The organism is Bacillus sp. SD127 (genome assembly GCF_058566445.1).
The window spans coordinates 172,663-634,035 of the sequence record NZ_CP191226.1; the positions used below are offsets into that span (position 1 = coordinate 172,663).

Annotated in this window: 453 protein-coding genes, 19 pseudogenes, 4 riboswitches and 4 other annotated features (2 of these 480 cut by a window edge); of the genes and pseudogenes, 343 read left to right on the forward strand and 129 right to left on the reverse strand. The window is 44.1% G+C overall.

From position 1 onward, the window contains the following. Window positions 1-205, reverse strand: partial view of an inner spore coat protein CotNE gene (gene cotNE / locus ACQVGS_RS00955; RefSeq protein WP_106019828.1) — the 5' portion only. 161 nt of this gene lie to the left of the window's left edge; 205 of the gene's 366 nt are visible here — the first part of the coding sequence; it begins with the start codon at window positions 203-205; the stop codon falls past the left edge of the window. A 104-nt stretch (window positions 206-309) separates the two neighbouring features. Between cotNE and ACQVGS_RS00960 the strand changes: the two genes are divergently transcribed. The 19 genes and pseudogenes from ACQVGS_RS00960 (at window position 310) to ACQVGS_RS01050 (ending at window position 16,819) form a co-directional block, all read left to right on the forward strand. Further along, entirely contained in the window at window positions 310-732 is a 423-nt protein-coding gene (locus ACQVGS_RS00960; protein WP_038954322.1) for a DUF3255 family protein, read from the forward strand. Next, window positions 722-1,282, forward strand: a complete 561-nt coding sequence (locus ACQVGS_RS00965) for a hypothetical protein (protein ID WP_101859701.1) — start codon at window positions 722-724, stop codon at window positions 1,280-1,282. The genes ACQVGS_RS00960 and ACQVGS_RS00965 overlap by 11 nt, the downstream gene beginning before the upstream one ends. Before the next feature lie 39 nt (window positions 1,283-1,321). After that, window positions 1,322-2,134, forward strand: a complete 813-nt coding sequence (gene yidA, locus ACQVGS_RS00970; protein ID WP_095712642.1) for a sugar-phosphatase — start codon at window positions 1,322-1,324, stop codon at window positions 2,132-2,134. Between the two features lie 150 nt (window positions 2,135-2,284). Beyond that, window positions 2,285-3,271 (forward strand): penicillin V amidase, encoded by a 987-nt coding sequence (gene yxeI, locus ACQVGS_RS00975; protein ID WP_024123427.1) that lies wholly within the window; start codon window positions 2,285-2,287, stop codon window positions 3,269-3,271. Then, window positions 3,207-3,487: pseudogene (locus ACQVGS_RS00980) on the forward strand (hypothetical protein). The gene yxeI and the pseudogene ACQVGS_RS00980 overlap by 65 nt, the downstream one beginning before the upstream one ends. Before the next feature lie 186 nt (window positions 3,488-3,673). Beyond that, window positions 3,674-4,999: an LLM class flavin-dependent oxidoreductase gene (locus ACQVGS_RS00985; protein ID WP_024123426.1), complete on the forward strand. Its 1,326-nt coding sequence runs from the start codon at window positions 3,674-3,676 to the stop codon at window positions 4,997-4,999. 13 nt (window positions 5,000-5,012) lie between these two features. After that, entirely contained in the window at window positions 5,013-5,510 is a 498-nt protein-coding gene (locus ACQVGS_RS00990; protein WP_024123425.1) for a GNAT family N-acetyltransferase, read from the forward strand. A gap of 23 nt (window positions 5,511-5,533) precedes the next feature. Continuing rightward, window positions 5,534-6,328, forward strand: coding sequence for an amino acid ABC transporter substrate-binding protein (locus ACQVGS_RS00995; RefSeq protein WP_127696295.1), 795 nt, complete (start codon window positions 5,534-5,536; stop codon window positions 6,326-6,328). Between the two features lie 22 nt (window positions 6,329-6,350). Continuing rightward, complete coding sequence (locus tag ACQVGS_RS01000; protein ID WP_491830732.1) at window positions 6,351-7,025, forward strand: amino acid ABC transporter permease; 675 nt, start codon at window positions 6,351-6,353, stop codon at window positions 7,023-7,025. 12 nt (window positions 7,026-7,037) lie between these two features. Beyond that, on the forward strand, window positions 7,038-7,787 hold the full coding sequence (locus ACQVGS_RS01005) for an amino acid ABC transporter ATP-binding protein (RefSeq protein WP_024123422.1): 750 nt from the start codon (window positions 7,038-7,040) through the stop codon (window positions 7,785-7,787). Window positions 7,788-7,802: 15 nt separating this feature from the next. Next, on the forward strand, window positions 7,803-8,945 hold the full coding sequence (locus ACQVGS_RS01010) for a M20 peptidase aminoacylase family protein (protein WP_106019824.1): 1,143 nt from the start codon (window positions 7,803-7,805) through the stop codon (window positions 8,943-8,945). Next, on the forward strand, window positions 8,942-10,288 hold the full coding sequence (locus ACQVGS_RS01015; RefSeq protein WP_188323397.1) for an MmgE/PrpD family protein: 1,347 nt from the start codon (window positions 8,942-8,944) through the stop codon (window positions 10,286-10,288). The genes ACQVGS_RS01010 and ACQVGS_RS01015 overlap by 4 nt, the downstream gene beginning before the upstream one ends. 72 nt (window positions 10,289-10,360) lie before the next feature. Next, a pseudogene (locus ACQVGS_RS01020) lies at window positions 10,361-10,456 on the forward strand (hypothetical protein); the annotation flags it as partial. Next, window positions 10,441-11,469 (forward strand): ethanolamine utilization protein EutH, encoded by a 1,029-nt coding sequence (locus tag ACQVGS_RS01025; RefSeq protein ID WP_491831867.1) that lies wholly within the window; start codon window positions 10,441-10,443, stop codon window positions 11,467-11,469. The pseudogene ACQVGS_RS01020 and the gene ACQVGS_RS01025, both read left to right, overlap by 16 nt. Window positions 11,470-11,533: 64 nt before the next feature. Beyond that, window positions 11,534-12,364 carry a DUF1206 domain-containing protein gene (locus ACQVGS_RS01030; RefSeq protein ID WP_188323396.1) on the forward strand — a complete coding sequence of 277 codons (831 nt, stop codon included), beginning with the start codon at window positions 11,534-11,536 and terminating at the stop codon, window positions 12,362-12,364. A 132-nt stretch (window positions 12,365-12,496) separates the two neighbouring features. Further along, a complete protein-coding gene (deoR, locus tag ACQVGS_RS01035) occupies window positions 12,497-13,438 on the forward strand; it encodes a DNA-binding transcriptional repressor DeoR (protein ID WP_103672009.1) in 942 nt (313 codons plus the stop codon). 105 nt (window positions 13,439-13,543) lie between these two features. After that, window positions 13,544-14,215 carry a deoxyribose-phosphate aldolase gene (deoC, locus tag ACQVGS_RS01040; protein WP_286109110.1) on the forward strand — a complete coding sequence of 224 codons (672 nt, stop codon included), beginning with the start codon at window positions 13,544-13,546 and terminating at the stop codon, window positions 14,213-14,215. Window positions 14,216-14,307: 92 nt separating this feature from the next. Then, the gene (nupC, locus tag ACQVGS_RS01045) at window positions 14,308-15,489 is read left to right on the forward strand and encodes a nucleoside permease NupC (protein WP_024123414.1); all 1,182 of its coding nucleotides are present in this window, start codon (window positions 14,308-14,310) and stop codon (window positions 15,487-15,489) included. A gap of 28 nt (window positions 15,490-15,517) precedes the next feature. After that, window positions 15,518-16,819 carry a pyrimidine-nucleoside phosphorylase gene (locus ACQVGS_RS01050; RefSeq protein ID WP_024123413.1) on the forward strand — a complete coding sequence of 434 codons (1,302 nt, stop codon included), beginning with the start codon at window positions 15,518-15,520 and terminating at the stop codon, window positions 16,817-16,819. Window positions 16,820-16,861: 42 nt separating this feature from the next. Here the strand turns inward: ACQVGS_RS01050 and ACQVGS_RS01055 are convergent, their stop codons facing one another. From ACQVGS_RS01055 to hutP, 6 genes are all read right to left on the reverse strand, one after another. Further along, the gene (locus tag ACQVGS_RS01055; RefSeq protein WP_101865017.1) at window positions 16,862-18,289 is read right to left on the reverse strand and encodes an amino acid permease; all 1,428 of its coding nucleotides are present in this window, start codon (window positions 18,287-18,289) and stop codon (window positions 16,862-16,864) included. A 76-nt stretch (window positions 18,290-18,365) separates the two neighbouring features. Further along, window positions 18,366-19,325: a formimidoylglutamase gene (gene hutG / locus ACQVGS_RS01060; protein WP_024123411.1), complete on the reverse strand. Its 960-nt coding sequence runs from the start codon at window positions 19,323-19,325 to the stop codon at window positions 18,366-18,368. Then, a complete protein-coding gene (gene hutI / locus ACQVGS_RS01065) occupies window positions 19,318-20,583 on the reverse strand; it encodes an imidazolonepropionase (protein ID WP_286109109.1) in 1,266 nt (421 codons plus the stop codon). The genes hutG and hutI overlap by 8 nt, the downstream gene beginning before the upstream one ends. A 12-nt stretch (window positions 20,584-20,595) precedes the next feature. Next, window positions 20,596-22,254 carry a urocanate hydratase gene (hutU, locus tag ACQVGS_RS01070; protein ID WP_095712654.1) on the reverse strand — a complete coding sequence of 553 codons (1,659 nt, stop codon included), beginning with the start codon at window positions 22,252-22,254 and terminating at the stop codon, window positions 20,596-20,598. Then, window positions 22,251-23,777, reverse strand: a complete 1,527-nt coding sequence (gene hutH, locus ACQVGS_RS01075; RefSeq protein WP_286109108.1) for a histidine ammonia-lyase — start codon at window positions 23,775-23,777, stop codon at window positions 22,251-22,253. Before hutH ends, hutU begins: the two co-directional genes overlap by 4 nt. A gap of 112 nt (window positions 23,778-23,889) precedes the next feature. Beyond that, on the reverse strand, window positions 23,890-24,336 hold the full coding sequence (gene hutP / locus ACQVGS_RS01080; RefSeq protein WP_127696305.1) for a histidine utilization transcription antiterminator HutP: 447 nt from the start codon (window positions 24,334-24,336) through the stop codon (window positions 23,890-23,892). Window positions 24,337-24,563: 227 nt separating this feature from the next. Between hutP and ACQVGS_RS01085 the strand changes: the two genes are divergently transcribed. The 32 genes and pseudogenes from ACQVGS_RS01085 to ACQVGS_RS01240 all read left to right on the forward strand — a co-directional run. Beyond that, window positions 24,564-25,553: a Gfo/Idh/MocA family protein gene (locus ACQVGS_RS01085; protein WP_286109107.1), complete on the forward strand. Its 990-nt coding sequence runs from the start codon at window positions 24,564-24,566 to the stop codon at window positions 25,551-25,553. 69 nt (window positions 25,554-25,622) lie between these two features. Next, complete coding sequence (abnB, locus tag ACQVGS_RS01090) at window positions 25,623-27,041, forward strand: arabinan endo-1,5-alpha-L-arabinosidase AbnB (protein ID WP_286109106.1); 1,419 nt, start codon at window positions 25,623-25,625, stop codon at window positions 27,039-27,041. Between the two features lie 304 nt (window positions 27,042-27,345). Further along, entirely contained in the window at window positions 27,346-27,711 is a 366-nt protein-coding gene (locus tag ACQVGS_RS01095) for a YwqH-like family protein (RefSeq protein ID WP_286109105.1), read from the forward strand. An 11-nt stretch (window positions 27,712-27,722) separates the two neighbouring features. Continuing rightward, entirely contained in the window at window positions 27,723-27,992 is a 270-nt protein-coding gene (locus ACQVGS_RS01100) for a YwqI/YxiC family protein (protein WP_014481382.1), read from the forward strand. Window positions 27,993-28,011: 19 nt separating this feature from the next. Then, on the forward strand, window positions 28,012-29,628 hold the full coding sequence (locus ACQVGS_RS01105; RefSeq protein ID WP_400152975.1) for a ribonuclease YeeF family protein: 1,617 nt from the start codon (window positions 28,012-28,014) through the stop codon (window positions 29,626-29,628). A 16-nt stretch (window positions 29,629-29,644) separates the two neighbouring features. Further along, window positions 29,645-29,971: an Imm8 family immunity protein gene (locus ACQVGS_RS01110; protein ID WP_014481380.1), complete on the forward strand. Its 327-nt coding sequence runs from the start codon at window positions 29,645-29,647 to the stop codon at window positions 29,969-29,971. Between the two features lie 301 nt (window positions 29,972-30,272). Further along, window positions 30,273-30,908 (forward strand): annotated as a pseudogene (locus ACQVGS_RS01115) (T7SS effector LXG polymorphic toxin); the annotation flags it as partial. A gap of 29 nt (window positions 30,909-30,937) precedes the next feature. Continuing rightward, on the forward strand, window positions 30,938-31,006 hold the full coding sequence (locus ACQVGS_RS01120; protein WP_420902047.1) for a hypothetical protein: 69 nt from the start codon (window positions 30,938-30,940) through the stop codon (window positions 31,004-31,006). A gap of 502 nt (window positions 31,007-31,508) precedes the next feature. Then, window positions 31,509-31,811 (forward strand): annotated as a pseudogene (locus tag ACQVGS_RS01125) (contact-dependent growth inhibition system immunity protein). 399 nt (window positions 31,812-32,210) lie between these two features. After that, window positions 32,211-34,049: a beta-glucoside-specific PTS transporter subunit IIABC gene (locus tag ACQVGS_RS01130; RefSeq protein WP_286109103.1), complete on the forward strand. Its 1,839-nt coding sequence runs from the start codon at window positions 32,211-32,213 to the stop codon at window positions 34,047-34,049. Between the two features lie 26 nt (window positions 34,050-34,075). Beyond that, a complete protein-coding gene (gene bglH, locus ACQVGS_RS01135; RefSeq protein ID WP_286109102.1) occupies window positions 34,076-35,485 on the forward strand; it encodes an aryl-phospho-beta-d-glucosidase in 1,410 nt (469 codons plus the stop codon). Window positions 35,486-35,587: 102 nt separating this feature from the next. Next, a complete protein-coding gene (locus ACQVGS_RS01140) occupies window positions 35,588-36,034 on the forward strand; it encodes a universal stress protein (protein ID WP_491830743.1) in 447 nt (148 codons plus the stop codon). A 158-nt stretch (window positions 36,035-36,192) separates the two neighbouring features. Then, window positions 36,193-37,128: a DMT family transporter gene (locus ACQVGS_RS01145; RefSeq protein ID WP_263463433.1), complete on the forward strand. Its 936-nt coding sequence runs from the start codon at window positions 36,193-36,195 to the stop codon at window positions 37,126-37,128. Between the two features lie 170 nt (window positions 37,129-37,298). After that, window positions 37,299-44,315 (forward strand): tRNA nuclease WapA, encoded by a 7,017-nt coding sequence (gene wapA / locus ACQVGS_RS01150; protein WP_491830746.1) that lies wholly within the window; start codon window positions 37,299-37,301, stop codon window positions 44,313-44,315. 22 nt (window positions 44,316-44,337) lie between these two features. Then, window positions 44,338-44,811, forward strand: coding sequence for a hypothetical protein (locus ACQVGS_RS01155; RefSeq protein ID WP_129550932.1), 474 nt, complete (start codon window positions 44,338-44,340; stop codon window positions 44,809-44,811). A 170-nt stretch (window positions 44,812-44,981) separates the two neighbouring features. Further along, window positions 44,982-45,836: pseudogene (locus ACQVGS_RS01160) on the forward strand (RHS repeat-associated core domain-containing protein); the annotation flags it as partial. Continuing rightward, window positions 45,833-46,192 carry a YxiJ family protein gene (locus tag ACQVGS_RS01165; RefSeq protein ID WP_121643646.1) on the forward strand — a complete coding sequence of 120 codons (360 nt, stop codon included), beginning with the start codon at window positions 45,833-45,835 and terminating at the stop codon, window positions 46,190-46,192. The pseudogene ACQVGS_RS01160 and the gene ACQVGS_RS01165, both read left to right, overlap by 4 nt. A gap of 67 nt (window positions 46,193-46,259) precedes the next feature. Then, window positions 46,260-47,161, forward strand: a pseudogene (locus tag ACQVGS_RS01170) (RHS repeat-associated core domain-containing protein); the annotation flags it as partial. A 59-nt stretch (window positions 47,162-47,220) separates the two neighbouring features. Beyond that, window positions 47,221-48,069: a YxiH-YxzG fusion protein gene (locus ACQVGS_RS01175; protein WP_263463435.1), complete on the forward strand. Its 849-nt coding sequence runs from the start codon at window positions 47,221-47,223 to the stop codon at window positions 48,067-48,069. After that, on the forward strand, window positions 48,062-48,616 hold the full coding sequence (locus ACQVGS_RS01180) for a DUF4240 domain-containing protein (RefSeq protein WP_168749160.1): 555 nt from the start codon (window positions 48,062-48,064) through the stop codon (window positions 48,614-48,616). Before ACQVGS_RS01175 ends, ACQVGS_RS01180 begins: the two co-directional genes overlap by 8 nt. A gap of 140 nt (window positions 48,617-48,756) precedes the next feature. Beyond that, entirely contained in the window at window positions 48,757-49,227 is a 471-nt protein-coding gene (locus ACQVGS_RS01185; protein ID WP_263463502.1) for a YxiF family protein, read from the forward strand. A gap of 28 nt (window positions 49,228-49,255) precedes the next feature. Beyond that, window positions 49,256-49,573 carry a YxzC family protein gene (locus tag ACQVGS_RS01190; protein ID WP_263463436.1) on the forward strand — a complete coding sequence of 106 codons (318 nt, stop codon included), beginning with the start codon at window positions 49,256-49,258 and terminating at the stop codon, window positions 49,571-49,573. Window positions 49,574-49,629: 56 nt separating this feature from the next. Further along, window positions 49,630-50,040 (forward strand): YxiG family protein, encoded by a 411-nt coding sequence (locus ACQVGS_RS01195; RefSeq protein ID WP_263463437.1) that lies wholly within the window; start codon window positions 49,630-49,632, stop codon window positions 50,038-50,040. A gap of 204 nt (window positions 50,041-50,244) precedes the next feature. After that, window positions 50,245-50,571: pseudogene (locus ACQVGS_RS01200) on the forward strand (DNA-binding protein); the annotation flags it as partial. Window positions 50,572-50,679: 108 nt separating this feature from the next. Continuing rightward, a complete protein-coding gene (locus ACQVGS_RS01205) occupies window positions 50,680-51,096 on the forward strand; it encodes a YxiH-YxzG fusion protein (protein ID WP_491831870.1) in 417 nt (138 codons plus the stop codon). A gap of 15 nt (window positions 51,097-51,111) precedes the next feature. Continuing rightward, on the forward strand, window positions 51,112-51,621 hold the full coding sequence (locus tag ACQVGS_RS01210) for a DUF2716 domain-containing protein (protein ID WP_263463438.1): 510 nt from the start codon (window positions 51,112-51,114) through the stop codon (window positions 51,619-51,621). Window positions 51,622-51,624: 3 nt separating this feature from the next. After that, window positions 51,625-52,383: an Imm26 family immunity protein gene (locus tag ACQVGS_RS01215; RefSeq protein ID WP_263463439.1), complete on the forward strand. Its 759-nt coding sequence runs from the start codon at window positions 51,625-51,627 to the stop codon at window positions 52,381-52,383. Between the two features lie 30 nt (window positions 52,384-52,413). After that, on the forward strand, window positions 52,414-52,896 hold the full coding sequence (locus ACQVGS_RS01220) for a hypothetical protein (protein ID WP_449238856.1): 483 nt from the start codon (window positions 52,414-52,416) through the stop codon (window positions 52,894-52,896). A gap of 24 nt (window positions 52,897-52,920) precedes the next feature. Next, window positions 52,921-53,247, forward strand: a complete 327-nt coding sequence (locus ACQVGS_RS01225) for a hypothetical protein (protein WP_255002374.1) — start codon at window positions 52,921-52,923, stop codon at window positions 53,245-53,247. Window positions 53,248-53,262: 15 nt separating this feature from the next. Next, the gene (locus ACQVGS_RS01230; protein ID WP_188323386.1) at window positions 53,263-53,559 is read left to right on the forward strand and encodes a YxiJ family protein; all 297 of its coding nucleotides are present in this window, start codon (window positions 53,263-53,265) and stop codon (window positions 53,557-53,559) included. A 13-nt stretch (window positions 53,560-53,572) separates the two neighbouring features. Then, window positions 53,573-54,028 (forward strand): hypothetical protein, encoded by a 456-nt coding sequence (locus ACQVGS_RS01235; protein ID WP_106019809.1) that lies wholly within the window; start codon window positions 53,573-53,575, stop codon window positions 54,026-54,028. 17 nt (window positions 54,029-54,045) lie between these two features. Beyond that, window positions 54,046-54,174: pseudogene (locus ACQVGS_RS01240) on the forward strand (hypothetical protein); the annotation flags it as partial. A gap of 213 nt (window positions 54,175-54,387) precedes the next feature. Here ACQVGS_RS01240 and ACQVGS_RS01245 read toward each other — a convergent pair. Together ACQVGS_RS01245 and ACQVGS_RS01250 are read right to left on the reverse strand one after the other, a co-directional pair. Beyond that, the gene (locus ACQVGS_RS01245) at window positions 54,388-54,909 is read right to left on the reverse strand and encodes a DUF2812 domain-containing protein (protein WP_318751983.1); all 522 of its coding nucleotides are present in this window, start codon (window positions 54,907-54,909) and stop codon (window positions 54,388-54,390) included. Then, window positions 54,906-55,247, reverse strand: a complete 342-nt coding sequence (locus tag ACQVGS_RS01250) for a PadR family transcriptional regulator (protein WP_046161026.1) — start codon at window positions 55,245-55,247, stop codon at window positions 54,906-54,908. The genes ACQVGS_RS01245 and ACQVGS_RS01250 overlap by 4 nt, the downstream gene beginning before the upstream one ends. Window positions 55,248-55,411: 164 nt before the next feature. On the opposite strand from ACQVGS_RS01250, the gene ACQVGS_RS01255 reads away from it, so the two are divergent. Together ACQVGS_RS01255 and dbpA are read left to right on the forward strand one after the other, a co-directional pair. Next, window positions 55,412-56,560, forward strand: a complete 1,149-nt coding sequence (locus ACQVGS_RS01255) for a rhamnogalacturonan acetylesterase (protein WP_491830753.1) — start codon at window positions 55,412-55,414, stop codon at window positions 56,558-56,560. 81 nt (window positions 56,561-56,641) lie between these two features. Beyond that, the gene (gene dbpA / locus ACQVGS_RS01260) at window positions 56,642-58,081 is read left to right on the forward strand and encodes an ATP-dependent RNA helicase DbpA (protein WP_491830755.1); all 1,440 of its coding nucleotides are present in this window, start codon (window positions 56,642-56,644) and stop codon (window positions 58,079-58,081) included. A gap of 18 nt (window positions 58,082-58,099) precedes the next feature. Here dbpA and ACQVGS_RS01265 read toward each other — a convergent pair whose 3' ends face one another. After that, on the reverse strand, window positions 58,100-59,383 hold the full coding sequence (locus tag ACQVGS_RS01265; RefSeq protein ID WP_106019804.1) for an MFS transporter: 1,284 nt from the start codon (window positions 59,381-59,383) through the stop codon (window positions 58,100-58,102). A 210-nt stretch (window positions 59,384-59,593) separates the two neighbouring features. Between ACQVGS_RS01265 and ACQVGS_RS01270 the strand changes: the two genes are divergently transcribed. The 5 genes from ACQVGS_RS01270 (at window position 59,594) to ACQVGS_RS01290 (ending at window position 65,993) form a co-directional block, all read left to right on the forward strand. After that, window positions 59,594-60,274: a hypothetical protein gene (locus ACQVGS_RS01270; protein ID WP_263463443.1), complete on the forward strand. Its 681-nt coding sequence runs from the start codon at window positions 59,594-59,596 to the stop codon at window positions 60,272-60,274. Between the two features lie 96 nt (window positions 60,275-60,370). After that, on the forward strand, window positions 60,371-61,204 hold the full coding sequence (gene licT, locus ACQVGS_RS01275; protein ID WP_024123382.1) for a BglG family transcription antiterminator LicT: 834 nt from the start codon (window positions 60,371-60,373) through the stop codon (window positions 61,202-61,204). 310 nt (window positions 61,205-61,514) lie between these two features. Further along, window positions 61,515-63,350, forward strand: a complete 1,836-nt coding sequence (locus ACQVGS_RS01280) for a beta-glucoside-specific PTS transporter subunit IIABC (protein WP_127696325.1) — start codon at window positions 61,515-61,517, stop codon at window positions 63,348-63,350. 19 nt (window positions 63,351-63,369) lie between these two features. Next, window positions 63,370-64,791, forward strand: coding sequence for a glycoside hydrolase family 1 protein (locus tag ACQVGS_RS01285; RefSeq protein WP_491830758.1), 1,422 nt, complete (start codon window positions 63,370-63,372; stop codon window positions 64,789-64,791). 95 nt (window positions 64,792-64,886) lie between these two features. Further along, window positions 64,887-65,993 (forward strand): hypothetical protein, encoded by a 1,107-nt coding sequence (locus ACQVGS_RS01290; RefSeq protein ID WP_151174629.1) that lies wholly within the window; start codon window positions 64,887-64,889, stop codon window positions 65,991-65,993. Between the two features lie 44 nt (window positions 65,994-66,037). Here ACQVGS_RS01290 and citH read toward each other — a convergent pair whose 3' ends face one another. After that, window positions 66,038-67,318: a citrate transporter CitH gene (gene citH / locus ACQVGS_RS01295; protein WP_010332446.1), complete on the reverse strand. Its 1,281-nt coding sequence runs from the start codon at window positions 67,316-67,318 to the stop codon at window positions 66,038-66,040. A 207-nt stretch (window positions 67,319-67,525) separates the two neighbouring features. Between citH and ACQVGS_RS01300 the strand changes: the two genes are divergently transcribed. The 3 genes from ACQVGS_RS01300 to ACQVGS_RS01310 all read left to right on the forward strand — a co-directional run bounded on the left by ACQVGS_RS01300 (window position 67,526) and on the right by ACQVGS_RS01310 (window position 70,747). Further along, on the forward strand, window positions 67,526-69,586 hold the full coding sequence (locus ACQVGS_RS01300) for a catalase (protein WP_254517942.1): 2,061 nt from the start codon (window positions 67,526-67,528) through the stop codon (window positions 69,584-69,586). Window positions 69,587-69,635: 49 nt separating this feature from the next. After that, complete coding sequence (gene yxiS / locus ACQVGS_RS01305) at window positions 69,636-69,926, forward strand: protein YxiS (protein ID WP_024123376.1); 291 nt, start codon at window positions 69,636-69,638, stop codon at window positions 69,924-69,926. A gap of 146 nt (window positions 69,927-70,072) precedes the next feature. Further along, on the forward strand, window positions 70,073-70,747 hold the full coding sequence (locus tag ACQVGS_RS01310) for a DUF3298 and DUF4163 domain-containing protein (RefSeq protein WP_213418137.1): 675 nt from the start codon (window positions 70,073-70,075) through the stop codon (window positions 70,745-70,747). A 43-nt stretch (window positions 70,748-70,790) separates the two neighbouring features. On the opposite strand, the gene ACQVGS_RS01315 is transcribed toward ACQVGS_RS01310, so the two are convergent. Further along, window positions 70,791-71,984 carry a NupC/NupG family nucleoside CNT transporter gene (locus tag ACQVGS_RS01315; protein WP_010332441.1) on the reverse strand — a complete coding sequence of 398 codons (1,194 nt, stop codon included), beginning with the start codon at window positions 71,982-71,984 and terminating at the stop codon, window positions 70,791-70,793. Window positions 71,985-72,111: 127 nt separating this feature from the next. Continuing rightward, window positions 72,112-72,213: riboswitch (purine riboswitch) on the reverse strand. A gap of 463 nt (window positions 72,214-72,676) precedes the next feature. On the opposite strand from ACQVGS_RS01315, the gene ACQVGS_RS01320 reads away from it, so the two are divergent. The 7 genes from ACQVGS_RS01320 (at window position 72,677) to ACQVGS_RS01350 (ending at window position 79,278) form a co-directional block, all read left to right on the forward strand. Continuing rightward, window positions 72,677-72,811 carry a hypothetical protein gene (locus tag ACQVGS_RS01320; RefSeq protein WP_255002349.1) on the forward strand — a complete coding sequence of 45 codons (135 nt, stop codon included), beginning with the start codon at window positions 72,677-72,679 and terminating at the stop codon, window positions 72,809-72,811. A gap of 296 nt (window positions 72,812-73,107) precedes the next feature. Continuing rightward, window positions 73,108-73,950: a methyltransferase domain-containing protein gene (locus tag ACQVGS_RS01325; protein ID WP_151175183.1), complete on the forward strand. Its 843-nt coding sequence runs from the start codon at window positions 73,108-73,110 to the stop codon at window positions 73,948-73,950. Window positions 73,951-74,181: 231 nt separating this feature from the next. After that, window positions 74,182-75,621, forward strand: a complete 1,440-nt coding sequence (locus ACQVGS_RS01330; protein WP_106021886.1) for a GntP family permease — start codon at window positions 74,182-74,184, stop codon at window positions 75,619-75,621. A gap of 24 nt (window positions 75,622-75,645) precedes the next feature. Beyond that, the gene (locus ACQVGS_RS01335) at window positions 75,646-76,359 is read left to right on the forward strand and encodes a CoA transferase subunit A (protein WP_106019797.1); all 714 of its coding nucleotides are present in this window, start codon (window positions 75,646-75,648) and stop codon (window positions 76,357-76,359) included. After that, window positions 76,356-77,012, forward strand: a complete 657-nt coding sequence (locus ACQVGS_RS01340) for a CoA transferase subunit B (protein WP_254517940.1) — start codon at window positions 76,356-76,358, stop codon at window positions 77,010-77,012. Before ACQVGS_RS01335 ends, ACQVGS_RS01340 begins: the two co-directional genes overlap by 4 nt. A 17-nt stretch (window positions 77,013-77,029) precedes the next feature. Beyond that, window positions 77,030-77,803, forward strand: a complete 774-nt coding sequence (locus ACQVGS_RS01345) for a 3-hydroxybutyrate dehydrogenase (protein ID WP_103672452.1) — start codon at window positions 77,030-77,032, stop codon at window positions 77,801-77,803. 80 nt (window positions 77,804-77,883) lie between these two features. Continuing rightward, complete coding sequence (locus ACQVGS_RS01350) at window positions 77,884-79,278, forward strand: sigma-54 interaction domain-containing protein (protein ID WP_101859850.1); 1,395 nt, start codon at window positions 77,884-77,886, stop codon at window positions 79,276-79,278. A gap of 47 nt (window positions 79,279-79,325) precedes the next feature. Here ACQVGS_RS01350 and ACQVGS_RS01355 read toward each other — a convergent pair whose 3' ends face one another. From ACQVGS_RS01355 to ACQVGS_RS01390, 8 genes and pseudogenes are all read right to left on the reverse strand, one after another. Beyond that, the gene (locus ACQVGS_RS01355; protein ID WP_326208769.1) at window positions 79,326-80,465 is read right to left on the reverse strand and encodes a 5-methyltetrahydropteroyltriglutamate--homocysteine S-methyltransferase; all 1,140 of its coding nucleotides are present in this window, start codon (window positions 80,463-80,465) and stop codon (window positions 79,326-79,328) included. Window positions 80,466-80,543: 78 nt separating this feature from the next. Then, window positions 80,544-80,651, reverse strand: a riboswitch (SAM riboswitch). 68 nt (window positions 80,652-80,719) lie between these two features. Continuing rightward, window positions 80,720-81,853, reverse strand: a complete 1,134-nt coding sequence (locus ACQVGS_RS01360; protein WP_185848453.1) for a 5-methyltetrahydropteroyltriglutamate--homocysteine S-methyltransferase — start codon at window positions 81,851-81,853, stop codon at window positions 80,720-80,722. Window positions 81,854-81,937: 84 nt separating this feature from the next. Continuing rightward, window positions 81,938-82,043, reverse strand: a riboswitch (SAM riboswitch). Between the two features lie 66 nt (window positions 82,044-82,109). Further along, window positions 82,110-82,253, reverse strand: a pseudogene (locus ACQVGS_RS01365) (LURP-one-related/scramblase family protein); the annotation flags it as partial. Between the two features lie 151 nt (window positions 82,254-82,404). Continuing rightward, window positions 82,405-82,683, reverse strand: a pseudogene (locus tag ACQVGS_RS01370) (hypothetical protein). 277 nt (window positions 82,684-82,960) lie between these two features. Beyond that, the gene (locus ACQVGS_RS01375; protein ID WP_010332428.1) at window positions 82,961-83,086 is read right to left on the reverse strand and encodes a hypothetical protein; all 126 of its coding nucleotides are present in this window, start codon (window positions 83,084-83,086) and stop codon (window positions 82,961-82,963) included. Window positions 83,087-83,193: 107 nt separating this feature from the next. Further along, window positions 83,194-84,426 carry a peptidase T gene (gene pepT, locus ACQVGS_RS01380; protein WP_106021889.1) on the reverse strand — a complete coding sequence of 411 codons (1,233 nt, stop codon included), beginning with the start codon at window positions 84,424-84,426 and terminating at the stop codon, window positions 83,194-83,196. Between the two features lie 49 nt (window positions 84,427-84,475). Further along, window positions 84,476-84,835 (reverse strand): annotated as a pseudogene (locus ACQVGS_RS01385) (LuxR C-terminal-related transcriptional regulator); the annotation flags it as partial. Then, window positions 84,835-84,903, reverse strand: a pseudogene (locus ACQVGS_RS01390) (DUF1453 domain-containing protein); the annotation flags it as partial. The pseudogenes ACQVGS_RS01390 and ACQVGS_RS01385, both read right to left, overlap by 1 nt. A gap of 187 nt (window positions 84,904-85,090) precedes the next feature. Between ACQVGS_RS01390 and galE the strand changes: the two are divergent. Then, window positions 85,091-86,110 (forward strand): UDP-glucose 4-epimerase GalE, encoded by a 1,020-nt coding sequence (galE, locus tag ACQVGS_RS01395; protein WP_024123360.1) that lies wholly within the window; start codon window positions 85,091-85,093, stop codon window positions 86,108-86,110. A 74-nt stretch (window positions 86,111-86,184) separates the two neighbouring features. On the opposite strand, the gene ACQVGS_RS01400 is transcribed toward galE, so the two are convergent. Next, a complete protein-coding gene (locus ACQVGS_RS01400) occupies window positions 86,185-86,727 on the reverse strand; it encodes a DUF4352 domain-containing protein (protein ID WP_142367090.1) in 543 nt (180 codons plus the stop codon). A gap of 391 nt (window positions 86,728-87,118) precedes the next feature. Continuing rightward, window positions 87,119-87,221, forward strand: a riboswitch (guanidine-I (ykkC/yxkD leader). A 69-nt stretch (window positions 87,222-87,290) separates the two neighbouring features. Here ACQVGS_RS01400 and ACQVGS_RS01405 point away from each other — a divergent pair. The 5 genes from ACQVGS_RS01405 (at window position 87,291) to ACQVGS_RS01425 (ending at window position 92,215) form a co-directional block, all read left to right on the forward strand. Beyond that, window positions 87,291-88,127, forward strand: coding sequence for a YitT family protein (locus ACQVGS_RS01405; protein WP_003218811.1), 837 nt, complete (start codon window positions 87,291-87,293; stop codon window positions 88,125-88,127). A gap of 199 nt (window positions 88,128-88,326) precedes the next feature. Next, window positions 88,327-89,220 (forward strand): PucR family transcriptional regulator, encoded by an 894-nt coding sequence (locus tag ACQVGS_RS01410; protein WP_106019794.1) that lies wholly within the window; start codon window positions 88,327-88,329, stop codon window positions 89,218-89,220. A 119-nt stretch (window positions 89,221-89,339) separates the two neighbouring features. Continuing rightward, window positions 89,340-90,437 carry a maltodextrin ABC transporter ATP-binding protein MsmX gene (gene msmX, locus ACQVGS_RS01415; protein WP_010332420.1) on the forward strand — a complete coding sequence of 366 codons (1,098 nt, stop codon included), beginning with the start codon at window positions 89,340-89,342 and terminating at the stop codon, window positions 90,435-90,437. A 110-nt stretch (window positions 90,438-90,547) separates the two neighbouring features. After that, the gene (locus ACQVGS_RS01420; protein ID WP_316961151.1) at window positions 90,548-91,276 is read left to right on the forward strand and encodes a ZIP family metal transporter; all 729 of its coding nucleotides are present in this window, start codon (window positions 90,548-90,550) and stop codon (window positions 91,274-91,276) included. Between the two features lie 99 nt (window positions 91,277-91,375). Beyond that, window positions 91,376-92,215 (forward strand): polysaccharide deacetylase family protein, encoded by an 840-nt coding sequence (locus tag ACQVGS_RS01425; protein WP_400152997.1) that lies wholly within the window; start codon window positions 91,376-91,378, stop codon window positions 92,213-92,215. A 12-nt stretch (window positions 92,216-92,227) separates the two neighbouring features. Here ACQVGS_RS01425 and ACQVGS_RS01430 read toward each other — a convergent pair whose 3' ends face one another. The 3 genes from ACQVGS_RS01430 to cimH form a co-directional block, all read right to left on the reverse strand. Beyond that, window positions 92,228-92,431 (reverse strand): hypothetical protein, encoded by a 204-nt coding sequence (locus ACQVGS_RS01430; protein WP_044160384.1) that lies wholly within the window; start codon window positions 92,429-92,431, stop codon window positions 92,228-92,230. Window positions 92,432-92,488: 57 nt separating this feature from the next. Further along, window positions 92,489-94,177, reverse strand: coding sequence for a M56 family metallopeptidase (locus ACQVGS_RS01435; protein ID WP_400152999.1), 1,689 nt, complete (start codon window positions 94,175-94,177; stop codon window positions 92,489-92,491). A gap of 123 nt (window positions 94,178-94,300) precedes the next feature. After that, window positions 94,301-95,650 (reverse strand): citrate/malate transporter CimH, encoded by a 1,350-nt coding sequence (gene cimH, locus ACQVGS_RS01440; protein ID WP_010332414.1) that lies wholly within the window; start codon window positions 95,648-95,650, stop codon window positions 94,301-94,303. A 553-nt stretch (window positions 95,651-96,203) separates the two neighbouring features. Between cimH and cydA the strand changes: the two genes are divergently transcribed. The 5 genes from cydA (at window position 96,204) to ACQVGS_RS01465 (ending at window position 102,953) form a co-directional block, all read left to right on the forward strand. Beyond that, entirely contained in the window at window positions 96,204-97,610 is a 1,407-nt protein-coding gene (cydA, locus tag ACQVGS_RS01445; protein WP_024123352.1) for a cytochrome ubiquinol oxidase subunit I, read from the forward strand. Beyond that, window positions 97,594-98,610, forward strand: coding sequence for a cytochrome d ubiquinol oxidase subunit II (gene cydB / locus ACQVGS_RS01450; protein ID WP_095712697.1), 1,017 nt, complete (start codon window positions 97,594-97,596; stop codon window positions 98,608-98,610). Before cydA ends, cydB begins: the two co-directional genes overlap by 17 nt. Then, on the forward strand, window positions 98,610-100,313 hold the full coding sequence (cydD, locus tag ACQVGS_RS01455; RefSeq protein ID WP_286109100.1) for a thiol reductant ABC exporter subunit CydD: 1,704 nt from the start codon (window positions 98,610-98,612) through the stop codon (window positions 100,311-100,313). Before cydB ends, cydD begins: the two co-directional genes overlap by 1 nt. Further along, the gene (gene cydC / locus ACQVGS_RS01460) at window positions 100,310-102,037 is read left to right on the forward strand and encodes a thiol reductant ABC exporter subunit CydC (RefSeq protein ID WP_151174620.1); all 1,728 of its coding nucleotides are present in this window, start codon (window positions 100,310-100,312) and stop codon (window positions 102,035-102,037) included. The genes cydD and cydC overlap by 4 nt, the downstream gene beginning before the upstream one ends. A gap of 85 nt (window positions 102,038-102,122) precedes the next feature. Next, window positions 102,123-102,953 carry an NAD(P)H-hydrate dehydratase gene (locus tag ACQVGS_RS01465; protein WP_151174619.1) on the forward strand — a complete coding sequence of 277 codons (831 nt, stop codon included), beginning with the start codon at window positions 102,123-102,125 and terminating at the stop codon, window positions 102,951-102,953. A gap of 12 nt (window positions 102,954-102,965) precedes the next feature. On the opposite strand, the gene ACQVGS_RS01470 is transcribed toward ACQVGS_RS01465, so the two are convergent. Then, window positions 102,966-104,339 (reverse strand): purine-cytosine permease family protein, encoded by a 1,374-nt coding sequence (locus ACQVGS_RS01470; protein ID WP_286109099.1) that lies wholly within the window; start codon window positions 104,337-104,339, stop codon window positions 102,966-102,968. A gap of 213 nt (window positions 104,340-104,552) precedes the next feature. On the opposite strand from ACQVGS_RS01470, the gene sigY reads away from it, so the two are divergent. Genes sigY through ACQVGS_RS01500 form a run of 6 tightly spaced genes read left to right on the forward strand, consistent with a single transcriptional unit; the run spans window position 104,553 to window position 107,450 of the window. After that, window positions 104,553-105,089 carry an RNA polymerase sigma factor SigY gene (gene sigY, locus ACQVGS_RS01475; RefSeq protein WP_095712702.1) on the forward strand — a complete coding sequence of 179 codons (537 nt, stop codon included), beginning with the start codon at window positions 104,553-104,555 and terminating at the stop codon, window positions 105,087-105,089. Next, window positions 105,082-105,399, forward strand: a complete 318-nt coding sequence (locus ACQVGS_RS01480; protein WP_188323377.1) for a YxlC family protein — start codon at window positions 105,082-105,084, stop codon at window positions 105,397-105,399. Before sigY ends, ACQVGS_RS01480 begins: the two co-directional genes overlap by 8 nt. Next, complete coding sequence (gene yxlD, locus ACQVGS_RS01485; RefSeq protein ID WP_059292240.1) at window positions 105,399-105,602, forward strand: sigma Y negative regulator YxlD; 204 nt, start codon at window positions 105,399-105,401, stop codon at window positions 105,600-105,602. The genes ACQVGS_RS01480 and yxlD overlap by 1 nt, the downstream gene beginning before the upstream one ends. Window positions 105,603-105,612: 10 nt before the next feature. After that, the gene (locus ACQVGS_RS01490) at window positions 105,613-105,783 is read left to right on the forward strand and encodes a PLDc N-terminal domain-containing protein (RefSeq protein WP_491830773.1); all 171 of its coding nucleotides are present in this window, start codon (window positions 105,613-105,615) and stop codon (window positions 105,781-105,783) included. Window positions 105,784-105,789: 6 nt separating this feature from the next. Then, the gene (locus ACQVGS_RS01495; RefSeq protein ID WP_105990997.1) at window positions 105,790-106,677 is read left to right on the forward strand and encodes an ABC transporter ATP-binding protein; all 888 of its coding nucleotides are present in this window, start codon (window positions 105,790-105,792) and stop codon (window positions 106,675-106,677) included. Beyond that, complete coding sequence (locus ACQVGS_RS01500) at window positions 106,674-107,450, forward strand: ABC transporter permease (protein WP_106019789.1); 777 nt, start codon at window positions 106,674-106,676, stop codon at window positions 107,448-107,450. Before ACQVGS_RS01495 ends, ACQVGS_RS01500 begins: the two co-directional genes overlap by 4 nt. On the opposite strand, the gene ACQVGS_RS01505 is transcribed toward ACQVGS_RS01500, so the two are convergent. Together ACQVGS_RS01505 and katX are read right to left on the reverse strand one after the other, a co-directional pair. Further along, window positions 107,447-108,649: an MFS transporter gene (locus tag ACQVGS_RS01505; RefSeq protein ID WP_101864291.1), complete on the reverse strand. Its 1,203-nt coding sequence runs from the start codon at window positions 108,647-108,649 to the stop codon at window positions 107,447-107,449. The genes ACQVGS_RS01500 and ACQVGS_RS01505 overlap by 4 nt on opposite strands. A 98-nt stretch (window positions 108,650-108,747) precedes the next feature. Then, entirely contained in the window at window positions 108,748-110,391 is a 1,644-nt protein-coding gene (gene katX / locus ACQVGS_RS01510) for a catalase KatX (RefSeq protein WP_286109098.1), read from the reverse strand. 127 nt (window positions 110,392-110,518) lie between these two features. On the opposite strand from katX, the gene ACQVGS_RS01515 reads away from it, so the two are divergent. From ACQVGS_RS01515 to licH, 7 genes are all read left to right on the forward strand, one after another. Continuing rightward, on the forward strand, window positions 110,519-111,109 hold the full coding sequence (locus ACQVGS_RS01515) for a DNA-3-methyladenine glycosylase (protein WP_101859756.1): 591 nt from the start codon (window positions 110,519-110,521) through the stop codon (window positions 111,107-111,109). Between the two features lie 28 nt (window positions 111,110-111,137). Continuing rightward, complete coding sequence (locus ACQVGS_RS01520) at window positions 111,138-111,296, forward strand: small protein YxzF (protein ID WP_044159993.1); 159 nt, start codon at window positions 111,138-111,140, stop codon at window positions 111,294-111,296. Window positions 111,297-111,462: 166 nt separating this feature from the next. Further along, on the forward strand, window positions 111,463-113,382 hold the full coding sequence (licR, locus tag ACQVGS_RS01525) for a transcriptional regulator LicR (RefSeq protein WP_286109097.1): 1,920 nt from the start codon (window positions 111,463-111,465) through the stop codon (window positions 113,380-113,382). Window positions 113,383-113,515: 133 nt separating this feature from the next. Beyond that, entirely contained in the window at window positions 113,516-113,824 is a 309-nt protein-coding gene (gene licB / locus ACQVGS_RS01530) for a PTS lichenan transporter subunit IIB (RefSeq protein WP_024123336.1), read from the forward strand. A gap of 15 nt (window positions 113,825-113,839) precedes the next feature. Continuing rightward, complete coding sequence (gene licC, locus ACQVGS_RS01535; RefSeq protein ID WP_400153006.1) at window positions 113,840-115,198, forward strand: PTS lichenan transporter subunit IIC; 1,359 nt, start codon at window positions 113,840-113,842, stop codon at window positions 115,196-115,198. A gap of 17 nt (window positions 115,199-115,215) precedes the next feature. After that, window positions 115,216-115,548: a PTS lichenan transporter subunit IIA gene (gene licA / locus ACQVGS_RS01540; RefSeq protein ID WP_106019785.1), complete on the forward strand. Its 333-nt coding sequence runs from the start codon at window positions 115,216-115,218 to the stop codon at window positions 115,546-115,548. After that, window positions 115,545-116,873, forward strand: a complete 1,329-nt coding sequence (gene licH, locus ACQVGS_RS01545) for a 6-phospho-beta-glucosidase LicH (protein WP_127696342.1) — start codon at window positions 115,545-115,547, stop codon at window positions 116,871-116,873. Before licA ends, licH begins: the two co-directional genes overlap by 4 nt. A gap of 32 nt (window positions 116,874-116,905) precedes the next feature. On the opposite strand, the gene ACQVGS_RS01550 is transcribed toward licH, so the two are convergent. From ACQVGS_RS01550 to ACQVGS_RS01580, 7 genes are all read right to left on the reverse strand, one after another. After that, window positions 116,906-117,997, reverse strand: a complete 1,092-nt coding sequence (locus tag ACQVGS_RS01550; protein WP_095712711.1) for a branched-chain amino acid aminotransferase — start codon at window positions 117,995-117,997, stop codon at window positions 116,906-116,908. 140 nt (window positions 117,998-118,137) lie between these two features. Continuing rightward, a complete protein-coding gene (locus tag ACQVGS_RS01555) occupies window positions 118,138-118,896 on the reverse strand; it encodes an SDR family oxidoreductase (protein WP_106019783.1) in 759 nt (252 codons plus the stop codon). 88 nt (window positions 118,897-118,984) lie between these two features. After that, window positions 118,985-120,163, reverse strand: coding sequence for a D-alanyl-lipoteichoic acid biosynthesis protein DltD (gene dltD / locus ACQVGS_RS01560; protein ID WP_188323375.1), 1,179 nt, complete (start codon window positions 120,161-120,163; stop codon window positions 118,985-118,987). Continuing rightward, window positions 120,163-120,399 (reverse strand): D-alanine--poly(phosphoribitol) ligase subunit 2, encoded by a 237-nt coding sequence (gene dltC, locus ACQVGS_RS01565; RefSeq protein ID WP_024123329.1) that lies wholly within the window; start codon window positions 120,397-120,399, stop codon window positions 120,163-120,165. Before dltC ends, dltD begins: the two co-directional genes overlap by 1 nt. Before the next feature lie 16 nt (window positions 120,400-120,415). Then, window positions 120,416-121,603, reverse strand: coding sequence for a D-alanyl-lipoteichoic acid biosynthesis protein DltB (gene dltB, locus ACQVGS_RS01570; protein WP_188323374.1), 1,188 nt, complete (start codon window positions 121,601-121,603; stop codon window positions 120,416-120,418). Next, the gene (gene dltA, locus ACQVGS_RS01575; protein WP_188323373.1) at window positions 121,600-123,108 is read right to left on the reverse strand and encodes a D-alanine--poly(phosphoribitol) ligase subunit DltA; all 1,509 of its coding nucleotides are present in this window, start codon (window positions 123,106-123,108) and stop codon (window positions 121,600-121,602) included. Before dltA ends, dltB begins: the two co-directional genes overlap by 4 nt. 17 nt (window positions 123,109-123,125) lie before the next feature. Next, window positions 123,126-123,275 carry a teichoic acid D-Ala incorporation-associated protein DltX gene (locus ACQVGS_RS01580; protein WP_010332387.1) on the reverse strand — a complete coding sequence of 50 codons (150 nt, stop codon included), beginning with the start codon at window positions 123,273-123,275 and terminating at the stop codon, window positions 123,126-123,128. A 445-nt stretch (window positions 123,276-123,720) separates the two neighbouring features. Between ACQVGS_RS01580 and ACQVGS_RS01585 the strand changes: the two genes are divergently transcribed. Beyond that, window positions 123,721-124,656, forward strand: a complete 936-nt coding sequence (locus ACQVGS_RS01585; protein WP_059292251.1) for a 1,4-dihydroxy-2-naphthoate polyprenyltransferase — start codon at window positions 123,721-123,723, stop codon at window positions 124,654-124,656. A 141-nt stretch (window positions 124,657-124,797) separates the two neighbouring features. Further along, on the forward strand, window positions 124,798-125,430 hold the full coding sequence (ywaC, locus tag ACQVGS_RS01590; protein WP_059292252.1) for a GTP pyrophosphokinase YwaC: 633 nt from the start codon (window positions 124,798-124,800) through the stop codon (window positions 125,428-125,430). 29 nt (window positions 125,431-125,459) lie between these two features. Here ywaC and ACQVGS_RS01595 read toward each other — a convergent pair whose 3' ends face one another. The 3 genes from ACQVGS_RS01595 to ACQVGS_RS01605 form a co-directional block, all read right to left on the reverse strand. Next, window positions 125,460-126,827: a M28 family metallopeptidase gene (locus tag ACQVGS_RS01595; RefSeq protein ID WP_316961146.1), complete on the reverse strand. Its 1,368-nt coding sequence runs from the start codon at window positions 126,825-126,827 to the stop codon at window positions 125,460-125,462. 151 nt (window positions 126,828-126,978) lie between these two features. Then, the gene (gene tyrS / locus ACQVGS_RS01600; protein WP_106021898.1) at window positions 126,979-128,217 is read right to left on the reverse strand and encodes a tyrosine--tRNA ligase; all 1,239 of its coding nucleotides are present in this window, start codon (window positions 128,215-128,217) and stop codon (window positions 126,979-126,981) included. A 44-nt stretch (window positions 128,218-128,261) separates the two neighbouring features. Then, window positions 128,262-128,474 (reverse strand) — a binding site (T-box leader). Next, window positions 128,469-128,984 carry a MarR family transcriptional regulator gene (locus ACQVGS_RS01605; protein ID WP_106019778.1) on the reverse strand — a complete coding sequence of 172 codons (516 nt, stop codon included), beginning with the start codon at window positions 128,982-128,984 and terminating at the stop codon, window positions 128,469-128,471. It overlaps the preceding feature by 6 nt. Window positions 128,985-129,133: 149 nt before the next feature. On the opposite strand from ACQVGS_RS01605, the gene ACQVGS_RS01610 reads away from it, so the two are divergent. Next, window positions 129,134-129,847, forward strand: a complete 714-nt coding sequence (locus ACQVGS_RS01610; protein ID WP_127696348.1) for a YwaF family protein — start codon at window positions 129,134-129,136, stop codon at window positions 129,845-129,847. Window positions 129,848-129,957: 110 nt separating this feature from the next. Next, entirely contained in the window at window positions 129,958-130,818 is an 861-nt protein-coding gene (locus ACQVGS_RS01615) for a glycosyltransferase family 8 protein (RefSeq protein WP_024123317.1), read from the forward strand. 50 nt (window positions 130,819-130,868) lie between these two features. Here ACQVGS_RS01615 and sacY read toward each other — a convergent pair whose 3' ends face one another. From sacY to epr, 3 genes are all read right to left on the reverse strand, one after another. Then, window positions 130,869-131,711, reverse strand: a complete 843-nt coding sequence (sacY, locus tag ACQVGS_RS01620; protein WP_044160381.1) for a transcription antiterminator SacY — start codon at window positions 131,709-131,711, stop codon at window positions 130,869-130,871. Between the two features lie 52 nt (window positions 131,712-131,763). Beyond that, window positions 131,764-133,143, reverse strand: coding sequence for a sucrose-specific PTS transporter subunit IIBC (locus tag ACQVGS_RS01625; RefSeq protein WP_095712721.1), 1,380 nt, complete (start codon window positions 133,141-133,143; stop codon window positions 131,764-131,766). Window positions 133,144-133,586: 443 nt separating this feature from the next. Continuing rightward, window positions 133,587-135,524: a minor protease Epr gene (gene epr, locus ACQVGS_RS01630; RefSeq protein ID WP_106019776.1), complete on the reverse strand. Its 1,938-nt coding sequence runs from the start codon at window positions 135,522-135,524 to the stop codon at window positions 133,587-133,589. 226 nt (window positions 135,525-135,750) lie between these two features. On the opposite strand from epr, the gene celB reads away from it, so the two are divergent. Both celB and ACQVGS_RS01640 read left to right on the forward strand, forming a co-directional pair. Continuing rightward, window positions 135,751-137,085, forward strand: a complete 1,335-nt coding sequence (celB, locus tag ACQVGS_RS01635) for a PTS cellobiose transporter subunit IIC (RefSeq protein ID WP_127696349.1) — start codon at window positions 135,751-135,753, stop codon at window positions 137,083-137,085. An 89-nt stretch (window positions 137,086-137,174) separates the two neighbouring features. Beyond that, the gene (locus ACQVGS_RS01640) at window positions 137,175-137,852 is read left to right on the forward strand and encodes a DUF2711 family protein (protein ID WP_316961144.1); all 678 of its coding nucleotides are present in this window, start codon (window positions 137,175-137,177) and stop codon (window positions 137,850-137,852) included. A 40-nt stretch (window positions 137,853-137,892) separates the two neighbouring features. Here ACQVGS_RS01640 and glxA read toward each other — a convergent pair whose 3' ends face one another. Further along, window positions 137,893-138,273, reverse strand: a complete 381-nt coding sequence (gene glxA / locus ACQVGS_RS01645; RefSeq protein WP_010332375.1) for a glyoxalase GlxA — start codon at window positions 138,271-138,273, stop codon at window positions 137,893-137,895. A 121-nt stretch (window positions 138,274-138,394) separates the two neighbouring features. On the opposite strand from glxA, the gene ACQVGS_RS01650 reads away from it, so the two are divergent. Together ACQVGS_RS01650 and ACQVGS_RS01655 are read left to right on the forward strand one after the other, a co-directional pair. Beyond that, window positions 138,395-139,582 carry a class I SAM-dependent rRNA methyltransferase gene (locus ACQVGS_RS01650; protein WP_106019773.1) on the forward strand — a complete coding sequence of 396 codons (1,188 nt, stop codon included), beginning with the start codon at window positions 138,395-138,397 and terminating at the stop codon, window positions 139,580-139,582. 116 nt (window positions 139,583-139,698) lie between these two features. Beyond that, a protein-coding gene (locus ACQVGS_RS01655; protein ID WP_491830789.1) for an IS3 family transposase occupies window positions 139,699-140,849 on the forward strand; the annotation gives its coding sequence in 2 pieces (ribosomal slippage) (window positions 139,699-139,972 and window positions 139,972-140,849; 1,152 coding nt in all). Window positions 140,850-140,905: 56 nt separating this feature from the next. Here the strand turns inward: ACQVGS_RS01655 and ACQVGS_RS01660 are convergent. The 4 genes from ACQVGS_RS01660 to ACQVGS_RS01675 form a co-directional block, all read right to left on the reverse strand. Beyond that, entirely contained in the window at window positions 140,906-141,103 is a 198-nt protein-coding gene (locus ACQVGS_RS01660; protein ID WP_010332373.1) for a YwbE family protein, read from the reverse strand. A gap of 34 nt (window positions 141,104-141,137) precedes the next feature. Then, complete coding sequence (locus ACQVGS_RS01665; protein WP_106019772.1) at window positions 141,138-142,340, reverse strand: MFS transporter; 1,203 nt, start codon at window positions 142,338-142,340, stop codon at window positions 141,138-141,140. 107 nt (window positions 142,341-142,447) lie between these two features. Then, on the reverse strand, window positions 142,448-143,125 hold the full coding sequence (locus tag ACQVGS_RS01670) for a CidB/LrgB family autolysis modulator (protein WP_044159947.1): 678 nt from the start codon (window positions 143,123-143,125) through the stop codon (window positions 142,448-142,450). Continuing rightward, window positions 143,107-143,493: a CidA/LrgA family holin-like protein gene (locus ACQVGS_RS01675; protein WP_003222205.1), complete on the reverse strand. Its 387-nt coding sequence runs from the start codon at window positions 143,491-143,493 to the stop codon at window positions 143,107-143,109. Before ACQVGS_RS01675 ends, ACQVGS_RS01670 begins: the two co-directional genes overlap by 19 nt. 105 nt (window positions 143,494-143,598) lie before the next feature. Here ACQVGS_RS01675 and cidR point away from each other — a divergent pair, with 105 nt between their 5' ends. The 7 genes from cidR to ACQVGS_RS01710 all read left to right on the forward strand — a co-directional run bounded on the left by cidR (window position 143,599) and on the right by ACQVGS_RS01710 (window position 150,712). After that, complete coding sequence (cidR, locus tag ACQVGS_RS01680) at window positions 143,599-144,507, forward strand: cidABC operon transcriptional activator CidR (RefSeq protein ID WP_010332370.1); 909 nt, start codon at window positions 143,599-143,601, stop codon at window positions 144,505-144,507. A 7-nt stretch (window positions 144,508-144,514) separates the two neighbouring features. Continuing rightward, window positions 144,515-145,333, forward strand: a complete 819-nt coding sequence (gene thiM / locus ACQVGS_RS01685; protein WP_024123305.1) for a hydroxyethylthiazole kinase — start codon at window positions 144,515-144,517, stop codon at window positions 145,331-145,333. After that, on the forward strand, window positions 145,330-145,998 hold the full coding sequence (thiE, locus tag ACQVGS_RS01690; RefSeq protein ID WP_106019771.1) for a thiamine phosphate synthase: 669 nt from the start codon (window positions 145,330-145,332) through the stop codon (window positions 145,996-145,998). Before thiM ends, thiE begins: the two co-directional genes overlap by 4 nt. A gap of 154 nt (window positions 145,999-146,152) precedes the next feature. Beyond that, window positions 146,153-147,598 carry a ferrous ion permease EfeU gene (efeU, locus tag ACQVGS_RS01695; protein ID WP_188323828.1) on the forward strand — a complete coding sequence of 482 codons (1,446 nt, stop codon included), beginning with the start codon at window positions 146,153-146,155 and terminating at the stop codon, window positions 147,596-147,598. After that, on the forward strand, window positions 147,595-148,752 hold the full coding sequence (gene efeO, locus ACQVGS_RS01700) for an iron uptake system protein EfeO (RefSeq protein ID WP_188323368.1): 1,158 nt from the start codon (window positions 147,595-147,597) through the stop codon (window positions 148,750-148,752). Before efeU ends, efeO begins: the two co-directional genes overlap by 4 nt. An 18-nt stretch (window positions 148,753-148,770) precedes the next feature. Further along, a complete protein-coding gene (efeB, locus tag ACQVGS_RS01705) occupies window positions 148,771-150,021 on the forward strand; it encodes an iron uptake transporter deferrochelatase/peroxidase subunit (protein WP_188323367.1) in 1,251 nt (416 codons plus the stop codon). 88 nt (window positions 150,022-150,109) lie between these two features. Then, window positions 150,110-150,712 carry a DsbA family oxidoreductase gene (locus tag ACQVGS_RS01710; RefSeq protein WP_151174607.1) on the forward strand — a complete coding sequence of 201 codons (603 nt, stop codon included), beginning with the start codon at window positions 150,110-150,112 and terminating at the stop codon, window positions 150,710-150,712. Between the two features lie 44 nt (window positions 150,713-150,756). On the opposite strand, the gene ACQVGS_RS01715 is transcribed toward ACQVGS_RS01710, so the two are convergent. The 3 genes from ACQVGS_RS01715 to slrA all read right to left on the reverse strand — a co-directional run bounded on the left by ACQVGS_RS01715 (window position 150,757) and on the right by slrA (window position 153,203). Further along, window positions 150,757-152,298: a solute symporter family protein gene (locus ACQVGS_RS01715; RefSeq protein WP_106019767.1), complete on the reverse strand. Its 1,542-nt coding sequence runs from the start codon at window positions 152,296-152,298 to the stop codon at window positions 150,757-150,759. Further along, window positions 152,295-152,609 carry a DUF485 domain-containing protein gene (locus ACQVGS_RS01720; protein ID WP_188323366.1) on the reverse strand — a complete coding sequence of 105 codons (315 nt, stop codon included), beginning with the start codon at window positions 152,607-152,609 and terminating at the stop codon, window positions 152,295-152,297. Before ACQVGS_RS01720 ends, ACQVGS_RS01715 begins: the two co-directional genes overlap by 4 nt. A 435-nt stretch (window positions 152,610-153,044) precedes the next feature. Further along, window positions 153,045-153,203 carry a transcriptional regulator SlrA gene (gene slrA, locus ACQVGS_RS01725; protein ID WP_024123297.1) on the reverse strand — a complete coding sequence of 53 codons (159 nt, stop codon included), beginning with the start codon at window positions 153,201-153,203 and terminating at the stop codon, window positions 153,045-153,047. Window positions 153,204-153,556: 353 nt separating this feature from the next. On the opposite strand from slrA, the gene ACQVGS_RS01730 reads away from it, so the two are divergent. The 4 genes from ACQVGS_RS01730 (at window position 153,557) to galT (ending at window position 157,429) form a co-directional block, all read left to right on the forward strand. Next, window positions 153,557-154,228 (forward strand): TetR/AcrR family transcriptional regulator, encoded by a 672-nt coding sequence (locus ACQVGS_RS01730; protein ID WP_095712734.1) that lies wholly within the window; start codon window positions 153,557-153,559, stop codon window positions 154,226-154,228. Between the two features lie 17 nt (window positions 154,229-154,245). Further along, window positions 154,246-154,629: a GtrA family protein gene (locus tag ACQVGS_RS01735; protein ID WP_024123295.1), complete on the forward strand. Its 384-nt coding sequence runs from the start codon at window positions 154,246-154,248 to the stop codon at window positions 154,627-154,629. Between the two features lie 82 nt (window positions 154,630-154,711). Then, on the forward strand, window positions 154,712-155,884 hold the full coding sequence (locus ACQVGS_RS01740; protein ID WP_400153031.1) for a galactokinase: 1,173 nt from the start codon (window positions 154,712-154,714) through the stop codon (window positions 155,882-155,884). 3 nt (window positions 155,885-155,887) lie between these two features. Continuing rightward, on the forward strand, window positions 155,888-157,429 hold the full coding sequence (galT, locus tag ACQVGS_RS01745; RefSeq protein WP_400153033.1) for a UDP-glucose--hexose-1-phosphate uridylyltransferase: 1,542 nt from the start codon (window positions 155,888-155,890) through the stop codon (window positions 157,427-157,429). A 62-nt stretch (window positions 157,430-157,491) separates the two neighbouring features. Here the strand turns inward: galT and ACQVGS_RS01750 are convergent, their stop codons facing one another. Further along, window positions 157,492-157,737: a GlsB/YeaQ/YmgE family stress response membrane protein gene (locus tag ACQVGS_RS01750; protein WP_010332356.1), complete on the reverse strand. Its 246-nt coding sequence runs from the start codon at window positions 157,735-157,737 to the stop codon at window positions 157,492-157,494. 517 nt (window positions 157,738-158,254) lie between these two features. Here ACQVGS_RS01750 and qoxA point away from each other — a divergent pair. From qoxA to qoxD, 4 genes are read left to right on the forward strand one after another with little or no spacing between them, the layout of a single operon-like run. Then, the gene (gene qoxA, locus ACQVGS_RS01755; RefSeq protein ID WP_081638380.1) at window positions 158,255-159,220 is read left to right on the forward strand and encodes a cytochrome aa3 quinol oxidase subunit II; all 966 of its coding nucleotides are present in this window, start codon (window positions 158,255-158,257) and stop codon (window positions 159,218-159,220) included. 27 nt (window positions 159,221-159,247) lie between these two features. Then, entirely contained in the window at window positions 159,248-161,197 is a 1,950-nt protein-coding gene (qoxB, locus tag ACQVGS_RS01760) for a cytochrome aa3 quinol oxidase subunit I (RefSeq protein ID WP_010332354.1), read from the forward strand. A gap of 13 nt (window positions 161,198-161,210) precedes the next feature. Further along, on the forward strand, window positions 161,211-161,825 hold the full coding sequence (gene qoxC / locus ACQVGS_RS01765; protein WP_003236031.1) for a cytochrome aa3 quinol oxidase subunit III: 615 nt from the start codon (window positions 161,211-161,213) through the stop codon (window positions 161,823-161,825). A 1-nt stretch (window position 161,826) separates the two neighbouring features. Continuing rightward, complete coding sequence (gene qoxD / locus ACQVGS_RS01770; RefSeq protein WP_095712737.1) at window positions 161,827-162,201, forward strand: cytochrome aa3 quinol oxidase subunit IV; 375 nt, start codon at window positions 161,827-161,829, stop codon at window positions 162,199-162,201. A gap of 40 nt (window positions 162,202-162,241) precedes the next feature. Here the strand turns inward: qoxD and ywcE are convergent, their stop codons facing one another. Next, window positions 162,242-162,508: a spore morphogenesis/germination protein YwcE gene (gene ywcE, locus ACQVGS_RS01775; RefSeq protein WP_081638379.1), complete on the reverse strand. Its 267-nt coding sequence runs from the start codon at window positions 162,506-162,508 to the stop codon at window positions 162,242-162,244. Window positions 162,509-163,039: 531 nt separating this feature from the next. Here ywcE and ACQVGS_RS01780 point away from each other — a divergent pair. The 3 genes from ACQVGS_RS01780 to ACQVGS_RS01790 all read left to right on the forward strand — a co-directional run bounded on the left by ACQVGS_RS01780 (window position 163,040) and on the right by ACQVGS_RS01790 (window position 166,259). Next, complete coding sequence (locus tag ACQVGS_RS01780; protein WP_059292274.1) at window positions 163,040-164,224, forward strand: FtsW/RodA/SpoVE family cell cycle protein; 1,185 nt, start codon at window positions 163,040-163,042, stop codon at window positions 164,222-164,224. A gap of 103 nt (window positions 164,225-164,327) precedes the next feature. Further along, the gene (gene nfsA / locus ACQVGS_RS01785) at window positions 164,328-165,077 is read left to right on the forward strand and encodes an oxygen-insensitive NADPH nitroreductase (RefSeq protein ID WP_188323365.1); all 750 of its coding nucleotides are present in this window, start codon (window positions 164,328-164,330) and stop codon (window positions 165,075-165,077) included. 177 nt (window positions 165,078-165,254) lie between these two features. Further along, window positions 165,255-166,259 carry an LLM class flavin-dependent oxidoreductase gene (locus ACQVGS_RS01790; protein ID WP_127696357.1) on the forward strand — a complete coding sequence of 335 codons (1,005 nt, stop codon included), beginning with the start codon at window positions 165,255-165,257 and terminating at the stop codon, window positions 166,257-166,259. Window positions 166,260-166,316: 57 nt separating this feature from the next. On the opposite strand, the gene ACQVGS_RS01795 is transcribed toward ACQVGS_RS01790, so the two are convergent. Beyond that, a complete protein-coding gene (locus tag ACQVGS_RS01795) occupies window positions 166,317-168,737 on the reverse strand; it encodes a S8 family peptidase (protein ID WP_491830801.1) in 2,421 nt (806 codons plus the stop codon). A 529-nt stretch (window positions 168,738-169,266) separates the two neighbouring features. On the opposite strand from ACQVGS_RS01795, the gene ACQVGS_RS01800 reads away from it, so the two are divergent. Both ACQVGS_RS01800 and sacT read left to right on the forward strand, forming a co-directional pair. Beyond that, complete coding sequence (locus ACQVGS_RS01800) at window positions 169,267-169,569, forward strand: hypothetical protein (RefSeq protein WP_010332348.1); 303 nt, start codon at window positions 169,267-169,269, stop codon at window positions 169,567-169,569. A gap of 41 nt (window positions 169,570-169,610) precedes the next feature. Further along, entirely contained in the window at window positions 169,611-170,441 is an 831-nt protein-coding gene (gene sacT, locus ACQVGS_RS01805) for a sac operon transcriptional antiterminator SacT (protein ID WP_185848483.1), read from the forward strand. Between the two features lie 38 nt (window positions 170,442-170,479). Here sacT and ACQVGS_RS01810 read toward each other — a convergent pair whose 3' ends face one another. Next, the gene (locus ACQVGS_RS01810; protein WP_491830804.1) at window positions 170,480-171,247 is read right to left on the reverse strand and encodes a formate/nitrite transporter family protein; all 768 of its coding nucleotides are present in this window, start codon (window positions 171,245-171,247) and stop codon (window positions 170,480-170,482) included. A 299-nt stretch (window positions 171,248-171,546) separates the two neighbouring features. On the opposite strand from ACQVGS_RS01810, the gene scrA reads away from it, so the two are divergent. From scrA to ACQVGS_RS01825, 3 genes are all read left to right on the forward strand, one after another. Beyond that, the gene (scrA, locus tag ACQVGS_RS01815; RefSeq protein ID WP_106019761.1) at window positions 171,547-172,932 is read left to right on the forward strand and encodes a PTS system sucrose transporter subunit IIBC; all 1,386 of its coding nucleotides are present in this window, start codon (window positions 171,547-171,549) and stop codon (window positions 172,930-172,932) included. Beyond that, window positions 172,929-174,368 (forward strand): sucrose-6-phosphate hydrolase, encoded by a 1,440-nt coding sequence (sacA, locus tag ACQVGS_RS01820; RefSeq protein WP_491830806.1) that lies wholly within the window; start codon window positions 172,929-172,931, stop codon window positions 174,366-174,368. Before scrA ends, sacA begins: the two co-directional genes overlap by 4 nt. Before the next feature lie 94 nt (window positions 174,369-174,462). Continuing rightward, window positions 174,463-174,711 carry a hypothetical protein gene (locus ACQVGS_RS01825; protein ID WP_024123279.1) on the forward strand — a complete coding sequence of 83 codons (249 nt, stop codon included), beginning with the start codon at window positions 174,463-174,465 and terminating at the stop codon, window positions 174,709-174,711. Window positions 174,712-174,925: 214 nt separating this feature from the next. Here the strand turns inward: ACQVGS_RS01825 and ACQVGS_RS01830 are convergent, their stop codons facing one another. Beyond that, window positions 174,926-175,741, reverse strand: coding sequence for a bifunctional hydroxymethylpyrimidine kinase/phosphomethylpyrimidine kinase (locus ACQVGS_RS01830; protein ID WP_024123277.1), 816 nt, complete (start codon window positions 175,739-175,741; stop codon window positions 174,926-174,928). Between the two features lie 144 nt (window positions 175,742-175,885). Here ACQVGS_RS01830 and ACQVGS_RS01835 point away from each other — a divergent pair, with 144 nt between their 5' ends. The 5 genes from ACQVGS_RS01835 (at window position 175,886) to ACQVGS_RS01855 (ending at window position 179,020) form a co-directional block, all read left to right on the forward strand. Further along, complete coding sequence (locus ACQVGS_RS01835) at window positions 175,886-176,224, forward strand: PadR family transcriptional regulator (RefSeq protein ID WP_095712745.1); 339 nt, start codon at window positions 175,886-175,888, stop codon at window positions 176,222-176,224. Beyond that, a complete protein-coding gene (locus ACQVGS_RS01840) occupies window positions 176,217-176,852 on the forward strand; it encodes a permease prefix domain 1-containing protein (protein ID WP_106019759.1) in 636 nt (211 codons plus the stop codon). The genes ACQVGS_RS01835 and ACQVGS_RS01840 overlap by 8 nt, the downstream gene beginning before the upstream one ends. Before the next feature lie 47 nt (window positions 176,853-176,899). Next, window positions 176,900-177,427 (forward strand): hypothetical protein, encoded by a 528-nt coding sequence (locus tag ACQVGS_RS01845; RefSeq protein ID WP_024123274.1) that lies wholly within the window; start codon window positions 176,900-176,902, stop codon window positions 177,425-177,427. Window positions 177,428-177,522: 95 nt separating this feature from the next. Continuing rightward, window positions 177,523-178,329: a glycosyltransferase family 2 protein gene (locus tag ACQVGS_RS01850; RefSeq protein ID WP_491830810.1), complete on the forward strand. Its 807-nt coding sequence runs from the start codon at window positions 177,523-177,525 to the stop codon at window positions 178,327-178,329. 13 nt (window positions 178,330-178,342) lie between these two features. Next, on the forward strand, window positions 178,343-179,020 hold the full coding sequence (locus ACQVGS_RS01855; RefSeq protein ID WP_127696364.1) for a uracil-DNA glycosylase: 678 nt from the start codon (window positions 178,343-178,345) through the stop codon (window positions 179,018-179,020). Between the two features lie 24 nt (window positions 179,021-179,044). Here the strand turns inward: ACQVGS_RS01855 and ACQVGS_RS01860 are convergent, their stop codons facing one another. Next, window positions 179,045-180,415 (reverse strand): aldehyde dehydrogenase, encoded by a 1,371-nt coding sequence (locus ACQVGS_RS01860; protein ID WP_127696365.1) that lies wholly within the window; start codon window positions 180,413-180,415, stop codon window positions 179,045-179,047. A gap of 166 nt (window positions 180,416-180,581) precedes the next feature. Here ACQVGS_RS01860 and ACQVGS_RS01865 point away from each other — a divergent pair, with 166 nt between their 5' ends. The 3 genes from ACQVGS_RS01865 (at window position 180,582) to ACQVGS_RS01875 (ending at window position 182,675) form a co-directional block, all read left to right on the forward strand. After that, window positions 180,582-180,899 (forward strand): YwdI family protein, encoded by a 318-nt coding sequence (locus ACQVGS_RS01865; RefSeq protein ID WP_095712750.1) that lies wholly within the window; start codon window positions 180,582-180,584, stop codon window positions 180,897-180,899. Between the two features lie 19 nt (window positions 180,900-180,918). Next, complete coding sequence (locus ACQVGS_RS01870) at window positions 180,919-182,241, forward strand: purine/pyrimidine permease (protein WP_491830813.1); 1,323 nt, start codon at window positions 180,919-180,921, stop codon at window positions 182,239-182,241. 62 nt (window positions 182,242-182,303) lie between these two features. Then, window positions 182,304-182,675 carry a DUF423 domain-containing protein gene (locus tag ACQVGS_RS01875; RefSeq protein WP_010332332.1) on the forward strand — a complete coding sequence of 124 codons (372 nt, stop codon included), beginning with the start codon at window positions 182,304-182,306 and terminating at the stop codon, window positions 182,673-182,675. Between the two features lie 46 nt (window positions 182,676-182,721). On the opposite strand, the gene gerQ is transcribed toward ACQVGS_RS01875, so the two are convergent. After that, window positions 182,722-183,267 carry a spore coat protein GerQ gene (gene gerQ / locus ACQVGS_RS01880; RefSeq protein WP_024123267.1) on the reverse strand — a complete coding sequence of 182 codons (546 nt, stop codon included), beginning with the start codon at window positions 183,265-183,267 and terminating at the stop codon, window positions 182,722-182,724. 320 nt (window positions 183,268-183,587) lie between these two features. On the opposite strand from gerQ, the gene spsA reads away from it, so the two are divergent. From spsA to ACQVGS_RS01960, 16 genes are all read left to right on the forward strand, one after another. Then, window positions 183,588-184,358 (forward strand): spore coat dTDP-glycosyltransferase SpsA, encoded by a 771-nt coding sequence (spsA, locus tag ACQVGS_RS01885; RefSeq protein WP_476965647.1) that lies wholly within the window; start codon window positions 183,588-183,590, stop codon window positions 184,356-184,358. 4 nt (window positions 184,359-184,362) lie between these two features. Next, window positions 184,363-185,787, forward strand: coding sequence for a CDP-glycerol glycerophosphotransferase family protein (locus ACQVGS_RS01890; RefSeq protein WP_491830817.1), 1,425 nt, complete (start codon window positions 184,363-184,365; stop codon window positions 185,785-185,787). A 20-nt stretch (window positions 185,788-185,807) separates the two neighbouring features. After that, window positions 185,808-186,977 (forward strand): DegT/DnrJ/EryC1/StrS family aminotransferase, encoded by a 1,170-nt coding sequence (locus ACQVGS_RS01895; RefSeq protein WP_127696367.1) that lies wholly within the window; start codon window positions 185,808-185,810, stop codon window positions 186,975-186,977. After that, window positions 186,978-187,847 carry a GNAT family N-acetyltransferase gene (locus ACQVGS_RS01900; protein WP_106019753.1) on the forward strand — a complete coding sequence of 290 codons (870 nt, stop codon included), beginning with the start codon at window positions 186,978-186,980 and terminating at the stop codon, window positions 187,845-187,847. It begins immediately after the preceding gene. After that, on the forward strand, window positions 187,847-188,968 hold the full coding sequence (locus ACQVGS_RS01905; protein ID WP_106019752.1) for an N-acetylneuraminate synthase family protein: 1,122 nt from the start codon (window positions 187,847-187,849) through the stop codon (window positions 188,966-188,968). The genes ACQVGS_RS01900 and ACQVGS_RS01905 overlap by 1 nt, the downstream gene beginning before the upstream one ends. Beyond that, window positions 188,961-189,701: a cytidylyltransferase domain-containing protein gene (locus ACQVGS_RS01910; RefSeq protein WP_106019751.1), complete on the forward strand. Its 741-nt coding sequence runs from the start codon at window positions 188,961-188,963 to the stop codon at window positions 189,699-189,701. The genes ACQVGS_RS01905 and ACQVGS_RS01910 overlap by 8 nt, the downstream gene beginning before the upstream one ends. Window position 189,702: 1 nt before the next feature. Further along, window positions 189,703-190,722, forward strand: a complete 1,020-nt coding sequence (locus ACQVGS_RS01915; protein ID WP_106019750.1) for a PseG/SpsG family protein — start codon at window positions 189,703-189,705, stop codon at window positions 190,720-190,722. Window positions 190,723-190,746: 24 nt separating this feature from the next. Beyond that, window positions 190,747-191,484 carry a sugar phosphate nucleotidyltransferase gene (locus ACQVGS_RS01920; RefSeq protein WP_106019749.1) on the forward strand — a complete coding sequence of 246 codons (738 nt, stop codon included), beginning with the start codon at window positions 190,747-190,749 and terminating at the stop codon, window positions 191,482-191,484. 2 nt (window positions 191,485-191,486) lie between these two features. Then, on the forward strand, window positions 191,487-192,434 hold the full coding sequence (rfbB, locus tag ACQVGS_RS01925) for a dTDP-glucose 4,6-dehydratase (protein WP_024123258.1): 948 nt from the start codon (window positions 191,487-191,489) through the stop codon (window positions 192,432-192,434). Between the two features lie 13 nt (window positions 192,435-192,447). Then, window positions 192,448-193,299: a dTDP-4-dehydrorhamnose reductase gene (gene rfbD / locus ACQVGS_RS01930; RefSeq protein ID WP_095712760.1), complete on the forward strand. Its 852-nt coding sequence runs from the start codon at window positions 192,448-192,450 to the stop codon at window positions 193,297-193,299. After that, on the forward strand, window positions 193,292-193,747 hold the full coding sequence (locus tag ACQVGS_RS01935) for a dTDP-4-dehydrorhamnose 3,5-epimerase family protein (protein WP_010332322.1): 456 nt from the start codon (window positions 193,292-193,294) through the stop codon (window positions 193,745-193,747). Before rfbD ends, ACQVGS_RS01935 begins: the two co-directional genes overlap by 8 nt. Before the next feature lie 327 nt (window positions 193,748-194,074). Next, a complete protein-coding gene (gene bslB, locus ACQVGS_RS01940) occupies window positions 194,075-194,539 on the forward strand; it encodes a biofilm surface layer hydrophobin BslB (protein ID WP_024123256.1) in 465 nt (154 codons plus the stop codon). A gap of 182 nt (window positions 194,540-194,721) precedes the next feature. Next, window positions 194,722-195,996 carry a glutamate dehydrogenase gene (gene rocG / locus ACQVGS_RS01945; protein WP_024123255.1) on the forward strand — a complete coding sequence of 425 codons (1,275 nt, stop codon included), beginning with the start codon at window positions 194,722-194,724 and terminating at the stop codon, window positions 195,994-195,996. Between the two features lie 228 nt (window positions 195,997-196,224). Then, on the forward strand, window positions 196,225-197,772 hold the full coding sequence (gene pruA, locus ACQVGS_RS01950; RefSeq protein ID WP_491830823.1) for an L-glutamate gamma-semialdehyde dehydrogenase: 1,548 nt from the start codon (window positions 196,225-196,227) through the stop codon (window positions 197,770-197,772). A 71-nt stretch (window positions 197,773-197,843) separates the two neighbouring features. Then, window positions 197,844-199,544 (forward strand): M20 family metallopeptidase, encoded by a 1,701-nt coding sequence (locus ACQVGS_RS01955; RefSeq protein ID WP_106019747.1) that lies wholly within the window; start codon window positions 197,844-197,846, stop codon window positions 199,542-199,544. Next, on the forward strand, window positions 199,544-200,956 hold the full coding sequence (locus tag ACQVGS_RS01960) for an amino acid permease (protein WP_127696370.1): 1,413 nt from the start codon (window positions 199,544-199,546) through the stop codon (window positions 200,954-200,956). The genes ACQVGS_RS01955 and ACQVGS_RS01960 overlap by 1 nt, the downstream gene beginning before the upstream one ends. Before the next feature lie 31 nt (window positions 200,957-200,987). Here ACQVGS_RS01960 and ACQVGS_RS01965 read toward each other — a convergent pair whose 3' ends face one another. Further along, window positions 200,988-201,113, reverse strand: a complete 126-nt coding sequence (locus tag ACQVGS_RS01965) for a hypothetical protein (protein WP_262927562.1) — start codon at window positions 201,111-201,113, stop codon at window positions 200,988-200,990. Window positions 201,114-201,632: 519 nt separating this feature from the next. Between ACQVGS_RS01965 and ACQVGS_RS01970 the strand changes: the two genes are divergently transcribed. From ACQVGS_RS01970 to bacF, 7 genes are all read left to right on the forward strand, one after another. Beyond that, the gene (locus tag ACQVGS_RS01970; protein ID WP_326374004.1) at window positions 201,633-202,871 is read left to right on the forward strand and encodes an MFS transporter; all 1,239 of its coding nucleotides are present in this window, start codon (window positions 201,633-201,635) and stop codon (window positions 202,869-202,871) included. 150 nt (window positions 202,872-203,021) lie between these two features. After that, window positions 203,022-203,636 carry a prephenate decarboxylase gene (gene bacA / locus ACQVGS_RS01975; RefSeq protein WP_095712765.1) on the forward strand — a complete coding sequence of 205 codons (615 nt, stop codon included), beginning with the start codon at window positions 203,022-203,024 and terminating at the stop codon, window positions 203,634-203,636. Continuing rightward, window positions 203,626-204,336 carry a 3-((4R)-4-hydroxycyclohexa-1,5-dien-1-yl)-2-oxopropanoate isomerase gene (gene bacB, locus ACQVGS_RS01980; RefSeq protein WP_106019744.1) on the forward strand — a complete coding sequence of 237 codons (711 nt, stop codon included), beginning with the start codon at window positions 203,626-203,628 and terminating at the stop codon, window positions 204,334-204,336. The genes bacA and bacB overlap by 11 nt, the downstream gene beginning before the upstream one ends. Continuing rightward, window positions 204,336-205,097: a dihydroanticapsin 7-dehydrogenase gene (gene bacC / locus ACQVGS_RS01985; RefSeq protein WP_024123246.1), complete on the forward strand. Its 762-nt coding sequence runs from the start codon at window positions 204,336-204,338 to the stop codon at window positions 205,095-205,097. Before bacB ends, bacC begins: the two co-directional genes overlap by 1 nt. Before the next feature lie 20 nt (window positions 205,098-205,117). Beyond that, entirely contained in the window at window positions 205,118-206,536 is a 1,419-nt protein-coding gene (gene bacD / locus ACQVGS_RS01990) for an alanine--anticapsin ligase (RefSeq protein ID WP_095712776.1), read from the forward strand. After that, the gene (gene bacE / locus ACQVGS_RS01995; RefSeq protein WP_024123244.1) at window positions 206,533-207,714 is read left to right on the forward strand and encodes a bacilysin exporter BacE; all 1,182 of its coding nucleotides are present in this window, start codon (window positions 206,533-206,535) and stop codon (window positions 207,712-207,714) included. Before bacD ends, bacE begins: the two co-directional genes overlap by 4 nt. Window positions 207,715-207,726: 12 nt before the next feature. Further along, entirely contained in the window at window positions 207,727-208,926 is a 1,200-nt protein-coding gene (gene bacF, locus ACQVGS_RS02000; protein ID WP_263463460.1) for a transaminase BacF, read from the forward strand. A gap of 14 nt (window positions 208,927-208,940) precedes the next feature. Here bacF and bacG read toward each other — a convergent pair whose 3' ends face one another. Together bacG and hemQ are read right to left on the reverse strand one after the other, a co-directional pair. Then, window positions 208,941-209,720, reverse strand: coding sequence for an NADPH-dependent reductase BacG (bacG, locus tag ACQVGS_RS02005; RefSeq protein WP_105954423.1), 780 nt, complete (start codon window positions 209,718-209,720; stop codon window positions 208,941-208,943). Between the two features lie 132 nt (window positions 209,721-209,852). Beyond that, the gene (gene hemQ, locus ACQVGS_RS02010) at window positions 209,853-210,617 is read right to left on the reverse strand and encodes a hydrogen peroxide-dependent heme synthase (protein ID WP_003235942.1); all 765 of its coding nucleotides are present in this window, start codon (window positions 210,615-210,617) and stop codon (window positions 209,853-209,855) included. A 269-nt stretch (window positions 210,618-210,886) separates the two neighbouring features. Between hemQ and pta the strand changes: the two genes are divergently transcribed. The 4 genes from pta to ACQVGS_RS02030 all read left to right on the forward strand — a co-directional run bounded on the left by pta (window position 210,887) and on the right by ACQVGS_RS02030 (window position 214,820). Next, the gene (gene pta / locus ACQVGS_RS02015; protein WP_095712778.1) at window positions 210,887-211,858 is read left to right on the forward strand and encodes a phosphate acetyltransferase; all 972 of its coding nucleotides are present in this window, start codon (window positions 210,887-210,889) and stop codon (window positions 211,856-211,858) included. Between the two features lie 129 nt (window positions 211,859-211,987). After that, window positions 211,988-212,887 (forward strand): cysJI operon transcriptional regulator CysL, encoded by a 900-nt coding sequence (gene cysL / locus ACQVGS_RS02020; RefSeq protein WP_188323357.1) that lies wholly within the window; start codon window positions 211,988-211,990, stop codon window positions 212,885-212,887. A 47-nt stretch (window positions 212,888-212,934) separates the two neighbouring features. Continuing rightward, a complete protein-coding gene (lipL, locus tag ACQVGS_RS02025) occupies window positions 212,935-213,780 on the forward strand; it encodes an octanoyl-[GcvH]:protein N-octanoyltransferase (protein ID WP_024123239.1) in 846 nt (281 codons plus the stop codon). 149 nt (window positions 213,781-213,929) lie between these two features. Beyond that, window positions 213,930-214,820 carry a carboxylate/amino acid/amine transporter gene (locus tag ACQVGS_RS02030; RefSeq protein WP_095712780.1) on the forward strand — a complete coding sequence of 297 codons (891 nt, stop codon included), beginning with the start codon at window positions 213,930-213,932 and terminating at the stop codon, window positions 214,818-214,820. A 140-nt stretch (window positions 214,821-214,960) separates the two neighbouring features. Here ACQVGS_RS02030 and ACQVGS_RS02035 read toward each other — a convergent pair whose 3' ends face one another. Continuing rightward, entirely contained in the window at window positions 214,961-215,737 is a 777-nt protein-coding gene (locus ACQVGS_RS02035) for an RsfA family transcriptional regulator (RefSeq protein ID WP_024123236.1), read from the reverse strand. A 214-nt stretch (window positions 215,738-215,951) separates the two neighbouring features. On the opposite strand from ACQVGS_RS02035, the gene ACQVGS_RS02040 reads away from it, so the two are divergent. The 7 genes from ACQVGS_RS02040 to ACQVGS_RS02070 all read left to right on the forward strand — a co-directional run bounded on the left by ACQVGS_RS02040 (window position 215,952) and on the right by ACQVGS_RS02070 (window position 223,455). Then, window positions 215,952-216,176, forward strand: coding sequence for a YuzB family protein (locus tag ACQVGS_RS02040; protein WP_024123235.1), 225 nt, complete (start codon window positions 215,952-215,954; stop codon window positions 216,174-216,176). 161 nt (window positions 216,177-216,337) lie between these two features. Further along, on the forward strand, window positions 216,338-217,639 hold the full coding sequence (locus ACQVGS_RS02045) for an HD domain-containing protein (protein ID WP_059335166.1): 1,302 nt from the start codon (window positions 216,338-216,340) through the stop codon (window positions 217,637-217,639). Between the two features lie 36 nt (window positions 217,640-217,675). Then, window positions 217,676-218,176: a YwgA family protein gene (locus ACQVGS_RS02050; RefSeq protein ID WP_024123233.1), complete on the forward strand. Its 501-nt coding sequence runs from the start codon at window positions 217,676-217,678 to the stop codon at window positions 218,174-218,176. 111 nt (window positions 218,177-218,287) lie between these two features. Then, window positions 218,288-218,761, forward strand: coding sequence for an Rrf2 family transcriptional regulator (locus ACQVGS_RS02055; protein WP_024123232.1), 474 nt, complete (start codon window positions 218,288-218,290; stop codon window positions 218,759-218,761). After that, window positions 218,758-220,155 (forward strand): MFS transporter, encoded by a 1,398-nt coding sequence (locus ACQVGS_RS02060; RefSeq protein ID WP_316961131.1) that lies wholly within the window; start codon window positions 218,758-218,760, stop codon window positions 220,153-220,155. The genes ACQVGS_RS02055 and ACQVGS_RS02060 overlap by 4 nt, the downstream gene beginning before the upstream one ends. Window positions 220,156-220,207: 52 nt before the next feature. Further along, window positions 220,208-220,432 (forward strand) — a binding site (T-box leader). A gap of 31 nt (window positions 220,433-220,463) precedes the next feature. Continuing rightward, window positions 220,464-220,690 (forward strand) — a binding site (T-box leader). A 33-nt stretch (window positions 220,691-220,723) separates the two neighbouring features. Continuing rightward, window positions 220,724-220,948: a binding site (T-box leader), on the forward strand. A gap of 52 nt (window positions 220,949-221,000) precedes the next feature. Further along, the gene (gene thrS, locus ACQVGS_RS02065) at window positions 221,001-222,917 is read left to right on the forward strand and encodes a threonine--tRNA ligase (RefSeq protein WP_316961130.1); all 1,917 of its coding nucleotides are present in this window, start codon (window positions 221,001-221,003) and stop codon (window positions 222,915-222,917) included. A gap of 118 nt (window positions 222,918-223,035) precedes the next feature. Next, entirely contained in the window at window positions 223,036-223,455 is a 420-nt protein-coding gene (locus ACQVGS_RS02070; protein WP_024123229.1) for a MarR family transcriptional regulator, read from the forward strand. A 42-nt stretch (window positions 223,456-223,497) separates the two neighbouring features. Here the strand turns inward: ACQVGS_RS02070 and thmT are convergent, their stop codons facing one another. Next, window positions 223,498-223,686 (reverse strand): 2-hydroxymuconate tautomerase, encoded by a 189-nt coding sequence (thmT, locus tag ACQVGS_RS02075; protein ID WP_003222038.1) that lies wholly within the window; start codon window positions 223,684-223,686, stop codon window positions 223,498-223,500. 108 nt (window positions 223,687-223,794) lie between these two features. On the opposite strand from thmT, the gene ACQVGS_RS02080 reads away from it, so the two are divergent. From ACQVGS_RS02080 to ACQVGS_RS02090, 3 genes are all read left to right on the forward strand, one after another. Next, a complete protein-coding gene (locus tag ACQVGS_RS02080; protein ID WP_316961129.1) occupies window positions 223,795-224,454 on the forward strand; it encodes a site-2 protease family protein in 660 nt (219 codons plus the stop codon). A 12-nt stretch (window positions 224,455-224,466) separates the two neighbouring features. Next, a complete protein-coding gene (locus tag ACQVGS_RS02085) occupies window positions 224,467-224,985 on the forward strand; it encodes a YwhD family protein (RefSeq protein ID WP_491830835.1) in 519 nt (172 codons plus the stop codon). A 280-nt stretch (window positions 224,986-225,265) separates the two neighbouring features. Beyond that, entirely contained in the window at window positions 225,266-225,562 is a 297-nt protein-coding gene (locus ACQVGS_RS02090) for a hypothetical protein (RefSeq protein WP_223203888.1), read from the forward strand. Window positions 225,563-225,594: 32 nt separating this feature from the next. On the opposite strand, the gene ACQVGS_RS02095 is transcribed toward ACQVGS_RS02090, so the two are convergent. Next, complete coding sequence (locus ACQVGS_RS02095) at window positions 225,595-227,670, reverse strand: transglycosylase domain-containing protein (protein ID WP_024123226.1); 2,076 nt, start codon at window positions 227,668-227,670, stop codon at window positions 225,595-225,597. Between the two features lie 200 nt (window positions 227,671-227,870). Here ACQVGS_RS02095 and speE point away from each other — a divergent pair, with 200 nt between their 5' ends. Then, a complete protein-coding gene (gene speE / locus ACQVGS_RS02100; RefSeq protein WP_064815948.1) occupies window positions 227,871-228,701 on the forward strand; it encodes a spermidine synthase in 831 nt (276 codons plus the stop codon). A 60-nt stretch (window positions 228,702-228,761) separates the two neighbouring features. Next, complete coding sequence (speB, locus tag ACQVGS_RS02105; RefSeq protein ID WP_095712788.1) at window positions 228,762-229,634, forward strand: agmatinase; 873 nt, start codon at window positions 228,762-228,764, stop codon at window positions 229,632-229,634. A 106-nt stretch (window positions 229,635-229,740) separates the two neighbouring features. Here the strand turns inward: speB and ACQVGS_RS02110 are convergent, their stop codons facing one another. Next, entirely contained in the window at window positions 229,741-229,860 is a 120-nt protein-coding gene (locus tag ACQVGS_RS02110) for a PhrC/PhrF family phosphatase-inhibitory pheromone (RefSeq protein WP_024123223.1), read from the reverse strand. Further along, on the reverse strand, window positions 229,844-230,989 hold the full coding sequence (locus tag ACQVGS_RS02115) for a response regulator aspartate phosphatase (protein ID WP_024123222.1): 1,146 nt from the start codon (window positions 230,987-230,989) through the stop codon (window positions 229,844-229,846). The genes ACQVGS_RS02110 and ACQVGS_RS02115 overlap by 17 nt, the downstream gene beginning before the upstream one ends. A 228-nt stretch (window positions 230,990-231,217) precedes the next feature. On the opposite strand from ACQVGS_RS02115, the gene ACQVGS_RS02120 reads away from it, so the two are divergent. From ACQVGS_RS02120 to ACQVGS_RS02130, 3 genes and pseudogenes are all read left to right on the forward strand, one after another. Further along, the gene (locus tag ACQVGS_RS02120) at window positions 231,218-232,576 is read left to right on the forward strand and encodes a YncE family protein (protein WP_106019735.1); all 1,359 of its coding nucleotides are present in this window, start codon (window positions 231,218-231,220) and stop codon (window positions 232,574-232,576) included. Window positions 232,577-232,616: 40 nt separating this feature from the next. Continuing rightward, window positions 232,617-232,721 (forward strand): annotated as a pseudogene (locus ACQVGS_RS02125) (hypothetical protein); the annotation flags it as partial. Window positions 232,722-232,775: 54 nt separating this feature from the next. After that, window positions 232,776-233,132, forward strand: a pseudogene (locus ACQVGS_RS02130) (YncE family protein); the annotation flags it as partial. 6 nt (window positions 233,133-233,138) lie between these two features. Here ACQVGS_RS02130 and ACQVGS_RS02135 read toward each other — a convergent pair. The 8 genes from ACQVGS_RS02135 to sboA all read right to left on the reverse strand — a co-directional run bounded on the left by ACQVGS_RS02135 (window position 233,139) and on the right by sboA (window position 240,080). Next, window positions 233,139-233,840, reverse strand: a complete 702-nt coding sequence (locus ACQVGS_RS02135) for a bacteriocin biosynthesis protein AlbG (protein WP_106019734.1) — start codon at window positions 233,838-233,840, stop codon at window positions 233,139-233,141. Continuing rightward, window positions 233,837-235,114: a M16 family metallopeptidase gene (locus tag ACQVGS_RS02140; protein WP_269107515.1), complete on the reverse strand. Its 1,278-nt coding sequence runs from the start codon at window positions 235,112-235,114 to the stop codon at window positions 233,837-233,839. Before ACQVGS_RS02140 ends, ACQVGS_RS02135 begins: the two co-directional genes overlap by 4 nt. A 5-nt stretch (window positions 235,115-235,119) precedes the next feature. Beyond that, on the reverse strand, window positions 235,120-236,283 hold the full coding sequence (locus ACQVGS_RS02145; RefSeq protein ID WP_106019944.1) for an insulinase family protein: 1,164 nt from the start codon (window positions 236,281-236,283) through the stop codon (window positions 235,120-235,122). Then, complete coding sequence (locus tag ACQVGS_RS02150; RefSeq protein WP_106019732.1) at window positions 236,273-237,586, reverse strand: bacteriocin biosynthesis protein AlbD; 1,314 nt, start codon at window positions 237,584-237,586, stop codon at window positions 236,273-236,275. Before ACQVGS_RS02150 ends, ACQVGS_RS02145 begins: the two co-directional genes overlap by 11 nt. Beyond that, on the reverse strand, window positions 237,579-238,298 hold the full coding sequence (locus tag ACQVGS_RS02155) for an ATP-binding cassette domain-containing protein (RefSeq protein WP_106019731.1): 720 nt from the start codon (window positions 238,296-238,298) through the stop codon (window positions 237,579-237,581). The genes ACQVGS_RS02150 and ACQVGS_RS02155 overlap by 8 nt, the downstream gene beginning before the upstream one ends. After that, window positions 238,295-238,456, reverse strand: coding sequence for an antilisterial bacteriocin subtilosin biosynthesis protein AlbB (gene albB / locus ACQVGS_RS02160; protein WP_059292334.1), 162 nt, complete (start codon window positions 238,454-238,456; stop codon window positions 238,295-238,297). Before albB ends, ACQVGS_RS02155 begins: the two co-directional genes overlap by 4 nt. Window positions 238,457-238,467: 11 nt before the next feature. Continuing rightward, window positions 238,468-239,814, reverse strand: a complete 1,347-nt coding sequence (gene albA / locus ACQVGS_RS02165) for a subtilosin maturase AlbA (RefSeq protein WP_024123212.1) — start codon at window positions 239,812-239,814, stop codon at window positions 238,468-238,470. 134 nt (window positions 239,815-239,948) lie between these two features. Then, complete coding sequence (gene sboA / locus ACQVGS_RS02170; protein WP_003222002.1) at window positions 239,949-240,080, reverse strand: subtilosin A; 132 nt, start codon at window positions 240,078-240,080, stop codon at window positions 239,949-239,951. Between the two features lie 311 nt (window positions 240,081-240,391). Between sboA and ACQVGS_RS02175 the strand changes: the two genes are divergently transcribed. The 4 genes from ACQVGS_RS02175 to fnr all read left to right on the forward strand — a co-directional run bounded on the left by ACQVGS_RS02175 (window position 240,392) and on the right by fnr (window position 244,635). Then, window positions 240,392-240,820: a YwiB family protein gene (locus ACQVGS_RS02175; RefSeq protein WP_024123211.1), complete on the forward strand. Its 429-nt coding sequence runs from the start codon at window positions 240,392-240,394 to the stop codon at window positions 240,818-240,820. After that, entirely contained in the window at window positions 240,817-242,487 is a 1,671-nt protein-coding gene (gene argS / locus ACQVGS_RS02180) for an arginine--tRNA ligase (protein ID WP_106021906.1), read from the forward strand. Before ACQVGS_RS02175 ends, argS begins: the two co-directional genes overlap by 4 nt. Before the next feature lie 133 nt (window positions 242,488-242,620). Beyond that, the gene (locus ACQVGS_RS02185) at window positions 242,621-243,808 is read left to right on the forward strand and encodes a nitrate/nitrite transporter (RefSeq protein ID WP_024123209.1); all 1,188 of its coding nucleotides are present in this window, start codon (window positions 242,621-242,623) and stop codon (window positions 243,806-243,808) included. A 110-nt stretch (window positions 243,809-243,918) separates the two neighbouring features. Beyond that, window positions 243,919-244,635, forward strand: coding sequence for a fumarate/nitrate reduction transcriptional regulator Fnr (gene fnr / locus ACQVGS_RS02190; protein WP_101859805.1), 717 nt, complete (start codon window positions 243,919-243,921; stop codon window positions 244,633-244,635). Between the two features lie 32 nt (window positions 244,636-244,667). Here the strand turns inward: fnr and ACQVGS_RS02195 are convergent, their stop codons facing one another. Further along, entirely contained in the window at window positions 244,668-245,387 is a 720-nt protein-coding gene (locus ACQVGS_RS02195; RefSeq protein WP_101859806.1) for a YwiC-like family protein, read from the reverse strand. A 143-nt stretch (window positions 245,388-245,530) separates the two neighbouring features. On the opposite strand from ACQVGS_RS02195, the gene ACQVGS_RS02200 reads away from it, so the two are divergent. The 9 genes from ACQVGS_RS02200 (at window position 245,531) to ACQVGS_RS02240 (ending at window position 257,385) form a co-directional block, all read left to right on the forward strand. Continuing rightward, window positions 245,531-246,007, forward strand: coding sequence for a cyclic nucleotide-binding domain-containing protein (locus ACQVGS_RS02200; RefSeq protein WP_024123206.1), 477 nt, complete (start codon window positions 245,531-245,533; stop codon window positions 246,005-246,007). Window positions 246,008-246,224: 217 nt separating this feature from the next. After that, window positions 246,225-249,911, forward strand: coding sequence for a nitrate reductase subunit alpha (locus tag ACQVGS_RS02205; protein ID WP_491830844.1), 3,687 nt, complete (start codon window positions 246,225-246,227; stop codon window positions 249,909-249,911). Next, window positions 249,901-251,364 carry a nitrate reductase subunit beta gene (narH, locus tag ACQVGS_RS02210; protein ID WP_024123204.1) on the forward strand — a complete coding sequence of 488 codons (1,464 nt, stop codon included), beginning with the start codon at window positions 249,901-249,903 and terminating at the stop codon, window positions 251,362-251,364. The genes ACQVGS_RS02205 and narH overlap by 11 nt, the downstream gene beginning before the upstream one ends. 25 nt (window positions 251,365-251,389) lie before the next feature. Further along, on the forward strand, window positions 251,390-251,944 hold the full coding sequence (gene narJ, locus ACQVGS_RS02215; protein ID WP_106019727.1) for a nitrate reductase molybdenum cofactor assembly chaperone: 555 nt from the start codon (window positions 251,390-251,392) through the stop codon (window positions 251,942-251,944). Then, complete coding sequence (narI, locus tag ACQVGS_RS02220) at window positions 251,941-252,633, forward strand: respiratory nitrate reductase subunit gamma (RefSeq protein ID WP_101859809.1); 693 nt, start codon at window positions 251,941-251,943, stop codon at window positions 252,631-252,633. The genes narJ and narI overlap by 4 nt, the downstream gene beginning before the upstream one ends. Before the next feature lie 165 nt (window positions 252,634-252,798). Continuing rightward, window positions 252,799-253,428 carry a YitT family protein gene (locus ACQVGS_RS02225; RefSeq protein WP_491830847.1) on the forward strand — a complete coding sequence of 210 codons (630 nt, stop codon included), beginning with the start codon at window positions 252,799-252,801 and terminating at the stop codon, window positions 253,426-253,428. 104 nt (window positions 253,429-253,532) lie between these two features. Then, entirely contained in the window at window positions 253,533-255,035 is a 1,503-nt protein-coding gene (gene cls / locus ACQVGS_RS02230; RefSeq protein WP_263463466.1) for a cardiolipin synthase, read from the forward strand. A gap of 88 nt (window positions 255,036-255,123) precedes the next feature. After that, window positions 255,124-256,851 (forward strand): ABC transporter ATP-binding protein, encoded by a 1,728-nt coding sequence (locus ACQVGS_RS02235; protein ID WP_095712801.1) that lies wholly within the window; start codon window positions 255,124-255,126, stop codon window positions 256,849-256,851. A 9-nt stretch (window positions 256,852-256,860) separates the two neighbouring features. Further along, window positions 256,861-257,385, forward strand: a complete 525-nt coding sequence (locus ACQVGS_RS02240; protein WP_106019724.1) for a dihydrofolate reductase family protein — start codon at window positions 256,861-256,863, stop codon at window positions 257,383-257,385. Between the two features lie 41 nt (window positions 257,386-257,426). On the opposite strand, the gene ACQVGS_RS02245 is transcribed toward ACQVGS_RS02240, so the two are convergent. From ACQVGS_RS02245 to cls (ACQVGS_RS02255), 3 genes are all read right to left on the reverse strand, one after another. After that, window positions 257,427-257,699 carry a hypothetical protein gene (locus ACQVGS_RS02245; RefSeq protein ID WP_010332264.1) on the reverse strand — a complete coding sequence of 91 codons (273 nt, stop codon included), beginning with the start codon at window positions 257,697-257,699 and terminating at the stop codon, window positions 257,427-257,429. Window positions 257,700-257,779: 80 nt separating this feature from the next. Continuing rightward, window positions 257,780-258,742, reverse strand: a complete 963-nt coding sequence (gene uvsE, locus ACQVGS_RS02250) for a UV DNA damage repair endonuclease UvsE (RefSeq protein WP_095712803.1) — start codon at window positions 258,740-258,742, stop codon at window positions 257,780-257,782. Between the two features lie 12 nt (window positions 258,743-258,754). Beyond that, on the reverse strand, window positions 258,755-259,954 hold the full coding sequence (gene cls, locus ACQVGS_RS02255; RefSeq protein WP_106019723.1) for a cardiolipin synthase: 1,200 nt from the start codon (window positions 259,952-259,954) through the stop codon (window positions 258,755-258,757). 155 nt (window positions 259,955-260,109) lie between these two features. On the opposite strand from cls (ACQVGS_RS02255), the gene ACQVGS_RS02260 reads away from it, so the two are divergent. From ACQVGS_RS02260 to pyrG, 4 genes are all read left to right on the forward strand, one after another. Further along, window positions 260,110-262,227: a heterodisulfide reductase-related iron-sulfur binding cluster gene (locus tag ACQVGS_RS02260; protein WP_106019722.1), complete on the forward strand. Its 2,118-nt coding sequence runs from the start codon at window positions 260,110-260,112 to the stop codon at window positions 262,225-262,227. Beyond that, window positions 262,224-263,363, forward strand: a complete 1,140-nt coding sequence (acdA, locus tag ACQVGS_RS02265; protein WP_491830852.1) for an acyl-CoA dehydrogenase AcdA — start codon at window positions 262,224-262,226, stop codon at window positions 263,361-263,363. Before ACQVGS_RS02260 ends, acdA begins: the two co-directional genes overlap by 4 nt. Window positions 263,364-263,545: 182 nt before the next feature. Then, window positions 263,546-264,079, forward strand: coding sequence for a DNA-directed RNA polymerase subunit delta (rpoE, locus tag ACQVGS_RS02270; protein ID WP_188323345.1), 534 nt, complete (start codon window positions 263,546-263,548; stop codon window positions 264,077-264,079). Window positions 264,080-264,322: 243 nt separating this feature from the next. Next, window positions 264,323-265,930: a glutamine hydrolyzing CTP synthase gene (pyrG, locus tag ACQVGS_RS02275; RefSeq protein WP_095712807.1), complete on the forward strand. Its 1,608-nt coding sequence runs from the start codon at window positions 264,323-264,325 to the stop codon at window positions 265,928-265,930. 82 nt (window positions 265,931-266,012) lie between these two features. On the opposite strand, the gene ACQVGS_RS02280 is transcribed toward pyrG, so the two are convergent. Continuing rightward, window positions 266,013-266,534, reverse strand: coding sequence for a DUF2529 domain-containing protein (locus tag ACQVGS_RS02280; RefSeq protein ID WP_024123190.1), 522 nt, complete (start codon window positions 266,532-266,534; stop codon window positions 266,013-266,015). A 165-nt stretch (window positions 266,535-266,699) separates the two neighbouring features. Here ACQVGS_RS02280 and spo0F point away from each other — a divergent pair, with 165 nt between their 5' ends. The 11 genes from spo0F (at window position 266,700) to ACQVGS_RS02335 (ending at window position 277,245) form a co-directional block, all read left to right on the forward strand. After that, on the forward strand, window positions 266,700-267,074 hold the full coding sequence (gene spo0F, locus ACQVGS_RS02285; protein WP_003227621.1) for a sporulation initiation phosphotransferase Spo0F: 375 nt from the start codon (window positions 266,700-266,702) through the stop codon (window positions 267,072-267,074). Between the two features lie 180 nt (window positions 267,075-267,254). Then, complete coding sequence (locus tag ACQVGS_RS02290) at window positions 267,255-268,112, forward strand: class II fructose-bisphosphate aldolase (RefSeq protein WP_024123189.1); 858 nt, start codon at window positions 267,255-267,257, stop codon at window positions 268,110-268,112. Between the two features lie 117 nt (window positions 268,113-268,229). Continuing rightward, on the forward strand, window positions 268,230-268,868 hold the full coding sequence (gene fsa, locus ACQVGS_RS02295) for a fructose-6-phosphate aldolase (protein ID WP_024123188.1): 639 nt from the start codon (window positions 268,230-268,232) through the stop codon (window positions 268,866-268,868). 376 nt (window positions 268,869-269,244) lie between these two features. After that, on the forward strand, window positions 269,245-270,534 hold the full coding sequence (murA, locus tag ACQVGS_RS02300; protein WP_024123187.1) for a UDP-N-acetylglucosamine 1-carboxyvinyltransferase: 1,290 nt from the start codon (window positions 269,245-269,247) through the stop codon (window positions 270,532-270,534). Between the two features lie 31 nt (window positions 270,535-270,565). Then, window positions 270,566-271,531, forward strand: a complete 966-nt coding sequence (gene glpX / locus ACQVGS_RS02305; protein WP_044159762.1) for a class II fructose-bisphosphatase — start codon at window positions 270,566-270,568, stop codon at window positions 271,529-271,531. 214 nt (window positions 271,532-271,745) lie between these two features. Then, window positions 271,746-271,907 carry a hypothetical protein gene (locus tag ACQVGS_RS02310; RefSeq protein ID WP_032731180.1) on the forward strand — a complete coding sequence of 54 codons (162 nt, stop codon included), beginning with the start codon at window positions 271,746-271,748 and terminating at the stop codon, window positions 271,905-271,907. Window positions 271,908-271,938: 31 nt separating this feature from the next. Next, complete coding sequence (gene rho, locus ACQVGS_RS02315) at window positions 271,939-273,222, forward strand: transcription termination factor Rho (RefSeq protein WP_010332253.1); 1,284 nt, start codon at window positions 271,939-271,941, stop codon at window positions 273,220-273,222. Window positions 273,223-273,340: 118 nt separating this feature from the next. Next, entirely contained in the window at window positions 273,341-273,541 is a 201-nt protein-coding gene (gene rpmE / locus ACQVGS_RS02320) for a 50S ribosomal protein L31 (RefSeq protein ID WP_003151132.1), read from the forward strand. 89 nt (window positions 273,542-273,630) lie between these two features. Further along, window positions 273,631-274,218 (forward strand): thymidine kinase, encoded by a 588-nt coding sequence (locus ACQVGS_RS02325; protein ID WP_024123184.1) that lies wholly within the window; start codon window positions 273,631-273,633, stop codon window positions 274,216-274,218. Between the two features lie 288 nt (window positions 274,219-274,506). Beyond that, window positions 274,507-276,204 (forward strand): oxaloacetate-decarboxylating malate dehydrogenase, encoded by a 1,698-nt coding sequence (malS, locus tag ACQVGS_RS02330; protein WP_024123183.1) that lies wholly within the window; start codon window positions 274,507-274,509, stop codon window positions 276,202-276,204. Between the two features lie 81 nt (window positions 276,205-276,285). After that, complete coding sequence (locus ACQVGS_RS02335; RefSeq protein WP_024123182.1) at window positions 276,286-277,245, forward strand: AEC family transporter; 960 nt, start codon at window positions 276,286-276,288, stop codon at window positions 277,243-277,245. A 35-nt stretch (window positions 277,246-277,280) separates the two neighbouring features. Here ACQVGS_RS02335 and racA read toward each other — a convergent pair whose 3' ends face one another. Continuing rightward, window positions 277,281-277,835, reverse strand: coding sequence for a chromosome-anchoring protein RacA (gene racA, locus ACQVGS_RS02340; RefSeq protein ID WP_095712809.1), 555 nt, complete (start codon window positions 277,833-277,835; stop codon window positions 277,281-277,283). A gap of 121 nt (window positions 277,836-277,956) precedes the next feature. Further along, window positions 277,957-278,346: an SMU1112c/YaeR family gloxylase I-like metalloprotein gene (gloA2, locus tag ACQVGS_RS02345; RefSeq protein WP_174754450.1), complete on the reverse strand. Its 390-nt coding sequence runs from the start codon at window positions 278,344-278,346 to the stop codon at window positions 277,957-277,959. Between the two features lie 121 nt (window positions 278,347-278,467). On the opposite strand from gloA2, the gene prfA reads away from it, so the two are divergent. From prfA to ACQVGS_RS02360, 3 genes are all read left to right on the forward strand, one after another. Beyond that, entirely contained in the window at window positions 278,468-279,538 is a 1,071-nt protein-coding gene (prfA, locus tag ACQVGS_RS02350; RefSeq protein ID WP_024123179.1) for a peptide chain release factor 1, read from the forward strand. Window position 279,539: 1 nt separating this feature from the next. Next, complete coding sequence (gene prmC, locus ACQVGS_RS02355) at window positions 279,540-280,406, forward strand: peptide chain release factor N(5)-glutamine methyltransferase (RefSeq protein ID WP_127696389.1); 867 nt, start codon at window positions 279,540-279,542, stop codon at window positions 280,404-280,406. Between the two features lie 73 nt (window positions 280,407-280,479). Beyond that, window positions 280,480-280,767, forward strand: a complete 288-nt coding sequence (locus ACQVGS_RS02360; protein ID WP_024123177.1) for a DUF5316 family protein — start codon at window positions 280,480-280,482, stop codon at window positions 280,765-280,767. A 15-nt stretch (window positions 280,768-280,782) separates the two neighbouring features. Here the strand turns inward: ACQVGS_RS02360 and ACQVGS_RS02365 are convergent, their stop codons facing one another. After that, on the reverse strand, window positions 280,783-281,148 hold the full coding sequence (locus tag ACQVGS_RS02365) for a UPF0715 family protein (RefSeq protein WP_044159746.1): 366 nt from the start codon (window positions 281,146-281,148) through the stop codon (window positions 280,783-280,785). 140 nt (window positions 281,149-281,288) lie between these two features. Between ACQVGS_RS02365 and spoIIR the strand changes: the two genes are divergently transcribed. The 18 genes from spoIIR (at window position 281,289) to ACQVGS_RS02455 (ending at window position 295,566) form a co-directional block, all read left to right on the forward strand. Beyond that, the gene (spoIIR, locus tag ACQVGS_RS02370; protein ID WP_024123175.1) at window positions 281,289-281,963 is read left to right on the forward strand and encodes a stage II sporulation protein R; all 675 of its coding nucleotides are present in this window, start codon (window positions 281,289-281,291) and stop codon (window positions 281,961-281,963) included. Window positions 281,964-282,030: 67 nt separating this feature from the next. After that, window positions 282,031-282,474, forward strand: coding sequence for a GNAT family N-acetyltransferase (locus ACQVGS_RS02375; RefSeq protein WP_024123174.1), 444 nt, complete (start codon window positions 282,031-282,033; stop codon window positions 282,472-282,474). A gap of 156 nt (window positions 282,475-282,630) precedes the next feature. Beyond that, window positions 282,631-283,671, forward strand: coding sequence for an L-threonylcarbamoyladenylate synthase (locus ACQVGS_RS02380; RefSeq protein WP_127696390.1), 1,041 nt, complete (start codon window positions 282,631-282,633; stop codon window positions 283,669-283,671). Between the two features lie 77 nt (window positions 283,672-283,748). Then, a complete protein-coding gene (locus ACQVGS_RS02385; RefSeq protein ID WP_188323825.1) occupies window positions 283,749-284,306 on the forward strand; it encodes a manganese efflux pump MntP in 558 nt (185 codons plus the stop codon). Window positions 284,307-284,380: 74 nt separating this feature from the next. Then, entirely contained in the window at window positions 284,381-284,833 is a 453-nt protein-coding gene (locus tag ACQVGS_RS02390; protein ID WP_024123170.1) for a low molecular weight protein arginine phosphatase, read from the forward strand. Between the two features lie 157 nt (window positions 284,834-284,990). Continuing rightward, window positions 284,991-285,440 carry a ribose 5-phosphate isomerase B gene (rpiB, locus tag ACQVGS_RS02395; RefSeq protein WP_024123169.1) on the forward strand — a complete coding sequence of 150 codons (450 nt, stop codon included), beginning with the start codon at window positions 284,991-284,993 and terminating at the stop codon, window positions 285,438-285,440. 12 nt (window positions 285,441-285,452) lie between these two features. Next, entirely contained in the window at window positions 285,453-285,995 is a 543-nt protein-coding gene (locus tag ACQVGS_RS02400) for a TIGR01440 family protein (protein WP_024123168.1), read from the forward strand. A 208-nt stretch (window positions 285,996-286,203) separates the two neighbouring features. Continuing rightward, on the forward strand, window positions 286,204-287,451 hold the full coding sequence (glyA, locus tag ACQVGS_RS02405) for a serine hydroxymethyltransferase (RefSeq protein ID WP_044159736.1): 1,248 nt from the start codon (window positions 286,204-286,206) through the stop codon (window positions 287,449-287,451). Window positions 287,452-287,585: 134 nt separating this feature from the next. Continuing rightward, entirely contained in the window at window positions 287,586-288,215 is a 630-nt protein-coding gene (upp, locus tag ACQVGS_RS02410) for a uracil phosphoribosyltransferase (RefSeq protein ID WP_003235778.1), read from the forward strand. Between the two features lie 419 nt (window positions 288,216-288,634). Then, window positions 288,635-289,018 carry an ATP synthase subunit I gene (atpI, locus tag ACQVGS_RS02415; protein WP_010332235.1) on the forward strand — a complete coding sequence of 128 codons (384 nt, stop codon included), beginning with the start codon at window positions 288,635-288,637 and terminating at the stop codon, window positions 289,016-289,018. Window positions 289,019-289,025: 7 nt separating this feature from the next. Then, window positions 289,026-289,760 carry a F0F1 ATP synthase subunit A gene (atpB, locus tag ACQVGS_RS02420; protein WP_024123167.1) on the forward strand — a complete coding sequence of 245 codons (735 nt, stop codon included), beginning with the start codon at window positions 289,026-289,028 and terminating at the stop codon, window positions 289,758-289,760. A 45-nt stretch (window positions 289,761-289,805) separates the two neighbouring features. Next, a complete protein-coding gene (gene atpE, locus ACQVGS_RS02425; RefSeq protein WP_044159733.1) occupies window positions 289,806-290,018 on the forward strand; it encodes a F0F1 ATP synthase subunit C in 213 nt (70 codons plus the stop codon). A gap of 162 nt (window positions 290,019-290,180) precedes the next feature. Further along, window positions 290,181-290,693: a F0F1 ATP synthase subunit B gene (atpF, locus tag ACQVGS_RS02430; protein WP_024123166.1), complete on the forward strand. Its 513-nt coding sequence runs from the start codon at window positions 290,181-290,183 to the stop codon at window positions 290,691-290,693. Then, entirely contained in the window at window positions 290,690-291,235 is a 546-nt protein-coding gene (locus ACQVGS_RS02435) for a F0F1 ATP synthase subunit delta (RefSeq protein WP_188323344.1), read from the forward strand. Before atpF ends, ACQVGS_RS02435 begins: the two co-directional genes overlap by 4 nt. A 16-nt stretch (window positions 291,236-291,251) precedes the next feature. Next, a complete protein-coding gene (gene atpA / locus ACQVGS_RS02440; RefSeq protein ID WP_044159727.1) occupies window positions 291,252-292,760 on the forward strand; it encodes a F0F1 ATP synthase subunit alpha in 1,509 nt (502 codons plus the stop codon). 76 nt (window positions 292,761-292,836) lie between these two features. Then, window positions 292,837-293,697 (forward strand): ATP synthase F1 subunit gamma, encoded by an 861-nt coding sequence (gene atpG, locus ACQVGS_RS02445; RefSeq protein WP_010332230.1) that lies wholly within the window; start codon window positions 292,837-292,839, stop codon window positions 293,695-293,697. Between the two features lie 25 nt (window positions 293,698-293,722). Beyond that, a complete protein-coding gene (gene atpD, locus ACQVGS_RS02450; RefSeq protein WP_024123162.1) occupies window positions 293,723-295,144 on the forward strand; it encodes a F0F1 ATP synthase subunit beta in 1,422 nt (473 codons plus the stop codon). Between the two features lie 23 nt (window positions 295,145-295,167). Beyond that, window positions 295,168-295,566 carry a F0F1 ATP synthase subunit epsilon gene (locus ACQVGS_RS02455; protein ID WP_010332228.1) on the forward strand — a complete coding sequence of 133 codons (399 nt, stop codon included), beginning with the start codon at window positions 295,168-295,170 and terminating at the stop codon, window positions 295,564-295,566. A 33-nt stretch (window positions 295,567-295,599) separates the two neighbouring features. Here ACQVGS_RS02455 and ACQVGS_RS02460 read toward each other — a convergent pair whose 3' ends face one another. Further along, window positions 295,600-296,073: a hypothetical protein gene (locus ACQVGS_RS02460; protein ID WP_044159725.1), complete on the reverse strand. Its 474-nt coding sequence runs from the start codon at window positions 296,071-296,073 to the stop codon at window positions 295,600-295,602. Window positions 296,074-296,250: 177 nt separating this feature from the next. Between ACQVGS_RS02460 and ACQVGS_RS02465 the strand changes: the two genes are divergently transcribed. The 22 genes from ACQVGS_RS02465 to ACQVGS_RS02570 all read left to right on the forward strand — a co-directional run bounded on the left by ACQVGS_RS02465 (window position 296,251) and on the right by ACQVGS_RS02570 (window position 315,128). Continuing rightward, window positions 296,251-296,481 (forward strand): DUF1146 family protein, encoded by a 231-nt coding sequence (locus tag ACQVGS_RS02465; protein ID WP_024123158.1) that lies wholly within the window; start codon window positions 296,251-296,253, stop codon window positions 296,479-296,481. Window positions 296,482-296,623: 142 nt separating this feature from the next. Beyond that, complete coding sequence (locus tag ACQVGS_RS02470) at window positions 296,624-297,364, forward strand: YwmB family TATA-box binding protein (RefSeq protein WP_106019715.1); 741 nt, start codon at window positions 296,624-296,626, stop codon at window positions 297,362-297,364. 33 nt (window positions 297,365-297,397) lie between these two features. Further along, on the forward strand, window positions 297,398-298,708 hold the full coding sequence (murA, locus tag ACQVGS_RS02475) for a UDP-N-acetylglucosamine 1-carboxyvinyltransferase (protein WP_024123156.1): 1,311 nt from the start codon (window positions 297,398-297,400) through the stop codon (window positions 298,706-298,708). Window positions 298,709-298,901: 193 nt separating this feature from the next. Further along, window positions 298,902-299,933, forward strand: coding sequence for a stage II sporulation protein D (spoIID, locus tag ACQVGS_RS02480; protein ID WP_024123155.1), 1,032 nt, complete (start codon window positions 298,902-298,904; stop codon window positions 299,931-299,933). 424 nt (window positions 299,934-300,357) lie between these two features. After that, window positions 300,358-301,041 carry a vWA domain-containing protein gene (locus ACQVGS_RS02485; RefSeq protein WP_024123154.1) on the forward strand — a complete coding sequence of 228 codons (684 nt, stop codon included), beginning with the start codon at window positions 300,358-300,360 and terminating at the stop codon, window positions 301,039-301,041. A 322-nt stretch (window positions 301,042-301,363) separates the two neighbouring features. Beyond that, window positions 301,364-302,038 carry a vWA domain-containing protein gene (locus tag ACQVGS_RS02490; protein WP_105954140.1) on the forward strand — a complete coding sequence of 225 codons (675 nt, stop codon included), beginning with the start codon at window positions 301,364-301,366 and terminating at the stop codon, window positions 302,036-302,038. Between the two features lie 90 nt (window positions 302,039-302,128). Further along, a complete protein-coding gene (locus ACQVGS_RS02495; RefSeq protein WP_010332220.1) occupies window positions 302,129-302,290 on the forward strand; it encodes a hypothetical protein in 162 nt (53 codons plus the stop codon). A gap of 99 nt (window positions 302,291-302,389) precedes the next feature. After that, window positions 302,390-303,196, forward strand: coding sequence for a formate dehydrogenase accessory sulfurtransferase FdhD (gene fdhD / locus ACQVGS_RS02500; protein ID WP_106019713.1), 807 nt, complete (start codon window positions 302,390-302,392; stop codon window positions 303,194-303,196). After that, window positions 303,193-304,218 (forward strand): GTP 3',8-cyclase MoaA, encoded by a 1,026-nt coding sequence (moaA, locus tag ACQVGS_RS02505; RefSeq protein ID WP_095712818.1) that lies wholly within the window; start codon window positions 303,193-303,195, stop codon window positions 304,216-304,218. Before fdhD ends, moaA begins: the two co-directional genes overlap by 4 nt. 203 nt (window positions 304,219-304,421) lie before the next feature. Then, window positions 304,422-305,555, forward strand: coding sequence for a response regulator aspartate phosphatase (locus ACQVGS_RS02510; RefSeq protein ID WP_263463471.1), 1,134 nt, complete (start codon window positions 304,422-304,424; stop codon window positions 305,553-305,555). A 197-nt stretch (window positions 305,556-305,752) separates the two neighbouring features. Further along, the gene (locus ACQVGS_RS02515; RefSeq protein WP_024123147.1) at window positions 305,753-306,232 is read left to right on the forward strand and encodes a hypothetical protein; all 480 of its coding nucleotides are present in this window, start codon (window positions 305,753-305,755) and stop codon (window positions 306,230-306,232) included. A gap of 73 nt (window positions 306,233-306,305) precedes the next feature. Further along, window positions 306,306-306,494, forward strand: coding sequence for a stress response protein CsbD (gene csbD / locus ACQVGS_RS02520; RefSeq protein WP_263463473.1), 189 nt, complete (start codon window positions 306,306-306,308; stop codon window positions 306,492-306,494). Window positions 306,495-306,693: 199 nt separating this feature from the next. Next, a complete protein-coding gene (urtA, locus tag ACQVGS_RS02525; protein ID WP_263463474.1) occupies window positions 306,694-307,950 on the forward strand; it encodes an urea ABC transporter substrate-binding protein in 1,257 nt (418 codons plus the stop codon). 32 nt (window positions 307,951-307,982) lie between these two features. Next, on the forward strand, window positions 307,983-308,885 hold the full coding sequence (gene urtB / locus ACQVGS_RS02530; protein WP_263463475.1) for an urea ABC transporter permease subunit UrtB: 903 nt from the start codon (window positions 307,983-307,985) through the stop codon (window positions 308,883-308,885). 10 nt (window positions 308,886-308,895) lie between these two features. After that, window positions 308,896-309,966 carry an urea ABC transporter permease subunit UrtC gene (gene urtC / locus ACQVGS_RS02535; RefSeq protein WP_283912665.1) on the forward strand — a complete coding sequence of 357 codons (1,071 nt, stop codon included), beginning with the start codon at window positions 308,896-308,898 and terminating at the stop codon, window positions 309,964-309,966. Further along, on the forward strand, window positions 309,941-310,690 hold the full coding sequence (gene urtD / locus ACQVGS_RS02540) for an urea ABC transporter ATP-binding protein UrtD (protein ID WP_106019708.1): 750 nt from the start codon (window positions 309,941-309,943) through the stop codon (window positions 310,688-310,690). Before urtC ends, urtD begins: the two co-directional genes overlap by 26 nt. After that, a complete protein-coding gene (urtE, locus tag ACQVGS_RS02545) occupies window positions 310,687-311,388 on the forward strand; it encodes an urea ABC transporter ATP-binding subunit UrtE (protein ID WP_106021920.1) in 702 nt (233 codons plus the stop codon). Before urtD ends, urtE begins: the two co-directional genes overlap by 4 nt. Before the next feature lie 101 nt (window positions 311,389-311,489). Beyond that, entirely contained in the window at window positions 311,490-311,807 is a 318-nt protein-coding gene (gene ureA, locus ACQVGS_RS02550; RefSeq protein WP_024123140.1) for an urease subunit gamma, read from the forward strand. After that, window positions 311,804-312,178, forward strand: coding sequence for an urease subunit beta (gene ureB / locus ACQVGS_RS02555; RefSeq protein ID WP_024123139.1), 375 nt, complete (start codon window positions 311,804-311,806; stop codon window positions 312,176-312,178). Before ureA ends, ureB begins: the two co-directional genes overlap by 4 nt. Beyond that, window positions 312,175-313,884, forward strand: coding sequence for an urease subunit alpha (ureC, locus tag ACQVGS_RS02560; RefSeq protein ID WP_106019706.1), 1,710 nt, complete (start codon window positions 312,175-312,177; stop codon window positions 313,882-313,884). Before ureB ends, ureC begins: the two co-directional genes overlap by 4 nt. Window positions 313,885-314,017: 133 nt before the next feature. Continuing rightward, entirely contained in the window at window positions 314,018-314,419 is a 402-nt protein-coding gene (locus ACQVGS_RS02565; RefSeq protein WP_024123137.1) for an Rrf2 family transcriptional regulator, read from the forward strand. A gap of 67 nt (window positions 314,420-314,486) precedes the next feature. After that, window positions 314,487-315,128 carry an NAD(P)-dependent oxidoreductase gene (locus tag ACQVGS_RS02570; protein WP_106019705.1) on the forward strand — a complete coding sequence of 214 codons (642 nt, stop codon included), beginning with the start codon at window positions 314,487-314,489 and terminating at the stop codon, window positions 315,126-315,128. 37 nt (window positions 315,129-315,165) lie between these two features. On the opposite strand, the gene ACQVGS_RS02575 is transcribed toward ACQVGS_RS02570, so the two are convergent. Continuing rightward, complete coding sequence (locus ACQVGS_RS02575) at window positions 315,166-315,555, reverse strand: DUF5362 family protein (RefSeq protein WP_105990821.1); 390 nt, start codon at window positions 315,553-315,555, stop codon at window positions 315,166-315,168. A gap of 271 nt (window positions 315,556-315,826) precedes the next feature. Beyond that, window positions 315,827-317,275, reverse strand: a complete 1,449-nt coding sequence (cls, locus tag ACQVGS_RS02580; protein ID WP_106019704.1) for a cardiolipin synthase — start codon at window positions 317,273-317,275, stop codon at window positions 315,827-315,829. Window positions 317,276-317,518: 243 nt separating this feature from the next. Here cls (ACQVGS_RS02580) and ACQVGS_RS02585 point away from each other — a divergent pair, with 243 nt between their 5' ends. Next, window positions 317,519-317,956 (forward strand): DUF5392 family protein, encoded by a 438-nt coding sequence (locus tag ACQVGS_RS02585; RefSeq protein WP_024123133.1) that lies wholly within the window; start codon window positions 317,519-317,521, stop codon window positions 317,954-317,956. A gap of 27 nt (window positions 317,957-317,983) precedes the next feature. Here ACQVGS_RS02585 and ACQVGS_RS02590 read toward each other — a convergent pair whose 3' ends face one another. Further along, a complete protein-coding gene (locus tag ACQVGS_RS02590) occupies window positions 317,984-318,502 on the reverse strand; it encodes a DUF5362 family protein (RefSeq protein ID WP_106019703.1) in 519 nt (172 codons plus the stop codon). Further along, a complete protein-coding gene (locus ACQVGS_RS02595) occupies window positions 318,499-318,996 on the reverse strand; it encodes a GNAT family N-acetyltransferase (RefSeq protein WP_044159687.1) in 498 nt (165 codons plus the stop codon). The genes ACQVGS_RS02590 and ACQVGS_RS02595 overlap by 4 nt, the downstream gene beginning before the upstream one ends. A gap of 134 nt (window positions 318,997-319,130) precedes the next feature. On the opposite strand from ACQVGS_RS02595, the gene spoIIQ reads away from it, so the two are divergent. Together spoIIQ and ACQVGS_RS02605 are read left to right on the forward strand one after the other, a co-directional pair. Beyond that, a complete protein-coding gene (gene spoIIQ / locus ACQVGS_RS02600) occupies window positions 319,131-320,003 on the forward strand; it encodes a stage II sporulation protein SpoIIQ (protein ID WP_024123130.1) in 873 nt (290 codons plus the stop codon). A 109-nt stretch (window positions 320,004-320,112) separates the two neighbouring features. After that, window positions 320,113-320,535, forward strand: coding sequence for a VanZ family protein (locus ACQVGS_RS02605; RefSeq protein ID WP_106019702.1), 423 nt, complete (start codon window positions 320,113-320,115; stop codon window positions 320,533-320,535). A gap of 36 nt (window positions 320,536-320,571) precedes the next feature. Here the strand turns inward: ACQVGS_RS02605 and bcrC are convergent, their stop codons facing one another. From bcrC to amtB, 3 genes are all read right to left on the reverse strand, one after another. Beyond that, complete coding sequence (gene bcrC / locus ACQVGS_RS02610) at window positions 320,572-321,153, reverse strand: undecaprenyl-diphosphate phosphatase BcrC (protein WP_024123128.1); 582 nt, start codon at window positions 321,151-321,153, stop codon at window positions 320,572-320,574. A gap of 182 nt (window positions 321,154-321,335) precedes the next feature. Beyond that, window positions 321,336-321,686, reverse strand: a complete 351-nt coding sequence (locus ACQVGS_RS02615) for a P-II family nitrogen regulator (protein WP_010332189.1) — start codon at window positions 321,684-321,686, stop codon at window positions 321,336-321,338. Between the two features lie 11 nt (window positions 321,687-321,697). Further along, the gene (gene amtB / locus ACQVGS_RS02620) at window positions 321,698-322,912 is read right to left on the reverse strand and encodes an ammonium transporter AmtB (protein WP_024123127.1); all 1,215 of its coding nucleotides are present in this window, start codon (window positions 322,910-322,912) and stop codon (window positions 321,698-321,700) included. A 281-nt stretch (window positions 322,913-323,193) separates the two neighbouring features. Between amtB and ACQVGS_RS02625 the strand changes: the two genes are divergently transcribed. The 5 genes from ACQVGS_RS02625 (at window position 323,194) to ACQVGS_RS02645 (ending at window position 328,926) form a co-directional block, all read left to right on the forward strand. After that, complete coding sequence (locus ACQVGS_RS02625; protein ID WP_106019701.1) at window positions 323,194-323,655, forward strand: hypothetical protein; 462 nt, start codon at window positions 323,194-323,196, stop codon at window positions 323,653-323,655. 187 nt (window positions 323,656-323,842) lie between these two features. Then, entirely contained in the window at window positions 323,843-324,409 is a 567-nt protein-coding gene (locus ACQVGS_RS02630) for an isochorismatase family protein (protein WP_106019700.1), read from the forward strand. Continuing rightward, on the forward strand, window positions 324,406-325,767 hold the full coding sequence (locus ACQVGS_RS02635) for an MFS transporter (protein WP_254517915.1): 1,362 nt from the start codon (window positions 324,406-324,408) through the stop codon (window positions 325,765-325,767). The genes ACQVGS_RS02630 and ACQVGS_RS02635 overlap by 4 nt, the downstream gene beginning before the upstream one ends. 181 nt (window positions 325,768-325,948) lie before the next feature. Beyond that, window positions 325,949-327,421, forward strand: coding sequence for an allantoin permease (pucI, locus tag ACQVGS_RS02640; RefSeq protein ID WP_095712834.1), 1,473 nt, complete (start codon window positions 325,949-325,951; stop codon window positions 327,419-327,421). A gap of 95 nt (window positions 327,422-327,516) precedes the next feature. Continuing rightward, entirely contained in the window at window positions 327,517-328,926 is a 1,410-nt protein-coding gene (locus tag ACQVGS_RS02645) for a right-handed parallel beta-helix repeat-containing protein (protein ID WP_106019698.1), read from the forward strand. A gap of 90 nt (window positions 328,927-329,016) precedes the next feature. On the opposite strand, the gene ACQVGS_RS02650 is transcribed toward ACQVGS_RS02645, so the two are convergent. Together ACQVGS_RS02650 and ACQVGS_RS02655 are read right to left on the reverse strand one after the other, a co-directional pair. Next, window positions 329,017-330,213, reverse strand: coding sequence for an MFS transporter (locus ACQVGS_RS02650; protein WP_106019697.1), 1,197 nt, complete (start codon window positions 330,211-330,213; stop codon window positions 329,017-329,019). A gap of 20 nt (window positions 330,214-330,233) precedes the next feature. Then, window positions 330,234-330,647: a MarR family winged helix-turn-helix transcriptional regulator gene (locus ACQVGS_RS02655; RefSeq protein WP_044159667.1), complete on the reverse strand. Its 414-nt coding sequence runs from the start codon at window positions 330,645-330,647 to the stop codon at window positions 330,234-330,236. A gap of 224 nt (window positions 330,648-330,871) precedes the next feature. Between ACQVGS_RS02655 and ACQVGS_RS02660 the strand changes: the two genes are divergently transcribed. The 5 genes from ACQVGS_RS02660 (at window position 330,872) to flhP (ending at window position 334,272) form a co-directional block, all read left to right on the forward strand. Beyond that, window positions 330,872-330,982, forward strand: coding sequence for a protein usd (locus ACQVGS_RS02660; RefSeq protein ID WP_082687840.1), 111 nt, complete (start codon window positions 330,872-330,874; stop codon window positions 330,980-330,982). A gap of 14 nt (window positions 330,983-330,996) precedes the next feature. After that, a complete protein-coding gene (gene spoIIID / locus ACQVGS_RS02665; RefSeq protein WP_010332180.1) occupies window positions 330,997-331,278 on the forward strand; it encodes a sporulation transcriptional regulator SpoIIID in 282 nt (93 codons plus the stop codon). 178 nt (window positions 331,279-331,456) lie between these two features. Further along, window positions 331,457-332,458, forward strand: a complete 1,002-nt coding sequence (gene mbl, locus ACQVGS_RS02670) for a cell shape-determining protein Mbl (RefSeq protein WP_014115458.1) — start codon at window positions 331,457-331,459, stop codon at window positions 332,456-332,458. Window positions 332,459-332,617: 159 nt separating this feature from the next. Then, window positions 332,618-333,430 carry a flagellar hook-basal body complex protein FlhO gene (gene flhO, locus ACQVGS_RS02675; protein ID WP_105990828.1) on the forward strand — a complete coding sequence of 271 codons (813 nt, stop codon included), beginning with the start codon at window positions 332,618-332,620 and terminating at the stop codon, window positions 333,428-333,430. A gap of 32 nt (window positions 333,431-333,462) precedes the next feature. After that, a complete protein-coding gene (gene flhP, locus ACQVGS_RS02680; protein WP_024123118.1) occupies window positions 333,463-334,272 on the forward strand; it encodes a flagellar hook-basal body complex protein FlhP in 810 nt (269 codons plus the stop codon). Window positions 334,273-334,293: 21 nt separating this feature from the next. Here flhP and rapD read toward each other — a convergent pair whose 3' ends face one another. Continuing rightward, entirely contained in the window at window positions 334,294-335,358 is a 1,065-nt protein-coding gene (gene rapD / locus ACQVGS_RS02685; RefSeq protein ID WP_024123117.1) for an aspartate phosphatase RapD, read from the reverse strand. 193 nt (window positions 335,359-335,551) lie between these two features. On the opposite strand from rapD, the gene fabZ reads away from it, so the two are divergent. Continuing rightward, entirely contained in the window at window positions 335,552-335,977 is a 426-nt protein-coding gene (gene fabZ, locus ACQVGS_RS02690) for a 3-hydroxyacyl-ACP dehydratase FabZ (protein WP_106019694.1), read from the forward strand. A gap of 71 nt (window positions 335,978-336,048) precedes the next feature. After that, window positions 336,049-336,441, forward strand: a complete 393-nt coding sequence (mscL, locus tag ACQVGS_RS02695; RefSeq protein WP_024123115.1) for a large conductance mechanosensitive channel protein MscL — start codon at window positions 336,049-336,051, stop codon at window positions 336,439-336,441. A gap of 32 nt (window positions 336,442-336,473) precedes the next feature. Here mscL and blaOXA read toward each other — a convergent pair whose 3' ends face one another. Together blaOXA and ACQVGS_RS02705 are read right to left on the reverse strand one after the other, a co-directional pair. After that, on the reverse strand, window positions 336,474-337,277 hold the full coding sequence (gene blaOXA / locus ACQVGS_RS02700) for a class D beta-lactamase (protein WP_101859828.1): 804 nt from the start codon (window positions 337,275-337,277) through the stop codon (window positions 336,474-336,476). Between the two features lie 51 nt (window positions 337,278-337,328). After that, the gene (locus ACQVGS_RS02705; RefSeq protein ID WP_059292379.1) at window positions 337,329-337,739 is read right to left on the reverse strand and encodes a YwpF-like family protein; all 411 of its coding nucleotides are present in this window, start codon (window positions 337,737-337,739) and stop codon (window positions 337,329-337,331) included. A 175-nt stretch (window positions 337,740-337,914) separates the two neighbouring features. Here ACQVGS_RS02705 and ACQVGS_RS02710 point away from each other — a divergent pair, with 175 nt between their 5' ends. The 4 genes from ACQVGS_RS02710 (at window position 337,915) to ACQVGS_RS02725 (ending at window position 340,583) form a co-directional block, all read left to right on the forward strand. Next, on the forward strand, window positions 337,915-338,298 hold the full coding sequence (locus tag ACQVGS_RS02710; RefSeq protein ID WP_024123112.1) for a hypothetical protein: 384 nt from the start codon (window positions 337,915-337,917) through the stop codon (window positions 338,296-338,298). A 77-nt stretch (window positions 338,299-338,375) separates the two neighbouring features. After that, the gene (ssbB, locus tag ACQVGS_RS02715; RefSeq protein WP_024123111.1) at window positions 338,376-338,717 is read left to right on the forward strand and encodes a single-stranded DNA-binding protein SsbB; all 342 of its coding nucleotides are present in this window, start codon (window positions 338,376-338,378) and stop codon (window positions 338,715-338,717) included. A gap of 226 nt (window positions 338,718-338,943) precedes the next feature. Then, complete coding sequence (glcR, locus tag ACQVGS_RS02720) at window positions 338,944-339,720, forward strand: transcriptional regulator GlcR (protein ID WP_326374405.1); 777 nt, start codon at window positions 338,944-338,946, stop codon at window positions 339,718-339,720. A 5-nt stretch (window positions 339,721-339,725) separates the two neighbouring features. Continuing rightward, window positions 339,726-340,583, forward strand: coding sequence for a Cof-type HAD-IIB family hydrolase (locus ACQVGS_RS02725; protein ID WP_326374400.1), 858 nt, complete (start codon window positions 339,726-339,728; stop codon window positions 340,581-340,583). Between the two features lie 122 nt (window positions 340,584-340,705). On the opposite strand, the gene ACQVGS_RS02730 is transcribed toward ACQVGS_RS02725, so the two are convergent. Together ACQVGS_RS02730 and ACQVGS_RS02735 are read right to left on the reverse strand one after the other, a co-directional pair. Beyond that, on the reverse strand, window positions 340,706-343,480 hold the full coding sequence (locus ACQVGS_RS02730; protein ID WP_491830884.1) for a DEAD/DEAH box helicase: 2,775 nt from the start codon (window positions 343,478-343,480) through the stop codon (window positions 340,706-340,708). Beyond that, window positions 343,467-345,077: an SWIM zinc finger family protein gene (locus ACQVGS_RS02735; RefSeq protein ID WP_106021926.1), complete on the reverse strand. Its 1,611-nt coding sequence runs from the start codon at window positions 345,075-345,077 to the stop codon at window positions 343,467-343,469. Before ACQVGS_RS02735 ends, ACQVGS_RS02730 begins: the two co-directional genes overlap by 14 nt. A 203-nt stretch (window positions 345,078-345,280) precedes the next feature. Between ACQVGS_RS02735 and ACQVGS_RS02740 the strand changes: the two genes are divergently transcribed. From ACQVGS_RS02740 to ACQVGS_RS02765, 6 genes and pseudogenes are all read left to right on the forward strand, one after another. Further along, entirely contained in the window at window positions 345,281-345,424 is a 144-nt protein-coding gene (locus ACQVGS_RS02740; RefSeq protein ID WP_010332161.1) for a YwzD family small protein, read from the forward strand. 223 nt (window positions 345,425-345,647) lie between these two features. Then, entirely contained in the window at window positions 345,648-346,394 is a 747-nt protein-coding gene (gene tkmA / locus ACQVGS_RS02745; RefSeq protein WP_491830886.1) for a protein-tyrosine kinase activator TkmA, read from the forward strand. After that, entirely contained in the window at window positions 346,384-347,097 is a 714-nt protein-coding gene (locus ACQVGS_RS02750) for a CpsD/CapB family tyrosine-protein kinase (RefSeq protein ID WP_263463477.1), read from the forward strand. Before tkmA ends, ACQVGS_RS02750 begins: the two co-directional genes overlap by 11 nt. Before the next feature lie 52 nt (window positions 347,098-347,149). After that, window positions 347,150-347,914 (forward strand): tyrosine-protein phosphatase, encoded by a 765-nt coding sequence (locus tag ACQVGS_RS02755; protein WP_263463478.1) that lies wholly within the window; start codon window positions 347,150-347,152, stop codon window positions 347,912-347,914. A 182-nt stretch (window positions 347,915-348,096) separates the two neighbouring features. Continuing rightward, window positions 348,097-349,419, forward strand: coding sequence for a UDP-glucose dehydrogenase family protein (locus tag ACQVGS_RS02760; protein WP_106019688.1), 1,323 nt, complete (start codon window positions 348,097-348,099; stop codon window positions 349,417-349,419). A 177-nt stretch (window positions 349,420-349,596) separates the two neighbouring features. Continuing rightward, window positions 349,597-349,764, forward strand: a pseudogene (locus tag ACQVGS_RS02765) (DUF1963 domain-containing protein); the annotation flags it as partial. Here the strand turns inward: ACQVGS_RS02765 and ACQVGS_RS02770 are convergent. Further along, window positions 349,761-350,018: a DUF2651 family protein gene (locus ACQVGS_RS02770; protein WP_263463479.1), complete on the reverse strand. Its 258-nt coding sequence runs from the start codon at window positions 350,016-350,018 to the stop codon at window positions 349,761-349,763. The pseudogene ACQVGS_RS02765 and the gene ACQVGS_RS02770 sit on opposite strands and share 4 nt — an antisense overlap. 329 nt (window positions 350,019-350,347) lie before the next feature. On the opposite strand from ACQVGS_RS02770, the gene ACQVGS_RS02775 reads away from it, so the two are divergent. The 10 genes and pseudogenes from ACQVGS_RS02775 to ACQVGS_RS02820 all read left to right on the forward strand — a co-directional run bounded on the left by ACQVGS_RS02775 (window position 350,348) and on the right by ACQVGS_RS02820 (window position 357,088). Continuing rightward, window positions 350,348-350,770 (forward strand): YwqH-like family protein, encoded by a 423-nt coding sequence (locus ACQVGS_RS02775; RefSeq protein WP_024123101.1) that lies wholly within the window; start codon window positions 350,348-350,350, stop codon window positions 350,768-350,770. Window positions 350,771-350,778: 8 nt separating this feature from the next. Beyond that, window positions 350,779-351,039 carry a YwqI/YxiC family protein gene (locus ACQVGS_RS02780; RefSeq protein WP_044159631.1) on the forward strand — a complete coding sequence of 87 codons (261 nt, stop codon included), beginning with the start codon at window positions 350,779-350,781 and terminating at the stop codon, window positions 351,037-351,039. Window positions 351,040-351,057: 18 nt separating this feature from the next. Further along, on the forward strand, window positions 351,058-352,791 hold the full coding sequence (locus ACQVGS_RS02785; protein WP_263463480.1) for a ribonuclease YeeF family protein: 1,734 nt from the start codon (window positions 351,058-351,060) through the stop codon (window positions 352,789-352,791). 19 nt (window positions 352,792-352,810) lie between these two features. Further along, window positions 352,811-353,314 carry a PM0498 family protein gene (locus ACQVGS_RS02790; protein WP_106021931.1) on the forward strand — a complete coding sequence of 168 codons (504 nt, stop codon included), beginning with the start codon at window positions 352,811-352,813 and terminating at the stop codon, window positions 353,312-353,314. Window positions 353,315-353,518: 204 nt separating this feature from the next. Next, the gene (locus tag ACQVGS_RS02795) at window positions 353,519-353,728 is read left to right on the forward strand and encodes a hypothetical protein (protein WP_059335108.1); all 210 of its coding nucleotides are present in this window, start codon (window positions 353,519-353,521) and stop codon (window positions 353,726-353,728) included. Window positions 353,729-353,997: 269 nt separating this feature from the next. Further along, on the forward strand, window positions 353,998-354,360 hold the full coding sequence (locus ACQVGS_RS02800; protein ID WP_059335107.1) for a hypothetical protein: 363 nt from the start codon (window positions 353,998-354,000) through the stop codon (window positions 354,358-354,360). Window positions 354,361-354,400: 40 nt separating this feature from the next. After that, complete coding sequence (locus tag ACQVGS_RS02805) at window positions 354,401-354,952, forward strand: hypothetical protein (protein WP_059335368.1); 552 nt, start codon at window positions 354,401-354,403, stop codon at window positions 354,950-354,952. Between the two features lie 89 nt (window positions 354,953-355,041). Continuing rightward, window positions 355,042-355,695, forward strand: coding sequence for a hypothetical protein (locus ACQVGS_RS02810; protein WP_059335106.1), 654 nt, complete (start codon window positions 355,042-355,044; stop codon window positions 355,693-355,695). A 104-nt stretch (window positions 355,696-355,799) separates the two neighbouring features. Further along, window positions 355,800-356,293, forward strand: a pseudogene (locus ACQVGS_RS02815) (hypothetical protein). 78 nt (window positions 356,294-356,371) lie between these two features. Then, window positions 356,372-357,088 (forward strand): endonuclease V, encoded by a 717-nt coding sequence (locus ACQVGS_RS02820; protein WP_106021932.1) that lies wholly within the window; start codon window positions 356,372-356,374, stop codon window positions 357,086-357,088. An 89-nt stretch (window positions 357,089-357,177) separates the two neighbouring features. Here ACQVGS_RS02820 and ACQVGS_RS02825 read toward each other — a convergent pair whose 3' ends face one another. Then, window positions 357,178-358,059, reverse strand: a complete 882-nt coding sequence (locus ACQVGS_RS02825) for a LysR family transcriptional regulator (RefSeq protein WP_106021933.1) — start codon at window positions 358,057-358,059, stop codon at window positions 357,178-357,180. Between the two features lie 122 nt (window positions 358,060-358,181). On the opposite strand from ACQVGS_RS02825, the gene ACQVGS_RS02830 reads away from it, so the two are divergent. Together ACQVGS_RS02830 and ACQVGS_RS02835 are read left to right on the forward strand one after the other, a co-directional pair. After that, a complete protein-coding gene (locus ACQVGS_RS02830) occupies window positions 358,182-358,727 on the forward strand; it encodes a flavodoxin family protein (protein WP_106021934.1) in 546 nt (181 codons plus the stop codon). Then, entirely contained in the window at window positions 358,724-358,948 is a 225-nt protein-coding gene (locus ACQVGS_RS02835) for a hypothetical protein (RefSeq protein WP_059292391.1), read from the forward strand. The genes ACQVGS_RS02830 and ACQVGS_RS02835 overlap by 4 nt, the downstream gene beginning before the upstream one ends. Before the next feature lie 25 nt (window positions 358,949-358,973). Here the strand turns inward: ACQVGS_RS02835 and chrA are convergent, their stop codons facing one another. Genes chrA through chrS form a run of 3 tightly spaced genes read right to left on the reverse strand, consistent with a single transcriptional unit; the run spans window position 358,974 to window position 360,590 of the window. Then, entirely contained in the window at window positions 358,974-359,510 is a 537-nt protein-coding gene (chrA, locus tag ACQVGS_RS02840) for a chromate efflux transporter ChrA (RefSeq protein WP_069486818.1), read from the reverse strand. After that, window positions 359,507-360,100, reverse strand: coding sequence for a chromate efflux transporter subunit ChrB (gene chrB, locus ACQVGS_RS02845; RefSeq protein ID WP_024123093.1), 594 nt, complete (start codon window positions 360,098-360,100; stop codon window positions 359,507-359,509). The genes chrA and chrB overlap by 4 nt, the downstream gene beginning before the upstream one ends. Before the next feature lie 13 nt (window positions 360,101-360,113). Next, entirely contained in the window at window positions 360,114-360,590 is a 477-nt protein-coding gene (gene chrS / locus ACQVGS_RS02850) for a chromate efflux transcriptional regulator ChrS (RefSeq protein ID WP_024123092.1), read from the reverse strand. 213 nt (window positions 360,591-360,803) lie between these two features. On the opposite strand from chrS, the gene ggt reads away from it, so the two are divergent. After that, window positions 360,804-362,381 (forward strand): gamma-glutamyltransferase, encoded by a 1,578-nt coding sequence (gene ggt, locus ACQVGS_RS02855; protein WP_106019677.1) that lies wholly within the window; start codon window positions 360,804-360,806, stop codon window positions 362,379-362,381. 4 nt (window positions 362,382-362,385) lie between these two features. Here the strand turns inward: ggt and ACQVGS_RS02860 are convergent, their stop codons facing one another. The 7 genes from ACQVGS_RS02860 to ACQVGS_RS02890 form a co-directional block, all read right to left on the reverse strand. Then, entirely contained in the window at window positions 362,386-362,727 is a 342-nt protein-coding gene (locus tag ACQVGS_RS02860) for a DUF4181 domain-containing protein (RefSeq protein WP_095712858.1), read from the reverse strand. Window positions 362,728-362,800: 73 nt separating this feature from the next. Beyond that, on the reverse strand, window positions 362,801-363,499 hold the full coding sequence (gene alsE / locus ACQVGS_RS02865; protein WP_188323342.1) for a D-allulose 6-phosphate 3-epimerase: 699 nt from the start codon (window positions 363,497-363,499) through the stop codon (window positions 362,801-362,803). 15 nt (window positions 363,500-363,514) lie between these two features. Continuing rightward, entirely contained in the window at window positions 363,515-364,777 is a 1,263-nt protein-coding gene (gene ulaA, locus ACQVGS_RS02870) for a PTS ascorbate transporter subunit IIC (protein WP_188323341.1), read from the reverse strand. 33 nt (window positions 364,778-364,810) lie between these two features. Beyond that, on the reverse strand, window positions 364,811-365,077 hold the full coding sequence (locus ACQVGS_RS02875) for a PTS sugar transporter subunit IIB (RefSeq protein WP_024123087.1): 267 nt from the start codon (window positions 365,075-365,077) through the stop codon (window positions 364,811-364,813). A gap of 11 nt (window positions 365,078-365,088) precedes the next feature. Beyond that, on the reverse strand, window positions 365,089-367,176 hold the full coding sequence (locus ACQVGS_RS02880) for a BglG family transcription antiterminator (protein WP_106019674.1): 2,088 nt from the start codon (window positions 367,174-367,176) through the stop codon (window positions 365,089-365,091). A 224-nt stretch (window positions 367,177-367,400) separates the two neighbouring features. Continuing rightward, complete coding sequence (locus ACQVGS_RS02885) at window positions 367,401-368,021, reverse strand: flavin reductase family protein (RefSeq protein ID WP_106021939.1); 621 nt, start codon at window positions 368,019-368,021, stop codon at window positions 367,401-367,403. A 163-nt stretch (window positions 368,022-368,184) separates the two neighbouring features. Then, window positions 368,185-368,811: a CotG/ExsB N-terminal domain-containing protein gene (locus tag ACQVGS_RS02890; RefSeq protein ID WP_491830898.1), complete on the reverse strand. Its 627-nt coding sequence runs from the start codon at window positions 368,809-368,811 to the stop codon at window positions 368,185-368,187. 138 nt (window positions 368,812-368,949) lie between these two features. Between ACQVGS_RS02890 and cotH the strand changes: the two genes are divergently transcribed. The 3 genes from cotH to ACQVGS_RS02905 all read left to right on the forward strand — a co-directional run bounded on the left by cotH (window position 368,950) and on the right by ACQVGS_RS02905 (window position 372,153). Next, entirely contained in the window at window positions 368,950-370,038 is a 1,089-nt protein-coding gene (gene cotH / locus ACQVGS_RS02895; RefSeq protein WP_151174578.1) for a spore coat protein CotH, read from the forward strand. A gap of 127 nt (window positions 370,039-370,165) precedes the next feature. Next, window positions 370,166-371,413: a spore coat protein CotH gene (locus ACQVGS_RS02900; RefSeq protein WP_474393418.1), complete on the forward strand. Its 1,248-nt coding sequence runs from the start codon at window positions 370,166-370,168 to the stop codon at window positions 371,411-371,413. A gap of 62 nt (window positions 371,414-371,475) precedes the next feature. Further along, window positions 371,476-372,153, forward strand: coding sequence for a DUF2642 domain-containing protein (locus tag ACQVGS_RS02905; RefSeq protein WP_257987456.1), 678 nt, complete (start codon window positions 371,476-371,478; stop codon window positions 372,151-372,153). A 65-nt stretch (window positions 372,154-372,218) separates the two neighbouring features. On the opposite strand, the gene ACQVGS_RS02910 is transcribed toward ACQVGS_RS02905, so the two are convergent. Together ACQVGS_RS02910 and alsR are read right to left on the reverse strand one after the other, a co-directional pair. Beyond that, window positions 372,219-373,547 (reverse strand): arsenic transporter, encoded by a 1,329-nt coding sequence (locus ACQVGS_RS02910; protein WP_106019668.1) that lies wholly within the window; start codon window positions 373,545-373,547, stop codon window positions 372,219-372,221. 210 nt (window positions 373,548-373,757) lie between these two features. After that, on the reverse strand, window positions 373,758-374,666 hold the full coding sequence (alsR, locus tag ACQVGS_RS02915) for an acetoin biosynthesis transcriptional regulator AlsR (RefSeq protein WP_059292399.1): 909 nt from the start codon (window positions 374,664-374,666) through the stop codon (window positions 373,758-373,760). A gap of 157 nt (window positions 374,667-374,823) precedes the next feature. Here alsR and alsS point away from each other — a divergent pair, with 157 nt between their 5' ends. From alsS to ACQVGS_RS02930, 3 genes are all read left to right on the forward strand, one after another. Then, on the forward strand, window positions 374,824-376,536 hold the full coding sequence (gene alsS / locus ACQVGS_RS02920) for an acetolactate synthase AlsS (protein WP_024123079.1): 1,713 nt from the start codon (window positions 374,824-374,826) through the stop codon (window positions 376,534-376,536). Between the two features lie 62 nt (window positions 376,537-376,598). Continuing rightward, entirely contained in the window at window positions 376,599-377,366 is a 768-nt protein-coding gene (gene budA / locus ACQVGS_RS02925) for an acetolactate decarboxylase (RefSeq protein WP_024123078.1), read from the forward strand. 98 nt (window positions 377,367-377,464) lie between these two features. After that, window positions 377,465-377,992 (forward strand): NAD(P)H-dependent oxidoreductase, encoded by a 528-nt coding sequence (locus ACQVGS_RS02930; protein WP_044159591.1) that lies wholly within the window; start codon window positions 377,465-377,467, stop codon window positions 377,990-377,992. Between the two features lie 41 nt (window positions 377,993-378,033). Here ACQVGS_RS02930 and ACQVGS_RS02935 read toward each other — a convergent pair whose 3' ends face one another. From ACQVGS_RS02935 to ACQVGS_RS02970, 8 genes are all read right to left on the reverse strand, one after another. Then, a complete protein-coding gene (locus tag ACQVGS_RS02935; RefSeq protein WP_024123076.1) occupies window positions 378,034-378,330 on the reverse strand; it encodes a DUF3892 domain-containing protein in 297 nt (98 codons plus the stop codon). Window positions 378,331-378,495: 165 nt separating this feature from the next. After that, window positions 378,496-379,032, reverse strand: coding sequence for an SH3 domain-containing protein (locus tag ACQVGS_RS02940; protein ID WP_101861392.1), 537 nt, complete (start codon window positions 379,030-379,032; stop codon window positions 378,496-378,498). A 108-nt stretch (window positions 379,033-379,140) separates the two neighbouring features. Further along, complete coding sequence (rbsB, locus tag ACQVGS_RS02945) at window positions 379,141-380,058, reverse strand: ribose ABC transporter substrate-binding protein RbsB (RefSeq protein WP_254517905.1); 918 nt, start codon at window positions 380,056-380,058, stop codon at window positions 379,141-379,143. A gap of 11 nt (window positions 380,059-380,069) precedes the next feature. Beyond that, window positions 380,070-381,041 (reverse strand): ribose ABC transporter permease RbsC, encoded by a 972-nt coding sequence (gene rbsC, locus ACQVGS_RS02950; RefSeq protein WP_024123073.1) that lies wholly within the window; start codon window positions 381,039-381,041, stop codon window positions 380,070-380,072. Between the two features lies 1 nt (window position 381,042). Then, window positions 381,043-382,524: a sugar ABC transporter ATP-binding protein gene (locus ACQVGS_RS02955; protein WP_491830904.1), complete on the reverse strand. Its 1,482-nt coding sequence runs from the start codon at window positions 382,522-382,524 to the stop codon at window positions 381,043-381,045. Window positions 382,525-382,538: 14 nt separating this feature from the next. Next, window positions 382,539-382,934 (reverse strand): D-ribose pyranase, encoded by a 396-nt coding sequence (rbsD, locus tag ACQVGS_RS02960; RefSeq protein WP_106019665.1) that lies wholly within the window; start codon window positions 382,932-382,934, stop codon window positions 382,539-382,541. Continuing rightward, the gene (gene rbsK, locus ACQVGS_RS02965; protein ID WP_151174573.1) at window positions 382,931-383,812 is read right to left on the reverse strand and encodes a ribokinase; all 882 of its coding nucleotides are present in this window, start codon (window positions 383,810-383,812) and stop codon (window positions 382,931-382,933) included. Before rbsK ends, rbsD begins: the two co-directional genes overlap by 4 nt. After that, window positions 383,805-384,794 carry a LacI family DNA-binding transcriptional regulator gene (locus ACQVGS_RS02970; RefSeq protein WP_103671238.1) on the reverse strand — a complete coding sequence of 330 codons (990 nt, stop codon included), beginning with the start codon at window positions 384,792-384,794 and terminating at the stop codon, window positions 383,805-383,807. The genes rbsK and ACQVGS_RS02970 overlap by 8 nt, the downstream gene beginning before the upstream one ends. 798 nt (window positions 384,795-385,592) lie before the next feature. Between ACQVGS_RS02970 and pgsB the strand changes: the two genes are divergently transcribed. The 5 genes from pgsB (at window position 385,593) to ACQVGS_RS02995 (ending at window position 389,981) form a co-directional block, all read left to right on the forward strand. After that, the gene (pgsB, locus tag ACQVGS_RS02975; RefSeq protein ID WP_019715925.1) at window positions 385,593-386,774 is read left to right on the forward strand and encodes a poly-gamma-glutamate synthase PgsB; all 1,182 of its coding nucleotides are present in this window, start codon (window positions 385,593-385,595) and stop codon (window positions 386,772-386,774) included. Between the two features lie 14 nt (window positions 386,775-386,788). Then, window positions 386,789-387,238 (forward strand): poly-gamma-glutamate biosynthesis protein PgsC, encoded by a 450-nt coding sequence (gene pgsC / locus ACQVGS_RS02980; protein WP_010332116.1) that lies wholly within the window; start codon window positions 386,789-386,791, stop codon window positions 387,236-387,238. A gap of 18 nt (window positions 387,239-387,256) precedes the next feature. Then, complete coding sequence (gene pgsA / locus ACQVGS_RS02985; RefSeq protein ID WP_101861396.1) at window positions 387,257-388,399, forward strand: capsular polyglutamate synthetase PgsA; 1,143 nt, start codon at window positions 387,257-387,259, stop codon at window positions 388,397-388,399. Window positions 388,400-388,413: 14 nt separating this feature from the next. After that, window positions 388,414-388,581, forward strand: coding sequence for an extrachromosomal elements maintenance protein EdmS (gene edmS, locus ACQVGS_RS02990; protein ID WP_010332114.1), 168 nt, complete (start codon window positions 388,414-388,416; stop codon window positions 388,579-388,581). 158 nt (window positions 388,582-388,739) lie between these two features. Next, window positions 388,740-389,981 (forward strand): C40 family peptidase, encoded by a 1,242-nt coding sequence (locus tag ACQVGS_RS02995; RefSeq protein ID WP_106019662.1) that lies wholly within the window; start codon window positions 388,740-388,742, stop codon window positions 389,979-389,981. A gap of 35 nt (window positions 389,982-390,016) precedes the next feature. Here ACQVGS_RS02995 and ACQVGS_RS03000 read toward each other — a convergent pair whose 3' ends face one another. After that, a complete protein-coding gene (locus ACQVGS_RS03000) occupies window positions 390,017-390,877 on the reverse strand; it encodes a Cof-type HAD-IIB family hydrolase (protein ID WP_103671240.1) in 861 nt (286 codons plus the stop codon). Window positions 390,878-391,032: 155 nt separating this feature from the next. After that, a complete protein-coding gene (locus tag ACQVGS_RS03005; RefSeq protein WP_069486829.1) occupies window positions 391,033-392,001 on the reverse strand; it encodes an LCP family protein in 969 nt (322 codons plus the stop codon). 330 nt (window positions 392,002-392,331) lie between these two features. On the opposite strand from ACQVGS_RS03005, the gene ACQVGS_RS03010 reads away from it, so the two are divergent. Next, the gene (locus ACQVGS_RS03010; protein WP_095712878.1) at window positions 392,332-393,705 is read left to right on the forward strand and encodes a sugar porter family MFS transporter; all 1,374 of its coding nucleotides are present in this window, start codon (window positions 392,332-392,334) and stop codon (window positions 393,703-393,705) included. 46 nt (window positions 393,706-393,751) lie between these two features. Here the strand turns inward: ACQVGS_RS03010 and gerBC are convergent, their stop codons facing one another. The 3 genes from gerBC to gerBA are packed head-to-tail and all read right to left on the reverse strand — an operon-like array spanning window position 393,752 to window position 397,436. Next, window positions 393,752-394,876: a spore germination protein GerBC gene (gene gerBC / locus ACQVGS_RS03015; protein ID WP_151174572.1), complete on the reverse strand. Its 1,125-nt coding sequence runs from the start codon at window positions 394,874-394,876 to the stop codon at window positions 393,752-393,754. Further along, the gene (gene gerBB, locus ACQVGS_RS03020; protein WP_106019660.1) at window positions 394,873-395,979 is read right to left on the reverse strand and encodes a spore germination protein GerBB; all 1,107 of its coding nucleotides are present in this window, start codon (window positions 395,977-395,979) and stop codon (window positions 394,873-394,875) included. The genes gerBC and gerBB overlap by 4 nt, the downstream gene beginning before the upstream one ends. A gap of 5 nt (window positions 395,980-395,984) precedes the next feature. Continuing rightward, complete coding sequence (gerBA, locus tag ACQVGS_RS03025; RefSeq protein WP_106019659.1) at window positions 395,985-397,436, reverse strand: spore germination protein GerBA; 1,452 nt, start codon at window positions 397,434-397,436, stop codon at window positions 395,985-395,987. A gap of 266 nt (window positions 397,437-397,702) precedes the next feature. Here gerBA and manA point away from each other — a divergent pair, with 266 nt between their 5' ends. Then, window positions 397,703-398,653 (forward strand): mannose-6-phosphate isomerase, class I, encoded by a 951-nt coding sequence (manA, locus tag ACQVGS_RS03030; RefSeq protein ID WP_024123059.1) that lies wholly within the window; start codon window positions 397,703-397,705, stop codon window positions 398,651-398,653. 131 nt (window positions 398,654-398,784) lie between these two features. Continuing rightward, complete coding sequence (locus ACQVGS_RS03035; RefSeq protein ID WP_106021948.1) at window positions 398,785-401,427, forward strand: glucosaminidase domain-containing protein; 2,643 nt, start codon at window positions 398,785-398,787, stop codon at window positions 401,425-401,427. 105 nt (window positions 401,428-401,532) lie between these two features. Here ACQVGS_RS03035 and ACQVGS_RS03040 read toward each other — a convergent pair whose 3' ends face one another. The 3 genes from ACQVGS_RS03040 to ACQVGS_RS03050 all read right to left on the reverse strand — a co-directional run bounded on the left by ACQVGS_RS03040 (window position 401,533) and on the right by ACQVGS_RS03050 (window position 404,930). Continuing rightward, window positions 401,533-402,855 carry a phage baseplate protein gene (locus ACQVGS_RS03040; RefSeq protein WP_101861403.1) on the reverse strand — a complete coding sequence of 441 codons (1,323 nt, stop codon included), beginning with the start codon at window positions 402,853-402,855 and terminating at the stop codon, window positions 401,533-401,535. 129 nt (window positions 402,856-402,984) lie between these two features. Then, window positions 402,985-404,127, reverse strand: coding sequence for a CDP-glycerol glycerophosphotransferase family protein (locus ACQVGS_RS03045; protein WP_491830913.1), 1,143 nt, complete (start codon window positions 404,125-404,127; stop codon window positions 402,985-402,987). 32 nt (window positions 404,128-404,159) lie between these two features. Continuing rightward, window positions 404,160-404,930 carry a WecB/TagA/CpsF family glycosyltransferase gene (locus tag ACQVGS_RS03050; protein WP_024123055.1) on the reverse strand — a complete coding sequence of 257 codons (771 nt, stop codon included), beginning with the start codon at window positions 404,928-404,930 and terminating at the stop codon, window positions 404,160-404,162. A gap of 417 nt (window positions 404,931-405,347) precedes the next feature. Here ACQVGS_RS03050 and tagD point away from each other — a divergent pair, with 417 nt between their 5' ends. The 5 genes from tagD to tagH all read left to right on the forward strand — a co-directional run bounded on the left by tagD (window position 405,348) and on the right by tagH (window position 412,771). Then, a complete protein-coding gene (gene tagD, locus ACQVGS_RS03055) occupies window positions 405,348-405,737 on the forward strand; it encodes a glycerol-3-phosphate cytidylyltransferase (RefSeq protein ID WP_010332101.1) in 390 nt (129 codons plus the stop codon). 157 nt (window positions 405,738-405,894) lie between these two features. Continuing rightward, complete coding sequence (locus ACQVGS_RS03060) at window positions 405,895-407,916, forward strand: alpha-glucosyltransferase N-terminal domain-containing protein (protein WP_491830916.1); 2,022 nt, start codon at window positions 405,895-405,897, stop codon at window positions 407,914-407,916. 89 nt (window positions 407,917-408,005) lie between these two features. After that, window positions 408,006-410,174 carry a teichoic acid poly(glycerol phosphate) polymerase gene (tagF, locus tag ACQVGS_RS03065; RefSeq protein WP_491830918.1) on the forward strand — a complete coding sequence of 723 codons (2,169 nt, stop codon included), beginning with the start codon at window positions 408,006-408,008 and terminating at the stop codon, window positions 410,172-410,174. A gap of 166 nt (window positions 410,175-410,340) precedes the next feature. Further along, window positions 410,341-411,168: a teichoic acids export ABC transporter permease subunit TagG gene (gene tagG, locus ACQVGS_RS03070; RefSeq protein WP_491830920.1), complete on the forward strand. Its 828-nt coding sequence runs from the start codon at window positions 410,341-410,343 to the stop codon at window positions 411,166-411,168. A 19-nt stretch (window positions 411,169-411,187) separates the two neighbouring features. Next, the gene (tagH, locus tag ACQVGS_RS03075; protein WP_491830922.1) at window positions 411,188-412,771 is read left to right on the forward strand and encodes a teichoic acids export ABC transporter ATP-binding subunit TagH; all 1,584 of its coding nucleotides are present in this window, start codon (window positions 411,188-411,190) and stop codon (window positions 412,769-412,771) included. A gap of 38 nt (window positions 412,772-412,809) precedes the next feature. Here the strand turns inward: tagH and ACQVGS_RS03080 are convergent. After that, a pseudogene (locus ACQVGS_RS03080) lies at window positions 412,810-413,439 on the reverse strand (UTP--glucose-1-phosphate uridylyltransferase); the annotation flags it as partial. 759 nt (window positions 413,440-414,198) lie between these two features. Here ACQVGS_RS03080 and ACQVGS_RS03085 point away from each other — a divergent pair. The 6 genes and pseudogenes from ACQVGS_RS03085 to ACQVGS_RS03110 all read left to right on the forward strand — a co-directional run. Further along, window positions 414,199-415,400 (forward strand): annotated as a pseudogene (locus ACQVGS_RS03085) (CDP-glycerol glycerophosphotransferase family protein). Next, window positions 415,382-416,728, forward strand: a complete 1,347-nt coding sequence (locus tag ACQVGS_RS03090) for a glycosyltransferase family 2 protein (protein WP_491830924.1) — start codon at window positions 415,382-415,384, stop codon at window positions 416,726-416,728. The pseudogene ACQVGS_RS03085 and the gene ACQVGS_RS03090 overlap by 19 nt, the downstream one beginning before the upstream one ends. Window positions 416,729-416,771: 43 nt before the next feature. After that, entirely contained in the window at window positions 416,772-419,456 is a 2,685-nt protein-coding gene (locus ACQVGS_RS03095; RefSeq protein ID WP_257987413.1) for a bifunctional glycosyltransferase/CDP-glycerol:glycerophosphate glycerophosphotransferase, read from the forward strand. Beyond that, on the forward strand, window positions 419,453-420,229 hold the full coding sequence (locus tag ACQVGS_RS03100; protein WP_491830926.1) for a DUF6270 domain-containing protein: 777 nt from the start codon (window positions 419,453-419,455) through the stop codon (window positions 420,227-420,229). The genes ACQVGS_RS03095 and ACQVGS_RS03100 overlap by 4 nt, the downstream gene beginning before the upstream one ends. A 23-nt stretch (window positions 420,230-420,252) precedes the next feature. Then, on the forward strand, window positions 420,253-422,283 hold the full coding sequence (locus tag ACQVGS_RS03105; protein ID WP_491830928.1) for a DUF6270 domain-containing protein: 2,031 nt from the start codon (window positions 420,253-420,255) through the stop codon (window positions 422,281-422,283). A 179-nt stretch (window positions 422,284-422,462) separates the two neighbouring features. After that, window positions 422,463-422,939 (forward strand): annotated as a pseudogene (locus ACQVGS_RS03110) (ABC transporter permease); the annotation flags it as partial. 111 nt (window positions 422,940-423,050) lie between these two features. On the opposite strand, the gene galU reads toward ACQVGS_RS03110, so the two are convergent. Further along, window positions 423,051-423,929: a UTP--glucose-1-phosphate uridylyltransferase GalU gene (gene galU, locus ACQVGS_RS03115; RefSeq protein WP_044159515.1), complete on the reverse strand. Its 879-nt coding sequence runs from the start codon at window positions 423,927-423,929 to the stop codon at window positions 423,051-423,053. 249 nt (window positions 423,930-424,178) lie between these two features. Between galU and wecB the strand changes: the two genes are divergently transcribed. Then, window positions 424,179-425,321, forward strand: coding sequence for a non-hydrolyzing UDP-N-acetylglucosamine 2-epimerase (gene wecB, locus ACQVGS_RS03120; protein ID WP_491830931.1), 1,143 nt, complete (start codon window positions 424,179-424,181; stop codon window positions 425,319-425,321). A gap of 40 nt (window positions 425,322-425,361) precedes the next feature. Here wecB and tagU read toward each other — a convergent pair whose 3' ends face one another. Then, window positions 425,362-426,282, reverse strand: coding sequence for a polyisoprenyl-teichoic acid--peptidoglycan teichoic acid transferase TagU (tagU, locus tag ACQVGS_RS03125; RefSeq protein WP_491830933.1), 921 nt, complete (start codon window positions 426,280-426,282; stop codon window positions 425,362-425,364). A gap of 183 nt (window positions 426,283-426,465) precedes the next feature. On the opposite strand from tagU, the gene lytA reads away from it, so the two are divergent. The 12 genes from lytA (at window position 426,466) to ACQVGS_RS03185 (ending at window position 440,928) form a co-directional block, all read left to right on the forward strand. Continuing rightward, window positions 426,466-426,774, forward strand: coding sequence for an acidic lipoprotein LytA (gene lytA, locus ACQVGS_RS03130; protein WP_101859858.1), 309 nt, complete (start codon window positions 426,466-426,468; stop codon window positions 426,772-426,774). Window positions 426,775-426,797: 23 nt separating this feature from the next. Then, on the forward strand, window positions 426,798-428,915 hold the full coding sequence (locus tag ACQVGS_RS03135) for a SpoIID/LytB domain-containing protein (RefSeq protein ID WP_283912632.1): 2,118 nt from the start codon (window positions 426,798-426,800) through the stop codon (window positions 428,913-428,915). A gap of 41 nt (window positions 428,916-428,956) precedes the next feature. Then, a complete protein-coding gene (lytC, locus tag ACQVGS_RS03140) occupies window positions 428,957-430,447 on the forward strand; it encodes an N-acetylmuramoyl-L-alanine amidase LytC (protein ID WP_491830935.1) in 1,491 nt (496 codons plus the stop codon). Window positions 430,448-430,675: 228 nt separating this feature from the next. Next, window positions 430,676-431,332, forward strand: a complete 657-nt coding sequence (locus ACQVGS_RS03145) for a sugar transferase (RefSeq protein WP_024123040.1) — start codon at window positions 430,676-430,678, stop codon at window positions 431,330-431,332. A gap of 49 nt (window positions 431,333-431,381) precedes the next feature. Further along, window positions 431,382-432,833 carry a teichuronic acid biosynthesis protein TuaB gene (gene tuaB / locus ACQVGS_RS03150; RefSeq protein WP_103671370.1) on the forward strand — a complete coding sequence of 484 codons (1,452 nt, stop codon included), beginning with the start codon at window positions 431,382-431,384 and terminating at the stop codon, window positions 432,831-432,833. Next, entirely contained in the window at window positions 432,830-433,999 is a 1,170-nt protein-coding gene (tuaC, locus tag ACQVGS_RS03155) for a teichuronic acid biosynthesis protein TuaC (protein WP_101859861.1), read from the forward strand. The genes tuaB and tuaC overlap by 4 nt, the downstream gene beginning before the upstream one ends. Window positions 434,000-434,060: 61 nt before the next feature. Beyond that, on the forward strand, window positions 434,061-435,446 hold the full coding sequence (gene tuaD / locus ACQVGS_RS03160; RefSeq protein ID WP_095712900.1) for a UDP-glucose 6-dehydrogenase TuaD: 1,386 nt from the start codon (window positions 434,061-434,063) through the stop codon (window positions 435,444-435,446). Window positions 435,447-435,530: 84 nt separating this feature from the next. Next, entirely contained in the window at window positions 435,531-436,997 is a 1,467-nt protein-coding gene (gene tuaE / locus ACQVGS_RS03165) for a teichuronic acid biosynthesis protein TuaE (protein WP_491830938.1), read from the forward strand. A gap of 29 nt (window positions 436,998-437,026) precedes the next feature. Then, on the forward strand, window positions 437,027-437,707 hold the full coding sequence (gene tuaF / locus ACQVGS_RS03170) for a teichuronic acid biosynthesis protein TuaF (protein ID WP_101859863.1): 681 nt from the start codon (window positions 437,027-437,029) through the stop codon (window positions 437,705-437,707). 23 nt (window positions 437,708-437,730) lie between these two features. Further along, on the forward strand, window positions 437,731-438,489 hold the full coding sequence (tuaG, locus tag ACQVGS_RS03175) for a teichuronic acid biosynthesis protein TuaG (RefSeq protein ID WP_044159485.1): 759 nt from the start codon (window positions 437,731-437,733) through the stop codon (window positions 438,487-438,489). 28 nt (window positions 438,490-438,517) lie between these two features. Further along, window positions 438,518-439,708, forward strand: coding sequence for a teichuronic acid biosynthesis protein TuaH (tuaH, locus tag ACQVGS_RS03180; RefSeq protein WP_106019940.1), 1,191 nt, complete (start codon window positions 438,518-438,520; stop codon window positions 439,706-439,708). Between the two features lie 143 nt (window positions 439,709-439,851). Continuing rightward, on the forward strand, window positions 439,852-440,928 hold the full coding sequence (locus ACQVGS_RS03185; protein ID WP_010332075.1) for a glycosyltransferase family 4 protein: 1,077 nt from the start codon (window positions 439,852-439,854) through the stop codon (window positions 440,926-440,928). A 71-nt stretch (window positions 440,929-440,999) separates the two neighbouring features. Here ACQVGS_RS03185 and ACQVGS_RS03190 read toward each other — a convergent pair whose 3' ends face one another. Both ACQVGS_RS03190 and ACQVGS_RS03195 read right to left on the reverse strand, forming a co-directional pair. Next, on the reverse strand, window positions 441,000-442,178 hold the full coding sequence (locus tag ACQVGS_RS03190; protein WP_024123032.1) for an LCP family protein: 1,179 nt from the start codon (window positions 442,176-442,178) through the stop codon (window positions 441,000-441,002). Further along, the gene (locus tag ACQVGS_RS03195; protein WP_044159478.1) at window positions 442,178-442,831 is read right to left on the reverse strand and encodes a YigZ family protein; all 654 of its coding nucleotides are present in this window, start codon (window positions 442,829-442,831) and stop codon (window positions 442,178-442,180) included. The genes ACQVGS_RS03190 and ACQVGS_RS03195 overlap by 1 nt, the downstream gene beginning before the upstream one ends. A gap of 216 nt (window positions 442,832-443,047) precedes the next feature. On the opposite strand from ACQVGS_RS03195, the gene degS reads away from it, so the two are divergent. The 23 genes from degS to prfB all read left to right on the forward strand — a co-directional run. Continuing rightward, window positions 443,048-444,205 (forward strand): two-component sensor histidine kinase DegS, encoded by a 1,158-nt coding sequence (gene degS / locus ACQVGS_RS03200; protein WP_024123030.1) that lies wholly within the window; start codon window positions 443,048-443,050, stop codon window positions 444,203-444,205. 82 nt (window positions 444,206-444,287) lie between these two features. Beyond that, window positions 444,288-444,977: a two-component system response regulator DegU gene (gene degU / locus ACQVGS_RS03205; RefSeq protein ID WP_003219701.1), complete on the forward strand. Its 690-nt coding sequence runs from the start codon at window positions 444,288-444,290 to the stop codon at window positions 444,975-444,977. 96 nt (window positions 444,978-445,073) lie between these two features. Beyond that, window positions 445,074-445,919 carry a DegV family protein gene (locus tag ACQVGS_RS03210; RefSeq protein WP_106019639.1) on the forward strand — a complete coding sequence of 282 codons (846 nt, stop codon included), beginning with the start codon at window positions 445,074-445,076 and terminating at the stop codon, window positions 445,917-445,919. 106 nt (window positions 445,920-446,025) lie between these two features. Then, a complete protein-coding gene (gene comFA / locus ACQVGS_RS03215) occupies window positions 446,026-447,420 on the forward strand; it encodes an ATP-dependent helicase ComFA (RefSeq protein ID WP_106019638.1) in 1,395 nt (464 codons plus the stop codon). Between the two features lie 56 nt (window positions 447,421-447,476). Then, window positions 447,477-447,773, forward strand: a complete 297-nt coding sequence (gene comFB / locus ACQVGS_RS03220; RefSeq protein WP_024123028.1) for a late competence protein ComFB — start codon at window positions 447,477-447,479, stop codon at window positions 447,771-447,773. Next, window positions 447,737-448,459, forward strand: a complete 723-nt coding sequence (locus ACQVGS_RS03225; RefSeq protein ID WP_491830944.1) for a phosphoribosyltransferase family protein — start codon at window positions 447,737-447,739, stop codon at window positions 448,457-448,459. The genes comFB and ACQVGS_RS03225 overlap by 37 nt, the downstream gene beginning before the upstream one ends. A 73-nt stretch (window positions 448,460-448,532) precedes the next feature. Further along, the gene (locus tag ACQVGS_RS03230) at window positions 448,533-448,952 is read left to right on the forward strand and encodes a TIGR03826 family flagellar region protein (protein WP_024123026.1); all 420 of its coding nucleotides are present in this window, start codon (window positions 448,533-448,535) and stop codon (window positions 448,950-448,952) included. A gap of 79 nt (window positions 448,953-449,031) precedes the next feature. Further along, complete coding sequence (gene flgM, locus ACQVGS_RS03235) at window positions 449,032-449,298, forward strand: flagellar biosynthesis anti-sigma factor FlgM (RefSeq protein WP_106019637.1); 267 nt, start codon at window positions 449,032-449,034, stop codon at window positions 449,296-449,298. Between the two features lie 15 nt (window positions 449,299-449,313). Next, window positions 449,314-449,796, forward strand: a complete 483-nt coding sequence (gene flgN, locus ACQVGS_RS03240) for a flagellar protein FlgN (RefSeq protein ID WP_103671257.1) — start codon at window positions 449,314-449,316, stop codon at window positions 449,794-449,796. Window positions 449,797-449,814: 18 nt separating this feature from the next. Beyond that, complete coding sequence (flgK, locus tag ACQVGS_RS03245; RefSeq protein WP_095712911.1) at window positions 449,815-451,338, forward strand: flagellar hook-associated protein FlgK; 1,524 nt, start codon at window positions 449,815-449,817, stop codon at window positions 451,336-451,338. 9 nt (window positions 451,339-451,347) lie between these two features. After that, the gene (flgL, locus tag ACQVGS_RS03250) at window positions 451,348-452,244 is read left to right on the forward strand and encodes a flagellar hook-associated protein FlgL (protein ID WP_106021955.1); all 897 of its coding nucleotides are present in this window, start codon (window positions 451,348-451,350) and stop codon (window positions 452,242-452,244) included. Window positions 452,245-452,290: 46 nt separating this feature from the next. Beyond that, window positions 452,291-452,866 carry a DUF6470 family protein gene (locus ACQVGS_RS03255; protein ID WP_024123021.1) on the forward strand — a complete coding sequence of 192 codons (576 nt, stop codon included), beginning with the start codon at window positions 452,291-452,293 and terminating at the stop codon, window positions 452,864-452,866. 20 nt (window positions 452,867-452,886) lie between these two features. Continuing rightward, complete coding sequence (gene fliW, locus ACQVGS_RS03260; protein WP_024123020.1) at window positions 452,887-453,318, forward strand: flagellar assembly protein FliW; 432 nt, start codon at window positions 452,887-452,889, stop codon at window positions 453,316-453,318. Further along, entirely contained in the window at window positions 453,312-453,536 is a 225-nt protein-coding gene (gene csrA, locus ACQVGS_RS03265; RefSeq protein WP_024123019.1) for a carbon storage regulator CsrA, read from the forward strand. The genes fliW and csrA overlap by 7 nt, the downstream gene beginning before the upstream one ends. A 146-nt stretch (window positions 453,537-453,682) precedes the next feature. Further along, window positions 453,683-454,546, forward strand: coding sequence for a flagellin Hag (gene hag, locus ACQVGS_RS03270; protein ID WP_024123018.1), 864 nt, complete (start codon window positions 453,683-453,685; stop codon window positions 454,544-454,546). 230 nt (window positions 454,547-454,776) lie between these two features. Further along, entirely contained in the window at window positions 454,777-455,106 is a 330-nt protein-coding gene (flaG, locus tag ACQVGS_RS03275; RefSeq protein ID WP_101859871.1) for a flagellar protein FlaG, read from the forward strand. Window positions 455,107-455,123: 17 nt separating this feature from the next. Further along, the gene (locus ACQVGS_RS03280) at window positions 455,124-456,620 is read left to right on the forward strand and encodes a flagellar hook-associated protein 2 (RefSeq protein WP_487446402.1); all 1,497 of its coding nucleotides are present in this window, start codon (window positions 455,124-455,126) and stop codon (window positions 456,618-456,620) included. A 21-nt stretch (window positions 456,621-456,641) separates the two neighbouring features. After that, window positions 456,642-457,043 (forward strand): flagellar export chaperone FliS, encoded by a 402-nt coding sequence (fliS, locus tag ACQVGS_RS03285; protein WP_024123015.1) that lies wholly within the window; start codon window positions 456,642-456,644, stop codon window positions 457,041-457,043. Further along, a complete protein-coding gene (fliT, locus tag ACQVGS_RS03290; protein ID WP_024123014.1) occupies window positions 457,040-457,381 on the forward strand; it encodes a flagellar protein FliT in 342 nt (113 codons plus the stop codon). The genes fliS and fliT overlap by 4 nt, the downstream gene beginning before the upstream one ends. 9 nt (window positions 457,382-457,390) lie before the next feature. Next, window positions 457,391-457,768, forward strand: coding sequence for a DUF8042 domain-containing protein (locus ACQVGS_RS03295; protein ID WP_024123013.1), 378 nt, complete (start codon window positions 457,391-457,393; stop codon window positions 457,766-457,768). A 191-nt stretch (window positions 457,769-457,959) separates the two neighbouring features. Continuing rightward, window positions 457,960-458,529: a ribosome hibernation promotion factor gene (gene hpf / locus ACQVGS_RS03300; protein ID WP_044159437.1), complete on the forward strand. Its 570-nt coding sequence runs from the start codon at window positions 457,960-457,962 to the stop codon at window positions 458,527-458,529. Window positions 458,530-458,697: 168 nt separating this feature from the next. Further along, window positions 458,698-461,223 (forward strand): preprotein translocase subunit SecA, encoded by a 2,526-nt coding sequence (gene secA / locus ACQVGS_RS03305; protein WP_213418032.1) that lies wholly within the window; start codon window positions 458,698-458,700, stop codon window positions 461,221-461,223. A gap of 68 nt (window positions 461,224-461,291) precedes the next feature. Continuing rightward, window positions 461,292-461,373, forward strand: a protein-coding gene (gene prfB, locus ACQVGS_RS03310) for a peptide chain release factor 2 (protein ID WP_099043490.1) whose coding sequence is annotated in 2 segments (ribosomal slippage) — window positions 461,292-461,363 and window positions 461,365-461,373 — 1,101 coding nt in all; it runs 1,020 nt beyond the window's last position. Because the reading frame shifts where the segments join, the coding sequence is not laid out codon by codon here.

The window sequence follows — 461,373 nt, forward strand, 5'->3', positions numbered from 1 at the left end:
GATCCTCATTCGACAGACGGGTTAATTCTCTTGTCTGCTGTTCGTTTTGCCGTTCAAGAGCAGCGACTCTTCTTTCCAATGCCGGCTGTCTGTCCGTCTGGTATGGCTGGTATACATCCTGCTGCGGATATGGATTGTATTCATATTGGTTATAGTAGGGTTCCTGCTGAGGGAGCTGCGGGCTGTAATATTGATAAGGGTTCATGTAATCAATCTCCTTAAAAAGAAATGTGGGTGAATTCCTTATAATCTATGTAGTCATTGGCACAGTGCCACGGCATTCGCCTAAAAAAGTAAGAAAGGACGGTGATGACGCTGAGCAGAAAAGGACCTGTTATTGTGTTTCTGTCTGCTGTATGTCTCATCATTTCGGGCTGCCAAAAGCCAAAAGACGAGACGCCGTTTTATTACGGAACTTGGGATGAGGGCATTATCCCCGGTCCCATGGATGGCGTGAAATCAGCAACGGTCACATTTACCAAAGACAAGGTGCTGGAGACGGAGGTGATTGAAGGGAGAGGAGAGGTGCAGCTGCCCTTTATGGAATACAAGGTGATATCTCAAAGCGCTGACGGTTCCATTGAGATCCAGTACCTTGGCTCCTATTATCCGCTCAAAAGCAAACTGAAAAGAGGGAAAGACGGGACGTTGATATGGGAGCAAAATGGTCAGGAAAAAACGATGACAAGAATCGAGCCAAAGGCCGGCAAGGAGGAGAAACATGAGAAATAAAAAAGCGGAAAGACTGGTGTTAACAGGCCTTATTTTACATATCATTCAGTGGTTGTTGGTATTATGGGCTTTTCTCAAAATCAAACATGTATTTAGTGACTATACGATCTACAATCCGAATGTCATAAACGGAACGATGCAGTCGTTATCGTTTATGCAAATGCTGCGTTCTATGATGTACTCGGGCGCCATGGTGAATTATGTTCTGTTTTTTGTGATTGCATTGCTTATCTATTGTTTAGTGCTTCATGCGGTCATGATTGTTCTGGAAATGGCTGCTTATGTGATGATCAGACGGAATCCTTCATCTTCATGGGCATATTTTTTGACGGCGGCGGGTGTGAAGCTTGCAATCTTAAATATCACGGGTATTCCATTTTTAGCTGCCGGCTTCCTGCTGATGAAACAGAAACAAGCAGAAAGCGGCGAAAAGGGTGCAGAACCAAAGCGAAAGCCGCGCACGCGGATACGGAGACAAGGCAGACGTCTAAACAGAAACAGGAGAAAATCATCGCTTTCAGTTGAATATCAAAAAGAAAAAACGATATGATGGGACTATAGCCTGAAAACGACACGAAGGAGATGCAGGATGTACAAATTAATAGCAATTGATATGGACGGAACACTTTTAAATGATCATCATGAAGTGACGGCGGAAGTCCGCGACGCACTGCATGCCGCAAAAGCGGAAGGGGTAAAAATTGTCCTTTGCACCGGCCGGCCTATCGGAGGTGTTCGGAGATACTTAGATGAACTCAATTTAATTGAGGAAGGCGACTACGTCATTGCCTATAATGGGGCGCTTGTTCAAAATACGCATACAAAAGAAGTGGTGACGGAATTGTCTCTAGGATATGATGATTTGGCATCATTATATGATCTGAGCTTAGAGCTGAAGACACCGATGCACTTCTTCGACTCAGCCAACCTGTATACGCCTAACCGTGATATCAGCGAATTTACCGTATATGAGTCGTACGTGACACAGGTGCCGCTTCATTACCGCAAGATTGAGGAGATGCCTAAAGACATTCTCATTCCGAAGGTGATGTTTATTGATAAACCAGAGCACTTAAGCCGCGCCATTACATCGATACCGAAAGACGTGAGAGAAAAGTATACGATGGTCAGAAGCGCTCCTTTCTTTTACGAAATTCTGCATCCGGAAGCAAGCAAAGGAAACGCTGTGCGTCAGCTGGCGAATCTGCTCGGAATCGAGCAGGCTGAAGTCATGAGCATAGGCGACAACGGCAACGATCTGACAATGATCGAATGGGCCGGCTGCGGCGTTGCCATGGCAAACGCCATTCCGGAAGTGCTTGAGGCCGCAAACTTTCAAACACGCTCCAATAATGAACATGGTGTTGCGCATGCGATTCACGAGCTTGTTTTGGCTAAATAAAAAATCCAGCCTTTTAAAGGCTGGATTTTTTCGTTTTATTGATATAATGTCAATTCTTTGACGAATCGATTTGACTTTCGTTATGCTGATAAAACCAATTCGTTCACAATATGTATGATATTAATCTGAATTGAAAAGGGGACTGATCAGATGTGCACAAGTCTTACATTGGAAACTGCTGACCGTAAACATGTATTAGCGAGAACAATGGATTTTGCATTTCAGCTGGGGACAGAGGTGATTCTCTATCCGCGCCGTTACAGTTGGAGTAGTGAAGCTGACGGAAAGGCCCATCAGACACAGTACGCTTTTATCGGTATGGGGAGAAAACTTGGTAATATTTTATTTGCAGACGGCGTTAATGAAAACGGTTTATCGTGTGCTGCACTTTATTTTCCGGGCTATGCGGAGTACGAAAAAACGATACGGGAAGACACCGTACACATTGCCCCGCATGAGTTTGTGACATGGGCGCTGTCAGTCTGTCAGTCTTTGGATGACGTGAAAGAAAAGATTCGATCTTTAACGATTGTAGAGAAAAAATTAGATCTATTGGATACGGTTTTACCGCTTCACTGGATATTGTCAGACCGGACGGGACGCAGCCTGACGATAGAACCGAGAGCAGATGGCCTCAAAGTCTATGACAATCAGCCTGGTGTCATGACGAACAGCCCCGACTTTATATGGCATGTAACCAATCTGCAGCAATATACAGGAATCAGACCGAAGCAATTAGAGAGCAAAGAGATGGGCGGATTAGCCCTTTCCGCTTTTGGCCAAGGTTTAGGAACTGTAGGCCTGCCGGGGGATTATACACCGCCTTCCCGGTTTGTCAGAGCTGTGTATTTGAAAGAACACCTAGAGCCGGCGGCCGATGAAACGAAAGGTGTAACAGCCGCTCTTCAAATTTTGGCAAATATGACGATACCCAAGGGCGCAGTGATAACGGAAAAAGACGAAATTCATTATACGCAATATACTTCCGTGATGTGTAACGACACGGGAAACTACTATTTCCACCACTATGACAATCGGCAAATCCAAAAAGTAAATTTATTTCATGAAGACCTTGACTGTTTGGAGCCTAAAGTGTTTTCCGCTAAAGCAGAAGAAAGTATTCACGAGCTTAATTAATTCACATCAATCAGCTGATTCCGGTTTGAATCCGGAGTCAGCTGTTTTTTTATACGATCGTTACGGCGTCTGAGTGGATAGGCGGTTTGCTAAAAGCGAAAGCAAAGGCAAGGAAATGGCGAAATCGTATATCAATTTTTTGAATAAAAACTGAGTCTTTGCTTCATCAGACTCAGTTTTCTTGCCGATATACAGGTTATTGCACTAGTTGAATGAACCAATGCCGTTCCATTATGGTTACGCAAGGGTCTTTTCAGCTTAAATAGAAAAAATTAATCTCAACTCATTGACAAACTCGCAATACAAATGTACATTTTGATTTATTCATATTAAACGACTAGGAATATAGGAGTTTATTTTTCGGACTTTTCAGCCTAAAAACATTATAAAAGGAGTAACGTCATGACAAGCAAAAAGAAGCAAATCAAATTAGGAGTTTTTCTTGCGGGGACCGGACATCATGTTGCGTCTTGGCGGCATCCGGACGCGCCTGCGGATGCGAGTATGAACTTGGATTATTTTAAAGAGCTGGCGAGAACAGCGGAGCGGGGCAAGCTGGATATGCTGTTTTTAGCAGACAGCCTGTCGATCGACAGCAAATCGCATCCGAATGTGCTTACAAGGTTTGAGCCATTTACTTTGCTTTCAGCTTTGGCGCAGGTGACTTCAAGAATTGGCCTGACAGCGACAGCTTCTACTACTTATAGCGAGCCGTTTCACATTGCCAGACAGTTCGCCTCACTGGATCACCTGTCCAACGGCCGTGCCGGATGGAATGTCGTGACCTCATCCATTGAGTCAACAGCGCTGAATTTCAGCGGGGAAAAGCATCTCGAACATCACTTGCGCTATCAGCGGGCAGAAGAATTTGTCGAGGCCGTAAAGGGGCTTTGGGATTCATGGGAAGAGGACGCCTTTATCCGCAATAAAGAAACAGGTGAATTCTTCGATAAAGAAAAAATGCACGAGCTCAACCACAAAGGAGATTATTTCTCAGTCCGCGGGCCTCTGAACGTTTCAAGAACGCCGCAGGGCCAGCCGGTCATTATTCAGGCGGGCTCATCAGGGGATGGGAAAGCGCTGGCTGCCAAAACGGCTGAAGTGATTTTTACGGCGCAAAACCATTTAGAATCGGCACAGGAATTTTATCAATCAATTAAAAAGCAGGCAGCCGAGTTTGGCCGCGATCCTGAGAAGATCGCGATCATGCCGGGCATTTTTCCGGTCATCGCAGACACTGAAGAAGAGGCGCGGGCTAAATATCAAGAGCTTCAAGATTTAATCATTCCATCTGTCGGTCTGCAAATCCTTCAGAATTATTTAGGCGGAATTGATTTGTCTGCATATCCGCTTGACGGGCCGCTGCCAAAGCTTGACGCGGATGCATCAAACGCGGTGAAGAGCCGATTTAAGCTTGTTCAAGAAATGGCTGAACGAGACAATATGACAATACGTGAGCTTTACAAATACGTTGCAGGCTCCAGAGGCCATCACATTTTTGTCGGAACGCCGGAACAGCTTGCCGACAAGATGCAGGAATGGGTGGATCATAAAGCTTGTGACGGATTTAATATCATGCCTCCGCTCCTTCCGGAAGGAATTGAACTGTTCGTTGACAAAGTGGTTCCGATTTTACAGGAGCGCGGCGTGTTCAGAAACGAATATGAAGGCACAACATTGAGAGAGCATTTTGGTTTAGAAAAACCGGTAAACCGTTATGCGAAGTAAGGAGGAACGCTCGATGAAGACGCAATATCGCCTCGCAGCTGAACGTGATGCCGAACAGCTTCTCAAGCTGACATGGCGCGCCTACGAACCGATTCGAAAGCTCGGCATTCGTTTTGCCGCGGCCCAAGCGGATCTGGATCTGGTCTTAAACAATATCCGAAAAAACGCCTGTTACGTCATGGAAGAAGACGGGCGGATCATCGCGACCATCTCCTTACGAATGCCTTGGGGACAGCAGCCTGGACCATATGGCGTTCCTCATATCTGGTGGTTCGCTGTTGATCCTGAAACCGGGCAAAAGGGAGTCGGGACAAAGCTGCTTCAATGGCTTGAGCAGACCATCCTGCGCGATACGTTAAAGGTTCCGTTTGTATCGCTAGGAACAGCGGATAAGCACCCGTGGCTGATCGAGATGTATGAAAGAAAAGGATATGTCCGAGCAGGCGAGAAGGATCTGGGCAAAGGACATATGACAGTCTATATGAAAAAACAACTGCGACATGACCTATAAAAGATAAAAGGCGGGAAAATCAAATGAAAATGAAAAAATGGACTGTGCTGTTAGTTGCTGCGTTATTAGCCGTGCTATCAGCTTGCGGCAATGGAAACAGCAGCAGTAAAGAGGATGACAACATACTTCATGTGGGTGCGACCGGACAGAGCTACCCGTTCGCTTATAAAGAAGACGGAAAGCTGACAGGTTTTGATGTAGAAGTAATGGAAGCTGTTGCAAAGAAAATCGGCATGAAACTGGACTGGAAGCTGCTCGAATTCAGCGGTCTGATGGGAGAGCTTCAAACAGGCAAGCTTGACACCATTTCCAATCAGGTAGCGGTGACAGATGAACGCAAGGAAATGTACAACTTCACAGAACCGTACTCTTATGCAGGAACACAGATTGTCGTCAAAAAAGACAACAACGACATCAAATCAGCAGACGATTTAAAAGGAAAGACAGTAGCTGCTGTTTTAGGTTCAAATCACGCGAAAAATCTTGAAAGCAAAGATCCTGACAAAAAAATCAATATCAAAACATACGAAACACAAGAAGGCACGCTGAAGGATGTCGCATACGGACGTGTGGACGCTTACGTAAACAGCCGAAGTGTGCTGATCGCGCAAATTAAGAAAACAGGCTTGCCGTTGAAGCTTGCCGGAGATCCGATTGTGTACGAGCAAGTCGCATTCCCATTTGCCAAGGATGACGCGCACGACAAGACCCGTAAAAAAGTCAATAAAGCGCTCGATGAACTGCGCAAAGACGGAACACTTAAAAAGCTTTCAGAAAAATATTTTAACGAAGATATCACAGCAGAACAGAAGCATTAAGAAACGGCGGTGAACCACCAGAATGAATACGATTGATTGGGAATTCATGATCTCTGCATTCCCGACTTTAATTCAGGCCCTTCCGATTACATTGTTTATGGCTGTAGCAGCTATGATTTTTGCGATTATCGGAGGACTTATTCTCGCACTCATTACAAAAAACAAAATTCCAGCGCTTCATCAGCTGTCAAAGCTGTATATCTCATTTTTCCGGGGCGTGCCGACACTTGTGCAGCTGTTCTTAATTTATTACGGGCTGCCGCAGCTGTTTCCGGAGATGAGCAAGATGACAGCTCTCACAGCTGCCATTATCGGTTTAAGTTTAAAAAACGCCGCCTATTTGGCAGAAATCTTCCGCGCCGCCCTTAACTCTGTTGATGAAGGGCAGCTGGAGGCGTGCCTGTCTGTCGGTATGACGAAACTTCAGGCTTACAGACGAATTATCCTTCCGCAAGCAGTCAGAAATGCGATACCGGCAACGGGTAATACATTTATCGGCCTCCTAAAAGAAACCTCATTGGCATTTACTTTGGGTGTCATGGAGATGTTTGCGCAAGGTAAGATGTATGCATCTGGAAATCTGAAGTATTTTGAAACCTATTTGGCGGTTGCGATTGTCTACTGGGTTCTTACAATCATTTACAGCATCCTGCAGGACTTGTTTGAACGCGCCATGAGCAAGCCATACCGGACTTAGAGGTGAAATCAGTTGATAAAAGTAAAAAATATTCGCAAAGCGTTTAAAGATCTGGTCGTGCTGGACGGAATCGACCTTGAAGTAAAACGCGGAGAAGTGGTAGCGATCATCGGTCCGTCCGGTTCCGGAAAATCAACGCTTCTTCGGTGCTTGAATCTATTGGAGCGCCCCAATCAAGGCATCATTGAAATTGGAGAAGCCAAACTGAACGCGGAAAAGTTTACACGCAAGGAAGCGTACCAGCTCCGTCAGCAAACGGCCATGGTCTTCCAAAATTACAATCTGTTCAAAAATAAAACCGCCCTGCAAAACATTACTGAGGCTTTACTCACGGCTCAAAGAAAATCACGAGATGAAGCGAACCGCATTGGGATGGAGATTCTGAGGCAGGTTGGTTTAGAGCATAAAGCTGACAGCTACCCGATCACAATGTCCGGCGGCCAGCAGCAGCGAATCGGCATCGCGCGGGCACTTGCGGTCAATCCGCATGCGATTTTGCTGGATGAACCGACTTCGGCGCTTGACCCAGAGCTCGTGGCGGGTGTGCTTCAGGTCATCAAATCGATTGCGGAAAAACAAACAACAATGATCATCGTCACCCACGAAATGGCATTTGCAAGAGAGGTTGCCGATAAAGTGATTTTTATGGCAGACGGCCATATTATCGAGCAGGGAACGCCTGAAGAACTGTTTGACCATCCGAAAAACGAACGGACGAAACGATTTATCAAGCAGGTGGGAGAGCCTGCAGAGCTTATATAGAAGGGAAGAAGAAGAATGGCCGAAGAAACGTTTCATACACGTTTAATCAATATGCGGCGTGACCTTCATGCACACCCTGAACTTTCATTTGAAGAGTTTGAAACGACAAAAAAAATCCGCCGCTGGCTCGAGGAAGAACATATAGAGATTCTTGAGGTTCCTCAATTAGAAACAGGTGTAATTGCGGAAATCAAAGGGCAGTCAGACGGACCTGTGATCGCGATACGAGCGGACATTGATGCGCTCCCGATCCAAGAACAAACGAACCTGCCGTTTGCCTCTAAGATTGACGGCGCGATGCATGCGTGCGGGCATGACTTTCATACAGCTTCCATTATGGGCACAGCCATTTTGCTGAATAAAAGAAGAGACGAGCTGAAAGGCACGGTCCGCTTTATCTTTCAGCCAGCGGAAGAAATCGCCGCAGGAGCAAGGAAAGTCATAGAAGCAGGCGTGCTGGATGATGTTTCTGCCATTTTTGGCATGCACAATAAGCCTGATTTGCCTGTCGGCACCATTGGGATAAAGGAAGGTCCGCTCATGGCAAGCGTTGACCGGTTTGAGATTGTTGTGAAAGGAAAAGGCGGACACGCCGGCATTCCCAATAACAGCATTGATCCCATAGCAGCGGCAGGCCAAATGGTCAGCGGTCTGCAATCTGTGGTCAGCCGCAACATCAGCTCACTGCAAAACGCGGTCGTCAGTATCACAAGATTACAGGCAGGCAGTTCATGGAACGTGATTCCGGACCAGGCTGAAATGGAGGGCACCGTTCGCACCTTCCAAAAAGAAGCGAGAAAGGCCGTTCCGGAGCATATGAAACGAGTGGCTGAAGGAATCGCAACGGGCTATGGGGCACAGGCCGAATTCCGGTGGTTTCCTTATTTGCCGTCCGTTCAGAATGACGGCACGTTTTTGAACGCGGCGTCAGAAGCTGCGGCCCGGCTTGGCTATCAAACGGTTCATGCGGAGCAATCTCCGGGCGGAGAAGACTTCGCTCTGTATCAAGAGAAGATCCCGGGATTTTTTGTGTGGATGGGAACGAACGGTACAGAGGAGTGGCATCACCCGGCGTTTACATTGGATGAAGACGCACTGCAAGTTGCATCCAGCTACTTTGCTGAGCTGGCTGTTATTGTACTGGGGTCAATCAAATGATCCAAACAGAACTGACAGCAGGTCTTGCTGAGGCCGTAAGATTATCACAGCCTGAGAACGCCACTGACGCGATGCGTGAAGCCAAAAAGGGATTGCTCGATTTTACAGCCGCATCATTTGCCGGAAGAGAAGAAAACGGCATTCAAAAGCTTTTGCAGCTGATCGAAGAGGAAGGCGGCACGCCCCTTGTCCCTATCATCGGACAAGGAAAAAAGGCAGCACCATTGCAATCTGCGCTGCTCAATGGATTTATCGCCCATGCTCTGGATTTCGATGATGTCCATTCCGATGTAAGGGGACATCCGAGTGCAGTTATTTTGCCGGCACTCATTGCTTCAGCTGCCGCTCGAGAAAGTGACGAGCGGCTTCTTGGCGCTTATATTGTCGGTGTGGAAGTAATGGCAAGGCTTGGGGAGTCGATTGGCAGCCCGCACTATGAAAAAGGCTGGCACAATACGGGAACGCTCGGAGCCATAGCCGCCGCCTGTGCTGTAGGGTTCGCGGAGGAACTCACTCAAGAAGAAATGGAAAAAGCAATTGGTTTTGCCGCAACGCAGTCTGCCGGAATGAGGGTGCAATTCGGCACAGAAATGAAACCGCTGCACGCAGGGCTGGCAGCTCAATCAGGCTTACTTGCTGTTAAGCTGGCCCAATCTGATGTTGGAGGCTCTCGTACGGCACTGGATGGAGAAAAAGGTTTCTTCAGCCTATACGGTGATTTAGACAAGGCTCAAACCACGCTGTTAAGCCATTGGGGCAAACCATGGAGAATCGTGAAGCCAGGTTTATGGTTTAAAATCTATCCATTTTGTTCTGCGGCGCACCACGCGGCAGATGCCATTCGCGAGCTTATCTCTCAGGAAGCCATTTCTGCTGACAATACAGAACGGATTGAAGTCGTTTTTCCGCCTGGCGGAGATGCTGCATTAACGGCAAGATCACCAAAAACAGGAGAGGAAGGCCGCTTCAGCGTTGAATATGTCATTGCCCTTGCCCTGCACGGACAGAAGCTGATTGCTGAACATTTCAACAGCGAGCCAATATCAAATCATATGCAGGCCGCAATGCGTCATATTCAGCGTGTGTATGACAATCGCATTCAGCCAGCCTCTCAAGCGGTTCCGAAAGGCCGTTTCACCATTGTTCGGGCGTTTTTATCAGATGGACGCATATGTGAAGCGCGGGTGGACTGCCCGAAGGGAGCTCCCGGAAACGGTCTGTCTGAAGAAGACGTAAAAGAAAAATTAAAATCAGCGCTGCCAAGTGATGTGCAAAAAGCATCGCATATCATAGAGGCCATTGAGCGCGCTGATATGAAAGAATTTTTATCGCGTTTAGATTAGAATCCGCCTCTCATCCCCTCCTTCAGATGATATGATAAAGCCAAATCATACGTTTGAAAAAGGAGAAAGGCCATGACGGTAAATGATGCGGTTGTATGTATTCTGGCAGTCTTTTTATTAGTGGGAGCAGCCGATTATTGCTTGGGAAACAGGTGGGGCTTGGCGAGCGGTTTGCGGAAGGCTTTAAGGCCATGGGGCCGCTTGTGCTGTCAATGGTCGGGATTGTGTCGCTGGCGCCAGTGCTTGCGGCCATACTGATTCCCGTCGTGTCACCGGTCTATGCCGCCATTGGCGCAGACCCTTCCTCCTTTGCCAACACCATTTTGGCCATTGATATGGGGGGCTATGCGCTGGCACAAGAAATGGCGAAAGATCCGGACGCCGGCTTGTTTTCATGGGTATTTCTGGGGACGATGATGGGGCCGGCGATCGTATTGACCATTCCCGTCGCTCTTGGCATAATTGAAAAGCAGGATCACCCGTATTTTGCAAAAGGCATTTTAATCGGACTGTGCACTGTGCCGATCGGATGCTTCGCAGGCGGGTTAGCTGCGGGATTTGAGATGGGATTGATCCTGAAAAACATTCTGATTCCAAGTCTTTTTTCTGCGGTTATCGCTTTTGGACTATGGTGCTGCACCGACAAGACAATCCGCGTATTTCACGTTTTCGGGAAGGCTGTCAGTATTGTTGCGATCATTGGGCTTGTTGCTGTCTCGATTGAAACAATGACAGGCTTTGTATTCATACCTGGCCTCGAAAAGATTGAAACAGGCATACAAACCGTAGGCACCATCGCGGTTGTATTGGCGGGCGCTTTTCCGCTGACAGCTTTTATCACAAAAGCTTTTGAGAAACCGCTCCATACATTAGGCAGGCTGTTACACTTAGACCAGGCAGCGACAGCGGGAATGGTTGCTTCTTTGGCACATCTTATCCCCATGCTCGCCTTATTAAAAGACATGACGCCGAGAGGAAAGGTTATCAATGTCGCGTTTGCGGTCAGCGCAGCCTTTGTGCTCGGCAGCCATCTCGGCTTTGTGACGGGAATGAAGAAAGAAATGGCAGCGGCCATGATCGTCGGGAAATTAGCTGGCGGCATTACGGCTGTCGCGGCAGCTGCGTGGACGACACCCGCCTATACGGCCAAAAAGCAAAGACACGATTCTCTTGAAGGATAGTCTGTTTCAATTCTCCTCATTCGGGAAATGATACAGTAACGTTTCCGGAAAGAGGGTTGGGCACATGGATGCGAAGGACCAGTGCATCTCTAAAATAAAACAGGAAACCAAGCCTTGGATACAGCGGTTCGGAAGGCTTGGTTATTTTACATTTGGCGGCGTTTTTATCTTGCTCGGCATTCTGGCATTGATGACGGCTGCCGGAGCTGGCAGCGGGGCAAAGGATTCAAGCGGAGCGCTCCAAACCTTATCACGCATGCCATACGGATCAATTCTGCTTTTCTTCATCGGGATTGGACTCATCGGGTATGTCATATGGATGGTGCTGAGTGCGGTTAAGGATACAGAGGGCCATGGCACGGGAAGACGAGGCCTGTCGCGAAGAACAGGAAATTTATTCAGCGCCGCCGTATACGCATCGATTGCCTGGAATGCCCTTCGGTTTGTCTTTGATCATGGGAGCGGCAGCACTTCAGAACAGACGTGGTCCGCTTATATATTGGCGCAGCCGTTTGGGCAGTGGCTGACGGGACTCACAGGAGCGGGCTTTATCCTATTTGCGATGGTTCAATTCATGAAAGGTATCCGGGCTTCTTTTATGAGAGAATTTGATACGTCAAAAATGAGCAAAGAAATGATATGTATTGCAAAAAACACAGGACGCGCAGGCAACATCGCCCGTGCCATTATTTTCTCAGCCATCGGCTTCTTTCTCATAAAAACCGCTCTCACCTCTGATCCGGACGACACAAGAGGCTTTGACGGGGCGCTCGCCGAACTCGCGCAGCAGCCGCATGGCAGAGTGATTCTGATCTTTTTGGCGTGCGGGCTTGTGTTATATGGAATATACGCCATCATGAAAGGCATTTATCAATATATGAAGTGGGAAAAATAAGCTCTGGGCAGATCTGTGCCAGAGCGTTTTTCAGTTTCTTGCAAATCAGGTGGATGAAAGCTGTTGCCAGCCTGTATAATAAAAGCAAATCAAAAGCAGGTTCACCATGAACTGATCCAAGGGAGGTGCGGAATGGATCGGGAAAAACAACAATTAAGCATAGAAGCGGCAAGGCTTTATTATCAGTCTGACTACAGTCAGCAGCAAATCGCAGAGCAGCTCAGCATTTCGAGGCCGACCGTTTCCCGATTGCTGCAATACGCAAAAGAAAAAGGATTTGTCCAAATTCGCGTGATGGACCCTTTTGAGGATTTAGATGCGCTCGGTTCCATGCTGGAAGAGAAATACGGGCTTCTCGAAGCGCACGTTGTGTTTTCTCCGACACCGGACTATGCAGCAATCACACATGACTTGAGCCGTTACGGTGCAGAATATATGCATGAAACGGTAAAAGACGGCGACATCGTCGGCGTCAGCTGGGGAACCACCATGTATCAGATCGCGCAAAACATGCAGCCAAAGCAGGTAAAAGGCGTAGAGGTCGTCCAGCTGAAAGGCGGCATCAGCCATTCCCGGGTAAACACCTATTCAGCTGAAACGATTCAGCTGTTTGCAGAGGCTTTTCAAACGATGCCGCGCTATCTTCCGCTTCCCGTCGTGTTTGATAATGCGGATGTGAAGAAAATGGTGGAGAAAGACCGTCATATCGAGCGGATCATTGAGATGGGCAAGCAGGCGAATATCGCTCTTTTCACGGTGGGAACAGTCCGTGACGAAGCGCTGTTATTCCGGCTCGGCTATTTTAACGAAGAAGAGAAAGCGTTGCTGAAACATCAGGCTGTCGGAGATATCTGTTCGCGTTTCTTTGACGAGGAAGGGAAGATTTGCAGCACCGCCATCAATGACCGGACCATCGGCGTCGAGCTTGAGGATCTGAGGCTGAAGGAACGCTCTATATTAGTGGCCGGCGGAAGCCGAAAAGTGTCCTCCATCCATGGTGCGTTAACAGGAAAATATGCCAATGTGTTAATCATTGACCAGCATACCGCAAGGGCACTTGTTAATGATTTGTGACACCTTCAGACCGTTCGTTGAACAAATTTTCAATTACCAATTTACATATGTTCAAAAGTCGGGTATGCTAAAAAATATCTTAACAAAAAAGGAAGTGTGCGAAGGATGACATTAGCCAATAAAATTGATCATACAGCTTTGAAACCGCATACACAAAAAGCGGATATTCTGAAATTAATAGAAGAAGCGAAAACATACAAATTCGCTTCTGTATGTGTAAACCCGACATGGGTGCAGCTGGCTGCAAAAGAGCTTGAGGGAACAGGAGTTGACGTATGTACAGTCATCGGCTTCCCGCTCGGCGCCAACACAACAGAAACAAAAGCGTTCGAAACGAAGGATGCGATTTCAAAAGGCGCCACTGAAGTGGACATGGTCATTAACATCGCTGCTTTGAAAGACAAAGAAGACGACGTGGTGGAAGCGGATATCCGAGGTGTGGTGGAAGCTGCAGCCGGAAAAGCGCTTGTCAAAGTTATTATTGAAACATGCCTGCTGACAGATGAAGAAAAAGAGCGTGCATGCCGTTTAGCGGTTTCTTCGGGAGCGGATTTCGTGAAAACCTCAACAGGCTTCTCAACAGGCGGCGCAACGAAGGAAGATATCGCTTTAATGCGCAAAACAGTAGGTCCTGATATCGGCGTAAAAGCATCCGGGGGTATCAGAACGAAAGAAGATGTAGACACGATGATCGAAGCAGGTGCAAGCCGCATTGGCGCAAGCGCAGGTGTTTCCATTGTAAAAGGAGAGAACGGAGCCGGCGGAGACGATTATTAAGAAGCAGACGGAAGGCACTTCGCTTTCCGTGCCCTTCTTTTCTTTCCGGGGAAATAATAATGTAAGCGAATACAAATAAAGGAGAAACACATATGAAGTATTTGATTGGGATTATCGGTTTAATCGTGTTTTTAGGCCTTGCGTGGATCGCGAGCAGCGGCAAAAAAAGAATTAAGATCCGCCCAATTATTGTCATGCTCATTTTGCAGTTTATTCTCGGTTACATTCTCCTCAATACGGGGATCGGGAATTTTCTCGTAGGAGGATTTGCACAAGGATTCAGCTACCTGCTTGGCTATGCGGCAGAAGGAATCAACTTTGTGTTTGGCGGTTTGGTGAATGCGGATCAATCGACATTCTTTATGAACGTTCTCTTGCCGATTGTATTTATTTCAGCACTCATCGGGATTCTGCAAAAATGGAAGATCCTCCCGTTTATTATTAAATACATCGGCCTTGCCCTCAGCAAGGTTAACGGGATGGGAAGACTGGAGTCGTACAATGCTGTTGCATCTGCGATTTTAGGGCAATCAGAAGTATTTATCTCCTTAAAGAAAGAACTCGGTTTACTGTCACAGCAGCGGTTGTATACGCTTTGCGCTTCTGCGATGTCAACCGTATCCATGTCAATAGTCGGCGCTTACATGACGATGCTGAAGCCTGAATACGTCGTAACGGCTCTTGTATTGAACTTATTTGGCGGTTTTATCATTGCCTCTATTATTAATCCTTACGAGGTCGCAAAAGATGAGGATATGCTCCGTGTAGAAAATGAAGAAAAACAATCCTTCTTCGAAGTGCTCGGAGAATACATCTTAGATGGTTTCAAAGTAGCGGTTGTTGTCGCAGCGATGCTGATCGGATTTGTCGCGATTATTGCTTTGATCAATGGTATTTTTAACGCTGTACTCGGTATTTCCTTCCAAGACCTGCTTGGATATGTGTTTGCTCCATTCGCTTTTCTTGTCGGTATTCCATGGAATGAAGCTGTTAACGCCGGAAGCATTATGGCAACAAAAATGGTATCAAACGAATTTGTCGCCATGACGTCTCTTTCGCAAAACGGTTTTCATTTCAGCGGCCGTACAACAGCGATTGTATCAGTATTCCTCGTTTCGTTCGCGAACTTCTCTTCCATCGGTATCATTGCCGGTGCTGTAAAGGGTCTGAATGAAAAACAAGGAAACGTCGTTGCTCGTTTCGGTCTGAAATTATTATACGGCGCTACGCTTGTCAGCTTTTTAACAGCGGCAGTTGTAGGTCTGATTTACTGAACATAATCGAAAAGGATCGGTGACTATAATGAGAATGGTAGATATTATCATCAAAAAACAAAACGGAAAAGAACTCACCACAGAAGAAATCCAGTTTTTCGTGAATGGCTATACGGACGGAAGCATACCTGATTATCAGGCAAGCGCGCTTGCCATGGCGATTTTCTTCCAGGATATGAGTGATCGTGAACGGGCGGACTTAACAATGGCTATGGTGAACTCCGGTGAAACGATTGATCTTTCTGCCATTGAAGGAATTAAAGTAGATAAACATTCAACCGGCGGCGTCGGCGACACGACAACACTCGTGCTTGCACCGCTTGTCGCAGCTCTTGATGTGCCAGTTGCCAAAATGTCCGGCCGCGGCCTCGGCCATACGGGCGGAACAATTGATAAATTAGAGGCGATCGACGGGTTTCACGTGGAACTGTCAAAGGAAGAATTTATTAAGCTAGTGAACCGCGACAAGGTTGCCGTCATTGGCCAAAGCGGCAACTTAACGCCAGCGGATAAAAAACTGTACGCCCTGCGTGATGTAACGGGCACGGTGAATTCCATCCCGCTTATTGCTAGCTCCATTATGAGCAAAAAAATCGCTGCCGGAGCGGACGCGATCGTGCTTGACGTAAAAACGGGAGCGGGCGCCTTCATGAAAACAGAGGAGGATGCGGCTGAACTCGCGAAAGCAATGGTACGAATCGGCAACAAGGTCGGCCGCCAAACGATGGCTGTCATCTCCGACATGTCCCAGCCGCTCGGCTTTGCGATCGGAAATGCGCTTGAAGTGAAAGAAGCGATAGACACGCTCAAAGGCGAAGGCCCTGAAGACCTGCACGAGCTAGTCTTAACACTCGGCAGCCAGATGGTCGTGCTTGCGAAAAAAGCAGGTACATTAGACGAAGCAAGAGCAAAGCTTGAAGAGGTCATGAAAAACGGCAAAGCGCTTGAGAAATTCAAAGATTTCTTGAAAAACCAAGGCGGTGACAGCTCGATTGTTGATGATCCGTCTAAGCTTCCGCAAGCGGCTTATCACATTGATGTGCCAGCCAAAGAAGCGGGTGTCGTCTCCGAAATTGTCGCAGACGAAATCGGCGTCGCTGCCATGCTGTTAGGTGCCGGACGCGCCACAAAAGAAGACGAAATCGATTTAGCCGTCGGCATCATGCTCCGCAAAAAGGTCGGCGACAAGGTTGAAAAAGGCGAACCTCTCGTTACGCTCTATGCCAACCGGGAAAATGTCGATGAAGTCATCGCGAAAGTATATGACAATATCCGTATCGCAGCGGAGGCGAAGGCGCCGAAGCTGATTCATACGTTAATTACAGAATAAAAATAAAGCACATCCCATCCTGAGTGGGGTGTGCTGTTTTAATTACAGGATGTGATCAACCTGGTATTCCTCTTGTCCGATTTTTTTTGCTTTCGTAAGATTTCTTCTGAAATAGAAGATGAGATAGCATAGGATGATACAAGGGATTCCGCAGAAGAGAGCGATTCTTTGATTGGGATCAAAAGCGAGACCGATACAAGAAGCTGAACATAATAAAAGAGCGGCTATAGGCATAAGAGGATAAAGCGGTGTGCGAAATGTCAGATCTTTTACATTCCCCCCTTTTTTAAGAAATCTCTTTCGGAACAAGAGTTGAGACAGCGCAATGCTCATCCAGACCACGACCCCTGCAAATCCAGCAATCGCTACCATCACCACATAAACAGTTCCAGGCGCCACAATACTGGAAACGAGAGATAAACAAGATACAGCCATACTGATGATTAAGGCATTTAGTGGAATGCCTTTAGATGTGACTTTTTTAAAACGAGCGCTGATCATGTTTTCATTTGCTAACGACCACAGCATACGGGTTGAGGCATATAGGCCTGAATTGGCAACGGACAGCAAGGCTGTTAATATAACAAAATTCATAATATCTGCGGCGTACGGGATTCCGATTTCTGCAAATACTGCTACAAAGGGGCTTTCGATTACTCCTGCTTCTTTCCATGAAATCAGTCCGGATAATACGAAGACGGCACCGATGAAAAAAATGACTGTCCGCCATGCGACATTGCGGATGGAACGCGGAATATCCTTTTGAGGATTTGCGGATTCACCTGCTGTGACTCCGATTAATTCTGTTCCGGAAAAGGCAAAACTCACAGATATCATGGCGATAAATACAGCGAGAAAGCCGTTCGGAAACAATCCTCCATGACCTGTGAAATTTGAAAACATAGGGGCATCAGCCGTCCCGTTTAAAGAGATCAAGCCAAACATGGCGGCGCCTCCTAAAATGATAAATAAAATGATGGTGACAATCTTCACGCTCGAAAACCAAAATTCAGTTTCCGCAAATAATTTGACTGAAAATGCGTTGCATACGAAAAGGAGAGCTGCAAAAATCGCACTCCACATCCATACGCTGCTGTCAGGAAACCAGCGCTGCATGAGAATACCGGATGCGGTAAATTCTGAACCTACCGTCACCACCCAATTCACCCAGTACATGATGCCGACCATAAAACCGGTAGATGGCCCGATGAATGTTGTGGCGTATTTTTGAAAGGAACCGGTCACCGGCATGGCGACCGACAATTCACCGAGACATTGCATGACGAGGTACATCATCAATCCGCCGATTAAATAAGCGAGTATCGTACCGCCGGGACCGGCTTGGCTGAGCGTATAGCCCGTACTGAGGAAAAGCCCTGTTCCGATGACGCCTCCCAATGAAATCATAAATAAGTGCCTGCTTTTCATTGTCCGTTTTAGCTGATGGCCGCTTTTCTCTTGAAGACCCACCGTTTCGTCCTCCTTTTAGCTGCCGTTTATCAGGCAGATGAGTTTTCTTGTAACCAAAATACAACCTGCCGGAAGATCACTTGAATCGGGAGCGTTTCATTCCTTTTAATGCGTGTAACAGAACGTGAGCTGCGGCTCTGCTTGTCATATCTCGAAAATCGAGGGTGGGATCAACTTCAACGATTTCGATCCCTGCGACATTGGGCTCTTGTGCGATGTACTTGATTGCTTCGAGTAATTCGTCTGTATAGAGGCCGCCCGGGCCAATCGCTGGACAGCCGGGTGCATGGGACTGGTCTAAGACATCCATATCAACAGATATGAAAATGAAGTCTGTTCTAGTTTGAACGGCAGGCAGGATCTCTTTAATGGTCGGGATCAGTCCTTTTTCACGAATCATTCCCATCGTGCGGATGTCCACGTGATGATTTTTCGCGTATGTTTCATAAGCCAAGCTGTTGCTGAATTCTCTGATACCCAGTTGAATCAAATGCTGACCTTCTATGATCTCTTCATCCAAAAGGCGGCGGAAGGGGGTGCCGTTTGTCGGCCCTCCGTCCTCCGTGTTCCGCACATCATGATGGGCATCAAATTGAATAACGGCTGTCGTTCCTTTCGTTTGCGCAATCGCTTTTATGGTGGAGTAGCTGATGGAGTTATCTCCCCCGAGTATGAGCGGTACCCAATCTGGGTGATCTGAAAGCAGAGCATGCATGGTTTGGAAGATTTGATCATGTGATTTCACGATATCAGTCACATGAATATCGACATCCCCCAGATCATAAAGAAAATCTGATACGACATGTTCCCCAAGCTCCGCAGAATAAGCCGATGAATGCTTTAGAGCCTGGCGGATTGTTCCGGGGGCAAAGGAAGCGCCGGAATGACTGATGGATGATTTTGACAGGGGGACACCTATCAGCGCCGGCCCCTTAATGCCTTGGCCATCCCATTTTTCTATCAGATCGCTCATTTTCGTTACATCCCGGTCTTTAAACGATGAACCGGCCTCTCTGAGAAAAGGGTATTTATCCAAGAATGGCTCCCTCCCTGTTGACAACAATTGTTCCGTTTTTCATGACTTGATGTACATGATTGACGCCGTAGTGATACGGAATATACATGTAATTCGAGGCTTGCCAAATGACTAGATCAGCTGAGCGGCCAGCTTTGAGCTGCCCTGCTTCTTCGCCTTTTCCTATGGCATATGCGGCGTTGACTGTGACGGCATGCCATATTTCTTCTGCGGTCATTTTCAGATGAAGCGCGGCAATCGACATGATCAGCTGAATATTTTCAGTTGGGGAGCTGCCCGGGTTAAAGTCCGTTGCCAGGCTCACACGTACGCCCGCATCAATCATGTCTCTTGCCCTGGCATATGTGTGTTTGCCGAGATAAAATGTCGTGCCCGGCAAGAGGACGGCGATGGTTCCTGATTCAGCCATTTGCTGTATGCCTTCATCAGAGGCGCCCACCAAATGATCGGCTGAGACAGCTCTTAGCTCAGCCGCTAATTCAGCTCCTCCAAGAGGATCAATTTCATCAGCGTGGATTTTTAATCCGAATCCCGCCTCAGCCGCTTTTTTTAAGTAACGTCGGGATTGACTGACTGTAAAAACGCCTGTTTCTGTAAAAATATCTGCAAAGGCTGCGAGCTCCCCCTCTTTTATTTCTGGCAAGAGATCCAGCATGCGATCTAAAAATTCATCGGGGCTGTCCTTATCTTCAGGAGGAATGGCATGAGCCCCCATGAATGTGGAGACAAGGTCAATGGGCTGGCTCTCATGCAGTTTTTTCACGACACGCAATTGTTTCAGCTCAGTATCTTTATCTAAGCCGTAGCCGCTCTTCACTTCAGCCGTGGTCGTGCCGTATGACAGCATTCTTTGCAGATGAAAACGGCCTTTTTGCAGCAGCTCTTCTTCTGAGGCGGCCCGGGTGTCTTTGACAGTGGACAAAATACCGCCTCCCTGCGCCAGAATATCTAAATAGGGGATGCCCTGAAGCTTTAGATTCATCTCCTTTTCCCGAGATCCGCCAAATACAAGATGGGTATGCGGATCGACGAGGCCCGGCGTTACAAGCCGTCCCGAACAGTCAATGATGTCGTCTGCCTCGTAATCGGCTTCAGTCCCTTTTTTTCCGGCGAACACAATCTTCTGTTCGTGGATTCCGACAACAGCGTCTTCGATCACATGAAGATCCTGCATGCTGTTGCCCGCGCGCGGGCCGCTGCTTTCCATCGTTAAAAGCTGACCGATGTTGATGAGAATCGTATCAATTTGTTTCGGCATGTTATCACTCCCTTATTTTTGCATCGGCACGATAATGTCCTGCTTCTTCGCTACTTCAACGGCACGTTCATAACCCGCATCCGCATGGCGGATAATGCCCATCCCCGGATCGCTCGTTAAGACCCTGGCGAGCCGTTCGTCAGCCAGCTCACTTCCATCGGCAACTGCGACCATACCGGCATGCAGAGAATAGCCCATTCCGACGCCGCCGCCATGGTGGAAGGAAACCCAGCTTGCACCCGCGGCCGTGTTGACAAGCGCATTGAGCACAGCCCAATCGCCGACAGCGTCACTTCCATCCTTCATCGCTTCAGTTTCCCGGTTTGGAGAGGCGACAGACCCGCAGTCCAAATGATCTCTCCCAATCACGACAGGCGCTTTTAGCTCCCCGTTTCGGACCAATTCGTTAATGGCAAGGCCCATCTTTTTTCGTTCTCCATATCCAAGCCAGCAAATGCGGGACGGCAAGCCTTGGAACGTGACTTTTTCCTGTGCCATATCGATCCAGCGGTGAAGGGCCTTGTTTGCCGGGAACAGTTCTTTTAATAACGCATCCGTACGGTAAATATCTGCCGGATCACCGGAAAGTGCCGCCCAGCGGAATGGTCCTTTTCCTTCACAGAATAAGGGACGGATGTAAGCAGGGACAAACCCCGGAAAATCGAAGGCATTCTCCAGGCCTTCATCTTTAGCAACTTGCCGGATATTGTTGCCGTAGTCAAATACAATTGAGCCCTTTTGTTGAAATGCCAGCATGGCTTCCACATGTTTTTTCATGCTTTGTTTCGCAAGGCGCACATAAAGGTCTGGATTGTCTTGACGCAAGCGATCGGCTTCATCAAGTGAATAGCCCTCGGGAACGTAACCGATTAATGGGTCATGGGCAGACGTCTGATCGGTGACGATATCAATGGTGACGCCGCGGTTCAGAAGGATATGGTGAACCTCTGCCGCGTTTCCGAGAAGAGCGATGGAGAGAGGTTTTCCTGCCAGCTTTGCCTCTTCAGCCCACGCTAAGGCTTCCTCAATCGACGCTGTTTTACGGTCACAGTATTTCGTTTCAATTCGTTTGTCGATTCGATTTTCATCAACCTCGACGGCAATCACAACTCCGTCATTCATCGTGACAGACAGCGGCTGGGCGCCTCCCATTCCGCCGAGACCGGCTGTCAGCGTCAATGTTCCTTTTAAGCTGCCTCCGAAATGCTGTCTCGCGAGCTCAGCGAAGGTTTCATACGTTCCTTGCAAAATGCCTTGTGAGCCAATGTAAATCCAGCTGCCAGCTGTCATTTGCCCGTACATCATTAACCCTTTTTTCTCAAGCTCGTGGAAATGCTCCCAGTTCGCCCACTTTGGAACAAGAACAGAGTTTGCTAAAAGCACGCGCGGTGCCTGCGGGTGCGTACGGAACATGCCAACGGGTTTTCCGGATTGCACGAGCAATGTCTCATCATGTTTTAGTGTTTTCAGAGAATGCTCAATGGCGCGAAATGCATCCCAATCCCGAGCGGCTTTGCCAATCCCGCCGTATACGATTAGGTCTTCGGGCTTCTCGGCGACATCTGGATCAAGGTTGTTGCGAAGCATCCGAAGCACCGCCTCTTGTTCCCACCCTAAACATTCAAGCTCTGTCCCCCGGTTGGCACGGATTGATTTTTTTACATCAGTCATATGTTCATCCCCCTCAATTCTTCGTTCTGTTGATATGGTAATAAAGATTCCTTCTTCAGCCAGGCAGTCAAGCGTTCGATGTCATAGGAAAAAACGCGGTCCTGCTGAATAGACGGCACGACTTTTCTCATTTCTTGAAAAAGCTGTTTGGTGTAGGACGCTGCATGTTCTATGCCTCTGTATTCAACAGCCTGCAATGCGCAAATCGCTTCAATCGCAATCACTCTTCTCGTATTCGCGATCACCTGATAAGCATGCCGAGCGGCGATGGTTCCCATGCTGACATGGTCTTCTTGGTTGGCGGATGACGGAATAGAATCCACACTTGCAGGATGGGCCAGTGTTTTATTTTCAGAAACAAGCGAGGCAGCGGCGTACTGCATGATCATTGCACCGGATTGCAGACCGGGATGAGGGCTTAGGAATGGCGGCAGGTCATTCAGCTGCGGGTTCACAAGGCGCTCTATCCTGCGCTCTGCGATATTCGCAAGCTCTGATACTGCGATTTTTAGAAAATCCATGGCAAAGGCGATCGGCTGCCCGTGAAAGTTTCCGCCAGAGATGACTTTGTCACCGTCATTGAAAATAAGAGGATTGTCTGTAGCTGCGTTCATCTCAATCTCTAATTTTTCCTTCACGTAGCCTAACGTCTGCCAGGTCGCACCGTGCACTTGCGGAATACAGCGCAATGAATAGGCATCCTGGACACGCAGTTCTCCTTGAGAGGTCGTCAGGCTGCTGTCAGATAGATAAAAACGGATTCGTTCTGCGACATCGATCTGCTCCTGATAGCCGCGGGCGGAGTGAATATCCTCGTCAAACGCATCGATAATCCCGCGGAGCCCTTCAATCGTTAAGCTGGCAATGCGCTCTGTTTGATAGGCTAGTTTTTCCGCTTCAATATATGCGACCACACCCATAGCGGTCATAGCTTGTGTGCCGTTAATCAGGGCAAGCCCTTCCTTGGATGTCAGCGCTACCGGCTGAATGCCGGCTTTTTTCAAGCCTTTCATTGCTGGCATCCTTTCTCCCTTAAAAAAGACTTCTCCTTGCCCGATCAGTGCAAGCGCCAGATGGGAGAGCGGCGCCAGATCCCCGCTTGCACCAAGTGATCCCTGCTGGGGAATGACAGGATGGACGCGTTTATTTAAAAAGGCAAGCAATTGTTCAATCAGCTCCGCACGTACACCGGAAAAACCTTTTAACAGCGCATTGGCGCGCAAAAGCAGCATGGCCCTGGAAACACACTCAGGAAAAGGATCGCCGACACCGCAGGCATGTGAAAGAATTAAATTCAGCTGCAGCGCCGCCGAGTCTTCCTTCTGAATCAGGACATCACTGAATTTGCCAAATCCAGTTGTAATGCCGTATATTGTCTTTTCTTCGTGAACAATCCGCTCCACTGCCGCTCTGCTTTTTTTCACACGCTCCATACTTTCTTCGGAAGCCGCTGTCTCTTCAAAATCAAACAGCACTCGCGCGACGTCGGCTGTTGTCAATGAAGAACCGTCTAATGTCACCATAAGCCCAACTCCTTTGTCTTTACTTTGGTAAAGCGCCCATACAAAAAGGGGCTATGCTGTGAAAATCTGATTTCACGCATAGCCCCCTATCGTCTAAGATCTATGGGCTGTTTCATATGTGATTAATTCCAACGCCGAATGTTTCATGCTCAAGTCCTTTAATCGGCGCCCCGATTGTTCCGTAAAGCGAGACAGCAATCCAATCGCCTTCCGCTTCGCTTTCATAAGGATTTCCCCTCAAAACGGCGAACCTCAGGCCAACCGTCCGAAGCAGTGATCCAAGCAGCATTTCACCTCTGGTAACGCCATGTAAAGCCTCCATCGTCGCATGATAAAGCGCATGTGACTCACGGTAACCCTCGGATTGAATGACTCCGCTCTTTTTGGAAGCGGTTTCAATTGCGGCTACTACTTTATGCGCGTCCATTGATCCTACCTTGCCGAGACAGACCTTCCATCCATCTCGCTCCAGCTCCTCGACCTGTGAACGTTCTTCAGCTTCATGAAGCAGCAGAAGAACAGACAGCCGGCCGATCCGGCGCTCTTTGTGCAGTGTCATATGAATCACTCAATTCCTAAAAATTCTGATAACTATTAACTGAGTATTATATTAATTGTTTCAGCAATAGAAGTCAAAAGGTTTTTTACAGTCTTTAACAAGTTAGATTGGTATTGTGATATCGTGACGCAGAAATCTAGCACATTGCACACCATAGCAAGACAGGTGTGCGGGCGGCTGCTGTCGTACTCTAGATATGAGTTCAAATAGAAGGGGAGCGAAGTGCAGTGAAGAGCTTACATTGGGGAATCATCGGCCTTGGCGCAATCGCCTCAGATTTCGCCAAAGCGCTGAGAGAAGTAAACGGAACGGTCTATGCTGCAGGGTCACGAAGCTTGGATAAAGCCAAGGCGTTCGCCAAGGAGCATCATGTGGAAAAAGCCTATGGCAGCTACGAAGAACTGCTGCTAGATGAAAATGTTGATATTGTCTACATTGCCACTCCGCATTCAAACCACTATGAATATATAATGAAAAGCCTTCAGCATCACAAGCATGTTCTTTGTGAGAAGGCCATTACCGTCAATGCGAGACAGCTAAAGGAGATCATCGGTTTGGCTAAAGAAAAACAGCTTATTGTATCTGAAGCGATGACCATCTACCATATGCCGCTGTATAAAAAACTCTGGGAGATCGTAAAGGCGGGTCGCATCGGGCCCCTTAAAATGGTTCAAGTCTCCTTTGGAACGTGCAAGCCATACGACGTCACAAACCGGTTCTTTAATCAGGAACTGGCTGGCGGCGCACTCTTAGACACAGGAGCCTATGCGCTCTCGTTCGCAAGATATTTTCTCACGAGCCAGCCGAATGAGATCCTCAGCACGGCCAAGCCGACTGATACAGGTGTAGACGAGCAGTCAGGCATCATCTTAAAAAACACCGACAGCGAAATAGCCGTCATATCGCTGACCATGCGCGCAAAAATGCCAAAAAGAGGCGTAGTCGCTGGAGAAAACGGCTTTATCACAGTCGACGATTTTACAAGGCCGGACAAAGCACTCATTACGTACGCCAATGGAAAAACAGAGGTGATTGAAGAAGGAGAAACTGCAAAAGGGTTGAACTATGAAGTAGAGGATATGCAAAATGCAGTCCTGCATCAAACAGGCAGCCAAACCATCAGTCTCTCCCTGGATGTCATGAGCATCATGGACAATGTAAGACAACAGTGGGGAATCACCTATCCGTTTGAATATGAAAACATCCGGCCTTCCTAAAGGGCGGGTGTTCCTTCATGAAATGTAAGCGCTTAAAAATTTAATAAAAAAGAGAGGCGAACTGTACAGATGTTCAACCGATTGTTTCGTGTATGTTTTCTTGCTGCTCTTCTCATGGCTTTCACCCTGCCCAACGCTGCCCATGCACAAAAGGCAGAAAAACCCGCCTTTAAAGAAGTCAGCGTCCATGATCCTTCCATCATTGAGACGAACGGCAGCTTTTACGTTTTCGGATCTCACTTAGCTTCAGCGAAAACAAATGACCTCATGCAATGGCAGCAGCTGACTAGCAGTGTCAGCAACAATAACCCTCTTATTCCCAATGTCTATGAAGAATTAAAAGATACCTTCGAATGGGCGCAATCCGATACCCTGTGGGCGGCTGATGTCGCGCAGCTGGCGGACGGCAAATACTATATGTACTACAACGCCTGCCGCGGTGACTCACCAAGATCCGCCATGGGAGTGGCCGTCGCTGACAACATCGAAGGGCCCTATAAAAACAAGGGCATCTTTTTGAAATCAGGCATGGAAGGCACAAGCAATGACGGAACACCGTATGACGCAACAAAACACCCGAACGTCGTAGACCCGCACACCTTTTTTGATAAAAACGGCAAGCTGTGGATGGTGTACGGTTCATATTCAGGCGGCATTTTCATCCTGGAAATGAATCCGAAAACTGGCTTCCCGCTCCCTGGACAGGGGTACGGCAAAAAACTGCTCGGCGGCAACCACAGCAGAATCGAAGGCCCATATATCCTCTACAATCCAGACACCAACTACTACTACTTATACCTATCATATGGCGGTCTAGACGCAACAGGCGGCTACAACATCCGTGTCGCCCGCTCCAAAAAACCAGATGGCCCGTATTATGACGCAGAGGGCAATCCAATGATTGATGTCAAAGGCAAAGAAGGCACATTCTTCGATGACCGCTCCATTGAGCCGTACGGCGTCAAACTCATGGGCAGCTATTCATTTGAAACAGAAACTGAAAAAGGAGCCGGATACGTCTCACCGGGCCACAACTCAGCCTATTATGACGAAAAAACCGGCCGTTCTTATTTAATCTTCCACACCCGCTTCCCGGGCAGAGGTGAAGAACACGAAGTCAGGGTCCACCAGATGTTCATGAACAAAGACGGCTGGCCGGTAGCAGCGCCATATCGATACGCAGGTGAAACACTGAAAAAAGTAAAGCAAAAAGACATCACAGGAACATACAAACTCATCCAGCACGGAAAAGATATCTCAGCCGACATCAAAAAAACCATCAACATTCAGCTCAACAAAGACCACACCATTTCCGGGGAAATGACCGGAACGTGGAAGAAAACTGGAAATGACGCAGCCGAAATCACGTTAGCCGGCAAGACGTATAATGGCGTATTTTTACGCCAGTGGGATTCGGTGAGAGAGAAGAACGTGATGACGTTTAGTGTGTTGAATGGCAGCAGTGAGGCTGTTTGGGGAACTAAATAAGATGGAGAAGCGCCTTCGTAGGAAGGCGTTTTTTATCGTATTTATTGACTATAAGCAAAAGTCCAACGGAAGAAAAAAACAGAACGGGAATAAGTTTAAAGACCTAAACTTAAAGTCCTCCTTGTGCTTGTTATCCCCGCTGTAAAATTGCAGACATAGAGTTTTTAGCAATTTAGAACCGGTGTAACTCTTTCTAAGACAAACCTTTTTACCTATTTATCCAATATGACCCATCATGTAATATGAAAATAGTCTGTATTGTAAAGAATTGACACAGTTTGATAGAAACACGAGGTGTTGCGGCATGCATAGTGAAATGTTGTTACATTCGGTCAAAGCCGACTTACATGAAAAACAGGAACAGATCCATCAGTTAAAACGAGTGCTGCACGAAATCAGGCAAATCAAACACGAATTTTCCGAGGTCCAGCATCTCATTCATCGGCCTCATCTTAATGGGAATGCATGGAGAGGAACACATGCTGAGCGGTTTGAAGATATTCGTGAAGGAATGAACAAAGCATACCGTCAAATCAAAAGCGAACAAGTCAACGGAATCATCGAAAGCTTCGAAGGAAAAATCCACTCATTAGAGGGAGACGTCTATTCCATAAGACGCCAAATCACGAGAATAGAGCATGAAATAGAGAAGGAAAAACATAAAAAGTGAGGTGAGCGCAAATGGCACAGGAAATCAAAATGGTCTATGGAACCGTCAAACAGGGACTTTCTCAGCTTAAGAACTCAGCTGAACTCAAGTCCTCCTTGCCCGGCCATCTCTCAGGACGAAACCATTTGAATGTTGTAAAGTCCATCGAGCAATTAAATGAGGACATCAAAGAGCTCACTGAAGCATATGCATCCGTTCTGGCCAAGCATATCGCACAAACGGAAAGCGCGGTAAACGCCATGAAGGAAACGGACGAAAACATATCATCTTCCATGAAATAAAGCGCGGGAGGACAAGGGATTGAAAACATTAGATGTCCACGCTCTTCACGAGGGCATTCAGCATACGATTGAGAAACTGGACAAGCAAAAACAGCAGCTGGAGAAGCTGGAAAAAAGTGTTGAGCATCTGGCAGGCATGAAGGATGCGTTAAAAGGAAAAGGCGGAGATGCCATCCGGACCTTTTACGAGGAGTGCCACAAGCCTTTTCTCCTTTTCTTTGGCATGTTTATCGACGAATACAAAAAAGTGCTGAAGCAAACACAGCATGCGATTTCCTCTGTAGAATCTGACTCCCACGGCATGATTGCGGAGGCTTTTCTCTCACACGATGCCAGACATGGGATCAAGCATGCACGAGAAGTGACAGAGCAGCTCACAGACGCAGTGAATCGGCAGACATCAGCCATCGGCCACATCGTCAGCCTGCCGAAAGTCAATGACTCCTTTTTTCGGTTGGAAACAGAACAGGCTGAGCGGCTGATTACAGACACCCTGAATAAGCTCTTTCAATTTGACGGCCAACAAACCCAAGCTCTAGAAACGGCAAAATCAGATTTTCAAACGATGAAAAACTATATCGATCAGCTCGAAACCATGTACACCGGTCCGAAAATTGAGATCACAGGCTACAAAAGCGGCTCCATCTTGAAATCACAGGAAGAAGAAAAGATCAACCAAACCTTCGGCGCCATCAATCCGCAAATGAAACAGCCGGATGATTCACCGATGGAGATGATGTTGAAGAAACTGGAGAAACATAAGCAATCAAACGTTGATTCTGTGATAATGGATGACAAACAACAAAAGATCGAGCGTGAGATTTATGGTGATGACAGTAACTTGACGGTACTGCAGAAAGAAGCAGCAGCCCACCCGAAAGTCTATGGAGACATACGGGTGATAAATGATAAACTATATAATCATAAAGGATTAAAAAAGATAGATACGATAGAAGTGATTGACGAACTAACTCGTGATACTGAAAGCATCGACTACGTCGGCGGCAAATATTATGTATATGAAAACGGCCAAATTGTGAGAGAACTCTACGCTGGAGGGAAAAAGCGGCTAGAAGAAGTGTCTTACATTCCAGAGGATAAAGTAGGCGGAGCTAAGCCAATTGATTCGTTTCTTGCCGGAACTCAATATGAATTTATTGAGTGGGTAAGCCCTCAGGGTGCTGTTAAAAAATTGGCGGTCCGAGGCGGGAAGCGTGTTGTCACAGATGTGGCTAAACATGTAGTGGAGAAGGATATAAAGGGAGACGTAAAAAAGAAACCTTCTAAAGGCAGTGTTAATAGTAAGTGGTGGCATCCTGGATATGTAGATAATTTAAGCTCTTCCCAAACGGTTATAGGAATAAAAAATTCCCCTAAAGGTTTATCAACTCTTGGTAGCTCAACACGTCAGAATGCACTAGATGCAGGAAAAGGCTGGGTTGGTCAAGGAGCGGAAAAAATGTATGATAAAGCAGGAAATTTTTTAGGGTACAAAAGTGTAGATAAAATGAGAGCTTTCAGATTGCAATATAAACCAAAGGAAAAAATGTGGAGAGCGAACTTCACTGAAAATGAAATTACTGTTGTAGGATCAAAAACAGAATTAAGAAATGTACATGTTGATATTTTAGATTAAAAGGTGGGATATAATTATGTTAGAAATTAAAGCTTTAACTAAAGACTATGAAAATTGGGGTGAGGACGCTGATGATTTCTACGTTTCATTTGAACTTGACGTAGGATTGCCTGATATACCAGGTGCTTCTGATTTATTTACTTTTAATATTATTAGCCCTAAAAGATTGGATAAGATACTTGAAAGTACAAAAATTGAATTAGGTCATGGATATCTCATAATGAGAGATTTTAATATAAAAACTGTCAATTCTACTGTAGAGACTATCATGAATAAATGTAAAGACGATGACTATGATAAGTATATGAATAATTTAGCTCAATACTTTAAATTACAAGGATAACACCAAAAGAGTTGTTGGCTAGTCGCTTATAGTTATACTAAAAGAATATGAATATATCGGAACTGTAATCAATTTCGGATTTAATACACATGTTATATGATAAACAACTAGAGGTTTTTCATGTTAGAAGAGATTCCTGGTTATAAAAGTCTCACGTCATAACTATTTTAATTAAATGGTTTTGAGGGCCCTCTGGTTTGCTTCCTAGTGAGTAGCTTTAGAGTAGTGTAGTGGTAACTGTTTTACCTTGATTGGCAAAGTGCCTTTCAAGGTTTTTTAATAAAAATAATCTTTTATAAAGCTAATTCATAAACCCTTTCTCCTTTTCTCTGGCATGTTTATCGACGAATACAAAAAAGTGCTGAAACAAACACAGCATGCGATTTCCTCTGTAGAATCTGACTCCAACGGCATGATCGCAGAGGCTTTTCTCTCACACGACGCGAGACACGGGGTCAAGCATGCACGAGAAGTGACAGAACAGCTCACTGACGCAGTGAATCGCCAGACATCAGCTATCGACCACATCGTCAGCCTGCCGACAGTCAATGACTCCTTTTTCCGGATGGAAACAGAACAGGCTGAGCGACTGATTTCGGACACCCTGAATAAGCTCTTTCAATTTGACGGCCAGCAAACTCAAGCACTAGAAACGGCAAAATCAGATTTTCAAACGATGAAAAAATATATAGACCAGCTCGAAACCATGTACACCGGTCTGAAAATTGAAATCACAGGATACAAAACCGGCTCCATCTTGAAATCACAGGAAGAAGAAAACATCAACCAAGCCTTCGGCGCGATTAACCCGCAAATGAAACAGCCGGATGAATCACTGATGGAGTTGATGTTGAAGAAATTAGCCGAGAAAGAAAAGTCTAAAGTCGATTCAGTTGTCAAAACGCCTCATTCTAAAAAGGTAAATAAAAATATCATTCATCAGAAGATTTTAATTTCGGATTATGTATAGAACGCACAGAATATCACTATGAATTTTGTGTCTGGGGATTATCAGAAAAAAAACAAAAAATGTAGGAGACCTTGATTGGCATTAGCCTTTCAAGGCTTTTAAATATTGAGCCATAGCCTAAAGAAATCGGACTTTTGAGTTTAAGGTGATAATAGAGAGTGAAGAAAATAGATGAGAAATTTTTATTGAGAAAAATAAATGAATCGTTATTAATCATTCAGATTGTTTTGCCGCTAGCAGGAATATTTTTATAAATCATGACAGCCTGGTTAGCAAAGGTCAATCAAGTTCACGATATAGAGTTATATGTGATTGCTGGTTTTTCATATGGTGTATTTTTCTTTTTGTTCCCTTTAGATATTTATATATTCAGGAAAAGAATACTTATAAAAAAAATTAAATAATATAGAGGGATATAAATAGAGTTTCTAAAGGGTGAGCATACACTTGAAGAACCAGGATCTTCTATGATTTATTAGATGATGAATGATTTAAAGATTTACCCCAAAATGAAATATCTATCAGGATTATTATTCCGTTACCTCTCCCTTAAAGGAGCAAGATGACATGTTATCGATCAATAAACAAGAGGACCCTGTTTTTCAGTTTTTAGCTTGAACATTCCATCAGGATATTGAATCTCCCGATGACGCTTTACAAGAGTTATTAACAGAGGAAAGTAAGGAATATTTGGAGTATGCTATTGTCTTTTTAACGGGTTTTATTGAAAATGAGCATTCAGACAATGAGAAAAATGATTACATTCAATCTTGCGCAGATGGCGTGTATTTTCCTGCGTTTAATTTAGAACCAATTGATTGGCTAAAAAATGTAATAGTGCAAATAAAGAAGTCTTTAAATAAAATTTAAACGATAACGATTCTTAACCTTGATTGGAAAAAATGCCTTTCAAGGTTTTTTAATAACAATAATTTTTTATTGAAGTTAATAATAAGTTTAAATCTTTATTATTACCTTTGTACTAGAATCGATACTCTTAGTCAATATTAAAAATGAAAGCGTTGACATCCCATAAATCTAGTGCTAAAGTATACCTACAAAACAAATACAGCGACCCGTCAGGATTGTTACTGCGAAAGCAGGCAAAACCTAAATGGTACAGGTGCAGGAGGAGACTCTCGCAATCTGTGTCATTTAGGTTTTTTTTATTCTCATTTTGGAGGTGATGCAGCATTAAATACAAAAAAAGCTGGAGAAAGGCGGCCACCTTTCATCCAGCCAGTTCCCCCAAAAAAAGGAGGTATACACATGGATTATGATAAATTATCGAGAGACATATTACAACTCGTAGGCGGTGAAGAAAACGTTCAGCGCGTGATTCACTGCATGACGAGACTGCGTTTTAATCTTTATGACAATTCGAAAGCGGATCGGAGTCAATTGGAGCAGCTGCCGGGTGTGATGGGCACCAATATCAGCGGCGAGCAGTTTCAAATTATCATCGGAAATGATGTGCCGAAGGTGTATCAGGCGATTTTGCAAAACAGCAGCCTCAGTGATGAAAAGAGCGCCGGGGCATCTGGCCAGAAAAAGAATGTGCTGAGTGCGGTCTTTGATGTGATTTCTGGTGTGTTTACACCGATTCTGCCTGCGATTGCGGGAGCGGGGATGATCAAAGGGCTCGTTGCGTTAGCGGTCACATTCGGCTGGATAGCGGAAAAGAGCCAGGTCCATGTCATTCTGTCAGCTGTTGGTGACGGTGCGTTCTACTTTCTTCCGCTCCTGCTTGCGATGAGTGCGGCGAGAAAGTTTGGAAGCAATCCGTATGTAGCGGCGGCGATTGCAGCGGCGATTCTGCATCCGGATCTGACGGCGCTGCTCAGTTCAGGGAAGAGCATTTCCTTTATCGGGCTTCCTGTAACCGCTGCCACTTATTCATCAACGGTCATCCCGATTTTGCTTGCGATTTGGATCGCATCGTATGTGGAAAAATGGATTGACCGAATCACGCATTCTTCTCTCAAATTGATTGTCGTTCCGACCCTGACATTATTGATTGTCGTGCCGCTGACATTGATTACAGTTGGTCCGCTGGGTGCTATTTTAGGAGAATACTTGTCTGTCGGCGTAAACTATTTATTTGCTCATGCCGGGCTTGTGGCGATGATTTTGCTTGCGGGAACGTTCTCTTTGATCATTATGACGGGCATGCATTATGCATTGGTGCCGATCATGATTAACAACATCGCGCAAAACGGCCATGATTATTTGCTGCCCGCCATGTTTTTGGCGAATATGGGGCAGGCCGGCGCATCTTTTGCGGTTTTTCTTCGCTCCAGAAATAAGAAATTTAAATCGCTTGCGCTTACCACAAGTGTGACGGCGCTGATGGGAATTACAGAACCCGCGATGTACGGCGTTAATATGCGATTGAAAAAACCGTTTGCGGCCGCTTTACTTGGCGGTGCGGCTGGCGGCGCATTTTACGGCGTTACGGGTGTCGCTTCCTACATTGTCGGAGGCAACGCAGGGCTGCCGAGTATCCCGGTCTTTATCGGCCCAACGTTTATTTACGCGATAATTGGTCTTGTGATTGCGTTTGTTGCGGGAACAGCGGCAGCTTATCTTATTGGATTCGAGGATGTACCGTCTGAAAGTGATCAGCAGCCTTCTGTGACAAATGGCCATGAGGGCAGCGGAGAAATCATTCACAGTCCGATTAAAGGTGAAGTCAAGGCATTAAGCGAAGTCAATGACGGAGTGTTTTCTGCCGGGATTATGGGAAAAGGATTTGCTATTGAGCCGGAAGAAGGAGAAGTGGTTTCACCTGTGTATGGAAGCGTTACCACCGTTTTTAAAACAAAGCACGCCATTGGCATTACGAGTGATCAGGGAGCTGAAATCCTCATACACATTGGATTGGACACTGTCAAACTGGAGGGCCAATGGTTCACGGCTCATGTCAAAGAAGGCGACAAGGTCGCGCCTGGAGATCCTCTCGTTTCCTTTGATCTGGAACAGATTAAAGCAGCTGGATATGACGTGATCACCCCGGTTATCGTCACTAACACAGACCGATATTCATTTTCGCCGGTAAAAGAAATCGGCAGGGTTCAAACAAAAGAAGCGCTGCTTGCTTTATCTTAAAAAATAAACTGATGAGGTGAACTGTAATGAGTGCAAATGCAAAACGATTTCCAGAAGGATTTTTATGGGGCGGCGCGGTCGCTGCCAACCAAGTTGAGGGTGCTTATAACGAGGGCTGCAAGGGACTTTCGACAGCTGATGTATCACCGAACGGCATCATGTCTCCATTTGATGAATCGATGACTTCTTTAAATCTGTATCATACCGGAATTGATTTTTATCATCGTTATAAAGAGGATATTGCCTTATTTGCAGAAATGGGTTTCAAAGCGTTCCGGACTTCGATTGCGTGGACAAGAATTTTTCCGAATGGCGATGAAGAGGAGCCAAATGAAGAAGGCCTCAAATTTTATGATGATCTGTTTGATGAGCTGTTAAAGCATCATATTGAGCCAGTCGTGACCATCTCTCATTATGAAATGCCGCTCGGTCTTGTGAAACATTATGGCGGCTGGAAGAACCGCAAAGTCATAGAGTTTTATGAACGCTATGCCAGAACTGTTTTCAAACGCTATCAACACAAAGTGAAGTACTGGATGACATTCAACGAAATTAATGTGGTCCTCCATGCACCGTTTACAGGCGGCGGTCTTGTTTTTGAAGAAGGAGAACATCAATTGAACGCGATGTACCAGGCCGCACATCACCAGTTTGTCGCCAGCGCCCTTGCCGTTAAAGCGGGGCATGAGATCATTCCCGACTCAAAAATTGGCTGTATGATCGCCGCGACAACAACCTATCCGATGACCTCTAAGCCGGAGGATGTCTTCGCGGCAATGGAGAATGAGCGCAAAACACTTTTCTTCTCAGATGTGCAGGCAAGAGGTGCGTACCCGGGATATATGAAACGCTATCTGGCAGAAAACAATATTGAAATTGAAATGGCTGAAGGCGATGAGGAATTGTTGAAAAAACATACGGTCGATTACATCGGATTTAGCTACTACATGTCCATGGCGGCGAGCACTGATCCTGAAGATCTTGCGAAATCAGGAGGCAATCTGCTGGGCGGAGTCAAAAACCCTTATTTGACATCATCAGAATGGGGCTGGCAGATTGACCCGAAAGGCTTGCGCATCACGCTCAATACCTTATACGACCGTTATCAAAAGCCGCTGTTCATTGTGGAAAACGGCCTTGGCGCTGTGGACAAAGTTGACGAGGACGGCACGATCCAGGACGATTACAGAATCAACTATCTGCGAGAACATTTAATTGAAGCACGGGAAGCCATTGCGGACGGCGTTGATTTAATCGGATACACATCATGGGGACCGATTGACCTTGTCAGCGCGTCCACTGCCGAAATGAAAAAACGCTATGGCTACATTTATGTTGATCGAGACAATGAGGGGAACGGAACATTGAATCGCATCAAGAAAAAAAGCTTCGGCTGGTATCAGCAGGTCATTGCCACAAACGGAGAAAGTCTCTGACAACTTTATGAATAAACATACACCTCAATTGACAATAACAGACAGCAGGCGGACAATAAAAGAGAAAGATGAACCACCCACAGTCCGAAAGGCGGGAAGCGTATGTTTAACAAAATGTTAGTTGCGATTGACGGGTCAGAAATGAGTGCAAAAGCCCTTGATGCCGCAGTGCATCTGGCAAAAGAACAGCAGGCAGAACTAAGCATCCTTCATGTGGGGAGAGAAGCCGTCGTAGCGACTTCTTCTCTGACCGGGATTGTCTATGTACCAGAATATTTTATTGATGAAATCAGGCAAGAAGTGAAAAAAGAAGGCTTACACATCCTTGAGAACGCGAAAGCGAAAGCGGCCGAGAGCGGTGTTCAAGCCGACATCATTTACGCACAGGGAGAGCCGGCACACGAAATTTTAAATACCGCAAAAGAGAAAGGCGTTAGCCTGATCGTAGTAGGAAGCCGGGGCATCAGCGGCCTGAAAGAAATGATGCTTGGAAGCGTCAGCCATAAAGTGTCTCAATTATCACCTTGTCCTGTATTAATTGTTCGATAGATAAGAAGAAAAAAGCGCCTACAAGGCGCTTTTTTTATGTATAGATTCGTAAAATAACTCTGGGTGATTTATGGAACTGCTTCCTTTATAATAGTATCAATATGTAAAAAAGAGGATTTTCTCTTATATCTGCAGATAGCTATACTGGGGGGCATTTGATGCAGCAAAATCTCATATTACAAAAACAAAAATCAACAGCCGTGCTGAAAATGGTCATTTCCATGGTGATTTTCGGTTCCATTGGCTTTTTCTCTGAGCATACCAATCTGCCGTCGTTTGAATTGGTATTCGTTCGCTGTCTGTGCGCGACGCTATTTTTAAGCTTTTGCTGGCTGGTGTCCGGTCAGCATAAAACTGAAAAATGGAGCAAGCGGGAAGTCCTGCAAACTTTAGCTTGCGGTTTCTTTCTGGTATTCAATTGGGTCTTCTTATTTAAGTCTTTTGAAGAAACGTCAGTTACAATTGCCATCTCTGTATACCACCTTGCACCTGTGCTTGTTCTTCTCCTGGGGAGTATTATCTATAGAGAAAAATTAAATGTGATCTCCGTCAGCTCCATTATCATCTGCTTTCTTGGAACGGCGCTGATTTCCGGGATTAACGGCAGCACTTCATTGACACAGCTGATGGGATCAGGAATCATTTGGGCAGTTCTCGCCGCACTGTTTTATGCGTTCACCACTTTATTGGGAAAAGGCATTCAAAACCTCAGCCCTTACACGACCACCTTCCTGCAAACCGGTTTAGGGGTTATCATCCTGATTCCGTTTATTCACTTCGGCGCTTTTGCAAACCTGTCTCAGGGAAACTGGATCATGGTCGTCTCCACTGGCATTATTCATACAGGTATTGTGTATTTGCTGTTTTTTGACAGTTTGCGATTTTTATCAACGAAATTTATTTCGGTCATTGTCTTCCTCGACCCCGCTGTCGCGATTGTGCTCGATACCGTGTTTACGGGATTCCGCCCGGATCTTTTTCAGACACTCGGCATTGCAATGATCTTTGCGGGTATGGCTTTGACGCTTGTCAGGAGGCAGGGGAAGGCGGATGCAGCTGCTGAAGAAAAGGATTTAGAACAATTTCAATCATGATAGAAAAAAGTGTAAAGGCCTTAAATGGGCCTTTTTTTGGTTTTTTGGGTCTTTTTGCTCTTTTTAAATCTTAAAATAAGATAAATTTTCTAGAAAAATATTGTAATAATATTTCAGTGACGTTAACATTGTTGAGTAAATATTACTTTTATTACAAAAGGAGAGAGAAAATGAAAAAAAGAAAGAGGCGGAACGTTAAGAGATTCATTGCCGTATGTTTAGTGTTGGCGCTAATGATTTCATTATTGCCAGTAGATGTACTGGCAAAAACTTCAGAAGAAGAGTCCGGAAATCGTGTCGCAACTGCTGATCCGGAAGAAACCCTTCAGAATGATCAAAAAGAGGAAGCTGTACCATTTAATGAGAAGGATATAAACAAAGAGGGAGAAATCACCTCAGAAAGAACGGAAAACACAAAGCTTTATTATGAAGGGGACGGTGTTTATAAACAGGAAGTATACCTTGATCCTATTCATACAAAGGAAACAACGAATGCAGACTGGGAGGAGATTTCTCCTGAATTAAAAGAAACGACAAGCAAACAAGTTGAAACTGAAAATGCTGTTTTGAATTCAGATTTTCAAAAGCAAATGAAGAACGGACTTTATGCGACTTTTGAGCACAATGATCACAAGCTTACATATTCACTTGTAGAAGCAAAAGGTCCAAATAAAACTTCACTTACTCCGAAAGATACTCCAGCAGATTATAAGACTGATGGTAATGAGATTGTTTATCCGGATGTTTTTCCGAACATTGATCTTCAGACTTTCACATTCAACGAAAACATAAAAGAAGATTTAGTCCTTCATCAGTATGACGGATACAACACATTTTCATTTCAGGTGAAAACCGATTTGCAGGCAAAAGAACAAGAGGATGGATCAATAGATTTTTCTGATGAAAAAGGAAAAGTTGTTTTTTCTGTGCCTAAACCTTTTATGACTGATTCAAAACTGGATGAACTTTCCGGCGAGGTGGGACGATCAGAAAAAGTCAGCTATAAGCTGGAAAAGAATAAAGAAGGGTATTTGCTTCATCTCACGGCAGACGAGAACTGGCTGAAAGACCCTGAACGCGTGTATCCAGTGTCTATCGACCCGTCAACGTCTTTATCTGTTTCATCAGATACGTTTGTCATGAGTGCCTACCCGACGACCAACTATTCGGCATCTTCGCAGAAATGGGATGCTAATCTGAAGGCCTATGTGCTGAAAACGGGTTATTACGACAAAACAACAGGCACCAATTATGCGTTTATGAAATTTAACAATTTAAAACCGATTCAAAATATGACAGTCAGCAAAGCTACATTAAAAACATACGTAGCCCATTCCTATTATGGAACAAAGGCAACTGGTCTTTGGCTGGATACAGTCAACAGCAATTATGATCATGCAAAAGTAACATGGAACACCAAACCGGCATCTAAAAATATCGGAAAAGCCGACGTCCATAAAGGACAGTGGGCGAGTTACGATGTGACCGCCGCTGTAAAGTCATGGAACTCCGGCGGGGCCAATTATGGATTTAAGCTTCATGCAAACGGAAACGGTAAGGAATACTGGAAAAAACTAATTTCCTCAGCGAACTCAAACAATAAGCCTTATATTGAAGTGACATACACCATCCCGAAGGCGAGCACACCTGCTGTTAAGGCATACAATAACGGGAACGGCACTGGTTTTTTCAATATCAGTTGGAAAAAGGCCGAGGGTGCAAAAGGCTATAAGGTATGGATTTATAATGGTAAAGAATATCAAGCGATCTCAGTCGGCAACACGACATCCTGGAGCACAAAAGGGAAAAACATTTGGCCGACAAGTGCAGAAATTTCATCCGGTAAGTACAAGCTTCACCTTGATGGAAAAGGCGGAACTGAATTAGCGCTAGATCCATCTCCAGTGTATAAGAACTCCGGCGGAACCTATGCCACAAGCAAAAACTATTGGATCGGGGTCAGCGCGATTTTTGATCAGGGAGAAGGGGCGATGTCCGCACCGGCAAAGCCTGTTATCCCTAATGTAGGGAAAGCACAAGCACCGTCAACAAAGGCATTTAATAATGGGAATGCCACAGGATACTTCGATCTTTCTTGGAAAGCTGTATCCGGTGCAACTGGCTATAAAGTTCAGGTGTTCAATGGGAAAGGCTTTGAAACACTTGATCTCGGAAATCAGACGTCTTGGACCACCAAGGGGAAAAAGATCTGGCCGACAAGTGCAGAAATTAAAGCGGGAAAATATGCTCTTCACCTAAAGGATGGAAACGGAGCAGAGCTGCCGATCAATCCCGGAACAACCTATAAAAACGCCGGTGGGGATGCAGCCAAAAAAAATTACTCATTTAAAATAATCGCCTATAACAAAGATGGCGAAGCCATTGCATCACCGGCTGCCAACCCGACACTTCCTGATATCGCTAAACCAAAGAACTTATCCGGTTATGTGTATACAAACACAAAATCAAGCCAAACCGGTTATGTGAATTTGATATGGGAAAAGGTTCAAAATGCGAAAGGCTATAAAATTAATATCTATAACGGAAAAGAATATCAGTCCTATGATGTTGGGGACGTGGATCATTGGACAACCCAAAATAAAAACATTTGGCCGACTTCTGAGGAAATAAAAGCCGGAAGCTACAAGCTGCATACAGACGGAAAAGGCCGTGAATTGGCACTTGACCCGTCACCTGTCTATAACAATGCAAATGGAAATTACAAAGGGAAGAAGAATTATTCCTTCACTCTTTCCGCCTATGATGCGAATGGTGAAACGATTCCGACAGCACCCTTTAACCCAACGTTCCATGAAGGCGCAGAATTCCTTGGAACAGAAGAATACTGGTCTATCATTGATATCCCAAGCGGCCAGTTAAACGGTGCGACAGGAAATGTCATTGTGAATGAAGAAGATATGTCAATTGACGGGCGCGGACCGGGACTTGGCTTATCGAGAACCTACAACAGTCTTGACAGCTCCGATCACTTATTTGGACAAGGCTGGTATGCTGATGCAGAAACATCTGTCATCTCGACGGACGGCGGGGCAATGTATATTGATGAAGACGCTACTACTCATCGCTTTACTAAAAAAGCCGATGGCACGTATCAGCCGCCGACCGGTGTCTATCTTGAATTAACAGAAACAGCTGATCAGTTCATATTAAAAACAAAGGATCAAACAAACGCTTATTTCAATAAAAAAGGCGGCAAGCTTCAAAAGATAGTGGATGGCCACAACAATGCAACCGTCTACACTTACAATGACAAGAATCAACTGACAGCCATTACAGATGCATCGGGCCGCAAGCTCACATTCACATATGATGAAAATGGCCATGTGACTTCCATCACCGGACCTAAGAATAAGAAAGTCACCTACTCATATGAGAATGATTTGCTGAAGAAAGTCACGGATACAGATGGGACTGTCACAAGCTATGACTACGATGGTGAAGGACGCCTTGTCAAACAATATTCAGCCAACAGTACCGAAGCAAAGCCTGTCTTTACCGAATATCAGTATAGCGGACACCGTCTCGAAAAAGCGATCAACGCTAAAAAAGAAACATATGTCTATAGCTATGATGCTGATAAAAAGACGCTTCTCATGACACAGCCGAATGGCCGGAAAGTACAGTACGGCTATAATGAAGCGGGAAATCCGATTCAGGTCATTGATGATGCGGAAGGGTTAAAAATTACAACGAATACAAAGTATGAAGGCAACAATGTCGTAGAAGATGTAGATCCAAACGACGTCGGAACAGGAAAAGCAACGGAAAGCTATCAATATGACAAAGATGGCAACGTTACGTCTGTTAAAGACGCATATGGAACTGAGACATACGAATACAACAAAAACAACGATGTCACAAAGATGAAGGATACCGAGGGCAATGTCACGGATATTGCCTATGACGGACTAGATGCTGTATCCGAAACCGATCAGAGCGGAAAATCATCTTCAGCAGCCGTTTATGATAAATACGGAAATCAGATTCAATCCAGCAAAGAGTTATCAGCCTCAACCAATATCCTGAAAGATGGAAGCTTTGAAGCGCAAAAATCCGGCTGGAATCTGACCGCATCTAAAGACAGCGGCAAAATCTCAGTCATCGCCGATAAAAGCGGGGTTCTTTCCGGATCAAAGGCATTGGAAGTCTTGAGCCAATCAACGTCTGCCGGAACAGATCATGGGTATTCGTCAGCGACACAAACAGTCGAACTGGAGCCGAATACAACCTATACATTAAGCGGGAAAATCAAAACAGATCTAGCGAAATCAAGAGCCTACTTTAACATTGATTTGCGAGACAAAGATCAAAAACGAATTCAATGGATTCACAATGAATACAGTGCATTAGCCGGAAAAAATGACTGGACAAAACGGCAAATCACTTTTACGACTCCAGCAAATGCAGGAAAAGCCGTTGTATATATGGAAGTCGATCATAGAGATAAAGACGGCAAAGGAAAAGCATGGTTCGATGAAGTCCAGCTGGAAAAAGGCGAAGTATCATCAAGCTATAACCCAGTTCAAAACAGCAGTTTTACATCAGCAACGGAAAACTGGAGCGCAAGCGGGGCATCCGTTGATTCTGAAGAAGGCTTTAATGATGAAGTATCATTAAAAGCTGCCCGGACCAGTGCGTCCCAAGCTGGATCAGTAACAAAACAAACCATTGTCTTAGGGCAAAGTGCAAACGACAAACCGGTTTATCTCACACTGACAGGCATGTCAAAAGCAAGCAGTGTCAAGTTCACAGATGAAAAAGACTATTCTTTGCAGGCTAATGTTACTTATGCGGACGGAAGCACAGGCGTATACAATGCGAAATTCCCTTCTGGAACACAGGAATGGAACCGTGCAGCTGTTGTTATACCAAAAACAAAGCCGATTAATAAAGTCGATATCAGCATACTGTTCCAAAAGAGTGCGACAGGAACAGCGTGGTTTGATGATATCCGTCTGATTGAAGGAAGCCTTTTAACAAAAAGCACGTATGACAGCAATGGAAATTATGTGACCAAGGAAGAAGATGAACTAGGATACTCTACTTCAACTGATTACGATGAAACTGGTAAGAAAACGGCTGAAACGGATGCAAAAGGTGAAAAAACAACCTATACGTATGATCAGGCAGACCAATTGACAAACATGACGCTCTCTAACGGCACGTCTATCCTTCACAGCTATGATAAGGAAGGCAATGAGGTAAGCAAAACCATTCGGGCGGGAGCAGATCAAACCTATAAATACGAATATGATGTCATGGGCAAGCTTGTCAAAACAACTGACCCTCTGGGTAATGTGCTAGCAAGCGAATATGATGCCAACAGCAACCTGACCAAAACCATTTCACCGAACGGCAACGAAGTGTCTCTTTCTTATGATGGAACAGACCGGGTGAAGTCAAAATCGTATAACGGTACAGAAAAGTACAATTTCACGTATGACAAAAATGGAAATGAAACATCGGTCGTCAATAAAGAGCAGAACACCACAAAGAAACGGACATTTGACAACAAAAACCGTTTAACCGAATTGACTGACCGCGGCGGCAGCCAAACTTGGACATATCCTAGTGACTCCGATAAGCTGAAAACCTTCTCATGGAGCCATGGGGACCAAAAAGGAACGAATCAATTTACGTATAACAAACTGGATCAAATGGTTGAGATGAAAGATAGTACATCTTCCTATTCATTTGATTATGATGAAAATGGCAACGTCCAAACCTTTATTACGGGCAACGGCGGCGGAACAAGTTTTTCATATGACGAAAGAAACCTTGTAAGCTCGCTGCATATCGGCGACAAAAATGGCGGAAGCATTCTGACGGAAAGCTATGAATACGATGCAAACGGCAACCGCACAACGATAAACAGCTCAGCAAGCGGCAAGGTGAAATATGAGTATGGAAAGCTGAATCAACTTGTCAAAGAAACCCATGAAGACGGTACTGTCATTGAATACACATATGACGGATTCGGGAACCGGAAAACCGTTACAACTGTAAAAAACGGTTCAAGTAAAACGGTGAACGCTTCCTTCAACATCATGAACCAGCTGACAAAAGTCAATGATGAAAGCATGTCTTACGATAAAAACGGCAACCGCACATCCGACGGCAAATTCACATATACGTGGGATGCGGAGGATAACCTGACTGCCGTTACAAAAAAAGGCGAAGACAAGCCTTTCGCAACATACAAATATGACGAAAAAGGAAACAGAATCCAAAAAAACGTCAACGGAAACGTCACGAACTACTTCTACGACGGAGACAGCCTGAACGTCTTGTATGAAACAGACGCGGACAACAAAGTCACAAAATCATACACATACGGTGACAGCGGCCAGCTGTTATCCTACACAGAGAATGGCAAGAAATATTTCTATCACTACAACGCACACGGCGACGTCATCGCGATCTCAGACAGCATTGGAAAAACCGTTGCCAAATATCAATACGACGCATGGGGAAATCCAACAAAAACCGAAGCTAGCGATGAAGTAAAAGACAACCGCTACCGCTACGCAGGCTACCAATACGACGAAGAAACCGGCCTGTACTATCTCATGGCCCGCTACTACGAGCCAAGAAACGGCGTGTTCCTCTCACTTGACCCAGACCCGGGCAGTGACGGTGATTCATTGGATCAGAATGGGTATACTTATGCCAATAACAATCCGGTGATGAAGGTTGACCCGGATGGGCACTGGGTATGGCTTGTGGTAAATGCCGGATTTGCAGCCTATGATGGGTATAAGGCATATAAATCAGGTAAAGGGTGGAAAGGTGCTGCTTGGGCAGCTGCTTCTAACTTTGGTCCTGGGAAGATATTTAAGGGTGCTAGTCGGGTTTATAAAGCGGTTAAAAGTTACAAATTCGTTCGAAAATCAAAAGGTGTAAAATATAGAGGGAAAATAAGGAAGAGTAATAGATATGTTACATTTAAAAAACCAGTAGCGAAGGGGGGAAAACGGAACAGCACTGTATATTGGATAAAGAAGAAGAAAATGCATCAAAAAAGAAGATATGATCATCGAGGATGGGCAAAATACGATATTGATTATACTAATCATGGAAATGCAAAAGAACATCCAATAGTTCCTCATAAGCATAGATGGGATTGGAGTAAAGTGAAGCCAAGACAACGATGGGAGAGACCATAAGGTATAGATTAGGAGGCAAAGAATGAGAATTGTATTAGAAGATAATGATCAATACTTTAATTTAAAACTCTTATTAGACAAGATAGATTTGAAAATAGAAGAATATAATTGGCTTATCAGTGATCTTTCTGATATAACATTGTTTGAAAATAAAAATTATATTGAGCATGAATTATTCTCAAGACACTTAGAATTCGTGTATATAAAAGGTGAAAATTTAAAGGAGATACTCAGTACTTATGACATCGTTCCCACTTTTGGAGTATTTACAGCTGTCTCTAAATCATTGAATAAACTGTCTCTATCCTCGGTACCAGTTATTAATGAGAATAGGGCTTATTGGGATAAAGACTACAACTCGCCAGTAGAAGGAGCTGTATTCGAAGTCGGTTTTTTTGACTCCTCTGATATTGTCTTCACGGGCTGCCCTGAGTTAATAGTTAATCTCAAAAGGCTATTACCAAATGTAAAAACAATTGAGGAATATTTAGGATAATACTTAGTGTAGTGTGGTTATGGGAAACAAATTAATTTGTTATAAGAGCAAAAAAAGCTTGTATCAATAAGCGATACAAGCTTTTTTTAGAACAAATCTGAATGATAAATGACAAAGAAAACAAGAGAAAGAATAATCAAATGAAAAGAACTTGAGAAATTGGCGTAGATGGTGACAGCGGCCAGCTGTATCCTACACAGAAAATGGCAAGAAATATTTCTATTACTACAACGCACAAGGTGACGTCATTGCAATCTCAGACAGCTGGAAAAACCGTTGCCAAGTATCAATATGACGCAAGGGGAAATCCAACAAAAACCGAAGCAAGTGATGAAGTAAAAGACAATCGCTACCGCTACGCAGGCTACCAATACGACGAAGAAACCGGCTTGTACTATCTCATGGCCCGCTACTACGAGCCAAGAAACGGCGTGTTCCTATCGCTCGACCCAGACCCAGGAAGCGATGGAGATTCACTAGATCAAAACGGATATACCTATGGAAACAACAACCCGGTCATGAATGTCGATCCAGACGGCCATTGGGTATGGTTTGTTGTCAATGCAGGATTTGCGGTATATGATGGATACAAAGCTTATAAATCAGGCAAGGGTTGGAAAGGCGTAGCGGTTGCAGCCGCATCAGGATTTGTAGGTGGTGGAAAGTTAAAATTAACAAAAAAAATCGGAAAATGGGCCACCTCAAGACATTGGTATAAAGGAACATTTAAAACTAAAAGAAAGTCATTGGACTATCATCATAATAAACATATTGTGAGAAATGGTAAATCTTACAGTAAAAAGAGATATACAAAAGTTGCTAGAGCATTTTATAGATCTAATAAGCATTTACGCGAAAAAGTAATACTAGCTACTGGAAAAAAAGGTTACAGGATTAAGAATGGAAAAAGAACTGGTTATTACACAAGAAGTGGAAAGGTAGTTACATTTGTGAATAATAAATGGAAGAAAAAGAAAAGCGTTAATTTTAATTTCTACAATATAGAAGGGCCTGAATATGGATGAAATTTTTTAAAAGATATAATATTGATCAAAAAACATTAGATGAGTTCAAAAAATATTATGTATTATTACATGGTCCGTTTCCAAATGATATGTATGATTTTGAAGAAGAAACAAATACTTCTTTAGATGAATTTTATGAATTTTTTGCCTTAATAACTGGAAGTTTAAATTATATAATTGAAGATAAAAAAATTCCTAGATATCAAAGAGAAATGTTAAAAAAAACGTTCTATGAACATTATCCTCATTTTAGGAATTATAAAAGTGATATTTTAAAATATCAAGAATTAAGTGAATGCTTAGAATTTCATGAAAAAATTAGGATTTTGATTAATAAGCTTATAACAGGAGTATGAATCTTTAAACTAAAATAATAAACAAAAACAGCTGTCAAGTATATTTGACAGCTGTTTTAATTAATTCGGGAAAGACACAATTTATTTTTACAGCGACAGTCTGAATGTGTATACTTTCACAAAAGCATACACATACGGTGATAGTGGACAACTGCTAGCATTCACGCAAAATGGCAAGAAATATTTCTATCACTACAACGCACAAGGTGACGTCATTGCAATCTCAGACAGCACGGGAAAAACCGTTGCCAAGTATCAATATGACGCATGGGGAAATCCAACAAAAACCGAAGCAAGTGATGAAGTAAAAGACAACCGCTACCGCTACGCAGGCTACCAATACGACGAAGAAACCGGCCTGTACTATCTCATGGCCCGCTACTACGAGCCAAGAAACGGCGTGTTCCTATCGCTCGACCCAGACCCGGGCAGCGACGGAGACTCATTGGATCAGAATGGGTATGCTTATGGAAATAATAACCCGGTGATGAATGTTGATCCGGATGGGCATTGGGTATGGCTTGTGGTAAATGCCGGATTTGCAGCTTATGATGGATATAAGGCATATAAATCAGGTAAGGGGTGGAAAGGTGCTGCTTGGGCAGCTGCTTCTAACTTTGGTCCTGGGAAGATATTTAAGGGTGCTAAGAGGGCTTATAGTTTTGCTAATAAGGCAAAAAGAGGTTGGTTTAATAAAGAGTCTTGGCATCATATAAAAGATAGACACGGTCCAAAGCGCTCCGATAAAAAATATGGAAAAAGGGGAAATTCAAGAGTAACAGAGCTTTGAAACGAACAACAAGAAGTACATTAAGATCAGGGAAAGCACGTAAAGGACAATATGGTCGTACAGTTTACGAAAAGACTTTTAAAAGATATGTTGGAGTGAATGGTAATAAAAGAAAAACTAAACGTGTTCGAGTTATAAGAGATAGGAATGGGAGAATAGTAACAAGTTTTCCATATTAATTTGTAATAGAGCTGCTTTTAAAGGCAGTTCTTAACGTACTAGAGACTAGGGGGATATAATGAAAAAATTAATAATGAACAAGATAAAAAAGGAAGTAAATGAAGGTTGTTTTTTTCATGTGGATAATCATGAACGCATGTACATCGGAAAAAAGGATAAAACAGGAATTATAATTTCGATCTTTGATTTGTCCGGCGATATCCGGAGATTTGAAATTAATGAACAAATTCTGTGCGAGGATATTATATTGTTTCAACAGAGTTCGGATGACCGTTATGTATTTGTTTACTCTAAGCTGCATGAGTATAAAGTTAAGGTGTTTTCAGCAGATGGAAAAGAACAAAGTGTATTTTCTCTGCCTTCAGGGGTTTCCTGCTGTCTTTTGGATGAAAAACAAAACCTATGGGCCGGTTTAAGTGATGAAGGTATTTATGATGACGAAAACCCCAGTGAACAAAGTTTGCTGTGCTTCACTTTAGACGGACAATTAAAGGAAACTCACATTGATCAACAGCTTTCAGAAATATATGCGCCCGTGGTAGATGACTGCTATGCACTTGCAGAAAAAGATGGACTGATATACATGCTGTACTACTCTTATACAGTCATTGCCGCATTTGATGAGACGGACGTGAGACGAGTGTGGATTGTTTCTGATAAAGAATATTCTGGAGTATATGACCAGCTTGCAATTTCAGATGACGGGTTTTGGATATGCAAAGATGAACATTCACTGTCCCTCATTCCGGCTGATGTCAGTCTGCCGATACAAGAGGTGAAGTGCTGTGGTCCAGACGGGCGGGAGCTCTCGGTACAACAGCTGAAACTGACAAGTAATGCTATTTATGCAATATCAGACTCGGGGATCTATAAGAGGGATATCAGAGAGGGAAAAGCAAATGAATGAAATATCTTTTTGGCAGCTTATTGACCAAGCTTGCAGCAAGGAAGAACCTAATGAATGGCTACGTGATGAATTATTGAAAAAAGAAATCAATGAGATCGTTGATTTTGAATTTATGCTTCAGACATTTATGCACAAAAGCTATCTGTCCTCACTATGGGCGGCAGCATACATCCTCATGGACGGTTGTTCAGACGATACGTTTGATTATTTTCGCGGATGGCTGATTGCCCAGGGCAAAGAGACATTCGAAAAAGTGCTGGATGATCACGAGTATTTGGCAGCATACATCACGGAGGAAACGCTTGACGAGGAAGGCTATCCGCAAAATGAAGACTTGCTGTCGGTGGCGACAGAGGCGTTGACATACAAGAAGACTGGTGACGATGATTGGGATGATGAAGTATACGATGAGCTTTTAGATACGCTTGAACAAAAGGGGCTTGCCGAACCAGAAGATATTGAATTGGATTGGGAAGAAGAAGATTTGCCTGAAAGGTTTCCAAAACTGTGGGAGCGTTTTGGGGAAAACCCGCTAGGTGAGTTTTAAGTAGTAGAATATGAAGCTTGTATCAATAAGCGATACAAGCTTTTTTAGAACAAATCTGAATGATAAATGACAAAGAAAACAAGAGAAAGATTAATCAAATGAAAAAACTTGAGAAATTGACGGTGGAGGGATTGCGGCTCGTGCAAAAAAGATTAATCGAAAAACTCGATGAGAATAAAAGACGTTTGTTGAAAAGCGAAATCAAAGATAAACTAGTCCCTTGCGCAGAAAGAGGCTTCAGTTATCGCTTTGCTGATCTGCCGAGAAGTAAGCAGTTGCTTGAGATGGTTTTATCAAATTCAAAACCAGCCAACACCCGTGAGGTTGATGCTCTCGGAAAAACGGAAGCGAAACAGCTGATCTTGAAAACATCTCAGTCCTATGTTGCCTATGATGACAGGGACGTTCTGCTGTTTCATCAATACAGCAACGAAATTGGTGCATTAGTTTGTACCTTCGGAACATGTTTCGAGCACCTTGATGGCTTATTGGAATGTATTGAGTTCGACAAAGGGCTTCTCAATCATAGTTTTATTTTGGTTGAGCCCGAGTGTCAGTTTGGTTTATGTATATTGCACACGGAATACGGTTGCGAGCTTGTTTATTGGTAGATGCTTTCCTAGGAGGAATCCTTTTGGAATGTATCTAATCAGTACGGTGCTTTGCATACTATTAATAAATCATTTAATACTTGAATACGTGGTGATCAAATTGAGCGAGCCAAAGCTAATAGAATGCATAAATAAAATCAAAAGTGTCTTAAATGGACAAACAACAAGAGAAGAAGTGTCAGGTTGGGCGGGCACTTATGTTTATGCTGATGATTCCGAGGTAGAGGACGATAGAGTCTGGGATATGTTAATCCTCCTAAGCGGGATTGATTTGAAAGATTCTCCTGAAGCTTATTTGCATTCAACAGATGATTTAAATGATTGGATCAAACCATATACGGAGTAATTAGTTTTTCTGCTTGTTGCAATGCGTTAATGGTTAAAACGAGGTAGGAGACGACAATGTACAAAACAATTAATGATTGGGTTGATTATATAGATGAGGGGTGCAGTGTCCTTCATTTAGGTTTTAATGTGTTTAAAAAAGAGCTCACCCTTAATATCAAGGTTTTTGAAGGTGAAGGTGAATATACGCATAAGATATTATTTCAAAATGTGGCATCCACTCATTATAGTGCAGATGTTGGTGACATGAGATTGGAAAAAATAGATCCGGAAGAATATAATTGGAAAATATTTGAGCTCAGTTATCACCCAGAAGGAATCGGAAACATGTCGAATTCTAACATTGAACACTACCATTCAAACGCTAATTTTCTTATAAATATGAACAGCATGTTAATTGCGATAGAAGCTGAAACAGTTCGCTTTGATGATCAATCGTTTTATGCATACCAATTGAACACTAAATAAAAAAAGAGAGGTTGTCAGCCTCTCTTTTCTTACTTAGAACATAACAGCAGCCAGACGAAATGTAAAAGACAACGTCATCGCGATTTAAGACTGAATTGGAAAGTAGCTTTATATCAAAACGTTAATGAAACTAGGCTGTCCGTTACTAATAGTTAATAAATGGCTTATTCTTATCACTTCATTTCTAACCTGGGAGCATAACAAATGAAAAAATTAAAAATGAATAAAATCATCAACATTGACACCCAAGATTGTTTTTTTCATGCCGATGCACAAGGACGTGTCTACATTGGAAAAGGGGTGAAAGATGATCTCACTATTTCAATCTATGATCCTTCCGGTGTTGTTCAGGATTTTAAAGTGAAAGAGCAGATTACATGCAGCGATATTCAGCTCTTTCAACAATGTGCAAATGGCTATGTTTTCGTTTATTACGATTCGCATGAGCCGAAGGTAAAGGTATTTTCAGAAGAGGGAAGAGTGAGAAGTGCTTTTTGTTTGCCTTCAGGGGTCTCCTGCTGTCTTCTTGATGAGAAGCAACACTTTTGGGTCGGTTTATGTGATGAAGGCATTTATCATGATGAAAATCCCAAGGGTGATAGTGTGTGGTGTTTTACGTTAGATGGTAAGCAGAAGGAAATGTATATTGATAGAAAGCTTGAAGAAATGGATGCACCGGTTGTAGATGAATGTTATGGGCTTGTAGAAAAAAACGGATTGATTTATATGCTGTATTACGGAGATGCAGTCATTGCCGCATTTGATGAAACGGTTGTGAGAAGGGTGTGGATTCTGTCGGATGAAGCACCTAAATCAGAAGTGTTTGATCAGCTCACAGTAACTAAAGAAGGTTTTTGGATCGGGACGGTCAACTGTTACAGAGCAGACCTTAAGCCGTCTCTTTATTTGATTTCTGCTGATGTGAGTCTGCCGATGCAAGAGGTGAAGTGCTGTGACTCGAACGGTGAAGCCCTAGACGTTCAACAGCTGAAACTGACAAGTAACGCTGTTTACGCAGTGACTTCTTCTGGTGTTTATAAGCAGGATATCCAATAAGGTGTTGATGAGATCATGATGAATTGGCGCACTTTAAGTCAGACAAAACAAGACAGCAGCTGGTCAGAAGTGAACCAGCTCATAAGATGGAAGCCTGGAAGCAGATGTCATCACATCATCCCGCCTGATCCATATCGAGTGTTTGATATCTCAAGCGGGATGAGCAGTAAAGCTGGTCATAATGATGTGAGCGGAGTGCTGAGTGATTTAGAGAATTCTATTTTAAAAGCATTTCAATCATGTACTGAAAAGAACGATGTGATGTACGCATTAGACTGGCAGCATGACGGCTATATCTTTAGCCCTCACCAGACAATGCCTAAGGATGAATTTGGCGAATGGCCTGTTCCGGTATTTCCAAACGGAGACTACTATTTCTTTTTTCATCAGGGCTTTTCTTGGGGGCTTTTGGGTGATCCGTGGAAATGTACCATCACTGTGTTTGGTGAAGAATTATTGAAGGCGATAGATAAATATCCGCCTATTCTGTTTCAAATAGATGAGTGTTCTGAAAAACGGAGGTGAAACATGGGCTTTTGGGAAGAGAAATATAAGAATAAAAAGATATTCGTAAGTGATGATGGTTTGGATATTTGTCACGACGCCATCGAAGATTTTCACGCTGTGTTCCTTGAACAATTGGATCGCAAGCCTACTCTAAATGAATTTGTTTATACTCTCTTTCAGGTATTAAACTCAGACGGCGATTCATTTTTTAAAGAATTAGAAGGAAAACAAGTCACCGTTATCAACCTAAAGATGAAAAACAGAACTACTTTAAGTGAAGTTAGGCCTGGTGCTGTCATTGAAATCCCTTTACAGCAAATCAATCAGTTTACATATGCATTAGTGGTGAAAGGAAATTTAACTAAAGATAAAAATGATGATCTTCTCATTCAGTATTTTGATACTTTTACAGAGGAACGCTTGAGTAAAAAAGACATTTTTCTCATGATGGCAGAAAAGCAAAGAGCCCTTTTTATTGCGAATACAGGATATACAGGCTTTCTTCAGGGGAACTGGAAGGTTGTTTCCAAGGTGCCGATAGATCTGATGAAGAAATTTGATCAATCTGCTATAACATTTGTTATGTATGAAGATGGAAAATACCTCATTAGCCATAACGATTCACTAGCGGCAGAGAGTGATTTAATAGAAGTTGACGAAAGACACGGGAAGACCTTTAGCAATCCGATTGGGCTATTTGGTCATTTGAGTATTGAGGATGTACTTAATCAATATTTCAAGGGAACCTCGATGGAGGAATTGATCAAGTATGAGTTGTAAAAAGGGACTTTTATTGGGGGCGAGGTACATATGAGCAGGTATTGTCTGGAATATGCGAATTCTGATCTTTTTCTTTTAAATGATTTTTTCAAACAATTCCCTCTGCCTATCACTGAGTATAATTGGGTAATTGGCGATATTTTGAATATGATGGATTTATCCGAGGATAAGAATCATTGGAACGATATCATCGGCGAGCGTGAAGACTATCTTTTTACCACAGGTGAGGAATTTCATCGTATATTAAATGAATTTGAGATTTATGTGATATTTTCTATTTTAACTGCTGTGCCTAAAGAGACGATACCGTACGATTTAACACAAGTTCCGTTTGTTGATGGGAATGCTGACTTTTATGAAGATGATTATATCTCCCCTGTGAAAGAATGTGTTTTTGAAGTCGGTTTTTTTGATTCAACCGATATTATATTTACAGTGACCGATAAAAATATAGAAAGACTGATGAAGGATGCTTTTCCTGATTTGAAGCCTTACTGTGAGTATAGAGTATAGGAGATATCAACGGAGGAATCAAAATTGGCAGATGAGTTTAGTATTTCTGGAGTTTCTCCTATTATGTTTCAGCATATCAAGAAATGGCGTCTTTATCAGGAAGCAGATAACGTTCTTGGTACCATTTATACGATTCAGTTATCAGCTGTTTATCATTCCCGTTCGATTGTTGTCACATTCAAAGACGTTTCAGCCGTTACGATACGAGATATGGAAACCCTAACGGATCTGTCTGATGGGTTTCTTAATATTAAAATGCAGCCGCAAGGTATGCTGTACCTTGTGGAAGAATGGGAAGAGCAGACGTTCCGCTTTTATTGCCGGCAATATGAGGTGACGGAAGCTGAATAGGGGAGGAGAGTCGGTGTGTTTGAAAAGCTGAGAAAGAGACAGCGAGAACTTGATGAAAAGCCGTATCCTGATGAATTGTACGGCTTTGAAGCGGAAATATATGAGTTTTTTATGCTTGTTGCTGGCAGTCTGGGTTATGTGCTGGCGAATAAAAGGATGCCCCGGCATCAGCAATATTCGTTGGAGAAAAGCTTTTTTGAGCTGTATCCTGACATCCCGCTGGATATGATCAAACACGATACTGATTTGTATCATCACATTCTTTTGTACGAGCAAGTCAGACAAGAGATTTGCGCTGCGCTATCCAACTAATAAGGAGGATTTTATGGAAAAAACCTCTATAAGCAGTATCGGCAATTTGGACATGGTCGAGCTTAAGCCCGACCAAACCGTTACATCATGCGAACTTAAAGATGCTGAGTCTTTTTATCGTTTTTGGCAGGGGCTTGCCTATGAGCAAATCATGATACAGGTGATAACGGGTGGTTCATTTATAGAAGACCTGTCAGAGTTTTTCAAAGGCTATGCTTACAAAGTGACGAAGCTGGCGAAAAGGCAATTTCATTTCCAATGCATAGTACATGAAACAGATCGGGACATTGCAGGTTTTCTATTTCTGTTAGCTTCCATCAATGATGATGTTTTTCTGATCACTGACCCTCAACCGGATAACAGCTATTTTTCCGAAGGCAAACTCCAGTGCCTAACGGACTCAGGCGAACGGATCATGTGGTTTGAATACGATGCTGCGGAGATCTATATGGTTGGCGATGAAACATAAAAGGAGGAGGAATCCATATGAATATCACACAATACGAGAAAATGAAACAGCATCTTTCTCACACGGATACTGGTCCATTTACATTAAACGAGTTTTCTTTCTATATGAAAGAAGATGATCGTTATATTCAAATTCCTGTGTTTGAATTAAAACTATCTGCTCAAACCTGTGACATTCATTTACGGTTTGAAGACATCAGTGCATCGAAGCTGGATGATCTTGAATCCATCGATGCGGTTGAATTGGAGATTTTACCGACTGATGATCAATGGGAAAGGCTCCGTTATTATGTGTATGATCAAGAAAACCAAATGAGTTTCTATTGCGGAGGGTGGGATGTAATCAAGTGTGACAAGAAGTCACACTGATTTTCCCCACTTTCCAAGCGTTCTTGCTTTTGTTGCCGCATATGTCACGAGAAACGGAAAAGTCACAACCAGAAAAGCCACAGGCACCCAATTTGTGAATCCGGTCAAATAATGGAGTGCAATTGACAAGAGAGTCAGGAAAGTCAAGGTGCAGGTGACGTTTCGAACGTCTTTTTCGCTTCTTTTATATTTCTCTCTCATGGTGGATTGATCACTGTATATCGGCGAAGTCCCAGGCTCAGCCGAAAAGATATGCATACCTTGTGAAGAGCAAACACGTTCCCATCCGGCCGCTTCAAACATCTCGGTGTATTCCGCCAAGCTTTCTTCCCCAACATCATGATAATCAATACTGTAGATCAACTTCCGCGGCTCAGCTTTTCTAAGCTTATACCCCATAACCGCAAATGAATCGAGCACCCAGCCTTTGCTGGCCATATCGCTGAGTTTCTTCATATCTTTTTCTTCTGAAAAAGCCAAGCCTTCGGACATCATATATTTTTTCTGTTTCATGATGAATCCCCTTTCAATTGCTGAAAAGCGCGTTCGCCGTGTTCAGCCATCACTTTTCTGCGCTGAATTTCTTTTTTGAGTAATTCTTGGCCGTGCAGGGTTGTCTGGTACACTTTGCGGCGCGGGTTGTCGTTGTTGACAAGCTCAATGATCTCTTCCTGCAACAGTTTCTTTAACAATGTATATAAGGTAGCTGGGCCGATCGTAAAGGAGTCATCGGTCATGTCCTCAATCTCCTGCATGATCGAATATCCGTGTTTTGGCTCCAGCAAGGTTAAGACAATATAATAGGCTGGATCGGTAAGCTGATCCATTTCCTGCGGACGTTGCTTTGGCAAACGGTCACCTCATTTCTTATATCAACTAATGATATATCACTTATTGATATAATAAAATCTTCCTTTTCCTTTGTCAATGCAATTTTTTTCTGCATTCAGTCATCATAAAGAAACAATCACCGAGTATGCATTAATGAATGCGTTTTCATAGAGGGGGATTCTTAATGAAAAAATGGATAACGGCGGGTTTTGTGATGATGTTAATGTTGGGTTTCAGCGGGGCGGAGAGTCTGAAGGCGTCAGAGCCGAAGGTATATCAGTTTGACTTTGGAAGCGGTTCGGTTGAGCCTGATTACATTGGGGTAAGGGCGTCTGACCGTTATAACCCGTCAAGGGGCTACGGTTTTCAAACGCCGGAACATATGAAGGATGTGGCGGCATCCGGGACGGGCGTGAAAAGTGACGCGGTTCAATTTTTGGCGAATGGGACGAAAAGCGACAACACGTTTAATGTGGATCTTCCGAAGGGTCTTTATGAGGTGAAGGTGACGCTGGGCAATACGGCGAGGGCAAGTGTGGCGGCGGAGGGTGTGTTTCAGGTCATCAATATGACGGGAGACGGTGCGGAGGATACGTTTCAAATTCCTGTCACCGACGGGCAACTGAATCTGCTGGTGACTGAAGGCAAGGCGGGTACCGCTTTTACGCTCAGCGCCCTAAAAATCAAGAAATTGTCTGATCAGCCGGTGACAAACCGAACGATCTATATCGGCGGCGATTCGACGGTGTGCAATTATTATCCGCTCAACAGCAGCAAGCAGGCGGGCTGGGGGCAGATGCTGCCTCACTATGTCGACAAGCGTACCTTTCAAGTGAGAAACATGGCGTCAGGCGGGCAGATTGCGAGAGGGTTTCGAAATGACGGTCAGTTGGAAGCGATCTTGAAGTACATCAAACCGGGTGATTACTTTATTTTGCAGCTCGGCATTAACGATACAAATCCGAAGCATAATGAATCTGAAGCGGAATTTAAGGAGATTATGCGTGATATGATTCGGCAGGTGAAAGCAAAGGGAGCGGAAGTCATCCTTTCAACACCGCAGGGCCGGGCGACAGACTTTACTTCTGAAGGCATCCATTCCTCTGTAAACCGATGGTACAGGGCTTCTATTTTGGCTTTGGCCGATGAAGAAAAAACAAGGCTTATTGACCTGAATGTCCTCAGTTCATCTTACTTTACATCGATCGGTCCGGAAAAAACGCTCGCGCTTTATATGGATGGAGATACGCTTCATCCGAACCGCGCGGGGGCCGATGCACTGGCGCGATTGGCCGTTCATGAACTAAAAAGACAGGGGATTGATGGCTTCTAAAACGTCATTTTTCGGCAAAACACATACGATGCCGTAAATTAGAGTATAATGAGAACATCTGCAAGAGACAGGAGTTTATACATGAGTCATTTTAAAAACTATCAAATCAGTCATGACATTTTACGAGCATTGGAAGGACTGGGGTATACAGAACCGACCGAGGTGCAGCGAAGCGTGATTCCGGCAGCCCTTGAACGAAAAGATCTTGTCGTCAAATCACAGACGGGAAGCGGGAAAACGGCTGCGTTTGGCATTCCTCTCTGCGAGCTGGCGGATTGGGACGAAAACAAACCGCAGGCACTGGTGCTGACGCCGACCCGTGAGCTTGCCGTGCAAGTAAAAGAGGATATCACGAACATCGGAAGATTTAAACGAATCAAAGCCACAGCTGTGTTTGGAAAATCATCTTTTGATAAACAAAAAGCCGAGCTGAAGCAAAAAAGCCATATCGTTGTCGGCACACCGGGACGCGTCCTAGATCATATTGAAAAAGGCACGCTGCCGCTGGATCGCCTTTCCTATCTGGTCATTGATGAAGCGGATGAGATGCTGAATATGGGCTTCATCGATCAGGTGGAGGCGATTATCAAGCATCTCCCGACCGAGCGTACGACGATGCTGTTTTCTGCGACACTGCCAGAGGATATTGAGAAATTAAGCCGTCAATATATGCAAAACCCAGAGCATATCGAAATCAAAGCGGCCGGCCTCACCACAAGGAATATTGAACATGCGGTGATTCAAGTCAGAGAAGAGAATAAGTTTTCTTTGCTGAAGGATGTACTTATCACTGAGAACCCGGACAGCTGCATCATTTTCTGCCGGACGAAAGAGCATGTCAATCAGCTGACTGATGAATTGGATGACTTAGGGTATCCATGTGATAAAATTCACGGCGGGATGATCCAGGAAGACCGCTTTGACGTTATGAATGAATTTAAGAGAGGCGAGTACCGGTATCTAGTCGCGACAGACGTCGCCGCACGGGGGATCGATATAGAAAATATCGCCCTTGTCATCAACTATGATCTGCCTCTTGAGAAAGAAAGCTACGTACACCGTACAGGACGGACAGGGCGAGCCGGGAATCAGGGAAAAGCGATTTCATTTGTGGCGCCGTTTGAAAAGCGGTTCCTAGCTGAAATAGAAGAGTATATCGGATTCGGGATTCAGACATTAGAAGCCCCGTCCCAAGAGGAAATCGCAAAAAAGAAACCGGATTTTCTCGCTAAACTGAAAGACCGTCCGGCGATCAAAAAAGACAAGAGCGAAGAGCTGAATAAAGACATCATGAAGCTGTACTTTAACGGCGGAAAGAAAAAGAAAATCAGAGCCGTTGATTTTGTCGGAACGATCGCTAAAATCGACGGGGTTTCTGCTGATGACATTGGCATCATTACGATCATGGATAACGCCTCGTACGTGGAAATTTTAAACGGAAAAGGCCCACATGTTCTCAAAGCCATGAAGGATACAACCGTCAAAGGGAAAAAGCTTAAGGTGAATAAAGCGAATAAATGATGAATGACCTGCTCCCAGTTAAAGGGGCAGGTCATTTTCGTGATGGCTGACATTGGTGCTGTTTTCTTCCGGCACAAAGGCGAGGATGACAATCCCGATCACAAACAAAATGATCAGGCTGAACACCGCAGTCGATGATTTTCCAGTAAGCTGGGCGGTAACGGCGATGAGCAGCGGCCCCATAATTGAGGCGAATTTTCCGAAAATGTTGTAGAAGCCGAAGAATTCATTTGCATGGTGTTTCGGGACGAGCTTGGCAAAATAGGAGCGGCTTAATGCTTGAATGCCGCCCTGCGAGGTGGCGACAAGCATGGCTAGAATCCAGAAATCAAACGTCGTTTCCAGAAAATACGCATATACGCAGACAATCATATATATGACGATGCCAACGTACAGCATTGTTTTCCCTGTGAAGCGTTCCGCCAGTCTTCCGTATAAAATGGCAAACGGCGCGGCGACGACCTGAGTGACAAACAGGATGATCAGGAGACTTGTGGAGCTGATGCCCAAATCTGACCCGTAAGAGGTCGACATCGTAATAATGGTGCCGACTCCATCGATATAAAAGAAATAAGCGAGCAGAAAGAGGAACAGCGCCCGGTACTGCCGGATCCGTTTCATCGTTTGCCCGAGGCGTTTAAAGCTGTTGGCTATGATGCGGGGTTCTCTTTTGATGTAATAGCGCTGATGAACGTGTTTCAGCATCGGAATGGTAAACAGTCCCCACCAAGCGGCCGTTATAAAAAAGGACAGCTGGCTTGCGGCAGACACGGACATCGGAATCGTTTCTGCTTGTGCAAGCAGGATGACGGCGATGCTGAGGATAAATGGGATCGTGCTGCCGATATAGCCTAAGCCAAAGCCGCGGGCGGAGACGAGATTCATCCGTTCCTCAGGCGTGACGTCAACGAGGAAGGCGTCGTAGAATACATTGGCGCCGGAAAAACCGACAGCCGATATGGTGTAGAACAGCAGCAAAAGAAGCCAATGTTCACTTGGAATAAAGGCAAGCGCCGCGGTGCTGGCGACACCGGCTGACACAAAGAAACCGAAGAACTTTTTTTTGCAGCCTTCATAGTCGGCGATGGTTCCTAAAATCGGGCCGAGCATGGCGAGAATAAAGGTAGAAATCGCTATCGTATAACCTAAATAAGCAGTTGATTGAGCAGCGCTGACACCGCCTTCCGCAGCGGCTGATTTATAAAACAACGGAAATACCGCGGTTGTGACGACAATGGAATAAGCAGAGTTTGCCCAGTCATATACAACCCAGCTGTTTTCTTGTTTCGTAAAACGTTTCATCTGCAGAGCCCCTCCCCAGTAACGATACTTCTATTGTACGAGAAAACGCATAGAAAAGGATGGAACCGTGGTCAATTTTTACAAAATGTTTATGTTCTATATAGGTCAAATAATACTTTTGGTTTATTGCTGACACATCAAATATCTGGTACGATTTAACTATATTTTGCCGCTTTTTCCAGAAGGGTTTCAGCAGAGAGGAGACAGAGCATGAGGCGAATAGGCTTGTTGATAAGCCTGCTGGTCGCTGTTCTTGCGATGAGCGCATGTGAAAGCGAAAGCAATGTTCAGAACGCTGCCCAACATGATCAAAAGACGATCAAACAAAGCATGATAAAATCACTGGGCAGCAAGAAAAAGCAAGACTTTCAGACCCTATCAAACGATATGCAGCTGGCGGTTGTTTTCAGTTCTATGGTACACGTAAGCGAGACGTTTGATTATGGGATCGGCAACCCTGAATATTTCATTCGCAGCAGCATGACAGAAGAGGAAGCAGATATAGCGAAGAAAAATCTTGAATCAATTAAACTCGAAAACGGCCGGCTAAAAAAACAAAACAGCGAGGCATTCGCAATGCTTCAAAAAACCCGCAATCAAGAAAAGAGCCGCAATGAGAATCAGCAGCTTAAAGTCAATAGAGACACCTTTTTTGAGATTACCGGCAGCATGATCGCGCTCATCAATCAGGTCACACCGAAAAACGCTAAACAAACAAGAAAACAGCTGGATCAGCTGAAAAAACAATATACGAAATACAATGCTGAGAGCATCAACTTAATGAATGGCATAGTCAAGAAGCAGGGGGCAGATAAGGAATCCTTTGAACGCCATCTTGAGGCGCTGCTTCAGAAACAGAGCGGGCAGACGGTGCTGAGTGAAGTATATTGACCGGATCGCTGCTCTTTCCCTGAAGATATTGACCTAGTACAAAAAGAATGTACAATCAAGGTGTAGTCTGTTCTTAGCTGATTGGAGGGACATGTCATGAAGATTGCGAAGGTGATCAACAATAACGTAATTAGTGTGGTCAATGAACAAGGGAAAGAATTGGTCATCATGGGCAGAGGGCTCGCGTTCCAAAAAAAGTCCGGCGACGAGGTCGATGAAGCACGCATTGAGAAGGTGTTCACTCTCGATAACAAGGATGTATCAGAGAAATTTAAAACCCTTTTGTATGAAATACCGCTCGAGTGTATGGAAGTGTGTGAGGACATTATCAGCTATGCGAAGTTACAGCTTGGCAAAAAGCTGAACGACAGCATCTACGTGTCGCTGACCGATCATATTAACTTTGCCATACAGCGCAATAAAAAGGGCCTTGATATCAAAAATGCTTTGCTGTGGGAAACCAAACGGCTGTACAAAGATGAGTTTGCCATTGGCAAAGAAGCGCTGCACATGGTGAAAAACAAGACAGGTGTTTCCCTTCCGGAGGATGAAGCAGGTTTTATTGCCCTCCATATCGTGAATGCCGAACTCAATGAAGAGATGCCCAATATCATTAACATTACAAAAGTGATGCAAGAGATTTTAAGTATTGTAAAATATCATTTTAATATTGAATTTGATGAAGAATCGCTGCATTATTACCGGTTTGTCACTCACCTGAAGTTTTTCGCGCAGCGTCTTTTTAACGGAACTTATCTTGAAAGCCAGGACGATTTTTTGCTGGAAACGGTGAAAGAAAAATATCATCGCGCGTATGACTGCACGAAGAAAATCAAAGCGTATATGGAACAAGAATATGAACACAAACTCACCAGGGACGAGCTGCTGTACTTAACGATTCATATTGAAAGGGTCGTCAAACAAACATGATGAAAGCGTTGACATTTTTGTTTTCGTGTGTTAATTTTTTCTCACATCAATATATTATGATTTTAGGATTGTTACTGATAAGCAGGCAAAACCTAAATTACGATGAGTGCGGAGGATCTCTGTCTGTGCTGGTGGTAATTTAGGTTTTTATTTTTTTCAGGGGATGGTGATGGTGCAAAATTGAAGAAAAATCGAATGATGAAGTTTTATAGGATTGTTACTGGTCAGCAGGCAAAACCTAAACTACTTGTTCCTATTGTGGCAGGGGTAGTTTAGGTTTTTTATTTTTCAGCGGAAGGGATGAGGGGAAATGGGGATTCAGGCAGCAGCCAGAGACATTTTACAATTGGTCGGCGGGGAAGAAAATGTGCGTTCGCTTGTACATTGTGCGACGCGCTTGCGTTTTACGCTGAACGACCGCTCAAAAGCAGACAAAGAAAAAATAGAAGCTTTAGACGATGTCGTGACTGTTGTGGAAAGCGGCGGGCAGTTTCAGGTGGTCATCGGTAATCATGTTTCCGAAGTGTATCGCGAGATTGGAAAGATATCAAGTGTGCTGCAGGATGACCAAACAGAGCGTTATGCTCAGAAAGGGAATCTGTTCGGCCGGCTGGTTGATATCGTATCGAGCATTTTTACGCCTTTGCTTGGCGTGATGGCGGGAGCGGGAATTTTAAAGGGCCTGCTTATGATCTGTACAAATGCCGGCTGGCTCAAAACTGAGGATACAACTTACACGATTTTGTATGCCGCCGCAGACAGCCTGTTTTATTTTCTGCCATTGCTGCTTGCCATTACAGCTGCCCGAAAATTCGGCGCAAACGTGTTTGTGTCTGTCACGGTTGCGGGGGCGCTCATCTATCCAACCATTATTGAACTGAAGAATGGCAATGCGGATACCGATTTTTTTGGCATTCCTGTTGTTTTAATGAATTACACATCAACCGTTATACCGATCATCCTGGCGATTTTTGTGATGAGCTGCATGGAGAAGTTTCTAAACAGGCTGATTCATGACAGTGTAAAAACCTTCATCACGCCGCTGATCTGTTTAGTGACGGTCGTGCCGCTCACATTAATCGTGTTCGGGCCGATTGGCGTAAATGCCGGGAATGGCATCGCGGCTGTGATTCTGGCGATCTTTCATTTTAATCCGATGCTGGCCGGTGCCGTGATCGCAGCCCTTTGGCAGATCCTTGTCATCTTCGGCATTCACTGGGGTATCGTGCCGGTTATTTTAAACAATATTGCGGTCAACGGGCAGGATTCTATCAAACCGGCTACAGCAGCTGCTGTGTTTGCCCAAACAGGTGCCGCCATCGGAGTCATGTTAAAAACGAAAAATAAAAAATTGAAGACGCTTGCGGGCTCCGCCGCTGTCACCGGAATTTTCGGCATTACGGAACCTGCCGTTTATGGGGTGACGCTCCGACTGAAAAAACCTTTTGTATGCGGTGTCATCAGTGCGGCTGTTGGCGGGGCGATTATCGGGCAGGCTCACAGTGTGGCCATCGCTTCAGGTGCGCCGGGTCTATTGACCATCCCGATTTTCTACGGACAGGGGTTTGCAGGCTTTATCTTGGGAATCTCGGTATCTTTTATTCTCTCAATTATCCTAACGTACATTGTCGGTTTTGAAGATCCCGCGGAAGAAAAAGCAGATGCCAAAACGGAACCGCCAGCACCTGTCGCACATCATGAACAGATCAGCAGTCCATTAGAAGGAAGCGTGATTCCGTTAGCGGAAGTGAAGGATAAGGTGTTCGCATCGGAGACGCTTGGAAAGGGGATTGCGATTTTGCCGGAGAAAGGCCGGCTGGTGGCTCCGGCAGATGGCGTGATATCGACCGTTTTCCCGACTGGCCATGCATTCGGCATGATCACCCATCAGGAAACAGAAATCCTGATTCACCTCGGATTTGATACGGTGAAGCTGGAAGGAAAACACTTTTATCCTAAAGTGGTGCAGGGGCAAGCCGTCAAACAAGGCGATCTGCTGGCTGAATTTGATTTAGAGGAGTTAATAAAAGCAGGGTTTGATATGAACACGCCGATCATCATCACAAACACAGATCAATATACCGACGTCATTCAAACTGATCAAAAGCAAGTCAAAACAGAAGAAAGAATTCTTTCTTTAATCTAAAACATTGGAGGAACAAACGATGAACTATAACAAACTTGCGGCATTTCCGGAGAACTTTTTGTGGGGAGCATCAACTTCTGCTTATCAGGTTGAAGGCGCGTGGAACGAAGATGGAAAGGGACCTTCAGTGATTGACGCCCGCGACAGCTATCCTGAGGGAACGACTGATTTTAAGGTAGCCAGCGACCATTATCACCGTTATAAAGAAGACGTTGCGCTGTTTGCTGAAATGGGCTTTAAAGCATACCGTTTTTCTATCGCCTGGACGCGAATTATTCCTGATGGCGACGGAGACATCAATCCAAAGGGGATTGAATTTTACAGTAATCTGATTGATGAGCTGCTCAAATATAAGATTGAACCGATCGTCACGATGTATCACTTTGATCTGCCGAATGCATTGCAGGAAAAGGGAGGCTGGTCAAAGCGATCTGCAATTGACGCTTTTGAACGTTATTCGAAGGTGCTGTTTGAACACTTCGGTGACCGTGTCAAGTACTGGCTGACGATCAATGAACAAAACATGATGATCCTGCATGGAAGTGCGCTGGGCACACTTGATCCGAATCTGAAAAACCCGAAAAAAGAACTGTATCAGCAAAATCACCACATGCTGGTGGCACAGGCGAAGGCTATGAATCTATGCCATGAGATGCTGATGGAAGCCAAGATCGGCCCAGCTCCAAACATTGCGCTGATTTACCCGGCATCTTCAAAACCGGAAGATGTTGTCGCAGCCTTCAACTACAATGCAATCCGCAACTGGCTCTATTTAGATATGGCGGTTCACGGGCGTTATAACACGACAGCTTGGGCATATATGAAAGAAAAAGGCTATACGCCAGTCATTGAAGATGGTGATATGGAGATTCTGCGATCTGCGAAGCCTGATTTTATCGCATTTAACTACTACACGTCTCAAACGGCGGAAGCAAGCAAAGGCGACGGCTCGGACGAGGCAGCGCGAGGAGGAGACCAGCATTTGAAAACGGGAGAAGACGGCGTCTACCGCGGCAGCGCCAACCCGAACCTGAAGAAAAACGATTTCGGCTGGGAAATTGATCCGGTTGGCTTCCGTTCCACACTTCGTGAAATCTATGACCGCTACCAGCTGCCATTGATCATCACAGAAAACGGGTTAGGCGCTTTCGATCAACTAGATGAAAACGATACAGTTAATGACGATTACCGGATTGATTATATAAAGCAGCACATTGAACAAATTCAATGGGCGATTACAGACGGCGTTGACGTATTCGGCTACTCACCGTGGTCTGCGATTGACTTAATTTCCACTCATCAGGGCTGTTCTAAACGCTACGGCTTCATCTATGTCAATCGTGATGAATTCGACCTGAAAGACCTGCGCCGTATCCGCAAGAAAAGCTTTTATTGGTATAAAGAGCTGATTGCTTCGAATGGCGCGTCAATGAACCGATAGAAAAAATAAACAATTTATGAAAATAAATATATTTATGTAAATGATCCGAGCTCCTTGCCGATATGTATAGTATAAAATTGGAAAGGGGTTTGTATATGAAGAACAAAAAAATTGTTTCACTGCCTTTTTTGTGTACTGTGTTGCTTGTTGTTTTTAGTTTATGTATGAATTCAAATGCTGCCTCAGCGCAAAGTGTGTTAAAAGATAAACCAATCATGGAGCAGCAGGAAAAACTGAAAAAACAAAAGGAAACTGAGGATGTTTCATTAAATCAAGCGAAGCAAGTAAGCCTTAAAACGGACAATAAAACAGAAAAGATGAAAGTGAAGAAGCCTTCGAATGAGAATGTTTTTAAAACAAGTTCCATGTACAACTCCGATGACCAGGTTTTCAATACAACCTCTGTCCTTGATGAAAATAATCCTGATGATATGTACTTTTTCAGTACTTCGTCAGATCGAACCCTTATCACAAGAATTCTTTCAGACAACAGCGATTACCATCTGAAATTGTATGTTGTCAATTGGGATACAGGAGAAGCTCAGCCGTCTAATATATCAATGGCAGCAGGGAACTTAGTGCTTTTAAAAGAGCTTCCCGCTGGCGATTATATGATCCGGGTTTCCTCTGAAGGAACGACGGGAGATTCATATAACATTCAGTTAAATGCGAAAAACCCTTCAAATTATTCAAGTGTAAAATCGGTAACGTCTAATTTACAAGCCTTTGTTGCTGAGTATGGAGACGGTTCCGTTTATGCTAATGGTACACTGCTGTACAATTCTAATACGAAAACATCTTCATTAGACTGGGAAAGAGAATATTATTTTTCCTATGGAGGCGGGTATAATCAGCGCACCCATTCCATTTCTGATGTGAAGGTTAAAAATATTTCTGACCCTGTCACTTATCGTTCGAGTTATGCAAGTTCAAGCTCAGCCATCATGGTTTACTTAGACACAGGCACGCTTTTTATGCATCATGTATCAGCTTATCAGTCCGGGGTAGGTTATGATGATTCTTTCCTTGATACGTTAGGTAAAAAAACACCTAGAAGGCTTGATGCGGATGATCAGAACTATGGGGACCATATATTGATCGTTGATCTGAAAACCGGCAAAGCGATAGACTTTTTCAGTGTTTTAAATTACTACTATGCTTCAGGTGCTGAAAGCTTGCCTGTCATAAAATATATCAACTAAATTACCAAAAAAGGATTTCCGGCAGCGGAAATCCTTTTCTCACGTTAAAACGAAATAATCCCAATCAGCAGTGCCGCAATCGTCATCACAATGGTTGTTCCCACTGCCCATTTGATCGTGAATTTTTGATGGTCGCCAAAGCTGACGCCCGCCATTCCGACCAATAAATAAGTGGAGGGAACGAGAGGACTGAGCAAATGCACAGGCTGGCCCAGCAAAGAGGCTCTGCCGATTTCTGCGGCATCTATTCCGTAAGCAGCGGCGGCTTCCGTGATGATCGGCAGAACACCGAAGTAAAAGGCGTCATTCGACATAAAAAAGGTAAATGGCATGCTGACGATGGCTGTAATCAAGGGCAGGTGCGGGCCCATGGCGTCAGGGATGAGTGATACGAGAGAATGCGCCATGGCGTCTACCATTTTTGTGCCCGACAAAATGCCTGTGAAAATGCCGGCGGCAAATACCATGGAGACAACGTTTAACGCATTTCCTGCATGCGCTGAGATTCGCTTTTGCTGCTCTTTTACATTCGGATAGTTCACCATCAAGGCGATAGCAAATGCGATCATAAAAAGAACAGGAAGCGGGAGCAGGCTGGTGATCAAAGCGGCCATCAGCACGACAGTCAGCAGCAGGTTAAACCACTGGAGAGCGGGGCGTTTGAGCGGCGCAGTATCCGGATCGGAGGCGTGCTGGTGTTCAATTGAGATGACGCCGAGCCGTTTCCGTTCTTTTTTTCCTAGAATATAGGCTACGGCAAGCACCCAAAGAATGCCGGCAATCATAGCAGGAATCAGCGGAGTGAAGACTTCTGACGTGTCCAATTTGAGAGAAGCCAAAACCCTTGCAGTCGGCCCTCCCCACGGAATAATATTCATGACTCCCGACCCGAGCATTGCAATTCCCGCCAACACCAGCCGGTTCATGCCGAGCCGTTTGTATAGCGGAAGCATCGCAGCAATGGTAATCATATACGTTGTTGTCCCATCTCCGTCCAGCGAAATGGTCATCGTCAACACCGCTGTGCCGACAGCGATTTTTAATGGATCTCCTTTGACAAGGGATAAGATTTTGGCAATAAGCGGATCGAACAAACCTGAATCAATCATGATGCCGAAATACAGGATCGCAAATAATAGCATGATGCCTGTTGGAGCGAGGCCTGTTACACCCTGAAGCATCATATCGCCCAGGTCTTTGCCGAATCCGCTGATCAGGGCAAACACAACAGGAACGACAATCAAGGCAATAAGAGCGGAAAGCCGGTTAGACATAATAAGATACATGAAGACAATGATCATCACAAAACCAAGTATCGCAAGCACGATATGACCTCCCCCATTCAACAGCACAATTTTAGTAAGCGCTTCCACACTTCGGGAAGGCTTATTTCAAATATTTATGACCTCATGTTGACAAGTAGACCTAAAAACCTAGAGAGCAGATGAGCAGTTTATATGCAGATCGCCACGGGTAAATGTGCTGTAGAATGTTTATTTTTGAGATCTGGAATAGGAAAAGGGGGAGCAGACATGAGTGATGATCAAAACAAACGAGTCAATGAACACTCAAAAGACGAGCAGCTCGAACAGTACAGGGTCGATAACAGCGGAAAGAAAATGACGACAAACCAAGGTGTACGGGTGTCTGAGGACGAACATTCGTTAAAAGCCGGAGTTCGCGGCCCGACGCTGATGGAGGATTTTCACTTTCGGGAGAAGATGACCCATTTTGACCATGAGAGAATCCCTGAACGGATCGTGCATGCGCGCGGTTATGGCGTACATGGCTTTTTTCAGGTTTACGAACCGATGACAGAATTCACCCGGGCGAAATTTCTTCAGGACCCTTCGGTGAAGACACCCGTGTTTGTCCGGTTTTCAACAGTTGCGGGCTCCAAAGGCTCCGCTGACACGGTGCGTGACGCCAGAGGCTTTGCGACGAAATTCTATACCGAAGAAGGAAACTATGATCTAGTAGGCAATAATATCCCGGTGTTCTTTATTCAGGATGCGATCAAATTCCCGGATTTGGTGCATGCGTTTAAGCCTGAGCCGCACAATGAAATGCCTCAGGCCGCGACAGCTCATGATACGTTTTGGGACTTTGTCGCCAATAATCCAGAGTCGGCTCACATGGTGATGTGGACGATGTCTGACAGAGGCATTCCCCGCAGCTACCGGATGATGGAGGGCTTTGGCGTCCATACGTTCCGTTTTGTGAACGAACAAGGAAAGGCGCGTTTCGTGAAATTCCATTGGAAGCCGGTGCTCGGCGTGCATTCTCTCGTATGGGATGAAGCGCAGAAAATTGCCGGAAAAGACCCTGATTTCCACCGCCGCGACCTGTGGGAAACGATTGAAAACGGCGGCATTGTTGAATATGAGCTAGGCGTGCAGATGATAGATGAAGAAGATGAATTCAAATTTGACTTTGATATTCTTGATCCGACGAAGCTTTGGCCGGAAGAGCTTGTGCCGGTGAAGATCATTGGGAAAATGACGCTGAACCGCAATCAGGATAATGTATTTGCTGAAACTGAGCAAGTCGCATTCCACCCGGGAAATGTGGTGCCGGGCATTGACTTCACAAATGATCCGCTGCTGCAGGGACGGCTTTTCTCTTATACGGATACACAGCTGATCCGTCTTGGCGGCCCGAACTTCCACGAGATTCCGATTAACCGCCCGGTATGTCCGTTCCATAACAACCAGTACGACGGTTATCATCGGATGACCATCAACAAGGGGCCGGTCGCTTATCATAAAAACTCTCTGCAGAACAATGACCCGTCTCCTGCGTCAGCCGAAGAAGGCGGTTACGTCCACTATCAGGAGAAAGTAGAGGGCAGAAAAATCCGCCAGCGGAGCGACAGTTTCAATAATTACTACTCACAGGCAAAACTGTTCTGGAACAGCATGTCACCGGTTGAGAAAAAGCACATCATTTCTGCCTTTTGCTTCGAGGTCGGGAAGGTCAAAAGCAAAGATGTGCAGCGGCAGGTCGTAGATGTCTTCAGCAACGTAGATACTGTCTTGGCAGAAGAAATCGCCAAAGGAGTAGGTGTGGCGCCGCCGGCGAAACGCAAAGCATCAAAAGAAATCCTTACCTCACCTGCATTAAGCCAAGCCCGTACAGTGAAAACAGCGTCAACGAGGAAGGTCGCGGTTCTCGCCGGCAATGGTTTTGATGAAAAAGAACTGCAAACAGTGCTTGATACCTTAAAACAAGAAGGGATCACAGCGGATATCATCAGTCAAACGCTGGGGTACATCACAAGCGGCGCCGGACAGCAGCTTGAGGTCAGCGCCACATTCCTGACGACAGACTCTGTTCTGTATGACGCGGTTTATGCCGCAGGAGGACCTGAATTAAAAGAAGATAAACAAGCGATGGCGTTTATCAGAGAAGCCTACAATCACTATAAGGCGGTCGGCGCGGCAAACGAAGGAGTTGACCTCCTCAAATCAGCTGTCGGCACAAAAGAGGGGCCGGGCGTTGTGACAGCAAAAGACGAAGATGATTACACCGGCTTTAGCAAAGCGTTTATCGAAGCAGTTGCCGCCCACCGCCATTGGGATAGACGAATTTGATTCGCTCCTGTATCTTAGAGGAAGATACTTTTCATAAGGAGCATGACATATGAACGAAAAACAGCTCGCAGAGGCTTACGAGCGCGACGAAAATATGATGATATTAGTGTTTGCCCAATGGTGTGTGAACCATGATCTTGATCCGTTGGAGCTATATGCCAAAGCATATCCGCAGCAAAAGCTGAATGAAAGCTTGAAAAAAACAGTGGAAGAACTGATCGTGCCGAAGAACGAGTCAGAACACATACCTGACCAGACCGTCATTGCGGTGTTAGAGATGTTTGGGAATATTGATTTGGCACAAGCGGTTCACGAAGTGATTGCTGAGCGTAAACAGTAAAAAAGAGACAGTATGTTGTCTCTTTTTTATTTGGGAAAAATCGAGCAGATCGACCTAGAAACTTCTTTTCACTTCATCAGTCTATAAAAGTGTGCGTTACAGAAAAAAGGGAATGATAAACGAAGAAAATCAAAGGAGGAAATTGTATGAAATGGAATAGAATGATGAGACTCGCCGTTGCTGCTGCTGTCTTGCTTTTTAGTGTATTTGCATATGCGGCCCCATCTTTAAAAGCGGTTCAAGCGAAAACGCCGACTGTAAGCAGCCATACGTACAAAAAGATCAAGGAATTAAAGTATCCTCAGGTGCATCACATCGGGAATGCCGCGTTTGAAAAGAACATCAATCAAGAGCTGAAAGCCTACATTGAACAATCGTATCAGGAATATCTGAAAAACAAAAAAGCAGGCGAACAGCAGGGCTTCAACGCGGAATATCAAACATCCTTCAGCGTCAAATATAATGCGGCGGGCAAGCTCAGCATTCAAACGCTCAATTATATCTATTCAGGCGGCGCCCATGGTTTAACGTCTGTTCAGTCCTTCAACTACGACTTGAACACACACAAGCGGGTGACACTGAATCAGATTCTGAATACCAAAACTAAAGTCAGCAAAACGAAAGATTACCTATACAGCTATATCAAAAAACATGACACGCTGTTTTTCCCTGATGTAAAGAAAGAGGATATTATCCTTAACCAAAACACAACGTTTTACTTTACGAAAAACGGGATCGCCATCGTCTTCGGCCAGTATGACTTGGGACCTTATGCAGCCGGAATCCGTGACGTGCAGGTGCCTTCCTCTGTTTATCAATAATCAAAAGAGCCATATCCTTAAAAAGGGATATGGCTCCATTTTTCTACCACACAAACAGACCGACAATCGCAGCACTTAGTAAAGATACCGCAATTCCGCTGACGAGCAGCTTCCACACGTTTTTCCCGATGACCGTTGACTTTTCGCCGTCAAGGATCGAGTTGTACGTTCCGTAAATCATGCCGACAGTACTGAAGTTGGCAAATGACGTCAGGAATGTCGTCGCTACCGCAACTGTGTGAGGGGGCAGTGTTTTCAGATTGTTTTTCAAGTCAAGCATCGCAACAAACTCGTTCGTTGCCAATTTCATTCCCATCAGCTGCGCAACATACATCGCGTCGTGTACCGGCAGCCCAAGCAGGAATGCGAACGGACTGAAGAGATAAGCAAAAATCGTCTGGATGGTCAGGCCGTGTACGAAAACGCCAAGAATGCCATTGACTGCTGACGTTAACGCCACATATCCAATCACCATTGCCAAAATAACGATCACCATGTTCATGCCGACAAGCATACTGTTAGAAATCGTAGAGAAAAAGTCTTTTTTCTCTTCTTTAGGCGGTGTATAAATGATGTCTTCATCCTCCGGCACATGCACTGGATTCAGCAGGTTTGCGATAATCAGTGCGTTTAAGCAGTTTAAAGGAATGGCTGTAAACACGTATGTCGCCGGCACCATTGACAGGTAAGATCCAATAATGGAGCCGCTGATGCTGCTCATGCTCATTAAGCCGAATGTGAGCAGGCGGTTGTTGTTTAATACTGTGAGCTGCTGGCGAATGACTGCCAGAGCTTCTGTATTTCCCAAGAACATCATTTGAATAGAGAAAAAGCTTTCTAATTTCGGCAAGCGGGAAGCCTTTGAGATCACCCAGCCGATTTTATCAATCAGCCATGGCAAAATGCCGAAATATGTTAAAATGTCAAAGAATGTGACGATGAAAATAATTGGAAGAAGTGCGCTGAAGAAAAAGTCTACCGTTTCATTTGCCATCACAGAAGGGAAGGCAAACGCGATCCCGTCACTGGCACAAGCAATCAGCCAAGTGAAGAAATTTCCAATTTGTCCGATGGCCCAGCTGCCAATTTTTGTCCCCAGCATAAACCACGTAATCAAAAGCTCCAGAACAATTAACGTAATGATTGGACGCCACTGGATTTTCTTTTTCTGCGGGGAGCATAGGAACACAACTGCCATAATCACAATGAGACCGACAAGGTTTAATAAAAAGTACATGATAGCAACTCCTATGAGGTTTATTATGGAAATGAAAAAAGCCCTTATCCTTCACAAATTCTGGAAGTGCAGAAAGTGTGAAAAATAAGAGCAAACAGAAAAGAACTTGTCCTTTTCAACTCGTTCAAATTTATTCAAACTTTCTTGTAGTCTAGTTTTTTACGGTTACTAGGTAGAAACAATCAGACCTTATTACTGATTATATACAAGAATGTCTTTTTTCTAAGATGATAGCAGTATTTTATCCTTTCACTTTTTGAAAATCAACCTTTTTAACTATTTTCAAAATAATAAATTTATATTTCGAAGTCGAGAAAATAAAGGAAAATCACATTGGATTGCTATGCTGAAATTGTGATCAGGAATGAAGATTTCATCATCACAGGCACGTCAAGAGGAATTGGTGAAGAAATGAATACATGCTGACCATCGGCTGTACTGTATGTCAAGACAGCCTAATCAAAGGCTGATCGAACAACATGAAGCGGAGGAGATGATACAAATACCTGCAGATCAATTAACCTATGGTGATCACCTCCATTTTATGAAGCGCAACAAGCACATCAAAACGGATAAGCGAATCATGAATATCTCGTCAGCTTCCAGCTAAATATCTGCTGCCTTCACAAAGCTGCTGCAGCACGTCAAAAGCGGGGCTGAATTCATTTTCTAAAAGCATCAGTCTGGAGCAGGTGGATCAGCTGTATCCCGGATTGATTGATACCCGGCTGCAAACTGAAATCCGATCCGTTCGTAAAGAGGATTTTCCTGATGCTGATCAATTCATTCAGTTAGAGAAAGAAGGAAGATTGCAGTCTGCTTATTAATTGACCTTCTGAACAGTGAGGAGTTCGGGCAGCCGCCTCTCGGTGAGAAACTTGTTCCTATTTCTGGATGATTGTTGTATCATAATAGCGGGGAAACCCTCTATGCAGCAAAAAGGAGTTCTTTTTTATGATTATTCAATTCATTCGTTATAGATAATGACAGGTATAGACGACATTCCAGACCTGGCCAAAAAGTTAGATAGGCCCAGGTTTATTTGTCTATGCCTTTTTCATTTATTTAAAAACGAATGAATGAGGTGTTTTTTGTGTCAAACATAAAGAAGCATGCTGCTTATATGAATCAATTTGTCTCTCAATTTCGATGCCCGATTTGCGATTCTTCAATGAAGGTCACATCTTGGAAAAGTTTGGTTTGTTTCAAGAGCGGGCATACGTTTGATATATCCCGGCATGGGTACGTAAATTTCCTGACAAAGCCGGTCAAAAGCAGCTATCGGGCGGGGCTTTTCGAAGCAAGAAGCCGGCTGATGGCAGAGTATCATTTTTTTGCACCGCTTCATCAGGCAATAGCTGACTTGATCAGTGACCGTAAGTCTGAAAAAGAGACGTTAACCATTTTAGACTGCGGATGCGGTGAGGGGACCCACTTGAAAGCGGTGTGCGATCTGCTTCAAGAAAAGAAAACAGTTCGCGGAATTGGGATTGATATTGCCAAGGATGGCATTTTACGAGCTTCAAAAAATAGTGGCGGAAAGCTGTGGGCCGTAGCCGATGTAGCTAATGCGCCCTTTCAAGACCGGCAATTTGATGTCATTCTATCGATTTTCTCACCTTCAAATTATGCAGAGTTTCACAGACTGCTGAAAAAAGATGGTTTGGTTATAAAGGTAGTTCCTCAAAGAGATTATTTAACAGAACTAAGGCGGGTTTTATACGCAGATTCAGAAAGACGAACCTATTCCAATACCCCTGCAATTGAGCGCTTTACCACACATTTTCAGCTCGATCATCTGATGAGGCTGCGTTATACCAAAACGCTTCATCAGCAAGGCGTAGAATGGCTTCTGAACATGACACCGTTAGCCTGGTCCGCATCGGCTGAAAAAATCAACCGGTTTAGAAAAATGGAATCGGCTCAGCTGACAGTTGATGTCGATGTATTAATCGGAACGAAATGAGTGAAAGAGGAAAGCTCCCAAAAAGGAGCTTTCCTTTCTTGTTTTCCGCAAAAACGGAAATTTCCACCGGATTGGAATAGTTATCTCACATTTTCCGTAAATATGGAAAGGGAAAGGCTTGAAATGGTGTTCTGGCAACTGGCACAGAACTTGCATTAGAAATGACGGAAAGGGAGGGGATATTTTGTAAACGCTTTCCTTTTCTCAGACAAGCGGAAAAGAGGGATGTTTGTGGACATTATTATTATTCTTTTGGCTTTGGGTTTGCTGATGTTTGTCGCCTATCGGGGATTTTCAGTCATTTTGTTTGCTCCGATTTGCGCCTTATTTGCTGTACTGCTGACAGATCCAAGCTTTGTGCTTCCTTTTTTCTCAACCATATTTATGGAAAAGATGGCGGGGTTTATTAAGCTGTACTTTCCAGTATTTCTGCTTGGCGCCATTTTCGGAAAGGTTGTCGAGATGTCCGGCTTGGCGGCTTCCATTGCGAAGACAATTGTCAGACTGGTCGGGGCGAAACGAGCAACACTCGCTATCGTATTGATGGGCGCCATTTTAACGTACAGCGGAGTCAGCCTGTTTGTTGTCGTCTTTGCTGTATACCCCTTTGCGAAAAATATGTTCAAAGAAGCTGACATCCCGAAGCGCCTCATACCGGGAACGATTGCTCTCGGGGCATTTACTTTTACAATGGACGCACTGCCGGGTACACCGCAAATCCAAAATGTAATTCCTACGACGTTTTTCAAAACAGACATTTACGCCGCCCCTTGGCTTGGTATGATCGGTGCGGTGTTTGTGCTGGCGGCAGGTATGTTCTACTTGGAATCGAGGCGCAAAAAAGCAGAGAAAACGGGCGAAGGCTACGCCGGTTTTCAATCGGAGATTTCTGCCGCGCGTGAGCCATCTGATCTTGCCCCAGAACAAAGCCCGCCGGTCTTAGAGCCTGACACAAGTAAGGTCCGGCACGCACTCGCTTTTGTTCCTCTTATTCTCGTTGGTTTGATGAACAAATGTTTCACCACGTTCCTTCCCAAGTGGTATCCGAATGAATTTGATTTTTCCGCCATAGGATTGGGAGAGTTCGGGAAACTTGATATCTCCTCCGCGGTTGCCATTTGGTCAGTGGAGCTGGCCCTCCTGATCGGAATCATCGCAACCATTTTGTTTGATTGGAGAAAAGTGTTTGGACAGCTAAAGGAAGGGCTGAATGAAGGGATCGGCGGCGCTTTGCTTGCATCGATGAATACAGGCGCCGAGTATGGTTTCGGCGGTATCGTTGCTGCGCTGCCGGGGTTTCATAAGCTGAGCAGCGGCATTTCACATACGTTTACGGATCCGCTTGTAAACGGAGCTGTGACGACAACAACGCTGGCAGGGATCACCGGATCGGCCTCAGGGGGAATGGGAATCGCGTTAAGCGCGATGTCTGATCAATATTTAAAAGCGATTCAGACCTATCACATACCGCCTGAAGTGATGCACCGGGTCATTTCAATGGCATCAGGAGGCATGGATACGCTTCCGCATAATGGGGCGGTGATCACCCTGCTGGCTGTGACGGGTCTGACCCATCGCCAATCGTATCGGGATATTTTTGCGATTACTCTCATCAAAACCGCCGCCGTATTTGTGATTATCGCGATTTACAGTTTGACGGGCCTTGTATAGGACAAAACGAAAGGGGAATCAGATATGGGAAAAGTGCTGTCATCAAGTAAGGAAGCCGCAGAACTCATTCGGGAGGGGGATACACTGATCGCGGGCGGATTCGGCCTGTGCGGAATTCCCGAGCAGCTCATTCTGGCGATAAGGGATAAAGGGGTAAAAGATTTAACCGTCGTCAGCAATAATTGCGGAGTTGATGATTGGGGGCTCGGCCTTCTGTTGGCAAACAAGCAAATCAAAAAAATGATCGCCTCCTACGTTGGTGAAAACAAAATTTTTGAAAAGCAATTTTTAAGCGGAGAATTGGAAGTGGAATTGGTTCCCCAAGGGACGCTCGCTGAAAGAATCCGAGCAGGCGGAGCAGGCATACCGGGATTTTATACAGCCACAGGCGCCGGAACCACCATCGCTGACGGGAAAGAGCATAAAACCTTTGACGGACGCACATATGTGTTAGAAAAAGGAATTACTGGGGACGTCGCCATTGTAAAAGCGTGGAAAGCGGACACCATGGGAAATTTAGTTTTTCGGAAAACGGCAAGAAACTTCAATCCGGTTGCCGCCATGGCGGGAAAGATCACAATTGCCGAGGCAGAAGAAATTGTTGAGACGGGAGAGCTCGATCCCGACCACATCCACACGCCTGGTATTTACGTACAGCATGTTGTGCTCGGCACACATGAAAAGCGGATTGAAAAACGAACCGTTCGGCAAGCGAAGGGAAAGGAGGCGGCACAATGAAGGAAGCCAGAAAACGAATGGTCAAACGTGCTGTAAAGGAAATAAAAGACGGTATGAACGTCAATCTTGGGATAGGGATGCCGACACTTGTCGCAAATGAGATACCCAAGGGCGTGCATGTAATGCTTCAATCAGAAAACGGTTTGCTCGGGATCGGCCCGTATCCGCTGGAAGGAACGGAAGACCCGGATCTGATAAATGCGGGGAAAGAAACGATCACCGCCGTAACAGGCGCATCCTATTTTGACAGCGCGGAATCCTTTGCGATGATACGAGGCGGGCATATCGACCTGGCCATCCTTGGGGGCATGGAGGTTTCTGAGCAAGGGGATTTGGCGAACTGGATGATTCCGGGCAAAATGGTGAAGGGAATGGGCGGCGCTATGGACTTGGTCAACGGGGCTAAGCGAATCGTCGTCATCATGGAGCACGTCAATAAACATGGGGAATCGAAGGTGAAAAAACAATGCTCCCTCCCGCTGACAGGACAGAAAGTCGTTCATCGGCTGATTACTGATTTAGCAGTTTTTGATTTTGATAATGGACATATGACACTGACTGAGCTCCAGGACGGCGTCACGCTGGAAGAGGTATATGAGAAAACTGAAGCTGACTTCGCCGTAAGCCAGTCAGTCATCCGGCAAAAATCTTGAGCAGGAAGGTGTATGTCATGAAAAAACAAGTCGCTCTTGTGACAGGCGCAGCCGGCGGAATCGGATTTGAAATCGCAAAGGAATTCGCCCGGGAAGGCGCCGATGTCATTATTTCAGATGTAAATCCAAAAGCGTGCGGTGAGGCCGCTGCCAAGCTGAACGAGGAAGGCTTTAGCGCCACGGGCATTCCATGTGACGTAACAAAGGAAGAGCAAATCGCTGATATCGTCCATACTATCAAGACCCGATACGGACGTTTGGATACTTTGGTGAATAACGCAGGCATACAGCATGTCGCGCCGATTGAAGAGTTTCCGACAGAACGGTTTGAACAGCTTATTCGCGTCATGCTGACCGCGCCATTCATCGCAATGAAGCATGTCTTTCCCCTTATGAAAAAACAGCAGTTCGGCAGGATCATCAATATCGCGTCTGTGAACGGACTGGTGGGGTTTGCGGGAAAAGCCGCTTATAACAGCGCAAAGCATGGCGTCATTGGGCTGACAAAGGTGGGGGCGCTGGAAGGCGCGCCCCACGGGATTACGGTGAATGCACTCTGCCCGGGATATGTGGACACACAGCTTGTCCGCAATCAGCTGAGCGATCTTTCTAAAACAAGAAATGTTCCCTATGAATCGGTTCTGGAAGAGGTGATTTTTCCGCTTGTGCCGCAAAAACGTCTTCTCTCGGTGAAAGAAATTGCTGATTATGCCGTATTTTTGGCGAGTGAAAAGGCGAAAGGCGTCACAGGGCAGGCGGTCGTGCTGGATGGAGGCTACACAGCTCAATAATAGATTCTTGTATTCATAGGAGGCTCTCGTTTATCATAAGGTTGAAAGCGATTACAAAATGTGACGGGAGCGACAGGGAGATGAAACATTCTATTAAAAGATTACCCTTTGAATGGCTGGATGAAATCATCAACCTTGCGGCGGAATGTATTGTTGTGGTTGATCATGAGGGGAAAATTCTCTATATCAATCCGGCGTACTGTGACTTTCTTAAAAAAACAGAGGAAGAAGCGATAGGAAAACCCGTTCAGGACGTGATTGAAAACTCGAGAATGCACATCGTGGCGAAGACGGGGCGGACAGAGGCTGCCGCTATTCATCCGATTAACGGCAGCGAAATGATCGCCAACCGGTATCCGCTCTATGTGAACCAGCAGCTTGTAGGAGCGGTCGGAACCGTTATGTTTCGCAATCCGCAGGAATGGATGGATTATTCAAGAAAAATTAAACCCCTCCTCAATGAACTCAATTACTACAAAAATAGATACGAAAAAGAGCTTTTCAGTAAATATCATTTTGGCGATTTGATCGGAAACAGCTCTCTCTTTATGGAAGCGAAACGGCTGGCTGAACGGGTATCTGACAGCCAATCGGCCGTTTTGCTTTTAGGAGAATCAGGCACGGGAAAAGAGCTGTTTGCACACGCCATCCATCAGAACAGCCGCCGCCGGTATGCTCCCTTTCTGCGCGTCAACTGCGCCTCGATCCCAGAGCATTTGTTTGAATCAGAAATGTTCGGATACGAAGACGGCGCTTTTACGGGGGCAAAAAAAGGCGGGAAAAAAGGAAAATTCGAACTTGCGCATCAAGGAACCATTTTCCTTGATGAGGTAGGTGATATGCCGCTGCATATGCAAAGCAAAATCCTTCGCGTACTGCAGGAGAAAGAGATAGAGCGGATCGGCGCAAGAAGCCCGGTCCCAATAGATGTACGAGTGATTGCGGCGACACACCGAAATCTCGAAGAAATGGTCCGGGAAGGAGACTTCCGGCAAGACCTCTATTACCGACTGAATGTGATCAACATTCAAATCCCGTCCTTAAGAGAGCGCATAGAGGATGTAGTGCCGATCGCGGGGCTTCTATTAAAAAAACTTGAACGGAAATTTGGCTTTGATGGCTTGGAGCTTTCTAAAGAAGCAATTGCAGTGCTTCAGAGCTATTCTTGGCCGGGCAACATACGAGAATTGGAAAATGTCCTAGAACGGGCTGTCAACGTCCTCGACGGCAAACGAATCGAACCGAAACACCTGAATCTCACTCCTGAAGATCAACCCATCCAAAGAACAATCAAAATCCGGGAATATCAATCTATACAGCCATTAAAAGAGACAATCGCTGAGGCGGAAAAAAACGCGATCATCGAGGCGCTTGCCGCAGCAGACGGCAATAAAATAAAGGCAGCAAAGCTATTAGGCATAGGAAAAACAAGCTTATATGAAAAATGCAAAGCCTATCAAATTGAGCAGGCATAAAAAAACACACATGCCCCGCCAGGGAATCAAGTGTGTTTTTCTGTTCCTTATTTCCAAACATCGTTAGCGATCTCAACAACATGGCGCAGCTTCGCCCATTGCTGTTCCTCGGTCAGCTTGTTGCCTTCCTCAGTCGAAGCGAATCCGCATTGCGGGCTCAGGCACAACTGATCTAGGCTGACATAACGGGACGCCTCTTCGATACGGCGTTTTACTTCGTCCGGATGTTCAAGCTCACCGAATTTAGATGTCACCAAGCCTAGGACAAGCTGAAGATCAGAGCGTTTCACGTAACGAAGCGGTTCGAATCCGCCTGAGCGTGAATCATCATACTCTAAGAAAAGCCCATCCAGATTCAAGCCGTCAAAAATGGTTTCCGCCGCCGCATCATAACCGCCTTCAGCTGTCCAAGTGGACTGGAAGTTGCCGCGGCAAATATGCATGGTAATGGTCATATCATCCGGACGGTCGGCAATTGCGTCATTGATCGACTTCGCAAACAGCTGGCGAAGCTCGTCAGGCGTTGTTCCGAATGCTTCCACTTGTTTCAAGCCTTTTTCAGATAAGAAAACAGCCCATGCTGTATCATCAAGCTGGAGGTAACGGCAGCCTCTGTCATAAAACGCTTGAATCGCTTTTTTATACGCTTTTGATACATCATGCTGGAAAAGAGCATAATCGTTTTTGTATGCATCCTTTTCCAATCTGCCGCGGAAAAAGAGCATATTCGGACTTGGAATTGTCATTTTTGGCGTTGCATCACCAGCGATGCCATGTAAAAATGAGTAATCTTCGAGCATTGGGTGATTTGAGAAATCAATATCGCCTGTTACTTTGATGCCGCGTGCTTTTGTCTGCACATTATGGAACTGAATACCCTGTTCAGGTATAAACGGCTCAACGCCATCCAGATTTTCAAGGAAATCAAAATGCCACCACGCTCTGCGGAATTCCCCGTCTGTCACGACGTTCAGGCCGGTTTCTTTTTGTTTTTCCACAATGCGGATGATTTCATCGTTTTCAATCTGGCGAAGCTGTTCGGCAGTGATTTCGCCGGCCGCCTTTTGCAGCCGCGCTTTTTTGACGGGCTCAGATCTCAGCAGGCTTCCGACTTGATCCGCGCGAAACGGCGTTTTTTTTCTCTGAAGCGATTGTTTTTGTTCTGCGGGTGTTGTTTGCTGTGACATGTTGTTCATTCCTTCTTTCCATTCGAATATAAAAAAGCTCTTCCTTTGGATAAGGAAGAGCTTGCGTGAACAATCTCAACCTTATCTTCTAGAGCAAAAATCTGCTCTAAAGGATTTAGCACCATTCTGTTAAACAGCGGTTGCCGGGTATCGCAGGGCCAGTCCCTCCACCTCTCTTGATAAGGAAAACATTTTTATGAAATTTTCTGATAGTATCTATTATTCACACATTTCTCTTTTCTGTCAATGATAGATTATTTCCACACATCATTGGCAATGTCGACCACATGACGGAGCTTCGCCCACTGCTGCTCCTCAGTCAAAAGGTTTCCTTCTTCTGTTGAAGCGAAACCGCACTGCGGGCTCAAGCAAAGCTGATCTAAGCTGACAAAGCGCGCAGCTTCGCTGATTCGGCGTTTGACATCCTCTGGGTCCTCAAGTTCTCCGTATTTGGATGTAATCAAGCCTAAGACAATCTGCAGATCCTTGCGTTTGACAAAACGAAGCGGGTCAAAGTTTCCGGAGCGGTCATCATCGTATTCCAGGAACAAGCCGTCAAGGTCTAAACCGTCAAGAATCGTTTCCGCTACAGCGTCGTATCCTCCAGATGCCGCCCAAGTTGAACGGAAGTTGCCGCGGCAAATGTGCATCGTGACCGTTAAGTCGTCAGGACGGTCCGCCACTGCATCGTTAATCGTTTTGGCAAACAACGCAGGCAATGTTTCCGGATCACCGCCGAGGGCTCGGACAACCTCTCTGCCTTTTTCTTCAAAGAAGAGAGACCATGACGTATCATCGAGCTGAAGATAGCGGCAGCCCGCATCATAGAAAGCGTTAATCGCTTTTTTGTACGCCTGGGCCAGATCATGAAAATATTCCTCCTGATCGGGATATACGCCTTGATCAGCTTTTTCACCGAAAAACAGCATATTCGGACTTGGAATTGTCAGTTTTGCTGTCGCATCTCCGGCAATGCTGTGTAAAAATTGATAATCGGCAAGCGCCGGATGGCTGGTGAAATCCAGTTTTCCCGTCACCTTAATGCTGCGGGCTTTTGTTTTCGCGTTATGGAACTGAATTCCTTCAGCCGGGATGAACGGTTCCACTCCGTCGAGCCCTTCCAGGAAATCGTAATGCCACCACGAACGGCGGAACTCTCCGTCGGTTACAACGTTTAGGCCGATTTCCTTTTGCTTTTCGACAATGCGGGTGATTTCTTTATTTTCAATATCACGAAGCTGTTCTGCCGTGATCTCGCCGGCCGCTTGTTTTTGCCGCGCCTCTTTTACTGGGGCGGATCGTAATAAACTGCCGACATGATCGGCGCGGAAAGGGGCTTTCTTTTGTTTTTCTGATTTCTGTGCTGCAAGGTTTACTTGTTGAGCCATATCATTCGCCTCTTTTCTAAAATGTTTGCTGCATGAAAAAAGCTCTTCCTTTGTGTAAGGAAGAGCTTGAACGATCAAATCTCTGCCTCATCTGCAAGAACGCGATGTTCTTAAGGATTTAGCACCATTCTGTATAAACAGCGGTTGCCGGGTATCATAGGGCCAGTCCCTCCACCTCTCTTGATAAGGTAAATCTTCTTATTGGATTTTCAATTATCTTAATATTAGTATTTTTGCATGAATTGTCAACAGTTTTTTAGAAAATTGACTTATCTTCACCGTCATACAATACCATATCCAGCACAATCGCGATGGCTGTGCAAATCAGCATTCCAATCTGGAGGCGATACGTATCACCCCAGCTGAGCCGCTTTTTGCTGATAGACATCCGCACATTCTGGCTGTAAATGTGAAAAGCATCTTTAAACGAAAAGATCCGTTGTTTCATCAATCATTCGATCATTACTGAAGTCTCCTTTTGTTTGGATAGGTTCCAGGAATAACGAAAAGGCTGCATGTATCTGCAGCCTTTTCATTTTATATGGTATGTCTTAGGAAAGATGCATCCGGCGTTTTTGGCGGATGGCGTCAAGGTCGATTAGGTTATTATGATGAGGAACGGGTGCAGGAAGAGGGCTTGTCTTTTGCGGTTTTCGTCTATTGTCTTTGCTGAATGAAAAGAGAAGATAGCCACATAATGCGATGATAATAAATAGGATCATTTTACATACCTCCCAAAAAAAGTTTTGGTATTCTCTATTGTACGGATAAAACGTCTAAAAGTATTCAAAAAATTCTAAATCAACTAATAATAAATGCGTATCCCTCAAAAATCCTTTTCTCCGATGACCTGAAAATAGTCTTGCATTAAGCCTGTGTTTTTCCTTTTGATTGGTTCTATAGTTACTATCGACGTTAAAATGAATTCCTTTATATAACTTTTAACCTAAATTTCTGTAATTCAAATTAACTATATATGGATAATGTGTTCTTCTTTGTTTGATGTATACCCTATTTTGAGGAATTGAACACAAAAAACCCAAATTACGGAGCATTTGGGCGGAAAATTGGAATGGTTGGCTGATTTGAGGGGAGTCCGGCGAAGGGTCAGAAAAAGCGTTTGAACATTCTTCTTATTTTTTTAAATGGGTTTGATCGTTTTGTTTGCATTTTGAGCGGGCGGGAAATCATCCATTTTTTGAACAGGCTTTTTGCGGCAATTGTGTTCTTCATCTTTGCATTTCCTCCTCATCCGTTGATAGTTGTTTTACGGACAGAGCTTTTAAAATGTTTCATTTTCACGCAAAAAAACCAGTCCTTTTTTGGACTGGTTTCTCAGCTTACGCCTGTTCTTCAAATAGCTTTGCAATCTCAACGATGACATTTACGGCTTTGACCATGTTGTCGGCTGAGATGTATTCAAATTTGCCGTGGAAGTTTTCCCCGCCGGTAAAGATGTTCGGCGTTGGAAGTCCCATATAGGAAAGCTGCGAACCGTCCGTGCCGCCGCGGATCGGAGAGATTTTCGGTTCGATGCCGAGGTTTTCCATCGCTTGTTTGGCAATGTTGACGATTTCGATGACAGGCTCAATTTTTTCTCTCATATTGTAGTATTGATCGTTCATATCAAGCTGAATGCGATTTTGTCCGTATTCGTTCTGGAGCTCTTCAACGATGCGCTGCATGGTTTCTTTTCTGTTTTGGAAGATGTTTTTGTCAAAGTCTCTGATAATGTAGTGGAGTTTGGTCTCTTCTACATCTCCCTGAATGGAAAGCAGGTGATAGAAGCCTTCGTAGCCCTCTGTATATTCAGGTGCCTCATCTGCCGGCAGCATGCTGTTCAGCTTCATTGCGATCTTCGCAGAGTTGACCATTTTGCCCTTTGCCGTGCCGGGATGTACATTGTTGCCTTTGATCGTGATTTTCGCCGCGGCAGCATTGAAGCTTTCATATTCAAGCTCACCGAGCGGGCCGCCGTCAACGGTATAGGCAAAGGAGGCATTGAATCGCCCAACTTCAAATTTGTGCGGGCCTCTGCCGATTTCTTCATCAGGTGTAAATGCAACTCTGATGGTGCCGTGCTTGATTTCAGGATGTTTGATGAGATAATCCATGGCTGTCATGATTTCGGCGATGCCAGCCTTATTGTCAGCGCCGAGAAGGGTTGTACCGTCTGTGGTGATCAGGGTGTGGCCTTTGTAGCCCGACAGTTCAGGGAATTGATCAGGCGATAGGATGACCTGCAGCTTTTCGTTGAGCGTGATGTCTTTTCCATCGTAGCTTTCAACGATTTGCGGATTCACATTTTTGCCGGTAAAGTCTGTGGCGGTGTCGACGTGGGCGAGAAAGCCGATCGTCGGCACGTCTTTGTCAGTATTGGAAGGAAGGGTTGCCATGACATAGCCGTTTTCATCAATGGCTGCGTCTTCCATGCCGATTGACTTTAATTCCTCAACAAGCATGTTTCCTAACGTCAATTGGCCGGGTGTGGAAGGGCAGGTGTCGACTGATTCATCGGACTGCGTGTCGACTTTTACGTATGTAGTAAACCGTTCAATGATGTCTTGTTTCATTTCCAATCATCTCCTTTGTTTTATTCTACCATGCCGGGATGAGAGATATCTATTTCACAATGCCGTTTCGAATGGCAAAAACGACTGCCTGAGTCCGGTCTTGGGCATTGCATTCTTGCAGAATTCGATGCACGTGGGTTTTGACGGTGCTTTCACTGACAAAAAGCTTGTCGGCAATATCCTCATTTCTCAAGCCATAGGCCATTTGCTGAAGAACCTCAAGCTCTCTTTTGGTAAATGGCTCTGCCAGCTCTTCAGCATGAGGCTGTTGCTTTGCGCGGAATGTCTCAGTGATGATTTTAGCGGCTGTGACTGTGCGGAAAATCGCTTTGCCTCTGAAGGCAGCCCGAATGGCGTCTATCAGTTCTTCAGGAAGCGTGTCCTTCAGCAGGTAACCGACTGCGCCTGCAGTTTCCCGGGCTTTACAGTTCTTTCCCGGTACATCGATATAATAATAAGAATAAATACAATAAAAATATATGGGCAGTTCTATAAAAAATAAAAGGGCATATTCTCGCTGAAAAATCTACCGAATTAATCGCAAGGGTTTAAGATGAAATATGAAAAAACCATTAATAAACGATTAAACTTCTTAAAAATGGATGTAGCCCGGTTCTAAACACTATATAATAAAATCAGGTCATTTTTTAGGAGGGTTTACATCATGGCAATACTTGTTACAGGCGGCGCGGGATACATCGGAAGCCACACATGTGTGGAGTTATTGAACAGCGGCTATGAGATTGTCGTTCTTGATAATTTGTCCAACAGTTCAGCTGAGGCGCTGAATCGTGTCAAAGAGATTACAGGAAAAGAGTTAACGTTCTATGAAGCGGATCTATTGGATCGGGAAGCGGTAGATTCGGTTTTTGCAGAAAATGAGATTGAGGCTGTGATTCATTTTGCGGGGTTAAAAGCAGTCGGAGAGTCTGTTGCGATTCCGCTCAAATATTATCATAACAATCTCACGGGAACCTTTATTTTATGTGAAATCATGGAGAAATACGGCGTTAAGAAAATCGTATTCAGTTCTTCCGCAACGGTATACGGCGTACCAGAAACATCACCGATTACGGAAGACTTTCCATTAGGTGCAACAAACCCTTATGGACAGACGAAGCTAATGCTTGAACAAATTTTGCGTGATGTGCATACGGCTGACAATGAGTGGAGCGTTGCCCTGCTGCGCTACTTTAATCCATTCGGCGCGCATCCGAGCGGACGAATCGGTGAAGATCCGAACGGCATTCCAAATAACCTCATGCCATATGTGGCGCAGGTAGCCGTCGGCAAGCTGGAGCAGTTAAGCGTATTCGGAAATGATTATCCGACCAAAGACGGGACAGGCGTGCGCGATTATATTCATGTCGTCGATCTCGCAGAAGGCCACGTCAAAGCGCTGGAAAAAGTATTGAACTCCACCGGAGCTGATGCATACAACCTCGGAACAGGCACGGGCTACAGTGTGCTTGAAATGGTCAAGGCCTTTGAAAAAGTATCAGGGAAAGAGGTTCCTTATCAATTTGCGGACCGCCGTCCCGGAGATATTGCAACCTGCTTCGCAGATCCTGCAAAAGCCAAGCGGGAACTGGGCTGGGAAGCAAAAAGAGGCCTTGAAGAAATGTGTGCCGATTCTTGGAGATGGCAGTCTTCGAATGTGAATGGGTACAAGAGTCTGAAATAAGAATGGAGGCCTTCTCAACAGAGAAGGCCTTTTTTAGAGAAAAAGGGTGCCTGTTAAGGCACCCTTGTCTGCTATTATTTGATTTTCACAATTACATCATTGCTGAATTTGAGTTTCCAAGTTCCTTTTGCATAAGCTTCCTTGTCGACTTCAAAAGCTTTCACATCTGTTACTTTAATATTAGGATTTAGATCACTCAATATTTTAGAGTTATCAACTTTTGTCTCAGTTGCATAGGTTGAAGAAGCATCAATATCAGAATCATAAGAAGTGCCATCACCATCAACTAATTTAACAGTTGGAATTGAAAAAGAACTTATCGGCTTTTTGGATACGTTTTTAATTGTATATTGAACAGCTACAATAGTACCTCCATCAGATGCTTTCTTTTCAATATATTGAGTGCCAACAGAATCTCTGTCTTCTACTTTTGTAACTGTCACTTCAGTTTTCTCAGTCTTAACAGTATCACCGATATTGTATGTTTTTTCAGTTTCAGCTTTGCTGCTGCTTGATGTTTTGGAAGTGGCTTCTGAATCGCCTCCGCCGCCAATAACATTACCGATAATAATGATGACAACAACTGCCAGAATAAACGTAATAATTTTATGTCTCATAAAAAAGTTACGCTGATCCTTACCACAGTTAGGACATTTTTTTACACCTTTTGCAATTTCTTGACCGCAAGCTTTACAAGGGACTAGTTTTCCTGCCATTATATTTCCTCCTATGTAATTAAATACACAAAACATATGTACTATAATGCCTATATTATTTCACTTAGTCAATACAAAATTATGAATTTAGTATATTATTTATCGTTGTTAGTTATATCTTCTTATGAAAATACATGCTTATTTTCTTATCGTCTATATCATTCATATGTTAATAGCTAATTTGTATTTTCTTGAATTTTAACTTGCACTTAAATCTCCGCAAATACCCCTTGAACCTATTTGCTCAGTCCCTTATAATGCTAATATTGGAAAGTGAAAAGGATATGCTAAAACATTGGTTTTCTAGGGTTCCGCAATGCATATTGGCCTGTGACCGAGAGAAAACACATAACAGTCTGGCTGTTATGACACGGTGGGATAAAAGCCCAGGAGTTTCTGCTCTTTTGCGAGAGCGTACTCCTGGGCTTTTTTGTTGATACTATCTGAAGAAGGAGTGTTCTGTGATGAAAAAGAAAATGCTTGATGTGCTGATGCTTGTGATTGGCGCTTTTTTCTTCGCGCTTGCTGTGAATTTATTCGCGATTCCCAATGATCTTGGGGAAGGCGGCGTTACGGGGATTACGCTGATTTTGTATTATGTGTTTCAATGGTCTCCCGGGGTGACAAACTTTATATTAAACGCTTTTCTGCTATTGATCGGATATAAATTTCTCGACGGGAAAACCACGGTTTATACGATTATCGCCGTGGCAGCAAACTCGCTTTTTCTGCATTTGACACACGGGTGGAGCACACCGTCTGATGAGCTGATCATTAACACGATTTTCGCAGGGGTGTTTGCGGGTGTCGGGATCGGCATGATCATTCGGGTCGGCGGCACAACAGCCGGTTCCGCCATTCTGGCCAGAATTGCCAATAAATATTTAGATTGGAATATCAGTTACGCCCTGCTCTTTTTTGATTTAATTGTTGTCTTCAGCTCTTATTTTATTATTGGTGCGGAAAAAATGATGTTTACGATTGTGATGCTGTATATCGGAACAAAAGTGATGGACTTCATTATTGAAGGATTGAATACGAAAAAAGCGATTACTGTCATATCGGAAAATAAAGGTGAAATTGCCGAGCAGGTTAATACGCTAATGGACCGGGGCGTCACCATTTTATCAGGAAAGGGAAACTATACGGGCGAGTCAAAAGAGATTTTGTATATCGTCATTAACAAACAGGAGCTTTCTATGCTGAAGAAAATCATCAGAAGCTGTGACAAAAAAGCGTTTGTGATCGTTCATGATGTGCGCGATGTGTTTGGTGAAGGGTTTGTGGATATTTCAAAATAAGGAGGTCCCTCTGCGCAGACGCAGAGGGATCTATTTGTTTAGAACCATTGCTTCTGTATCGCGTTTCAGTTCATGCATATCCTCTTTATTGCCGTTGCTGTAAACGAAAGAGGGCCATCTAATACGAAAAGAAGCTGGAGAACATGTGCATTTCGCCTTATACTGAAAATACATATCCTTACATAGGAGAGGAGACCATATGAAGTCGCTGCTGGCTATTTATCCCGATTCGATTGTGTCTGACAAGCTTTGTACAAAGGAAGACTGCTTATGTTTTTTTGATGAAAACAGTCAGAAATATATCTCGATCCCAAAAACGGAGATCAGCCAAAAGGAGACATTGCTGCTTCAGTCATTTTTAACGTTAGCGGAAGAGGCGGATCACATGTCTCTCAAATCGCCGGAAGAAAACAGGTGGTTTGCGTTTCTATTCTCGAAAGGAGAAGTGCCGCCGAATATCAAGAAGAGGACAAGGTTCATTCATTTTCATTTGATCGGCAAAACTGAACGGGCATCATTTGCGGAAGCGATGCGCCATTTTTGGCCGGTGTCTTTTGTGATCGTTTGGATGCATGAGGACAGAGGCGTGATTGTCGAGCAGGAAAGTGAAGCGGCAGCGGGGAAAGACGAACTGGAGTCGCTCGCAAGGGTTCTTGAAAGTGATTTCTACTTCAGTGTCCGTTTTTACGCCGGAAGGTTTTATGAAACGGATGAGCGCTTACGGAAACATTATGCCCGTGAACAAACGTATTTTCTATTTGCTGAAAAGCGGCTGCCGCAGGTTCAGCGTGTGACGTTTGATATCATGTTCCCTTTTTTATTATTGGAGGAAGAAAAGGAACAGCTGAAATCACTGCTTAGTGAAGAAGCCGAGCTATTATTTGAAAATGAACCTGAGCTGAGAAAAACAATCAAGCTGTTTATTGAAAACAACTCAAACGTGACATTAACAGCGAAAAAACTGCATCTGCACCGCAACAGCCTGCAGTACCGGATTGATAAATTTATCGAGAGGTCAGGAATAGACATTAAAACGTATACAGGCGCACTGCTTGCTTATTTTATCTGCCTGCAAAGCGAAGGTTCAGAATAAACTGGAAATATGCACGAAAACGGCCGTGTGATTTTATGAATGCTGCCCATTTCAGTGTCGGATAAATGCTGATACACTTGATTTAAGAAAGCGTTTACAATAACAAAGGGGGATGTTAGATGGCTGAATTGCGGATGGAGCACATTTATAAATATTATGATCAGAAGGAAGCGGCGGTAGACGACTTTAATCTTCACATTGCGGATAAGGAATTTATCGTATTTGTCGGCCCGTCCGGCTGCGGAAAATCAACGACACTGCGGATGGTCGCAGGACTTGAGGAAATTTCGAAAGGCGATTTTTATATTGAAGGAAAACGGGTAAATGATGTGGCGCCAAAGGACAGGGATATCGCGATGGTGTTCCAAAACTACGCGCTCTATCCGCATATGACGGTATACGATAATATCGCATTCGGGCTGAAGCTTCGCAAAATGCCGAAGCCTGAAATCAAAAAAAGAGTGGAGGAAGCCGCTAAAATTCTCGGATTGGAAGAATATTTGCACCGCAAACCTAAAGCGCTCTCAGGCGGGCAGAGACAGCGGGTTGCGCTGGGAAGAGCGATCGTTCGGGATGCAAAGGTATTCTTGATGGATGAGCCTTTGTCGAACCTGGATGCAAAGCTTCGGGTGCAAATGAGAGCGGAAATTATTAAACTCCACCAGAGGCTGCAAACCACCACGATTTATGTCACGCATGATCAGACAGAAGCATTGACGATGGCGACTCGGATTGTGGTCATGAAGGACGGCAAAATCCAGCAGATCGGGACGCCGAAGGATGTATACGAATTCCCTGAAAATGTATTCGTTGGCGGTTTTATCGGGTCACCAGCGATGAACTTTTTCAAAGGGAAGCTGTCTGACGGCACAATCAAAATCGGTTCTTCGGTGTTGAGCGTGCCGGAGGGGAAAATGAAGGTGCTTCGTGAAAAAGGCTACATTGGCAAAGAGGTTATTTTCGGCATCCGCCCTGAGGATATTCATGATGAATTGATTGTCGTGGAATCGTATAAGAGCTCTTCAATTAAAGCGAAAATCAATGTTGCGGAGCTGCTGGGGTCTGAGATCATGATTTATTCCCAAATCGATAACCAGGACTTTATTGCGAGGATCGACGCCCGTCTCGATATTCAGTCAGGTGATGAGCTGACAGTTGCGTTTGATATGAATAAAGGCCATTTCTTTGACAGTGAAACTGAAATCAGAATCCGTTAAGCTGGAGAACCGGACATGGTGCGATGTCCGGTTTTTTGCATTCCCTCTCTATTTCAAGGTTTACAGCAAAAACCGCGGCGGGTAGTGGTTTGTAGAAAGGAGAGATAGAAATGTGGAATGCGGCGATGTGGGGCGGGATTTCCGGCTCTGCTGTTTTGCTGGGTGCGCTGGCGTCTATGTTTCTTCCGATTCGCAAGCGTATCATCGGTTATATCATGGCTTTTGGCACAGGGGTATTAATCGGCGCTGCCGCCTATGAACTTCTTGAGGACGCGGTGAAGGATGGCGGAATTGTCTCGACTGGCGCCGGATTTATAGCAGGCGCTGTCGTGTTTACCCTATTTGATTACGCGGTTTCGAAAAGAGGCGCGTCTCAAAGAAAAAGATCGGGACAAGCAGCTGCAGGCAGCGGGGGGATCGCGATTTTTATCGGCACCATCATGGATGCTGTCCCCGAATCTATTATGATTGGAGCCAGCCTTCTTGAAAAACAATCTGTCAGCTTCCTTTTGGTGATTGCGATTTTTATCAGCAATATACCTGAAGGGCTGTCCAGCACGGCCGGCATGAAGAACAGCGGATATTCAAAGGCGAAAATCTTGCTGCTTTGGGCGGCGGTACTGATGATTTCTATTTTTGCCTCATGGTCAGGATATTACTTCCTCGATGGCGCTCCTGAGGAGATGATGTCGGCAATCGCCGCTTTTGCGGGCGGAGGCATCATCGCAATGATTGCATCCACGATGATGCCCGAAGCGTATGAAGACAGCGGTCCGATGACAGGGTTAATTGCTGCTCTTGGTCTTTTAACATCTTTGATTTTGAATCAGTTTTCCTAATCTGCACCGGACATGGCTACATGTCTGGTTTTTTCACTTGAAAATCCCGCAAATCAACCGATGAAAAGGAGGAAGAAATAGACAGAAAGCAGGAAACCGATGAAACGTTTTATCTTAAGCAGTTTTCTTTTGGCTAGTTGTTTGACTCTTGCCGCTTGCGCTGAAAAAGAAGCAATCGCAGAGCAGCAGATGCCAAAAGCAGAACAAAAGAAACCGGAAGAAAAGACAGTACATGTGCAGAAAAAAGAAGATGATACATCCGCATGGATCAAAACAGAGAAACCGGCAAAGCTGCCGATTTTGATGTACCACAGCATCTCTTCAGGCAACAGCCTCCGTGTGCCAAAGGAAGAATTTGAGGCACATATGAAATGGCTGCACGATAACGGCTACCAGACATTAACTCCAAAAGAGGCGTATCTCATGCTGACTCATGACAAGAAGCCGAGTGAGAAATGTGTGCTCATCACGTTTGATGACGGATACACCGATAATTACAAAGACGCGTATCCGGTATTAAAGAAGTATGGCATGAAGGCGACGATTTTTATGATCGGCAAATCGATTGGACATAAACGTCATCTGACAGAGGATCAAATGAAGGAAATGTCACAGCATGGCATATCGATTGAAAGCCATACGATTGACCACCTTGAGCTGAACGGTTTAACGCCAGAGCAGCAGCATAGCGAAATGGCAGATTCAAAAAAGCTGTTTGACAGGATGTTCGATCAGCAAACCGCCATCATCAGCTATCCGGTTGGGCGCTACAACGAAGATACCCTGAAGGCCGCTGAAAAAACCGGTTATCAAATGGGAGTGACGACTGAACCGGGAGCAGCCTCCAGAGATCAGGGGATGTACGCCCTCCATCGCGTACGTGTATCCCCGGGAATGTCAGGGGCGTCATTTGGCGCGTACATCGAGTCGATGAAATAAAAATGGCGGCGATTAATCGCCGCCGCCCCCTCCGCCGTCACAGCCGGAATCCCCGAAGCCTCCGTCACTGCCGCATCCATCATGGCGGGAATCGCCATCGGAAAATCCGAAAAAACCGCTGTCCGCCCGCTGGCGTCCTTTGTTTTCTGAAGCGGTTGATCGAGCCGATTGATAAATGACGATCATACCGAAGATCAAAGCGATAAGAATCACAATCATATGACGTCCCCCTTTAAACAGTTATTTTTCATACGTTTTAAAGCCTGAAAAGTTTCATTTAAGGGAGATAGATTCTTTCAGCCGATCTCTCAGCCAGCGCTTGACCATGCCGTGTCCTTTGTTTGAAAGCAATGCGCTGACACGCCAATACATAGGCGGATGAGGAGAAAACTGAAAATCTATGATTCTGAAAAGCCAGCTGTTATCCCGGGTGAGAGAGTTCACCTTAACTTCGTCTTCATCTATATCAGAGCAGTAGGTGTTTTGTTTCTGCAGATCTTCATCCTGGCGAACCGCCAGGATCTTTAAGGATTCGGCCATCTGCCTGTATCCGCCCTCCAGCAATGAAGCGCCAATGTGATCGGCGCGCACCTCCATCCATTGGGAACAAAATGACTGATAAAGCTGAAATAGAATGATGATTCCCATGATCAGCGCCCAAAGTGCGATTTTGTAAGCGCCGGGATGAGCGATGTAATGCTCAAGTAAAAGAATGATCCCGATGACTGCCCCAAGGTATAAAAAGCGCAACAGCTGCATGGACAGCACATCACGTTTTTTAATATGAACAGCTTCATGAGCAAGAATACCCTCAATGACATACGGCGGAAGGGTTAATGTAGCGCTTGTCAGAATCACCATTGATCTTCCTACATTCATTCCGACTGCCATGCCGTTGTATTCATCGCTATCCGTTTCGTATATCTCCACATGCGAAATGCCTGCTTTTCTAAAAATCTTATCTGCCGCTGCCTGAACGTCTGAATTCAGACAAGGCCTGGCATCCATTGCCGTCCGCAGCACCCGGTCAGATAGATACATATTCAAAACCCAGTACAACATCACGGCACCAGCCATGACCCAAGGGGAGGCGTGTAAGGCATATAAACCGAGCACCAATATGGCGTAAGCAGATATCCCTTTTACGCTTACGGCAAAATAAAATTTACCTAAAAGCCGTTTCACATTTTTTCGATGATAAATCGGCAGGACAGCAATAACAGTTTCCTCTTTGGTTTCGGAATCTAGAAATTCCCCGAGAATCGCTTTCCACTTTTCAGGATCTTTCACGGTCAGAAACAGCGTTTCTCCGGGAAGAGAGAGCCTTATGACTTGCTGAAAGCTTGTTGTCATATCGAGCCGGGATGAATACATGGTCAAAAGCGGATGAAGCTTTAATAGATCTGCCGTCGATTCAAGCCGGATGTCTTTCAGGTCTGAAAGCGGGTAGGTGCGGCTTTCATATCGTGAACTGATATGCCATGTTTCTAAAGACGATGAATAAAAGACTTTTACACTTAGAAAATTTAATATGCGTTTTACCAGTGCCGCGCCGCCCGAGATGAAACCGAACAGGATCACATATTTTAGAACACTGGTGTCAGGCCCGTAAATGAAGAAAACAATAGCGCCCGCAAACACAATGACAGTCAGAGCAATGTCCGAGAGGAGGCGTGTGTGGTCTCTTGCAAGCTCAATTTCCTGCCATTCGCCTGATGGTTTTTCAACACGGCTGGGCACAGTCAGATCCAATGCGGTCCAGTAGCTGGTGAACATCAATGCCAGAGAGACGATGCCATCTAAGAAAGGCTGTTGAGAGAAGATAAAGCTAGCAGCACCGATCCAAAGAACAATATCAATCCAGAGTTCTAATGCCGGAAGAAGCTTTGCTGCAAGGGCTGATATCAGCTGAATGCCCAGCCCGAGAATGATAAAGAGAAAAAGACTGGTTCCCATAGGCATGCTAGAGTCCTTTCTATCGTAATCTTTCCAACTATTACTATAGCATGCGGCAGGAATTTGTAAAAACACGGAAATGCAAAAAAGCAAGCTCTTTCGTTATACGAAGAACTTGCTTGCAGCGTATCAATAAAACTGGTGTAACAGCAATAAGGTCAAGGACACTGTGATGGCTCCGCCGATTCTAGTGGACACCTGGGCAAAAGGCATCAGCTCAAGCCTTTCAGCGGCACTTAATATCGCGACGTCACCGGTGCCTCCTTGCCCTGAATGGCACGCATTAATAATGGCTGTTTCGATCGGATACATGTTCAGCCATTTTCCTGTGAAAAAGCCGACCGTCATCATTGTGACTACGACAGACAGGATCGTAATGATATTGCTGAGATTAAAGGCGGCAACAAGCTTGTCCCATGGCGTCATAGACACGCCGATTGCAAAGAGCAGCGGATAGGTGACTGCCGTTGAAAAGAAGCGGGACACGCCAAACGCGCCGTTTTCAATTGAGGCAGGGACCAGTCTGAACAGCTTGATCAAAACAGCTAACAGCAGCATGGCAACAGGGGCCGGAAAACCGAAAAAATCGTGGGCGAGCATACCGACCAAATACAAGGAAACGGCAAGGATTCCGCCGGACGCAAACAGAGAAAGGTTGAACATGTGCTGGCCGTTTTGCGATTCCTCCAGCGCAGGTGAATCTTCTGAACGGTCAACTTTACCGTTGCCGGTCCATTCCGGTTTTTTTTTGCCGATTCTGTTGAGCAGGCCCGCTAAGATGATCGCACACAGGCTGCCGAGCATGATCGATGGAAGAACAAGTGCAAACGCTTCCCCTTGAGACATCGGCATGATATCGGAATAACCGATGGACAGAGGGATGGCGCCTTCTCCAACGCCGCCAGCCATTATAGGAATCACGACGTACAGAAGGGTGTGCTGAAATCCGAGGCCGAGCAATGTACCGACAGCCAGTCCCACAATAGCGGCCGCGACAGAACCGGCGATAAGCGGTATAAAAATTTTCATAAATGCTTTTACAAGTGTTTCTCTTTTCATGCCGAGGATGCTTCCGACAACAATTCCGGCAATAAACAAATAAAGAAAGTTTGAGTTTTCTGTAAATTCCGTGGTGGATTTGACAATATCATTTGGCAGCAGGTGATAGTAGACGACAGCAGATGGAATAAAAGTAGCAAGGATGGCCGGGCCGCCGATAGAGCGCACAATCGGTATCGATTTTCCGATTTGGGCAAAGGTAAATCCGAAAAACGCCATAACGGCAATGGATGTCAAGATGTCGCTTTTCACATCGTGATGCAATACAAAAATAGTAATTAATATAAACAGCAGGGCATATACAGGCAGCGGTATGATGCCTACTTTTATATTCATAGCTTTCGCAAACCAATTCTCTTTTCGAACCCCTTCGTGAATTGTATCCGTTTGCATTTGCAATTGAGTTTGAAGCTCTCCCATTGAAAAACCTCCCCTATTCTTGTTGCAGTGAAATTGTTCACTATGTTAAGTATACTAAAAAATTGAAATTATTAATATATTAAAAATTTACTATTCAAACTGTTTCATCTTTATGATTCAGATGAAAAGAGACGTTCTGACTAAATTCCGGATGTGCCGGAGTGCCGAGAAACGAGTGCTGATGCCGGTCAAGCATTTTATTCGCAAGGAGCGAGGCATTGATGTACGATAATAAAGGGTCATTTATCCTAGCGACTGTCATAAATCAGCAACAAAATAGACAATAATCCGTCACATAGCGCAGTACTTTTTGGGTATTTTGGGCTTTATTTTTGAAGCAGATCGTTGTAAAGTACTTAATATGAACCATTCAGGGATCGTGCCATTCGTCAGTCTGGCAATCTTGAATCATATTGGACGACTTTTTGACGTATTTGTGAAATGTTGAGCATTATTTTTTTCGTCTATTTTGTGAAATACTGATCAAAGTTTCGGTTCTGCTTGTGAAGTAGTGAACAATATAACATTCTCAACCGGAAATGGAGGATAAAGCATGAGTGAATTAGTATTAGCCCGCATTCAATTTGCATCAACAACGTTGTTTCATTTCTTGTTTGTGCCAATGTCTATCGGGCTTGTGTTTATGGTTGCATTGATGGAGACTCTTTATCTTGTGAAGAAAAATGAGCTGTACCTCAAAATGGCGAAGTTTTGGGGACACTTATTCTTAATAAATTTCGCAGTCGGTGTTGTTACGGGGATTTTACAAGAATTCCAGTTTGGACTGAACTGGTCTGATTATTCCCGTTTTGTCGGAGATGTATTTGGCGCGCCGCTTGCGATTGAAGCATTATTGGCGTTTTTCATGGAATCTATTTTTATCGGATTATGGATTTTCGGGTGGGACCGCCTGCCTAAAAAAATTCATGCGCTCTGCATTTGGCTCGTGTCATTCGGAACGATTATGTCGTCTTTCTGGATCTTAACAGCGAACTCCTTTATGCAGGAGCCGGTCGGCTTTACGATCAAAAACGGCCGCGCGGAAATGAATGACTTTGGCGCGCTGATTACAAATCCGCAGCTTTGGGTTGAATTCCCGCACGTCATTTTCGGTGCGCTTGCCACCGGGGCTTTCTTTATCGCCGGTGTCAGTGCTTTTAAACTATTAAAGAAAAAAGAAGTGCCATTCTTTAAACAATCTTTCAAACTCGCAATGATTGTCGGGCTTTGTGCAGGCCTTGGCGTCGGCCTTAGCGGACACATGCAGGCTGAACACTTGATGGAGTCACAGCCAATGAAAATGGCTGCCAGTGAAGGGCTTTGGGAAGACAGCGGCGACCCTGCCGCTTGGACGGCCTTTGCCACAATTGATACGAAAAATGAAAAGAGCTCTAATGAAATCAAAGTTCCTTACGCATTGAGCTATCTGGCTTATCAAAAATTCAGCGGCAGTGTCAAAGGAATGAAAACACTTCAGGCAGAGTACGAAAAAGTGTACGGAAAAGGCGACTATATTCCGCCTGTCAAAACGACGTTCTGGAGTTTCCGCATTATGGTTGGAGCAGGTGTTGTCATGATTCTTGCTGCGTTAGGCGGCCTTTGGCTAAACCGCCGCAAAAAGCTGGAAAACAGCAAATGGTATTTGCGCATCATGATCGCATTGATTTCCTTCCCGTTTATTGCGAACTCCGCGGGCTGGATTATGACAGAAATCGGACGTCAGCCTTGGACGGTCATGGGTTTAATGACAACGGCTCAATCCGTGTCGCCTAACGTAACGGCGGGCTCCCTGTTATTCTCAATCATCGCGTTCGGTGTGATGTATATGATTTTAGGCGCATTGCTCGTCTTCTTGTTCATCCGTGAAATTAAAAAAGGCGCGGAGCATGATGATCATCATGATGTTCCTGTATCAACAGATCCATTTAGTCAGGAGGTATACCATGGCATCTCTTCATGATCTTTGGTTTATACTCGTTGCTGTATTGTTTGTAGGTTTCTTCTTTTTGGAAGGCTTTGATTTTGGGGTCGGCATGGCGACCCGTTTTCTTGGCCATAATGAATTAGAGCGCAGAGTGCTGATCAACACGATCGGACCGTTCTGGGACGCGAATGAAGTATGGCTTTTGACTGGTGCGGGTGCTATCTTCGCGGCGTTTCCAAACTGGTATGCAACGATGCTGAGCGGTTATTACATTCCGTTTGTCATTGTGCTTCTTGCGTTAATGGGCCGCGGGGTCGCGTTTGAATTCCGCGGCAAGGTTGATCATTTGAAATGGGTAAAGGTTTGGGACTGGGTGGTTTTCTTCGGCAGTCTGATTCCTCCGTTTGTGCTCGGTGTGTTATTTACGACATTATTCCGCGGTATGCCGATTGATGCCGATATGAACATTCACGCGCACTTATCTGATTATATAAATGTATATTCTGTACTAGGCGGCGTGACCGTAACACTTCTTTGCTTCCAGCATGGATTAATGTTCATCACGCTGCGTACGATTGGTGATTTGCAGCAGCGCGCCAGACAAATGGCGCAAAAGATAATGGGTGTTGTTTTTGTGGCGGTGCTTGCTTTCGCGGCCCTTTCTGCTTATGAGACAGACATGTTTACACGCCGCGGCGAGATTACAATACCGCTTGTTGTTTTAACTGTCATCTGCTTTATGCTTGCAGCTTTATTCATCCGCAAGAAAAAAGACGGCTGGACATTTGCGATGACAGGCGCGGGGCTTGCTCTGACCGTAGGAATGATTTTCATTTCATTATTCCCTCGGGTGATGGTCAGCTCGATTCAAAGCGCGTTCGATTTAACAGTAGCTAACGCTTCTTCCGGTGATTATTCGCTAAAAGTCATGTCAATTGCAGCATTAACGCTATTGCCGTTTGTAATCGGCAGCCAGATCTGGAGCTATTATGTCTTCCGGAAGCGCGTCAGTCATAAGGAGCCTATGACTTATTAATGGGAAAAGACCTGTTTCGATATAAAGGAATGAAGCGGATTCTCACCGTGATTACTTGCTTAACGCTGATTCAGACAGCCGCTATTATCATGCAGGCAGAGTGGCTGAGTGAAGCTGTAACCGGGCTTTTCAACGGGAAGAGCATTGCCTCCCTGTTTCCGGTGATCGGCTTTTTCCTCATCGCTTTTGTCGCGCGGCACGGGGTGACAGTGGCGCGTCAGAAAATCGTCTATCATTATGCCGCCCGGACGGGAGCTGATTTGAGGAAAAGCTTTCTCGATCAGCTGTTCCGCTTAGGCCCCCGCTTTGCAAAGAAAGAGGGGACAGGGCAAATGGTGACGCTGGCGATGGAAGGCATCAGCCAATTCCGCCGCTATCTAGAGCTGTTTTTGCCGAAAATGGTCAGCATGGCGATTGTGCCGGCTGCGGTTGTCATCTACGTGTTTTTTCAGGATCGGACTTCTGCGATTATTTTAGTCGCGGCCCTGCCGATTCTGATTATTTTTATGATTCTTCTTGGCCTTGTCGCACAGCGAAAAGCGGATCGCCAGTGGAAATCATACCAGACATTGTCCAACCATTTCGTTGATTCTCTTCGCGGATTGGAGACTTTGCGTTTTTTAGGATTGAGCAAATCGCATAGCAAAAACATTTTCCACGTCAGTGAGCGGTATCGCAAAGCGACAATGAGCACACTGCGGGTGGCGTTTTTATCTTCATTTGCTCTCGATTTTTTCACGATGCTGTCGGTGGCGACAGTTGCTGTGTTTTTAGGCTTGCGTTTGATTGACGGCGATATTTTGCTTGGCCCCGCTTTAACAGCGCTTATTCTGGCACCTGAATATTTTTTGCCGGTGCGGGAAGTGGGAAATGATTATCATGCGACACTTAATGGTCAGGAAGCGGGCAAGACGATTCAAAACATATTATCTCAGCCGGGATTCAAAGAAGAGGCACCGCTTCAGCTTGAAACATGGTCCGATGAGGATGAACTGAAGCTGTCAGGTGTCTCAGCCGGCCGAGCGATGTCTGATATTACTCTTTCATTTAAAGGGAAGAAAAAAATCGGCATCATTGGAGCAAGCGGTGCCGGAAAATCAACTTTAATCGATATTCTCGGAGGATTTTTGGAGCCGGATGACGGTGTTATCAGTGTGAATGGTTCAAGCCGTTCGCATCTGCAGGACGGGAACTGGCAGAAAAACCTGCTCTATATTCCGCAGCATCCTTATATTTTTGATGATACGCTGGCGAACAATATCCGGTTTTATCACCCAAGCGCTTCTGCTGAAGATACAGCCCGCGCTGCTTCCTCAGCGGGATTGACGGAGTTTGTAAACACTCTTCCTGAAGGATTAGAGGGACGGATCGGAGAAGGCGGCCGGGCGCTCAGCGGCGGTCAGGCTCAGCGTGTCGCGCTTGCCCGCGCTTTTTTGGGTAACCGCCCGATTCTGCTGCTGGATGAGCCGACCGCCCATCTGGATATCGAAACAGAATATGAAATAAAAGAAACGATGCTGGATTTATTTGATGACAAGCTCGTCTTTCTCGCGACACACCGCCTCCATTGGATGCTTGATATGGATGAAATTATCGTGCTGGACGGAGGCAGGATAGCAGAAATCGGGACTCACGATGAATTGCTGTCGAAAAACGGTGTGTACACCAAACTCGTGAAGGCACAACTGGGGGAAAGAGCATGAAGAAAGAAGAATGGATTCTGCCGTATATCAAGCAAAATGCCCGTCTGTTTGTTCTTGTTGTCTTTTTGGGTGCGGTGACGATTTTTTCCGCTGCTTTTCTCATGTTTACTTCAGGGTTTTTAATTTCAAAGGCGGCGACAAGGCCGGAGAACATCCTGCTCATTTATGTGCCGATTGTCGCCGTTCGAACCTTTGGGATCGCCCGGTCTGTGTCACGTTATGTGGAGCGCCTGATCGGGCATCATATCATTTTGAAAATCGTGTCAGACATGCGCGCCCGCCTTTACAACATGCTTGAGCCTGGCGCTTTGATGCTGCGGTCCCGTTTTCGCACGGGAGATATGCTCGGCATTTTGTCTGAGGATATTGAGCATTTGCAGGATGCCTTCTTAAAAACCATTTTCCCTGCCATCTCAGCCTTGCTTTTGTATGCTGTTTCAGTGATTGCGCTTGGCTTTTTCTCTTGGCCGTTTGCCATTTTGCTGGCGCTTTATTTGTTTGTTCTGGTTGTGCTGTTTCCGGTCGTGTCTTTGCTTGTGACGCGGGCGAAGAATGCCAAGCTGAAAAGCGGGCGAAATGTGCTGTACAGCCGTCTCACAGATGCCGTGATGGGTGTCAGCGACTGGATGTTCAGCGGACGCCGGCATGCTTTTATTGATTCCTATGAAAGAGAAGAAAACGCTTGGTTTGAGCTGGAACGCAAAAAACATCGTTTTACAAGATGGCGGGATTTCGCCGCGCAATGCCTTGTCGCCGGCCTCATTTTGCTGATGCTGTTTTGGACGGCGGGGCAGCATGCAAATGGCGAACTCGCCAAAACGATGATTGCTGCCTTTGTGCTTGTTGTGTTCCCGCTGACAGAAGCTTTTCTGCCGCTTTCTGATGCGTTGGGCGAAGTGCCGGGTTATCAGGATTCTATCAGAAGAATGAACAAGGTGGCTCCTCAGCCTGAGGCTTCACAAACAGCGTCTGCGGCTGACAGGCTTGATCTCAAAGACGTCACTTTGGCGTTTCGTGATGTGACGTTTTCTTATGACAACAGCAGCCAAGTACTGAACCATTTTTCCTTTACGCTGCGCCAAGGAGAAAAAATGGCGCTGCTCGGCCGGAGCGGCTCAGGAAAATCAACATCACTCGCATTAATTGAGGGCGCATTGAAACCTGACTCAGGCTCGGTAACGTTAAACGGAGTGGAAACAGCGCTTGTAAAGAATCAGATTGCTGATGCGGTGGCTGTGTTAAATCAAAAGCCTCACTTGTTTGATACAAGCATTTTGAATAACATCAGGCTCGGAAACGGAAAGGCGAGCGACGAGGATGTGCGCCGCGCCGCAAAGCAGGTGAAGCTGCATGATTACATTGAGTCGCTGCCTGACGGATATCATACTTCAGTTCAGGAAACCGGAATCCGATTTTCAGGAGGAGAGCGGCAGCGGATCGCGCTCGCCCGGATTTTGCTGCAGAATACGCCGATCATTATACTTGATGAGCCTACAGTAGGCTTGGACCCTATCACGGAACGCGAACTGATGGAAACCGTGTTTGAGGTGCTGAAAGGTAAAACGATTCTTTGGATTACGCATCACTTGGCGGGAGTGGAAGCAGCCGATAAAATCGTCTTTCTGGAAAACGGAAAAACAGAAATGGAAGGAACACACGAGGAACTGCTGGCGACGAACGAACGGTATCGCCGGCTTTATCATCTCGACGTTCCTGTAAAATAAAAGACAGTCTCTGAGGCTGTCTTTTTTTGTTTGAAAAAGAAGAAGTGCAGGAAAAATAAGAAGAGAAATAAGAGGAGGTATGGATATGAATGTTCCGACTTGGACGGAAGAGCATGTGAGGGCTGCGCTCCCTGAAAGAGATGCAGCGAGCCATAAAGGTACGTACGGTACGGCTTTGCTGCTGGCGGGAAGCGACGACATGCCGGGCGCTGCGATTTTAGCCGGGCTTGGTGCCATGCGGAGCGGTCTCGGCAAGCTTGTCATCGGCACGTCTGAAAGCGTGATCCCGCTGATCGTTCCGGTTCTGCCGGAGGCCACGTATTGGCGTGACGGCTGGGAAAAAGCGGCGGGCTCTCGCCTTGAAGAGACGTACCGGGCAATTGCGATCGGTTCGGGGCTTCCGCAAACAGAGAGGGTGCAGCAGGCCGTTGATCAAGTCCTTGAGAAGGATTGCCCCGTTATTTTGGATGCCGGGGCGCTGACAAAGCGCACGTATCCGAAACGGAAGGCGCCCGTCATCCTTACGCCGCATCCAGGTGAGTTTTCCCGAATGACAGGGGTTCCGGTGAAAGACTTGCAAAATAAAAGAGAAGAATATGCCAAGGAGTGGGCGGTTCAGCTGCAAACGGTGATCGTGTTAAAAGGAAATCAAACCATCATCGCGTTTCCCGATGGCGACTGCTGGAGCAATCCGACCGGAAACGGGGCACTCGCCAAAGGCGGAACCGGCGACACACTGACGGGAATGATATTGGGCATGCTTTGCTGCCACAAAGACCCGAAACATGCCGTATTAAATGCCGTATACTTGCACGGTGCATGCGCCGAGCTTTGGACTGACGAACACTCTGCTCATACGCTGCTCGCCCACGAGCTCTCTGACATGTTGCCTCGTGTGTGGAAACGATTTGAATGAAAAAAGCTGTCTTCATAGGGAAGACAGCTTTTCTTGATAAGCCGCTCGTTTTTTCAGGCGCGGTTTCATGAGTACATAATATAGAACAGAAGGCACGGCTAAGCCGATAATCCATGCAATATCCCCGCCGCCAAACATTTTTGCCAATGGCCCGATGTAAAAGGATGTATTGATAAACGGAATTTCTAACAAGATGGACAGAATGAAAGCAATCGTTGTGATCCAATTGACTCTTCCATATGGCCCGTTGACATCAAACATCGCTTTGACCTCATAGTTCCCGTGGCGGACGAAGTAGTAATCCACTAAATTGATCGCCGTCCATGGAATTAAGAAATAACTGATAAAAAAGATAAAATTCAAAAACAGCTCCATAAAATTACTTTGCCCGAGAAGGCTTAGGACTGTTCCGACGACGGTGACGCCAAGGATCATGATGATTCTGATTTTCGGTGTGACTTTTAATTTCAGAAACGGCTCAAGCGTAGTCGTCGTGGACATAAAAGCTCCATACAAGTTAAAGACATTAATCGCCATCTGGCCAAATAAAACAATGATCAGCATAATGAACGAGAAGGGACCGAACAATTGCACAATCTGGGTCCCTGAGTTTGTCGTAAAATCAGGAAGTGCCGTGGTCAGCAGCGCGCCGAGCAGCATCATCCAGATGGAGCTGACAGATGTTCCTGCGTAGCTGTACCAAAACGTTTGGGACGCCGGTGTTTTAATTGGCAGATATCTGGAATAATCGGCGACATAAGGCGCATAGGCAAGCTGCCAAGTTGCTACTGCGCTGACTGCCACCAAGAAAACGGGCAAGTCGACCGTTCCGGGCACCCAGCTGCCTGCCGGAATCGGTAATTGGAAAATGAGTATCGTTGCAGCAAAAAATACGGCAAAAGAAGTCCAAGAAAGGATTTTTTGCATTTTATGAATCAAATCATGACCGAAAATGGTGAGTAAAAAACATGCGGCGCTTAAGCCTATAATGCTCCATGATCCCGGGATGGGAACAAAGCTGCTTAAGGTCCCGGCCGCCAGAATTGTACTGCTTGCGAAGAAACCAAGGTAGATAAACATGACTAAGAAGAGGGGAAGAATCGCTCCGATTACGCCGAATTGGGCACGGCTTTGAATCATTTGCGGGATGCCGAGCTGGGGTCCTTGCGCGGAATGAGAAGCCATAAATATGGCACCGATTAAGGTTCCGCAAATAATAGCGGCAACACTCCAAAACAGATTAAGTCCCATTGCAACGGGAAGAGTACCGGTCACTAACGTGGTGATATGCATATTGGCCCCGAACCATACGGGAAATAAATCTTTTGCTTTACCATGTCTTTCTTCATTCGGAATATATTCAATCGTTCGCCTTTCTACTTTCAATGCATCGTCCTCCATATATAATGAAATTTTGAAATAGACATAAAAACATAGCTTAACAGACTGTACTTCGCTTTACAAATTTAGATGTTCACGAAAACTGATGAGAGGCCAGTGAAGTCAATAGATCAAAAGAATTATAAAAAAAGTTGAACGCTCTGGAATCCGGTGTCGTCTCATAAGGCAAGATAACAAAAAAAGGGGGGATCGCGGCCGTTGGATACAAATGAAGAACAGCAATTGATTCAGCAGGCGAAAGAGGGAAGCGACGAGGCGTTTACAGCCCTTTTTCAGCATTATTATTCTTTTCTATATAAATACTTGTTAAAGCTTTCCCTTCACCCTGACGTCAGCGAGGATCTAGTTCAGGAAACCTTTCTGAAAGGATACGTCCATCTGGGGAGTTTTCAAGGCCGATCCAAATTCTCCACTTGGCTGATCTCTATCGCGTCAAGACTCTACCTTGATCACCAGAAAAAGAGAAAGAGAGAATGGAAACGAAATCAGGCTGTTACAGAGGAAACGATACGCAAGATCAAGTGGGACGTGTCAACGAAAGGCTCTGAGTGGAGCGAGACGCTTGATCTCTTTTCTCAGCTTGACCCGAAGCTGCGCACGCCCGTTTTATTAAGGCACTATTACGGCTATACCTATGCTGATATCGGAATGATGCTGCATATCAAAGAAGGCACGGTAAAGTCCAGAGTCCATAAAGGGCTCCAGCAAATCAGAAAGGAGTGGACTGATGAATAAAGAAAAGCAATCTGTTCATTTAAAATCGGAATTGCAGAAAATTGACCAATGCGCCAACCCGAATATACCGAGTCAAAAAGAATTGCTTGATCAGCTGTCACAAATGAAAGCCGAACGAAGAAAAAGCGTGCTGAAAGAAGTTATCTTATTTGTGTTTTCTGCACTGGTAGTGGTAAGCGCGGCGACTCTGGCATTTACTCAAGTTCCCGCTGCTTTTGTCGTGCTTCAGGTCTGTGCGCTGGCTGTCCTGCCGATTTTGATTGCAGCTGAGAAAAAACGATACCTTGGCGAACGTGAGGTGAAACACTGATGTCCCAAACAGATTTGACGATTTTTGTGTTTGCTTATCTGATTGTATTGGCACAGGGAATCTTTTTATTCATTGATGCGAAAAAACGGGATCGTCTGGCATGGGTGTGGGGAATTGTCGGACTGATTCAAGCGCCGATGCCTCTGATTTGCTATTACTTTTTTGTGATAAGGCCTGACCGAAAAAATAGGAGGATCAGCTAATGAATATTTCATGATTGTACCGCTGATTGTGTTACAGGCCGTGCTGGCAGTGTTTGCCCTGATCAGCTGTGTGAAAGAAGAGCGGACAAACGGGCCGAAATGGATGTGGGCAGCAGTGATTATATGCATCAATATTATTGGGCCGATTTTATTTTTTACCGTCGGCAGAAAGCAAAGGTGAGCGAGCATGCTATCTATTGAGTCATTATGCAAATCATACCGGCATCATCAAGCTGTACGGAATGTCAGCTTTCAAGTCATGGAGAACGAGTGTGTCGCTCTATTAGGACCGAATGGGGCTGGTAAAACCACAACGCTTCAAATGCTGTCCGGACTGCTGTCACCCACCTCCGGGACGGTCAAGCTGTACGGGGAGCAAAAAGCAGATCGCAGTATGATCGGCTACCTTCCGCAGTACCCGGCTTTTTATTCATGGATGACGGCAAATGAATTTTTAACCTTTGCCGGGAGACTGTCTGGCCTTTCAAAGAAAAAATGCCAAGAGAAAATAGGCGAAATGCTGGAGTTTGTCGGTTTGCAGGACGCGGCAAACAAAAGAATCGGCGGTTATTCTGGCGGCATGAAACAAAGGCTCGGTCTGGCTCAGGCTCTGCTTCATAAACCGAAGCTTTTGATTTTGGATGAACCGGTTTCTGCCCTGGATCCTTCAGGGCGTATCGAGGTGCTGGATATGATGCGGGAGCTGAAAAAACATATGGCTGTTTTGTTTTCTACTCACGTTTTGCACGATGCGGAGCAGGTGTGTGATCAAGTCGTGATCATGAAAAGCGGCGAGATTTCATGGAAAGGCGCTTTACAGCAGCTCAAAGAACAGCATCAAACGAATGTTTTCACTCTTACTGTGAAAGAGAAACTGAAGGGCTGGCTTGAAGAGAAGCCTTATATATCCGATGTTGTCTATATGAATCCGTCCCAAGCTGTTTTTGAGCTAAGCGATACAGGCTCTGGCAGGATATTGCTGAGTGATTGTATCCAAATGGGATTGACAGTCACCCGTTTTGAACAGAAAACAGAGTCTCTCGAAGACGTCTATCTTAAGGTGGTGCACGCATGAATGTCATGATGACGCTATTACAAAAGGAATGGCTGGAAGGCTGGAGAAGCGGAAAGCTGATCTGGCTGCCCATTGCGATGATGATCGTGGGGCTGACACAGCCGCTGACCATTTATTATATGCCGGAAATCATTGCGCATGGGGGGAACCTTCCAGACGGTATGAAAATCAGTTTTACCATGCCTTCCGGATCTGAGGTGATGGTGAGCACGCTTTCCCAATTTAACACGCTTGGCATGGCGCTGATCATCTTCAGTGTCATGGGCAGTGTGGCGAATGAAAGAAATCAAGGTGTAACGGCTCTGATTATGTCGCGTCCTGTGACTGCAGCCCAGTATATATTGAACAAATGGATCACCCAAAGCATGATCGGGATCGCGTCGTTTGCAGCTGGGTACGGACTTGCTTATTATTACGTCCGGATATTGTTTGAGCACGCATCGTTCAGCCGCTTTGCAGCAAGCCTCGGCCTCTACTCTCTTTGGATGATGTTTATTGTTACTGCAGGGCTAGCCGGAAGCGTGATGTTTCGGTCTCTCGGAGCAGCCGCGGCAGCCGGAATTGGGCTGACGGCTGCCGTTTCCTTTGCTGTCTCGCTTTTTCCTGATGGTGCGAAATGGCTGCCGGCTGAGCTTTGCAAGCAGGCGGAGCATATTCTTCTTCATGGAGAGCGGGCGGACTTTTTCGGATGGTCGCTCACATTCTCCATTCTGTGCATCATGCTTCTGGCCGTTTTTTCTGTGTGGCGCTTCCGCCGGTATGAAAGCTATTAACTGATCAGTTTTCGCTTTGTGGCCAGCATCATCATCAAAGCGGCCAATGCCATCAATCCGGCTCCATAAAATACCTCGGCCAAACCGAAAATCTGTGCGATTTTTCCGGCGAGAAGGGGGCCGGTAAAGATGCCCAGCGCATAAAACGATTGATAAAATCCCATGGCTGACATTTTTAAACGCGCTGAGCTGATATCGACGACCCGGCTTAACAATAGGGGAAACACAAAGCCAAGCGCCAGACCGATGAAAGCATGGGTCATGCAAACTGTGAGCAATGAAGCTGAAAAAGGAACGAACATCAAACAGACTCCAATGACAGCAAAACAGATCAGCATGGTGCCATAGGCGATTCTTCCGGTAAAACGCAAAAACAAAAAGCTCAGGGTAGCCGCTGCATGAGGGAGAAAAAAGGCGGTCATCACCCAAAGCAGTTCGATGTCTCCCATTCCGAGCTGGTTCGTGTAAAGCGGCGTAAAACCAAACACCGTCATAAATAGCACGGCATGTGCAGTCATAGATAGAATCGTGAAAATCTTCAGCTTCGGCAGCCGCAATGTGTCTTTGATGTGTTGCGTTATACGGAGAGACTTACGTTGCCCAGAAGAAACGGACGGATCTTTAATAAAGCAGCATATCACAAGGCCGATGCACGAGGCAGCCAGTGCCATCCAAAACGGAACCTGCCTGCCTAAATGCGCTGCTGCAAGCCCGCAGAACACAATGCTGACAAACTGAGGCATGACGGTAAAAAACTGCATGATGCCCATTGCTTTTGAGGCACTGCCATCTTTGAAATAATGAGCGTATAGAATCGTCGCCATCACCCACATGGATGCTGTAATCCCCGCGAGAAGCCGGGCGGTCAGGACGAAGAAAAAAGAATCAAACGCAAGAAAAAGCACGCTGCTGAGAATGGAACATCCAAAGCCGGCGATTAACAATGGCTTACGCAGAGAAAAAAGAATTTCTGACAGAACCCCAAGCGGGAACCGCAGCAGGATTTGGGTCACCCCGTAGCTTCCGAGAATCATGCCGATCGCTCCGTATGAAAAGTGCAGATCCTCCAAATACAGGCTGAAAACAGGAACGTAAATATAGCCCGAAAACCAAAAACAAAATACCATGCATAAGAAAACGGCGTGATCTAAAGTGCCGATTGTTTTTTGCTGAGGAATCAGCGGCTGCTGAATTTCCATGCTCTCACCACCTCTTTCCTTCCAGTACAACACAATTTGTGGAAACGTTTCAATAGAGAAATGAAAAAACAGGACTTCAAAAAGTCCTGTTCTTGGTGTTAATACGGATCAGACGGATGGCTTTCCTGTTCAGCCTGCTCGGCGGCTTGAGCCGTTTCTGTCGTGCCAACCGGTCCGTTGCTGTTATTTTCTGAAGCCTTTTTCAGCCCTTCCGCCACGCGTTTTCCGTAGTCCGGATCGGCTTTTGTGAAATTCTCAATCATTTGCTCCTGAATTTCTTTTCTGCAAGTTGAAAGCGTATTGACCAGATTTGTGATGAGTTCAGTACGCTCAAACTCAGTAAATCTCCGGTACGTTTCACCGGCTTGTCCGAAATTGTTCGTTCTGTCAATCGCTTCCCGCTTCAGGTTACCTTCGACATGAGGGGTGTGGTCTTTACCATCTTGCTTCGCTTCCTTCAGCCCGCCCATAATCGACGGTTCATAGTTGACATGCGGATTTTGACCTTCGCCGATATCCACGCGGTACTGCATTTGACCCCCTTGCTGGTTGGTCGCGACGTGTTTTTTCGGTGAGTTGATTGGCAGCTGCAGGTAGTTTGCGCCAACTCTGTACCGCTGCGTATCGGAATAGGCAAACGTCCGTCCTTGAAGCAATTTGTCATCAGAAAAATCAAGTCCGTCGACAAGGACCCCTGTGCCGAATGAAGCCTGTTCTACTTCAGAATGGTAATTCTCAGGGTTTTTGTTTAACACTAATTTGCCGATCGGCCTCCACGGAAAGTCCTCTTTATACCACAGCTTAGTCGGATCAAGCGGATCAAAGTCGAGATCCGGATGCTCGTCATCACTCATGATTTGGGCATACACCTCCCACTCCGGATAATCGCCGTTTTCAATCGCTTCATACAAATCCTGTGTCGCGTGGTTGAAGTTTTTCCCCTGAATCTTTTCTGCTTCCTTCTGTGTCAGGTTGCGGACGCCCTGTTTCGGTTCAAAATGGTATTTTACAAGAACGGCCTTACCTTCCTCATTCACCCATTTGTAGGCATGAACGCCTGAACCCTGCATCTGCCGGTAGTTGGCAGGAATGCCCCAAGGCGAAAACAAGAATGTGATCATATGTGTCGCTTCAGGAGATTGAGAAATGAAGTCGAAAATACGTTCACCATCTTGGATATTGGTCACCGGATCAGGCTGAAACGCGTGTACAAGATCCGGGAATTTCAGCGGATCGCGAATAAAAAAGATTTTCAGGTTGTTCCCGACCAAATCCCAGTTTCCGTCTTCAGTATAAAGCTTAACGGCAAAACCGCGCGGGTCCCGTAATGTTTCAGGTGAATGTTTTCCGTGATTCACCGTGGAAAAACGGACAAATGCCGGCGTTTTCTTGCCTTTTTCCTGAAAAAGCTTCGCTCGTGTGTACTTTGAAATCGGCTCGTCTCCAAAACTGCCATAGGCTTCGAAATATCCGTGTGCGCCTGCACCCCTGGCATGCACAACACGTTCGGGAATGCGTTCCCTGTCAAAGTGGCTGATTTTTTCGAGAAAATCGTAATTTTCCAGCGTTGTCGGCCCTCTGTTCCCGACCGTCCTCACATTCTGGTTGTCGGTGACAGGATGCCCCTGTCTGTTCGTCAAGGTATCCTCTGACTCGTTTTTCCCGGATGTCTTATGAGAAAGCGCATCCTCACTGCCTTCGACATTTGTGCCGTGATACTCTTTTTGATGATCATCTTTCATTGGTTGAGCCTCCTTTTTGAACGGTAACAATATTCCCTTAATGGAAGAATTTTAAAACTGAAGTTTTTTTTTAGCTGCTTCGGGAATGGTACAATTACCAAAACGAAAAAAGGAGAGTACGACATTCGTGACCAGAAAAAGAAATCCGCTGCCCATCACGTTTTATCAAAAAACGGCCCTAGAACTGGCTCCTTCTCTTCTCGGCTGTCTTTTGGTAAAGGAAACGGATGAAGGGACAGCTTCAGGTTTTATTGTGGAAACAGAGGCCTATATGGGAGCCGGGGACAGAGCAGCCCACAGCTTTAACAACCGCCGGACGAAGCGGACTGAGATTATGTTTGGTGAAGCTGGCCGTGTGTATACGTATGTGATGCACACCCATACATTGCTGAACGTCGTTGCCGCAGAAGAGGATGTTCCGCAAGCGGTATTGATCAGGGCGATTGAGCCTCATGAAGGCCAGCTGTTAATGGAGGAAAGAAGGCCGGGCCGGCGTCCGAGAGAATGGACAAATGGTCCCGGAAAGTTAACGAAAGCGCTTGGCGTCACGATGAATGACTACGGACGCTGGATCACGGAACAGCCGCTTTACATTGAAAGCGGGTACACACCGGAAGACATGTCAACCGGCCCGCGCATCGGCATCGACAACAGCGGAGAGGCGCGCGATTATCCGTGGCGTTTCTGGGTGACGGGAAACAGGTACGTGTCGCGTTAGCATGTTTAAACAAAGGGGAATCAGGGGAATGGTTGAGAAAAAAGAAGGGAGAATCGGAGCTTTGAAAAAAATGATCAAAACCGTTATCAAATGGGCGCCGGTCATTTACCCGGTTGTTCGAAAAATCATGAAGGACCGCAAGGCGTCTAAACAAAAGAACATGTCCGCATCCCGAACAGCCGGCTGATCCCGGCTGTTTTTTTATGGGTCTGTTTTCCCTCTTGTCCTCCCGATGTTCATTGACTTGCATTTCTCCCCATTATAGAATTTATATACATTTCGCTTTCCCTTCACCACATCCTTTCTGCCTACTTATGTAATTCCTGCATCTATCTTGATAGGAGGTTTTTCTCATGCTGCATGGGCGACTTCGTGAAATTCTGCGCTTATTGATGGCGGCTGAAGTTCCGGTGACAAGCTCGGTATTTGCCGCACATTTACATGTGACGACGCGGACGGTCCGCAATGATATAAAGGAACTCCAAGATGTGATAAGCGGCCATGGCGCTTTGGTTCAATCGGTAAGAGGCTCGGGATACAAGCTGCGCATTCATGACGAGCAGACCTTTAGAACGCTGCTGCAAGACGTGTTTCAGCAGAAAAAGGGGCTGCCGGTATTTCCCGAGGAGAGGATTACATATCTCATGAAACGGCTGCTGCTGGCGGATCATTATCTCAAGCTGGATGAGCTGGCCGAAGAACTTTTTATCTCAAAATCTACACTCCAAACCGATTTAAAGGAAGTGAAGAAACGGCTGCTTCCTTACCGCATTGTCATGGAAACACGCCCGAATTACGGCTTCAAGCTGCGCGGAGACGAGGTGCAGATGAGGTACTGTATGGCGGAGTACATTGTTGATGAAAGAGAAACAGAAATTGATTTTCTGAATGAAAAGGCTGATATTTTGCCAAAGGAAGAAATTGAGATCATCCATTCTGTGATTATGAGAAAGATTAAAAACGACCGGATTCCTCTGTCTAACCTTGGATTGAATAACCTCATCATTCATATCGCCATCGCCTGTAAGCGGATCAGAACGGAACACTATGTTTCTCTTTTCCCGGAAGATATGGATCACATTCTGCATCAAAAAGAATACCAGGCTGCTGAAGGCATTGTGAAAGAACTGGAATCAGCCCTTAGCGTCACGTTTCCGGAAAATGAAACGGCTTATATCGCCATGCATCTTCTCGGCACGAAACGAATGACACAGCCGCAGTGCGGAGAAGGCGAATTTTCAATCGATGAAGAAACAGATCGGCTGACTGCCGCCATGATCGAAGCGGTCGACCGAGAATTAAAGCTCGGCATCCTGCATGATCAAGAGCTGAAAATTGGCTTGGCACTGCATGTAAAACCCGCGATCACCCGCAACCGGTATGGCATGAATCTGAGAAATCCGATGCTGGCAGCGATCAAAGAAAATTATCCTCTCGCCTTTGAGGCCGGAATCATCGCCGGAATCGTCATAAAAGAAAAAACGGGCATCGATATTCATGAAAATGAAGTCGGTTATTTAGCGCTGCACTTCGGCGCCGCAATTGAACGGAAGAAAACAGAAAGCCCGCCTAAGCGCTGCATCATCGTTTGTGCGTCAGGTGCGGGAAGCGCCCAGCTTCTGAGGGAAAAACTTCGCTCCCACTTCGGCAAACGGATCGATATTCTCGGCACGGCTGAATATTACAGTCTTGACCAGTTGTCTTATGAATCGATTGATTTTGTGGTCAGCACCATTCCGATCAAAAAAGAACTCCCTGTGCCTGTACTAAAGGTAAACACCATCTTAGGCGGAACCGATTTTACAAAAATAGAATCCATCCTGAATGATGAGAAAGAAAAAGCTGTCAGCTATCTCAAAAAGGATCTCGTTTTTTTCCAGAAGGATCTGCGTTCGAAAGAAGAGGTGATTCAATTTTTAGGTCAGAAAGCAGTGGACGGCGGCTATGCGAATAAGGAAATCATAGATTCTATATTTGATAGAGAAGAGATGTCGCCAACGTGCTTCGGCAACCTCGTGGCCATTCCGCACCCGCTCGTCCCGCAGACGCAAACGACATTTTGGGCCGTCTGTACGCTCAAAAAGCCGATAGACTGGGAGAATAAACGGGTTCAATTTGTTTGCCTGCTTTGTGTCGAAAAGGAAAACAAAGCGGATTTGCAAAGCATGTATAAACTGCTCGGCAGCATTTTGGATGATCCGGCAGCGGTAAGCCAGCTGTTAAAAAGCCGCACGTACCAAGAGCTCTCCGATGTGTTTGACAAAAAACGATAAACTGACAGCCTGGATATACCTTTTTTCCGTTTCCTGCGGAAAAACCTTGAGTGTTTATGAAAGCGATTTCATAATATGATGTTATCAACAGCAGGACATACAAATTCTATCAAACTCTTAGGGGGTCTTTTACATGAATATATTACTCGTTTGTGCAGCAGGCATGTCAACAAGCTTACTCGTCAGCAAGATGGAAAAAAGCGCGCAGGAACAAGGAAAAGACTATACCATTTGGGCAGTATCAGGTGATTCTGTACAAAATCATATCGATAAAGCGGATGTATTGCTCCTCGGCCCGCAAGTCCGTTACATGCTTCCTCAGCTGAAAAAACTAGGAGAATCAAAGGGTGTTCCGGTAGACGTCATTAACACAGTCCATTATGGGACGTGCAACGGAGCGGAAGTGCTGAAATCGGCTGAACAGCTTGGAAACGCGTCATAGAGAGGGGCGGGCTATGTGAATAAAGTCAATCAGTTGTTAGAAGAGAAGGTCATGCCTATAGCGGGAAGAATTGCGGGGCAGCGTCATTTGCAGGCGCTCCGTGACGGTATCATTTTAACAATGCCGCTTATTATCATCGGCTCCTTTTTCCTCATCATCGGCAACCTCCCGATTCCCGGATATGCCGATTTTATGGCAAAAACGTTCGGCAGCGCCTGGTCTGAGAAGCTCGCTTACCCGGTTGATGCCACCTTTGAAATTATGGGGCTTGTCGCCGCATTCGGCATCGCCTACAGGCTGGCGGAGAAATATGGGGTCGATGCCTTGTCAGCTGGTGCCATCTCCCTTGCGGCTTTCCTCTTAGCGACACCGTATCAAGTGCCGTTTACGCCGGATGGCTCGACGAAAGAGATAATGGTCAGCGGCGGTATTCCGCTTTCGCTGATGGGAAGTAAAGGCCTGTTTGTCGCCATGATTATCGCGATGGTGTCAACAGAGATTTACCGTCTCATTATCCAGCGCAATATGGTTTTTAAAATGCCGGATGGTGTTCCGCCGGCGGTCAGCAAGTCATTTGTCGCTTTAATCCCCGGCTTTGCCGTCATCTTCCTGATTTGGGCAGCCCGACTGATTGTTGAAGCGACGCCGTTTGAAAGCCTTCATAATATTGTAAGCGTTTTACTGGGGACGCCGCTCTCCATTCTTGGCGGAAGCCTCGGGGGCAGCCTTATCGCAGAAGCCGTCAAAATGCTTTTATGGGCCTGCGGTCTTCACGGCGCCAACATTGTCGGCGGCGTTATGGCACCGATTTGGTACGGCGCCATGGATGCCAACCGGATCGCGTTCCAAGCCGGTGAGGAGTTGCCTAAGATTTTCACCCAGCAATTTTTCGATATCTGGATCAATATCGGCGGAAGCGGTGCCACTCTTGCACTGGTTGTCACGATGTTCCTTCGCGCCCGAAGCAAACAAATGAAGCAGCTCGGAAAGCTTGCGATCGGCCCGGCGGTCTTCAATATTAACGAACCGATCATTTTCGGAATGCCGATCGTCATGAACCCGATGCTCTTGATTCCGTTTATCGTCACGCCGCTTATCACACTGACACTCACATACATCGGAATGAGCACCGGACTTGTCGCCAAACCTGCGGGTATCGCAGTCCCGTGGACCATGCCGCCGATCTTTTCAGGCTACTTGGCGACAGGAGGCAAAGTATCAGGCGCGGTCATGCAAGCCATTAATATCGCCGTTTCCTTTGTTGTCTACTACCCGTTCTTCAGAATGTGGGATAAACAGAAGCTGAAAGAAGAAAACGAATTAGAACTCGTTCAAACGCCTGCTGTTTCAGACGACAAAGAGGCGGCTTTGTAAAGAAAGGAGTGAGTCGCGTGAATGAGAAAATGGAGCAAATTATTTTTCAAATCATTCTTTACGGAGGAAACGGAAGGAGCTCCGCAATGGAAGCGATCGCCGCCGCGAAAAACGGCGACAGCGAAGAGGCGCGGAGTAAGCTTCAAGAAGCTGCGGATGAATTATCAAAAGCCCATCATTATCAGACAGAACTGATCCAAAGTGAAGCGGGCGGAGAAAAAACAGAAATGACACTGCTGATGGTCCACGCACAGGATCATTTAATGAATGCCATGACAGTCAAGGATTTGGCGGCTGAATTCATTGAGCTATATGAAAAAATCACCGTGCAAGGGGGAGCAAGCATATGACAAAAGGATTGAAAATTGTAACGATTGGCGGAGGCTCAAGCTATACACCGGAGCTTGTGGAAGGTTTAATCAAACGGTACAAGGAGCTGCCTGTACGTGAATTATGGCTCGTTGATATTCCTGAAGGCGAGGAAAAATTGAACATTGTCGGCACGCTTGCCAAGCGGATGGTTGAAAAAGCCGGTGTCCCAATCGACATTCACCTCACTTTGGACAGGAGGGAAGCGCTGAAAGATGCAGACTTTGTGACGACTCAATTCCGGGTCGGACTGCTCCAGGCGAGAGCCAAGGATGAGCGCATTCCATTAAAATATGGCGTCATCGGCCAGGAAACAAACGGCCCGGGAGGACTCTTTAAAGGATTGCGCACCATTCCGGTCATCCTAGAGATTGCGAAGGACATCGAGGGGCTTTGTCCGAACGCATGGCTTGTCAATTTCACAAATCCGGCAGGTATGGTGACGGAGGCCTTGCTTCGCTACTCCAACCTGAAGAAAGTCGTCGGTCTCTGCAATGTCCCGATCGGCATCAAAATGGGCGTAGCGAAAGCGCTCGATGTAGATGTTGACCGGGTAGAGGTTCAATTTGCCGGATTGAATCATATGGTGTTCGGAATGGACGTCTTCTTAGACGGCGTCAGCGTGAAGGATAAAGTTATTGAAGCGATGGGTGACCCGAAAAACGCAATGACAATGAAAAACATCTCCGGCGCTGAGTGGGAGCCAGAATTCTTAAAAGCACTCGACATGATCCCTTGCGGCTACCACCGCTACTATTTCAAAACAAAAGAAATGTTCGAGCACGAGCTTGAAGCATCACAAACGGAAGGCACCCGTGCTGAAGTAGTGCAAAAGGTAGAGCAAGAGCTGTTCGAGCTTTATAAAGATCCAAATTTGGCGATCAAGCCGCCGCAGCTTGAAAAACGCGGAGGTGCTTACTACAGCGATGCAGCGTGCAACCTCATCAGCTCCATTTACAATGATAAACACGACATTCAGCCGGTGAACACGGTCAATAACGGTGCGATTGCAAGCATTCCAGATGATTCCGCTGTTGAAGTAAACTGCGTGATGACGAAAAACGGCCCTAAGCCAATCGCCGTAGGCGATCTGCCAGTATCTGTCCGCGGTCTCGTCCAGCAAATCAAATCATTTGAGCGTGTCGCGGCGGAAGCGGCTGTCACAGGCGACTACCAAACAGCGCTGCTTGCCATGACGATTAATCCTCTCGTACCATCCGACACAGTGGCCAAACAGATCTTAGACGAAATGCTGGAGGCGCACAAAGCACATCTGCCGCAGTTCTTTAACAAAATTGAAGCATAAAAAAACCGGCCCGTTTTGGGCTGGTTTTTTGTTTATTTGCTTTCAGTGAGCGTTGCGACTTCAGTCGTCCATCCAAATTCATCAGGAACTGTACCCTTTTGAATGCCTGTGATCGTGTCATACAGCTTTTTAGAGATTTCTCCCGTTTCACCGTTGTTGATCATCAGTGTTTCGTCATTCCAGATCAGTTCGCCGACTGGAGAAATAACAGCAGCCGTACCCGTTCCGAAGGCTTCTTCAAGAACGCCGTCTTTATGGGCTTGGATGACTTCATCAACGGCGATTCTCCGTTCTGATACCGGAAGCCCCCAATGCTTAAGCAAAGTAATGACGGAATTGCGCGTGATGCCCTCCAGAATGCTGCCGTTCAGCATCGGTGTCACAATTTCACCGTTGATTTTAAAGAAGATGTTCATGCTGCCGACTTCTTCGATGTATTTTTTCTCAATGCCGTCCAGCCAGAGAACCTGAGAAAATCCTTTCTCTTCTGCTACCTGCTGCGCTTTTAAGCTTGAAGCGTAGTTTCCTGCGGTTTTCGCATCTCCCGTTCCGCCTTTTACCGCACGGACAAATTCACTTTCCACAGCAATTTTGACAGGCTTAATGCCTTCTTTGTAATATGAGCCGACCGGAGAAAGGATGATAAAGAGCTTATACGTATGAGATGCCGCGACACCAAGGAAAGGTTCGGTTGCGATAATGAATGGACGGATGTAAAGGGACGTGCCCTCCGCATTCGGAATCCAGTCTTTATCAATAGCGATCAGCTGTTTTAAACCCTCAAGAACCTGTTCTTCATCAATTTGCGGAATACAGATGCGGTCATTTGATTTATTCAGGCGCTCCATATTTTTTTCCGGTCTGAAAAGCAGAACATGGTCATCCTCTGTGACGTAAGCCTTTAAGCCTTCAAACACCGTTTGGCCATAGTGATATACCATTGCGGCCGGGTCCATTGAAACGGCTTGATAAGGAATGATTCTCGGATCGTACCAGCCTTTATCAGATGCGTAGTCCATTACAAACATGTGGTCTGTAAACACTCTTCCGAAAGAAAGCTGATGTGGATCTGGTTTCGGTTTTTTGGCTGATGTTAATTCAACTCGAATCGTTTGTTTAGTCATGGTCAATCTCCCTGTTGTTAAATTGTTTATATTATCAAACTTATTTGAAAATATTTTATATTCTATTGTATACCTTCACCAAATAATCGCAATAGGTTTGCTCAAATTTGTAAAAAATTTATAAGAAAAAGCAGGAGAAATTAATTCTCCTGCGCATTCATTTGTTCAAATACTCTGTCGTAATCGGCACGGACCGCATTCCGCAGACCTTCGACACGTTCATTTGTAATCTCTTGTTTGCCTTCTTTTAAGCCGTCTAAGAAATATTGAACATATTCTTCAGGTGTAATGCCGCGGTACGTCAGACCTTGCTTATCGCGTGATTTTTGATTTAATCCCGTGTCAACCATAGGCGGCGCCATCTCGATCACTTCAACGCTTGTATCACGAAGCTGGTATCTGAGCGTGATTGAGAAGGAGTGGAGCGCCGCTTTTGTTGCACAGTACACCGGATAAACAGCTAACGGGTTAAACGCGAGCCCGGACGTTACCTGAACAATTGCCGCTTCCGGCTGATTCATCAAGTGAGGCGTAAAAAGAGCTGATAAATGGACAGGCGCTTGGATATTCAGCTCTATTTCATCCCCGTCCACAAAGAGTTCCTCAGGCCCTTTTTTAAAGTCAATTTCCTTTTGAATGCCCGCATTGTTAACGAGAACGTTCAGCTTTGGAAATTCCTTCTGGGCCCATTCAAACAATGCCTCACGCTCCGCGCGGTCTGCGACATCGCATTGTTTTGTATGGAGGGCTGGGAGCTGTTTTTTCGCTTCTGCAAGACGCGTTTCGCTGCGTCCGCAAATGATCACTTCATTCCCGAGCTCAAGCAGCCGTTTGGCCAGTTCAAGCCCGATGCCTGCTGAACCGCCTGTGATCAAAACCGTATTGCCTGTCATCTTCATTGATGTAACACCTCTTATCAAGCTGGCTGTGATTCCTTTACTATTTCAAATCTTAGCAGGAAATATGCAGCCGCGTCCTAATAGATGCTCACGATGAAGTAACCTTTCCGGTTTTATAGAATTCATCAATTGCCTTGTCCACATACACCCAGCCTTTCCAGCCGATGTGGATGGTATCTTTCATAAAATAAGGGTCATATTCATGACCTGAAAAATCAGCGACTTGGAAGCCCTTCGCTTTAATCTGTTTATTGACCTTTTCATAATAGTCAGTGCGCCCTTTTTTCGGGAAGCCTGTGTAGTCATACCATTTTCCGTTAACAGGGATGGTGACAAACATAGGCTCTGCGCCCGCGTCTTTCAGGATATTAAGCATCAGCTCAAAATCGCCGTATTCCGGTGACTTCGCATACGATCTGCCTTTGTTTTTCCCTTTCAGCTTAGGCACTTTCGGCTTCAGCTTTTTATAAACAGGATTGTCGATGTGAAAATCGTTAGACCCGGAGTGGCGTTTGCCTGATTCATCGGCCAGTTTATTTAATTCAGACCATGACTTATCCTTCACGGATTGTGAGATATACCGCTTTGGTCCCGTGGTTTCCGTCGCTGAATAATAAAGGTCTTTCTTTTCTAGCATCTTGTAATATACTTTTGCCGCCGGCTTCAGCGCGTTCACTTTCCATGTCTGGCCATTCACCATCGCCTTATAAAGCTCGGAAAGTACAGCATCGTTTTGAACAGCTTTGAAGCGCAGCATACGCTTCATCATTTTCTTTTTGACGTCAGGGTCGATCTGCTCGTTAAAAGCCAAATCCAGCCCTTGAAGCGCGGAATAGTTCGGCGCAAAATGCTGTTCATCAGACCCGCGCTTAATAAACCACTGCGGAGAAACGATGAAAATAATTTTTTTGCCCTTCAGCTGATCCATATGGGCAGCGAAGTTTAAGGAATGTATCAATGACTGGGACCCGCCTTTGCCGACAAGGTAAGGCGTAAATCCCTCATTGTTTACTTTAAAATAATTAGATGGGTGGAACTCGTCCAGCCGGGAAAGCTCAGAAGACCCGTAAATCGGAAGATATGTCGGATCTTTGAGCATTTGATCTTGTAAATATAGCCCTTGAAACATACTCGGATTCAAGGCTGTTGCTGATTCTTTCACCCGCTTATCGGTGATGAAGCCTGTCAGCCATGAAGATGGAACTGCGATGGCGCCTGCGAATAAAATAAACGCCAAAATAATTGGACCGAAAAAACGCTTTTTCATTATTTCAACTCAGACAGCTGGTTTACAATGTGATTAGGCGTATTCCATACATCCCGGTCGAATTCAGTGATAGGCACCAGAATATCAAAACGGTTTTCAATCGCAAGCAGCAATTCTACTGTTCCAAAAGAATCAAGCAAACCTTCTTCAAAAATTTCAATATCAGGGTTTTCCTTTACGATGTCATCCTGGCAAACCTCTGCTAAAACGTCTAATACCTCTTGTTTAAAATCCATAGTTTTCTAATCTCCTTTAATGATGGTGATGAAATAGCTTTCCTGAGAAAATATAAAACCCAAAGCACACAAAATGGAACGTGATCACAATAGCGAGAATCGTTGTCCAGCGGTTGGACGGGAGCCATTTATATTTCTTATTCCACTTCTCGAAAAAGTTGTAACACGTCATCAGGACGGCGTGATAGAGGCCGTAGATGATATATTGCGGCGCAAGGCCGTGCCAAACCCCCATCAGCATAAACAGCAGGAAATACCCGATGTTTGAGACGGCCATACGGTTTTTGATCCACTTTTTCTTTGTCATCCAAAATACAAATCTCATAAATACATAGTCTCTGAACCAAAATGACAGAGACATATGCCAGCGGTTCCAGAAATCTTTAATATTTTTGCTGATAAACGGTTTATTAAAGTTTTCCGGCGATTTAATCCCCATAATATAGCTGACCCCGACGGCAAACATCGTGTAGCCGGCAAAATCAAAGAATAAATACATGCTGTAGCCGTACATATATAGCAGATTCCCGATGATCTTATTGTGCGTGATCGCGGGAAGGTTCATGATGAAATACGTGTTGATCGCATAGCCGATAATGAACTTGTAAAGGAATCCAATGAAAATCTTGTGAATCCCCGTATACAGCAGATCGGCATATTCCTCTTTTGTCCATGCCTTCTGCTCATCCTTGACGAATCTGCGGTACCTGTCAATCGGACCGGAAGAAATCGTTGGGAAAAACAGGATGAAATACAGCAGGCGGTGAAGCGGAAGCTGTTCCTTCAGCAGCCCGTCTCTCGCTTCCATAATCAGCTGAACGCCCTTAAAGGTTAAATACGAAATCCCTAAAAAGCTGATCAGGTTATGCGGCGTATGATGCGGCTGCGGATGAGAAAGAAACGGCCATATTTTTGACAAGAATAAAGGCAGAATAGACGCGATAACAGCCGAGCAAAAGACAAAGCCGCTGTTCGCTTTCTGCCGGTACGCCAGGTAGCCGCTGATCAGGAGCACCTGCCATATGGTAAACAGACACAGGGCGATGACGCCGTGTAAGTCATGCGAGAAAATCAGAGCCAATATAAGGATGGATATAAACATGTTGTATGCCTGGAATCTTTTCCCGTTCAGGCCGAGAATAATGGTCGGCAGAAGAAGAATGCCAAGCAATATAAAGAATAAAAACGAGCTGTAAGGCGTCATACAAGAACCTCTTCGCGGATGCGTTTCCGGTCAATTTTGCCGTTAGCCGTCATTTGAATGTGATCCTGATAAATGAACTTTCTCGGAATCATATAAGCCGGAAGGAAAGCGGCAAGCTCTTTTTTAATCGCACTCGTCAGCTGGAACTCCTTCTGGAATTCGTGCTCCTCAGGCACAATTGCAGCTATCAGATATTCGACAGTTCCGTTTGGCTGATACGGAATCACAACAGCTGAGCGCACGTACTGAGACTGTCTCACATGAAACTCAATTTCCTCCAGCTCCATTCGGTACCCGTGAAGTTTAATCTGGAAATCCAAGCGGCCTTGGCAGAAAATCTGACCATCTTGTGTATAACCAGCATCGCCAGTTCGGTATGCCCATTGGCCTTCATAAGAGAAGAATGCTTTATCTGTCAGCTCAGGCTCACCGAGATAGCCGCGGCTTACACTCGGGCCTGCAATGACGATTTCGCCTTTTTCTCCATCCGGGAGCTGATTCCCCTGTTCATCCATAATCAAAATGTTCATATCCGGTTTGGCGAAGCCGACTGGCAGAGATTCATGCCGGCTGATGAGGTCACTTGTAATTTCAACGGACGTAACAGCGACTGTCGCCTCAGTCGGACCGTACGTATTAAAGATTCTCGCTTTCGGGAAACGCTCAAGCAGCGCTTCGGCTACAGAAACCGGGAGAACCTCTCCGCAAAACATAAATGTGTCCGCCTCAGGAAGCAGATCTTGTGAAAATCCAGGGTCCATCAGGCACATTTGCACAAAGGATGGCGTCGATGTCCATATATTCAGCCCGGACTTTTTGAGCTCTTCGAATAAGATCTTCGGCTTATTCACGGCGTCCTTTGTCACACAGTGTAAAGTACCGCCTGACTGAAGGCACGGATAAAGATCCATGACGGATAAATCAAATGAAAACGGCGCTTGGTTTAAAAACGTTTTTCCTCCGTTGATCGGGAAGTCCGCGCAAATCCAGTCTGTGAAGCTTTGAAGGTTCGCGGCAGAAATCTGCACGCCTTTCGGATTGCCCGTGCTTCCGGAAGTGTAAATGATATAATACGTTTCGTGTCCCGTCACCCATTGATCACGGCTGACAGTGCCTTCGTTTTCCAGCAGTTCTTCCGCTGAAACTGTCTGAATCAGCCCGCTGTCAATATCAACAGGAAGACCAGATACATGAATCAGCAATTCAGCGCCCGAGCTTTCAATAATTTTCGCAATCCGCTCGGACGGAATGGACAAGTCAACCGGGATATAAGGGTGTCCCGCCTTGACGCTTCCTAAAAAGGAGACAATCATGTGCGGTTCCATATGTCCGTACACCAGAACAGGAGAACCCTTTTCTCCAGAAACGCGTTTTTTGATCGCGGCAGCCGCACGGTCAGACAGCGCCCAAAGTTCCTGATATGTGAGCGACTGGCCTTGAGAGCGGAAGGCTTCGGTTTGCGGATAAGTTTCCGCATGTGTTTGAATAGCATCTAAAAGTTTCATTGTTATTCTCTCTCCAATTAGAAATCGTTATAAATATAAGAACCGGTATTCGCGGTGTGAAAACCATACATAAAAAACAAAACAAGCAGTATCAACAAATAAAAGCCTGTATGACATGTCCACTTGACAGCGGGTTTTTCATACAGCTGTTTCATCAATTGCAGCATATTCAAATTCCCTTCCCGTTTTTTCGACAATTACATGAGTATATGACGAGCGGATGCGCAAAAAGTTTCATATTTTCCCTAATATCCCTCAAATTTATATATCGGCTTCTGCCTTCAGAAGTGAATTTTTATCTTTGAAAGAGTATGAATGAAGTTTCTCTGACTGATTCATTATAAAGGAAAGAATAAATGTTATGAAGAGAACTTTTTAACTTTTAAAAAGCGTAAATGATTTAAAAAAATTTTTCCGCTCCTGTTTGTAAAGGCGCAGGCAGAACTCTAATGAAATCAGGGCAGAAAGCGTATAATAAGAAGGAAAACGCCCGCTTAAGGTATCTTGTGAAATGGTGGAGAAGTCATTATGATAGATAAGGAAGCAAAACGCAAGTTTCATCAAGTGGCCGGCTGAAAAAAAGTAAGCCTTTTAATAGAAAGGAAGAGGAAGATGAACCAAACAAATAAGGGTGAGGGTCAGACAGCGCCGGAAAAAGAAAGTATGGGGCAGATCCTGTGGCAATTAACGCGACCGCATACATTAACGGCGTCGTTTGTTCCTGTGCTTCTCGGAACAGTTTTGGCGATGTTTTATGTGAAGGTTGATTTGCTGCTGTTTCTGGCTATGCTGTTTTCTTGCTTATGGATCCAGATCGCGACGAACTTATTCAATGAATACTACGATTTTAAACGCGGGTTAGATACAGCTGAATCTGTCGGAATCGGCGGCGCAATTGTCAGACATGGTATGAAGCCCAAAACGATTCTGCAATTAGCGCTCGCTTCATACGGCATTGCCATTTTACTCGGTGTTTATATTTGCATGAGCAGCAGCTGGTGGCTGGCTGTCATCGGCCTCGTCGGAATGGCGATCGGCTACCTGTATACAGGCGGGCCTCTGCCGATTGCATATACACCGTTCGGTGAGTTATTCTCAGGCATTTGCATGGGTTCGGTGTTTGTGCTGATTTCGTTTTTTATTCAGACGGACATGATCAATAAGCAGAGCATTTTCATTTCGATTCCGATTGCGATTCTTGTCGGCGCGATCAACCTGTCGAACAATATTCGTGATATCGAAGAGGATAAAAAAGGCGGACGCAAAACATTGGCGATCCTGATGGGGCATAAAGGAGCTGTCACTCTGCTGGCTGCATCGTTTGCTGTCGCTTATATTTGGGTTGTCGGCTTGGTTATTACCGGAGCTGCAAGCCCATGGCTGTTTGTCGTCTTTTTGAGCGTGCCTAAGCCGGTTCAGGCGGTGAAAGGCTTCGTCAAAAAAGAATTGCCGATGAATATGATTGTGGCGATGAAATCCACAGCGCAAACCAATACATTTTTCGGATTCCTGCTGTCAATTGGATTATTGATCAGCTATTTCCGGTAAGAAAGAAGACCGCTTTTTCGTGCGGTCTTTTTTTGTTACATTCGACAGGATTTTGTAAAAAAATTTCATAGAACCTAGCAGCAGGCAGGCACGTCTAGTACATGGACAGCGGATAAAGATCCGTTAAAGGAGATGACGAAAATGGATTTATCTGTAACACATATGGACGATTTAAAAACCGTCATGGAAGACTGGAAAAACGAACTGTTAGTTTATAAATTTGCACTAGATGCACTTGATACAAAGTTTTCGATTATCAGTCAGGAATATAATTTAATTCACGGCCACAATCCGATTGAGCATACAAAATCACGTGTGAAAAGCTTTGAAAGCATCGTAAATAAACTCATGAGAAAGGGCTGCGAGATTACGACACAGGAAATGAAGGAAAATATCCACGATATTGCCGGTGTGCGTATCATTTGTTCCTTTATTTCTGATATTTATAATGTCGTGAACGTCCTGAAGCAGCATGAGGATTTGCGGATCGTAAAGGTAAAGGATTATATTCAGAATCCGAAACCGAACGGCTATCGGAGCCTGCATTTGATTATTGAAATGCCTGTGAACTTAACGAACAGAGTGGAATACGTCAAAGCAGAAATTCAAATCCGCACCATCGCCATGGATTTCTGGGCGAGCTTGGAGCATAAAATCTACTATAAACTGAACAACGACGTCCCTAAACATTTAACCGATGAACTGAAGGAAGCGGCGGAGATCGCCCACTATTTAGATGAAAAAATGCTGGGGATTAAGAAAGAAGTGGATTAGAAAAGACGGCAGCAATGTGCCGTCTTTTTTTATTTGATATCTTCATAAATATCAGAGGCTTTTGCCTTGATATGTGCCTTCTTGCCGGTTGGTTTTTTCTCTTTTTTCACAGCTTCATAGACAGAGGCTGTCACAAGGTCGCCAGCCTGCTGAAGGCGTTCTTTGCTGATATGTTCAATAGAGTCTTCAGGGGTATGGTACCATGGCTCTACTTCTTCTGTTTCCGGATCTCCCCAAATAAAGTTAGCGGAATCTATACCGGCTTCATGGAACGGCACATGATCGGATGAGCCTCCCTGTGTCAGAGACAGGCTGTCGAATCCAATTTTTTCAGCGGCCGTATGGCTGGATTCCCAAACATCGTTAGATTGTCCGTCCAATGTGTTGACATACAGCTCAGACGCATTCTCCCAGCTTGTACCCACCATGTCTAAGTTGAAGTTCACTTCGCTTCGTTTCAACTCTTTTTCTGATAGATGATCTACATAATGAGAGGAGCCGAGCAGGCCGAGCTCTTCAGCGCCAAAGGCGATAAAGCGGATTTCCTTGTCAGAAGGAATGCTTTTCAAGACGCGTGCCATTTCCAGCATGACAGATGTGCCTGATCCGTTGTCATTTGCGCCGGGCGAGAAAGGAACACTGTCATAATGGGCTGTAACGTAGACAATATCAGGATTTTTGATGTTCTTTGGTTTTTTGATACCGATGATGTTCTGAGAGGTTTGGTTTGAGAATGCTTTTAGTTGTAAGGTTGCTTCTTTTTGCTGGATAAGAGTTTCACCGTCTTCTTTCTTAATTCCGACGACAGGAATGCTGACTGTATTTCCTGATAGATTTGGGGTGACAGGCACAAGGCTTTCCTTATTATTGTAAATGATCACAGCCGTTGCGCCGGCTGTCTCGGCATTCCTGGCTTTCTCATAAAATGTCAGGTCTCCTCTTGAAATCAAAGCGATTTTCCCCTTGGCGTCAGCGGAGAAATCATCAGGATATCCTAAACCGGCGTGATAAAGCGGAGCGTTGAGGCCCTTTTCTTCAGTTGGTGTAGAGCCGGATGCCGCCCGAATGAGGATCTCACGGCCTTCTGAGGATAGCGTTCCTTCAAGTCGGTCAGGAATGCCAAACGTTTGAACCTTCACATCCAGTTTTAATTTTTTCAAGGATGAAGCGATCCATAAGGCACTCTTTTTTTCGGCAGATGTCCCGGCTATTCTGGGGCCGATTGTTTCACTAAGCTGTGAAATGGTTGAGTATGCGCGCTTTGCTTTGAATGGGAGCTCGCGCTGGCTATCTGATATTTGAACAGCATGCGCAGCAGGGGTGACACTCTGTGCCGGCAAGAGAACCGTGCCGGCCGTTAAAACGGCCATCGTCATTACAGTCAAAAGCTTTTTCATAAATATGAACCTCCCCTAATGTTTGGATGGGGAATATTTCGGGATGCTAAAGGATTTTCCTGCAAATTGAAGCGCATTTTTGAAAAGACAGTTCTTTATACCTGAAAAAAACGCTTATGAAAGCCGATTTCATAAGCGTCAGGACATCAAATTATTGGAGTTTTAAAAACTTGCGTTTGCCGACCTGGATGATCATATTCTCCTCTATCTCTGCATCGGCGTTAATGTCTGTTATTTTCTCTCCGTTAATCCGGACACCGCCGTTTTGAATCATGCGGCGCGCCTCGCTTTTCGAAGAGAGAAGATCAAGAGTGACGAGCAGATCGGTCATCGCGATCGTTTTCTCACCTTTCCAGTTCACAGCCGGAATATCCTCAGGCAGGCTGTTTTCCTGAAAGACTGTTTTGAAAGATTGTTCGGCTGCTTCAGCGGCTTCTAATCCGTGGTACATTCGGACAATCGTTTTGGCTAAAAGCATTTTGGCATCCCTTGGGTGAACGGCGCCGGTTTCTAAGTCCTTCACGAGCCGTTTTTTCTCTTCAAGCTCCAAGTCCGTTGCCAAATGAATGTATTTTTTCATCAGGCTGTCGGGCAGTGACATTGTTTTCCCGTACATGTCGTTCGGATGTTCGTCAATGCCGATGTAGTTGTGTTTCGATTTCGACATTTTCTCAACACCGTCCAAGCCTTCCAAAAGCGGCATCAGGATGACGACTTGTTTTTCTTTGTTGTATCGTTCTTGAAAATGCCGCCCCATCAGCACATTGAAATGCTGGTCTGTTCCGCCTAATTCAATATCGCTTTCCAGAACGACGGAATCGTATCCCTGCATCAACGGGTAAAAGAATTCATGCAGGGAGATCGGCTTTTGCATGGCGATGCGTTCTTCAAAGTCATCGCGTTCCATCAGGCGGGCTACTGTTATTTTGCCTGCCAAGTCAATAACGTCCTCCAGATGCAATGTTTTCAGCCATTTCGAGTTGTAGTGCAGCTCGACTTTTTCTGGATCAAGCACTTTCCCGAATTGCTGGAAGTATGTTTTGGCGTTGTGCTTGACCTCTTCATCGGTCAGCTGTTTTCTGGCCGCGGACTTGCCTGTCGGATCACCGATTTTTCCTGTGAAATCGCCAATCAAGAGCTGCACAATGTGGCCGTTTTCTTGAAATTGGCGAAGCTTGTTTAAAACGACCGTATGTCCCAGATGAACATCCGGTGCAGAAGGATCTAATCCGAGTTTAATTTTTAGCGGTGTGCCTGCCGCAATCGATTTGACAAGCTTGGCCTTTAATTCCTCCGGCGGTATGACTTCTTGGGCGCCTGTCATATATAGATTAAGCTGTCTTTCGACTTCTTTTTGCTGTGCTGCTGTGAGCTGATCAAATGTTTTCATCGTTCTTCCTCCTTTTTTAGAAACACAAAAAGAGCCGCATCCCGATAAGGGACGTGGCTCAATGCACGCGGTACCACCCTGGTTGAAGACATTGTCTTCCGCTCATTCGAATAACGGTTTCCCGTCCTTTGCTACTAACGTTCACAAAGAAAGCTCGGGGAGGTAATTCGCTTTTGCCTGTGTGCCGGCTCGCACCTTCCGCCGGCTCTCTGAAACAGGGAGACAAACCGCTACTGGATTCCCGTCAAAGCTTATGATGTATGAAGATTGTCCGCTACTTTTCTAAGCAGTCCTGTCAGGGTTTTCTGCTCCTCTTTTGTCATGCCCGTAATCAATTGCGTTTCCCCTTTGTGAAACTCGGGGTAGAGGTTTTCGATCGCTTGTTTGCCAGATTCAGTGATTGTGACAAAAACCAGTCGCCGATCTCTGGGATCGATGCTTTTGGAGCAAAAGCCCTTTTTTTCGAGCGTTTTGATCACGTTGCTTGCTGTTGCTGTTGAAATGCCTGACAGCTCAGCGATTTTTCTCGTTTCGAGTTTGCCCCATACCCATAGATCGTAAAGAATGGAGAAAGCGGTCCAAGATAATTTGTAAGAAGAAAGAACCTCAGTCTCCATTTTGACACGGAGCCTTTGCGCAGACCGATACAGATTCGTCGCGATCGAAATGGCTTCCAGGTTGAGTGACTCAACGGGCATTTGTTTAAGCTTGCTTAGTGTGTCATGCTCTTCTTTGCGAAGCTGCTGCTGTTTATCTAAACGTTCCATTTGTCGCCGCCTTAAATTATCAGAATCATTAGCTATGAAATGAATTGTAGCAGAGACGATGGTGAACTTCAAGCCTATATTTTTCGGTTGCATAAAAAAAGCCAAAAGAACACCACAATAAAGAAAAACCCGCAGACGGGGGTGCAGTTGTGCAAAAATATGTTCAAGGCGTGTATAAACATGATCCGTTTCATCTGTTTTCGACAGAGCATGCAGTGACATTAAGCTTGATCGGCATGCTTGCCATTCTTTTGTTTTTGTTCCGCCGGCCACTCAGCCGGCCAGCATTCAGTACATTTCTGCGCTATTTGTTTGTGTTTCTTTTGCTTGCTTCACAAATTGGTTACCAAATATGGATGATCGCCGCGGGCAGGTGGTCGGTGCGGACTTCTCTGCCCCTTCAGCTGAGTGACTTGTCTGTGTATTTATCAGCTATTATGCTGGTGACAAAAAGCAGAAAGCTGTTTGTGTTTTTGTATTTTGTCGGCATCGGAAGCTCCCTTCAGGCGCTTCTGACCCCAGACCTTGGTATGTTCTCATTTCCGCATGTGCGGTATATTCTCTTTTTTATGTCGCACGGATCCGTGTTTCTGTCCTGTTTGCTTATGGCGGTGATTGGCACGTACAGACTCAGACAGCGCTCTTTATGGGTGACTGTATTGATTGTCAATCTGTACGGAGGCATCATTTATCTGGTTGACCGCTGGCTGAATGCGAATTATATGTATTTAACGAAAAAGCCGGGCGGTTCTTCGCTATTGGATGTTCTCGGGCCTTGGCCATGGTATATCGCCTCAGCTGAAGCCATTACGATCGCGAGCTTTTTCATCCTTTATTGGCTTTATCGGATATTCAAAAAATAACACCTTTTTTGTTGTAAAGCACATTCTATTCAAAAAAATATTGGAGATTAGTGTTTAATTTTCTGAAAAAGGGAATGTAACTTGTACAACACAAAGGGAGATGAATACCATTGAAGAAAGATGAAATTATGCATATCGTATCATGCGCAGATGATAATTATGCTCGTCATTTAGGTGGGATGTTCGTTTCTTTATTGACAAACATGGACCAGAACAGAAAAGTAAAGCTATATGTGATTGATGGGGGAATTGAGCCTGATAACAAAAAAAGGCTGGAAGAAACCACATTGAAGTTCGGCGTGCCGATTGAGTTTTTAGAAGTGGATGCCAACCAGTATGAACATGCTGTGGAAAGCAGCCACATTACAAAAGCGGCGTATTACCGCATTTCGATTCCTGACTTAATTAAGGATGAGAGCATTAAGCGGATGATTTATGTCGATTGTGATGCACTTGTCCTCGAGGATATTTCGAAACTATGGGACTTGGACATCGCTCCATACACCGTTGCTGCTGTGGAAGATGCGGGGCAGCATGAACGTTTGAAAGAAATGAATATCACTGACACGGGAAAATATTTTAACTCTGGTATTATGGTTATTGATATGGAACCTTGGAGAAAGCAAAACATCACAGAAAAAGTTCTCAACTTTATCAATGAAAACGGTTCTGAAGATTTTCTTGTGTTACATGACCAAGATGCGCTGAACGCGATCTTATATGATAAGTGGTATGAGCTTCATCCGCGCTGGAACGCTCAAACATACATCATGTTAAAACTGAAAACACCTTCGACACTGTTAGGACGGAAGCAATATAATGAAACGAGAGAAAACCCGGCAATCGTCCACTTCTGCGGCGGAGAAAAGCCTTGGAACTCCAATACAAAACATCCGTATCGCGATGAGTATTTCCATTACATGTCCTATACAAAGTGGAATACGATCGGAAACCCGGCTATCAATCAATAATCTATATATGAAAAAACGCTTTTGATCATCTCAAAAGCGTTTTTTGTTTGTCAGCGGGCCACTGACCGATGATAAAAGCGCTGAATATGCATGGCGATATAGCACAGTTCTTTTTCAGGAAATTCAAAGCCGTATTCTTTTTTCACAAATGTGCCGATGCTTTTGGCGCATAGGAAAGCATCCTTGAATCTTTCTTTAATGATGGCGATCATTTCTGAATCCAGCTCGTAAATGGTTTCGCCTGCTTTGATATGCTGAATGGCAAAGCGCAAATGGGTCACGAGCCTTTCGTAAGAAATGGTATCCTCCACAATGTTGATTGACAGCTGGGTTTCAATAATGCCGATAATATCACGGATCATCGTTGTAATATCAAGTGTCTGTGTCATGTCGCCGGCGTTGTTTCTCGCTGTGTGAATGTGCATGGCGATATTGCCGATTTCATCCTCAGGAATCTCAATGCCCAGTTTCTCTTTAATCAGCGCTCTAGCCCACATGCCAATTTGGAATTCCTTCGGATAAAGAACTTTGATCTCATTCAGCAGCGGATTTTTGATGACCATTCCGTTGCTCAGGCGTTCGATCGCAAATGAGAGGTGGTCTGAAAACGCAACGTGAATCCGTTCGTTGATTTTGATGTTGAGTTCTTGTTCAGCATGGGAAATAATTTGCTCGGAGATTTGAATATGGTCTTCCGGCAATGTTTCTAAAATCTCTTCGAATTGTTTATAGTCAGGTGTATCTTTTCTGACGAATGTTTTTTCGATTTTAGACGGATCGACAATATCATTTTTTCTTTTGTCGAACGCAATTCCTGCCCCCAAGAGAATCTTCTCTTCATTTTGATCCTTTACGACGATTGCATTATGATTTAAGATTCTTTTAATTTTCATAGCTTTTTGTCCTTTCATCCCCCGTTTTATGAATGAAATCGAATAAATCCAGTTATTCTGTCTCTTCTTTAAACCCGAGAAACAATGTAGCTATAAAAGCAGAGACGGCCGCGATCAAAAAACCGATCATATAATGAACAAAATTCGCAATGCCAAACGGCAGCACGATTGAAATCATCGGGATGCCGGTCAGTCCGTAGGAATTCGAAACGACGTGTGCCCCAACTACATACGCCCCGCCGAGAGCGCCTCCAATAGCGGCTCCGATAAAGGGGCGGATCAGCTTCACATTTACTCCGAAAACAATTGGCTCCACAATGCCTAAAAAAGCGGTAAGGGAAGCGGGGAGCGCGATTTTCTTCAGGCTTGACTGCTTCGTTTTGAAGAAAACCGCCAGTCCCGCTCCGCCTTGCGCCACATTCGCCATTGACCATATCGGCACCAAAAAGTTCACACCCACATGAGGGTCAGCAAGCAAAGTCGCTTCAATCGCATAAAAGCTATGATGCAAGCCTGATAGAACGATAGTGGAATAGATGCCCCCGAAAAGAGCACCGGCAGCAATGCCCGCGTGGTGATAAATGTATTCAATCGATTGTGATATGACCTGGCCGATGATAGCTGCGGCGGGGTTCATCACAATCAGTGCGAGACATCCTGTCACCATCACAGTGATAAAGGGAATGATCACGACATCAAGTGACTTGGGCACAATCGTTTTTAAAAGCTTCTCAATTTTGCTCATGATATAAATGGAGAGAAGAATCGGTATAATGGCGCCCTGATAGCCCATCAATGGAATGTGCAGCCCCCATATGTCTAAGGAAGCGGGGGTTTTGCTGCCGAGCATGGATGGATCAAGCAAATCAGGATGAGTCAGAAGCCCTCCTATCAATGCCCCTAAAAATGGGTTGCTGCCAAATTGTCTGGCGGCACTGAAGCCAACCAAAATCGGCAGCAGAATAAAGGCGGTGCTGGACACGAGATCCAGCATTTTGATCCACGGGCTGTCGGCAGAGAACCAGTGAAAGACCTGAATCATGCCGATCAGCCCCATGAGCAAACCGTTTGCTGTTATCGCCGGGATAATCGGCATGAAAATATCGGACAGCGTTTTAGCAAATGTTGTGACGGGGTTCAGTTTACGTCTGGCATGTTTCTCTTGAACAGCCTCTTCAGAAGGCGATGCCTCCCACACACAAACGACTTCTTTATAAATTTTGTTGACGATACCTGCCCCAAAAATAATCTGGAACAGGCCATATCTGAAAAAGGTGCCCTGCACACCTTGCAGATTCTCAATAGCACGTATGTCGATTTTCGTTTCATCCTTTACTTCAAAACGAAGACGAGTTGTACAGTGGCTGATGCTGATAATGTTGCTTTTTCCTCCTGCGAGGAGCAATAATTCTTTCGCAATTTCTTTTTGCAAACAATAAAAACCTCCTCTGCTGAAGAAAAGTCGGCTTGTTCATCGTATCAAATGAAAAGTTGACAATCAAAATGAAAAAAGTGAGAAAAATGTAAAGCGTGCAGAGCCATCAAAAAATGCCCTCGTCGGGTGACGGGGCATTACGAAACATATAAAGCAGAAATGTCATTGGCGCCGTTACGAGCCCAACACGAAAAGAAGAGTTAAAATGCCTTCTTTTTCTAGGCACTAATACTCCCTTTGCATCGTTGGGTCTTGCCTGCTTGCCAGTCACAATCCCGCAATATGCAGTTGATATCTGTAATACCGTTCATTTTATGCTGTTCACAGCAGGATAGCAATAGTATGAAAAGCCTGTGAAGCAAATGGGAAAAAGGTTGCGTACACAGTTTAACAGACGAAAAAACCTTTAAGACGTAACACTCATCTTAAAGGTTTTTCAATTATTTCTTCGGCTTAACGGCGTTCAGCCGTTTTTGCAGCTTTGTTTTTTCATGGGATGCTTTTAATTGATTTACTGCGGACTGAGCGGCTGTTTTTGATTTTTTTGTCTTGTCTTTTTCCGCTTTTTTCACTTTGGCTTTGGCTGTTTCGACTTTTTTGGCTTCAGCTGCTGCCACTTTTTTCTTCACTTTATCTAACCGTTTTTGCAATGACGTTTTGTCTTTTCCGGACTGAAGTTCATTGACGGCCTTTTGGGCTTTCGCCGCGTTTGCGTCAGTTGATTTCTTTTCCGCTGCGGCGACTGATTGCTGCGCCTTTTTTACATTGCTGCTTTTCACTTTGTTGAGACGCTTCTGCAGGGACGTTTTTTCTGAGCCTGCCGGAAGCTTGCTGACTGCCGATTGAGCGCTGCTGACATCTGTTTTCTTTTTGCTTTTTTCCGCTTTGGCGACTTTGTCCTTTGCTTGCTTTGATACGATATAGCGCTTGACCTGATCTAACCGTTTTTGCAGGTTCTTTTTATCCGTGCCGTTCGGCAGTTTGTTGATCGCGGCTTGTGCTGTATCAACGGTTTGCTGGGTTTTATACTTTTCTGCCTTTGCCACTTTGTCCTTCGCGTCTTTTACATTTCTGTATGCCTGAACGTTATCCAGTCTTTTTTGCAAAGCTTTTTTGGCGCTGGAATTAGGCAGCTTGCTGACGAGCTTTTTCGCTTTGTCGATATCGGCTTGTGTTTTTGTCTGTTCGGCTTTTTTGACCGCTTGCTCAGCCGCCGCGTACGCTTTATCTGCCTGCTGGGCTTTATACCGGATCAGGCCATAGCCGAATTGCTGATCGCGGCCCGTAATTCCGAGATCAACGATGTTTTTCTGCATGAGGGCGCGAAGCTGCACGTTCGTGTTACCAGGATCACGCTGTTTTAATAACGCAAACATGGCAGCGGCGTGCGGGGTCGCTTGGGATGTGCCGCTTCCCGTCGCGTAATATTGATGTAAATACGTGCTCGTGATGTCTGTTCCCGGTGCTGAAAATTCAACTTGATTTCCTGTTGTTGAAAAGGCTGCAAGCTGATTGTGTTGATTTGTCGCTGACACTGCAACGACACTGCTGTATGCCGCCGGGTAATTTACTGGCTTGCCGTTTCCTTCATTTCCGCTTGCGGCAACGAGCAGTACGCCTTTTTCATATGCTTTGTCCATGGCGTCATGAAGAATCTGGCTGTCTGAAGACGTGCCAAGGCTCATATTGACGATATCCATTCCATTCGCTATCGACCAGTCGATCCCTTTGAGAAGACCTTGAAGATCTCCCGAGCCGTTCTGATCCAGCGCTTTAACCGCATATATTTGTGCTTCCGGTGCGATGCCGTCAATTCCGTAGCCGTTATGCTTAGCGCCGATAATCCCGGCGACATGTGTTCCGTGGCCGTTATCGTCTTTGTAAGAAGAGGTGTAACTGACAGCTGAGTACCCGCCGGAAATCGACAGGTCGTCGTGGGGGGAGATCCCGCTGTCAATGACAGCGATTTTGACGTTTTTGCCTGTCAGCCCCTCCTTCCAAGCCTGTTTGACCTGAATCGGTTCAAGATTCCATTGTTCGAAGTTGTCAGTGGTGTCGGCGTTCTCTGACAGTACTTTGAGGTCTGTATTGTTCGCTGCAGTGAACGTGACATTGTTTTCGACATACAAAATATCAGGATCCTGTTTGAATTCTTTTACTGTCTCTGGATCTGCTGTAACAGCTACCGCCGGAAGATGCTGATACTGCTGCTCAACCTCAGCATCACTGTCCAGGACGGTTTCCTTGCCGTCTTTGTTTTTATAGACCACAATGACCTCTTTCTCGCTGCTGGTTTCTGCATGTGCAAGAGGCTCTAGGGCGAGAAAACTGAAAAACAGAGTGACTGATACAACAAGTTTGCAAAATGTGGTTTTCATGGTTCTGCTCCTTTTTCTATGATGTTTGATATATATATCGGAGGAAAATGTGATTTTGATAATAAAGAGGAAAGATTTCTTCGTTGACAGGGTTGTTCAGAAGAATGCAGATTTTTTCCACAGAAAGAGGAAATTTTCCGCATGAATTTGTAAGCGTTTTCAAAATAAGATAAAGAAAACATTGCAAAGGTTGTTTACAAAGCAGTGAAAAAAGGGGGCTTTTCAGATGAGCGCGTTCACTCGGGTGATGGAAGAAAAAATCATGCCTGTCGCTGGGAAAATTGCCGGGCAGCGGCATCTCAGCGCTTTGCGTGACGGAATTGTTTTGACCATGCCGCTGATTATTATCGGTTCTGTCTTTTTGATTTTAACCAGTCTGCCGATTCCCGGTTATGCTGATTTTATGACGAGCGTGTTTGGGGAACAGTGGGCGGATAAGCTCGGCTATCCTGTTAATGCTTCATTCGATATTATGGCAATGATTGCGGCTTTCGGGATCGCCTATCGGCTGGCGGAAAGCTACGGTGTTGATGCCCTGTCGGCCGGAGCGATTTCAATTGCAGCCTTCTTATTGGCAACGCCGTTCGAGGTGCCTTTTACGCCGGATGGCTCAACAGAATCAATCATGATCGGAGGCGGAATTCCCATTACATTGCTCGGCAGCAAGGGACTGTTTGTCGCCATGATCATCGCCTTGTTTTCGACTGAAGTCTATCGGTACATCATTCAAAAAAATATTGTGTTTAACATGCCTGACGGCGTGCCGCCGGCAGTAAGTAAATCATTTGTCGCGCTGATTCCCGGCTTTATTATCGTATTTCTTATATGGCTGGCGCGTCTTCTGATTGAAATGACGCCTTTTAAAAGCCTGCACAATGTCGTCGGAGACCTGCTCGGCACGCCGCTTTCCATCCTTGGCGGCAGCCTCGGCGGGAGTCTGATCGCTGAATTCGTGCAAATGCTGCTTTGGGCGTGCGGCATTCACGGCGCTTCGATCATCGGCGGTATTATGGCGCCGATTTGGTATGGCGCCATGGATGCAAACCGTCTCGCGTTTCAAGCGGGCGAGGCGCTGCCGAGTATTTTTACGACTCAGTTTTTTCAAATTTGGATCAATGTCGGCGGAAGCGGAGCAACGCTGGCGCTTGTACTCACAATGCTTGTGCGGTCCCGGAGCAAACAGATGAAGCAGCTCGGCCGATTAGGGATTGGTCCTGCGCTATTTAACATCAACGAGCCGATCATTTTCGGCATGCCGATTGTGATGAACCCGCTCCTTATCGTTCCGTTCATCATAGCCCCGCTCCTCACAATTACCGCCACTTATATCGGCATGAGCACAGGACTGGTGGCAAGGCCTGCCGGAATCGCCGTGCCATGGACCATGCCGCCGCTCATATCAGGGTACCTGGCGACAGGCGGAAAAGTATCTGGAGCGGTCATGCAGCTGGTGAACCTGCTCATTACATGTGCTATCTACTATCCGTTTTTCAGAATATGGGATCATCAAAAATGGAAGGAAGAGAGTGCGGTTGAATCCGGGGATAAAAATGCGACGTGATGTAAGCTGTAATAGATCATCAGCTGTTAAAGGGCTGATGATCTTCTATCAACTATAAGTAAATGTTAGAATATGTAAAGGGGGTGCCCATGCTAGAATACATATGGTTAGATGACGAATCACCAATCTTAAAACAACTACCAGTTGAATATACATCAGCTGCTATTTTATTTTCTCCTTTTATTCAAATGCCTGAAGGATGGGAAAAAGCTAAGAGAAAAAATGAGTATGAGCATATTTATCCAAATGATCAAGAAGTAAGGGAAAAAGGAAAAGCAGTTACATGGAAAGAGATCATGTCTTCATGCGGATTCCAAACACATGCAGAGCTGGCGCTGGCTTTGAAGACATCGATATTTGCTTTAAGGGATGAGTACGCGAGAGAGGATGTGGCTGAACTTTTACACGCGAACTTAAAAGGAGATCTCTTTTATCCCAGTGAGGACCATATTTCAAATGTTCATATTCCCGGTTTGGTAAAAGTGCTTCGTTACAACGGGTCCAATCGGTTTTATTACTCAGAACCAATTGTGGAAAACAGCGGCTTTCTGGACACAACTGAGGCTAACTTACGGACGGTTCTTGATGAAGCCGCCGCAGAGCTCATGTTGACTGATGAGAAAATGGATTTTGTATTTATGAGTGTATATGACTCATTCATTAATGTTTTTCTTGCGAAAGATGAAAACATTCATGACATGGTTCAGCGTATGGGCTGGGAGGCCATGTTTTGCGATGAAACCGCGTATATGAATTGGTATAGATAAGAAAAGAACGTACCTCTAAACAGAGGTGCGTTCTTTTTTCTTACCGCTGAAAGAACTCTATCCACTCGCCGTCAGGGCCTTCGATATAAAAATACCGATACCCGTTTGGAAGTGTTGTGATCTCTTCGTCGATAAATTTCGCATTCATTCTTTCCGCTTTTGTATATTCGGCCGCGATGTCATCAGTCAGCAGGGCAATGTGATGCACTTTACCTTCGGCGGGAAGCTCGCTGCTGTAGCCTTGAATCAGTTCGATTTCTGTTTCCGGACCATCTTCAAAGCCAAGAAAAGCAAGCTCGATAATACCGTTCGTATGAGTGATGCGGTCCTTCAATTTCATGCCGAGAACCTCTTCATAAAATGAAATGGACGCGTTAATATCCCTTACCATAATGCCTGTATGGTCAATTCGTTTTGCCATGCTGTTCCTCCTAGAAACTCTTTTTGTCTATCGTAGAAAAACCTTTCCTTTCTGTCAATGAAGACATCTTGGCGTTTTGTGGTACGATAAGAAAAAGCAAACAGAAAGAGGACGAACATATATGAAGCTACTCACCCTAAAGCAAGCACACGCTGCAAAAATCAAAAAAGGCTATCCGCTCATCGAAAAGGAAGCTCTCACCGGCAGTGCGGGGCACGTCAAAGAAGGCGACCTCGTTGATGTCGTGTCTGAAAGCGGCGAGTTTCTCGCAAGGGGCTATTACGGCCTGCAAAACAAAGGGGTCGGCTGGACGCTCACCCGCAATAAAAATGAACAAATCGACCAAGCATTTTTCCTCAGTAAATTAACAAGAGCGGTACAAGCGCGTGCAAATCTTTTTGCGACGCCTGATACAACGGCTTTCCGTCTCTTCAACGGGGAGGGCGACGGCATCGGCGGCGTCACTGTTGATTATTATGACGGATACCTGCTGCTCCAATGGTACAGCAAAGGCATTTACACCTTTAAAGAAACGCTCATTGCCGCTCTGGATGAACTGGATATTGAATATAAAGCGATTTACGAAAAGAAACGCTTCGATACGGCTGGACAGTATGTCGAGGATGATGACTTCGTGAAGGGAGAAAGAGGCGAGTTCCCGATCATCATTCAAGAAAACGGGATACAATACGCGGTTGATTTAAACGAAGGCGCCATGACAGGCATCTTTTTAGATCAAAGACATGTGCGCAAAGCGATCAGAGACCGCTATGCCAATGGAAAAAACGTCTTAAACACGTTTTCTTATACAGGTGCGTTCTCAGTGGCGGCAGCGCTTGGCGGAGCGGAGAAAACAACAAGCGTGGACGTGGCAAATCGAAGTCTGGCCAAAACGATCGAGCAATTCAGCGTGAACAAGCTGGATTACGAGGCGCACGATATTAAAGTGATGGATGTTTTTAAATACTTCTCATATGCGGCGAAAAAGGATCTGCGCTTTGATCTGATTGTTCTCGACCCGCCATCCTTTGCCCGCACAAAAAAACGCACCTTCAGCGCGGCCAAGGATTATAAAAATCTGCTGAAGGAAACGATCGCCATTACAGCCGACAAGGGCATCATTGTCGCCTCTACAAACAGCAGCGCCTTCGGAATGAAGAAATTCAAAGGCTTTATCGATACCGCGTTCAAAGAAACAAATGAACGCTATACGATTATAGAGGAATTTACATTGCCGGAGGACTTTAAAACGATGTCAGCATATCCGGAAGGCAATTACTTAAAAGTTGTCTTTCTGCAGAAAAAATAAAAGAAAAAAGCTGCCCGGTTCGGGACTGACCCCATAAGATGAGACAAATAAAAAACACCTTCAAGTTTGAAAACGGATAGTTGTTATCCGAAATAAGACTTGGAGGTGTTTTTTGTATGGGAACAAGAATGAGTTATCCGATTGAAGTCAAACATAAGGCTGTAGAAATGAGATTGGCAGGCGTGCCTATGAAAGCGATCATGCAGGAATTGAATATCAAGAATAAGACGCAGGTTCAGACATGGGTTAGATGGCATAAAGCTGGGGATACACATCGATTTGAACAGCCTGTTGGTAAGCAATACACTTACGGAAAAGGTCCGGAGTATTCTTCCGAATTAGAGAAACTGCAGGCAGAGAACCGTTATCTGAGACAACAAAATGAAGTTTTAAAAAAGTACAACGAATTGGAAAGGAAGTTGATAGCCAAACGTCAGTCGAACTTGTAGAAGTATTGCACGGCACAATGACCGTACAGAATATCTGTGTTCATTTAGGTATCTCACGAGCGTCTTATTATCGTTGGAAGAAGAACCTGATGAAAGATCATCCCAAGCGCCATTTGGAAAAACAAATCGGCACGTTGTGCCGAGAGCACAAGTATCGATATGGATATCGAAAAATTACAGCTATATTAAAAAAGGAAATGCGTATTAACCATAAAACGGTTCAGCGTATCATGCAGAAAAATCAGTGGCAGTGCCGGGTTAAGGTGAAAAAGCGCAAGAAGAATGGGCAGCCATATGCCGTGGTTGATAATATATTAGATCGGAACTTTCAGTCCGATCATCCTCTTGAAAAACTAGTAACGGATATCACGTATTTGCCTTATGGACAGAAACAATTGTATCTTTCCAGTATATTGGATGTATACAATGGAGAAGTAATTGCTTTCACGATTGGAGATAAGCAGGACACAGACTTTGTCTTAAACACACTTGATCAGCTGCCAACACTGTCTCAGAACTGCGTGTTACATAGTGACCAAGGATCTGTGTATACATCTTATGAGTATCAGAAAGCTGTTAAAACAAAAGGCATTACCATGAGCATGTCCCGCAAAGGGACGCCCGCTGATAATGCCTCCATCGAATCGTTTCATTCCTCACTAAAGTCTGAAACGTTCTATCTTAACAGCATTGATCGAACCACGACCGCCATCGTAGAACGCACTGTCAAAGAATACATTTATTATTATAACAACATTCGTATTCAAACGAAACTAAACAGCCAATCACCGATAAGCTATCGGCAATTGGCTGTATAAAAGGTGTTTTGATCCCTGTCTCAAAAACGGGGGTCAGTCCCGTTCAGGGCAGCTTTTTATGTAGAAATGATTTGCTGGACGCGTCCGATACGGCCATCTTCCAGACGGACTTTAATGCCGTGCGGGTGATAGCTTGATTTCGTCAAAATATCCTTCACTGTGCCTCGCGTCAGTTTTCCTGTTTTTTGATCCGCTTTCAAGACAATATCAACCTGTAATCCTTTAGAAATGCTGCTCCGCTCTTGCCCGTTCATAGCACACTTCCTTTCTTTTTATTCATTATAGTCGTTATGGTTTAAAAGTAACAGCCGGCTGATGAAGCGTATGTTTATTTTTTTCTGCTTTTATTAAATATAATGTCAGCCCTGCGCCCGCTATGCTGAGAATGGCGAAGAGCAGATAGACCGCGAAGATGGAAACGTAGTCAAAAATGTATCCGCCAACAAACGTACAGAACCAGTTGCCGAATCCGTTGCCGATGGCGGCGTACATGGTTAGCGCTGTCGCCTCCACATGGCTCGGGGTAATCTTTTTGACGTACTGCAGCGCCGCCGGAATAAATAAACCAATAGAAACGCCTTGGAGACATACCGTCGCATAAATGATCCATAACGAAGGCTCTGTGAAGTAAAGCGTCCATCTGAATAATGAAACCCCGCCGGACAGTATGATGACATTGAGCAATCCCATTTTATCTATGAATTTCTGCGCAAACCTCATAAACGGAATTTCTGAGATCACTCCGATAAAAAATAAAAGGCCAATGGCGGAAAGAGACGCGCCGCTTTTGTCGAGAAACAGACTGAAGTATGTATTGTTCGCTAAATTTGGTGCAAATGTCGTAAAGGTGATGATCATAAAGATGAGGAAAGGTTTGTTGCTGACCAGCTCCCGGAACCCTTTGCGGATATTGATCTTTGTTTTTGTTTTCTGCTGGCCCGGCATCTGTGAGGCCAATATGGCTGCCATGCACAGAAAGGCACAGCCAAAGATAAAGATGACGTGAATGGGGTACAGCTGATTCGTCACCTGTCCCATGACAAACACCGCAATGCCGAATCCGAGAGAACCAAACAGGCGGATTCCGCCGTAGTTTCCGTTTGTTTGTTGTGTGTAGCGTAAAGAAATGCTGTCTGACAATGGAATGATTGTGCTCTGAAAGGCTGCAAAACAGGCCGCAATCAGAATAAACAGGGGAAAGCCGTCAAATGCGATGTAGCCGAGCCCGATGACACCTGTTACAGATGTACAAACCGCAAGCAGGCTTTTTGTTTTTTGCGTATAATCACTCAGCATACCCCAAAACGGCTGGAAAAAGATCATCACAATCGGGCCGAGTGACATAATCAAGCCGACTTGTGAGCCGCTTAAATGCTGTTCCTTTGTTAAATACATACTGAGCAGCGGAATGATACTGCCTGTGCCCAGGAAAGCAAACAAATAAAATCCTTTTAATGCTGCGTAGTGCCGTTTCACCTGCAAGTTATGCATGGGGGTGCCTCCTTTGGTATCCACAAATTACATTATATTGTAATTTTGCAGCTTTTCAATGGAAGGAGACACAAAAAAACTGCCCTTGCCAGGACAGTTTTTTCTTCCTACATAAATGAAAGTAAAAACGGCGCCGCGCAAAGCGTCATAATCGCCGCAAGGATCATTGACACGCTGGAAATCGTGCCGGACACTGAGCTAAGCTCAAATGCTTTAGATGTGCCCGCTCCATGTGCGCTTGTGCCGAGCAGCACGCCCCGCGCAATTTCGTTATCAATGCGGAAATAGCGGATGACCATCGGGCCGATGACGGTGCCGAACAATGCAGTCAAAATGACAAATATGGCTGTGACCGCAGGCATTCCGCCGATCATTTCAGATACGTTCATGGCGATCGGCGTTGTCACTGATCTTGGAACGAGGCTGTCAATCAAGCCAGTTCCGAGGTGAAGCCATTTCGCAATAAGAGCTGTAGAAATAATCGCGATGCATGAGCCGAGGGCGACGTTTAAAATAATTTCCACTGCGTATTTCTTTAAAACAGGGAAATATTTATAAAGCGGGATCGCAAATGCCACGGTAGCCGGCTGAAGCATATCGGTCAGCACTTCACCGCCGAGATTATATGTCTCGTACGGGACATTCACCAGCAGCAGCAGACCGACTAACACAGCGGGCGTCACCAATAGCGGCGACGTATAGACTCGCGGAAAACGAGAATATACTTTTTTTGCTCCTAAATACACCAAAACCGTTAATAACAAACTTACAATTCCGATGAACACGTATGTTTTTTCTCCTTTCTTTTTGCAATGATTTGTGTAAGCGTTCCTGTGGACACCATCACGACAAACGTGCTGATGATGACAACAAGCAAAATGCTGACACCGAATTTTGACATAATGTCTCCGTATTCAATCACTCCGACGGCAGACGGGATAAAAAATAAAAGCAGCTCCCCAAGAAGCCACGCCGCGCCAAGCTCTATCCATTCAAGCTTGATGATTTTAAAGTGTAATAATGTGAAAAGAATCACAATCCCAATTATACTGCCGGGAATATTTATATGAAGAAGGGCTGTCACCCAATTAATCAGCCGAGCAAATATAAATAACAGAGCGATTTGAATAACGGTTAGCAACAGTTTTTTCATATTGATGCCTCCCTTATATTCATATTGTACATAAGGACTCGCTATAGGTAAAATATATATATAGCATAATAAGTATTCCTTTTGTCTATAGAAGAGGTGAAGTACATGGATATCCGCCATTTAACATACTTTCTGGAGGTCGCCCGTCTGAAAAGTTTTACGAAGGCGTCCCAATCACTTTATGTTTCCCAGCCGACGATATCGAAAATGATCAAAAATTTAGAAGCAGAGCTTGGGATCGAGCTTTTTTACCGAAACGGCAGACAGGTGGAGCTGACGGACGCCGGCCATAGCATGTATGTGCAGGCGCAGGAAATCATTAAATCATTTCAAAACCTGACATCCGAGTTAAATGATATTATGGAGGTCAAGAAGGGGCATGTGCGAATCGGACTGCCGCCGATGATCGGCTCAGGTTTTTTCCCGAGAGTGCTCGGCGATTTTCGGGAAAATTATCCGAATGTGACCTTTCAGCTTGTTGAGGACGGCTCTATCAAAGTCCAAGAAGGCGTTGGGGATGGTTCTCTTGACATCGGTGTTGTTGTTCTCCCCGCAAACGAAGACATTTTTCATTCATTTACGATCGTAAAAGAAACATTAATGCTTGTCGTACACCCTTCCCACCGGCTGGCGGGTGAGAAAGAGAGCCGATTACAAGATTTGAAGGAAGAGCCTTTTATTTTCTTCAGGGAGGATTTTGTTCTCCACAATCGAATTATGATGGAATGTATCAAGGCCGGATTCCGACCCCATATCATTTACGAAACCTCACAATGGGATTTTATCAGTGAGATGGTGTCAGCCAACCTGGGGATCGGACTTTTGCCGGAACGCATATGCCGCGGCCTTGATCCGGAAAAGGTCAAAGTCATTCCGCTTGTCGATCCGGTCATCCCTTGGCATCTTGCGATTATATGGAGAAAGGATCGCTATTTGTCCTTTGCGGCAAGAGCTTGGCTTGAACATACGAAATCGTATTTATGGGATCCGAAAAAAAGAGAGAGTAAAGGATGATGCTAATATGGATGCACAATCAGCAGCAAAACGTCTAACAGCCGTCCGGAAGCATAGCCCTCTGGTGCACAGTATAACAAACAATGTTGTGACAAATTTTACAGCGAACGGCCTGCTCGCCCTCGGTGCATCACCCGTAATGGCTTATGCGAAGGAAGAGGTCGCCGACATGGCGAAAATCGCGGGTGCGCTCGTTTTAAATATCGGAACGCTAAGCAAAGAAACCGTCGAAGCTATGATCATTGCGGGTAAATCAGCGAATGAACATGGCGTACCCGTCATTCTTGATCCCGTGGGGGCTGGAGCGACACCGTTCCGCACTGAATCGGCACGTGAGATGATTCGTGAGGTGCGCCTCTCTGCAATCAGGGGAAATGCCGCGGAAATTGCACATACCGTCGGTGTTTCGGATTGGATGATCAAAGGAGTCGATGCCGGTGAAGGCGGAGGCGACATCATCCGTCTGGCTCAACAGGCGGCGCAAAAACTGAACACGGTCATTGCGATTACTGGGGAAGTCGACGTAATTGCCGACGCATCTAACGTATACACTCTTCATAACGGCCACAAACTGCTGACGAAGGTGACAGGCGCCGGATGTCTTCTGACTTCAGTTGTCGGTGCTTTTTGTGCAGTGGAAAAAAATCCGTTATACGCTGCCATCGCTGCGATTTCCTCATATGGTGTTGCGGCACAGCTTGCCGCGCAGCAGACAGCTGACAAAGGTCCGGGGAGTTTTCAGATTGAATTGCTGAACAAGCTGTCTTCTGTCTCTGAACAAGATGTACTAGAGCTAGCGACAATAGAAAGGGTGACAGTCTCATGACACGTATTTCTCGGGAAATGATGAAAGAGCTATTATCTGTTTACTTCATTATGGGTTCAAACAATACGAAAGCTGATCCTGTGGCAGTCGTGCAAAATGCATTAAAAGGCGGTGCCACTCTGTACCAGTTTCGTGAAAAGGGCGAAGGCGCATTGACAGGAGAGGAGCGGATTGCCTTCGGCGCAAAGGTTCAGGCGGCATGCCGTGAAGCCGGAGTCCCTTTTATTGTCAATGATGATGTGGAGCTGGCACTGAAGCTGAAGGCAGACGGTGTGCACATCGGCCAAGAGGATGCGAAAGCAAAAGAGGTCCGTGACGCCATTGGCGATATGATCCTTGGCGTGTCCGCCCATACGATGTCTGAGGTGAAGCAAGCCGAGGAGGATGGAGCAGATTATGTCGGTCTTGGTCCGATCTATCCGACGGAAACAAAAAAGGATACAAGAGCTGTGCAGGGTGTGTCTCTGATTGAAGCGGTGAGACGTCAAGGCATCAGCATCCCAATTGTCGGCATCGGCGGCATCACAATAGAAAATGCCGCTCCCGTCATCGAAGCGGGGGCTGATGGTGTCAGTATGATCAGCGCTATCAGTCTGACGGAAGATCCGGAAGAAGCCGCACGCAAATTTTACGATGTTATTCACACATATAAGACCGGCAGATAACCCGATTTGCCTTCAAAAGGCTGTCCTGTAAAGGGCAGCCTTTTTGCTGTTCCGCCAAGGTTTTCAGACCTTCAAATTTTCATTGACAAAGATCGGGAACTGGCTATGATTATGATATACAATGATAATCATTTTCAATTATAGGAGGAGCATGATGGCTCGGGGGCTGACACTTATATTACTCAGCTTGTTGATGTTTTTCGGTTCGGCGGTGCATGCGGAAAATGATCCGATTGCTTCCCTGCTTGAATTAAACAAGCAAATGATCAAATCTGTACGAGACGGAGATATAGATTCCGCACAGCAAACATTTGAGACCTTCAAATCGGCGTGGAAAAAGGAAGAACCATCTATTAAGAAGGAAAACCTTTCATCCCACAGCAAAATGGACTCGAATATCGCTATGATTTCTCTTTCTTTCATTAATCAAGACGCGAACAAACTCGAAACACAGCTTGAAGAGCTTTCTTCTCACTTAGAAACCTACCAGCAGGCTGCCGTACTGAAGAAGGCATCCTCTGGTCAATCAAGGGCGTCCTTAACAGCCTATATTCAAAGCTTAAAAGACACAAAACAATTGATAGAAAAAAAACAGATGGGTGAAGCGTCAGCCGCTATCGACAACTTAATCACATCTTGGCTGGCCGTAGAAGGAGACGTCGTATCCCAATCCAAAGAAGCGTATACCACATCGGAGGAAAATCTGGCACTCATGAAGGCTGAAATCGACAGCCATCCCGATCAGGTAATAAAGCAAATTGACGAAATGATTCAATTGCTTGAGCCGATTGCTTCGAGCAGCTACAGCTGGTGGGACGCGGCATTGATCCCAATTCGAGAAGGGATGGAGGCGCTGCTTGTCATCGGGGCGCTTTTGACCATGACAAAAAAAGCCCGTGTCACCCGTTCTTCTGCATGGGTCTGGGGCGGCGCGTCAGCCGGCATGTTCGTTTCCTTAGCAGCCGGAATCGGCGTCACCCTCCTGTTCTCCTCGAATGTATTCGGAGAAAACAATTTCTTGCTAGGCGGAATCACCGGCTTGCTGTCCGCTGTCATGCTTTTGTATGTCGGGGTGTGGCTGCATAGAAACGCCTCGATGGACAAGTGGAGAGAAAAAATCAATATCCAGAAATCACAGGCACTGAAAAAACGAAGCCTGCTGTCCTTTGCGCTCATTGCATTTCTGGCAGTCGTGAGGGAAGGGCTCGAAACAGTCATCTTTTTCATCGGCCTTGTTGGAAAGCTCTCTCTCACTGAGCTGATCGGCGGGACAGCCGCGGGGCTTGTCGTTCTCGTCATCGTCGGTGTTCTTATGATGAAGCTCGGAATGCGCATTCCATTGAAGCCGTTTTTTCTGCTGTCAATGGCGGTTGTCCTGTATATGTGCGTGAAATTTCTCGGAACAGGCGTCCACAGCCTGCAGCTCGCGGGGATTCTTCCGTCTGACGCAGAAAGCTGGCTGCCGTCTGTGTCCGTTCTCGGAATTTATCCGTCCGTGTACAGTACGATTCCGCAATTGCTGATTTTGCTATTTTTACTGATTGCGCTTATCTCAGAAGCGGCAAAACATTATACAAACGGAAAGGAACTGACAAAATGAATATCACAAAGATTGCTGTAACAGCCGGATGCATCCTTGCACTGTGTGCGGGATGCGGAGCCAATGACACTTCGTCAACTAAAGAAAAAGCGTCATCTGATAAAAGCGGAGTAAGCAAAGAGATCGCAGCTTCCGTTGATAAAATGGAGAACATGATTTCCGAGCTGAATGAATCAGCTGAAAAAGCTGATCAAAAAGAGATTCAAAAGAAGGGGAAAGAATTAAACAGCTACTGGCTTTCTTTTGAAAATGATATTCGCAGCGACTATCCGTTCGAATACACAGAAATCGAAAAGCATCTTCAGCCAATCTACACAGAAGCGCAAAAATCCAAACCGGATTCAGACAAAATCAAGACAGAATCCGAGTCACTGAAAGCGTCCTTAGATGACCTGACAGAAGCGAAGAAGAGCAGCAAAAAGGCAAGCGATCAGCTGGCAAAAGCGGCAGATGAATATAAAGACTACGTCAAAGAGCAGAGCGATCAGCTTGTGAAGGCGACTGAAGCATTTACAGCTGCCGTGAAGGCAGGCGATATTGAAAAATCAAAGACGTTATATGCGAAAGCGCGCGTCTATTACGAAAGAATTGAACCGATTGCCGAAAGCCTCGGAGATCTTGACCCGAAAATTGATGCCCGTGAAAACGATGTAGAAGAAGGGGACAAATGGACAGGGTTCCACAAGCTTGAGAAAGCCATTTGGAAGGATAAAAATATTTCCGGGGAAAAGGCGACGGCTGACCAGCTTGTCAAGGATGTAAAAGAGCTTGACGGTTCGATTGAATCATTGACATTAACGCCTGAACAAATTGTGGCTGGCGCGATGGAGCTTCTGAACGAAGCAGGTATTTCTAAAATTACGGGTGAAGAGGAACGCTACTCACGAATCGATTTAGTCGATCTTATGGCAAATGTTGAAGGCTCCGAGGCTGTGTATCAAACTGTGAAAAGCGCGCTCGTAAAAGACCACTCTGATCTGACGGAAAAGCTGGATACCGAATTCAGCGAATTTGAAGTTTTAATGGCAAAATACAAAACGAATGATCAGGCCTATACGTCTTATGATAAATTAAGTGAAGATCAAATCAGAGAGCTGAGCACAAAGCTGACGACTCTTTCTGAAACCATGTCGAAGATTGCGAATGTGCTATAAAAGGAGTTTTGTAACAGCATGAGCGATGAACAGAAAAAGCCAGAACAAATTCACAGACGGGACATTTTAAAATGGGGAGCGATGGCTGGAGCGGCCGTGGCGATTGGCGCCAGCGGCCTCGGCGGTCTCGCTCCGCTTGTTCAGACCGCGGCTAAGTCATCGAAGAAGGACGAAAAAGAGGATGACCAGGTTGTTCCATTTTACGGAAAGCATCAGGCCGGAATCACCACTGCCCATCAGACGTACGTGTATTTTGCCGCGCTTGATGTGACGGCGAAGGAGAAAAGCGATATCATCACGTTATTCAGAAACTGGACCAGCCTGACACAAATGCTGACGTCAGGAAACAAAATGTCGAGCGAGCAGAAAAATCAATATCTGCCGCCGCAGGATACGGGTGAATCGGCTGATTTACCGCCTTCCAACTTAACGGTTACTTTTGGCTTCGGGCCTGACTTTTTCGAAAAAGATGGAAAGGATCGTTTCGGACTGAAAGGCAAGAAACCGAAACACCTTGCTGCTCTTCCGGCGATGCCGAATGACAATCTCGATGCGAAGCAGGGAAGCGGAGACATCTGCATCCAAGTATGCGCAGATGATGAACAAGTGGCGTTTCACGCGCTGCGAAACCTGCTGAATCAAGCGGTGGGCACCTGTGAAGTCCGCTTTATAAACAAAGGCTTTTTAAGCGGAGGCAAAAATGGAGAAACGCCGCGCAATCTATTTGGGTTTAAAGATGGAACAGGCAACCAAAGCACCAAGGATGACACCTTGATGAACTCGATCGTGTGGATTCAGTCTGGCGAGCCTGACTGGATGACAGGCGGAACTTATATGGCTTTTCGGAAAATCAAAATGTTCCTTGAAATTTGGGACCGCTCTTCCCTGAAGGATCAAGAGGATACTTTCGGCCGCAGAAAAAGCTCCGGGGCGCCTTTTGGCCAAAAAAAAGAAACAGACCCTGTCAAGCTGAATCAAATCCCGTCAAATTCGCACGTCAGCCTTGCGAAATCTACGGGGAAACAAATTTTGCGAAGAGCCTTTTCTTACACAGAAGGCATTGACTCCAAAACCGGTTATATGGATGCAGGTCTCCTGTTTATCAGCTTTCAAAAAAATCCCGACAATCAGCTCATTCCCATGCTGAAGGCACTTTCGGCAAAGGATGCGTTAAATGAATATACGCAAACGATTGGTTCTGCTTTATATGCAATTCCCGGCGGGTGTAAAAAAGGAGAATATATCGCCCAGCGGTTGCTTGAATCATAAAAAGAAGCCATGCGGGCTTCTTTTTTAAAAAACAGTTGTAACTTTTATTGTTACAGTTTAAAATCAACCTATACGAAAGGAGACAATCATGACAGTACAGATAAAAGTTTATTCAGATTACGTGTGCCCATTTTGTTTCATTGGAAAAGCCGCTTTTGAAGAGGCGATAAAAGGAAAGGATGTTGAAGTCGAGTGGATGCCGTTTGAATTGCGTCCAAGTCCTTCACCGCAGCTTGATCCTGTAAACGACCCTTCCAAGAAGTATATGTGGCAAACCTCGATCAGACCGATGGCGGAGAAATTGGGAGTCGATATCAAATTTCCAAACGTCTCGCCTCACCCATATACAGACTTGGCTTTTGAAGGCTTTCACTTTGCCAAAAAATACAACAAAGGACATGAGTACAATACCCGTGTATTTGCAGCATTTTTCCAAGAGGGCCAAAACATCGGGGAGATTGATATCTTGACGAAGCTGGCGGAGGAAGTTGGCTTAGACGGAGCATTATTCAAAGCTGCGCTGGAAGGAAGAACATATCACGACGTGCAGCGGCAAGCTCTGAAGCACGCCTATGAAGAAGCTGACATTACAGCCGTACCAACCTTTGTCATCGGCGACACCGTGATTCCAGGAGCAGCCGGCAAGGAAGTATTTGAAAACGCGATTTCTCAGGAACAACAGAAAACGTAACCTAAGAAAGCTCTCTAAACAAAAATCTGTTTAGAGAGTCTTTTTTAATCTTGATCCATATGAATTCCCGTATGCGCCTTCACCTGAATTTCCGCAAATGTATCTTCATTAGCCGTTTTATCAGAAGACAGAAGCGTTCCAAGCCACGCACCGAGGAAACCGAGCGGAATCGAAATGATGCCCGGATTAGACAACGGGATGAGCGGCTCGCCTACAAAAATAGCACCTCCGGCCGGGTCCCATACACTCGGGCTCATCGACACGAGGACAAGAGCACTAATCAGCCCAGTCAGGCTGCCCCATAATGCGCCTGAGGCATTGAATCTTTTCCAAAACACAGTAAACACAATCAGCGGAAGGTTTGCGCTGGCGGCAACGGCAAATGCCAATGCGACAAGAAAGGCGACATTTAAGGATTGAGCAAAAATCGCAAGAATGATAGACAGCACTGACACGGCGACAGATGCCCATCTGGCCGCTTTCATCTGTTCTTTCTCAGTTGCTTCTCCTTTTCTGATAATCTGGCTGTAGATATCATGGGCAAACGCTGAAGCGGCAGACAGCACCAAGCCTGTCACCACTGCCAAAATCGTGGCAAAGGCGATGGCTGATACAAACGCGAACAGGAAATCTCCTCCGAGTGCTTTTGCCAGAAGCGGCGCCGCCATGTTTCCTGCTGGATCGGCCGCTGTAATCGAGTCAAAACCGACAAACGCGGCTGCGCCAAATCCGAGAAATACCGTCATAATGTAAAACACACCGATGATCCACGTTGCTGAAACGACTGATGCCCGGGCAGTTTTGGCATCCTTAACTGTATAAAAGCGAATTAAGATGTGCGGAAGGCCGGCGGTCCCCAGCACAAGTGCCAAATTCAGCGACAGGGTTTCAATCGGGACCTTGTATTTGTTACCTGGATTTAAAAAATCAGCGCCAAGCGGGGTAGCGGTTTTCATTTGCTCAAACATTGTATTAAGGTTAAAACCAAATTTAGAAAAAACGATGATGGAGATGACGAGGGTGCCGGCCATCAGCAAAACGGCTTTGATAATCTGAACCCAGCTCGTCGCGATCATTCCGCCGAACACGACATAAATGGTCATGAGCACTCCGACAATCAGAACGGCCGCGGTATAATCGAGCCCAAGCAGCAGTTTAATCAGCGCCCCTGCCCCCACGAGCTGAGCGATCATATAAAAGGTAGAGATGGCGATGGTATTGAGAGCGGCGACACCGCGGATCTTCTTTTCTTTAAAACGCGCCGCAATCATGTCCGCCATCGTATACTTTCCGAGATTCCGAAGCGGCTCCGCCACGATATAGAGGACAACGAGATAAGCGACAAGAAAACCGATGCTGTAAAAAAATCCGTCGAACCCATATAACGCAATCATTCCGGCAATGCCGAGGAACGACGCGGCAGACATGTAGTCGCCGGCAATTGCCAGTCCATTCTGAACACCGGTGAGCCCGCCGCCGGCCGTATAAAACTCACTCGTCGTTTTCGTTTGTTTCGCTGCAAAATACGTAATCACAAGCGTTAGACCGACAATCGCTACAAATAACAGAAACGCTGTCAGGTTCATGTCTGTTCACCCTTCAGCTCTTCTTTTAAAGCGTTTACAAATTGGTCGTAACGAGCTGCCTTTCGGGAATACACCGTACAGAGTGTCCACGTCATAGCGAATTGAGCGATAGCAAACAGCCAAGCCCATGAAACAGCACCAACTGCCGGAGTATTCAAAAAGGTGAAATAAGACGTTAAAACAGGGAGTGAAAAATAAAAGACAAAAAAGAAAATCGCAGTTGGAACAATAAAGGCCCGTTTCTGCTTCAAAAAGGCTTGAAAAGATGGAGATCCAGCAATCTTTTGGCAATCAGCTTGCGATCTGTACATGGCTTTCCTCCTTTTATTCTGCTGAAAAAGAAGCATAAAGGTACACCAATAGGTATGTACAGAAAGTCTGATTTATTCTTCAGGATCATAAAGTGGACGAAAAAAGCAGGAAACGTGAAGATAAGAACGCGGGGGTATAAAACGGGCGAAGGTTTTCCAGCTGCTGTATATTAACAAGTTTGCTTTCAAAACCTCACCAAATGCAGCCTTGCAAAGCTGCTCTTTTTCTAAAGTCCGGTTTCATGTTCGCATCACCTCTTTATGACAATGCATGTGCCAAGAGGTGACCGCATCACCAGCTGTCTGTCATATTTTAGGCTGAAACACCGTTTGTCCTCAAAATCGGCGCAGTATATAAGCTATCGAATAGAGGAAATGGTGAAAACTCAGATCAGATGATAGAAAAGCCAGAGGTAAAAGATCCGCCTGTCCGGATTAGTCTTGGCGGACGGTTTTTTTGTGATTGGTTTTCCTCATCGCTGTTTCAGATTCTAAAAACTGCCTCACATCATGAATGCCTAACCCAATGGATCTAGCTTCTTGAATCAACAAATGCCAATCTTTGTCCAAATCTTTTTTAACTTGAGTTTTCATAGTAACCTCCAATTGTATAAAATGTTTTCCTGCAACATCCTGGCAATAAAAGGCAAGCCGGTGCGATGATGAGGCGAGTACAACAAATTTCACACATAGTTGCTCGGTGTTCACAAACTGAAGGAAAAATCACCTACCTATTCCCTAAAAAAATGACTAATATAACCAATGGACCTTATTTATAATAATAAACAATTAAATACTGACTGGATAGTATGTAAATGAAAATAAATCCTATTGCCTATTAAATATGACCCCTTAACAACCGAATAGCATACCTCTGGAAAGAAATAAATACCGCAAAAGATTGATCCGGTGTAAGATAAGGGTAATCATACCGGCTGGAGAAAAATATGAAAAAAAACAAATTTCAAATTAAAAGAGAGCAAACATTTGAAAAATTTATAGAGGCTGGCTTGAATCTATTGATTGACCGAGCGTATGACCCTGTGTCTGTGGAAGAAATCAGCAGAGCTGCCGGGTACAGTAAAGGCGCATTTTATGTTCATTTTGACAACATGGAAGACTTCCTGCAGCATATCTTCGAAAATCATCAAATGAAAAAACAGATTATCATCGGCTACCTGGATGAAATCGAGCGGACATCTGCGAAACCGCTGACGCTGCATGAGGCTGCAAAACATGCCGCAGAGCTGCTGTTTTCTTACTACAAAAATAAACCATCATGGGACATCACCTCGTTTGCAATGAATATGCCGACCTTTAAAGCTGTCCAAAAATGCAAGGCTTATGTGGGGCTATACGAATTGTGGGTGGAAGAAAATACTTCATATATTCATTGGCTGAAGGAGAGAAAGCTGGTTGACGACAGTATTGATCCTGTATATACGGCTAAAATAATATGTGCGGTGCTTGACGGAATCATCAAACAATCGCGTGTATTGGGCCATCCGGCCACATTCCGCAGCTTTTTTGACGCGCTTTCCGTTTTTGTTACTTTTAACCGCGAATACGCAAAGCTAAGAAATTTGAAAAGTTTTTCAGAAAGCGAGGAACATCAGTGAAGTATAGAGAAATGATTATGTATATCATTATGGGGGTTTTCACGACAATCGTGAATATCGCCAGCTTTTATATATTGGTAGAGATCATGAATGTGGATTATAAAGCTGCTACAGTAGCCGCTTGGATTTTGTCTGTTCTGTTTGCTTACATCACAAATAAAGTATATGTGTTTCAGCAGAAGACAGATGACCTGCAAAGCCTGCTGAAAGAGCTCACTGCCTTTTTCAGCGTTCGGGTGCTGTCTCTCGGCATAGACCTTGGCATGATGATCATCCTTGTCGGACAGTTCCATACAAATGAAACGCTGGCCAAAATACTCGACAATGCGGTGATTGTTGTCGTCAACTATGTCGCAAGCAAATGGCTCGTCTTTAAAAAGACAAAAGAAGAAGGGGTATGACAAGGGCGGCAGCATATGATCTTCCGTTTTCGTTACAGAAAGACCGGGAAACAAAAAATAAAAACCATGAAAGGTGATGCACATGCGGGAAGAATTGAAGGGGATATTTGCAAGTGTATTCGGAGAGAAAGAGGGATTACGGTTTTTTTTCGCACCGGGAAGAGTGAATCTGATTGGAGAACATACGGATTATAACGGCGGGCACGTGTTTCCGTGCGCGCTGACCATGGGTACATATGCTGCTGTTGCAGAAAGAAAAGACGGGCTGGTCAGATTGTATTCGGACAACTTTCAGGAAGCCGGCATAAAGGAATGCAATCTTGACGGCATCCGTTATCAAAAAGAAGATGACTGGGCCAATTATCCGAAAGGCGTCATATATGAATTTCAGCAAAGGGGTTATTCGATTCCGCATGGCTTTGACATCGTGTTTTCAGGGAATATTCCAAACGGGGCAGGGCTTTCATCTTCCGCTTCCATTGAGCTGCTGATGGCGGTCGTGCTCCAAAGCTATTTTCATCCTCAACTCGATGCGCTGGAGCTTGTCAAAATGGCGCAGCATGCGGAAAACACATTTATCGGTGTCAATTGCGGAATTATGGATCAATTCGCAATCGGAATGGGGAAAGAACATCATGCGATGCTTCTGAACTGCGATACGCTGGACTATGAATATAGCAAACTCGATGTCTCCGGGCTTGCGCTGGTTATTGCGAACACGAACAAAAAAAGGACATTGGCGGACTCAAGCTATAATGCGAGACGCCAAGAGTGCAGTGACGCGTTGCTGGATCTGCAAAAGGAGCTCGACATTACATCACTTGGCGACATCAAGCCTTCTGACTTCGACGCCCACTCTGGCCTGATCCAAAATGAAACGAACAGACGCCGCGCAAAGCACGCCGTATATGAAAACCACCGCGCCATCAAGACCGCCGACATGTTTAAAGAAAACAATATTCAGGAAATCGGGCGGTTAATGAAGGAATCCCACCTTTCATTGAAGGATGATTACGAGGTGACATGCCCGGAACTCGATGAGCTCGTATTTGCAGCGTGGGAGCAAGAAGGAGTGATCGGCTCAAGAATGACGGGAGCGGGTTTCGGCGGCTGCACGATCAGTATTGTAAAGGATGATTTTGTTGATGACTTTATCCAAAAGGTTGGAGACAAATATCAAGAAAAAACAGCACTCAAAGCGGATTTTTATGTCGCTGATATTGGTGAAGGAGCGAGAGAACTAAAGGGGGAGTGACACATGAGCATTTTTGAACATCTGGAACAGCTGATCGAGTATGGGCTGGAACGAAAACTGATATCGATTTGGGATCAGGAATACACGAGAAACCGACTTTATGAAGCGCTGGACATCAAACATCCCCAGCCGGTCTCAAGCACACTCATTAAGCAGAGCAAGCGTCTTCCTGACTTGCTTTCTCCCATTTACAAGTGGGCGGCAGAAACCGGCCGTATAGAAGCAAATACAGACACCTATCGAGATTTGCTCAGTGCAAAGCTGATGGGCTGTTTTGTCCCGCCTCCGTCTGAGGTCATCCGCAAGTTTGAAGAGACAAAGGCGTTATACGGACCGAAACAGGCGACAAAAGAGTTTTATCAGTATGCAGAGGATGTCTATTATATCAGGTCTGACAGAATCGCCAAAAACGTTCATTGGACGGTGCCGACCGAATATGGCGAGCTGGAAATGACAATTAACCTGTCAAAGCCTGAAAAGGACCCGAAGGCGATTGCGGCTGCCAAAGAACAGATGCAGACGGATTATCCGCCGTGTGTGCTTTGTAAGGAAAATGTCGGCTTTGAGGGAAGTGTGAACCATCCGGCCCGGCAGAATCACAGAATTATTCCTGTTATTCTCAGAGACGAGCAATGGTATTTGCAGTTCTCGCCATACGTGTATTATCCGGAGCATTGCATCGTTTTAAAGGGTGAACATGAACCGATGGAGATCAGCAAAAAGACGTTTGAAAGACTGCTTTCATTCCTCGGGCAATATCCGCATTATTTTATTGGATCAAACGCAGACCTGCCGATTGTCGGAGGCAGCATTCTAAGCCACGACCATTTTCAAGGCGGGGCGCACGATTTTCCGATGGCGCGTGCCGAAATGACGGACAGATATGAATTAAACAGTTATCCCGGCGTGTCACTGGGCTTAGTGAAATGGCCGATGTCTGTGCTCAGGCTTCAGGGAGACGATCCGCATATTGTCGCTGACGCAGCGGACCATATATTCCGTGCATGGCAGCAATATTCAGATGAAAAAGCCGGCATAGCCGCCTTCACAGGTGATACGCCACATAATACGGTCACACCGATTGCAAGACGCAGGGGAGGCTCATATGAACTCGACATCGTGCTGAGAAACAATCGGACGGATGAGGAGCATCCATTAGGAATCTTCCATCCTCATCAGGAGGTTCATCATATTAAAAAAGAAAATATCGGCCTGATTGAGGTTATGGGCTTAGCGATTTTGCCGGGCCGTTTACAGGAAGAAATGAAAGCAACGGCAGCGTCCCTGTGCTCTGCTGATCCGAAAACAGCATTAGAAGAAAATGAGCTGACGGCTAAACATAAGGATTGGGCTCTTCGTCTGATGGAAAGAAGAACCATAACAAAAGGGAATGCGGAACAGGTTATAAAAGAAGAGCTTGGCCATGTATTCGCACGCATTCTTGAACATGCCGGCGTATTTAAACAGACACCTGAAGGAAAACAGGCCTTCAACAGGTTTATCCATTGTTTAGGCGTCAAACAAGTAAAAAGCCTCAACCGTTAAGGGAGAGGCTTTTTACTATTGAAAAAAGAGCCCAAAACGTGACGCTTTGGGCTCTGTCGCTCTTACCCTCTTTTTCTTGCTAAGAGGCTTACTAGAAATACAACAATGGCTGAACCGATAATCGCCGGGATAATGGCAAATCCGGCAAGGTGCGGTCCCCATGTTCCAAGCAGCCCGTGGCCGATCCAGGCACCGATAAGACCTGCGATCATCGACCCGATAATTCCTCCGGGCATATCTCCTTTTACAAACAGGCTGCCAACCCATCCGATAATAATAGCGACGATAAGTGAAATTATGAAACTCATCATGCAACACATCCTATTTTAAATTTATTTGCTTATATCATTCCTCCTTTTTGTATAAGATAAACAATTGAATGTGCTAATAAAAAAGCGGGATCAGTTCAGAGCATATCGCCGCTCTATTGAGCCTTTTCTTTCAATATTGGTTGCGTTAAAATGGTAATCGTGTGAAAAGGTGCTAGGCAAGGAAAAATTAATTCCCTTGTAGAATGTTTAACAAAATGAAATTTTTGATTGACCTTGGTTTTTTATTGTGGTAAACCTTTATTTGTCAGTAGAATTAGTTCTTCATCATCTTTCTTTACTTATATGCGGAAATAACTAGAAACTTTTCATCTTAAGCGATAGATATGAATAAAGTTGGAGCAATTTTTGTCGATTTTATGACATTTAAGCGAAAATGGGCTGAAGTTTATAAAAAAATAAAGCTAATAAGTGAAGTTTTTGATAGCATAACAAAGTAGAGAAAAGATTTTGAGGAAGTATGCACTTCAGATTTATTACATCAATAGGAAGGATGGTGATCTTCTTGTTCAGAGCAATAAAACCGTTACTTGTATTAGCGCTGTTAACTGTGGTTTTCGTCCTTGGGGGATGCAGCAATGCCTCAGTACTAGATCCGAAAGGGCCTGTGGCTGATCAGCAAAGTGATTTAATCCTGTTATCTATCGGATTTATGCTGTTTATTGTCGGGGTCGTCTTTGTTCTATTTACCATTATTTTAGTAAAATACCGCGACCGTAAAGGCAAAGATAATGGATCTTATAACCCAGAAATTCACGGTAACACGTTCTTAGAAGTAGTCTGGACAGTGATCCCAATTTTAATCGTCATCGCACTTTCTGTGCCAACCGTACAGACGATATATTCGTTAGAAAAAGCTCCTGAAGCAACAAAGGATAAAGAGCCTCTTGTTGTTTACGCTACTTCGGTAGACTGGAAATGGGTATTCAGCTACCCTGAACAGGATATTGAAACGGTCAACTACTTAAACATTCCTGTCGACCGCCCGATCTTGTTTAAAATCTCATCTGCAGATTCAATGGCATCGCTATGGATTCCTCAGCTTGGAGGACAAAAATACGCGATGGCAGGAATGCTGATGGATCAATACTTACAGGCTGATGAAGTGGGAACTTATGAAGGCCGCAACGCGAACTTCACAGGTGAACATTTTGCCGACCAAGAGTTTGATGTGAATGCTGTAACAGAAAAAGACTTTAACAGCTGGGTGAAAAAGACTCAAAATGAGGCTCCTAAGCTGACAAAAGAGAAGTATGATCAATTGATGCTTCCTGAAAATGTGGACGAATTAACGTTCTCTTCTACTCACTTAAAATACGTTGATCACGGACAAGACGCAGAATACGCGATGGAGGCCCGCAAACGCCTTGGCTATCAAGCCGTTTCACCGCACTCTAAAACAGATCCGTTTGAAAACGTAAAGGAAAATGAATTTAAGAAGTCTGATGATACAGAAGAATGATATTGATCAGGAAAGGAGGAAGCCCGCATGAAATTTAAATGGGATGAATTTTTTGTAACAGGTGACCCATTAATTCTGGGCGCACAAGTTTCCATTGCACTATCTACCATCGCCATCATTGTTGTACTTACCTACTTCAAGAAATGGAAATGGCTCTGGTCTGAATGGATAACAACTGTTGACCACAAAAAACTCGGAATCATGTATATTATCTCTGCTGTAATTATGTTATTCCGCGGCGGTGTCGACGGTTTGATGATGCGTGCCCAGCTAGCGCTTCCGAATAACAGTTTTTTAGACTCAAACCACTATAATGAAATTTTTACGACTCACGGTACGATCATGATTATCTTCATGGCGATGCCGTTTTTAATCGGTCTTATTAACGTTGTTGTACCTCTTCAAATCGGTGCTCGCGACGTTGCATTTCCTTACTTGAACAACCTGAGCTTCTGGACGTTCTTCGTAGGGGCTATGCTTTTCAATATTTCTTTCGTTATCGGAGGTTCTCCGAACGCAGGCTGGACAAGTTATATGCCGCTTGCAAGTAACGACATGAGCCCTGGGCCGGGTGAGAACTACTACCTCCTCGGACTTCAGATTGCCGGTATCGGTACCCTGATGACAGGGATCAACTTTATGGTCACAATCTTAAAAATGAGAACAAAAGGCATGACACTGATGCGTATGCCAATGTTCACATGGACAACACTGATCACAATGGTTATTATCGTGTTTGCTTTCCCTGTGCTTACAGTAGCTTTAGCACTCTTATCATTTGATCGTTTGTTCGGCGCTCACTTTTTCACACTGGAAGCAGGCGGTATGCCGATGCTTTGGGCCAACCTGTTCTGGATTTGGGGACATCCTGAAGTATATATCGTTATTCTTCCGGCGTTCGGTATTTTCTCAGAAATTATCTCAAGCTTTGCAAGAAAACAATTGTTTGGTTACAAAGCGATGGTTGGTTCTATTATCGCCATCTCCGTATTGAGTTTCTTAGTTTGGACTCACCACTTCTTCACAATGGGGAACAGTGCGTCCGTTAACTCATTCTTCTCAATTACGACAATGGCAATCTCGATTCCGACCGGGGTTAAAATCTTTAACTGGCTCTTTACAATGTATAAAGGCCGAATCAGCTTTACAACGCCTATGCTGTGGGCGCTTGCGTTCATTCCTAACTTCGTTATCGGCGGGGTTACAGGGGTTATGCTTGCGATGGCAGCAGCGGATTATCAATACCATAATACGTACTTCCTGGTATCTCACTTCCACTACGTGCTGATCGCGGGTACTGTATTTGCTTGTTTCGCAGGATTTATTTTCTGGTATCCAAAAATGTTCGGCCACAAACTGAACGAAAAAATCGGAAAATGGTTCTTCTGGATCTTTATGATCGGGTTCAATATTTGTTTCTTCCCGCAATATTTCTTGGGGCTTCAAGGCATGCCTCGCCGTATTTACACATACGGACCGAATGACGGCTGGACAACATTGAACTTTATCTCAACAGTCGGAGCTTTCATGATGGGTGTAGGATTCTTAATCCTTTGCTATAACATCTACTACAGCTTCCGTTACTCTACTCGTGAAATCAGCGGAGATTCATGGGGTGTGGGACGTACGCTTGATTGGGCGACTTCATCTGCGATTCCGCCGCACTACAACTTTGCGGTGCTTCCTGAAGTCAAATCTCAAGATGCATTCCTGCATATGAAAGAAGAAAAAACTGAATTATACCCTGAAAGCAAATTCAAGAAAATCCATATGCCAAGCAACTCAGGCAGACCGTTCTTTATGTCTGTTGCCTTCGGTATCGCCGGCTTTGGACTTGTCTTTGAATGGTACTGGATGGGCGTAGTCGGATTGATCGGAGTCCTGCTCTGCATGGTTCTGCGTTCATTCGAATACGACAATGGCTACTACGTTAGTGTTGATGAAATAAAAGAGACGGAAAGAAAGATTTCCGAATAAGGAGGCGTGAGTTATGGAACATGCAGAACACGGCAATTCTAACGCGCCTATGGAATATCAATCTGAAACCGGCAGACTTAATATTCTCGGGTTTTGGATCTTTTTAGGGGCAGAAATTGTGTTGTTCTCAACACTATTTGCAACCTTCTTCGTTCTTCAAAACAGAACAGCAGGAGGTGTCTTACCGGACGAACTGTTTGAAGTGAATCTGGTAATGATTATGACGTTCTTGCTGCTTATCAGCAGCTTTACCTGCGGGATCGCTGTTCATGAAATGCGCCGCGGAAGTTTAAAAGGCGTAGTCATTTGGACAATTATTACTCTTCTTCTCGGCGCCGGCTTCGTCGGTTGTGAGATCAACGAGTTTGTCCACTATGTACATGAAGGAGCATCTCTCGGTACAAGTGCGTTCTGGTCTGGATTCTTTGTTTTACTTGGAACTCACGGAACTCACGTAACAATCGGTATTTTCTGGATTACAGGAATTCTGATTCAGTTGAAGAAACGCGGCTTAACTCCGCAAACTTCATCTAAAATCTTTATCTCAAGCTTGTACTGGCACTTCTTAGATGTTGTATGGATTTTCATCTTTACAGGTGTCTATCTCATGGGATTGGGGGGTCTGTAAAATGGCAAACAAATCTGCTGAACACAGTCACTTTCCATGGAAGCACATTGTAGGTTTTGCACTGTCTATTGTTTTGACCCTGCTGGCTCTATGGGTTGCAGTGTATACTGACCTGAGCTCATCAGCAAAACTTTGGATCATTTTCGGCTTCGCCTTCATTCAGGCGGCGCTCCAGCTTCTCATGTTCATGCACATGACAGAGAGCGAAAATGGCGGTATCCAAGTCGGAAACACGCTGTTCGGATTCTTCGGTGCGATCGTTATCGTGCTTGGATCCATCTGGATTTTCGCGGCCCACTATCATCACGGTGACCATATGGACGGAAATCCTCCTGGAGGCGCTGAACACTCAGAGCACTCAGGCCACAACAAATAAGCAAAAACCCTCTTCGTCAGAAGAGGGTTTTTTTGCTGTTTCAGCTGCTGCTTCGCTTTCTGCGAAGATAAGGAAGGCCATAAATGATAAAAGCTGCGATATGAGCGACAATGACGTTGACGGCAAACAGGATAATCATGAGAGTGTGTCCGAGTGGAGAAAGGCTTTCTGTTGCGTAAAAGAAGAAGAATACCCACATTAAAATAATTGGCGGAATAGCAGAGAGTGCGACTTTTTTGTTATCGAGCCAAATAAAGAGGGGAGTAGCGCTGGCAACCAATAAATAAGCAAAAAACATGTCCATCATACCCGTCTCCTTTCATTTTGTGACAGCGTTTACAAAAATGAAGTAGAGGAAATGAATTGTGTCTGTTTTGTGGTTGTTTTGTGAACATTTTGTTACAATTATTATACCATGTTTTCCAGAAATTGATACAGGTATTTGCAGAAATGGTCTGGCACTATTGCCTTATTTTTTATCGCCAATCCGCTAGGAGAATGTATGGAAACCGTGAATGGAACAGTTTGTTTACTTAGGCATTGGTTTTCTGGGAACTTGATGTACGATAGGAACATTCAATAAATCTTTGAGCAAATCAACTTATTTAATAAGAGGCTGCATTCATAACCCTTGAGAAATAGGGTTTTTTTCATATGAAAAGTTTTGTGTCAATCGAAACATTTCGGTTTATGATACGTCATATTTCGTGTAGCTGAAAAAGCGCCGCTAATGCGTGCAAAAAACAAAAAAGGAAACGAGCTTCACGTGTCATCTTGAACGTGGTTCATGTATAATAAACATTAGTGATTTTCCGATGAAAATGTAAGGCGGGATAGAATGAGTCGATATAAGAAACAGCAAAGCCCCTTTTATCAGGGGGATTTGATTTTTATATTAGGTGTGTTTTTTATCATAAGCGTAGTATCAATTTATGCTGCCGGTCAGTTTGGGCAGTATGGAGACGGTGCTTGGAAGAAACAAATCGTCTATTATGTATTGGGCATTGTTGCAATAACAGCACTACTTTATTTCGATTTAGAGCAGCTAGAAAAACTTAGTTTATATGTGTTTATATTTGGAATCTTATTGCTGTTGATATTAAGGATTAGTCCTGAGTCTATCGCCCCTGTGAAAAATGGTGCAAAGAGCTGGTTCCAATTTGGACCTGTTACGTTGCAGCCTTCTGAATTTATGAAGATAGGGCTCATGATGATGGTGGCCTCGGTTATATCTAAGGCGAATCCTAAAAAAGTTCGTTCACTTAGAGATGATGTCTATCTTTTGTTGAAGATAGCAGGCGTTGCAGTAGTGCCAATCGGACTTATCCTTCTGCAGGATGCTGGTACAGCTGGGATCTGTATGTTCATTGTGATTGTCATGGTCTTTATGTCAGGAGTAAACTGGAAGCTAATCGCGATCATTGGCGGTTCAGGTATCTTACTTATTTCTCTTGCGTTGTTAGTCATGATTAATTTTCCAGATGTCGCTAAGTCAGTGGGGATTCAAGAGTATCAAATTAACAGGGTTACATCTTGGGTTTCTGATTCAAATGGAACAACTCAGGAAGATGCAAATAGCGGCTGGCAGGTTGATCAGGCCGTCATGGCTATCGGCTCAGGCGGTATTATCGGAAATGGTGTTCATAACTTGAAGGTTTACGTACCAGAGGGACAAACTGACTTTATTTTTGCTATTTTAGGAGAAAGCTTCGGATTTTTAGGCTGTGCCATTGTTGTTATCATGTTCTTCTTCTTAATCTATAGACTTGTTGTTTTGATTGACAAGATCCATCCATTCAACCGTTTTGCTTCTTTCTTTTGCGTAGGTTATACGGCGTTAATTGTTATCCACACATTCCAGAATATCGGGATGAATATCGGTATTATGCCTGTTACCGGGATTCCGCTGCTGTTTGTCAGCTATGGGGGTAGCTCGACGCTTGCCACGTTAATCGGTTTCGGTATTGTGTATAATGCGAGTGTTCAGTTGACGAGATACAGAAGTTATTTGTTTAATTCATAAAATGCAGACAGCCTCTAAAGGGCTGTCTTTTTTTGTTTCAGAGCATTTCACTTTTGACTTCACTTTTTTTGGGATATGATAAACAGATAAGGAGGTCCTTGTGATGAACAACACAATTGAAACCATTTTAAACCATCGGTCGATCCGATCTTTTACTGATCAGCTTCTGACAGCTGAGGAAATTGATACATTAGTGAAAAGCGCGCAGGCTGCGCCTACGTCCAGCTATGTGCAGGCTTATTCGATTATCGGTGTTTCCGATCCGGAGAAAAAGCGTGAACTGTCTGTGCTTGCGGGGAATCAGCCTTATGTAGAAAATAACGGGCACTTTTTTGTTTTTTGTGCGGACTTGTACCGACATCAAAAACTGGCTGAAGAAAAAGGCGAACATATTTCTGAGCTGCTGGAAAATACGGAAATGTTTATGGTCAGTTTAATTGATGCTGCGCTTGCGGCTCAAAATATGAGCATCGCCGCAGAATCAATGGGGCTTGGCATATGTTATATCGGAGGCATTCGGAATGAACTGGACAAGGTGACAGAGGTGCTGCAAACGCCTGACCATGTGCTCCCGCTTTTTGGCCTGGCTGTAGGACATCCTGCCAACCTATCCGGTAAAAAACCGAGATTGCCGAAGCAGGCTGTATATCATGAAAATACCTATAACGTGAATGAAGAGGATTTTCGTAAACATATGAGTGCATATGACAAAACCATTTCTGATTATTATAGAGAAAGAACAAACGGTCAGCGAGTGGAAACGTGGTCTGATCAAATTCTGAACTTTATGAAGCAGAAACCGCGTACGTACTTAAATGAATATGTGAAAGAAAAAGGCTTTAATAAGAACTAAATGTGAAACCTCTCCGCTGGCGGAGAGGTTTTTATGTTTCACGTGTAACATATTCCGACAAATAGAGACAAGATGACCAAATAAATGACGATTGATCGGGGGACACTGATGAACAGTGTGAGCGGCTTAGAAGAAAAAATAATGGATCAGTGATACGATGAGGACGAGGTGGTAGGGATGTTATCATTAAGTATATTAGATCAATCTCCGGTGTCCGAGGGAAGCTCTGCAGAAACGGCATTACGGGAAACTGTTGAGCTTGCCCAGGCGGCTGAGGATCTTGGGTATAAGAGATTTTGGGTTTCAGAGCATCACTTTTCAAAGCGTCTGGCAGGGTCCAGTCCAGAGGTGCTGATCAGCCACATTGCGGCGAAAACGAACCGGATCAGGGTGGGATCAGGAGGTGTCATGCTGCCGCACTACAGTGCCTATAAAGTAGCGGAGAATTTTCGTGTGCTGGAAGGTTTGACTCCGGGAAGAATTGATCTCGGCCTAGGCAGAGCGCCGGGAGGAATGCCGATTGCATCTTGGGCGCTGAATGACGGCGGGAAACGCAATGCCGATCAGTACCCGCAGCAAATCAAGGAGCTGACGATGTATTTGCATGATTTGGCGGATGACAGTCACCGGTTTCCTAATTTAACGGCTGCGCCGCATATTTCAACTGCGCCTGATGTGTGGCTGCTCGGTTCATCTGGAGAAAGCGCGCTGCTCGCCGCTGAATCGGGTGCCGGCTATATGTTTGCCCATTTTATCAATGGCGAGGGCGGGGAGGATACGGTCAGACAATATATGAGACGATTTAAGCCGTCTGTGTTAGGAGAAACACCTCGGGCGGCAGTTGCTGTTTTTGTTCTATGTGCGGATACAGAAGAGAAAGCGGAGCAGCTGGGGGCAGTGCTTGATTTTACTCTCTTGGCGGGTGAGCAGGGCATACCTTTAGAAGGCGTTCCTGATTATGAAGCTGTCCGGCAAAATACGTACTCTCCTTATGAACAAAGACGAATTGCTGATAACAGAAACCGAATGATTGTCGGTACGAAAAAACAGGTCAAGGAACAGCTGATGTCCTTGAGTAAGGCTTATGGTACAGAGGAAATCATGGCGGTGACCATTACGAACCGATTTGAGGATAAACTTCATTCTTATCGCCTTTTACAGGAGGCGTTTGCTGAGGCATGAAGCCGCTAAAGCCTGTATGAAAAAAGCCCCGCCGATGTTTCTCGGCAGGGCTGCTTTTTATTCAACAGTAAACGGCTCTTCGGTCAGAACTTGGCTTGATTTTCCTTTGTTGGCTGCATAGGCGAGCATATAATATTCACCGGCTGGGAGCTTTGTGCCCCCATTGATCGTGCCGTCCCAGTCGAAGTACTGATAGCCTTTATCTTGATGTTTATAAATACCTGCTTGGCCTGCAAAGTCAAGGTTGCTGTCATAGACGAGAAATGCTAGCTCTTCCGCTCCCGCAGGAAGGTAGGTTTCAATTTCATAGGTGCCTTGTTCAGAGCCCTCATTAACTGAGACAGACGTTACCCTCGGATAATCCGGCTCTTTTACGATCAGCAATGTAGGAACCTTGGCGACGGTTTTTCCGCCTTCTCTAACGATGACTGTTCCTTCATAGGTGCCTGCTTTTGTTTTCTTTGTGTCGACCTTTACTTTTGCAGTGGCTTTTCCGGTTTTATGAGCCGGAATCACAACACGGCTTGTGCCGGATGTGGAAATGCCGCTTCCGTTAAATGAGTATTCTAGCGTGTATGATTTTCTAATGGAAGATTGGTTTTCAATTGTAAAGGTTTCTTTTTTCGTTTCGGTTCCTTTTTCCTTCAAAAATGTGCCGTACGAGTAGCTTCCCGGTGTGACGAACGAGTCGGCTTTGATCGCGTTCATAATTCTTGCGCTGCCTGCGCCTTGAGCGTTATGCGGATATACTTCTCCGTCGCCATCCTTTAATGTGACGGCGGTATTCATGATGGCAGCCTTGATCTGTTCAACGCTCCATTTCGGTTTAGCTTGTTTGATAACGGCAACCGCTCCGGCAATATGAGGTGATGCCATGCTTGTTCCTTGTTTTGACCCGTAGCCATATGGATTGTCAGAATCATGTGTCGGAATGGTGCTGACGATATTGACGCCTGGCGCGGAAATATCCGGCTTAATCATCCACGTGTCCATAACAGGGCCGCGGGATGAGAAATCGGCAACCTGTTCACCGAGCGCTTTTGAGACCGTCAACTTGAATGTTGCTTTTGTCTCGCCTGCTTTCATGGCGCTGATGAGTTTTTCGCCGTCTTCTAATGAAAGCTTAATCGTTGGTACTGACATGCCTGGCACATTGGCTTCAACTTCTCCGGACAGGTTGTTATACACAACCATGCCGATGGCGCCTGCTTTTTTTGCGTTATCTGCTTTATCCACAAAAGCAATGCTGCCCCGTTTGACGAGTGCCACTTTGCCTTTCAGATCTTTTCCTTCAAAGTCCTTTTCTTCGCCGAGGCCAGCGTCGACAAGCTCAACCTCTTTATTGTGAAGCGCCTTTACGTCCTCTTCTTTGTCATAGCCCATGACTTTTGCTGAAGAGTAAGAGCCGAATGAGACGGCGTATTCATTGAGCGGGAGCTGCGTTGCGCCGACAGAAATCGCTTCTCTGGATGTGCCTGGCGATCCCACTGTCCAGCCGTTTGGTCCGCTGTTGCCATTTGATGTAACGGCGACAACGCCTTCTGACATGGCCCAGTCAAGCGCTGTGCTCGTCGCCCAATCCGGGTTGTTTAACGAGTTTCCGAGAGACAGGTTCATCACATCTGCTCCGTCCTGAACTGCACGTTCTACACCGGCGATGACGTTTTCTGTTGTGCCGCTTCCTCCCGGTCCGAGAACGCGGTAAGCGAGAAGTGTTGCATCAGGCGCTACGCCTTTAATCGTACCGTTTGCAGCGACAGTTCCGGCCACGTGTGTTCCATGGTCAGTGGCTCCGCCTCTTGGATCGCCTGTCGGTGTTTCTTTCGGATCGTAATCATTGTCTACAAAATCGTATCCTTTATATTGTCCGAAGTTTTTCTTCAGATCAGGGTGATTGTACTCAACCCCTGTATCAATAACAGCCACTTTGACGCCTTTCCCTGTGTAGCCTAAATCCCATGCATCATTTGCTCCGATATATGGCGCGCTGTCATCCATTTGCGGAGAGACAGCGTCCTCGGAGATGGTGATGTCTTTCTCCTTGATATTGTCTGTTTTGTAAGTGACGTTCGGGTACACAGCTTTAACGTCATCTACTGCTAGAAGTTTTGGAATTTCATTAGCTGGAAGCTTCATAGAAAATCCGGAGAATACCTGCTCATATTCTCGTTTTACTTTTCCGTTTTTCACCGCTTTCACGGCTTTATTTTTTGCTTTTGAGCGGGCGTTTTTGAGCTTGCTTTTCGTTTGGTTTACTCCCGCTTCTTTCGCCTCTGCTAAGGATTTTTCTTTTAATTCCACAATCACCGTTGTTTGTTTTCTTGTTGTCATGTCAATATCACCGAATACCTCGGCCTTTTCCAGATCCGCCGATCCTTTTGAAGAAACCGGTGCTGCCTGTACACCTGTAATGCCTGTGGATAACGTAAAGAATAAAACCAAACCTAGAAGCAGAAAACGAATAATCCCGTTTTTCAATGTGTTTCCCCCTTTGTGTTTAGAAAAAGTGTTAAATATCTAGTATATATTTCTTGAAAATTCAAAAAAATCCTTGTGTCATTTGGACCATTTATTGGATTTTGATTGTGTATAAGGAAGGAGTTATACACAGAACCCTGTGTATAAGTGAATAAAGCTGTGTATATATATAGTTGGGAATATATGTTCTTATACAAAATATAGATGGGGTTTGTGGACATGTGGATATCTCTTGTGATTAAGTTGTTCTTATCTTTGGGATAACTTGTGTATAAACTTTTTAAAGCGGTTCTCCAATTTTCATTTCATTTCTTTCAGCTTTCAACAAAACTTCTTAAAACTAGTTTGTTTTTTCACTCATATTGTGACAAAGAATTCTCTTTCCACGGTCTATCATAGAGTCATGAGTTTTGCTAGAGCTGCTAGTTTGCGAGAAAAGAAATCGGCCGTCTTTTCCTGTGAGCTGCGGCTGAAAAAACGGGCTGCTAAAAAGGCTGCCTGCCAAAAAGAAGCGGAGGGATGTTTTTCTATGAAACGTTTGCTTGTATCTTTACGGGTGTGGATGGTCTTTTTGATGAACTGGGTGGCGCCGGACCGAAAACATGCGGCTGCCGCTATTTATTCGGCTCAGCGTACATATCAAAGAAAAGCGGCGGTGCAAGCCGCAGGACTGGTTTCGTTTTATGAATGGCGGATGGCTGTGAATGACGAAGAAAAACAGAAAGCGAAAGCCGCCGCTCTCTATAAAAGAAGATGTCTGCAAGCCTTCAAGGAATCGCCAAAGCAGGAGAGGGCCGGCCCGCATCTTTACATGGCGGTCAAAAGGAGGTAAAATCCCAGTCATAAAAGCTAATTGGCGGGAGAGAGAGCCTCTTGAAAATCTATAAGGTATTAAACAACAATGCGGCTTTAATCAAAGAGGATGATCAGGAAAAAATCGTTATGGGTCCGGGCATCGCTTTTCAAAAAAAGAAAAATGATCTCATCCCTATGAATAAAGTAGAAAAGATTTTTGTCGTGCACGACGAGAATGAAAAATTTAAACAAATCCTGCAAACACTGCCTGAGGAGCATATTGACATAGCTGAGGAAATCATCAGCTATGCGGAAGGGGAGCTCGCGGCGCCGCTGAGCGACCATGTTCATATCGCGCTTTCTGACCATTTGTCCTTTGCGATCGAAAGGATTCAAAATGGGCTGCTTGTGCAAAATAAATTATTGCATGAGATAAAGGCGCTCTATAAAAAAGAATACGAGATCGGCCTGTGGGCGATCGGACATGTAAAAGAGACATTGGGCGTGTCTCTGCCTGAAGATGAAGCGGGTTATATTGCCCTTCACATCCATACGGCAAAGATGGATGCAGAGAGTATGTATTCAGCGCTGAAGCATACGACGATGATAAAAGAAATGATAGAGAAAATAGAAAACTACTTTAATCGAAAGGTGGATGAAAACAGCATTTCCTATCAACGCCTTGTCACGCATTTGCGATACGCGGTCAGCCGGTTGGAATCAAATGAAGCGTTTCATGCCATGGACGAAGAGATGCTTTATTTCATCCAAAAAAAGTATTCATTTGCCTATCAATGTGCGCTGGAGCTGGCGGAGTTTCTGAAAAATGAATATCAATTACATTTGCCGGAGTCCGAGGCCGGCTATATCACGCTGCATGTCCAGCGTCTTCAAGATCTCTCGGAATAACCGCTTTGACTTGCAGGGAGTGATCTCTGGAAGTTTTTTTATTGATCGGCATTCAGCATGTGATACATCCAGCCCATCATCACAATTCCTGCGGCCAGATTGCCGAGTGTAACAGGAATTAAGTTTCTGGCTGCTCCCGCCAGTGTGACTGTATCAGGGTGATCGATCAAAAGTGAGATCGCAAATGTGCACATATTGGCAATGCTGTGTTCAAAACCGGAAATAAAAAAGCAGAAAACGAAAAGCATCATGGCAAACAGCTTTGCCCCTTCTCCTTTGAGAGACATCGGAATGAAAAAAGCGAGACATACAAGCCAATTGCACAGCATTCCTCGGAAAAACAGCTCTGAGGCAGGCGGCTCTATCTTGTGCTCTGCCAGATGAATCAAAAAGGAATGGGATGCCCCCTCGAAGAGCCCGGTTGCGCTGATAAGTATCGCAAACAAAACGGCTCCGATCAAATTGCCGGTATAGCTGAAAAACCACAGGTACAGGGTGTCTCGCCAGCTGATTTTTTTCCGGAGTGCGGTATAAGTAAAATAAAAGGTGTTGCCGGTGAATAAATCCCCGCCTCCGTAGGCAATTAATACAATAGCAGCTCCAAATGTCACAGCGGCAGCCGGAAAGGCAAACGGTGAGTCAGCAATAGAGAAATAGCTGCCTGTTTTGCTTGCGGCTGTAATGCCAAAACCGATAAACATGCTGGCCAAAATGGATCTGAGCAAATAACGGATTTTGCTTGAAACGAATATGTTTTGTTTTCTTAAAGCATACTGTTCAACCTTTTGCAATGCTTGAGTTTCCATTGTCTTTTCCTGCTTTCTTTGATAGATGAGCATAGTATAGCACGATATTGTGAAGTATTTCACAATTAATATTTACGACTTTTTGTCTAAATGTTTTACATCACTTTTTATCTAAAAAAACAGTTGACGAAAACGCTGTCATCAATTATGATGAAAGCGTATTCTTTATTTGAATAAGCGGGATTGTGACTGGTAAAGCAGGCAAGACCTAAAATTTGCGTAAATGAAAAAGGATCGCTGTGTCCTTTATTCGTTGGCGAATTTTAGGTCTTTTTTGTTTATAAAAGGGGGAGAAGAAGATGGATTACAAAGAGACTGCAAAACGCCTCATTGAGCTTCTCGGGGGACAAGAAAACATTATCAGCGCGGCTCATTGTGCGACAAGACTGCGTTTGGTGATCAGGGATGAATCAAAGATTGACCAATCGCAAGTGGAAGAGCTTGAAGGCGTCAAAGGCGCTTTCAGCAGTTCAGGCCAATACCAGATTATTTTTGGAACAGGCCTTGTCAATAAAGTGTATGACGCTTTTTCTAAGGAAGCCGATGTAGAGCGTGAAGAACATGTGAATCACCAGGATGCTGCTAAAGAGAAACTGAACCCTGCGGCGAGATTTGCGAAAACGCTTTCGAATATTTTTGTTCCGATCATTCCAGCCATCGTAGCCAGCGGCCTGTTAATGGGGTTATTGGGAATGATCAATGCCTTTCATTGGATGAGTAAGGACTCTGCGCTGCTGCAGCTCCTCGATATGTTTTCAAGCGCGGCATTTATCTTCCTGCCGATTTTGATCGGGGTCAGCGCTTCAAAAGAGTTTGGAAGCAATCCGTATTTAGGAGCGGTCATCGGGGGAATCATGATACACCCCACTCTTTTGAATCCATGGGGTCTGGCGGAAGCATCACCTGATTATATGCATCTTTTCGGGTTTGATATCGCGCTTCTCGGATATCAGGGAACTGTCATCCCTGTTCTGCTGGCAGTTTACGTCATGAGCAAGGTAGAGAAATGGACAAGAAAAGTGGTTCCGCATGCGGTCGATTTGCTTGTTACGCCTTTTGTTACTGTCATTGTCACCGGGTTTGTCGCATTTATTGCCATCGGTCCTCTAGGAAGAGCGCTTGGCTCCGGTATTACTGTTGCTTTAACATATGTGTATGATCATGCCGGTTTTGTCGCAGGCCTTCTTTTCGGCGGCACCTATTCACTGATCGTCCTGACAGGTGTTCATCACAGCTTCCATGCGATTGAGGCGGGGCTTATTTCAGATCTTGGCAGGAACTATTTATTGCCGATTTGGTCTATGGCGAATGTCGCCCAAGGCGGGGCAGGCCTTGCCGTCTTCTTTTTAGCGAAAAAGGCAAAAACGAAGGAAATCGCTCTTCCGGCGGCATTTTCCGCTTTTCTAGGCATTACAGAGCCTGTCATTTTCGGAGTGAACCTTCGATACCGGAAGCCGTTTATCGCCGCCATGATCGGGGGCGCGTTGGGCGGCGCGTATGTCGTATTTACACATGTTGCTGCAAACGCTTACGGGTTAACAGGCATTCCGATGATTGCCATTGCAGCACCGTTTGGCTTTGGAAATCTAGTAAACTATATGATAGGAATGGTTATTGCAGCAGTATCAGCATTCATTGCGGCGTTTGTCATGAAAATTAACGAAGATGAGGAGAGAAAAAAATGACAGCACATGATCAGAAGCTGCGTCGCCGGGCTTATGAAGAAATTGAGAAAAAAGAACATATTGCTGACAGCGATCCGCACCGCCAGCACTTTCACATCATGCCTCCGGTTGGTTTGCTGAATGATCCAAATGGCGTGGTGTATTGGAAAGGAGTCTATCATTTGTTTTTTCAGTGGCAGCCGTTTCAGACGGGGCATGGCGCAAAGTTTTGGGGGCATTATACGACACGCGATCTTGTGAATTGGAAGCGGGAAGAGATTGCGCTGGCTCCGAGTGATTGGTTTGATAAAAACGGCTGCTACTCGGGCAGCGCTGTTGTCAAGGATGACCGGCTCTATCTGTTTTACACAGGAAATGTCAGGGATCAGGATGGGAATCGGGAAACGTATCAGTGCCTTGCTGTATCGGATGATGGCCTGACCTTTGAGAAAAAAGGTGTTGTCGCCCGCCTTCCGGAAGGCTATACAGCTCATTTTCGCGATCCGAAGGTGTGGGAGCATGAAGGAAAATGGTATATGGTAATCGGTGCACAAACGGAGAACATGAAAGGCCAAGCTGTTTTGTTTACTTCCGATAACCTGATAGAATGGGCGTTTCTCGGCCCGATAACAGGTGCCGGCCTCAACGGACTGAACGGTTTCGGGTATATGTGGGAGTGCCCTGACCTGTTTTCTCTTCAAGGCTCCGAAGTGCTGATTGTCTCGCCCCAAGGACTTGAAGCTGATGGCTATCATTATCAAAATGTGTATCAATCTGGATATTTTGTAGGCCGGCTCGATTATGAAAAAATGGGGCTGATGCATGCTGCGTTTACGGAGCTTGATCAAGGCTTTGATTTTTACGCGCCGCAAACACTTGAAGACGATCAGGGACGCCGGATACTGTTTGCGTGGATGGCTGTACCTGATCAGGATGAGAAGGATCATCCGACGAAAGATTATCACTGGATTCACTGCATGACGCTGCCGAGACAGCTGACGCTATCAGGGGAGAAGCTGATTCAGCAGCCGCTTCCCGAGCTGAAAGCGATGCGGAAAAATGGGCAGGAAGTTCAAATCAACATGTATGGATCGTCTGGTACGCTGCCAGTCGAAAATCCTGAAAGAGCTGAGATTTTGATTGAAGACATTAATACGGAGTCTGGTTTTGAAATCGATATCCGAGCCACTGCCACATTCTCTTTCCAGAAGGAAGAAGGGCTTATCACGCTAACGCGCACAAGCTTTGACGGTACAAGAACAGAAGCGAGACATTGCCGAATCAGCAATCTGCACACAGTGCACATGTTTATCGACGCGTCATCTGTGGAAGTCTTTATCAATCATGGGGAAGAGGTATTCAGTGCGAGATATTTTCCTTTCCCGGGAAATGATGAAGTGACAGCGAGATCAAATGGAAAATCTGAAATGAAAGTCGGAATTTGGACACTTATGTAGAAAATCCTCCTATTTTCTTATGTGAAATCTGTGCCATCTGTGCTATTCTTCAACGATAACCTACTATTTTTTTTCTGTAAAAGGAGTTGTTTTCTTGAATATACATGAACAGAAGATAACACCGGAATGTTTAGAAAAGGCTGCGGATCATGTTGAGGATAAGCGGGAAGAATATAAGGATGTGCTTCTTCAGCTGAAAAAAATGCTTCGGGGAACATCGCCGCATAGTGAAGCGGCAGAAACCCTTTCACGGGCATATGAACAAATGAAGGAATATGCACTTTTTGTTCAGTCGATAGAAACATTTTTGAGATCATCTGCGAACAATTTAAAAACCAAATAAACAGGCTGCCGATGTGATCGGCAGTTTTTTCTGTTGCAAAAGAGGACTACTTTCAAGTATGGAAGAGGCAGATGAAACGCACAAAGACTCTTGTGATATAGACATTTTTGAGGCGGACGGTTACGAAGATGTGAAATGGAATGCGACAGAGCGTCCCAATATGTAAGATTGAACATAAAAACAGGCTGCCTCTTTATAAGGCAGCCTGTTACGCTTATGATTGCTTATTCAGGCGCAAAGCAGAATGCTTCGTAGGTCCGACATACTGATTCAGCGGGAAGGATTCTTTAATCGCAGCTGTAATAAATTCTTTCGCCGCGTAAATCGCTTCTTTGACTTCCGCACCTTTTGCGAGTTCTGCTGTCACCGCTGCGGAGAACGTACAGCCGGCGCCATGTGTATAAGGCGTATCAATCATTTCGCTTTCAAGGACTTCCGCTGTTTCTCCGTCATACAGAACGTCTACAGCTTTTTCGTGCTTCAGCTTGCCTCCGCCTGTAATCACAACATATTGAGCACCGAGGGCGTGGATTTTTTTCGCCGCTTCTTTCATGTCTTCAATCGTTTTTAATTCGCCCATGCCGCTGAGCTGGCTGGCTTCGAACAGATTTGGCGTAATCACGGTAGCGAGCGGTGCCAATTGTTCACGCAGGGCTTGCGCGTGCTCTGGATAAAGGACCTCATTTGCCCCTTTGCAAACCATAACCGGATCAATCACGACGTTTTGCAGTTGTTTTTCCTTGATCGTTTTCGCCGCAAGCTCAATAATTTCAACGGTTGGCAGCATTCCTGTTTTCATGGCGTCCACACCGATGCCGTCTACAATCGTTGCGAGCTGGGCGCGAATCGTGTCAGGATCGATCGGAAAGACTTGATGGTCCCAGCTGTTGTTTGGGTCCATCGCGACGATCACCGTTAAGGCCGTCATCCCGTATACGTTTTTTTCTTGAAATGTTTTTAAATCAGCTTGAATTCCCGCGCCGCCGCTGGAATCGGAGCCGGCAATCGTGAGTGCTTTATGCATAGACATGTGTTGAACCTCCATCAATGTTTTATATCTCATTATAGTTAGATTTTCTGCTTATCACAATATGAAAGGTTTATAGGAATCAATTGACAGTATCAGGGTGATTTCGTAAAATGCTACATAAGAAAACTAGGTAGGGGTTTTGTCATGTTAAATCGTGAACTGATTAAAGGCAGCACTGTGATATTGGTATTAACGCTCCTGAGTGAGAGGCCGATGTATGGCTATGAGCTTGTAAAAGAGATGGGAAGCCGCAGCGATCATGAACTGCAAATGAAAGAGGGAACATTGTATCCTTCCCTTCATAAACTTGAACGGCAAGGATATATTTCTTCCTATTGGGAGAAGCAGGAGAAAGGCCCGGATCGTAAGTATTATCGGATTACAGAAGACGGCAGAGAGATCCTGGCAGAGCGCACAAAGGAATGGAGCATGTTTTCAGCCATGATGGACCGAATGCTGAAGCGGGGCGGACAGAATGGATAAAGAGACTTATTTATATAAAGTGAAAAACGGGCTTAAAGGGGTTTCTGATTGTGAAGCGATGATCGAAGAGATCGAAAACCATATTGAACACCACTTGTTTCACTTCATTCAAGAGGGAAAGAGTGAGGCGGAAGCCATGGAATGTTTGCTTCGGGATTTTGGCACACCGGATGAGATTGTATCTTCCTTTCAGAAAGAACAGCCTGTATCCGCCCGTACGTTTTTATTATTCCATCTTTTCTGCAATAGTGCTTTATTTGCAGCAGGTATTATCATTACGGTATTGCATGCATGGTTAGAATCTCCCTTTGTTCATGCAGTGTGGAAAGGCATTTCTGTTTCTGTGTGGCTGATTTTAGCTGCTTATATTCTCTATTGGGTGCTGATTGGGTACCAAGGCGTCAGGGAGTTCGGGCAACGCGGTGAACGGCTTGTTTTACATACGATTCTTATTTCCATGGTGCCGAACGTTATTTTTATGTTTGTTTTTCTGTTTGATCTCGTTCCTGCTGCGCTGTTTCAATCTTTGCTGACACCTTGGTTTATAGGGGCGTGTGCTTGTGCTACGCTGTTATTTCCGGCGTGCGGACGAATAGGCTGTCATTTTGGCAGGTGCCAGCTTGCCTGATTTTTTAGGTATATACATAGAAATTCTATGTAATAAGGGGGATTGTCATGAGACTCGGCTCTTGTTTATATGGCTTTGTTATTCATGTGGCTGTATTTTTGTTTGTGGGTGCCTCCATGCTTTTGGTTATGGCTGTGTCCGTACCGCTTGTTTTTTTGCTCGATAGGCTGCCAGATGTTGTTTTTACTGCTGGTGCAATCATTTTTCTATTATTCTTCTATTCTATAGGCTGGTTTTGGGCACTCAGGCTTGCTTGCCACCAACGCATGCGTCTGTTTGATGTTCAATTGGGGTCCTTTGTTCTGCTGGCCTTGCTGATTGGTTTGTTCTTATCAGATGGAACGAGTGTTTCTGAAATTGTGAGGGATTGGGACGATGCAGGCTGTGCTTTTGTTCCGCCGGCATTCACTTTTTTGTGCCTTTCTTACGCATTGGTGCTGCTGCCGGTCTATCAATCGAAGCTGTGGCATCTCGTCCTGCCGAATGGCGTCCGCCTGAAAGATGTCGTTCGTGTATGCGCAGATCTGATGCTGATTATGGTGCTTCTGGTAGGCGTCACATTGCTGTTTCTGTAGTTTCCATTTCACAGTTCGGTAGGATCTTCCCACTGATCTCCCGTCCAATATATGTTTTAATAGTACATGACTATGAAAATGAGAAGGAGAGCATCATGAAGATTTCTATCGTAATTGTGACCTATAATCGGATTCCGGCTTTGTGCGAGCTGCTGGAGTCGATTTCGCAGCAGACTATGAAGCCGTATGAAGTCATTATTGTCAATGATGCCGGGGAATCGGTTGAGCGGGCCAAAGCACTGTATCCGGATCTGCCGATTGTTGTGATTGATTTAGAGAAGAACTCAGGCCATGTGGCCGCGAGAAATGCGGGTGTCAAAGAGGTGTCAGGCGACTGTATCATGCTTTGTGATGATGATGATTTCTTCACGCCGGGCCATCTGGAAAGAATGGCGAAGGAAATGGAAACGGCAGATTTCGTTCATTCTGATGCCGAAATTGTTTCGTTTGAAGAGAAAAACGGAACAAGATATCCAGTGTCACGGAAATTGTTTGCTTATACCGCTGACTATGAGGATATGAGAGTGTTCTCGACCTACGTGCCATCGGGCAGCATGTACAGACGTTTCCTGCACGATGAGATCGGGTATTTCGATGCTGATGTGCATAATTATTGGGACTGGGATTTTTACTTGCGTGCAGCGAAGGATTACCGGGTCAAGCGTGTGCCTTGTGCCAGTGTGATATATGCATTCAGTGACGCGGGAGACAATCAGTCCGCAGACCTTGGCGCCAAGCGGAAGCAATATTTGGATCGTTTAAGCGAGAAGCACGGACTAGGGGAACTGCCGACGAAAAACTTTGCCGTCCTGCTTGAAGAGCCTGACATGAAGAGGCGGGAAGCACAAAGTGAGATTGTTTGGGATGGCAAACCTGTCTATTCCAGACTTCATCGTTCGTAAGGAGGTTTGCATCTTGAAACAGCTTTTACAGGACAGCTGGTGGGAACAGCTGAAGGAAGAGTTTGAAAAACCGTATTATCAAGAGCTGAGAGAAATGCTGAAGCGGGAATACATGGAGGAGACGATCTATCCGGACAGCCGCGATATCTTTAATGCGCTGCACTATACGCCGTACGATGATGTCAAGGTGGTCATTCTCGGCCAAGATCCGTATCACGGGCCTGGACAGGCTCAAGGCTTAAGCTTCTCCGTAAAGCCGGGCGTGAAGCAGCCGCCTTCATTAAAAAATATTTTTCTCGAGCTTCAGGATGATATCGGATGCAGCATACCGAATCACGGGTCGCTCGTCAGCTGGGCGAAGCAGGGGGTTCTTTTGCTGAATACCGTGCTCACGGTGCGGCGCGGACAGGCGAATTCCCATAAGGGAAAAGGCTGGGAGCGGCTGACTGACCGGATGATTGACGTGCTGAATGAAAGAGAGCGGCCGATCATCTTTATATTGTGGGGCCGGCATGCCCAAATGAAAAAAGAACGGATCGATACGTCCAAGCATTTTATTATTGAATCGACGCATCCCAGCCCGTTCTCAGCAAGAAACGGATTTTTTGGCAGCAGGCCATTTTCAAGGGCAAATGCCTTCTTGGAGAAAATGGGTGAGGCTCCGATTGATTGGTGTATAAAGGATTTATAAAAAGCGCAGATGGCCTGCGCTTTTTTATTTGAGTATTTTTCGAATCAAACGCAAGCCGTTTTTGGAGGATGGATAACGGAAAGCGAAGTCGAAGCGGTTCGTTTGCTTGACGACGCTTTTTTTATGCGTAAATGTATTAAAACTGTCAAATCCGTGATAGCTGCCGATTCCGCTTTCTCCCACGCCGCCAAATGGCAAATACGGTGTCGCGGCATGCATTAACGTATCGTTGACACAGCCGCCGCCAAACGACAGGTTTTCTAATACCTCTCGTTCAATTGTTTGGTTTGTCGTAAACACATACAGGGCGAGCGGCTTGGGACGCGACTTGATTTTCTCAATGACTTCATCGATGCCGCGATATGTAAACAGCGGAAGAATGGGTCCGAAAATTTCCTCTTGCATTACAGGGGAATCATCTGTGACTTGATCGAGAATGGTCGGCGCTATTTTGTGGTGCCTGTGATCGGCTTGGCCGCCGCTTAGCGCGACGCCGTCTTTCAGAAAGCTCAGCAGCCGCTGATAGTGGCGTTCACTGACGATTTTGCCATAAGCCGGATTCAGTTCGGGCTGCGGTCCGTAAAACTCGCCAATGACACGCTTCATTTCTTCCGCAAGCGCTATTTTGATGTCTTTGTGAACGAGCAAATAATCCGGTGCGATGCAGGTTTGGCCCGCATTCGTAAATTTCCCGAAGACGATGCGTTTGGCGGCAAGCTTGATGTCAGCATCCTTATGCACGATGCAGGGGCTTTTGCCCCCCAGCTCTAAGGTGACAGGGATTAATTGTTTGGCCGCCGCTTCCATGACAACTTTTCCTATGGCGACGCTTCCCGTAAAAAATATGTAGTCGAACGGCTGCTGTAATAAAGCTGTGCTGATGTCCGGCCCGCCTTCCGCCAAAGCGACATAATGATCCGGAAAAACGTCGCGGATGAGATCGGAAAGAACAGCCGAAACAGCTGGCGTATATTCTGAGGGTTTGAGAACGACCGTGTTTCCGGCCGCAATGGCTCCGATCAGTGGAGAAAGCGCCAGCTGGAAGGGATAGTTCCATGGCGCAATCACCAAGACGGTGCCATACGGCTCGGGGATAATGACACTTTTGGAACCGATATGGGTCAATGGCGTTTTGACTCTTTTCGGCTTGGCCCATTTTTTCAGCCGTTTCATCACAAAGCTGATTTCCTCCAGAACGATGCCGATTTCCGTTGAGTATGCTTCTTGTTCAGATTTGTGAAGATCCTGATAGAGAGCGGCTGTGATGTCTGCTTCATACGCTTTGATGGTGTGTTTCAGTTTCTTTAAGACGTCCAGTCTTGAGTCAATTGATTTCGTATGCCCTGCCGCGAAAAATGCTTGATGGCTGCTGACAATAGAGGGGATGCTGTTCATATTCTCTCTCCTTCCTGCGGGTCATGGTGATTCATTATGTGAAAATTGTCTTCTGCTTGTCAAATGCGAGGCGCTTGTCAGAAAAAATAACAAACTCTTGTCTGCGTTTGCGGCGGGAATTTGATAAAATGCAGGGAGACTACATTTTATTTTTGGAGGATTTTTTATGAACATTCATATATCCGCTTTGATTCAGAAGATGGAAGAGGAATTGAAGAAAGCAAAGACGGCTGAAGGTGATGAGGAGCTGAAGCGTCACGTGGCGGTCGTCCGTTCTTTGTGCGACGTCGTGCTGGATCAGCCGGAGACGGGGAGCACGCCGCGCATTCAGCCGAGTGTCACGGCAAGTCCTTCGGCGCCGCCTTCGACAGACCAGCTGCTGATGGAAAAAATGATGGGCAGCGCGGGATTAAACAAATATCGGAAGCAGGAAAAAGATAAGCAGGAAGAGGATGGAAACGGAGAGTCTTTATTTGATTTTTAATCAGAAAGGTTGAGCTTACGTGAAATTGGTTCTTGGCGCTCTGCAATGGACAGCGTTTATGATTGCCGCGGCGATTGTTGTTCCGGTGGCGGTTGCCCAGTCGTTTCATCTGGATCATTCAGATTCTGCACGGCTGATTCAAAGCACTTTTTTTGTATTGGGAATTGCCGCAGTTATTCAGTGTTTGAAAGGACACCGGCTGCCTATAAATGAAAGCCCTGCCGGCTTGTGGTGGGGAGTGTACACGATCTACGGCGGCCTGACCGGAACGGTGTTTGCGACATATGGCGAAACATTGCGCGGCTTGCAGGGGGCGCTTCTTGTAAGCGCTGTATGTTTCTTTTTGTTAAGTGTCTTCAAGGTCATTGACCGGCTTGCTGCCTTGTTTACTCCGGTTGTGACAGGGGTCTATTTGCTGCTGCTCGTCATGCAGCTGAGCCAGCCGATAATAAAAGGGCTTCTCGGCATCGGCTATTTAAAAGACAGCGTGGACGGTCTTGTATTTGTCCTCGCGCTGGTTGTCGTCGCCGCAGCTTTTATCATGTCAAATTCTAATATCGTTTTTTTAAAGCAATATTCTATTTTATTGGCCCTTTTCGGCGGATGGGTGCTGTTTGCGGCTGCGGGCGTTGCGAAACCGATCGAAATGCCGGATCGGCTGTTTCAGCTGCCGTCTCTGTTTCCGTTCGGTGCTCCGTTATTTAACAGCGGCCTAGCCATCACCTCGGTTTTTATTACGATCCTGCTGATCGTTAACATGCTGGCAAGTATGAAGGTTGTGGACATTGCGGTGAAAAAATTCGGCAAACAGACAGATGGAAAGCGTCATGAGCGCCCTGCCGGTTTTGCGGCTGCATTCAGCCATTTGCTGAGCGGTTTGTCTGGAGCCATTGCACCGGTTCCGATTTCGGGAGCCGCGGGTTTTATTGAAACGACAAAGATGCCTTCTAAAAAGCCGTTTGTTCTCGGCAGTATGCTGGTCGTTTTCATCAGCGTGATTCCGTTTTTTATGAATGCGTTTGCGAGTCTGCCGTCACCCGTTGGATTCGCGGTAAACTTTGTTGTGTTCTCGGCAATGGTTGGTTTGGCGTTTGCTGAATTTGATTCCTATGAGAAATCAGAGCTGAAAAGAGTGCGGGCTGTGATCGGCATTTCACTGCTTACAGGTGTCGGCATTATGTTTGTGCCAGAAAGTGCATTAAAGGATATGCATCCGGTGTTTATTTCTCTGTTAAGCAACGGGCTTGTCTTAGGGACGCTTGCTGCAATAGCGATGGATCAGTTTCAGCTTTGGCGCAGGAGAAAATCCGACAATCTCGTGTCATCAGAGAACAAACATTGAATTTTCATACAGGTGCGATATGATAATTGATATGAGTTTAACGAAAAGGCGGGAGAGAATAGATGAAAGTATTTATTATATTAGGCGCTATTAATGCCATGCTTGCCGTGGGCCTCGGGGCATTTGGCGCACACGGATTAGAAGGGAAAATTCCTGATAAATATCTTCAGGTGTGGCACACAGGCGTGCAGTATCATATGTATCACGCGCTGGGGCTTTTTGTTGTCGCGTTTCTTGCGGATAAACTGTCTGGCATCGGCAGCGTCACAACAGCCGGCTGGCTGATGTTTGCGGGGATTGTGCTGTTTTCCGGAAGCTTATACATCCTCAGTGTGACGCAAATTTCCATTCTCGGGGCAATCACGCCGCTTGGCGGTGTGGCGTTCATTATTTCTTGGATCATGATCGTTGTCGCAGCCGTCAAATATCTATAAATAAAAAAGCCAATCCTCATGATTATGAGTGATTGGCTTTTTTTCTCTATCTTGGCGAATAGGATGACATCGAGTATGGGTACGTATATGCAATTTCTTCATCAAAGGTAACGTAATCAAGATAGATCGTCAGCAGAAGATAGCGGGTTCCTGTCTTTGGATCACTGATAATAATGTGATCCCGGCCCGCAGCCTCGATGACGCCGCGAAAAATCTTTGATCCCCACTCTTTGCTGTTTTCAAATGTCATATAGATGGTAGCCGTTTTTCCCCTGTTCAGGCGCAGTATATTTTCGATATATGATTCCTCGACAGGCAGCATGCCGGGAATGTTTTGGCCGCCCGATGGCGTCGGCCCCGATGGAATTTGAAACCCGCCGCCCTGGCCTTGCTGCTGAGTGGGGAATCCGAAGCCTTGCTGCCCCTGCTGCATGGGCATTTGCTGCATTTGTCCCATAGTCTGCATTTGTGGGCCTTGCATTTGCGGGCCTTGCCCTTGCGGCTGCGGGTACGGATTTGGGCCGAATTGAGGCGAATACCCCTGCATATCATATCCCTGCATTTGCTGATATTGATTTTTTTTCGGTTTCATATCGTTCCTCCTTTTTATGAAAACCATTCAGAACATGTTCCGGATGTATAAATAAACGATCCGAGATGACTCACCTCCGATGACAAACGATCTTAGTCGCTAGTGCGATTTTTATCTCTTTCACCTTATGAGGCCAAAGCTTGGAATATGCTGAAAAAAAGAACAGTGAGCGTGCCGATTTCTCTGGGCGATCACTGTTTTTTCAATGGACGTACACAATCTTTTCGCATATTAGTCTGTATTCCTAGCGCAACTTGCGCTTAAGCAACATAAGATAACGTTAGTTTCAGGTGTGAAAATTCAAGAAGGAGGTGTAGGATTTGCCGAAAGTTTCAGTGATTATGACGAGTTATAACAAAAGCGATTATGTGGCAAAGTCCATTTTAAGCATACTCTCACAAACTTTTTCTGATTTTGAATTGTTTATTATGGATGACAACTCAAATGAAGAGACGCTGAATGAAATCCGTCCCTTTTTGAATGATAACCGTGTGCATTTCTATCAAAGCGATGTATCTGGAGTGAAGGAAAGAACGGAAAAAACGAGATACGCGGCCCTGATCAATCAAGCGATTGAGATGGCAGAGGGTGAATATATCACCTATGCGACGGATGACAACATCTATATGCCGGATCGGCTGTTAAAGATGGTGCGTGAACTCGATGATCACCCGGAAAAGGCTGTGATCTACTCAAGCTCGAAAACCTATCACTTAAACCAGAATCGAGACATTATAAAAGAAACTGTCAGGCCCGCCAATCAAGTAACGTGGAACGCTCCGTGCGCAATTGATCATTGCTCGGTGATGCACAGGTATTCGGTGCTTGAGAAGGTGAAGGAGGCGTTTGGCTCTTATTGGGATGAAAGCCCGGCGTTTTATCGGATCGGCGATGCCCGGTTCTTTTGGAGAGTCAATCATTTTTATCCGTTTTACCCGCTGGCCGAGGAGCTTGATCTGAACTATATTACAGACCAATCCATTCATTTTCAGCTGTTTAAGTCAGAAAAAAACGAGTTCGTTCGGAATCTTCCTCCGCAGCGCAACTGCCGCGAACTGCGTGAATCATTAAAAAAGCTTGGAATGGGGTGAGAGTTTGTCGGCCTATTTAAGCAATTATTGGGTGTTGTACCGGAAGTATGCGGAGCTTTTTGACAGGCTTCGCTACAAGGGGATTCCGCTCGGGCTTATCAGTAATTTTTACCAATACATCAGCCCTGAGCTGAGAGTGATGATGGAAGAAGAACCGGAATTATTCGGGCCTGCGGATCAGGATATCGATGAAGGCCAGATTCAGACGTTTTTTGAAGAGAAAAAACAGAGCATTGCCAAAACAAATGACGCGCCTGTTAAGGGAAAAGTGATCTTGCATTTTGATCACCTTCGTTTTGTAAACGCTAATTACTACCAATTTGATCCTGAGAAAACAGCTGTTTTGGCAAGATGGAGTATGCCGAATTATTGCGATTTGCCTGTGATCAGCAAGCCTGAAGTGGCTGCTTCATGTGAAAAAGGCGATCCGAAGCCGTATCTTGAAAAGGCTTTTTCGATTCTTTCGGCTTATGATGACCACCCGGCATTCGGTGATCAAGCATTTCGTGAACGGCTTTTCAAGGATATTCCTTTGTTCATGGAAGCCATTGACACAGTAGATGCTTTATTCAAGAAAGAGAACATTTCTGCCGTTGTTGTAGGAACGACAGAAGACATTTACAGCAGGGTGCTCGCTCTTATGTGCGAAAGGAGAGGGGCCGTGAGCGTCTGCCTTCAGCATGGAGCGCTGATGGGTGATGAAGCCTTCTTGCCCGTTTTTACAACCTATCAGGCTGTTTTTGGCGCATATGAAGCTGGTTGGTATCAGCAAAAAGGCTGCAAACCAGAACAGATTCTCATAACGGGACATCCCCGCTTTGACGAAATTTTTAACAGGACACCTATGGACATGTCAGTATTTTATCGAAAGCTGGCCTTTCACCCGTCTAAAAAAATCATTTTGATCGCGACACAGCCCTTTTCCGAGGAATTTTATTCAAGTGTGTTAGCGGAGCTTACCACGCAAAAACAGCTGCAAATCATCATTAAACCTCACCCATGGGAAATCGGAAAAAACAAGCTGGATCTGTATCATGCGGCGGCAAAAAAACATAAAGCATGCAGAGTCATCAAAAAAGAGATGGATCTGTACGATATTCTGGCGTATGCTGACGCCGCTGTGACACAAACCTCAACGGTGGGCCTTGAGGCCATGCTGTTTCAAAAGCCCGCACTGATCGGGAAATCGACCGGAAACCGCACGTATCCTTATTACGAGTCTCTTGGCGATTTTATATTTGAAAAACCGGAGGAATTAGCGCGCACCCTGATTGAGGTTCTTCAAAATCCCGCCATGTATCAGAAGGCTGAAGCGGCGCGTCTGTCATTTACGGCTTCCAATTACCCGGTTACTGAGTCGACGCTCGCCTTGTTTTCGGAACTGAGAGCAAAAACAGGAGTTGATTACAGGCGGGATCATTCTGAATAAAACGATAGGAGCGCAAAGAAATGGTGCAAAAGAGAAATCATTTTCTTCCTTATTCCTTGCCGCTGATCGGAAAGGAAGAAATTCAGGAGGTCACAGAAACGCTTGAATCCGGATGGCTTTCCAAAGGTCCGAAGGTTCAGCAGTTTGAAAAAGAGTTTGCCGCGTTTGTCGGAGCTAAGCACGCCGTGGCGCTGAATTCATGTACCGCTGCTTTATTTTTGGCTTTAAAAGCAAAAGGGGTCGGACCGGGTGATGAAGTCATAACCTCTCCACTGACGTTCAGCTCAACCGCCAATACGATTATTCATACCGGAGCAACGCCGGTGTTTGCGGATATAGATGAAAAGACGCTTAACATTGATCCGAAAAAGCTTGAGACGGCGGTCACACCGCGGACGAAAGCCGTTGTACCCGTCCACTTTGGGGGGCAGTCCTGTGACATGGACGCAATTTTAGCCATTGCCCAAACGCACGGTCTATTTGTGCTCGAGGATGCGGCGCACGCAGTATACACCACTTATAAGCAGAGAATGATCGGCTCCATCGGGGATGCGACAGCATTCAGCTTCTACGCGACCAAAAACCTGGCGACAGGGGAAGGCGGCATGCTGACGACGGATGATGAGAAGCTTGCCGACAAAATCAGGGTTCTGAGCCTTCACGGCATGAGCAAAGGCGCGTGGAACCGTTATTCTTCAAATGGCAGCTGGTACTATGAGATCGAGTCGCCCGGCTACAAAATGAACATGTTTGATCTGCAGGCGGCGCTCGGGCTTCATCAGCTGAAACGGCTGGATGACATGCAAAAACGGAGAGAAGAGATTGCAGGTCAGTATCAAGCCGCTTTTCAGCAAATCCCGGGGCTGATCACGCCGTTTGTTCACAACGAAGGACGGCACGCCTGGCATTTATATGTCCTGCAAGTTGATGAAAAACAGGCCGGCGTCACTCGGGATGAAATGATTACGGCTCTAAAGGATGAATACAATATCGGGACCAGTGTTCATTTTATCCCAGTGCATATTCATCCGTATTATCAAAAGGAATTCGGATTTAAGGAAACAGACTACCCGCTCGCCATGAAGTATTACAAACGCACCCTGTCACTCCCGCTGTATCCATCAATGTCTGACGAAGATGTCAACGACGTGATAGAGGCCGTGCGGGACATCGCAAAAGGGGCTGGTTAGGTGTATACGATAAAAGAGAATGTTTCCAAAGAGGCGATCATGGAATTTCTCCAAAGCAAACAGATGACACTTGACGGGTCGTATCAATTTTCGCTCGGCCTATTTGAAAACAGCCAGCTTCAAGGCGTGATGCTGTATGAAGACGCCCTTTGGGAAAGCAAAATGCTTCAGAAAAAAGTCATGAACGTAAAGCTTCTCGCGGCTAACAGCACAGGACAGCTGAAACGGCTATTTCAGGCCTTTTATTCTGTTCGGCAAACGGATGAAACGGATTTTGTGTTTGTGCGTGTACCGGCAGAGGATATCGGAGCAGTACATGTCATTCAGCAGCAGCCGTCCTCTTATTTTGTCGGCAGTTTGCTTAAACTGGCGAAGACCCCGTCTATATATGAAAAAACGCCGCCATTTTTTGAACTGGTTCAGCCTGAGCCTGGAGACACCGAAGAGATTTGCCAGTTAGCCAGCGACGCATTTACGAAAAGCAGATATTTTCACGATCCTTATCTCAGCCGTGAGGCAGCGAACAAAATCTTTCAAGAGTGGACACGAAACAATCTGATGGGGAGAGCGGATATCAATATTGCCGCTAAATATAATGGGGAAATAATCGGCTACCTGCAAGGTTTATCAAAAGGTGATGAGTATGTGCTTGATTTGATGGCTGTGAAGCCGGGGTATGAAGGCAAGCGTATCGCGTTTCATTTATTGGCGCATCTCATAGAACAACCGGAGACGCTGAAGCATAAAACGGTAACAGCGGGGACGCAGCTTCATAATGTAAGAGCGATCCGCCTATATGAAAGAATGGGCTTCACCGCTGTTCAATCATATTACTATTACCACATTTGGCCGGGCAAGGAGGCGAAATAATGGCGGGTTTTCAGATCGCAAACAAAACTGTCGGCAAAGGTGCTCCCGTTTTTATCATTGCCGAGGCAGGAATTAATCATGACGGAAAATTGGATCAGGCCTTTGCACTGATTGATGCCGCGGCGGAAGCGGGTGCAGATGCCGTTAAATTTCAAATGTTCCAGGCTGATAAGATGTATCAGAAAGATCCTGGATTATACAAAACGGCTGCGGGCAATGATGTATCAATTTTTTCTCTCGTTCAGTCCATGGAATTGCCCGCGGAGTGGATTGATCCGCTTTTGGACTACTGTCGCAAGAAACAGGTGATTTTTTTAAGCACGGTGTGTGATGAAGGATCAGCTGATCTGCTGCTTTCCACTTCTCCAAGTGCTTTTAAAATCGCATCCTATGAAATTAACCATCTCCCGCTGCTCAAGTACGTCGCCCGCATGAACAGGCCGATGATTTTTTCGACAGCCGGAGCGGAAATTGCTGATATTCATGAGGCTTGGCGCACCATCAGAGCAGAGGGCAACCACGAAATTGCCATTATGCATTGTGTGGCGAAATACCCTGCACCGCCTGAATACAGCAACCTCAGTGTGATCCCGATGCTTGCCGCCGCTTTTCCGGATGCGCCCATCGGTTTTTCGGATCATAGCGAGCACCCGACAGAAGCGCCATGTGCCGCGGTCCGGCTCGGCGCCAGACTGATAGAAAAGCATTTTACTATCGATAAAAACCTGCCGGGGGCTGATCATTCATTTGCATTAAATCCGGATGAATTAAAGGAAATGGTCAAGGCCATCAGGGAAACGGAAGCCGAGCTGAAACTAGGCATCAGGAAGCCAGTTTCTGAAAAGCTGCTGGGCAGTTCATACAAAACAACAACTGCCATTGAGGGTGAGATCAGAAAATTTGCATATAGGGGAATTTTCACAACGGTTCCGATTCAAAAAGGGGATGCCTTCAGCGAAAACAATATTGCCGTGCTCCGCCCCGGACAAAAGCCTCAGGGGCTGCACCCGAGATTTTTTGAGCTATTGACCGGCGGCGTGCGTGCGGTAAGGGACATCCCGGCAGACACAGGCATTACGTGGGAAGATATTTTAACGAAGGACAGCCCGTCCCATGGATGACATACTTTTTATCGTGCAGGCGAGAATGGGATCGGAACGCCTTCCTGGAAAAGTACTGCGTCCGCTTGGTTCGGAGCATTTACTCGATATTCTCGTTCAGCGCGTACGGCAAAGCGCATTCTATCAAAAGGAGCGCGATAATCTTGTCATCGCTACATCTGACAAAAAAGCCGACGATGTATTAGAGGCACACTGCATCAAGAACGGCATTCGCGTTTTCCGCGGCAGTGAGGAACGGGTTCTCGACAGATTTGCGCGAGTCATAAAGGCTTCGAAACCGGAAGTCGTCATCCGCTTAACGGGGGATAATCCGTTTGTCGATCCAGAGTTGCTCGATATGATGATTTCGGCTCATCTTGATCAAGGTGCGGATTATACGTATATCCTGAACACGCCGTTAGGCATTTGCGGTGAAGCGGTGAGCGCCAAGCTTTTGCTCGATATCAGCGGCATCAAAATGCTGGAGGATAAATACCAAGAGCATGTCACCTTGTATGTCCGGAAACATCCCCATCTTTACCGTTTGCAGTTTTTAGAGGCTCCGGAACAGCTCTGCGCTCCTCAATATCGGCTGACCGTCGATACGGAGGAAGACTATCAATTGGTCTCAGCCCTCTATCAAAAAGCAGGCGAGCGCCCTGATGTCTCGGCTGCAGAGTTAATCAGCCTGCTGAACCAGCACCCTGATCTGGCGGCGATGAACGGTATGACAAAGCAAAAAGAGGTTGAGTAGCATGCATATCGGGATATTCGCAGACGGCGGGTTCGAGAAAGGAATGGGGCACGTCGTTCGAATGAAAAGGCTTGCGCAAGAACTCAAACACCGCTGTTCCATTACGTTTTACACAAATGACGAGTCTGAACAATTTCTTCAAGAAGAGTACTGGCAGGTCATCGTAAAACCGGGGCTTCAGCAAAATGAATGTATTCTCCGGGAAATAAACGATAAAAAGCTCGATCTGCTTTTATTCGATATCCTTGGTGCACCTGTCGATTTATTAACAAAAATAAAAGCAGGCACAGATGCCAAAATCGTTCTGTTCGAAGAAAAAAATGAGAAAGCGATAGGTCAAAGTGATGCGGTCATTAACGGAATTTACGGCGATGTTAGAAGCAAGGTTTACGATCAGGGAAACGCCCGTGTCTATGAAGGCCCGGATTATCTTATTCTCCACCCTGCCTTTCAAGCCGCAAGAGCTGATTACGCACTTAAGGAAGACTGCCGCAATATTCTTGTTGCATTAGGAGGAAGCGATCCAAAGCAGCTTGTTTTTAAAGTGATAGCAGCGGCCGATCAGCTTCCGGACAGGAAAGACAAGAAAATGATTTTTATCATGGGCAGCGCTTCACCGCATCAAGAGGCGGTCCGTAAATTGATTCAAAACAAACCCCAATACGCACTAATCGAGCAGACAAATGACATGGCTGTGTTTATGAAGCAAGCAGATGCAGCCATTGTCGCCGGCGGCATCTCGCTTTATGAAGCGATCTGTATCGGCGTGCCGTGCCTCGTGCTTTCTCAGGTTGCCCATCAAACCGCAACCGCTGCAAAATTTGCGGAACATGGTGCCGTTCTTGATCTTGGCCTGGGAGAGAATATATCCGTTGAAAAGCTTGCTTATCATATGTCACAAATATTCAGCAGCTATCCTCTCCGTCTTTCTCTGCACGAGGGAGGAAGGCCGCTTGTAGATGGAAAAGGAATGAAACGGGTATCAGCCATTCTTTATGATTTGCTTGATGATAAGATATAAAAATGCACGTAAGGAAGTGTTAATGTGAAAGGTGTCATTTTAGCCGGAGGAAACGGCTCACGCCTTATGCCCTTAACCAAAGCCGTCAACAAGCATTTGCTTCCTGTAGGCCCTTATCCGATGATTTACTGGTCGATAATGAAGCTTGAGGAAGCCGGAATTAAAGAGATTTTACTCATCAGCCAAAAAGAGCACATGCCGCAGTTTTATAAGCTGCTGGGAAGCGGGGAGGAGCTTGGCGTCTCCGTCACTTATCAAGTGCAGCCCGCCGCATCGGGAATTTCAGATGGGTTATCATATGCAAAACGCTTTACCGGAAAGGAGCCTTTCATTTTATTATTAGGTGATAATATATTCGAAGATTCATTAAAGCCTTATACGGAGCGATTTCAACAGCAGGGAAAAGGGGCGAAAGTGCTTCTGAAAGAAGTGGGTGATCCAGAACGTTTTGGGATTGCTGAGATTGATGAGAAAAACAAACACATTCGATCCATTATTGAAAAACCTGCACATCCGCCGACCAACCTTTGTGTAACCGGTATTTACATGTATGATGCAGAGGTGTTTTCGTATATTGAACAAATATCACCATCCAAGCGCGGCGAGCTGGAAATCACTGATGTAAATAATTTATACATTGAAAACAGCAAGCTTACGTATGATGTGTTATCGGGCTGGTGGGTCGATGCAGGAACACACGAATCGCTTTATCTCGCCTCCCGGCTGGTACATCAGGCTTTACAGAAAGGACAGGACGAATAGCTATGGCAAAATCATATTTCATTACAGGCGGGGCCGGGTTCATAGGGCTCACGTTTACAAAGCTCATGCTGGAGGAAACGGATGCGCGCATTACCGTTCTAGATAAATTAACGTATGCCAGCCACCCGCAGGAAATCGAAAAACTAAAGGAAAACAGCCGGTTTCGGTTTGTAAAAGGGGATATCAGCATTCAGGAGGATATCGACCGGGCGTTTGACGAGACCTATGACGCCGTGATTCATTTCGCCGCGGAATCGCATGTAGACAGAAGCATCTCCCAAGCGGAGCCGTTTATCACAACGAATGTCATGGGCACATACCGTCTGGCTGAGGCAGTCTTACAAGGAAAAGCCAAAAAGCTGATTCATATTTCAACAGACGAGGTGTACGGGGATTTAGAAGCGAATGATCCCGCATTTACGGAAGCAACGCCGCTTTCTCCTAACAACCCTTATTCCGCGAGCAAAGCGAGCTCTGACCTTCTTGTTCTATCGTATGTGAAAACACACAAACTGCCGGCTATTATTACACGCTGCAGCAACAATTACGGCCCATATCAGCATAGTGAAAAAATGATCCCAACGATTATCCGCCATGCAAAACAAGGCTTGCCGGTTCCGCTCTACGGCGACGGGCTTCAGATCAGAGACTGGCTTTTTGCAGAGGACCATTGCCGCGCCATCAAGCTGATTTTAGAAAAAGGAACCGACGGTGAGGTGTATAATATCGGCGGCGGAAATGAACGCACGAATAAAGAGCTGGCGAGTATCATCATGAAACATTTGGGCTGTGAGGAATTGTTTGCTCACGTCGAAGACCGAAAAGGGCATGACCGGCGCTACGCGATCAATGCGTCAAAGCTGAAAAATGAGCTTGGCTGGCGGCAGGAAGTGCCGTTTGAAGAAGGCATTGCGCGCACGATTCGCTGGTATACAGACAATGACCGATGAGAAGGTGATCCGATTGACAAAGGTATTGGTAACCGGTGCGGGCGGACAGCTTGGCTTGGAGCTGTGCCGCCAGCTGAAGCAAGCCGGATATGAGGTCATTGCATTAACAAAGCAGATGATGAACATCGCCGATCAGCGTTCTGTACGGCATTCGTTCGGGCATTATCAGCCGGATATCGTGGTCAATACCGCCGCGTTTACGTCCGTCGACAAATGCGAGACGGAGCTGGATAAAGCATACTTGATCAACGGAGTTGGCGCTTATTACACTGCGCTGGAGTCATCCCGCATCGGAGCGCAATATGTTCATATCAGCACGGATTATGTATTTGACGGGAAGGGGACCCAGCCATACAGGGAAGACGGCCACCTTGACCCGAACACCATCTACGGTAAAAGCAAAAAACTCGGAGAAGAGCTGATCCAGTTAGCAAGAACCGACAGCACGATCATCAGAACATCGTGGGTGTATGGACAAAGCGGCAGCAATTTTGTTCATACGATGCTGAAGCTCGCAGAAACAAAACAAGAGCTGCGGGTTGTGAATGATCAAATCGGCTCGCCGACCTATACGAAGGATTTGGCGGAAGCGGTCATCAAGCTGTTCAGTCATCCGCCGGGCATCTACCATGTCAGCAATTCAGGCATATGCAGCTGGTATGAGTTCGCAAAGGCCATTATGGAAGAAAGCGGGCTGAACACAACGATTACGCCCGTGACGACAGAGGAATACGGGAATCCGACACCCCGGCCGGCTTACTCTGTGCTGAGCCACCGGGCCATTGAAGAAGCCGGCATACGCCCGCGCCATTGGCGGGAAGCTTTACGGGAATTTTTGCAGGAAAGGAGCAGTGCGCGTGATTGAAGGAGTCAAGGTTAAGAAACTGACAAAGCATTGTGATGACAGAGGTTTTTTTGCCGAACTGGTTCGCGATGATGAGAACCTTCTTGAGCATTTTGGGCAGGCGTCTTGGTCCAAAAGCTATCCGGGTGTGATTAAAGCGTTTCATTATCACGAGAAGCAGGATGATCTCTGGTTCTTCCCGACAGGCCACGCTCAGGTTGTCCTTTACGACCTGCGGGAGGATTCAGAAACAAAGGGAGAAACCGATGTCTATTATATGGGAGAAGACAACCCGATGCTGTTATTGATTCCAAAAGGCGTCGCTCACGGATACAGAGTGCTGGGCGAAACGCCGCTGACAATTATCTATTTTACGACAACCTCGTATAACCCTGATCAGCCCGATGAAAAAAGAATCCCATGGAATGATGAGACAATCGGTTTTAACTGGAATACCGAATTTAAATAAATCATAGAGCAGTTATCCATCGAAGATCATCAGGCATCTTCGACTTTTTTTGTCCTGTTTTGATATCAGGACAAAAGATAGAGATACAAGGCGCATATTTTACTAGATACGGATCAGAAATAGTCTATTAGAATCTTGTGTAAATAGGATGAATTTATTACATCATTCCAAGTGTTAATATTCCTTAAAAAACATTTACTTCCATGGAAAATGGTGATAGATTAACTTTTAAGAAAAAGAAATGGTAATTCGCGAGTTACGGTAAAACGCTTTTTCTGCAGAGGACGCTCTGGCCAAATTCCAACCGTGATTTGAGGAGGAAATGTCATGTTAAAAAGAAATTCATTTGTATCTTCATTTTTCATCAGTTCAGCTGTCCTGCTATCAATCTTGCTTCCTTCAGGCCAAGCGCATGCACAGTCTGCATCAATTGAGGCAAAAACCGTAAACAGTACAAAAGAATGGACGACTTCAGATATTGAAGTGACTTATAAACCAAACGCAGTGCTTTCTCTGGGAGCAGTCGAGTTTCAATTTCCTGACGGATTCCACGCGACAACAAGAGATTCTGTGAATGGAAGAACACTGAAAGAAACACAGATTTTAAACGATGGAAAAACGGTCAGGCTGCCGCTTACTCTTGATTTGTTAGGGGCGTCTGAATTCGATCTCGTCATGGTGCGCAAAACGCTTCCGCGTGCAGGCACATACACGATTAAAGGCGATGTGGTAAACGGTCTGGGAATCGGCAGTTTTTATGCTGAAACACAGCTGGTTATCGACCCTCGTTAATATCAATAGAAATGATCAGGGGCTGGTGTGATATCAGCCTCTTTTTTTGTATGGTTAAAAAACTGGTACGAATCTTGCATGTAGATAAGGGTGAACCCAATCAAGAAAGGAATTGATCTATTACAGTTTTTTAAAAGCGCTTACATTTTTCTGGAGATAAAAATATGATGAGGTGAAAAAACATGTCAGAAAAACAAATCACAAAGGATGAAGAAAAAGAAGCTCTCAATTTATTTCTGTCTACGCAAGCGATCATAAAGGAAGCCCTGCGGAAATTGGGCTATCCGAGCGGAATGTATGAGTTAATGAAAGAGCCGATGAGAATGCTCACTGTACGAATTCCGGTGAAAATGGATAACGGCAGTGTGAAAGTGTTTACAGGCTATCGTTCACAGCACAATGACGCGGTCGGCCCGACAAAAGGGGGCGTGCGTTTTCATCCCGAGGTGAATGAAGAGGAAGTGAAGGCGTTATCGATTTGGATGACGCTCAAATGCGGGATCACGAATTTGCCGTACGGCGGCGGAAAGGGCGGCATTATTTGTGATCCGCGGACGATGTCATTTGGAGAATTGGAACGGCTGAGCCGGGGGTATGTCCGCGCCATCAGCCAGTTAGTCGGCCCGACAAAGGATATTCCCGCTCCCGATGTATACACCAATTCGCAAATTATGGCGTGGATGATGGACGAATACAGCCGGCTTCGGGAATTCGATTCCCCGGGTTTTATCACAGGAAAACCGCTCGTTTTAGGCGGCTCACAGGGCCGGGAAACAGCAACCGCTCAAGGCGTAACCATTTGTATAGAAGAAGCGGTTAAGAAAAAAGGAATCAAGCTGCAAAACGCGCGCATCATCATACAGGGCTTTGGGAACGCCGGCAGTTTTCTGGCTAAATTTATGCATGATGCCGGCGCCAAGGTTATCGGTATTTCGGATGCCCACGGCGGTCTGTACAACCCGGATGGCCTCGATATTCCTTATTTGCTCGATAAGCGGGACAGTTTCGGAATGGTCACCAATTTATTTACAGATGTCATCACAAATGAAGAGCTGCTCGAACAAGAATGCGATATTTTAGTGCCGGCGGCTATTTCAAATCAAATCACAGCCAAAAACGCCCATAACATTAAGGCCTCAATTGTGGTCGAAGCGGCTAACGGGCCGACGACAATCGACGCGACAAAGATTTTGAATGAAAAAGGCGTACTCCTGGTGCCGGATATACTGGCGAGTGCCGGCGGCGTAACGGTTTCTTACTTTGAATGGGTTCAAAACAACCAAGGATATTATTGGGCAGAAGAAGAGGTTGCTGAAAAGCTGAGAAACGTGATGGTCAATTCATTTGAAACGATTTATCAGACCGCGGCCGCACACAAAGTCGATATGCGCTTGGCGGCTTACATGACGGGCATCAGAAAATCTGCAGAGGCGTCTCAATTCCGCGGATGGGTTTAGGGGGATAATCCCCCTTTCTCCTGCAAAATCATTTTGCATTTTTGTTTGCGTATGGCATGGAAATCGCAAATAGATTTTGCACGTTATATTCATAAAAGGGAAAATGTTTAGATTTCTGACAAAGTTCTCTGCGATTCTGCAAGTTTTTTTGTGAAAAGACGAAATATTGGTACGAATCTTGCTTTTATATTCGTATGAAGACACATTACATAACGAGGGGGATTACATATGACCGTTTCATATGCGCACGAACCATTCACTGATTTTAAGGAAGCAAAGAATAAAACAGCCTTTCAAGAATCACTGGCCTTTGTAAATACTCAGCTCGGCAAGCATTATCCGCTTGTCATTAATGGAGAAAAGATCGAAACGGATCGTAAAATTGCTTCGATTAATCCGGCCAATAAGGAAGAAGTGATCGGCTACGCCTCAACGGCTAATCAAGAGCTTGCTGAAAAAGCGATGCAATCAGCGTTACAGGCATTTGAATCGTGGAAAAAACAAAGACCGGAGCACCGTGCGAATATCCTTTTTAAAGCTGCGGCTATTTTGCGCAGAAGAAAGCATGAATTTTCAAGCTATCTTGTAAAGGAAGCGGGAAAACCGTGGAAGGAAGCAGATGCTGACACAGCGGAAGCAATAGACTTTTTAGAGTACTACGCGCGCCAAATCTTAAAACTGAAGGACGGGGCTCCGGTAAAGAGCCGGGCAGGCGAGTACAATCAATATCATTATGAAGCGCTTGGCGTCGGCATTGTCATTTCGCCATTTAATTTCCCGCTCGCCATTATGGCAGGGACTGCTGCAGCTGCGATTGTCACGGGGAATACGATCCTGTTGAAGCCGGCAGATGCTGCGCCAGTAGTGGCTGCTAAATTTGTCGAGGTGATGGAGGAAGCGGGTTTGCCAAACGGCGTTCTCAATTACATTCCGGGAGACGGAGCGGAAATTGGTGATTTCTTAGTAGAACACCCTAAAACAAGATTTGTATCATTTACAGGTTCCCGTGCGGTCGGCTGCCGGATTTACGAGCGTGCCGCAAAAGTGCAGCCGGGCCAAAAATGGCTGAAACGCGTGATTGCTGAAATGGGCGGGAAAGACACAGTGCTTGTCGACAAAGATGCCGATTTGGATCTTGCTGCCGCTTCTATTGTTTACTCCGCATTCGGGTACTCAGGGCAAAAATGTTCAGCGGGTTCCCGTGCAGTGATTCATCAGGATGTCTATGATGAAGTCGTAGAAAAAGCAGTTGCGCTGACCAAAACGCTGACAGTCGGAAGTCCGGAAGATCCTGATACGTATATGGGGCCTGTGATTCATGAAGCTTCCTACAATAAAGTCATGAGCTATATTGAAATCGGCAAGTCTGAAGGCAAGCTTTTGGCCGGCGGAGAAGGCGATGATTCAAAAGGCTACTTTATTCAGCCGACGGTCTTTGCAGATGTTGATGAACATGCGCGTCTCATGCAGGAAGAAATCTTCGGTCCGGTTGCTGCCATCTGCAAAGCGCGTGATTTCGACCATATGCTTGAGATTGCAAATAACACAGAATACGGACTGACAGGCGCTCTGCTGACGAAAAACCGTGTGCACATTGAACGGGCTCGCGAGGATTTTCATGTCGGAAACTTATACTTTAACAGAGGCTGTACCGGAGCTATTGTCGGCTATCAGCCATTCGGCGGGTTTAATATGTCCGGAACAGACTCAAAAGCAGGAGGTCCGGATTATTTAATTCTTCATATGCAGGCGAAAACAACGTCCGAAGCGTATTAATTGAGAAAACCGAAATAGTGCGATTGTTTTTAGATCGCACTATTTACATGTTTGGATGAGGGGGATGATGTATGCTCTATACAAAAATCAGTCACATGCCGCCGGCAGAACGGGTTGAGACACTGACAAAGTCTTTGGTCAGCCTCAGCAGTGTAAACGGCACCATCGGCGAAGGGACGAAAGCAGATTTTATCAAAGAAGTCATCATGAGCTATCCTTACTTTCAGGAACATCCTTGCCATGTATGGGAACAGGCTATTCCTAATGACCCGTACAACCGGAAAAATATTTTTGCGTTTGTGGAAGGCAGCGGGGAAAGCCGGAATACTGTCATTTATCACGCCCACTTGGATACGGTGGGAATTGAAGATTTCGGCCCGCTTAAGGATATCGCTTTTGATTCTGGAAAATTGGCTGAGTATTTCTCCAACTATGACTTTGATGAAGACGTTCAGCGGGACGCCAAGTCGGGTGAGTGGATGTTCGGCAGAGGCTCTGTCGACATGCAAAGCGGCATCGCGGTGCATTTGTCCAATCTCCTGCACTTTTCAGAGAACCCCAAAGCATTGCCGGGAAATCTATTATTTATGGCAAACCCGGATGAAGAAAGTCAGCATGCCGGTATTCTCGCCAGTATTTCTGAGCTGAACCGATTAAAAAAGGAAAAACAGATTCAGTATTTGGCTGCCATTAATACCGATTTTATTACGCCGCTGTACGATGGTGATTCAACCAGATATATTTATACCGGAGCCGCGGGAAAGCTGCTGCCTTGCTTTTATATATCCGGCCGGGAAGTGCATGTCGGAGACACGCTTGCTGGCATCGATCCAAATCTCATTTCTTCTGAAATCACAAGACGCATCCACAACAATATTCATTTAGCAGAAAAGATTGATGGCGAATTGGTTCTGCCCCCATCCTGCTTGTACCAGCGTGATAACAAAGAATCCTATAACGTCCAAACCGCCGTCAGCAGCTATTTGTATTTCAATTATTTTATCTATGAAAAAACAGCAAAGGAAGTCATGGACCAGCTTACCCAAGTCGCTGAGGAGGCGTGCCGGGACACAGAACAAAAATTATCAGATTATTATGAAGAATATCTGAAACGAACAAATCTTCCGAAGAGACATTTGTCTTGGGATATTCAAGTCTTCAGTTTGGATCAATACATGGAAAAGCTAAGAAGCCGCGGCGTCGATCCTGAGCAGTGTATAGAGCAAGCATTCAAAGCCAATGAGCACCTTGAACTGCGCATGAGATGTTTTCATGCAATTGAAGAACTCCAAAAGCTTGATCCCGATCAGGGCGCAAAAGTCATTCTGTTTTATGCTCCTCCTTATTTACCGCATAACTATTTAAAAGAAGAAAGCACAAGAGACCAGCTATTGCAGCATGTGATCAAAGAAGCGGTGGACAAAACCGCCGAAACGACAGGCGAAACCTTTGTTTTCAAAAAGTTTTTCCCTTACTTGGCAGACGGCAGCTTTTTATCGCTGCATGAAACCGATGACGAAATTGATTCCTTTATCAGAAACTTCCCGGGGTGGGAGATGATTGGAACCGTTCCGTTCAAAGACATACGGAAACTGAACATTCCTTCCATTAACATGGGTGTATACGGAAAAGACGGACATAAATGGACTGAAAGAGTATACAAGCCGTACACATTTCATGTATTACCGGATCTGATACAGCAGACCACTGTTCACCTTTTGCAAAGCTATCGGATGAATATCAGCACAAAAGAGCCGAAGGGAGAAGGATGATGCAGGATCATAAAAATGAATTGCAGCGCAGTATGAAAAGCCGGCATTTGTTTATGATTGCCTTGGGCGGCGTCATCGGCACCGGTCTGTTTTTAGGTTCCGGCTTTACGATCAGCCAGGCGGGTCCTCTCGGAGCCATTGTTGCCTATATGATTGGCGGATTTTTAATGTATCTGGTCATGCTTTGTTTAGGGGAGCTGGCTGTCGCCATGCCGGTGTCCGGATCGTTTCAAGCCTACGCCACAAAGTTTTTGGGGCCGTCGACAGGTTTTATGATCGGATGGCTGTATTGGTTCAGCTGGGCGAATACAGTCGGCTTGGAGCTAACATCAGCGGGCATTTTGATGCAAAGATGGCTGCCCTCCGTGCCGATCTGGATATGGTGTCTCGTTTTCGGTGTCATCATCTTTTTGATTAATGCGCTGTCTGTCCGAAGCTTTGCGGAAATGGAATTTTGGTTTTCGAGCATCAAAGTGACAGCGATCATATTATTTATCGTGATCGGCGGGTGCGCCGTGTTTGGCTTGATTGATTTTAAAGGCGGTCAGGAAACGCCTTTTCTATCTCATTTCATGACTGATAAAGGACTGTTTCCAAATGGCGTGCTGGCTGTTATGTTTACGCTGGTTATGGTCAATTTCTCATTTCAGGGGACAGAGCTGGTCGGAATTGCGGCAGGGGAGAGTGAAAGTCCGGAAAAGACACTGCCAAAGTCCATTCGAAATGTCATCTGGCGAACGCTGTTTTTCTTTGTGCTGGCTATGTTTGTCTTGGTTGCCATTCTTCCGTATGAAACGGCTGGGGTGATTGAGAGTCCGTTTGTAGCGGTGCTTGATCAAATCGGCATCCCATTTGCGGCTGATATGATGAACTTTGTCATATTAACGGCGATTTTATCTGTTGCCAATTCTGGTTTATATGCAGCCTCGCGTATGATGTGGTCGCTTTCAACTAACAAAATGGGCCCGGCCCTTTTAACGAGACTGACCAAAAAAGGGGTGCCGATCAATGCCCTGCTGATTACGATTGGGATTTCCGGCTGTTCGCTGCTGACTAGCGTCATGGCTGCAGAAACCGTGTATTTATGGTGTATATCAATCTCAGGCATGGTGACAGTTGTCGCGTGGATGTCCATTTGCGCCTCGCAATTTTTCTTTCGCAGGCGGTTCCTCGCTGAAGGCGGAAACGTGAACGACCTGGAATTCAGAACCCCTCTTTATCCGTTGGTGCCGATTCTAGGGTTTGTATTATACGGATGCGTATTGATAAGCCTTATATTCATCCCAGATCAAAGAATCGGCTTGTACTGCGGTGTACCAATCATTATTTTCTGCTATGCGTACTATCATCTGAGCGTCAAGAAACGCTTACAAAATGAACCGCTGAAAAAAGAGCAAACAGAAGCGCAATAGAAGAAGCTCTCCGGGAGACCGGAGAGCTTTTTTACGCGTTACGTCTGACAAGAAACACATAGGACAATATTGCGAGCACATCAAAGCCGAATATACTCAACGCCATCGGCCGCGCGTTTTCTTCCCCGGCAACACCGGCGAGCGCCGTTGATGGCAAACGGCATGCTGAACATCTGAGCCGACACACCGTATATGTTTTGCAGGACAAACGGCGAACCGGAAATATACGCAAACATGCCGATCCCGATATAGGCCTGGCTGAAAGCAAAACCCATAAACGCCCGGTCGCCAAGCAAGTGCCGACATGTGATCAGCTTTCAGGCAGTGATTCAGGCAATGCGGTCAGAACCGTGACAAAAATAAGACACCCGGTCCCTGCCAGCATGATAAACAAAGTTGACCAGTCAGTAAATTGAAGGATGAATCCTCCCGAAATCGGGCTAACTGTGAATAACCTTGATTCATCACCTGACCCGCCTTAACAAATGCATTACATAGCATATCCCAGGATATGTTTTTGTTTTATTTTAAATTTGAAACAAGAAATCCCTTATTCGTATTTGAATGCAAATAATAAAAAGAAAATTATTTTCGTTCGAATTGTAAATTGCAAATAAAGGATGCTAAACTATAATTCAACTTTATTTTAAGATTCCGGAAGAGGTGTTAAGGGAGAATGAACAGTAAACAAAACAATCACATCAAATCAAAACATCATTTTCCGCTATTTCTTGCGCTGGCTTTAACAATGGGCGTATTTGCGGCTGGATCGGAAGAGCTTGTCATTTCACCGCTGCTGCCTGATTTAGCAGATGCCTTCAACTCAGATGTCAGCGTGCTTGCGCTATCTATCAGTATATATGGGATCATGATCTTTATCGGTGCCCCGCTGCTGGTGCCTTTAGGGGATAAATACTCGAGAGAACTGAGTTTAATGCTGGGACTCGTGATCTTTATTATAGGAACCGTGATATGCGCTTTGGCGCAAAATATTTTTTTCTTCTTTTTAGGCCGTGCGCTTTCAGGGTTGGCGGCAGGTGCGTTTGTCCCGACCGCTTACGCAGTTGTCGGGGATCGTGTTCCGTATACATATCGGGGGAAAGTGATGGGTCTGATCGTATCAAGCTGGTCGCTTGCACTGATTTTCGGTGTGCCGATCGGATCATTTATAGGCGGCGTCTTACATTGGAGATGGACATTCTGGATTTTCGCCTTGATGGGTGCACTTGTTGTTTTGCTCTTCTTATTTGAAATGCGCCGCCATAACGATAATAAAAGCACCGTCCAGGAGGAAAAAGATGAGCCGGCGGGGACATTTCGAGACGCGCTTAAAGTGCCGCGTGTTCCCGTTTATATCATAATCACTTTGTGCAATATGATTGGTTTTTACGGTATGTATTCGTTTTTAGGCTCTTACCTACAGGACGTTTTTACCGGAGGCAATACGGCTGCCGGCTTATTTATTATGATTTATGGCATCGGGTTTTCCATGAGTGTCTTTACAGGTAAGATTGCCGACCGCATTGGAAAAATGCGCTCTCTGATCATTGCGCTGGCGGTCATCAGCGTTCTGCTGGCTTGTATCGCGTATGCGCCCGCATCAATGCCTCTGCTAATCATCAGTCTATTCATCTGGGGGTTAATGCAAAGCTTGACGGTGACGCTGCTCAGCACCATTTTGAGTGATTGCTCAGAGCGTCATCGCGGGAAAATTATGGCGTTTTACAGCCTTGCCTCAAATTTGGCTGTGACATTAGGTTCTGCTTTGATGGGACCTGTATATGTGGGATACGGTTATGCAGCTGTCGGAATGATTTGCGCCATCATTACAGTGCTCGGTTTTGTGCTCAGTGTATTCGCATATAAAAAGTACGGAAAGCATGAGCAGAAAGCAGATCATTCCTTATCCCAATAAACAAAGTTTCTAAATTCCTATAACAAAAAACCCTTTCTTAAGGGTTTTTCTGTTTGTATGGGAATAATTATCAGTATTTTCAAAAAATGTTGACAGTTCGATTTCCGCTGGATAAAATTTACTTAAAATTTAAAAGATTGGTTGGTGCTCATGATTATATTGGATAATAGCATTCAGACAAAAAACAAAGCTTATTCAATATCAAAACTGATTACAGTCAACACGCTCGGCCCAGAAGGGACAAGCAGTGAGTACGCAGCAAAACATTTCATCTCTAATTTTACTCTTCTCCAAGGGCTAAACAGTAAATTATCTTTGCATGATACATTTGAATCATGCATCGAAAGGACTCTTCAAAGCCCGCTGGAATACACCATCGTTCCACATGCTTATGACGGCATTAAACATTTCTACATGAGGCCGGATTTGCAGCTTTTGCAAATCTTCAGGTGCGATACACCGATGTACGGCCTGGCTGTCCGTCCTGATTTCACATTCAGCGACGACATGCTTGACACATCTATTATTGTTTCACACCCATCACCTATCAATTTAATTAAATATTTTACCCGGAAAGACGTCAGGTTCGAGCTGGTCAACTCAACCAGCGCCGCAGCAAAAAAAGTAAAAGAAGGTCTTTCTGACATTGCTTTAACCAATGAACTGGCAAGACAAAAATACGGGCTCAAGTTTGTTAAGACATTTAAAAGCATTCCTATGAGCTGGTCATTATTCGGAAAAGGAGACGTTGATTATGAAAACTGAACAAGATGTGAAGGAGATTTATTTCCCGACACCAAAATTAATAGAGTGGGAGAACGGAGTGAGACAGTATTCCACCGTCCGCGGCGATACTGAAGTGCTAATGTCTTACGTTCCGCCGCATACGAACGTTGAACCGCATCAGCACAAGGAAGTCCAAATCGGCATGGTCGTTTCAGGCGAGCTGTCCATGACTGTCGGAGACGTCACAAAAAAAATGACAGCCTTGGAATCGGCATATATTGCGCCGCCGCATGTGCCTCACGGAGCAAGAAATGAAACAGACCAAGAAGTCATTGCCATTGATATTAAACGGTATAAAGCTGATGAAACGTATACAAGTCCTGAAGACTACTTTTTGAATATTTTCAAAACGAGAGATTTATTGCCTGGCATGGAAGTCACGTTCTTTGTTGAGGATTGGATAGAAATTATGCTGGCCAAGATTCCTGGAAACGGCGGCGAAATGCCTTTCCATAAACATCGCAATGAACAAATCGGCATCTGCATCGGCGGCGGATATGATATGACCGTTGAAGGCTGCACAGTGGATATGACATTCGGCACCGCCTATTTCTGTGAACCTCGTGAAGACCACGGTGCCATCAACCGTTCTGAAAAAGAATCTCAATCCATTAACATCTTCTTTCCGCCGCGCTACAACAGAGCAAAAATGAAAAAGATAAAGGCGGATGAATCATAATGAACCTCATTGATAAAACCGTCCTCATAACAGGAGGCGCATCAGGCATCGGCTATGCCGCGGTTCAAGCTTTTTTGAACCAGCAGGCAAATGTGGTTGTGGCGGATATTGATGCAGCACAGGGAGAAGTAATGGTCCGGCAAGAAAATAATGACCGGCTGCACTTTGTGCAAACAGATATAACAGACGAAGCTGCCTGCCAGCACGCTGTTCAATCGGCAATCAATACATTCGGAGGATTAGATATTTTAATTAATAATGCGGGGATCGAAATCGTGGCGCCTATTCATGAGATGGAGCTGAGCGATTGGAATAAGGTGCTCCAAGTCAATCTGACGGGCATGTTTTTAATGAGCAAGCACGCACTCAAGCATATGCTGGCTGCCGGCAAGGGCAATATCATTAATACGTGCTCTGTCGGCGGAGTCGTGGCATGGCCTGATATCCCGGCATATAACGCCAGCAAAGGCGGCGTGTTGCAGCTGACAAGGTCAATGGCTGTTGATTACGCCAAACATCAAATCCGCGTTAATTGTGTATGTCCGGGGATTATTGATACGCCGTTAAATGAGAAATCCTTTATGGAAAATAATGAAGGCACACTTGAAGAAATCAAGAAAGAAAAGGCGAAGGTGAATCCGATGCTAAAACTCGGAAAACCTGAAGAAATAGCAAACGTTATGCTGTTTTTAGCCTCTGATTTATCAAGCTACATGACCGGAAGCGCCATCACCGCAGACGGAGGATATACCGCACAATAGAGAGAAGGAGTGTTTTACATATGGAGAGAAAAACAGTTTTGGTTATCGCTGATCTTGGAGGCTGCCCGCCGCATATGTTTTATCAAAGCGCTGCTGAAAAATATAACCTGGTCAGCTTTATTCCGAGACCATTTGCCATTACAGCTTCCCATGCGGCACTTATTGAAAAATACTCGGTCGCGGTCATAAAGGATAAAGATTATTTTCAGAGTATCACAGATTTCGAGCATCCCGATTCCATTTACTGGGCGCATGAGGATCATGACAAACCCGAAGAAGAGGTAGTCGAGCAAATCGTCAAGGTTGCCGAAATGTTTGGAGCGGAAGCCATCACAACAAACAATGAATTATTCATCGCTCCGATGGCGAAAGCCTGTAAACGTCTCGGCTTAAGAGGAGCGGGTGTGCAAGCTGCCGAAAATGCCAGAGATAAAAATAAAATGAGGGCAGCGTTTAATAAAGCCGGGGTCAAAACAATCAAAAACAAACGGGTCACAACCCTTGAAGATTTCCGCTCCGCGCTGAAAGAGATCGGCACGCCGCTCATCTTAAAACCGACATACTTGGCGAGTTCAATCGGCGTGACGCTGATTACGGACACCAAAACAGCAGAAGCCGAGTTTAACAGAGTGAATGACTACCTGAAATCCATTAATGTGCCGAAGGCGGTTACGTTTGAAGCCCCGTTTATTGCGGAGGAGTTTTTACAGGGTGAATACCCGGACTGGTATCAAACCGAGGGATACTCCGACTATATCAGCATAGAAGGGATCATGGCGGACGGAGAATATTTTCCAGTCGCGATTCATGACAAAACACCGCAAATCGGGTTTACGGAAACATCGCATATCACGCCGTCCATCTTGGATGATGAAGCGAAAAAGATCATTATTGAAGCGGCCAAAAAAGCAAATGAAGGGCTTGGGCTGGAAAACTGCGCGACACATACAGAAATCAAGTTAATGAAAAATAGAGAAGCCGGTTTAATAGAGTCTGCGGCCAGGTTCGCCGGATGGAATATGATTCCGAATATTAAAAAGGTCTTCGGCGTCGACATGGCGCAATTATTGCTGGATGTTCTCTGTTTCGGAAAAGACGCCGATCTTCCGGATGGATTGCTGGAGCAAGAACCTTGCTATATCGCCGACTGTCATTTGTACCCGGAGCATTTCAAACAAAACGGGCAGCTTCCTGAAGCGGCGGAGGATATGATCATTGAATCCATCAACATTCCGGATGGGCTGCTGAAAGGAGATACGGAACTTGTTTCTTTCTCGGCTGCGGCACCAGGTACGTCTGTTGATTTGCGCCTGTTTGAAGCCTTCAATTCCATTGCCGCATTTGAACTGAAAGGAAGCAATTCCCAGGATGTAGCCGATTCAATTAAACACATCCAGCAGCATGCAAAGCTTACTGCGAAGTATGTGCTGCCGGTATGAAACAGTTAAAGCCAAATTCTAAATACTTGCTTTACGGGCAGGCGCTTTCGTTTATGGGAGACTATTGTGTTCTCCCGGCCCTGCTCATTTTGTCTACATATTATCACGATTATTGGGTGACGTCAGGAGTCATTGCGGTCAGAAGCATTCCGATGGTGTTTCAGCCGTTTTTAGGGGTGCTCGTTGACCGATTGGACAGAATTAAAATTATGCTGTGGACGGATGTCATCAGGGGCATCATCTTTTTGGGGCTCACCTTTCTCCCAAAAGGCGAGTATCCGCTGGTTTTTCTGGCCCTGCTGTTTGTCTCTTACGGGAGCGGCGTATTTTTTAATCCGGCGCGTCTCGCGGTCATGTCTTCTCTGGAATCAGATATTAAAAATATCAATACCTTATTCGCTAAAGCCACGACCATTTCTATCATTGTCGGGGCGGCCGCCGGAGGGTTATTCCTGTTAGCCGGGTCTGTAGAGATGGCTGTTGCCTTTAACGGTGTGACATACCTGGTTTCAGCGTTTTTTATCAGGCGAATTAAGCTGCAATTTGTCCCGATTCAGTCTGAAAATATAAAAGAAGCCTTTCAGTCTTTTAAAGAAGGGCTGAAGGAAATCAAAACCAATTCATTCGTGTTAAACGCCATGTTTACGATGATTACGATGGCAATGCTTTGGGGGATCGTGTACAGCTATTTTCCGATTGTCAGCCGCTTTTTGGGTGACGGGGAGATCGGCAACTTTATCCTTACCTTCTGCATCGGCTTCGGCGGTTTCATCGGAGCTGCGCTTGTCAGCAAGTGGGGCTTTAACAACAATAAAGGCTTGATGTACTTTACCATTTTATCAATCGTCTCGCTGGCGCTGTTTTTATTCACGCCCATTTTTGCTGTATCTGTCATTGCTGCCATTCTCTTTTTCATCGCCATGGAATATGGGGAAGTGCTTGCAAAGGTTAAAGTTCAGGAAAACGCGGCGAACCAGATTCAAGGGCGTATTTTTTCGGTGGCTGAAGCGTCTATTGGCTTGTGCATTTCGATTGGTTCCATGCTTATCAACGTATTAGAGGCTCCTGTCATCATGGGGCTGATTGTTATCATGGTAAGCGGTTTGTTTTTGCATACGAAGCTGGTGAACAAGTCTTTTTTGGAACGGGATAAAAAAACTGAGCAAATTCACTTATAAGGAGTCTTTCAGATGGAAATAACACCGTCCGACGTCATCAAGACACTTCCAAGGCAAGAATTTTCTCTCGTTTTTCAAAAGGTAAAAGAAATGGAAAAAACGGGGGCGCAAGTCATTAATCTTGGACAGGGGAACCCTGACCTTCCTACTCCGCCGCATATCGTGCAGGCATTGCAGGAGGCGGCTGTGAACCCTTCTTTCCACGGGTATGGGCCATTCAGAGGCTATCCCTTTCTGAAGGAAGCGATTGCCGCTTTCTATAAAAGAGAATACGGAGTGACAATCAATCCTGAAACAGAAGTGGCGCTCTTTGGCGGGGGAAAAGCAGGCTTGTATGTTTTGACACAATGCCTGCTCAATCCGGGAGATATCGCTTTGGTCCCGAACCCGGGCTATCCTGAATACCTTTCGGGTATTACAATGGCAAGAGCAGAGCTGCACGAAATGCCGCTGCACGCAGAAAACGGCTATCTGCCTGACTTTGAGAAAATAGATTCCGCTGTGTTACAAAAAGCGAAGCTGATGTTTTTGAACTATCCGAATAACCCGACGGGAGCTGTGGCGGATGCGGCTTTTTATGCAAAAGCGGCCGCATTTGCAAAAGAGCACCAGATTCATTTGATCCATGACTTTGCGTACGGCGCATTTGAGTTTGATAAAAAACCGGCCAGCTTCCTGCAGGCGGAGGACTCAAAAACTGTGGGCGCGGAGCTTTATTCGTTTTCAAAAACATTTAACATGGCCGGCTGGAGAATGGCGTTTGCCGTCGGAAATGAAAAGATCATTCAAGCGGTCAATGAATTTCAGGATCACGTCTTTGTCGGCATGTTCGGCGGACTGCAGCAGGCGGCCAGTGCGGCGCTGTCAGGAGATCCGGAACAAACAGATCGCTTGAAACGCATCTATGCGGAACGGATTGACTTTTTTACGGAGCTTTGTGAAAAAGAACTGGGCTGGAAGATAGAAAAACCTAAAGGAACATTTTATGTATGGGCTGAAATTCCAAAAATGTTTGAGTCTTCTCATCAATTCTCTGACTACCTGCTGGAGCAGGCCCATGTTGTCGTAACGCCGGGCGAAATTTTCGGCAGCAACGGAAAACGTCATGTCAGAATATCAATGGTATCGAAGCAGGAGGATCTGCGGGAATTTGTCATGCGGATTCAAAAGCTGAACCTGCCGTTTGCCTCATTAGAAGAAGTATCCCGCTAAAAAGCGGGATTTTTTTATATGCTTTTCATGCTGCCGCCGTCAGCAGAAATTTGCTGCCCGGTGATATAGGAGGCTTCCTCGGAAGCGAGAAACGCGGCGAGCGCTGCGGTTTCTTCGGCTGATCCGACCCGTTTCATCGGGATGCCAGAAGCAATCTGTTCTACGGCTTCTTGTTTGGATATGCTGTTCTTTTCCATCACATTCTTCACAAATTGATGGTAACGGTCTGTAGCGATAAAACCAGGATTCAGGCAGTTGACAGTAATATTGTGAGGAGCAAGCTGAATGGAAATATTTTTACTGGCGTTAATTAAAGCGGCATTCATCATGCTGTTTGTAAACATATTGGCGCCGGGTTCTTTCCACAGATTTCCGACAATGTTGATGATTCTGCCAAACTCGTTTTGTTTCATCAGAGAGGCGGCACGCTTGATAGCGTCAATATAGGCAACGGTTTTCTGTGTGAACGTGGCCGTCATATCCTCTATATTACAGTTATCAAATGTGTCAGGCGCGCCGCCCGGGATATTGTTAATCAGAACATCAAGCCGTCCGCATTGAGATTCAATTTCTTTAAAAATCTCCTCTCTCGTTTGCTGGTCAGACATATCACCCGCAAGGACAATGACACTCGCTTCAGGATGCTTGGCCAAAATGTCTTCTTTGACAGGTTCAATATTGTCCAAGACTCGCGAATTGATGACGACGGTAAAATGCTGGTCTGCTAATTTCAGAGCAATTGCTTTTCCGATTCCTTGACTTGCTCCCATAATAAATGCGGTTCGTTTTGACAAATAACTGCACCCCTTTGAAAAAATTGGATTATTATCTACATCGTAAAAAAAAACGGAGAAAATAGCAAATTTTATTTAAATTCTGACAAATAGGAATCGAAAAACTCCCGCCAGCTGCGGCGGGAGGAGAAATTATACATATAGGAATTGAGGAAGTGTATCAAGCGAAAGGCGGTTGCCCACAAAGAACGAGCCAAATTCGCCGTAGCGCGCGCTGACTTCGTCAAAACGCATTTCATATACAAGCTTTTTGAATTGAAGCACATCATCACTGAACAGCGTAACGCCCCATTCGTAATCGTCAAAGCCGACTGAACCTGTGATGATCTGTTTCACTTTGCCAGCATAGCTGCGTCCGATTAAACCGTGGCTTCTCATCAAGTTTCTTCGTTCTTCCATAGAAAGCATGTACCAGTTGTCATTGCCGGATCTTCTTTTATCCATTGGATAGAAGCATACATATTTTGATTCCGGCAGTTCAGGGTAAAGGCGCGCACGTACATGCGGATTTTCATACGGGTCGCCGTCGCCGCTCGCCAAATAGTTGCTCAGTTCAACAACTGACACGTAGGAGTAAGCCGGAATGGTGAACTCAGCAAGTCTTGATTTGTTGAATTCAAGCTCAATTTCATTTAATTCTTCCATTGTAGGGCGAAGAATCATCAGCATAAAATCAGCTTTTTGGCCAACGATGCTGTAAAGGGTTTGCGAGCCTTTCCCTTCTTTTTGGGCGACTCCCCATTTTTCAAGCAATCCTGTAAATTCATGAATGATAGACTGGCGCTCATCACTTGACAGCAGCTTCCAGGAAGTCCAGTCCATTGTGCGGAAATCATGAAGCGCATACCAGCCGTCCAGCGTTTTTGCCGCTTCATTTGTCATTTGCTGTTCACTCATTTATCTTCACTCCTATTATCTTTTCGTTAATGCCTTCACTATATCATAGTTTATCCGATTCTACTGTGGAGAAACCTTGAACATCCGATTCGTATATCTCCTCAAAAATAAGAGAACATATAAGGAAAGAATCAGTTGCTTAAATTAGTTAGAAAAATAAGATTTTTTGATGAAAGCGCTATAATAAAAGTTGGCTGTTTGAATTTGACTGGAAGAAGAGTATGCTAGTAAAAGAAAGCGTTTTTGTAACTTTTTGAGGAGGGTTTATTGTGGCAGATTTATTTTCAACAGTGCAAGAAAAAGTAGCTGGAAAAGGCGTTAAAATTGTATTTCCTGAAGGCTTGGACGAACGTATTTTAGTTGCGGTCAGCAAGCTTGCAGAAAATAAAGTGCTGAATCCAATTGTGATCGGCAATGAAAATGAGATCCAAGCAAAAGCAAAAGAACTGAATGTGACGCTTGACGGCGTTGATATTTATGATCCTCATACATATGAAGGCATGGAAGATCTTGTACAGGCATTCGTAGAACGCCGCAAAGGCAAAGCAACAGAAGAACAGGCTCGAAAAGCGCTCTTAGACGAGAACTACTTCGGCACAATGCTTGTGTACAAAGGCCTTGCAGCGGGTCTTGTGAGCGGAGCGGCTCATTCAACTGCCGACACTGTCCGTCCGGCTCTTCAAATCATCAAAACAAAAGAAGGCGTGAAAAAGACTTCAGGCGTCTTCATCATGGCACGCGGCGATGAGCAGTACGTATTCGCAGATTGTGCGATCAACATTGCACCTGACAGCCAAGATCTTGCAGAAATCGCAATCGAAAGCGCCAATACGGCAAAAATGTTCGACATTGATCCTCGCGTAGCAATGCTCAGCTTCTCTACAAAAGGCTCAGCAAAATCTGATGAAACAGAAAAAGTAGCGGATGCTGTGAAAATCGCGAAAGAAAAAGCGCCTGAATTAACGCTTGACGGCGAATTCCAATTTGACGCTGCATTCGTTCCATCTGTAGCTGAGAAAAAAGCGCCGGATTCCGAGATCAAAGGAGACGCGAACGTATTCGTATTCCCAAGCTTGGAAGCAGGAAACATCGGCTACAAAATTGCTCAGCGTTTAGGCAACTTTGAAGCTGTAGGACCAATCCTGCAAGGCTTAAATATGCCTGTTAACGATCTTTCAAGAGGTTGTAACGCTGAAGATGTTTACAATCTTGCATTAATTACAGCGGCACAAGCACTGTAAGAAAAGCGATGGCAGCTCTCTCGCAGAGGGCTGCTTTTTTTGCGCCTTCTTTACCAGGACAGATGATATGAGTAAAATAAAGAAAACTGATCATCATTATAAATCTTATTCATGACAGGGGTGGGGCCTTTGTATTACGACGTGCTGAAAACCTTTATCGCGGTGGTGGAAGAAAAAAACTTCACAAAAGCAGCAGAAAAGCTGATGATTTCCCAGCCCAGCGTCAGTCTGCATATTAAAAATCTTGAAAAAGAATTTCAAACGGCTCTGCTGAATCGGTCGCCGAAGCATTTTACGACAACACCGACAGGGGACATTTTGTATCAAAGGGCAAAGCAAATGGTATTTCTCTACGAGCAGGCCAAGGCTGAAATTTACGCGCACCATCATTATGTAAAAGGTGAATTGAAAATAGCCGCCAGTTTTACAATCGGAGAGTATATTCTTCCGCCGCTTCTTGCCCAGCTGCAAAAGCTGTATCCTGAGCTGAATCTGGACGTCATGATTGGCAATACAAAGGAGGTAAGCGAACGTGTCCGAATGCTTCAGGCTGATATCGGGCTGATTGAAGGACATACGGACGAGAATGAACTGGAAATTGAACCGTTTATGGAGGATGAAATGTGCATCGCAGCGCCAAACCAGCATCCGCTTGCCGGAAAAAGAGACATTCCAATCAGCGATTTGCAAAATGAAGCGTGGGTGACAAGGGAAAAAGGCTCCGGCACAAGGGAATATCTCGATCATGTGCTCAGCACGAACGGACTGCGGCCGAAGTCGATGTTCACCATCAGCAGCAATCAAGGGGTAAAAGAAGCGGTGATCAGCGGCATGGGTTTATCGGTCTTATCAAGAAGCGTGCTGCATAAGGATTTGATCCACCGTGACATTTCAATTCTCCACATTAAAGATTTCTCATTAAAACGCAAGCTGTCTTACATTCATTCTCCTCTCATGGAGAATACAAAAAATAAAGAAATTTTCATTACGATGCTGAAAAGCAATTTTCAATCATCACGGGTGAAATGATATAATAGGTTTCGTTCATAAGCCTAACATGAAAGGGTTTTACATAGATGGCAAACCAACCGATTGATTTACTGATGCAGCCGACATGGAGAGTCATTGACCAATCCAGTCTCGGCCCTTTATTTGACGCGAAGCAATCCTTCGCTATGGACGATACGCTGTGCGCCTCTGTAGGAAAAGGCGTGTCGCCGGCGACAGCACGCTCTTGGGTTCACCACGACACGATTGTCCTCGGTATTCAGGATACGCGGCTCCCGTTTTTGCAGGACGGCATTGCCCTGCTGGAAAATGAGGGATACCGCGTCATCGTCCGCAATTCCGGCGGTCTTGCTGTTGTTTTGGATGAAGGCGTTTTAAATATTTCTCTCATATTCGAGGACCAAAAGAAGGGCATCGATATAGACAGAGGATACGAAGCAATGGTGGAACTGATGAAACGGATGCTTAAGCCGTACGGGGCAAAGATTGAAGCCTATGAAATTGAGGGCTCCTATTGTCCAGGCAGCTATGATCTCAGCATTGACGGCAAAAAGTTCGCCGGCATTTCTCAAAGACGTCTTCGCGGCGGTGCAGCCGTTCAAATTTATCTCTGTGCAGATAAAAGCGGCAGCGAGAGGGCAGATCTGATCAGACGATTCTATCAAGCCGCCCTGAAGGATAAACAGAACGACAAAAAAGGCGTCTACCCGGATATACGTCCGGAAACCATGGCATCGTTAAGTGAGCTTCTGCATACCGATATCTCCGTACAGGATTTAATGCTTGCTTTGCTTACGGAATTAAAAGCGTTAAGCACCCACCTCTACTCAGCCGGACTGTCCATTGACGAGGAATTGGAATTTGAGAAAAATCTTGTCCGGATGGCAGAACGGAATGAAAAGGTGTTTGGATGAACGTCTCTTGCATGTCAGCCGATACGGCTGGCATGCTTTTTTTCGCTATCATCTTGTCTTTAGATAAATCTTTCTTATAAACAGAAAACAATTACAGCAAAAAAAGCGATAAAATAACAGCAGCATCTGCATACAAAGGGGAGAGGCAAATGAAAGGGAATGTTTACAGCCTGTTTGTGCTGATCGCGGCTTTTTTCTGGGGAACAACCGGCACTGTTCAGGCGCTGGCTCCAGAAAGCGCCACTCCGCTGGCATTCGGAGCGGTCAGATTATTGGTAGGCGGCAGCGCCATGCTTCTTGTGGTCTGGATCAGCCGAGAGCTTCACGTGAAAAATTGGTCTTGGCCGCCCGTGTTTTTAGCAGCGATTTGTATGGCCTGTTATCAGCCGCTTTTTTTCACCGCCGTAAAAGAAACAGGGATTGCGGTTGGGACAGTGATTGCCATCGGCAGTGCGCCTATTATTGCCGGGAGCTTAGAGTGGGCCGTTTTGAAAAAACGTCCGCGAAATTCCTGGTGGATTGCAACTGTATTGGCTTTGGCGGGATGCTGGCTCCTGTTTTCAGACGGCTCCAATGTTCGGATTGATGTGTCAGGGGTTCTCATGGCGATTGGAGCAGGTGCATCTTTTGCGGGTTATACCTTGATCAGTAAATCAATGATGAAAACACAGCCGCCGAGAGCTACCTCAGCTGTTGTCTTTATGCTCAGCGCCATATTGCTGATGCCGCTATTGTGGCAGTCGGATCTCTCTTGGATGCTGACCCCAAAAGGATGGGGAACGAGCCTTTATATCGGGGTAATTGCGACATGCGCGGCCTACTTTTTGTTTGCAAAAGGGCTCACCGGCGTTCCGGCTTCGGCAGCGGTTACACTGTCCCTGGCTGAGCCGCTGACCGCCTCATTGCTGGGTGTGTTTTTCATAGGTGAAATGCTTTCTCTTTCCTCATGGCTCGGCATCGTGCTGATGATGTTAGGGCTTCTGGTCATTTCAGGGGCGCCTCGCAAGCAAAAGCCAGCTGAAGCGGCTCATGTGTCTTAATAGATTAGCATAAGCTTGGGCTCATTTTACAAGAATAACGGAGCCGCCGCAAAAACAGAAAATCCTCTTTTCTAAAAGGAAAAGGGGATTTTTTAATGGCAAAACCCCAAAACAGGACATCGTTTTGGGGTTTTTAAAAGCTATTCCGCCATTTTTTCTAAATTTCCGTTCCGGTCCATTTTGAAGGACGGAGAGGCATGTTCATCATCTTCAAATAAAACTAGTTTTCTGGCTCTATTCATGATTTTTACCAAGGTTTCATAATCTTCCTGGATCGTTTTTTGATCTTTTTCAAGTTTTTGAACTTCTGCTTCCAGCTGTTCTGTTTTGCTTTGTAATTCTTGATTTTCTTTCTTTAAACGCTCATTTTCCATTTTTAAAGCTGAGGATTGCTCATGATTGCCTTCGTAATTCTGCAGGAATCTGATGACATCATTCATCGTCATCTCAGGCGCAGACGTTTGAGGAGACAATAAGTGTGATAGACTAGCTAACTCTTCCTTAAAGCTGTCATCCACAAAAGGCATGTGCTCGCCTGACATCAAAGCCTGCTTCTCATTTTCGGCAGTCGGGGTTTCAGGTTTCACCTGCTCCTCCTGCACTGCAGTTTCTTGAATTGTTTCGGGATCAACCGCAGGAGGCTGATATAGCAGTCTTTTCTTCGCTGGCTGCCCGTTTCCGAGGGCTCTCATGCGCTGTTTCCGCTGCTTTTTTGCAAGCTGAAGCGCTTTTTCATATTGATGGCGCACTACAGCGTTCCATCTGAATCCGCAGGCTGCGGACGTCCGATTTAATTTATCGCCGACCTCTTCAAAGGCATTCAGCTGAGTGCTGCCTTCTCTTACATGCCGAAGCACAGTTTCGGCTAAAAGCAAATCATTTTCTTCTGACCAAGCGTCCTGGCGCTGTTTTGTCATTTATCTCAACTCCCATTTTTCTTTTCATGATATTAGAATGTCCAGATTGGAAAATATTTATACAAATTGGCTGGAAGAATAGGAGATACGGAGGCTGAAGCGGCTTGCAGGAACAGTCGAATCCTTGTACAATGAGGAGTGATGTGATTTTTTCGACAAAGCGATTTTAGGTTTAAAACATAGATGAACATAGAAATGAAGGGAAGCGTACGTCATGGCTAATGAATTTCGAGTGTGTGATGATTGCCAAGCCACTAATATCAAAACATTGCTGCCGCGTTTAAAAGAAGTAGACCCGGACGCAAAGGTTGAGGTAGGGTGCCAATCTTATTGCGGGCCCGGACGGAAAAAATCGTTTGCTTTTGTAAACAATCGCCCGCTGTCAGCTCCGACAGAGGATGAGCTGATTGACAAAGTGAAAAAGAAATTAAAAAAGTAAAAACATATTTTTTCATAGCCTCGGCCCTCTGGTCAGGCTTTTTTGCTTCACATCATGTGATTTTCGGAAAGATGGAACAAATCGCCGGACAAATTCAAGGATGTTTTCAAAGAATAGAGTCGATATAATAGAAACACGGCTAAAAAAAAGAGGGAATGACGATGGCGTATCCAAATGGAAAATTATCAGAAGAAAAAGTGTTTAAAGATCCGGTGCACCGCTATGTTCATGTACGGGACAAGCTGATATGGGATCTGATCGGAACCCGCGAATTTCAGCGTCTCCGCAGAATCAAGCAGCTCGGCACGACGTATTTGACGTTCCATGGCGCTGAGCACAGCCGGTTCAACCATTCTCTCGGTGTCTACGAAATTGTCAGGAGAATGGTTGATGATGTCTTTAAAGGCCGTCCTGAATGGGATGACAGTGAGCGCGAACTCTGCTTGTCCGCGGCGCTGCTTCATGATCTCGGGCACGGGCCGTTCTCGCATTCATTTGAAAAAGTCTTTCATCTTGACCACGAAGATTTTACAAGAGATATCATTTTGGGAGACACAGAGGTTAATCAGGTGCTCAGAAAGGTGAGCCCGCGTTTCCCGCAGGATGTTGCTGAAGTCATTGCCAAAACATATAAAAACAAACAAGTGGTCAGCCTGATTTCGAGTCAGATTGACGCGGACCGCATGGATTATCTGCAGCGCGACGCTTACTATACGGGCGTCAGCTACGGCCATTTTGACATGGAGCGGATTCTCCGGGTGATGCGCCCGCGTGAGGATCAAATCGTCATTAAACAAAGCGGAATGCACGCTGTAGAAGACTATATTATGAGCCGCTACCAAATGTACTGGCAGGTCTATTTCCACCCTGTGACGAGAAGTGCGGAGGTTATTTTAACGAAGATTCTCCACAGAGCGAAGCAGCTCCATGATGAAGGTTATGTGTTCACTCATGCTCCGGTTCATTTCTATTCTATTTTTGAAGGGAAACTGACGCTGGAGGATTATTTGAGGCTGGATGAATCTATTATTTTGTATTATTTCCAGGCATGGGAGGATGAAGAAGACCCGATTTTATCCGATTTGTGCCGCAGATTCATTAACCGCCAGCTGTTCCAATACGTTGAATTTAATCCGAATGAAGAGATGTCGGCATATTTTGAGCTGACCTCATTATTCAAAGAGGCTGGAATCGATCCGAGCTATTATTTGGTCGTGGATTCTTCTTCAGATCTGCCATACGATTTTTACCGTCCAGGAGAGGAAGAGGAGCGTTTGCCGATCCATCTCTTGACGCAAAACGGTCAAATCAAAGAGCTGTCCAGACAGTCGGCCATTGTGGAATCCATCTCCGGTAAGCGGCGGACGGACCACAAGCTGTACTATCCGAAGGACCTGATTTGTGACGGCTCTGAACACCCGGAAGCGAAAATGAAAATCCGGCAGCTGCTGGGACTGACATAGAAATTGGTAAAGAAGGAAAAAGGAGATGTCGGGAATTTGTTGAAAGAACATGCAAAACTGATGAAGGTGTTCTCGGATTCTGGAGAAATCATCGGGCGAAAGAAGCTGCAAAAAATGATTTATATTGCGAAGAAAATGCAGTTTCCTTTCTATGAGAAATATGATTTTCACTTTTACGGGCCGTATTCGGAGGAACTGACGCTCCAAATTGAAGAGCTGTGCAACCTTGGATTCCTGCATGAGGTAAAGGAAAAAAAGGGCGGCTACTTTCAATACCGTTATTCGCTGACAGAGACGGGCTCCGCGTTTTTAGACCACGCCGATCTTGATATGCCTGATATCAAGCACTATATTGACAGTGTAAACAACCGTTCATCACGGTTTTTAGAGTTGGTCTCCACGATTCTTTACTTTGACGGGCTTGAGGCTGAGGAAAAGAAAGAGAAGGTATTTACAATCAAAAGCAAGCAAAAGTATACCAATGAAGAATATGACGAAGCGCTTCAATACATAGAAGAGCTGAAGCAGATTTGTTAACCATATCAAGCAAAAGAAATGAATCGTTTCTTTTGCTTTTTTTATTGACAAAACCTGCTAATGGATCTATTGTAGATAATAGTTATCCATAATGAACCAGGAGGGAACATAATGAAAATGAAATCGGGAATGGAGCAGGGAGTTTCTGTGCTGCTGTTACTGTCACGGCTGCCCGTGCAGGCTTCTTTAACATCAGAGGCGATCAGCCAGCGCTTGCACATGTCTCCGTCATATCTGAAAAAGCTGATGAGAACTTTGGTGCAGGCTGGTTTGGCAGAGTCCATACCAGGTACGAAGGGAGGCTTTACGATTACGAAGCCATTGACGGATATTACCCTCTATGATGTCTATCAAGCTGTTGAAGGAAGAGGTTCCATGTATCAAGGAAAAGGCCTTTTGCCATCTGTATTTGAGAGCGGAAATCCCTGTGTGCTGGAGACGGTAATGGGGGATATTGAGGATAAATGGGCTTCGCTCATGAAGGAAGAAACCTTGCAGGGTGTCATGAACAGAATCGGGGAGCTTTATGACCTCGAAAAAATTGATGATTGGGTACATCATCAGCTGAAAGGGCAATGGCAATGAAAAACAGCGGGCCTTTACATCAATCAGGATCAACAGGCATCTCAGTGTTAATCGTGCTCGCTCTCGGTTTTCTCATGGCTACGCTTGATGTAACCGTGGTGAATGTTGCAATTGCTGATATGAAAAACGTTCTTTCCCTTTCAATTTCAGGTGTGACGTGGGTTGTAGACGGGTACATGCTTACATTTGCTTCGCTTCTGCTGGCCGGCGGTGCGCTGGCTGACCGTTACGGCTCAAAGACCATTTATATGCTGGGTTTGGGCGTTTTTGTTCTTGCCTCATGTCTATGCGCTGTAGCAGCAAATGGCCAAATGCTGATCGCAGGTCGGCTGTTGCAGGGACTTGGCGCGGCTTTGTTTATGCCGAGTTCACTCAGCCTTTTGGCTGCCTCTTACCCCGATGAACGGGTTCGGGCCAAAATGTTTGGCTTGTGGGCCGCTCTCGTCTCCGCCGCCTCCGGACTGGGGCCTTTTATCGGCGGTGTTCTGGTGAATGCGGCAGGGTGGCAGAGTATTTTTCTGATCAATGTGCCATTAGGGGTTGCGGCGCTTATTTGCGCCTATCGAACGCTCAGCAGTTTCCCGGGAAAAGGCAGCCGGGTGAATATCACAGGGCATCTGCTTGGAATGGCGGCTCTCGGATTTCTTTCATTTGCGCTGATACAGGGCGCTTCAATAGGCTGGAGTTCGCTCACCATTCTCGGTGCTTTCGCGGCGGCGGTTTTGGCGTTTGTGCTTTTTCTTCTGAGAGAAATTTTTTCGGCAACATCTATTCTTCCTGCGTCATTATATAAAAATGGACGTTTCTCGGCAGCGCAGTTCGTTGGGTTTTTGCTGAATTTTGCTCTTTTCGGCGGTATGTTTATGCTAAGTCTATTTTTGCAGGAAGCAAGAGGCGCAAGTTCCTTTTTAGCGGGAGTCGAACTATTGCCGATGATGGCTGTCTTTGTGGTCGGAAATCTGCTGTTTGCCCGGCTGGCGAACCGTTTTGAAGCGGGGCTTCTTATGTTTGTTTCAATGGCTGTCAGCTGCATCATGGCATTGCTGTTATTTGTCATGGTTTCTCCGGATTTGCCTTACTGGCAGCTTGCGGTTCTGACATCTGTCATGAATCTTGGTGTCGGCATTACGGTTCCTGCCATGACGGCTGTGATTATGAAGACAGCGGGACAGGAGCATGCCAATATCGCAGGAACAGCTTTAAATGCCAACCGGCAAATCGGGGCATTGGTTGGCGTAGCGGTTTCCGGAGTGGTCATTCATCTGTCCGCCACTTGGTACACCGGAGCTGGGTTTACGTTTTTGATGATGGGCGCGGCATACAGTCTGGCCGCATTCCTTGTGTGGCGGTTTCTGACTTTTCATAAAGAAACGTCCGCTTCCGCATCATCTTAAAATCGTCCATTGTCTTTTCAAGGAATATATAGTAAGATATATGAAATTATTCAAACAGGCACTGATAAGGACACGAGATGCTTTTTACGGTTTCCAGAGAGGGAAGGATCAGCTGAAACCTTCCTAACGCAGAGAAAGCAGCTTACCGCCTTTGAGCCGTATCGGGGAAATTAAGTATCTGATACCGTCATGCTGCGTTACAGCACCGAGCCGACGAACATGTATGTTTGTTGGGAATTTGGGTGGAACCACGAATTTTAACACATTCGTCCCTTGTGAGGGATGGATGTGTTTTTTTATATGAGTCAATATATGCGATGAAAAGGACATGAATGATGTTTACGGTTTTCAGAGAGGGAAGAAAAGGTGCGAGCTTCCCAGCTTAGGAATATCATTTACCGCCTTGGAGCAGCGTTGGGGAACAGTCAGTATCCAATGCCGTTTATGCTGCGTTACAGCACCGAGCCGATGAACATGAAAGTTCGTTGGGAACTTGGGTGGAACCACGGGTTAATCACACACACTCGTCCCTTATAAGAGGGACGGGTGTGTTTTTTTATATACATATAGAAATGCGATGAAAAGGACATGAATGATATTTACGGTTTTCAGAGAGGGAAGGAAAGGTGCGAGCTTCCCAGCTTAGGAATATCATTTACCGCCTTGGAGCAGCGTTGGGGAACAGTCAGTATCCAATGCCGTTTATGCTGCGTTACAGCACCGAGCCGATGAACATGAAAGTTCGTTGGGAACTTGGGTGGAACCACGGGTTAATCACACACTCGTCCCTTACAGAGGGACGGGTGTGTTTTTTTATATACAACAATTAATAAGGAGTGTTTGAAATGAGTAAACATGTTAGTATTCAGCTTCCGGACGGACAGGTAAAGGAATATCCGAAAGGCACTACAGTCAAAGAGGCGGCTGCGTCCATCAGCTCCAGTTTGGAAAAGAAAGCAGCAGCGGGACAGGTTAATGGCCGGCTCGTTGATGTCAGCTTCAAGCTGGAGGAAGATGCTGAGCTTTCAATTATCACACTGGATTCTCCAGAAGGCTTGCAGGTGCTTCGCCATACATCAGCGCATGTGCTGGCTCAGGCAGTGAAACGGCTGTACGGCGAAGTATCTTTGGGAATAGGGCCTGTCATTGAAGACGGATTTTATTATGATATGAAGCTTGATCGGAGTCTGACTTCCGGAGATGTAGAGACCATCGAAAAAGAGATGAAGCATATTATAAACGAAAATATGGATATCAAGCGAATAGAGGTTTCTTACGAGGAGGCTGAAGCGCTTTTTGCAGAGAAAGGCGAGCCGTTTAAGCTGGAAATTTTGAAAGACATTCCGGGCGGGGAGAAAATGACGCTGTATCAGCAGGGAGAATTTGTTGACCTGTGCCGCGGGCCGCATCTTCCTTCAACAGGAATGATCAAGGCGTTCAAATTAACACGGGTGTCGGGTGCTTATTGGCGAGGAGACAGCCAAAATGAAGTCCTTCAGCGGGTGTACGGTGTTGCGTTTCAAAAGAAAAAAGATCTCGAGGCGCATCTGCATATGCTGGAAGAAGCAGCGAAACGGGATCACCGCAAGCTGGGAAAACAATTAGAGCTGTTTATGTTCTCGGAAGAAGCTCCGGGAATGCCGTTTTATTTGCCAAAAGGGCAGATTGTCCGCAATGAGCTGGAACGCTTTTCGCGTGAACTGCAAACAAATGCCGGCTACGCCGAGGTGCGTACGCCGTTTATGATGAATCAGCGGTTATGGGAGCAGTCGGGGCACTGGGACCATTATCGCGACAATATGTATTTTTCGGAAGTAGATCAGACTGCATTTGCAATGAAGCCGATGAACTGCCCCGGCCATATGCTCATCTTTAAAAACAGCCTGTACTCCTATCGGGATCTGCCGATTCGTATGGCGGAGTTCGGCCAGGTGCACCGCCATGAATACAGCGGTGCTCTAAACGGAATGCTCCGCGTCCGGACGTTCTGCCAGGATGACGCGCATATCTTTGTTCGGGAGGATCAAATCGAGAGTGAAATTAAAGAAGCCATTCGGCTGATTGACGAGGTATACCGCACATTCGGTTTCGAGTATACGGTTGAGCTTTCCACTCGCCCGGAGGATTCATCAGGTGAAGACAGCGTGTGGGAAATGTCTGAAAACGCCTTGAAACACGTCCTTGAGGATCTGGGTCTTCCTTATGAAGTAAACGCAGGGGATGGAGCGTTTTACGGAGCGAAAATCGATTTTCATATTAAAGACGCTCTGAAGCGGAGCCACCAATGCGCCACAATCCAGCTTGATTTTCAAATGCCGGAAAAATTTGATTTAACATATATTAATGAGCACAATGAAAAGGTTCGTCCCGTCGTCATTCACAGAGCGGTATTCGGCTCAATTGACCGTTTCTTCGGCATTCTGATCGAGCATTTTGGCGGAGCTTTTCCAGTCTGGCTTGCGCCGGTGCAGGTCCAAATTATACCGGTTTCTCACGTTCATATGGACTACTGCGAAAAGGTGCAGTCTGAGCTAAAGCGGCTCGGGATAAGAGTCAATATTGATGAACGCAATGAAAAGCTTGGCTACAAAATCAGAGAATCACAGATGCAGAAAATCCCGTACATGCTGGTGCTTGGGGATCAGGAAGTGAGTGAAAAGGCGGTAAACGTCCGTCAATTCGGACATCAGAAGAGTGAACAAGTTCCTTTTCAGGTATTTAAAGAGAATATTGTCGAACAGGCGAAAAATCGAAGCATGTAGGAGAAAAGTTGCGAATTCGCTGTTTGCTTTTTTGACTTTCCCTATCTGGTATCAGTAAAATAATAAGTAATCATATCGTTCGTATGTTATGAATGCATCTCGAAATGGGGAAATCTACATGGATCATGACAAACTGGAAGCAAATTTGCTGGATCACGCACTAACAAAATATTTGAAAAGCACGAAACTATTAGATGAAGCCACCGTTCCGAAACATGTGAATAATGTAAGAGGATTTATTCTGCGGATTATATATCGACACGGGAGCTGCACCATAAAGGACATTCTAAAAGAGGTCACGCTGTCTCCGTCTGCCACCACAACCGCTCTGAATCACTTAGAGCAGGAAGGGTTTATTAAGAGATCCAGAAATAACAATGACCGCCGGACCGTTTGGATTACGCTTTCTGAATCGGGGCAGGCAGCGGCTCTTCAGATGATTCAAAATCGCCAGCAGCTGATTGACGGCATGTTTGAACGTTTGACTGCCGAAGAGAAGGCAGCGTTTTTAGCTATTATTGAAAAAATGACGAAATAGAGATGAAAAAGCCGGCTTGCGAAGCGCCGGCTTTATATCAGATTATTCCATATCGCTTAGGCGTTTGCCTGCGACCGCGTAATGGTCTTTTCTCATTTCTTCTATAAAGACAACAATTTTTTCTTCAGAGGCACCGGTCGTTTCTTTCACGGCCTCTGTTACTTTCTCAACTAGATTGCGTTTTTGCTCGTCTGTACGGCCTTCAAGCATTTTGACGGTTACGTATGGCATAGGTGTGAATCCTCCTTTATATCGTTTCCTCTCTTTAGGAAAAGAGGCTTCTTATAGTATACTGAATAAAGTAAATTCTTGCATTTTTAGAAAGAGGGATCATCTCACTTGGACCGTTTTTTATATTACCCGTTGTCTCTAATGCCATATCTGGTCATTACCTTAATTGTTTCGTTTACAATGCATGAACTCGCTCACGCCTATGTCGCATATAAATTTGGTGACAATACGGCGAAAAAAGAAGGAAGACTGACGCTGAATCCTATCAAACACCTTGATCCGTTCGGGACCATTTTGATCCTGGTGGCCGGCTTTGGATGGGCTCGCCCTGTTCCCGTCAATCGCCGTTTCTTTAAGAAACCTCGTCTGGCCGGCGTACTCGTATCCATTGCCGGGCCGATCAGTAACCTGATTCTTGCGTTTATCGGTTTCTCTTTGTTAGTGTTGATGCATGCTTACGGAATGGAACTGCTTGCGGCATTCAGTACAGGACTGGACCAGTTCTTTTCAATCTGGATACAGCTGAACCTCATTCTGTTTTTATTTAATCTGCTGCCGCTGCCGCCGCTCGACGGCTATCGTATTATTGAAGATCTCGTCCCGCCGGGGGCGCGTGCCAAGATGACGCAAGCGGAAAGCTACGGCTTTATCGTCTTTTTGGTACTGTTTGTGACACCGCTCGGATCCTACGTGCTTTGGCCAATGCTCAATGCCGGAAGAGATTCGATTTTACATTTGTTTTCAGCGATATTTCAACCGCTTTTGTAGGAGGTAGAACTCATGGAAGAAAAAAAGAAAAAATCAATCGGGTTTAATATTATCAAAAGTGATCCGACAGACGGACACGGAGGCTTCGGCGTAGGGGCACTCAGCCTGGATAATATTTCACCTGTATTCGTTGATGTAGGGGAAAAAGAAGCGTTCGTTGATATCGGCGCGATGCATGCCCGCAGCGTCGTTGAAAAAGGCATTAAATTTCTGCCTAATAAAGAAGAAGTTCCAAACGGCAAACCATACTGGCTTGTGTGGGTGACGATTGACAGAAGAGAAGAGGGCCCTTATTACGCAGGGGTAACAGCCTGTGAACTGACGGTCGACAGAAGCATCAGAAGAGGCTACAAATCGCTCCCGGAGCATGTGAATCTGATGGATAAATCGATGAAACGGAACATTATCATTGATCAAATGGATGACAGCTCGAAGCAAGTACTTGGCGAATTTCTGAAAAACCATGACCTAGGCCTGTGGGAACGCTCTTCTGACGAATTGAAAAAAGGACTGCTTCCAGAAGAAAATTAATTTGTGAACTTTCTGTGAACTTTTAGAAAATTTGAATTATTTTCTGTGAACATTGAGTAAACTGGTGATACAGAAATAGGACATGGAAAATCCCGAGCCGAACCAAGACTCGGGGTTTTTCATTTTTTTTTTTGGCAGATAGGAGAGAGATATCATGTTTCAAACCATGAGGATTGGTGATTGGGTCATTGAAGCGGACGTGGAGGAAACGAGAAGGCAGTATGCGAAAGATATTTAAGATATGTGCGGGTGTCTTCTCTGTGAAAATGACCGGGAAGCAATGATAACACTGCCGCGTGAGAAGGCGCAAATGTTTGAGGATTTTGGTCTTCAGCCGTCTCTTTGTACGGAAATTAATGAATTTGGGCCGGAGGGTGACCGTCATCTTTATGTGGCCAGCTATTTTATTGTCGGACGTATTATAGAATGGAAAAAAGAATGGGATCCGGACCGTAACTGGTATATATCATTTGAAGTGCCGAGAGATGACCGCTTTATCCCCGAAGGATTCCCGAAACCCGTTCTCCAGCTTGACTGCGTGACGCTGCTCCCATGGATAATGGAAGAACCATATTAAATAACCCGGCATTCAAGCAGCCGGGTTATTTTTTAATGATTCCGTCCCAGCCATTTGTCCCACCACTTTTTCGGGGAAGCGGGCTTTTCCTTGACTGGATGCTGGTCTTTTGTTTGTTTGACAGGCTCTGAGCCGTAGCACACATTCGCTGGCTCTGTGCCTTTCACAAAATACGTGTAATGCTTGGCTGCGCAGCCGGGGCCGGAGGAGTAGCCTGTTGCCGGATCGATGTAGACGCCGGTCACGCCTTTTGGCGGTTTAAAGGCTGTTTCTGGTTCTCCTTTGAGCGCATCCTCCATAAACTCCGCCCAAATGGTTTTGGCGTAGTTTTTTTCTGCGACTGAGTCAATGGTGCTGTTTTTGTCATAGCCCGTCCATACACCCGCAGCCAGCTTCGGGTTGAAGCCGATCATCCAGCTGTCTGCGCTTGTTGTGCCTGATTTTCCCGCATAGGTTCTAGTCAGGCGATCCGCGATTGTCCGTCCTGTCACGGATGTATAGCCGTTTAAATCTGTATCAAACATGCCTGTCATCATATTAGCGGTTACAAAGGCAGCTTTTTCATCCAGCACTTGTTTATGCTGATTCGGGCTTTCGTACAGTACATGTCCGGCCGCATCAGTCACCCTTGTGATAAAGGTCGGTTCGATTTTCTTTCCGCCATTTGCCAGCATGGCATAGGCGTTGACCATCTCAATCGGGCGCACCGGTTCCGTGCCGAGGGCCAAGGATGGCAGCGCTTGGAGCTGCGCGGTGATGCCAAATTCCTTTGCCGCCTGAACGAGCTTGTTCATTCCGAGAAAGAGATGGGTTTTCACAGCATAAATGTTGTCAGACAGCGCCAGGGCCTGAAGAAGCGTAATCGGTTTGTTTGCGTAGTAACCGTTATAGTTGCTTGGAGAATAGGTTTCTCCCTTTGCATCGATTTGAAACTCGGTTTCTTCGCTTTTCATCAGTGTCACTGGCGTAAACCCGCTCTGAATCGCTTTATAATACAGTAACGGTTTGATTGTCGAAGCTGGCTGGCGTTTCGCCTGTGTCGTCCGGTCAAACGGGCTTTTTTGATAATCTCTGCCGCCGACAAGAGCGAGAACGTTTCCTGTGCGTGGATCAATGGCTGAAAATCCGACTTGAATGTCAGAACCGGCGTTAACCGTTTCGGTAATGGTTTCCTCGGCAATGCGCTGAAGCCGTTTATTCACGGTTGTATACACATTTAACCCGCTCGTTTCAATTTGCTCCCGTGTCATGCCGAGTTTTTTTTCCAGGTCTCTCATCGCATTATCATAGAAATAAGGCGCTTTTCTGCTGATGGCGTGTTTATTCAACGGTTGATAGGAAAGAGGCTCCTTGATCAGCTCGTCCGCTTTTTTGCGGCTGATCATCTGCTGCTTTTCCATCATCCGCACAATTGTTTTTTGGCGATCCTTGGCCTTTGTTTCATTGACATAAGGCGAATAGCCGGAAGGGCCTTTCGGAATACCGGCCAAAAGCGCCGCCTCCGCATCTGTCAGGTTTTTGGCATGCTTGCCGAAATAGAGGCGGGACGCGGCTTCGATGCCATAGGCGCCGTGGCCGTAGTATATCGTATTTAAATAGCCTTCTAATATCTCGTCCTTAGAATAGTTTTGTTCCAGACGAATGGTATAGAATGCCTCATTCCATTTGCGTTTCCACGTTTTGTCGTGTTCAAGATACAGGTTTCTCGCATATTGCTGGGTAATGGTGCTTGCGCCCTGAACCTTGGCCAGCGCTTTTAAGTCGGCCAGCGCCGCACCGGCCATGCGTTTATAATCAAAGCCATGGTGATCATAGAAGTTCTGGTCTTCAATCGCCACCGTCGCTTTTACAATCGTCGGATTCATGTCTTTTAAGGGGACCCAATAGCGTTTTTCGCCATAGTTCGTCTCCCCGAGTTTAGAGCCGTCGCTCGCAAACAAAATCGTGGATTGCGGCACTTGAACCGAGGGAGCGCCCTGGTATTTGGCTATCAAAATGACAGTCATAAACACAGCAGCTGCCGCTAAGCACGCGAAAGCCCCAAGAAAGATAAAGGCGCGAACGGTTTTGAGCGTCAGTCTCAGCCGTTTATTTGTCATTGCATCCACAATGGTTCCCCCTTTTTTTATGTTTCTACTATTATGAGAAAAAAAGATTGTTTTTAAACATCGCGTGACAGGACGCATCTTTACTTTTTCCCCGCCATCCTCTATACTTTTTCCTTAGGTGAAAATGCGATTTCAACCGGGAATAAAAGCTGAAAAGACGCTTACAATAAATGAATACAGCCTTGAAAGGGAGATGACAATTGAGCGAACTTTGGTACACAGAGAAGCAGACGAAAAACTTTGGCATTACATTGAAGGTTAATAAAACATTACATACAGAACAAACTGAGTTTCAGCATTTAGAAATGGTGGAAACAGAAGAGTTCGGCAACATGCTGTTTTTGGACGGTATGGTGATGACGTCAGAAAAAGACGAATTCGTTTATCACGAAATGGTGGCGCATGTGCCATTGTTTACGCACCCAAATCCGGAGCATGTGCTTGTAGTCGGCGGCGGTGACGGCGGCGTCATCAGAGAAATTCTGAAGCATCCGAGCGTGAAAAAAGCGACACTTGTTGATATTGACGGCAAGGTCATCGAATACTCTAAAAAGTTTCTTCCTTCTATTGCGGGAAAACTTGACGATCCGCGTGTTGACGTGCAGGTGGATGACGGATTTATGCACATTGCGAAATCTGAAAATCAATACGACGTCATTATGGTAGATTCAACTGAACCAGTCGGGCCTGCGGTAAACCTGTTTACAAAAGGGTTCTATGCCGGAATCGCGAAGGCGCTGAAAGAAGACGGCATTTTTGTCGCTCAGACGGACAACCCATGGTTCACACCGGAATTGATCACAAATGTACAGCGTGACGTGAAGGAAATCTTCCCGATTACGAAGCTGTATACGGCGAACATTCCGACATACCCAAGCGGTTTGTGGACATTTACAATCGGTTCGAAAAAATATGATCCGCTTGCAGTGGAAGACAGCCGTTTCTTTGATATTGACACGAAATATTACACAAAAGATATTCATAAAGCGGCGTTTGTTCTGCCGAAATTTGTGAGTGACCTGATTAAATAAAGAATGTATGGCGCAGGAGCGAATCTTGCGCTTTTTTAAAGGAAAGCGAGGGTTTTATAGATGAGATTTGATGAAGCTTATTCAGGAAAAGTATTTATCGCGAGCCGTCCAGAGTGGGAAGAGGCGGACGCCATCCTTTACGGCATGCCGATGGACTGGACGGTGAGCTATCGGCCGGGATCACGCTTCGGCCCGGGAAGAATCCGCGAGGTGTCAATCGGCCTTGAAGAATACAGCCCGTATCTGGACCGTGATCTGGCGGACCTGAACTTCTTTGACGCCGGCGACATTCCGCTGCCATTCGGAAACCCGCAAAAAAGTCTTGATATGATTGAAGAATATGTGGACAGCATTTTAGAAAAAGGAAAATTCCCGATGGGTATGGGCGGGGAGCATCTCGTGTCATGGCCTGTCATGAAAGCAATGTATAAGAAATTTCCTGACCTGGCGATTATTCATTTTGATGCACATACGGATCTTCGCGTCGACTATGAGGGAGAACCGCTTTCTCACTCAACGCCGATCCGCAAAGCTGCAGAATTGATCGGACCGCAAAATGTGTATTCATTCGGAATTCGTTCCGGCATGAAAGAAGAGTTCGAATGGGCAAAGGAAAACGGCATGCACATCTCTAAGTTTGAAGTGCTTGAGCCGCTGAAAAAGGTTCTTCCGAAGCTGGCAGGCCGTCCGGTATATGTCACAATCGACATTGACGTATTAGACCCTGCTCACGCACCGGGAACAGGAACGGTTGACGCAGGCGGCATCACGTCTAAAGAACTGCTTGCATCCGTCCATGAAATCGCACGCTCAGAAGTAAACGTGAAGGGCGCTGATTTAGTAGAAGTAGCTCCGATTTACGACCACTCAGAGCAAACGGCAAACACAGCCAGCAAAATCATTCGTGAAATGCTGCTTGGGTTTGTAAAATAAGAGAAACATCCAGACTCTTGTCTGGATGTTTTTTGTTCCCATGCTTTGCAAACATCTTATTCAAGATGGAAAGAGGGGACGAAAAAAACCGCCGATAAAGGCGGTCTTAGATCATAGCACGTTGTGCAACATCAAAATGTTCTGTAGATGAATTTGATACTTCTACTGTGACAAATACAGCACTCACCGCTAAACAAGCGAGTAATAATTTATACTTCCATTTCATATAAATTCACCCCCCCTTGAATGTGCTGTCTTGCTTCTTCAACCTTTAAAAAATAAGTAGATGCTTTTTTGTAATTTTCCTGCTGATGATAATACTTAGCAACATCGAGTGCAAAGTCTTCAATATCAGCATACATCATTTTACTTTCAAGGAAAACAAAACATTTTTCTATTGCCTCTTCATCAGGTCCAGACAAGTATAAAGATTCCAAAAATTCAAACTCCATTAAGTACACAGTGTCTCCGGCAGCTATTGAATATTCTCTTCCTTTTTTATGATATTCACAAGCGTTATCAATCTTACCTAATTTAAAATAAATTTGTGTAATTAGGAAAAAAGCTTGTGGCAGTGAAGGAAGCATTTTCGATTCTTCAAATACATGAATAGATTTTTTTACATACTCTATCGCTGATTCAAGACTGTGTTGGTTTTGCTTGCAAAGTGCAATATTATAAAGCGTTCTTCCCATTAGCTGCGGCTGCTGTGCCGCCTCAGCAAGTGTATAAGCTTTTTGGAAATGAGCAATTGCTTTATCATACTGTTTCAGATCCAAAAAGTTAGCTCCAAACAGGGATTGGCATTGAATCATTCTGATATCATATGTAGTTTGTTCGTTGTATATTTCAAAGGCTTGACGTGCATAGTCCATAGACACATAAGTTTGCTTCATATAGTAATAAACTTCTGACATTTTGAAAAAGAACTCAGCTTTATCAATTTTATCTTTAACAAAAGTCAGTTTGCTCTCTGCTTTTTTAAAAAATTGAATGGCTAATATATATTCCCGGCGGTCCAGTTCGTACATACCTCTGAAGAAATTAAAGTAGTATTCAAGCAGTCCGGTTAAACGAGCCTGTTTTTTATCGATTTCAAGCAGCAAATCGGACAGTCGCGGCTGTTCCTCTATCCGCATGTTTTCTAACGGTTCAAGATACTCAAGCATCAGATTGTGCCGGAATTCCATCAGTGAATAATACAAATGAAGATCCTGGTCTTCTTCCATTTGATCCAGCTCTTGTTTGATTTCTCTTCGTAAATATTCCGCATCCGGTATGCTGAATCGGCGTATGTACATATACCATTCATTAATCTTTTCTCCAACGGAAGAAGAAGATATGACACTTGTCACGTTTGAAAATCCCTCCCTTCATTATTCTATATATGTCATATTTTATCATCATCATTCTTGTGAGAAGCGCAAAAAAACCGCAATCTTTTCTTTCGTTACACCGCATGATGGCCGGAATTTCTTCAAAAACAGCTTTTACCCTCGGCTGTTTGTACAAGCAAATACATTCACCTTCCATATTCTGTTGTATCTGCGTGAGCAGTGTATGTCTGAAAAGGAAGTGATGAAATGAGGAAAAACAAGCTTTCCTTTAAAGAAAAAGCAGAAGCTGCACAAGATTGTTTATGTTTTTGTGAGGAAGAAACCAGTCGTGAAGCCATGTTTCAAGCGCCGATTGAATTGCCTGAGGGGTTTGTCGTTGATCCGGCTGAAGCTGTTGCAAACGTCACGTGGAATGCAGACAGCCTTTCTTGTGTCAGTGAACGTTGCTTAATTCAGACGGGGCCTGAGCCTGATGAAATCGGTGTTCAATTTGCAGTACGCCTGCAGGGAACCGTTACGCTTCTTGTCAGTGTCTCACCTGTGCGAAACCAATATGGACAAGGGGAGGGGGCTGTTTCTGTCATTCACAATGTGGAGATCGATCAAGTTGTCTATTATTCTGATGAACCGGATGATTGTCCGGATGTCAGTGACATTACGATCGAGAACCTTGTTGTCGTCCCGCCATTTTACGGCAGTCCATTATCGGTGACGGGAACGATTGTGCTTGTACCTGCGCCGGAGCCCGAACCCGTTTATGCGTTCACAGCGAATCCAGATGATCAGTCGGTTTCTGTGATTGATACCAACACTCATACTGTTGTGACGACGATTTCTCTTCCATACCAACCTACAAGGATAGAAAAGGCGCCAGATAACACCTCTGTGTTTGTTTTGCATTACTATGATCGTGTCATTTCTGTCATCAGTCAAGACACATTGAGTGTTACAGCTTCTATTTTGCTGGATCAGCCGCCGGAATCCATATCTTTTATACCTGGACACGAATTTTTTTATGTTGTCGCTGGTGGTGCCATAAATGTGATAGGAATTGAAACCTTAACTGTTGAAAGGTCTATTCCTTTTGAAGGCTTTGATGTTGCAATTGATCCAAATGGATTGTTCGCGTATCTGCTTGGTTTCGGTTCAGTGCAAAGATTGGACTTAAACACAGGTGAAGTGACAGGAACTATTGAACGGGATCTTATCGTAAATGCCCTAGAAACGGGTTGGCCGGAACGTTACCTTTATGTATTAGAACAAGAATTCTTTTTCAATTATTTGACGGTGATTGATTTGAATACATTTACGATCAGCAGCACCCAAGAGCTGGAGTATGAGGGTGAATATGGAATGTTCAAGAGCGGATCAGGGGTGTATTTGTTTGATGATTTCACTCACAATCTATATTCCGTCAGTCCAAGTGGTGCAGGCGTAATAGGAAATCTTCCGCAATCGGCAAGAGACTTTGCGTTTACGCCGAATGGCGAATTTCTGTATGCAACAAATTTTATAGAGCAAAGCATCACTGTTTACAACACGGATGATTATTCTGTGGAAACTGTCATATCGCTTGGCGTTTCACCGAGTGACATTGCGATTTAATCAACTGTATATTGTGCATTTCTAAAAGGGATGAGAAATCATGAAAAAGAATGATCTTTCTGTTTTACAGGAAAATTGTTTCTGTTTTTGTGATGAAGATGCCAGCAGTGAAGCGCTATTTCAAGTGCCGATTGAAGTTCCGGAGGGGTTTGCCGTTGATCCTGCGGAAGCAGTCACTGCGGTTACATGGAGTACAGACGTGATGAATGGTGAACTGTGCCGAAGGGTGTAACAGATATCAGTTTGTCACCCTTGAGCAGGGGAGGTGACTTTGACCGTCTATTTGAAACTTTGAGGACAATTGTATTTTCTCTGGATAGTACTAGGGCTTATTTTCTAGAGCCTTATAGTGAACCGTTTCTCATTAACAATGTATATGTCGTTAATACTGCCGCACAAAGGATCATCGCAAACGTGTCTCTTCCTAATGTCTATGACCTTACAGTAACGCCCGACAAAGCCCGGCGACAATGCAGGGACCGTGTACCGCACGAGTGATGATTCAGCCGTGACGGTCATTCCGGTTGGCGCCGGTCCGTCCTCGATTGCAATGTAGATGTTTTTATAGATCGAGAGAAGCAGGGCTGCGGTAAGAGAATCGTTTATAAACAAAAGATCCGATCTGCTGGATGGCAGCTAAGGTGATCAGAAACAGCAGTTCACTTATAGTAAAACTGAGCATCCACCAAATCCCGGCTCCTGTCAGCACTCCCACCAGCACTTTTCTGAACAGGTTTCCGTGCTGAAAAAGCTGCAGCAAGTACGTTCGCATATAAAACAATAAATACAACATCAGTAACACCGCAAGCCCCATTGTAATGGCAGGGGGCGTATGAAAGCTGAAGGGAACGGCCTTGACGATTTCAAACATGCAGCCGAAAACGATGACCTGATACAATACAGCAGCCATCACATATGATTGGCGAATGCCCTTATAGCTGTCGCGCAGCAATTTTACATCGTCGGCATAACGGCTGCACAGCTTGCGATGCTGGAAGTCACAGCAGCTTTGATGAGACTGTGTGAGTTTCTGAAAAGCTGCTGTCATGTTTTTGACAGATTGCGTCACGTAGTGAAGATACAAAAAGGCGGGCAGCATCAGTACGGAAGCGGCACAAGCCAACAGCCCAAGGCGGACAGCGTCATTTTTGATCAGCTGTACATATTGGCCCGCGGCTTCGGCACCTGAGTGAAACCAGCCAAAGGAATAAGCCGCCATGGCCGCAAGCAGCAATAATAAAGTAAAGACAGTGCTTTTTTTCATTGTCTCATCACTTCTTTCTTGGGTACATGAATGACTGCTTTGTGAGAAGAAACCATTGCTTCAATGAGAGCCAAGAAATCATGAGAATTCATCTGCTGAATGGTGCGGTAAAGGCCGAGAAACGAGCAATCGTACTGTTCACACTCTGCCGCCCATTCAAAGCATTTACGCGCGTAATCACTGTCATAGATGATCGCGTTGACTAAAGAATCCTTGCCGTACTCAAGCCAGGCTTCGGTACGGTTTTTCTGCTGCGTGATATAGTAGGATGCCACATCGATGTATGCGGAAGAATGCGCCCCTTTACTGTGAAGGATCAAAAAGCCGCCATCCTCTGATAAGTGAACATCCGCTGATAGGCTTTGGATATTCAAGCGGTACGTTTGCCGGATCTCTTGAAAAAACGGCGAATCCATGTGAAACAGGATGCGAGAGGCAATGTCCCAGTACAGCTTCAAGGTCAAAAGTCCGTTTTCTCCTGGGAGCGCCCCGACTTGTATTCCGGTCCAAGTGTCTTCCGGCCGCTCCAGATCACCCTTTACCTCTTTTGGTGAGAGGGGAGGGCACGCAGGGACGATCTTTCTGTCAGAGCGGCTGCCAGAACGCTTTTCCAGCCTCAGCTGAGAAGGCAAAAGAGTTTCCGCATCTTCTGGGCCGCCAATCAGAAACAGCGTCATCCGATGGGGCTGGTAGGCGGCAGCATAGGCTTCCTGCAGATCACAGATCGTCAGAGCCTCAATGTCTTTTTTTCTGCCTGCGGGGAAGACTGCGGCTGGTGAGGCAGGAGACAGCATCTGGATCAGCTGATAATGGTAATGAAGCCGGTGGTTGAGAAGCGCCGTTTCTATTTCACTTGTAATCACGGCTTTTTCCTGAGCAATGATCTGCTCGTCAAACGAGTGGTTCCATAAAGCGTCAAGCAGGATTGGAATGGTTTGTCTGAGCCGATCCGGCAATGAGGTAAACATGAAATTTGTATCAGTGTAAGTGGTGAACGCATTTAACAGCGCGCCGTGTTCAAAAAAATCACTATACAGGTTCCGTCCGTTATGCCAAAAGAGGAGATGTTCTAAAAAGTGCGCTGTGCCATATGGCAGCATCCGGCCGCCGGTTTCTGACTGTAAACGGATATCCCGGCTTCCAAAGCCGGTTTTGACATTGCACAATCTTAAATGGGCGCGGGGAAATTGTAACCTGAATATTTTCATTCCCTTGTCTGTGTATCTGATATCGGTTTGTTCATCCAGCTGTTGAAAAAAGGCTTCCTTTTCCATATCTCTCATCCCCTTACTACATGAGCTCCGATATATGTAAGATTTTTGATGAATTGCAGCAAATCGCGGCACGTGACCGCTGAGATGCTGTCCAGCAAGTCTTCTTTTTTGCAAGAGAAACGGCGCAGGATTCCCATATAGGCTAAGAGTCCTTCAGGAGAATCAAATTGCAGCAGGATTTCATTGATTAAAAATTGTTGTGCCTTTTTTAATTCCGGTTCATCCGCGTGGAAACGCGATACAGCTTCCAAAACTCTTGGAGGAATCTCGTTTTCATGAAGCTGGTCGGTGCATACGGAAACAAGCAGCATATTGCTCATGATGTCATAGCGGGTGATCACATGATAAACGGCCAGATCTTTTTCGCGAAAATGCCGAAATAAAGCGGAATGGCCGTATTTGCCGAGCAATCCGTCTATCAGCTGGATGGCTAAATAATCGCGGACATCTTTCATGTCTCCGCAGTCAAAGCCAAGTGTCATAACGGACGGACCTGCTGTGCTGCGTGTCTCTGTTTCGAAAATATCCTGATTCACGGGTTTTCTTACAGCAGACATGGCAGACGCCTGTGGGGCATGTCCCTGAACATCACATGACTGTATGTTTCCTAATATGTTCAGCTTTTTCTGCTGAGAAAATAAATCAGCGATAAATTCCGACGCATCCAGAAAACGTTTAGGATGCACAGCCATAAGCTTGTCTTTCCGGCCAAACATGGCAGTGCCGTACATCGGGTTTCCAAAGGCTTCCTCCGCCAGACGGGCTGCTGAATAGGAGAACGGGTCAGCGAATGTCTTTTCCATTTTCAGCAGCAGTTCAGCTTTTGCCTTTTCCGCTGCGCTGGCAGAAAGAGAAGCCGGAAAGGAGGACATGTCAACAAAGGTGTTCAGAACGGCATCTGTATGAAATCCCTCAGCATATAACGGATGAATCATGCGGGTCCCGTACGTTTTCAGCTGCCGGTCAAAAAAGAGATTTGCTGAATACATGAAGCGGCGGCCGGCGGCATAGCCGAAAGTGTTGATGATGTTTTGCTTCTGGTGTGCAGCCGCGCCATAAAAATAGATCGTTTCTTCTTCAGGTTCCGCCGCGCTTTCGATCGGCTTCAGAAAGCTCGCGGCAATCGAGATGGTTGAAAATTGATCAGTCGTCAGCAGGTTAACTTCCAAGCCGTTCTCTTTTTCCGCTTGTATCAAAGAAACCACCATCCTGTTTTTGCAGTAAATAGACAATGATCAGCCCGGCAATCGGAATGACTGCCAAGGAAATAACAGTGCCTGTTAAAGTAGCTAAAAAAAGAGGGATACAAAATACATAGGAACGGTATTTAGAGAAACCGCTCCAGAGCTGCTGCTCCGTCTGCCAGCTGAAGGACGGCTTTTTTTCATCTGAAATTAACCGAATATAAGCCCCTGCCAGCAGCAATTCCATACACTGCAAAAAAGTCAAAAGGGAAATCGGCCGGCCGCTGATCAAGCCCATAATCATGGCAATCAAAATAAACCCGCCGGCCAATAAACCGGAATAAAAGCGATATTTCGCCCAAAGCATCGTTCTGCGTTTAATCGGAAGCGTGATCAGCAGCATCCGGTCATTTTTTTCAAGAGAATACAATAAAGCAATCGGTGAGCAGATCAGCAGGAGAGCGCTAATTACGATATAGACGACATGCTGATCGGCAATGCCGGTGTTCATCATCTGAAACGAAAAGAAGCCGCTGAATGCCCCCATTACGATATAATTTAACAGCATCGCTTTGGAGGAAATAAACCGGTTCCATTCTCTTTTATAAAACGAAAATTCTGATGTCCGCATAAAAGAATGCATTTTGCTCTGCTGCTGAGGCGCCTGCAAAAATGAAGGGAAGTCAATCACAATAGCCCAGAGCATATGAATCGCACATAGCGGGATCGTCACGGCAGGCATCAAAGCCGCACTGAAGCACACGCAGGTGAATGCCGCCGCATGCAGCAGGAGTGCCGTTCTCCTTTTTTTGACGAAAAGATTGCTTAACAAAACGCCGAAAATAATCGAATAGACAGTAAAAAACGAAAATCTGCCGAGCCAATACAGGGTTTGTGCTCCTGACAGCGTTCCGTTTCCGAATAAGAACAGCGGTAATATGAAAAAAAACAGCGTCCTTCTCAAGCAAGTATCAACAAACAAAACCGCACTCTGAGCGAGCCAGAAGCTCCGGGAAGAGATCGGCAATAGACAGCTCAGCTTCATGTAAGATTCCTTCCATTGGGATGTAACAGAGAGAAACACCATGTACGCATTCATAAACAGAAGCGCGAGCGTGATGTATGTTTTTCCTAAGGCTGATTCATCAATGCCTGCCTGGCGGATCAGCCCGATTTCAAACAAGGCCAGAACGGCAAGCCCTGCGGTGATGCGAATGGCGTCTTTTTTTCCTTGGCGGCCGTAAAGCTGTTTGAACAGCAATGACAGAATCGGAAACAGGTTATTCATGGCCGATCACCTCAAAAAATTCACGCCGAAGATCAGTCTCCTCTCTAATCGGAATGACCTTCCGGATCTGTTTGTGATGAAGAATGGCCGCATAATCACAAAATCTCTGCACCACATCGAGCAAATGGGAAGAAAACAAAATCGTTCCGCCTGCCTTGCAATACTCCTGCATTTTCTGATAAAAGACCTCTATTGACTCCACATCCAAGCCGACAAGCGGCTCATCCAAAATAAACAGGGGAGCCCCGAGCAATAGCCCGGTCATCAACACAACCTTTTGCCTGTTGCCGAGAGACAGCTCGGAAATTCTCCGGTTTGTGTATTGGGAAAAGTGAAATTCCTCTGCCAAACTGTTAAATTGCTGCTCTGAGAAATCTTTCTGATACAAAGAATGAACGAAAGAAACATAGTCCTTCGCCGTAATTTCTGTAAATAGAAGCGGATAATCGGCAGCAAAGTAGCGGCGGATCTTCAGCTCATCTGATGTTTTCTGCGGCATGCCGGCGTCCGCTTCAATGCCGCACAGCGTAAAGTGCCCGCTGAAATTGCGGTTTACCCCTGTCAGCGTATTGATCAGCGTTGTTTTTCCGGCGCCGTTTACCCCAAGCAGTCCGTAAACGGCGCCTTTTTCTAAATGTAAATCTACGTTTTCTAAGATGACGTTGTCTTGCTCGTACCACACGGATACATCGTGTATATCCAAAATGCTCATCGCGAGTCAGCCTTCCGCGCGCGCATACCGAAAATAATGGCGATGGCGATAGAAATCAGCGTAAACACATAATCGCTTTTTACGAAGTAGACGACCGCGCCGATGACAAAAATAAATGAAAGGATATACAGTAACATTTTTCTTTGTGCTGGTGACAAATTGTTCCCTCCTAAATAAGCTGGACCACATCTTCTAATTGTTCATTTTTCGCCCAGGAGCAAATGTTTTTTCTGTGGTATTTGTTGGAGTTCAGCCCTTTTAAGTAACAGCCTCCGCAATAGCCGCTGAACGGGCATTTGTCTTTCATGCAATGCTCGCTGAACCGCGGCGCCTGCGCTTTCCACAATTTATGGACAAGAGGGGAGTCAAAGATGCTTTCATATGAATCATGAAATATATTTCCCAATGAAAATTCCTTCGGGAAGAGTGCGCACGGTCGTACTTCTCCGAACGGGCTGATCACAATTGATTTCCAGCCGGCGCCGCAGTTCGCCGCACGTTTTCTTTCATACGGAATGATCGGGATCAAATCTTTAAATTCATCAATGACATTTTGCTCGTACTCCATAAATTTGCGGTGCTGTTCGGCATCTTTCGTCGGATGGACAATATCTCTGCCTCTTCCGAAATCATCAACCCAATTGTAAGAGAACGCTTTCGCCCCGAGATCGCGCACCTTTTGGGCCATATCGTGGATTTCCCACATGTTTTTTTCGAAAACCGACATGGCGACTCTGACAAAAATACCATGATCACTCAACAATTTTATCGTTTTACAGGTTTGGGCAAAAGAGCCTTTTCTCCCTCTAAATGAATCATGCACTTCGGACTGTACGCTATCCAGTGATATGCCGACGATGATTTTTTGCTTATAGGCTTTTAACATCTCCAGGCTTTCTTTTCGCATCAGCGTTCCGTTGGTTAAGACGGCGACTTTTTTGAATTTCTTTAACACATATTCAAGAATCTCATTGGCGTTTGGATGGACGAAAATTTCGCCGCCTGTGATTTCACACGTTAAAACGCCGTTATCATACAGCATATCAGCCGTTTTCTTAAATTGATCAATGGATACGGTGCCGAGCGCTTCCGGCGAGCTTTCTAAATAGCAGTGGGCGCACTTTAAATTGCAGCGGTGCGTCAGCTCAAAGGTGGCATGCAGCGGCATCGGAAATTCATTGCTTCCGCTGGTGGCGATTTTGTGAAAGCGGGCCCGGTTTTCAAGCTGAATGACCTGCTTGTTCAAAAGCATGCTGAGCATGTCATAGTACCAGTCCTTATGGTCTTCCGGCGACTCATCATACTTTGCGCATTGCTCTTCTAAAATTTGTTCAGCCGTTCTTTGACCGTCCATCAGCATACAAAGCTCGTAAGCCGTTTTGTTGAGATCTAAGTATTCAAAATCAGAGATCGAGACGTTATCACGCAAGTAGTCAATTTCCAGCACACCGCCCTCAGGCAACTGGTGGACTCTTACACTTTCATTAATAAATGGAAACATCTGCTCTATAAACAAAATACCATCCCCTATACATATGATTCAAATATAAAAATCACTGTGTATGTATAACCAAGAAGTAGGTTTTAGTTAAAATTTGTATTTTAGTTAAAAAGGGCATAGTAATTTACTATGCCCTTTTCCGGAGAACCTTATCCCCAGAGACCGAATAGACCTGTTGCACCGGCAATTTCAAAATCAGGGATAGGTCCGTCCACTAAACAAGCGGCTCCGATTGAACATGTCGCGCAACCTTTGTTTTCTACAATGACAGCTTTTTTCATAATTGAATCCTCCCTTTTTTTGTTTTTCTAGCAGATCTTTGATGTACTTTTATATTAAAACTATCAAATTACCATTTCAATACATATATTTTGAAGAAAATGTGAATTGTAAACGGTAGAATTCGGAAAAATGTAATATTTCCTAAAGGTAATCAGTGGTATGATTTTCTCTTCTATAAAGGAATTGCTTTTTCTGAGGTTTATCTTCAAATCTGATGAGCAATGATGGTAAGATAGAAGCAGTTGAAGTTTACAAACCGAATGATTATACTATTCAAGTCAAAGTGGAAAGATGAAAAGGACGTGTCAGAATGAAGCAAGAGACACCGATAACAATCCATGTGAAATCTGTGATCGAGGATGACGGAAACGAAGAAGTGATCGAATTCCGCACTACCGGATTTTACTATGTGAAACAGAATAAAGTGTATCTATCTTATTATGAAGAACACGACTTAGGCAAAGTGAAAACGATTGTAAAAGTAAGCGAAGGCGAAGTGCTTGTCATGAGATCAGGCGCTGTCAAAATGAACCAGCGTTTCGTAACTGGAGCTTCCACAATCGCCAAATATAAAATGTCATTTGGTGAGCTTGAGCTGAAAACGAGCACAAAATCGATTCAATCTGATCTCGGCGAAGAACAAGGCCGTATCAGTATCGCATATGATATGCATGTCGGAGACGAGCAGCAGCATTTACATAATATGACGATCACGTATGAGGGAGGAACTCACGCATGAACATTGCGGAACAAATGAAGGACGTGCTGAAAGAAGAAATCAGAGCAGCCGTTCTGAAAGCGGGACTGGCTGAAGAAAGCCAGATTCCAAATGTCATTTTAGAAACACCGAAGGATAAAACACACGGCGATTATTCAACAAATATGGCGATGCAGCTCGCGAGAATCGCGAAAAAAGCGCCGCGCCAAATCGCTGAGGAAATTGTCGCTTCTTTTGATAAAGGAAAGGCTTCTATTGAAAAGCTTGATATCGCCGGTCCTGGTTTTATCAATTTCTATATGAACAATCAATATTTAACGAAGCTGATCCCGTCTGTATTGGAAGCGGGAGACGCGTATGGAGAAACAAACATCGGAAACGGCGAACGCGTTCAAGTGGAATTCGTATCTGCAAATCCGACGGGGGACCTTCACTTAGGCCACGCGCGCGGTGCGGCTGTCGGCGATTCCTTGTGCAATGTGCTTGCAAAAGCGGGTTACGATGTGAGCCGCGAATACTACATTAACGATGCCGGAAACCAGATTAACAACCTGGCGCTTTCTGTAGAAGTCCGTTACTTTGAAGCGCTTGGACTGGAAAAACCGATGCCGGAGGACGGCTACCGCGGTGAGGATATCATTTCAATCGGAAAGCGTCTCGCTGAGGAATACGGCGACCGTTTCGTCAACGAAGAAGAAAGCGAACGCCTCGCATTTTTCCGTGAGTACGGTTTGAAATACGAGCTGGAGAAGCTTCGCGTAGACTTGGAAAACTTCCGCGTGCCGTTTGACGTGTGGTATTCTGAAACATCACTGTACCAAAACGGAAAAATCGATAAGGCGCTGGACGCGCTGCGTGAGAAAGGCCATGTCTATGAGGAAGACGGTGCGACTTGGTTCCGTTCCACAACGTTCGGAGATGACAAAGACCGAGTACTGATCAAAAAGGACGGCACATACACATACCTGCTTCCTGATATCGCCTACCATAAGGACAAGCTTGACCGCGGCTTTGATAAGCTGGTCAACGTATGGGGCGCCGACCACCACGGCTACATCCCGCGTATGAAAGCGGCAATCGAAGCGCTTGGCTATGAAAAAGGAACGTTGGAAGTAGAAATCATTCAGCTCGTGCACCTTTACAAAAACGGCGAGAAAATGAAAATGAGCAAACGGACGGGGAAAGCGGTAACGATGCGCGACCTGATTGACGAAGTCGGCCTTGATGCCGTGCGTTATTTCTTCGCGATGCGCAGCGCTGATACGCATATGGATTTTGACTTGGATCTTGCTGTATCAACATCTAACGAAAACCCTGTGTATTATGCGCAATACGCACATGCCCGCATTTGCAGCATGCTTCGCCAAGGGGAAGAACAAGGACTCACACCGGCGGCGGATCTAGATTTCAGCCCTATTCAATCAGAAAAAGAATATGATCTGCTGAAAACAATCGGCGGCTTCCCAGAGGCAGTGGCGGAAGCGGCGGAAAAACGAATTCCGCACCGTGTGACGAATTATATTTATGACTTGGCTTCAGCTCTGCACAGCTTCTACAATGCGGAGAAAGTCATCGACCCTGAAAACGAAGAGAAAAGCCGTGCGCGCTTAGCTTTAATGAAAGCAACGCAAATCACGCTGAACAACGCGCTTCAATTGATCGGCGTATCGGCTCCTGAAAAAATGTAATCAAGCTGAAAGGACAAAGCCAGAGGGCTTTGTCCTTTTTTGTTAAAAAATCGTGTGATATAGTTCACAATCTTCCTCGCCGAGTTTTTGTATGATAAGGCTGATTATTGAATCAGTGAAAGGGGCAAGCCGAATGATTAACCGTCAACACTTTCAATTATCGCTGCAGTCATTAAGCTTGGTGGCAGGGTTTATGGTTTGGGTGCTGATTTCGTCACTTATTTCCCAAATCACATTAGATATTCATTTGAGCAAAGGCGAAATTTCCTTGGTAACGGCCATACCCGTTATATTAGGATCGCTTCTCCGCATTCCGCTGGGGTATTTGACCAACAGGTTTGGCGCGCGGATCATTTTTATGATCAGCTTTATATTGCTTTTATTCCCTGTATTTTGGATCAGTATTGCAGATTCCCTGTTTGATTTAATCGCGGGCGGTTTTTTCTTAGGGATTGGGGGAGCCGTTTTTTCCATTGGGGTTACATCTCTTCCGAAGTACTATCCTAAAGAAAAACATGGCGTTGTAAACGGTATTTACGGTGCCGGGAATATCGGAACCGCGATCACTACATTTGCAGCTCCCGTGATTGCTCAAGCGGCGGGGTGGAAAAGTACGGTGCAAATGTATATGGCTCTGTTGGCTTTATTTGCTTTGCTGCACTTTTTCTTCGGTGACCGGCATGAGAAGAAAGTGAAGGTGTCCGTAAAGACTCAAATCAAAGCCGTTTACCGAAATCATGTGCTGTGGTTTCTGAGTCTCTTTTATTTTATTACGTTTGGCGCCTTTGTCGCTTTTACAATCTATCTGCCAAACTTTCTTGTTGAGCAGTTTGATCTGAGTCCTGCGGATGCCGGGCTGCGGACGGCAGGTTTTATTGCTGTATCCACGCTGCTCAGGCCGGCGGGCGGGTGGCTGGCTGATAAAGTGAGTCCGCTCCGCATCCTGATGTTTGTCTTTGCCGGCCTGACATTATCGGGCGTCATCCTGTCGTTTTCGCCGACGATCGGCATTTATGCCTTTGGGGCGTTAACGGTTGCGGTGTGCTCCGGGATTGGAAACGGGACGGTTTTTAAACTGGTTCCTTTCTATTTTTCTAAGCAGGCGGGAATCGCCAACGGAGTTGTGTCTGCCATGGGCGGATTAGGCGGCTTTTTCCCTCCGCTGATTCTGGCGAGTGTATTTCAGGCGACGGGACAATACGCCATCGGATTTATGGCGCTTTCGGAAGTCGCGTTAGCAAGCTTTGTCATTGTCATATGGATGTATTGGCAGGAAAGAATGAAAACACACACAGAGAGAAGCGGGCACAGCGTAAACTGACGGGCCGCCGGCGATTGGGGAATTCACGAGATTGTAAGTTTTTTCTGAAAAGCGCAAATGATTTCACGTTACAATAGATACACAACGTGACTTTTCTTCGAGGTGAGCTTATGAACTTTCTCTCTGTTCGAACATCTGATAAGGATCTTATTTCCAGTGATCTTCATCAATTGCTGGAATCCATCAGCACAAAAAGAAAAATCAAAAAACACACATACCTGTTTCGAGAAGGAATGGATGCAGAAGAGCTTTATCTGATTCAGTCAGGACTCATTGAAATCGGGAAGCTGACGGCTGACGGCAAAGACCTGACGCTTAGAATCTGTCAAAAAAATGATATTGTCGGTGAATTAACACTTTTCACAGAAGAACCGAGATATATGCTCAGTGCAAAAGTGCTGGAGGATGGCGAAGTGCTCGTCATCAATAAAAGCAGACTTGAAAAGGAACTTATCCACAACGGTGCTTTGACATTTGAATTTATGAAATGGATGAGCACCCATTTGCGCAAAATTCAATCCAAAATCAGAGACCTTCTTCTTCATGGCAAAAAAGGGGCGCTCTACTCCACCCTCATCCGCTTGTCAAACAGCTATGGGGTGAACCGGAGTGACGGTATTCTCATTAACATTGCCCTGACAAACCAGGATTTGGCAAAATTTTGCGCGGCTGCAAGAGAGAGCGTCAACCGCATGCTGGGGGATCTCCGCAAACAAGGGGTTATTTCAATAGAGGATTCCGGAAAGATTGTACTGCATCAGCGGGACTATTTACGGTGTGAGATTGAGTGCGAAAATTGCCCGTTAGAGATTTGTAATATTGATTAAGAGGAAACAAGGACAGCAATATGTCCTTGTTTTTATCTTGTTAGCCAAATACACATGATGGCGAAAAAGAAGCACGCATTGACGATTTCAAGTATGCCGATCGTTTGAACAGGCCACTTCTTTCCGTGAAAAAACCATGCACGCAAACTGCTGGGGATAAAGGCGAGAACGGCCCATCCACCTCCGAGAGCTGCGGAAAGTAAGGGGAGGATCAGGTGATAGCCCCACGACCAGTAAGCAAATACTCTATTATTCTTCTCCCGGATCACCGACTTCACATAAAATGAACTTCCGATAAAAAACAAAGCAGATTGTGCGAAAATAAACCATGCCCAGCCGTCAAGAGTCTCCGTCCCCAGCCAGCAGCTGGCGAGTCCGCCTGTACAAAAGAATAAGACGCCCGCAAAATCATTCAGCAGCGCTCGTTCATTTTTTTGCCGGGCATAATACACATGAATGAGAAACAGCGGCAGCAAAGAAAAGGCAAGCCAGATAAAAGACGGCTTATGGATGACGGCGGCAAGCAAAAAGCTGCAGGCTGGAAAACTGTAAGAAATTATCCACTTTTGATAGGGTTTGATTTGTTTCTTTTTTAATGCCAGCGTAACAGGATAAACAGCCAAATAAAGAAAAAGCCAGCCTAAAAATAGGGGTATATGCCAAAGAACCGCTCCTCCCTTCACCATACCGAGGCAAAACGGAATCAGCAGCATGGCCCAAGCGCCGTGCTGCTTCGGAATAAGCGCCTTCATCGAAACACTCCTTTCTTGTTTCATTATAAAAGCAAAAATACCGCCAATAAGTGACATTCATCATATCATCTGTGAAATACATCACTGCTGTCATGGATCGGCCGGGCTACACTAAAGCTATCCTTAGCACAGGAGGCTTCCCTATGAATCAGTGTGACTATTTATTTTTTTTGAAACAACTTCCTATGTTTAATGAAGTGCCTCTATCCATTGTCGAAACATTGCTGAATAACGGGACGTTTATCCGCGGTTCATGTGATCAGGATCCATCTTTTCTCCATTCTCAATCCATTTATATTGTATTAAAAGGCAGTATTCGTTTTATTGACAGCAGGCTGCCTGAAGGGTCGCAAACCGTTGCGCTGTGGGAAAAAGGCGATGTGTTTCCCATCGATCAAAAAGGCGGGATGTTTTTATCTCCATTCATTTCAGTCCGAACATCCGAAGACATTCTTATGCTCAATATCCCTTTTTACATATTAAAGAAAATCATGTCCTATTATCCGCAGCTGCAAATGAATTTTCTGGTGATGCTCCAGCAAAATGTCTTTTTCTCTTATGAGCTGTTTTTGCGATACATGCATAGATCTCAGGACGAAAACGCTGAGCCCGATTCCTAAAAGGAACCGGGTTTTTGATCTTTGAATGAAAGACGGCTAATGACTCAGGCGTCCTGCCTGAACGCCGCCTTCATCACATCCTGTGAAAGTCCATTCCTTCTTCCTCATGTGAACTTTCTGTGAAAAAAGGGGAGTGTGTGACATAGTTCACAAGGAAACATCCTGCCTCTGTATATAGTGAATTTAGAATACCTGACTCGGAAGGAGTGAAATATTCATGAAAAAAAAGAAAATGAGTCCGTTGTTTAGGAGATTAAACTATTTCTCTCCTATTGAGCATCAATCAAATAAACATAGCCAAACAACCTATGAAGATCGTGATTGGGAGAATGTATACAGAAACAGATGGCAGTACGATAAGGTCGTCCGCTCCACCCACGGTGTCAACTGCACAGGGTCCTGCAGCTGGAATATATACGTGAAAAACGGCATCGTCACGTGGGAAGGGCAAAATTTGAATTATCCGTCAACAGGCCCGGATATGCCTGATTTCGAACCGAGAGGCTGTCCGCGGGGGGCCAGTTTTTCATGGTATATTTACAGCCCGCTCCGTGTGAAATATCCGTACGTGCGCGGTGTGCTGATCAATTTGTGGCGGGAAGCATTGCAGGCTCATCAAAACCCTTTGGAAGCATGGAAATCGATCGTTGAAAATCCGGATAAAGCGAAGTCCTATAAACAGGCGCGGGGAAAGGGCGGCTTTGTGCGCGCTGAATGGCCGGAGGTGCTGAAGCTGATTTCTGCTTCTTTGCTGTATACGGTTATAACATACGGCCCTGACCGGAATATCGGGTTTTCTCCGATTCCGGCTATGTCTATGATCAGCCATGCGTCAGGCTCGCGGTTTATGTCTTTGATTGGCGGCCCTATGCTCAGTTTCTATGATTGGTATGCGGATCTTCCCCCGGCATCCCCGCAAATCTGGGGCGACCAGACAGACGTCCCGGAAAGCAGTGATTGGTACAACTCAGGCTATATCATCACATGGGGCTCCAATGTGCCGTTAACGAGGACGCCGGATGCGCATTTTTTGGCAGAAGCCCGCTATAAAGGCGCTAAGGTCATCTCAATCAGCCCGGATTTCGCGGAATCCTCTAAATTTGCAGATGACTGGCTGAGCATCCGCCAAGGAACAGACGGCGCGCTTGCGATGGCGATGGGTCATGTGATCCTGCAGGAGTTTTACGTTAATCAGAAGACAGAGCGTTTCATAGAGTATGCAAAGCAATATACGGATTTCCCGTTCTTTGTCACTCTAACTAAAGAGGATGGCGTGTATACGGCCGGGCGTTTTCTTCATGCAAAGGACATCGGGCGGCAGACGGAGCATGATCAGTGGAAGCCTGCGATGTGGAATGAACGTACAAGCGCATTCGCGATCCCGCAAGGAACAATGGGCTCCCGCTGGGACGGCCAAAAGAAATGGAACCTGCACATGATAGATGAAGAAACAGGCGAATCGATTGAACCCCGGCTTTCGGTGCTCGGCATAGAGGACGAAATCGGCACGGTTCGAATCCCTTATTTCTCAAATGAGGGGAACAGAGTGCTTGAGCGAGATCTGCCTATAAAAAAACTGGCGCTGGACAATGAAGATGTGTATGTCACAACCGTATTTGACTTGATTTTGGCTAACTACGGCGTGAATCGGGGTATCGGGGAAAAATCAGCCTGCTCGTATGACGATCCTGAGCCGTTTACGCCAGCCTGGCAGGAGCAGGTGACAGGGATCAAAAAAGAGATGGTCATTAACATTGCCAGGGAATTTGCTCAAAATGCGATCGATACAGAGGGCCGGTCCATGATTATCGTAGGAGCGGGGATCAACCACTGGTTCAACTCAGACACGATCTACCGGGCGGTGTTAAATCTTGTTTTACTGGTAGGCGCCCAAGGCGTAAACGGCGGAGGCTGGGCTCATTATGTGGGACAGGAAAAACTCCGCCCTGCTGAAGGCTGGCAGACGATCGCCAACGCTAAGGATTGGGAGGGGGCGCCAAAGCTGCAAAACGGCACTTCCTTTTTCTATTTTGCGACTGACCAGTGGCGCTACGAGGATCAGCCGGTCAGTGACTTAGCATCTCCGATCGCGGCATCCTCCCGCTACAAGCATCACGCCGACTACAATGTGCTGGCGGCAAGACTCGGGTGGCTTCCGTCTTATCCGACATTTGATAAAAACGGAATTGACCTGTACAAAGAAGCTGAAAAAGCGGGAGCGAAGACAACAAAAGACGTTGCTGACTATGTGGCCCGCCAGCTTCAAGAGAAAAAACTGAAATTTGCCATTGAAGATCCTGACAATGAAGCGAATTTTCCGAGAAACCTGTTCGTGTGGAGGGCGAATCTGATCTCCAGTTCGGGAAAAGGGCATGAATATTTTCTCAAGCATCTCTTGGGAACGACGAACGGCTTGATGAATGACGACAGCGACAGCATCCGTCCGGAAGAAATCAAATGGCGCGAGCAGGCACCGGAAGGAAAGCTCGATTTGTTAATCAATCTCGATTTCCGAATGGCCGGTACCGCCTTGTATTCCGATATCGTGCTTCCGGCGGCGACATGGTATGAAAAACACGATCTCAGCAGCACTGATATGCATCCGTTTATCCACCCCTTTGCCCCGGCTATTTCGGCTCCTTGGGAATCGAAGTCGGACTGGGATATTTTCAAGGCTTTATCAAAAGCTGTCTCCGATCTCGCGGAAGAAGTTGATATGAAGCCGGTAAAGGAAGCTGTCGCCGCACCGCTCCTTCATGACACCATGCAGGAAATGGCCCAGCCTCTCGGAAAAATCAAGGACTGGAGCAAAGGCGAATGCGAAGCCGTCCCGGGGAAAACGATGCCGAACATTCAAGTCGTTGAAAGGGACTACAAGCAAATCTTTCATAAAATGACTGCGCTCGGCCCAAACGCCGCCTTAAAACCAAGCGGAACAAAAGGCATGAGCTGGTCGATTGCCGATGAATACGAATCACTCAAAAAAAGGCTGGGAGAAGTCACCACAGACAGTGTCGCAAAGGGATGTCCGAATATAAGCGAGGCCAAGCAGGCGGCAGAAGCCGTTTTAACCCTTTCGTCCACGTCGAATGGAAAAGTTGCCGTAAAAGCATGGGAATCGCTTGAAGACATCACGAATCTGAAGCTGAAAGATCTGGCTGAAGAGCGGGAGGAAGAATGCTTTACGTTCGAACAAATCACGGCTCAGCCCAAAACGGTGATCACATCTCCGGCATTTACAGGCTCGGAAAAAGGGGGACGCAGATACTCGCCGTTTACGACAAATGTGGAAAAATTAATCCCTTGGCGTACGCTGACAGGCAGACAATCCTATTATGTCGATCATGAGCTGATGAGGGAGTTCGGGGAAACGATGGCGACCTTTAAACCGATCCTCCAGCATCGTCCGTTTCTGAGTAAACGGCCTGATCAAGAGGGCAAAGAAATCGTTCTCAATTATTTAACGCCGCATAATAAATGGTCCGTGCACAGCATGTATTTTGATTCTCTGCCGATGCTTACGCTATTTCGCGGCGGGCCGACAGTATGGATGAATAAAGATGATGCGGCAGATGCGGATATCAAAGACAACGATTGGATTGAATGCTTTAACCGAAATGGTGTTGTCGTAGCCAGAGCGGTTCTGTCTCACCGGATACCAAAAGGAATGGCGTTTATGCACCATGCCCAAGACCGCCACATCAACGTGCCCGGCACAAAACTGACCAATAACCGCGGAGGCACCCATAACAGTCCAACAAGGATTCACGTCAAGCCGACACAGATGATCGGCGGCTATGCCCAGCTCAGCTACGGCTTTAACTACTATGGCCCTACGGGGAATCAGCGCGATCTGAATGTGGTCATACGCAAGCTGAAGGAGGTCGATTGGCTTGAAGATTAAAGCGCAAATCGGAATGGTCATGAACTTAGATAAATGCATCGGCTGCCACACGTGCAGCGTGACCTGCAAAAACACATGGACAAACCGTTCCGGTGCCGAATATATGTATTTCAATAATGTAGAAACAAAGCCAGGTATCGGCTATCCGAAGCAATGGGAGGATCAGGACAAATATAAAGGCGGCTGGACCTTAAAAAAAGGAAAGCTCGAGCTGAAATCAGGCCCGAAAACCAACCGTCTTGCAAATCTTTTCTATAATCCGAATCAGCCAACCATTGATGATTACTACGAGCCTTGGAACTATGATTATGAAACGCTGACTAACAGTCCGCAGAAAAAACATCAGCCCGTAGCGCGGCCAAAATCGTCGCTGACAGGAGATTTTATGAATATTGAATGGGGGCCGAACTGGGAGGATGATCTGGCGGGCGGCCACATTACGGGGCTTGAAGATCCAAACGTGCAAAAGATGGAGGAATCGATCAAGACAGAATTCGATGAGGTTTTTATGATGTATCTGCCGCGCATTTGTGAGCACTGCATCAACCCGGCATGTGTCTCGTCCTGCCCGTCCGGCGCCATGTATAAACGCGAGGAAGACGGCATTGTGCTCGTGGATCAAAATGCCTGCCGTTCATGGAGATACTGTGTTTCATCCTGTCCTTATAAAAAAGTCTATTTTAACTGGCAAACGAACAAAGCGGAAAAATGCACACTCTGCTTTCCGCGTTTGGAGGCGGGACTGCCGACCATCTGTTCAGAGACATGTGTGGGGAGAATCCGTTATTTGGGCGTCATGCTGTATGACGCGGATAAGGTGGAGGAAGCGGCATCTGCAGAAAATGAAAAGGATCTCTATCATTCTCAATTAGAAGTGTTTCTTGATCCGAATGATCCCGAGGTTGCTAAACAAGCAAAAGAACAGGGCATCCCGACAGAATGGATAGAGGCTGCACAGCAATCGCCCATTTATAAGATGATCATCGACTGGAAAATCGCCCTGCCGCTTCATCCGGAATATCGGACATTGCCGATGGTTTGGTACATTCCTCCTTTGAGTCCGATCATGAATCTCTTTGAAGGAGAGGGAAGCCGGCAAACAGCGGAAGACATTTTTCCGGCTATCGACCAAATGAGGATTCCGATTGACTATTTGGCGCAGCTATTAACGGCCGGTGATACAAATCATATTCGGTCCACATTAAAGAAAATGTCTGTCATGCGCCAGTATATGAGAGCGGTCCAGACGAATAAATCCATCGACCCGGCACTGATCTCCAGTGTCGGCTTAACAGAACAGCAAATTGAAGACATGTATCGGCTGCTTGCGATCGCCAAATACGATGACCGATTTGTGATTCCGAGCAGCCACCGTGAAGACATTTCTGATTTATACGCTGAACAAGGGAGCTGCGGCTTATCATTTTCAGGCGGTCCCGGCTCTTGTATATAACCAAAGAAAAATGAGGTGTAACACGATGAACACCACAGACCGGCAAATCACATTCTCGGCTCTTTCTTATCTTCTTTCGTATCCGGATGAAGAGTGGAGAGCGGAACATCCCGAATGGGAAAATCTGATCAATGAAATCGAAAATCAGCATATCCGGGAGAAACTGCTTCACTTTGTAAAGTCATCAGCATGTTTTTCCCAGCAGGCCCTGATTGAACATTATGTATACACGTTTGACTTCGGGAAAAAAACGAATATGTATGTCACCTACTTTAACTCAGGCGAGCAAAGGGAACGCGGCATTGAATTGCTGCAGTTAAAGAACACTTATGAGCAATCCGGTTTCCTCCCGACAGACAAAGAGCTTCCCGATTACCTGCCGCTTATGCTGGAATTCGCCGCCATTGCGGAGATGAAGGAAGCCAAGAGCATATTTGAGAAGTATCTGTCTAATTTGCGGGAGCTGACATCCCGTTTAGATCAAAACCAAAGTTTATATGCCGTACTGCTGGATGCACTGCTTACCGCGCTTGAGGAAATCGGCTTGTGTGAAAGCAGCGAAGGAGCTGTTCGGACATGAGCGGGCAGATCCTGTGGGTCATCATGCCGTATATGGTATTGACGATATTTATCGGCGGGCATATTTACCGCTATCAGCACGACCAGTTTGGCTGGACCGCCAAATCAAGCGAACTGTTAGAAAAGAAAAAGCTTGCGGCGGGCAGCACGCTCTTTCATTGGGGGATGCTGTTTGTTATCGGCGGACACGTTATGGGCATTCTCATCCCCGAAGGTGTATATCGTGCAATCGGCATCACAGAACACGTGTATCACAAAATGGCGATTGGCGTCGGCTTGCCGGCGGGAATTGCTGCAGTAATTGGACTTTTCATCCTGACATACAGAAGGCTGTTTGACAAAAGAATCCGCAAAACCAGCTCGCCCTCCGATTTTCTCACGCTGTTTTTGCTGCTGTTTGTGATGGTCTCGGGCGTTGCAGCCACATTTCTCAACGTTGATTCGAAAGGATTCGATTACCGGACAACCGTCGGGCCGTGGTTCAGGCAGATCTTTTTGTTGAGGCCGGACGCTTCTTTAATGGAGAGTGTTCCGCTATGGTTTAAGCTTCATATTCTCATGGGATACGTCATTTTTATCATGTGGCCATTTACGAGATTGGTTCACGTGTTCAGCCTGCCGCTCAAATACCTGACCCGCAGCTATGTCGTATATCGCAAGCGTTCGAAACGACACATACAGCATCCGTAAAACCATCCCCCTTTGCCAAAAAGGGGGATTTCTCATCTTCTCTTCACATTATAGGAAAAAATAAAAACCTAAGATATTTTCTTACAAGACAATTGCTTGGCGGCAAGGAATACTGATATTTTTGTATTTGGAAATAACAATATGTTCGAAAAAGGAGAGTGAAGAATGAAACGGATGTTCCTCATTTTAACTGCCTGCCTCATCACTAGCGCTGGGGTCCTGACTCTCAGACGTTCTCATGTATTAACCGGCGGCACAGCCGGCCTTTCTCTAAGCTTGACGTACGTGTTTCATTCCTCGTTTGCTATTATCTTCTTTCTGATTAATATCCCGTTTTATGTCTTTTCTTTTATCAGAATGGGTGCCAGCTTCACTTTATCCACCATATTTGCAGTAACAGCACTGACTTTTTTTACAAGCGTCGATCACTGGCTTCCGCCCGTCTCTTTTTCCCCGTTTGCCGGCGCGATTTGCGGCGGAGCATTGATCGGGTTCGGCCTGTCGCTCATGTTTTATCATCAGGCATCCCTTGGCGGCGCCAATATTCTCGCTTTATTTATGCAAAAGCGATACGGGTGGAATCCGGGAACGGTTAATTTCGCCTTCGATTTCGCCGTTGTGCTGGCCGGCATTTTTTCCGTCGGTTTGCAAAAAGGCCTCTGCTCCATCCTGTCCATTGCCATCACGGGATTGGCTGTCGGCTTCTTTAAGCATAAAATCAAAAGCAGCTACTCGCTGAAGCCAGATTTGCTCAAGAACTTTACTTCCGGCCAATCACAGGAAGCCTCCTCGTAAGCCTTTCCGCCCCGTGCGCGGAGAGGCTTTTTTCATAGAAAGGTTTAAAGGTTAGAAATAAGAGGAAATACGAAGGTAATCGGATCGGATTGGAGAGGAGACAAATGCTGAAAAGGAGACTGGAGTTTTTCTTTTTATATATCATGCTCATCGGGGCATACGTCATATGGGTTTTTCCGGTTTCCAGGCTTGAGTTTTACGGAGGATTGCTTTGCTATGCCGGCATTATTTTGTTCAGCATTTATTCGTTAATCCTTGAAAATCGAACGTCACAGCACACGCTGTTATGGATACATATTCTAGTCTTTTTTCCGATCGCGGGCTACATGTTTTATCTGTTTTCCGGACAGCTGTATGTAAAAGGAAAGCTGTTTAAAACAAAACGAATGTACAACAGGGAGAAGCTTCGAAAGCAGTTTGACATGGAGGAAACGCCTGAAGTGACCGGATTGAAGGACAATCAAGAAAGGTTTTTTACCTATTCCATCAGGGCTTCACATATGAATATCAACACGAAAAGCAGGGTGAAGGTTTTGAAAAACGGGGAAGAAACCTTTCCTGATATTTTCAAAGCAATGCGGAAAGCGGAATCTTATCTGCATATCGAATACTACATGTTCAAATCGGACATGCTTGGGCGCGGCATGATGGAGATTATGATGGAAAAGGCGCGTCAGGGTGTCGAGGTGCGGTTTTTATATGACGCTGCGGGCAGCATCAAATTGGCAGGAAGAGATATTATGAAAATGAAAAAAGCGGGCGTGGACATCGTTCCTTTTTCTCCGCTGAAATACGGGTTCTTCAATCAGAAATTGAATTTTCGAAATCACCGTAAAATCGTGATCATAGACGGGAAAGTCGGTTTTGTCGGCGGATTGAATGTCGGGAAGGAATATATCAGCCGAGACCCGATTATCGGTTTTTGGAGAGACACTCATCTGCGGCTGGAAGGAGAAATTGTGCAAACGCTTCACGCCATCTTTATGCTGGATTGGGAATATGTCTCTAATGAAGTGTTAATTGATCAAAAAGACTACAATACGCCAGTCCCCGTGGAGGGAGGAGGCATTTATCAAATTGTCGCGACAGGGCCTGACATGAAGGAAAGCATGAGTGACCTCTACTATGAAATGATTTCTACAGCGCAGAAATCTGTGTGGATCGCCACGCCTTATTTTGTCCCGAATGAATCCATCCGCACGGCTTTGAAAGCCGCCGCGACAAAAGGGGTTCAGGTGCGGATTATGGTGCCGGAGACGAATGACAGCTTTTTAACGCAATACGCGTCGAGATCGTATTTCCCTGAGCTGCTTCTAGAAGGGATTGAGGTGTATTCCTATCAAAAAGGCTTCATGCACCAAAAAGTGATAATCATTGACGGCGATCTCGCCTCAGTCGGAACCGCAAACATGGATATGCGCAGCTTTCAGCTCAATTTTGAAGTGAACGTTTTTTTCACGGATGCCGAAGCGATCCGCACCTTGGAAGACCATTTCGAAGAGGATATGCTGGAAAGTGAGAAGCTTAGCCCTGTCGGCTTTTATAAAAGAGGAATGGCCGACCGGACAAAGGAATCAGTTGCCCGTCTCTTTTCAAGTGTTCTGTAAGAAAAAAGAAATACTGTCTTTCAAAACAGCCAGTGTATAGTATAATTGAGAAATCTTATCAGTTATTAATGCATTGGGGGAAGATAGGGTGCTGCGGCAATTTTTTGCGTATTATAAACCATATAAAACATTGTTCTTTCTCGACTTTTTCTCGGCGATCGCAGGAGGCTTAATGGAGCTGAGTTTTCCTTTAATCGTCAATTATTTTATTGATACCTTGCTTCCGGGGAGAGACTGGGGCCTGATCATCGCGACCTCAATCGGATTGTTCGCGGTTTACGCGCTCAGCTCGGCTCTTCAATATGTCGTCACGTATTGGGGGCATATGCTCGGAATCAATATTGAAACCGATATGAGAAAGTCGCTATTTGACCATCTGCAAAAGCTGTCCTTCAAATTTTACGACAACAACAAGACGGGAACGTTAATGTCGAAGCTGACGAACGACTTAATGTACATCGGCGAAGTCGCCCATCACGGTCCAGAAGATTTGTTCATCGCCATTATGACGATTCTCGGGGCGTTCGGGGTTATGCTGTTTATCAACTGGCAGCTGGCATTGCTGACGTTTATTATCATGCCGATTGTCATTTGGCTTGCGCTTTACTTCAACAAAAAAATGACCAAAGCGTTTACGACGCTGAACAAGGATATCGGAGACTTCAGTGCGCGGGTAGAAAATAATATCGGCGGCATCCGGCTCGTTCAGGCGTTCGGCAATGAATCGTTTGAAAAAGAGCGCTTTGCTGTCAACAATCAGCGATTCCGCATCACTAAGCTGTCGTCATATAAAATCATGGCGAAAAACGGCTCCATCAGCTATATGCTGACACGGTTTGTTACGCTGTTTGTCCTCTTGTGCGGTACGTGGTTTGTCATCCGAGGCTCCTTGTCATACGGAGAATTTGTGGCGTTTGTGCTATTAACGAATGTCCTGTTTCGGCCGATTGACAAAATTAACGCCATTATTGAAATGTATCCGCGGGGAATTGCCGGCTTTAAAAGCTACATGGAACTGATGGAGACGGAGCCGGATATTCAGGATTCTCCTGAGGCGAGAGACGTTTCCGGACTGAAAGGTGATATCCGCTATCAGCATGTTTCGTTTGGCTATGATGAGAATCAACATGTCCTTCATGACATTAACCTGACCATTCGGGCGGGGGAAACGGTAGCGTTTGTCGGTCCGTCCGGAGCGGGGAAATCAACACTTTGCAGTCTGCTTCCGCGCTTTTATGAAGCGTCAGAAGGCGACATTACCATTGACGGCATCAGCACTAAAGACATGACGCTGTCTTCCTTGCGCGGGCAGATTGGCGTTGTGCAGCAGGATGTTTTCTTATTCTCGGGCACACTGAGAGAGAATATTGCATATGGCCGTTTGGATGCATCGGAAGAGGAAATCTGGCAGGCTGTGAAGCAGGCTCACTTGGAAGAACTCGTCAATAACATGCCGGATGGATTGGACACTGTCATCGGAGAACGCGGCGTAAAACTTTCCGGCGGGCAAAAGCAGCGCCTTTCAATTGCGAGGATGTTCTTGAAAAATCCATCTATCCTGATTCTGGACGAGGCAACTTCCGCCCTTGATACGGAAACAGAAGCGGCGATCCAAAAGGCGCTTCAAGAATTGTCGGAGGGGCGCACGACGCTGGTGATCGCCCACAGACTGGCGACGATCAAACACGCGGACAGAATTGTCGTCGTGACAAAAAACGGTATCGAGGAACAAGGGCGGCATCAGGAACTGATCGAAGCCGGCGGTATTTACAGCAGACTGCATCATGCACAGTTCGGAGAGATGGTGCAGCAATAGGAGGAGAGTATGGATAGAAAAAATGTGCTGTACATAGCTGTTTCGTTAGACGGGATGATCGCGAGAGAGGATGGGAGCGTCGACTGGCTGGATGAATTTGAAGGCGAGGGTGATAACGGGTACAGTGAATTTTATCAGACTGTTGATACCGTCATTTTAGGGCGGAGCACATACGAACACATCAAAATTCTCACACCCGATTTTCCGTATCAGGATAAAACATGCTACGTGTTTACAGAAACGCCCGACAGCTATCATGATAAACACGTGATGTTTATCGATGAAGACATCAAAGCGTTCACCGGCCGCTTAAAACAGCAAAAAGGCTTAAATATCTGGATCGCGGGCGGGGCAGAGCTGGTGAATACTTTTATGAAAGAGGACGCCATCGACGAATACATCATCACTGTCATCCCGGTTGTATTGGGGAGCGGCATTCCGCTGTTTCATGAACAAAATACCGAAACAAAGCTGCGTTTAACCGATATGAAACGATTTGGACAGGCGGCGCAGCTGCATTATAAACGAGCATAAGAAAAAGGATAGACATCACTGTCTATCCTTTTTTATGTAAGTTAGAGCGCTTCTCTCTCAGCGGGCTCAATCATATTCTGAAACTTTTCAACCAGCTGAGACGCTTTTGTTCCTTCAACCACAATCAGATATTCTTTTTCATTATGAGCCATACGGAACGTTTCCAGCTCGATTAAGCTTTTGATTTTGCACATCGTTTTCTTTGAGTAAATATAAACCTCGTGGCTTCCGGAATGGCACATTTTATATAGGTGAATCAAATTTCTTAAAGTAAATGCCTGTGCGGCTACTTTTAGAGACTTGATGTTTTTCATGTTCTTTCTCCTCCATTGATTCTTGTCTTATATAGCGTATGTTCCCAATGTGTACAAACTGTAAACCTGTTTTTGCACACTTATGATTTCCATTGCAGAGTGCCGCCGCCAATCCGTTTCACGCCGCGGATTGAGCTCAATTCATCCATCAGCCGGAGAAGCGCCTTGTCCTTCTGTTTCGCCTCGATCATAAAATCAATATTGGTTCCCCATTGCCTGAAGCGCTCCAAAAGCGGCAGCAAGAAGTTGGCGTCTACATATTCCGCATGGCTGCGCACCGCTTGCTCCGATTTTGGAGAGGAAAGATGGACCTTCGGCTGCAATCCGATCCGCTGCCATGTGTTGATCATCCGGGGCAGTGCTTCATTCAGGTCTGCATGATCATCCGAGTTTGCGTAAAAATGATGAAAATCAAAGACAAACGGAACATTCTCTTGTTCACAGACCTGAAGCGTCTCTTCCGTGGTGTACGTTTTATCGTCATTTTCCAGCGTCATCCGCTGTTTGATCTCTTTCGGAAGCATTTTCATGTTTTGATGAAATTGTTTCAGAGCGTTTTCTTTGTTTCCGTAAGCGCCGCCGATATGGATGTTGATAACTGAGCGGTCTGCAATCCCCATCGCTTCAAGCATGCGGTAGTGATAAGCCATATCGGTTACTGCATTTGCTGTAATGGATTCTTTAGGGCTAGTAAACAGGGTAAACTGGTTAGGATGAAAGCTTGTGCGCAGATTGTATTTTTTCACGAGCTCTCCAATCTCACGGAACTCCTTGCGAAACGGCGTCACAAAGTCCCACATCACGTCAGGATGAGTGGCCAGCGGCACAATTGAGCTGGAAAAACGGTACAATGGAATATCGTGGCCGATGATATAGTGAAGGGTTCTCATGGTATTGCGCAAGTTGGCTTTCGTCACAGCCAAAAGGGCTTCTTTTCTCTCATCCTCGGGCAGCTTTGAATAACGGGCGAATGTCAGTGTTTTGGCGGGAGACGCATCCCAAAGGCTCATCGCATTTGAGACGAACCCGAATCTGAAAATCATAGGAACTCTCCTTTATAAAAAATAAGATAATGCTTTACCGAGCCATTCCGCTGGTCGCTGCCTGAACGTGCGCTTTTTGAAATTTTCTTTTGTCAGCAGCTCCGACTTTTTAATATCCTCTTCAATCGTGGCATAGACTTCTTTTGTAAATGCAACATCATCAATTTCAACGTTTACCTCTTCATTTAAAAACAGGCTGCGCTGATCAAAATTGGCTGTGCCGATGATGCTGAAGTGATCGTCAATGATCAAGGCTTTCACATGATAAAACCCTTGGTAAAAACGGTAGATGAGACAGCCGGCATCCAGCAGGTCCGAATAATATGTAAAAGCAGCTTCTCTGACCAGCGGGTGATCTGATTTCATCGGCACAATCAATGTAACGTCTACACCGTTTTTTCTTGCTTTGACCAAGGCCTGCTGAAGCGGTTTAGTCGGAATATAATATGGCGTGCAAATCGTAATGCGCTCTTTCGCCTGTGAGATATTTGCCAAATACGTTTTTTCAAGAGAATAGCCGTCAGTCGCATAAATCTTATGAGGGATATTCCCTTGGGGAAGCTCAGGCCAAACATCCGGACCCAGTTCGGCTGATCCGGTATTTCGTTTCAGGTCGGCTGTAAAAAGTGTTTGAAGATCTCGGACACCTTCTCCCGTCATACGCAGATGATAATCCTCCCAATTGCCGAACTTCGCCTTCTTCCCAAGGTATTCCTCACCAATGTTAAACCCGCCGACATAGCCGACTTTTCCATCCATCACAGCAATTTTCCGGTGATTTCGTTTTTGTATATGAAAAAAGAAATAAGGGAAACGGGGCCGGTTCAGAAAATGAACGTGAACGCCGGCGTTTTTCATTGTCTCCAGCGCCGGTTTTTTAATTTTTTGGCTGCCCGACCAATCCAGAAGCAAATAAACCGATACGCCGGCCTGGGCTTTTGTTTTCAGCAGTGTGAACATATTGTGGCTGACCTCATCGTTTTTCATAATGAAAAACATCACGTGAACGGAAGAGACAGCATCGCGTATATCTTCCATCATTCGTTCAACAAGATCAGCGCCGCAGTGAATCAATTCGATATCACTTTTCTTTTTTGAAAAAACAGGCTCGTACGCTTTCTTTCGGTATGCGGCGCGGCCCATAAAGATATCCAGCAGGATTAAAGCCAATAGTATGATGACAATGATGAGAATCACGAAAAATACCTTCATCCCGGCACTCCTTTCCGTAGTTGTAGGTAGTGTGCCCGAACAGCAGGAATTTAATTATTGACTGAACACTCATTCATTATTTATCATAAAGATAATCTTATACAGATTTTGGGGCAGGGGATCACGGTCTTCATCAGTAAAAAGGGGGAATTGGAATGAGCGGCTTTCTCATTGTCAATGCATTATTATTTCTGATTGTAACCGCTTACGCTGTTTATTTGTTTGTCTATTTGGTCAAAACAAGGCTTGCTTACATCAGGCTCGGCCAAAAGGAACAGTTCGATAAACGGATCAAGGAACGGCTTCAGGCCATATGGGTGAATGTATTCGGGCAGAAAAAACTGCTCAAGGATAAGAAAAGCGGCATCATTCACGTCATGTTTTTCTACGGCTTTATATTGGTTCAGTTCGGAGCGATTGACTTTATCATCAAAGGGCTGGTCCCGGATCGAAATCTGCCGCTTGGCCCGATCTATCCCGCCTTCACTTTTTTTCAGGAAATCGTTACGTTTCTGATCTTAATTGCCGTTGGCTGGGCATTTTACAGACGCTATATCGAAAAGCTCGTCAGGCTGAAACGAGGCTTTAAATCTGGACTTGTTCTCATTTTTATCGGCGGTTTAATGCTGACGGTTTTACTGGGGAACGCAATGAATCTGATCTGGCATGATCACGGGCTTTCTTGGAGCGAGCCGATCGCTTCAGGCATCGCGTTTTTGCTTGGGGGCGTCGGGGAGACGGGCGCCGCGGTGATTTTCTATATCGCATGGTGGGTGCATCTGCTGTTTTTACTGAGCTTTTTAGTGTATGTGCCGCAGTCAAAGCACGCTCATTTAATTGCCGGTCCTGCCAACGTCTTTTTCAACAGGCTTGAAGCGCCCGGAAAGCTCGAAAAAATTGATTTCACAGACGAAACGAAAGAAAGCTACGGAGCGGGAAAAATTGAGGATTTCAGGCAGTCCCAGTTGATTGATCTGTATGCGTGTGTCGAGTGCGGCCGCTGCACCAATATGTGCCCTGCGACTGGCACCGGAAAAATGCTGTCGCCGATGGATTTAATTTTACGCCTCAGGGACCACCTCACAGAAAAAGGCGCTGCCGTCACTTCGCGCTCGCCATGGGTGCCGGCTGCAGCATTCCGGCATACGAAAGGGAACCAGCTGGCTGCGGCTGCCTCAGGGAGCGGATCACAGGAAGCCGCCGCCGCGCTTGATTACAGTCCGAGCTTAATCGGCGATGTCATTACCGAAGAAGAAATTTGGGCCTGCACCACTTGCCGGAACTGTGAAGATCAGTGCCCCGTCATGAACGAGCATGTTGATAAAATCATTGACCTTCGCCGCTATCTCGTGCTGACTGAAGGAAAAATGGACAGTGACGCACAGCGGGCGATGACGAGTATTGAGCGGCAGGGAAATCCGTGGGGCCTCAACCGCAAGGAACGTGAAAATTGGCGCGACGCAGCCCCAGATGCCGATATTCCGACAGTAAAAGAATTAAAAAAAGAGGAAAAAGAATTCGAATATCTTTTCTGGGTCGGTTCCATGGGTTCATACGACAACAGAAGCCAAAAGATCGCCATCTCCTTTGCAAGACTGCTGAACCAAGCAGGTGTGACCTTTGGGATCCTCGGCAACAAAGAAAAAAATTCAGGGGACACCCCGCGCCGCCTCGGAAATGAGTTTTTATTTCAAGAACTGGCCGAAAAGAATATTTCGGAATTTGAAAAAAATAATGTGAAAAAAATCGTTACGATTGATCCGCACGCATACAATTTATTTAAAAACGAATATCCTGATTTCGGCTTTGAAGGCGAAGTGTATCATCATACGGAAGTGCTGGCCGATCTTGTGAAGAGCGGGAAATTAAAACCGCAGCACCCAGTTCATGAAACGATCACCTTCCACGACTCGTGCTACTTGGGACGGTACAACGAAGTCTATGATCCGCCGAGAGAGATTTTAAAAGCCATTCCGGGTGTGCGGCTTATTGAAATGGAGAGAAACCGGGAAACCGGCATGTGCTGCGGAGCTGGCGGAGGCTTGATGTGGATGGAGGAAGAGTCAGGCAACAGGATTAATGTCGCCAGAACAGAGCAAGCGCTGGCAGTCAATCCGTCGGTAATCAGCTCCGGCTGTCCGTACTGCCTCACGATGCTTGGGGACGGCACGAAGGCAAAAGAAGCGGAAGATCGTGTCAAAACGTATGACGTCGCGGAGCTTCTGGCTCAATCTGTCTTGGGCGCTGATATGACAATGGGGGAAAAGCGATGAATTTTTCATTAACAGAAGAACACGAAATGATTCGGAAATTGGTTCGTGATTTTGCCAAGCATGAGGTTGCACCGACAGCGGCAGAACGTGACGAACAAGAACGATTCGATCGTGACCTGTTTCGGGAAATGGCGGATTTAGGATTAACAGGGATTCCGTGGCCTGAAGCTTACGGCGGAATCGGAAGTGACTACCTGGCTTATGTCATAGCGGTGGAGGAACTGTCAAAAGTCTGCGCCTCCACCGGCGTGACGCTTTCGGCGCATATCTCGCTTTGCGGCTGGCCGCTGTTTGCATTTGGCACAGAAGAACAAAAGGCAGCGTACTTAACACAGCTGGCCCTTGGGCAGAAAATCGGGGCTTTCGCTTTGACTGAAGCAGGCTCCGGTTCAGACGCCGGCGGGATGAAAACAACCGCTGAGCGAATCGGTGATGACTATGTATTAAACGGATCAAAAGTGTTTATCACAAATGGCGGCGCCGCTGATATTTATATTGTGTTTGCAGTCACTGACGCTGAGAAAAAGAAAAAAGGCATTTCCGCTTTTATTGTAGAAAAGGATTTCGAAGGATTTTTGACAGGCAAGAAAGAAAAGAAACTAGGCATCCGTTCTTCTCCGACAACAGAGATCATCTTTGAAGACTGTGTCGTTCCCGCAGAAAATCGTCTCGGTGAAGAAGGAGAAGGCTTCAAAATCGCGATGAAGACGCTTGACGGAGGAAGAAACGGCATTGCGGCACAGGCTGTTGGCATCGCTCAGGGAGCGCTTGATGCGGCGCTTCAATACGCAAAAGAAAGAAAACAGTTCGGCAAATCGATTGCCGAGCAGCAGGGCATAGCTTTTAAACTTGCAGATATGGCGACAATGATAGAAGCTTCAAGGCTACTGACCTACCAGGCGGCATGGCTGGAGTCGTCAGGCCTTCCGTATGGAAAAGCCTCCGCTATGTCCATACTGCTGGCAGGGGATACGGCGATGAAGGTGACGACCGAAGCTGTGCAGATTTTCGGCGGCTACGGCTATACGAAGGATTATCCGGTTGAACGCTATATGCGCGACGCGAAAATTACGCAAATCTACGAAGGTACCCAAGAAATTCAAAGGCTGGTTATCTCCAGAATGCTCGCAGAATAAGGCAAAACATCTATCAGTCGGATCACTCTTGTAAAATTATTTAAATTAACGCTGTTAAGGGTAGCATATTCTGTTTTATTTTGTTTATAATGAGAGGTATGGTTTGTATAAGAACGATACAATATCGCTTTCATTATTGATAAAACAGATACATATAAGTAATAGAAAGGGAGTGTCCGACCTTGGGTATCAAACAATATTCACAGGAACAGCTAAAGGAAATGGCTTTAGTTGAAATCGCTCACGAATTATTTGAAGATCATAAAAAACCAGTTCCTTTTCAGGAGCTTTTAAATGAAATTGCATCATTGCTCGGCGTGAAAAAAGAAGAGCTTGGAGACCGCATCGCACAATTTTATACAGATTTAAATATTGACGGCCGTTTCTTGGCGCTCTCTGACCAGACTTGGGGCCTTCGCAGCTGGTATCCGTACGATCAGCTTGATGAAGAAACACAGCCGACAGTTAAGGCGAAAAAGAAAAAAGCGAAAAAAGCTGTTGAAGAAGATCTTGATCTTGATGAATTTGAAGAGGTTGACGAAGACGAGCTCGATTTGGCTGAGGTTGAGGAAGAGCTTGATCTCGATGCTGATGAGTTTGACGATATCGATGAAGATGACGACGAAGACGAGCTCGAAATTGATGATGATCTCATTGATGACGATGAAGAAGAAGATGAAGATGACTATGATGAAGGCGATGAGGATAAAAAATAGTAAAAGAATTTCATCCTCAAATCGATCTTGACTTTCATAGTCGAACTATGTAGTATGTATTTTGGGCTCTTCAAAAACGAAGAGAGAACATAGAACGTTATGCTCCCTTTCAAGAAATTGAAAGGGAGCTTTCTTATTTTCACCCCTCATTTTTCTTATAAATCATTTAAAAGGCTAAATGATTTCCTATAAAACGGTACATTTTAAGAAATGTAGCTTAGAGCGAAGAGAGGAGCAAACGAAATGACGAAATATATTTTTGTAACCGGGGGAGTCGTATCCTCACTTGGAAAGGGTATTGTAGCAGCTTCATTAGGGCGTTTGCTGAAAAACCGCGGACTGAACGTCACAATTCAAAAATTCGATCCATACATCAACGTCGATCCGGGAACAATGAGCCCTTACCAGCACGGTGAAGTATTCGTAACAGATGACGGTGCTGAAACAGACTTAGACCTGGGCCACTATGAGCGTTTTATCGACATCAACCTGAATAAATTCAGCAACGTAACAACAGGTAAAATCTATTCAACAGTTCTTAAAAAAGAACGACGCGGCGATTACCTCGGCGGAACAGTGCAGGTTATTCCGCACATCACAAATGAATTGAAAGACCGCGTATACCGCGCGGGTAAAGAAACAAACGCGGATGTCGTGATTACAGAAATCGGCGGTACTGTCGGAGACATCGAATCCCTGCCATTCCTTGAAGCGATCCGCCAAATGAAGAGTGACATCGGCCGTGAAAACGTGATGTACATCCACTGTACACTTGTGCCTTACATTAAAGCTGCCGGCGAACTGAAAACAAAACCGACACAGCACAGCGTAAAAGAATTAAGAAGCCTGGGCATTCAGCCAAACATTATCGTTGTTCGTACAGAAATGCCGATTTCTCAAGATATGAAGGACAAAATCGCATTATTCTGCGACATCGATACAAAAGCGGTTATTGAATGTGAAGATGCGGACAACCTCTATTCCATTCCGCTTGAGCTTCAAAAACAAGGACTTGATAAGCTTGTTTGCCAGCACATGCAGCTGGAATGCAAAGAAGCGGAAATGTCCGAGTGGAAAGAGCTTGTGAACAAGGTCAGCAACCTGTCTCAAACGACCACAATCGGACTTGTCGGAAAATATGTTGAGCTTCCTGACGCTTACATCTCTGTCGTTGAATCACTTCGCCACGCGGGCTACGCGTTTGACACAGATGTAAAAGTGAAGTGGATTAACGCTGAGGAAGTAACAGAAAGCAACATCGGAGAGCTTACTAGCGGCACAGACGGTATTATCGTACCGGGCGGCTTCGGTGACCGCGGTGTTGAAGGTAAAATCATTGCGACAAAACATGCGCGCGAAAACAAGATACCGTTCTTGGGCATTTGCTTAGGCATGCAGGTTGCATCTATTGAGTATGCCCGAAACGTATTAGGCTTAAAAGGCGCTCACTCTGCGGAAATTGATCCGTCAACTCAATACCCGATCATCGACCTTCTTCCTGAACAGAAGGATGTTGAAGATCTTGGAGGAACACTTCGTCTCGGCCTTTACCCTTGTAAGCTTGAAGAGGGCACGAAAGCATTTGAAGTGTATCAGGATGAAGTGGTATACGAGCGTCACCGCCACCGTTATGAATTCAACAACGAATTCAGACAGCAAATGGAAGACCAAGGCTTCGTATTCTCAGGCACCAGCCCGGACGGACGCCTTGTTGAAATTATCGAGCTGAAAGACCATCCTTGGTTCGTGGCTTCTCAGTTCCATCCAGAGTTCAAGTCAAGACCGACAAGACCTCAGCCATTATTCAAAGGCTTTATCGGAGCGTCTGTTGAAGCTGCAAATCAGAAGTAATAAAAAAAGACTTGCCGTTTGTCAAAAGCGGACAAGTCTTTTTTATTTGTTTCCGGCAAGATACAGCATGTACAATAAGTGATTATGCATACTCTTGCAGAATTTCTTTTAATGTAAATGATAGAGCATGGTAGACATACAATGCTGTCATTAATGAAGGGAAGCCGTAACGGGTGCCGTCTTCATCGGGAACGAGCGGCATTTTCAGCTTCGAATCAATATGCACATCGCAATATTGTTCGATTCCGGCGCTGTCTTTGGCTGCCGGCGATACGCAAACGACTCCCGCGCCTTTTTCATAAAGCTCTTTCGCGAGCGCCTGTTCTTCATCTGTACCTGTCCCTGAGCAAAACATCAGCACCCTGTCGCTTTCTGTCACTTCATCCGCGTTGGCGGGAAACGCTTTGACGGAAGGAAGCGGCTCTTTGCTTTCGGTAGCCTCATATAAGACGCCCTGAAGCTCATTTGCCCCGTATATATATATGGAATGCCCGCTGACCACCGCTTGAGCAAGCAATCGCGCCCCATCTTCAATCGCGTCAGATTCCTTATCCTGAATGCGGGAAAAAATACCTGTTAACTGTGTCGTAAATATTTTCAACATAAGTGAATCCTCCTTTATAACGTACAATAACAGTATACAACAAAAGAGAAAATGCTCAGAAAATGTCGTAAAGTAGACTATTATAATTAAAGGAAATAGGAAAATCAAACAGAATACATAAACTACTGCTTACTTTTGACGAAAATCATAATATTGGGGTGTAAAATGATGAATGAAAAAATTTTAATCGTTGATGATCAATACGGAATACGTATTTTGCTTAACGAAGTGTTCAATAAAGAGGGCTATCAGACATTTCAGGCTGCGAACGGCCTTCAAGCGCTTGATATTGTGACAAAAGAACGTCCGGACCTTGTCCTTCTGGATATGAAAATTCCCGGCATGGACGGAATCGAAATCTTAAAACGGATGAAAGTCATTGATGAAAACATCCGCGTGATCATCATGACGGCTTACGGAGAACTCGATATGATCCAGGAATCAAAGGAACTGGGCGCATTGACACACTTTGCGAAGCCGTTTGACATCGACGAAATCAGAGACGCCGTCAAAAAATATCTGCCCCTGAAGTCTAACTGACAAAAAGAAGAAACAATTGAATGAGCTCATTGTGTTGCCGATTTGTCGAAAAGTTGGTATTCTAGTTATGGAGAAAAAGCGATCTGAGTATTTACATATGACAGCAAATTATGGGTCATGCTAGGGTGGAAAGCTTTTTTCGCTAGAAGACAATCAGGCTACATAAGGAGGACATTCGACATGCCTTTAGTTTCAATGACGGAAATGTTGAATACAGCTAAAGAAAAAGGTTATGCTGTAGGACAATTTAACTTAAACAACCTTGAGTTTACTCAAGCGATTTTACAAGCAGCTGAAGAAGAAAAATCTCCAGTGATCCTTGGTGTTTCCGAAGGTGCGGGACGCTACATGGGCGGCTTCAAAACAGTCGTAGCTATGGTAAAAGCACTAATGGAAGAGTACAAAGTGACAGTTCCTGTTGCGATCCACTTAGACCACGGTTCAAGCTTTGAATCTTGTGCGAAAGCGATTCATGCAGGTTTCACATCTGTAATGATCGACGCTTCTCACCATCCATTTGAAGAAAACGTAGCAACAACTTCTAAAGTTGTTGAGCTTGCTCATTTCCACGGTGTATCTGTAGAAGCTGAGCTAGGAACAGTCGGCGGACAAGAGGACGACGTTATCGCTGAAGGCGTAATCTACGCTGATCCTAAAGAGTGCCAAGAGCTTGTTGAGCGCACTGGCATCGACTGCCTTGCACCTGCATTAGGTTCTGTTCACGGCCCTTACAAAGGTGAGCCAAACCTTGGCTTCAAAGAAATGGAAGAGATCGGAAATTCAACTGGTCTTCCGCTCGTTCTTCACGGCGGTACTGGAATTCCGACTGCTGACATCAAAAAATCAATCTCACTTGGTACAGCTAAAATCAACGTAAATACTGAAAACCAAATTTCTTCTGCAAAAGCTGTTCGCGAAACGTTGGCAGCTAAGCCTGACGAGTACGATCCTCGTAAATACCTTGGACCTGCTCGCGAAGCGATTAAAGAAACTGTTATCGGTAAAATGCGTGAATTTGGTTCTTCAAACCAAGCTTAATTCAATTGGAACTTTTTATAGCCGCCTGACAGCTTGACAGGCGGTTTTCCGTCTATCTTTAGAAAGCGCAATCATATTCACAGTTCTGAAAATTCTTACTCAGGGAGGCTTTTGTAAATGTTATTTTTTATTGATACAGCCAATATCGATGAGATTAAAGAAGCGTATGAATTAGGAGTTCTTGCCGGTGTAACAACGAATCCTAGTTTAGTAGCAAAAGAAGCTAACGTATCATTCCATGACCGCCTTCGTGAAATCACAGAAGTCGTTCCGGGCTCTGTAAGCGCGGAGGTTATTTCTCTGAAAGCTGAGGAAATGATCGAGGAAGGAAAAGAACTGGCGAAAATCGCTCCGAACATCACGGTGAAAATCCCGATGACGGCTGACGGTTTAAAAGCCGTAAAAGCACTTACTGACTTAAACATCAAAACAAATGTCACATTGATCTTCAATGCGAACCAAGCGCTTCTTGCTGCAAGAGCGGGCGCTACATATGTATCTCCATTCTTAGGCCGCTTAGATGATATCGGCCATAACGGGCTTGACCTGATTTCAGAAGTCAAGCAGATTTTTGATATCCACGGGCTTGATACGCAAATCATTGCGGCGTCAATCCGCCATCCTCAGCATGTAACTGAAGCTGCATTAAGAGGGGCTCATATCGGCACAATGCCGCTTAAAGTCATTTATCAGCTGACAAAGCACCCGTTAACAGACAAAGGAATCGAACAATTCCTGGCAGACTGGAACAAGTAATTCAAGCGGCGGCAAACAGAGTGTAGTGTCTGTTTGCCGCGGCCTTTGCTTTTCACCGTCCTGATCCAGCGGACCTTCAGATGCACGCCGCTTACAGAGAAGGAATCATTGGGCTGCAGAAGCTGATATCGGAATGAGGGTTGCGTGCTGCTTTTGCCGGATGACGAAGATGTCTCTTTAGCCGGCGGGTCTCTGTCGATTTTTTGAAACCTATGCCCCCGCAAAGCTTCGCTATTTTCTTCCTGATATTTTACAATGTGTTGTATTCTTTCTCTTCGAATTGGCTAGATTTTGGACATGAGCTTTATTTGCAGAGACAGAATAAAATGCCATTTTATTTAGCTCCGCAGCTATCTTCTTATGGAAGGAGACTATCATGGAAAAGTTGAATATTGCCGGCGGTGACTCGTTAAACGGTACAGTACACATCAGCGGCGCTAAAAACAGTGCTGTTGCATTAATACCAGCAACCATTTTGGCAAATTCCGAGGTGACAATAGAAGGGCTTCCTGAGATTTCAGATATTGAAACGCTGCGTGACCTGTTACAGGAAATCGGCGGTAATGTGCATTTTGAGAATGGGGATATGATTGTAGACCCCACATCAATGATCAGCATGCCGCTTCCTAACGGAAAAGTGAAAAAACTGCGCGCGTCGTATTATTTAATGGGGGCGATGCTCGGCCGCTTTAAACAGGCCGTCATCGGATTGCCTGGCGGCTGCCACTTGGGCCCCCGTCCGATTGACCAGCACATCAAGGGCTTCGAAGCGCTCGGAGCTGAAGTGACCAATGAACAGGGCGCGATTTATTTGCGCGCTGAAAGGCTGAGAGGCGCACGTATTTATTTAGATGTCGTAAGCGTCGGGGCAACGATTAACATTATGCTTGCGGCTGTTTTGGCAGAAGGGAAAACCATCATCGAAAACGCTGCGAAAGAGCCGGAGATTATTGATGTCGCGACACTGCTCACAAGCATGGGCGCAAAAATCAAAGGCGCTGGAACCAACGTAATCCGAATCGATGGCGTAAAGGAACTGCACGGCTGCAAACATACGATCATCCCGGACAGAATTGAGGCCGGAACATTTATGATTGCCGGTGCTGCGATGGGCAAAGAGGTCATCATCGATAATGTAATCCCGACACACCTTGAGTCCTTAACAGCAAAGCTGAGAGAAATGGGCTTTCACATTGAGACGAGCGACGACCAGCTGCTTATTGTCGGCGGGCAGAAAAACCTAAAGCCGGTTGATGTAAAAACCCTAGTATACCCGGGCTTTCCGACTGATTTGCAGCAGCCGATGACAGCGCTTTTGACGAGAGCAAAAGGGACAAGCGTCGTGACTGACACCATCTATTCGGCGAGATTCAAGCATATTGATGAGCTGAGACGAATGGGCGCTAATATGAAGGTAGAGGGCAGATCTGCAATCATAACGGGACCTGTCGACCTTCAAGGCGCTAAGGTCAAGGCGAGCGATCTGCGGGCCGGAGCCTGTTTAGTGGTTGCCGGGCTGATGGCCGACGGCGTCACGGAAATTACAGGTCTGGAGCATATTGATCGCGGATACAGCAGCCTTGAGAAAAAACTCGAGGGTCTGGGAGCCACAATCTGGCGCGAGAGAATGACTGATGAAGAGATAGAACAGCTGCAAAATTCTTAATTGGTTATTTGCGAGAGGAGATCGTGTTGAGATGGAAAGAAGTTTATCAATGGAATTGGTTCGTGTGACTGAAGCTGCGGCATTAGCATCTGCAAGATGGATGGGCCGGGGAAAAAAAGACGAGGCTGATGAAGCAGCAACAAGCGCAATGAGAGACGTTTTTGATACAGTTCCGATGAAAGGAACTGTTGTGATCGGAGAAGGTGAAATGGACGAAGCGCCGATGCTTTATATCGGGGAAAAACTCGGAAACGGGTACGGTCCGCGTGTCGATGTCGCCGTTGATCCTCTCGAAGGCACAAACATTTTGGCAAGCGGCGGCTGGAATGCGCTGACGGTTATTGCAGTTGCGGACCACGGCACGCTTTTAAACGCTCCAGATATGTATATGCAGAAAATCGCAGTCGGTCCGGAAGCAGTGGGCTGCATTGATATTGAAGCTCCAGTCATTGATAACCTTAAAGCGGTAGCAAAAGCGAAAAACAAAGACGTCGAGGACGTCGTTGCCACCATTTTAAACCGTGATAGACACGAAAAAATCATTTCCGAGCTTCGCGAGGCCGGCGCCAGAATCAAACTGATCAATGACGGGGATGTCGCAGGCGCCATCAACACGGCTTTCGACCACACAGGCGTAGACATCCTGTTCGGATCAGGCGGAGCTCCTGAAGGCGTCCTATCTGCTGTAGCGTTAAAAGCGCTGGGCGGAGAAATTATCGGTAAACTTCTTCCGCAAAGCGAGGAAGAAATCATACGCTGCAACAAAATGGGCCTTGATTTAAGCAAAGTGCTGCGTATGGAAGACCTTGTGAGAGGCGATGACGCGATTTTTGCGGCTACCGGCGTAACTGACGGCGAGCTGTTAAAAGGCGTTCAATTCAAAGGGTCTGTCGGCACGACTGAAAGCTTGGTCATCCGTGCGAAGTCAGGAACTGTCCGTTTCGTTGACGGCAGACACAGCCTGAAGAAAAAACCAAATCTCGTAATCCGTCCATAACAAAGAGAAAAAGCGGGTGTTGACCCGCTTTTCTTTTGCAAAAAAGAGACAACCCTATCAATTGCGTGTCAAAACCTTATTTCAGTTGAATAATTGTTTGAAATAAGGTAAAAATAAAGAGTGCTGCGATTTTTAACTGCGTAATTCCTTCTTTTAAGCACTAGGAAAGTTTCAATTTCTACCGCATACAGACGATATAAGTATTGATCTTCTCATGTTTTTGTCCTCGCTTCCTTCAAAACTCATTAAGACAATCCTTTTAACAAAAGCGCCGATCATGGGTGGAAGTGTTACCGATAGAAGTTCCTTTATGTTAAAAAAAGAATGTGCTTTGGCGGATGTTGTGCAAAAGCAGCAGATTACATGTGTAAAGTAAGATATTGACTATGAAAAGCGTGGTGTTTTTTATGAAAGACGTATCTATTTCCTCTTTGGAAAATATGAAATTGAAAGAGCTATATGAACTTGCAAGACATTATAAAATCTCCTACTACAGCAAACTGACAAAAAAAGAGCTGATTTTCGCCATTCTGAAAGCGAATGCAGAGCAGGAAGATCTTCTGTTTATGGAAGGTGTTCTTGAGATCATCCAATCAGAGGGATTTGGCTTCCTGAGACCGATCAACTATTCTCCAAGCTCTGAAGACATTTACATCTCAGCTTCACAAATCCGCCGTTTCGATTTACGGAACGGAGACAAAGTATCAGGCAAGGTTCGCCCGCCAAAAGAAAACGAGCGCTATTATGGACTTTTGCACGTTGAAGCGGTAAATGGAGATGATCCGGAATCGGCAAAAGAGCGTGTTCACTTCCCAGCCCTTACTCCGCTTTATCCAGACCGCCATATGGTGCTCGAGACAAAACCGAATTTCTTGTCTACAAGAATTATGGACATGATGGCGCCGGTAGGCTTTGGCCAGCGCGGTTTGATTGTTGCGCCGCCGAAAGCCGGGAAAACGATGCTGCTGAAGGAAATCGCCAACAGCATTACAGCGAACCAGCCTGAAGCAGAGCTGATTGTGCTGTTGATCGACGAAAGACCGGAAGAGGTTACAGACATTGAGCGTTCTGTTGCTGGGGATGTCGTCAGCTCAACGTTTGATGAAGTGCCGGAAAACCATATCAAAGTAGCCGAGCTTGTGCTTGAACGCGCTATGCGCCTCGTTGAACATAAGAAAGACGTCATTATCCTGATGGACAGTATCACACGTCTGGCCCGCGCCTACAACTTAGTGATTCCGCCGAGCGGAAGAACACTTTCCGGAGGGATTGACCCGGCAGCGTTCCACCGTCCGAAGCGTTTCTTCGGGGCGGCGAGAAATATCGAAGAGGGCGGAAGCTTAACGATCCTCGCCACTGCTCTTGTTGATACAGGATCCCGTATGGATGATGTAATCTATGAAGAATTCAAAGGAACGGGCAACATGGAGCTTCATCTTGACCGCTCTCTGGCAGAACGCCGCATCTTCCCTGCCATCGATATTCGCCGTTCTGGAACGCGTAAGGAAGAGCTGCTTGTGCCTAAAGAGCATCTTGACCGTTTATGGTCTATCCGCAAAACGATGTCAGATTCGCCTGATTTCGCGGAAAAATTCATGAGAAAAATGAAAAAGACCAAAACAAACCAGGAATTTTTCGATATTCTCAATCAAGAATGGAAACAGGCAAATCTATCATCAGCCAGACGATAAAATCTATTTGCAAAAGAAGTAAATCACTGATATAATTTTCTTATATGCGTTTCGGACAATGCTCCGAAATAATAACTCTGTTTCCACACGGGATTCAGGGCGGAAGGAGATGGATACAATGAAAGCAGGAATTCATCCTAATTTCAAAAAAGCAACAGTTAAATGCGCTTGCGGAAATGAATTTGAAACAGGCTCAGTAAAAGAAGAGGTACGCGTTGAGATTTGCTCTGAATGCCACCCATTCTACACTGGCCGTCAAAAATTCGCTTCTGCTGATGGTCGTGTTGATCGCTTTAATAAAAAATACGGTCTTAAGTAATAATAGATTTCTCAACAGGCAAGAAGCACTTCTTGCCTGTTTTTTATATTGTCAAAAACACAGCTGGCAGAGAGAGGGGAGCAGAGCCAATGTACATAATGAAGCAAAGCGGGTGGCTGGAGCTGATTTGCGGCAGCATGTTCTCGGGAAAATCTGAAGAGCTGATCAGAAGAGTAAAGAGAGCAACTTATGCCAAGCAGGAGGTCAGGGTCTTTAAACCTGTGATTGACAATCGATACAGCGAGGATGCTGTTGTTTCCCATAATGGAACATCTATGACGAGCTATGCCATTTCTTCGGCTGAGGACATTTGGAATCATATCAGTGAGAGCACGGATGTGATTGCAGTGGACGAGGTTCAATTCTTCGATCGGTCAATCATTGGTGTTTTATCGTCTCTTGCCGATAAAGGCTACCGTGTGATCGCAGCGGGCCTTGATATGGATTTCAGAGGAGAGCCGTTCGGCGTTGTGCCGGATATTATGGCCATCGCTGAAAGTGTGACGAAGCTGCAGGCCGTCTGTTCCGTCTGCGGATCACCGGCAAGCAGAACACAGCGGCTCATTGACGGAAAGCCGGCTTCTTATGATGATCCGGTCATTCTGGTGGGTGCGTCCGAATCCTATGAAGCAAGATGCAGACATCATCACGAAGTCCCGGGAAAATCTAAAAACTAATACAAAACATGGGTAAAAAGATAGAAAGCACCGGCCGAAAAGCTGGTGTTTTTTTATATATTCTGATAACAATCAATTAAAAAATTTAATTAAGTGTATTAAAAAATTAAGTAATTTTCTTCCCTTGAATTTTGATTTTGACAGGCATAAAATAACTAACGTAATGTAAATAGTTTTGAGACATTGTTCGAATAATTGTCACAAAGTCGCATAAAGATCATGATCGGTTATTTTTAGATGAGTTATTACTTAACTTGGTTAACTATTTCAAGAAAGAAGGAGATTTGCTTGAATAACATTAAAAAAACTAAGGAAGGCCATTTAGAAACAACATTAAGAGGAAAAGAAGTTTTATCTATTCCTACTTTAAATAAAGGTGTTGCTTTTACATTAGAAGAAAGACAAGAACTTGGCTTAGAAGGACTTCTTCCGCCAACTGTACTTTCTCTTGATCAACAAGCAAAACGCGCATACGAGCAATTTAAAGCTCAGCCAGACCGCCTTCGTCAAAATGTTTACTTAAATGATCTTGCTAACCGCAATGAAGTTCTTTTCTATAAATTGCTGCAAAATCACCTTCGTGAAATGCTTCCTGTTGTGTACACACCAACAGTTGGTGAAGCAATTCAAGAATACAGCCATGAATACAGAAGACCTCAAGGTATCTACTTGTCAATCGACAACATTGACGGTATTGAAAAGGCTTTTGAAAACCTTCATGCGACAGCAGGCGATATTGATCTTATCGTTGCAACTGACTCTGAAAGTATCCTTGGTATCGGTGACTGGGGAGTAGGCGGTATTAATATCGCTATCGGTAAATTGGCTGTTTACACTGCTGCAGCTGGTATTGACCCTAGCCGTGTTATTCCTGTAGTGCTTGATGTCGGTACAAACAACGAAAAACTTTTAAATGATCCTTTATACATTGGTAACCACCATGAACGTATCTCTGATGAACGTTACGAAGAATTCGTTGATGCGTATGTAAAAGCTGCGCTTAAATTCTTCCCTAAAGCGCTTCTTCACTGGGAAGACTTTGGTAACAAAAACGCGCGCAATATCATGAAAAAATACAACAACGAAATCCTGACATTCAACGATGATATTCAAGGTACAGGCGCAATTACACTTGCTGGTGTGCTTGCTGCTATGAAGAAAACAGGCGCATCTATTAAAGATCAGCGTGTAGTTGTCTTCGGTGCAGGTTCAGCTGGTATCGGTATTGCTGACCAAATCCGTGACACAATGGTGCTTGCTGGATTATCTGAAGAAGAAGCAAACAAAGCGTTCTTCACACTTGATTACAGAGGCCTGTTAACAGACGATATGGAAGGCATCCTTGATTTCCAAAAACCTTACCTTCGCAGTGCAGCAGAAGTGAAAGACTGGAAACGTGATGAAAAAGGCCAAATTTCATTCGATGAAGTGGTTCGCCAAGCAAAACCAACGATCTTAATCGGTACTTCAGGGGTTTCAGGAGCGTTCACAGAGGAAATTGTGAAAGAGATGGCATCTCACGTAGACCGTCCGGTGATCATGCCGATGTCTAACCCGACTCACCTTGCAGAAGCTGTTCCTGAAGATCTGTTCAAATGGACTGACGGAAAAGTGCTTGTAGCAACAGGAAGCCCATTTGACAATGTCGAGTACAATGGCGTTTCTTATGAAATCGGACAATCTAACAACGCATTCGCATTCCCTGGTCTTGGCCTTGGTTCAATCGTAGCTGAAGCGCGTGTTATTACGCCTGCTATGTTTGCTGCAACAGCTGATGCGATTGCTGAAATGGTTGATTTTGAAACACCTGGAGCTGGATTGCTTCCAAGCATCGACAAGCTTCAAGAAGTATCTATTCAAGTTGCCATTGCTGTAGCTGAAGCAGCGATCAAAGACGGCGTAGCAAATCGTCAGCCTGAAGATGTAAAACAAGCTGTTCTTGATGCAATGTGGACACCTGAATACAAAAAAGTCATCGCAAAATAATTGAGCGTGTAATTTTTCTGTCCGAGGGAAAGCTTTGAATAAAGCTAAAGTATACGGACATAGGATTTGGAGGAGAATATTTTGAGCATCTTAGATATCTTAATCCTCCTGGCACCGATCTTCTTTGTTATCGTGCTGGGTTGGTTTGCAGGACATTTCGGAAGTTATGATGCCAAGTCAGCAAAAGGGGTAAGTACGTTAGTAACGAAATACGCACTTCCAGCTCACTTTATCGCTGGTATTTTGACAACTTCCAGAAGTGAATTTTTATCACAAGTTCCTTTAATGGTTTCTTTACTTATCGGGATTGTTGGTTTCTATATCATCATTCTATTGGTTTGCAGATTTGTCTTTAAGTATGATTTAACGAACTCATCCGTATTTTCTTTGAACTCTGCACAGCCGACATTCGCATTTATGGGTATTCCTGTATTGGGAAGCTTGTTCGGTGCGCAAGAGGTTGCGATTCCGATCGCTGTAACAGGTATCGTTGTTAATGCGATTCTTGATCCGCTTGCGATCATTGTTGCTACAGTGGGTGAGTCTTCTAAGAAAAACGAAGAGAGCGGCGACAGTTTCTGGAAGATGACAGGGAAATCAATCCTGCATGGTCTTTGTGAGCCGCTTGCAGCTGCTCCGTTAATCAGTATGATCTTAGTGCTGGTTTTCAATTTCACTCTTCCTGAGCTGGGTGTTAAAATGCTTGATCAGCTTGGAAGCACAACATCGGGTGTTGCTCTCTTTGCTGTCGGTGTTACCGTTGGTATTCGTAAAATTAAACTCAGTCTGCCGGCTATCGGTATTGCGTTACTAAAAGTTGCAGTTCAGCCTGCGTTAATGTTCCTGATTGCTCTTGCAGTCGGACTTCCAGCTGATCAAACAACAAAAGCGATCCTTCTTGTTGCATTCCCTGGTTCTGCCGTTGCAGCCATGATTGCGACTCGTTTCGAGAAACAAGAGGAAGAAACTGCGACTGCGTTTGTGATCAGTGCGATTCTGTCATTGATTTCACTTCCAATTATTATTGCGCTTACTGCGTAATCAAAAAAGCTCCCTTTAAGGGGAGCTTTTTTACTTTACGTTTGAAATTTAAACAGTGACAGCAGCGGTTTTTTTCTTGTTTTTATTTTTTCGGAAGAAGCAGCAGTCTCAGGGGTCGGCTGAGCGGTGAATTCTTTCATATGTGAGGTCAGTGATTGCAGATCAGCAAGAATGTCATCAATTTCTCTTCTGTGCTGCAGAAGCTGATAGGATACGCCTTCATCGGCTTTTTGTTTAAGCTGGCGTTCCAGTTCCTCAATTCTTGCCAGCAGCCCGTTTTCGTCCTGTTTTTGCTGTAATAAGGTGTCAAGTTTTTGTTCGAGCTGTTCGATTCTTTTCTCTGTGTCACTGTTTGTTTTTTGGACAAGGAAGCCTGTGCGCTTCTTATTGCTTTGCGGCACATTGATATCCTGAAGCGCCGTGCCTTCAGAAATTTGTTTTTGAACAGATTTCAGGACTTGCACATCTTCAGCCGTAAACGAATAGTGTCCGAGCTCGTTACGTTCAGCCGGAAGGTTCAGCTGCTTCACCCACCGCTGCACTGTTTTTGCGGAGACGCCGAGTTCACTTGCTACCATATTTGTATTCATGATCCCATACCTCCTTTTTAGCTAGGTATTCGACCATGGGGAGCGGTTCCCTTCCTATTAGACAAAACAAGAAAAGATTCGGCAAAGAAAGTGGGCATCTCCCTTTTTTCTTCAAAAACCGTTATTGCTCATACAGCTCTAACGGAAGCTGATCGGGATCAAAAAAGAAGGTGAACCGCTTGCCTGTCAGCGGATCTGTCCTGATCGGCTCTGTCTCGATTCCTTTTTCGTAAAGCTCCTGAACAGCCTGTTCTAAGTTGCTGACCGTAAAGGCAATATGACGGAGCCCTGCACCTTCAGGACGGGTTTGACGTGCGGGCGGATCAGGGAACGAAAACAGCTCAATGACGTACGAGCCGTTAAGCGACAAATCCAGCTTGTAGGAGTCGCGCTCTTCTCGGTATGTTTCTTGTATCACCTGAAAACCGAGCTTATGTACGTAGAAAGCTTTCGACTTTTCATAATCTGAGCATATGATTGCAATATGATGTATGGATGTAAGCAATACGATCCCTCCTCTTTTTCAGTATAGCAGAGGAGGCTTTTTTAACTGGGATTGAAATGCTTTTGACTGGCGATAGTCCCTATACTATAATGAGAATGTTACGCACAGGAAAACAGAGGTGAAGACCGTGTTAGACCGTTTAAAGTCAATCGAAGAACGATATGAAAAATTAAATGAGCTTTTAAGCGATCCAGAAGTTGTCAACGATCCGAAAAAGCTTAGAGAATATTCGAAAGAGCAATCTGATATACAAGAAACAGTTGACGTATATAGACAATACAGAGATGCGTCAGAACAGCTGGCTGATGCAAAAGCGATGCTTGAGGATAAGCTTGATGCTGAGATGCGCGACATGGTGAAGGAAGAGATTTCTGAACTCCAGAAGGAAACGGAAACACTGTCAGAACGTCTGAAGGTGCTCCTGATCCCGAAAGATCCTAATGATGATAAAAACGTTATCATGGAGATCCGCGGAGCTGCAGGCGGAGAGGAAGCCGCTTTATTTGCAGGCAACCTGTACAGAATGTATTCCCGCTATGCCGAGCTTCAAGGCTGGAAAACCGAGGTCATGGAAGCAAGTGTAACCGGAACGGGCGGCTACAAAGAGATCATCTTTATGATTACGGGCAGCGGCGCATATTCTAAACTCAAATATGAAAACGGCGCTCACCGTGTTCAGCGTGTTCCGGAAACAGAATCAGGCGGCCGTATCCATACTTCTACTGCAACAGTAGCATGTCTTCCTGAGGCCGAAGAGGTAGAGGTTGACATTCATGAGAAGGATATCCGTGTTGATACGTTTGCTTCAAGCGGACCGGGCGGACAAAGCGTGAACACGACAATGTCTGCCGTTCGTCTGACGCATTTGCCGACAGGCGTTGTCGTATCATGCCAGGATGAAAAATCTCAAATCAAAAACAAAGAAAAAGCAATGAAGGTTCTCCGTGCCAGAATCTATGATAAATTTCAGCAGGAAGCACAGGCTGAATATGATCAAACACGGAAATCGGCTGTCGGATCAGGTGACCGCTCTGAGCGTATCCGCACATACAACTTCCCGCAAAACCGTGTGACGGATCACAGAATCGGCCTGACCATTCAAAAGCTTGATCAGATTCTTGAAGGAAAACTTGACGAAGTGGTTGAAACACTGATTGTAGAAGATCAGGCAAGCAAGCTTCAGCAGGCGGATAGTTAAGATGAAGACGATATTTGAAGCCCTGAAATGGGCTTCTTCTTATTTAACGGAAGCGGGAAGAGAAGAAAATGCAGCTGAGCTGCTTTTGCTTTATGATACCGGAATGGATAGAAGCAAGCTGCTCGCCAGCCTGCAGGAACCGATCGGTGAAGATGAGCTGTATCGCTTTAAACGCCACGTCGATATGCACAAAGAAGGCGTACCGGTTCAGTACATTATCGGAATAGAGTTTTTTTACGGGCGGGAATTTATGGTGAATGATGATGTGCTGATCCCGCGTCCGGAAACGGAAGAGGTTGTCTGCCATCTTCTTGAGAAATATAGAAGTGTCTTTTCTGAAGGAGAACAGCTCGAAGTGGTAGATGTCGGCACCGGCAGCGGCGCAATAGCCGTCACGCTTGCACTGGAAAACAAAAACTTTTCTGTTTCAGCGATTGATATCTCCAAAGAGGCGCTGGACGTTGCTTCAGCCAACGCGGAAAAGCTCGGAGCGGAGGTGCATTTTCTTCAAGGCGACCTGCTTGAGCCCTTTATTAAGGCTGGAAAAAAAGCAGATATTATCGTCTCAAACCCTCCTTATATTTCTGAAGAAGAAATGGCCGATTTATCTGAGATTGTCCGTTTCCATGAACCTTTGCATGCCCTCACTGACGGCGGAGACGGGCTGAAATTTTATAAGCGGTTTATGGAAGCCATTCCGCTGGTCATGAAGAATACCGCGCTTGTCGTCTTTGAAATCGGGTGGAAGCAGGGCGCAGCTGTAAAAGAGCTGATTCAGCATGCGTTTAAGGATGCGGAAGTTGAAGTCCTGAAGGATATTAACGGAAAAGACAGAACCATATGCGCGGTAATTCATAAGAATAAATAAGCAGCTTGCTGGTGAGTTGAGATAAGAACGGGACCAGCAAGCTGTTTTAACACCAGCAAAGGGGATGTAAAAGATGAAAAAGGCCCTGACAGCAGGAATTTTACTTATTGCCATTGAAAGTATGGTGGGTTCTATTTTTGCGCAAGCCATTTCTTATGAATTCATTTTCGGCATTGCGTCTCTTGTTTTGATCGGGCTTGCCATTGTGACATCGGGTTTAGCTGTAAGCGGAAGCGACCAGCGGGCGAATTACCATTCAGAAACCAAAGAAGGCCGGACAGCCCGGTTGAAAATATCAGCTGCTTTCTTTGTTGCTGCCATACCTTCTATTCTATGTTATCTATTGACCGTTTTGATCTAATGAAAAAGGAAGCCCTTAGGAGGCTTCCTTTTTTTGCAGCAAAACAGAATCCCATATCCAGTAGACAACAGCTGTTAATACAGCGAAGATGTAAAAAGCTGTATTTTGAAGCAGGGATTGCCCGGAAGGCTGCAGCACGCCAAAGATGATCGCGTTGGCGATAAACGCCGCGGCAAGATAATACAGCAAGTACAAAGGGCTGAACCGTTTCGGCTTTTTATTCATCATGATCTGAAGCGGCAGCGCGAATAGTAAATAAGGAAATAAGAAATAAAAGGCCATCGTTACGAGAGCAGCTATAATAAAGGAATGAATGTAAATAATCGAATAAAGAACTGACATCGTGAACGCTGACAGCAGCACTGTGTAATTATATTTCATTTTAAACCTCCTAAAACACTATCGTACCATAAATTAGATTAAAAGCTTGCTAGATTTTTTTGCCGCTGCAGGTTTACTCCATACGTTCCTTGTCCATAATAGGGCTAGATACAAAGCACGGAGAGGAACGGTGGGGACCGATGAAAAAAACAGTTATCATTTGTATATATATGTTTCTTTTATTATCTGGGGCACTCGTAGGATTGGCGAAAGAAGAGACGGCACAGCAATCTGAAAATGAGCCGGTTGTCATTCCGGACGAGGCGATTCGCCTGAGAATATTGGCAAACAGCGATCGTGACGAGGACCAAGCATTAAAGCGTCATATCAGAGACGCCGTCAATAAAGAAATCACAACATGGGTCAAGGATATTACTTCTATTGAAGAAGCGCGGCGTTTGATCCGCTCAAAGCTGCCTGAGATCAAGGAAATTGCAAAAGAAACCATGGAAAAAGAAGGTGCCAGTCAATCAATATCTGTTGATTTTGACAAAATCTCATTTCCGACAAAACTTTATGGCAGCATGGTATATCCTGCTGGAGAATACGAAGCCATTCTGATTACGCTTGGGAACGGTGAAGGCGCCAATTGGTGGTGCGTGTTATTCCCGCCGCTCTGCTTTCTTGATTTTTCGAATGGGGAAGCCGTAAAAGAACAAGAAGATCAAGAAGCATCAAAAAAACAAACGGAAAAAGCGCTTGAGGACTTAACAGCCAAAGCGGAAAAAGCTGAAAAAGAAGATGAGAAAGAGAAAGAAGACAATACAGAAGTAAAATTCTTCGTCGTAGAATGGTTTTCCGATCTTTTTTCTTAATCGCCAGGTCTAAAAATAGATTTGCCTCATAGATTGGAAGAAAGAACGCTGTAAATGGGGTGAACGAATGTTTTATCAACTGCGGGTGGCGAGGGAAAAGGACGGAGACATACTTGAGGAATTTTTAAAACAGGCCAAAACGAATCATGAGGGCGTAAAGGAAGGGTTCACCCAGTTTCTGATGCTGGAGGACAGCGAGAAAAACATAGCCGGCTGTCTGGGGATCGAAAAAATCAGCTGCGATCAAGCCCTGCTTCGCTCACTTGTGATATCGGACAAGCTTCACCAAGGTCATATTGTATCGCTCTTTCAAAGCATGGAGGTGCTTTGTGAAAAGCATGAGATTAAAACGGTATACTTGGTAGCCAATCAGCATTCTTCGGCTGATTTCCTGGGGGCCATGGGCTTTGAACGGGCAGAGAGTGTGCCGGAAGAGCTGTTTGCCTCGGATCACTTCTGTGAATCGAGGCAAGCGGAAGGGGCCGTCTTAATGAAAAAAGCATCCGGATAAGTGAGATTTATACACAAACTTATCCACTTCTTTATATGCGTTGTCCACAATTTGTGGATAACGCTTGTTTTATTACAGGACATCTTTTATACTTTCAAAAGGATTACACGCGTAAAACGATCGTTTTATTGTTGTGAATAAGGAGTTTGGTCAGAAATGAAAACGAAAAGATGGTTTGTGGATGTAATGGACGAGTTATCCACAAATGATCCACAAATTGCACAAGCAGCCGCTTTGCTCCGGGAAAATGAGGTTGTGGCGTTTCCGACAGAAACGGTATATGGTCTCGGCGCAAATGCGAAAAGCACAGATGCTGTCAAAAAAATATATGAGGCGAAAGGGCGGCCGAGTGATAATCCACTGATTGTCCACATTGCGGATATCAGCCAGCTTGACGGTTTAACAGGCCCGGCGCCAGACAAGGCGAAAATATTAATGAAGCGCTTTTGGCCAGGGGCGCTTACACTGATTTTACCTTGTAAACCTGGTGCGCTGTCACCCCGTGTAACGGCTGGGCTGGATACAGTGGCCATCAGAATGCCTGATCATCCGCTGGCTCTGGCACTCATCCGTGCCGCGGGTCTCCCGATTGCAGCGCCGAGTGCTAATTTATCGGGCAAACCAAGTCCGACAAAGGCTGAACACGTGGCTCACGACTTGGATGGCCGCATAGCTGGAATGATGGATGGGGGATCTACGGGGATCGGTGTCGAATCAACCGTACTTTCATGTGCAGGAGAAATCCCTGTGCTCCTTCGTCCGGGCGGCATTACAAAAGAACAAATAGAAGCCGAAATCGGCCCGATTCTTGTGGATAAAGGGCTTGCTGATCCAAAAGAGAAGCCGATTTCTCCGGGAATGAAATATACACATTACGCGCCGTCAGCGCCGCTTGTTATTTCTGAAGGAAGCCCTGAGCGCATTCAAACGCTTATTCAAGAATATCAGCAGGGCGGAAAACGGGTCGGCGTCCTGACGACAGAAGAAAATGCGGATTTTTATTCGGCTGACTATGTGAAGAGCTGCGGCAGAAGAGATCAGCTTGAAACAGTAGCGGCAGCCCTTTATGATGCATTGCGCAGTTTTGATGAAGAAAAGGTTGATTTTATTATTGCAGAATCGTTTCCTGACACAGGCGTCGGACTTGCTATTATGAACAGGCTGATGAAAGCAGCCGGAGGAAGAATGATCCGCTGACACAGTCAGAAGTTCTAACCCCTTTTGGACACGCATAGGCTAAAAAAGCGGGCGTGTCCAAGGGGGTTATGCATGTGATGTCGGATATGTTTATAGGCGAACTGATTACCTTAAGCATCATGGCGTTTGCTTTAGGTATGGATGCTTTTTCTGTCGGCCTCGGAATGGGCATGGTCAAACTCAGAAAAAAGCAGATAATCTATATTGGATTCATTATCGGTCTCTTTCACGTCATCATGCCTCTCGGAGGGATGGCGGCGGGAAATATGCTGTCAGGGCTCCTCGGCATGGTAGCCGTATATATCGGGGGTTCGCTGCTGTTTGTTCTCGGTGTTCAAATGGTGATCGCATCTTTTAAACAGTCAGAAGAACGTTTGATGTCGCCGGCTGGGCCTGGCTTATTGTTATTTGCAGTCGGCGTCAGCCTCGATAGTTTCTCCGTCGGTCTGAGCCTTGGAATATACGGCTCGCATCCGCTTCTCACCATTACCCTGTTTGGGCTTTTCAGCATGATGTTGACTTGGCTGGGCCTGCTGATCGGAAAGCAAGTGCAGTCCTGGCTCGGCTCATACAGTGAAGCGCTCGGGGGGACCATATTAATCGTATTTGGCCTTAAGCTGCTTTTGCCAATTTAATATACCAAGAAAAGAAACGATGTCGCCGTTTCTTTTTTCTTCATATATAATAGAAAAAATAAGGGGTGACTGACATGAACATCATTTTTGTCTGTACTGGAAATACGTGCCGCAGTCCAATGGCTGAGGCGCTTTTTAAATCAATTGCAGAAGCGGAAGGGCTGGATGTCAGCGTCCGCTCGGCAGGCGTATTTGCCTCACCTAACGGGAAAGCGTCGCCTCACGCGGTTGAAGCGCTTTTTGAAAAGCGCATTGCCCTTAATCATGTTTCTTCGCCATTAACTGAAGCACATATGGAATCGGCAGATTTGGTTCTGGCAATGACCCACCAGCACAAACAGGTTATCGTCAGCCAATTCGAACGTTATCGTGATAAAGTGTTTACGCTAAAAGAATATGTGACAGGCAGCCGGGGCGATATTATAGACCCGTTTGGCGGCTCTATTGAGATCTACAAAAAAACGAGAGATGAGCTTGAAGAGCTTCTTCAGCAGCTGGCAGAACGATTGAAAAATGACGGCAAATAACTTGTCAGAGAATCTGCAGACAGGTCATTTGCAAATCCTGCGTGAAGGAGTAGAATATAGTGAAAAGCACATCGATATGGTGTGAATCAATGAGCGGACAGGCTGCGCGGTCAACAAAGCGGGCGGGCCGCATCACACACGCTGGGAGGATAAGCTGATGAAAGTAGCCATAGCATCGGATCATGGCGGCGTTCACATTCGAAACGAAATCAAAGATCTAATGGACGAATTGCAAATTGAATATGTTGATATGGGCTGTGACTGCGGCAGCGGATCTGTCGATTATCCGGACTATGCTTTTCCGGTGGCCGAGAAAGTAGTAAACGGTGAAGTGGACAGAGGCATTTTAATTTGCGGGACAGGCATTGGCATGAGCATTTCCGCAAATAAAGTCAAAGGCATCCGCTGTGCGCTGGCACATGATACATTTAGTGCAAAGGCGACGAGAGAACATAACGATACTAATATCCTCGCGATGGGCGAGCGGGTGATTGGACCCGGTTTGGCACGTGAAATTGCGAAAATCTGGCTGACCACTGAATTTACTGGCGGAAGACATCAAACCCGCATCGGAAAAATCTCGGACTATGAAGAGAAAAACCTGTAGGGGTGCTGCTCAATGAGTGAAATCACACAAACGTGGAAGACGATGCTGTCAGAGTTTCAGGACAAAGCGGGATTGAAAGAAAATCAGCTCTTTGTCCTTGGTTGCAGCACAAGCGAAGTGGCTGGCAGCCATATCGGCACATCGGGCAGTACAGACATCGCGGAAAGCATCTACAGCGGACTTGCAGAGCTGAAGGAAAAAACGGGAATCCATCTGGCGTTTCAATGCTGCGAGCATCTAAACAGAGCGCTTGTAGTGGAGGAAGAAACGGCCGAGCTGTTTAGGCTTCCGGCCGTTTCCGCTGTACCTGTTCCAAAAGCGGGCGGGGCGATGGCTTCTTATGCGTTTAAGCAAATGAAGTCTCCTGTTCTGGTAGAAACCATTCAGGCAGATGCCGGAATAGATATAGGCGATACGTTTATCGGCATGCACTTAAAGCCGGTTGCTGTTCCTGTACGCATTTCTCAGAACAGTCTCGGTGCTGCCCATGTGACATTGGCGCGCACACGGCCAAAGCTGATCGGCGGAATGCGGGCAGTTTATGAGTGTGAATGAGAAAGGACTGCATGGGCCAGTCTTTTCTTTAATTTTCGCTGCTGAAATAAATTCCGAACTTTAAATTAAATTTAAGTTATAAATATTCGTTTTTGCCAATAAAATTTTCGTTTTTTTGAAAATAATCTTTTACATCGGCCTAAAAAACCATGTACAATAGTGGTGGTAAAAACAAAGAACAGGATACGGATAGGAGAGGATCTCGCTGATGAAACATTTACCTGCGCAAGACGAACAGGTGTTTAACGCCATTAAAAATGAGCGTGAACGCCAACAGACTAAGATCGAATTGATTGCTTCTGAAAACTTTGTAAGTGAAGCGGTTATGGAAGCACAAGGTTCTGTTTTAACAAACAAATACGCTGAAGGATATCCTGGCAAACGCTATTATGGCGGATGTGAGCACGTCGATGTCGTTGAAGATATCGCTCGTGACCGCGCGAAGGAAATCTTTGGAGCGGAGCATGTAAACGTTCAGCCTCATTCAGGCGCACAAGCAAACATGGCTGTCTATTTCACGATTTTGGAACAAGGCGATACTGTACTTGGGATGAACCTCTCCCACGGCGGTCATTTAACACACGGAAGTCCAGTTAACTTCAGCGGTGTTCAATATAACTTTGTTGAGTACGGCGTAGATAAAGAAACTCAACATATTGATTACGATGACGTGCGTGAAAAAGCCCTCGCTCACAAGCCTAAGCTAATCGTGGCAGGAGCAAGTGCGTATCCTCGTACAATCGACTTTAAGAAATTCCGTGAAATTGCTGATGAAGTCGGCGCTTACTTTATGGTGGATATGGCGCATATCGCAGGACTTGTTGCGGCAGGCCTTCATCCAAACCCGGTTCCTTACGCTGATTTCGTTACAACAACGACACATAAAACACTTCGCGGACCTCGCGGCGGTATGATCCTTTGCCGTGAAGAGTTCGGCAAGAAAATTGATAAGTCCATCTTCCCTGGCATTCAAGGCGGACCGCTGATGCACGTAATTGCCGCAAAAGCTGTTTCATTCGGCGAAGTATTGCGCGATGATTTCAAAACATACGCACAAAACGTGATTTCAAACGCGAAGCGTCTTGCAGAATCATTAACAAAAGAGGGCATTCAGCTCGTTTCCGGCGGAACTGACAACCACCTCATCCTGGTTGATCTTCGTTCTCTCGGACTGACAGGTAAGGTTGCAGAGCATGTGCTTGATGAAATCGGGATTACATCAAACAAAAACGCGATTCCATACGATCCTGAAAAACCGTTCGTAACAAGCGGTATCCGTCTCGGAACAGCTGCTGTGACAAGCCGCGGTTTTGACGGAGAGGCATTGGATGAAGTCGGTGCCATCATTGCGCTTGCATTGAAAAATCACGAAGATGAAGGAAAACTTGAAGAAGCAAGACAGCGCGTAGCTGCTCTGACTGGCAAGTTCCCTCTATATAAAGAATTAGATTACTAAGTTTGAAAAACCCGCTCGGGCTTATGCCCGGCGGGTTTTTTGACGATGTCCTTGAAACTCAATGTCTTTTTTTGTAGAATCAATAGAAGTGTGAAATTGTCGATGGGACAATAAAAAAGGAGCTGAAACACAGTATGGGAAAGGTTTATGTATTTGATCATCCTTTAATTCAGCACAAGCTGACATATATTCGGAATGTAGAGACAGGCACGAAGGATTTTAGAGAGCTTGTAGACGAAGTAGCCACGCTTATGGCGTTTGAAATTACCCGTGATCTCCCTCTAGAGGAAGTGGATATCAACACACCGGTTCAGACTGCGAAATCGAAAGTCATCTCAGGGAAAAAACTCGGGGTTGTTCCTATTCTCAGAGCAGGTTTAGGAATGGTTGAAGGCATCTTGAAACTGATCCCTGCGGCAAAAGTGGGACATGTCGGTCTGTACCGTGATCCTGAAACCTTAAAACCCGTGGAATACTATGTGAAGCTTCCTTCTGATGTGGAAGAGCGTGAATTCATCGTGGTTGACCCGATGCTGGCCACAGGCGGTTCCGCGGTTGAAGCGATTAACAGCCTGAAAAAACGCGGTGCGAAAAACATCCGTTTCATGTGTCTCGTAGCTGCGCCTGAAGGTGTGGAAGAATTGCAGAAGCATCATTCTGACGTGGATATTTACATAGCGGCACTTGATGAAAAATTAAATGAAAAAGGTTATATCGTTCCGGGTCTTGGAGACGCAGGAGACCGGATGTTCGGAACAAAATAAAAAAGAAAACCCGCCAACGGGTTTTCTTTTTTATTATCCAGTTATTTGCTATTCGGTGAATCTCTATACAATTATAGGTGAAAATGTGAACATTCTGTGGAGGCTTACAGTATAAAAAGTTTTTTAACTTTAAACAGATTGACACATGTTAGGGGCTATTGTATGCTAAACGAGGGTATTATGAGAAGGTTTTCATAGCTTTCATTATAGTCCTCATCCCCAATGTAAATCCTCCCAGAAAACCCGTTTTATGAGGATTTATTCAAGCGAATGAAACAGCATCCCTGCAAGGCTTGCGGATGAATGATTTTTTCGAACAGGCCCGTTTTGCCGGACAAAAAAGGTCTTCTACTAGGGTTAACCGCTGATTTTGCCGTATCCAAGAAATATATTATTTTTCATCAGGAGACAGATAGTTGATGGACGATCCCAAGCTACAATTTAGCAGACAACGAAAATATCTATTGTTCATTTTGGCAGCGTATGTACTGGGTTATGGTTTAACAGCGTATAAAACCGTTTTTTTAGGCCTTATTCTGGGAACTGTTTTCAGTTTGTTTAATTTTTTACTGCTCGTCAGAAGAATGAATGCTTTTGACAGGGCCGTTGCGAAAGGCAAGTCCATACGATCCCTTGGGAGCGCAGCGCGGTGGTGCAATGCGATTCTTGCTGCGGCTGTCGCCTATAAATATCCCGAGCATTTTCATATGGCAAGTACAGTTATTGGATTAATGACAATTTATCCTGTCATTATGATAGATTCCTTTATCCAGCTTAAACGTTCATCAATGGAAGAGAGGTGAAAACCCTTTGAATCATGAATACAGAACTATTGAATTTCTAGGACTTACTTTTAATCTGACAAACATTCTGATGATTACTGTGGCGAGTGTGATCGTGTTATTGATTGCCATCCTTACCACAAGAACGCTTTCGATCCGTCCCGGAAAAGCCCAGAACTTTATGGAATGGATTGTTGATTTTGTCCGCAATATTATCGGCAGTACAATGGATTTGAAAACAGGGGCTAACTTCTTGGCACTTGGTGTCACATTGCTGATGTACATATTTGTGTCGAATATGCTGGGGCTGCCGTTCTCTGTCACAATCGGACATGAGCTCTGGTGGAAATCTCCGACAGCCGACCCTGCCATTACATTAACGCTTGCCGTAATGGTCGTCGCTTTAACCCATTATTATGGTGTAAAGATGAAAGGGCTCAAGGAATATTCCAAGGAGTATTTAAGACCTGTTCCGTTCATGCTCCCGATGAAAATCATAGAAGAGTTTGCGAATACGCTGACTCTCGGTTTGCGGCTTTACGGTAACATCTTCGCCGGTGAGATTCTTCTCGGCCTGCTTGCGGGATTAGCGACAAGCTTCTATTCGCAAAGCGTGGTTCTCGGACTTGTCGGTACAATCGGTGCCATTCTGCCGATGCTGGCATGGCAGGCATTCAGTTTATTTATAGGTGCCATCCAGGCGTTTATCTTTACGATGCTGACGATGGTGTACATGTCTCATAAAATCAGTAATGATCATTAAAACATTATATCCAAACGGATAACATTTTAAAGGAGGAACTTTTTCATGAATTTAATAGCAGCTGCGATTGCAATTGGTTTAGGCGCACTTGGTGCAGGTATTGGTAACGGTTTGATTGTTTCACGTACGGTAGAGGGGATCGCCCGTCAGCCGGAGGCAGGTAAAGAACTTAGAACGCTTATGTTCATGGGTATCGCATTAGTTGAGGCCCTTCCTATTATCGCTGTCGTTATCGCATTCTTAGCGTTCTTTAGATAAGCATAAAAGCCTTATATGAACTAAAAATGGCGAAGATCATTCCAAGAGAACCTTCGCCATTGCTTTATGTCTGATAAGCATCCCGCCTTGCCGGCTGAAAAGAGACAAGTGCGGCTGCTGGATCAGCAAAGAAAAACCTGCAGAAGGGAGTTGCCGTAGTAGATGTCTCAATTACCACTTGAACTAGGACTGTCGTTTAACGGCGGAGATATCCTGTTCCAACTGTTAGCTATGTTAATTTTATTAGCGCTTCTGAAGAAATACGCTTTAGGGCCGCTATTAAACATAATGAAACAGCGTGAAGATCATATCGCTGGAGAAATTACGTCTGCTGAAGAAAAAAATAAAGAAGCGCAGCAGCTTATTGATGAGCAGCGCGCTATGTTAAAAGAAGCAAGACAGGAATCCCAAACGCTTATCGAAAACGCGAAGAAACTGGGAGAGAACCAAAAAGAAGAGATTATTCAGGCTGCGCGTGCAGAATCTGAACGTCTGAAAGAAGCAGCCAGAACTGAAATCGTGAAGGAAAAAGAACAGGCGGTTTCTGCTCTCCGTGAGCAAGTAGCGTCTCTTTCTGTCATGATTGCGTCGAAAGTGATCGAAAAAGAACTGGATGAACAGGCTCAAGAGAAATTGATCCAGGACTATCTTAAAGAGGTAGGAGAAAGCCGATGAGTGGATCAGCTGTCTCTAAACGATATGCATCAGCTCTTTTCGATATTGCCAATGAGTCCTCTCAGCTCAATCAGGTGGAAGAAGAGCTAAAAGTTGTAAAAGAAGTATTTCAAAATGAAAAAGCGCTAAATGATGTGTTAAACCATCCGAAGGTGCCGGGCGCAAAGAAAAAAGAACTCATCCAAAACGCTTTTGTGTCTTTATCACAGTCCGTGCTCCATACGATTTTTCTTTTGATTGACCGTCATCGGGCATCAATTGTGCCTGATCTCACAGATGAGTTTGTGAAACTCGCAAACGAGGCCCGTCAAACAGAAGACGCGATTGTATATTCAGTTAAACCGCTGACGGATGCGGAAATTTCATCATTATCACAAGTGTTTGCAAAAAAAGCCGGAGTCGCTTCACTGAGAATCAGAAATGAAGTGCAGACGGATTTAATAGGCGGCATTAAAGTCCGCATTGGAAACCGGATTTTTGACGGCAGCGTAAGCGGAAAGCTTCAGCGCATTGAACGTCAACTTGCCGGGGAAAATCGATAGAAGGGGTGAAACCTAAGTGAGCATCAAAGCTGAAGAGATTAGCACGCTGATAAAACAGCAAATACAAAATTATCAATCTGAAATTGAAGTTCATGACGTAGGTACAGTCATCCAAGTCGGTGACGGTATCGCTCGTGTACACGGTCTTGACAACTGTATGGCCGGTGAACTTGTTGAATTTTCAAACGGCGTTTTGGGTATGGCTCAAAACCTTGAAGAATCAAACGTAGGTATCGTTATCTTAGGACCTTACACAGAGATCCGTGAAGGGGACGAAGTAAAAAGAACAGGCCGCATCATGGAGGTTCCTGTCGGTGAAGAATTAATCGGCCGTATTGTGAACCCGTTAGGTCAGCCGGTAGACGGTCTTGGCCCGATCCTCACAAGCAAAACACGTCCGATCGAAAGCCAGGCACCAGGTGTTATGGACCGTAAATCCGTTCATGAACCGCTTCAAACTGGTATAAAAGCAATTGATGCACTGATTCCGATCGGCCGCGGCCAGCGTGAGTTGATCATCGGTGACCGTCAAACAGGTAAAACATCTGTTGCGATCGATTCGATCTTAAACCAAAAAGACCAAGACATGATCTGCGTATATGTAGCGATCGGTCAAAAAGAATCTACAGTCCGCGGCGTAGTAGAAACATTGCGTAAACACGGCGCGCTTGATTATACAATTGTTGTAACGGCGTCTGCGTCACAGCCGGCACCGCTTCTGTACCTTGCTCCGTATGCAGGGGTTACAATGGCAGAAGAATTTATGTACAATGGCAAGCACGTTCTTGTTGTATACGATGATCTTTCTAAACAAGCGGCTGCTTACCGTGAGCTGTCCTTGCTTCTTCGCCGTCCGCCAGGCCGTGAAGCGTTCCCGGGGGATGTATTCTATCTTCACTCCCGTCTGCTTGAGCGTGCAGCAAAGCTTAGCGACGCGAAAGGCGCAGGATCAATTACAGCTCTGCCGTTCGTAGAAACTCAAGCCGGAGATATCTCAGCGTATATCCCGACAAACGTTATTTCCATCACCGACGGACAGATCTTCCTGCAATCTGATTTGTTCTTCTCAGGCGTACGCCCGGCGATCAACGCCGGATTGTCTGTATCACGTGTCGGCGGTTCCGCGCAAATCAAAGCGATGAAAAAAGTATCAGGAACATTGCGTCTTGATCTTGCATCATACCGTGAGCTGGAAGCATTCGCTCAATTCGGATCTGACCTCGACCAAGCGACTCAGGCGAAACTGAACCGCGGTGCGCGCACAGTTGAAGTGCTGAAGCAGGATCTGAACAAGCCGCTTCCGGTTGAAAAACAGGTAGCCATTCTTTATGCGCTGACAAAAGGATATCTTGATGATATTCCTGTAGCGGACATCAGACGTTTTGAAGAAGAGTACTACATGTACCTTGACCAAAACCATAAAGAGCTGCTTGACGGAATTGCGAAAACAGGGAACCTTCCTGCTGATGAAGACTTCGCAGCTGCAATCGAAGGCTTCAAACGCACATTTGCACCAAGCAACTAACTCGAATGCTGATGAGAGAAAAAGGTTCTCTTTTTCTCTCTTTTTACGCAAATGAAGAGAAAAGGTGGTGAAATCTTTGGCCTCATTACGCGATATTAAGTCAAGGATCACGTCAACGAAAAAAACGAGCCAGATTACAAAAGCCATGCAGATGGTATCTGCAGCTAAGCTGAATCGTGCTGAAAACAATGCAAAATCATTTGTGCCATATATGGATAAGATCCAAGAGGTTGTATCAAATGTCGGAAAAGTATCCGGCAGCGCGAAACATCCGATGCTTCTCAGCAGAGAAGTGAAAAAGACGGCATACCTCGTCATTACATCTGACCGCGGTCTTGCTGGCGCTTTTAACAGTTCGGTTTTACGAAGTGCTTATCAGGCCATTCAAGAACGTCATCAGTCTAAGGATGAGTATGCAGTGATCGTTATCGGACGAGTGGGCCGTGATTTCTTTAAAAAACGCGACATTCCGATCATTTCTGAGTTAACAGGACTTGGAGACGAAGTGTCGTTTTCAGAAATTAAGGACCTTGCCCGTCAAACGATTCAAATGTTTATAGACGGTGCATTTGATGAATTGCACCTTGTATATAACCATTATGTCAGCGCCATTTCTCAAGAAGTGACGGAGAAAAAACTTCTGCCGCTATCTGATTTGGGCGGCGGCGGAAAAAGAACGGCGTCTTATGAATTTGAACCGTCTGAAGAGGAGGTTCTGGAGGTTTTGCTTCCTCAATACGCAGAAAGCTTAATCTTCGGAGCGCTTCTTGACAGTAAAGCAAGTGAACATGCTGCAAGAATGACGGCGATGAAAAACGCGACAGACAATGCGAAGGATCTTATCGATTCACTTTCGCTTTCTTACAACCGCGCTCGCCAAGCAGCGATCACACAAGAAATTACGGAAATTGTCGGCGGAGCAGCCGCTTTAGAATAGAAAGATTTTGTCAGGAGGGATAGCGATGAAGAAAGGACGCGTTAGCCAGGTATTAGGACCAGTTGTCGACGTACGTTTTGAAGACGGTCACTTACCTGAAATATATAATGCGATTAAAATTTCACAGCCGGCTGGAAGTGAAAACGAAGTAGGTATTGATTTGACGCTTGAGGTCGCTCTTCATTTAGGCGATGACACAGTCCGTACAATCGCAATGGCATCTACGGATGGCGTTCAGCGCGGAATGGAAGCTGTCGATATGGGAGCGCCGATTTCAGTTCCGGTTGGTAATGTGACACTCGGCCGTGTATTTAACGTACTCGGAGAAAATATTGATTTAAATGAGCCGGTTCCTGCGGATGCGAAGAAAGACCCGATTCACAGACAGGCTCCTTCATTTGATCAGCTTTCAACAGAAGTTGAAATCCTTGAAACAGGAATTAAAGTTGTTGACTTGCTTGCTCCATACATCAAGGGCGGTAAGATTGGATTGTTCGGCGGTGCCGGTGTAGGTAAAACCGTATTAATCCAGGAATTGATCAACAACATCGCGCAAGAGCACGGCGGTATCTCTGTATTCGCCGGCGTAGGAGAGCGTACTCGTGAAGGGAACGACCTTTTCTACGAGATGAGCGACTCTGGCGTAATCAACAAAACAGCCATGGTATTCGGACAAATGAACGAGCCGCCGGGCGCACGTATGCGTGTTGCACTGACAGGTCTTACAATGGCTGAGCATTTCCGTGATGAGCAAGGACAGGACGTCCTGTTCTTCATCGATAACATCTTCCGTTTCACACAAGCGGGTTCAGAGGTTTCTGCCCTTCTCGGCCGTATGCCTTCTGCGGTTGGTTATCAGCCGACGCTTGCAACTGAAATGGGTCAGCTTCAAGAGCGTATCACGTCTACAAACGTTGGATCCGTTACATCTATCCAGGCGATCTACGTGCCTGCCGATGACTACACTGACCCGGCGCCGGCAACGACGTTCGCTCACTTGGATGCGACAACAAACCTTGAGCGTAAGTTAACTGAGATGGGTATCTACCCTGCGGTTGATCCGTTGGCTTCTACATCACGCGCCCTTGCTCCAGAAATCGTTGGAGAAGAGCATTATGCGGTAGCCCGTGAAGTTCAATCAACGCTTCAGCGATACAAAGAGCTTCAAGATATCATTGCGATTCTCGGTATGGATGAATTGAGTGACGAAGATAAACTTGTCGTTCAACGCGCACGCCGCATTCAGTTCTTCCTTTCTCAAAACTTCCACGTGGCTGAACAGTTCACTGGACAAAAAGGTTCTTACGTGCCTGTAAAAGAAACGGTTCAAGGTTTCAAAGAAATCTTAGCCGGCAAATACGACCATCTTCCTGAAGATGCGTTCCGTCTTGTAGGCCGTATCGAAGAAGTTATTGAGAAAGCAAAAGAAATGGGTGTAGAAGTTTAAACTGGTCCTAGGAGGGTAAAAGCATGAAGACCGTTCAAGTCAATATCGTTACTCCCGACGGCCCAGTATACGATGCGAATATCGAAATGGTGAGTGTGAGAGCCGAAAGCGGCGATCTCGGTATTTTGCCAGGTCATATTCCAACCGTGGCTCCTCTTAAAATCGGCGCTGTTCGTCTGAAAAAAGACGGACAGACTGAATTGGTTGCCGTCAGCGGCGGATTTATAGAAGTTCGTCCTGATCAGGTGACCATCCTTGCCCAAACTGCTGAGACAGCGGAAGGCATCGATAAAGAGCGCGCAGAAGCTGCACGTCAGCGGGCGCAGGAGCGTTTGAATTCTCAATCAGATGATACTGACATTCGTCGGGCTGAGCTTGCATTACAGCGGGCTTTGAACAGATTGGATGTAGCAGGGAAATAATAAAAAATCCTTCTCTTCATGAGAAGGATTTTTTTATGACTGCACAAGAGAATCAAACAGTGACAGCAGCGGCTGACTCTCTTTTTGACGCAAGTATAAACGATCACAGCAATTCACGGTATGCCATGATTTACGGTGTCTTCTAAAGCCCATTGTATAAGCCCCGTCTGTATACGGATAAGGCTTTACGATCCATTCGGCATCTTCGTGATGGGCAATCACACAATCTATAAGATAAACACTGATCATCTTCTCAAATTCTTCAATAGGAAGATTCCAATCAGCAAGCAAAAGCTCTTGTATGCTTTGAAAATAAAGATGTTCAAGCTCTTCGAGGCTTTCTCTCGTTTGGGTGAGAGAAATGTTATAAAACTGACACAATTCATTCAGTTCTTCAATCTGTGACTGTCTATAATCATAATAGAATGCAATTGCTTCCCATTCCTGCTCAAATACAGGCAAGTCCTCACCATATTGCTTTTCAGGCTGAAAAAATGAATGATTCATAATTGCCAGCTCCTTTCCAAAAAAGTATACCATGCAAAAGAGCCGCTGTTTAAGCGGGGATTAGCCCTAGTTTTGGATGAATATTCCGTTCTGTATAAAATGTATCATCTTTATCTCTTCTTCTTATATAATAAGAAAGGGTATAAAGCGGAGAATGGATGAAAGGAGTGCGTATAGATGAGCGTATTGGGACAGCAGGCTGCAATTGGCATTATCGTTCACTTGATTTTTATCGCTGTCACTTGGTGGGCGCTTCAAGCCGTCAATATTGATCCGTTAATCAGAAAAGGCAAAGTCCTGCAGGCAAGACTTCTAATGATTTTGCTGACCATTGCAATCGGAACGACTGTCGGAAACTTCTTTTTGGATTACCTTAATTATTCACAGCAGCTTCCCTATTTATTTTGATAGGTTTTGATTGCCGAAAACATGGGAATGGCTGGGGAAGCGGGTTAAATCGCTTCCTGAAATCACGCGAGTTTTGACGAAGAATTCCACGTATGGCACCCCTTGCCTCCGGTAAAACTGGAGATTAGGGGGAGAGATCATAATGAAGAAAAAACAAGTAAGCTATGCTATTATTGTATCTGTTGTATTAAGTTTCGTCATTGCTGTTTTCCATACGATTCATGCGAGTGAGTTAACGCCATTAGCACAAATTGCAGAGGGAATGGAACGCCAGAATGTGTCAATTGATAAGTGGACTTTGCATGCAAAACAAAATATGTCTCTGACCGAAAAAGAATTTTATCAAAAAGTGCAACGTTTAAAATCAGAGTATCGTCAATATAATTGGGCACTTGCACAGGAAGACCAAATAGTAAAGGCCATTGGCACGTATACTGACAAAAAAAATCATACTTCTTTTAAACTGCAGCTTGTCACAACCCTCAAAAAACACAACCCAACTTCGTATTTATTATATGAGCAAATGAGTCTTGAGACACCGATTAGCTGGAATGATACATATGAACAGTTTGAACGGCAGGCACTCGGGATATTCCAAGAAAAAGTAGTTATTTTTACTTGTCTAAATGGTCATTTAGATGATAATATGAATATTGTTTTGCAAAAAAAAGCAAATCAGTTATTAAATGAATTTCAAGCAAGATCTGTTGAACATGTAGTTGAGCCAAGTTTCGTTTCTATTTCTGCGTATACAGATGAGTGGAAAGAGTCTATCATGACCTCAGAACATAAAATGAATTTGCAAATTGCACTTAGAAGTGCAGGAATGGGCGGAAAACATATCGTTACGGTTGGCACACCAATCGTTACGACTGAATATTAATATAGAGAATTTAGGGACGCGGAGGGGAATACCTTGGAAAAAATCATCGTCCGCGGCGGTCAAAAGTTAAACGGCACAGTCAAAGTTGAAGGCGCTAAAAATGCCGTTTTACCAGTTATCGCTGCATCTTTATTAGCAAGTGAAGAAAAAAGCGTAATTTGTGATGTACCTACGCTCTCCGATGTATATACAATTAATGAAGTGTTGCGTCATTTAGGAGCAGATGTGCATTTTGAGAATAATGAAGTCACTGTAAATGCTTCATACGCTTTGCAAACTGAAGCACCTTTTGAATATGTGCGTAAAATGCGTGCGTCTGTGCTTGTCATGGGACCGCTTCTTGCGCGTACAGGTCATGCAAGAGTAGCGCTTCCGGGCGGATGCGCAATTGGATCTAGACCAATAGACCAGCATTTAAAAGGTTTTGAAGCAATGGGCGCAGAAATTAAAGTCGGTAATGGCTTCATTGAAGCTGAAGTAAAAGGCCGTCTGCAAGGCGCAAAAATCTATCTGGATTTCCCAAGTGTGGGAGCAACAGAAAACCTGATTATGGCAGCTGCTTTAGCTGAAGGGACAACAACGCTTGAGAACGTGGCGAAAGAGCCTGAAATCGTTGATTTAGCAAACTATATCAACGGCATGGGCGGAAAAATCCGCGGAGCGGGCACCGGCACCATTAAAATTGAAGGAGTCGACAAGCTTCACGGCGTAAGACACCATATTATACCTGACCGTATTGAAGCGGGCACATTCATGGTTGCCGCTGCAATCACTGAAGGAAATGTTTTAGTTAAAGGAGCGGTTCCTGAACACCTCACTTCTTTAATCGCAAAAATGGAAGAGATGGGTGTTACGATTAAGGATGAAGGAGAAGGCCTTCGTGTGATCGGTCCGAAAGAACTGAAACCGATCGACATTAAAACAATGCCTCACCCTGGATTCCCGACTGATATGCAGTCACAAATGATGGCGCTTCTGCTTCGTGCAAGCGGCACAAGCATGATTACGGAAACTGTTTTTGAAAACCGTTTTATGCATGCGGAAGAATTCCGCCGTATGAATGGTGATATCAAGATTGAAGGTCGTTCTGTGATTATTAACGGCCCTGTACAGCTTCAAGGAGCTGAAGTTGCAGCTACTGACTTGCGTGCAGGCGCAGCGTTGATTCTTGCGGGGTTAGTGGCTGAAGGTCATACACGTGTTACTGAACTGAAACACTTAGACCGCGGTTATGTTGATTTCCATCAGAAGCTTGCCGGTCTTGGCGCAGACATCGAACGTGTAAACGATGAGTCTGCTTCTGAGCAAGAAAGCAAAGAAGTTGTCTCAGACTTAAACGCATAAAGGATTGAAAATCAGTATGTCATTCTGGCATACTGGTTTTTTATTTTTAGTGTATTATCATCATTATGCGCAAAATAGTAAAAAAGAATACGTAAATGACAAATAAAGTTTCTGTCCAAAAGGAGAGTCATATTAGCTTGTCCCTGCCCATAGACTAGACTAGAGTCGAATCCCGAGCAGGAGGCAGCTGAATATGAAACAATTCGCAATCACACTATCCGTACTATGTGCATTGATTCTCTTGGTCCCCACACTCTTAGTGATCCCGTTTCAGCATAATAAAGAAGCCGGGGCCAGAGGAGAATCAGGAAAGACAGCAGTCAACACGATACAAGAATCAAAAGGAGCGGAAACATTGAAAGCATCGCCTGTTTCTATTCCAGTCTATCGAACCGCCAATCAATCCGTAGAAGATATTCCGCTTGAAGAGTATGTCATCGGAGTCGTCGCCTCCGAAATGCCGGCTACCTTTGAACCTGAAGCGCTGAAGGCTCAGGCTCTCGCCGCAAGAACGTTTATTGTCAGACTGATGGTTTCAAATTCTGCAGTAGAGGCCCCTAAAGGCTCGCTGGTGGATGATACTCAGATGTTCCAGGTGTACAAAAGCAAAGCGGAGCTGAAGAATCAGTGGGGCGCAGATTATGAAGCAAAGCTGAAAAAAATCACAGATGCGGTTGCCAGTACGCAAGGCAAAATCTTAACGTACAACAACCAGCCGATTGAAGCCTCCTTTTTCTCCACAAGCAACGGTTATACAGAAAATGCGGAAGCATATTGGACAAGTGCCATTCCTTATTTAAAAAGCGTCAAAAGCTCTTGGGATAAAAAGTCTCCGAAGTATAAGGCCACCAAAACCTTTACAGTGGCGCAATTTGAACAAAAGCTTGGCGTCCAGCTGAATGGGTCAAATACAGTCGGAAAAATTACCGGAGAGACACCGGGCCATCAGGTGGCAACAGCCGTCATTAACGGCAAGACGCTGAAAGGAAGGGACATACGCGAAAAGCTAGGCCTCAATTCAGCTGATTTTGAATGGAAACGAAACGGAGACACCATTACCATTACCACAAAAGGCTTTGGACACGGTGTGGGAATGAGCCAGTATGGAGCCAATTTTATGGCGAAAGAGGGCAAAACAGTTGATGAGATTGTGAAGTACTATTATCAAGGAACACAGGTTTCAACCGCCGATTCGTTTTTAAATAAATATATGGCGAAGAAATAAAAAGACGCTTCATAAAGCGTCTTTTTTGCCGTTTTTAAGCGTATATTCTGTTCCTTAGTCTATTTTTATGTAAGAGCGGTTAAAGACCTTCTAAAGGCCTCCTGCGTATTTTATAGCCTATATGATGATGAGGGAATCAGTTCCTTTTTCATATTTGCTGACACTGAGATTGTGGTAAAGTAATCCACATTGATCGACAGACTTCGACAGACTCATATAACGAAAGGCGAAAGGCTGACAATCATGATTTTTCATTTTGCTGTTAGGCGGAAATCACTAATAAAAACAAAGGTTTCTATGCAAAAGTAAACAGCGGCAATGGGGAAGCCCGCCCTATTTATTTCTCTGTTTTTGTCGATTACGATTAGTTATGTTCAGCGTTGAACATCTGCACGCAGAAACAAACTTGAAAAGGGGCACGAACATGAAGAAAAGATTTTCACTGATCATGATGACAGGATTGCTATTTGGACTGACGTCACCTGCTTTTGCTGCTGAAAAAACAGAACCGAAGGCTGAAGCTCCGGCAAACGTGGCGGTTTTGCTTGATGCCAGCGGAAGCATGGCGAAAAGAATAGACGGTGTATCTAAATTTAATTCAGCCAAAAAAGAAATTTCAAAGTTTGCAAGCTCACTGCCTGCGGACACTCAAGTGAAAATGAGTGTGTTTGGTTCAGAAGGAAACAATAAGAATTCCGGAAAAGTTCAATCATGCGAAGCCATTCGCAACGTATACGGCTTCCAAAGCTTTAACGAACAGAGCTTCCTCAATTCTCTTAACACAATCGGGCCGACTGGCTGGACACCGATCGCAAAAGCGCTGAACGAGGCAAAATCTTCTTTCGATCAGCTTGATGCAAAAGGAGAAAAAGTCGTTTACCTGCTAACAGACGGTGAGGAAACATGCGGCGGCAATCCGATCAAAACAGCAAAAGAACTTCATAAAGACAACATCACAGTAAATGTCATTGGATTTGACTATAAAGAAGGGTATAAAGGCCAGCTGAACGCAATTGCTAAAGTCGGCGGCGGAGAATATTTCCCTGCTTATACGCAAAAAGATGTTGAGAAAATTTTCACTCAGCAATCACTGATGTTATCTAAATAAGAAAAAAAGAGGCTGAAAGGTCAGCCTCTTTTTTGTTTTTAACAAAACGTTCAAAAGTAAGCAGCTGACCGCCTGTAGCATAGTAGCAGATTTCAGCTTTTCTCTCCTGATCACGGAGAAGAAAGAATGAATGGTGTCACATTCTTTCTATATTTTTTGGGTGAAAATGGCTAAAAAATATTGAGGTTTCCGGTGATTTTGAATAGAAAGTGAAAGGGAGATAAAAGGCAGCTTGCCCTATATCATTTTGTGGTTTCATATTCTAGCATAAAGAAGAATCCAACAAATGGTTGGAAAATATGAGAAAGAAAGGAAGTTGAACATGAAAAAATTACTGACTGCCGGTATTATTGGACTGTTGACTGTCTCCATTGCGTCACCGTCTTTTGCCGCTGAGAAAAAAGCCGACACGAATGTAGCTGTCCTGTTTGATGGAAGCGGAAGTATGGTTCAAAAAACAGGAGGAGAACGAAAGATAGACATTGCCAAAAAATCTGTAAAGTCTTTTGCCGAGCTGCTTCCTGAGGATACAAATCTGATGCTTCGCGTCTTTGGACATGCGGGAAACAATAAACTTTCCGGAAAGGCTCTTTCATGCAGCACAACAGAAACGATTTACGGCCTTCATCCATATGAAGGAACGCTCTTTGACCATTCATTAAGCGGCATCAAACCGACCGGCTGGACACCAATTGCCAAAGCGCTTTCTGATACAAGAAAAGAATTTGAAGCGTTTGATGCAGACGGGAAAAACGTGGTGTATTTAATCACTGACGGTGAAGAAACATGCGGCGGAAATCCTGCTGATGAAATTGAAAAGCTTCGTGAAGCGAATGTAGATACGATTGTAAATATTATCGGCTTCAACTTTGATGTGAAAGGAAACGCGGAAATGAAACAGGCGGCTGTTGCTGGCGGCGGAGAATATATTTCAGCTGACAGCGCGGAAGAATTCGAGCAGGCCTGGGAAAAAGAAGCACAAAAATTTACTGAGTAACCGAATGAAAAGGCGCTCCCCCAGGCGCCTTTTTCTATTGGTTTAAAAACAGGGCCGGCGGGAATGATACCCGTAAAAGGGGTGGAAAACATGAGATTGTTAGGACTGATATTTCTTATAGCCGCCGTGGTTTTCATATTGCTCGGTGTTTTTCTGAAACTGGCAGCTTTCTTTTTTGTCAGCATGCTCACTTTGATCGCAGCTCTTGTGCTGTTTATGATCCTGAAAAAGAATCAGCATAACCAAACGTAGAGTCCTTTAGAATGGGCTCTTTTTTTATAACAGGATTCGACAAAATCTGAGGAGTGTGAAAAAATATAAAGGCAGGAACATTGCGGAGGGGAAGAGACATTGAACGATAAAGTAACTGCGGTCAGGGAGATATGGCGTTATGAACAAGGGGAAATGAGCAGGCAAACCGACCGGATGGTGACAGAATATCCGTTGACGGTGATGGTGAACGGCAGTGAGTTTGTCACGCTCGTTTGCACGCCGGAGCATATCAAAGAGCTTGTCATCGGATTTCTCGCATCTGAGGGTGTTATTCGATTTCAAAAAGAGATTAAGAGGTTTACAATAGATGAAAGTCTCGGTTTTGTGTATGTCGATCTCATTTATCCTGAGACATTGAATCAACAGGAATATACGAAACGGGTGATCGGCTCGTGCTGCGGAAAGGGCCGCCATTTTTATTTTCAGCAGGATGTCAAAACCGCTAAGACGGCTGTCAGTCAAATGAAGATTTCGCCTGAAACTTGTCTGGCGCTTATGAAGGATATGCAAAAAGAAAGCGGGACGTTTCAGGAGACGGGAGGCGTACATAATGCGGCGCTTTGCGATACGGAGAAAGTGCTTTTGATGCGCACAGATATCGGCCGTCACAACGCGCTTGATAAATTATACGGACATTGTCTGCTGAATGGGATGTCTGTTCGCGATAAACTGATTGTCTTCAGCGGCAGAATCTCATCAGAAGTGCTGTTAAAAGCGGCAAAAATCGGCGTGTCGATTGTGATTTCAAAATCGGCCCCGACAGAGCTTGCGATTCAAATGGCAGAAGAATTAAATATTACAGCGATCGGTTTTGTGAGAAACGGATCTTTTAATGTATATACACATCCCGAGAGAATTGGGGGACAGGAGGGGCTGCAGCAATGAATACAGAATCTCGCCAGATGTTAGATAAAAGGAACAGACCGCTCAGAGACCTTCGCATTTCTGTTACAGACCGCTGCAACTTCCGATGCACGTACTGTATGCCAGCCGAATTATTCGGCCCGGATTATCCTTTTTTAAAGAAAGAGGAGCTGCTTTCTTTTGAGGAATTGGAACGGCTTGCGGCGCTGTTTGTCACCAGGTTCGGAGTGGAAAAAATCCGCTTGACCGGCGGAGAGCCGCTCATGAGAAAGGACATGCCCGAATTAATTAAAAAACTGGCCCGTATTCCAGGTTTACGTGATATTGCGATGACGACAAACGGGTCGCTGCTGCCTGTTTATGCCGACAAGCTCAAAGAAGCCGGTTTAAAACGGGTGACCATCAGCCTTGATTCATTAGAGGACGAACGCTTTAAAATGATCAACGGGCGAGGGGTTTCTGTCAGCAAGGTGCTTGAAGGCATTGAAGCGGCGAAACAAGCAGGGCTCGGCGTTAAAATCAACATGGTCGTCCAAAGGGGCGTCAATGAAAAAGATATCCTGCCTATGGCGCGCTATTTTAAAGAAAAAGGGCATATCTTGAGATTCATCGAATTTATGGACGTCGGCAACACCAACCAATGGGAAAAGAAAGACGTCATGACAAAGGCGGAAATCATTGATGTAATCAATGAACACATGCCGGTTGAACCGATCGCGCCTAACTATAAAGGGGAAGTTGCTTCAAGGTTTCGCTACTTGGACGGATCTGGCGAAATCGGCGTGATTTCTTCTGTATCTGATGCGTTCTGCGGCTCGTGTAACAGGGCACGCCTGTCTGCGCGCGGTGAGTTGTTTACTTGCCTGTTCGCTTCAAGCGGATATGACCTCAGAGCGCCGGTTCGGCAGGGATTAAGTGATGGCGAGCTGACAGCGATGATCGGCACAGTGTGGAAGAATCGGATAGACCAATATTCAGTTGACCGGACTCTTTCAAAAACAGCGGGCAAAAAGAAAGTGGAAATGTCTTATATTGGCGGTTAATATGATAAAAGCTTATCGGCTAAGTCCGGTAAGCTTTTTTTGTGTCAAAAACTGTAATGCGCCAAAAAGTGCAAAAAATCCAATCAGAAACCGAAAAATATAAGGATAGGCAAAAAGAAGGAATCACTGGAAGAAATTTTAATTCTAAAGCCATACAATATGATAAAATATAACCACTAGTTCATAGAAAGGGTTGGAGAGGCATGGCCGCTTACGAGATCCCGTCATCTCAAGTAGGAGTGAAAATCAATCAGTGGTATAAGCACATTTTAGCATTTCAAGTGGCTGATGCCGTTCAGCTGAAGGAAGAGATTGATCATGATATAGAACATATGGAAGAGGATCAGCTGCTTCTGTTGTACTATCAGCTGATCAGCTACCGTCATCAAATTATGCTTGATTATGTAAAGCCCGACCTGCACGAGGAATCTCAGCTCCAATATCGTGAATTGATCGAGAGGCTGGAAAGCAGCAAGGACAGCATCTCGGGATTATCTGAGTATTATTTTCATTTGTTCAGAGGGATGTATGAATTTGAACAGAACAATTATATCTCAGCCATATCTTTCTATCGGAAAGCTGAGAAAATGCTTGCGTTTGTAGAGGATGATATTGAAAGAGCGGAATTTCATTTTAAAGTAGCGGAAGTATTTTATATTATGAAGCAGACCCACTTTTCCATGAATCATGCGATACAGGCGCTTGAGACCTACAAGGCTCATGATTTTTACAGGGTCAGAAGAATTCAATGCCATTTTGTCATATCAGGGAACTATATAGACTACAGAAATTATGAAAAAGCGCTCGAGCATCTCGATGACGCTTATCGTTTGGCTTTACTGGAAGGACAGCCCCGCTTGATCGGATCAGCCCTCTACAACATGGGGAACTGTTATGATGAAAAAGGAGAACTGGACCAGGCGGCTGCATACTTTGAAAAAGCGCTTCCTGTCTTTGAGGAACACCAGCTGGAGCAGCTCCCGAAAGCGCTGTTCAGCTTAACGCGTGTACTCTTCAAAAAACAGGCTGAACAGGCGGCTATGCATTATTATGAAAAAGGGATTGCCATCGCCCGAAAACGAAACGACAGCTTCAGTCTGGAAAAATATAAATTTCTGCAGGCTCTATATGTGGAATCCGTTAATATGGATTTGATTCAAGAGGTATTTGATTATATGGAAGCCAAGTCCCTGTATGTGTATATTGAGGAATTTGCTCTGGATGCGGCTGTATATTCCAGCCTTCATGAAAACTATAAAGATGCGGTGTTTTTCTATGAAAAAGCGGTCAGCATGAGAGCGCTGATTCTGAAGGAAGACTGTTTATATCAAGTGTAAGACGAAACCATCTGATGCCGGATGGTTTTTTTTATACAAAAAAAGGGGAGCATCGGGACGTTTATTTCCGTGGAGAACAGGAAAAATCGCTACATACTGTTTTTGAACACAAACGAATGGAAGCCGCGATTTTGTGAAACAAGAAATGGCGGAGTGCATATGTGTTGTTGTTTATGACAAGCGTGAGGGGGAATTCAATGTTTGGATTTGATGATATGGTGAAGTTTCTATGGTCTTTCCTCATCGTTCTGCCGCTTGTATCTATTATACATGTTGCCGGGCACAGCTTTATGGCTTTTGTTTTTGGCGGGAAGGGTTCATTGGATATCGGGATGGGCAAAAAACTGTTCAAGATTGGGCCGATACAGGTCAGAACCATTTATTTTATGGATTCGTTTTGCCGGTACGGTGAGCTGAAGATCGACAACCGATTCTCACACGCACTTGTTTATGCCGGAGGCTGCCTGTTTAACTTAATAACCATTTTCGCAGTGAATTTGCTCATTATACACAGTGTATTGGAGCCAAATGTGTTTTTCTATCAGTTTGTCTACTTTTCTACGTATTATGTGTTTTTTGCCCTGCTGCCGGTCCGTTACTCAGAAAATAAATCATCTGACGGGCTGGCGCTCTACAAGGTGCTCCGTTACGGAGAGCGTTATGAAATCGATAAATAATATTCAAATGTTTACCGCTGCTCAGATCGGGAAGGTAACAAGTACACACATAAATGAAGGGAGAGAATTACACATGAGTAACGATAGTGTAAAAGATAAAATGAAAGGCGGCTTAAATAAAGCCAAGGGAGAAGTGAAGGATAAAGTTGGAGATATGACCGACAAAACGGATATGCAGGCTGAAGGCAAAAAAGATAAGGCAAAAGGCGAGGTCCAAAAGGGTATCGGTGAAGCGAAGGATAAATTCACAGATAAAGATTAATCAGATCGGCAAGGCAAGAAACATTGTTTCTTGCCTTTTTTTATGTGAATAAATATAACAAAAAAGACAATCGATTTGGTTAAAGTATCTAAATTTTTTAAATATTCTTTAAAGTAATGCGCCTGTTCTATATAATAAATGACATAAGTTGTTAACTTTTATGACATCAGTTGACTCAATCAGACAAAGGAGGTTCTGGATGAAAAGCAAAGGGGTTAGAATACAGGGTGTCTTTCTGATGTTTCTTATCACGATTCTTATCACGGGATGTACGGCGCCGAAGAAAGTGTCGGAAGCCAGCGGAGATGCGAAAAAAACAGTTGAAATTGACACAAGCGGGGATTCAGTGAAGGTTGGGATTCTTCACTCATTAAGCGGGACAATGGCAATCAGCGAGGTATCCGTCCATGATGCAGAGCTGCTGGCTATTCATGAAATCAACCAAAAAGGCGGCGTTCTCGGCAAAAAGCTTGAACCCGTCGTGGAGGACGGGGCTTCTGACTGGCCTGCATATGCCGAAAAAATGAGAAAGCTGCTTCAGCAGGACAAAGCGGCGGCTGTATTCGGAGGGTGGACATCAGCGAGCCGCAAGGCGATGCTCCCGGTTGTGGAGCAAAATAACGGGCTGCTGTTCTATCCGGTGCAATACGAAGGCATGGAGTCATCGCCTCATATTTTTTATACCGGAGCAACGACAAATCAGCAAATCGTGCCGGCTGTCGATTGGCTGCTGAAGAATAAAGGCAAGACATTCTTTCTGATCGGCTCGGATTATGTGTTCCCGAGAACAGCCAATAAAATCATTAAAGCGCAAGTAAAAGCTGCTGGGGGAGAAGTTGCCGGTGAAGAGTATACGCCGGTCGGCCACACGAATTACAGTACGCTGGTCAGCAAAATCAATGAAAAGCAGCCGGATGTTATTTTTAACACATTAAACGGCGACAGCAATGTGGCATTTTTTAAGCAGCTGATAGATGCGGGTGTGACAGCTGATGAAATTCCTGTCATGTCGGCGAGTGTCGCAGAGGAAGAAATTCGGGGGATCGGTCCTGATGTGCTAAAAGGGCATTATGCGGTGTGGAATTACTTCCAGACAACCAATACAAACGAAAATCAGACATTCGTGAAGAATTATAAAAAGCAGAACGGAGATAAGAGGGTGACCAGTGATCCGATTGAAGCCGGCTATAATGCGGTGTATCTCTGGGCGGCAGCCGTTGAAAAAGCCAAGTCCTTTGAGATCGATAAAGTGAAGAAAGCGGCTGACGGGATTACATTTAAGGCCCCGGGCGGCACAGTGAAAATCGATGGGGATACACAGCATCTTTACAAAACAGTTAGAATCGGGCAAATCACGGGGGATGGACAGTTTAAAGAAGTATGGAACTCAGGTGATCCGGTAAAACCTGATCCGTATTTAAAAACGTACGACTGGGCAAAGGGGTTATCTAAATAAATCAAAGCCATTTGCGGGAGAGGAGGCGGAACATGTCTGTTGTCGTGACTCAATTATTTAACGGGATCAGTCTCGGTTCTATTTTGATTCTCATTGCGATTGGATTGGCCGTTACATTCGGTTTGATGAACATTATGAATATGGCGCACGGTGAGCTGATGATGGCGGGAGCCTACACGACATATGTTATTCAGCAGCTGTTTTTAAGCTATTTGCCGGCTTCTCTCTTTTCCTATTACTTTTTTATTGCGGTCATCATGTCGTTTACAGTTGCGGCATTGCTTGGCATTGTCATTGAAAAAGTGATTATCAGACGATTATATGACCGTCCGCTCGACAGCCTTTTGGCAACATGGGGGGTAAGCTTGATCCTTCAGCAGGCGGCCAGATCGATTTTTGGCGCGCCGAATGTCGCTGTTCAGTCTCCTGAGTGGCTGTCGGGAGGAGTGACGCTGTTTTCGGTCACTTTTCCATATAAAAGGCTGTTTATTTTGGCGCTTGTTCTTTTTACGCTTGCGCTGCTGGGATTCTATTTGTTTAAAACTCCGGCGGGGCGGAGGATGCAGGCTGTTACACTGAACCGGAGTATGGCATCCTGTCTTGGTGTATCTGTGAGAAAAACAGATACATTGGCTTTTGCGCTCGGAAGCGGGCTGGCCGGTATTGCGGGGAGCTCACTCACATTGCTGGGGTCAATCGGGCCTACTCTCGGTTCGTCCTATCTGGTCGATGCTTTTATGATTGTCATTTTAGGCGGTATCGGAAAATTAAAAGGGACGATTATCGGGGCTGTGCTGGTGGGATTACTCAGTACATTTGTGGAGTATTCGGCAAGCGCCACCATAGCCAAGGTTGTGGTGTTTGCGTTTATTATTCTCTTTCTGCAATGGCGGCCTTCGGGTCTCGCAAGCGTCAGAACGAGATTACTTGATTAGGGGGTGCCGGATGAAGCAGTTTTCGCAATTCAGTCCGTATCTTGTGATGTTTGCCCTTTTTATCGCCGCTCCGTTCTTTCTTCAGGAGTTTCGATTGGGGCTGTTGGCGAAGTTTTTATGCTTTGCGATTGTAGCGGTCGGCATTTGCCTGATTTGGGGATATACAGGCATTTTGAGCTTGGGGCACGGCGTCTTTTTCGGATTGGGCGCCTATTGCATGGCGATGTATTTAAAAATAGAAGCCTCACCATCCGGTATTCCTGATTTTATGGAGTGGACGGGAGTCAGCGAACTGCCGTGGATCTGGGCTTTGTTCAGGCATCCTTTTGCTGCAATTGCGGCGGCTGTGGCTGTGCCTGTGCTACTGGCGTTTTTGCTCGGCTATTTTACGTTCCGCAACAATATAAAGGGAGTTTATTTTTCATTGATATCACAGGCAGTCGTCGTTGTGGTGGTCACACTGTTCATCGGCAGCCAGGAAATCACCGGCGGTACCAATGGACTTACCAGCTTCTATACGATTTTTCAATATTCTTTGGCTGATCCTGCGTTGAAGCGGATCCTGTATTTTACCACAGTCTTTTTTCTCGGCCTTACTGTTGTAATCGCTTTGTTTCTTACGAGAAGCCGCTTTGGCCGGCTTTTGCAGGCGGTTCAGGAAGGAGAAAACAGGGTGCGTTTTTTTGGTTATCATTCCACTGTTTTTAAAGTGTTTATTTACTGTGTGTCCGCTGCGATGGCGGGAATTGCCGGGATGCTGTTTGTGCTTCAGGACGGAATGATCTCGCCGGAAATGATGGGCATCATCCCTTCAGTGGAAATGGTGCTGTGGGTGGCGATCGGCGGCAGGCACTCCATTTTCGGAGCTGTGCTGGGCGCGCTGTTAACAAACGGCATGAAAAGCTATTTAAGCGAATATTATCCTGACATTTGGCTGTATTTCCTCGGTGCGCTGTTTATGATCGTCGTGCTTTACTTGCCAAGAGGGATTGTCGGACTGCTTGAAAAGCTTGGCACCCAGCTTTCCTTCTCTAAAAAGAAAGGAGCGGCTGCATATGAAACCGATACTTATCTGCCGTGACGTGAAGGTTCAGTTTGACGGGTTTTGGGCGCTGCAGGGGGCAGATATCAGTGTACAGGAACGTGATATTCACTTTTTGATTGGGCCGAATGGCGCCGGGAAAACAACCATGCTGGATATCATTTGCGGGAAAACAAAGCCGCATTCGGGCGAGATTGTGTTTCAGGAAACGGCTGAACTGACAAAGGTTCCGGAATATCAGATCGCCAAAATGGGCGTCGCCAGAAAGTTTCAGGCTCCGAGTGTCTTTTCGCAGCTGACCGTGTTTGAAAATATAGAACTTGCCATGAAGCAGAAAAAAACGATTCTCTCTCTGCTGATGGCGCGTATGACAAGAGAGCAGCGTGGCAGGGTGATAGACATCCTGAAGCTGATCGGGTTAGAAGAGAAGCGGGATGCAGAAGCCGGCAACCTGTCACACGGGCAGAAACAATGGCTCGAAATCGGCATGCAGCTCGCCATGGAGCCGAAGCTTTTGCTGCTGGATGAACCGATCGCCGGTATGACGGGAAAAGAGCGTGATAAAACCGGGGCTCTCCTTGAGGAGATTGCCAAAACGTGTTCCGTTTTAATTGTGGAGCACGATATGGAATTTGTCCGCTCGTTTTCCAAAAAAGTCACGGTGATGCATGAAGGGAGAGTGCTTTGTGAAGGATCGATGGATGAGATTACAAGCAATGAAGAGGTGGCAGCGGTGTATTTAGGAAGGAGCGGAGCGTCATGATAGCGGTCAGTAATGTGACATCCGGTTACGATCAATCCATGGTTTTGCATAACCTCAGCATGGAGGTCCGCCCCGGGCAGATCGTCGCTGTATTAGGCCGAAACGGAGTCGGCAAATCCACTTTGCTGAAAACGATCATCGGCCTGATCCCGGCCAAACAGGGACAGATCCGTTTTCATCAAACGTTTGTTCAAAACGAAAAGACGGAAAAACGGGCAAGAGCTGGAATTGCGTACGTGCCCCAGGGGAGAGACATCTTCCCCGCTTTAACCGTTCGCGACAATCTTTTGCTCGGAGAAGAATCGCTTCCTAAGAAGGAGCGGAGAGGGCGGATCAAGGAAGAGATTTTTCAGTGGTTTCCTGTTTTGAAGGACATGCTCGACCGGAAAGGCGGCGATTTAAGCGGAGGACAGCAGCAGCAGCTTGCGATTGCCAGAGCGTTGATGGGAAATCCAAAAATTATTTTACTTGATGAACCAATGGAAGGAATTCAGCCCTCAATCGTGGAATTGATTCAAAAAGTCATCTTAGAAATTTCCAGAAAAGAAGAGACTGCAATTGTTTTGGTGGAACACAGCTTAGAGAACGCCTTAACGTGCGCTGATTATCTTTACGTCATGGACAGGGGAACGGTCGTCGCTCACGGAAAGGCTGACGATGAAACGGCTCGCCGTTTTGAAAGGCATCTCACCGTATAATCAGCATCCTGAGAAAGGGAGGTGATGGCCCGCCTGCATCGTTCCGGAGATTCATGTAACGCAATCCGCTTTATGAATGACGATAATAAGGAGGACCTAAGATGAAACTGACACCGGTTGAACAAGAGAAATTGCTCATTTTTGCAGCGGGAGAATTAGCCAAGCAGCGAAAGGCGCGCGGCGTTCTGCTGAACTATCCCGAGGCTGCCGCTTATCTCACCTGTTTTATCATGGAAGGCGCGCGTGACGGAAAGGGAGTGGCGGAGCTGATGGAAGCCGGCCGCCATGTATTGACTGAAAAAGATGTCATGGAGGGCGTGCCTGAGATGCTGGACAGCATTCAGGTGGAAGCTACATTCCCTGACGGAGTGAAGCTTGTCACAGTACACCAGCCGATTTCTGCGGAGGTGAAGTCATGAAGCCGGGAGCATTTCAGATTGCTGAAGGGACCATTACGATTAACGAAGGCCGCCAGACACGGGAGATAGCGGTGAAAAACACCGGATCACGTTCCATTCAGGTCGGTTCACATTTTCATTTTGCGGAAGCCAATGGTGCGCTATCGTTTGACCGCGAACAAGCCATCGGCATGCGTATCGACATTCCGTCAGGCACATCGGTCCGTTTTGAGCCAGGTGAGGAGAAAACGGTCACGCTTGTTGAATTCAGCGGACGAAAAACAGTAAGAGGACTGAACGGAATGGCCGATACGTATATCGATGAACGCGGGAAAGAAAAAACGTTAGCCAACTTAAAGAAAGCCGGCTGGATGGAGGGTGTGATTCGATGAAAATGTCACGGGAGCAATACGCGGAGCTGTTTGGTCCGACAACGGGCGATAAAATCAGATTGGGCGATACGGACTTATGGATCGAAGTCGAAAAGGACTTCACTGTTTATGGTGAAGAAATGATCTTTGGAGGCGGAAAAACGATCCGTGACGGCATGGGCCAAAACGGCAGCATCACAGGAAAAGACGGCGCTTTGGATTTGGTGATCACCAACGTCGTGTTATTGGATTACACAGGCATTGTTAAAGCGGATGTCGGTGTAAAGGACGGCAGGATTGTGGGTGTCGGAAAAAGCGGCAACCCCGATATCATGGACGGGGTCGATCCGCATATGGTCATTGGTGCGGGTACAGAGGTGATCTCCGGTGAAGGCAAAATTTTAACGGCTGGAGGAGTGGATACGCACATTCACTTTATTTGTCCTCAGCAGATGGAAGTTGCGCTTTCTTCAGGAGTCACGACTCTTCTTGGAGGCGGAACGGGACCTGCTACAGGAAGCAAAGCGACAACATGTACGTCAGGTGCATGGTATATGGCAAGGATGCTGGAAGCGGCCGAGGAATTCCCGATCAATGTCGGCTTCTTAGGAAAAGGGAACGCATCCGATAAAGCGCCGCTGATCGAACAGGTGGAAGCCGGCGCCATCGGCCTGAAGCTTCATGAAGACTGGGGCACGACGCCAAGCGCTATCAAAACGTGTATGGAAGTTGTGGATGAAGCCGATATTCAAGTCGCAATCCATACGGATACGATCAATGAAGCGGGCTTCCTGGAAAACACGCTTGACGCAATCGGAGACCGGGTGATTCATACATATCACATTGAAGGAGCAGGCGGGGGCCATGCTCCGGATATTATGAAGCTCGCCTCTTACGCGAACATTCTGCCGTCATCCACAACGCCGACAATTCCTTACACCGTCAATACGATGGATGAGCACCTTGACATGATGATGGTCTGTCACCATTTAGATGCGAAGGTGCCCGAGGACGTGGCGTTCAGCCATTCCAGAATCAGGGCTGCGACGATTGCGGCAGAGGACATTCTCCATGATATCGGCGCGATCAGCATGACATCATCGGATTCCCAAGCGATGGGACGTGTTGGCGAAGTCATTATCCGCACTTGGCAGGTGGCTGACAAAATGAAAAAACAGCGCGGCGCTCTCACTGGAGAAAACGGAAATGATAACGTACGTGCGAAACGCTACATTGCCAAATATACGATTAATCCGGCAATTACTCACGGCCTCAGCCATGAAGTCGGTTCTGTAGAAAAAGGAAAGCTCGCTGACCTTGTCCTGTGGGATCCTGTATTTTTCGGCGTGAAACCGGAATTGGTCTTAAAGGGCGGCATGATAGCACGCGCGCAAATGGGGGATCCAAACGCGTCTATCCCGACTCCGGAGCCTGTGTTCATGCGCCAAATGTATGCTTCGTATGGTAAAGCCAACCGCTCAACCTCCATTACGTTTATGTCCCAGGCGGGCATTGAAAGGGGTGTGGCGGAAAGGTTAGGGCTGGAAAAAAGAATTTCTCCTGTGAAAAACATCCGCAAGCTGAGCAAGCTGGATATGAAATTAAACGCTGCTTTGCCGAAGATTGAAGTCGATCCGAAAACGTATCAGGTCTTTGCTGACGGAGAAGAATTATCCTGCCAGCCTGTCGATTATGTTCCGCTGGGACAGCGATATTTCTTATTCTGACAAGACACGGCCGGAGTGCATCCGGCCGTTTTATTGACTAAACGGATGCGCAAGAAGCGCAAATTTAGTGTATATTATATGTTGACAAACGAATTAAATGTAACTATTATAGTTACAACGGTGGTGAAAAAACATGATTAACAGCCGTCTTGCTGTCGCCATTCATATTTTATCTCTCATTTCGATGGATGAAAAAGCGTCTTCGGAAATCATCGCTGACAGTGTCAACACCAACCCGGTTGTTGTAAGAAGGATGATCAGCCTGCTGAAAAAGGGCGATATTCTCACATCACGCGCCGGGGTGCCGGGCGCGAGCCTCAAAAAAGATCCGGCTGATATTTCTCTTTTAGAAGTATATCGTGCTGTTCAAAACCAAGAGGAACTATTTGCGGTTCATGAAAACCCGAACCCGAAGTGTCCGGTAGGCAAAAAAATTCAGTGCGCGCTGGATGAGACATTTGAAAGTGTGCAAAAAGCGATGGAAAATGAGCTGGCAAGCAAGTCATTAAAAGATGTAATGAATCATCTCTTTTGATCAAAAGGGATGACTTCTCACCACTAACGTGTAACTAAAATTGTTACAAATAAGGAGGAAATCAAAAATGAAAATAGGAATTATCGGTGCAAGCGGAAAAGCGGGAAGTCTGGTTTTGAAAGAAGCGAAGGAAAGAGGTCACGAGGTAACTGCCATTGTCCGAAATGCATCTAAAGTGCAGGATCAGGATACAGCGATTTTGGAGAAAGATGTTTTTGAACTGACGGCAGAAGATCTCAAGCCTTTCGATGCACTCGTTAACGCTTTTGGAGCTGCGCCTGGCCAGGAACATCTTCATGTTGAAGCAGGCAGAACATTAATCAGCCTGCTAAAGGATGCAAAACATACAAGATTGTTTGTCGTCGGCGGAGCGGGAAGCCTGTTTGTTGATGAAGCCAAAACAACACGTTTAATGGATACACCGGAATTCCCAAAAGAATATCTTCCGACTGCATCAAATCAAGGAGAGAACTTGAAAGACCTGCAAAAGGCAGACTTTATTTCCTGGACGTTCCTCAGCCCGGCGGCGTTTTTTGATCCGGCAGGAAAGCGGACGGGATCTTACCAAAAAGGAAAAGACAATGTGATCGTAAACGCAAAAGGCGACAGTTATATCAGCTATGCCGATTATGCGATCGCTGTTTTGGATGAGCTTGAACATCCGTCACACAAAAATGAACGCTTCACAGTAGTAAGCGAAGCGGAATAACAAGAAAAAACCCGGAGGATGCTCCGGGTTTTTCTAATTAATAGGTGCTGTACGTATCATAATCGCTGAATATGCCGTCGGCAATTCCAAGCATTAGAAAGATGAAGAATGCGATGATCGCCAGAATCGATACAGCGATGCTCACGATTAAATAAATCCCTTGCATCTTTACAAATTTCGCATAGTTCTCCAGCATTAAATCCTCAGATTGCCCGCTATGCTTTTCAGCCATTAAGCCAGCTTCTTTTGCTGACCGCATCAAAAAGATGCCTGCAATGATTTGCAGTACGCCCGGCACTGCGCCGATAAGAAAAAAGAACGCGCCTGAAAGCGCAGTAAAAGCGCCCATAATAATAAATAAAATGCCTGTTGCTTTTCCCCATTTTGAAATACTGATGAGGGTTTTGTTGACCGTTTCCGGATTCATTGACACGGGTCCCCTTTACAAAAAAATACTCACTTTTCTTTTATACACTATTTGTGAGAAGTTTTGTATAAAGAAATAAAAATAGTGAATTGATTTTGCTGCGGCGTGAATGGAGTTTGGCCTGACGCTGTTGATCAATTACGTGATCATATTAGTGATTTTTTTATTATGATTGCACGCTATATGGAAAGGCCACGCGCGTTTATACGGGATGCGTGATGATGCCATGCTGAAAAACCCCGGCCATAAAGGCCGGGGGGATTGGCACATCTTATAAAATCGGCGACAATAGCCGTGACACGGATTCCTTGATGCGGATCCATAATGACCGCTGCTGATATTCCTCGTAGGTGTATTTTCTGGATACGAGCAAATCTTCTTTAAATGTAGAAACCAGTTTTTTGGCAATGTTGATATCATAAATAAATGCATTAACCTCAAAATTCAGCCTGAAGCTTCGGACGTCAATATTCGCTGTACCGACCGATGCAATTTCGTCATCTACAACAATTGTTTTCGCATGGATAAATCCATTATCGTAAATATAGACGGTGGCTCCGGCTTTTAAAAGATCCCCGATATACGAAAGCGTGGCCCAGTATACAAAAGCATGATCAGGCTTGTTCGGTATCATAATGTTGACATCAATGCCTGACAGGCACGCGATCCTCAATGCATCCAGCAGGCTTGCGTCCGGAATAAAATAAGGTGTTTGTATCAAAATGTTCCGCTTGGCGTTTGAAATCATTTTGATGTAGCCATTTTTAATTTGTTCCCATTCGGAATCGGGCCCGCTCGTAACAATCTGCATCCCGACGTTTCCCTTTGGGTTGCAATCGGGAAAGTGGTTCGGGATATAGGTGAGCGTATGATGATGTGAAGCTTGGTTCCAGTCAAGGATGAATCGTGTCTGAATGGCGTGAACGGCCGTTCCCTGCAATCGAATATGGGTATCGCGCCAATAGCCGAACTTCGGATTGAGCCCGAGATATTCATCCCCGACATTAAACCCTCCGACATAACCGGTTATGCCGTCTATGATAACAAGCTTTCGGTGGTTGCGGTAATTCAGCCGAAGGTTAATCGGCCTGAGCTTTGAAGGGAAAAAGACCTCCACATGCCCGCCGGCCTCACGCAGTTCTTTAAAAAACTTTTTGCGCAGCGTTCTGGACCCGAGCTCATCATACAAAACCCTGACCTGAACACCTTCTTTCGCTTTTTGAATGAGGGCGTCCCGCAATTTTTTTCCTAATTCATCACCTTTGTAAATATAATATTGTAGATGGATATGATCCTTTGCCTTTGATATGTCATGTAAAAGCCGCTGAAACTTATCACGTCCGTCTGTTATGACATCAACTGAATTATCCTCTGTAAAGACAGCGTGATTATTCATGATGAGCATATATATTAAATCCTTATTATCAAAGGTTGCCCGGTTGTTGAACTGAAATTGCCTGTTTTCTAATTCTTCAAGCTGATGCTGCAGCAGCTTTTCGATGCCGATTTTCTTGCGATCCTCCCATTGAAACAAATGCTTGCGTCTGAGATTATGACCGAATAATAGGTATAAAATAAAGCCTAAAACGGGAATAAAGAAAAGAACAAGCAGCCAAGCCCATGATGCACTGGCATCGCGCCGTTCTTTGAATATGACAATGATGGCCAAAAGAATATTCAAAATGAAAAAAAGTGACAAAAGGATGGAAGAAATACTCACTTTGTAACCCCGCTAATTCATATTTATCAAGAAGATTGCCATTAGTATTCCATGAATAACAGCAATCTGATTCCCATTACAAATTATAACACTGACTTTTTAAAAGAATAAAGTGTGTTGATCCAGATTCTTCGCGAAAAACACGGGCAGATTTCTTTAAAACCAGCTTGCACCTGCGTTAAAATAAACTCATATGATAACGTTCGTGAAGCCTTGCAAAATCAAATAAAGGGGGAGAATTACATGAACTTTTACAGAATTGAACAAATGCCGGGGTTCATTAAAACAGAAATGCAAAAAATTCAAAAGGCTGTACAGCCTTTAATGAAGAAAACTGTCATCTACCGTTTTCTTGCTGTTCCGCTTGCTGCATTCTCTCTCTTTAATTTGGCTGCTTTCCTTTTTCATGCTTCAGCAGACAGAGAGTCTCTGATCAGCGCCGGACTTTTTGCGCTTCTTGCTGCACTTGGATTAGCATTTTTTAAAGAAGCGGGCTATCAGCATAAACAAATTCAAAAGACCGTTCATATCTATATGCTGAACAGAATTAAAAAGAGCGAAATTCTTTCAGAAGAGCGCAAAAACACGTATACGCGCCAGATCAAGGAAGAACCGTTTGCGATGCGGAGCTTTGTTGAGTTTTTGACTGAAGAAGACAGACGCAAGAAAATGCTGTATTAAAAAAGAGCTGACATGGGTCAGCTCTTTTTATTCAAATACGGGCTCATCTTCATAATAATAGGAATCCGGGTCTTCATACGTATCCATATCCTCAAAAGCGGCGATGCCGACAAATACGAGGAAGAAAATGAGCAAAATGATTCCGATAAGGCCTGCGGCGATACTTGATGCAGCGTAGAATAATTGCATTTTAATAAATTTTCCGTAGTTCTCCAGCATGCTTTCACCCGCACTGCCGGTCAGATTTCCGCTCGTCTCTTTTGCTGATTTTGCTGACCGCATCAGAAATACGCCTGAAATAATGAGCAGAACGCCTGGAATAGCGCCTATGACTGTCATTAAAGCCGACAGGGCAGCCAGCGCGCCCATGACAATCAAAAGAATTCCTGTTATTTTGCCCCACTTTGCAATGTCTGAAAGCGATTTGACAGCAGCAGCGCTCAGCTCACGTTTTTCGCCCGCTGTGCTGCCGTTCTCCTGCTCAATCACGCTGTTTTCTTCGTGATGAGTTTCAATATGGTTTTCATCTTTATCAAGACTAATCATGATAGCTCTCTCCCTAATATTTTTAAGTCATATCGCTTGCCGTCCATTTCGGCAATGCCGGGGAATAACCCCCATTCCTTGAAACCGTGCTTTTCAAACAGCTTCAGGCTAGGCTTGTTATGTCCGAAAATGAAGGCCATAAGCGAGCGGATGCCAAGCTCCGGCGCGATGCGGAGCGCTTCCTGAAGCAAATGCGTTCCGGCGCCTTTGCCGCGGCATGATTCATGAATGTATATGCTGATCTCGGCTGTTTTATTATAAGCAGGCCTGCCGTAAAATCTTTCGAAGCTGATCCAGGCAGCCACGTCCCCGCTTTCATCCTCAGCAACATACAGCGGCCGTTCGTCTGTATGTCCCAAAAACCATGCCATCCGGTCTTCCGGAGTTACCGGTTCAGTATCGGCTGTTACCATTCGCGAGGCAATCGTAGAGTTATAAATCGCTACAACCGCTTCTATATCCTTTTTTTCAGCAAGACGTAATGTTAAGTTCATACGTATCTTGTTCTCCTCTCAAAAAAATTACATATTTTCTTATCAGCCTGCACAAACTATATCTAAAAAAGTTTTTTATATCGATGTATATATTTTCAGAAAAGTGTTCAGAATGTTGCTGAGGTGATGAAACAATGAGAGAGGAAGAAAAGAAAACTTCTCAAGTCAAAAAACTTCAGCAGTTTTTTCGTAAACGCTGGGTGTTCCCTGCAATTTACTTAGTCAGTGCGGCCGTCATTTTAACAGCTGTCCTTTGGTATCAATCTGTATCAAATGATGAGGTAAAGGATCAGTTAGCTGATAACGGCGGAAGCTCCGCGTATGACAACAACGACGATGCAGTTGAAGTAGGAAAGTCTATGGAAAATGTCGCAATGCCGGTTGTTGATTCTGAAAACGTTTCTGTTGTGAAAAAGTTCTATGAAACTGATGCCGCAAAAGAAGAAAAAGAAGCAGCACTCGTTACCTATAATAACACGTACAGCCTAAGCAAAGGAATTGACTTAGCTGAGAAAGACGGAAAAGATTTCGATGTTTCTGCTTCTCTAAGCGGTACGGTTGTCAAAGCTGAAAAAGATCCAGTGCTGGGATATGTTGTGGAAATCGAACATGCTGATGGGTTATCTACTGTGTATCAATCACTTTCTGAAGTAGGTGTTGAGCAAGGCGACAAGGTGAAGCAAAACCAGGTCATCGGAAAGTCTGGCAAGAACCTTTACAGCGAAGAAAGCGGCAACCACGTACACTTTGAAATCCGTAAAGACGGAGTTGCTATGAACCCGCTGAACTTTATGGACAAGCCGGTTTCTTCTATTGAAAAAGCGGCAGCTGCAGAAGAAAAAGCTGCAACTGAGGAAACAGAAGAATCCATTCAGCAATCATCAGAAAAAAAGGATGGTTCGACTGAAAAAGGAACTGACGAAAAATCCGAGGACAAAACGGATGATTCAACTGACAAATCAGGTTCCAAAGAAAGCAGCACAACAGAAGGCACTGAACAGTCCTAATGAAGAAAACGTCTATCGGTGTGATAGGCGTTTTTTTGTTACTTTTTGTTTCACTGTGCCGTCTATGTATTTACATGCACAAGATGCCGCTGGAAAGGAGGCTGTTTTTATGCATCGTCTATTACTCGCAGGCTGGATCTTCTTCATTTTACTCTCTGTCTGTACAGAAAGCTTCAGTGATATGGTGATGTCGCAGACAGTGGCATTTCACTTTCATCCGCATCCTGATCTAAACCGATTTTTAGACATGGATTTTACTCAGCTGACCACGCCTGTAGCTGTGATTCAAAAAATCGGGCACGCGTTTTCTTTTTTCGTGCTGACATATTTGCTCTGGAAGCAATGGAGCCGTATAAAATGGGCCTCGGCCGGAGCATTCGTGTTTGCCGTTTTTACGGAAATCATTCAGCTTTTCTTCAGCAGAAACGGCTGTATCCGGGATGTGCTCATTGACAGTGTTGGGATTGCTCTGTTTCTTGGATTATTTGTTATCGCAAAGCGGAAAAAACATGAGGTGTATGAAAAATATTAAAGCCGGCGCTCTGCATTCAGAGGCCGGCTTTTTTGCTTAGAAATTTTGATCGGTTGGTTTTTTCGTAATCTTGTTGATAATCGCTTCATAGATTCGAACGATGAAATCAACGAACGGGCGAAGAAGATCTGAAAATCTAAAGAATAGGAACCCGATAATGATCGCGACAACAAGACTGCCCAACACATCTACAGGATAGTGATGTCCCACCCAAATTCGTGAAAAACCGGTCAAAAGCCCGAAGATGACGAGCGGCCAGCCGATTTTACGGTTTCTGAAAAGCATTGCAATCGAAATAGCTAGCGCTCCCGTTGTGTGGTCACTCGGAAAAGAAGCATCTGCATCGTGCGGAATCAGCGTATGCACTGTGTGAGCGACGAAAGGGCGTGGTTCAACATAAACTTGTGTAATCAAGAAATTAATCACAAGACCCGCAATTCCTGTAATTCCTGCGTAAAGCACGTTCTTTCTGCTTTGTGTGTTCCCGAACAGCCACATCACCAATAAGATAAGCGCATAGGCAACGATCGCGTATTCCGTTATGAAAACCATAATGGAATCGAGAACAGAATTGTGATGAGATAATCCATGGATAGCTTTAAATATTTCGTAATTCAAATAATCACCTTTTACATTTTTATATTAAGTAGACTCATCTTACTCAGAAAAAGTTTCAAATAAAAATAGAGATTGTCTGAAATCATGGTGCTTGAAGAGGATTCGAATGGGTACCGCGGTTTCTGGGGGTTTTTTCTGTTCGCAAAAAAAGAGATCCGGAGTGTCCGAATCTCTTAACGATATTACAGCGCTTCAGGTCCTTCTTCGCCGGTGCGGATATTAATCGTATTGCCGATTTCATAGACAAAGATTTTACCGTCACCCGGTGATCCCGTTTTCAGAACCCGCTTAGCGGTCTCAGTTACTTGATCAACAGGAACCTTGCTGACCACGATTTCGATTTTTAACCGTTCATATACATTGCTTTCTATTTTTACCCCTCGATAAAGCTCCGTATGTGCTTTTTGAAGCCCGCAGCCGTGAACATTGGAGAAGGTCAGAGAGGTGACTCCGATTTTTCCGAGTTCCTGCTTCAGCTTTTCAAAATTTGCCGGACGCGTTACAATTTCTACCTTGAACATTTGACCGCTCATAGCGTCACTCCTCACATAGAATCTTGATATGCTTTTTCCCCGTGCATTGTTAAATCAAGCCCGAGTGATTCTTCTTCTTCGGTTGCGCGTAGGGGAAGGAAGAGGCCTACAATTTTAATAATAACGAATGTGACAATAAATACAAAAACATAAGTTGCGGCGATCGCTACAATTTGTTTCCAGATTAAACTTGCATCCCCGTAGAATAAACCATCTGCACCAGCGGAGTTGACTGAAGTTGTTGCGAACAATCCTGTCGCGATGCCGCCCCATGTGCCGCCGATGCCGTGCAGGCCAAAGGCGTCAAGTGCGTCATCATATCCGAATTTCTGTTTCAGCGAGAAGACACCCCAGAAACAAACCGCTCCGCCAATGATGCCAATGATAATAGAAGAAAACGGTGTGACAAACCCGGCCGCCGGCGTAATGGCCACAAGCCCTGCGATCGCTCCTGATACCGCGCCGAGCATCGTCGGTTTTTTGTTGATGATCCATTCAACCAATATCCAGCCGGCAATCCCCGCTGCAGCAGCCGTGTTTGTATTAATAAAGGCGTACATGGCCACATCGTTTAATGTCAGGGCGCTGCCGACGTTAAAACCGAACCAGCCGAACCAAATCAGGGCGCCTCCCAAGAAGGTGTAAATGAGGTTATGCGGAGAAGACGCTGTGCCGTCTTTCCGTTTGCCGAGCACGATGGCCAGAACAAGGCCGGCCACCCCGGAAGAAATATGAACAACGTTTCCGCCTGCGAAATCAAGCGCGCCAAGCTGGCCGATCCAGCCTCCGCCCCATACCCAGTGAGCAACCGGCGTGTAAACCAATGAAACCCATAAAACCGAGAATAAAAGAAAAGCGCCGAATCGCATCCGCTCTGCGAAAGCCCCGGAAATGATAGCAGTTGTCAGAACCGCGAACGTCATTTGGAACATCATAAATAATGAATGGGGAATCGTGTCGCTGTAATCACCCGGATCAAATCCGACCCCCTTCAGACCTGCCCACTCCAGTCCGCCAATGATTGAATTGCCTGGTGCGAAGGCAAGTGTATATCCGAACAGCACCCAAACGATGGAAACGATGGCGATGGAAGAGAAACTGTGCATTGCTGTACTCAGCACATTTTTGCTTTTTACCATTCCTCCATAAAATAACGCTAACCCCGGGGTCATCAGCCACACGAGTAAAGCGCAAAAGAACATAAATACTGTATCGCCCATTTGCATGTCTCATTCCTCCGTATCTTTCAGAATAAAAGCAATTATTATATTTCTTCATTATAGAGAAAAAAGAATGATAAAACATTTTCATGTGAGATTTCCTAACATGTTTTTTTAGTGTGTGTTATCGATGCGGGCGAAGAAAGAAAAATGGTATTTGCCATACAAGACTTTATGCCTATAAAATAATTCTGTTTTTATGAGAAAAAAGGGAATTGACAATAAATAGAATTATATATAGTGTATTAAGTGTACTAGTTAATATAATACACTAAGGGGGATGCGATATGAATAAAGGCAGCAGGCTGCTGAGAGCGTTAAGAAAGTCCATTCCGGCGACATTCCGGTTGTTTTTGGCCTTTAATTTTGTTGTGTACGGCCTGGCGAAAGTGGTCATGGGGCAGTTTGGGGAAGTAACACCTGAAATTGCAGCTGGAGTAGGAAAGGGATTTGCAATTGCATGGACATTTTTCGGTTATTCTCATGTCTATGAAGTATTTATAGGCTTTGGGGAAATCATTGCTGCAGTTTTGCTGTTGATTCCAAGAACATCTGCGTTAGGCGCCGTTGTATTTATGCCGATTATTGTGAACATCGTCATGATTAACTATTGTTTTGATATTGGCGTGCAGGATCTCAGTACGATATTAATGATCATGTGTTTGATTCTGCTTTGGATTGACCGCCGCAAATTTATGGGCATGTTTAATCAGCAGCCGATTAACGGCAGGCAGGTGACGAAGCTATGACAACTTTTATGATCACAGTGCTTGCTGGTATGTTTGCATGCACCACCTTTTATTTTTATATAAAAGAAAAATCGTGAGATAAGCGCTTCTCCTGAGAATTTCACAAGCGTCATGCAAGAATTCATGTGAAGTGAAGAGTAAAATATGGAATGCGAGAAACACTAACAGCATCAGGAGGAAACGCAAAATGAACACACTTACCATTGATTTTCAAAACACAGCATTGGTTATCATTGATCTGCAAAAAGGAATTGTGCCAATAGACAAAAGCGGACAGGTTGTTCCGAATGCGAAAAAGCTTGTTGATGAATTCCGAAAGCATAACGGCTTTATCAGCTTTGTGAATGTAGCCTTCCATGACGGAGCGGATGCGCTAAAGCCGGAAACGGATGAACAGGCGCAGGAAGGTTCAGGTGAAATGCCGGCGGATTGGGCGGAATTTGTTCCGGAAATCGGTGTGCAGGACGGAGATTACATAGTGACCAAACGCCAGTGGGGCGCATTTTTCGGCACGGACTTAGATTTGCAGCTGAGACGCCGCGGCATTGATACGATTGTACTGTGCGGCATTGCCACAAATATCGGAGTGGAAAGTACGGCTCGCGAGGCCTTTCAGCTTGGCTATCAGCAGATTTTTATTACCGACGCGATGTCCACGTTCAGTGAGGATGAGCATGAAGCCACACTGCGCTTTATTTTTCCGAGAATCGGTAAATCGCGGACAACAGAAGAATTTTTATCTCAAGTGAAATGAAAATATCAAAAAAGAGCCGTGCTGTCTTTTTAACGGCGGTAGCTTCAGGAACGATGCTGAATCCGCTGAACTCGTCTATGATTTCTCTGGCGCTCCACAGCATCCAGCATGAGTTTCGCCTGTCGTTTACGACGGTTTCCTGGCTGATCTCCTCTTTCTATTTGGCGAGTGCTGTGGCCCAGCCTGTGACGGGAAAGCTTGGCGATTTGATTGGGCGGAAAAGGTTGTTTTTATATGGGCTTATTCTTGTGGCGGTTTCCGCCATCGGGGCGCCGCTTGCGCCAACCTTTATGACATTATTGGTCATGCGGCTGTTTCAATCGGTGGGGAGCAGTGCGATTTATCCGTCGGGAGTCGGGCTGATACGAAATCACATACATGAGCGCCAGGCTTCAGCCATGGCGGTGCTGTCCATATTTGCATCTGCAATGACGGCGCTGGGGCCGACAGTCGGCGGCTTTTTGATTGTCTGGGGCGGCTGGCCGGCGATTTTTATCGTCAATCTGCCGTTTATTATCCTAAGCTTCCTATTAGGGATGTATATGTTCCCGAAGGATCAGAAAAAAGGGGTGGGGATCAGAGCGGTTATCCGGCAGCTAGATGTTCCGGGAATCCTTTTGTTTGCCGGCGGGATCATTTTGCTCCTGTCCTTTTTGCTTTCATTCAGCACATCCCCGCATGCGTCAGAAGGTGTGATTGGTGTCATTCTGCTTGTGTCATTTGTCTGGCGTGAGCTGAAAACGGAGAAGCCGTTTATTGATGTCCGTTTGTTTAAAACGCAGCGAAGCCTGTCAGCGGTATACGTTCAGTTTATTTTACTCAATGTATTCTTCTACTGTTTATTTTTCGGCCTGCCGAGTTATTTTCAGGATGAAATGCATCTTTCTGTCCAAACGAGCGGTCTGTTTATGCTGTTCATGTCAGGAATGAGCATCGCTGTATCGCCTATTACAGGTAGGTGGATTGACCGATCGGGAGTCATCGAGCCGATTTTGGCGGGGGCGCTTCTGATGACGGCTGGCGCTGTGCTCTTAACGGTCTTTTTTATCAGCGTTCCGGTCATCGGGAAAGGCTTGATCCTGTCGCTGCTCGGCATCGGTTACGGACTTGGAAACGTGGCGCTTCAGGCGGCGATGCTGAAAACGAGCCCTTCAGACATGGTGGGAACGACCTCGGGGCTGTTCCAAACGTGCCGTTACCTCGGCTCAATTTTATCCTCCGTGATTCTGGGCCTTCTGTTCGGTAAAGAGATTACAGCGGCTCATTTTGATATCATGGGAATGATCCTTATTGCTGTAGGCGCATTGAGTCTCTTCGTGGCTTTGAGATTCACCGCCTTAATGAAAACAAGAATATGAGAAAAGAGACAGATATGCGAGTCTGTCTCTTTTTCTTGTTTAGGATGCTCAAAAATGAATAAAAGGATTGTGTATTATAGCCAATGTATTTATCTGACTTTTCAGTTATATTACGTAACATATCATGTTAGAAAACAATACATATAACGGAAGATAGACAATGCTGAAAGGGGAGCCGGCTATGGAGTTAAAAGAGAGTCAGCAGCAATCAAACAGGCTGAGCAATGAGGATCTGCTGCCTTTAGGGCAGGAAAAACGCACTTGGAAAGCAATGAACTTTGCCTCGATTTGGATGGGGTGCATACATAATATTCCGACCTACGCGACAGTGGGCGGATTAATTGCAATCGGGCTTTCACCGTGGCAGGTGATGGCGATCATTATTACGGCCTCGCTTATTTTGTTTGGCGCACTCGCCTTAAACGGGCATGCAGGGACAAAATACGGGCTGCCGTTTCCTGTGATTATCCGGGCTTCATATGGAATTTACGGCGCAAACATTCCGGCGCTTCTGAGGGCTTTTACAGCCATTATGTGGCTTGGCATTCAAACCTTTGCCGGAAGCACGGCGCTGAACATTTTGCTGTTAAATATGTGGCCCGGCTGGGGAGAGATTGGCGGGGAGTGGAATATTCTGGGCATTCACTTGTCTGGTTTCCTCTCTTTCGTATTCTTTTGGGCTGTGCATTTACTCGTATTGCATCACGGCATGGAATCAATTAAGCGTTTCGAGGTATGGGCAGGTCCTTTAGTATATGTGGTGTTTGGCGGCATGGTATGGTGGGCGGTCGATATAGCCGGAGGACTCGGGCCGATCTATTCGCAGCCTGGAAAATTTCATACGTTTTCAGAAACATTTTGGCCGTTTGCTGCCGGAGTCACCGGCATTATCGGCATTTGGGCGACGTTAATTTTAAACATACCTGATTTTACACGGTTTGCTGAAACGCAAAAAGAGCAGATTAAAGGCCAGTTTTACGGCTTGCCTGGAACCTTCGCATTATTTGCGTTTGCCAGTATTACGGTGACCTCCGGTTCGCAGGTTGCTTTCGGCGAGCCGATTTGGGACGTGGTTGATATTTTAGCGAGGTTTGATAATCCTTATGTCATCGTATTATCTGTGATTACACTCTGTATTGCCACCATATCAGTTAATGTCGCAGCAAACATCGTGTCTCCGGCTTATGATATTGCGAATGCTTTGCCGAAATATATTAATTTTAAACGAGGCAGCTTTATTACAGCCCTGCTCGCTTTATTTACGGTTCCGTGGAAGCTCATGGAGAGCGCAACCAGCGTTTATGCGTTTCTCGGTTTAATCGGCGGCATGCTCGGTCCGGTGGCGGGCGTCATGATGGCTGATTACTTTATTATTCGCAAGCGGGAGCTTTCGGTTGATGACCTTTATTCCGAAACCGGACGGTATGTGTATTTTAAAGGGTATAACTACCGGGCATTCGCAGCCACGCTTTTAGGCGCACTGATCTCATTAATCGGAATGTATGTCCCCGCATTAAAAGGCTTATATGACATCTCATGGTTTGTAGGTGTGCTGACATCATTTCTTGTCTATATTGCTCTGATGCGGATTCACCCGCCGATATCATCGGCTATTGGAAAGTATGATTCTGGGCAGGTGCGTCGAGCTGAATAAGAACTTATGCAGGTGAAATTTGAGATGGTTTTCCATAAATGGATAACTTATAATGATATAAGAAAATCCATTCTAAATAGAAATGAGAATCCAATATGAAAATATCATTTTTTATTTCTGCGGCAGCCGTTTTAACTGCTGTTATTATCGCTTTAACCTATGATAAGACGGCAGCAAATGAACAAGACTCAGTGAACTGCTTATATGTTTCTCCTGACGGCAATGATCAAAATGAAGGGACGAAAACAAAGCCATTTCGTACACTTGCGCATGCCGCTAAGGAAGCTGTTGCCGGAACAACCGTAATCATCCGGGAAGGCACGTATGATGAACCGCTTGATGTGAAGCATAGCGGCGCGGATGGAAAGCCTATCACGTTTCGAAGCTATCAGGACGAGAAAGCAGTCATTACCGGGAAATCGATGACGAGCGCAGAATATGAAACGCCGTTAATCCGCATAGACAATAAACATTACATCACAATCAGCGGTTTAACGATTGAGAATCTCTCTGTTTCATCTGAAGAAGCAACCGCCATGGGAATTTATGTGACTGGATCCAGCAGCCATATCACGATTAAGGATAATCATGTTCGGAATATAAAAACAACGGCGGACGAGGGCAATGCCCACGGAATTGCGGTTTATGGGACGGGAAGCATGAAAGACATTAAGATTACGGATAATACCGTTGAAAAGCTGACACTCGGAGCGAGTGAAGCGGTTGTGCTGAACGGAAACATTGACGGCTTTACGATTGCAGGCAATCTGGTCCGTGATAATAACAATATTGGCATCGATCTTATCGGATATGAAGGAACGGCAGATCAAAACGATTATGTTCGAAACGGCGTCGTAGAAAACAATACTGTCTATCATCATTCAACTTTCGGAAATCCCGCTTATGGAGATGAGTACTCAGCGGGCGGAATATATGTCGACGGAGGACGCAATATTGACATAAGGAAAAACACGGTTTACAGAAACGATATCGGTATTGAAGCAACCTCTGAGCACAAAGGAAAATATGCTGAGGATATAAAGATTACCGACAACAAAGTGTACCAGAATGCGTACACGGGTATTTCAATCGGCGGATATGACAAAGAGCGTGGCGGCACCACCGGTTCTGTGATTGCTCACAACATTATTTTCCGCAACGATACAAAAGAGCTGTATGGCGGACAGCTATTGCTGCAGCACGATACAAAAAACAACGTAATAGAAAAGAACATCATGACGGCAAGTGATTCAAGGCTGTTTATTGCCAACGAATTTAAAACCAATGAAGGAAATACAGTCAATCATAACGTTTACCATAAGGAAGCAGGTAAGGACGGCTTATGGATGTGGAAACAGACTGAATACGACTCGTTTTCATCTTATCAAAAAGCAACGAAAAATGATGTCGGTTCTATTTATGCAGATCCGATGTATCGTGACGAAGAGTCTTTTGATTTTACATTAGATCCGGATTCACCTGCGCGTCCGATTATTGAATCATGAAAGAAGCGGCATTCTATTCCGTTCAACGGAGCAGAATGCCGTTTTTTTATGCAAAAAAAGACTGCCGGCAAACTCCGGCAGTCTGACAAGCTATTCTGCAATCGACACTTTTCCTTCAGGTTCGGCGACAGCCGTTTTTTTCTGGCTCCATGCATAGAGGAGAAGAGAAATCAGAACAAATAGACCCGCTGTTAAGTAAATAGATGAGAAACCAGCGGAAGCAACGAATAATCCGAACACATACGATCCAGCGGCAATTCCGCTGTCAAAGAACGTAAAGAACGTCGCTGTCGCAAATCCTGAACGGTGTGCCGGTGAATTTTGTATCGCCAGCGTTTGCATGCACGGCACGATTGAGCCGTATCCGAGTCCGATCACCGCTCCGGATAATAGCAGCATCCAGCTGCTATGCGTAAAGGCAAGCATGCAAAGTCCGACAGAGAAAATCAGGATTGAAGGGTAAATCACAATCCCCGGTCCGACTTTGTCGAACAGTTTGCCTGTAAACGGACGCGCGACCATCATCGTAACGGCAAAGCATACAAAGAAGTAGCCGCTGACATTTAATAGATCAATAGACTTAGCAAAAACGGACAAAAATGCCGTAACTGTTGAATAACAGAATGATATAAACAACCCTACAATCGCAATCTTAAGCGCGCCTTTTTCAAACATATCCGACAGAGAGAAGCGGAATACAGTCGTTCCGCTGCTGAGGCTGTTTGGCACTTTAATGAGTAATGTAACAAACAGCCCGACAATCATAAACAACGCAAAAATTGTAAAGAAGACAGAGAAAGGCACAATTTTCACCAGGCTCAATCCGAGAAACGGACCGATAGCCATTGCGAGGTTCATAGACATGGCAAAGTATCCAAGCCCTTCGCCGCGGCGTTTAACTGGAATGATATCAGCTGCGATCGCGCCGGTTACAGTGGTTAAAATACTGAACCAGATTCCTTGGAAGAACCGCAATCCAAGCAGCAGATAGAAGTTATGAATTGGCAGGTAAAGAAAAGACGAAAGGGCAAAAATTGCCATCGATACAATCGCCATTCTCTTTTTCCCAAACCGTTCTATAATAGCTCCTGAAAAAGGGCGTGTGAAAATGGCGGATAACAGGAACAGACTGATCAACAGCCCTCCCTGAGATTCAGTACCTCCCAGCTCCTGCATCATATAGATAGGCAGAACAGTTAAAAATGTATAAAAGAACACAAAAACAAACAAGTTCACGAGAACGACCATAATAAAATCTTTGGTCCAAATCGGTTCAGACTTTTTCAAATGTATGTCACTTCCTTAATTCATTGTTGTAAAAACAAACGAAATAAATGAGAAAACGCTTCTTTATCTTCATCACGGAAATCTGCAAGCAGTTCTTCCTCAAATTTAAGCATTTTCACATTGATTTCTTCGTATTTTTTCTCTGCTTCTTTTGTGAGGACAACGAGTTTTTCCCGTTTGTCTTCACCTTGCCGTCTCTGTACCCAGCCGTTTTCTTCAAGGCGTTTGATCGTCCGGGTCACCGTTGGCGCTTCCACATTTAAATAGGACCAAATCTCCTTTTGAGTCATTGGTCCGATCGTACGCAAACAATATAAAATTGACCATTGAGATGAGTAAAGGCCGAATGGCTCCAGCTGTTCATTGGCTTTTTTGGCAATCAGGCGGGCGCTTTGGTTGATTTGATGAATGAGGTGTCTGTTGACGTAGGTCATTTCGGTCTCCTTCTAAAAAAACTTACCTAAGTAACTAATTGCTTTTTTCATTTTACAGGAGCGATGAAAGGATGTAAAGATATAAATTTAGTGACGCGAAATAATTAGCCGAAGTCGAAAAGTTCATTTCACCCCTTGTCCTTATTGAGTTTTTAGCATATTCCCACAAGAATGCTAATACACTGTTACAAACCTAACAAAGAGAGTGTTTGAGGTGAGGGATCGTGGGCATATTTCACAAACTTACTTTTAAAACCATACAACAAAGAAGCTGCATAATGAATGACTCTTTACAGAATACGGATCTCATTTCACACTTCTCACATCCATTTTAGGGAGGTCGAGTGGTGTGCACGATTACATCAAAGAGCGAACAATCAAGATAGGAAAGTACATCGTGGAGACAAAGAAAACCGTTCGTGTCATTGCGAAGGAATTTGGTGTTTCCAAAAGTACAGTACACAAGGATTTAACAGAGCGTCTGCCTGAAATCAATCCTGACTTGGCAAACGAAGTGAAAGAAATACTCGATTATCATAAATCCATCAGGCATTTAAGAGGAGGAGAAGCAACAAAACTCAAGTATAAAAAGGATGAAATTCTTGAAGGAGAACCCGTTCGCCAGCCATAATCACTTAGGAAAAATCAACTGCATTGTCTTCCGGAAATCGTTTGTAGATCATCCGCAAAAATTTGTAAAGAACTTAATGTGCTTCCAACTTTTTTTCTATATTTTATGATAATATATATAATTAGGGCACAATGTGGATATTTACTGTGAAACAGATTTTCAAGGAGGATATAAATAGATGTTTGCAAGGGATATTGGTATTGACCTCGGTACTGCAAATGTACTGATCCATGTTAAAGGTAAAGGAATTGTTCTGAATGAACCTTCCGTAGTTGCACTTGATAAAAACAGCGGCAAAGTGCTGGCGGTTGGCGAAGAGGCAAGACGAATGGTTGGACGTACACCTGGGAATATTGTTGCGATTCGCCCGCTGAAAGACGGAGTTATTGCTGATTTTGAAGTAACAGAAGCAATGCTGAAACATTTTATTAACAAGCTGAACGTAAAAGGCCTGTTCTCAAAACCGCGCATGCTTATTTGCTGCCCGACGAATATTACATCAGTTGAGCAAAAAGCAATCAAAGAAGCTGCTGAAAAAAGCGGCGGTAAACATGTGTACCTTGAAGAAGAACCGAAAGTTGCCGCTATTGGCGCGGGTATGGAAATATTCCAGCCGAGCGGTAACATGGTTGTAGACATCGGAGGCGGGACGACGGATATCGCAGTCATCTCAATGGGCGATATTGTCACCTCCTCTTCTATTAAAATGGCTGGGGACAAGTTTGACATGGAAATCTTAAATTACATCAAACGCGAGTACAAGCTGCTGATCGGCGAACGTACTGCGGAAGATATTAAGATTAAAGTCGCAACAGTTTTCCCAGACGCACGTCAAGAAGAAATTTCCATTCGCGGACGGGACATGGTTTCAGGTCTTCCAAGAACAATTACAGTAAACAGCAAAGAAGTAGAAGAAGCCCTTCGTGAATCTGTAGCTGTTATTGTGCAGGCAGCGAAACAAGTGCTTGAAAGAACACCGCCTGAACTGTCCGCTGATATCATTGACCGCGGCGTTATCATTACCGGTGGAGGCGCGCTCTTAAACGGCCTCGACCAGCTGCTCGCTGAAGAGCTGAAGGTTCCGGTGCTTGTCGCTGAAAATCCAATGGATTGTGTGGCGGTCGGCACAGGTGTTATGCTTGATAATATGGACAAGCTTCCTAAACGCAAACTAAGCTGATCACTCAAACCTCATTCTGAAAAAGAATGGGGTTTTTTTATGAAAACTCTTCACGAATTGATGAGAAATGCCGATAATAGGATAAAATACTTATTTGTATTATAGAACGAATGTTCCTACATGACAACTGGAAAAAATGCCATTTTAGAGGTGGAAAACTTGTTAAAAGGATTATATACCGCAACATCCGCAATGATTGCCCAGCAGCGCAGAACGGAAATGCTTTCAAATAATATCGCAAACGCAAATACATCCGGATATAAAGCAGAACAAGGCTCGATGCGTGCGTTCCCTGAGATGCTTCTCAGCAGAATTGAAGCAAAATCTCCGGCCGGCACATCGAAAACAGAAATCGGTTCCGTTAATACCGGTGTATATATGCAGGAGCTTAAGCCTCTTTTCACACAGGGAAGCCTTAAGTCGACGGATCAGCCTACAGACATCACATTGATTGAACATCAAGTTCCGGTAAATGCAGAAACAAATGAAAATGCGGCCCTTTTTTATCCGGTTCAAACGGCGAATGGTGTCCGTTATTCCAAAAGCAGCACGTTTTCTTTAAATGAGAACAATCAGCTGACAATCAACGGAAATACCATTTTATCCACGACAGGACAGCCGATTACGGTCGATAATGAAAATTTCACTGTGTCTGAAAACGGTACTGTTACTGCGAACGGACGAACAGCCGGACAGATTGATGTCAGAATGGCAGAGGACGTCAGAAATCTAAAAAAAGATGGCAATGATTTGTACAGCACGGCTGACGGAAATGACCTGCCGAGTGCGGCTGGCAATAACCAAGTATCCTATTCATTAAAACAAGGCGTTTCCGAGCTTTCGAATGTTGATGTGACGAGCGCCTATACAGAAATGACTGAAGCGTACAGATCGTTTGAAGCAAACCAGAAGGTCATTCAGGCGTATGACAAAAGTATGGACAAAGCAGCCAATGAAATCGGAAAAATATAAGATAACGGAAGAAAAAACGGGGGACATCAACTATGCTCAGGTCAATGCTAACGGCATCAACAACCTTAAACCAGCTGCAGCAGCAGATTGACACAATCAGCAGCAACCTTTCCAACAGCAACACAACCGGCTATAAGGCTAAGGATACGAATTTCTCTGAGCTCGTCAGACAGCAATTCGATCAGGTTGATGAAAAAAATGAAGAAGTGGCACAATCCCGAAAAACGCCGCCCGGCTTGCGCCTTGGTGTCGGAGCGATGATGAATTCACGGCTTGTATCCGATCAAGGAAGCATTAAGAAGACGGAGCGCGATCTGGATATCGCTTTTACGTCTCCTTACCAATACCTCCAGGTTAACGTGAATGGCAATCGCCAATATACGAGGGACGGAGCGCTTTATTTATCGCCTTCCGCTGATAATGCCAACCAGCTTCAGCTCGTGACAGGCAACGGTCATCCCGTGCTTGATGAAAACGGCAATGCAGTAAACATAGACAGCTCAATGAAAAAAATCACGATCAATGAAAACGGGACCTTAACCGCATCTAACGGGAATACGGTGCAGCGGTTTAATCTCGGGGTTGTCCAAGTGAACAATCCTCAAGAGCTGAAATCCGAAGGAAATAATCTTTTCTCCATTGATAATGCAGCAGCCTTTGAAGAGCTGAATGGCGCAAACAGACAAAACATCGGCATGCAGCAGGGTGCACTTGAGATGTCAAATGTGGATATTTCTAAGCAAATGACAGATTTGATTGCGTCTCAGCGTTCTTATCAGCTGAACAGCAGAACGATCACAATGGGTGATCAGATGCTCGGTTTGATTAATTCTGTAAGATAATCGAAAGATGGGCGTTTTCAATCAGCCGCGCATAATAAAAAAGGCGGCTTTTTCGAAATCGTCCTTTTTTTTGTAGTATTCCGTGATGTCCTCCAAAAGCACCTCTAAATCCACCCAAGCTTCGATTTTTTCTAATTCAAGCACATATTCAAGCAAGGTATCATAAGGATCTTCAGCAGACGTATAGAGCGCTTCAAGTGTTTTTAGTTTCAATTGAATTGTTTGAATGTTTACCTTTTCAGATAATTCTTTCCCTTTTTGCAAAACCGCTTTTCCTTCTGAGATCTTTTCTGTTTTAAAAAGAGCTCTGACGGATTCATACACACAGTGCAGATAGGATACTGGAGAATTGGTTTCAAATTCATGATTCTTCAATACCTTTTTAAAGTAGAGAAGAGCTTCATGGTCCTTCTTTTCGGTTGCTTTTAAAAAGCCCAAATTATAATAAGCGTGGCACAGCAGATTATCGTCATTTACCTGCTGGGTTTTCCTGATGATTTCTTTGAAAAGCTGTTCAGCCTCATCATAGCGCTCTTGATCAATATAGTTTACAGCGAGGAGCAGTTTGCAGCTGATCACCTTTTTGACATAGCCGAATTGATGCAAGTAGATATTTAATGCTTTTTCAACATATTGGATGGAAAGCGGCGGTGATTTCATCAAGTAATAGGCGCCGGCGGTTTGATAATAAAAGTCAGCGGCTTCAAATGCGTTTTGAATCGCGTGCAGGTACTGCTCAGCTTTTTTAAAACCATTCACCGCATGCTTCGGAGCGGTTTTGACCATTTCATATAATCCTGAGAAAAAATGCAGATAATATTTCAATTCATCATCCATTTTGTCTTCCTGTTCATATAACTCATGGAATAATGAATCCATCCCGTCCTGGTTTTCAAAAAGGAGCTGGTGGCGTGCGAAGAACAGTTGATAACGCATCCAAAGTTTTGTGTTCTTTTTAAGTTTCGGAAGGTGCTGGTCGATTTTCTCTTTAAGTGCTGCTGCGTCATCCATTTTACGTTTGCCAATAGCGGTATACCACTCGTCTAACATTTTTTGAATTCTTTTTTCAATCAACTTCGAAATCATTTTCCTACCTCTTTGCTAATGGTAAAATCTATAATTATCATATCACAACTTTTGACGGCTCTCATTGACAGTTGGTTACACTTTGGGCGCCGGTTGAAAAAGAGGTTAATTCATAATATACTTTTCAAATGTACAGATTAGATCATAAATGATTGCTATACATACTAACGCAGATGAAGGAGATGTCAAGAGAATGCTTGATACTCAGCAAATTAAAGAAATTATTCCTCACCGCTATCCGTTTTTGCTCGTAGACCGGATTACGGAAGTTGAAGAGGGCAAACGGGCAAAAGGCTATAAAAATGTAACTGCTAATGAAGAGTTCTTTAACGGACATTTTCCACAGTATCCGGTAATGCCCGGCGTATTAATTGTAGAAGCGCTTGCTCAAGTCGGGGCTGTTGCGATGCTGATTAAAGAAGAAAACCGCGGCAGATTGGCGTTTTTTGCAGGCATTGACAATTGCCGGTTTAAAAAACAAGTGAAACCTGGTGACCAGCTTCACCTTGAGGTGGAAATCACTCGTGCGAGAGGCACAATCGGGCGCGGAAAAGGCGTTGCCAAAGTTGACGGCGAAGTGGTTTGCGAAGTTGAACTGACTTTTGCCCTCGGCGATTAAGTGAAAAGAGACAGATGGGCAGCGGCACATTTGTCTTTTTTTCTTTCAAAACAAAAAAAGCAGGTGATTGTATGTGGAAAGAGTTTAAGACCTTTGCCATGCGCGGGAACATTGTTGACCTTGCGATTGGTGTTGTAATAGGGGGCGCGTTCGGTAAGATCGTCACATCGCTCGTTAATGATATCATTATGCCTTTAGTTGGCTTGCTTCTGGGAGGGCTTGATTTTTCGGGGCTGTCCTTTACATTCGGTGATGCGGTCGTCAAATACGGCAGCTTCATTCAAACCATTGTAAATTTCTTAATCATATCGTTCTCTATTTTTATTGTGATTCGGACTTTGAATCAATTGAAGCGTAAGAAAGAAGCGGAAGAAGAGGCTGAGGCGGAAGCGGCGGATGCGCAAGAAGAGCTGCTGAAAGAAATCAGAGATCTGCTGAAGCAGCAAACAAGGTCACCGGAATAAAAAAAGACTGCCGTCTGAGACGGCGGTCTTTTTTATGGCAGAACATATTTCTTCAAAATGTCCATTGTCATGCTTTTCGCTTCTGTGCCGGTACCGTCAATGTTCGTCACGAAACTGTACACTCCGTTTTCGGTTTTGACAAAGCCTGCATACCAGCCGATGCCTGAGCCTGAACCGGTTTTTCCATAAAGCGTATAATGATCCTCATCTTCCTGAATCATCATCCGCTTCACTGTCTTCATTACGCTTTTATCAAATGGCAGTTTTTCTTTGTATAAGGCTTCCATAAAGTCCGTTTGTTCCAGAGGAGAAATCTTAAGCGTGCTGCTCAGCCAAAATTGGTCAATGCCGCCGCTGATATCTTGATTGCCGTACGCTATTTTATCAATCCATTCTTTCATTCGCTCTTCTCCGATGTCTCGGGCCATCGCTTGATAATACCAAACAACGGAGTATCTCATGGCAGATCCTAGCGTGTGATCCTGATTCCATACATCGAGCTCACGTTTTACACCGTCCCAGTATTTGATGTCATATTCATCTTTAACGGCGCCTGTTTGTAATCCAATGAGCGCGTTTGGGACTTTAAAAGTCGATTGCGGCGCAAATCTTTGTGTCGCGCGTTGATCGCCGTAGACGAATGTTTTTTCATTTTTCAGATCACGTAAGATAAAAGTTCCGTCGTGATCAGTGAAAAACTCATTGACATTCATTTTCTTTAGATTAGGACTCTTCCCGGCAGCAACAGCTTCTCTAGGTGTTTGCAAACTTGATGTCAAAAGGACAGCTGCGCCGATAAGTGATAAAACAACCGCTTGAATTTTTCGCTTATTCATACGTGTCACCTCAGCAAATGTAAAATAAGAGAGGGGGATTTCCACTCTCTTTTATATCTTCTGCTTAAACGCCTCGATCAGCTTCGCTCCTGTATAGCCCTCTTTTACAAGAGATTCCAGAATGGTTTCAGTGCCTTGCTGTTTTCTTGTCACCATTTGTCCGTAAATTAAAACCGAGATGCTTTCTTCCAGTTCAGCAATATTCTTCACAGCTGCAGTCAGCTGGGCGGGGCGGTTGCTTTTTTTCGTAATCGTCACAAACACTTTGACTTCAGCTTGTTTTTTTTGAAGCTGGTCAAAAAAAGACAAGTGCTCCTTCGGAACAAGCGCTTCAATCAGCCAGTGATTTTCACCGTCTTCTTTATTGATAATCAGTCCGTCAATAAGGGGAAACTGTTCAATTGACTTTTCTTCCTTGTCCACTCGTTCCACGTTCAGATCAACCAGTTTAAAGGTTTTCATTTTTATCTCACCCCATTTACTTACAAAGAATTCTTAAAATGAATTATAACACATATTCATTTTTCCGTGAAAACGCTGTAATGCCGGGAACAATATATTTTGTCCTGGTACAACATTTAATAATTTCTATTTTTTCATTATACTGTAACTGACTATGGATTACGGAGAGGTGTGTATGAATCGATTTCATTTAAAGGAAATTTATATTGACGGCACTCCGGCGGATCAGCGTTTGATTCAAACGAACGAAGCTTATATGTTAAGCCGTAAAGATATTTTTGAGGTTCATCTATATAGGAAAGAGAGGATGATTTTTTTATACGAAACTTATGATGGGATGGAACAGTACAAAATCCAGCTGTCGCTCCCGGAAAAGAAGCTCAGCTTTCAGTGGTTTGCATGGGACGGCTCTTCTTATGTCTGTATGAATACGCAGCATTGGCTGACATCTAAATTGTTTTTCCGGTTTTTAAAAAATACATATTTCTTTAGAGGGAAAAAACAAAAGCTGTTTTTAGCTGAGGGAAAAATGAAAACGAAAGATAAAAACAGAGGCTGAAATGCGGTTTTGAGCGTTTTTCTTTTCTCGTTGCATCGTCTACAATACGTGTAACCGCAAGGAGAGGAGGAATCGCAATGTTCAATCAGGTCATGCTTGTCGGACGTTTAACAAAAGACCCTGAGCTTCGGTACACTTCTGCAGGCGCGGCAGTCACACACATTACGATTGCAGTTAACCGCAGCTTCAAAAATGCTTCAGGAGAAATTGAAGCGGATTACGTCAATTGCACGCTTTGGAGAAAAACGGCCGAAAACACGGCGTTATATTGCCAAAAAGGCTCTCTCGTTGGCCTAAGCGGACGGATTCAGACAAGGAGCTATGAAAATGCGGAAGGTGTCAAAGTGTACGTAACTGAAGTGATGGCTGATACTGTTCGTTTTATGGACCCTAAACCTCGGGAAAAAGCTGCCGATTGACATCCCCCTGCTCCTCCCGCTTTAAATCCCATTCACGATTACTTTTCTTCGCATCATCCCCTCTGTATTGACCAGTCGACCAGACTGGTTTTTTCTTTCTGTTTCAGATAGGAAAAATTGGTTCTTATGATGCATTTTTACTTAATTTCACTTAATAATATTGATTGTTAATATATAAAAACTTATAATTACTTAAAGATAACGTCATATGAAAAGGAATGAGGGCGTGTACCAAGAAGAAAGATTAGTAGCGATTGTGGATTATCTAAAGGAGCATAACCGCATTACAACTGAGCAGATCTGTACGCTCCTTCAGGTGTCCAGAGATACAGCACGGCGGGATCTTGTGAAGCTGGAGGAACAGAATGCCATTATTCGCACAAGAGGCGGCGCCATTCTGCCGTCTGTGCACCAGAAAATCCAAGGGTATTCCGGGCGGCTGAAAACAGTGTCCGAGGAAAAAAACAAGATTGGCAAACTCGCCGCATCACTGATCCAAAATGGCGACCGGGTTATTTTAGATGCGTCTACAACCGTTCAGGCGTGCGCTAAACACTTAAATGCAGACGACTGTACGGTTATCACCAACTCCATTAATCTCGCGGAAGAGCTCTCAGACAAAGATGGTATTGAGATCTATCTTCTCGGAGGCAAGCTTGAAAAGGAGCATCGTTTCTTGTACGGCGCCTCTGTGATTGAAAAGCTTTCAAGCTATCACGTCGATAAAGCGCTGATCGGTGTTGTCGGCATTTCTGAACACGGCATTACGATCGCGCATGAAGAAGATGGGCTGGTGAAGCGAAAAATGATTCAGCAGGCGAAGCAGGTGATCGCCCTTGCGGATTATTCGAAGCTGGGAAGCACCGGTTTTTATCAGTACGCTGAGCTGAGTGAAATTGATCTCTTGATCACAGACCGGCTGCCGGATCAGGCGTTTTGCGACTTGCTTGACCTTAATGGCGTCGAACTTCTCGTGACAGAGCAGGATGAAAGAAAGGGCTGATAAACGTGAAATTGATTGCGACCGACTTAGACGGAACCTTGCTGAACAGCAAGCATCAAGTAAGCTCAGAAAATGAAAATGCTCTGCGGCAGGCGCAGCGGGACGGGATTGAGGTTGTTGTATCAACGGGACGCGCTTATTTTGATGTCGTGTCCATTTTTGAACCGCTCGGGATCAAAACGTGGGTCATCAGTGCGAACGGCGCTGTCATTCACGACCCTGACGGCAGGCTTTATCATTCGGAAACAATCGATAAAAAACGGGCGTATGACATCCTCTCGTGGCTTCAGTCAGAAAACTATTATTATGAGGTTTTTACAGACTCAGCTATTTATACGCCGCAAAACGGCAGGCAGCTCCTTGATGTTGAGCTTGACCGGGTCAAAAGTGCGAATCCAAAGGCTGACCTTTCTGTTCTGATGCAGGCAGCCGAGGTGCAATACAGTCAATCGGGCTTCGCTTATATCGACACGTTTCAAGAGCTTTTTGAGGAGGATAAGCAGATTGATTTTTACAACATTCTTGGCTTTTCTTTCTTCAAAGAAAAGCTGGAGGCCGGCTGGCAGAGATACCAGGAGGATAAAGATCTGACACTTGTCAGCTCTGCTGATCATAACTTTGAGCTTTCCTCCAAAAAGGCATCCAAGGGGCAGGCGCTGGAAAGGCTGGCAAAGCGGCTTAACATCCCAATGAAGGAAACAGCAGCCGTGGGCGACAGCTTAAATGACAGGTCTATGCTGGAGGCTGCCGGAAAAGGCGTAGCGATGGGCAATGCGCGGGAGGACATCAAAGCGATAGCCGACGCTGTAACCCTGACCAATGATGAACATGGCGTTGCCCATATGATTCGGCACTTGCTGTAAGGTTTATCTTTTGAGAAAAAGTGCATCCTGTACATAACCGGCGTAACGGATTCTGTGAAATTCGGCGTGACGGCGATGAACGGAAAAAGCTGGCTCTTTTAAAGAGCCAGCTTTTTTTGTGGTTATTGTGCCTGCGCTGAGGCGCTTAATGTAAATAATTCTTCGAGCTCATCTGTGGACAGCTCGGTAATCCAGTTTTCGCTTTGGATAATTTGGTCGTTCAGCGTTTGCTTCGTTTCAAGCATCATATCAATTTTTTCTTCAATTGTTCCCGTTGTAATCATTTTATGGACGTGGACAAACCGCTCCTGCCCGATGCGGTATGCCCGGTCAGTGGCTTGGTTTTCAACAGCCGGATTCCACCATCTGTCATAATGAATGACGTGATTGGCGGCTGTCAGATTGAGACCGGTGCCGCCCGCTTTCAGCGAAAGAATCAGTGTCGGGTATTCTTTCTTCTGAAATTTCTCAACGAGTGCATCGCGGTCTTGCTTAGAAAGACTCCCGTTCAAAAACTGCACAGGTTCGCCGAAGGTTTTTTCAAGCAATCGCTTCATCATGTTCCCCATTTGAATATATTGCGTGAAAATGAGACAGCTTTCGTTTTGGGCACGGATCGCTGTCATCAGCTCAAGCAATTTTTCAAGCTTGACCGAACGTCCGGCCAGCAGCTCGGTTTGATCTTCCTTCAAATAAAGCGCGGGATGATCGCATATTTGTTTAAGCCGTCCGAGCATGCTGAGGATCAGTGCTTTTCGCTGCATGCCTGTCAGTGACGACATATGTTCAAAAGTGTCTTTCACCAGCTGCTCATAGAGAGACGCCTGTTCGGCTGACAGCGGAATAAATTCTTTTTGCTCCAGCTTGTCGGGAAGGTTTAATGCGACGTCCTCATCCCGTTTTGTCCGCCGCAGCAAAAACGGCCGGATTAATTGCTGAAGCTGTCCGATTCTTTTTTCGTCCCGGTCCTTTTCGATCGGCAATACATAGCGTTTATGGAAACCGGTCAGACTGCCAAGGTAGCCTTTATTCATGAAGTCGAAAATCGACCATAGCTCAGTCAAGCGGTTTTCCATCGGAGTTCCGCTCAGCGCGATATGGTGAATGCCCTTCAGCTTTCTGATTGCGCGTGATTGCTTCGTGTGCGCGTTTTTAATATTTTGTGCTTCGTCAAGACAAATTGTGTTCCATGTCACCGAAGAAAGCTCTTCAGAATCGGCATGCGACAGCCCGTAGGAGGTTAAGACAACATCCGCGTTATCATAATAGCTGGAGAAGTCTTCTCCCTTCGGACGGCGCGGGCCGTAATGGAGAGCGACCGACAGATTGGGCGCGAAGGTTTGAAGCTCCCGCTGCCAGTTGCCAAGTACGGATGTCGGCGCGATGATCAGATTCGGCGTGTTTTGCCGTCCGCTTTCCTTCACATGAAGAAAATATGCGATCATCTGAATGGTTTTCCCAAGCCCCATATCATCGGCCAGACAGGCGCCAAAACCGCTTTGCCGCAGAAACAGCAGCCAGTTCATGCCGTATTTCTGATACGGGCGGAGCGTGCCTTGAAAGGAGGGGCTGACCTCATGCTCCGGCAGATTTTCCGCTGTTGTCAGCTTTCGAATCAGTGATCTGAGCTGTTTTGACAGGTCGAATTGAATACCGGCAAAAGCGGATGTATCCATGATGTCCGAGTCCTCAAGCCCGCCTTCCTGCTGATCCATCAGCTCTCGTGCCAGAATATCAGACATATGGAGCCCTTCTGATTCCGCTTTCTCCATCAGCCGTTTCATCTGTTTGATAAACTGCGGATCTATTTTCACCCATTGCCCGCGAATATTAACGAGGCGCCTGTTGCTCGCGACAAGCTCGTTAAATTCATCCTCTGTCAGCTCAATGCCGTTTGTCGCAAACCGCCAGTTAAAATCAAGCAGCGCATTCATGCCGACAAATGACTCGCCGCGCGGGGCGGAAGATACTTTTGCTTTAAGCATCATGCTGCTGTCTCTGACAATCTGCCACCAGGATGGCAGGAGGATTTCAACACCCATATCGACAAGCGTCTCACTTGCCTCTGACAGGAAAATCCAGGCTTCTTCCTCTGAAATCAACGTGGTGCCGGAATCAAATGACAGCCACGGAACCGTTCGATGAAAGCGGTCCTGCTCGCGTGCGATTTTATCGCTGTAGGCCTGCCACGATTTTTTGAGGCTCTTCAGCCCGTCAAAAAATACAACCGCGCCGCTCTTTTTATCGCGTAAAAACATTTCGATTTTCCAGTCATCACCGTCAAAGTCTGGTTCATTCAAGCGGAGGCCGACCGTAAACGGGGTTTGATCGTCAACCCAGCCGATGCCTTCGAGAAAATCCTCTTCATCCAGAAAATGTCCGCGAAATGTTGTGATCGCAGGTGATTTCTCTTTGATATTTTCCCATTTTTCACGCAGTTCGTCGTCATATTGAATATAATCCTGCACCGCGGCTGAAAACCATTCCGCAGTAAAGCCATCCAGTATGCTGTCCCGATCCTTCCAGCGGAAAACACCGTTTGTCCATGCTTCGTAGTCAGGCAGGAAATCGCCGTCCGCGATAAATTCGTAAATGGTGGACGCTGCCTCAATCAGCGGTTCCGTTTCTTCTGTGAGCTGCACGGAGCTGAATGAGTTGAACGAGTTCTTGCCGAGAAGCTCTACAGTCATCCATGGAGAAAGCAAAACCGCGGTTGTCCCGATGAAGCTGACATCCTCAAGGAAGGTTCCGTAAAATGAGGATTCGTGCCATTGAAACAAATGCTTTTTCATGTGGCTGTAGGGAAGGGGCTGCTCATTCTCATCAAAGGCTGAGAGCGTGAATGACCCGTCTTCCATTTGTTCGACGTGAATAAGTATTTCTTTAAGACTCGCCATCAATCAACTTTCCTTTCTGCAGTTCTTCTTGAAGGGCGCGCAGGCGCTTGTAATGTGAGCTCAGCTGCTGAATATAGCGTTCCCATACCTTCAGTTTTTTCGCTTTTTTGTAGAGCGTCCGCAGTTTTTTCAAATACCGGGCTGCTTCCTTGTAAGAGCTGCGGTTTTTCTGGTCGATAAAAAAGGCCACTTCTCTGTGGTATGCGGGTATAAGGGCTTCGGGATCGCTCGCCGCGATTTCTTTGAGCATCGTTTTATCCATCTCATAAATTGAAAAGCCAACAAGGCTGTGGATTTCGATCCACTCGGCGTAACGCTTTTTCTCATATAAATGATGGCTGTATTCTGTGAAAGTATACGGCAGACAGCCTGCTGCATAGCGTTCAAACAGCGCCTGGTCATTGGTTTGCTTCACATACGCGTTCAGCAGAAGAAACAGCTCGCCAATTACGTCGCGAATTTCTTTAAACGGTTTATCCAGCTTTGTATAACCAATCGCAATCGATTCAATCCGGAGGTACCATGCTTTGAGCCGTTTCCAATCCTTTTTTGCGGTGATTTCACTCAGCCATTGGAACGTATACGGCAGCGCTTCCGGCGGAAATTGGTCGGTTTCCGCAAAAATCGCGTCATCATGTTTCTGCAAAAATTCTAAATGCAGACGCCCGAATTGCAATTCAGGAGAAAACCGCCGCCCGGCTTCTTTTTGCAGGATCTCTTGCTCACGAGCAACCCATTTCGGCCGCGGCAGCAGCGCACTCCAAATTTCACCGAAAATGCGGATGCGTTCATATTGAAAAATATCTTCCTTCAATAAGAGATCCCGAATGACATCCGGCGTTTTCTCCAGAAAAGGATCGAGTGCAAACGACAGCGCGTACGTTTTTAATTTATCAATTGAGCTGTAGATCGTGTCCATCAGCTGTTCGACATAAGGATTGAGGGAATAAAAATCATGCTCGGGGTCCAGTTTTCCTTCTTCAATCAATGTAAACATGCGAAGCCACACCGCGATCGCTGAATGAATCTGATACAGGCTTTTCAGCTCCGGTTTGTTCGGGGCATGCTTTTTCAAAGCGGACAGATAGCCGTAATAGAGGCCCTGCATGTTTTGGCTGCCTTCAGCCGTGCGTACCTGCCAAAGAGAAAACTCTGAATCGAAAAAAGCAAGCCAGCTTGAAAGCGACTCTTCATTAGGCAGCACCTTCTCCTGGAATTGACGCCGGACGAGCTCTTTGCTTTCTTCAAGCTTTTCCCTCTCCAGCCAGTGCTCTGTAAAAGTTCCCACTCGTTCAAACATTGCATATACATATAAAAAAACAGCCAGCTTATGGCGGCAGATTCTCCCAGACGGACATGAACAGCCGCTTTTGGCTATGACAAATAAGTTCAATGTGACCCGCACAGGCACAACATCCTGCACGTAAGCCGTAACTTCCGTCGGACTCACTGCTTGTAAACGATAGACTGAATCCTGCCGATATAAAATAAGGGCTTTTTTGATCAGCTGAACATTTTCCTCGCTGTAAGGAAGAAGCTCTTTTAATTGTTCAGCCGACGCCAGCACATCGTCTTTAGAAATCATATTCTGAAGCATGATTATCGCTCCTAACCGAGTCACGTAATAAAAAGATCCAATTTCTCTATTATATCGCAACACAGCGGCATGAAAAAGTTTTTCCTAAAATAGGACATAAAAAATGGGATGTGTCGAATGATGTATTAGAGATTGCAAAACGAGAGCCGGCATCATATAATAATCGTGTTTTCAACTTAATGGAAGCTGAAAGGAATAAAATGATGAGTGAAAAGAAATTGAATCAAGAAGAATTTCTGAAAATTTTGATGCATGCACATGATATTGGTGAGCAGTCATCTGAGATGACCACAAAGGAAATGCTTGAAAATTTGATTTCTCATATTAAAAATGGATACGCAACATAAAAATCCCGCAGGTTTTTAGCGGGATTTTTTTCTGAATAATGACCGGAAGTAGAAAAAGATTCAGCTCTGGCAAGACAATAAATAGAGCGCTTACAAGATGGAAGCTGAAAAACTGTTATTGTAAATTTTTGTCGAATATTGTCATGTGAAAAGATGGAGAAATGCTGTTTTAACGTTGTATAATCGTATGGAAAAGGATGTTATAAGCTGATTTGGAGGTATCATGGGAGAATCTACTAGTTTAAAAGACATACTATCAACGTTAAGAAAACGCATACTTTTGATTATGATTGTAACCGCAGCTGCGACTGCTGCCGGCGGATTCATCAGTTTCTTCGCACTTACACCCATCTATGAAAATTCAACTCAGATCTTGGTCAATCGATCGAAAAACGACCAAAAAGAAGTCCAATTTAACGATGTCCAAACCAATCTTCAATTAATCAATACGTACAATGTCATCATTAAGAGCCCTGCTATCTTAGACGAAGTGATTAAAGAGATGGGCTTGTCGATGACATCCCAAGAGCTGAATGAAAAAATTACTGTTTCCAGCGAGCAGGATTCCCAAGTGGTCAATATTTCTGTCAGAGACGGGAGCGCGGAAACAGCGGCTCACATTGCCAACACTGTCGCATCTGTCTTTAAAGACAAAATCACTTCGATTATGAATGTTGATAACGTAAGCATTCTGTCAAAAGCTGAGGTTTCTGGACATCCGTCGCCTGTATCGCCAAAACCGCTGCTGAACATCGCCATCGCGTTTGCGGCAGGATTGGCAGGAAGCATCGGACTGGCCTTCCTGCTTGAGCATTTGGATAATACGATCAAATCGGAAGAGCAGCTCGAAACGCTGCTGGACATACCGGTATTAGGGACGGTTTCCACCATTGCGAATGAACAGAAAACAGCGAAGAGCTTAAAAGGCATTCAATCTGATAAAGCGGGGAGTGGACATTTTGGTGCTTAGAAAAAGCAAGGGCTCATGGAGTCGCAAAAATGTCATTGCGCTGACAGAGCCGAAATCCTTGAATTCAGAACAATATCGAACGATTCGAACAAATATAGAATTTTCTTCAGTGGACCGCCAAATGAAATCTGTGATGATTACTTCTGCGTGCCCTGGAGAAGGGAAGTCTACCACAGCTGCTAACCTTGCTGTCGTATTTGCACAGCAGGGAAAAAAGGTTTTGCTCATCGATGCAGATTTGCGAAAACCTACAGTACATACCACTTTTCAACTAGAAAATATGACAGGCTTAACATCCGTTTTACTGAAAAAATCCTCACTGAAACAGGCCGTGCAAATGTCTCAGGAACAAAACCTTGATGTGCTGACGAGCGGCCCGATCCCGCCGAATCCGGCCGAGCTGCTTTCCTCCAAGTGGATGGAGGAGCTTGCGGATGAAGCGTGTGCGGCCTATGACATGGTGATTTTCGATACGCCGCCTATTCTCCCTGTAGCAGACGCGCAAATTTTAGGGAACGTCGCAGACGGTTCCGTTTTGGTTATTTCAAGCGGAAAGACGGAAAAAGAAAAAGCCGCAAAAGCAAAAGAGGCGCTCGATTCGTGCAACAGCAAGCTCCTCGGAGCCATTATGAACGGCAAGAAACGCTCGAAGCACTCTGACTACGGATACTACGGACATGAAGACAATTTCATACAAAAATAAATAACGTGCATACTGCCCGTTATTTATTTTTGTGAAAAAAGGAGGCTTAGAAATGATTGATATTCACTGCCACATCCTCCCGTCAATAGATGATGGGGCAAGTAACCTGGACGACAGCATCGAAATGGCCAGGGCGGCTGTTCGTGAGGGAATCAGAACCATCATTGCAACCCCGCATCATAAGAATGGTTCATATGAAAACGAGCAAATCGCTGTCAGAGAAGCGGCAGACCTGTTAAACAAACGTTTAATGAAAGAGGAAATCCCGCTCACCGTACTGCCGGGACAGGAAATCAGAATCTACGGGGACTTGAAACGGGATTTGGCTGAAGGGCGGCTGCTGTCACTGAATGACACGAAATATATCCTGATTGAGTTTCCGTTTGATCATGTTCCGCGATATGCCGAGCAGCTTTTTTATGATTTGCAGCTGAAAGGATACATTCCGGTTATCGCGCATCCTGAACGCAATAGCGAAATTCGCGAAAATCCGTCCTTGCTGTATCATCTTATAGAAAAAGGAGCGGCATCTCAGTTGACAACCGGAAGTCTCGCAGGAGTTTTCGGGAAACAGATGAAAGCATTTTCGCTGCGGCTGGCTGAAGCCAATCTGATACACTTCTTAGCCTCAGATGCTCATAATCTGAAAACAAGAGACTTTCGCTATCAGGAGGCTCTCCGTGTTCTTGAGAAAGAATTCGGTACGGAATATTCTTATATGCTGACGGAAAATGCTGAGCTTCTTCTGCAAAATCATGCGATTTACAGGCAGGCACCGAAGCCGGTCAAAAGAAGAAAACGATTCGGGCTCTTTTGATCTGCAATTCTCATTTCCCCACTTTCTTTGTGAGAACGATATAATAGTATATTGTATGATTGAATCATATTTCAGAAATCTGTACAGGTTGTTTCCGGGAGATCATCCGCATTCATGTCAGGATATTCTCATACGATAATACGGAAGCTGTAAAGCAGCAATTTAACTGTTGGAGGGAAACAATGAATATAACAGTCATTGGAACAGGCTATGTCGGTCTTGTGACAGGTGTTTCTCTTTCTGAGATTGGCCATCATGTAACTTGCATTGATATTAACGCTCACAAGATTGAAGAAATGAGAAAAGGGATTTCCCCTATATTTGAACCGGGTCTTGAAGAGCTGATGAGAAAAAATATAGCTGATGGGCGGCTGAGCTTTGAAACGAGCTACGAGAAAGGCTTAGACCAGGCAGAGATTATTTTTATAGCGGTCGGCACACCGCAAAAAAACGACGGACATGCGAATCTGGAGCATATTACTGATGTGGCCAAGCGTATTGCCCGGCACGTGACGCGAGATGCGATCGTCGTAACGAAAAGCACAGTGCCTGTCGGAACAAATGATTGGATTTACGAGCTGATTACCAAACATCTTGCGGAGCCTGTCAGTATATCGATCGCATCCAACCCAGAATTTTTACGTGAAGGGTCAGCCATCCATGACACGTTTCATGGAGACAGGATTGTGATCGGAACAGCCGATCAGGACACCGCCAGAAAACTGGAAGAGCTCTTTCTTCCGCTCGATATCCCGGTTTACCAAACGGATATCAGAAGCGCCGAGATGATCAAATATGCTTCAAATGCCTTTCTGGCCACTAAGATCAGTTTTATAAATGAGATTTCGAATATATGTGAAAAGGTCGGCGCTGATATTGAATCTGTCGCATACGGCATGGGACAGGATAAGCGGATCGGGAGCCAGTTTTTAAAAGCGGGCATTGGCTACGGCGGTTCTTGTTTCCCGAAGGATACGAACGCCCTTGTGCAAATTGCGGGCAATGTCGAGCATGATTTTGAGCTGCTGAAATCGGTCATCAGGGTCAACAACAATCAGCAGGCGATGCTGGTTGATAAAGCGCTGAACAGGCTTGGCGGAGTGACGGGAAAAACGATCACCCTTTTGGGGCTGTCATTTAAACCGAACACGGACGATATGAGAGACGCGCCGTCGATTGTCATTGCTAACCGCCTCGCCGCACTAGACGCCCATATCAAAGCCTTCGATCCCATTGCCGTCAGCCATGCGAAGCATATTTTGCCGCAGGCTGTTGAATACAAAAAAACGATTGCGGAAGCTGTTAAGGGGGCAGACGCCGTCATGATTTTAACGGACTGGGATGAGATTAAACAATTTTCATTAGCAGATTATCATGATTTGATGGAGCAGCCGCTGATTTTTGACGGGCGAAATTGCTATTCATTAGAAGAGGCTGCCGCCGCCGGAGTGGAATACTACTCTGTAGGCCGGAAAGCGGTTGTTCCGGCAGGGGCAATGTCATAGATGTAAAGGAAAGACTGGCGGGATGCCGGTCTTTTTTTTGTATCCATCTTTTATTGTATACGATGGATATATTCGCTAAGGTTTACCTATTGTTTGAAACTAGAGGGTGCTGCCTACAGATTTTCAGTTTGAGCAATACGCGGGCATAGGGACAGTTGAATTCTTTGATTAATTCGGTTGGAATACGCGTATAAAGAACATCCCATCATGCTTTTACAAATTGATTCAGATGATGATATTGATTTGTTGTAGGGAGACGTCGGCATCGCAAATCTTTTCAGCACACCTGATGATTTAAGGGGAAAAGACTTTTCAAACGTTCTGTACAATTGGGACTGCAGCTAATACAAGCTTTTGATCCAAAGGGTCACTCCTGATGCCAATAGGGTCAGAAGCGGAAATGAAATAAGCCAAACAATAAAATCAGGCGCGGCTGAGTCAATACAGAACATAAATATGACCAATAAGCAGAGCACTGTAAGCGGCATTGACCAAAGGCCGTGTTTTCTAAACAATAAAGTGCCTGCCATTCCAAATACAAAGAAGGACAGAAAAGGAAAAACCACGAAAAATAACATCATCGGACTGAAAAAACTCATTGTCATCCCTCCGTTTCACCTCTTAATCTTTACAAGATTTTACCACATAAGAAAATGAGCAGATCATCAAATCTGCCTCTTTCAAGTGTCTTTTTGACTAAGACTTTAGAATTTCTAACCATATAAAACGCTCGCATTGACCTTATAACGAACAAAAAAGAGACTTTAGACCTCCTTATCCAGAGCATTATAAGCCTAAATTAAGCCGTTTACCCTATTTAAGCCGCCTTCCGGCTATTTTAAAATATAATATATGGAAATAAAGTATGGAAAAGTCTATCTTCATCAGCCCCTCCATACGACTTTTTGAGTATTAAGAGGTGATACAGATGGGTTATGAAAGTGTATTAGCAAATATCAAAAGTTCACTTAACGGAAAAATTTCAGACGTTGAAGACAAGATTGAAAAGCTGAAAAAAGCAAAAAAGGATATAGACACACTGCAAGAAGAGGCAATTACTGAAATCAAAGAAATTGTGAAACCGGAATTAGGCAAGCATTGGACGGGAACAAAAGCTGATGATTTCGACAAGGGAAGAGAAGAGGCAAAATCGGAAGCATCCAAGATTGTGAATGATAAATATAACCATTATATGTCTTTAATTCAGATGGAGATTATTCAGTTGGAATCTATGAAATTTCTCTATGACAAAGAATTAAAGCTAGCGAATTTTGCTGGCGATACTCTTGCTAAGGGTGAAGAATTCTTGGAGGATGCTGTTAATCAAATTAAATCTATTAAATTGTGGTGATCTTTTTTATGTCAGAAATTAAATTGAAATACGATACCGTAATCAAAACATTAGAGTCTGTCAAAGATGCGCTTGCTGACGTATCAATCGGCGCCGCGGGGTCCAATGGAAAAAACAAACTCGATTATACGAAAAAATATCATGAGCGTGAGGAGAACATCAAAACCATGCTCGGAGATTACAAAAAAGCGGTACAGAAAAATATCGAGGATACGAAGGATAATGTTGATTCACTGAAAGAGCAGGATGAGGCGATCGCAGTAAAATAGAAGAGAAAGGGCAGTGCGATGAGTAAAGTATTTGAATCACAATCTTTAATCGATGAAGCGAAAAATAGAAAAAAGCAATATGAGACGCTGGAAGAGCAGCTGAACACGCTAAAAAAGGCGTTTCAGGAAGTTGCTGATTTAGGTGACGATTTTAAAGGAAAAGGCGCGGACAATATTAAGGACTTCTTTCAGGGACAGGCGGAAATCGCCGACAGCTGGCTGACGCTTGTTTCTGCTCAAATTGCGTTTTTAAACGGCATTTCCGGTGATATTAAAGATCAAGAACTCAGTGATTCATATGTGGAGACGTCATTTTTGGATCATGAGCTCCCCAATGGAGACTTAAAAGCCTCAGAAATTGTCTCCGCTCATAAAGCAGAAATCGATTCTATTTTGTCAGGCATCAGCGATATTATTGATCTCGACATGTACACGCTTGACAACTATGCAGATAAGATGGGAGATGCCCAAAAAATCAGGCGTGACACGATCACGGCAGTCGATAAGCTTGATGAATCCCTGACCACTGAATATCAAAATTTAGAATCTCTGGACAACGCAGTGCTCAGCAAATATTCTGTTCTTATGCAGGCCACCAGCAATGGGAAAAGCGCATCCCCTATGTACTATGACAAAAAAGCCTTCCACAGCAATGAAGTCTACAAAAGCGTGATTGATGTTGAAAAACAGGGAACAACCTATATTGACGCAAAAGCCCAGCAAGCCGAAGCAAGACGGCTTCAGGAAAAAGCGGAGGAAGAAGCGAACAAACCGTGGTACGAAAAAACATGGGACGGGATTTGCACCTTTACCGGTGAAGTCTCCGGCTATTATGATTATAAAAGAGCAACGGAAGGCGTTGACCCGGTTACCGGAGAAAAACTCTCCGCCGCAGAACGTGTGACAGCAGGAGCAATGGCCGCAGCCGGATTCATCCCAGTCGTTGGCTGGGCAGGCCGCGCCTTCAAAGGCGGAAAAGCGATCTACAAAACCGGAAAAGCAGCTATCGCGGCGGAACACGCTTTAGATGCCTACAAAACAGGCAAGTCTTTAGACATTCTAAAAATGTCAGAAATGGGCGCATACGGCCTTGTTGCGTCAAACGGATTCTCTGAAGCTGTCACAGGAAGAGATATGTTTGGTAACGAAGTGTCTGAGGAGAAGCGGAAGCAAGGGGCGCTGGAAGCTGCACTAAGCTTAGTTGGAGCAGGCGCATTGGCGAAAAATATTGATAAAGGCATCCCGCTTGCAACCCATTCAAAAGTCCAAAAAGCAAACAAGACACTCGAAAAAGTAAAACAATTCAAAGTCCCGACAAATGTCCGCGTGTACGCAGAACGCCCAGTAACTCCGGATGGCTTCACGTTCGGAATCCCGACAGTCCGTGTCGATGTGGAAACGAAATCTGTTAAAGATCTTGGGATTGTGAAGATGGCGAGTAGTGGTGGCGGGAATAGTAAGAAACTTTTCGGTCAAAATGGAACTCAGATTGCAAGTAAGACAACATGGCAAAATGGGAAGACAGAAAGAATAGACATTGAAAACCCAAATCCAGGGCAAAGAGAAGGTCAAATTCACTATCATGAGCCAAATAATAAAAAATGGTACTTTGATGTTGAAACAAGAAAGTTTTATGACCAAAAAACAGGCGAAGATGCACCTAGCAAAATTCAAAAAGTACTTAAAGACAAAAGCGTTCAGAAAGCTATAAATAAGGGATTGAAATTTTTAGGTGAGGATCCTGTATTTTAGTATAGGAGTGTAGATTATAATGGAATATACAAATAAAAATATGAAAAGACTAAAAGAACGACTTGAAGATTTGAGCAATACAAATAAAGTTGACCTATCTAATTTAAAGGATATTATTTCACCTAATATAGTTAAAGTAGACGATTGCTTTATTCTAGATCTAGAGGATGAGTTAACTGATAATCCAACTATAAATTGGAATAGAATTTTAAAAATGTATGGGGATAAAACGGGGTATGAAGCATCGTGTAATGAACTTCGCATAAACGATTATTTAGACTACAGTGATTTGTCCGGTGAAGAGATTTTACTTTATGCGCTTCAGATAGTGGATGGTTGGGAACACCATTTAAAAGAAAAATTCCCTGAACATAAATTTGTTGTGATTCTAAGTATTGATGAAAGTTTTGCGACACTTAGATTTTATAAATATAGAGAAGAGGAAAGCAGTTGGCTAAAGGCCGACATTGAAGAGTACGGTAACGAAGCTATCCTTGTAAAAGAAATTAACTCTGGTAATTAAATTTAACTAAAAAGCAGGTAGTTATACTGTACCTGCTTTTTAGTTTTTACTTTGTGAAAGCAAGAAACATTACAAATGATCAAGCTTTTACAGGATTAATGGTAAAACTAATTCAAAACTGTTGATTTATAGAGAAAAAAATTAAAGTTTAAGTTTTGTCAATAGTAAAATAAAATGATTCGAAAATGTAAAGGAGAGAATGTAATGTCGCAAGAACAGAAGTTAATTATATTAAATGAAATGTTTAAAAAAGAAGGCGGTGAAGAAGACGTTGAAGGGTTAACAATAATGATCGATGGGGTTATCAAGCAAGTTTTTAATAAAATAAAAAATGAAAGAAATTATAAAAGTAATAATGAAGTTATGAGAGATATTATTTTTGAAGGAATTAATAGTATAGTTAAAAAATCTTGAGGGTTTTAATGCAAAATAGAAACGCCTTCAGATCTCTTTTATACTTCACTTGGATAGCTACGGAAACGCTGGTTAACCGATGAGAAAAAAAGCTGCTGTCCACTCTACAAAATTCCCAAATGAGCATCAAGCTGGTATTCATGGAATAGGTTCAACAATAAACACCCAATTTAAAGGGAGAAAAAATAAATAGGCTAGAATTTACTAAGGTAAACCATGAAAATAGTTTATATCAAGTGACTGAAAACAAAACTAAAGAGGTTTTGTTAATGAGAAAACATATTAAATTAGATGTTCCAAAAGCTAATATACATCCCCTAAGAATAACACAAGGTTGGAAAGTGAATTATAATCATTTTGTTGAAATAGATCCAAGAACTTTAGAACCGGATGATGATTCCTGGTTTTTGTTCACAGACAGTTTGTTGCAGCTTTATCATGAACAATCCTCAATAACGCTTGATTTAGGCTGGGTTCCTGACATTTCTCCTGAAGGTAACTATCTGGTTTTAATAGTCAAAAATAATGATTGGGAGGAGCCTATTAAAGAATTTTCATCAGACGACTATAAAAAAGTGATTTTATATATTGAATATCATTTAAAACAAGTAACAACTACTTGGTGGAAGTAGTTAAATAACAAATGGATTAATGGATGGAATGGTTACTATTATGGAACATGGAATCAGATTTATTAATGAATATCCTGAAATTGGTGAGTTGCTTCAACGTCTATTTATGAATAGGGAATTAGACGAATGGTATAAGAACAAATGTGCAGAGAAAATAAAAGCGCCTGATGAATTTAGTCAAATAAAAGGTTTGAAAAAAATTGAAGTTAGAGATGTATACAATCCTTCTGGAGAAATCAATATCCACATGCAAGACCTTTCTGGGGAAAATGGATTTCATCTAGAACAGCAAATCAATATGAAAGTATCTAAATTGGTTCCTGTTTATGTACTAGATTATAGTTATTCCCTAAGACACGATTTAATTGATGGCGCTTATGATATTGTAGGGACCGCTGAATCTTTAGAATTCATTCAGGGAACGAACTATATCAATAAAATAATGCAAAAGAAAGGGTTTATCGAACTCAGTTATTTGTATGATTACTACGATACTGTGTATGAGTGGAGTGAATTGCCACATATACAGCCTTTCAACAGGAGATTAACATTAGGAGATGCCTTGTTTACTGATGTATTAGAATTGCTATAGTCATAAACTTGCCGTGTTGTCATCGGCAAGTTTTTTTACAATAATGAAGCTTTTTAAAGATAGGCCAACGAAGTACAAGGAGAAGCGGGATGGACAGAGATCATATTTCTCAATTACAGCCATTAAAAATCTGTGATGGCTGGTCTGTAGTACTGAACAATTTAAATTCAGAAAAAATAATGGAAGAAAAATGTGAATTACTAATACTGCAAAATGAAAAACGTAACGCCTTAATTAAGGTAATTTATGAAAGTGATCAATATCATATCAAAATTGTTAGCTTAAAAAAGGATAAGATTTATGAAGAAGACTCTTTTGATGAAATAGAACAATTATTAGAAGAGTTAGAATATCAAATCTGGAGTGTGGGAAGCGGGGGTTTAGAGGATTTGAAGCCGCTAACTAAACAGGTTCCCAATTTCTTAAGGCTAAAGATACCGGCTGGTTGGACTGTTGATTATATTACATTAAAAGATACTGATCCTGAGACTCTAGAGGCAAATGATGATGCTTGGTTATTTGACTTTAATCAAGACCTCCTACAGATTTCTCATAAGACAAAAAAATTGCTGCTTGACGTAGGGTGGTACCCAGAAGGGGATCCAACCGGAAGCTATGGCATTGAACTTATAAAAAACGAAGATTGGGACAATTCACTAGAAGAGGTAAGGTGTACTGAGCTTAAAGAATTAAGTAAACAATTAGATTATATTTTTATGAAAGAAATTAAAAATGAATATTAATACTATCTGCTTTCAATTTAACCGTAAATGAAAGAACGGAAAAAGATACTGGGGAAAAGCGGTAATGATACAGTTGTTCTTTAGGTAAGGTGGTATAATAAGTAATGAAATACGGGCGTTATCATAATAAAGTAAAAGAAGTTATTGTTTTTTCCAAAACCTTTTAAGTAGTTACATCAGATGATATTTCTTATTTTACTAAAATTATTAATGATAAAGATAAAGCGAAATACTATGCTTATGAAGATGTATTTGATGAAGATGAATATACGTGGAATGATCTAAAAGAAAATGAAATGAGTGAAGTATGGGACAAATATTATGAATTAGCCATGATCAAAAACCACAAAATTTAGACATATTACTAGAGATTTTTTCTGAAAATGTCAGAAGTGCTGCGACTGAATTTAATACTTTTTTTGAAGAGATCGTAGCAGACCTAAATAATTGTGCTATAAATAGGGCAATAAACGGGAAAATAGACAATTTTTTTGAAAAGCTTTTTAAAATTTATAAAGCGGGTTATTTTCCATGTGGTTGGGATAGAAATTATCCTAATGGGAATTTTATCGCCTTGAAAAAAGGTTATAAGCAATAAAGAATGTCAGTCTATGGTTGTATCGAAACGCAGGACGATTGAGCGAAAAGACTATTTTAAGAGAGGAAAACAAGTGAAATGAAAGTACATCAAATTCACGATTTTCATTTAAAAGATGAATCGGATTTTGTTCAAACACAACAATCCCTTATACATAAAATCAACCTATCACCCTCCATCACCCCAGACTCGATCAAAACCTGCGCAGGCGTCGACCTTGCCTATTGGGAACAGGACGGAGAACCGTATGGAGTGTGCTGTATCATCGTCATTGACGCTGATACAAAAGAAGTCATTGAAAAAGTGCACAGCATGGGGAAAATCAGTGTGCCGTATGTGTCTGGTTTCCTTGCGTTTCGCGAGCTGCCGCTGATCATCGAGGCGGCCAAAAAGCTGGAGACAGAACCGGATGTGTTTTTGTTTGATGGCAACGGGTATCTGCATTACAACCATATGGGCGTTGCCACCCATGCGGCTTTTTTTCTCAATAAGCCGACAATTGGGATTGCGAAAACCTATCTCAAAATCAGAAGCTGTGATTTCGTAATGCCTGAAAATGAAGTCGGTTCATACACAGATATTATCATTGACGGTGAGGTATATGGCCGGGCGCTGCGGACGCGGCGGGACGTGAAGCCTATTTTCTTGTCTTGCGGAAATAACATTGATTTAGAAAGCAGCTATCAAATCACGATGAGCCTGCTTAATAAAGAAAGCAGGCTGCCGATTCCTGTCCGCCTGGCTGACCTTGAAACACATGTCTTACGAACGTTTTATCAGAAAAATCACGGGTAACACTTGGGGCTCTAAGCCATCAAGTGTTTTTTTGTATGCTGTGTGCTTTCCTGCTTTATCAAAAACCTTGTCGTCCTTGCAGAGAGGTTTTATTTGAATGTTTTCCGCGTCAAATCGATAAAAGCCTTCAATGGCGCAGACATCCACTTGTCCTTATGCCATGCTAGTTGAGTAAAAACGAGGCAGTCGTTTTGCCAGTGGAGTTCTTTCATCCGACCTTCGGCAATATCGTCTTTTACTGTCATTTCAGGCAATAGTCCAATTCCAAGTCCGGCCATCACGCATTGTTTGATGGCTTCTATGCTGACGAATTCTAATTTGTTAGGGTAGACACCGGCGTCATGTAAAGCGTCCTCAAAGAGCGTGCGGTATGAGCAGCCGTCCTCTGTCAGAAGAAGGGTTTCGTTTTGAAGATCCTTCAATGTCACTGGTGAGTCTGCTGGAAAAGGATGGTCATTGGCAGCCACCATTTTGATCTCATCCTGAATCAGAGATTCAACGTGCAGTGCGTCTTCCGTCCGGTTCACATCCAAAATGAAGGTAATATCAAGCTGGCCCTGTAAGAGCTGTTCTTTCGCTTGTTCGTTGGAAATATACGGTTTGAATATGAGCTTTACTTGAGGAAAAGCCTGTTTAAAATCTTTTAAGATAGGGGGAAGGCGATATGTGCACTGGCTTTCTGTCGCTCCGATTTTCAAGGTTCCGGTTGTTTCTCTTACTTGATTTGCGGCCATTTTTGCTTCTTCTGTTAACGCAATAATCTTCTCCGCATAGGATTTGAATGTTTTGCCGGCTTCTGTCAGGATGAGCCGCTTGCCGAGCCGTTCAAATAAAGGAGTCCCGATTTCTTCTTCAAGTGATTTGATCTGAGAGGTAACGCTTGATTGTGCATAATTAAGCATTTTGGCGGTTAGGGTAAAGTTTACATGTTCTGCCGCCGTAATAAAGGTGATCAGCTGCTTCAATTCCATATGTTCTCGTCCTTTCTAAATCGGCTATATCGATTGGAGTAATCGAAATAATCATCTGTATTGATTAATGAATCCATTATATGATGGAGAAAATCATTCGTAAACAAAGGAGCAGATGCATCATGAAAATTGCGGTCATTAATGGCGGAACGAGGCCTGGCGGAAATACGGATATTCTTGCGGAGAAGGCTGTTCAAGGATTCGGTGCGGAGCACATTCATTTGCGGACATATCAGATCCAGCCGATTGAGGATCTGCGTCACGCTCAAGGCGGCTTTCGTCCTGTTCAAGATGACTACGATTCTATCATTGAGCGGGTATTGGTGTGCGATATTCTTGTATTCGCCACCCCCATTTATTGGTTCGGTATGTCAGGAACGTTAAAGCTGTTCATTGATCGCTGGTCACAGACCATGAGAGATCCGCGATTTCCTGATTTTAAAGAGCAAATGTCGGCAAAACAGGCATATGTGATAGCAGCCGGAGGAGACAATCCTAAGATAAAGGGGCTGCCGCTGATAGAACAGTTTGGTCACATTTTTGATTTTATGGGAATGTCATTTGAAGGCTATGTGCTGGGAGAAGGCAATCGTCCCGGCGATATTATATTTGATCAGCAGGCAATAGAAACTGCGGGCAGGCTATTGAAAAGAAGTGATGCCGTGTGAAGCTGCTGTTGTCCGTCATTGTTGGAATGCTTATTCTAGGATTCTTTTTATCTTGGAAAATGCCGCGATCTGAGGAATGGATACACGTCAAAACAAACTCATCTCAAGAGAAGCAATTTGCCAGAATGTCAGGAAACACGCTGCAAATCAAAAACGTGATCAAAAATGATGCAGGCAAAGAAACAATTTATATGACAAATGGCATTTCTGGCCCAAAATAAAAGCACCCTTTGAGGGTGCTTTTTTCTATAAATGAGGAACTACAAGCCCTCCATATAAAAATGCCGCGATAATCAGGAAAGCCGGATGCAGTTTGAATTTTGTCATGCAAAGGAGGGAAATGCCCGCAATCACTAAGGATTGAATCCAGCCGATGGCTTTGATGCCGTCTGCGCCGATTTGCCAAGTGAGAATAAGCATCATGACAGCGATAACTGGCTGAACAGACAGCGTCATGCCTTTGATCACAGGTGATTGGCGAAAGCGCTGAATGATGCGCAGCAGGACGATCAGCGCGAACGCGGATGGCACAACAGTCGCGATCAGCGCAATCAGAAAGCCGGGCCAGCCGCCTGCACTGTAGCCGACATAAGCGGCGATTTTGGTTGCGATCGGGCCCGGCAATGCATTCGCAAGTGCGAGCATGTTAGAGAATTGATCGTTTGACAGCCAGCCGTATCTGTTTACGACTTCTTCAAACATCAGCGGGATAGAGGCTGGGCCGCCGCCATATCCCAGAACGTTTGCGATAAAAAATGCTGTGAATAAAAACATAATGATCATGAGGCGGACATTCCTTTATCTTTTGAATGTTTATTTGTGATTTTGTCTTTCAGTTTAAAATGAAATGCTCCGTATGCTAAGAATATGATAATGACAATGCCGGGGTTGATCTGTAACAATTGCAGTCCGATAAAAGCGATGATAAAAAACAGGATTCCGGTGACCCAGCCAAATCCTTTGAGCGCTTTTTGTCCAAACTCATATGCCATAATACCGAGCATAACGGCGATAACCGGCGTCACGGCGCCAATCATGCCGGCGACAACCGCAGAGTGGCTTAAGACGTTTACTGCCGCAAATAAGGCAACCATCGCAAGGCATGTAGGCAAAATGTGGGCAAGAGTAGCGACAATTGCGCCTAGCGTGCCTTTTAGTTTGAATCCCAGATATGCCGCCATCTTGGTGGCGATCGGTCCGGGGAGTGCATTGGCGATGGCTAATATTTCTCCAAATTCATCATCATCTATCCATTTATATTTATTCACCGCTTCATGGCGGATCAGCGGAATCACCGATGGCCCGCCCCCGAAGCCTAAGATTCCGGTGCGCACCATTGCGGCCGTCATATCCCGATAAGGGTGGTTTTTCATTCGTTTCTCTCCTTTACAGCTTCATTCCCATACGGCTTTTGTACCGTTTGATCAGCATTTGGCAATCAACGCTGACGACACCCTGAAGCGGATACAGCCGTTTTGTTAAAAACTCTTCCATTTCCTGATCATTCGCGAAAATTCCGTGCATGTGAAGCTTGCTCGGGCCAGTCATGTGATAAAGGCTGGTGACTGCGGGTTCTTCTTCAAGCTTTAGAGCGACTTCTTCCAGGAATTGCGGCTCTACCTCGACATTAAAAAACACGGATACATGAATGCCGATTTTAGCTGGATTGATCACCGCTGTGAATTTTTCAATAACGCCTGCTTCAATCAGCTGATTAATACGTGATTGAACTGCAACACGTGATAAATCGACTCTTTTGCCAAGATCCGTATAAGAAATCCTTCCTTCCTCATGCAAAATGGTAAGGATCTGTTTGTCTATCTCATCAAGAACAAGGTTGGGGATTTGATATTCATTGCCCATTTGTTCCACCTGCTTTCGTTTGACTTTTAGTCAATATTTTATCATATAAGTTTCATTTCGTAAGAGTTAATTTAAATTTATTTTCACAATGAACAATAAAGTATTTTTATGTTTACGAAAAGGAGAAAGTTCGTCAGCTTTTCTTCCGGGTCAGTAGATGCGAAAACTCAGGCTCTCTATACTGAAGAAAATCTCTTGCAAAGGAGACTTGTGATGAACAGATCTATTATCGGCACTAAGCAAATGGTCGTCAGTCCGCATTACCTCGCATCACAAGCGGGAAACCGTATTCTGGAGAAGGGAGGAAACGCATTTGACGCCGCTGTCGCCGTGAGCGCTTGTCTGGCGGTTGTCTATCCGCATATGACGGGGCTTGGAGGAGATTCCTTTTGGCTGACCTTTCATCAAAAAACAAAGGCGGTAAGAGTGTACAATGGCAGCGGCCGTTCAGGAAAAAATGTGACGAGAGACGTGTATAAGGAGAAAAATGAGATCCCGCTGCGGGGGATCGACAGCGCAATTACCGTGCCGGGAATGGTCGATAGTTGGGATGCCGTGCTGAAGACATACGGACGGATGTCGCTTTCTGATGTATTGGAGCCTGCGCTCAATTATGCTGAAAATGGTTTTCCTGTATCTGCAGATCAGTGCCGGCATACAGCGGCGAATCTTGAACTGCTGGCGTCAACACCTTACACTGCTGATATTTTTACCAAAAACGGCAAAGCACCGGTCCCCGGTGAACGGTTTGTGCAAAAAGAGCTTGGGAACAGTCTGAACATGATTGCTGAAAGAGGAAGAAGCGCATTTTATGAAGGGGATATCGCTCAGCGGATTGTCTCGTATTTACAGCATAATGGCAGCTATATGACGCTTGATGACTTTACAGCACACAGGGGTGAGTGGATGGAGCCTATATCCTGTGATTACCGGGGGGGCACCGTCTATCAGGCGCCCCCAAATTCTCAAGGTTTTACGGGTTTACTGACGCTGAATATTCTGGAAAACTATGATTTCAGCCAAATTGAACATGGTTCATTTACCTATTATCATGTGCTCGTGGAGGCACTGAAAAAGAGTTTTCTGGATCGGAATGCCGTTCTGACTGATCCGGTGTTTGCTGATATTCCGCTGGAAAGGCTTTTGGACAAAAGCTACGCCAAGCAGCTGGCGGAAGAAATCGGTTATATAGCTGAACCGGCGGAAAGCAGACCGATTGGCAGTGATACCGCCTATGCCGCGGTGATGGATTCGGATGGCAACGCGGTGTCGTTCATTCAAAGCCTTTACTTTGAATTTGGCTCGGCTGTTACTGCTGGGGATACAGGCATTCTCATGCAGAATCGCGGCTCATTTTTCTCATTGGATGAAAATCATGTCAACACACTTGAGCCGAGAAAGCGCAGTTTCCATACGCTGATGCCGGCTATGGTCTGTAAGAACGGGAAACCGAAGATTCTGTACGGTACGCAAGGGGGCGAAGGCCAGCCGCAGACTCAGACCGCGATTATCACCCGAATGCTGGACTATGGAATGCATCCTCAGCAGGCAATCAGCGAACCGCGCTGGGTATGGGGCAGAACGTGGGGCGAGGATTATGAAGGTCTCAGAGTTGAGAACAGAATCGCAGAGGAGACAGTCGACATGCTAAAAGAAAGCGGCCATCTCGTGGAGACAGTCAGTGATTATGACCCGCTGATGGGCCATGCCGCAGCAATCGCAGTGGATGAGGAGGGCTTTCTCCAGGGAGGAGCCGATCCAAGGGGGGATGGGGCGGCTGTTGGGATTTGACAAGCTAGAAAAATATACATATGTATATTAAGAGAGCAAGAAACAGGCCCGCATCAATCAGGTGGTACATATATTGTTTATCTTCAGGTCTATACCTCCATTCTATAAAAAAGCGTAGAGAATCAATCGAAATAAAAAATAAAAGAAGCATATATCCCACAGGGAAAAAGATCATAGAAAAAACAAACAAAATCAGTAAAAAGATTTCTATTAATCTCTGTGTGCTGCTGACTGGCTTGTACAGCCAGCCTGATTTATGGATACCGAACTTTTTTTTGATAAGAAATTGCAGTGCTGTGCTGAACGATACCATGACCAGAAATAACAGCCAAAAATGAGTACTCATACCAATCCCTCCTAAACTCATCTCTTTATACGTTCGTGGGAGAGAAAATGTTTCATAGAAAAACACCCGGGGATTACTCCGGGTGTTGCATTTTTACAGGATGTGTCTGCTGCTGAAAAATGGTTTTCATTTTATCCCATGCGATTTCTGTGTTTTCATCGAGATCAAAGAGGCCTGAATTGCCGATGATAAAAATGTCATTCCCAGCTTCCGCAAGCATGCGGAAGGTTTTTTCATTACAGGAGCCGTCAACTTCAATGGCATACGTATAATGATTTGTTTCTCTCCACTCTTTAGCCGCACGGATTTTTCCAGTCATTTCTGCGATAAACGGCTGCCCGGCAAAACCCGGATCAACGGTCATAATCGTCAGTTTATCAATCAAATGCACATAAGGGCTGATCCAATCTAGCGGAGTGGCCGGGTTCAATACAATCCCGACCTTTGCGCCATGATCTTTGATTTTGTGTATCAGCCGAAACGCCGAACGGTTAATGGTTTCGGCATGAACGCTAATGTAATCAGCGCCGGCCTCTGCTGTCATATCGATAAAATCCTCCGGCCTTTCAACCATCAGGTGGGCATCAATCGGGAGAGCTGTCATCGTTCTGAGCTGGCTGATGAAAAATGGAGACAGCGTAATGTTTTTGACAAAATGGCCGTCCATGATATCAACATGATACATATCGGCACGGCTGTTTAGAATGGTGATCTGCTCGTTGAATTTTGTTAAATCCATACACATCAGAGAAGGTGAAAATAAATGTTTCATGACGCATACCTCACTTTAATTGAAGAATTGTATGATCCAGCCAAGAAGAATCCCGATAATGCCGAAGTCTGAATCGCCGTAAGTCGTGCCTTCAAATCCGAGCGAGCCAAGAACCGGCAGAAGAAGCGCAGGCAGAAAAGAAATGAGAATGCCATTGGCAAACGCACCGAGTACAGCCCCCCGCACTCCGCCGGTTGCATTTCCATAAACTCCCGCAGCGGCTCCTGTAAAGAAATGCGGTACAAGTCCCGGGACAATAACACTGAGACCGAAGACCGGAAGAAGAAAAATAGAAACAATACCTGCCAGGAAGCTGGATAAAAATCCGATAATCACAGCGTTTGGCGCAAAAGGAAAAACCGTCGGACAGTCAAGAGCGGGTTTGGCGCCTTTCACTAGCTTCTCAGCGATGCCTTTAAAAGCAGGGACAATTTCCGCGATTACCATCCGAACCCCCGCCAAGATGACATATACCCCAGCAGCGAACGTAATGGCCTGCATAAAGGAGTAAACGAGGAAATGGCTTCCGCCGCTCAACGATGATTCAATATAATCCTTTCCGGCGAAAGGAGCGACAATAAAGAAAAGGAGTGCCATCGTTAAAGAAATGGAGACTGACGTATCCCGCAGAAATCCTAATGATTTCGGAACTTTGATATCCTCAGTCGAATGAGATGGATTGCCCGTATGTTTGCCGATGAATCCAGCAATAAAATAGCCTGCAGAACCGAAATGGCCGAGAGCGAGATCATCGCTTCCTGTAATTTTTTTTGTGTACGGCTGAAGGATGGCGGGTGACAGCACCATCAGCCCCCCAAGAATAATGGCGCCCGCAGCAATGAGAGGAACACCGCTGATGCCGCCGGTAATCAGCACGGCGGAGATCAATGAAGCCATGTAGAGAATATGATGGCCGGTTAAGAAAATATATTTAAATGGCGTGAGACGCGCCAGCAATATGTTAACAATCATTCCGAAAATCATAATGAGTGCCGTTTCCGTACCAAACGTTTTTTGAGCAATGGCGGATATTGCATCTGTATTTGGTACGACGCCTTTAATGTGGAATGCTTTTTCGAACATGCTGCCGAACACGGCTAGTGAATCTGAGACAATCGCCGCCCCGGCGCTGAGAATGACGAATCCCATTGCCGTTTTCAGTGTGCCCGATACGGTATCCGCAGCGTTTTTCTTTTGCAGAAGCAGACCGGCTAAGGCAAAAAGTCCAATTAAAATAGCAGGAGTTCCCAGGAAATCGTTAATCAAAAAATCAAGCATCAGATGCACCCCCGTCGTCTATGTTTTTGTGTGTTACAAGTTGGTAAGGATGGCTTCTTTGATTTCTTTCTGGTCCAGCAGGTTTTTGAGTCCGACAACATTACGAGTTCCATCGTCAAGACCTGACACAATATCGGCTGATCCTAGATACAGATCCGCTTGCTCCGTTTTGCTTGAAGTGAGGTCTGTATGTGTAACATCAGCGCTGATGTTCAGTTCATCAATGATTTTTTTCACATTCATTTCAACAATAAAGCTTGATCCAAGTCCGTTTCCGCAAACAATTAAGATTTTTTTCATTCGAATCACTCCTAGTTTGAGTATTTTTGAATCATTGGCAGCACATCTTCTGCCGATTGAGCGTTAATCAGCAATTGAATGTTTTCCGGATCACCCAGCATATTCGTGAGCTGGGAGAGGGCTTTCAAATGGGTGTCATTGTCGATTGCCGCGAGCACGATAATCAGCTGGACTGAATGCTCGGGCCGGTCTGAAAAGGAAACGGCTTGGTTCAGTCTCAGAAAGCTCATGCCGATTCGATTCACACCGTCTTCAGGCCTCGCGTGCGGGATGGCTACATTCGGCGTAATAACGATATATGGGCCCAGTGTCTGAATCGTGGCAATCATGGCATCGACGTATTGCGGGGTAACAGACCCGTCATCCAAAAGCGGCTTTGCCGCCATGCGGACGGCATCCGCCCAACAGGGGGCAGAGTCGGCCATCGTTATATGGTTAGGTGTCATTAATTCAGCAAGCATTGGTTTGCGGTTCGCCTCCTTTTCATGTTTGTGCGGCTGTCCTAAATACTCGGTCAGTTCTTGCATCAGCTCTGTTTTATGAATGCCTTCTGCATGTTTTTCGATGATGCCCATGATGTCATGAACACTTGGATGGAAATGGGGAGCGCTGTTTGAGAGCGCATCTACTTTTTTCAGCAGGCTGATCTTTTCCTTGCTGTTCAGTATGGGATTAACGATGAGCACAGGCACCCCTCTGTCTGGGAGCGGAACAGTTGAGATAAGGACATCAGTTTCAAGCGTCATTGTTTCATAGACACGGCTTGATACGGTTTTCAGAATATCGACATTCGGCAGAAGATCTTCTATTTGGCTCTGTAAAATTTTTGAAGTGCCGATGCCGCCCGGGCAGACAATAACCGCTGTTTTTCTAAGTGAGGGCGCGACCCCTTCACGTTTCATCCAGCCTCCGAAATGCATGGCGATAAAAGCTGTTTCTTCACTGCTGACAGGTTTTCTTAATTCTTTTTGAAGGTGATGAACGACTTTTTTCGTTAAGCAGAAAATATCACTGTATTTCGTTTTGATGGAGGCAGCTACATCACTCTCATGAGGGGTGATATCATATTTAATCCTGTAATAAGCTGATTTCAAATGAAGCACCAGATGTTTTTTTAGATTTTCCGGGTCCTGAAAAAGCACGCAGGCGTAACGCTGGAAATCGACAATCATTCGGTCCGCGATATCATGTACCGCATCCAGCTCACCTGCAATGAGACTTGAAGCGGGGAACTGACTGATTTTAGCCCCTAACAGATGGATCGTGAAGTAGCACATCTCTTGATCAGAAATAAAGGCTTTTTCCGGCAGTTCCGCGGCCGCCGCCCGAACGGCTGCTTCATATTCCTTCGTTTGCCTGATGGCGTATTGCTCTTCTTGTTCTAGAGTGATTTTTTTTCCCGCCTTTAATCTGATCAGAAATAACGTAAAGTGCACACTTAAGCCCGCGAGAACATGATCAGCAAATTTCATGTGAAGAAGCTTTTCGAAAGTCAGCAGCATAGACCGCATGGTTTGGATCTGCTGTTCACAAGCAGCCGGATCGGGACAAAGATCGGTAACGGCCTCAGTGCTGCTGCTTTTTTGCATGAGCTGATTTGCGTATTCTGCCAGCAGTTTTCGTTTTTGCTGCTCTATTCCTGAGAAGAAATACCCCTTTTCTTTGGTAAAGGAAAGAACGATGCCGCATGTCTTCAGCTTTTCGCGAATATGCTTCATATCCTGAATAGCGGTGTTGCGGCTGACGTGATTTTCGTCAATGAAGTTCTGCAAAAGTAACCGTCTGTTTCTCGTTAAAATGCGCAGGATCACTCTTGCCTGCCTTTCTGAGGGAGAATATTCATAGCTTGAATTTGTCAGCGTTTTCATTTCTGATGTCAGCATTTTTTTCGTTTGGTCTTCTAAATAAAATCCTGCTGAACGCCTTCTTTTGATCGGTGTCAGTCCGGTCTCTTTCAGCCAGCTGTTAATTTTTTCAATGTCATAATACAGTGTTCTCCTTGAAATTTTTAATTGCTCCGTTAATTCGCCGCAAGTAACATAGCTGGTTGTGTTGAGAACCTGATGAAGAATGGCTGATCTTCTTTGGTCTAAAGGCATGCCCATCAGCTCCTTATGTGCAGGTGATATCAGTCTGCCGTCCTTCTCTTCGTGCGGGCTTATTTCAATTGTAATGGGGAGCATCTGAATTTATAAGACCAAATCAGTGCAAACGGTTTGTGCAAATGTGATTCCTACAAACAAAAAAAGCCAGACACATGCTGCGCCGGCTTTTTTGAATAACGGTGTCTTTTTGACTAGTTTCTTCTATATAAATAGTCCTTTTATGAACTCGGACGAATCAATGTAAATTCTTCACCGAGCTTTGCATAATGGTTTCCGGCTAATCTGGAAGCCGGCTTTAATTCGTCCGTCAAAATATACCCTTTTTCTGCGTCATACACCTTCTCATCGAGGTGAAAACAGACAACTCTGCCAATAAGCAGATCAGCCGTGGTCACACCATGATCATTGTCGAAGGTGATATGCCGTTCGAGCTTGCATTCAAAACGAATGCGGGCTTCTTGAATGCCGGGCACCGAAACAGCCGTGCTCTCTACACAATGGAGAGAGGTGCGTGTCATTTCACTTTCGTCCGGCCCTAAACTTGCCGCCGTTTCATTGATGTCTTCAATGATGGCTTCATCACTGACATGGACGACAAATTCACCGTTTTCTATCGCGTTTCTGGCTGTGTCTTTTTGCCGGCCTTCTGATCGGTTAACAGAAATACTGAGTAGCGGAGGATCTGAGCTGACCACGTTATAGAAACTGAAAGGTGCCGCATTGATTGCCCCGCCTGAAGAAAGTGTTGTAACAAATGCGATCGGGCGCGGAATAACGGCTCCTGACAGCAGCTTATACGTCTCTTTGGCACTAAGCTCTTCTGCTTGAAATATGTACACAACAACACCGCCTTTATTGTAAGAGTACCATGATTATAACGAAATCCATTCAAGGAAACCAAATGATGCGGGTTGCATATGCTATGTCATGACATATAACTGATATAGGGGAATTAGAAAATAGGCTACCGTACGTATGCCGGAGCCTATGATGACAGTTTCATTATTTATATTTCTTTTTGACTACCCAGCAATTGCCGTCTTTCCAGAACTCTTTTTTGCTGTCGTAATCATCTTTTTTGCGATGATGATCATTTTTCCAGTGTTTTTTGCGAGAGCGGTACGACTTTTTGTAGCTGCGAGATTTTCTGTGTGAACAGAATGATTTTTTGTAGCTGCGAGATTTTCTGTGCGAACAGAATGATTTTTTGTAGCTGCGAGATTTTCTGTGCGAACAGAATGATTTTTTGTAGCTGCGAGATTTCTTGTGTGAGCAGTAAGATTTTTTATGGCTGCGAGATTTCTTGTGTGAGCAGTAAGATTTTTTATGGCTGCGAGATTTCTTGTGTGAGCAGTAAGATTTTTTATGGCTGCGAGATTTCTTGTGTGAGCAGTAAGATTTTTTATGGCTGCGAGATTTCTTGTGTGAACAGTAAGATTTTTTATGGCTGCGAGATTTTTTGTGTGAACAGTAAGATTTTTTATGGCTGCGAGATTTTTTGTGAGAGCGGTGCGACTTTTTATGACTGCGTTTTTTTCCACGAGGCTCTTGGTATAAATAAGTTTTTAAACCTTCTTTTTTTGCGGATTTCACCGCTTCTTTGATATCAGAATGGGAATAGTGGCCCAATTGAAATCCTCCTTTTTTTAATTTGTTTAAGGATGAAGATCCTTACTACACACATAGTACGCACGATTGTAAAAAGTGTATAAGTGTTCCGCTGAGATCTCACAAAAATAAAAGCCTAATTTTGAAGGGGGACTACGGATGAAGAATCAATCAAATTTGCCTCTTTATCAGCTGTTTATTCATCCAAAAGACTTACGGGAATTAAAAAAGGATATATGGGACGATGAACCGGTTCCGGCTGTGTTGAAAGTGAATCAGAAAAGATTTGATATCGACATCGCTTATCGCGGATCTCATATTAGAGATTTCAAAAAGAAGTCGTACCATATTTCCTATTATCAGCCGAAAACATTTCGCGGCGCCCGCGAGGTTCACTTGAATGCGGAATATAAAGATCCTTCCATGATAAGAAACAAATTGTCTCTCGATTTTTTCTCAGAGCTGGGGACGCTGTCTCCAAGGGCAGAATTTGTGTTTTTAAAGGTAAATGGAAAGAATGAAGGAGTGTATCTTGAGCTTGAATCCGTGGATGAATATTATTTAAGGAAAAGGAAGCTGGCGGACGGAGCGATTTTTTACGCGGTTGATGATGATGCTAATTTTTCTCTCGTGAGTGATTTGGAGAGGGAAACGAAGAAGTCACTTGAGCATGGGTATGAAAAGAAGACAGGGACTGAGGAAGATGATTTTTATTTACAGGATATGATCTTTAAAATTAATACTGTCCCGAAAGCTCAATTTAAATCAGAAGTGACAAAGCATGTGAATATCGATAAGTATTTGCGCTGGCTGGCCGGCATTGTGTTCACCTCAAACTATGACGGGTTTGTCCACAATTACGCTTTGTACAGAAGCGGGGAAACCGGATTATTTGAAGTGATTCCTTGGGACTATGATGCCACCTGGGGCAGGGATATCCATGGAGAGCGGATGGCTGCAGATTATGTAAGAATTCAAGGGTTTAATACATTAACCGCCCGCATTTTGGATGAACCCGAATTTCGTAAATTCTATAAGCATCTCCTAGAAAAAACGCTCCAATCTCTCTTTACAATTGAATATATGAAACCAAAAATATTGGCGCTTTATGATCAAATCAGGCCGTTTGTCCTGATGGACCCATATAAAAAAAGTGATATTGAACGTTTTGACCGTGAGCCGGAAGTGATTTTTGAGTATATTAAAAATCGTTCGCAATACATCAACAGCAATTTAAGTATTTTGTAAATCCATGATTATAGGTATTCGCTGAAAATCAGACAATTAGGCAATTGAATTAGTTCAAGAAATAACTGTGACACGTATATATGCAATATATTTATCATCTATGTATAAATGACTAGGAGGGTAATGAATGAGCAAGAGGAGAATGAAAAATCATTCAAATCATGATATATCTTATTATCATTTTTTGCATTCAATGCAAGATAAAATTGTCACTGTATATCGAGGAGGTCCCGAATCTAAAAAAGGAAAATTGGTAGCTGTAAAATCAGATTATATCGCTTTGCAAACTGAAAAAAAAACCATTTATTATCAATTGGATCATGTAAAAAGTATTACAGAGGATACCAATAATAGCACAACAACAATTGAGACGGCAGAAATGGCTGACGCTGATGATTTTCACAGCTTAATCGGACAATTAATGAACCAATCCGTTCAATTAAATCAAGGAGGTCCGGAATCTAAAAAAGGAAGTTTGGTATGGCTAGGAGATGATTACGCTGCGTTAGACACAAATGAGGATGGAGTAGTTTATTTTAATATTCATCACATCAAAAGCATAAGTAAACATGAGTCCGCTTTAAATAAAGAAGGACATACGCCAAGTGTCTTGGAAGCTGATAACCTAAACGAAGTTTTTAAGAGTTTAACTCATAAATGGGTTTCGATTAATCGAGGAGGACCAGAAGCAATTGAAGGTATCCTCGTAGATAATGCGGATGGTCATTATACTTTAGTGAAAAATCAAGAAGTGCTTCGCATATATCCTTTTCATATCAAGAGCATCAGCTTAGGCCCAAAAGGCTCTTACAAAAAAGGCGATCAAAAGAAAGAACATGATGATAAAGAAGAAAGCAAAAATGATATAGACCAAAAACAAGAAAAAGAGGGGGACAGTAGCTCGTTAACCTCTTCAAAATCATATAGCTCATCAAGTTCGTCCAAATCAAATAAACGGTCACCGAGATCTTCAGATTATGAATCATCAAAATATGATCGTTCATCAGGCACCAAAAGTTCATCCAAATCATATCGGTCATCAAGATCTTCAGATTATGAATCATCAAAATATGATCGTTCATCAGGCACCAAAAGTTCATCCAAATCATATCGGTCATCAAGATCTTCAGGTTATCAATCATCAAAATATGATCGTTCATCAGGCACCAAAAGTTCGTCCAAATCATATCGGTCATCAAGATCTTCAGATTATCAATCGTCAAAATATGATCGTTCATCAGACACCAAAAGTTCATCCAAATCATATTGGTCACCAAGATCTTCAGATTATCATAGCACCGGAAGCCAAAAGGAAGATTATAGCTATGAAACGATTGTCAAAACGATAGACTATCATTGGAAGCGCAAATTTTAATAGATAATGAAGGTGCATCAATAAAGTGATGCCCTTTTTCATTCAATTAAAGGGGGAGAATGGTGAAAGGTTTGAATCAATTTCTTGACACAGATGTTGATGTTGTCATTTCAGGAGATACAAGATTTGTTGGCACACTTATAGATATTGGACATGATATTTTTGTTATATTTAATGGCTGCAATTATCTTTATATTCCCTTGCTGCATCTCCATCAAATGAACAAAGCAATAATAAATACTAATACTGAGAAACCAATTTTAAGAGAACCGGAAGATACAATAATGCAGGCGGAAAATAATAGTTTTTCTTACAGAAACACATTAAACAATGTGAAAGGCAAATTTATTGAAGTTTATGTAACTGGGGATCGGTCGATACATGGATATGTTACAAGTGTTTTAAATGATTATATTGTATTTTTTTCACCTGTATTTAAAACACTTTTCATATCTATGCATCACTTAAAGTGGTTTACCCCTTATTCAACAGAGCAAACGCCGTACACTCTTGACAACTCTCAATTGCCTGTCGTACCTTCCAGTGTTTCACTTGTACGTAATTTTGAGGAGCAGATCAAGAAATATACTGGCCAATTGGTTATATTTGATATGGGGGAAGTGCCAGAAAAAGTCGGTCTGTTAAAAGATGTATCTAATAATATCATTGAGCTGATTAACGCAAGTGGAAAGTCAATCATTTGGAAGTTAAATCATCTAAAGACAATGCATCTCCCCTAGCGTAGCCTCTACTGAAAATAAACTGCCCTCGAATAGCAGAAGGCAGTTTTTTATTTCATACACTGCTAAAGAAATAACCAACTGATCCAAAAATATAAACATGTTAACGTAAAAAGAACAGTCAGCGGAATGATTAAAATGGTTGTTTTTAAATATTCACCCCAAGAAATACTTTCATCATGCTGTTTTAAAATATGCATCCAAATAAGTGTTGCTAATGTTCCTATAGGTAATAATAAGGAACCAATATCACTGCCAATAATATTTGCCAAGTAGATGATTTTTGCTGTTGAAGGATTCAGGCTCATTTCTGTTAAAGTAAAAGTACTGATCATTAAAGCCGGATGGTTGTTGAATAGATTCGAAAAAACAGAGGTAGAGATACCTGATACAAAAGTAGCGTAGGAGAGGCTTCCAGAAACTATCGGTTTGAAATGATTTACAATTAATTCAGTAAATCCTATATTGTGCAGTCCATAAATGAGGACATACATAGTAAAAGCAAAAATAAAAATGTGCCAAGGTGCCTTGAAGAGCAAGTCTCTGGGAGAGGTTTTGAAATAAACCCATCTCCAGGCCAAAAGGATAATTGATCCGATGACAGCGACAAGAGGAACGGAGATACCGGTATATGACGCGGCAAATAAGCTGATTCTGACGAGAAAAACAAATGCGAGTACAAATAACATTATCTTTGTTTGATTTCGTTCCGGTATCGGAGCTGATGGCGAATGAAGGGGATGGTACCTTCTGTGTCGCAGAGACTGAAAATGGTTCGGTATATCCGGCAGGCTTTTAGGAAGACGTTTATAAAAGAAAATAAACAGTAGACAAGCCATAAAAATGAGTCCCATCATACTAGGGACAAACATCATGGCAGTGTGCAAATATAAATCCATTCCAATCATTTTGAGAGAAATTAAATTTACAATATTACTTACGCCGATCGGTGCGCTGGAGGCTGTAGCTATTAAAACGCCGCTTATGAGATAAGGGGTTTTTTGATGTTTTTTCAAACCTAAATATTTTAAAACCAGCAAAAGGATGGGGGTTGTGATCAAAACGCTCCCATCATTATTTAGGAAAATGGTCATTAAAAAGCAAAGTGAATTGGTTAACCAAAAAAGCTTGATGCCTGATCCCCTGGATTGTTGGAGCAGCTTTGCAGCCACCCAATAAAAGAACCCAAAACTTTCTAATGCAATGGCCATGATCATAGTGGCAAGAATTGTGACCGATGCACCCGTGACTTTTGATCCTATTTCACCTAAGTCGGTCAATGACACACTTCCGCATAATAACACCATTAAAGCGCCTATTGTCGCGGGGATAGCTTCATTTAATCCTTTCGGTCTCCAGAAAATAAAAATCATTGTTATGAAAAAAGCGAGCAATGTTAATATACTCGTGAACTGTGTAATATATTTCACCTCTCTAACTATCATTCTAAAATCAAACGATTGTCATACGCTTACTAGTATCCTTGCCAACTATTTGTACTGTATGTATACGTATACTGATATGAAGTTGTACTAAGCGATTATATTATATTAATTAAAATTCCATGAGAATCCCAAAAGAAAAAAGAGTTTGCAAGTATCATTTCAGGTACTTGCATCACTCTCTTTAGTTCTTAACTGCTGACAATTTGAAATATTAATAAATTGCTTCAAAAGCGGATTTTGATTGTCTTTGCGATAGGCGATAACCCATTCGGCATTCAGCTGTATTTTATCTATTGTTCGATAAGTCACATCCAAGTTAAATAATTTTTTAGCTGAGGAAGGTACAAATGTAATCCCGATGCCGGCGCTGACTAATCCAATGACCATTTGATATTCAGTCGCTTCTTGTACAATGTTTGGCTTAAAGCCAGCCTGCTCACAAAATTGGATGAAATCAACGTATAAAGTAGGCCATGCTTCCTTGGCTACAGTAATAATCGGTTCATCTCTCAAATCTTCAATTGTAATGGCTTCCTTAGATGTTAACGGATGTTGTTTAGGCAAAGCTAAAACACAAGGGCTGCTTTGGGCGATTTCAGTATGCAATGCTGTGTGCTGTAAAGGAGGATGAAGTATACCAATATCAATGTTGCCCTTTAGCAGCTCCTCTTGCTGCCTAAACGAGGATATTTCACGTAATTCTATTTTTACTGATGGGAATTTTTTACGATATTCCCGGACAATCGGCGGCAGAAATTCATATGTAGCTGATCCGACAAAACCGATAACGAGATGGCCGTGCTCGCCGCGAGCCGTCCGCTGTGCCAATTCAATCGCTTGATCAATTTGCATCAAAGCCGTGCGGCAGTGATTTAAAAATATTTCTCCGGCTGCGGTTAGCTCCACAAATCGTTTTGTCCTCTTCAGAAGCGTCACCCCGACTTCTTTCTCCAGCTGTTTGATCTGCTGGCTGAGAGGAGGCTGTGTCATGTTCAGCCGAAGCGCAGCTTTCCCGAAATGAAGCTCTTCGGCAACTGCGATAAAGTATTGAAGGTGGCGAAGCTCCATCAATATGCATTCCTTTCTTAGGTTAATAATTCGTAATACATATTAATCATAAGTCGAATTGATATTGGAGGTCAATTTCCAAAGAGTGTATAGTGAAACGTATCACAAGATTTATTTAAATTTTTATGTTTAAAATGCATAATAAGGAGTGAGGGTGTTGACAAAAGCAACAAAAGAACAAAAATCCCTTGTGAAAAACAGAGGGGCGGAGCTTGTTGTTGATTGCTTAGTGGAGCAAGGTGTCACACATGTATTTGGCATTCCAGGTGCAAAAATTGATGCGGTATTTGACGCTTTACAAGATAAAGGGCCTGAGATCATTGTTGCACGGCATGAACAAAATGCGGCATTTATGGCGCAGGCTGTAGGCCGTTTAACTGGAAAACCGGGAGTCGTTTTAGTCACATCAGGACCGGGTGCTTCTAACCTGGCAACGGGACTGCTGACTGCAAACACTGAAGGTGACCCTGTCGTTGCGCTTGCTGGGAATGTTATCCGTGCCGATCGTTTAAAACGGACTCATCAATCATTGGATAATGCGGCGTTATTTCAGTCGATTACAAAATACAGTGTAGAGGTTCAAGACGTAAAAAACATACCGGAAGCTGTTACAAATGCATTTAGAGCAGCGTCAGCAGGTCAGGCTGGGGCCGCTTTTGTGAGCTTTCCGCAAGATGTTGTGAATGAAGTCACAAACACCAAAAACGTGCGTGCAGTGGCAGCGCCAAAACTTGGCCCTGCACCAGATGATGCAATCAGTGCGGCTATCGCAAAAATCCAAACAGCAAAACTTCCTGTTGTTTTAGTCGGAATGAAAGGCGGAAGACCTGAAGCGATTAAAGCGGTTCGCAAGCTTTTGAAAAAGGTTCAGCTTCCATTCGTAGAAACATATCAGGCTGCCGGGACTCTTACAAGAGAGTTAGAGGATCAATATTTCGGCCGTATCGGTTTATTCCGCAACCAGCCGGGCGATCTGCTGCTTGAGCAGGCTGATGTTGTTCTGACAATCGGCTATGACCCAATTGAATACGATCCGAAATTCTGGAATGTCAATGGAGACCGGACGATTATCCATCTGGATGAGATTCTGGCTGATATTGATCATGCTTACCAGCCTGAGCTTGAATTGATCGGGGATATCCCATCTACTTTGGATCATATCGAACATGATGCTGTAAAAGTGGATTTTGCGGAACGTGAGCAAAAAATCCTTTCTGATCTAAAAGAATATATGCATGAGGGAGAGCAGGTGCCTGCAGATTGGAAATCAGACAGACTGCATCCTCTTGAAATCGTTAAAGCATTACGAAATGCAGTCGATGATAACGTCACAGTGACATGCGATATCGGTTCACACGCGATTTGGATGTCCCGTTATTTCCGCAGCTATGAGCCGTTAACATTAATGATCAGTAACGGTATGCAAACACTTGGTGTTGCGCTTCCGTGGGCAATCGGTGCTTCATTGGTGAAACCGGGAGAAAAAGTCGTTTCTGTCTCTGGTGACGGCGGTTTCTTATTCTCGGCAATGGAGTTAGAGACAGCGGTGCGCTTAAAAGCTCCAATTGTACACCTTGTATGGAACGACAGCACATATGACATGGTTGCATTCCAGCAATTGAAAAAATACAATCGTACATCTGCAGTCGAGTTCGGAAACATCGATATCGTGAAATATGCGGAAAGCTTCGGGGCAACCGGTTTGCGTGTCGAATCACCAGACCAGCTGGAAGATGTTCTGCGTCAAGCCATGAATGCTGAAGGCCCTGTTATCATTGATGTCCCAGTTGACTACAGTGATAACGTTAATTTAGCGAGTGACAAGCTCCCAAAAGAATTTGGAGAACTGATGAAAACAAAAGCTCTCTAGCACTCTGCGCACCAAGACACTGTTTTCGAAGAACAGCACATTACTAAAGGAGTGAAGGGAATATGAAACAAGAAAGCAACATTCAAATGCTGAGCCGCGGCAAAAAAGAACAGCCCGTTAGCCAAATTTATCAAGTATCAACAATGACTTCTCTTTTAGACGGAGTATATGACGGCGATTTTGAACTGTCAGATATTCCGAAATACGGAGACTTCGGTATCGGGACTTTTAACAAGCTTGATGGAGAGCTGATTGGATTTGACGGCGAATTTTACCGTCTTCGTTCCGACGGCACTGCGACACCTGTGCAAAGCGGAGACCGCTCTCCGTTTTGCTCATTTACGTTCTTTACACCGGATATGACGCACAAAATTGATGCGAAAATGACACGTGAAGAATTTGAAAAAGAAATCAACAGCATTCTGCCAAGTAAAAACCTATTTTATGCCATCCGTATTGACGGATTGTTTAAAAAAGTGCAGACAAGAACGGTAGAACTGCAAGAAAAACCATATGTGCCAATGATTGAAGCGGTTAAAACACAGCCGATTTTCAACTTCGACAACATCAGAGGCACAATCGTTGGTTTCTTGACTCCTGCTTATGCGAACGGAATCGCCGTTTCTGGCTATCACCTGCACTTCATTGACGAAGGACGAAATTCAGGCGGACACGTCTTTGATTATGTGCTTGAGGATTGCACGGTTACGATTTCTCAAAAAATGAACATGAATCTCAGACTTCCAAATACACCAGATTTCTTTAATGCCAATCTGGATAACCCGGATTTCGCCAAAGATATCGAAACGACTGAAGGAAGCCCAGAATAAAAAAAGCAAGCCCGCACATGTGCAGGGCTTGCTTTTTATTTGGCACTTTACCTGATTTTAGTTAAAATAACATTAAAATGATAAAGGTGTGGGTCTCATTGAAAATACTGGTTTTGGCTGTTCATCCTCAAATGGAAACCTCAGTCGTCAATAAGGCGTGGGCAGAGGAATTAAGTAAACATGACAATATCACTGTACGGGAGCTTTATAAGGAATATCCGGATGAAGCCATTGATGTTGCCAAAGAGCAGCAGCTATGCGAGCAATACGATCGGATTGTTTTCCAATTCCCGCTTTATTGGTACAGCTCACCGCCGCTTCTTAAAAAATGGCAGGATCTTGTGCTGACATACGGCTGGGCCTTCGGGTCAGAAGGGAAAGCTCTGCATGGCAAAGAGCTGATGCTGGCTGTTTCCACAGGAAGCGAAGCGGAAAAGTATCAGGCGGGCGGAGGGAATCATTATTCGATCAGTGAGCTCCTGAAGCCGTTTCAGGCGACAAGCAATCTGATTGGCATGACATATCTCCCGCCATATGTGTTTTATGGCGTGAAATACGCCAATGCTGAGGATATTGCGATCAGTGCAAAACGGTTAGCTGATTATATCCAGCAGCCTTTTTCTTAAAAAAGAAACGCCCTGTCCGGAATGGGACAGGGCTTTCTCTATTAAAAATCGGGTAATTCAGATAGGTTATTATCCTTTATGCCGTCTGGTTCACTTCTTAAAATGTCACGTCCGTATTTATGAAATACATCAACGTGAGCGATCTTTCCCGCTTTTGCTTCTGATAGCGCAGTGGGATAGTCCAGTTCTCTTCCTGTGTTCGTTTTCACCGCGATAATATTGTCTTCCTCATTTCTTCTGACCGCGATAATTTCTTCTTTTCCGGACGTATCAACTGGCTGATCGATATTTGTTTGTTTGGATTTATACGATTCATATGCAGCTTCAAATTGATCCATTTTTCCACCTCCATCCTTTAACGTAAACAAAAATGCTGTTGATCATGTATAGATTTCGACACGGCATACGACAATATTTCCTGAGAAATATTTTGAATGCGACAATTCAATCCATAATTAGCGAAGAAAAAAGGGATTCCGTTCTGTAAACGGAATCCCTTTCGGTTATTTTGTCATTTGCAGGTCCTTTGTTTTGATATAACCTGTCTTACCGCCGTAATCTACATAGACCCAATCAAAGTCAAAGCCGCCTTTTTTTGTTTTACTCCAGCCTAAAAAAGATACGCTTGTGTTAGCCGGGAGTGTCTTGATGCTTTTTCCTTCAGCGGATGTATATGCTTTCGTCTTTGTTTTGGTTTTTACCGTTGTCGCTGCCTTTACAATGTAATGAGTAGAGACAAAGCCTGTCTTTCCGTTTTTGTAATGAACCTTTGCCCAATCAGCGTTTGAAAACGAAATGAGCTTTAAGCTGTCGCCCAGATGAAGGGTGTCGGCTTTAGCGCTTGAAGCGGAGGCCTTTGTTCTGACATTCAGAGCCTCTGCTGAAACCAAGTAGGAATCAATCGGATAGCTGTATAAATCATCAATGCTTACGTTTGTTTCTGGCTGTTGTGCATGAATTGTGTTTGCGCCGCCGGCAGAAGCCGCAGTTATTCCGGCTGCAAGTGCAAGTGTAGACAGTATTTTCGTGGGTTTGTTCATTGCGTTCCTCTCCTCACATAAGAGAAATAATCATTTCTATTATTCCTTTCACGTTTTGGCCGGTTGCTAAACATAAAAAAGGATCAGATAAAGATCTGATCCTTAGCATTATTTTTTCGTTTCCAGTTTCAGAGGCGCTGATATTGTTTTCTTTACTTTCTTTCCATGTAAAATCTGATCCGCTGCTTCCGTTGCCAGTTTACCGATCAATTCAGGCTGCTGAGCGACAGTGGCTGAGAGCTTACCGTCTTTAATCGAAGAAATGGCATCCTTATTTCCGTCAAAACCGACGACTAAAATATCTTTGCCGGAGCTGTTAATCGCTTCGAGAGCTCCAAGCGCCATTTCATCATTATGAGCGAAAACCGCTTGGATATCCGGGTGTCCTTGGAGCAGGTTTTCCATGACAGTCAGGCCTTTAGTGCGGTCAAAGTCAGCTGATTGTTTTGTGACAACGTCCAGCTTTTGATCTGCGATTTTGTGAAAGCCTGAACCGCGTTCCCGTGTAGCGGAGGCACCCGGAACGCCTTCAAGCTCCGCCACCTTAGCACCTTTTCCAAGCTTGTCTGCGATGAACTCTGCGGCCATTTCTCCGCCTTTTACATTGTCTGAAGCCACGAGGGTTTCTACTTTGCCTTGTTCAGCTGACCGGTCTATGGAGACGACAGGCACACCAATCGAATTTGCAGACTCTACTGCCGTTGAAATAGCCGAAGAATCAGTTGGATTGATTAACAGGGCATCAACGCCTTGCTGAATTAAGTCCTCCACATCACTTGTCTGCTTGGAGGAATCATTTTGTGCATCGACGATGATGACCTTCATTCCGCGCTTTTCCGCTTCTTTTTCAATTCCCTTTTTTAAAGAAACAAAAAAGGGATTGTTAAGCGTTGAGATCGACAAGCCGATGGTAAATTCCTTTTTATTATCTGAGTTTGACGGCTTCGCCCATTGGGGAGGCTCAAGCGAACAGGCGCTCAATACAAACAGTGACAGCGCCAAAATGACGGATACAGCCTTTTTCATGTAAAACCCTCCTATGCTGACTTTTTGCGGTCTAATAATACCGCGATTAAAATGACAATCCCTTTAACAACCAGCTGATAAAATGATGAGACGCCAAGCAGGTTGAGTCCGTTATTGAGTGTGCCGATAATCAGCACCCCGATTAACGTTCCGACAATGCGCCCGCGGCCCCCGGAAAGACTCGTTCCGCCTAAGACTACCGCCGCGATGGCATCCAGTTCATATGATTCTCCAGCTGTCGGCTGTGCTGAGTGGAGACGGGAAGTCAAAATCGCGCCGGCAAGGGCGGATAATAGACCGGCTAAAGCATAAATCATGACTTTTACACGTGTGACTTTTATGCCTGAGATGAGTGCCGCTTTTTCATTGCCGCCAATTGCGTATGTCCGGCGCCCGAACGGCGTTTTGTGTAGCAGCACCCATAGGATAACAAAGGCGAGAACCATTGTAATTGCAGGTACTGGAATTCCTAAGAAATAACCGCGGCCGAACAGCTGAAAGGCATAGTTAGTGCCAAGCCCTGTGATCGGGTTTCCGTCTGTATACACAAGGGTAAGTCCGCGGAAGACAGTCATGGTCGCAAGCGTCGCGATAAAAGGGGCCATTTTCCCTTTTGTGATTAACAGTCCGTTGATCATCCCTAGAAGAGCGCCGATCAGACAGCCTATGATGACGGCGAGAATCGGGTCGACACCAGATACAATCATACCCGCGACTAAGGCGCTGGACAGGGCGAGAATAGCCCCGACAGAAAGATCAATGCCGCCAGTTAAAATAACGAAGGTCATCCCGAATGCGATCAATCCGTTAATTGCCACCTGCCGAAGCAGGTTTAAAATATTCAAAGGCTCCAGGAAGCTCGGGTTTAAAATCGATACGATCATAACGAGAATAAATAAACCTAGAAACGGGCCGAGCTTCTGCATGACGCCATCGAAGTGAATCTGTTTTTGTTTTGTTTGCTTCAGTTGTTCCGTTTTCATGTTACCGCCCTCCCGTGGCAAGTGTCATAATTCGTTCTTGTGTCGCTTCACTCGCTTCGATGTCTCCGCTGATTCTGCCTTCATGGACGACGATGATTCTGTCACTCATCCCGAGTATTTCCGGCAGCTCTGATGACACCATAATGATGCCGACACCGCGTTCAGTGAGCTCATTCATCAGCGGATAGATTTCCCGTTTCGCGCCCACATCCACGCCTCTTGTCGGCTCATCCAATATGAGCACTTTTGGGCCGATACCGATCCATTTGGCAATCACGACCTTTTGCTGGTTGCCGCCAGACAAATGGCGCGCGTGCGTTTCCGGTGAAGCCGTTTTGATGGTCAGGCGTTTTATGAGAAGGTCTACAAACTCTGCTTCCCGCTTGTGATCAATGATGCCCTTTGGAGAAAAACTGGCCAAATTGGGCAGCGCAATATTTTCCCGAATCGATGTGTCGAGCAGCAGTCCTTCATCCTTGCGGTTTTCCGTAATAAAACCGAGCCCTTTTTTCACAGCATCATACGGATTTTTAATAGCAGTCTTTTTTCCTGCAATCCAAATCTCACCCGAATCGAGCCGGTCAATGCCGAACAGTCCTCTCATCATTTCGGTTCGTCCGGCTCCCATTAAACCGGAAACGCCGACAATTTCACCGGAACGGACATAAAAGCTGATATCTTCAAAGCTTCCTTTTGAGGAGGCGTTTTTCACCTCAAATATTTTGTCTCCGAGTGAAGGGACGCGTTTAGGATACCGTTCCGTCAGCTCACGTCCGACCATTTTTTTCACGACCTCGTCAAAATTGGTTTCTGAAATGTTTGTTGTATCAACGGTTTTTCCGTCACGCATGATGGTGATTCTGTCACAAATCGTAAAAATTTCTTCCATTCGATGTGAAATGTATACAATGGAAACACCGTTCTTTTTTAAAGCCGTAATGACGTCAAACAGCTTGCTGATTTCCCGTTCAGTCAAAGCCGCGGTAGGTTCATCCATAATGATTACCTCGGCATTTGTCATGAGCGCTTTTGCGATTTCAATCATCTGCTGCTGTCCGACGGAGCATTCACCTGCTTCTTGATCAAGTGAAAGAGAGACGGATAGTTTATCAAATTGTTCTTTTGCTAGCGCTTTCATTTTTCTGGTTTGTAAAATACCAAATTTCGTTGACATTTCTTTTCCGATAAATAGATTCTCAAGTACGGACATGTCCGGCCAGATATTCAGTTCCTGATGGATGAAGGCGATTCCGTGCTGCTCAGCTTCCTTCGGATTGGAGAAATACGTCTCGTTACCATTTATGGTGATCCGTCCTTTGTCCAGTTTGTGCAGACCAGTCAGGATGTTCATCAGGGTGGACTTGCCGGCGCCGTTTTCTCCCATCAGTGCGTGAACTTCGCCGGGCTTGAGCTGAAAGGACACACCTGAAAGCACCTGGTTTTTTCCGAATGCTTTATGAATGTCATTCATTTCGATTTGCATATCGGTCCTCCTTTCTAGAAAAGCACACCCGCCTGCAGGATGCAGTTGGCGTATGGTGTGAATTCTCCTGTTCGTATGATAGCTTTAGCTTCTTTAGTCAGCTCCTTAAATTCCTCGTGGGGAAGGCAGTCAACTGCCTCTTCAGAAAAAAGGGTTTCTATAAAACTCGCATTTTCTGGATTGGATACCTTTATTTCGGATGCGACAATTACTTTTTCAACCGCCATTTCATCTGCCAGCACTGCGGTTACATCCCGGAAAGCCGGGAAACCCGGCTTCAGTGAGAGATCAATTTTCAGCACGCCGTCAGGAACGGGCAGCCCTGCATCAGCGATAACAATTTTGTCAGTATGGCCAAGGTCAGCCAATAGCTTGGCAAGATGACTGTTCAGTATACCGTGTTTTTTCATGACAGCAGCTCCTCTACTTCTTTTCTGGACGGCATTCCGCCTTGAGCGCCGAAAGAACATACAGATAGGGAGGCGGCGCGGTTTGCGAACCGTAATGCAGCTTCAATATCTTTTCCCTCCGCCATGGCCACTGCAAGAGCCGCGTTAAACGTATCACCCGCCCCGGTTGTATCGACAGGCTCAACAGGAAAGGAAGGGATGATCCGCTCTTTGCTGCCGGATGAATAGCGCACGCCTTGTTTGCCTTCAGTGATAAAGAGCTTCGCCGGATAAAGCGCCAATGCTGCAGAAACCGTCAGCTCCGGAAATAAGATCGCCGCCTCATGTTCATTCGGCGTAAGATAGGTGGCATGGTCAATGGTTTCCTGCTTCAGCGGGCGGGCCGGTGCCGGGTTAAGCATGATCGGGATGTCGTGAGAATGGCAGTATCTGCACACTTCATCAACCGTTTCTTCCGGGATTTCCTGCTGAATCAGAACCATATCGATATTTTCAAGCTTTTCAAGAGCGTCTATCGCATAAGGTGGGGTGATCTCATCATTCGCACCTTTAACGACGACAATACTGTTATCACCTTCGGCAAGCACGATGTGGGCGGTGCCGCTTTCTTTATGTGTAACCGGTTCCATATAGTCGGTGCGAACACCGTTTGCTTTTAAATTATTCATGATGGCTGTTCCATAATGATCGTCACCAACCTTGCCAATCATAAAAACATTGGCGCCGAGTCTGGCGGCGGCAACAGCCTGATTCGCACCTTTACCGCCCGGCACAGTTTGAAATGAAGTACCCAGTACGGTTTCGCCCGCGTTTGGGCGTTTGTCTGAGGTGACCACCAAATCCATAGAACAGCTTCCAATTACACAAATATTACGCATCGTTTTCTTCCTTTCTTGTCGTGTTTCTTCTTATATACATGACGGGCATTTGAATCGCCGTTTCTGCGAGAGGCTGTTTTTTTATGATGCTCAAAAGAAGTTTAGCCGCTTCTTTACCCATGTCATATGCCGGCTGTTTAATCGTTGACAGCGGCGGAAACAGCAGCTCGCTTTGGGGAATATCATCGTAGCCGATAATTTGAATATCCCCGGGCACTTTTTTCCCGCGCCGCAAAGCTTCATGCAAAACAGCCGCTGCTTGAATGTCATTACTGGCAATTACCCCGTCTGTCTCAGGATATAAGACAAACAGCTCCTTTGCCAGTGCCTGTGCATCCTTAAAAGAAAAGGACGCCGTCTCGATGATCTGAAAATCAACACCCGCCTGCTGTAATACCTCTAAAGCGCCGTGAAAGCGGTCTTGGGCAGTCGGCAGGTGAGCAGGGCCCTTCAGGAGCGTAATGTGTTTGCTTTTTCCATGAACAATTGCTTCCGCTGCTAATTTTCCTCCGGTATGTCCGTCACTGGATACAGAAGGAGCGCCTTCAGGCGTTCTGTCCAGGAAAACGACTGGCTGATCAATGCCGCTGTATTCCTCAAGATGCGGATAATTTGTTGCAGCAATAATACCTGCGACATGATTTTGTTTAAAGGTTTGAAGGTATTCAAGTTCTTTATTTAATTCCTCGTCACTGTTGCCGAAAATAAGCCGATAGCCTTCCCGGTTCAATTCATCCTCCACGCCGCGGGCAAGCTGGGGGAAGAAAGGGTTTGTAATGTCCGGAAGCAAAAGCCCGATCAGCCTGGATTCTCTTTTATAAAGAGACCTGGCGACTTCGTTCGGATAATAGTTCAGCTTCTCCATGGCGGCCATCACACGTGTTCTCGTTTCTTCATGGACATAGCCGTTGTCATTCAGGACGCGGGAGACCGTTGCAACTGAGACGCCCGCGGCTCCCGCGACATCTTTAATTGTAGCCAACACAGCTCCTCCTCATTTGTGTAACCGTTTACATAGATAGATTATCATGAACATTCCTTTATTGGCAATAAGAAAAAAATAAAACATGGCGATATAGCAAACCGAACTGTAAATGGTGTATAAATATGAGAATTTAAAGATATTCACGCTTTTTTTGACAAAGTCTTCACAAATCTGGATGAACATTTCATGAACGAATATTAAGTTTTATTAAAATTGTTTCAAAGTCATGCGTTTAGACCTGTAAATAGGGTGAAACAGATTAGACTATCCGCCCAGAAAATGTTTAATTATGTTAGAGAACCTGGACCTGTTTGTTTGCCGTTTTTATTGCAGGGGCCATTAGTCAATTTGGAATGGGCCTAATATTGTCTATTCCGTGCAGAAAGGATGACATTATGACCTTATCCTTAAGAAACAGGCAGAAATAATTTTATGTTCATAAGAACCGGAAACACGCATTGTATCAGCAAAAGCCTGATATACCGGGCCTGAAAAAAGATTGATTTGAAATGCATATTAAACTGAACATTCAAGGTGTGACTAAACGTCCAGAAGGAAATCATTTGGTAAATGAAAGCGCATTCGTTTTTAGTATTAAAAAAATCGATAAGATGTAAGTCCTGTCGATTTCCAAAAATAGAGAACACTTTGTAGGTACAAAATCTCTTTCAAAAGAGAAGTTTGGCTCAGTAGATTAGGGGAGATTATGTTACATAATGCCGATTGAGAATTCATAGTGATTCTATATACTGATGAATGAATTTACAACAATATAGAAGGAGATGTCGATAAGCAATGTGGTTACTCATTATAGCCTGTGCTGTCATACTGGTCATCGGAATATTAGAAAAACGGCGACATCAGAAAAACATTGATGCCCTCCCTGTTCGAGTGAATATTAACGGCATCCGAGGAAAGTCCACTGTGACAAGGCTGACAACCGGAATATTAATAGAAGCCGGTTACAAAACTGTCGGAAAAACGACAGGAACGGATGCAAGAATGATCTATTGGGATACACCGGAGGAAAAGCCGATTAAACGGAAACCTCAGGGACCGAATATCGGCGAACAAAAAGAAGTCATGAGAGAAACGGTAGAAAGAGGAGCCAACGCCCTCGTCAGTGAATGTATGGCCGTTAATCCGGACTATCAAATTATCTTTCAGGAAGAACTTCTTCAAGCTAATATCGGTGTCATCGTAAACGTGCTGGAAGATCATATGGATGTCATGGGGCCGACGCTTGATGAAATTGCAGAAGCGTTTACCGCTACTATTCCTTATAATGGCCATCTTGTCATTACAGATAGTGAATATACCGAGTTCTTTAAACAAAAAGCCAAAGAGCGAAACACAAAAGTCATCATTGCTGATAACTCGAAAATTACTGATGAATATCTTCGTAAATTTGAATATATGGTATTCCCTGATAACGCTTCTCTCGCATTGGGTGTGGCTCAAGCACTCGGCATTGATGAAGAAACAGCGTTTAAAGGAATGCTGAATGCGCCGCCAGATCCGGGAGCAATGAGAATTCTTCCGCTGATCAGTCCGAGCGAGCCTGGGCACTTTGTTAATGGGTTTGCCGCAAACGACGCTTCTTCTACTTTGAATATATGGAAACGTGTAAAAGAAATCGGTTATCCGACCGATGATCCGATCATCATTATGAACTGCCGCGCAGACCGTGTGGATCGGACACAGCAATTCGCAAATGACGTATTGCCTTATATTGAAGCAAGTGAACTGATCTTAATCGGTGAAACAACAGAACCAATCGTCAAAGCTTATGAAGAAGGTAAAATTCCTGCAGACAAACTGCATGATCTAGAGTACAAATCAACGGAAGAAATTATGGAATTGTTAAAGAAAAGAATGCACAACCGTGTCATATATGGCGTCGGCAACATTCATGGTGCCGCAGAGCCGTTAATTGAAAAAATCCACGAATATAAGGTTAAGCAGCTCGTAAGCTAGGAGGAAATGCAGACATGTTCGGATCAGATTTATACATTGCACTAATTTTAGGTGTACTACTCAGTTTAATTTTTGCGGAAAAAACAGGGATTGTGCCGGCAGGGCTTGTTGTACCGGGTTATTTAGGACTTGTGTTTAATCAGCCGGTCTTTATTTTACTCGTATTATTAGTCAGTTTGCTCACCTATGTCATTGTGAAATTCGGTTTATCCAAGTTTATGATTTTGTATGGACGCAGAAAATTCGCTGCCATGCTGATCACAGGGATCGTCCTGAAAATTGCCTTTGATTTTCTATACCCGATTGTACCATTTGAAATCGCAGAATTTCGAGGAATCGGCATTATCGTGCCAGGTTTAATTGCCAATACCATTCAGAAACAAGGATTAACAATTACGTTCGGAAGCACGCTGCTATTAAGCGGAGCGACCTTTGCTATCATGTTTGTTTACTACTTAATTTAATGTAAGGTGTGTCAAACGATGAAAAAAGAACTGAGCTTTCATGAAAAGCTGCTGAAGCTGACAAAACAGCAAAAAAAGAAAACCAATAAGCACGTATTTATCGCGATTCCGATCGTTTTTGTCCTCATGTTTGCTTTTATGTGGGCAGGCAAAGCAGAGACGCCAAAGGTTAAAACCTATTCAGATGACGTTCTTTCAGCCTCATTTGTAGGCGATATTATGATGGGGCGCTATGTTGAGAGAGTAACGGAACAAAAAGGGGTAAGCAGTATTTTTCAATACGTTGAGCCTATCTTTAAAGCATCAGACTACGTAGCCGGAAACTTTGAAAACCCGGTAACTTATAAAAAGAACTATAAAGAAGCAGAAAAAGAAATTCATCTGCAGACAAACAAGGAATCCGTAAAAGTCCTGAAGGATATGAATTTCACGGTCCTTAACGGCGCGAATAACCATGCCATGGATTACGGCGCACAGGGCATGAAAGATACACTTGAAGAATTTTCGAACCATAACCTCGATATCGTTGGGGCTGGATACAGCTTGAGCGATGCGAAAAAGAATATCTCATATCAAGAAGTAAATGGGGTAACAATCGCAACCCTTGGATTCACGGATGTATCCGGCAAAGGTTTCGCGGCTAAAAAGAATACACCGGGCGTGCTTCCCGCAGATCCGGAAGTCTTTATCCCTATGATTTCAGAAGCGAAAAAACATGCTGATGTCGTAGTTGTACAGTCACACTGGGGACAAGAGTATGATAATGATCCGAATGACCGTCAGCGCCAATTGGCAAGAGCTATGTCTGATGCAGGTGCCGATATCATCGTCGGCCATCACCCGCACGTCCTTGAACCGATCGAAGTCTATAACGGGACCGTCATTTTCTACAGTCTGGGGAACTTTGTGTTTGACCAAGGCTGGACAAGAACCAGAGACAGTGCGCTGGTGCAGTATCATTTGAAGAAAAACGGAACGGGACACTTTGAGGTAACGCCGATTGATATCCATGAAGCGACACCTGCCCCGGTTAAAAAAGGCAGTCTGAAACAGAAAACAATTATTCGCGAACTGACGAAAGACTCTAATTTTGCATGGAAAGTAGAAGACGGAAAACTGACTTTTGATGTCGATCACAGTGACAAACTAAAATCTAAATAATGGAGTGATATAAGATGAAATTTGTCAAAGCCATCTGGCCGTTTGTTGCCGTTGCAGTCGTGTTTATGTTTATGTCAGCTTTCAAATTCAATGATCAGCTGACTGATCAGGAAAAGCAGAAAATCGATACAGAAATTCATAAAATTCAACAGCAGGAAGAAACGGCAAACGCCGCTAAATAACACACAAAAAAAAAGAGAATGTCTTACGAGACATTCTCTTTTTTTATTTGCCATTTTGAAAGCCAGCATATTCATTCTGTAAAAATATGAAAAAGTCTCTTAACATATCTAGAAAAATACCGATGTTAAAACTGCAAATAGAGGAGGAGATAATAAAAGTGAACACACTGGCAAACTGGAAGAAGTTTTTGCTTGTGGCCGTTATGATTTGTTTTTTGGTTCCTATTATGACAAAAGCGGATATTGCGGAGGCTGATGCAAAATCTGACCTGATCATCAGTGAAGCAAAGAAACTGCTTGGGTATAAGTATAGATACGGCGGTGAAACTCCGAAAGAAGGCTTCGATTCATCTGGATTGATTCAATATGTTTTCGGTCAGGCTGATATTCATCTGCCGAGATCTGTGAACGACCAGTCAAAAGTCGGAACGGCAGTAAAGCCGGCAGATCTAAAACCAGGTGATATTTTATTTTTCAAAAAAGCGGGAAGCAGCGGGACTGCACCGACACACGCCGCTCTTTACATTGGAGACGGGCAAATGATTCACAGCACTCTATCAAAAGGGGTTATCGTCACAAATTACAAAAAAAGCAGCTATTGGAGCGGCTCTTACATTGGGGCGAAACGAGTCGCTGCCGATCCGGAGACTGCTGATGTGGCTGTTGTGCAGGAGGCCGAAAAATACCTCGGCATTCCGTACGTTTTTGGCGGAAGCACACCGTCAGAGGGCTTCGATTGCTCAGGGCTTGTGCAATATGTCTTTAAACAGGCGCTTGACATCTATCTGCCGAGATCAGCAGAGCAGCAGTGGGCAGTAGGCGAGAAGGTGGCGCTTCAGAACATTAAACCCGGTGATGTCATCTATTTCAGCAATACGTATAAAACAGGAATTTCGCATGCCGGCATTTATGCAGGAGGCGGAAGGTTCATTCAGGCGAGCCGGTCTGAAAAAGTAACCATTTCTTACTTATCAGAGGATTATTGGAAATCTAAGATGACAGGCATCCGCCGGTTTAACAACCTGACAATTCCGAAAGAAAATCCGATTGTGTCGGAGGCGACGCTCTATATCGGGGAAGTTCCTTACAAAAAGGGCGGGATTTCTCCAGAAACAGGATTTGATACTTCTGGCTTTATCCAATATGTTTACCAGAAAGCGGCAGGCATTTCACTGCCCCGATACGCGACGAGCCAGTATAAAGCGGGAACAAAGGTTGATAAGGCTGACCTGAAGCCGGGAGACATTGTCTTTTTCCAATCAACAAGCTTAAACCCGGCCATCTATATCGGAAATGGCCAAGTCGTTCATGTCACATTAACAAATGGTGTAACCATTACCAATATGAATACGAGCATGTATTGGAAAGATAAATACGCGGGAAGTATTCGGGTGCAATAAAAAACAAAGACTCCAGAATCTCTGGAGTCTTTTCTTTATGCATATTGGCCGGATAGAAGCTGATCTATAAAGTGGGCCACACCATTTTCATCATTGCTTTTCGTCACGTAAGTGCTTTTTTCTTTCAGTTCATCAATCGCATTTTCCATGGCGATTCGGTGTCCTGCCACTTCGAACATGGATAAATCATTCGGACTGTCACCAATCGCATAGATATCTTGCGTCTCAATTCCGTATTTGCCGGCAAGCTCAGTCAGCGCGCGCCCTTTGCCGGAAGAGGCCGGGAGAATTTCGATAATGTGCTTTCCGGAAGAGGTTTGCGCCAGTTTTTTATGATGCTTCAGTTCTTCCTTCGCATGTCTCAGTTTTTCCATATCAAAGGAGAAGCAAAGGAGCTTGTAAATGTTTTCGCCGCCGTCGAAAATCGATTCGATATGCGGGATCGGTTTGATGCCGAACTGCTTGAACTGGGTCATGGCCCCTTTCCACAATTCATCCATGTTTTCATCTGGATTGGCGCTCCTTAAAATGTCAAGCTCTGCTTGAAGCTTAGATTCGCCGTCAAAAGGAGAAAGCAGATGGTCATCTGTATAGACCTCGAAGTAAATATTTTTTGAGAGCAGGTAATCAGCGATCGCTTTGCCGGCCTCTTGATCCATTAATGTCCGGCTGATCAGGCGGTAGCCTTTGTCATGAACCGTTCCGCCATTTGCCGCGATGATAGGGATATCCAAGCCTTCCAGCAGCGCTTTAACATCAAACGTTGCTCTTCCTGTGCAAATGGTAACGAGGATACCCGCATCAAGCGCCCGCTTGATAGCCGCTCTGTTTTCATTAGAAATGATGCTTTCCTTATTCAGCAATGTACCGTCTAAATCAATCGCTATTAATTTCATATGTAGGGGAAACCTCCTTAATAATGAAGCTGCTTCGTGTAGTATGTTCAGCTTTCATACGAAACATAAACCATATAGGACAAGGCTAAACCTTACGATCCTATTTTTCAACAATGAAATATGTAAAACGGGATGGCTGCACGCCATCCCGTTCATTATACACCTAAATCGTTTTGCAGCTCTTCTTTCACTTCCTGCAGTTTTTCCTGATTCAATCTGAAATAGTAGACGCCGCCAGGCTCATAGTCATAGCCTGTCAGCTGGATGGATTCAACCGACTTCAGTGAAGTGATAAACGGGAACAAGCCAATGGCATCTTTAAGAGATAGATTCATTTTTAAGTTTTCTCCCATTGTATCCACAATATCATCATAAGCCGGAATGGAGCTAAGTGATTTTGATTTATCGATAATGGCTTTCAGCACTTCCATTTGTCTTTGTCCGCGTAAAAGGTCACTGTCAGCTTTACGTGTTCTTACGTAAGCCAGCGCTTCCTCTCCATCGAGCGTGTGTGTGCCTTGTTGAAGGACAACTTTTCCTTTTGTATCCTTTTTGATTTGCTGGATGACTTTATCGCTTTTTACGTTGACTGTGACGCCATTCAGCTCATTTACCACGTCTTCAAACGCGGTGAAGTTGCTTTCGACTACATAATCAACGGGAATATCAAGCATTTCTTCAACTGTTTTCACACTTAGATCTACGCCGCCATAGGCGTGGGCATGCGTAAACTTATCATAGCCATGGCCTGGAATATTCACATAGGCGTCTCGCGGAATGCTCAGCATTTTGGCTGTTTTTTCTTTGCGGTTAAAGGTAATCAGTACATTCGCATCACTTCTGGCCTGGTCTACCGTCTCACCGTTTTTCTCCCTGGCATCAATCCCTAAGAGCAATACAGAGAAAGAATCCTTTCCAGGATCAAACTCTTTAATCCGTTTTACAGATTGTTCTCCGCGGGCAAGACTGACGTGAGCTTCTTTAGAAGCGTTGTTCAGTTTGACATAAGCGTATGTGCCGACAGAACCTGCGGCAATGATGAGAAAAGCCATTACACCGGCTAATAATTTCACCCATTTTCGTAGGCGTCTCTTTTTCTTCTTACGTTGTGATCGTTCTTCCATATCAATACCTCACGTTTCATTAATATTTGAAGCGTACCATTCATTTTGCCGTAGGGCAACTGCTGATAAGACAATATTCGATAAAAATTCCTATATTTATATGTTTTTGTTTTTAGAGATTTATGATGATGTGCTGAATCACCTTCTATTGGACGCCACTGGGGAAAAAAATGTTTCGGTGCAGTTGAAAAAAACGCCAGTAAATTAATGGATATTGGATGTCTGTACGTCTGCATAGGTTTACTTGCCGGAAAAATAGGCTAAAAGATTTCTAAAAAACTCCGTGGACAGTACCATTGGATCACTGATTGGAGAAAGGGAGTCATTTCTATGAAGAAGCAGTCAAATATATGGCTTTATTTTTTCGGCGCTCTTGGTGGCGCTTTATACGGCTATGATACCGGCGTCATTTCGGGAGCCATTTTATTTATGAAAAAGGATTTAGGCCTCAACGCCTTTACAGAGGGACTTGTTGTCAGCTCTTTATTAATCGGAGCAATACTCGGTTCCGGAGCGGCTGGCAAGCTGACGGACCGTTTTGGCAGGAGAAAAGCGATTATGGCTGCCGCGCTGCTGTTTTGTATAGGAGGATTGGGAGTTGCGCTTGCGCCAAATACAGGAGTGATGGTGCTCTTTAGAATCATTCTGGGACTGGCAGTCGGAACATCGACAACGATCGTGCCGCTGTATTTGTCTGAGCTGGCGCCAAAAGAGAAACGGGGTGCGCTTTCGTCCCTCAACCAGCTGATGATTACGGTCGGTATCCTGCTTTCCTATATCGTCAATTACATATTTGCCGATGCGGAAGCGTGGCGCTGGATGCTTGGATTGGCTGCCGTACCATCATTGCTCCTGCTCATTGGTATTTTGTTTATGCCTGAGAGCCCGCGCTGGCTGTTTACAAATGGTGAAGAGGGCAAAGCGAAGAAAGTTCTTCAAAGATTGCGGGGAACAAAGGATATTGATCAGGAAATCCATGATATTAAAGAAGCGGAAAAAGAGGACGAAGGCGGTCTGAAGGAGCTGTTCGATCCGTGGGTGCGCCCGGCGCTGATTGCCGGATTGGGACTGGCGTTTCTGCAGCAATTTATCGGTACGAACACAATCATTTATTATGCGCCGAAGACCTTTACAAACGTCGGGTTCGGAAACTCCGCCTCTATTTTAGGAACGGTCGGAATCGGAACAGTGAATGTTCTTATGACTCTTCTCGCCATTAAAATCATTGATAAAATCGGCAGAAAGCCGCTGCTGTTATTCGGGAATGCCGGCATGGTGATCAGCTTGATTGTCCTGGCTATGGTGAATCTCTTTTTCGATAACACCCCGGCCGCATCATGGACGACAGTCATTTGCTTAGGCGTGTTTATCGTTGTGTTTGCCGTCAGCTGGGGCCCGGTTGTCTGGGTGATGCTTCCTGAACTATTTCCGCTTCATGTGAGAGGCATCGGTACTGGAGTCTCTACCTTGATGCTGCACGCTGGAACTTTGATTGTTTCACTAACCTATCCAATTTTAATGGAAGCGATCGGCATCAGCTATTTATTCCTGATTTATGCTGCGATCGGCATTATGGCGTTTCTATTTGTCCGGTTTAAAGTAACAGAGACGAAAGGAAAAAGCCTTGAAGAAATCGAGCAGGATTTGCGCGATAAAAACGGCCAGAGTGGATCGGCAGGTAAACAGCAGACAGCGGGAACGTAAATCATATTCAAAAGGGTGCTGCCAATAGGCACACCCTTTTTGCTGCTTACCTTCCAACTGTTCCAAAATTAATGATTTTGAACGAAATATCGTATGTGAACTCTGCCTCAGTGAACGTTTCATCCCAATGCCCTTTTACTTTATCCCAGTAATCCGGGTATTGAATCCGAACGTAGTCAGATAAAAAGATAGGGTCTGCTTTATACGTATGCTGCAGCTGATCCATAATCTGCTTGATATCGTGTTTCAGCTTTTTCTCAAAAATGTTTTCCAGCTTGCGCAAATAGCTCTCGCTAAAAGAGTTTTCTCTTGGACTCTGATCTTCTGTCAGAATGCCTGTTGTTTTGACTGAAATATGAAAGACAGGCTTTCCATTCTGAATGGCAGGTTTGATTTTTGATTTGGACTTCTTAATCTCAAATGTAATCGGATGTCCTTTTTCTTCCGCCGGCATGACGCCGCCTTGGATTGTCCCCATTACCCATGTCAGCGCTTGTGTTTCATCCGCTGAAAGAAATCCGACGAGTTTATTGCTGCCGCTTTTAATAATGCCAGCCCCGTCATACTTTGCTTTTCCCTTTTGGTTTTTCACGGCTTGGATGAGAAAACTGTAGCCGTTTTGGCAATAGATAGAAGCTCTTCCGATCCGAAGCGGCATCATAATTTTTCCGTTATATCCGCTGTTATTTGTCAGATCAATCAGCTTTTCGGAAGGCATCGGCAGCTGCTGCTTTGGACTTCCTTCCGTGAAAATTTCTCCAGCTTCCCCTCTGGCTGCCATCAAATAGCTGCTTCGCCTCAGCTCATCATCCCGGATAAAATGGTTGAACACTTGATCCATATTTTGATTTTTCATTAGCTTTTCTCCCAAAAGAATCACTTTTAAATGGTCGCTATAGATAGGAGGGTCCTTGATGGATACATCACTGACCGCTTCGAGAATGGTTTTCCCGCGGGAGGTCACATTGACAAATTCCGGTTTTCCTGATGCTTGGCTGTCTTCACTTTGGGGAAGAAGGTTTTGATAGGTTAATTTATACTGATGGTCATCAGTTTCATCGATAGCAAGTCCCCTGGCGAAAGACAGTTTTTCAATATTTTTGACATCCCAGCATCCGCAGAGCAGCTGCAGCATCAGAACCATTGCTGCAAGCTTTATTATTGTTTTCATTGCAGCTGCCCCCTCCCCAGCTTCTTCTGTACCCAGCTCAAAAACCAGATGAGAAATGGTATGATAATGACACCTAAAAATGCATATCCGAGAAGTGAACCGTAATAAAACACGGCATTAAGATCGTCAGGAAGCATTGTGAAGAAAAATGTAACAGCCAGCAGTGCAGCAAGCAGCCACGGATTGTTTTTATTTTTTAGGTGAAAGACATCTGTTAATCCGATATGCGCGCCTTTAAAAGAGCCGAGCATACATGCAAATTGCTGAGCTGTCCAAGTCAACTGTAAAAACAGGTCAAATCGTTCAATAAAAATCCCTGGGATTTCTAATGCGTGGATGAGTGAAATGGTCGGCCACGTCACTGTTTTAGCTTCAGCCACACTCATACAGCCAATGACAATAAACAAAGTAATGCTGTAGAAAACAGTTGAGGTTGCAATGCCCAAAGCGACAGCTTTTTTAACCTTCTTCGGATCTTTCATAAAGGGAATGAGATAAAAAATGACTTCAAATCCTGAAAAATACAAAAGGGTTTTAGGAAATAAAGAGAAAAAACTTTGGTAACCGCCTTCAAAAACGGGTCGGATAAAATCTAACTGAAACAAACGAAAGCTAAACATCAGAAGCATCAGAAAAATAATAATAGTGATAGGAAAGATATACGCATATACCTTCGCAATGGGGTAAACACCTCCGGCCACATGATAGATGGCAACCGCCAGAAAAATAATGACGACAACCGCCATCGGCGTGTTTTTTAATAGAAAGAATGCGACAACCTCTCCCAAGACCCGGGCTTGAAAGCATACGATACCGATAAAATAAAGGGTAATAAATAAATTCAAAATGAAACCGATAAATTTTCCGGCTGCAATACTGTTGAGCTCAAAAATTGTTTTCCCGCTGTTTCGTTGAAGAAAAGGCAAAAATAGCAGAGCATAAATAATAAAAATAACGCCCTGAAGCAGGATCATAATCCATCCGCTCGGACTTTCGGTTTCAGCGGCTGAGCGGGGAAGGGTTAAGACACCGGCACCGATCATTGTACTGCTTACCATAATAAGCGTCTGCATAAATGTAAGCTTGTCCTCTGATTGCATCATAGCCATCACCTTTGTCTGTTTTTATCTTTTGTGTCTTTACGGGTAGGTCTCCTTTTTAAAAATAGGGTAGGGATGCGAATCACAGTGTCCTTTAAATCTTGTCCGGGCTGTGCCATTATGGGAATAATGTAATCTTGGCCAAAGCTTTTCAGTCGCATCAAGTGGCCGATCACAAACAGAAAGACCATGATGACGCCATACATGCCGAGCATCGCGGCACTTATCATACCCGCAATGCGAATAATCCGCAGCGGAAAGTTATAGGCGTATGAAGGAACAGTAAAGGATGCCAATGCGGTAATTGATACAACTATGACCATCAGTGCGCTGACGATTTGCGCTTGTACGGCTGCCTGTCCAATGACAACGCCTCCAATAAGCCCAATCGTCTGCCCGATCGGTTTTGGTAGTCTTAAACCGGCTTCCCTGATCAGTTCTATCGTAAATATCATAATAAAAGCTTCGACAAAAGGCGGAAAGGGAACATTCAGCCTGCTGCCCGCAATCGAAATAGCCATTCTCGTCGGCAAAAGACCGGTGTGGAAGGAAACGAGAGAAATATATAAGCCGGGCAAATAAATGGTAATCAGGATGCTTGAATAACGAAGCAAACGAATAAGAGACATTGTAATCCAGCGCTGGCTGTAATCATCCGGTGAATGAATAAATTCATCCACCGTTGCCGGTACAATCAATGCAAATGGTGTACCATCTACTAATATGGAGACCCGTCCTTCTAACAATGAGCTTTCTACACGATCAGGCCGTTCAGTGCTTAAAATCGTGGGAAAGATTGAAAAGGGTTCATCTTCAATGAGCTGTTCAAGTGTGCCTGATTCGGGCAAATCATCTGTCGTGATGGATTTCAGCCGTTTAAACACTTCTTTTATGACATAATCAGGTGCAATATCCTGAATATAAGCGACAGCTATCTTTTTTTTCGTCCTTTTGCCTATTGTCATTTCTTTTATGACGAGATTAGGGTCACTCGTCCGCTCTCGCAAAAGTGCCGTGTTTGTCCGCAGTTTTTCAATAAAGCCAATCTTCGGCCCGCGTTCCACGATTTCTGAGGAAGGCTCTTCAAGGTTGCGCGTCATTAACGTTTTCGTATCAAATGCCAGCCCCGCGCTGTAACCATCGGCCAGCAAAATGGTATGTCCGGAAAAAATGAGCTGCTGTATTTCTTTTATTGTAGAAACAACGCTGTGATGATAGCCGAAAAAGAAAGCGGATAAATCTTCAATCAAGCCTTCTTTTTGAGCTAACGATTCTTTTTGTAAAGGAGAAATGACGTATTGCGCCAGAAGCTTATTTTCTGTCAAACCGTCAATATACAGCAGGCAAGCCTTCTGTCTGCTGTCTCCGAAAGAAAACGTATAAAACATGATATCGTCGTTTTGCCCCAATTTTTTTTTCAATGTTTCTACATTGCGCTGGAGATCAGAGTCGATTTGCATAGTTTCTCTCCTTTATAAAAACATATTGACGGTTTTTATTAATTTGTATCAAAAAAGGAGAATTATTCTTCATAAGGAAAAGGCTGAAACAAACCTTCTTGTGAAAGTGATATAATAAAAAGGAAGCGTTTTCTCAAAAGGGGTCATTGATACATAATGCTTTGTACATATGTTGTCATTGAAAAGCAGACAGACATAGGGGCGTTTGTAAGGGGCACGCATCGGGAAAATAATGATCAGCCATTTAAAGGGGAGGGGTACGGATCATGACGCAATCACCGATTTTTTTCAAGCCAGTGTTTAAAGAAAGAATCTGGGGCGGCACCGCTTTACGCGATGTCTTCGGGTATGACATTCCATCAGAAACAACAGGGGAATGCTGGGCCATTTCCGCTCATCCAAAAGGACCGAGCACTGTTGCGAATGGCCCGTATAAAGGAAAGACATTGACCGAGCTTTGGGATGAGCACCGGGAATTGTTCGGAGGCGTGGAGGGAGACCGGTTCCCGTTACTGACGAAGCTGCTGGACGTAAAAGAAGATATGTCTATTAAAGTCCATCCCGATGATTATTACGCTGGAGAGAACGAACAGGGAGAACTCGGCAAGACGGAGTGCTGGTATATTATTGACTGCAAAGAAAACGCAGAAATCATTTACGGACATACGGCGCGTTCAAAAACTGAGCTTGTCACAATGATTAACAGCGGTGACTGGGAAGGCTTGCTGCGAAGAATCAAGATTAAGCCGGGTGATTTCTATTATGTGCCGAGCGGTACGATACATGCTTTATGCAAAGGGACGCTTGTGTTAGAGACCCAGCAAAATTCAGATGCCACATATCGGGTCTACGACTATGACCGTCTCGAAACAAGCGGCAAGCCAAGGGAGCTTCATTTTGCAAAAGCCATTAACGCGGCGACCGTTCCCCATGTGGACGGATATATAGACGAATCAACCGAATCACGAAAAGGAATAACAATTAAAACGTTTGTCCAAGGGGAATACTTTTCCGTCTATAAATGGGACATTAATGGAGAGGCTGAGCTTTCGCAGGATGAGAGCTTCTTGATATGCAGTGTAATAGAAGGAAGCGGTTCGCTTACGTATGGAAAAGAAACATGCCCGCTTAAAAAGGGCGATCACTTTATTTTGCCTTACAATATGTCCGACTTCACAATTAAAGGCACATGCACACTGATTGTGTCACACATGTAAACTTAATCTCACTTAGAGATTAAGTTTTTTATTTTTTCAAAAATGGAATGGATTGACCTATAAATAGAGCATACGCGTGCCGATAAATAAACTAGTTTTATATACTCATTGAATAAGAAAGAGGAGAAGGAATGAAAAAGAGATTAATCGCACCGATGCTTCTGTCCGCCGCGTCCCTTGCCTTTTTTACCATAACCGGCTCTGCACAGGCTGCAGCGTATACGGACTACTCGATTTATAAGGTGGAGCCGGCAAAAACATTCAGTACAGAAAGCCAAGCCTCTCAGGCCGCCGCCAAATTGGAAAAAGACACAGGCTGGGATGCCTCCTATCAGGCTTCAGGAACAACAGCAACCTACCAAATTACCGCTACAGGCATACATAGCGAAGCACAAGCTAAAACCGTGCTGAGCGGACTGACAAAACAGACAGCCATTACAGGCACATCCAGTCCAGTCGGCAGCAAACAGCCGTATATGACCATCACGTCCGGCGCAATACCAAGTGAAAAACAGGCCAACACCCTGCTGGCCAAGCTTAAGCAGGAAACAGGGGTATCCGGCGCTGTGAAGATGTCCGGCACAGCCCAGTTTTACATGAACGTGGTTACCTCGGAAATAGCAGATGAGATGAAGGTAAAGGAGCTTATCCAAGGCCTGACAAAGAAAACGGGGATAAAAAGCACGTACCAGCCCGTTACTCATGAAGTGTCTGTAACAAGCATTCAATCAGGTGCTATTATCGGAGACAGCAAGGCTGCCCAAGTCAAAAACACATTCCAAAAAGAATCAGGACTGAAGGCATCATTAAAAGAAACAGCGAAAGGCCAGGCCTATTACACGTTTACAACAGCCTCTATATCAGGTGAAGCAAACGCCAAGACTTTGTTACAGCAGCTGAAACAAAGCACCGGAATTACGGGAAGCTACAAGTCAATCAATCAAAAAACTACAGCAGACGTATACAATGTCCAATCGGCTTATTTCAAAGGGCTGAATACAGTGAAGGATGCCATCAGCCAAATCAAGAAAAACACTGGGGTGTCCGGATATTATCAAAAGGTCGGCAAAAGCACATCATATACGGTAAACATGAAGAATTTGACAAAACAGCAGCTTCAAAAGGTCGACGCATTTTTCAAAAAGAAAAAATGGCATTACACGTCATCTGCCGTGAAAAAAACGGCAACATCATCTGCCTATCAAATTACGACTGCACAGATTTTAGGTGAGCAGCAGGCCAACAAAGCTGCAAATTTCTTCACACAGAAGAAAGTAAAGGCAACGAAAAAAGCGACTGGAAAAAAAGCCGAAAACCAATATCAGCTCATTTCTGAAGAAACAACAGACCAAGCAAAAGTTACAAAAGGTTTGAACGTTTTAAAGAAGTATAAGCTAAGTGCTGCAGCAAAAACAGTAAAAAAACAAACTGCCAACACGTTTAAAATTACAACTGAATCTCTGCTGGATGCGGCAAAAGTCAATGAAGCCATCACGTTCTTTAAATCAAATCAGATTTCAGCCGCAAGCAAAAAAACGGGTCAGACAGCAGGAAGTAAATATCAAATCATCACTGAGGCGATCATCAGCCAAGAGGACATCGATCGTGTACTTGCTTTCTTCAAAAAAAATAACGCCTCTGGCACAGCCGCGAAAACAGGCGCGACAGCATATACACAATACAAAATCCTGACATCTCAGCTCAGCAGCAAAACAGCATTGAACAATGGACTGAACTATTTTAAAGCTCAGCAGTTAAGCGCGAACTACACGACCAAAAGCAACACGCTTTATAAAATTAGCCTTAACGAGCAATTCACAGGCAATAGCGCAGCTTCAGCGGCATCAGCGAAGCTGAAAAAATTATATGGATGGACATCATCCATTGTAAAAATAAAAAACGGTCCGCAAATCATGAAAACGAATTATAATCTCTCGCTTCGTGATATGGTTCAAAAACAAATGAAAGTCAGCCCGCAAACCGACGGTGCAGCTTACGTATCCCTCGCGTATATCAATACAGCAACCTCTACGGTTACAGCTGATGTACTCAACATCCGGTCAACGCCGGCAGTCAGTCCGACGAACGTCATCGGCCAATTAATAAAAGGCGATAAAGTGAAAATCATCGGCCAGACAAACGGCTGGGCCAAAATCAATATGGGGTGGAGAAACGCTAGCAGCGATGAAGTAGGACAATACGTTGACCCGAATAACTTTTCCAAGGACAGCAAATACTACTTCCAATTTCTTAAGCTGTCACAGACAGCCGGCCTCAGCGTTGCCGAGGTCAATCAGAAAGTGCTTACGGGCAAAGGCATTCTGACAGGAAAAGCAAAGGCATTTATCGATGCTGCAACTAAGTACAGCATCAACGAGCTATATTTAATCTCACACGCTCTCCTTGAAACAGGAAACGGAACATCCGATTTGGCCAATGGTTTAACCTATAACGGAAGAACCGTTTATAACATGTACGGAATCGGCGCATACGATAGCAACCCGAACTACTACGGCGCCAAATACGCATACGAGCAAGGCTGGTTCACACCAGAAGCCGCCATTATCGGGGGCGCCAAGTTCATAGGCTCATCCTACATTCATAACACAGCCTACAATCAAGACACGCTATACAAGATGAGATGGTCAGCTACAGCTGCACACCAATATGCAACAGATATCGGCTGGGCGTACAAACAAGTAAACCGCATGTACAGCCTGTATTCATTACTGGATGGATACACACTGTATTATGATGTTCCGGAGTATCAATAATAGCAACTGAAAAACTTATGATTCGTTATGCAATCTCTCTTTGTTATTTTTTTTACTTTTTAAAAAATAGGCTGAAGCTCTGTTTGCTTCAGCCTATTTTTAATTTCATACTTCAATCTTGTCAGCAACAAACATAAATACGCTCATTCTTGAACCATTTGGAATGGCAGCATCATCAGGTCTGATTTTTGTGTTTCCTTTGATAAAACCTATCTCAAGAACATTTGATTTTTCACCGCCGGCAAAATACCAAGACCCCATGCGGATATCCTTCTGTTTTAAACGAAAATCTCCCTCTATTGCTTGATGAAGTAAACTGATATAGCGTTCATTTAAATTAACTTGGAGGTTTCCCCCTGTATTGATAGTAATATTTTGGACTAAATTTGATGTGTATGATGGTAAATAACCTGAAGCTGGAACCACCCATTTTTTATTTTGGGCATTATATTCTAATATGAATGTTTGAATAAAAGGTTGGAATCTCTCTGGTGATTTCTCTTGATGACCGACCGTTTTTAATAAAGGAGTCCGAATGATAGGTACGTGATTCATAAAATTTTCATAAGAGTGGTAGGCATAAATTCTACTTATTCTACTGCCTTCTTTACCGCTGGTGATTCCTACCATCAGAGATTTTGCTCCAGTTTCGGGATTAGTGTACATGCAAATCCCTTCAGGTTCACGGAAATTATTTTCATATCGATAAGAAAGGTCACTGCCAACAGTAATTTCTTTCTGTAACAAAATCTTACCGGAAGTATCGAACACAGTAATGAGGTTGGGATACGTTTTGCTGTTAGTATCTCCTGTATACCAATATAAATAGCCGTCATCTAAAAAGAACCCTTGTAAGTAATGAAGTTCTTCAGGAATGTTTATCGTATATAGAGGGTTATTTTTATTTGCAATTGCATCATCCAGGTTAAAGACTGTAACCCATTGTTTATTTTTCACTGTATCATATTGTCTGAGTGCCAGCTGTCTATTCTTCATATCAAGTGAAGGTGTAACCCTATGATTTAAAGGGAGATTAGAGAAGCGCTGAAGTTCCTTGGAATTTTCGTCTAAAGTAGCACCAGCTTTATATGGAAAACAAACTAAATCACTTTTATCTGTTTCATTCGGTCTATCGTATAGTGACCAGATATAAATGGTGCCGTTTCGGTTTTCAATCCCGATATTTGTGCCGTGTCCTCCATGTTTCAATAGCATGCTGTCTAATTGCAATCCCTCAAAAGAAAGACGGGTTATCCGAAAGCTTTGAGGGCTACCGCCTCCCATCCCGGTTGCCACTTGTGTCGTATAAATTTGATGATTTTTTTCGTCGAAATTAAATGATTGAAGGACCGTTTTGTCAGCAACACGAAGTTCAGTAAATAATTTTGGAGTTATTTTTGTGAAATTAAACAGTTCTTTTTGGGCCATATGTTCATCACCTCTATCAATTTTTGCTGCCACCAGAAGCAACTATTTATATTAAAGCAAACACACGTTCGGTAGTCAAGAGAAAAAAGAACACTTGTTCTATTTTTGAACAAGTGTTAAACAAATGTATTATATTTGATCTTTTATAAATTGTAATAGGTTCTTACTGGAGTTTCCTCTAGAATACATATTCCACTTTGCTGAAAAATCTTTAATTGCGGGAATATTAAAGGAAGCTCTGAGGATTTCATTCAGCAATGATTGACTGTCATAACAGGCTCTTCCCGGTATGACTGAAAGATAATTATCAATCAACCCACGTTCTTCATTATATTTCTTAAAATCATATGTGTAGAAAAGAATCGGTTTATTTAAAATAGAATATTCAAATGGAACGGAAGAGTAGTCAGTGATTAATATGTCTGCCGTTATAAGCAAATCATACAAAGAGTAATCTGAAACATTTTTAATATAATGACTAGAAGAGGTAAAGGCTATATTGTTTTGAACTGCGGGATGCAGTTTAACGTATAAAACATATTCTCCGTTTAACTGATGAATGAGTTGCTCTTCGGTTAAAGGCAATTGTATTGTGTTCATATCATAATCTCTAAAAGTCGGTGCGTAGAGAATGATTTTCTTTTTGTTTTTTTGAAAATCAGCATTCTTCTTTTTGTTATCAGTGTAATATGGATCAGTTAAAGGCACACCTGTTCTTAATAATTGATGATCCTTTACCCCAAAAGATTTCTTAAAGATATCTGCCATTTCTTCAGAGCCAACGGTTATATAATCAAAAGACATGTATACCTTTTTGAACCTTTTCAAATCAGTTTGTGTTCGTTGCAGGTTTGTTATATCCTCTAAACCAAATTTTTTTAAAGAGCCGTTTGCATGCCAGACTTGGATACACTTGGTTTGAGGCCGTTTATTTAGCACGCTTGTTAACAAGAAGTAATTATCTGTAAGAACGACTTTACTGCTAAACATGAGATAAACGGCTCTAAAAAGATGAATAGGACTTTTTTCTTTTAAAGAATATGCTTGGATCTGAGAAAATCGCTCAGCTATAGAGGATGCCTGCTGTGTATATAAAATGTTTAAAGTATATGGGTACTGTTTTCGTTCATATTCCTCCAAGATCGCTTTTGCGTTTGCTTCAAACGAGATAAGAAGTGTTACATTATTCCTTGGTTTAACCCATTGCAGAAAAAAGGCGATTGCTGATAACAAATACAGATAGCAATTCGCCAATAATGCTCTTATTTTCATTTTTATCAATCCACTTGTTTATATATTTTCGTTTATAACTGTTTTGTATGATCTTTTTCAGGTTTCGGATAAAAAGTCTTTCCGGTTTTTTCTTCCTTTAAAACAGCTAAAGCGTATTTTGGAATGCTGAGCATTCTTTTCCAGCGCCATGGATTTGTCACTAAACGATAAAGCCATTCCAAATTCAAACGAATCATCCAGGAAGGAGCCCGTTTGACATTGCCGCTAAACACATCAAAGCTTCCGCCGAGTCCTATTGAAACAGCCTGAGGGAATAAATGTCTATAGTTATGAATGAACTTTTCCTGATGAGGGTATCCTAATGCTACGAATACCATATCTGGCTTTGCATTTGCAATGTGTTTTGCTACTTTGGCTCTGTCTTGGACATATCCATCTGAATAGCCCGTGATTTGTATATTTGGATATTCAGAAGAAATTTTGGATACGACATTCTCTATAACATTTTTCTTCGCACCGTATAGAAATATACGTTTTTTCTTTTTGTTAGCAATGCCGAGCAACTCTTTAAACACGTCGAATCCTGCGATTCGGGATTGAAGTCTGCTGTTAGTCAATCGGGACATCATGACTACTCCAATGCCATCAGGCAAAATAAAGTTTGAAGAGGACAATACATTAAAGTAATCTCTATCTTTAATAGCCGCATATCCTATTTCGGGATTTACCGTAGAAATAAATGCCCCGATTTCCTGATCAATATAATGTTGTTCAAGGTGATTCATGAAGGATGTGAGGTCGCTGTTTACATAAGAAATATGATGAATAGTTTCAGTTTGCATGTCCGGATCCTCCTTCCCTTAATAAAATCTACTTATATAGTTAAATCCCAAGAGATAAAAAAACAAAATAACCTACCGTATATTTTAACATAAAACCCGAACAATGGCTTAACATTATCTTTACATTAAATTTAAATATGTTTCCATTTTTACAATTGGATGAACGGATGAACGATAATCCTTGCTACCAAAGGAGTTTTAGTTTGTTTACATATTTTGGATTGTTTTTCTCCGCATGAGCACTTAACCTTTTGTGGGCTGTATGCTATAATTAGTGATCAGTGAAGACATACGAGAAATATGTCGATATAAGGAATGTAAACAAAATAGTTGCACAGGGTATTTAGAATTCAATCGCTAACGACGGTAGTGTTTTTAATATTGTTTTTTTAACATTAGGAAGGAGAGTTTCTCTAAATGAAGAAAGTCATCACTTACGGAACTTTTGATTTATTGCATTGGGGTCATATTAAATTGCTTGAACGTGCAAAGCAACTTGGTGATTATTTAGTTGTTGCTATTTCAACGGATGAATTTAACTTACAAAAGCAAAAAAAGGCTTATCATAGCTACGAGCACCGTAAATTAATTTTAGAAACTATTCGGTATGTTGATGAAGTGATTCCTGAAAAAAGCTGGGAACAAAAAAAGCAGGATATTATTGATCATAATATAGATGTTTTTGTTATGGGGGATGACTGGGAAGGTAAATTCGACTTCCTTAAAGATCAGTGTGAGGTTATCTACCTTCCCCGAACTGAAGGCATCTCTACAACAAAGATTAAAGAGGAAATTGCTGGTATATAATTTGGGGTCCTGATATCATTGGCTTAATATCTAAAAAAGTACTTCTTATTGAAATAAGAAGTACTTTTTGATGCTTACATTGATTTTTATACAAATGTATCCGGGAAAGATATCAATTTCAATGAGCATACATTCTAGGAGCCGAAGGGAGTAAGAAATGTCTTTACATGCGGTGAGTGAATTTAATATAAAACAAAAAATACCTGACATGAATTATTATTTTATTTCTGGTGGCCTGCCGAGTAATTATGGAGGTCTGACAAAGTCACTGTTATTGCGCTCAAAATTATTTGGAGAAGAATGTAACAGAAAAACATTTTTTTTAACGTTTCGCTTTGATCTTGAATTGGCTTCTAAAAAGCAGGATTTGTATAAAAACGGTAAGATTGATGAAAAATATACAAGCGTTATAAATCTATATGATGATTTTTTAAGTGTGAAAACAAATGGGAAAAGATCATATGAGGAAAAATTAGGGCTTGAACAGATAAAAAAGCAAGCTGGTATGGGGAAATTCGCCAAAACTGTATCGAGGCTATTTGGCAAAAGAAACAGTGAAATTTCCGTAACTTATTATGCTGACGGAAAGACAATCCGTTATGTTGATTATTGGAATGACAAAAGTCAGCTTATAAAGCGAGAAGAATATACAAAAAACGGCGGTCTAGCACTTGTTACTCATTATGATGAGCAATTAAATAAGATGTTTTTGCAGGAATATGTCAATAATAAAAATCAAGTTTATTTAGACAAGCACTATGTATGGAACAGTGAAGAGAAGGATGTTCAATTCTCACATTTCACTTGGTATTCTTTAGAGGGCGAGAAAAAAGTTAAAGACGAATTGGAATTGCGTCAATTTTGGATAGATTATTTACAAAATGAAAACGATGTACCGAAACTGTTCCTAGTTGATAGCCGGCCTCAGGATAAGCATGTTTTCAAAGTGAAGAAATCACCTTCTGCTTATTATGGAGCTATCATTCATAATAAACATTACGGCAATAATAAATACCAAATCAAAGGCCGTTACAAAGAAGTATTCAGTCAAATGTATAATCTGGATGCTATCTTTTTTATAACGGAAGAACAAATAGACGATTTCAGATTAATCTCAGGAGATCAAGAGACGTTTTTCTTTACTCCGCATACAATCGATAAGCCGCTTAATCCTAATGTATTGAATGTGCCGAGTGAAAAATACAAAGCTGTCATTATTTCAAGACTTGCATCAATGAAGAATCTAACACATGCAGTAAAAGCTTTTAGCTTAGTAGTGAAAGAAATTCCCGAAGCTAAACTAGATATATTCGGATCTGGTGAAGATTTTGAAAAAATAAAAAAAGAGATTGAAGACCATAAACTTCAGAATAACGTCTTTTTGAAAGGTTATACAAATAATCCGGACTTGGAGTTTCAGAAAGCGTGGCTTACGATATCAACCTCCCACTTTGAAGGATTCGGTCTCTCAAATATGGAGGCGCTAAGCAATGGGTGTCCTGTTGTAACGTATGATTATGATTATGGAGCAAGGAGTCTTGTAACTGACGGAGTCAATGGATATGTCATTGAGCAGTATAATATAGAAAAACTGGCTGAGGGCATCATCACTTTAATGAGAGATGAAAAAACTCATCAGGAATTCTCAGAACAAGCTTTTAAAATGGCTGAGAAATATTCAAGATCCAACTATATCGGAAATTGGGGTTATGCATTGAACCGAATGATTGAGGTTCGTGAAGAAAAAGCAATGCTCTCTAAAAAGATAGGGAAAAAAGAGCTGCCAATCAGTTCATATACTAAGGATCAGGATGAGGTTGAACTTAAACTTGACCCTTACGCTCAGGAAGACTTAGTTAAACAAATAAGCTTAGTGGGCTTGGACAGAAAGAATAAGGCTGAGATGATTAATATTCCCTTACTAAATGACAGTCATTTTAGAATTGACCTGAAAAAAGATATTAATATTGAAAAAATAGCAGCTAACAAAACTCAGGTCATTGATTTTTATATTCGTTTTATTGGAACTAATCATATAAAAATCATGCGCAGGGTTTCGAGTGAAGAAATAAAGTTTGACAGGAATCATGTGATGACGGATCTTGGTTATTGCATAGAACCCTATACAACAGTAAAAGGTAATTTCTCCTGGAAATTAACGGAGCTGAAAGAAGGTTAATACCCTTAAGGATGCAGTGCTGTTATAGTGAACCTTATATAAGGAAGCAGTAAGGTAAGAGCTTTTATACAGAGGAGCAGACAATAGTAATGAGTGAAAATACTGTGATTAAATGTATTTTGAAAAGCTTGAAAAACAGATTAGGTAAACTGGAATTGTCGATTGTTATTGATACTGAACAACAACTTTTAGAGAATCAAGAATTATTTTTAAAGTTAAAAGAGAGACGTTCAGGTACAGAAGCTGAATTTATGCTTCAAAATACTGATTTATTGGAGTACAAAGCAGATATTGATGTTCATCTTTTGCCTATGCCGCTTGAAATGGGCCAAACGTATGACTTTTATGTAGTATTTGGCGAAAAAAACGAAGATACAGAACCGCAACAGCCGCAAGAAAAGCGTCTTTCTGCTGTAGTAGATACGGTTGAGCTTGCATTTCATATTGATCAAACAACCGAACTTTTGGTTTTACCATATAAAACTGATAAAGGCAATTTTTCAGTAAAGGTAAAAAGGGAAGCCAAAATTGTAAGGTTTGACGACATAGGGATTAATTCTGAAGAAATTACCCTAAAGGGTTATGCGGGTTATCTAAGTTCTGAAAATCAATATCAAATAAAAGACATGAATCTTATCATGAAAAAGGGCGGAGAAGCGCCGGTTGAGGAAAAGTTTCCATTGCAGCTTGAAAGAAAAATGCAAGGGATTGACCAAATCAGAGAAGACGGTTTTATGCCGCAATTATATCATTTTGAAGTGAAAATCCCTTTAAAAGAAATTCCTTTCTCCATCGAAAAACGTTTTGTTTACCGTTTATTTATGGAGTATGTATGTACTGATGAAGAAAAAACGGAAATTGTGTTTAACAGCACTGCTTTGGTTTTAGGGGACCGAAAAAATAAACTAAAAGGTTTAGTGAGCGTTGTGAAATCGGAAAACGGGCCGATTCGTTATGAGATTTTCAAGAAGAAAAAGAAACAAACTGTATGCATTAGAGTCAACGACTATAGCATGAACACAAGGATTAAGTACTTTGTTAAAGGCAAAAAGAAACGGTTTGTATCAAAAATCAAAAAACTAACAAAGTTGAGAAACAGGTTCATCACTAAAACTTACAAATCACTATTTATGATGGCCAGCAAGATGCCCGTTAAACGAAAAACAATTATTTTTGAAAGTTTTAACGGAAAACAATACAGTTGTAATCCGAGAGCAATTTATGAATATATGCGGGAAAACCATCCTGAGTACAAAATGTACTGGAGTGTAAACAAACAATATTCAGCTCCATTTGATGAAAAGAAAATTCCTTATATCAACCGACTTTCGATAAAATGGCTTTTTGCTATGGCGAGGGCGGAGTACTGGATTGTTAACAGCAGGCTTCCATTATGGATTCCAAAACCTGAACACACAACATATGTACAAACATGGCATGGAACGCCGTTAAAAAGACTGGCAATGGATATGGAAGAAGTGCATATGCCTGGAACAAATACAAAGAAATATAAGAGGAATTTTATAAGGGAAGCTTCTAATTGGGACTATTTAGTTTCCCCTAATGCATATTCATCTGAAATTTTTGCCCGGGCGTTTCAGTTTAACAAAACGATGATTGAGTCTGGTTATCCAAGAAATGATTTTCTTCATAATGATAATAATGAAGAAACAATATCAGCGATTAAAAGCAGATTGGACATTCCAAGTGATAAAAAAGTAATTTTATATGCCCCTACATGGAGAGATGATCAATTCTATGCAAAAGGACGCTATAAATTTGACCTTGATTTAGATTTGCATCAGCTTAGACAAGAACTTGGAAATGAATATATCGTTATTTTAAGAATGCATTATCTTGTAGCTGAGAATTTTGATTTGGGGCCTTATGAAGGTTTTGCGTTTGATTTTTCTGCTTATGAGGATATTCGTGAATTGTATATGATTTCTGATTTGCTGATTACTGATTATTCTTCTGTATTCTTTGATTATGCAAATTTAAAACGGCCAATGCTTTTCTTTGTACCTGATATTGAAACTTATCGTGATAAGCTGAGAGGTTTCTACTTTGATTTTGAAAAGGATGCACCGGGTCCATTAGTGAAAACAACTGAAGAAACCATTGAGGCTATTAAGGAAATTGCATCACCTGATTACGAATTACCAATTTCATTCGGACCTTTCTACGATAAGTTCTGTTACTTAGAATCAGGACGTTCATCTGAAAAAGTAGTAAATACTGTATTTAGAGCAGAATAAATTCTGGCATTTTTTAAGATCTGAAAGCTGTCGAAGTCTCGGCAGCTTTTTGACACTTATTGAGAAGTGAAAAAAAATGCAGGATCTGTTACAATTATCAGCGGTGCTTTCAATTTCTTAAACAGAAAGATTTCCAAAAATCAACTAAGTCTAAGGAAGATAAAAAATGAATGATTTATTGCGAATACTGAGAGAGCAAATAACGTCATGTCCTTTAATTTTAAGATTGGCGGCTTATGAAACGAAATCTAAATATCAAATGAATTACTTGGGTGTTCTTTGGCAGTTTTTAAACCCGCTTATCCAAATGCTTGCCTACTGGTTTGTATTTGGCATGGGAATTAGAAAAGGTGGGCCTGTCGCGACCGGAGCCGGTGAAGTGCCTTTTATTGTTTGGATGCTGGCAGGGTTAATTCCCTGGTTTTTTATCAGTCCAACTATACTTGATGGTTCAAACAGTGTATTTAAGCGGATTAAGATGGTAGCTAAAATGAATTTTCCGATTAGTTCTCTGCCTTCAGTGGCCATTGTTTCTAACTTATTTAGCTATTTTATTATGATGGTGATTTATATCATTGTACTGTTAGTTAACGGAATATATCCAAGTTTGCATTGGTTACAATATATTTACTACTTTATTTGCTTGATTGCCTTTATGTTTTCTTTTAGTTTGTTTAATTCAACAATCAGCGTGCTGGTAAGGGATTATCAGTTTTTACTTCAAGCTGTAACAAGGCTTTTGTTTTTCTTGTTACCAATTTTTTGGGATATCAATTCAAAACTCGGTCAGAATCATCCAGAATTATTACCTGTTTTGAAGCTGAATCCACTATTCTACATTATTGATGGGTTCCGCAACAGCTTCTTAGACGGCCAATGGTTTTTCCAAGATATGAAGTACACGCTGTATTTCTGGCTGATGACGTTCCTTTTATTGTTAGTAGGTTCTATCCTGCATATGAAATTCAGAGACAAGTTTGTTGACTTTCTTTAATACGTAAGGAGATTGTACGATGAAACTAAAAGTTTCGTTTCGAAATGTTTCAAAGCAGTATCATTTGTATAAAAAACAATCGGACAAGATTAAAGGATTGTTTTTTCCGGCTAAGGATAATGGTTTTTTTGCTGTGCGGAATGTCTCCTTTGACGTGTATGAGGGAGAAACAATCGGCTTTGTAGGGATAAACGGGTCGGGGAAATCGACCATGTCTAACCTGCTGGCTAAAATTATTCCGCCGACCAGCGGTGAAATTGAAATGAACGGCCAGCCGTCGCTGATTGCGATTGCGGCCGGTTTAAATAATCAATTAACGGGCCGGGACAATGTCCGGCTCAAGTGTTTGATGATGGGTCTAACAAATAAAGAAATTGATGACATGTATGACAGTATCGTTGAATTTGCGGAGATTGGCGATTTTATTAATCAGCCGGTTAAAAACTATTCCAGCGGGATGAAATCGCGTCTCGGTTTCGCGATTTCCGTTCATATTGATCCGGATATTTTAATTATTGATGAAGCGCTCTCCGTAGGAGACCAAACGTTTTATCAGAAATGTGTAGACAGAATTAATGAGTTTAAAAAACAAGGAAAAACCATTTTCTTTGTCAGCCATTCCATCGGCCAGATTGAGAAAATGTGTGACCGCGTTGCTTGGATGCATTACGGCGAACTTCGGATGTTTGATGATACAAAAACCGTTGTGAAAGAGTACAAAGCATTTATTGACTGGTTTAATAAGCTCTCGAAAAAAGAAAAAGAAACATATAAAAAAGAGCAGACGGAAGAGCGCAAGAAAGAAGATCCTGAAGCCTTTGCCCGTTTCCGCAAAAAGAAGAAAAAGCCAAAATCACTGGCTAATGCTATTCAAATTGCTATTTTGTCTATTCTGACAGTCTTCATGGCGGGAACGATGTTCTTTAATGCCCCGCTTCGTACAATTGCTTCGTTTGGCGCGATTCCGCAAAATGAAGTGAAGAAGCATCATGGCGATGCAAAGGGCAAGACAGAGGAACAATTAACTGCAGTCAATAAGCAAGGCTTTATAGCAGATGAAAAAGTGACTGTTTATAAGGACCAGGATTTGAAACAGAAAGCTGACGTTACACTGCCATTCGGTACCGAGGTGACGGTAGCTGCAAAAGGCAAAAAAGCAGCGAAAATAAAGCTCGATGGGAAGTCTTATTTTGTTAAACAGAGCGCTGTTGCAATAAACGTGAAACATGCTGAATTGCAGGCTGCGGCCTTTACGCCTTATGTTCCGCAAACAGCAGCGGCTTCCTATGAATACTTCCTGAAATTCCTGGGAGACAGCAGCGGCAGCATTCAATCGAAATTGAATGGATATACTGAAGGAGATACAACTGACGGCAGAAAAACGCTGGATTTTGATTATGAAAAAATCAGCTATGTGCTGGAGAATGATAAAGCATCAGAGCTTATCTTTCACAACATTTCTCCCGTTACTCCGGCGTCACTATCTTTAAGTGACAGCGATGTATTGTATGACAGCAGCAAGAATCGTTTTCTTGTAAATACAGCTAATCTGGTTTTTGCAGTTGATAATGAAGAGCATACACTGACCTTGATGTCGAAATAAAAAAAGGCTATTGGATAAATGTCCAATAGCCTTTTTGTTTAGATTTCTTCTTTGTTTAGTAAACCTTCCATAAATGGAACGAGCTGCTCGCGAAGCTCTTTATCCTGCATCGCAAACTCAAGAGTTGTTGTGATAAAGCCGAGCTTTTCACCAACATCATAACGCTTGCCTTCAAATCGATTTCATTCAGTTTTTGGATGGCGTCTGTCAGCTGAATTTCACCGCCGGCCCAAACCTACTGCTCCTCTAAGTTCATGAAGATCTCAGGTGTATACGTAACGGCCTAAGATGGCAAGGTTAGAAGGTGCTGTGCCTTTTGGCGGTGTTTCTCAACGAAGTTTTTCACCTGGTAACGGGCGCCCGTCACTTGTCAGCGAGTCGATAATACCGTAGCAGTGTGTTTCTTCCTCAGGCACTTGCTGAACAACGATAATAGAAGAAAGTGTTTTTTCATATTCATCCATTAATTGCGCAACCCTGGTGTTTCAGCCTCAACAATATCGTCTCCAAGCAAGGACTGCGAACGGCTCATTGCCGATAAAGTTGCGCCTGCACCAGACAGCGTGTCCGAGTCCTTTAGGCTCTTTTTGGCGGATATAGTGAATGTCGGCTAGATTAGAAGCTTTTTTCACTTCAAGAAGTTCGGTTTTTCCTTTATCTAATTGATTAATGGGTTTCGTTTGCATCGTATCAACCCTTCTTTTCATCTATATGCCTATAAAAAACACGTCTCATGTGTATAAATTAATTAAAGCCTCTTAGCCTAAAAACATTTTACTTTATCGTACCGCAAAAATCTTTAGGAATTTTTAACTTTCACATTACAATTCCTTCACGTTTTGACGATGAATTAATATGAGGAGGGCGTACAAAATAAAGTAAGCTGTAAGAAAGAAAATCGTTTCACTTAAAAACGCGACAAAAGAATCGATTCTTCTGAAATAGAAAACTTGTTATAATGAATATAGATAAGACATCATAACTATAAAAAATATACATCAATACAAAAATGATACCAAAAAATGCTGTTGATTAACATTTTTAAAGAGCCTTAACTTTTATAGGAACTTATGCTATTATTGTTCATTATTAATGGTAGAAATGATAAACAATCCTGTTAAGGTTTTTGTTTTTTTCGGGTACTCTCAGTTGAAAAATGGTTGGAAGGTGAGGTTATCTAATGAAGAAAGTGATAACGTACGAAACATTTGATTTATTTCGCTAGTGACATATGAAGCTGCTGGAAAGTTTACCTTCCAAGAACACAAGGCATTTCAACTACCCAAAAAAAAGACATGGCTAGGGTTTATAGAAGCACTAACTAAAAGAGGCTTGAATTATTCAGTTGCTTCTTTTTTTCTTGTTTGCTGAGATAAGGATTTAATTGTTTGATATATAAGGAGTCTAGTATGAAATCAAAGATTTTAATGAAATATAGAAGTCTGTTGGTTAGAGTATACTCAATTATTTTTAGAATAATTGGGCTTTTTTCCAGAAACGAAAAATTACTCATCTTCGAATACTATTCAGGCAAACAATTCAGCTGTAATCCAAGAGCAATTTTCGAGTATCTTGAGGAAAATAAGAATAAGTATGAATATCGATTAATCTGGAGTATAGATAAAAGAAACAAAGATTTATTTGATGATTTACAGGAGAAAAATTTTAAAAAAATCTCTCTCAAATGGCTGTTGTATTTGGATACAGCGAAATATTGGATAACAAACAGCTGCTTGCCACTATGGGTCCCAAAACTGAGAAACACTACATATGTGCAGACTTGGTACGGAACTCCCCTAAAAAAACTTGCAAATGACATGGACGAAGTACAAATGCCCGGCACGACCGAGCAATATAAAAGAAACTTCCTTATAGAAGCCAGTAAATGGGATTATCTCATTTCCCCTAATGCTTACTCTACGGAATTTTTAGAAATGAGTTTCAGCTTAAAAAGATTTTTATTGAATCGGGCTATCCGAGAAACGATTTTTTATATAAAGAAAATAGAAATGAAGAAATGCTGAAAATAAAAGAAAGATTAGGTATAAATAAAGAAAAGAAAATTTTCTTATATGCACCTACTTGGAGAGATAACTCATTTTATGCTAAAGGTAAATATAAATTTAATATGGTTTTGGATTTAGAAAGTCTTAAAAACCAATTAAGTAATGAATATATTGCTATTTTAAGGATGCACTATCTTGTACCTAAAAACATTAACTTAACTGTATACAAGGGTTTTGCCCATGATTTTTCTGATCATTATGATATTAGAGAATTATACTTAATATCAGATATATTAATAACAGACTATTCTTCAGTATTTTTTTATTATGCCGGTTTAAAAAGGCATTATGTTCCCGATATTAAATTTTATAGAGATAAACTAAGAGTTTTTATGATGATTTTAAAAAGTGTGCTCCCGGGACTTCTTTATAAAACAACAGGAAAAGTAATTGAACCCATACACAAAACAAAAGACTTAAACAGGATGAAAGCATTACTTTATTTTACGATCAATTTTGTTATTTGGAAAAAGGTGATTGATCTAAAACAGTTGTGGAAGAACTACTCGGATAAAAAACTTATTATTTTAAAGGAGCACTTGAGATGTTGTTTTCAATTGTAATGCCTGTTTATAATTCGGGATTATATATAAGAGAGGCTATTGACAGTATTATTGATCAGACAATTAATTTTGAAAAAAACATAGAAATAATATTGGTTGAAAATAATAGCATTGATAATTCAAAAAACATATGTAAAGAATACGCAACTGCCTATCCGAATAATATTAAAATTATTTATCAAGATGAACCGAATGTCAGTATGGCAAGAAATAATGGATTAAAAGCTTGTGGAAATAGTGAATATATAGGCTTCTTAGATTCTGACGACAAATTCTCACTAAATGCTATTGCTGAGGTATTAAAGTTTTTTAAAAAGCATACCGATATTAATTTAGCAGTGCTACCCCTATTTTTCTTCGATAATAAAAATGGAGAACACTCACTTAATTATAGATTTAAAAGTGGTAAAAGCATTGTAAATATAACTGATAACTACACCGCTATTCATTATCACATAGGTGGAACATTTTTTCGAAAAAAAGCAATAGAACGTCTTGGTCTTGCTTTTAATGAAAAAATGGATTTTTGGGAAGATGTTTTATTTATTAATACGTTTTTAATTAAAGAACAAAAATATGGCCTTATCCCTGCCGCTAAATATTTCTATAGAAAAAGAAAAAATGAGGATTCTCTAGTAGACACTTCGTGGTCTAAAAAAAACAGGTATACTTTTCTACTTACAAATGGATATGGTGAGATGGTTAAAAGATCATTAGAAGAGTACAACGAAGTTATACCTTATGTTCAATGTTTAATTCTTAATCATTTAAAATTATTTATTTTTCAAAAAAACAATAACCTAGTTTATAAAATGTTAAATGATATAGAACAGAGTGAATTTTTTGAGGAATTATATCACATTTTGAAATATATAGATGAAAAGTTAATTGTAAAACAAAACATGAAAACATATTTAAAAGAGTATCTCATTTCATTTAAACGATGGGGTTATCCTGTCAATAGACTTATTCGATTAGGGAAACTTGAAAACGAAAAAATCGTTATTACTTCCTGGAAAGTCAGCAAATTTTCAATTGAGCTAATTGTAAGTTTGAGTAATGAAGAGTCTGTGATTAACGGTAAAAATAATGTTTATGTTTCTTATGGAAGAAAATTGAGAAAAGCAAAATTAATAAACCAGCAAGAACAAAAGAACATTGTTATTTGGGGAACTACCGTTAGGGATAGAAAATATTCTTCATATCAATTAAAACTTCCGATAGGAGTTACTTTTTTTAGGTTTATTGTTGAAAAAGACAACAATTTAATTGATCTTCAAAAAGTTAATGTTTTAACTAGAATATTTCAGAAGTTGATTAGAATCTAATAATCTTGGTAAAAAGAAATAATTTAAAGGAGATTGAAAAAACTTGGAACAAAAGAACTTTTTCTTTTCTATTATAATGGCAATTTACAACGTTGAAGAATTTTTAGATGAAGCAATAACAAGCATAATTGATCAGGCGCTTGATTTTGAGCATCATATACAGTTGATTTTAGTGAATGACGGAAGTGTTGATGCTTCCGGTGAAATTTGCTTAAAGTATAAAGAAAAGTATCCAGACAATATAGTTTTTATCGATAAGGAGAATGGCGGAGCGAGTAGTGCGCGTAATGAAGGTTTAAGATGTGCCAAAGGGAAGTATATTAATTTTCTAGACCCGGATGATACATTATCTCCTTCAACTCTTTTGAAAGTATATGATTTTTTCGAAAAGAACTATTCTAAAGTTGATGTAGTCTCCATTCCAATGATGATGTTTGGAAAAACAAGTGGCCCACATTTATTAAATTATAAATTTGACAGGACTAGGCTAGTTCATACATTGAAAGAACATACGGGGATTCAGTTATCAGCACCTAGTTCATTCGTAAAAAAAGAAGTAGTTAAAAATCATTTTTTTAATGAAGATATGGCCTATGCTGAAGATAGTGAATGGCTGACTAAAATTATTTTGAAACGTCAAGTTTACGGAATTGTAAAAGAAGGGCAATATAATTATCGACGAAGAGAAGATGCATCGTCCGCAACTCAAACAGGAAAAAACGACAAAAAATGGTATACGGATTACTTGAAGAATTTTTCTCGAGAATTAATTAACCATAGTATTACGACATTAGGGTACGTTCCAAAATATATTCAGTATATGATTGCCTATGACTTGCAGTGGAGAATTAATATAGAAGACAGAAGTGATGTTTTAACTGATAATGAAGTTGAAGAGTTTTTTGACTTGTTAGAAAGAATACTCGCATTTATAGATGACGATATAATTTTTGAACAAAAATCTCTCAACTTGCATAGAAAATACTTTTTAATCAAATTGAAATATCGGAATCAAAAAAATGTATTCAAAAAAATCTTTTTGAATCGTAATGTAAATTTATATTTTAAAGACAAATTAATTAATTCTATGAGATATGAAGATTTAACGATGGAGTTATTAAACATTGAAAAGGGAATTTTAACCCTTGAAGGTAATTTCGGTTCATTATTTGATGCTGCTGAATTAGAAGTGAAAGCATGTGTCAATGACAAAATGTATCATGCTGAAAAAATTGATAGAACAGTGCACAATTTATATTGCCTAAATAAGCCAGTTAAAGAGTACTTAGGCTTTAAAGTAGATATCCCTGTTGATCATCTTCAAAACAACTCAAATATTGAAATGATGATTTCATCAAATGGCAAACTAATAAAAGTGAAAATCAACTTTGGACGGTTATTCCCGCTGGATAAACATATAGTCGACTTCTATACCAAAAATGGTATAGGAATTTATTTCGATCATGAACTTAATAATTTAGTTGTCTTAAAAGATAAAAATCAAATTATGAAAGCAAAAGAAAAGCGGGCACAAAGACGTTTTAAGACTTTTAATAAAGTAGGCGCTGAGAAAGCATCAAATGTAAGAAAAATTATGGAACACCTCCATAAAATAAAGAAAAATAAAAGAATATGGCTTTTTATGGATAGGATCAACAAAGCAGATGATAATGCAGAAGCATTATTTGAATATGCAATGCAGCAGAAAGACGGTATCAAAAAATATTTTATTATCAGTAAAGATAGTCCGGATTATAATAGGCTGAAAAAAATAGGACCGGTTGTTGCATATGGTTCACCTAAACATAAGTTTTTGCATTTACTTGCTGATGAAATAATATCTTCCCATGCAGATGATTATGTAGTAAATCCATTTGTTAATATGAGAAAATATTATAAAGATTTATTTAAATTCAACTTTATTTTTCTTCAGCATGGAATTACAAAAGATGATATTTCCGGATGGCTTAATAAGTATAAGAAAAATATAAGACTATTTATAACTGCCGCTCAACCGGAGTATGAGTCAATAATTAACGGTCATTATAATTATACAAAGAGAGAAGTAATTTTAACTGGATTTCCTAGGTTCGATAAGCTTGTTAATCATAATCACAAAAAGATATTAATTATGCCAACATGGAGAAATCACTTAGTGGGAAAAATAAATCCGCAAACAGGTAAAAGAGATTATTCACCCCTCTTTAAAAACTCAGTTTATTTTAATGAGCTTAATAATCTATTAAATGATACTAAACTTATTAAAGCTGCTAGTGAAAAAGGATACGAGATAGTATTCTTCCCACATCCGAATATTGTTCAGCAGTTGAAGGATTTCAATAAAAATAGTTCAGTGAGAATAGCAGATATAAATGAAAGTTATCGAAATCATTTTAATAATAGTGCTGTTTTAGTTACAGATTACTCGTCTGTTGCATTTGACTTTGCTTACCTTAAAAAACCTGTTTTTTACTTCCAATACGAAAAAAACCATTTAGAAAAAGGTTATTTTGATTACAATTCTATGGGCTTTGGAGATGTTGTTACTGATAAAGATACATTGGTTGATAAGTTGATAAATTGTATGGAGAATAATTGTCTAATGGATACCAAATATATAAACAGGGTTAATCAATTTTATAAATACACGGATAAAGAAAACTGTAAACGTGTTTATCAACAAATTGTTAGCTTAGGAACTAATAATAAAGAGGGAATAAAGAAATGAAAAAAGTAGCTGTTTACGGTAGTTGTGTAACACGTGATAACTTTAACTCTCAATTTAATGCTGATTACAAACATTATTTCGATTGTGTATTAACACAAAACCAAACGTCCATTATTTCAACAATGAGTAAACCTAACTACATCGTACTTGAAAACGAGAACATGTCGAATCATGAATTAAACACCTTAAAGACTGATTTTGAGAATAGCTTTTTAAATGAAATTAAATCTGTTCAACCAGACATATTGATTTTGGACTTTTTTGCAGATGTTCATTTTGGATATGTGGAAATATCGGATAATCAGTACGTTACAAATAACAGATGGACACTTCCTAAAACAAATTACTACAAGCTTTCGATTCAAAATAAAAAACAAAGTTTTAATATAGATGATCATTTAGAAAATTATTATGCTCTATGGAAAAAAAAATTCAATCTTTTCTATAACTACGTAAGATTAAATTGTCCAGAAGTTAAAATAATCTTAAATAGTGCAAGAAACGTTCATCACTTTTTTGATAAAGAAGAGCAGAAAAAATTGCTTATTGATGGAGGAAACATCAAGGTAATTGATGTTGATTATTATAATAAGGTTTGGAGTAAATTTGACGCATATGTATTAGACAGCTTCAGTGACGTAGAGGCAATAGATTTATTTAAGAATAAAATTTATAATTCCTTTGAAAACCATCCATGGGGTAAATTTTATGTGCATTATACATTGGATTATTACACTGATTTTTTGGACCAGTTAAAAAAACTCAGTCTATAAGAACTTTATGCGGAGGATTGAACGTGAAAATCGAGATAATGAATATATCTGTAAATCCTAAAAATGATGGATGGATAATTTTTGGGCATACGAATAGAATCGAGGAATTTAAGGGGCTGGCTCTTAAATTAAAGACTAATAACATAGCCTTTGAACAGCCTATTCAGCTAAATTTGCCTTATTCTTATATGCATGAGGAAGGTTATTTCTTATGTGAAGTAAAATTTACTCAAATAATAAAATCGAAAAAACTTTCTTTCTCTAATGATTGGGAATTGAAAGTATTAAACCAAGATGCTCAATTACTAATTTACTGTCTCGATGGTCAACACAAACTAAAAATAAAGCTACCAGATTCTTTGTATTTTGGAGTCTTGTCTTTAGTGAATAATAAATTAGTCATTACAGTACAGCCTGACAATGCAAAATTTAGCATATATAGTATTGAAAAGGGGAATTCTACTGACGAATTCAAATTAAAATTTGAATTAAATGGAGAGAAACATAAATTATTTGAAACCAATGATTTATTATTTGTTCTTTCACGCAGACCTCATGGAACCCTTTGGCAGTTTCATGAAGAACAAATAGAACTTGGAAAGCTTTCTCAAGTTGATGACCACTTAGAGGTTGACCTTGATTTATATAATCTTCCGGCTAATATCATTGTTGACGATTCGAACATTTGGGATTTCTATATCAAATTAGACAATAATTCTGAATCTATTTTAATTTCTTGTTTAGTTGATCAAGATTTGCCAAGTTCTCTTGATAAATTAAGTGCATTAAGAAATCATCCATTTCATTATGTCAAATTAAATAAAACAGGAAGTAACACTTTATCTCTTCACACATATCGAAAAGATACAAATATTGCCCAACTAACCTCATTTGAAGAAAATGATAATCTTGTGAAACTTTATATTAAGATAAATACTCATATAAATTCACAATGTAAAGTAGTCTTTAGAAAAAGAGAGAAAAAAGGAAATGGTTTTGAATATTATTTTTCTCAAGAATACAGTCTTATAAATAACGGTGATCATTTCATTTGTGAGATAAACAAAAGAAATTTGTTAAACTTGCTAAGAAAAGATCATGCGAGTGTATGGGACGTGTTTATTTTAATTGATAGTAGTGACTATGTTTATATTAGCTGCAATGAAAATATTGAGACTGATTATTTTAATATAGCTGATGGATATAAAGTGAAGTTTTTCAAAAATGGTGGAAATAGATTATCTGTGTATATGCTCTTTGATTCAAACAAAGATGCAGATACGCTTAATATAGCTGTTTTAGGTACTTGTTTCAGCAGAAATGCATTCAATTCGTCAGCTTTTTTTAACCCTGATTACAAAAAGTTTTATCAGTGTTGTTATACCCAATTCCATTCATCAGTCATTAGTTTGATGTCTGATCCTGTTGATGTAGATTTTAATCAATTTAATGATATTAAAGAAAGTGATCGGCCATGGGTGGAAACAGATTTTAAAAAGGACTTCTTTATAAAGTTGAAAGAAGCAAAACCGGATTACATTATTATTGACCTTTATTGCGATGCGAGTAAGCCGGTCATTAGAACTCAAGAAAATAATTATGTGACTTGCAACTATTTTATAGAAGCTAGTAAGTTTTTATCAAATTGGAGTGATGCACATATTATAAATCATCATGAAAACCATAAGTATTTTGAACTTTGGCAAGAAAATGTTGGTGAATTTCTCGAGAAACTAAAAACCATTATTCCTGAGGATAAAATTATATTGAATAAGGGAAGATTTACTGAAACATATTATGGGTTGGATGGTAAAATAAAAACATTTGATGATATTCCAATGATAAGAAGAAATAATTATTTTTGGGATAAATTAGATAATTATTTCCTGTCTATTGCTCCTTCAGCAAAAGTTATAGATTTGACTGATACAAAGTTTATAGGGGATGAAAGATATCCTTATGGTTTATCTTATTCTCATTATGAGTCAGATTATTATAAAGAATTTTTGAACAGATTATTAAAAATTACATCGGAAGATCAAATAAAAAATTAATTACATGAATAGTTCTAAAATAAGGTTGTTATTGTTTTATCTTTTTTAGAACTATTCTTTTTATATTGACTGAATCTTGGATTTTTCTAAGTTGACTAGTGGCTATGCCGACTATTACATGAAAAATGATTGAATATCTGTTACAATATTCACCGGTGTTTTCAAATTTCTTTAACCGAAAGATAAATTATCATGGTGTGTTATGGCAGTTTTTAAATCCTCTTATTCTAACTGGCGTACTGGTTTGTATTTGGAATACGCAACAGCAAGCCGGTCATAACAGGTATCGGAGAAGTGCCTTTTATTGTTTGGATGCTGGCTGGTTTGATTCCATGGTTTTTTATTAGTCCGACGATTCTTGATGGATCAAATAGTGTGTTTAATCGGATCAATATGGTTGCGAAAATGAATTTTCCGATCAGTTCGCTGCCTTCTGTCGTGATTGCTTCAAATTTATTTAGTTATTTTGTAATGATGGGTGTTTATGTCATTGTCCTTTTAACAAGCGGTATTTACCCTAACTTGCATTGGATACAATATATTTACTATTTGAGTCTGCATGATTGTATTTATGTTTTCATTTAGTCACTGTGCTAGTCAGAGATTATCAATTTCTGCTGCAGGCCGTAACCAGAATATTTTACTTATTCTTCCTATTTTTAGAATGTTGCTGATCAGGTTTTTGCAGTTGATAATGAAGAGCATACACTGACCTTGATGTCGAAACAAAAAAAGGCTATTGGATAAATGTCCAATAGCCTTTTTGTTTAGATTTCTTCTTTGTTTAATAAGTTTTCCATGAACGGAACGAGCTGTCCGCGGAGTTCTTTATCCTGCATCGCAAACTCAAGAGTGGTTGTGATAAAGCCGAGCTTTTCACCAACATCATAGCGCTTGCCTTCAAAATCGTAAGCAAACACTCTTTGAATTTCATTCAGCTTTTGAATGGCGTCTGTCAGCTGAATTTCTCCGCCTGCGCCAACCTGCTGCTCCTCTAAGTACATAAAGATCTCAGGCGTAAATACGTAACGGCCTAAGATAGCAAGGTTAGAAGGTGCTGTGCCTTTAGACGGCTTCTCAACAAAGTTTTTCACCTGGTAACGGCGGCCTTCACTTGTAAGCGGATCGATAATACCGTAGCGGTGAGTTTCTTCTTCAGGCACTTGCTGAACACCTATAATAGAAGAAAGTGTCCTTTCATACTCATCCATTAACTGGCGCAATCCTGGTTTTTCCGCCTGAACAATATCGTCTCCAAGCAGAACCGCAAAAGGTTCATCGCCGATAAAGTTACGCGCGCACCACACAGCATGTCCAAGTCCTTTAGGCTCTTTTTGGCGGATGTAGTGGATGTCAGCCAGATTGGAAGATTTTTTCACTTTTTCAAGGAGTTCAATCTTTCCTTTTTCCTCAAGGTTTCTTTCAAGCTCAGGAGAGTAATCAAAATGATCCTCGATCGCACGCTTGCTTTTACCTGTTACAATAATAATGTCCTCAATACCGGACTCAACAGCTTCTTCAATTATGTATTGAATGGTTGGCTTATCTACGATAGGAAGCATTTCTTTCGGCATTGCCTTCGTAGCCGGGAGAAAACGCGTTCCTAGTCCTGCTGCTGGAATTATCGCTTTACGTACTTTTTTCATTTAAAGGCACCTTCCTTATTAACGAAAATATTTATGGCTAAAACTATTTTCTATTTACCCTGTTCATTGTGTTTTCACACATTTTTTATGATATAGGATAAACCAATTTTAAACAAGTTTTATCCTTAAGTTCCCTAGCAATAAAGTTCACTTGACCATGAATAAGTGAATAGAAAATGATTTAAAATGAAACAAATTCATGTAGAATAAGGGGTATGATTTTATTTTTGCAGAAACCAGGTGACAATTATGAAAAAACTAAAAATCATGACCGTCTTCGGAACCAGGCCGGAAGCGATAAAGATGGCGCCGCTCGTGCTTGAATTAAAAAAATACCCTGAAATAGAGTCCTATGTAACGGTGACTGCCCAGCACAGACAAATGCTGGATCAGGTGCTTGAAGCGTTTCGGATTAAGCCTGATTTCGATTTGAACATTATGAAGGAGCGGCAGACGCTGGCAGAAATTACGTCAAATGCACTTGTGAAATTGGACGAGCTGTTTAAAGACATCGAGCCTGATATTGTGCTTGTCCACGGTGATACGACGACGACATTTGCCGGAAGCCTTGCCGCGTTTTATCATCAAATTGCTGTCGGGCATGTGGAGGCCGGTCTTCGCACAGGCAATAAATATTCTCCGTTTCCGGAAGAGCTCAACCGACAAATGACCGGTGCTATTGCTGATTTGCATTTTGCACCGACAGGACAGGCAAGAGACAACTTGTTAAAAGAAAACAAAAAGGCCGATTCTATTTTTGTAACGGGCAATACAGCGATTGACGCGCTTCGCACAACAGTTAGGGAAGGTTATTCACACCCTGTCCTTGACCAGGTTGGTGAGGATAAGATGATTTTGCTGACCGCTCATCGCCGTGAAAACTTAGGTGAGCCGATGGAAAACATGTTTAAGGCCATCCGCAGAATTGTAGAGGAATATAATGATGTACAGGTTGTTTACCCTGTGCACCTTAACCCTGTTGTCCGGGAAGCGGCTCAAAAGCATTTTGGCGACTCTGACAGAGTGCATCTGATTGAGCCTTTAGAAGTGATTGACTTCCATAACTTTGCGGCAAAATCCCATTTCATTTTGACTGATTCCGGCGGAGTGCAGGAAGAAGCGCCATCGCTCGGGAAACCGGTTCTTGTGCTTCGTGATACGACGGAGCGCCCTGAAGGAGTGGAAGCAGGGACGCTTAAACTTGCAGGGACAAATGAGGAGAACATTTATCAGCTTGCAAAAGAGCTCTTAACTGACGCCGATGAGTATCAGAAAATGTCCTATGCTTCAAATCCGTATGGTGATGGACAGGCTTCCCGCCGGATTGTAGAGGAATTGCTGTTTCACTACGAATATCGGAATGAACATCCGGACTCTTTTACGGGTAAATAAAAAAGAAGCTTTGCACATAGGTGCGAAGCTTCTTTTTGTTTTAGCTTTCTAAGCTTTCTTTCAGTTCATTTGTGATGTCAGCTAGCTCGCTCTCATCTGCTTTATAGTAATAGACGTCATTGATTCTTGTGCCTTCGCCTTTCAGTTCGTGCTGCTTGATATGTTTTCGGGCGCCTTTGTAATCGGACTGGATATCCCACATATTATCAAACGTCAAATTGGTTTTCACATTATTTTCAACGACCCTAAACATATCTCCAAACTTTGTAACGGAAGAAATATTTGCCCCTTTGTTAATGATTCCTTCGATCACTTGGCGCTGACGGTCCTGACGTCCGAAATCTCCTCTTGGATCTTCTTTTCTCATTCGTGTATACGCTAATGCTTCTTTTCCGTTCAGTGTGATTTCTCCTTTGCCGAATGAATAACCGTCATAGCTGAACGCAAATGTGCTGTTAACTGTGATGCCGCCGAGTGTATCAACCACGTCTCTAAAGCTTTCCATGTTGACTTTTACAAAATAATCGACCGGAACATCGAGGAAGTTTTCAACCGTGTCAACTGTCATTTGTGTACCGCCATATGCGTAAGAATGGTTGATTTTATCCATCGTGCCTTTTCCGATAATTTTTGTATACGTATCACGGGGAATACTGACCATATCTGTGGTGTTCGTTTTTGGGTTAACGGTCATATAAATGAGTGTATCGGCGCGTCCTTTATCGCCGGAACGTTCATCCACCCCCATAATTAAAACAGAAAACGGGTCTTTTTTATTGATATTAACCTCTGTATCCCTCTTTTTGGATTTATCAATACTTTCATGAATACTTGCCACAGTTGAAGCGGCTTTATGCCATAAGTAGTATGCATAACCGCCTGTCCCTAACACAAGGATTCCAATAATGGTTAATATCGTCAGTAATAAAGTTTTTTTCTTTTTTCTGCGTTTACTTCTCATTCTTTGCACCCCATCTGTTCAGTTAATTTGATTATGATTGAAATTTCCAGTAAATACAACTCTTTTTAATAGAAGAAACAAAATCCTATAATAGTCGATTTTTATAAAAAAAAGTTTCACTGTATCTTAATTTTTCTTTAAAATATTAAATGACTGACGATAAAACATAATGAGGTGAGAAAAATGAAAAAATTGATTGGTTTAATGTTCTTTATACTGCTCCTTGCAGGTTGCGGGGCTGATAATCAAAAGAGCCAAGGTGAAGATGTGTCAACAGACAGTAATATCGAAATGAAAGAAGGCGTTTATGTAGGCTTAGCAGATACCCACACAATTGAAGTAACTGTTGATAACGAGCCAGTTGTTCTTGATATTACTGAAGAATCAACAAGTGAGCTTGAAAAATTCAATAATGGCGATAAAGTTACGGTGAAATATGAAGAAAATGGCGAGGGTCAACTTCTGTTAAAAGATATTGAACGTACCAACTAAGATATGAGGAGGAAACTGAAATCTTGAATTCTTGCAAACGCTTGATCGTATGTTCACTTGCTGCAATCTTACTATTTATTCCAACAGTAACTTTTGCAGCAGACTCAAACATTTCAGTCAAATTGTCAAACTATATCGGTAATAAATCAAGTATCAGTCTATCCCCAACAGGATTTTATAAAGTAACTGGAGATAATGTTGCTGTAACAGATCGTTTTGCAGGGGCTTCACGATACGAAACCGCGACTCTTGCATCCGGCAGTCAGTGGAAAAATCCTAATACAGTTATTTTGGTAAATCGGGATATATTTATTGATGCATTGCCTGTTATCCCATTAGCAAAAAAACTAGATGCACCAATCTTATTTACTCAGCCTGATACGTTAACGAAAACTACTGAAAAACAAATCGCTAAATTTAACCCGGACAATATTTTAGTCATTGGGGGAGCACGCAGCATTTCAAAAGATGTAGAAAGCAAGCTGAAATCGTATGGCTCAGTTAAAAGGATAAGCGGAAAAAATAGATATGTATTATCTGAGAATATCGCTAAACAGATGGGCAGCTATGATAAAGCTATCGTTGTAACCGGAAAGGTATTTCAAGATGCGTTAGCCATAGCTCCTTATGCTGCGGCACAGGGATATCCTATTTTGCTTACTGAGAAGGATAAACTTCCGGATTATGATTTGCCAAAACAAGTGATTATAATCGGCAGTTCATTTAGTGTCAGTGACAGTGTAGAAAATGAAATAAAAAAAACTTCAACTGTACAGAGGATACCTGGATCAACCAGATATGAACTCACAGCAAATATTATTAAACAATTAAAGTTGAAGGCTGATAAAGTCGTAATGACGAACGGAACAAAGTACGCAGACGTATTAGTAGGTGCTTCGCTTGCTGCGAAGAAAAACAGCCAAATTTTATTTATTAAACAAGATAGTGTTCCTGCGGCAGCTAAAAGCATAACAAAAGAAAAAGCCACATATGCATACGACTTTATTGGAAGCACCAGTTCAATTTCTGCAGAAGTCGAGAATTCACTTGCCGATGAATTTTATTTAGCCGGCGGAAGCAACTATACTCTGAAAATCAACAATGGGAAATTAAATCTCGAAAATATAAAAACATATAGTAACTCTCTGAGGATTAAACCTGAAAAGTACTCGACTTCTAACAGAATAAGTCTTAACGGAAATCAGTATCTTGGAACGGTTAATTTCTCTATTGAATCTACTAAATATATCAGACCGGTTAACGAAAATATTCCATTTGAGGATTATTTAAAAGGGGTTATTCCAAATGAAATGCCTGCCAGCTGGTCACTTGAAGCCCTAAAAGCACAGACTGTGGCTGCGAGAACCTACTCCATAACAAAAACAGGAACTACTGTACCTGATACAACAGCTTTTCAAGTTTATGGAGGATATAGTTGGAATTCAAACACCAATAAAGCGGTTGAGCAGACAAAAGGAAAAGTTCTGAAATATAACGGATCTCTTATAACAGCAACTTATTCTTCAAGCAATGGGGGTTATACAGAAGCGAGCAACGAAGTCTGGTCATCAAGTGTACCTTACTTAATTGCGAAGAAAGATTCTAATGATCCTCAAATAGGCTGGACGCTTACACTATCAAAACAACAGCTTGACACGAATTCGCTTGACTTAAATAAGCCGTCTTCTTGGTGGTCTTCAGCAACTGAAACTGATGCTGCGAGGTTATCCGGAGTTAAAAATTGGATCTTGAAAAATAAAGAAACAGGAGCAGCTTCTGTAAAAATTGCGAGTATAGAAGATTTGAGCTTTAGCGGTACAACACAGGGGCAACGTGCAAAAACAGCATCTATGAAAGTTAAGTATTTTGTTAAAAGCAGTACTGGCTCCTACAACTTAAGTAAAATTACAACCATCACTGTTCCGACAACTCAGCTAAGAACAATGATTGGTGCAACTGTTTTTAAAAGTACTTATGTGACTGTAAAAAAAGATAATTCAAAGTACACAATCAGCGGCAAAGGTTACGGTCACGGCATCGGAATGAGTCAATATGGAGCTAAGGCAAGAGCAGAAGCAGGAGATTCATATAGTTCAATTTTAAAATTTTACTATCCTGGGACAACTCTGACAAGTTATTAATTATTTTAAGGTGCTAAAGGCCATTTAAGGAGGAAAAGTAATTGCGCTCTTATATAAAAGTCCTAACAATGTGTTTTCTGGGACTCATTCTTTTTGTACCAACAGCATTGGCCGATAATTCGGTTAAAAGAGTCGGAGGAAGTAATAGGTACGGGACTGCAGTTCAAATATCAAAGCAGATGTACTCAACAGCGAGTACAGCGGTTATTGTTGGCGGAAGTTCATACGCAGATGCCATTTCAGCGGCACCTCTTGCTTATCAGAAGAATGCACCGCTGCTTTACACAAATGCTGATAAGCTCTCTTCTGAGACGAAAACAAGGCTAAAAGAAATGCGAACAAAAAATGTGATTATTGTAGGTGGTACACCAGCTGTTTCCTCTAATACTGCCAATCAGATCAAAAGCTTAGGCATCAGTATTAAACGAATTGCTGGAAGTAATCGCTATGATACAGCTGCACGGGTCGCAAGAGCAATGAACGCAACCTCAAAAGCTGTCATTTTAAATGGGTTTTTATATGCTGATGCTCCAGGGATCATCCCTTATGCAGCTAAAAATGGCTATCCTATTCTGTTTACAAACAAAACCTCTATAAATAGTGCGACAACAGCAGTGATGAAAGATAAGAGAATTACAAGTACTGTGGTTGCAGGAGGTACCGGAAGTATTAATAATACGGTGTATAACAAGTTGCCTTCTCCTACAAGAATTAGCGGTTCAAACAGGTACGAGCTTGCTGCTAATATTGTACAAAAACTAAACCTGTCAACGAGCACAGTATATGTAAGTAATGGTTTTAGCTATCCAGATTCAATCGCAGGAGCCACTCTGGCAGCAAAGAACAAGCAATCTCTTATTTTGACTAATGGTGAAAATTTATCTGGCGGCGCACGAAAAATTATCGGCAGCAAAAACATGTCAAACTTTACGATTATCGGAAATACTCCAGCTATAAGCACTAAAGTAGCTAATCAGCTAAAGAATCCTGTTGTAGGTGAAACAATTTTTATTGATCCAGGCCATGGAGATCAAGACTCGGGAGCAGTAGGAAATGGACTGCTTGAGAAAGAGGTAAACCTTGATATAGCGAAAAGGGTCAATACGAAGCTAAATGCTTCTGGTGCTCTTCCGGTAATGTCGAGATCTAATGATACGTTTTATTCTTTAGAGGAAAGAGTAAGTAAGGCAGCCTCTGCCCAAGCTGATTTGTTCATCAGTATTCATGCGAATGCCAACGATAGCTCATCTCCAAACGGCAGTGAGACCTATTATGACACAACATATCAGGCAGCAAAAAGCAAACGATTAGCAGACCAAATTCAGCCGAAACTTGCAGCTAATCTTGGGACAAGAGACCGTGGAGTCAAGCAAGCCGGATTCTATGTTATCAAATATTCTAAAATGCCAAGCGTTTTAGTTGAGACTGCTTTCATCACAAATGCAGCCGACGCAAGTAAACTGAAACAAGCAGTTTATAAAGATAAAGCCGCCCAAGCTATTCATGATGGTACAGTTTCGTATTATAGATAAAAAAAAAGAGACAAATCTAAATAACAGATTTGTCTCTTTTTTTTATCATTTAAATGATTAAAACAAGGGCTTGTACATAAAATGATAAAGAACATTAATATAATTTATCAGAAAAAACACGTAATTCACACTTCTTAACAATCCATTTACAACCAATTAACATCCGTCTGCTAAACTGACTGGCATAGGTCATCATAACATCCCAAACAAATCGTGAGGTGTGTGTCAGTGGGTGCAGAAAAAAGCATGAATGTGAGTCGCGAATTCTCAGTGCAGCAAGCATCATTTGCATTATCAGAAAAAACGGCTCGTTATTTGGCAGTAAAGCGCGTGATGGATATTTGGTTTGCGCTGATTGGATTGGTGGTTGCGCTGCCAATGATTGCGGTATTTTCAATATTGATTTGTTTGGAGACGCCGGGGCCTGCCATCTATACGCAGGAGCGTGTAGGAAAAGGCGGGAAACCTTTTAAGCTTTATAAGCTTCGTTCCATGAAAATAGATGCCGAGAAGTCTGGGGCGGTTTGGGCGCAGAAGCAGGATCCGCGGGTGACACGAATTGGAGCATTTATCAGAAGAACGCGAATTGACGAGCTTCCTCAGCTGTTTAATGTGCTGAAAGGCGATATGAGCATGATTGGACCTCGCCCGGAACGTCCAGTGTTTACGGAAAAGTTCCAGAATGAGATTCCGGGGTTTACACAGCGTCTGGCTGTCAAACCGGGATTGAGCGGCTGGGCGCAGGTGAACGGCGGTTACGACATGACGCCGAAGGAAAAGCTTATATTTGATTTATATTACATTCGCAATCTGACTTTCATGTTGGAATTAAAAATTATGTTAAAAACTTGTAAAGTAGTCTTGACAGGTGATGGTGCAAGATAAACATCTGCATTCGCCATCAAACTGAGCTTAAAAAGAAGTAGGGAATATGATGCCAAGTATTACAAAACAAATCATGAGCGGCGCAAAGTGGACAAGTGTTTCAACAATCTGTATTACAATCATTCAAATCGTTCAGTTTGCCTTGCTTGGAAATATGATGACCTTAACGGAATTTGGACTCGTCGGCATGATCACAACGGTTACAATATTCGCCCAGATTGTGCTTGATATGGGTTTTGGCGCCGCGTTAATTCAAAGAGACGACGCCACGGAGCGCCAGCTGTCAACATTGTATTGGCTGAACATTATGACCGGCATTTTGCTGTTTGTGCTTTTATATGTGTGCAGTCCCGTCATTGCGGGATTTTATCAAAGAGAAGAGCTTGTGTTTCTCATCAGGATTTTGGGGATTATGTTTTTGATAGCTCCGATCGGACAGCAGTACCAGTATATGCTGCAGAAGGAGCTGCAATTTAATACGTTAAGCAAAATAGAGATTTTTTCAAATGTATTGTCCTTCGGATATTTAGCGATAGCGGTTTTTATGACGGATGCGATTTTGGCGTACGTGGTTTCTCAGGTGCTGCTGCAGTCCAGTAAAGGGATTTTATTCTGGGCTGTATACCAAAAAAAATGGCGCCCATCCTTTGTTTTTGATCTAAGGGGAATGAAGGAGTTCTTCTCCTTTGGAGCCTTTCAGCTTTCATCCCGTCTTGTGAACAGGCTGGGAGCGAACATCGATATGATCTTAATCGGCCGGTTTATCGGTGCCGAAGCGCTGGGCATTTATAATCTTGCCTACCAGATTGTCACCATTCCGGTTTTGAAAATTAATCCGATTGTGACGCGGGTCGCGTTTCCCATTTTCGCCAAAAACAAATACGAAAACAGCGTGATCAGAGAAGGCTTTCTGAATATGACAAAAATGCTTGCGCTTGTATCGTTCCCGCTGTTAATCGGGCTCGTATCCGTATCAGACGCCTTTATCGCAGCTGTTTTCGGAGAAAAATGGCTTGCTGCTGTCCCTGTTCTGAATGTTCTTGCCATCGTCGGGATACTCAGGGTGCTGATGAATCCGAATGGTTCTGTGCTTCTTGCTAAAGGAAGAGCGGATTTGGCTTTTTATTGGGACTCCGGCGTCATGCTGCTGTATGGTTTGTCGCTGTTTGCAGCTGTTCAGACGGGCAATCTTCTGACTGTCGCTTGGGTATATGCCGTCATCAGCGTTTTCAATTTTCTAATCGGTCGCTGGCTGCTGGCATATGTCATTAAGCTCAATCTTTCAGCTTATTTTAAAGCCGTTATGAAGCCGTTTCTGATCACAGCGGGTATGGCCGTTATCGCGTTCGGCGCGAGTTTAGGAACAGAACGCTTCAGCTTGCAGGCGGAAATGAGGCTGGCAATTTCAGTGGCGGCCGGGGCGCTCTGCTATCTCTTTCTTTTGGGTAAAGCGTACCCTCAGATGAAAAGCAAACTACTAAGAAAAGGACGTTTGTCATGAAGATTTTGTGGATCACAAGCGTATATCCAAGCAGTCTGAAACCCGGCGAGGGTGTGTTTCATGAAACACAGGTGCAAGAGTTGCTGAAGCTCGGGCTGGATATCACCGTGATATGCCCAAGACCTTTTCACCCTGCGCCTGTCCGTATGCTGAAAAAGGCATACCGAAAAAAGGATGCCAGACCAGAATATGAGATACGAAAAGGAATCCCGGTTTACCGGCCTTTCTATCCCGCTGTTCCCGGCCAGCTGAAATGGGCTCAGCCACACCGGCGCATTGGGGCAGCTGTTTTAAAAACCATTAAACAGCATGATTTGAACCCTGATCTGATCCATGCGCACTTTGCTATGCCGTCGGGCGGGGCTGCGGCAGTCGTGTCAAAGACAATCGGGATTCCGTATATTTTAACTTTGCATGGCAGTGATGTGAATGTCTATCCTCACTACAGCAAAGGCGCGTTTAAAGCCTTCAAAACTGCGGTTAGTTCCGCATCCGCAGTTCTTGCAGTCAGCGAAAAGCTTCAGGAAGAAACCAAAAAACTTTCCGGCTTTGACAGTACGGTTTTACCGATCGGCATACAGCTCAGCCGTTTTCAGGAAAATGATCAGACAAAAGAAGAAATCAGAAAAAACCTCGGACTCCCGCTTGACCAGCGCCTTGCTGTCTATGTGGGCAGGCTCGTTAAGGAAAAAGGCATTTTTGAATTGTCAGAAGCCATTGAGATGATGGAGGAAGCGCCTCGAGCTGTTTTTGTGGGAGACGGCCCCGCAAAATCTTTGCTGATGCAAAAGGGACATATTGTAACAGGCCAAGTGCCGAATCACAGGGTGAGAGAGTATTTGCTCGCCGCAGATATGTTTGTGCTCCCTTCTTATAGCGAAGGAATGCCGACTGTTGTGATCGAGGCGCTGGCACTGCGGGTTCCTGTCATCTGTACAGATGTCGGTGGAGTGGCTTCATTATTCGGAAAGCACCGGCATTTGCTGATTGAACCGAAATCAGCTCAAGCCTTAGCAAACACGATCTCTTTATACGCACAAGATCAAATATGGCAGCCGGAAGTGGCAGATGAATTATATCAAATCATTCACACTCAATATGACGCCGGGAAAAATGCCAGGGCGCTGTATGATCAGTATCAGATGGTTCTGAAAACACCTGTTTAATCGTAAGTAACTGCGACCAATATAAATAGGAAGATGAATTTACAGGAGAGGGATGAGGGCTGTGAAAAAAATTGCTGTCATTGGAACAGGATATGTAGGACTCGTATCAGGCACCTGCTTTGCGGAAATCGGAAATAAAGTGATTTGCTGTGATATCAACGAATCAAAAATCAGAAGTCTGAAAAACGGAGTAATCCCAATCTATGAACCAGGGCTTGCAGATTTAGTTGAAAAAAATGTGTTAGAACAGCGCCTGTCTTTTACTAACGATATTCCGTCTGCCATTCGGGCTTCAGACATTATTTATATTGCAGTCGGAACCCCGATGTCTAAAACAGGCGAAGCTGATTTAACGTACGTCAAAGCGGCTGCGAAAACGATTGGTGAACATCTCACCGGCTACAAAATCATTGTCAATAAAAGCACAGTCCCAGTCGGCACCGGAAAACTGGTTCAATCTATCATTCAAAAAGCTTCGAAGGGAAGATGCTCCTTTGATGTTGTATCCAACCCTGAATTTCTTCGGGAGGGCTCAGCGATTCATGACACGATGAATATGGAGCGTGCCGTCATTGGGTCAACCAGTCATAAAGCCGCTTCCATCATAGAGGAACTGCATCAGCCTTTTCATGCTCCTGTTATTAAAACGAATTTAGAAAGTGCAGAGATGATTAAATATGCTGCAAATGCATTTTTGGCTACAAAGATTTCGTTTATTAACGATATCGCGAACATTTGCGAGCGAGTCGGCGCGGACGTCTCAAAAGTTGCTGATGGCGTCGGGCTCGACAGCCGGATCGGCAGAAAGTTCTTGAAAGCGGGTATTGGGTTTGGCGGTTCCTGCTTTCCTAAGGATACAACTGCACTGCTTCAAATTGCCAAAACGGCCGGCTATCCATTTAAGCTCATAGAAGCCGTCATTGAGACAAATGAAAAGCAGCGCGTTCACATTGTAGATAAGCTCTTAACTGTGATGGGAAGCATAAAAGGGAGAACCATTTCCGTGCTCGGATTGGCCTTCAAACCGAATACAAACGATGTGAGGTCCGCTCCAGCTCTCGATATCATTCCAATGCTGCAGCAGCTGGGCGCACAAGTGAAAGCATATGATCCGATTGCCATTCCGGAGGCATCAGCAGTCCTTGGCGATCAGACCGAGTATTACACTGATGTGTATGCTGCGATGGAGGGAACCGACGCGTGCCTTATTTTGACTGATTGGCCGGAAGTAAAAGAAATGGAGCTTGTAAAAGCAAAAATGCTTTTAAAACAGCCAATCATCATCGATGGCAGAAATATATTTTCACTTGAAGAAATGCAGGCTGCGGGATACATTTATCACTCCATCGGCCGTCCTGCGGTTCGGGGAACAGAACCTTCTGACCGCTACTTTCCGGCTTTGCCAATGGAAGAACTGGCTAAGGATTTGGGGAGTGTCAATTTATAAAAAGAAAAAGGGTTACTTGTTTGAAGTGCCGGCTGCTTAGGCTCGGCCGCCGGCTCCTGAAACATCAGGAAAGGGGTTAAGCATGTGAGTATCAAACGTTCAGCGGTTCATACGCTTGCGTTACTGGCTGCTGTCATATTGGGGATCGTCCTATTGCTGGGAGCCATCCGCACAGATACAGGTCTTACGCAGATGGCTGCCGTTCTCGCTGTATTGGCTATCGGCCTGTTTGCGCTGACGCTTGCAGCATCATTTACAACAAAAGAACAGCTGTTTATGGCCGTCATCTATATTTTGATTGCCTGCACTTTTTTAAATAATGCTTTTTTCGCGGTTCATCTTGGATTCTTTAGTTTGTTTCTTTATCGGCTTTTGCTCATCGCCGCCGGCTGCCTCCATCTTGTGGGGGTACTGCGGAGCCGAACACATATTGAAAGGTGGAACGGGCTGCAAGTAAAAGGAATTTTGCTCTTTTTCGCCTTTTGGTTTTTATATGGCCTTATTTCCTTGCTATGGGCCAAATCAGTTACAGACGGTCTGAAATATTTAGCCCTGCTGGCGATGGGGATATTTTTTATTTATCTTATTGTGATGTATGTGCAAAAAATGGAACGTCTGATGATTATTTATTCCATCTGGCTGGTGATGACGGTATTTCTGATGATCATTGGTTTTTACAATCATATCACGCATCATCATCTCCCGAGTTCGACTTTGTACAGCGGACCGGAATATAAGCAGCATTATCCGACCTCAGTCTTTTTTAATCAAAATGATTTTGCGACATTTTTGTCGATCAGTTTCTTTTTTTACATCGCAATGGTGAAAAACATAAAGAACGGTTACTTAAAGGGAATTGGCCTTGTGCTCTCGCTTGGTACATTGTATTTAATCTTTGCGACTGGTTCCAGAGCCAGCCTGCTGGGCGTTTTTGCGGGAATAGCCGTCTACATTTTTATTGTCTTGCCGCCTGTTCTGAAAAAAATCGCTATTTGGCTGTCGGCAGCAGGAATTGCGGTCTTTGCGGCTCTTTTTGCCAGCCGGATTTTCGCAGTGTTTTGGAAGCTGTTCCTGGCTCCTCAGACGTCTCATTCATTCCAAGAGACGCTTCCGTCCAATGTGGCCAGAGCCAATCTGTTAAAAAATGCATGGCACTTCTTCCTTGACTCATACGGATTCGGAGTGGGCGCAGGCAATGTGTCTTATTATCTTGAGCATCATGCTTTATATGATACTGACAATGTGACAGAGGTGCACAATTGGCTGGTAGAGATTCTGGCAAACTTCGGCTTGCTTATCATGCTCGGCTATCTGGCCATTTATTTATACCTGATATGGGTGCTTTACAAGTTTTATGAAAGAAAAATGGAAAATCAGTCAAGACTGATCACAGAAGGGCTCATCACAGCTATGGTCAGTTTTCTGGTATCCAGCATCAGCCCAAGCTCTGTCTCAAATTTATTTTTCCATTGGGTATTTCTGGCGCTCGTCATCGCCGCGGTGAATGTCTTAAGGCGATCCAGGCAGCAGCTTGAGCCCATATACCGGTAAACAGACTACAAAAAAGCAGGGAGACTTATATGAAGGATATAGTGATAAGATTAGCCCGGCGCATAAAGAAAAATATCATCTGGATTATATTAGTGCCGCTTATTTTAGGTGCGGCGGGATATATACTGCCGTCCCAAATCGCGGATAAAAAGAGTTACACAGCTGAGGTTACTTTAGCTGTAGGGAGCTATGATCATCCGGTTTATAACAGTACAGAAGAGATTCCGCTCCTGCTGAGGAGTGATGCTTTTTTGAAGGAGGCGCTTCCTGACGAAAAAGATGAAGATCTTGCGGAGATCAAAGAGAAGCTCACCGTGAAATCGGAGTCTAAGTCATTACTGTCTTTGAGCTATGCCGACCAGGATCAGGAAAGAACCGAATCGGTGTTAAACGCTGTTTCCTCCACCTTTCTCAAAAACGACCAAAAGCTGTTTGAGGAAAGAGAAGCCGTCATCCGCCGCAGCATAGATGCGCTGGAAGGTGAAACGGTGAGCGAGGATTCCAAGGTGGATAAAGAAAGATTTTTGTATGAGCTGAAAAACACACAGCTTAATCTGAAAGCGGCCAGTGCCGTTGATTCTGAAACCGTAAGTGAGGCATCAGGCGGAGGAATGTCCCCGAAAAAGAAAGCGGTTCTGGGTGTTCTGATCGGCATCACGATTGCCTTTATGTTCGTTGTCATTCCTGAATTTTTCAGAGAGTCCTTTTAAAATCATACGATGGAGATGTGATCATGACCAACTGGAAACCTCTCGTATCTGTCATTACACCTTCTTATAATGCGCGTGACTATATTGAAGACACGATTCATTCAGTGTTAGATCAGAGCCACCCTCATTGGGAAATGATTATCGTGGACGATTGCTCAACGGACGGCACACGCGACATTTTAAAGCAGTATGAGAAGATAGATGAAAGAATTCATGTGATCTTTCTGGAAGAGAACAGCGGAGCCGCGATAGCAAGAAATAAAGCGCTGGAACATGCCCAAGGACGCTATGTGGCATTTTTGGACAGTGATGATAAATGGAAAAAAGACAAACTGAAAAAGCAGCTTAATTTTATGATGGAGCGGTCCTGTGCGTTTTCCTTTACAGGCTACAGTTTAATGTCGCAGGACGGGGTGCCGATGGATAAATTCATTCATGCTCCCGAAAGCCTGACATATGATGATGCTCTTAAAAATACCATTATCGGCTGTCTAACGGTGATGATTGACAGGGAACAGACGGGACAGATCCAAATGCCGAATATTAGAACGAGGCAAGACTTGGCAACATGGCTGTCTCTTTTAAAAAAGGGTTTTACAGCATACGGAATGAATGAGTGTTTAGCTGAATACCGGCTTGTCAATAATTCGATTTCAAGCAACAAATGGAAGGCTGCAAAAAAAACATGGTTTGTCTACAGAGAGATCGAACGGCTCCATTTAATGAAAGCGACATGGTGTTTTGTTCAATATGCGAAAAACGCGGTGAAAAAAAGACTATAACCGCAAACAGAGAGAAAAGGTGATGAAGGTGGAAACAAAAGCAATGATTCACGTCATCGTGGCTACTGCTGAATGGGGAAAAGATCAATTGAGGTACAGACGGCATCGATTGGCTGAATTTTTAGCTGCTCAGGAAGAAACAAAGGAAGTCATCTGGGTCTGCCCGGCTCCGCGCACCCAAAGGATGGAATTGCAGCAAGTTCAATCCGGCATCCGGCAGTTTGCCGTAAAGGACTTACTGCAAAAGAAAATGTTTCGCTTCGGACGGTATACCGATGTGTTTTATAAGCATAAGCTCTCACCTTTATTAGAAGAGCTGAAATCCGCTTCAGCCAGAGGTGAACGCTGCTGCTTATGGTACACGTTTCCCGGATTCCCGCTGCTGTCTTCCCTGTATCCTTGGGATCAGGTGATTTATGATTGCAGTGACTTGTGGGCGGCGCCGATCAGCGGACGTTCCAATATGCTTTCCGAGTTCAGGCGGAAAGTCATCAAAACAGCGGAGCTGCGAATTATCGAGCGTGCCGATTCCATTACTTGTTCATCGGAGTACCTGCACAATGAAGTTGACAAAAAGCTGACAGCGGGACAAGAAAAGGTTCATACCGTTGAAAACGGTGTTGAATATGACCTGTTTTCAGAACATAAAGCGGTTCCCGATCGAAGCATCTTGCAGGGAAGAGAAGGGGCTGTACTGGGGTTTATCGGCGGGATTAAACCAAAGCTGGATTTTAAATTGATTGAAGAAGCAGCTCTGAGAAAACCTGATTGGACATTTTTATGGGTCGGCCCGGACGCCACCAATGGTGACACAGCGTTTCAAGAGCTTTTGAAGCTTTCCAATGTGATATGGACGGGGCCGGCAGATCCGAAAGAAGTTCCGCACTTTATGGAACTGATTGATGTCGGTATTATGCCTTATAAAAAGTCATCCTATAACCAAGCGGTTTTCCCGCTTAAGCTATTTGAATTTTTAGCAGCAGGAAAGCCGGTCGTCGGCTCTAACCTTCCGTCAACTTCTAAAATGCAAAAACCGTATATTTACGAATATATGGAAGGCAATGACCATAATGATTTTATAGCTGCGTGCGAGAAAGTGCTTGAAAAAGACGGAGACGAGACATACAAAGAGATGCGGCGAAACATTGCCCGCACACAAGACTGGAATGTTTTATTCAAACAAATCATGAAATATACAGGCATTCAAAAACATGCGTAGTCCTTTAATTGGGATGCGCGTTTTTTGATTATACGTGTTTCTTTTTGATGAAGCTTGTTATAATAACTAAGGAGAAGGTATAATGGAAGGAACGGTTCTCTATATAAATAAAGACTTCATATAATTCCAAAGGAGACTTCTTTATGCTTGACGAACGCATGATTCGCATTGTTGTTGCGTTTATTGTCTCGCTGCTAACGGTTTTAATCATAACCCCAATCGTAAAAAGGATTGCGATTAAAATAGGTGCAGTTGATCAGCCCGGCAATCGAAAAGTACATGATAAAATCATGCCCCGAATGGGCGGGCTGGCCATATTTATCGGGGTGGTTACAGGTGTGCTTGTATCCGGTATATACACAGAAACAAGAATGACGGCTATCACAGTCGGGGCATTTATCATTATTGTGTTGGGAATTCTTGACGATAAATATCAATTAAGCGCAAAAGTTAAATTTATCATTCAATTAGCCGTAGCTATTATGATTGTAAGCACAGGCTTAAAAATGGACTTTTTCTCAGTACCTTTTTTAGCTGAGCGATTTGAATTGGGCTGGATGGCATATCCGCTGACTGTATTATGGATTGTCGGCATCACAAACGCGATGAACCTGATTGATGGATTGGACGGCCTTGCGGCAGGTCTTTCTGTTATCGGCCTGTCCACGATTGCAGTTATGGCGCTATCTGGCGGAAAAGTACTCATTCTGTCACTTTCATTAGTTGTTATCGCAAGTACGCTCGGATTTTTGTTCTACAATTTTCATCCGGCAAAAATCTTTATGGGGGATACGGGATCACTGTTTTTAGGGTATGTCATTTCCATTCTCTCATTGTTAGGGCTGTATAAAAGCGTAACATTGTTCAGTATTGTCATTCCGATTATTATATTAGGCGTGCCGATTTTTGACACAACATTTGCAATCATAAGACGGATACTAAACAAACAGCCGATTTCAGCGCCCGATAAATCACATATTCACCATAGGCTGATGGCCTTTGGCCTTTCACATCGGATGTCGGTCATTGTCATCTATCTGATTGGATTTATTTTCAGCATCAGTGCAATCGTGCTGAAAAGCGCTACAATTTGGCTTTCCCTGTTTATTATCTTTATCTTAATTATATTTATGCAAATAATAGCAGAAGTTACGGGACTCGTGAATGAACGTTTTAAGCCATTTACAAAATTCTATAAACGTCTTGTGAAAAGAAATTAAAACACCGGTTCTATGAGCCGGTGTTTTTTCTGCGCAAAAAAGCCCGATCCGTTAAAGGACCGGGCTTTTTTTCAATATGATGAGTCAGTTGTTGAATTTGTTGTGCCGTTTGAGCTTGTGCTGCTGTCATTTGTGTAGCCGCTTCCGCTCGTAGTGCCGTCTGTTGCAGTGCTTCCGTCAGTGCTTGAACTGCCAGTGCTGTCTGATGTTGAGCCATCGGTACTGGAGCTGTCAGTGCTTGAACTGCTCGTATCAGGAACATAATCTAGATGTTCTTGAAGCGTTTTTCTGACGTTTTCCAGATTCGCAGCATCCGGTTCAAAATAATACGTGTTGTTAGGCCCTAAATACAAATCAGAACCAGTAATTGACAGCGTGTCAATTTTCTTGCTGGTAAAGCCGCTGTAAATTTGCTGTAAGGCTAAACCTTCAGTAATGCGAATATTGGTTTCTACGTTTTCACTGGCTGTTTCTGCGATTTTATCAATTTTTGCAATATTGCTTGCGCTGGACATCCGATCGATCAACGCGTTTAAAATTTGTTTCTGTCTGTCATTACGGCCGAAATCTCCGCGTTTATCCTGCTTTCTCATGCGGGCATACGCCAAGGCTTTTTCACCATTTAAATGCATCTCGCCTTTTTTGAAATAAATACGTTTGCTTTCGTCCACATCGCTTTTTTCATCAAAGTCGAAAGGTACATCTACATCAATACCGCCAACTTCATTAATAACATCTTTAAATCCGTCAAAATCGACTGTTACATATTTATCGATTGGGATTTGCAAGAAGTTTTCAACAGTTTCAACAGTCTCATCTTTTCCGCCTTTGCTGTAAGCGGAATTGATCTTTGTTTTGCTGCCGGTTGTGTCACTTGCTAATTGCACACGTGTATCGCGCGGAATGCTCAGCATTTTCATGGTTTTATTTTTTGGATCAAGGGTAACTACAATAAGAGAGTCAGATCTCCCTTTTTGTCCTTTTGTCGCGTAATCTTCGATTCCCATAAATAAAATAGAAAATGGTTTTTTCTTCATATCTACAACTTCACTGCGAAGATTTGATTTATCTCCGCGGGAAAGCGCATCGTATGAATCATCCGCAGCGTTAATGGTTTTATATAGTTTATATCCTCCGAGACCTACAACTACCAATAATGCAAGGACGAACAACAACATAATCCTTTTTAAAATTTTTCTGCGTTTGCTCTTTTTCTTTTTGCGCACACGCACTCTAACGCGTTCAGCCATTATTCAGTCTCCTTTATGTGATTGACGGCTTTTTCAAGATACGTCAACTCTCCCTCTGTAATATCACTTTTTCCATTTGTTAACTCTGTCATCCACTCAGAAAACGATTGTGTTTCTTTTTCTTCTACATATGCTTCGAATTCTACGTTTTCTGCATAATGAATTTCTTTTAATAGAAAAGGTGATTCCCTTAATTCATTTTCAATCTTGCCAAGCCAAGTATAATCTGCGGAAGTATGCATAACCCTCATAAGCTTCCGTTCTACAACACCTATATGGTTTAATCCTTCAGACACTGACTTCCCATAAGCGCGGATTAAACCGCCTGCTCCCAGCTTTATGCCGCCGAAGTAACGCGTAACGACAGCACAAGTATCCTTAAGTCCGCGTTTTTTTAGCACCTCGAGCATAGGTACTCCTGCGGTGCCGCTCGGTTCTCCGTCATCATTGGCTTTTTGGATATGATCGTTTTCGCCAATTACGTAAGCTGAGCAATTATGAGTTGCATTCCAGTGCTGTTTCTTTATTTTCTGTATAAATTCCTGTGCTTCTTGTTCGGTAGAAACACGGCTTAAATGACAGATAAAACGCGATTTTTCTATAACAATCTCGTGTTCTCCTGCTTCTTTCACAGTAAAATAGCTGTGCAGCATGCTTGCTGACCCCCTGCTAAGCATAAAAGACCGCCTATACAAATTCGTACAGTCTTTAGAATTTTTGTGCGTATTTTGTTATCATAAAGAGTAAGAAGGTACATAAAATTGTTTTTTTCTAGAATATACGCATTCTTTCATTATAATTCGACACAATTTGCAGATCAATTACATTTATAATAAAAATATATGACAACACCGTGACGGAGGGAAATTATGAATAAAACAAAGATGGATTCCAAAGTTCTGGACTCTATTTTGATGAAGATGCTGAAAACCGTTGACGGGAGCAAGGATGAGGTTTTTCAAATCGGGGAGCAGTCACGCCAGCAGTATGAACAGCTGGTCGAAGAACTGAAACAAATTAAACAGCAGGTTTATGAAGTCATCGAGCTTGGTGATAAACTTGAAGTGCAAACCCGCCATGCGCGAAACCGTTTATCCGAGGTCAGCCGCAATTTTCATAGATTCAGTGAAGAAGAAATCCGCAACGCTTATGAAAAAGCCCATAAGCTGCAAGTAGAACTGACGATGATCCAGCAGCGTGAAAAGCAATTGCGCGAACGCCGGGACGATTTGGAACGCAGACTGTTAGGCCTTCAGGAAATCATCGAACGCTCAGAATCACTAGTGAGCCAGATTACGGTCGTGCTGAACTATCTGAATCAGGATCTTCGGGAGGTTGGGCTGCTTCTTGCTGATGCGCAGGCAAAACAGGATTTTGGCTTGAGAATTATTGAAGCGCAGGAAGAAGAGAGAAAAAGAGTCTCGAGAGAAATTCATGATGGCCCTGCACAAATGCTGGCAAATGTTATGATGAGATCGGAATTAATTGAACGGATTTTCAGAGACCGAGGCGCTGAAGACGGATTCCAGGAAATCAAAAATCTCCGCCAAAATGTGCGGAATGCTCTTTACGAAGTGAGACGGATTATATATGATTTAAGACCGATGGCCCTTGATGACCTAGGCCTGATTCCAACTTTGCGGAAATATCTATATACAACCGAAGAATATAACGGTAAGGTGAAAATACATTTTCAGTGCATCGGCGATACGGAGGACAAACGACTCGCGCCTCAGTTTGAAGTTGCGCTCTTCAGACTCGCACAGGAAGCTGTATCCAATGCGTTAAAGCATTCTGGATCTGAAGAAATTACAGTCAAAGTTGAGATTACAAAGGATTTTGTGATTTTAATGATAAAAGATAACGGCAAAGGATTTGACCTGAAGGAAGCGAAAGAGAAGAAAAACAAATCATTCGGCTTGCTTGGAATGAAAGAAAGAGTAGATTTATTGGAAGGGACCATGACTATAGATTCAAAAATAGGTCTTGGGACATTTATCATGATTAAGGTTCCGTTATCTCTTTGACTATGATTTGTAAAATAGAGCCAAAAGGCATATTGACCGAATACCAGAGTATATAGAACAATAATACAAGGAGGCGTGGCTTGTGACTAAAGTAAACATTGTTATTATCGACGACCATCAGTTATTTCGTGAAGGTGTTAAGCGGATATTGGATTTTGAACCTACCTTTGAAGTGGTAGCGGAAGGAGACGACGGAGATGAAGCGGCTCGTATCGTTGAGCACTATCATCCTGATGTCGTGATCATGGATATCAATATGCCGAACGTAAATGGCGTGGAAGCTACAAAGCAGCTTGTAGAGCTGTATCCTGAATCTAAAGTAATTATTCTATCAATTCACGATGACGAGAATTATGTAACACATGCCCTGAAAACAGGTGCAAGAGGTTATCTGCTGAAAGAGATGGATGCTGATACACTAATTGAAGCGGTTAAAGTAGTTGCCGAGGGCGGTTCTTACCTTCACCCGAAGGTTACTCACAACCTCGTAAACGAATTCCGACGTCTTGCAACAAGCGGAGTTTCTGCTCATCCTCAGCATGAGGTCTATCCAGAGATTCGCAGACCATTACATATTTTAACAAGACGGGAATGTGAAGTGCTGCAAATGCTTGCAGACGGAAAAAGCAACCGCGGCATCGGTGAATCATTGTTTATCAGTGAAAAAACTGTTAAAAACCATGTCAGCAATATCTTACAAAAAATGAATGTAAACGACCGGACGCAAGCCGTGGTGGTCGCCATTAAAAATGGTTGGGTAGAAATGAGATAGCATGAAATTGGACTTGCCTTTTTGAGGCAGGTCTTTTTTTAGGCTTCTGTTTCCCTTACAATAGAGTCATAAATTGATAAGGCAGGTAACGAAGCTATGAATATTGCAGTAGTAACAGATAGTACGGCATATATTCCAAAAGAAATGCGTGAACAAAATCATATACACATGATTCCTCTCCAGGTTGTTTTTGGGGATGAAACATATCATGAAGAAACAGAAATGGACTGGAGAAGCTTTTACCAAGAAGTGAAAAAGCATACAGAGCTTCCATCCACTTCTCAGCCTGCGATCGGCGAGCTGGTTGCTTTGTATGAAGAGCTCGGCAAGTCATATGATGCGGTGATCAGTATTCATCTTTCTAGCGGAATTAGCGGAACGTTCAGCAGTGCAGCTGCAGCGAATACAATGGTCGATAATATTGAAGTATACCCGTTTGACTCAGAGATCAGCTGTCTGGCTCAAGGTTTTTATGCTCTGAAAGCAGCTGAATTGATCAGAAATGGAGCGTCATCGCCGGAAGACATTATAAAAGAACTGGAAGAAATGAAAAAAACCGTTCGGGCATATTTTATGGTGGATGATTTAACTCATCTTCAGCGAGGCGGACGATTAAGCAGTGCTCAAGCCTTTATTGGGAGTCTTCTCAAGGTAAAGCCTATTCTGCATTTTGACAATAAGGTAATTGTGCCTTTTGAGAAGATCCGCACACGCAAAAAAGCAATTTCGCGGATTTACGAGCTTTTAGATGAAGACGCGAGTAAGGGCATGCCGATGAAAGCTGCCGTTATTCACGCTAATCGAGAAGAAGAAGCATCGAGTATTATTGAAGAGCTCTCTGCAAAATATCCGCATGTTGATTTTTATAACAGCTACTTTGGTGCGGTTATAGGCACTCATCTTGGTGAAGGTGCAATAGGAATCTGCTGGTGTTTTAAATAAATGATGAAATCTCCGTTTTAGAAGCGGAGATTTTTTTATATTCTCTTTTTAGCTGTTAGACAGAATATTTTCATTCCGGCATAATATCTCGCAAGGAGGCCGTACTATGCAGACTAAGACATCAGAATCGAACAGCCCATTCTCTAAAGAACTGCAGCAGCAGCTTCAGGGCCGTCATCTGCTTAAAACAGAAATCCCATTTTCTGACGAGATCATTGATTGGCATATCGAGCATGGTTATATATCTGCCGAGGAGTCTATATCAAAAAATAAATGGGGATATAGATGCAATAGATGCGGTCAAAATGATCAACAGTATTTTTCTTCGTATCATTCATCAGGAGAAGATAAAGTATACTGCCGCTCTTGTGTCATGATGGGCAGAGTGAGTGAGGATATTTCTTTATATTCCTGGTGCAAGGAGGCAGAGGCAAACTGGAAGCCTATAAAACTGACTTGGGATGGAAAGCTTTCAAGCGGACAGCAAAAGGCCGCTGACGTCTTAATTGAAGCAATTTCGAAGCAAGAAGAGCTCCTTATTTGGGCTGTTTGCGGCGCAGGTAAAACTGAATTATTATTCCCGGGTATAGAATCGGCATTAAATCTAAGACTGCGTGTTTGTATTGCGACCCCGCGCACCGATGTTGTATTAGAGCTTGCTCCGAGACTGAAGGCTGCATTTCAGGGTGCTGATATTTCAGTTCTATACGGAGGAAGTGATGACAAAGGGCGTTTATCTCCGCTTATGATTTCCACAACCCATCAGCTTTTGCGTTATAAAGACGCATTCGACGTCATGATCGTTGATGAAGTGGATGCTTTTCCATATTCCGCTGATCAAACTCTTCAATTCGCTGTTCAAAAAGCGAGAAAGAAAAACAGCACTCTTGTTTATCTAAGCGCAACACCTCCTAAAGAATTAAAAAGAAAAACGTATAAAGGTGAGTTAAAATCCGTTCGCATACCGGCCAGATACCATCGGAAGCCATTGCCTGAACCGCGCTTTCAGTGGTGCGGAAACTGGAAAAAGAAATTAACCCGAAACAAAATCCCAAATGCGGTAAAAAGATGGATAGAACAGCATGTGAAAGAAGGAAAGCCCGTTTTTTTATTTGTTCCTTCCATTTCTGTTCTGGTAAAAGCTGCTTCCTGTTTTAAAAACATGAATTATCGAACAGCGGCTGTACATGCGGAAGATAAGCTCAGAAAAGAAAAAGTGCAGCAATTTCGAGACGGTCAGTTTGATCTGTTAATCACAACAACAATATTGGAAAGAGGTGTCACAGTTCCTATGGTCCAAACAGGCATCTTAGGGGCAGAATCGCCCATCTTTACGGAAAGCGCGCTTGTGCAAATCGCGGGAAGGACAGGACGGCATAAAGAACATGCAGACGGCGATGTCATTTATTTTCACTTCGGAAAAACAAAGAGTATGATTGAGGCAAGAAAACATATAAAAATAATGAATGAATTGGCTTTAAAAAATAAATTGATAGACTAGTTAATATTTAAAAACATGATACAGTATACTCATATAACTAATGAGGAGCTGTAAAAATGCTTGTCAATTCAAAAGAAATCATGATGGAAGAACTTCTTGACCGATATATGGATCAGCTTCATATGACCTGCACTTGCCAAGTATGCAAAAATGATGTACTTGCACTTTCTTTAAACCAAGTAAGACCAGCTTACGTCACTGATTTAAAAAAGATTGCATATACGAAAGCTGAGCTGGTAGATAAACAGAAAAACACGGCTATGCTTGTGATTTTGGCTGAAGCAGCTGCTGTGGTATCGGAGAATCCGAGTGATCAATGCGAAACGAGACAGGAGGAGGCTCTAAAAAACTGATCTGTCTATTATGTGATTCACAATTTTCTCAAGCTGTTTCATGGTGCTCACTATTCTTATTAAAACCTGACGACAGGGTCTGTCAGTTCTGCAGAAACAAATTACAGATCATCAAAGGGGCTATCTGTCCGCTTTGCGGCAGGCCTCAAACCGCTCATGAAGTGTGTGCGGATTGCGAGGCATGGAAATCAAGAATAGATGACGGCTTAAGGCTCAGTCAAAACCGTTCTGTTTACTTATATAATGACATGATGAAAGAAACGCTCGCCCGAATGAAATTCAGGGGAGATGCAGCGATAATAAGCGCTTTTAAAAATGACTTTTCCTCAGAATTCTCTGCTGTCTACCCAGATAAACGCCTTGTGCTCGTTCCCATTCCGTTAAGCGAAGAACGGAAAGCAGAACGCGGCTTTAACCAGTCACAAATGCTTGCTGAATGCTTAAACCGGCCCATCCTCAACTCTCTCATCCGCCTGAATAATGAAAAGCAGTCTAAGAAAAAGAAAACGGAGCGCCTGCTTTCAGAGCATGTTTTTGAAACAAAAAACAGCTCCGTTGAGGGTATGGATATCGTTTTAATCGACGATCTTTATACTACGGGCGCCACTTTGCACTATGCTGCCCGCTGTTTATTGGAGAAAGGCAAAGCTGGTTCTGTGTCATCTTTTACCTTAGTGAGAAGCTAAATGATTCAATTTTTGTGCCGATATAATGTCTAGAAATTACTGCAGGCATATTAATGAATAAGGAGTAAACATGATGGGTGAACTGGCGAATTGTCCGAAATGCAATGCTTTATTTTTAAAAACAAAGCTGCAAACCGTGTGTCAGGCGTGTATTAAGGAAGAAGAAAAATCATTTGAGACTGTGTATAAATTTTTAAGGAAACAGGAAAACAGGCAATCAACACTGAGCCGCATAACTGAGGAAACAGGTGTGGAGGAAGAGCTGATTTTAAAATTCATCAGGCAAAAGCGAATCCAAATTACTCATCTGCCGAATTTGGCATACCCTTGTGAAAGGTGCGGGACATCGATTAGGGAAGGCAAGTTCTGCAAGGCTTGCCAGTCCGATATAAAGGATCAAATAGATCATCTGAACCAAGAATCCGCATTGAAAACAGAACGGGAAAATAGTAAAAAAGACACATACTATGCCTATAATACCAAAAACAGCTGATTCCCTAAACTAACTGAAAACGCAGTCGATAAAAGGGTTAGATTGTTTAAAGACTGCAACGGAAAGCGAGAGGAATCCTATGAAAATCAATCAATTTGGAACACAATCCGTTAATCCATACCAAAAAAATTATGAAAAGCAAGCGGTGCAAAAAACTGCTGCACAGCCTAAAGATAAAATTGAAATTTCATCACAGGCTAAGGAACTGCAAAATGCATCCGACGCAGTCACTGGTTCACGCCAGGAAAAAATTGAGCAGCTTAAAGCGCAAATTGAAAACAGGTCATACAAAGTAGACGCAAATCATATAGCGAAAAATATGATTAATTTTTATAAAAAGCAATAAAAAAGGAGAAAGCCCATGTCAGCAAAGCCAATTATTGAACAATTGAAGCGACTTTGCGTTCTGCATGAGCATCTGCTCACGCTGTCTGAGGAAAAGACGGAAGCGCTCAAAGCCGGCAAAACAAAAGAGCTTTCTAACATTTTGACAAAGGAACAAAAGTATATTCAAGCTATCGGGCAGACAGAAGATGACCGGATCAAAGCGGCTTCCGCCTTTCTCGGATTCAGCGAAAATAACACCATTTCTGCTTGTATCGCCAAAACTTCAGGCAGTGAAAAGGAAGAGCTGGAACAACTATATGAAGCTCTTTCTAACGTTCTCGGACATCTGAAAGAAGTGAATGAGATGAATAGGCAGTTGACGAGAGACGCGCTGCAATTCATCTCTATTTCGTACGATATGCTGGTTCCTAAGGAAAATAATTTCAATTACAGCAAATCAATTAAAGCTGAGCTTCCAAAGAGCAGCCGGATGAAACTTTTTGATTCAAAAGCTTAGCAGAAAGGAATTCAGAATATGACATCTACCTTTATGGGTCTTGAAACTGCAAGGCGGGCGTTAAGCGCTCAGCAAGCAGCGTTAAGCACTACTGCAAATAATGTGGCAAATGCCAATACTGATGGTTATACAAGACAGCGAGTCTCATTAGAGGCAACGGACTATTTCCCTGCTGTATCAAAAAATGCAGAAAAAACTGCGGGACAAATGGGAACGGGTGTACAAGGCAAGTCAGTTGAAAGAATCAGAGACATCTTTCTTGACTACCAATACCGCCTCCAAAACAGCAGTTCTGGATATTATGACACGAAGGCTAAAGCCCTGTCCCAAATGGAAGGGATTATGAATGAGACTGGTGGCAGCGGATTAAACAGTGTGCTAAATTCATTTTGGAATTCTCTGCAAGAACTATCCAATAATGCAAATGAGGACAGTGCGCGTTCTGTTGTCTCTCAAAAAGGACAGGCTGTTGCTGATACGTTTAATCATATTTCTGAGTCCCTTACAAAAGTTCAATCAAATTTAAAAGCAGAACTAGATACTAGTGTACTAGATGTTAATTCACTGCTATCTCAATTAAACAGTCTCAATAAGCAAATTGCACAGGTAGAACCAGTCGGTCTGCTTCCGAATGGTTTATACGATCAACGTGATTTGCTGATTGATAAATTATCTTCAATTGTTGATGTCAAAGTGAGCTACAACAAATCAGGCGGGAATGCGCTTGCTTCTTCGGAAGGAACTGTATCGATCGAAATCCTGGATAAAAATAAACAGTCGCTGGGAACTGTTCTGGACGGAAAAAATTATGAGGTTTCAGAGCTGAAAGCTAACTATGATAATGAAACGGGCTTAGTGACAAGCATTTCAATTGGAGACACTGCGGTTCAAGCTGAGTCGTTCAGCAGCAATGGATCACTGTTAGGATTTATACAGTCTTATGGATATGTCACGGCAGACGGCAAAGAAAAGGGCATATATCCGGAGATGCTTTCAGATCTTGATAATATGGCGCTCGAATTTGCAAAAGCTTTCAATGAAGTACACCGAAATGGTCTGACAGAGAGCGGTGAACAAGGCGGGGACTTTTTTGATTTTACCGGGGGTGAAACTGAGCCGGCAAAAGGCGCAGCAGGTAAGATTAAAGTCACTGACAGCATAAAAGATTCAAAAGGCGCGAATATCGCTTTCTCACTTACTGGAGCAGCAAACGATAATTCAAACGCAACGAATTTAGCAAATGTGTTAACTGGGGACATCACCATTAACGGAAAAGAAACGAGTGTGCTAGATTATTATGCTGGTCTCATTGGCGAGCTGGGGATCAAAGCTCAAGAGGCGAATCGGCTGGCATCTAATACAGAAACACAGCTGAATGATGCAGACATAAACCGTCAGCAAATGAGCGCTGTTTCTTTAGATGAAGAAATGACCAATATGATTCAATTCCAACACGCATACAATGCTGCCGCAAGAATGGTAACGTTACAAGACGAAATCCTTGATAAAGTAATTAATGGCATGGGTGTCGGGGGAAGGTAGGTAGATCAAATGAGAGTAACACAAGGCATGATTCAGCAAAACTCATTGAGATATATCGGTTCAAGCTACTCAAAGCTGGATAAACTTCAATCACAGATTTCTTCCGGAAAAAAAATCTCAAAAGCTTCCGATGATCCTGTAGTAGCTATGAAAAGCTTAAAGTACAATACGCAGTTATCTCAAGTTCAGCAATACCAAAGTAATGCTTCTCAAGCCTTTACTTGGCTTGAAAACACAGAAACAAACATTACTGAAGGAATTGACATTATGTCAAAGGTCAGAGAGTTAGCTGTTCAAGCTAAGAATGACACAAATGGTGGAGCAGAATTGCAAGCTATTGGTGTAGAAGTAAAACAATTAAAAGAACAGCTCTTAAATATTGCTAATACACAAGTGAACGGCAGATATATCTTCAATGGCACTAATTCAGATACACCTCCAGTTAAAGACAACGGTGACGGAACTTATACGATTTCTGATACGGCTGACGTTATTGTCAATATATCGGATAATATGTCATTAAAGGTAAACTCAGATCCGAAGGCAGCCTTTGGCGGTATTTCTGGAAGCGGACAAAATGTGTTTGAAATGCTAAATTCATTTGAGACAGCACTTAATTCAGGTTCTTTGGACGGTATAGACAGCGTTTTAGATGATATTGATCAATTTTCTGACGGTATGAGTTCAGAACGATCTGATATTGGAGCGAGATATAATCGTCTTGAACTGATTAATACAAGACTTTCAGCTCAAGAAGAAACAGCTACAAAAGTGTTGTCAGACAATGAAGACGTAGAACTGGAAGAAATAATAACTGAATTTATTGCGCAGCAAAGCGTGCACAGGGCTACTCTGGCTGTAAATGCGCAAATTGTTCAGCCTACATTGATCGACTTTTTAAAGTAAGCGGCTCTCAGGAGTTCGCTTTTTTTATAGTTTAGGAGGTAGAGTGATGCAAATTCCCAGATTGATTATGCATAGTGTTCAAGGGAAAATTGGTTTAACAACGACGCCCGCCAGCTTAAAAATGGAGCAGCCGCAAGCCGATCTGGAGATTGAACAGCCAAGCGCGGAAATGGAAATATCGGTGACACCTGGAAAACTTACGATTGACCAAACGCAAGCATGGGAAGAATTAGACAGAAAGCATGTATTCAAAAGAATCGAAGAAGCTGCCCAACAAGGGCATGAGGATGTAATGGAAGGGATAGCCCGTACTGCAGAAGAAGGCGACGAGCTTATGAGAATTGAAAATAAGGGGAACCCAGTCGCTTCACAAGCAAAGAGAAACTCTGAGATGCACCAAATTCAATTAGGCGAACATTACGCTCCTTCTCTTTCAAGGGTGAAAATACAATATACCCCGTCACAGCTTGATATTCAGATTACGCCGCGAAAGCCTGTTATTCAGGCTGAACCGCATAAGCCGATTGTTGAATATATGCCGGGAAACGTTAAGGTTGACATGCTCCAATACCCTGATTTAAATATAGAGGTAGAAAACCTAAAAGAATCACTCGAAAAGTAAAAAGAAAAGGATCGTGAACAATGATCATTCATACTAAATACCATGGCCAAATGAATGTAAAAGAAGAACAAATCATTCTTTTTGAAAACGGGATTCCAGGCTTCTTAGAAGAAAAACAGTTCGTCATTCTTCCGCTTTCAGAAGACTCTCCATTCGTGGCGCTGCAGTCCGTCACTTCAGAGAATCTTGCGTTCATCGTTGTAAGTCCGTTTATCTTTTTTAAGAATTATGAATTTGACCTTGATGAATCAACTGCTGAACTTTTGGATATCGATAATATTGAAGACGTAGAAGTCATGACATTATTGACCATGGCAGAGCCATTCGAAAAAACTACTGCTAATTTATTAGCTCCTATTATTGTGAATCGCAAGAACATGCTGGCTAAGCAAGTCGTTTTACACGACTCCCCATATACGACAAAGCATCCGATTGGAGGAGAATCATGCTAGTTTTATCGCGGAAAATAAACGAAGCGATTCAAATAGGTGCTGATATTGAAGTAAAAGTGATAGCGGTTGAGGGTGACCAAGTGAAAATTGGAATTGAAGCCCCAAAGCATATTGATATTCACAGGAAAGAAATTTACTTGACCATTCAGGAAGAAAATAACCGTGCGGCAGCGTTATCCAGCGATTTAATCTCTGCATTATCCTCACAAAAAAAGTGAGGATTTTTTTAATTTTTGTATTAACAAAATCAGAGACAATCCGATATTAATGATGTAGCCGGGAGGAGGCGCAAACACTCCGCCAGTTACAAAAAAACAAGGCACAAGGACGTGCCTTAACAACATATTCAGGGAGGAACAAAACAATGAGAATTAACCACAATATCGCAGCACTTAACACACTAAACCGTTTAGGCTCAAACAACGGTGCAGCACAAAAGAACATGGAGAAGCTTTCTTCTGGTCTTCGTATCAACCGTGCGGGAGATGACGCAGCAGGTCTTGCGATCTCTGAAAAAATGAGAGGACAAATCAGAGGTCTTGAAATGGCTTCTAAAAACTCTCAAGACGGAATCTCTCTTATCCAAACAGCTGAGGGTGCATTGACTGAAACTCATGCAATCCTTCAACGTATGCGTGAACTTACTGTTCAAGCAGGAAACACTGGAACACAACAACCAGATGATCTTAAATCTATCCAAGACGAAATCTCCGCTCTAAAAGAAGAAATTGGCGGTGGAACTGATGCGAACGGGATTGCAGACCGTACACAATTCAACGGTAAAAACCTATTAGATGGTTCTTTTGCTAGCGGTACAGCAGACCTTACATTCCAAATTGGTGCAAATAAAGGACAGCAATTAACAGTAAATATTGACAGCATGAAAGCGGCTGACCTTGGAACAACTGTAAAAATCAGTGATATCGATGTAACAAAGTTTGATACTTCATCATTCGATGATCAACTTTCCGGAATTGATGAAGCAATCACTCAAGTTTCTAACCAACGTTCTAAACTTGGTGCGGTACAAAACCGTCTTGAGCACACAATCAACAACTTAAGCGCTTCTGGTGAAAACCTGACAGCTGCTGAGTCTCGTATCCGTGACGTTGACATGGCTAAAGAAATGAGCGAGTTCACAAAGAACAACATTCTTTCTCAAGCTTCTCAAGCGATGCTTGCTCAAGCGAACCAACAGCCTCAAAACGTACTTCAATTGTTACGTTAATTTTGAAAAAGACCTTGGCGTTTGCCGGGGTCTTTTTTTATATCCGTAACTCCAAATCTTTCCCCCTTGCTGTCTATAACCCGTGATATAATAATCGAATTCTCCACTATCTTATAAATGTATTTCCAAACAAGAATTCTAAAACAGATGAGTTTTTTTCCAAAAATATGTGTAATCTTATCTCGACTTAGTCGATATAAACGATAGATTGGGACATAGGGGATGATCAATTGAACATTGAAAGACTCACTACGTTAAAACCTGTTTGGGATCATTATGATACTCAAATACATAATCAGAAAGATCATGAGAGTGAGGTTCCTGTTCATCAAGTTTCATATACCAATCTTGCTGAAATGGTAGGGGAAATGAACAAGCTTTTGGAACCTTCGCAAGTTCACCTGAAGTTTGAGCTCCATGAGAAGTTAAATGAATACTATGTAAAAGTAATAGAGGACTCTACAAATGAAGTCATCCGCGAAATTCCGCCGAAACGGTGGCTTGATTTTTATGCGGCTATGACTGAATTTCTTGGGTTATTTGTAGATGAAAAAAAGTAGATGAGGAGTGGTTTGAAATGGTCACGAGAATAACAGGTCTTGCGTCAGGAATGGATATAGATGATATCGTATCAAAGCTGATGCAAACAGAAAGAGCGCCGCTTGATAAACTGACCCAAAAAAAACAGACGTTAGAATGGCAGCGTGACAGCTATCGTGAAGTCAACTCAAAAATAAAAGAATTACAAGATTATATGTCTAAAAATACGTTGACATATCCGAGCACGTATCAGAGCAAAACTGTGACCAGCTCCAATGAGTCTGTGTTAACTGCTACAGGAAGCGCAAGTGCGCCAAACTCGTCTTCTACTGTTGAAGTAGCGAGTTTGGCAACTGCAGCAACGTATAAGGCAAATAATTATACGGGATACACACAAGACGATTATAATTTGGCATTTAACGTTGTAGCACCTGGTGAGACAACGGCAAAAACAGTGAACATCAGTGTGACGAGCGCCGATACCATTGATAATGTGATTTCTAAACTTAACAGTTCAGATCTAGGAGTATCAGCATTTAAAGATAAAATATGGAACGGTACAGAGTATGTAGAAACGATTGCGTTTTCTTCTAAAGCAACAGGTGCAGGAGGCAGCATACAGGCAGCAGACTCTGCTACATCCGACTTTATGTCCGGTCAGCTTGGTTTTTCTTTAGACGCTGAAAATAAGCTCACTGCTTACAAAGAAGGAACAAATGCAAAAGTCACAATTAATGGTTTTGAAATGGAGAAGCTGACAAACAACTTTACGGTTAATGGCGTTACCTACTCGATCAAAAATACAACTGCAGCCACAGGCCCTGTTACCACATCTGTTTCTACTGATGTAGACGGGATTTATAACCAAATTAAAGAGTTTGTAGATAAATACAATGAATTGGTTGACAGCCTGAATGAAAAGCTTCAGGAAGAAAAATACAGAGATTATACTCCGCTGACGAGTGAACAAAAAGAAGCAATGTCTGATAAAGAGGTAGAACTCTGGGAGAAGAAGGCAAAAAGCGGTTTGCTGAGAAATGATTCTAGCATCAGCACCGGCACGAACCAAATGCGGACTGATTTTTATACTCAAGTTAATGCGGATGGGAAAACCTATCAATTAACTGAATTTGGCATCACAACCTCAAGTGCTTATCAATTGCGGGGCCATTTAGAGATTAATGAAGACAAACTGAAAGCAAAAATACAAGAAGATCCGCAAAGTGTTGCCGCCTTATTTACAAACGGAACGAACAGCAGTGCCTATAGTGATAAGGGGATTATGAAACGTATCGGCGACACACTGAGAAGCACAGTGAAAAGCATTGAAGCAAAAGCCGGCAATTCAACAATGGGAGCAAGCGACTATTTAATTGGGAAAAATTTGCGTTCCATCAGTACTGAAATCACCGATATGCAGAACCGATTGAACACAGTAGAAAACCGTTATTATAAAAAATTCAGTGCAATGGATTCTGCGATTCAAAAAATGAACGAACAAGCGTCCTATTTATCACAGCTACTTGTACAATAAATGTAATTTGGAGGATGACACATGGCGATCCAAAATCCTTATGCAGCTTATCAGCAAAATTCAGTGAATACCGCTACGCCCGGGGAGCTGACCCTTATGCTGTATAATGGCTGTTTGAAATTTATAAAACTTGCATCTCAGGCCATTGAGAATAATGATATGGAAGGTAAAAATGAAAATCTGATTAAAGCGCAAAATATCATTCAGGAATTAAATGGTACACTTAACCGCAACATAGAGCTTTCCGGTTCAATGGGTGCGATGTACGATTATATGTATCGAAGATTGGTACAGGCAAATATCAAAAATGATACGAGCATGCTGGCTGAGGTAGAGGGCTATGTAAAAGATTTTCGCGATGCTTGGAAACAAGCCATGCAAAGTGAACGGAAGGACCGGCACGGATCAGGCGGGATCGCATGAAAAACATAGATCAACTATACACTGAGACGGAGAGTATGCTGTCACACATACAAAATACACCGGAAAGCGATGAACTTTTAAAGCAAATTGAAGACTTTGTGTCTAAACGGTCTGAACTTATTCAGGGGATATCTCTGCCGCTTTCAGAAGAAGAGCGAAAGCAGATGAAGCTTGTCTTGACATGGGATCAGCTTATTGTGAAGGAAATGGAAAGACTGAAGCAGTCAATCGCAGCAGAACTTCAGCAGGTGAAAAGAAAACGTGCGATGCATACGACGTATTTAAATCCTTATAACAACATCACGATTGACGGCAGATATTATGACAAGCGTAAATAGGTGAGTGCCTTGAAGAGCATTGAGGATTATACGCTTTTATCAGCTTATTATCATCTTCTTTTTACAATTGAGGAAGGGCTGTGCTATTTGATAGAGGCGGAACAGAATTTATCAAAAACAGAAGGGGATCGGATCTACCAAGATCTGATCCAAGCCTTTTTTTATTTGGATTCAACCCATTCAACTCTTCTTTTCGTGATGAACACACGGTGCGCAGAAGTATGCGTTAAGGCTTTTGACGAGATTTTTGCAGAATTTGATCAATTGGTTTCTTTCTCATTCCCCTCTCATGAATTCTGCGAGTATTTAAAAGGACATTTTCTGATTCACTATAGGAAATGGATGCTGTCCATTCATCGATGTATGGAGCCCTTTGTGATTAATTGACTTTGTGTAAGGCATTTTTTCTTATTGCCAGCATATACATATACCTCCCGTAACCATAGAAACATTAGCATAAAACGGCATAATTCGACAAAGTTCACTAAATTTTCACAAAAGGTTTACGTTTCAGCAGGAATTGTAAAGGGTAAAGGAGAAATAGATACATATCCTTAATAAAAGGGAGGCGTTCTTTGATGAACTATAACATCAGAGGAGAAAATATTGAAGTGACACCCGCGTTAAAGGATCATGTCGAGAAGAAGATCGGCAAGCTGGAGCGTTATTTTGAGCATAGTGTAAATGCCGATGTGAACGTCAACTTGAAGTTTTACAATGACAAGGAGTCCAAGGTTGAGGTTACGATTCCGATGACAGATCTGGCGCTTCGGTCTGAAGTGCATAACGAGGATATGTACAATGCAATTGATCTCGCTACAAATAAGCTGGAACGTCAAATCCGTAAGCATAAAACAAAAGTAAACCGCAAATTCCGTGAGCAGGGTCTTCCGAAATCTTCAGTGGCAAACGGCCTCGGCTCTGATACAGATATTGCGGTTCAGGACGAAATAGAAGAAGATGAAAGCTTAGAGATCGTCCGTCAGAAGCGCTTTAATTTAAAGCCGATGGATAATGAAGAAGCGATCTTGCAAATGAATATGCTCGGCCATAACTTCTTTGTTTTCACAAATGCGGAAACAAACCTTACAAACGTCGTGTACCGCAGAAATGACGGGAAATATGGCCTGATTGAACCGACTGAATAATGAAGAGCAGCCTTCCGTGATTTTCGCGGAAGGTTTTTGTTTTTTCTTATTTGCAAATTCTTTGGAAATAAGAGAAGGTATGATATGATAATGAGAGGTATACATGGACTAGTAAATTATTTATACATGCTTGTCAAACAGGCATGTGATGATAGAGGAGCGTTATAAATGCTTGGAATTTTAAATAAAATGTTTGATCCAACAAAACGTACGCTGAATAGATACGAAAAAATAGCTAACGATATTGATGCGATTCGGGGAGACTATGAAAATCTCTCAGATGATGCGCTGAAACATAAAACAATTGAATTTAAAGAGCGCCTTGAAAAAGGGGCGACAACTGATGATCTACTTGTTGAAGCATTCGCAGTGGTTCGGGAAGCTTCTCGCCGCGTAACCGGCATGTTCCCGTTTAAAGTCCAGCTTATGGGGGGCGTGGCTCTTCATGACGGAAATATCGCGGAGATGAAAACAGGGGAAGGTAAAACATTAACGTCTACTCTGCCTGTTTATTTAAATGCCTTATCTGGAAAAGGCGTGCACGTCGTGACAGTCAATGAATACTTGGCGAGCCGTGACGCAGAGCAAATGGGGAAAATTTTCGAGTTTCTCGGCTTAACTGTCGGACTGAATTTGAACTCAATGTCGAAAGATGAAAAAAGGGAAGCTTATGCGGCTGACATCACTTATTCTACAAACAACGAGCTCGGCTTCGATTATTTGCGCGACAACATGGTTCTTTATAAAGAGCAAATGGTGCAGCGTCCGCTTCATTTTGCGGTAATTGATGAAGTCGACTCTATTTTGATTGATGAAGCGAGAACACCGCTTATCATTTCAGGACAAGCTGCAAAATCGACAAAACTGTACGTACAGGCAAATGCTTTTGTACGCACGTTAAAAGCAGAGAAGGACTATACGTATGATGTAAAAACAAAAGGTGTACAGCTCACAGAAGAAGGAATGACAAAGGCTGAAAAAGCGTTCGGCATCGACAACCTGTTTGATGTGAAAAATGTGGCGCTCAACCACCATATCAACCAGTCCTTAAAAGCGCACGTTGCCATGCAGAAGGATGTTGATTACGTAGTAGAAGACGGTCAGGTTGTCATCGTTGACTCTTTCACGGGTCGTTTAATGAAAGGCCGCCGCTACAGCGAAGGGCTTCACCAGGCGATCGAAGCGAAGGAAGGGCTTGAAATTCAAAATGAGAGCATGACCTTGGCGACGATTACGTTCCAAAACTACTTCCGGATGTATGAAAAGCTGGCCGGTATGACGGGTACGGCTAAAACAGAGGAAGAGGAGTTCCGTAACATCTACAACATGCAGGTTGTGACGATTCCGACAAACCAGCCGGTTGTTCGTGATGACCGTCCTGATTTAATTTACCGTTCAATGGAAGGGAAGTTTAAGGCCGTTGCAGAAGATGTTGCCCAGCGATATATGACAGGACAGCCCGTTCTTGTCGGTACAGTTGCGGTTGAAACGTCTGAATTGATTTCAAAGCTGCTCAAAAACAAGGGTATCCCGCATCAGGTATTAAACGCCAAAAACCATGAGCGAGAAGCGCAAATCATTGAAGAGGCCGGTCAAAAAGGCGCTGTGACGATTGCGACAAACATGGCGGGGCGCGGAACAGACATTAAGCTTGGCGAAGGAGTAAAAGAGCTTGGCGGACTAGCCGTTGTCGGAACGGAACGCCATGAATCACGCCGGATTGACAATCAGCTGCGAGGACGTTCAGGACGTCAGGGTGATCCGGGGATCACACAATTTTATCTTTCTATGGAAGATGAATTGATGCGCAGATTTGGTGCTGAGCGGACAATGGCAATGCTTGACCGCTTTGGTATGGATGACTCCACTCCGATTCAAAGCAAAATGGTATCCCGCGCGGTTGAATCATCTCAAAAACGCGTTGAAGGAAATAACTTCGATTCACGTAAACAGCTTCTTCAATATGATGATGTTCTCCGCCAGCAGCGTGAGGTTATCTATAAGCAGCGTTTCGAAGTCATCGACTCTGAAAACCTGCGTGAAATCGTAGAAAATATGATCAAATCTTCTCTCGAGCGGGCAATTGCGGCCTATACACCAAGAGAAGAGCTTCCTGAGGAGTGGAAGCTTGACGGTCTTGTTGAGCTTGTTAACACGACTTACCTTGACGAAGGCGCGCTTGAAAAGAGCGACATCTTCGGCAAAGAGCCGGATGAAATGCTTGAGCTCATTATGGATCGCATCAAGACCAAATATAATGACAAAGAGGAAAAATTCGGCGAAGAACAAATGCGCGAATTTGAGAAAGTGATCGTGCTTCGCGCCGTCGATTCAAAATGGATGGATCATATCGACGCAATGGATCAGCTTCGCCAAGGGATTCACCTTCGTGCTTACGCGCAAACAAATCCGCTGCGTGAGTATCAAATGGAAGGCTTTGCGATGTTTGAGCATATGATTGAATCCATCGAGGACGAGGTTGCCAAATTTGTGATGAAGGCTGAGATTGAAAATAATCTGGAGCGTGAAGAGGTTGTACAAGGCCAAACCACGGCTCATCAGCCGCAAGAAGGCGATGAAAACAAAAAAGCAAAGAAAGCGCCGGTTCGTAAAGTGGTTGATATTGGCCGAAATGCGCCATGCCACTGCGGAAGCGGAAAAAAATATAAAAATTGCTGCGGCCGGACTGAATAGTTCGTTCGGGCAAGTTTGCTGACCGCGGCGCCTTGAGCGCCCGCGGATCTTTTAATGAGGTGAATGGAATGGAATTATCAGAAATCAGAGTTGAGCTCGAAAATATGGCTTCTCGTTTAGCGGACTTTAGGGGGTCTCTTTGACCTCGAA

Bases quoted from the DNA above. Each gene is read 5' to 3' on its own strand.
- ACQVGS_RS01895 (WP_127696367.1), top strand. From the start codon at position 185,808: ATGGTGCAAAAGAGAAATCATTTTCTTCCTTATTCCTTGCCGCTGATC.
- gerBB (WP_106019660.1), bottom strand. From the start codon at position 395,979: ATGATGCAATCAGAGGACAAGCTTACATTTATGCAGACGCTTATTATG.
- ACQVGS_RS01585 (WP_059292251.1), top strand. From the start codon at position 123,721: ATGAACCAAACAAATAAGGGTGAGGGTCAGACAGCGCCGGAAAAAGAA.
- ACQVGS_RS02195 (WP_101859806.1), bottom strand. From the start codon at position 245,387: ATGAAGGCGCTTATTCCGAAGCAGCACGGCGCTTGGGCCATGCTGCTG.
- rocG (WP_024123255.1), top strand. From the start codon at position 194,722: ATGTCAGAAAAACAAATCACAAAGGATGAAGAAAAAGAAGCTCTCAAT.
- ACQVGS_RS01210 (WP_263463438.1), top strand. From the start codon at position 51,112: ATGATGAATTGGCGCACTTTAAGTCAGACAAAACAAGACAGCAGCTGG.
- ACQVGS_RS02585 (WP_024123133.1), top strand. From the start codon at position 317,519: ATGAACTTTTACAGAATTGAACAAATGCCGGGGTTCATTAAAACAGAA.
- ACQVGS_RS01435 (WP_400152999.1), bottom strand. From the start codon at position 94,177: ATGCCTATGGGAACCAGTCTTTTTCTCTTTATCATTCTCGGGCTGGGC.
- gerQ (WP_024123267.1), bottom strand. From the start codon at position 183,267: ATGAAACCGAAAAAAAATCAATATCAGCAAATGCAGGGATATGATATG.
- ACQVGS_RS01675 (WP_003222205.1), bottom strand. From the start codon at position 143,493: ATGAAAAAACTGTTGCTAACCGTTATTCAAATCGCTCTGTTATTTATA.
- ACQVGS_RS01195 (WP_263463437.1), top strand. From the start codon at position 49,630: ATGTACAAAACAATTAATGATTGGGTTGATTATATAGATGAGGGGTGC.
- tagU (WP_491830933.1), bottom strand. From the start codon at position 426,282: ATGAGAAGTAAACGCAGAAAAAAGAAAAAAACTTTATTACTGACGATA.
- ACQVGS_RS02935 (WP_024123076.1), bottom strand. From the start codon at position 378,330: ATGGATCAATTTGAAGCTGCATATGAATCGTATAAATCCAAACAAACA.
- pucI (WP_095712834.1), top strand. From the start codon at position 325,949: ATGGAGTTAAAAGAGAGTCAGCAGCAATCAAACAGGCTGAGCAATGAG.
- ACQVGS_RS01405 (WP_003218811.1), top strand. From the start codon at position 87,291: ATGAAAAAGAAAATGCTTGATGTGCTGATGCTTGTGATTGGCGCTTTT.
- pepT (WP_106021889.1), bottom strand. From the start codon at position 84,426: ATGAAACAAGACATCATTGAACGGTTTACTACATACGTAAAAGTCGAC.
- comFB (WP_024123028.1), top strand. From the start codon at position 447,477: ATGCTTGTCAATTCAAAAGAAATCATGATGGAAGAACTTCTTGACCGA.
- ACQVGS_RS02770 (WP_263463479.1), bottom strand. From the start codon at position 350,018: ATGAGTTTTTTCAGTCCGATGATGTTATTTTTCGTGGTTTTTCCTTTT.
- abnB (WP_286109106.1), top strand. From the start codon at position 25,623: ATGTTCAACCGATTGTTTCGTGTATGTTTTCTTGCTGCTCTTCTCATG.
- ACQVGS_RS01400 (WP_142367090.1), bottom strand. From the start codon at position 86,727: ATGAGACATAAAATTATTACGTTTATTCTGGCAGTTGTTGTCATCATT.
- ACQVGS_RS03090 (WP_491830924.1), top strand. From the start codon at position 415,382: ATGTTGTTTTCAATTGTAATGCCTGTTTATAATTCGGGATTATATATA.
- budA (WP_024123078.1), top strand. From the start codon at position 376,599: ATGAAACAAGAAAGCAACATTCAAATGCTGAGCCGCGGCAAAAAAGAA.
- rpmE (WP_003151132.1), top strand. From the start codon at position 273,341: ATGAAAGCAGGAATTCATCCTAATTTCAAAAAAGCAACAGTTAAATGC.
- ACQVGS_RS01710 (WP_151174607.1), top strand. From the start codon at position 150,110: ATGACAGTACAGATAAAAGTTTATTCAGATTACGTGTGCCCATTTTGT.
- thrS (WP_316961130.1), top strand. From the start codon at position 221,001: ATGAGTAAACATGTTAGTATTCAGCTTCCGGACGGACAGGTAAAGGAA.
- tagD (WP_010332101.1), top strand. From the start codon at position 405,348: ATGAAGAAAGTCATCACTTACGGAACTTTTGATTTATTGCATTGGGGT.
- ACQVGS_RS02575 (WP_105990821.1), bottom strand. From the start codon at position 315,555: ATGAATCCGGAAACGGTCAACAAAACCCTCATCAGTATTTCAAAATGG.
- ACQVGS_RS01000 (WP_491830732.1), top strand. From the start codon at position 6,351: ATGAATACGATTGATTGGGAATTCATGATCTCTGCATTCCCGACTTTA.
- ACQVGS_RS01425 (WP_400152997.1), top strand. From the start codon at position 91,376: ATGAAACGTTTTATCTTAAGCAGTTTTCTTTTGGCTAGTTGTTTGACT.
- ACQVGS_RS02245 (WP_010332264.1), bottom strand. From the start codon at position 257,699: ATGAAAAACATCAAGTCTCTAAAAGTAGCCGCACAGGCATTTACTTTA.
- ACQVGS_RS01650 (WP_106019773.1), top strand. From the start codon at position 138,395: ATGAAGCTACTCACCCTAAAGCAAGCACACGCTGCAAAAATCAAAAAA.
- msmX (WP_010332420.1), top strand. From the start codon at position 89,340: ATGGCTGAATTGCGGATGGAGCACATTTATAAATATTATGATCAGAAG.
- ACQVGS_RS01310 (WP_213418137.1), top strand. From the start codon at position 70,073: ATGAAATGGAATAGAATGATGAGACTCGCCGTTGCTGCTGCTGTCTTG.
- galU (WP_044159515.1), bottom strand. From the start codon at position 423,929: ATGAAAAAAGTACGTAAAGCGATAATTCCAGCAGCAGGACTAGGAACG.
- pgsC (WP_010332116.1), top strand. From the start codon at position 386,789: ATGTTCGGATCAGATTTATACATTGCACTAATTTTAGGTGTACTACTC.
- ACQVGS_RS02185 (WP_024123209.1), top strand. From the start codon at position 242,621: ATGATTAACCGTCAACACTTTCAATTATCGCTGCAGTCATTAAGCTTG.
- ACQVGS_RS01180 (WP_168749160.1), top strand. From the start codon at position 48,062: ATGAATGAAATATCTTTTTGGCAGCTTATTGACCAAGCTTGCAGCAAG.
- racA (WP_095712809.1), bottom strand. From the start codon at position 277,835: ATGAATACAAATATGGTAGCAAGTGAACTCGGCGTCTCCGCAAAAACA.
- fnr (WP_101859805.1), top strand. From the start codon at position 243,919: ATGAACTTTCTCTCTGTTCGAACATCTGATAAGGATCTTATTTCCAGT.
- ACQVGS_RS02465 (WP_024123158.1), top strand. From the start codon at position 296,251: ATGAGCGTATTGGGACAGCAGGCTGCAATTGGCATTATCGTTCACTTG.
- ACQVGS_RS01465 (WP_151174619.1), top strand. From the start codon at position 102,123: ATGAATGTTCCGACTTGGACGGAAGAGCATGTGAGGGCTGCGCTCCCT.
- atpF (WP_024123166.1), top strand. From the start codon at position 290,181: ATGTCTCAATTACCACTTGAACTAGGACTGTCGTTTAACGGCGGAGAT.
- ACQVGS_RS02470 (WP_106019715.1), top strand. From the start codon at position 296,624: ATGAAGAAAAAACAAGTAAGCTATGCTATTATTGTATCTGTTGTATTA.
- chrS (WP_024123092.1), bottom strand. From the start codon at position 360,590: ATGGGCAATGAATATCAAATCCCCAACCTTGTTCTTGATGAGATAGAC.
- ACQVGS_RS02040 (WP_024123235.1), top strand. From the start codon at position 215,952: ATGGCTAATGAATTTCGAGTGTGTGATGATTGCCAAGCCACTAATATC.
- nfsA (WP_188323365.1), top strand. From the start codon at position 164,328: ATGAACAACACAATTGAAACCATTTTAAACCATCGGTCGATCCGATCT.
- ssbB (WP_024123111.1), top strand. From the start codon at position 338,376: ATGTTCAATCAGGTCATGCTTGTCGGACGTTTAACAAAAGACCCTGAG.
- ACQVGS_RS02710 (WP_024123112.1), top strand. From the start codon at position 337,915: ATGAATCGATTTCATTTAAAGGAAATTTATATTGACGGCACTCCGGCG.
- ACQVGS_RS01580 (WP_010332387.1), bottom strand. From the start codon at position 123,275: ATGCTGCAATTGATGAAACAGCTGTATGAAAAACCCGCTGTCAAGTGG.
- spo0F (WP_003227621.1), top strand. From the start codon at position 266,700: ATGATGAATGAAAAAATTTTAATCGTTGATGATCAATACGGAATACGT.
- cotH (WP_151174578.1), top strand. From the start codon at position 368,950: ATGAAGAATCAATCAAATTTGCCTCTTTATCAGCTGTTTATTCATCCA.
- ACQVGS_RS01865 (WP_095712750.1), top strand. From the start codon at position 180,582: ATGAACATTCATATATCCGCTTTGATTCAGAAGATGGAAGAGGAATTG.
- ACQVGS_RS02645 (WP_106019698.1), top strand. From the start codon at position 327,517: ATGAAAATATCATTTTTTATTTCTGCGGCAGCCGTTTTAACTGCTGTT.
- ACQVGS_RS02570 (WP_106019705.1), top strand. From the start codon at position 314,487: ATGAAAATAGGAATTATCGGTGCAAGCGGAAAAGCGGGAAGTCTGGTT.
- ACQVGS_RS02820 (WP_106021932.1), top strand. From the start codon at position 356,372: ATGAAAGTACATCAAATTCACGATTTTCATTTAAAAGATGAATCGGAT.
- ACQVGS_RS02120 (WP_106019735.1), top strand. From the start codon at position 231,218: ATGAGGAAAAACAAGCTTTCCTTTAAAGAAAAAGCAGAAGCTGCACAA.
- mbl (WP_014115458.1), top strand. From the start codon at position 331,457: ATGTTTGCAAGGGATATTGGTATTGACCTCGGTACTGCAAATGTACTG.
- ACQVGS_RS01360 (WP_185848453.1), bottom strand. From the start codon at position 81,853: ATGGCTCAACAAGTAAACCTTGCAGCACAGAAATCAGAAAAACAAAAG.
- tyrS (WP_106021898.1), bottom strand. From the start codon at position 128,217: ATGAAAACATTTGATCAGCTCACAGCAGCACAGCAAAAAGAAGTCGAA.
- csbD (WP_263463473.1), top strand. From the start codon at position 306,306: ATGAGTAACGATAGTGTAAAAGATAAAATGAAAGGCGGCTTAAATAAA.
- ACQVGS_RS01750 (WP_010332356.1), bottom strand. From the start codon at position 157,737: ATGAGTTTCATAATTTCACTTATCGTCGCTATTATTATCGGATGGGTT.
- bglH (WP_286109102.1), top strand. From the start codon at position 34,076: ATGAGTGCAAATGCAAAACGATTTCCAGAAGGATTTTTATGGGGCGGC.
- ACQVGS_RS02630 (WP_106019700.1), top strand. From the start codon at position 323,843: ATGAACACACTTACCATTGATTTTCAAAACACAGCATTGGTTATCATT.
- ggt (WP_106019677.1), top strand. From the start codon at position 360,804: ATGAACAGATCTATTATCGGCACTAAGCAAATGGTCGTCAGTCCGCAT.
- ACQVGS_RS02240 (WP_106019724.1), top strand. From the start codon at position 256,861: ATGGATAGAAAAAATGTGCTGTACATAGCTGTTTCGTTAGACGGGATG.
- dltC (WP_024123329.1), bottom strand. From the start codon at position 120,399: ATGGATTTTAAACAAGAGGTATTAGACGTTTTAGCAGAGGTTTGCCAG.
- rfbB (WP_024123258.1), top strand. From the start codon at position 191,487: ATGGCAAAATCATATTTCATTACAGGCGGGGCCGGGTTCATAGGGCTC.
- ACQVGS_RS02490 (WP_105954140.1), top strand. From the start codon at position 301,364: ATGAAAAAATTACTGACTGCCGGTATTATTGGACTGTTGACTGTCTCC.
- ACQVGS_RS01235 (WP_106019809.1), top strand. From the start codon at position 53,573: ATGGAAAAAACCTCTATAAGCAGTATCGGCAATTTGGACATGGTCGAG.
- celB (WP_127696349.1), top strand. From the start codon at position 135,751: ATGAGCGCGTTCACTCGGGTGATGGAAGAAAAAATCATGCCTGTCGCT.
- ACQVGS_RS01265 (WP_106019804.1), bottom strand. From the start codon at position 59,383: ATGAAACGTTTTACGAAACAAGAAAACAGCTGGGTTGTATATGACTGG.
- ACQVGS_RS02205 (WP_491830844.1), top strand. From the start codon at position 246,225: ATGAAAAAAAAGAAAATGAGTCCGTTGTTTAGGAGATTAAACTATTTC.
- ACQVGS_RS02435 (WP_188323344.1), top strand. From the start codon at position 290,690: ATGAGTGGATCAGCTGTCTCTAAACGATATGCATCAGCTCTTTTCGAT.
- ACQVGS_RS03040 (WP_101861403.1), bottom strand. From the start codon at position 402,855: ATGGCCCAAAAAGAACTGTTTAATTTCACAAAAATAACTCCAAAATTA.
- ACQVGS_RS02510 (WP_263463471.1), top strand. From the start codon at position 304,422: ATGGCCGCTTACGAGATCCCGTCATCTCAAGTAGGAGTGAAAATCAAT.
- cimH (WP_010332414.1), bottom strand. From the start codon at position 95,650: ATGGGAGAGCTTCAAACTCAATTGCAAATGCAAACGGATACAATTCAC.
- fabZ (WP_106019694.1), top strand. From the start codon at position 335,552: ATGCTTGATACTCAGCAAATTAAAGAAATTATTCCTCACCGCTATCCG.
- ACQVGS_RS01800 (WP_010332348.1), top strand. From the start codon at position 169,267: ATGAAACGTTTGCTTGTATCTTTACGGGTGTGGATGGTCTTTTTGATG.
- ACQVGS_RS02060 (WP_316961131.1), top strand. From the start codon at position 218,758: ATGAAAAACAGCGGGCCTTTACATCAATCAGGATCAACAGGCATCTCA.
- ACQVGS_RS02155 (WP_106019731.1), bottom strand. From the start codon at position 238,298: ATGAGCATTTTGGATATACACGATGTATCCGTGTGGTACGAGCAAGAC.
- atpD (WP_024123162.1), top strand. From the start codon at position 293,723: ATGAAGAAAGGACGCGTTAGCCAGGTATTAGGACCAGTTGTCGACGTA.
- ACQVGS_RS02380 (WP_127696390.1), top strand. From the start codon at position 282,631: ATGAAAACGAAAAGATGGTTTGTGGATGTAATGGACGAGTTATCCACA.
- ACQVGS_RS01875 (WP_010332332.1), top strand. From the start codon at position 182,304: ATGAAAGTATTTATTATATTAGGCGCTATTAATGCCATGCTTGCCGTG.
- ACQVGS_RS01325 (WP_151175183.1), top strand. From the start codon at position 73,108: ATGAATCAATTTGTCTCTCAATTTCGATGCCCGATTTGCGATTCTTCA.
- ACQVGS_RS01860 (WP_127696365.1), bottom strand. From the start codon at position 180,415: ATGAACAGCATCCCCTCTATTGTCAGCAGCCATCAAGCATTTTTCGCG.
- yxiS (WP_024123376.1), top strand. From the start codon at position 69,636: ATGAACGAAAAACAGCTCGCAGAGGCTTACGAGCGCGACGAAAATATG.
- ACQVGS_RS03050 (WP_024123055.1), bottom strand. From the start codon at position 404,930: ATGCAAACTGAAACTATTCATCATATTTCTTATGTAAACAGCGACCTC.
- tuaF (WP_101859863.1), top strand. From the start codon at position 437,027: ATGAAGGATATAGTGATAAGATTAGCCCGGCGCATAAAGAAAAATATC.
- ACQVGS_RS02785 (WP_263463480.1), top strand. From the start codon at position 351,058: ATGAGTAAAGTATTTGAATCACAATCTTTAATCGATGAAGCGAAAAAT.
- ACQVGS_RS01495 (WP_105990997.1), top strand. From the start codon at position 105,790: ATGCTATCTATTGAGTCATTATGCAAATCATACCGGCATCATCAAGCT.
- amtB (WP_024123127.1), bottom strand. From the start codon at position 322,912: ATGCAAATGGGCGATACAGTATTTATGTTCTTTTGCGCTTTACTCGTG.
- flgK (WP_095712911.1), top strand. From the start codon at position 449,815: ATGACATCTACCTTTATGGGTCTTGAAACTGCAAGGCGGGCGTTAAGC.
- ACQVGS_RS03255 (WP_024123021.1), top strand. From the start codon at position 452,291: ATGCAAATTCCCAGATTGATTATGCATAGTGTTCAAGGGAAAATTGGT.
- ACQVGS_RS01715 (WP_106019767.1), bottom strand. From the start codon at position 152,298: ATGAACCTGACAGCGTTTCTGTTATTTGTAGCGATTGTCGGTCTAACG.
- fliW (WP_024123020.1), top strand. From the start codon at position 452,887: ATGATCATTCATACTAAATACCATGGCCAAATGAATGTAAAAGAAGAA.
- pgsA (WP_101861396.1), top strand. From the start codon at position 387,257: ATGAAAAAAGAACTGAGCTTTCATGAAAAGCTGCTGAAGCTGACAAAA.
- ACQVGS_RS02605 (WP_106019702.1), top strand. From the start codon at position 320,113: ATGCATCGTCTATTACTCGCAGGCTGGATCTTCTTCATTTTACTCTCT.
- tuaC (WP_101859861.1), top strand. From the start codon at position 432,830: ATGAAGATTTTGTGGATCACAAGCGTATATCCAAGCAGTCTGAAACCC.
- ACQVGS_RS02035 (WP_024123236.1), bottom strand. From the start codon at position 215,737: ATGACAAAACAGCGCCAGGACGCTTGGTCAGAAGAAAATGATTTGCTT.
- ACQVGS_RS01605 (WP_106019778.1), bottom strand. From the start codon at position 128,984: ATGGAACGTTTAGATAAACAGCAGCAGCTTCGCAAAGAAGAGCATGAC.
- ACQVGS_RS02775 (WP_024123101.1), top strand. From the start codon at position 350,348: ATGGGTTATGAAAGTGTATTAGCAAATATCAAAAGTTCACTTAACGGA.
- ACQVGS_RS02830 (WP_106021934.1), top strand. From the start codon at position 358,182: ATGAAAATTGCGGTCATTAATGGCGGAACGAGGCCTGGCGGAAATACG.
- ACQVGS_RS03225 (WP_491830944.1), top strand. From the start codon at position 447,737: ATGCGAAACGAGACAGGAGGAGGCTCTAAAAAACTGATCTGTCTATTA.
- ACQVGS_RS02635 (WP_254517915.1), top strand. From the start codon at position 324,406: ATGAAAATATCAAAAAAGAGCCGTGCTGTCTTTTTAACGGCGGTAGCT.
- qoxC (WP_003236031.1), top strand. From the start codon at position 161,211: ATGGAACATGCAGAACACGGCAATTCTAACGCGCCTATGGAATATCAA.
- ACQVGS_RS01410 (WP_106019794.1), top strand. From the start codon at position 88,327: ATGAAGTCGCTGCTGGCTATTTATCCCGATTCGATTGTGTCTGACAAG.
- galE (WP_024123360.1), top strand. From the start codon at position 85,091: ATGGCAATACTTGTTACAGGCGGCGCGGGATACATCGGAAGCCACACA.
- ACQVGS_RS02515 (WP_024123147.1), top strand. From the start codon at position 305,753: ATGTTTGGATTTGATGATATGGTGAAGTTTCTATGGTCTTTCCTCATC.
- ACQVGS_RS01300 (WP_254517942.1), top strand. From the start codon at position 67,526: ATGAGTGATGATCAAAACAAACGAGTCAATGAACACTCAAAAGACGAG.
- nupC (WP_024123414.1), top strand. From the start codon at position 14,308: ATGAAGTATTTGATTGGGATTATCGGTTTAATCGTGTTTTTAGGCCTT.
- ACQVGS_RS01520 (WP_044159993.1), top strand. From the start codon at position 111,138: ATGGTTGAGAAAAAAGAAGGGAGAATCGGAGCTTTGAAAAAAATGATC.
- ACQVGS_RS02705 (WP_059292379.1), bottom strand. From the start codon at position 337,739: ATGAAAACCTTTAAACTGGTTGATCTGAACGTGGAACGAGTGGACAAG.
- rbsC (WP_024123073.1), bottom strand. From the start codon at position 381,041: ATGAAAACGGAACAACTGAAGCAAACAAAACAAAAACAGATTCACTTC.
- ACQVGS_RS01015 (WP_188323397.1), top strand. From the start codon at position 8,942: ATGATCCAAACAGAACTGACAGCAGGTCTTGCTGAGGCCGTAAGATTA.
- ACQVGS_RS01140 (WP_491830743.1), top strand. From the start codon at position 35,588: ATGTTTAACAAAATGTTAGTTGCGATTGACGGGTCAGAAATGAGTGCA.
- epr (WP_106019776.1), bottom strand. From the start codon at position 135,524: ATGAAAACCACATTTTGCAAACTTGTTGTATCAGTCACTCTGTTTTTC.
- ACQVGS_RS02260 (WP_106019722.1), top strand. From the start codon at position 260,110: ATGAGCGGCTTTCTCATTGTCAATGCATTATTATTTCTGATTGTAACC.
- ACQVGS_RS01220 (WP_449238856.1), top strand. From the start codon at position 52,414: ATGAGCAGGTATTGTCTGGAATATGCGAATTCTGATCTTTTTCTTTTA.
- ACQVGS_RS01480 (WP_188323377.1), top strand. From the start codon at position 105,082: ATGAATAAAGAAAAGCAATCTGTTCATTTAAAATCGGAATTGCAGAAA.
- hag (WP_024123018.1), top strand. From the start codon at position 453,683: ATGAGAATTAACCACAATATCGCAGCACTTAACACACTAAACCGTTTA.
- ACQVGS_RS01735 (WP_024123295.1), top strand. From the start codon at position 154,246: ATGTATATCATTATGGGGGTTTTCACGACAATCGTGAATATCGCCAGC.
- ACQVGS_RS01505 (WP_101864291.1), bottom strand. From the start codon at position 108,649: ATGGAAATTCAGCAGCCGCTGATTCCTCAGCAAAAAACAATCGGCACT.
- efeO (WP_188323368.1), top strand. From the start codon at position 147,595: ATGAATATCACAAAGATTGCTGTAACAGCCGGATGCATCCTTGCACTG.
- ACQVGS_RS01550 (WP_095712711.1), bottom strand. From the start codon at position 117,997: ATGACTAAACAAACGATTCGAGTTGAATTAACATCAGCCAAAAAACCG.
- ACQVGS_RS02655 (WP_044159667.1), bottom strand. From the start codon at position 330,647: ATGACCTACGTCAACAGACACCTCATTCATCAAATCAACCAAAGCGCC.
- tagG (WP_491830920.1), top strand. From the start codon at position 410,341: ATGAATGATTTATTGCGAATACTGAGAGAGCAAATAACGTCATGTCCT.
- ureC (WP_106019706.1), top strand. From the start codon at position 312,175: ATGAAAATGTCACGGGAGCAATACGCGGAGCTGTTTGGTCCGACAACG.
- ACQVGS_RS02795 (WP_059335108.1), top strand. From the start codon at position 353,519: ATGTCGCAAGAACAGAAGTTAATTATATTAAATGAAATGTTTAAAAAA.
- ACQVGS_RS01270 (WP_263463443.1), top strand. From the start codon at position 59,594: ATGAGGCGAATAGGCTTGTTGATAAGCCTGCTGGTCGCTGTTCTTGCG.
- thiE (WP_106019771.1), top strand. From the start codon at position 145,330: ATGACACGTATTTCTCGGGAAATGATGAAAGAGCTATTATCTGTTTAC.
- bacB (WP_106019744.1), top strand. From the start codon at position 203,626: ATGAAAACTGAACAAGATGTGAAGGAGATTTATTTCCCGACACCAAAA.
- ACQVGS_RS01970 (WP_326374004.1), top strand. From the start codon at position 201,633: ATGAACAGTAAACAAAACAATCACATCAAATCAAAACATCATTTTCCG.
- ACQVGS_RS01245 (WP_318751983.1), bottom strand. From the start codon at position 54,909: ATGAAACAGAAAAAATATATGATGTCCGAAGGCTTGGCTTTTTCAGAA.
- wapA (WP_491830746.1), top strand. From the start codon at position 37,299: ATGAAAAAAAGAAAGAGGCGGAACGTTAAGAGATTCATTGCCGTATGT.
- ACQVGS_RS02045 (WP_059335166.1), top strand. From the start codon at position 216,338: ATGGCGTATCCAAATGGAAAATTATCAGAAGAAAAAGTGTTTAAAGAT.
- prmC (WP_127696389.1), top strand. From the start codon at position 279,540: ATGAAGACGATATTTGAAGCCCTGAAATGGGCTTCTTCTTATTTAACG.
- murA (WP_024123187.1), top strand. From the start codon at position 269,245: ATGGAAAAGTTGAATATTGCCGGCGGTGACTCGTTAAACGGTACAGTA.
- ACQVGS_RS02140 (WP_269107515.1), bottom strand. From the start codon at position 235,114: ATGGAAAAGGAAGCCTTTTTTCAACAGCTGGATGAACAAACCGATATC.
- tagH (WP_491830922.1), top strand. From the start codon at position 411,188: ATGAAACTAAAAGTTTCGTTTCGAAATGTTTCAAAGCAGTATCATTTG.
- ACQVGS_RS02085 (WP_491830835.1), top strand. From the start codon at position 224,467: ATGGAAGAAAAAAAGAAAAAATCAATCGGGTTTAATATTATCAAAAGT.
- ACQVGS_RS02940 (WP_101861392.1), bottom strand. From the start codon at position 379,032: ATGAACAAACCCACGAAAATACTGTCTACACTTGCACTTGCAGCCGGA.
- ACQVGS_RS02365 (WP_044159746.1), bottom strand. From the start codon at position 281,148: ATGAAATATAATTACACAGTGCTGCTGTCAGCGTTCACGATGTCAGTT.
- ACQVGS_RS01375 (WP_010332428.1), bottom strand. From the start codon at position 83,086: ATGAAGAACACAATTGCCGCAAAAAGCCTGTTCAAAAAATGGATGATT.
- ACQVGS_RS02325 (WP_024123184.1), top strand. From the start codon at position 273,631: ATGTACATAATGAAGCAAAGCGGGTGGCTGGAGCTGATTTGCGGCAGC.
- bacA (WP_095712765.1), top strand. From the start codon at position 203,022: ATGATTATATTGGATAATAGCATTCAGACAAAAAACAAAGCTTATTCA.
- ACQVGS_RS02730 (WP_491830884.1), bottom strand. From the start codon at position 343,480: ATGGCGAGTCTTAAAGAAATACTTATTCACGTCGAACAAATGGAAGAC.
- fsa (WP_024123188.1), top strand. From the start codon at position 268,230: ATGTTATTTTTTATTGATACAGCCAATATCGATGAGATTAAAGAAGCG.
- ACQVGS_RS01790 (WP_127696357.1), top strand. From the start codon at position 165,255: ATGTTATCATTAAGTATATTAGATCAATCTCCGGTGTCCGAGGGAAGC.
- ACQVGS_RS02385 (WP_188323825.1), top strand. From the start codon at position 283,749: ATGTCGGATATGTTTATAGGCGAACTGATTACCTTAAGCATCATGGCG.
- ACQVGS_RS01030 (WP_188323396.1), top strand. From the start codon at position 11,534: ATGGATGCGAAGGACCAGTGCATCTCTAAAATAAAACAGGAAACCAAG.
- ACQVGS_RS02825 (WP_106021933.1), bottom strand. From the start codon at position 358,059: ATGGAATTGAAGCAGCTGATCACCTTTATTACGGCGGCAGAACATGTA.
- urtB (WP_263463475.1), top strand. From the start codon at position 307,983: ATGTCTGTTGTCGTGACTCAATTATTTAACGGGATCAGTCTCGGTTCT.
- ACQVGS_RS01420 (WP_316961151.1), top strand. From the start codon at position 90,548: ATGTGGAATGCGGCGATGTGGGGCGGGATTTCCGGCTCTGCTGTTTTG.
- cydC (WP_151174620.1), top strand. From the start codon at position 100,310: ATGAAGAAAGAAGAATGGATTCTGCCGTATATCAAGCAAAATGCCCGT.
- ACQVGS_RS01340 (WP_254517940.1), top strand. From the start codon at position 76,356: ATGAAGGAAGCCAGAAAACGAATGGTCAAACGTGCTGTAAAGGAAATA.
- sacY (WP_044160381.1), bottom strand. From the start codon at position 131,711: ATGAAAATTAAAAGAATCTTAAATCATAATGCAATCGTCGTAAAGGAT.
- spoIID (WP_024123155.1), top strand. From the start codon at position 298,902: ATGAAACAATTCGCAATCACACTATCCGTACTATGTGCATTGATTCTC.
- atpE (WP_044159733.1), top strand. From the start codon at position 289,806: ATGAATTTAATAGCAGCTGCGATTGCAATTGGTTTAGGCGCACTTGGT.
- degS (WP_024123030.1), top strand. From the start codon at position 443,048: ATGAATAAAACAAAGATGGATTCCAAAGTTCTGGACTCTATTTTGATG.
- ACQVGS_RS02030 (WP_095712780.1), top strand. From the start codon at position 213,930: ATGAAAGGGAATGTTTACAGCCTGTTTGTGCTGATCGCGGCTTTTTTC.
- ACQVGS_RS02900 (WP_474393418.1), top strand. From the start codon at position 370,166: ATGAGCAAGAGGAGAATGAAAAATCATTCAAATCATGATATATCTTAT.
- ACQVGS_RS03100 (WP_491830926.1), top strand. From the start codon at position 419,453: ATGAAAAAAGTAGCTGTTTACGGTAGTTGTGTAACACGTGATAACTTT.
- dltB (WP_188323374.1), bottom strand. From the start codon at position 121,603: ATGACGCCTTACAGCTCGTTTTTATTCTTTATATTGCTTGGCATTCTT.
- ACQVGS_RS01665 (WP_106019772.1), bottom strand. From the start codon at position 142,340: ATGCATAACTTGCAGGTGAAACGGCACTACGCAGCATTAAAAGGATTT.
- hutH (WP_286109108.1), bottom strand. From the start codon at position 23,777: ATGGTGACATTAGACGGTTCTTCATTGACAACAGCCGACGTCGCGCGA.
- bacD (WP_095712776.1), top strand. From the start codon at position 205,118: ATGGAGAGAAAAACAGTTTTGGTTATCGCTGATCTTGGAGGCTGCCCG.
- ACQVGS_RS01335 (WP_106019797.1), top strand. From the start codon at position 75,646: ATGGGAAAAGTGCTGTCATCAAGTAAGGAAGCCGCAGAACTCATTCGG.
- ACQVGS_RS01845 (WP_024123274.1), top strand. From the start codon at position 176,900: ATGAGACTCGGCTCTTGTTTATATGGCTTTGTTATTCATGTGGCTGTA.
- ACQVGS_RS01175 (WP_263463435.1), top strand. From the start codon at position 47,221: ATGAAAAAATTAATAATGAACAAGATAAAAAAGGAAGTAAATGAAGGT.
- bacF (WP_263463460.1), top strand. From the start codon at position 207,727: ATGGAAATAACACCGTCCGACGTCATCAAGACACTTCCAAGGCAAGAA.
- tuaG (WP_044159485.1), top strand. From the start codon at position 437,731: ATGACCAACTGGAAACCTCTCGTATCTGTCATTACACCTTCTTATAAT.
- manA (WP_024123059.1), top strand. From the start codon at position 397,703: ATGACGCAATCACCGATTTTTTTCAAGCCAGTGTTTAAAGAAAGAATC.
- rbsB (WP_254517905.1), bottom strand. From the start codon at position 380,058: ATGAAAAAGGCTGTATCCGTCATTTTGGCGCTGTCACTGTTTGTATTG.
- ACQVGS_RS03000 (WP_103671240.1), bottom strand. From the start codon at position 390,877: ATGAAATTAATAGCGATTGATTTAGACGGTACATTGCTGAATAAGGAA.
- flgM (WP_106019637.1), top strand. From the start codon at position 449,032: ATGAAAATCAATCAATTTGGAACACAATCCGTTAATCCATACCAAAAA.
- ACQVGS_RS02805 (WP_059335368.1), top strand. From the start codon at position 354,401: ATGGAACATGGAATCAGATTTATTAATGAATATCCTGAAATTGGTGAG.
- comFA (WP_106019638.1), top strand. From the start codon at position 446,026: ATGCAGACTAAGACATCAGAATCGAACAGCCCATTCTCTAAAGAACTG.
- ACQVGS_RS03185 (WP_010332075.1), top strand. From the start codon at position 439,852: ATGCTTGACGAACGCATGATTCGCATTGTTGTTGCGTTTATTGTCTCG.
- rho (WP_010332253.1), top strand. From the start codon at position 271,939: ATGAAAGACGTATCTATTTCCTCTTTGGAAAATATGAAATTGAAAGAG.
- narI (WP_101859809.1), top strand. From the start codon at position 251,941: ATGAGCGGGCAGATCCTGTGGGTCATCATGCCGTATATGGTATTGACG.
- ACQVGS_RS02460 (WP_044159725.1), bottom strand. From the start codon at position 296,073: ATGAATCATTCATTTTTTCAGCCTGAAAAGCAATATGGTGAGGACTTG.
- ACQVGS_RS02055 (WP_024123232.1), top strand. From the start codon at position 218,288: ATGAAAATGAAATCGGGAATGGAGCAGGGAGTTTCTGTGCTGCTGTTA.
- hutI (WP_286109109.1), bottom strand. From the start codon at position 20,583: ATGCCGAAACAAATTGATACGATTCTCATCAACATCGGTCAGCTTTTA.
- chrB (WP_024123093.1), bottom strand. From the start codon at position 360,100: ATGAAAAACCACCCTTATCGGGATATGACGGCCGCAATGGTGCGCACC.
- hpf (WP_044159437.1), top strand. From the start codon at position 457,960: ATGAACTATAACATCAGAGGAGAAAATATTGAAGTGACACCCGCGTTA.
- alsE (WP_188323342.1), bottom strand. From the start codon at position 363,499: ATGAAACATTTATTTTCACCTTCTCTGATGTGTATGGATTTAACAAAA.
- glxA (WP_010332375.1), bottom strand. From the start codon at position 138,273: ATGGCAAAACGAATTGACCATACAGGCATTATGGTAAGGGATATTAAC.
- cydB (WP_095712697.1), top strand. From the start codon at position 97,594: ATGGCATCTCTTCATGATCTTTGGTTTATACTCGTTGCTGTATTGTTT.
- katX (WP_286109098.1), bottom strand. From the start codon at position 110,391: ATGAAAGATGATCATCAAAAAGAGTATCACGGCACAAATGTCGAAGGC.
- ACQVGS_RS03190 (WP_024123032.1), bottom strand. From the start codon at position 442,178: ATGGCTGAACGCGTTAGAGTGCGTGTGCGCAAAAAGAAAAAGAGCAAA.
- tagF (WP_491830918.1), top strand. From the start codon at position 408,006: ATGAGTGAAAATACTGTGATTAAATGTATTTTGAAAAGCTTGAAAAAC.
- pgsB (WP_019715925.1), top strand. From the start codon at position 385,593: ATGTGGTTACTCATTATAGCCTGTGCTGTCATACTGGTCATCGGAATA.
- spoIIQ (WP_024123130.1), top strand. From the start codon at position 319,131: ATGAGAGAGGAAGAAAAGAAAACTTCTCAAGTCAAAAAACTTCAGCAG.
- ACQVGS_RS01350 (WP_101859850.1), top strand. From the start codon at position 77,884: ATGAAACATTCTATTAAAAGATTACCCTTTGAATGGCTGGATGAAATC.
- ACQVGS_RS01145 (WP_263463433.1), top strand. From the start codon at position 36,193: ATGCAGCAAAATCTCATATTACAAAAACAAAAATCAACAGCCGTGCTG.
- ACQVGS_RS02590 (WP_106019703.1), bottom strand. From the start codon at position 318,502: ATGATTAGTCTTGATAAAGATGAAAACCATATTGAAACTCATCACGAA.
- ACQVGS_RS01905 (WP_106019752.1), top strand. From the start codon at position 187,847: ATGGCGGGTTTTCAGATCGCAAACAAAACTGTCGGCAAAGGTGCTCCC.
- ACQVGS_RS02760 (WP_106019688.1), top strand. From the start codon at position 348,097: ATGAATATAACAGTCATTGGAACAGGCTATGTCGGTCTTGTGACAGGT.
- cidR (WP_010332370.1), top strand. From the start codon at position 143,599: ATGGATATCCGCCATTTAACATACTTTCTGGAGGTCGCCCGTCTGAAA.
- ACQVGS_RS03230 (WP_024123026.1), top strand. From the start codon at position 448,533: ATGGGTGAACTGGCGAATTGTCCGAAATGCAATGCTTTATTTTTAAAA.
- deoR (WP_103672009.1), top strand. From the start codon at position 12,497: ATGGATCGGGAAAAACAACAATTAAGCATAGAAGCGGCAAGGCTTTAT.
- ACQVGS_RS01155 (WP_129550932.1), top strand. From the start codon at position 44,338: ATGAGAATTGTATTAGAAGATAATGATCAATACTTTAATTTAAAACTC.
- ACQVGS_RS01205 (WP_491831870.1), top strand. From the start codon at position 50,680: ATGTATATTGATAGAAAGCTTGAAGAAATGGATGCACCGGTTGTAGAT.
- rapD (WP_024123117.1), bottom strand. From the start codon at position 335,358: ATGATTTCGAAGTTGATTGAAAAAAGAATTCAAAAAATGTTAGACGAG.
- ACQVGS_RS02070 (WP_024123229.1), top strand. From the start codon at position 223,036: ATGGATCATGACAAACTGGAAGCAAATTTGCTGGATCACGCACTAACA.
- ACQVGS_RS01955 (WP_106019747.1), top strand. From the start codon at position 197,844: ATGCTCTATACAAAAATCAGTCACATGCCGCCGGCAGAACGGGTTGAG.
- dltD (WP_188323375.1), bottom strand. From the start codon at position 120,163: ATGAAAAAGCGTTTTTTCGGTCCAATTATTTTGGCGTTTATTTTATTC.
- ACQVGS_RS02880 (WP_106019674.1), bottom strand. From the start codon at position 367,176: ATGCCTTTAGACCAAAGAAGATCAGCCATTCTTCATCAGGTTCTCAAC.
- ACQVGS_RS01100 (WP_014481382.1), top strand. From the start codon at position 27,723: ATGGCACAGGAAATCAAAATGGTCTATGGAACCGTCAAACAGGGACTT.
- uvsE (WP_095712803.1), bottom strand. From the start codon at position 258,742: ATGATTTTCAGATTCGGGTTCGTCTCAAATGCGATGAGCCTTTGGGAT.
- ACQVGS_RS03210 (WP_106019639.1), top strand. From the start codon at position 445,074: ATGAATATTGCAGTAGTAACAGATAGTACGGCATATATTCCAAAAGAA.
- ACQVGS_RS01840 (WP_106019759.1), top strand. From the start codon at position 176,217: ATGGATAAAGAGACTTATTTATATAAAGTGAAAAACGGGCTTAAAGGG.
- yidA (WP_095712642.1), top strand. From the start codon at position 1,322: ATGTACAAATTAATAGCAATTGATATGGACGGAACACTTTTAAATGAT.
- ACQVGS_RS02485 (WP_024123154.1), top strand. From the start codon at position 300,358: ATGAAGAAAAGATTTTCACTGATCATGATGACAGGATTGCTATTTGGA.
- ACQVGS_RS01830 (WP_024123277.1), bottom strand. From the start codon at position 175,741: ATGTCTATGCATAAAGCACTCACGATTGCCGGCTCCGATTCCAGCGGC.
- ACQVGS_RS01165 (WP_121643646.1), top strand. From the start codon at position 45,833: ATGAAATTTTTTAAAAGATATAATATTGATCAAAAAACATTAGATGAG.
- mscL (WP_024123115.1), top strand. From the start codon at position 336,049: ATGTGGAAAGAGTTTAAGACCTTTGCCATGCGCGGGAACATTGTTGAC.
- licH (WP_127696342.1), top strand. From the start codon at position 115,545: ATGACAAAAGGATTGAAAATTGTAACGATTGGCGGAGGCTCAAGCTAT.
- ACQVGS_RS01780 (WP_059292274.1), top strand. From the start codon at position 163,040: ATGAGTCGATATAAGAAACAGCAAAGCCCCTTTTATCAGGGGGATTTG.
- speB (WP_095712788.1), top strand. From the start codon at position 228,762: ATGAGATTTGATGAAGCTTATTCAGGAAAAGTATTTATCGCGAGCCGT.
- ACQVGS_RS01660 (WP_010332373.1), bottom strand. From the start codon at position 141,103: ATGAACGGGCAAGAGCGGAGCAGCATTTCTAAAGGATTACAGGTTGAT.
- glpX (WP_044159762.1), top strand. From the start codon at position 270,566: ATGGAAAGAAGTTTATCAATGGAATTGGTTCGTGTGACTGAAGCTGCG.
- ACQVGS_RS01835 (WP_095712745.1), top strand. From the start codon at position 175,886: ATGTTAAATCGTGAACTGATTAAAGGCAGCACTGTGATATTGGTATTA.
- ACQVGS_RS02200 (WP_024123206.1), top strand. From the start codon at position 245,531: ATGAATCAGTGTGACTATTTATTTTTTTTGAAACAACTTCCTATGTTT.
- ACQVGS_RS03195 (WP_044159478.1), bottom strand. From the start codon at position 442,831: ATGCTGCACAGCTATTTTACTGTGAAAGAAGCAGGAGAACACGAGATT.
- ACQVGS_RS02150 (WP_106019732.1), bottom strand. From the start codon at position 237,586: ATGAATAACCTGTTTCCGATTCTGTCATTGCTGTTCAAACAGCTTTAC.
- ACQVGS_RS01355 (WP_326208769.1), bottom strand. From the start codon at position 80,465: ATGTCACAGCAAACAACACCCGCAGAACAAAAACAATCGCTTCAGAGA.
- secA (WP_213418032.1), top strand. From the start codon at position 458,698: ATGCTTGGAATTTTAAATAAAATGTTTGATCCAACAAAACGTACGCTG.
- tkmA (WP_491830886.1), top strand. From the start codon at position 345,648: ATGGGAGAATCTACTAGTTTAAAAGACATACTATCAACGTTAAGAAAA.
- ACQVGS_RS01720 (WP_188323366.1), bottom strand. From the start codon at position 152,609: ATGTACAGATCGCAAGCTGATTGCCAAAAGATTGCTGGATCTCCATCT.
- fliT (WP_024123014.1), top strand. From the start codon at position 457,040: ATGAAAAACATAGATCAACTATACACTGAGACGGAGAGTATGCTGTCA.
- qoxB (WP_010332354.1), top strand. From the start codon at position 159,248: ATGAAATTTAAATGGGATGAATTTTTTGTAACAGGTGACCCATTAATT.
- thiM (WP_024123305.1), top strand. From the start codon at position 144,515: ATGGATGCACAATCAGCAGCAAAACGTCTAACAGCCGTCCGGAAGCAT.
- ywaC (WP_059292252.1), top strand. From the start codon at position 124,798: ATGGATTTATCTGTAACACATATGGACGATTTAAAAACCGTCATGGAA.
- yxeI (WP_024123427.1), top strand. From the start codon at position 2,285: ATGTGCACAAGTCTTACATTGGAAACTGCTGACCGTAAACATGTATTA.
- hutP (WP_127696305.1), bottom strand. From the start codon at position 24,336: ATGACACTGCACAAAGAGCGCCGGATCGGCCGGCTGTCTGTTCTTCTG.
- ACQVGS_RS01730 (WP_095712734.1), top strand. From the start codon at position 153,557: ATGAAAAAAAACAAATTTCAAATTAAAAGAGAGCAAACATTTGAAAAA.
- ACQVGS_RS02955 (WP_491830904.1), bottom strand. From the start codon at position 382,524: ATGCAAATCGAAATGAATGACATTCATAAAGCATTCGGAAAAAACCAG.
- narJ (WP_106019727.1), top strand. From the start codon at position 251,390: ATGAACACCACAGACCGGCAAATCACATTCTCGGCTCTTTCTTATCTT.
- ACQVGS_RS02175 (WP_024123211.1), top strand. From the start codon at position 240,392: ATGAAGCAAGAGACACCGATAACAATCCATGTGAAATCTGTGATCGAG.
- cydA (WP_024123352.1), top strand. From the start codon at position 96,204: ATGAGTGAATTAGTATTAGCCCGCATTCAATTTGCATCAACAACGTTG.
- ACQVGS_RS01280 (WP_127696325.1), top strand. From the start codon at position 61,515: ATGGGGATTCAGGCAGCAGCCAGAGACATTTTACAATTGGTCGGCGGG.
- rbsD (WP_106019665.1), bottom strand. From the start codon at position 382,934: ATGAAAAAACACGGTATACTGAACAGTCATCTTGCCAAGCTATTGGCT.
- urtD (WP_106019708.1), top strand. From the start codon at position 309,941: ATGAAACCGATACTTATCTGCCGTGACGTGAAGGTTCAGTTTGACGGG.
- glyA (WP_044159736.1), top strand. From the start codon at position 286,204: ATGAAACATTTACCTGCGCAAGACGAACAGGTGTTTAACGCCATTAAA.
- alsR (WP_059292399.1), bottom strand. From the start codon at position 374,666: ATGGAGCTTCGCCACCTTCAATACTTTATCGCAGTTGCCGAAGAGCTT.
- upp (WP_003235778.1), top strand. From the start codon at position 287,586: ATGGGAAAGGTTTATGTATTTGATCATCCTTTAATTCAGCACAAGCTG.
- urtA (WP_263463474.1), top strand. From the start codon at position 306,694: ATGAAAAGCAAAGGGGTTAGAATACAGGGTGTCTTTCTGATGTTTCTT.
- atpI (WP_010332235.1), top strand. From the start codon at position 288,635: ATGGACGATCCCAAGCTACAATTTAGCAGACAACGAAAATATCTATTG.
- cls (WP_106019723.1), bottom strand. From the start codon at position 259,954: ATGAAGGTATTTTTCGTGATTCTCATCATTGTCATCATACTATTGGCT.
- flgL (WP_106021955.1), top strand. From the start codon at position 451,348: ATGAGAGTAACACAAGGCATGATTCAGCAAAACTCATTGAGATATATC.
- ACQVGS_RS02755 (WP_263463478.1), top strand. From the start codon at position 347,150: ATGATTGATATTCACTGCCACATCCTCCCGTCAATAGATGATGGGGCA.
- flgN (WP_103671257.1), top strand. From the start codon at position 449,314: ATGTCAGCAAAGCCAATTATTGAACAATTGAAGCGACTTTGCGTTCTG.
- urtE (WP_106021920.1), top strand. From the start codon at position 310,687: ATGATAGCGGTCAGTAATGTGACATCCGGTTACGATCAATCCATGGTT.
- ACQVGS_RS02615 (WP_010332189.1), bottom strand. From the start codon at position 321,686: ATGAGCGGTCAAATGTTCAAGGTAGAAATTGTAACGCGTCCGGCAAAT.
- ACQVGS_RS02090 (WP_223203888.1), top strand. From the start codon at position 225,266: ATGATAACACTGCCGCGTGAGAAGGCGCAAATGTTTGAGGATTTTGGT.
- sboA (WP_003222002.1), bottom strand. From the start codon at position 240,080: ATGAAAAAAGCTGTCATTGTAGAAAACAAAGGTTGCGCGACATGTTCA.
- hutU (WP_095712654.1), bottom strand. From the start codon at position 22,254: ATGACTGATGTAAAAAAATCAATCCGTGCCAACCGGGGGACAGAGCTT.
- ACQVGS_RS02225 (WP_491830847.1), top strand. From the start codon at position 252,799: ATGAAACGGATGTTCCTCATTTTAACTGCCTGCCTCATCACTAGCGCT.
- licT (WP_024123382.1), top strand. From the start codon at position 60,371: ATGAAGATTGCGAAGGTGATCAACAATAACGTAATTAGTGTGGTCAAT.
- rbsK (WP_151174573.1), bottom strand. From the start codon at position 383,812: ATGCGTAATATTTGTGTAATTGGAAGCTGTTCTATGGATTTGGTGGTC.
- ACQVGS_RS02735 (WP_106021926.1), bottom strand. From the start codon at position 345,077: ATGCTTCAGAATATGATTTCTAAAGACGATGTGCTGGCGTCGGCTGAA.
- efeB (WP_188323367.1), top strand. From the start codon at position 148,771: ATGAGCGATGAACAGAAAAAGCCAGAACAAATTCACAGACGGGACATT.
- ACQVGS_RS03060 (WP_491830916.1), top strand. From the start codon at position 405,895: ATGTCTTTACATGCGGTGAGTGAATTTAATATAAAACAAAAAATACCT.
- ACQVGS_RS01490 (WP_491830773.1), top strand. From the start codon at position 105,613: ATGATTGTACCGCTGATTGTGTTACAGGCCGTGCTGGCAGTGTTTGCC.
- licR (WP_286109097.1), top strand. From the start codon at position 111,463: ATGCTGCATGGGCGACTTCGTGAAATTCTGCGCTTATTGATGGCGGCT.
- ACQVGS_RS01130 (WP_286109103.1), top strand. From the start codon at position 32,211: ATGGATTATGATAAATTATCGAGAGACATATTACAACTCGTAGGCGGT.
- ACQVGS_RS03005 (WP_069486829.1), bottom strand. From the start codon at position 392,001: ATGGAAGAACGATCACAACGTAAGAAGAAAAAGAGACGCCTACGAAAA.
- bacC (WP_024123246.1), top strand. From the start codon at position 204,336: ATGAACCTCATTGATAAAACCGTCCTCATAACAGGAGGCGCATCAGGC.
- ACQVGS_RS01960 (WP_127696370.1), top strand. From the start codon at position 199,544: ATGCAGGATCATAAAAATGAATTGCAGCGCAGTATGAAAAGCCGGCAT.
- ACQVGS_RS00985 (WP_024123426.1), top strand. From the start codon at position 3,674: ATGACAAGCAAAAAGAAGCAAATCAAATTAGGAGTTTTTCTTGCGGGG.
- ACQVGS_RS02780 (WP_044159631.1), top strand. From the start codon at position 350,779: ATGTCAGAAATTAAATTGAAATACGATACCGTAATCAAAACATTAGAG.
- hemQ (WP_003235942.1), bottom strand. From the start codon at position 210,617: ATGAGTGAACAGCAAATGACAAATGAAGCGGCAAAAACGCTGGACGGC.
- qoxD (WP_095712737.1), top strand. From the start codon at position 161,827: ATGGCAAACAAATCTGCTGAACACAGTCACTTTCCATGGAAGCACATT.
- ACQVGS_RS02375 (WP_024123174.1), top strand. From the start codon at position 282,031: ATGTTTTATCAACTGCGGGTGGCGAGGGAAAAGGACGGAGACATACTT.
- urtC (WP_283912665.1), top strand. From the start codon at position 308,896: ATGAAGCAGTTTTCGCAATTCAGTCCGTATCTTGTGATGTTTGCCCTT.
- ACQVGS_RS00965 (WP_101859701.1), top strand. From the start codon at position 722: ATGAGAAATAAAAAAGCGGAAAGACTGGTGTTAACAGGCCTTATTTTA.
- ACQVGS_RS03010 (WP_095712878.1), top strand. From the start codon at position 392,332: ATGAAGAAGCAGTCAAATATATGGCTTTATTTTTTCGGCGCTCTTGGT.
- ACQVGS_RS01740 (WP_400153031.1), top strand. From the start codon at position 154,712: ATGCGGGAAGAATTGAAGGGGATATTTGCAAGTGTATTCGGAGAGAAA.
- cydD (WP_286109100.1), top strand. From the start codon at position 98,610: ATGGGAAAAGACCTGTTTCGATATAAAGGAATGAAGCGGATTCTCACC.
- ACQVGS_RS02310 (WP_032731180.1), top strand. From the start codon at position 271,746: ATGTTTTTGTCCTCGCTTCCTTCAAAACTCATTAAGACAATCCTTTTA.
- blaOXA (WP_101859828.1), bottom strand. From the start codon at position 337,277: ATGAATAAGCGAAAAATTCAAGCGGTTGTTTTATCACTTATCGGCGCA.
- ACQVGS_RS01915 (WP_106019750.1), top strand. From the start codon at position 189,703: ATGCATATCGGGATATTCGCAGACGGCGGGTTCGAGAAAGGAATGGGG.
- bslB (WP_024123256.1), top strand. From the start codon at position 194,075: ATGTTAAAAAGAAATTCATTTGTATCTTCATTTTTCATCAGTTCAGCT.
- fliS (WP_024123015.1), top strand. From the start codon at position 456,642: ATGGCGATCCAAAATCCTTATGCAGCTTATCAGCAAAATTCAGTGAAT.
- ACQVGS_RS02810 (WP_059335106.1), top strand. From the start codon at position 355,042: ATGGACAGAGATCATATTTCTCAATTACAGCCATTAAAAATCTGTGAT.
- ACQVGS_RS01910 (WP_106019751.1), top strand. From the start codon at position 188,961: ATGGATGACATACTTTTTATCGTGCAGGCGAGAATGGGATCGGAACGC.
- chrA (WP_069486818.1), bottom strand. From the start codon at position 359,510: ATGATCATTATGTTTTTATTCACAGCATTTTTTATCGCAAACGTTCTG.
- ACQVGS_RS00990 (WP_024123425.1), top strand. From the start codon at position 5,013: ATGAAGACGCAATATCGCCTCGCAGCTGAACGTGATGCCGAACAGCTT.
- cls (WP_263463466.1), top strand. From the start codon at position 253,533: ATGCTGAAAAGGAGACTGGAGTTTTTCTTTTTATATATCATGCTCATC.
- ACQVGS_RS03280 (WP_487446402.1), top strand. From the start codon at position 455,124: ATGGTCACGAGAATAACAGGTCTTGCGTCAGGAATGGATATAGATGAT.
- gerBA (WP_106019659.1), bottom strand. From the start codon at position 397,436: ATGCAAATCGACTCTGATCTCCAGCGCAATGTAGAAACATTGAAAAAA.
- ACQVGS_RS02110 (WP_024123223.1), bottom strand. From the start codon at position 229,860: ATGAAATGGAAGTATAAATTATTACTCGCTTGTTTAGCGGTGAGTGCT.
- ywcE (WP_081638379.1), bottom strand. From the start codon at position 162,508: ATGATGGACATGTTTTTTGCTTATTTATTGGTTGCCAGCGCTACTCCC.
- ACQVGS_RS02875 (WP_024123087.1), bottom strand. From the start codon at position 365,077: ATGAAAAAAATCTTAATTGTTTGCGGAAACGGACTTGGATCAAGCTTT.
- ACQVGS_RS01050 (WP_024123413.1), top strand. From the start codon at position 15,518: ATGAGAATGGTAGATATTATCATCAAAAAACAAAACGGAAAAGAACTC.
- ACQVGS_RS02280 (WP_024123190.1), bottom strand. From the start codon at position 266,534: ATGTTGAAAATATTTACGACACAGTTAACAGGTATTTTTTCCCGCATT.
- ACQVGS_RS02790 (WP_106021931.1), top strand. From the start codon at position 352,811: ATGGAATATACAAATAAAAATATGAAAAGACTAAAAGAACGACTTGAA.
- slrA (WP_024123297.1), bottom strand. From the start codon at position 153,203: ATGAAAACTCAAGTTAAAAAAGATTTGGACAAAGATTGGCATTTGTTG.
- bacE (WP_024123244.1), top strand. From the start codon at position 206,533: ATGAAACAGTTAAAGCCAAATTCTAAATACTTGCTTTACGGGCAGGCG.
- ACQVGS_RS03045 (WP_491830913.1), bottom strand. From the start codon at position 404,127: ATGAAAATAAGAGCATTATTGGCGAATTGCTATCTGTATTTGTTATCA.
- ACQVGS_RS01110 (WP_014481380.1), top strand. From the start codon at position 29,645: ATGTTAGAAATTAAAGCTTTAACTAAAGACTATGAAAATTGGGGTGAG.
- gerBC (WP_151174572.1), bottom strand. From the start codon at position 394,876: ATGAAAACAATAATAAAGCTTGCAGCAATGGTTCTGATGCTGCAGCTG.
- lipL (WP_024123239.1), top strand. From the start codon at position 212,935: ATGGCAAACCAACCGATTGATTTACTGATGCAGCCGACATGGAGAGTC.
- ACQVGS_RS01290 (WP_151174629.1), top strand. From the start codon at position 64,887: ATGAAGAACAAAAAAATTGTTTCACTGCCTTTTTTGTGTACTGTGTTG.
- edmS (WP_010332114.1), top strand. From the start codon at position 388,414: ATGAAATTTGTCAAAGCCATCTGGCCGTTTGTTGCCGTTGCAGTCGTG.
- ACQVGS_RS02290 (WP_024123189.1), top strand. From the start codon at position 267,255: ATGCCTTTAGTTTCAATGACGGAAATGTTGAATACAGCTAAAGAAAAA.
- rpiB (WP_024123169.1), top strand. From the start codon at position 284,991: ATGAAAGTAGCCATAGCATCGGATCATGGCGGCGTTCACATTCGAAAC.
- ACQVGS_RS01215 (WP_263463439.1), top strand. From the start codon at position 51,625: ATGGGCTTTTGGGAAGAGAAATATAAGAATAAAAAGATATTCGTAAGT.
- moaA (WP_095712818.1), top strand. From the start codon at position 303,193: ATGAATACAGAATCTCGCCAGATGTTAGATAAAAGGAACAGACCGCTC.
- ACQVGS_RS01595 (WP_316961146.1), bottom strand. From the start codon at position 126,827: ATGAAAAAGCTTTTGACTGTAATGACGATGGCCGTTTTAACGGCCGGC.
- ACQVGS_RS01640 (WP_316961144.1), top strand. From the start codon at position 137,175: ATGCTAGAATACATATGGTTAGATGACGAATCACCAATCTTAAAACAA.
- lytA (WP_101859858.1), top strand. From the start codon at position 426,466: ATGAAAAAATTGATTGGTTTAATGTTCTTTATACTGCTCCTTGCAGGT.
- ACQVGS_RS02625 (WP_106019701.1), top strand. From the start codon at position 323,194: ATGAATAAAGGCAGCAGGCTGCTGAGAGCGTTAAGAAAGTCCATTCCG.
- ACQVGS_RS02860 (WP_095712858.1), bottom strand. From the start codon at position 362,727: ATGAGTACTCATTTTTGGCTGTTATTTCTGGTCATGGTATCGTTCAGC.
- ACQVGS_RS02400 (WP_024123168.1), top strand. From the start codon at position 285,453: ATGAGTGAAATCACACAAACGTGGAAGACGATGCTGTCAGAGTTTCAG.
- ACQVGS_RS02800 (WP_059335107.1), top strand. From the start codon at position 353,998: ATGAGAAAACATATTAAATTAGATGTTCCAAAAGCTAATATACATCCC.
- yxlD (WP_059292240.1), top strand. From the start codon at position 105,399: ATGTCCCAAACAGATTTGACGATTTTTGTGTTTGCTTATCTGATTGTA.
- ulaA (WP_188323341.1), bottom strand. From the start codon at position 364,777: ATGCTTGATTTTTTGATTAACGATTTCCTGGGAACTCCTGCTATTTTA.
- ACQVGS_RS02390 (WP_024123170.1), top strand. From the start codon at position 284,381: ATGAACATCATTTTTGTCTGTACTGGAAATACGTGCCGCAGTCCAATG.
- ACQVGS_RS00995 (WP_127696295.1), top strand. From the start codon at position 5,534: ATGAAAATGAAAAAATGGACTGTGCTGTTAGTTGCTGCGTTATTAGCC.
- ACQVGS_RS01500 (WP_106019789.1), top strand. From the start codon at position 106,674: ATGAATGTCATGATGACGCTATTACAAAAGGAATGGCTGGAAGGCTGG.
- ACQVGS_RS00960 (WP_038954322.1), top strand. From the start codon at position 310: ATGACGCTGAGCAGAAAAGGACCTGTTATTGTGTTTCTGTCTGCTGTA.
- ACQVGS_RS01315 (WP_010332441.1), bottom strand. From the start codon at position 71,984: ATGTACTTTTTATTAAACCTTGTCGGTCTCATTGTGATTATGGCAGTT.
- ACQVGS_RS02595 (WP_044159687.1), bottom strand. From the start codon at position 318,996: ATGAACTTAACATTACGTCTTGCTGAAAAAAAGGATATAGAAGCGGTT.
- ACQVGS_RS01190 (WP_263463436.1), top strand. From the start codon at position 49,256: ATGTATCTAATCAGTACGGTGCTTTGCATACTATTAATAAATCATTTA.
- tuaB (WP_103671370.1), top strand. From the start codon at position 431,382: ATGCCAAGTATTACAAAACAAATCATGAGCGGCGCAAAGTGGACAAGT.
- wecB (WP_491830931.1), top strand. From the start codon at position 424,179: ATGAAAAAACTAAAAATCATGACCGTCTTCGGAACCAGGCCGGAAGCG.
- ACQVGS_RS01095 (WP_286109105.1), top strand. From the start codon at position 27,346: ATGCATAGTGAAATGTTGTTACATTCGGTCAAAGCCGACTTACATGAA.
- ureA (WP_024123140.1), top strand. From the start codon at position 311,490: ATGAAACTGACACCGGTTGAACAAGAGAAATTGCTCATTTTTGCAGCG.
- ureB (WP_024123139.1), top strand. From the start codon at position 311,804: ATGAAGCCGGGAGCATTTCAGATTGCTGAAGGGACCATTACGATTAAC.
- ACQVGS_RS01010 (WP_106019824.1), top strand. From the start codon at position 7,803: ATGGCCGAAGAAACGTTTCATACACGTTTAATCAATATGCGGCGTGAC.
- sacA (WP_491830806.1), top strand. From the start codon at position 172,929: ATGACAGCACATGATCAGAAGCTGCGTCGCCGGGCTTATGAAGAAATT.
- pruA (WP_491830823.1), top strand. From the start codon at position 196,225: ATGACCGTTTCATATGCGCACGAACCATTCACTGATTTTAAGGAAGCA.
- spoIIR (WP_024123175.1), top strand. From the start codon at position 281,289: ATGAAAAAAACAGTTATCATTTGTATATATATGTTTCTTTTATTATCT.
- ACQVGS_RS01255 (WP_491830753.1), top strand. From the start codon at position 55,412: ATGAAAAAATGGATAACGGCGGGTTTTGTGATGATGTTAATGTTGGGT.
- dbpA (WP_491830755.1), top strand. From the start codon at position 56,642: ATGAGTCATTTTAAAAACTATCAAATCAGTCATGACATTTTACGAGCA.
- dltA (WP_188323373.1), bottom strand. From the start codon at position 123,108: ATGAAACTTTTAGATGCTATTCAAACACATGCGGAAACTTATCCGCAA.
- scrA (WP_106019761.1), top strand. From the start codon at position 171,547: ATGGATTACAAAGAGACTGCAAAACGCCTCATTGAGCTTCTCGGGGGA.
- galT (WP_400153033.1), top strand. From the start codon at position 155,888: ATGAGCATTTTTGAACATCTGGAACAGCTGATCGAGTATGGGCTGGAA.
- efeU (WP_188323828.1), top strand. From the start codon at position 146,153: ATGGCTCGGGGGCTGACACTTATATTACTCAGCTTGTTGATGTTTTTC.
- ACQVGS_RS02495 (WP_010332220.1), top strand. From the start codon at position 302,129: ATGAGATTGTTAGGACTGATATTTCTTATAGCCGCCGTGGTTTTCATA.
- argS (WP_106021906.1), top strand. From the start codon at position 240,817: ATGAACATTGCGGAACAAATGAAGGACGTGCTGAAAGAAGAAATCAGA.
- deoC (WP_286109110.1), top strand. From the start codon at position 13,544: ATGACATTAGCCAATAAAATTGATCATACAGCTTTGAAACCGCATACA.
- ACQVGS_RS02360 (WP_024123177.1), top strand. From the start codon at position 280,480: ATGAAAAAGGCCCTGACAGCAGGAATTTTACTTATTGCCATTGAAAGT.
- ACQVGS_RS01850 (WP_491830810.1), top strand. From the start codon at position 177,523: ATGAAGATTTCTATCGTAATTGTGACCTATAATCGGATTCCGGCTTTG.
- ACQVGS_RS03035 (WP_106021948.1), top strand. From the start codon at position 398,785: ATGAAAAAGAGATTAATCGCACCGATGCTTCTGTCCGCCGCGTCCCTT.
- pyrG (WP_095712807.1), top strand. From the start codon at position 264,323: ATGACGAAATATATTTTTGTAACCGGGGGAGTCGTATCCTCACTTGGA.
- flhP (WP_024123118.1), top strand. From the start codon at position 333,463: ATGCTCAGGTCAATGCTAACGGCATCAACAACCTTAAACCAGCTGCAG.
- ACQVGS_RS02455 (WP_010332228.1), top strand. From the start codon at position 295,168: ATGAAGACCGTTCAAGTCAATATCGTTACTCCCGACGGCCCAGTATAC.
- thmT (WP_003222038.1), bottom strand. From the start codon at position 223,686: ATGCCATACGTAACCGTCAAAATGCTTGAAGGCCGTACAGACGAGCAA.
- ACQVGS_RS01345 (WP_103672452.1), top strand. From the start codon at position 77,030: ATGAAAAAACAAGTCGCTCTTGTGACAGGCGCAGCCGGCGGAATCGGA.
- ACQVGS_RS02565 (WP_024123137.1), top strand. From the start codon at position 314,018: ATGATTAACAGCCGTCTTGCTGTCGCCATTCATATTTTATCTCTCATT.
- ACQVGS_RS01285 (WP_491830758.1), top strand. From the start codon at position 63,370: ATGAACTATAACAAACTTGCGGCATTTCCGGAGAACTTTTTGTGGGGA.
- licB (WP_024123336.1), top strand. From the start codon at position 113,516: ATGAATATATTACTCGTTTGTGCAGCAGGCATGTCAACAAGCTTACTC.
- acdA (WP_491830852.1), top strand. From the start codon at position 262,224: ATGAATTTTTCATTAACAGAAGAACACGAAATGATTCGGAAATTGGTT.
- ACQVGS_RS01810 (WP_491830804.1), bottom strand. From the start codon at position 171,247: ATGGAAACTCAAGCATTGCAAAAGGTTGAACAGTATGCTTTAAGAAAA.
- csrA (WP_024123019.1), top strand. From the start codon at position 453,312: ATGCTAGTTTTATCGCGGAAAATAAACGAAGCGATTCAAATAGGTGCT.
- ACQVGS_RS02135 (WP_106019734.1), bottom strand. From the start codon at position 233,840: ATGAAAAAAAGCACTGTCTTTACTTTATTATTGCTGCTTGCGGCCATG.
- ACQVGS_RS01555 (WP_106019783.1), bottom strand. From the start codon at position 118,896: ATGAAGATGACAGGCAATACGGTTTTGATCACAGGCGGTTCAGCAGGC.
- ACQVGS_RS02740 (WP_010332161.1), top strand. From the start codon at position 345,281: ATGAGTGAAAAGAAATTGAATCAAGAAGAATTTCTGAAAATTTTGATG.